This window comes from Xanthobacter sp. DMC12, from assembly GCF_056314105.1.
Map to the genome: position 1 here is coordinate 401,260 of NZ_JBQUYZ010000001.1, position 449,224 is coordinate 850,483.

The 449,224-nt window shown below is 67.9% G+C and carries 435 protein-coding genes, 10 tRNA genes, 1 pseudogene and 1 riboswitch (2 of these 447 running past the window's edge); of the genes and pseudogenes, 234 read left to right on the forward strand and 212 right to left on the reverse strand.

Annotation, left to right across the window (positions count from 1 at the left end):
- The 13 genes from ahpF to ACT535_RS01755 form a co-directional block, all read left to right on the forward strand.
- Positions 1-44 carry the 3' portion of an alkyl hydroperoxide reductase subunit F gene (gene ahpF, locus ACT535_RS01695; RefSeq protein ID WP_476363133.1) on the forward strand. It extends 1,546 nt beyond the left edge of the window, so 44 of the gene's 1,590 nt are visible here — the last part of the coding sequence; its start codon lies beyond the left edge, outside the window; its stop codon occupies positions 42-44.
- A 38-nt stretch (positions 45-82) separates the two neighbouring features.
- On the forward strand, positions 83-991 hold the full coding sequence (locus ACT535_RS01700) for a LysR substrate-binding domain-containing protein (protein ID WP_476363134.1): 909 nt from the start codon (positions 83-85) through the stop codon (positions 989-991).
- Positions 992-1,146: 155 nt separating this feature from the next.
- Entirely contained in the window at positions 1,147-2,724 is a 1,578-nt protein-coding gene (locus ACT535_RS01705) for a sensor histidine kinase (RefSeq protein ID WP_476363135.1), read from the forward strand.
- Positions 2,721-3,353 carry a response regulator transcription factor gene (locus tag ACT535_RS01710; RefSeq protein WP_476326626.1) on the forward strand — a complete coding sequence of 211 codons (633 nt, stop codon included), beginning with the start codon at positions 2,721-2,723 and terminating at the stop codon, positions 3,351-3,353. The genes ACT535_RS01705 and ACT535_RS01710 overlap by 4 nt, the downstream gene beginning before the upstream one ends.
- Positions 3,354-3,461: 108 nt before the next feature.
- On the forward strand, positions 3,462-3,956 hold the full coding sequence (locus ACT535_RS01715) for a heme-binding protein (RefSeq protein ID WP_168456994.1): 495 nt from the start codon (positions 3,462-3,464) through the stop codon (positions 3,954-3,956).
- 119 nt (positions 3,957-4,075) lie between these two features.
- On the forward strand, positions 4,076-4,552 hold the full coding sequence (gene greA, locus ACT535_RS01720) for a transcription elongation factor GreA (RefSeq protein ID WP_476363136.1): 477 nt from the start codon (positions 4,076-4,078) through the stop codon (positions 4,550-4,552).
- Between the two features lie 152 nt (positions 4,553-4,704).
- Positions 4,705-5,838, forward strand: a complete 1,134-nt coding sequence (locus ACT535_RS01725) for a LacI family DNA-binding transcriptional regulator (protein ID WP_476363137.1) — start codon at positions 4,705-4,707, stop codon at positions 5,836-5,838.
- A complete protein-coding gene (locus ACT535_RS01730; protein ID WP_168456996.1) occupies positions 5,835-6,509 on the forward strand; it encodes an amino acid ABC transporter permease in 675 nt (224 codons plus the stop codon). The genes ACT535_RS01725 and ACT535_RS01730 overlap by 4 nt, the downstream gene beginning before the upstream one ends.
- Before the next feature lie 13 nt (positions 6,510-6,522).
- Positions 6,523-7,176, forward strand: coding sequence for an amino acid ABC transporter permease (locus ACT535_RS01735; RefSeq protein WP_476363138.1), 654 nt, complete (start codon positions 6,523-6,525; stop codon positions 7,174-7,176).
- Positions 7,177-7,239: 63 nt separating this feature from the next.
- A complete protein-coding gene (locus ACT535_RS01740) occupies positions 7,240-8,055 on the forward strand; it encodes a transporter substrate-binding domain-containing protein (RefSeq protein WP_168457075.1) in 816 nt (271 codons plus the stop codon).
- 208 nt (positions 8,056-8,263) lie between these two features.
- On the forward strand, positions 8,264-8,992 hold the full coding sequence (locus tag ACT535_RS01745) for an amino acid ABC transporter ATP-binding protein (protein ID WP_394029262.1): 729 nt from the start codon (positions 8,264-8,266) through the stop codon (positions 8,990-8,992).
- Positions 8,993-8,997: 5 nt separating this feature from the next.
- On the forward strand, positions 8,998-9,903 hold the full coding sequence (locus tag ACT535_RS01750) for a 2-dehydro-3-deoxygalactonokinase (protein WP_476363139.1): 906 nt from the start codon (positions 8,998-9,000) through the stop codon (positions 9,901-9,903).
- 17 nt (positions 9,904-9,920) lie between these two features.
- Positions 9,921-10,550, forward strand: coding sequence for a 2-dehydro-3-deoxy-6-phosphogalactonate aldolase (locus ACT535_RS01755; protein ID WP_476363140.1), 630 nt, complete (start codon positions 9,921-9,923; stop codon positions 10,548-10,550).
- Here ACT535_RS01755 and ACT535_RS01760 read toward each other — a convergent pair.
- Together ACT535_RS01760 and lldP are read right to left on the reverse strand one after the other, a co-directional pair.
- The gene (locus ACT535_RS01760) at positions 10,547-11,326 is read right to left on the reverse strand and encodes an FCD domain-containing protein (protein WP_476363141.1); all 780 of its coding nucleotides are present in this window, start codon (positions 11,324-11,326) and stop codon (positions 10,547-10,549) included. The genes ACT535_RS01755 and ACT535_RS01760 overlap by 4 nt on opposite strands.
- A 172-nt stretch (positions 11,327-11,498) precedes the next feature.
- The gene (gene lldP / locus ACT535_RS01765) at positions 11,499-13,190 is read right to left on the reverse strand and encodes an L-lactate permease (protein ID WP_476363142.1); all 1,692 of its coding nucleotides are present in this window, start codon (positions 13,188-13,190) and stop codon (positions 11,499-11,501) included.
- 293 nt (positions 13,191-13,483) lie between these two features.
- Between lldP and ACT535_RS01770 the strand changes: the two genes are divergently transcribed.
- Together ACT535_RS01770 and ACT535_RS01775 are read left to right on the forward strand one after the other, a co-directional pair.
- Entirely contained in the window at positions 13,484-14,605 is a 1,122-nt protein-coding gene (locus ACT535_RS01770) for a TIGR03032 family protein (protein ID WP_476363143.1), read from the forward strand.
- A 282-nt stretch (positions 14,606-14,887) separates the two neighbouring features.
- Positions 14,888-22,453, forward strand: a complete 7,566-nt coding sequence (locus ACT535_RS01775) for a hypothetical protein (protein ID WP_476363144.1) — start codon at positions 14,888-14,890, stop codon at positions 22,451-22,453.
- A gap of 28 nt (positions 22,454-22,481) precedes the next feature.
- On the opposite strand, the gene ACT535_RS01780 is transcribed toward ACT535_RS01775, so the two are convergent.
- Complete coding sequence (locus ACT535_RS01780; RefSeq protein ID WP_476363145.1) at positions 22,482-23,720, reverse strand: MFS transporter; 1,239 nt, start codon at positions 23,718-23,720, stop codon at positions 22,482-22,484.
- Positions 23,721-23,789: 69 nt separating this feature from the next.
- Here ACT535_RS01780 and ACT535_RS01785 point away from each other — a divergent pair, with 69 nt between their 5' ends.
- Complete coding sequence (locus tag ACT535_RS01785; protein ID WP_476363146.1) at positions 23,790-24,230, forward strand: helix-turn-helix domain-containing protein; 441 nt, start codon at positions 23,790-23,792, stop codon at positions 24,228-24,230.
- Positions 24,231-24,267: 37 nt separating this feature from the next.
- On the opposite strand, the gene ACT535_RS01790 is transcribed toward ACT535_RS01785, so the two are convergent.
- Positions 24,268-24,357 (reverse strand) — tRNA-Ser (locus ACT535_RS01790).
- A gap of 352 nt (positions 24,358-24,709) precedes the next feature.
- Between ACT535_RS01790 and ACT535_RS01795 the strand changes: the two genes are divergently transcribed.
- From ACT535_RS01795 to ACT535_RS01820, 6 genes are all read left to right on the forward strand, one after another.
- Entirely contained in the window at positions 24,710-25,570 is an 861-nt protein-coding gene (locus ACT535_RS01795) for a septal ring lytic transglycosylase RlpA family protein (protein ID WP_476326596.1), read from the forward strand.
- Positions 25,571-25,750: 180 nt separating this feature from the next.
- Positions 25,751-26,989 (forward strand): D-alanyl-D-alanine carboxypeptidase family protein, encoded by a 1,239-nt coding sequence (locus tag ACT535_RS01800; RefSeq protein ID WP_168457739.1) that lies wholly within the window; start codon positions 25,751-25,753, stop codon positions 26,987-26,989.
- A complete protein-coding gene (gene tmk, locus ACT535_RS01805; RefSeq protein ID WP_476363147.1) occupies positions 26,986-27,648 on the forward strand; it encodes a dTMP kinase in 663 nt (220 codons plus the stop codon). The genes ACT535_RS01800 and tmk overlap by 4 nt, the downstream gene beginning before the upstream one ends.
- Entirely contained in the window at positions 27,645-28,676 is a 1,032-nt protein-coding gene (locus tag ACT535_RS01810) for a DNA polymerase III subunit delta' (protein ID WP_168457741.1), read from the forward strand. Before tmk ends, ACT535_RS01810 begins: the two co-directional genes overlap by 4 nt.
- Positions 28,677-28,734: 58 nt before the next feature.
- A complete protein-coding gene (metG, locus tag ACT535_RS01815) occupies positions 28,735-30,288 on the forward strand; it encodes a methionine--tRNA ligase (RefSeq protein WP_476363148.1) in 1,554 nt (517 codons plus the stop codon).
- A gap of 91 nt (positions 30,289-30,379) precedes the next feature.
- Complete coding sequence (locus tag ACT535_RS01820) at positions 30,380-30,889, forward strand: hypothetical protein (RefSeq protein ID WP_168457743.1); 510 nt, start codon at positions 30,380-30,382, stop codon at positions 30,887-30,889.
- Positions 30,890-30,898: 9 nt separating this feature from the next.
- On the opposite strand, the gene ACT535_RS01825 is transcribed toward ACT535_RS01820, so the two are convergent.
- The gene (locus ACT535_RS01825; protein ID WP_476363149.1) at positions 30,899-31,480 is read right to left on the reverse strand and encodes a biotin transporter BioY; all 582 of its coding nucleotides are present in this window, start codon (positions 31,478-31,480) and stop codon (positions 30,899-30,901) included.
- Positions 31,481-31,645: 165 nt separating this feature from the next.
- On the opposite strand from ACT535_RS01825, the gene ACT535_RS01830 reads away from it, so the two are divergent.
- The 3 genes from ACT535_RS01830 to ACT535_RS01840 all read left to right on the forward strand — a co-directional run bounded on the left by ACT535_RS01830 (position 31,646) and on the right by ACT535_RS01840 (position 34,367).
- Entirely contained in the window at positions 31,646-32,422 is a 777-nt protein-coding gene (locus tag ACT535_RS01830) for a TatD family hydrolase (protein ID WP_476363150.1), read from the forward strand.
- 32 nt (positions 32,423-32,454) lie between these two features.
- The gene (locus ACT535_RS01835; protein ID WP_476363151.1) at positions 32,455-32,994 is read left to right on the forward strand and encodes a CoA-binding protein; all 540 of its coding nucleotides are present in this window, start codon (positions 32,455-32,457) and stop codon (positions 32,992-32,994) included.
- Positions 32,995-33,065: 71 nt separating this feature from the next.
- Positions 33,066-34,367 (forward strand): O-acetylhomoserine aminocarboxypropyltransferase, encoded by a 1,302-nt coding sequence (locus ACT535_RS01840; RefSeq protein ID WP_476363152.1) that lies wholly within the window; start codon positions 33,066-33,068, stop codon positions 34,365-34,367.
- A gap of 56 nt (positions 34,368-34,423) precedes the next feature.
- Here ACT535_RS01840 and ACT535_RS01845 read toward each other — a convergent pair whose 3' ends face one another.
- Complete coding sequence (locus tag ACT535_RS01845; RefSeq protein WP_168457748.1) at positions 34,424-35,323, reverse strand: LysR family transcriptional regulator; 900 nt, start codon at positions 35,321-35,323, stop codon at positions 34,424-34,426.
- Positions 35,324-35,422: 99 nt separating this feature from the next.
- On the opposite strand from ACT535_RS01845, the gene ACT535_RS01850 reads away from it, so the two are divergent.
- Entirely contained in the window at positions 35,423-35,860 is a 438-nt protein-coding gene (locus ACT535_RS01850; RefSeq protein WP_168457749.1) for a CidA/LrgA family protein, read from the forward strand.
- Entirely contained in the window at positions 35,850-36,542 is a 693-nt protein-coding gene (locus tag ACT535_RS01855) for an LrgB family protein (RefSeq protein ID WP_476363153.1), read from the forward strand. The genes ACT535_RS01850 and ACT535_RS01855 overlap by 11 nt, the downstream gene beginning before the upstream one ends.
- On the opposite strand, the gene ACT535_RS01860 is transcribed toward ACT535_RS01855, so the two are convergent.
- Positions 36,539-37,621: a COX15/CtaA family protein gene (locus ACT535_RS01860; protein ID WP_476363154.1), complete on the reverse strand. Its 1,083-nt coding sequence runs from the start codon at positions 37,619-37,621 to the stop codon at positions 36,539-36,541. The two genes, ACT535_RS01855 and ACT535_RS01860, sit on opposite strands and share 4 nt — an antisense overlap.
- A 145-nt stretch (positions 37,622-37,766) precedes the next feature.
- Between ACT535_RS01860 and ACT535_RS01865 the strand changes: the two genes are divergently transcribed.
- Complete coding sequence (locus ACT535_RS01865) at positions 37,767-37,979, forward strand: DUF2842 domain-containing protein (protein WP_168457752.1); 213 nt, start codon at positions 37,767-37,769, stop codon at positions 37,977-37,979.
- Positions 37,980-38,099: 120 nt separating this feature from the next.
- On the opposite strand, the gene ACT535_RS01870 is transcribed toward ACT535_RS01865, so the two are convergent.
- From ACT535_RS01870 to ACT535_RS01880, 3 genes are all read right to left on the reverse strand, one after another.
- Complete coding sequence (locus ACT535_RS01870; protein WP_476363155.1) at positions 38,100-39,569, reverse strand: P-loop NTPase family protein; 1,470 nt, start codon at positions 39,567-39,569, stop codon at positions 38,100-38,102.
- An 86-nt stretch (positions 39,570-39,655) separates the two neighbouring features.
- Positions 39,656-40,726 carry a rhomboid family intramembrane serine protease gene (locus ACT535_RS01875; protein WP_476363156.1) on the reverse strand — a complete coding sequence of 357 codons (1,071 nt, stop codon included), beginning with the start codon at positions 40,724-40,726 and terminating at the stop codon, positions 39,656-39,658.
- A 53-nt stretch (positions 40,727-40,779) separates the two neighbouring features.
- Complete coding sequence (locus ACT535_RS01880) at positions 40,780-41,601, reverse strand: enoyl-CoA hydratase (protein ID WP_476363157.1); 822 nt, start codon at positions 41,599-41,601, stop codon at positions 40,780-40,782.
- Positions 41,602-41,700: 99 nt separating this feature from the next.
- Between ACT535_RS01880 and ACT535_RS01885 the strand changes: the two genes are divergently transcribed.
- The 3 genes from ACT535_RS01885 (at position 41,701) to rpsI (ending at position 43,288) form a co-directional block, all read left to right on the forward strand.
- Entirely contained in the window at positions 41,701-42,147 is a 447-nt protein-coding gene (locus ACT535_RS01885; protein ID WP_476363158.1) for a PaaI family thioesterase, read from the forward strand.
- Between the two features lie 198 nt (positions 42,148-42,345).
- Positions 42,346-42,807, forward strand: a complete 462-nt coding sequence (gene rplM / locus ACT535_RS01890) for a 50S ribosomal protein L13 (RefSeq protein ID WP_168457757.1) — start codon at positions 42,346-42,348, stop codon at positions 42,805-42,807.
- A gap of 1 nt (position 42,808) precedes the next feature.
- The gene (gene rpsI / locus ACT535_RS01895; RefSeq protein WP_038193505.1) at positions 42,809-43,288 is read left to right on the forward strand and encodes a 30S ribosomal protein S9; all 480 of its coding nucleotides are present in this window, start codon (positions 42,809-42,811) and stop codon (positions 43,286-43,288) included.
- Between the two features lie 84 nt (positions 43,289-43,372).
- Here the strand turns inward: rpsI and ACT535_RS01900 are convergent, their stop codons facing one another.
- Positions 43,373-43,723 (reverse strand): cupin domain-containing protein, encoded by a 351-nt coding sequence (locus tag ACT535_RS01900; RefSeq protein ID WP_168457758.1) that lies wholly within the window; start codon positions 43,721-43,723, stop codon positions 43,373-43,375.
- 188 nt (positions 43,724-43,911) lie between these two features.
- Positions 43,912-44,244 carry a hypothetical protein gene (locus ACT535_RS01905; RefSeq protein ID WP_476363159.1) on the reverse strand — a complete coding sequence of 111 codons (333 nt, stop codon included), beginning with the start codon at positions 44,242-44,244 and terminating at the stop codon, positions 43,912-43,914.
- Positions 44,245-44,459: 215 nt separating this feature from the next.
- Here ACT535_RS01905 and ACT535_RS01910 point away from each other — a divergent pair, with 215 nt between their 5' ends.
- A complete protein-coding gene (locus ACT535_RS01910; RefSeq protein WP_476363160.1) occupies positions 44,460-45,218 on the forward strand; it encodes a histidine phosphatase family protein in 759 nt (252 codons plus the stop codon).
- A 103-nt stretch (positions 45,219-45,321) separates the two neighbouring features.
- On the opposite strand, the gene ACT535_RS01915 is transcribed toward ACT535_RS01910, so the two are convergent.
- Positions 45,322-45,513: a hypothetical protein gene (locus tag ACT535_RS01915; RefSeq protein ID WP_024279109.1), complete on the reverse strand. Its 192-nt coding sequence runs from the start codon at positions 45,511-45,513 to the stop codon at positions 45,322-45,324.
- Between the two features lie 229 nt (positions 45,514-45,742).
- Here ACT535_RS01915 and ACT535_RS01920 point away from each other — a divergent pair, with 229 nt between their 5' ends.
- Together ACT535_RS01920 and ACT535_RS01925 are read left to right on the forward strand one after the other, a co-directional pair.
- Positions 45,743-46,897: an AI-2E family transporter gene (locus ACT535_RS01920; protein WP_476363161.1), complete on the forward strand. Its 1,155-nt coding sequence runs from the start codon at positions 45,743-45,745 to the stop codon at positions 46,895-46,897.
- Between the two features lie 71 nt (positions 46,898-46,968).
- On the forward strand, positions 46,969-48,456 hold the full coding sequence (locus tag ACT535_RS01925; protein ID WP_476363162.1) for a sensor domain-containing diguanylate cyclase: 1,488 nt from the start codon (positions 46,969-46,971) through the stop codon (positions 48,454-48,456).
- Between the two features lie 15 nt (positions 48,457-48,471).
- Here ACT535_RS01925 and ACT535_RS01930 read toward each other — a convergent pair whose 3' ends face one another.
- From ACT535_RS01930 to recO, 3 genes are all read right to left on the reverse strand, one after another.
- Positions 48,472-50,268 (reverse strand): chloride channel protein, encoded by a 1,797-nt coding sequence (locus tag ACT535_RS01930; protein WP_476363163.1) that lies wholly within the window; start codon positions 50,266-50,268, stop codon positions 48,472-48,474.
- 3 nt (positions 50,269-50,271) lie between these two features.
- Positions 50,272-52,509, reverse strand: a complete 2,238-nt coding sequence (parC, locus tag ACT535_RS01935) for a DNA topoisomerase IV subunit A (RefSeq protein ID WP_168457764.1) — start codon at positions 52,507-52,509, stop codon at positions 50,272-50,274.
- Between the two features lie 533 nt (positions 52,510-53,042).
- Entirely contained in the window at positions 53,043-53,774 is a 732-nt protein-coding gene (recO, locus tag ACT535_RS01940; RefSeq protein WP_476363164.1) for a DNA repair protein RecO, read from the reverse strand.
- Positions 53,775-53,900: 126 nt separating this feature from the next.
- On the opposite strand from recO, the gene ACT535_RS01945 reads away from it, so the two are divergent.
- The 12 genes from ACT535_RS01945 (at position 53,901) to ACT535_RS02000 (ending at position 63,868) form a co-directional block, all read left to right on the forward strand.
- Positions 53,901-54,215 (forward strand): septum formation initiator family protein, encoded by a 315-nt coding sequence (locus ACT535_RS01945; RefSeq protein ID WP_168457767.1) that lies wholly within the window; start codon positions 53,901-53,903, stop codon positions 54,213-54,215.
- A gap of 161 nt (positions 54,216-54,376) precedes the next feature.
- Complete coding sequence (pdhA, locus tag ACT535_RS01950; protein ID WP_476363165.1) at positions 54,377-55,387, forward strand: pyruvate dehydrogenase (acetyl-transferring) E1 component subunit alpha; 1,011 nt, start codon at positions 54,377-54,379, stop codon at positions 55,385-55,387.
- Positions 55,388-55,397: 10 nt separating this feature from the next.
- Positions 55,398-55,754: a hypothetical protein gene (locus ACT535_RS01955; RefSeq protein ID WP_476326546.1), complete on the forward strand. Its 357-nt coding sequence runs from the start codon at positions 55,398-55,400 to the stop codon at positions 55,752-55,754.
- Between the two features lie 5 nt (positions 55,755-55,759).
- Positions 55,760-57,151 carry a pyruvate dehydrogenase complex E1 component subunit beta gene (locus ACT535_RS01960; protein ID WP_476363166.1) on the forward strand — a complete coding sequence of 464 codons (1,392 nt, stop codon included), beginning with the start codon at positions 55,760-55,762 and terminating at the stop codon, positions 57,149-57,151.
- Positions 57,148-57,855 carry a class I SAM-dependent methyltransferase gene (locus ACT535_RS01965; protein ID WP_168457771.1) on the forward strand — a complete coding sequence of 236 codons (708 nt, stop codon included), beginning with the start codon at positions 57,148-57,150 and terminating at the stop codon, positions 57,853-57,855. Before ACT535_RS01960 ends, ACT535_RS01965 begins: the two co-directional genes overlap by 4 nt.
- A gap of 30 nt (positions 57,856-57,885) precedes the next feature.
- Positions 57,886-59,253 (forward strand): pyruvate dehydrogenase complex dihydrolipoamide acetyltransferase, encoded by a 1,368-nt coding sequence (locus tag ACT535_RS01970; protein WP_476363167.1) that lies wholly within the window; start codon positions 57,886-57,888, stop codon positions 59,251-59,253.
- Between the two features lie 152 nt (positions 59,254-59,405).
- Positions 59,406-59,642 (forward strand): HP1242/YdcH family protein, encoded by a 237-nt coding sequence (locus tag ACT535_RS01975; RefSeq protein WP_168457773.1) that lies wholly within the window; start codon positions 59,406-59,408, stop codon positions 59,640-59,642.
- A gap of 97 nt (positions 59,643-59,739) precedes the next feature.
- Positions 59,740-60,375, forward strand: coding sequence for a nucleoside 2-deoxyribosyltransferase (locus ACT535_RS01980; RefSeq protein WP_476363168.1), 636 nt, complete (start codon positions 59,740-59,742; stop codon positions 60,373-60,375).
- Positions 60,368-61,783: a dihydrolipoyl dehydrogenase gene (gene lpdA, locus ACT535_RS01985; RefSeq protein WP_476363169.1), complete on the forward strand. Its 1,416-nt coding sequence runs from the start codon at positions 60,368-60,370 to the stop codon at positions 61,781-61,783. Before ACT535_RS01980 ends, lpdA begins: the two co-directional genes overlap by 8 nt.
- 268 nt (positions 61,784-62,051) lie before the next feature.
- Positions 62,052-62,330 carry a GlsB/YeaQ/YmgE family stress response membrane protein gene (locus tag ACT535_RS01990; protein ID WP_029558464.1) on the forward strand — a complete coding sequence of 93 codons (279 nt, stop codon included), beginning with the start codon at positions 62,052-62,054 and terminating at the stop codon, positions 62,328-62,330.
- Positions 62,331-62,454: 124 nt separating this feature from the next.
- Positions 62,455-63,408 carry a lipoyl synthase gene (gene lipA, locus ACT535_RS01995; protein ID WP_168457776.1) on the forward strand — a complete coding sequence of 318 codons (954 nt, stop codon included), beginning with the start codon at positions 62,455-62,457 and terminating at the stop codon, positions 63,406-63,408.
- A 1-nt stretch (position 63,409) separates the two neighbouring features.
- Positions 63,410-63,868 (forward strand): type II toxin-antitoxin system RatA family toxin, encoded by a 459-nt coding sequence (locus ACT535_RS02000; RefSeq protein WP_168457777.1) that lies wholly within the window; start codon positions 63,410-63,412, stop codon positions 63,866-63,868.
- Here ACT535_RS02000 and ACT535_RS02005 read toward each other — a convergent pair.
- From ACT535_RS02005 to ACT535_RS02040, 8 genes are all read right to left on the reverse strand, one after another.
- Complete coding sequence (locus ACT535_RS02005) at positions 63,850-64,263, reverse strand: rhodanese-like domain-containing protein (RefSeq protein ID WP_476330144.1); 414 nt, start codon at positions 64,261-64,263, stop codon at positions 63,850-63,852. The genes ACT535_RS02000 and ACT535_RS02005 overlap by 19 nt on opposite strands.
- An 80-nt stretch (positions 64,264-64,343) precedes the next feature.
- Positions 64,344-65,444, reverse strand: a complete 1,101-nt coding sequence (locus ACT535_RS02010; RefSeq protein WP_168457779.1) for a branched-chain amino acid ABC transporter substrate-binding protein — start codon at positions 65,442-65,444, stop codon at positions 64,344-64,346.
- A gap of 238 nt (positions 65,445-65,682) precedes the next feature.
- Positions 65,683-66,783: a branched-chain amino acid ABC transporter substrate-binding protein gene (locus ACT535_RS02015; protein WP_476363170.1), complete on the reverse strand. Its 1,101-nt coding sequence runs from the start codon at positions 66,781-66,783 to the stop codon at positions 65,683-65,685.
- 124 nt (positions 66,784-66,907) lie between these two features.
- Positions 66,908-67,366 (reverse strand): DUF6867 family protein, encoded by a 459-nt coding sequence (locus tag ACT535_RS02020; RefSeq protein ID WP_476330155.1) that lies wholly within the window; start codon positions 67,364-67,366, stop codon positions 66,908-66,910.
- Position 67,367: 1 nt separating this feature from the next.
- Positions 67,368-68,135, reverse strand: coding sequence for an ABC transporter ATP-binding protein (locus ACT535_RS02025; protein WP_168457781.1), 768 nt, complete (start codon positions 68,133-68,135; stop codon positions 67,368-67,370).
- Entirely contained in the window at positions 68,132-69,067 is a 936-nt protein-coding gene (locus ACT535_RS02030) for an ABC transporter ATP-binding protein (protein ID WP_476363171.1), read from the reverse strand. The genes ACT535_RS02025 and ACT535_RS02030 overlap by 4 nt, the downstream gene beginning before the upstream one ends.
- Positions 69,067-70,572, reverse strand: a complete 1,506-nt coding sequence (livM, locus tag ACT535_RS02035) for a high-affinity branched-chain amino acid ABC transporter permease LivM (RefSeq protein ID WP_476363172.1) — start codon at positions 70,570-70,572, stop codon at positions 69,067-69,069. The genes ACT535_RS02030 and livM overlap by 1 nt, the downstream gene beginning before the upstream one ends.
- A complete protein-coding gene (locus ACT535_RS02040) occupies positions 70,572-71,489 on the reverse strand; it encodes an ABC transporter permease subunit (RefSeq protein WP_168457784.1) in 918 nt (305 codons plus the stop codon). The genes livM and ACT535_RS02040 overlap by 1 nt, the downstream gene beginning before the upstream one ends.
- A 363-nt stretch (positions 71,490-71,852) precedes the next feature.
- Here ACT535_RS02040 and ACT535_RS02045 point away from each other — a divergent pair, with 363 nt between their 5' ends.
- The 5 genes from ACT535_RS02045 to ACT535_RS02065 all read left to right on the forward strand — a co-directional run bounded on the left by ACT535_RS02045 (position 71,853) and on the right by ACT535_RS02065 (position 77,629).
- A complete protein-coding gene (locus ACT535_RS02045) occupies positions 71,853-72,917 on the forward strand; it encodes a bile acid:sodium symporter family protein (protein ID WP_476363173.1) in 1,065 nt (354 codons plus the stop codon).
- A gap of 161 nt (positions 72,918-73,078) precedes the next feature.
- Positions 73,079-73,597 (forward strand): (2Fe-2S)-binding protein, encoded by a 519-nt coding sequence (locus ACT535_RS02050; RefSeq protein ID WP_476363174.1) that lies wholly within the window; start codon positions 73,079-73,081, stop codon positions 73,595-73,597.
- Positions 73,598-73,673: 76 nt separating this feature from the next.
- Complete coding sequence (locus tag ACT535_RS02055; RefSeq protein WP_476363175.1) at positions 73,674-76,052, forward strand: xanthine dehydrogenase family protein molybdopterin-binding subunit; 2,379 nt, start codon at positions 73,674-73,676, stop codon at positions 76,050-76,052.
- A gap of 9 nt (positions 76,053-76,061) precedes the next feature.
- Positions 76,062-76,862 (forward strand): FAD binding domain-containing protein, encoded by an 801-nt coding sequence (locus ACT535_RS02060; protein ID WP_476363176.1) that lies wholly within the window; start codon positions 76,062-76,064, stop codon positions 76,860-76,862.
- Positions 76,863-76,972: 110 nt separating this feature from the next.
- On the forward strand, positions 76,973-77,629 hold the full coding sequence (locus ACT535_RS02065) for a TMEM175 family protein (RefSeq protein WP_476363177.1): 657 nt from the start codon (positions 76,973-76,975) through the stop codon (positions 77,627-77,629).
- A 78-nt stretch (positions 77,630-77,707) separates the two neighbouring features.
- On the opposite strand, the gene ACT535_RS02070 is transcribed toward ACT535_RS02065, so the two are convergent.
- The 5 genes from ACT535_RS02070 to ACT535_RS02090 all read right to left on the reverse strand — a co-directional run bounded on the left by ACT535_RS02070 (position 77,708) and on the right by ACT535_RS02090 (position 82,426).
- Entirely contained in the window at positions 77,708-78,049 is a 342-nt protein-coding gene (locus tag ACT535_RS02070) for a hypothetical protein (RefSeq protein ID WP_168457790.1), read from the reverse strand.
- Between the two features lie 161 nt (positions 78,050-78,210).
- On the reverse strand, positions 78,211-79,383 hold the full coding sequence (locus tag ACT535_RS02075; RefSeq protein ID WP_476363178.1) for an isovaleryl-CoA dehydrogenase: 1,173 nt from the start codon (positions 79,381-79,383) through the stop codon (positions 78,211-78,213).
- Positions 79,384-79,512: 129 nt separating this feature from the next.
- Positions 79,513-80,616, reverse strand: a complete 1,104-nt coding sequence (locus ACT535_RS02080) for a serine/threonine protein kinase (RefSeq protein ID WP_476363179.1) — start codon at positions 80,614-80,616, stop codon at positions 79,513-79,515.
- Positions 80,617-80,625: 9 nt separating this feature from the next.
- Complete coding sequence (trmFO, locus tag ACT535_RS02085; protein WP_476363180.1) at positions 80,626-82,071, reverse strand: methylenetetrahydrofolate--tRNA-(uracil(54)-C(5))-methyltransferase (FADH(2)-oxidizing) TrmFO; 1,446 nt, start codon at positions 82,069-82,071, stop codon at positions 80,626-80,628.
- A 193-nt stretch (positions 82,072-82,264) separates the two neighbouring features.
- Complete coding sequence (locus tag ACT535_RS02090; RefSeq protein WP_168457794.1) at positions 82,265-82,426, reverse strand: YjiS-like domain-containing protein; 162 nt, start codon at positions 82,424-82,426, stop codon at positions 82,265-82,267.
- A gap of 307 nt (positions 82,427-82,733) precedes the next feature.
- On the opposite strand from ACT535_RS02090, the gene ACT535_RS02095 reads away from it, so the two are divergent.
- A complete protein-coding gene (locus ACT535_RS02095; protein WP_476363181.1) occupies positions 82,734-83,450 on the forward strand; it encodes an FkbM family methyltransferase in 717 nt (238 codons plus the stop codon).
- A 26-nt stretch (positions 83,451-83,476) separates the two neighbouring features.
- Here the strand turns inward: ACT535_RS02095 and uvrA are convergent, their stop codons facing one another.
- Positions 83,477-86,608: an excinuclease ABC subunit UvrA gene (gene uvrA / locus ACT535_RS02100; RefSeq protein ID WP_476363182.1), complete on the reverse strand. Its 3,132-nt coding sequence runs from the start codon at positions 86,606-86,608 to the stop codon at positions 83,477-83,479.
- Between the two features lie 451 nt (positions 86,609-87,059).
- Between uvrA and ssb the strand changes: the two genes are divergently transcribed.
- The 4 genes from ssb to recQ all read left to right on the forward strand — a co-directional run bounded on the left by ssb (position 87,060) and on the right by recQ (position 93,245).
- Positions 87,060-87,617, forward strand: coding sequence for a single-stranded DNA-binding protein (gene ssb, locus ACT535_RS02105; protein WP_168457797.1), 558 nt, complete (start codon positions 87,060-87,062; stop codon positions 87,615-87,617).
- 345 nt (positions 87,618-87,962) lie between these two features.
- Positions 87,963-90,722 carry a DNA gyrase subunit A gene (gene gyrA, locus ACT535_RS02110; RefSeq protein WP_476363183.1) on the forward strand — a complete coding sequence of 920 codons (2,760 nt, stop codon included), beginning with the start codon at positions 87,963-87,965 and terminating at the stop codon, positions 90,720-90,722.
- 37 nt (positions 90,723-90,759) lie between these two features.
- Positions 90,760-91,371 carry a LysE family translocator gene (locus ACT535_RS02115; protein WP_476363184.1) on the forward strand — a complete coding sequence of 204 codons (612 nt, stop codon included), beginning with the start codon at positions 90,760-90,762 and terminating at the stop codon, positions 91,369-91,371.
- A gap of 56 nt (positions 91,372-91,427) precedes the next feature.
- Positions 91,428-93,245 (forward strand): DNA helicase RecQ, encoded by a 1,818-nt coding sequence (recQ, locus tag ACT535_RS02120; protein ID WP_476363185.1) that lies wholly within the window; start codon positions 91,428-91,430, stop codon positions 93,243-93,245.
- A gap of 177 nt (positions 93,246-93,422) precedes the next feature.
- Here the strand turns inward: recQ and ACT535_RS02125 are convergent, their stop codons facing one another.
- Positions 93,423-94,307 carry an ATP-binding protein gene (locus ACT535_RS02125; RefSeq protein WP_476363186.1) on the reverse strand — a complete coding sequence of 295 codons (885 nt, stop codon included), beginning with the start codon at positions 94,305-94,307 and terminating at the stop codon, positions 93,423-93,425.
- A 233-nt stretch (positions 94,308-94,540) separates the two neighbouring features.
- On the opposite strand from ACT535_RS02125, the gene ACT535_RS02130 reads away from it, so the two are divergent.
- Positions 94,541-95,182 (forward strand): hypothetical protein, encoded by a 642-nt coding sequence (locus tag ACT535_RS02130; RefSeq protein WP_476363187.1) that lies wholly within the window; start codon positions 94,541-94,543, stop codon positions 95,180-95,182.
- A gap of 9 nt (positions 95,183-95,191) precedes the next feature.
- Here the strand turns inward: ACT535_RS02130 and ACT535_RS02135 are convergent, their stop codons facing one another.
- The 7 genes from ACT535_RS02135 to ACT535_RS02165 form a co-directional block, all read right to left on the reverse strand.
- Complete coding sequence (locus ACT535_RS02135) at positions 95,192-96,028, reverse strand: sulfite exporter TauE/SafE family protein (RefSeq protein WP_168457802.1); 837 nt, start codon at positions 96,026-96,028, stop codon at positions 95,192-95,194.
- 134 nt (positions 96,029-96,162) lie between these two features.
- Positions 96,163-97,155 (reverse strand): tRNA dihydrouridine(20/20a) synthase DusA, encoded by a 993-nt coding sequence (gene dusA / locus ACT535_RS02140; protein ID WP_476363188.1) that lies wholly within the window; start codon positions 97,153-97,155, stop codon positions 96,163-96,165.
- A 297-nt stretch (positions 97,156-97,452) separates the two neighbouring features.
- On the reverse strand, positions 97,453-99,435 hold the full coding sequence (locus tag ACT535_RS02145) for a family 2A encapsulin nanocompartment cargo protein cysteine desulfurase (protein WP_476363189.1): 1,983 nt from the start codon (positions 99,433-99,435) through the stop codon (positions 97,453-97,455).
- Positions 99,410-100,357: a family 2A encapsulin nanocompartment shell protein gene (locus ACT535_RS02150; RefSeq protein WP_168457805.1), complete on the reverse strand. Its 948-nt coding sequence runs from the start codon at positions 100,355-100,357 to the stop codon at positions 99,410-99,412. Before ACT535_RS02150 ends, ACT535_RS02145 begins: the two co-directional genes overlap by 26 nt.
- A 32-nt stretch (positions 100,358-100,389) precedes the next feature.
- Entirely contained in the window at positions 100,390-101,430 is a 1,041-nt protein-coding gene (gene epsC / locus ACT535_RS02155) for a serine O-acetyltransferase EpsC (RefSeq protein WP_476363190.1), read from the reverse strand.
- A gap of 121 nt (positions 101,431-101,551) precedes the next feature.
- Complete coding sequence (locus ACT535_RS02160; protein WP_476363191.1) at positions 101,552-102,931, reverse strand: LLM class flavin-dependent oxidoreductase; 1,380 nt, start codon at positions 102,929-102,931, stop codon at positions 101,552-101,554.
- A 236-nt stretch (positions 102,932-103,167) separates the two neighbouring features.
- Positions 103,168-104,604, reverse strand: coding sequence for an LLM class flavin-dependent oxidoreductase (locus ACT535_RS02165; RefSeq protein WP_476363192.1), 1,437 nt, complete (start codon positions 104,602-104,604; stop codon positions 103,168-103,170).
- A gap of 130 nt (positions 104,605-104,734) precedes the next feature.
- Between ACT535_RS02165 and ACT535_RS02170 the strand changes: the two genes are divergently transcribed.
- Positions 104,735-106,372, forward strand: coding sequence for a rhodanese-like domain-containing protein (locus ACT535_RS02170; RefSeq protein ID WP_476363193.1), 1,638 nt, complete (start codon positions 104,735-104,737; stop codon positions 106,370-106,372).
- A gap of 53 nt (positions 106,373-106,425) precedes the next feature.
- Here the strand turns inward: ACT535_RS02170 and ACT535_RS02175 are convergent, their stop codons facing one another.
- The 8 genes from ACT535_RS02175 to ACT535_RS02210 all read right to left on the reverse strand — a co-directional run bounded on the left by ACT535_RS02175 (position 106,426) and on the right by ACT535_RS02210 (position 115,253).
- Positions 106,426-107,151, reverse strand: coding sequence for an SDR family NAD(P)-dependent oxidoreductase (locus ACT535_RS02175; RefSeq protein WP_476363194.1), 726 nt, complete (start codon positions 107,149-107,151; stop codon positions 106,426-106,428).
- A 26-nt stretch (positions 107,152-107,177) separates the two neighbouring features.
- A complete protein-coding gene (locus ACT535_RS02180; RefSeq protein WP_476363195.1) occupies positions 107,178-108,560 on the reverse strand; it encodes an MmgE/PrpD family protein in 1,383 nt (460 codons plus the stop codon).
- Positions 108,561-108,577: 17 nt separating this feature from the next.
- The gene (locus tag ACT535_RS02185) at positions 108,578-109,597 is read right to left on the reverse strand and encodes a type 2 periplasmic-binding domain-containing protein (protein ID WP_476363196.1); all 1,020 of its coding nucleotides are present in this window, start codon (positions 109,595-109,597) and stop codon (positions 108,578-108,580) included.
- A 24-nt stretch (positions 109,598-109,621) separates the two neighbouring features.
- Positions 109,622-110,635, reverse strand: coding sequence for a PhnD/SsuA/transferrin family substrate-binding protein (locus ACT535_RS02190; protein WP_476363197.1), 1,014 nt, complete (start codon positions 110,633-110,635; stop codon positions 109,622-109,624).
- Positions 110,636-110,667: 32 nt separating this feature from the next.
- Complete coding sequence (locus ACT535_RS02195; protein ID WP_476363979.1) at positions 110,668-111,417, reverse strand: ABC transporter ATP-binding protein; 750 nt, start codon at positions 111,415-111,417, stop codon at positions 110,668-110,670.
- A gap of 37 nt (positions 111,418-111,454) precedes the next feature.
- Entirely contained in the window at positions 111,455-112,345 is an 891-nt protein-coding gene (locus ACT535_RS02200; protein WP_476363198.1) for an ABC transporter permease, read from the reverse strand.
- A 40-nt stretch (positions 112,346-112,385) separates the two neighbouring features.
- Positions 112,386-113,849, reverse strand: a complete 1,464-nt coding sequence (locus tag ACT535_RS02205; RefSeq protein WP_476363199.1) for an FAD-dependent oxidoreductase — start codon at positions 113,847-113,849, stop codon at positions 112,386-112,388.
- Positions 113,850-113,912: 63 nt separating this feature from the next.
- The gene (locus tag ACT535_RS02210; protein ID WP_476363200.1) at positions 113,913-115,253 is read right to left on the reverse strand and encodes an LLM class flavin-dependent oxidoreductase; all 1,341 of its coding nucleotides are present in this window, start codon (positions 115,251-115,253) and stop codon (positions 113,913-113,915) included.
- Between the two features lie 251 nt (positions 115,254-115,504).
- Here ACT535_RS02210 and ACT535_RS02215 point away from each other — a divergent pair, with 251 nt between their 5' ends.
- The 3 genes from ACT535_RS02215 (at position 115,505) to ACT535_RS02225 (ending at position 117,919) form a co-directional block, all read left to right on the forward strand.
- On the forward strand, positions 115,505-115,966 hold the full coding sequence (locus ACT535_RS02215) for a hypothetical protein (RefSeq protein WP_476363201.1): 462 nt from the start codon (positions 115,505-115,507) through the stop codon (positions 115,964-115,966).
- Between the two features lie 402 nt (positions 115,967-116,368).
- Positions 116,369-116,863, forward strand: coding sequence for a copper chaperone PCu(A)C (locus tag ACT535_RS02220; protein WP_168457817.1), 495 nt, complete (start codon positions 116,369-116,371; stop codon positions 116,861-116,863).
- Positions 116,864-116,954: 91 nt separating this feature from the next.
- Positions 116,955-117,198: riboswitch (cobalamin riboswitch) on the forward strand.
- A gap of 37 nt (positions 117,199-117,235) precedes the next feature.
- Positions 117,236-117,919, forward strand: coding sequence for an energy-coupling factor ABC transporter permease (locus ACT535_RS02225; RefSeq protein WP_476363202.1), 684 nt, complete (start codon positions 117,236-117,238; stop codon positions 117,917-117,919).
- Positions 117,920-117,979: 60 nt separating this feature from the next.
- On the opposite strand, the gene ACT535_RS02230 is transcribed toward ACT535_RS02225, so the two are convergent.
- Together ACT535_RS02230 and ACT535_RS02235 are read right to left on the reverse strand one after the other, a co-directional pair.
- Complete coding sequence (locus ACT535_RS02230) at positions 117,980-118,564, reverse strand: DUF983 domain-containing protein (protein WP_476363203.1); 585 nt, start codon at positions 118,562-118,564, stop codon at positions 117,980-117,982.
- A gap of 78 nt (positions 118,565-118,642) precedes the next feature.
- Positions 118,643-119,020, reverse strand: a complete 378-nt coding sequence (locus ACT535_RS02235) for a hypothetical protein (protein ID WP_476363204.1) — start codon at positions 119,018-119,020, stop codon at positions 118,643-118,645.
- 147 nt (positions 119,021-119,167) lie between these two features.
- Between ACT535_RS02235 and ACT535_RS02240 the strand changes: the two genes are divergently transcribed.
- Positions 119,168-120,004: an aldo/keto reductase gene (locus tag ACT535_RS02240; protein WP_476363205.1), complete on the forward strand. Its 837-nt coding sequence runs from the start codon at positions 119,168-119,170 to the stop codon at positions 120,002-120,004.
- Here the strand turns inward: ACT535_RS02240 and ACT535_RS02245 are convergent.
- The 5 genes from ACT535_RS02245 to ACT535_RS02265 all read right to left on the reverse strand — a co-directional run bounded on the left by ACT535_RS02245 (position 120,001) and on the right by ACT535_RS02265 (position 123,452).
- Entirely contained in the window at positions 120,001-120,912 is a 912-nt protein-coding gene (locus tag ACT535_RS02245) for a cation diffusion facilitator family transporter (RefSeq protein ID WP_476363206.1), read from the reverse strand. The two genes, ACT535_RS02240 and ACT535_RS02245, sit on opposite strands and share 4 nt — an antisense overlap.
- 69 nt (positions 120,913-120,981) lie before the next feature.
- On the reverse strand, positions 120,982-121,698 hold the full coding sequence (locus tag ACT535_RS02250) for a TIGR02281 family clan AA aspartic protease (RefSeq protein WP_476363207.1): 717 nt from the start codon (positions 121,696-121,698) through the stop codon (positions 120,982-120,984).
- A gap of 6 nt (positions 121,699-121,704) precedes the next feature.
- Positions 121,705-121,941 (reverse strand): DUF1289 domain-containing protein, encoded by a 237-nt coding sequence (locus tag ACT535_RS02255; protein ID WP_476363208.1) that lies wholly within the window; start codon positions 121,939-121,941, stop codon positions 121,705-121,707.
- Positions 121,942-121,999: 58 nt separating this feature from the next.
- Positions 122,000-122,788, reverse strand: coding sequence for an adenosylcobinamide-GDP ribazoletransferase (gene cobS, locus ACT535_RS02260; protein WP_476363209.1), 789 nt, complete (start codon positions 122,786-122,788; stop codon positions 122,000-122,002).
- A gap of 142 nt (positions 122,789-122,930) precedes the next feature.
- Positions 122,931-123,452, reverse strand: coding sequence for an outer membrane protein assembly factor BamE (locus ACT535_RS02265; RefSeq protein ID WP_476363210.1), 522 nt, complete (start codon positions 123,450-123,452; stop codon positions 122,931-122,933).
- Positions 123,453-123,586: 134 nt separating this feature from the next.
- On the opposite strand from ACT535_RS02265, the gene ACT535_RS02270 reads away from it, so the two are divergent.
- The 6 genes and pseudogenes from ACT535_RS02270 to ACT535_RS02295 form a co-directional block, all read left to right on the forward strand.
- Complete coding sequence (locus ACT535_RS02270; RefSeq protein ID WP_476363211.1) at positions 123,587-124,150, forward strand: ubiquinol-cytochrome C chaperone family protein; 564 nt, start codon at positions 123,587-123,589, stop codon at positions 124,148-124,150.
- A complete protein-coding gene (locus ACT535_RS02275) occupies positions 124,147-124,656 on the forward strand; it encodes a YceD family protein (RefSeq protein ID WP_476363212.1) in 510 nt (169 codons plus the stop codon). The genes ACT535_RS02270 and ACT535_RS02275 overlap by 4 nt, the downstream gene beginning before the upstream one ends.
- A gap of 171 nt (positions 124,657-124,827) precedes the next feature.
- A complete protein-coding gene (gene plsX, locus ACT535_RS02280) occupies positions 124,828-125,898 on the forward strand; it encodes a phosphate acyltransferase PlsX (RefSeq protein ID WP_168457827.1) in 1,071 nt (356 codons plus the stop codon).
- Positions 125,895-126,869: a beta-ketoacyl-ACP synthase III gene (locus ACT535_RS02285; protein ID WP_476363213.1), complete on the forward strand. Its 975-nt coding sequence runs from the start codon at positions 125,895-125,897 to the stop codon at positions 126,867-126,869. The genes plsX and ACT535_RS02285 overlap by 4 nt, the downstream gene beginning before the upstream one ends.
- A 207-nt stretch (positions 126,870-127,076) precedes the next feature.
- Positions 127,077-127,394, forward strand: a complete 318-nt coding sequence (locus tag ACT535_RS02290; RefSeq protein WP_168457829.1) for an integration host factor subunit alpha — start codon at positions 127,077-127,079, stop codon at positions 127,392-127,394.
- A gap of 160 nt (positions 127,395-127,554) precedes the next feature.
- A pseudogene (locus tag ACT535_RS02295) lies at positions 127,555-127,833 on the forward strand (MerR family transcriptional regulator); the annotation flags it as partial.
- 2,336 nt (positions 127,834-130,169) lie between these two features.
- Here ACT535_RS02295 and ACT535_RS02300 read toward each other — a convergent pair.
- A complete protein-coding gene (locus ACT535_RS02300) occupies positions 130,170-130,529 on the reverse strand; it encodes a septal ring lytic transglycosylase RlpA family protein (protein WP_476330307.1) in 360 nt (119 codons plus the stop codon).
- 262 nt (positions 130,530-130,791) lie between these two features.
- On the opposite strand from ACT535_RS02300, the gene ACT535_RS02305 reads away from it, so the two are divergent.
- Positions 130,792-130,869, forward strand: a tRNA-Pro gene (locus tag ACT535_RS02305).
- 439 nt (positions 130,870-131,308) lie between these two features.
- Positions 131,309-132,172: an MBL fold metallo-hydrolase gene (locus ACT535_RS02310; protein WP_476363214.1), complete on the forward strand. Its 864-nt coding sequence runs from the start codon at positions 131,309-131,311 to the stop codon at positions 132,170-132,172.
- Between the two features lie 196 nt (positions 132,173-132,368).
- On the opposite strand, the gene ACT535_RS02315 is transcribed toward ACT535_RS02310, so the two are convergent.
- Complete coding sequence (locus ACT535_RS02315; protein ID WP_476363215.1) at positions 132,369-132,833, reverse strand: SAM-dependent methyltransferase; 465 nt, start codon at positions 132,831-132,833, stop codon at positions 132,369-132,371.
- 127 nt (positions 132,834-132,960) lie between these two features.
- Between ACT535_RS02315 and mazG the strand changes: the two genes are divergently transcribed.
- Positions 132,961-133,809 (forward strand): nucleoside triphosphate pyrophosphohydrolase, encoded by an 849-nt coding sequence (mazG, locus tag ACT535_RS02320; protein ID WP_476363216.1) that lies wholly within the window; start codon positions 132,961-132,963, stop codon positions 133,807-133,809.
- Between the two features lie 12 nt (positions 133,810-133,821).
- On the opposite strand, the gene hflX is transcribed toward mazG, so the two are convergent.
- From hflX to dusB, 11 genes are all read right to left on the reverse strand, one after another.
- Positions 133,822-135,201 carry a GTPase HflX gene (gene hflX / locus ACT535_RS02325; RefSeq protein ID WP_476363980.1) on the reverse strand — a complete coding sequence of 460 codons (1,380 nt, stop codon included), beginning with the start codon at positions 135,199-135,201 and terminating at the stop codon, positions 133,822-133,824.
- 170 nt (positions 135,202-135,371) lie between these two features.
- Positions 135,372-135,626 (reverse strand): RNA chaperone Hfq, encoded by a 255-nt coding sequence (gene hfq / locus ACT535_RS02330; protein ID WP_024279016.1) that lies wholly within the window; start codon positions 135,624-135,626, stop codon positions 135,372-135,374.
- 149 nt (positions 135,627-135,775) lie between these two features.
- Positions 135,776-136,633, reverse strand: a complete 858-nt coding sequence (locus ACT535_RS02335; RefSeq protein WP_476363217.1) for a D-amino-acid transaminase — start codon at positions 136,631-136,633, stop codon at positions 135,776-135,778.
- A 14-nt stretch (positions 136,634-136,647) separates the two neighbouring features.
- The gene (locus tag ACT535_RS02340) at positions 136,648-138,060 is read right to left on the reverse strand and encodes a hypothetical protein (protein WP_476363218.1); all 1,413 of its coding nucleotides are present in this window, start codon (positions 138,058-138,060) and stop codon (positions 136,648-136,650) included.
- 23 nt (positions 138,061-138,083) lie between these two features.
- Positions 138,084-139,460 (reverse strand): Trk system potassium transporter TrkA, encoded by a 1,377-nt coding sequence (gene trkA / locus ACT535_RS02345; RefSeq protein ID WP_168457836.1) that lies wholly within the window; start codon positions 139,458-139,460, stop codon positions 138,084-138,086.
- Between the two features lie 109 nt (positions 139,461-139,569).
- On the reverse strand, positions 139,570-140,937 hold the full coding sequence (gene ntrX / locus ACT535_RS02350; protein WP_168457837.1) for a nitrogen assimilation response regulator NtrX: 1,368 nt from the start codon (positions 140,935-140,937) through the stop codon (positions 139,570-139,572).
- A 3-nt stretch (positions 140,938-140,940) separates the two neighbouring features.
- Positions 140,941-143,136, reverse strand: coding sequence for a sensor histidine kinase NtrY-like (locus tag ACT535_RS02355; RefSeq protein WP_476363219.1), 2,196 nt, complete (start codon positions 143,134-143,136; stop codon positions 140,941-140,943).
- Between the two features lie 268 nt (positions 143,137-143,404).
- Positions 143,405-144,220, reverse strand: a complete 816-nt coding sequence (locus ACT535_RS02360; protein ID WP_476363220.1) for a substrate-binding domain-containing protein — start codon at positions 144,218-144,220, stop codon at positions 143,405-143,407.
- Positions 144,221-144,338: 118 nt separating this feature from the next.
- The gene (gene ntrC, locus ACT535_RS02365) at positions 144,339-145,781 is read right to left on the reverse strand and encodes a nitrogen regulation protein NR(I) (protein ID WP_168457840.1); all 1,443 of its coding nucleotides are present in this window, start codon (positions 145,779-145,781) and stop codon (positions 144,339-144,341) included.
- Positions 145,782-145,788: 7 nt separating this feature from the next.
- Positions 145,789-146,874 carry a two-component system sensor histidine kinase NtrB gene (locus tag ACT535_RS02370; RefSeq protein ID WP_168458263.1) on the reverse strand — a complete coding sequence of 362 codons (1,086 nt, stop codon included), beginning with the start codon at positions 146,872-146,874 and terminating at the stop codon, positions 145,789-145,791.
- Between the two features lie 179 nt (positions 146,875-147,053).
- On the reverse strand, positions 147,054-148,073 hold the full coding sequence (gene dusB, locus ACT535_RS02375) for a tRNA dihydrouridine synthase DusB (RefSeq protein ID WP_476363221.1): 1,020 nt from the start codon (positions 148,071-148,073) through the stop codon (positions 147,054-147,056).
- A gap of 169 nt (positions 148,074-148,242) precedes the next feature.
- On the opposite strand from dusB, the gene ACT535_RS02380 reads away from it, so the two are divergent.
- Positions 148,243-149,442, forward strand: coding sequence for a bifunctional 2-C-methyl-D-erythritol 4-phosphate cytidylyltransferase/2-C-methyl-D-erythritol 2,4-cyclodiphosphate synthase (locus tag ACT535_RS02380; protein ID WP_476363222.1), 1,200 nt, complete (start codon positions 148,243-148,245; stop codon positions 149,440-149,442).
- Between the two features lie 2 nt (positions 149,443-149,444).
- Complete coding sequence (locus tag ACT535_RS02385; RefSeq protein ID WP_476363223.1) at positions 149,445-149,933, forward strand: CinA family protein; 489 nt, start codon at positions 149,445-149,447, stop codon at positions 149,931-149,933.
- 82 nt (positions 149,934-150,015) lie between these two features.
- Here the strand turns inward: ACT535_RS02385 and ACT535_RS02390 are convergent, their stop codons facing one another.
- From ACT535_RS02390 to ACT535_RS02400, 3 genes are all read right to left on the reverse strand, one after another.
- On the reverse strand, positions 150,016-151,746 hold the full coding sequence (locus ACT535_RS02390) for an SPOR domain-containing protein (protein ID WP_476363224.1): 1,731 nt from the start codon (positions 151,744-151,746) through the stop codon (positions 150,016-150,018).
- Positions 151,747-152,004: 258 nt separating this feature from the next.
- Positions 152,005-153,765: an arginine--tRNA ligase gene (gene argS, locus ACT535_RS02395; RefSeq protein WP_476363225.1), complete on the reverse strand. Its 1,761-nt coding sequence runs from the start codon at positions 153,763-153,765 to the stop codon at positions 152,005-152,007.
- Positions 153,766-153,801: 36 nt separating this feature from the next.
- Positions 153,802-155,007: a deoxyguanosinetriphosphate triphosphohydrolase gene (locus ACT535_RS02400; protein ID WP_476363226.1), complete on the reverse strand. Its 1,206-nt coding sequence runs from the start codon at positions 155,005-155,007 to the stop codon at positions 153,802-153,804.
- 145 nt (positions 155,008-155,152) lie between these two features.
- Between ACT535_RS02400 and erpA the strand changes: the two genes are divergently transcribed.
- Positions 155,153-155,530 (forward strand): iron-sulfur cluster insertion protein ErpA, encoded by a 378-nt coding sequence (erpA, locus tag ACT535_RS02405; RefSeq protein WP_476363227.1) that lies wholly within the window; start codon positions 155,153-155,155, stop codon positions 155,528-155,530.
- 104 nt (positions 155,531-155,634) lie between these two features.
- Here erpA and ACT535_RS02410 read toward each other — a convergent pair whose 3' ends face one another.
- Together ACT535_RS02410 and ACT535_RS02415 are read right to left on the reverse strand one after the other, a co-directional pair.
- Positions 155,635-156,801 carry an alginate O-acetyltransferase AlgX-related protein gene (locus tag ACT535_RS02410; RefSeq protein WP_476363228.1) on the reverse strand — a complete coding sequence of 389 codons (1,167 nt, stop codon included), beginning with the start codon at positions 156,799-156,801 and terminating at the stop codon, positions 155,635-155,637.
- A gap of 10 nt (positions 156,802-156,811) precedes the next feature.
- On the reverse strand, positions 156,812-158,218 hold the full coding sequence (locus ACT535_RS02415; RefSeq protein ID WP_168457847.1) for an MBOAT family O-acyltransferase: 1,407 nt from the start codon (positions 158,216-158,218) through the stop codon (positions 156,812-156,814).
- A 164-nt stretch (positions 158,219-158,382) separates the two neighbouring features.
- Between ACT535_RS02415 and xth the strand changes: the two genes are divergently transcribed.
- Together xth and ACT535_RS02425 are read left to right on the forward strand one after the other, a co-directional pair.
- Positions 158,383-159,171, forward strand: a complete 789-nt coding sequence (gene xth / locus ACT535_RS02420; RefSeq protein WP_168457848.1) for an exodeoxyribonuclease III — start codon at positions 158,383-158,385, stop codon at positions 159,169-159,171.
- 5 nt (positions 159,172-159,176) lie between these two features.
- Positions 159,177-159,593, forward strand: coding sequence for a GFA family protein (locus tag ACT535_RS02425; RefSeq protein ID WP_476363229.1), 417 nt, complete (start codon positions 159,177-159,179; stop codon positions 159,591-159,593).
- Between the two features lie 3 nt (positions 159,594-159,596).
- Here the strand turns inward: ACT535_RS02425 and ACT535_RS02430 are convergent, their stop codons facing one another.
- The 5 genes from ACT535_RS02430 to ACT535_RS02450 form a co-directional block, all read right to left on the reverse strand.
- The gene (locus ACT535_RS02430; protein ID WP_476363230.1) at positions 159,597-160,487 is read right to left on the reverse strand and encodes a tetratricopeptide repeat protein; all 891 of its coding nucleotides are present in this window, start codon (positions 160,485-160,487) and stop codon (positions 159,597-159,599) included.
- 510 nt (positions 160,488-160,997) lie between these two features.
- On the reverse strand, positions 160,998-163,787 hold the full coding sequence (locus ACT535_RS02435; RefSeq protein WP_476363231.1) for a valine--tRNA ligase: 2,790 nt from the start codon (positions 163,785-163,787) through the stop codon (positions 160,998-161,000).
- A 285-nt stretch (positions 163,788-164,072) separates the two neighbouring features.
- Positions 164,073-164,333 (reverse strand): DUF2497 domain-containing protein, encoded by a 261-nt coding sequence (locus tag ACT535_RS02440; protein WP_168457851.1) that lies wholly within the window; start codon positions 164,331-164,333, stop codon positions 164,073-164,075.
- Positions 164,334-165,079: 746 nt separating this feature from the next.
- Positions 165,080-166,396, reverse strand: a complete 1,317-nt coding sequence (locus ACT535_RS02445) for a TolC family outer membrane protein (RefSeq protein ID WP_476363232.1) — start codon at positions 166,394-166,396, stop codon at positions 165,080-165,082.
- Between the two features lie 229 nt (positions 166,397-166,625).
- On the reverse strand, positions 166,626-167,288 hold the full coding sequence (locus ACT535_RS02450) for a protein-L-isoaspartate O-methyltransferase family protein (protein ID WP_168457853.1): 663 nt from the start codon (positions 167,286-167,288) through the stop codon (positions 166,626-166,628).
- 243 nt (positions 167,289-167,531) lie between these two features.
- Between ACT535_RS02450 and ACT535_RS02455 the strand changes: the two genes are divergently transcribed.
- Positions 167,532-167,987, forward strand: coding sequence for a group III truncated hemoglobin (locus ACT535_RS02455; RefSeq protein ID WP_476363233.1), 456 nt, complete (start codon positions 167,532-167,534; stop codon positions 167,985-167,987).
- Between the two features lie 48 nt (positions 167,988-168,035).
- Here ACT535_RS02455 and ACT535_RS02460 read toward each other — a convergent pair whose 3' ends face one another.
- Positions 168,036-169,721, reverse strand: a complete 1,686-nt coding sequence (locus ACT535_RS02460; RefSeq protein ID WP_476363234.1) for a fibronectin type III domain-containing protein — start codon at positions 169,719-169,721, stop codon at positions 168,036-168,038.
- A 226-nt stretch (positions 169,722-169,947) separates the two neighbouring features.
- Here ACT535_RS02460 and ACT535_RS02465 point away from each other — a divergent pair, with 226 nt between their 5' ends.
- The 5 genes from ACT535_RS02465 (at position 169,948) to ACT535_RS02485 (ending at position 173,626) form a co-directional block, all read left to right on the forward strand.
- Entirely contained in the window at positions 169,948-170,991 is a 1,044-nt protein-coding gene (locus ACT535_RS02465) for a glycosyltransferase family 2 protein (RefSeq protein ID WP_476363235.1), read from the forward strand.
- A gap of 83 nt (positions 170,992-171,074) precedes the next feature.
- Positions 171,075-171,148: transfer RNA gene (locus ACT535_RS02470), tRNA-Cys, on the forward strand.
- 156 nt (positions 171,149-171,304) lie between these two features.
- Complete coding sequence (locus tag ACT535_RS02475) at positions 171,305-173,158, forward strand: ABC transporter ATP-binding protein (RefSeq protein ID WP_476363236.1); 1,854 nt, start codon at positions 171,305-171,307, stop codon at positions 173,156-173,158.
- Between the two features lie 124 nt (positions 173,159-173,282).
- Positions 173,283-173,358 (forward strand) — tRNA-Asn (locus ACT535_RS02480).
- Between the two features lie 191 nt (positions 173,359-173,549).
- Positions 173,550-173,626: transfer RNA gene (locus ACT535_RS02485), tRNA-Pro, on the forward strand.
- A gap of 35 nt (positions 173,627-173,661) precedes the next feature.
- Here ACT535_RS02485 and ACT535_RS02490 read toward each other — a convergent pair.
- The gene (locus tag ACT535_RS02490) at positions 173,662-173,808 is read right to left on the reverse strand and encodes a hypothetical protein (protein ID WP_168457858.1); all 147 of its coding nucleotides are present in this window, start codon (positions 173,806-173,808) and stop codon (positions 173,662-173,664) included.
- 221 nt (positions 173,809-174,029) lie between these two features.
- Here ACT535_RS02490 and ACT535_RS02495 point away from each other — a divergent pair, with 221 nt between their 5' ends.
- Positions 174,030-174,314 (forward strand): hypothetical protein, encoded by a 285-nt coding sequence (locus ACT535_RS02495; protein ID WP_476363237.1) that lies wholly within the window; start codon positions 174,030-174,032, stop codon positions 174,312-174,314.
- Positions 174,315-174,478: 164 nt separating this feature from the next.
- On the opposite strand, the gene ACT535_RS02500 is transcribed toward ACT535_RS02495, so the two are convergent.
- On the reverse strand, positions 174,479-175,333 hold the full coding sequence (locus tag ACT535_RS02500) for a transporter (protein ID WP_168457860.1): 855 nt from the start codon (positions 175,331-175,333) through the stop codon (positions 174,479-174,481).
- A 559-nt stretch (positions 175,334-175,892) separates the two neighbouring features.
- On the opposite strand from ACT535_RS02500, the gene ACT535_RS02505 reads away from it, so the two are divergent.
- Genes ACT535_RS02505 through ACT535_RS02515 form a run of 3 tightly spaced genes read left to right on the forward strand, consistent with a single transcriptional unit; the run spans position 175,893 to position 177,946 of the window.
- Positions 175,893-176,729, forward strand: a complete 837-nt coding sequence (locus ACT535_RS02505; RefSeq protein ID WP_476363238.1) for a hypothetical protein — start codon at positions 175,893-175,895, stop codon at positions 176,727-176,729.
- Between the two features lie 54 nt (positions 176,730-176,783).
- On the forward strand, positions 176,784-177,398 hold the full coding sequence (locus ACT535_RS02510) for a chromate transporter (RefSeq protein WP_476363239.1): 615 nt from the start codon (positions 176,784-176,786) through the stop codon (positions 177,396-177,398).
- Entirely contained in the window at positions 177,395-177,946 is a 552-nt protein-coding gene (locus ACT535_RS02515; RefSeq protein WP_476363240.1) for a chromate transporter, read from the forward strand. The genes ACT535_RS02510 and ACT535_RS02515 overlap by 4 nt, the downstream gene beginning before the upstream one ends.
- A 12-nt stretch (positions 177,947-177,958) precedes the next feature.
- On the opposite strand, the gene ACT535_RS02520 is transcribed toward ACT535_RS02515, so the two are convergent.
- From ACT535_RS02520 to ACT535_RS02530, 3 genes are all read right to left on the reverse strand, one after another.
- Positions 177,959-178,480, reverse strand: a complete 522-nt coding sequence (locus ACT535_RS02520; protein ID WP_476363241.1) for a DUF192 domain-containing protein — start codon at positions 178,478-178,480, stop codon at positions 177,959-177,961.
- Complete coding sequence (locus ACT535_RS02525; RefSeq protein WP_476330578.1) at positions 178,480-179,055, reverse strand: cold-shock protein; 576 nt, start codon at positions 179,053-179,055, stop codon at positions 178,480-178,482. The genes ACT535_RS02520 and ACT535_RS02525 overlap by 1 nt, the downstream gene beginning before the upstream one ends.
- Before the next feature lie 98 nt (positions 179,056-179,153).
- A complete protein-coding gene (locus ACT535_RS02530) occupies positions 179,154-179,924 on the reverse strand; it encodes an SIR2 family NAD-dependent protein deacylase (RefSeq protein WP_476363242.1) in 771 nt (256 codons plus the stop codon).
- A 65-nt stretch (positions 179,925-179,989) separates the two neighbouring features.
- Between ACT535_RS02530 and ACT535_RS02535 the strand changes: the two genes are divergently transcribed.
- The 4 genes from ACT535_RS02535 to ACT535_RS02550 all read left to right on the forward strand — a co-directional run bounded on the left by ACT535_RS02535 (position 179,990) and on the right by ACT535_RS02550 (position 182,428).
- Entirely contained in the window at positions 179,990-180,412 is a 423-nt protein-coding gene (locus ACT535_RS02535; RefSeq protein WP_024278979.1) for a VOC family protein, read from the forward strand.
- A 186-nt stretch (positions 180,413-180,598) separates the two neighbouring features.
- Positions 180,599-180,673 (forward strand) — tRNA-Glu (locus ACT535_RS02540).
- A 289-nt stretch (positions 180,674-180,962) separates the two neighbouring features.
- Positions 180,963-182,081, forward strand: a complete 1,119-nt coding sequence (locus tag ACT535_RS02545; protein ID WP_476363243.1) for a trypsin-like serine protease — start codon at positions 180,963-180,965, stop codon at positions 182,079-182,081.
- 23 nt (positions 182,082-182,104) lie between these two features.
- Positions 182,105-182,428, forward strand: coding sequence for a hypothetical protein (locus tag ACT535_RS02550; RefSeq protein WP_476363244.1), 324 nt, complete (start codon positions 182,105-182,107; stop codon positions 182,426-182,428).
- A gap of 43 nt (positions 182,429-182,471) precedes the next feature.
- On the opposite strand, the gene ACT535_RS02555 is transcribed toward ACT535_RS02550, so the two are convergent.
- The 3 genes from ACT535_RS02555 to ACT535_RS02565 all read right to left on the reverse strand — a co-directional run bounded on the left by ACT535_RS02555 (position 182,472) and on the right by ACT535_RS02565 (position 185,323).
- Entirely contained in the window at positions 182,472-183,245 is a 774-nt protein-coding gene (locus tag ACT535_RS02555) for a queuosine precursor transporter (protein WP_168457867.1), read from the reverse strand.
- An 84-nt stretch (positions 183,246-183,329) separates the two neighbouring features.
- The gene (locus ACT535_RS02560; RefSeq protein ID WP_476363981.1) at positions 183,330-184,526 is read right to left on the reverse strand and encodes a class I SAM-dependent RNA methyltransferase; all 1,197 of its coding nucleotides are present in this window, start codon (positions 184,524-184,526) and stop codon (positions 183,330-183,332) included.
- Positions 184,527-184,546: 20 nt separating this feature from the next.
- Positions 184,547-185,323 carry a TlyA family RNA methyltransferase gene (locus ACT535_RS02565; protein WP_476363245.1) on the reverse strand — a complete coding sequence of 259 codons (777 nt, stop codon included), beginning with the start codon at positions 185,321-185,323 and terminating at the stop codon, positions 184,547-184,549.
- Between the two features lie 330 nt (positions 185,324-185,653).
- Here ACT535_RS02565 and ACT535_RS02570 point away from each other — a divergent pair, with 330 nt between their 5' ends.
- Together ACT535_RS02570 and ACT535_RS02575 are read left to right on the forward strand one after the other, a co-directional pair.
- Positions 185,654-186,067, forward strand: coding sequence for a hypothetical protein (locus ACT535_RS02570; RefSeq protein WP_476363246.1), 414 nt, complete (start codon positions 185,654-185,656; stop codon positions 186,065-186,067).
- A gap of 94 nt (positions 186,068-186,161) precedes the next feature.
- On the forward strand, positions 186,162-186,644 hold the full coding sequence (locus ACT535_RS02575) for a hypothetical protein (protein ID WP_168457870.1): 483 nt from the start codon (positions 186,162-186,164) through the stop codon (positions 186,642-186,644).
- 37 nt (positions 186,645-186,681) lie between these two features.
- Here the strand turns inward: ACT535_RS02575 and ureG are convergent, their stop codons facing one another.
- Genes ureG through ACT535_RS02590 form a run of 3 tightly spaced genes read right to left on the reverse strand, consistent with a single transcriptional unit; the run spans position 186,682 to position 188,775 of the window.
- Positions 186,682-187,305 carry an urease accessory protein UreG gene (gene ureG, locus ACT535_RS02580; RefSeq protein ID WP_168457871.1) on the reverse strand — a complete coding sequence of 208 codons (624 nt, stop codon included), beginning with the start codon at positions 187,303-187,305 and terminating at the stop codon, positions 186,682-186,684.
- On the reverse strand, positions 187,302-188,021 hold the full coding sequence (locus ACT535_RS02585) for an urease accessory protein UreF (RefSeq protein ID WP_476363982.1): 720 nt from the start codon (positions 188,019-188,021) through the stop codon (positions 187,302-187,304). The genes ureG and ACT535_RS02585 overlap by 4 nt, the downstream gene beginning before the upstream one ends.
- On the reverse strand, positions 188,014-188,775 hold the full coding sequence (locus ACT535_RS02590) for an urease accessory protein UreE (RefSeq protein WP_476363247.1): 762 nt from the start codon (positions 188,773-188,775) through the stop codon (positions 188,014-188,016). The genes ACT535_RS02585 and ACT535_RS02590 overlap by 8 nt, the downstream gene beginning before the upstream one ends.
- Before the next feature lie 144 nt (positions 188,776-188,919).
- Here ACT535_RS02590 and ACT535_RS02595 point away from each other — a divergent pair, with 144 nt between their 5' ends.
- Together ACT535_RS02595 and ACT535_RS02600 are read left to right on the forward strand one after the other, a co-directional pair.
- The gene (locus ACT535_RS02595) at positions 188,920-189,432 is read left to right on the forward strand and encodes a hypothetical protein (protein ID WP_476363248.1); all 513 of its coding nucleotides are present in this window, start codon (positions 188,920-188,922) and stop codon (positions 189,430-189,432) included.
- A gap of 20 nt (positions 189,433-189,452) precedes the next feature.
- Complete coding sequence (locus ACT535_RS02600) at positions 189,453-189,776, forward strand: hypothetical protein (RefSeq protein ID WP_476363249.1); 324 nt, start codon at positions 189,453-189,455, stop codon at positions 189,774-189,776.
- A 23-nt stretch (positions 189,777-189,799) separates the two neighbouring features.
- Here ACT535_RS02600 and ACT535_RS02605 read toward each other — a convergent pair whose 3' ends face one another.
- From ACT535_RS02605 to urtA, 10 genes are all read right to left on the reverse strand, one after another.
- Complete coding sequence (locus tag ACT535_RS02605; protein ID WP_476363250.1) at positions 189,800-190,339, reverse strand: Dps family protein; 540 nt, start codon at positions 190,337-190,339, stop codon at positions 189,800-189,802.
- An 87-nt stretch (positions 190,340-190,426) separates the two neighbouring features.
- Positions 190,427-192,139 carry an urease subunit alpha gene (ureC, locus tag ACT535_RS02610; protein ID WP_476363251.1) on the reverse strand — a complete coding sequence of 571 codons (1,713 nt, stop codon included), beginning with the start codon at positions 192,137-192,139 and terminating at the stop codon, positions 190,427-190,429.
- 38 nt (positions 192,140-192,177) lie between these two features.
- Positions 192,178-192,534, reverse strand: a complete 357-nt coding sequence (locus tag ACT535_RS02615) for a GFA family protein (RefSeq protein ID WP_024278968.1) — start codon at positions 192,532-192,534, stop codon at positions 192,178-192,180.
- A 1-nt stretch (position 192,535) separates the two neighbouring features.
- Positions 192,536-193,156: an urease subunit gamma gene (locus tag ACT535_RS02620; RefSeq protein WP_476363252.1), complete on the reverse strand. Its 621-nt coding sequence runs from the start codon at positions 193,154-193,156 to the stop codon at positions 192,536-192,538.
- Positions 193,157-193,178: 22 nt separating this feature from the next.
- On the reverse strand, positions 193,179-194,048 hold the full coding sequence (locus ACT535_RS02625) for an urease accessory protein UreD (protein WP_476363253.1): 870 nt from the start codon (positions 194,046-194,048) through the stop codon (positions 193,179-193,181).
- Positions 194,014-194,709, reverse strand: coding sequence for an urea ABC transporter ATP-binding subunit UrtE (urtE, locus tag ACT535_RS02630; protein WP_476298878.1), 696 nt, complete (start codon positions 194,707-194,709; stop codon positions 194,014-194,016). Before urtE ends, ACT535_RS02625 begins: the two co-directional genes overlap by 35 nt.
- A gap of 4 nt (positions 194,710-194,713) precedes the next feature.
- Complete coding sequence (urtD, locus tag ACT535_RS02635; protein ID WP_476363983.1) at positions 194,714-195,460, reverse strand: urea ABC transporter ATP-binding protein UrtD; 747 nt, start codon at positions 195,458-195,460, stop codon at positions 194,714-194,716.
- A 116-nt stretch (positions 195,461-195,576) separates the two neighbouring features.
- Positions 195,577-196,710 carry an urea ABC transporter permease subunit UrtC gene (gene urtC, locus ACT535_RS02640; protein ID WP_476363254.1) on the reverse strand — a complete coding sequence of 378 codons (1,134 nt, stop codon included), beginning with the start codon at positions 196,708-196,710 and terminating at the stop codon, positions 195,577-195,579.
- Positions 196,707-198,365 (reverse strand): urea ABC transporter permease subunit UrtB, encoded by a 1,659-nt coding sequence (urtB, locus tag ACT535_RS02645; RefSeq protein WP_476363984.1) that lies wholly within the window; start codon positions 198,363-198,365, stop codon positions 196,707-196,709. Before urtB ends, urtC begins: the two co-directional genes overlap by 4 nt.
- Positions 198,366-198,550: 185 nt before the next feature.
- Positions 198,551-199,786, reverse strand: a complete 1,236-nt coding sequence (urtA, locus tag ACT535_RS02650) for an urea ABC transporter substrate-binding protein (RefSeq protein ID WP_371745116.1) — start codon at positions 199,784-199,786, stop codon at positions 198,551-198,553.
- Between the two features lie 689 nt (positions 199,787-200,475).
- On the opposite strand from urtA, the gene ACT535_RS02655 reads away from it, so the two are divergent.
- Positions 200,476-201,087, forward strand: a complete 612-nt coding sequence (locus tag ACT535_RS02655; RefSeq protein WP_476363255.1) for a carbonic anhydrase — start codon at positions 200,476-200,478, stop codon at positions 201,085-201,087.
- A gap of 189 nt (positions 201,088-201,276) precedes the next feature.
- The gene (gene mgtE, locus ACT535_RS02660) at positions 201,277-202,617 is read left to right on the forward strand and encodes a magnesium transporter (RefSeq protein WP_168457880.1); all 1,341 of its coding nucleotides are present in this window, start codon (positions 201,277-201,279) and stop codon (positions 202,615-202,617) included.
- Between the two features lie 4 nt (positions 202,618-202,621).
- Here the strand turns inward: mgtE and ACT535_RS02665 are convergent, their stop codons facing one another.
- The gene (locus tag ACT535_RS02665; protein WP_168457881.1) at positions 202,622-202,873 is read right to left on the reverse strand and encodes a hypothetical protein; all 252 of its coding nucleotides are present in this window, start codon (positions 202,871-202,873) and stop codon (positions 202,622-202,624) included.
- A 155-nt stretch (positions 202,874-203,028) separates the two neighbouring features.
- Here ACT535_RS02665 and ACT535_RS02670 point away from each other — a divergent pair, with 155 nt between their 5' ends.
- Both ACT535_RS02670 and ACT535_RS02675 read left to right on the forward strand, forming a co-directional pair.
- A complete protein-coding gene (locus ACT535_RS02670) occupies positions 203,029-204,387 on the forward strand; it encodes a protease (RefSeq protein ID WP_168457882.1) in 1,359 nt (452 codons plus the stop codon).
- Positions 204,384-205,556 (forward strand): MFS transporter, encoded by a 1,173-nt coding sequence (locus tag ACT535_RS02675; protein ID WP_476363256.1) that lies wholly within the window; start codon positions 204,384-204,386, stop codon positions 205,554-205,556. Before ACT535_RS02670 ends, ACT535_RS02675 begins: the two co-directional genes overlap by 4 nt.
- A gap of 13 nt (positions 205,557-205,569) precedes the next feature.
- Here the strand turns inward: ACT535_RS02675 and ACT535_RS02680 are convergent, their stop codons facing one another.
- Together ACT535_RS02680 and ACT535_RS02685 are read right to left on the reverse strand one after the other, a co-directional pair.
- Positions 205,570-206,271, reverse strand: a complete 702-nt coding sequence (locus ACT535_RS02680; protein WP_476363257.1) for a DUF1796 family putative cysteine peptidase — start codon at positions 206,269-206,271, stop codon at positions 205,570-205,572.
- A 152-nt stretch (positions 206,272-206,423) separates the two neighbouring features.
- Positions 206,424-206,500: transfer RNA gene (locus ACT535_RS02685), tRNA-Pro, on the reverse strand.
- A gap of 165 nt (positions 206,501-206,665) precedes the next feature.
- Here ACT535_RS02685 and fabI point away from each other — a divergent pair.
- The 4 genes from fabI to ACT535_RS02705 all read left to right on the forward strand — a co-directional run bounded on the left by fabI (position 206,666) and on the right by ACT535_RS02705 (position 209,554).
- On the forward strand, positions 206,666-207,493 hold the full coding sequence (gene fabI / locus ACT535_RS02690) for an enoyl-ACP reductase FabI (RefSeq protein WP_024278954.1): 828 nt from the start codon (positions 206,666-206,668) through the stop codon (positions 207,491-207,493).
- Positions 207,494-207,524: 31 nt separating this feature from the next.
- Positions 207,525-208,037 carry a hypothetical protein gene (locus tag ACT535_RS02695; protein ID WP_476363258.1) on the forward strand — a complete coding sequence of 171 codons (513 nt, stop codon included), beginning with the start codon at positions 207,525-207,527 and terminating at the stop codon, positions 208,035-208,037.
- Between the two features lie 35 nt (positions 208,038-208,072).
- The gene (locus tag ACT535_RS02700) at positions 208,073-208,660 is read left to right on the forward strand and encodes a histidine phosphatase family protein (RefSeq protein ID WP_168457885.1); all 588 of its coding nucleotides are present in this window, start codon (positions 208,073-208,075) and stop codon (positions 208,658-208,660) included.
- A 141-nt stretch (positions 208,661-208,801) separates the two neighbouring features.
- Positions 208,802-209,554, forward strand: coding sequence for a hypothetical protein (locus ACT535_RS02705; RefSeq protein WP_168457886.1), 753 nt, complete (start codon positions 208,802-208,804; stop codon positions 209,552-209,554).
- A gap of 54 nt (positions 209,555-209,608) precedes the next feature.
- On the opposite strand, the gene ACT535_RS02710 is transcribed toward ACT535_RS02705, so the two are convergent.
- On the reverse strand, positions 209,609-210,937 hold the full coding sequence (locus ACT535_RS02710; protein ID WP_476363259.1) for a hemolysin family protein: 1,329 nt from the start codon (positions 210,935-210,937) through the stop codon (positions 209,609-209,611).
- Positions 210,938-211,102: 165 nt separating this feature from the next.
- On the opposite strand from ACT535_RS02710, the gene aroC reads away from it, so the two are divergent.
- The 3 genes from aroC (at position 211,103) to ACT535_RS02725 (ending at position 213,775) form a co-directional block, all read left to right on the forward strand.
- Positions 211,103-212,212 (forward strand): chorismate synthase, encoded by a 1,110-nt coding sequence (gene aroC, locus ACT535_RS02715; RefSeq protein WP_476363260.1) that lies wholly within the window; start codon positions 211,103-211,105, stop codon positions 212,210-212,212.
- Positions 212,213-212,231: 19 nt separating this feature from the next.
- On the forward strand, positions 212,232-213,005 hold the full coding sequence (locus tag ACT535_RS02720) for a polysaccharide deacetylase family protein (protein WP_476363261.1): 774 nt from the start codon (positions 212,232-212,234) through the stop codon (positions 213,003-213,005).
- 116 nt (positions 213,006-213,121) lie between these two features.
- Positions 213,122-213,775, forward strand: coding sequence for a LysE family transporter (locus ACT535_RS02725; RefSeq protein ID WP_476363262.1), 654 nt, complete (start codon positions 213,122-213,124; stop codon positions 213,773-213,775).
- A 74-nt stretch (positions 213,776-213,849) separates the two neighbouring features.
- Here the strand turns inward: ACT535_RS02725 and ACT535_RS02730 are convergent.
- Positions 213,850-213,934, reverse strand: a tRNA-Leu gene (locus ACT535_RS02730).
- Positions 213,935-214,135: 201 nt separating this feature from the next.
- Between ACT535_RS02730 and lipB the strand changes: the two genes are divergently transcribed.
- Positions 214,136-214,864, forward strand: coding sequence for a lipoyl(octanoyl) transferase LipB (gene lipB, locus ACT535_RS02735; RefSeq protein ID WP_476363263.1), 729 nt, complete (start codon positions 214,136-214,138; stop codon positions 214,862-214,864).
- A 261-nt stretch (positions 214,865-215,125) separates the two neighbouring features.
- Here lipB and gatB read toward each other — a convergent pair whose 3' ends face one another.
- Complete coding sequence (gene gatB, locus ACT535_RS02740) at positions 215,126-216,616, reverse strand: Asp-tRNA(Asn)/Glu-tRNA(Gln) amidotransferase subunit GatB (RefSeq protein WP_476363264.1); 1,491 nt, start codon at positions 216,614-216,616, stop codon at positions 215,126-215,128.
- A 259-nt stretch (positions 216,617-216,875) separates the two neighbouring features.
- On the opposite strand from gatB, the gene ACT535_RS02745 reads away from it, so the two are divergent.
- Complete coding sequence (locus ACT535_RS02745; RefSeq protein ID WP_476363265.1) at positions 216,876-217,937, forward strand: glycosyltransferase family 2 protein; 1,062 nt, start codon at positions 216,876-216,878, stop codon at positions 217,935-217,937.
- 54 nt (positions 217,938-217,991) lie between these two features.
- Here the strand turns inward: ACT535_RS02745 and gatA are convergent, their stop codons facing one another.
- Both gatA and gatC read right to left on the reverse strand, forming a co-directional pair.
- Positions 217,992-219,476 carry an Asp-tRNA(Asn)/Glu-tRNA(Gln) amidotransferase subunit GatA gene (gatA, locus tag ACT535_RS02750; RefSeq protein ID WP_476363266.1) on the reverse strand — a complete coding sequence of 495 codons (1,485 nt, stop codon included), beginning with the start codon at positions 219,474-219,476 and terminating at the stop codon, positions 217,992-217,994.
- Entirely contained in the window at positions 219,473-219,760 is a 288-nt protein-coding gene (gatC, locus tag ACT535_RS02755; RefSeq protein ID WP_024278942.1) for an Asp-tRNA(Asn)/Glu-tRNA(Gln) amidotransferase subunit GatC, read from the reverse strand. The genes gatA and gatC overlap by 4 nt, the downstream gene beginning before the upstream one ends.
- Before the next feature lie 165 nt (positions 219,761-219,925).
- Here gatC and ACT535_RS02760 point away from each other — a divergent pair, with 165 nt between their 5' ends.
- The 4 genes from ACT535_RS02760 to ACT535_RS02775 all read left to right on the forward strand — a co-directional run bounded on the left by ACT535_RS02760 (position 219,926) and on the right by ACT535_RS02775 (position 222,154).
- Positions 219,926-220,120 (forward strand): type II toxin-antitoxin system VapB family antitoxin, encoded by a 195-nt coding sequence (locus ACT535_RS02760; protein WP_476363267.1) that lies wholly within the window; start codon positions 219,926-219,928, stop codon positions 220,118-220,120.
- Entirely contained in the window at positions 220,117-220,482 is a 366-nt protein-coding gene (locus ACT535_RS02765; RefSeq protein ID WP_476363268.1) for a type II toxin-antitoxin system VapC family toxin, read from the forward strand. The genes ACT535_RS02760 and ACT535_RS02765 overlap by 4 nt, the downstream gene beginning before the upstream one ends.
- 40 nt (positions 220,483-220,522) lie before the next feature.
- Positions 220,523-221,041 carry a Holliday junction resolvase RuvX gene (gene ruvX / locus ACT535_RS02770; RefSeq protein WP_476363269.1) on the forward strand — a complete coding sequence of 173 codons (519 nt, stop codon included), beginning with the start codon at positions 220,523-220,525 and terminating at the stop codon, positions 221,039-221,041.
- A 177-nt stretch (positions 221,042-221,218) separates the two neighbouring features.
- On the forward strand, positions 221,219-222,154 hold the full coding sequence (locus tag ACT535_RS02775; protein ID WP_168457898.1) for an AEC family transporter: 936 nt from the start codon (positions 221,219-221,221) through the stop codon (positions 222,152-222,154).
- Between the two features lie 59 nt (positions 222,155-222,213).
- On the opposite strand, the gene ACT535_RS02780 is transcribed toward ACT535_RS02775, so the two are convergent.
- Positions 222,214-222,636 carry a hypothetical protein gene (locus tag ACT535_RS02780; protein WP_168457899.1) on the reverse strand — a complete coding sequence of 141 codons (423 nt, stop codon included), beginning with the start codon at positions 222,634-222,636 and terminating at the stop codon, positions 222,214-222,216.
- A 244-nt stretch (positions 222,637-222,880) separates the two neighbouring features.
- Here ACT535_RS02780 and ACT535_RS02785 point away from each other — a divergent pair, with 244 nt between their 5' ends.
- Genes ACT535_RS02785 through dprA form a run of 4 tightly spaced genes read left to right on the forward strand, consistent with a single transcriptional unit; the run spans position 222,881 to position 226,956 of the window.
- Entirely contained in the window at positions 222,881-223,828 is a 948-nt protein-coding gene (locus ACT535_RS02785) for an aspartate carbamoyltransferase catalytic subunit (RefSeq protein ID WP_168457900.1), read from the forward strand.
- Positions 223,821-225,137 carry a dihydroorotase gene (locus ACT535_RS02790; protein ID WP_476363270.1) on the forward strand — a complete coding sequence of 439 codons (1,317 nt, stop codon included), beginning with the start codon at positions 223,821-223,823 and terminating at the stop codon, positions 225,135-225,137. The genes ACT535_RS02785 and ACT535_RS02790 overlap by 8 nt, the downstream gene beginning before the upstream one ends.
- Positions 225,138-225,195: 58 nt before the next feature.
- Positions 225,196-225,801: a glycerol-3-phosphate 1-O-acyltransferase PlsY gene (gene plsY / locus ACT535_RS02795; RefSeq protein ID WP_476363271.1), complete on the forward strand. Its 606-nt coding sequence runs from the start codon at positions 225,196-225,198 to the stop codon at positions 225,799-225,801.
- Positions 225,802-225,807: 6 nt separating this feature from the next.
- The gene (gene dprA, locus ACT535_RS02800; RefSeq protein WP_476363272.1) at positions 225,808-226,956 is read left to right on the forward strand and encodes a DNA-processing protein DprA; all 1,149 of its coding nucleotides are present in this window, start codon (positions 225,808-225,810) and stop codon (positions 226,954-226,956) included.
- 15 nt (positions 226,957-226,971) lie between these two features.
- On the opposite strand, the gene ACT535_RS02805 is transcribed toward dprA, so the two are convergent.
- Positions 226,972-227,184 (reverse strand): hypothetical protein, encoded by a 213-nt coding sequence (locus tag ACT535_RS02805; RefSeq protein ID WP_168457904.1) that lies wholly within the window; start codon positions 227,182-227,184, stop codon positions 226,972-226,974.
- Between the two features lie 332 nt (positions 227,185-227,516).
- Here ACT535_RS02805 and topA point away from each other — a divergent pair, with 332 nt between their 5' ends.
- Complete coding sequence (topA, locus tag ACT535_RS02810; protein ID WP_476363273.1) at positions 227,517-230,207, forward strand: type I DNA topoisomerase; 2,691 nt, start codon at positions 227,517-227,519, stop codon at positions 230,205-230,207.
- Between the two features lie 29 nt (positions 230,208-230,236).
- Here topA and ACT535_RS02815 read toward each other — a convergent pair whose 3' ends face one another.
- Together ACT535_RS02815 and ACT535_RS02820 are read right to left on the reverse strand one after the other, a co-directional pair.
- Positions 230,237-231,706 (reverse strand): MDR family MFS transporter, encoded by a 1,470-nt coding sequence (locus tag ACT535_RS02815; protein WP_476363274.1) that lies wholly within the window; start codon positions 231,704-231,706, stop codon positions 230,237-230,239.
- Between the two features lie 178 nt (positions 231,707-231,884).
- Entirely contained in the window at positions 231,885-233,048 is a 1,164-nt protein-coding gene (locus tag ACT535_RS02820) for a zinc-binding metallopeptidase family protein (RefSeq protein ID WP_476363275.1), read from the reverse strand.
- Positions 233,049-233,252: 204 nt separating this feature from the next.
- On the opposite strand from ACT535_RS02820, the gene ACT535_RS02825 reads away from it, so the two are divergent.
- Positions 233,253-233,720, forward strand: coding sequence for a DUF488 domain-containing protein (locus ACT535_RS02825; protein ID WP_168457908.1), 468 nt, complete (start codon positions 233,253-233,255; stop codon positions 233,718-233,720).
- Here ACT535_RS02825 and ACT535_RS02830 read toward each other — a convergent pair.
- The 3 genes from ACT535_RS02830 to ACT535_RS02840 form a co-directional block, all read right to left on the reverse strand.
- A complete protein-coding gene (locus tag ACT535_RS02830) occupies positions 233,692-235,344 on the reverse strand; it encodes an NTP transferase domain-containing protein (protein ID WP_476363276.1) in 1,653 nt (550 codons plus the stop codon). The two genes, ACT535_RS02825 and ACT535_RS02830, sit on opposite strands and share 29 nt — an antisense overlap.
- Positions 235,341-236,039 (reverse strand): XdhC family protein, encoded by a 699-nt coding sequence (locus tag ACT535_RS02835; RefSeq protein ID WP_476363277.1) that lies wholly within the window; start codon positions 236,037-236,039, stop codon positions 235,341-235,343. The genes ACT535_RS02830 and ACT535_RS02835 overlap by 4 nt, the downstream gene beginning before the upstream one ends.
- Before the next feature lie 82 nt (positions 236,040-236,121).
- The gene (locus ACT535_RS02840; protein ID WP_209489135.1) at positions 236,122-236,445 is read right to left on the reverse strand and encodes an XdhC family protein; all 324 of its coding nucleotides are present in this window, start codon (positions 236,443-236,445) and stop codon (positions 236,122-236,124) included.
- 62 nt (positions 236,446-236,507) lie between these two features.
- On the opposite strand from ACT535_RS02840, the gene ACT535_RS02845 reads away from it, so the two are divergent.
- The gene (locus ACT535_RS02845) at positions 236,508-237,602 is read left to right on the forward strand and encodes a lysine-2,3-aminomutase-like protein (RefSeq protein ID WP_476363278.1); all 1,095 of its coding nucleotides are present in this window, start codon (positions 236,508-236,510) and stop codon (positions 237,600-237,602) included.
- Positions 237,595-238,461, forward strand: a complete 867-nt coding sequence (locus tag ACT535_RS02850) for a PPC domain-containing DNA-binding protein (RefSeq protein WP_476363279.1) — start codon at positions 237,595-237,597, stop codon at positions 238,459-238,461. The genes ACT535_RS02845 and ACT535_RS02850 overlap by 8 nt, the downstream gene beginning before the upstream one ends.
- Here the strand turns inward: ACT535_RS02850 and ACT535_RS02855 are convergent.
- The 5 genes from ACT535_RS02855 to tpiA form a co-directional block, all read right to left on the reverse strand.
- Positions 238,424-239,629 carry a vWA domain-containing protein gene (locus tag ACT535_RS02855; RefSeq protein WP_476363280.1) on the reverse strand — a complete coding sequence of 402 codons (1,206 nt, stop codon included), beginning with the start codon at positions 239,627-239,629 and terminating at the stop codon, positions 238,424-238,426. The two genes, ACT535_RS02850 and ACT535_RS02855, sit on opposite strands and share 38 nt — an antisense overlap.
- On the reverse strand, positions 239,626-240,558 hold the full coding sequence (locus ACT535_RS02860; protein WP_476363281.1) for an AAA family ATPase: 933 nt from the start codon (positions 240,556-240,558) through the stop codon (positions 239,626-239,628). The genes ACT535_RS02855 and ACT535_RS02860 overlap by 4 nt, the downstream gene beginning before the upstream one ends.
- Positions 240,559-240,738: 180 nt before the next feature.
- Positions 240,739-244,245: a transcription-repair coupling factor gene (gene mfd / locus ACT535_RS02865; RefSeq protein WP_476363282.1), complete on the reverse strand. Its 3,507-nt coding sequence runs from the start codon at positions 244,243-244,245 to the stop codon at positions 240,739-240,741.
- A gap of 47 nt (positions 244,246-244,292) precedes the next feature.
- Positions 244,293-244,589: a succinate dehydrogenase assembly factor 2 gene (locus ACT535_RS02870; RefSeq protein ID WP_168457917.1), complete on the reverse strand. Its 297-nt coding sequence runs from the start codon at positions 244,587-244,589 to the stop codon at positions 244,293-244,295.
- A 272-nt stretch (positions 244,590-244,861) separates the two neighbouring features.
- Entirely contained in the window at positions 244,862-245,611 is a 750-nt protein-coding gene (gene tpiA, locus ACT535_RS02875; protein WP_476363283.1) for a triose-phosphate isomerase, read from the reverse strand.
- Between the two features lie 175 nt (positions 245,612-245,786).
- Between tpiA and ACT535_RS02880 the strand changes: the two genes are divergently transcribed.
- The 9 genes from ACT535_RS02880 (at position 245,787) to lexA (ending at position 255,334) form a co-directional block, all read left to right on the forward strand.
- A complete protein-coding gene (locus ACT535_RS02880; protein ID WP_476363284.1) occupies positions 245,787-247,679 on the forward strand; it encodes a peptidylprolyl isomerase in 1,893 nt (630 codons plus the stop codon).
- An 11-nt stretch (positions 247,680-247,690) separates the two neighbouring features.
- Positions 247,691-249,202, forward strand: coding sequence for an anthranilate synthase component I (trpE, locus tag ACT535_RS02885; RefSeq protein WP_168457920.1), 1,512 nt, complete (start codon positions 247,691-247,693; stop codon positions 249,200-249,202).
- Positions 249,203-249,388: 186 nt separating this feature from the next.
- On the forward strand, positions 249,389-250,006 hold the full coding sequence (locus tag ACT535_RS02890) for an anthranilate synthase component II (protein ID WP_476330728.1): 618 nt from the start codon (positions 249,389-249,391) through the stop codon (positions 250,004-250,006).
- Positions 250,007-250,027: 21 nt separating this feature from the next.
- The gene (trpD, locus tag ACT535_RS02895) at positions 250,028-251,062 is read left to right on the forward strand and encodes an anthranilate phosphoribosyltransferase (RefSeq protein WP_476363285.1); all 1,035 of its coding nucleotides are present in this window, start codon (positions 250,028-250,030) and stop codon (positions 251,060-251,062) included.
- Entirely contained in the window at positions 251,059-251,850 is a 792-nt protein-coding gene (gene trpC / locus ACT535_RS02900; protein ID WP_476363286.1) for an indole-3-glycerol phosphate synthase TrpC, read from the forward strand. Before trpD ends, trpC begins: the two co-directional genes overlap by 4 nt.
- A gap of 317 nt (positions 251,851-252,167) precedes the next feature.
- Positions 252,168-252,590 (forward strand): DUF2147 domain-containing protein, encoded by a 423-nt coding sequence (locus ACT535_RS02905; RefSeq protein ID WP_476363287.1) that lies wholly within the window; start codon positions 252,168-252,170, stop codon positions 252,588-252,590.
- A gap of 120 nt (positions 252,591-252,710) precedes the next feature.
- Complete coding sequence (gene moaC / locus ACT535_RS02910) at positions 252,711-253,199, forward strand: cyclic pyranopterin monophosphate synthase MoaC (protein ID WP_168457925.1); 489 nt, start codon at positions 252,711-252,713, stop codon at positions 253,197-253,199.
- Positions 253,200-253,252: 53 nt separating this feature from the next.
- The gene (locus ACT535_RS02915) at positions 253,253-254,467 is read left to right on the forward strand and encodes a molybdopterin molybdotransferase MoeA (RefSeq protein ID WP_476363288.1); all 1,215 of its coding nucleotides are present in this window, start codon (positions 253,253-253,255) and stop codon (positions 254,465-254,467) included.
- Positions 254,468-254,623: 156 nt separating this feature from the next.
- Positions 254,624-255,334 carry a transcriptional repressor LexA gene (gene lexA, locus ACT535_RS02920; RefSeq protein WP_168457927.1) on the forward strand — a complete coding sequence of 237 codons (711 nt, stop codon included), beginning with the start codon at positions 254,624-254,626 and terminating at the stop codon, positions 255,332-255,334.
- 126 nt (positions 255,335-255,460) lie between these two features.
- Here lexA and ACT535_RS02925 read toward each other — a convergent pair whose 3' ends face one another.
- On the reverse strand, positions 255,461-257,698 hold the full coding sequence (locus ACT535_RS02925; protein WP_476363289.1) for a ComEC/Rec2 family competence protein: 2,238 nt from the start codon (positions 257,696-257,698) through the stop codon (positions 255,461-255,463).
- Positions 257,699-257,869: 171 nt separating this feature from the next.
- Here ACT535_RS02925 and gltX point away from each other — a divergent pair, with 171 nt between their 5' ends.
- A complete protein-coding gene (gene gltX / locus ACT535_RS02930; RefSeq protein ID WP_476363290.1) occupies positions 257,870-259,285 on the forward strand; it encodes a glutamate--tRNA ligase in 1,416 nt (471 codons plus the stop codon).
- Positions 259,282-259,518 carry a sulfurtransferase TusA family protein gene (locus tag ACT535_RS02935; protein WP_476363291.1) on the forward strand — a complete coding sequence of 79 codons (237 nt, stop codon included), beginning with the start codon at positions 259,282-259,284 and terminating at the stop codon, positions 259,516-259,518. The genes gltX and ACT535_RS02935 overlap by 4 nt, the downstream gene beginning before the upstream one ends.
- A 3-nt stretch (positions 259,519-259,521) precedes the next feature.
- On the opposite strand, the gene ACT535_RS02940 is transcribed toward ACT535_RS02935, so the two are convergent.
- Positions 259,522-260,688: a M20 aminoacylase family protein gene (locus ACT535_RS02940; protein ID WP_476363292.1), complete on the reverse strand. Its 1,167-nt coding sequence runs from the start codon at positions 260,686-260,688 to the stop codon at positions 259,522-259,524.
- A 151-nt stretch (positions 260,689-260,839) separates the two neighbouring features.
- Here ACT535_RS02940 and ACT535_RS02945 point away from each other — a divergent pair.
- A tRNA-Lys gene (locus ACT535_RS02945) sits at positions 260,840-260,915 on the forward strand.
- A 148-nt stretch (positions 260,916-261,063) separates the two neighbouring features.
- On the opposite strand, the gene ACT535_RS02950 is transcribed toward ACT535_RS02945, so the two are convergent.
- The 5 genes from ACT535_RS02950 to ACT535_RS02970 form a co-directional block, all read right to left on the reverse strand.
- Positions 261,064-262,260 (reverse strand): tyrosine-type recombinase/integrase, encoded by a 1,197-nt coding sequence (locus tag ACT535_RS02950; protein ID WP_476363293.1) that lies wholly within the window; start codon positions 262,258-262,260, stop codon positions 261,064-261,066.
- A 29-nt stretch (positions 262,261-262,289) separates the two neighbouring features.
- Positions 262,290-262,601 (reverse strand): hypothetical protein, encoded by a 312-nt coding sequence (locus ACT535_RS02955; protein WP_476363294.1) that lies wholly within the window; start codon positions 262,599-262,601, stop codon positions 262,290-262,292.
- A gap of 22 nt (positions 262,602-262,623) precedes the next feature.
- On the reverse strand, positions 262,624-262,932 hold the full coding sequence (locus tag ACT535_RS02960) for a hypothetical protein (protein ID WP_476363295.1): 309 nt from the start codon (positions 262,930-262,932) through the stop codon (positions 262,624-262,626).
- Positions 262,929-263,333, reverse strand: coding sequence for a helix-turn-helix domain-containing protein (locus ACT535_RS02965; protein ID WP_476363296.1), 405 nt, complete (start codon positions 263,331-263,333; stop codon positions 262,929-262,931). Before ACT535_RS02965 ends, ACT535_RS02960 begins: the two co-directional genes overlap by 4 nt.
- Positions 263,334-263,520: 187 nt before the next feature.
- Positions 263,521-264,231 (reverse strand): hypothetical protein, encoded by a 711-nt coding sequence (locus tag ACT535_RS02970; RefSeq protein ID WP_476363297.1) that lies wholly within the window; start codon positions 264,229-264,231, stop codon positions 263,521-263,523.
- Between the two features lie 67 nt (positions 264,232-264,298).
- Between ACT535_RS02970 and ACT535_RS02975 the strand changes: the two genes are divergently transcribed.
- Genes ACT535_RS02975 through ACT535_RS03005 form a run of 7 tightly spaced genes read left to right on the forward strand, consistent with a single transcriptional unit; the run spans position 264,299 to position 267,369 of the window.
- Positions 264,299-264,538 carry a helix-turn-helix domain-containing protein gene (locus ACT535_RS02975; RefSeq protein ID WP_476363298.1) on the forward strand — a complete coding sequence of 80 codons (240 nt, stop codon included), beginning with the start codon at positions 264,299-264,301 and terminating at the stop codon, positions 264,536-264,538.
- Positions 264,522-264,701, forward strand: coding sequence for a hypothetical protein (locus tag ACT535_RS02980; RefSeq protein ID WP_476363299.1), 180 nt, complete (start codon positions 264,522-264,524; stop codon positions 264,699-264,701). The genes ACT535_RS02975 and ACT535_RS02980 overlap by 17 nt, the downstream gene beginning before the upstream one ends.
- Positions 264,698-265,336 carry a hypothetical protein gene (locus tag ACT535_RS02985; protein ID WP_476363300.1) on the forward strand — a complete coding sequence of 213 codons (639 nt, stop codon included), beginning with the start codon at positions 264,698-264,700 and terminating at the stop codon, positions 265,334-265,336. Before ACT535_RS02980 ends, ACT535_RS02985 begins: the two co-directional genes overlap by 4 nt.
- Entirely contained in the window at positions 265,333-265,551 is a 219-nt protein-coding gene (locus ACT535_RS02990; protein ID WP_476363301.1) for a hypothetical protein, read from the forward strand. Before ACT535_RS02985 ends, ACT535_RS02990 begins: the two co-directional genes overlap by 4 nt.
- The gene (locus tag ACT535_RS02995) at positions 265,548-265,973 is read left to right on the forward strand and encodes a hypothetical protein (protein WP_476363302.1); all 426 of its coding nucleotides are present in this window, start codon (positions 265,548-265,550) and stop codon (positions 265,971-265,973) included. Before ACT535_RS02990 ends, ACT535_RS02995 begins: the two co-directional genes overlap by 4 nt.
- Before the next feature lie 21 nt (positions 265,974-265,994).
- Entirely contained in the window at positions 265,995-266,510 is a 516-nt protein-coding gene (locus ACT535_RS03000) for a hypothetical protein (RefSeq protein ID WP_476363303.1), read from the forward strand.
- 1 nt (position 266,511) lies between these two features.
- Entirely contained in the window at positions 266,512-267,369 is an 858-nt protein-coding gene (locus ACT535_RS03005; protein ID WP_476363304.1) for a chromosome partitioning protein ParB, read from the forward strand.
- Between the two features lie 19 nt (positions 267,370-267,388).
- On the opposite strand, the gene ACT535_RS03010 is transcribed toward ACT535_RS03005, so the two are convergent.
- Complete coding sequence (locus ACT535_RS03010) at positions 267,389-267,697, reverse strand: hypothetical protein (protein ID WP_476363305.1); 309 nt, start codon at positions 267,695-267,697, stop codon at positions 267,389-267,391.
- A gap of 35 nt (positions 267,698-267,732) precedes the next feature.
- Here ACT535_RS03010 and ACT535_RS03015 point away from each other — a divergent pair, with 35 nt between their 5' ends.
- Genes ACT535_RS03015 through ACT535_RS03025 form a run of 3 tightly spaced genes read left to right on the forward strand, consistent with a single transcriptional unit; the run spans position 267,733 to position 271,300 of the window.
- A complete protein-coding gene (locus tag ACT535_RS03015; protein WP_476363306.1) occupies positions 267,733-268,854 on the forward strand; it encodes a DUF7146 domain-containing protein in 1,122 nt (373 codons plus the stop codon).
- A complete protein-coding gene (locus ACT535_RS03020; RefSeq protein ID WP_476363307.1) occupies positions 268,847-269,422 on the forward strand; it encodes a hypothetical protein in 576 nt (191 codons plus the stop codon). Before ACT535_RS03015 ends, ACT535_RS03020 begins: the two co-directional genes overlap by 8 nt.
- A 57-nt stretch (positions 269,423-269,479) precedes the next feature.
- The gene (locus tag ACT535_RS03025) at positions 269,480-271,300 is read left to right on the forward strand and encodes a hypothetical protein (RefSeq protein ID WP_476363308.1); all 1,821 of its coding nucleotides are present in this window, start codon (positions 269,480-269,482) and stop codon (positions 271,298-271,300) included.
- 30 nt (positions 271,301-271,330) lie between these two features.
- On the opposite strand, the gene ACT535_RS03030 is transcribed toward ACT535_RS03025, so the two are convergent.
- Entirely contained in the window at positions 271,331-272,464 is a 1,134-nt protein-coding gene (locus ACT535_RS03030; protein ID WP_476363309.1) for a hypothetical protein, read from the reverse strand.
- A gap of 510 nt (positions 272,465-272,974) precedes the next feature.
- Between ACT535_RS03030 and ACT535_RS03035 the strand changes: the two genes are divergently transcribed.
- The 7 genes from ACT535_RS03035 to ACT535_RS03065 all read left to right on the forward strand — a co-directional run bounded on the left by ACT535_RS03035 (position 272,975) and on the right by ACT535_RS03065 (position 278,919).
- Positions 272,975-273,607, forward strand: a complete 633-nt coding sequence (locus ACT535_RS03035) for a hypothetical protein (protein ID WP_476363310.1) — start codon at positions 272,975-272,977, stop codon at positions 273,605-273,607.
- A 300-nt stretch (positions 273,608-273,907) separates the two neighbouring features.
- A complete protein-coding gene (locus ACT535_RS03040; RefSeq protein ID WP_476363311.1) occupies positions 273,908-275,419 on the forward strand; it encodes a hypothetical protein in 1,512 nt (503 codons plus the stop codon).
- Positions 275,416-275,835: a hypothetical protein gene (locus ACT535_RS03045; RefSeq protein ID WP_476363312.1), complete on the forward strand. Its 420-nt coding sequence runs from the start codon at positions 275,416-275,418 to the stop codon at positions 275,833-275,835. Before ACT535_RS03040 ends, ACT535_RS03045 begins: the two co-directional genes overlap by 4 nt.
- Positions 275,810-276,016 (forward strand): hypothetical protein, encoded by a 207-nt coding sequence (locus ACT535_RS03050; protein ID WP_476363313.1) that lies wholly within the window; start codon positions 275,810-275,812, stop codon positions 276,014-276,016. The genes ACT535_RS03045 and ACT535_RS03050 overlap by 26 nt, the downstream gene beginning before the upstream one ends.
- Positions 276,017-276,018: 2 nt before the next feature.
- Complete coding sequence (locus ACT535_RS03055; RefSeq protein ID WP_476363314.1) at positions 276,019-277,629, forward strand: portal protein; 1,611 nt, start codon at positions 276,019-276,021, stop codon at positions 277,627-277,629.
- Positions 277,626-278,096, forward strand: coding sequence for a hypothetical protein (locus ACT535_RS03060; RefSeq protein ID WP_476363315.1), 471 nt, complete (start codon positions 277,626-277,628; stop codon positions 278,094-278,096). Before ACT535_RS03055 ends, ACT535_RS03060 begins: the two co-directional genes overlap by 4 nt.
- Positions 278,026-278,919, forward strand: a complete 894-nt coding sequence (locus ACT535_RS03065; protein WP_476363316.1) for a hypothetical protein — start codon at positions 278,026-278,028, stop codon at positions 278,917-278,919. The genes ACT535_RS03060 and ACT535_RS03065 overlap by 71 nt, the downstream gene beginning before the upstream one ends.
- Before the next feature lie 6 nt (positions 278,920-278,925).
- Here the strand turns inward: ACT535_RS03065 and ACT535_RS03070 are convergent, their stop codons facing one another.
- Together ACT535_RS03070 and ACT535_RS03075 are read right to left on the reverse strand one after the other, a co-directional pair.
- Positions 278,926-279,312 (reverse strand): hypothetical protein, encoded by a 387-nt coding sequence (locus ACT535_RS03070; RefSeq protein ID WP_476363317.1) that lies wholly within the window; start codon positions 279,310-279,312, stop codon positions 278,926-278,928.
- Complete coding sequence (locus tag ACT535_RS03075; protein WP_476363318.1) at positions 279,302-279,949, reverse strand: hypothetical protein; 648 nt, start codon at positions 279,947-279,949, stop codon at positions 279,302-279,304. The genes ACT535_RS03070 and ACT535_RS03075 overlap by 11 nt, the downstream gene beginning before the upstream one ends.
- Before the next feature lie 214 nt (positions 279,950-280,163).
- On the opposite strand from ACT535_RS03075, the gene ACT535_RS03080 reads away from it, so the two are divergent.
- From ACT535_RS03080 to ACT535_RS03120, 9 genes are all read left to right on the forward strand, one after another.
- Positions 280,164-281,045 carry a phage capsid protein gene (locus ACT535_RS03080; protein WP_476363319.1) on the forward strand — a complete coding sequence of 294 codons (882 nt, stop codon included), beginning with the start codon at positions 280,164-280,166 and terminating at the stop codon, positions 281,043-281,045.
- A gap of 54 nt (positions 281,046-281,099) precedes the next feature.
- A complete protein-coding gene (locus ACT535_RS03085) occupies positions 281,100-281,378 on the forward strand; it encodes a hypothetical protein (RefSeq protein ID WP_476363320.1) in 279 nt (92 codons plus the stop codon).
- A 116-nt stretch (positions 281,379-281,494) separates the two neighbouring features.
- The gene (locus tag ACT535_RS03090; protein ID WP_476363321.1) at positions 281,495-282,112 is read left to right on the forward strand and encodes a phage connector family protein; all 618 of its coding nucleotides are present in this window, start codon (positions 281,495-281,497) and stop codon (positions 282,110-282,112) included.
- Positions 282,112-284,598: a phage tail protein gene (locus ACT535_RS03095; RefSeq protein ID WP_476363322.1), complete on the forward strand. Its 2,487-nt coding sequence runs from the start codon at positions 282,112-282,114 to the stop codon at positions 284,596-284,598. The genes ACT535_RS03090 and ACT535_RS03095 overlap by 1 nt, the downstream gene beginning before the upstream one ends.
- Positions 284,598-285,236 carry a hypothetical protein gene (locus ACT535_RS03100; RefSeq protein WP_476363323.1) on the forward strand — a complete coding sequence of 213 codons (639 nt, stop codon included), beginning with the start codon at positions 284,598-284,600 and terminating at the stop codon, positions 285,234-285,236. Before ACT535_RS03095 ends, ACT535_RS03100 begins: the two co-directional genes overlap by 1 nt.
- Entirely contained in the window at positions 285,236-287,446 is a 2,211-nt protein-coding gene (locus ACT535_RS03105; RefSeq protein ID WP_476363324.1) for a hypothetical protein, read from the forward strand. Before ACT535_RS03100 ends, ACT535_RS03105 begins: the two co-directional genes overlap by 1 nt.
- Positions 287,443-290,598 (forward strand): hypothetical protein, encoded by a 3,156-nt coding sequence (locus ACT535_RS03110; RefSeq protein WP_476363325.1) that lies wholly within the window; start codon positions 287,443-287,445, stop codon positions 290,596-290,598. Before ACT535_RS03105 ends, ACT535_RS03110 begins: the two co-directional genes overlap by 4 nt.
- Positions 290,591-291,361, forward strand: a complete 771-nt coding sequence (locus tag ACT535_RS03115; protein WP_476363326.1) for a hypothetical protein — start codon at positions 290,591-290,593, stop codon at positions 291,359-291,361. The genes ACT535_RS03110 and ACT535_RS03115 overlap by 8 nt, the downstream gene beginning before the upstream one ends.
- Positions 291,362-291,391: 30 nt before the next feature.
- Positions 291,392-293,089, forward strand: coding sequence for a hypothetical protein (locus tag ACT535_RS03120; RefSeq protein WP_476363327.1), 1,698 nt, complete (start codon positions 291,392-291,394; stop codon positions 293,087-293,089).
- 332 nt (positions 293,090-293,421) lie between these two features.
- Here ACT535_RS03120 and ACT535_RS03125 read toward each other — a convergent pair whose 3' ends face one another.
- The gene (locus tag ACT535_RS03125) at positions 293,422-293,739 is read right to left on the reverse strand and encodes a DUF6804 family protein (protein ID WP_476363328.1); all 318 of its coding nucleotides are present in this window, start codon (positions 293,737-293,739) and stop codon (positions 293,422-293,424) included.
- A 100-nt stretch (positions 293,740-293,839) separates the two neighbouring features.
- Between ACT535_RS03125 and ACT535_RS03130 the strand changes: the two genes are divergently transcribed.
- From ACT535_RS03130 to ACT535_RS03180, 11 genes are all read left to right on the forward strand, one after another.
- Positions 293,840-296,116: a sialate O-acetylesterase gene (locus ACT535_RS03130; RefSeq protein WP_476363329.1), complete on the forward strand. Its 2,277-nt coding sequence runs from the start codon at positions 293,840-293,842 to the stop codon at positions 296,114-296,116.
- 3 nt (positions 296,117-296,119) lie between these two features.
- On the forward strand, positions 296,120-296,932 hold the full coding sequence (locus ACT535_RS03135; RefSeq protein WP_476363330.1) for a hypothetical protein: 813 nt from the start codon (positions 296,120-296,122) through the stop codon (positions 296,930-296,932).
- A gap of 18 nt (positions 296,933-296,950) precedes the next feature.
- Positions 296,951-297,280: a spike base protein, RCAP_Rcc01079 family gene (locus ACT535_RS03140; RefSeq protein ID WP_476363331.1), complete on the forward strand. Its 330-nt coding sequence runs from the start codon at positions 296,951-296,953 to the stop codon at positions 297,278-297,280.
- A complete protein-coding gene (locus ACT535_RS03145) occupies positions 297,277-297,429 on the forward strand; it encodes a hypothetical protein (RefSeq protein ID WP_476363332.1) in 153 nt (50 codons plus the stop codon). The genes ACT535_RS03140 and ACT535_RS03145 overlap by 4 nt, the downstream gene beginning before the upstream one ends.
- Positions 297,430-298,266: 837 nt before the next feature.
- A complete protein-coding gene (locus tag ACT535_RS03150) occupies positions 298,267-298,485 on the forward strand; it encodes a hypothetical protein (RefSeq protein ID WP_476363333.1) in 219 nt (72 codons plus the stop codon).
- A gap of 65 nt (positions 298,486-298,550) precedes the next feature.
- Positions 298,551-299,426, forward strand: a complete 876-nt coding sequence (locus ACT535_RS03155) for a glycoside hydrolase family 108 protein (protein WP_476363334.1) — start codon at positions 298,551-298,553, stop codon at positions 299,424-299,426.
- Positions 299,423-299,596 (forward strand): hypothetical protein, encoded by a 174-nt coding sequence (locus ACT535_RS03160; protein ID WP_476363335.1) that lies wholly within the window; start codon positions 299,423-299,425, stop codon positions 299,594-299,596. The genes ACT535_RS03155 and ACT535_RS03160 overlap by 4 nt, the downstream gene beginning before the upstream one ends.
- Entirely contained in the window at positions 299,593-299,922 is a 330-nt protein-coding gene (locus tag ACT535_RS03165) for a hypothetical protein (RefSeq protein ID WP_476363336.1), read from the forward strand. Before ACT535_RS03160 ends, ACT535_RS03165 begins: the two co-directional genes overlap by 4 nt.
- Positions 299,923-300,036: 114 nt before the next feature.
- Positions 300,037-300,279 (forward strand): hypothetical protein, encoded by a 243-nt coding sequence (locus tag ACT535_RS03170; protein WP_476363337.1) that lies wholly within the window; start codon positions 300,037-300,039, stop codon positions 300,277-300,279.
- A 3-nt stretch (positions 300,280-300,282) separates the two neighbouring features.
- Positions 300,283-300,531 carry a hypothetical protein gene (locus tag ACT535_RS03175; protein WP_476363338.1) on the forward strand — a complete coding sequence of 83 codons (249 nt, stop codon included), beginning with the start codon at positions 300,283-300,285 and terminating at the stop codon, positions 300,529-300,531.
- Positions 300,489-300,590, forward strand: a tRNA-Lys gene (locus ACT535_RS03180). Before ACT535_RS03175 ends, ACT535_RS03180 begins: the two co-directional genes overlap by 43 nt.
- A 30-nt stretch (positions 300,591-300,620) precedes the next feature.
- Here the strand turns inward: ACT535_RS03180 and ACT535_RS03185 are convergent.
- Positions 300,621-301,184 (reverse strand): HXXEE domain-containing protein, encoded by a 564-nt coding sequence (locus ACT535_RS03185; RefSeq protein ID WP_476363339.1) that lies wholly within the window; start codon positions 301,182-301,184, stop codon positions 300,621-300,623.
- 167 nt (positions 301,185-301,351) lie between these two features.
- On the opposite strand from ACT535_RS03185, the gene ribB reads away from it, so the two are divergent.
- Together ribB and ACT535_RS03195 are read left to right on the forward strand one after the other, a co-directional pair.
- Complete coding sequence (gene ribB, locus ACT535_RS03190; protein ID WP_168457933.1) at positions 301,352-302,659, forward strand: 3,4-dihydroxy-2-butanone-4-phosphate synthase; 1,308 nt, start codon at positions 301,352-301,354, stop codon at positions 302,657-302,659.
- 211 nt (positions 302,660-302,870) lie between these two features.
- Entirely contained in the window at positions 302,871-303,758 is an 888-nt protein-coding gene (locus ACT535_RS03195) for a DUF1194 domain-containing protein (protein ID WP_476363340.1), read from the forward strand.
- Between the two features lie 79 nt (positions 303,759-303,837).
- On the opposite strand, the gene fni is transcribed toward ACT535_RS03195, so the two are convergent.
- Positions 303,838-304,869 carry a type 2 isopentenyl-diphosphate Delta-isomerase gene (gene fni / locus ACT535_RS03200; RefSeq protein ID WP_168457935.1) on the reverse strand — a complete coding sequence of 344 codons (1,032 nt, stop codon included), beginning with the start codon at positions 304,867-304,869 and terminating at the stop codon, positions 303,838-303,840.
- A 255-nt stretch (positions 304,870-305,124) separates the two neighbouring features.
- On the opposite strand from fni, the gene ACT535_RS03205 reads away from it, so the two are divergent.
- From ACT535_RS03205 to ACT535_RS03240, 8 genes are all read left to right on the forward strand, one after another.
- Positions 305,125-306,129: a polyprenyl synthetase family protein gene (locus ACT535_RS03205; protein ID WP_476363341.1), complete on the forward strand. Its 1,005-nt coding sequence runs from the start codon at positions 305,125-305,127 to the stop codon at positions 306,127-306,129.
- Positions 306,126-307,100, forward strand: coding sequence for an ABC transporter ATP-binding protein (locus ACT535_RS03210; protein ID WP_476363342.1), 975 nt, complete (start codon positions 306,126-306,128; stop codon positions 307,098-307,100). The genes ACT535_RS03205 and ACT535_RS03210 overlap by 4 nt, the downstream gene beginning before the upstream one ends.
- Complete coding sequence (locus tag ACT535_RS03215) at positions 307,097-308,287, forward strand: ABC transporter permease (RefSeq protein ID WP_476363343.1); 1,191 nt, start codon at positions 307,097-307,099, stop codon at positions 308,285-308,287. The genes ACT535_RS03210 and ACT535_RS03215 overlap by 4 nt, the downstream gene beginning before the upstream one ends.
- 88 nt (positions 308,288-308,375) lie before the next feature.
- Positions 308,376-309,107, forward strand: coding sequence for a heme ABC transporter permease (locus ACT535_RS03220; RefSeq protein WP_476330773.1), 732 nt, complete (start codon positions 308,376-308,378; stop codon positions 309,105-309,107).
- A 10-nt stretch (positions 309,108-309,117) separates the two neighbouring features.
- Positions 309,118-309,288, forward strand: a complete 171-nt coding sequence (gene ccmD / locus ACT535_RS03225; protein ID WP_476363344.1) for a heme exporter protein CcmD — start codon at positions 309,118-309,120, stop codon at positions 309,286-309,288.
- Positions 309,285-309,881: a DsbE family thiol:disulfide interchange protein gene (locus ACT535_RS03230; protein WP_168457941.1), complete on the forward strand. Its 597-nt coding sequence runs from the start codon at positions 309,285-309,287 to the stop codon at positions 309,879-309,881. Before ccmD ends, ACT535_RS03230 begins: the two co-directional genes overlap by 4 nt.
- A gap of 37 nt (positions 309,882-309,918) precedes the next feature.
- Positions 309,919-310,737 carry a HesA/MoeB/ThiF family protein gene (locus ACT535_RS03235; protein WP_476363345.1) on the forward strand — a complete coding sequence of 273 codons (819 nt, stop codon included), beginning with the start codon at positions 309,919-309,921 and terminating at the stop codon, positions 310,735-310,737.
- 3 nt (positions 310,738-310,740) lie between these two features.
- Positions 310,741-311,682, forward strand: coding sequence for a glycosyltransferase domain-containing protein (locus ACT535_RS03240; protein ID WP_476363346.1), 942 nt, complete (start codon positions 310,741-310,743; stop codon positions 311,680-311,682).
- A 12-nt stretch (positions 311,683-311,694) separates the two neighbouring features.
- Here the strand turns inward: ACT535_RS03240 and ACT535_RS03245 are convergent, their stop codons facing one another.
- The gene (locus ACT535_RS03245; protein ID WP_168457944.1) at positions 311,695-312,696 is read right to left on the reverse strand and encodes a 2-hydroxyacid dehydrogenase; all 1,002 of its coding nucleotides are present in this window, start codon (positions 312,694-312,696) and stop codon (positions 311,695-311,697) included.
- Positions 312,697-312,852: 156 nt separating this feature from the next.
- Between ACT535_RS03245 and ACT535_RS03250 the strand changes: the two genes are divergently transcribed.
- Positions 312,853-313,401: an SH3 domain-containing protein gene (locus tag ACT535_RS03250; protein WP_024278890.1), complete on the forward strand. Its 549-nt coding sequence runs from the start codon at positions 312,853-312,855 to the stop codon at positions 313,399-313,401.
- A gap of 30 nt (positions 313,402-313,431) precedes the next feature.
- Here ACT535_RS03250 and ACT535_RS03255 read toward each other — a convergent pair whose 3' ends face one another.
- On the reverse strand, positions 313,432-313,752 hold the full coding sequence (locus ACT535_RS03255; RefSeq protein WP_168457945.1) for a 2Fe-2S iron-sulfur cluster-binding protein: 321 nt from the start codon (positions 313,750-313,752) through the stop codon (positions 313,432-313,434).
- A gap of 383 nt (positions 313,753-314,135) precedes the next feature.
- Between ACT535_RS03255 and ACT535_RS03260 the strand changes: the two genes are divergently transcribed.
- The 3 genes from ACT535_RS03260 (at position 314,136) to ACT535_RS03270 (ending at position 320,234) form a co-directional block, all read left to right on the forward strand.
- Entirely contained in the window at positions 314,136-318,458 is a 4,323-nt protein-coding gene (locus ACT535_RS03260) for an apolipoprotein A-IV repeat region-like domain-containing protein (protein ID WP_476363347.1), read from the forward strand.
- A gap of 139 nt (positions 318,459-318,597) precedes the next feature.
- Positions 318,598-319,590, forward strand: coding sequence for a P1 family peptidase (locus ACT535_RS03265; RefSeq protein WP_476363985.1), 993 nt, complete (start codon positions 318,598-318,600; stop codon positions 319,588-319,590).
- 83 nt (positions 319,591-319,673) lie between these two features.
- On the forward strand, positions 319,674-320,234 hold the full coding sequence (locus tag ACT535_RS03270) for a hypothetical protein (protein WP_476363348.1): 561 nt from the start codon (positions 319,674-319,676) through the stop codon (positions 320,232-320,234).
- Here the strand turns inward: ACT535_RS03270 and ACT535_RS03275 are convergent.
- Positions 320,222-321,742 (reverse strand): FAD-dependent oxidoreductase, encoded by a 1,521-nt coding sequence (locus ACT535_RS03275; protein ID WP_476363349.1) that lies wholly within the window; start codon positions 321,740-321,742, stop codon positions 320,222-320,224. The two genes, ACT535_RS03270 and ACT535_RS03275, sit on opposite strands and share 13 nt — an antisense overlap.
- A 189-nt stretch (positions 321,743-321,931) precedes the next feature.
- Here ACT535_RS03275 and ACT535_RS03280 point away from each other — a divergent pair, with 189 nt between their 5' ends.
- Both ACT535_RS03280 and ACT535_RS03285 read left to right on the forward strand, forming a co-directional pair.
- Positions 321,932-322,453: a SixA phosphatase family protein gene (locus ACT535_RS03280; protein WP_024278884.1), complete on the forward strand. Its 522-nt coding sequence runs from the start codon at positions 321,932-321,934 to the stop codon at positions 322,451-322,453.
- Positions 322,454-322,455: 2 nt separating this feature from the next.
- Positions 322,456-323,922: a YcjX family GTP-binding protein gene (locus tag ACT535_RS03285; RefSeq protein ID WP_476363350.1), complete on the forward strand. Its 1,467-nt coding sequence runs from the start codon at positions 322,456-322,458 to the stop codon at positions 323,920-323,922.
- Positions 323,923-323,947: 25 nt separating this feature from the next.
- Here the strand turns inward: ACT535_RS03285 and ACT535_RS03290 are convergent, their stop codons facing one another.
- From ACT535_RS03290 to ACT535_RS03305, 4 genes are all read right to left on the reverse strand, one after another.
- Complete coding sequence (locus tag ACT535_RS03290) at positions 323,948-324,586, reverse strand: ABC-type transport auxiliary lipoprotein family protein (protein ID WP_168457951.1); 639 nt, start codon at positions 324,584-324,586, stop codon at positions 323,948-323,950.
- Positions 324,587-324,593: 7 nt separating this feature from the next.
- Entirely contained in the window at positions 324,594-325,517 is a 924-nt protein-coding gene (locus ACT535_RS03295; RefSeq protein ID WP_476330806.1) for an MlaD family protein, read from the reverse strand.
- A 96-nt stretch (positions 325,518-325,613) separates the two neighbouring features.
- Positions 325,614-326,420 carry an ABC transporter ATP-binding protein gene (locus ACT535_RS03300; RefSeq protein ID WP_168457953.1) on the reverse strand — a complete coding sequence of 269 codons (807 nt, stop codon included), beginning with the start codon at positions 326,418-326,420 and terminating at the stop codon, positions 325,614-325,616.
- 6 nt (positions 326,421-326,426) lie between these two features.
- Positions 326,427-327,554 carry an MlaE family lipid ABC transporter permease subunit gene (locus tag ACT535_RS03305; protein ID WP_476330809.1) on the reverse strand — a complete coding sequence of 376 codons (1,128 nt, stop codon included), beginning with the start codon at positions 327,552-327,554 and terminating at the stop codon, positions 326,427-326,429.
- A gap of 295 nt (positions 327,555-327,849) precedes the next feature.
- Between ACT535_RS03305 and dgcA the strand changes: the two genes are divergently transcribed.
- Positions 327,850-328,830 (forward strand): N-acetyl-D-Glu racemase DgcA, encoded by a 981-nt coding sequence (gene dgcA / locus ACT535_RS03310; protein WP_476363351.1) that lies wholly within the window; start codon positions 327,850-327,852, stop codon positions 328,828-328,830.
- On the opposite strand, the gene ACT535_RS03315 is transcribed toward dgcA, so the two are convergent.
- The 4 genes from ACT535_RS03315 to ACT535_RS03330 are packed head-to-tail and all read right to left on the reverse strand — an operon-like array spanning position 328,782 to position 332,868.
- Entirely contained in the window at positions 328,782-329,984 is a 1,203-nt protein-coding gene (locus ACT535_RS03315; protein ID WP_476363352.1) for an MFS transporter, read from the reverse strand. The genes dgcA and ACT535_RS03315 overlap by 49 nt on opposite strands.
- Positions 329,985-329,990: 6 nt before the next feature.
- Positions 329,991-330,992 carry a threonine ammonia-lyase gene (locus ACT535_RS03320; protein ID WP_476363353.1) on the reverse strand — a complete coding sequence of 334 codons (1,002 nt, stop codon included), beginning with the start codon at positions 330,990-330,992 and terminating at the stop codon, positions 329,991-329,993.
- On the reverse strand, positions 330,989-332,056 hold the full coding sequence (locus ACT535_RS03325) for a glycosyltransferase family 4 protein (protein WP_476330821.1): 1,068 nt from the start codon (positions 332,054-332,056) through the stop codon (positions 330,989-330,991). The genes ACT535_RS03320 and ACT535_RS03325 overlap by 4 nt, the downstream gene beginning before the upstream one ends.
- A complete protein-coding gene (locus ACT535_RS03330; RefSeq protein WP_476363354.1) occupies positions 332,056-332,868 on the reverse strand; it encodes a UDP-2,3-diacylglucosamine diphosphatase in 813 nt (270 codons plus the stop codon). The genes ACT535_RS03325 and ACT535_RS03330 overlap by 1 nt, the downstream gene beginning before the upstream one ends.
- 627 nt (positions 332,869-333,495) lie before the next feature.
- Here ACT535_RS03330 and ACT535_RS03335 point away from each other — a divergent pair.
- On the forward strand, positions 333,496-334,344 hold the full coding sequence (locus tag ACT535_RS03335; RefSeq protein ID WP_168457960.1) for a fumarylacetoacetate hydrolase family protein: 849 nt from the start codon (positions 333,496-333,498) through the stop codon (positions 334,342-334,344).
- 34 nt (positions 334,345-334,378) lie between these two features.
- Here ACT535_RS03335 and ACT535_RS03340 read toward each other — a convergent pair whose 3' ends face one another.
- The 6 genes from ACT535_RS03340 to ACT535_RS03365 all read right to left on the reverse strand — a co-directional run bounded on the left by ACT535_RS03340 (position 334,379) and on the right by ACT535_RS03365 (position 342,040).
- Positions 334,379-336,040 (reverse strand): SDR family oxidoreductase, encoded by a 1,662-nt coding sequence (locus ACT535_RS03340; RefSeq protein WP_476363355.1) that lies wholly within the window; start codon positions 336,038-336,040, stop codon positions 334,379-334,381.
- The gene (locus ACT535_RS03345) at positions 336,033-336,440 is read right to left on the reverse strand and encodes a thiol-disulfide oxidoreductase DCC family protein (RefSeq protein ID WP_476363356.1); all 408 of its coding nucleotides are present in this window, start codon (positions 336,438-336,440) and stop codon (positions 336,033-336,035) included. The genes ACT535_RS03340 and ACT535_RS03345 overlap by 8 nt, the downstream gene beginning before the upstream one ends.
- A gap of 29 nt (positions 336,441-336,469) precedes the next feature.
- A complete protein-coding gene (mgtA, locus tag ACT535_RS03350) occupies positions 336,470-339,115 on the reverse strand; it encodes a magnesium-translocating P-type ATPase (RefSeq protein WP_476363357.1) in 2,646 nt (881 codons plus the stop codon).
- 111 nt (positions 339,116-339,226) lie between these two features.
- On the reverse strand, positions 339,227-340,348 hold the full coding sequence (locus ACT535_RS03355) for a carboxylate-amine ligase (RefSeq protein WP_476363358.1): 1,122 nt from the start codon (positions 340,346-340,348) through the stop codon (positions 339,227-339,229).
- Between the two features lie 251 nt (positions 340,349-340,599).
- Positions 340,600-341,325 carry a 16S rRNA (uracil(1498)-N(3))-methyltransferase gene (locus tag ACT535_RS03360; RefSeq protein ID WP_476363359.1) on the reverse strand — a complete coding sequence of 242 codons (726 nt, stop codon included), beginning with the start codon at positions 341,323-341,325 and terminating at the stop codon, positions 340,600-340,602.
- A 322-nt stretch (positions 341,326-341,647) separates the two neighbouring features.
- Positions 341,648-342,040, reverse strand: a complete 393-nt coding sequence (locus tag ACT535_RS03365; RefSeq protein WP_168457964.1) for a c-type cytochrome — start codon at positions 342,038-342,040, stop codon at positions 341,648-341,650.
- 214 nt (positions 342,041-342,254) lie between these two features.
- On the opposite strand from ACT535_RS03365, the gene ACT535_RS03370 reads away from it, so the two are divergent.
- The 5 genes from ACT535_RS03370 to ACT535_RS03390 are packed head-to-tail and all read left to right on the forward strand — an operon-like array spanning position 342,255 to position 346,172.
- Positions 342,255-342,893, forward strand: coding sequence for an aspartate kinase (locus tag ACT535_RS03370; RefSeq protein ID WP_476363360.1), 639 nt, complete (start codon positions 342,255-342,257; stop codon positions 342,891-342,893).
- A complete protein-coding gene (locus ACT535_RS03375; protein WP_168457965.1) occupies positions 342,890-343,468 on the forward strand; it encodes a flavoprotein in 579 nt (192 codons plus the stop codon). The genes ACT535_RS03370 and ACT535_RS03375 overlap by 4 nt, the downstream gene beginning before the upstream one ends.
- A gap of 3 nt (positions 343,469-343,471) precedes the next feature.
- Entirely contained in the window at positions 343,472-344,890 is a 1,419-nt protein-coding gene (locus ACT535_RS03380) for a DUF6513 domain-containing protein (RefSeq protein ID WP_476363361.1), read from the forward strand.
- Positions 344,887-345,456 (forward strand): DUF447 domain-containing protein, encoded by a 570-nt coding sequence (locus ACT535_RS03385; RefSeq protein WP_476363362.1) that lies wholly within the window; start codon positions 344,887-344,889, stop codon positions 345,454-345,456. Before ACT535_RS03380 ends, ACT535_RS03385 begins: the two co-directional genes overlap by 4 nt.
- Complete coding sequence (locus ACT535_RS03390; protein WP_476363363.1) at positions 345,453-346,172, forward strand: (5-formylfuran-3-yl)methyl phosphate synthase; 720 nt, start codon at positions 345,453-345,455, stop codon at positions 346,170-346,172. The genes ACT535_RS03385 and ACT535_RS03390 overlap by 4 nt, the downstream gene beginning before the upstream one ends.
- A gap of 6 nt (positions 346,173-346,178) precedes the next feature.
- Here the strand turns inward: ACT535_RS03390 and ACT535_RS03395 are convergent, their stop codons facing one another.
- A complete protein-coding gene (locus tag ACT535_RS03395) occupies positions 346,179-347,237 on the reverse strand; it encodes an aminotransferase class III-fold pyridoxal phosphate-dependent enzyme (RefSeq protein ID WP_476363364.1) in 1,059 nt (352 codons plus the stop codon).
- Positions 347,238-347,279: 42 nt separating this feature from the next.
- Positions 347,280-347,660 carry a 4a-hydroxytetrahydrobiopterin dehydratase gene (locus ACT535_RS03400; protein ID WP_476363365.1) on the reverse strand — a complete coding sequence of 127 codons (381 nt, stop codon included), beginning with the start codon at positions 347,658-347,660 and terminating at the stop codon, positions 347,280-347,282.
- Positions 347,661-347,805: 145 nt separating this feature from the next.
- On the opposite strand from ACT535_RS03400, the gene ACT535_RS03405 reads away from it, so the two are divergent.
- Positions 347,806-348,312 carry a sterol desaturase family protein gene (locus ACT535_RS03405; RefSeq protein ID WP_168457971.1) on the forward strand — a complete coding sequence of 169 codons (507 nt, stop codon included), beginning with the start codon at positions 347,806-347,808 and terminating at the stop codon, positions 348,310-348,312.
- Between the two features lie 71 nt (positions 348,313-348,383).
- On the opposite strand, the gene clpA is transcribed toward ACT535_RS03405, so the two are convergent.
- The 3 genes from clpA to ACT535_RS03420 form a co-directional block, all read right to left on the reverse strand.
- Complete coding sequence (clpA, locus tag ACT535_RS03410) at positions 348,384-350,834, reverse strand: ATP-dependent Clp protease ATP-binding subunit ClpA (protein WP_476363366.1); 2,451 nt, start codon at positions 350,832-350,834, stop codon at positions 348,384-348,386.
- Positions 350,835-351,080: 246 nt separating this feature from the next.
- Positions 351,081-351,422, reverse strand: coding sequence for an ATP-dependent Clp protease adapter ClpS (gene clpS / locus ACT535_RS03415; protein ID WP_476363367.1), 342 nt, complete (start codon positions 351,420-351,422; stop codon positions 351,081-351,083).
- 509 nt (positions 351,423-351,931) lie between these two features.
- Complete coding sequence (locus ACT535_RS03420; RefSeq protein ID WP_168457974.1) at positions 351,932-352,264, reverse strand: phasin family protein; 333 nt, start codon at positions 352,262-352,264, stop codon at positions 351,932-351,934.
- A gap of 294 nt (positions 352,265-352,558) precedes the next feature.
- Between ACT535_RS03420 and ACT535_RS03425 the strand changes: the two genes are divergently transcribed.
- On the forward strand, positions 352,559-354,580 hold the full coding sequence (locus ACT535_RS03425) for a serine hydrolase (protein WP_476363368.1): 2,022 nt from the start codon (positions 352,559-352,561) through the stop codon (positions 354,578-354,580).
- Positions 354,581-354,595: 15 nt separating this feature from the next.
- Here the strand turns inward: ACT535_RS03425 and ACT535_RS03430 are convergent, their stop codons facing one another.
- Positions 354,596-355,315 carry a DnaJ domain-containing protein gene (locus ACT535_RS03430; protein ID WP_476363369.1) on the reverse strand — a complete coding sequence of 240 codons (720 nt, stop codon included), beginning with the start codon at positions 355,313-355,315 and terminating at the stop codon, positions 354,596-354,598.
- Positions 355,316-355,389: 74 nt separating this feature from the next.
- Positions 355,390-356,124, reverse strand: coding sequence for a VWA domain-containing protein (locus ACT535_RS03435; protein ID WP_476363370.1), 735 nt, complete (start codon positions 356,122-356,124; stop codon positions 355,390-355,392).
- 154 nt (positions 356,125-356,278) lie between these two features.
- Between ACT535_RS03435 and panC the strand changes: the two genes are divergently transcribed.
- Positions 356,279-357,124, forward strand: a complete 846-nt coding sequence (gene panC / locus ACT535_RS03440; RefSeq protein ID WP_476363371.1) for a pantoate--beta-alanine ligase — start codon at positions 356,279-356,281, stop codon at positions 357,122-357,124.
- 3 nt (positions 357,125-357,127) lie between these two features.
- On the opposite strand, the gene ACT535_RS03445 is transcribed toward panC, so the two are convergent.
- Both ACT535_RS03445 and metC read right to left on the reverse strand, forming a co-directional pair.
- A complete protein-coding gene (locus tag ACT535_RS03445; RefSeq protein WP_168457978.1) occupies positions 357,128-357,322 on the reverse strand; it encodes a hypothetical protein in 195 nt (64 codons plus the stop codon).
- 77 nt (positions 357,323-357,399) lie between these two features.
- Positions 357,400-358,614 carry a cystathionine beta-lyase gene (gene metC, locus ACT535_RS03450; RefSeq protein WP_476363372.1) on the reverse strand — a complete coding sequence of 405 codons (1,215 nt, stop codon included), beginning with the start codon at positions 358,612-358,614 and terminating at the stop codon, positions 357,400-357,402.
- Positions 358,615-358,793: 179 nt separating this feature from the next.
- Here metC and ACT535_RS03455 point away from each other — a divergent pair, with 179 nt between their 5' ends.
- From ACT535_RS03455 to ACT535_RS03470, 4 genes are all read left to right on the forward strand, one after another.
- Positions 358,794-359,804, forward strand: a complete 1,011-nt coding sequence (locus ACT535_RS03455; protein WP_168457980.1) for an amino acid ABC transporter substrate-binding protein — start codon at positions 358,794-358,796, stop codon at positions 359,802-359,804.
- Positions 359,805-359,930: 126 nt separating this feature from the next.
- Positions 359,931-361,226, forward strand: a complete 1,296-nt coding sequence (locus ACT535_RS03460) for an amino acid ABC transporter permease (RefSeq protein ID WP_476363373.1) — start codon at positions 359,931-359,933, stop codon at positions 361,224-361,226.
- A 1-nt stretch (position 361,227) separates the two neighbouring features.
- Positions 361,228-362,637: an amino acid ABC transporter permease gene (locus ACT535_RS03465; RefSeq protein ID WP_476363374.1), complete on the forward strand. Its 1,410-nt coding sequence runs from the start codon at positions 361,228-361,230 to the stop codon at positions 362,635-362,637.
- Positions 362,638-362,711: 74 nt separating this feature from the next.
- Positions 362,712-363,428, forward strand: a complete 717-nt coding sequence (locus tag ACT535_RS03470; RefSeq protein WP_168458279.1) for an amino acid ABC transporter ATP-binding protein — start codon at positions 362,712-362,714, stop codon at positions 363,426-363,428.
- 36 nt (positions 363,429-363,464) lie between these two features.
- On the opposite strand, the gene ACT535_RS03475 is transcribed toward ACT535_RS03470, so the two are convergent.
- From ACT535_RS03475 to ACT535_RS03500, 6 genes are all read right to left on the reverse strand, one after another.
- Positions 363,465-363,794: a lipid-A-disaccharide synthase N-terminal domain-containing protein gene (locus ACT535_RS03475; protein WP_168457983.1), complete on the reverse strand. Its 330-nt coding sequence runs from the start codon at positions 363,792-363,794 to the stop codon at positions 363,465-363,467.
- Positions 363,794-364,540, reverse strand: coding sequence for a glycosyltransferase (locus ACT535_RS03480; protein ID WP_168457984.1), 747 nt, complete (start codon positions 364,538-364,540; stop codon positions 363,794-363,796). The genes ACT535_RS03475 and ACT535_RS03480 overlap by 1 nt, the downstream gene beginning before the upstream one ends.
- Complete coding sequence (locus ACT535_RS03485) at positions 364,537-365,499, reverse strand: phosphatase PAP2 family protein (protein WP_476363375.1); 963 nt, start codon at positions 365,497-365,499, stop codon at positions 364,537-364,539. The genes ACT535_RS03480 and ACT535_RS03485 overlap by 4 nt, the downstream gene beginning before the upstream one ends.
- Positions 365,496-367,229 carry an ArnT family glycosyltransferase gene (locus ACT535_RS03490; protein ID WP_476363376.1) on the reverse strand — a complete coding sequence of 578 codons (1,734 nt, stop codon included), beginning with the start codon at positions 367,227-367,229 and terminating at the stop codon, positions 365,496-365,498. Before ACT535_RS03490 ends, ACT535_RS03485 begins: the two co-directional genes overlap by 4 nt.
- A gap of 195 nt (positions 367,230-367,424) precedes the next feature.
- The gene (locus ACT535_RS03495) at positions 367,425-367,649 is read right to left on the reverse strand and encodes a hemin uptake protein HemP (protein ID WP_476322139.1); all 225 of its coding nucleotides are present in this window, start codon (positions 367,647-367,649) and stop codon (positions 367,425-367,427) included.
- Between the two features lie 235 nt (positions 367,650-367,884).
- Positions 367,885-368,121, reverse strand: a complete 237-nt coding sequence (locus tag ACT535_RS03500) for an Lrp/AsnC ligand binding domain-containing protein (protein ID WP_168457987.1) — start codon at positions 368,119-368,121, stop codon at positions 367,885-367,887.
- 124 nt (positions 368,122-368,245) lie between these two features.
- Here ACT535_RS03500 and thiD point away from each other — a divergent pair, with 124 nt between their 5' ends.
- On the forward strand, positions 368,246-369,058 hold the full coding sequence (thiD, locus tag ACT535_RS03505) for a bifunctional hydroxymethylpyrimidine kinase/phosphomethylpyrimidine kinase (RefSeq protein WP_476363377.1): 813 nt from the start codon (positions 368,246-368,248) through the stop codon (positions 369,056-369,058).
- Between the two features lie 107 nt (positions 369,059-369,165).
- Positions 369,166-369,780 carry an XRE family transcriptional regulator gene (locus ACT535_RS03510; protein ID WP_168457989.1) on the forward strand — a complete coding sequence of 205 codons (615 nt, stop codon included), beginning with the start codon at positions 369,166-369,168 and terminating at the stop codon, positions 369,778-369,780.
- 34 nt (positions 369,781-369,814) lie between these two features.
- Here the strand turns inward: ACT535_RS03510 and ACT535_RS03515 are convergent, their stop codons facing one another.
- The 4 genes from ACT535_RS03515 to ACT535_RS03530 all read right to left on the reverse strand — a co-directional run bounded on the left by ACT535_RS03515 (position 369,815) and on the right by ACT535_RS03530 (position 372,866).
- A complete protein-coding gene (locus tag ACT535_RS03515) occupies positions 369,815-370,972 on the reverse strand; it encodes a hypothetical protein (protein WP_168457990.1) in 1,158 nt (385 codons plus the stop codon).
- A 105-nt stretch (positions 370,973-371,077) separates the two neighbouring features.
- The gene (locus ACT535_RS03520; protein WP_476363378.1) at positions 371,078-371,512 is read right to left on the reverse strand and encodes a DUF1489 family protein; all 435 of its coding nucleotides are present in this window, start codon (positions 371,510-371,512) and stop codon (positions 371,078-371,080) included.
- Positions 371,513-371,522: 10 nt separating this feature from the next.
- Complete coding sequence (locus ACT535_RS03525; RefSeq protein ID WP_476363379.1) at positions 371,523-372,539, reverse strand: hypothetical protein; 1,017 nt, start codon at positions 372,537-372,539, stop codon at positions 371,523-371,525.
- Positions 372,540-372,728: 189 nt separating this feature from the next.
- Positions 372,729-372,866 carry a hypothetical protein gene (locus ACT535_RS03530; protein ID WP_168457993.1) on the reverse strand — a complete coding sequence of 46 codons (138 nt, stop codon included), beginning with the start codon at positions 372,864-372,866 and terminating at the stop codon, positions 372,729-372,731.
- Positions 372,867-373,088: 222 nt separating this feature from the next.
- On the opposite strand from ACT535_RS03530, the gene ACT535_RS03535 reads away from it, so the two are divergent.
- Positions 373,089-373,391 (forward strand): DUF3253 domain-containing protein, encoded by a 303-nt coding sequence (locus tag ACT535_RS03535; protein WP_168457994.1) that lies wholly within the window; start codon positions 373,089-373,091, stop codon positions 373,389-373,391.
- Between the two features lie 16 nt (positions 373,392-373,407).
- Here ACT535_RS03535 and ACT535_RS03540 read toward each other — a convergent pair whose 3' ends face one another.
- The 11 genes from ACT535_RS03540 to ACT535_RS03590 form a co-directional block, all read right to left on the reverse strand.
- A complete protein-coding gene (locus tag ACT535_RS03540) occupies positions 373,408-374,205 on the reverse strand; it encodes a YdcF family protein (RefSeq protein ID WP_476363380.1) in 798 nt (265 codons plus the stop codon).
- A gap of 30 nt (positions 374,206-374,235) precedes the next feature.
- On the reverse strand, positions 374,236-374,973 hold the full coding sequence (locus tag ACT535_RS03545) for an ABC transporter ATP-binding protein (RefSeq protein WP_168458281.1): 738 nt from the start codon (positions 374,971-374,973) through the stop codon (positions 374,236-374,238).
- 5 nt (positions 374,974-374,978) lie between these two features.
- On the reverse strand, positions 374,979-376,277 hold the full coding sequence (locus ACT535_RS03550) for a lipoprotein-releasing ABC transporter permease subunit (protein WP_168457996.1): 1,299 nt from the start codon (positions 376,275-376,277) through the stop codon (positions 374,979-374,981).
- The gene (gene proS / locus ACT535_RS03555) at positions 376,274-377,596 is read right to left on the reverse strand and encodes a proline--tRNA ligase (protein ID WP_476363381.1); all 1,323 of its coding nucleotides are present in this window, start codon (positions 377,594-377,596) and stop codon (positions 376,274-376,276) included. The genes ACT535_RS03550 and proS overlap by 4 nt, the downstream gene beginning before the upstream one ends.
- Before the next feature lie 454 nt (positions 377,597-378,050).
- Positions 378,051-378,494, reverse strand: coding sequence for a VOC family protein (locus ACT535_RS03560; RefSeq protein ID WP_476363382.1), 444 nt, complete (start codon positions 378,492-378,494; stop codon positions 378,051-378,053).
- A gap of 9 nt (positions 378,495-378,503) precedes the next feature.
- Positions 378,504-378,878 (reverse strand): SUF system Fe-S cluster assembly protein, encoded by a 375-nt coding sequence (locus ACT535_RS03565; RefSeq protein WP_168457999.1) that lies wholly within the window; start codon positions 378,876-378,878, stop codon positions 378,504-378,506.
- The gene (locus ACT535_RS03570) at positions 378,875-380,122 is read right to left on the reverse strand and encodes a cysteine desulfurase (protein ID WP_476363383.1); all 1,248 of its coding nucleotides are present in this window, start codon (positions 380,120-380,122) and stop codon (positions 378,875-378,877) included. The genes ACT535_RS03565 and ACT535_RS03570 overlap by 4 nt, the downstream gene beginning before the upstream one ends.
- A 131-nt stretch (positions 380,123-380,253) precedes the next feature.
- Positions 380,254-381,582 (reverse strand): Fe-S cluster assembly protein SufD, encoded by a 1,329-nt coding sequence (sufD, locus tag ACT535_RS03575; RefSeq protein WP_476363384.1) that lies wholly within the window; start codon positions 381,580-381,582, stop codon positions 380,254-380,256.
- Positions 381,583-381,593: 11 nt separating this feature from the next.
- On the reverse strand, positions 381,594-382,343 hold the full coding sequence (sufC, locus tag ACT535_RS03580) for a Fe-S cluster assembly ATPase SufC (RefSeq protein ID WP_476363385.1): 750 nt from the start codon (positions 382,341-382,343) through the stop codon (positions 381,594-381,596).
- A gap of 204 nt (positions 382,344-382,547) precedes the next feature.
- Positions 382,548-384,020, reverse strand: a complete 1,473-nt coding sequence (gene sufB, locus ACT535_RS03585) for a Fe-S cluster assembly protein SufB (protein ID WP_476363386.1) — start codon at positions 384,018-384,020, stop codon at positions 382,548-382,550.
- Between the two features lie 116 nt (positions 384,021-384,136).
- Entirely contained in the window at positions 384,137-385,384 is a 1,248-nt protein-coding gene (locus ACT535_RS03590) for a cysteine desulfurase family protein (RefSeq protein WP_476363387.1), read from the reverse strand.
- 306 nt (positions 385,385-385,690) lie between these two features.
- Here ACT535_RS03590 and ACT535_RS03595 point away from each other — a divergent pair, with 306 nt between their 5' ends.
- Complete coding sequence (locus ACT535_RS03595) at positions 385,691-386,353, forward strand: alpha/beta hydrolase (protein WP_168458004.1); 663 nt, start codon at positions 385,691-385,693, stop codon at positions 386,351-386,353.
- 57 nt (positions 386,354-386,410) lie between these two features.
- Here ACT535_RS03595 and ACT535_RS03600 read toward each other — a convergent pair whose 3' ends face one another.
- On the reverse strand, positions 386,411-387,520 hold the full coding sequence (locus ACT535_RS03600; protein WP_476363388.1) for an anhydro-N-acetylmuramic acid kinase: 1,110 nt from the start codon (positions 387,518-387,520) through the stop codon (positions 386,411-386,413).
- Positions 387,521-387,622: 102 nt separating this feature from the next.
- Between ACT535_RS03600 and tyrS the strand changes: the two genes are divergently transcribed.
- Complete coding sequence (gene tyrS / locus ACT535_RS03605; RefSeq protein ID WP_476363389.1) at positions 387,623-388,873, forward strand: tyrosine--tRNA ligase; 1,251 nt, start codon at positions 387,623-387,625, stop codon at positions 388,871-388,873.
- Positions 388,874-389,168: 295 nt separating this feature from the next.
- A complete protein-coding gene (rimO, locus tag ACT535_RS03610) occupies positions 389,169-390,491 on the forward strand; it encodes a 30S ribosomal protein S12 methylthiotransferase RimO (RefSeq protein ID WP_476363390.1) in 1,323 nt (440 codons plus the stop codon).
- 40 nt (positions 390,492-390,531) lie between these two features.
- Here the strand turns inward: rimO and ACT535_RS03615 are convergent, their stop codons facing one another.
- Positions 390,532-391,239 (reverse strand): type 1 glutamine amidotransferase, encoded by a 708-nt coding sequence (locus tag ACT535_RS03615; protein ID WP_476363391.1) that lies wholly within the window; start codon positions 391,237-391,239, stop codon positions 390,532-390,534.
- 376 nt (positions 391,240-391,615) lie between these two features.
- On the opposite strand from ACT535_RS03615, the gene rpsD reads away from it, so the two are divergent.
- A complete protein-coding gene (gene rpsD / locus ACT535_RS03620; protein WP_168458008.1) occupies positions 391,616-392,233 on the forward strand; it encodes a 30S ribosomal protein S4 in 618 nt (205 codons plus the stop codon).
- Between the two features lie 97 nt (positions 392,234-392,330).
- Here rpsD and ACT535_RS03625 read toward each other — a convergent pair whose 3' ends face one another.
- On the reverse strand, positions 392,331-392,654 hold the full coding sequence (locus tag ACT535_RS03625) for a DUF1476 domain-containing protein (protein WP_168458009.1): 324 nt from the start codon (positions 392,652-392,654) through the stop codon (positions 392,331-392,333).
- 361 nt (positions 392,655-393,015) lie between these two features.
- On the opposite strand from ACT535_RS03625, the gene purC reads away from it, so the two are divergent.
- The 8 genes from purC to ACT535_RS03665 all read left to right on the forward strand — a co-directional run bounded on the left by purC (position 393,016) and on the right by ACT535_RS03665 (position 398,573).
- A complete protein-coding gene (gene purC, locus ACT535_RS03630) occupies positions 393,016-393,810 on the forward strand; it encodes a phosphoribosylaminoimidazolesuccinocarboxamide synthase (protein WP_168458010.1) in 795 nt (264 codons plus the stop codon).
- Positions 393,811-393,976: 166 nt separating this feature from the next.
- Positions 393,977-394,219, forward strand: coding sequence for a phosphoribosylformylglycinamidine synthase subunit PurS (gene purS, locus ACT535_RS03635; protein ID WP_024278813.1), 243 nt, complete (start codon positions 393,977-393,979; stop codon positions 394,217-394,219).
- 47 nt (positions 394,220-394,266) lie between these two features.
- Positions 394,267-394,494, forward strand: a complete 228-nt coding sequence (locus tag ACT535_RS03640; protein WP_476363392.1) for a hypothetical protein — start codon at positions 394,267-394,269, stop codon at positions 394,492-394,494.
- Between the two features lie 6 nt (positions 394,495-394,500).
- Entirely contained in the window at positions 394,501-395,199 is a 699-nt protein-coding gene (purQ, locus tag ACT535_RS03645; RefSeq protein WP_168458012.1) for a phosphoribosylformylglycinamidine synthase subunit PurQ, read from the forward strand.
- A gap of 37 nt (positions 395,200-395,236) precedes the next feature.
- On the forward strand, positions 395,237-397,444 hold the full coding sequence (purL, locus tag ACT535_RS03650; RefSeq protein ID WP_168458284.1) for a phosphoribosylformylglycinamidine synthase subunit PurL: 2,208 nt from the start codon (positions 395,237-395,239) through the stop codon (positions 397,442-397,444).
- 31 nt (positions 397,445-397,475) lie between these two features.
- On the forward strand, positions 397,476-397,712 hold the full coding sequence (locus ACT535_RS03655) for a BolA family protein (protein ID WP_024278809.1): 237 nt from the start codon (positions 397,476-397,478) through the stop codon (positions 397,710-397,712).
- A gap of 167 nt (positions 397,713-397,879) precedes the next feature.
- Positions 397,880-398,218, forward strand: coding sequence for a Grx4 family monothiol glutaredoxin (gene grxD / locus ACT535_RS03660; protein WP_168458013.1), 339 nt, complete (start codon positions 397,880-397,882; stop codon positions 398,216-398,218).
- A 91-nt stretch (positions 398,219-398,309) separates the two neighbouring features.
- Positions 398,310-398,573 carry a hypothetical protein gene (locus ACT535_RS03665; protein WP_476363393.1) on the forward strand — a complete coding sequence of 88 codons (264 nt, stop codon included), beginning with the start codon at positions 398,310-398,312 and terminating at the stop codon, positions 398,571-398,573.
- Positions 398,574-398,631: 58 nt separating this feature from the next.
- Here ACT535_RS03665 and folD read toward each other — a convergent pair whose 3' ends face one another.
- From folD to ACT535_RS03695, 6 genes are all read right to left on the reverse strand, one after another.
- Positions 398,632-399,507 carry a bifunctional methylenetetrahydrofolate dehydrogenase/methenyltetrahydrofolate cyclohydrolase FolD gene (folD, locus tag ACT535_RS03670; RefSeq protein WP_476363394.1) on the reverse strand — a complete coding sequence of 292 codons (876 nt, stop codon included), beginning with the start codon at positions 399,505-399,507 and terminating at the stop codon, positions 398,632-398,634.
- A 193-nt stretch (positions 399,508-399,700) separates the two neighbouring features.
- On the reverse strand, positions 399,701-401,788 hold the full coding sequence (locus tag ACT535_RS03675) for a bifunctional diguanylate cyclase/phosphodiesterase (RefSeq protein ID WP_476363395.1): 2,088 nt from the start codon (positions 401,786-401,788) through the stop codon (positions 399,701-399,703).
- A gap of 441 nt (positions 401,789-402,229) precedes the next feature.
- Positions 402,230-402,577: an STAS domain-containing protein gene (locus ACT535_RS03680; protein ID WP_476363396.1), complete on the reverse strand. Its 348-nt coding sequence runs from the start codon at positions 402,575-402,577 to the stop codon at positions 402,230-402,232.
- A gap of 144 nt (positions 402,578-402,721) precedes the next feature.
- Positions 402,722-403,777, reverse strand: coding sequence for a hypothetical protein (locus tag ACT535_RS03685; RefSeq protein ID WP_476363397.1), 1,056 nt, complete (start codon positions 403,775-403,777; stop codon positions 402,722-402,724).
- Between the two features lie 154 nt (positions 403,778-403,931).
- Entirely contained in the window at positions 403,932-404,189 is a 258-nt protein-coding gene (locus ACT535_RS03690; protein WP_476363398.1) for an FmdB family zinc ribbon protein, read from the reverse strand.
- Positions 404,190-404,328: 139 nt separating this feature from the next.
- Positions 404,329-405,147: an indole-3-glycerol-phosphate synthase gene (locus tag ACT535_RS03695; protein ID WP_168458019.1), complete on the reverse strand. Its 819-nt coding sequence runs from the start codon at positions 405,145-405,147 to the stop codon at positions 404,329-404,331.
- 205 nt (positions 405,148-405,352) lie between these two features.
- On the opposite strand from ACT535_RS03695, the gene ACT535_RS03700 reads away from it, so the two are divergent.
- The 3 genes from ACT535_RS03700 to ACT535_RS03710 all read left to right on the forward strand — a co-directional run bounded on the left by ACT535_RS03700 (position 405,353) and on the right by ACT535_RS03710 (position 406,866).
- On the forward strand, positions 405,353-405,685 hold the full coding sequence (locus tag ACT535_RS03700) for a monooxygenase system ferredoxin subunit (protein WP_024278800.1): 333 nt from the start codon (positions 405,353-405,355) through the stop codon (positions 405,683-405,685).
- An 83-nt stretch (positions 405,686-405,768) separates the two neighbouring features.
- On the forward strand, positions 405,769-406,476 hold the full coding sequence (locus ACT535_RS03705; RefSeq protein ID WP_168458020.1) for an SDR family NAD(P)-dependent oxidoreductase: 708 nt from the start codon (positions 405,769-405,771) through the stop codon (positions 406,474-406,476).
- 102 nt (positions 406,477-406,578) lie between these two features.
- On the forward strand, positions 406,579-406,866 hold the full coding sequence (locus ACT535_RS03710; RefSeq protein ID WP_476363399.1) for a helix-turn-helix domain-containing protein: 288 nt from the start codon (positions 406,579-406,581) through the stop codon (positions 406,864-406,866).
- Positions 406,867-407,108: 242 nt separating this feature from the next.
- Here the strand turns inward: ACT535_RS03710 and ACT535_RS03715 are convergent, their stop codons facing one another.
- The 3 genes from ACT535_RS03715 to ACT535_RS03725 form a co-directional block, all read right to left on the reverse strand.
- Positions 407,109-407,774, reverse strand: a complete 666-nt coding sequence (locus ACT535_RS03715) for an O-methyltransferase (RefSeq protein WP_168458022.1) — start codon at positions 407,772-407,774, stop codon at positions 407,109-407,111.
- Between the two features lie 82 nt (positions 407,775-407,856).
- Positions 407,857-408,288, reverse strand: a complete 432-nt coding sequence (locus ACT535_RS03720) for a DUF6163 family protein (RefSeq protein ID WP_168458023.1) — start codon at positions 408,286-408,288, stop codon at positions 407,857-407,859.
- Entirely contained in the window at positions 408,285-409,355 is a 1,071-nt protein-coding gene (locus tag ACT535_RS03725; protein ID WP_476363400.1) for an enoyl-CoA hydratase/isomerase family protein, read from the reverse strand. Before ACT535_RS03725 ends, ACT535_RS03720 begins: the two co-directional genes overlap by 4 nt.
- Before the next feature lie 242 nt (positions 409,356-409,597).
- Between ACT535_RS03725 and hemB the strand changes: the two genes are divergently transcribed.
- Complete coding sequence (gene hemB, locus ACT535_RS03730) at positions 409,598-410,644, forward strand: porphobilinogen synthase (protein WP_476363401.1); 1,047 nt, start codon at positions 409,598-409,600, stop codon at positions 410,642-410,644.
- 22 nt (positions 410,645-410,666) lie between these two features.
- Positions 410,667-411,935 (forward strand): threonine ammonia-lyase, encoded by a 1,269-nt coding sequence (locus tag ACT535_RS03735; protein WP_476363402.1) that lies wholly within the window; start codon positions 410,667-410,669, stop codon positions 411,933-411,935.
- Between the two features lie 424 nt (positions 411,936-412,359).
- Here the strand turns inward: ACT535_RS03735 and purB are convergent, their stop codons facing one another.
- Entirely contained in the window at positions 412,360-413,667 is a 1,308-nt protein-coding gene (gene purB / locus ACT535_RS03740) for an adenylosuccinate lyase (protein WP_029558729.1), read from the reverse strand.
- A gap of 145 nt (positions 413,668-413,812) precedes the next feature.
- Here purB and ACT535_RS03745 point away from each other — a divergent pair, with 145 nt between their 5' ends.
- Positions 413,813-414,337, forward strand: coding sequence for a hypothetical protein (locus tag ACT535_RS03745; RefSeq protein ID WP_210254383.1), 525 nt, complete (start codon positions 413,813-413,815; stop codon positions 414,335-414,337).
- Here ACT535_RS03745 and ACT535_RS03750 read toward each other — a convergent pair.
- Complete coding sequence (locus ACT535_RS03750; protein WP_476363403.1) at positions 414,324-415,253, reverse strand: hypothetical protein; 930 nt, start codon at positions 415,251-415,253, stop codon at positions 414,324-414,326. The two genes, ACT535_RS03745 and ACT535_RS03750, sit on opposite strands and share 14 nt — an antisense overlap.
- A 501-nt stretch (positions 415,254-415,754) precedes the next feature.
- On the opposite strand from ACT535_RS03750, the gene rnr reads away from it, so the two are divergent.
- From rnr to rpmG, 5 genes are all read left to right on the forward strand, one after another.
- A complete protein-coding gene (gene rnr, locus ACT535_RS03755; protein ID WP_476363986.1) occupies positions 415,755-418,052 on the forward strand; it encodes a ribonuclease R in 2,298 nt (765 codons plus the stop codon).
- Positions 418,053-418,115: 63 nt separating this feature from the next.
- The gene (locus ACT535_RS03760; protein ID WP_476363404.1) at positions 418,116-418,658 is read left to right on the forward strand and encodes a DUF983 domain-containing protein; all 543 of its coding nucleotides are present in this window, start codon (positions 418,116-418,118) and stop codon (positions 418,656-418,658) included.
- Between the two features lie 5 nt (positions 418,659-418,663).
- On the forward strand, positions 418,664-419,398 hold the full coding sequence (locus ACT535_RS03765) for an NUDIX domain-containing protein (protein WP_168458029.1): 735 nt from the start codon (positions 418,664-418,666) through the stop codon (positions 419,396-419,398).
- A gap of 11 nt (positions 419,399-419,409) precedes the next feature.
- Entirely contained in the window at positions 419,410-420,585 is a 1,176-nt protein-coding gene (locus tag ACT535_RS03770; RefSeq protein ID WP_476363405.1) for an MFS transporter, read from the forward strand.
- A gap of 164 nt (positions 420,586-420,749) precedes the next feature.
- Positions 420,750-420,917: a 50S ribosomal protein L33 gene (gene rpmG, locus ACT535_RS03775; RefSeq protein WP_012115832.1), complete on the forward strand. Its 168-nt coding sequence runs from the start codon at positions 420,750-420,752 to the stop codon at positions 420,915-420,917.
- Between the two features lie 120 nt (positions 420,918-421,037).
- Here the strand turns inward: rpmG and ACT535_RS03780 are convergent, their stop codons facing one another.
- Entirely contained in the window at positions 421,038-422,306 is a 1,269-nt protein-coding gene (locus ACT535_RS03780; protein WP_476322241.1) for a lytic murein transglycosylase, read from the reverse strand.
- A gap of 15 nt (positions 422,307-422,321) precedes the next feature.
- On the reverse strand, positions 422,322-423,218 hold the full coding sequence (gene murI, locus ACT535_RS03785) for a glutamate racemase (protein WP_476322244.1): 897 nt from the start codon (positions 423,216-423,218) through the stop codon (positions 422,322-422,324).
- Between the two features lie 392 nt (positions 423,219-423,610).
- Here murI and ACT535_RS03790 point away from each other — a divergent pair, with 392 nt between their 5' ends.
- Together ACT535_RS03790 and ACT535_RS03795 are read left to right on the forward strand one after the other, a co-directional pair.
- Positions 423,611-424,018, forward strand: coding sequence for a hypothetical protein (locus ACT535_RS03790; RefSeq protein ID WP_168458034.1), 408 nt, complete (start codon positions 423,611-423,613; stop codon positions 424,016-424,018).
- Positions 424,019-424,277: 259 nt separating this feature from the next.
- On the forward strand, positions 424,278-424,631 hold the full coding sequence (locus ACT535_RS03795; protein WP_476363406.1) for a winged helix-turn-helix domain-containing protein: 354 nt from the start codon (positions 424,278-424,280) through the stop codon (positions 424,629-424,631).
- 17 nt (positions 424,632-424,648) lie between these two features.
- On the opposite strand, the gene ccmB is transcribed toward ACT535_RS03795, so the two are convergent.
- Both ccmB and ccmA read right to left on the reverse strand, forming a co-directional pair.
- Positions 424,649-425,317 carry a heme exporter protein CcmB gene (ccmB, locus tag ACT535_RS03800; protein WP_168458288.1) on the reverse strand — a complete coding sequence of 223 codons (669 nt, stop codon included), beginning with the start codon at positions 425,315-425,317 and terminating at the stop codon, positions 424,649-424,651.
- Complete coding sequence (gene ccmA / locus ACT535_RS03805) at positions 425,317-425,940, reverse strand: heme ABC exporter ATP-binding protein CcmA (protein ID WP_168458039.1); 624 nt, start codon at positions 425,938-425,940, stop codon at positions 425,317-425,319. The genes ccmB and ccmA overlap by 1 nt, the downstream gene beginning before the upstream one ends.
- Positions 425,941-426,116: 176 nt before the next feature.
- On the opposite strand from ccmA, the gene acnA reads away from it, so the two are divergent.
- The 3 genes from acnA (at position 426,117) to ACT535_RS03820 (ending at position 430,579) form a co-directional block, all read left to right on the forward strand.
- A complete protein-coding gene (gene acnA / locus ACT535_RS03810; RefSeq protein ID WP_168458040.1) occupies positions 426,117-428,813 on the forward strand; it encodes an aconitate hydratase AcnA in 2,697 nt (898 codons plus the stop codon).
- Positions 428,814-428,993: 180 nt separating this feature from the next.
- A complete protein-coding gene (locus ACT535_RS03815; protein ID WP_476363407.1) occupies positions 428,994-429,725 on the forward strand; it encodes a DUF1223 domain-containing protein in 732 nt (243 codons plus the stop codon).
- Between the two features lie 482 nt (positions 429,726-430,207).
- The gene (locus ACT535_RS03820; protein WP_168458041.1) at positions 430,208-430,579 is read left to right on the forward strand and encodes a DUF2794 domain-containing protein; all 372 of its coding nucleotides are present in this window, start codon (positions 430,208-430,210) and stop codon (positions 430,577-430,579) included.
- Between the two features lie 65 nt (positions 430,580-430,644).
- Here ACT535_RS03820 and irrA read toward each other — a convergent pair whose 3' ends face one another.
- Positions 430,645-431,130: an iron response transcriptional regulator IrrA gene (irrA, locus tag ACT535_RS03825; RefSeq protein WP_168458290.1), complete on the reverse strand. Its 486-nt coding sequence runs from the start codon at positions 431,128-431,130 to the stop codon at positions 430,645-430,647.
- A 337-nt stretch (positions 431,131-431,467) separates the two neighbouring features.
- Between irrA and ACT535_RS03830 the strand changes: the two genes are divergently transcribed.
- On the forward strand, positions 431,468-431,956 hold the full coding sequence (locus ACT535_RS03830) for a disulfide bond formation protein B (protein WP_476322269.1): 489 nt from the start codon (positions 431,468-431,470) through the stop codon (positions 431,954-431,956).
- Between the two features lie 6 nt (positions 431,957-431,962).
- Here ACT535_RS03830 and ACT535_RS03835 read toward each other — a convergent pair whose 3' ends face one another.
- The 3 genes from ACT535_RS03835 to ACT535_RS03845 form a co-directional block, all read right to left on the reverse strand.
- On the reverse strand, positions 431,963-432,520 hold the full coding sequence (locus ACT535_RS03835; RefSeq protein WP_168458043.1) for an HNH endonuclease: 558 nt from the start codon (positions 432,518-432,520) through the stop codon (positions 431,963-431,965).
- Positions 432,521-432,682: 162 nt separating this feature from the next.
- Positions 432,683-433,387, reverse strand: a complete 705-nt coding sequence (locus ACT535_RS03840; RefSeq protein WP_476363408.1) for an alpha/beta hydrolase — start codon at positions 433,385-433,387, stop codon at positions 432,683-432,685.
- 13 nt (positions 433,388-433,400) lie between these two features.
- Positions 433,401-434,051, reverse strand: a complete 651-nt coding sequence (locus ACT535_RS03845) for a DNA-3-methyladenine glycosylase family protein (protein WP_476363409.1) — start codon at positions 434,049-434,051, stop codon at positions 433,401-433,403.
- A 57-nt stretch (positions 434,052-434,108) separates the two neighbouring features.
- On the opposite strand from ACT535_RS03845, the gene gluQRS reads away from it, so the two are divergent.
- Entirely contained in the window at positions 434,109-435,029 is a 921-nt protein-coding gene (gene gluQRS, locus ACT535_RS03850) for a tRNA glutamyl-Q(34) synthetase GluQRS (RefSeq protein ID WP_476363410.1), read from the forward strand.
- On the opposite strand, the gene ACT535_RS03855 is transcribed toward gluQRS, so the two are convergent.
- The 3 genes from ACT535_RS03855 to rpoZ form a co-directional block, all read right to left on the reverse strand.
- Entirely contained in the window at positions 435,008-435,949 is a 942-nt protein-coding gene (locus ACT535_RS03855; RefSeq protein ID WP_476322282.1) for an AEC family transporter, read from the reverse strand. The genes gluQRS and ACT535_RS03855 overlap by 22 nt on opposite strands.
- 11 nt (positions 435,950-435,960) lie before the next feature.
- Positions 435,961-436,272: a hypothetical protein gene (locus ACT535_RS03860; RefSeq protein WP_476363411.1), complete on the reverse strand. Its 312-nt coding sequence runs from the start codon at positions 436,270-436,272 to the stop codon at positions 435,961-435,963.
- 342 nt (positions 436,273-436,614) lie between these two features.
- A complete protein-coding gene (gene rpoZ, locus ACT535_RS03865) occupies positions 436,615-437,004 on the reverse strand; it encodes a DNA-directed RNA polymerase subunit omega (RefSeq protein ID WP_024279425.1) in 390 nt (129 codons plus the stop codon).
- A gap of 216 nt (positions 437,005-437,220) precedes the next feature.
- On the opposite strand from rpoZ, the gene ACT535_RS03870 reads away from it, so the two are divergent.
- Together ACT535_RS03870 and ACT535_RS03875 are read left to right on the forward strand one after the other, a co-directional pair.
- Entirely contained in the window at positions 437,221-437,829 is a 609-nt protein-coding gene (locus ACT535_RS03870; RefSeq protein WP_168458049.1) for a LabA-like NYN domain-containing protein, read from the forward strand.
- A 96-nt stretch (positions 437,830-437,925) separates the two neighbouring features.
- Positions 437,926-438,525: a uracil-DNA glycosylase gene (locus ACT535_RS03875; protein ID WP_476363987.1), complete on the forward strand. Its 600-nt coding sequence runs from the start codon at positions 437,926-437,928 to the stop codon at positions 438,523-438,525.
- A gap of 25 nt (positions 438,526-438,550) precedes the next feature.
- Here the strand turns inward: ACT535_RS03875 and ACT535_RS03880 are convergent, their stop codons facing one another.
- The 4 genes from ACT535_RS03880 to dapA all read right to left on the reverse strand — a co-directional run bounded on the left by ACT535_RS03880 (position 438,551) and on the right by dapA (position 441,037).
- Entirely contained in the window at positions 438,551-439,123 is a 573-nt protein-coding gene (locus ACT535_RS03880; protein WP_476363412.1) for a peroxiredoxin, read from the reverse strand.
- The gene (locus ACT535_RS03885) at positions 439,120-439,524 is read right to left on the reverse strand and encodes a VOC family protein (RefSeq protein WP_476363413.1); all 405 of its coding nucleotides are present in this window, start codon (positions 439,522-439,524) and stop codon (positions 439,120-439,122) included. Before ACT535_RS03885 ends, ACT535_RS03880 begins: the two co-directional genes overlap by 4 nt.
- Positions 439,525-439,536: 12 nt before the next feature.
- Entirely contained in the window at positions 439,537-440,013 is a 477-nt protein-coding gene (gene smpB, locus ACT535_RS03890) for an SsrA-binding protein SmpB (protein WP_024279430.1), read from the reverse strand.
- Positions 440,014-440,137: 124 nt separating this feature from the next.
- Positions 440,138-441,037 carry a 4-hydroxy-tetrahydrodipicolinate synthase gene (dapA, locus tag ACT535_RS03895; protein ID WP_476363414.1) on the reverse strand — a complete coding sequence of 300 codons (900 nt, stop codon included), beginning with the start codon at positions 441,035-441,037 and terminating at the stop codon, positions 440,138-440,140.
- Between the two features lie 371 nt (positions 441,038-441,408).
- On the opposite strand from dapA, the gene ACT535_RS03900 reads away from it, so the two are divergent.
- Positions 441,409-443,721 (forward strand): transglycosylase SLT domain-containing protein, encoded by a 2,313-nt coding sequence (locus ACT535_RS03900; RefSeq protein WP_476363415.1) that lies wholly within the window; start codon positions 441,409-441,411, stop codon positions 443,719-443,721.
- 6 nt (positions 443,722-443,727) lie between these two features.
- Here the strand turns inward: ACT535_RS03900 and ACT535_RS03905 are convergent, their stop codons facing one another.
- The 4 genes from ACT535_RS03905 to ACT535_RS03920 all read right to left on the reverse strand — a co-directional run.
- Positions 443,728-444,363, reverse strand: a complete 636-nt coding sequence (locus ACT535_RS03905; RefSeq protein WP_168458053.1) for a hypothetical protein — start codon at positions 444,361-444,363, stop codon at positions 443,728-443,730.
- Positions 444,364-444,460: 97 nt separating this feature from the next.
- The gene (locus ACT535_RS03910) at positions 444,461-446,668 is read right to left on the reverse strand and encodes an OmpA family protein (RefSeq protein ID WP_476363416.1); all 2,208 of its coding nucleotides are present in this window, start codon (positions 446,666-446,668) and stop codon (positions 444,461-444,463) included.
- Positions 446,669-446,796: 128 nt separating this feature from the next.
- Positions 446,797-448,113, reverse strand: a complete 1,317-nt coding sequence (locus tag ACT535_RS03915; RefSeq protein ID WP_476363417.1) for a porin — start codon at positions 448,111-448,113, stop codon at positions 446,797-446,799.
- Between the two features lie 236 nt (positions 448,114-448,349).
- Positions 448,350-449,224, reverse strand: partial view of a porin gene (locus tag ACT535_RS03920; RefSeq protein ID WP_476363418.1) — the 3' portion only. It continues 589 nt past the right edge of the window; the window shows 875 of its 1,464 coding nt (coding positions 590-1,464); its start codon lies beyond the right edge, outside the window; its stop codon occupies positions 448,350-448,352.

Genomic DNA, 449,224 nt, shown 5'->3' on the forward strand with positions numbered 1-449,224 from the left:
GCGCCCCCGCCGAGGACAAGGAGGCGGCCGTGAAGGCCGCCTGATTGGGCCGCCTGACCGGACCGGCGGCGGGGCGGGCATCATGACCCTGCGCGAGCTGCAATATCTCCTCGCCCTCGCCGACACCCGCAGCTTCCGCCGCGCGGCGGAGCTGTGCAGCGTCAGCCAGCCCACGCTCTCCACCCAGATCCGCAAGCTGGAGGAGGAACTGGGCGTCGCGCTCATCGAGCGCACGCCGCGCAAGGCCATGCTCACCCCCGCCGGCCGCGATGCCGTGGAGCGGGCGCGGCGTATCCTCACCGAGGTGGACCAACTGAAGGAAGCGGCGCGCCGCAGCCGCCATGCGGAGGGCGGCGCGCTGAAGCTGGGCGTGTTCCCGACACTCGGACCCTACCTCCTCCCCCATGTGGTGCCGCTCATCCGCCAGCGGTTTCCTGAGCTGGAGCTGCTGCTCTTCGAGGAGAAGAGCGCCAACCTCATCCAGCGACTGAACCTCGGTACGCTCGACGCCGCCTTCCTCGCGCTGCCGGTGCATGACACCCATTTCCACAGCGAGTTCCTGTTCGAGGAGCCGTTTCTCCTTGCCGTACCCGGCACGCACAGCCTCGCCCGGCGCGACACTTTGGGCGTGGCGGAGCTGGCGGGGCAGAATCTGATGCTGCTGGAGGAGGGGCACTGCCTGCGCGACCAGGCGCTGGATGTGTGCCACCAGTCCGGCGCGCGGGAGAAGTCCGAGTTCCGCGCCACCAGCCTCGAGACGCTACGCCAGATGGTGGCGGCGGGCGTCGGCATCACGCTCCTGCCCATGCTGGCGACGCGTAACCCGGTGCCGCCGGCGCAGAACATCCACCTCCTGGCCTTCTCGGATTCCCGCCCCAGCCGGCAGATCGCGCTGCTCTGGCGCAAGACCTCGGCGCTGGGGCAGCTGCTGCATCAGGTTGCCGACATCTGCCGCGGCCTGCCGGACGACCTGCTGACCCTGCGCCACTGAGCGGACTCCGGCCACGGCCGTTGGGGCAACCCATGCCGGGTGCGTTGAAATTTCCGCGCGCACAGCTTTCCTCGATTTTCGCGCCCCTCGACCGGTGCTAAAACGTTCAAGTTCGAGCCGGCAAATCAGCCCCCGGGGGGAGGGAGGTCGAAGCAGTGATCCGGCGTACCTTTGCCCTCAGGTCCGTCGCTGCCCTCCTCGTGGTCTGGGTCGGTCTCGTCGCGGTCTTCGCGATGCTGATGATCCGGAGCAACCTTTCGCGCGCCGATGCGGAAGTGGAAGCCGAGGGCGTCGCCCTGCACCGGCTTCTCTCGCAGCGCGTCGCGCAGCACGACGCCCACCTCACCAGCCTCGCCGCGCTCGTGCAGGCGACCGATCCGCCGCCGGCGGAAACGATCCGGCAGGTCGCCACGGGCATCATGCGCTATTACAAGCGCATTCTCTCCATCCGGGTTCTGGAGATGACGGACGAGCAGGCCATCGAGACGGTGGTTGCCGTGCCTGTCGAGAGCGAGGGCATGCCAATGCCCGCCTTCGCGCACCTCGCGTTTGGCCAGAGGGCGGGCGAGGCGCGCTATTATGTCGATCCCGCCCATCCCGAGCATTATTTTCTCGGCAAGCGCGCCGGCAACAGCCGGCGCCTCGCCATCATCCTGGAGATCGACCCCAACGGCCTCCTGACGCCGGATGAGCGGCTCTCCAGCGATCACATCAGCATGGGCCTCGGACCTTATGCGCTGACCGGCCAGCCGCCTGTTGCCGATCCCGGCGCCTTCGCCACGCTCGCCTTCACCCGCCCCGCCGACAGCACCACCCAGCCGGTGAATCTCGGCATCGAGCGCTCGGTCTCCTTCTACAAGGCCGTCGCCCCCGGGCCCGTCGCGGCCTTCGCGCTGGTCTCGCTGCTCGCCCTGTTCGCCGGACGCTACACGCTGATCCAGCGGCACGAGGCGCGCCATTCCCAGCAGCTCGCCGCGCTGGCGGAGGAGCGCAGCCGCCTTCTGGAGCGCGAAACCCAGCTCGCCCATGCCGCGCGGGTCAATTCGCTGGGCGAACTCGCCTCCGGCATCGCCCACGAACTCACCCAGCCGCTGACGGCTCTCCTGAGCCAGAGCCAGGCGGCGCTGCGCCTGTCCGGTCCCGACGGCGACCCCGCGCGGCTCTCCGAGGCGCTCGACGCCAACGTGCGGGAGGCGCGCCGGGCGGGCGAGATCCTGCGCCGGATGCGCGACTACATCGCCCGCCGCACCAGCGAGCGCACGCCCGTGGACATCAGCAACGTGGTGGAAGACGCAGCGACCCTCGCCCGCGCCGACCTCTCCCGCCGCGGCATCACGCTGGAGCTGGACCTGGAGCGGCCCATGCCCCTTGCGAACGCGGACCCGGTGGAGCTGGAGCAGGTGCTGCACAACCTCATCCGCAATGCGGCCGACAGCCTCGAGGAGCGTGATGGGTCGGACAAGCGCATCCTGATCCGCACCTTCGACGCCGGCGAGACGGTGGCGATCCGCGTCAGCGACACCGGCAAGGGCATTTCGGCGGATGTGATGCCGCGCCTGTTCGAGCCCTTCTTCACCACCAAGAGTGAGGGCATGGGGCTTGGCCTCTCCCTTTGCGCCACCCTGGTGGAGCGTGCGGGCGGCGCCATCGAGGCCGAGGCCCGGCCGGGGGAGGGCGCCTCCTTCCTCATCAGCCTCCCGGCCCTTCCGGAACGCCGGCTGGCGGCGCAGTGAGCGCTCCCCGCATCTATCTCGTCGACGACGATGCGGCCGTGCGGCAGGCGCTGGCGCTGCTGCTCTCCACCTACGGCATGACGGTGGAGGCCTTTGCCGATCCCGAGACGTTCCTCGCCCATGTGGACCCGGAGCGCCCCGGCTGCCTCCTGCTCGACCTCAGGATGCCCATGATCTCCGGCATCCAGCTCAAGGAGAAGCTCGCCGCCCGCGGCATCGACTGGCCGGCGGTGATGATTACCGGCCACGGCGACGTCAACGCCTGCCGCCGGGCGTTCCGCGCAGGCGTGGTGGACTTCCTCACCAAGCCGGTGGACGAACAGGTGCTGCTCGATGCCCTCGGCACTGCGGCCCGCGCCCTTGACGCGCTCATGGAACGGCGCGAGGCGGCCTCCCTCCTCGCCAGCCTCACCGAGCGCGAGCGGGAGGTGCTGGACATGGTGTGCCGTGGCTGGGCGAGCAAGGAAATCGCCGCCGCGCTCAGCGTTTCGCCGCGCACCATCGACGCCCACCGGGCGAACATCGCGGAAAAGCTCGGCACCTCCTCCGTGGCGGATTTCGTGCGCATGACGCTCAACGCAACGCTCAACGCCCGCGTGCTCGGTAGTTCTACCGATCCCGCCCGGTGAGGCGACGGATTCAAGGCGGCTCCAACCCTGGCCTAGACAGGCTCTGCGCCATCGCCCGGCGCAGAAGAATCCGGCCGAATGGCCGAGACCCCAGGGAAAGGGCCAATAATGAACCGCCTCCTCCTCGCCGCCGCTGCCTCCGTCACGTTCGTCACGCTCGCCGGCCCCGTCGCGGCGCAGGCGCTGCAGGAGCGGAACATGCCGCTGGCGATCGCCCTCGACATCGCCCGCGAGGGTGTCGCGGCCTGCGCGGCGCAGGGCTACAACGTGTCGGTGGCGGTGGTGGACCGCGCCGGCGTCCTGAGGGCCTTCGCCCGTGCCGACAATGCCGGCCCGCACACGGTCGAGGCGGCGCGCCGCAAGGCCTTCACCTCCGCCTCCACCCGCACCCCGACCACGGTGATCGTCGAGAATGTGCAGAAAAACCCCGCCTCTGCGCAGCTCGTGGCCATCGACGGTTTCCTGGTGCTGGGTGGAGGCGTGCCGGTGAAGGTGGGCAACGAGACCATCGGTGCGGTGGGCATCGGCGGCGCCCCGGGCGGCAACCTCGACGAGGCCTGCGCGCTCGCTGCCATCGCCAAGGTCGAATCCCAGCTCAAGTGAGCGGAGCCTCCCGTCGCCGAGCGGCGGGAGCCGGTTGAAAGCCTGATCCCGGATGCTTAGGTCAATGATCCTCCTGTCTCAGGGGGATGATGCCTCAAGCTCCGGGATTTGCGTTTTAAATGTCCGTCGCCTTCACGCGTGAGAACGACCTCGAAGCCACCGCCGCCGACCTGCCGGACCGGCCCGTCTCGCCGCATCCGAACCTCGTGACGGCGAGCGGCCTTGCGGCGCTCGATGCGGCGCTGGCCGAGGCGCGCGCCGCTTACGGCGAGGCGCAGATGGGTGACGTGCAGGCCGACCGCATGGCCATGGCCCGCGCCACCCGCGACCTGCGCTATTACGGTGCCCGCCGGGCCACCGCCCAGCTCATCGAGACCCCGCCCCATCCCGAGACCGTCCAGTTCGGCACCACGGTGACCCTCGACCGCGAGGACGGCCGCCGCCAGACCTTCCGCATCGTCGGCGAGGACGAGGCCGATCCCGCCAAGGGCTCGGTGTCCTATGTCTCGCCCCTCGCCGCCGCCGTGATGGGCAAGGCGGTGGGGGATGTGGCCATGGTGGCGGGCCGTGAGGTGGAAGTCGTCGCCATCGCCTGAGGGTCCCGCAACGCTCCGGCTCGCCAGCCGGGAGCGTTGCGGCGCAGCATTTAGATCGATCTAAATTTTCGTTGACCGCACCCCGCGCCTTCTCCTAGACAAGGGCCGTCGAGAGGTTCGTTAAGAACCCGTTACCGGCAAGGAGGCTGCGCGTGGAGGGTGCCAAGGGGCCACAGGGCCGCCGCTCGCCGGCCGCCCGCGATGCTGCCGAGCCGGCCGGTGTGCCGGACGAGGCGCCGCTCGCCGGTGGCCTCCGGGTGCGGCTGAAGGATGTGGCGGCCCATGCCGGCGTCTCCCGCGCCACGGTCTCCCTCGTCCTGCGCAAGAGCCCGCTGGTGAAGGCGGAGACCCGCACCAAGGTCGAGGAGGCCATGGCCGGCCTCGGCTACGTCTACAATCGCAGCGCCGCCAATTTGCGCTCGGGCGCCTCGCGCACCGTGGGCCTCGTGCTCTGCGAGATCATCACCCCCAACTTCGCCCAGTTCACCGCCGGCATCGATGAAGTGCTGGGCACCGAGGGCTACATGGCCTTCATCGGCAACGCCGCCGAGGATGCCGCCCGCCAGCGTGACGTGCTGGTGCGGATGCAGGAGCACGGCGTCGACGGGCTGGTGGTGGTGGCATCCGAGAACACCCGCGCCGACGCGCTGGAGGAGGGGGCCTGCGCGCGCATGCCCTGCGTCCTCGCGCAGCGCCGCGTGGAGGGCTTTCCCGCCGATTATGTCGGCCCGGACTACGGCGCCGGCATGGAGCTCATCACCGAGCATCTGATTGCCCTCGGGCATCGCAACATCGCCTTCATCGGCGGCGTTCGGCGCATCGCGCCGCTCGCCGAGCGCATGGCCGGCTTCCACCGCGCGCTGCGCCGCCACAAGCTGAAGAGCGGGCCGGTGGTGCCCTGCGCGGTCATCGAGCGCTCCTCCGGCTACGCCGCCGCGCGCGAGCTTCTGGCCAAGGGGGAAATCCCCTCGGCCATCGTCTGCTACAACGACGTGGTGGCCCTGGGCGTCATGCTCGCCCTCGACGAGCGCGGCCTCGTGCCGGGCCGGGACGTGGCCGTGGTGGGCTGCGACGACGTGGACGAGGCGGGCCTGCACCGCCCCGCGCTCACCACCTTCACCACCGATCCCCGCGTGGTCGGGCGCGAGGCCGCGCGGCTGCTGCTGCGCCGCATCGCCCATCCCGACCGCCCGCGGGAAGAGATCATCGTTCCGCCGCGTCTCGTCATCCGCCAGTCGTGCGGAGCGGGGAAGGCTGCCCATCGCCCGACAGGAGGCGCAAGATGACCTACGTCTTCCAGTTCGGAGACGTCTTCAACGCCTGGCCCGAGCTGCTGCTCGGCGCGTGGCTGACGATCCGCCTTTCCGGCCTTGCCATGATCCTCGGCCTTCTCGTGGCGGTGATCTGCGCCCTGGGCAAGACACAGGGGCCGCGCCCGATCCGCTGGCTTGTGGACGTGTATGTGGAAGTGATCCGCAACACGCCCTTCCTGGTGCAGATCTTCATCATCTTCTTCGGCCTGCCGCGTGCCGGCGTGCGGCTCGATGCCAACGAGGCGGCGCTCCTCGCCATGGTCATCAACGCCGGCGCCTATTGCACCGAGATCGTGCGCGCGGGCATTGAGACCATTCACCGGGGCCAGATCGAGGCCGGGCTGGCGCTCGGCCTCAAGCGGCTGCAGATCTTCCTTTATGTGGTGCTGTTCCCGGCGCTGAAGGCGATCTACCCGTCCCTCACCAGCCAGTTCATTTTGCTGATGCTCACCTCCTCGGTCGTCTCCGCCATCTCGGCAGAGGAACTGACGGCGGTGGCGAACAACCTGCAATCGCAGACCTTTCGCTCGTTCGAGATCTACATCGTGGTGACGGGCATGTATTTCGCCATGTCGCTGATGTTCGCCGGCGCCTTTGCGCTCATCTATCGCGCGGTGTTCGCGCGCACCGACGCCGCGCGTTGAGGAGGGGAGCGACATGATCCGCCAGTTCACCTCCGCCGAATTCCTCTTCCTCATCTCCGCCGTGCGCTGGACGCTGCTGCTCTCGGCCATCGCCTTCGCGGGCGGTGCGGCACTGGGCCTGCTGGTCGCCCTCGCACGGACCGCCCCGTGGCAGTGGCTGCGGGCGACGGCCGGGGCCTACATCCTGGTCTTCCAGGGCACGCCGCTGCTGATGCAGCTCTTTCTCGTTTTCTTCGGCGCCACCATGGTGGGCGCCTCGGTGGACCCGCTGGCCGCAGCCGCCATCGGCCTCACGCTGAACGCCGCCGCCTTCCTCGGCGAGATCTGGCGGGGTTGCATCCAGGCCATCCCGAAGGGCCAGTGGGAGGCCTCCACAGCGCTGGGCCTGCATTACGTGACGCGGATGCGCGAGATCATCCTGCCGCAGGCGGCGAAGATCGCGGTGGCGCCCACGGTCGGCTTCCTGGTGATGCTGGTGAAGAGCACGTCGCTCGCCTCCATCATCGGCTTCGTGGAGCTGACCCGCGCCGGGCAGATCGTGAACAATGCGACCTTCCGGCCGTTCCTCGTGTTCGGCATCGTCGCGGCGATCTACTTCGCTCTGTGCTGGCCGCTCTCGCTCTACGCCCGCCACCTCGAAAAGCGTTTCGGCACCGTGTCCCGGTGACGGTTCAGGTTGACCCTCAAGACAAAGGCCGCCCCGGAGGCGGCGCAGACGGAGGAAGAGACGATGACTTTCGGCACCATTCTGAAGAGCGCGCGCGGCGCCGTCGCGGCGCTGGGCCTCGCGGCGCTGGCCGCCACCGGCCTCTCCCACGGCGCCTCGGCGCAGAGCATCGACGACATCCTGTCGAAGAAGAAGCTCACCGTCGGCATGCTGGTGGACGTCGCCCCGTTCGGCCTGCTCGACACCCAGGGCAAGCCGGAAGGCTATGATGCCGACGTCGCCCGCCTCATGGGCAAGTATCTCGGCGTTGAGGTGGAATTGGTGCCGGTGACCGGGCCGAACCGCATCCCGTACCTGCTCACCAACAAGGTGGACGTGCTCATCGCGGTGTTCGGCATCACCCCCGAGCGCGCCAAGCAGGTGATGTTCTCCATCCCCTATTCCACCATCGAGATCCAGCTGATCGGTCCCAAGAAGACCGAGATCAAGAGCCTCGACCAGACGGTGGGCAAGAAGATCGCCGTGGCCCGCGCCTCCACCCAGGATACCGCGCTCACCGCTGCCGTGCCGAAGGGCGCCACCATCATGCGCTTCGACGACGACGCGACGGCCGTGCAGGCCTTCCTCTCCGGCCAGGTGGACCTGCTCGGCGCCAACAACCTCATCGGCGCCAACATCGCCCAGGCCAATCCGGACATGGGCATCGAGAAGAAGATCACCCTGCGCAGCCAGTACAACGGCATCACCGTGCGCCGCGGCTCCACTGACTTCCTGCAGTGGATCAATACCTTCCTCTATTTCGTGAAGAACAATGGCGAACTCGACGCCATCAACCAGAAGTGGTTCAAGGAGCCGCTGCCGGTGATGCCGACGTTCTGAGGAACGGGCCCTGTTCCCCGGACCAGCGACACCGCAGGTGGAGCGCCGATCCGGGGTCCAGAGGGAAGTTCGGCGCAGCCGGCGAAACGTTGGCTGCGCCACCATTGGCGCACACGTCAGGCCATAACGGAACAGACACGAGAAGGGCCTAGCCATGCTCACTCCCGCACCCAGCGACAGCACGCCCGCCGGCGACGCGCGCCCGGTCATGATCCGCATGGCGGGCGTCGAGAAATATTACGGCACCTACCACGCCCTGAAGGCCGTGAACCTCGACGTGCGCTCGGGCGAGCGCATCGTGATCTGCGGGCCGTCGGGCTCCGGCAAGTCCACCCTCATCCGCTGCATCAACGCGCTGGAGCATCACCAGGGCGGCGAGATCGTGGTGGATGGCACCGAAGTCGGCAAATCCTCGCGCGGGCTCGACAAGGTGCGCGCCGAGGTGGGCATGGTGTTCCAGAGCTTCAACCTGTTTCCGCACCTCACCGTGCTGCAGAACTGCACGCTGGCGCCCCGCAAGGTGCGCGGCCTCGCGCCCAGGGAGGCCGAGGCCATCGCCATGAAATATCTGGAGCGCGTGCGCATTCCCGAGCAGGCGAACAAGTATCCCGGCCAGCTCTCCGGCGGCCAGCAGCAGCGCGTGGCCATCGCCCGCGCGCTGTGCATGACGCCCAAGGTGATGCTGTTCGACGAGCCCACCTCCGCCCTCGACCCCGAGATGGTGAAGGAGGTGCTCGACACCATGATTTCCCTCGCCCAGGACGGCATGACCATGATCTGCGTGACCCACGAAATGGGCTTCGCGCGGCAGGTGGCCGACCGGGTGATCTTCATGGACAAGGGCGAGATCGTGGAGGAGGGGCCCCCCGCCACCTTCTTCGCCAACCCGAAGAGCGAGCGCACGCGGACCTTCCTCGGCCAGATCCTGCACCACTGACGCCAATGACGCCCGCGCTCATCACCTGTGACTGGGGCACCTCCTCGCTCCGGGCCTATCTCATGGCGGCTGACGGCGAGGTGATCGCCAGCCGGGCGAGCGGGCAGGGCATCATGGCGCTGGGCGGCGCGAGCTTTCCCGAGGTGCTGGCCGCCATCGCCGGCGACTGGGCGCGCGACCATGGCCCGCTGCCGGTTCTACTCTCCGGCATGGTGGGGAGCCGCCAAGGCTGGGTGGAAGCGCCCTATGCGCGCTGCCCCGCCGGCCTTCCCGATCTTGCCGCTGCCCTCGCGGAGGTGCCGGCCCAGCCCGGCTTCGGCCGCATCGCCATCGTGCCGGGCGTGCTGAAGGACGACGACAACGCGCCCGACGTGATCCGCGGCGAGGAGGTGGAGGTGCTCGGAGCCCTCGCGCGCCTCGGACTCGTGGACGGCCTGTTCGTGCTACCCGGCACCCATTCCAAATGGGTGCGGGTGGAAGCGGGCCGCATCACCACCTTCGCCACCTACATGACGGGCGAGGTGTTCGCCGCGCTCAGGGGCCATACCATCCTCGGCCGCATGATGGAGGAGGGCGTCTTTTCCGCCGAAGGCTTCCACCGGGGTGTGGCAGCAGCGGCGGAACTCGAAGGGCCGGGCGCGCTGCTCGGCCGGCTGTTCTCCCTGCGCGCGCTCGGCCTCACCGGGCGGCTCGACGGCGCTGACAGCGCGGACATGCTCTCCGGCCTTCTGATCGGCGCCGAACTGCGCGACGCCTCCGCCGGCGAGCCATTCACGCTGGTGGCCAACCCGGCGCTCGCGGCGCGCTATGCCGAAGCCGCGACCCTTCTCGGTCTGCCCCATGCCCGCGCGCCGGAAGGCTGCGGCCCGGCCGGACAGCATGCGGTGGCGAAAGCCGCCGGCTTCATCTGATTTCAGGAGTGCGACCGATGCCCACCTTCAAGGACGCCCTTGCCGCCTGCCCCCTGGTCGCCATCCTGCGCGGCCTGAAGCCGGAGGACGCGCTGGACATCGGCGCGGCGCTGGTGGGGGCGGGTTTCACCATCATCGAGGTGCCGCTCAATTCGCCCCAGCCGCTGGACTCCATCCGCATCCTCGCCGACGCCTTCGGCGACCGCGCGCTGATCGGCGCCGGAACGGTGCTCACGCCGGAGGATGTCGACGCGGTGAAGGCGGCGGGTGGCCGGCTCATCGTCATGCCCCATGCGGACCTCGCCGTGATCCGCGCTGCCAAGGCCGCCGGCCTCGTCTGCACCCCCGGCGTCGCCACCCCCACCGAAGCCTTCGCCGCCCGCGCCGCGGGAGCCGATGCGCTGAAGCTGTTCCCGGCCGAGGGCATCCCGCCCCATCTCGTGAAGGCGTGGCGCGCGGTGCTCACCGACATCCCGCTCCTGCCCGTGGGTGGCATCGACACCACCAACATGGCCGCCTACCGCGCCGCCGGCGCGGAAGGCTTCGGCATCGGCTCGGCCCTGTTCAAGCCGGGCAAGGCGGTGGAAGCCATCGCAGCCGACGCCCACGCGCTGGTGGCGGTGGGGCGTGAGGTGTTCGGCCGCTAAATTCCCGCCGTCCGGCGCAGGGTGTCCGCACGTTCCCGCCGGGCGCGTTCCTCGTCGATGGTGCGGATGGTCTGCTGCACGAAGGCGAGATGATCGTCGGAGGCGCGGCGGGCTGCATCGGCATCGCCGGCGGCGATGGCGTCCATCAGCGCCTGATGCTGTGCGCACAGCCGCTCATAGGTGCGCGGCACGATGTAGAGCTTGTCGAGGCTTTCGGAGATGCTGCTCTGGAGCAGTCCGAACATGCTCGACATGACGGAGCGCAGCACCGCATTGTGCGAGGCATCGGCGATGGCGAGGTGGAAGGCGGCGTCGGCGCGGGCCTCGGCCACCGCCTCGCCCTTCTCGTGATAGGCCGCAAGCTTGTCGAGACAGCGCCGGATGGCGTCGAGATCGTCCGGCGTCGCCCGGAGCGCGGCATGGTAGGCGGCCTGCCCCTCCAGTCCCCGGCGCACTTCCAGAACGTCCTGGCCGAAGCCGGGATTGCCAGCGACCACCGAGGCAAGCGGATCGGCGATGGTGGTGGTCCGTCGAGGCTGGGTCGGCTCGGTGATGATGTTGCCGCCCCTGCGGAGGGTGATCCGCCCCCGCGCGCCAAGACGCATCAGCGCTTCGCGCAGGGTGTTGCGCGAGGCCCCGAGCATTTCGGAAAGGGCACGCTCGGAGGGAAGCCGGTCGCCCACGGCAAGGCCGCGGTCCTCGATCAGCGCCTCGATCGCCAGCTCGATCCGGTCGGCCACGCGCTGCGCTGAGGAGGGGGAGGGGGGCGACGCCATGGGTGAGTTGCCTGCCTTGGTCCGATCAGATGACGCGGGGCGCGCCGGACCCGCCGGCTCGCCCCAACGCCACTATGTCTTTCCGGCACACGAACTTCCAGCCCGCGCGTTCATCCCGCTGCCGAGGCTTGTGGACGATGGTTGGACCAGGTTGGGCTGAGGCGGCTTCGCCTCAGGGGATCATCCACGGTGTCAGGTAGGCCTGAATGGTGGTCATGATGCCGACGATGGCCGCCAGCGCGAGGCTGTGCTTGACCGTGAAGCGGAACAGGTCCGACTCCCGGCCGATGAGGCCCGCCGCCGCGCAGGCGATGGCGATGGACTGGGGCGAGATCATCTTGCCGGTGACGCCGCCGGTGGTGTTGACCGCCACGAGGAGCACGTCGCTCACCCCGATCTGGTGCGCCGTGGTGGCCTGCAGCGAGGCGAACAGCGCATTGGCCGAGGTGTCGGAGCCGGTGAGGAACACGCCCAGCCAGCCGAGGAAGGGCGAGAAGAAGGTGAAGCTCGGCCCGGTCTCCGACAGCGCGAGGCCGAGGGTGGAGGAAAGGCCCGAGTAGTTGGCGATGAAGGCGAAGGCCAGCACCATGCCGATGGAGTAGATGGGGATCAGCAGGCCCTTGATGGTCGAGACGAAGGTCGAGACCGCCCGCGACGGCTTCATGCCGAGGAACACGACCGACACGATGGCGGCGAGGAAGATCGCTGTGCCCGTGGCCGAGAGCCAGTCGAACTTGTAGTCCGCGGCAAAGGGCTTCGCGCTGGTGACGATGGGCGGCAGCTTCACGACCATGTTGTGCAGGAACGGCACGCTCACATGGGCCACCATGTCGGCCAGGGCGCCGCCCGGCGCGAACAGGGCCTTGAAGGGCGGGATGCTCCAGATCGTCACGAATACGGTGAGGATGAGGAACGGCGACCAGGCGCGGACGATCTGGCCGGCGGTGTAGGTCACGCCGGTCTCGATGGAGGCGACCGTCGGCGCCGGGGCGGCACCGTGGTCCAGGCCGCCCTTGCTTGGCGCCTCGGTCTCGAAGCGGAAGATGCGGCGGGGCTGCCAGAAGCGCAGGAACAGCGGCAGGGTGATGAGGGTGGCGAGCGCGGCGGTGATGTCCGGCAGCTCCGGGCCGACGAAGTTGGCGGTCAGGAACTGCACGGTGGCGAAGGAGCCGCCGGCGACGAGGATCGCAGGCCACGTCTCGCGTACGCCCCGCGTGCCATCCATGATGAGGATGAGCCAGAAGGGCACCAGCACCGAGAGGAAGGGAAGCTGGCGGCCGGCCATCTGGCCGATGTGGAAGGGATCGAGCCCCGTGACCTGCCCGGCGACGATGATCGGGATGCCCATGGCGCCGAAGGCGACCGGCGCGGTGTTGGCGATCAGGCAGAGGCCGGCGGCGTAGAGCGGCTTGAAGCCGAGGCCGACGAGCAGCGCCGCGGTGATGGCCACGGGCGCCCCGAAGCCGGCCGCGCCCTCCAGGAACGCGCCGAATGCGAAGCCCACCAGCAGCAGTTGCAGGCGCTGGTCTTCCGTCACGGAGAGAATGGAGCGGCGGATGATCTCGAACTGGCCTGTCTCAACGGAAATCTTGTAGAGAAAGACCGCGCCGATGATGATCCAGGCGATCGGCCACAATCCATAGAAGAAACCGTAGACGCCAGCGGCAAGCGCCATCTGTATCGGCATGCCGTAAAGCAGGATGGCAACGCCGAGTGCAAGAAGAACCGTGATGGTCCCGGCCACATAGCCTTTCAGCTTGAGCCGGGTGAGCGCGACGAAAAAGAAGATGATCGGGATGGCGGCGCCGAGGCTCGACAGCCACATGTTCCCCATCGGGTTATAAATCTGGTTCCAGACCCCCACGTTACCCTCCGATTGTTATTTGGTACTACCAAAAAGTACGCGTTGTTAATTTGGTACTGCCTAATGCAGATGTTGATGTCAAACGAAATCGTGCGAGACTTTTTGGTCCAACCAAATTGGCTCACCTCAAGGGGTTCCGGGTAAGGCGGGCGATTCGGCTCCGGCGGGCCCGCGCCCTCGCAACGGCCAGGCTGTGCGCTGCGCCGCTGCGGTCTGGTCTCAGCTGAAAAAAACGGCTTCACTCCTCGGCCCTTGGCCGACCCAAGGTCCGATAGGCAGAGCGAGTCGAAGCGATGGAAGAAGCGCACGCGGTAGCGACAGCCGAGGCGGCAACGCCCGCGCCGTCCCTCGCGGAGGACCAGACCCAGATCACCTGCTCCCGCACCTTCGCCACGTGGCTGCGGCAGCACAGGGTCAGCCTCGCCTTTTCCTCCTACCAGAGCGGTCAGCTCTTTCTGGTCGGCCAGTTCGGCAATGAGAACCTCTCGTTCCACCAGCGCAATTTCGTGCGGGCCATGGGCCTCGCTCCGCGCGGCAACGAGCTTTATCTCGCCTCGCTGAACCAGATCTGGCGCTTCGCCAACGTGCTCGGCCCCGATGAGCGGGCGAACGGGCATTTCGATCGCCTTTACGTTCCGCGCACCGCTTATGTCACTGGCGATGTGGACGCCCACGAGATCGCGGTGGAGGCGAGCGGCCGCATCGTCTTCGTGAACACCAAGTTCAGCTGCCTTGCCACGGTCAGCAGCACGCACTCCTTCAAGCCGGTGTGGAAGCCGAAGTTCATCTCCCGGCTCGCCGCCGAGGATCGTTGCCACCTCAACGGTCTCGCCCTGGAGGACGGGCGGGTGCGCTACGTGACGGCGGTGTCCGCGACCGACGTGGTGGACGGCTGGCGCGACCACCGGGTGGGCGGCGGGCTCCTCATCCGGGTGGACGACGACGCGGTGATCGCCGACGGCTTTTCCATGCCCCATTCGCCGCGAGTGCACGGCGGGTGGATCTGGATGCTCGATTCCGCGCGGGGCTATCTTGTCCGGGTCGATCCGACCACCGGCGCCAAGGAGGATGTGGCCTTCTGCCCCGGCTTCCTGCGCGGCCTGTCCATCCATGACGGCCATGCGGTGGTGACGCTCTCCCTGCCGCGGCATCTGTCGTTCACGGGCATGCCCATCGACGGCGAGATTGCGCGGCGCGGCGGCAGCCCGTGGTGCGGCGTCCAGATCATCAAGCTCGCCACCGGCGACGTGGTGGAGTGGATCCGGCTGGAGGGCGCGATTCGCGAGCTGTTCGACGTGGCCGTGCTGCCCGGAGCCGCCTGCCCCATGGCGGCACCCGAGAGCGGGCCCGACCTTTCAAGCCTCCTGACCATCGAAGCGCCGGACGCTCCATTGGGTAACGCTGGGGCAGTGTAACCGCCGCGCATCAGGGTATAGGATTGTTTACCCAACGGCGCGCGACCTATGGACAGGCCCCTGCGTCAGTGCTGCAACTGGAACTGAGCCTTGGGCGGTAGGCTGGGAGGATCGGGGGTGGCTTGGCCGGCATTTCCGGCACGCCTCGCCGGTCTCGCGCGAACTCCACCCGGAAGCGTTACCCCCAGGCGATCCGCCGAGGTCGCCTGCGTCAGGCGCCTCCGGTGGGTTGGCCGACAATAATGAGGGGGCCTTCGCTCACCCCTCGCGGCGGGGCGGAAAATGGGCAAGAAGACCAATGCGCTGAAGGGCCTGCTCCTTCAGGCGACCTTCCTCAGCAGCTCGTTCGCCGGCGGCGCCGCGCTTCTGCCCACCGCTACCTACGCACAGGCCACCTGCACGGTCGCCGGAAGCCCGGCCGCGTGCCAGCAATCCGGCAGCCAGATCTACATCTCCGGCGACGGTGCGAACGGCAAGAACAACGCCAGCAGCAAGTCCGATGCGGACGCCTCTTCAGGCGTGAATGTGGGCCTGACCAACGCCGGCGCCCTGTCGCCCGGATCGCTCGCTGCGTCCTCCACCGGTGGGCAGGGCGGATATGGCGCCGCCGCGGACTGGACCACCTCGGCCACCAACGGCGGCGACGGCGGCAATGGCGGCACCGTCACCATCGTCAATTCCGCACCCCTCAGCGGCCCGCTCACGCCGGCCTCGGCGGCCATCACCGCCAACGCGAGCGGCGGCAACGGCGGCAATGGTGGTGGCGGCAACGATACCAACGGCTCCCAGTCCGGCGGCGCCGGAGGCAATGGCGGCACCATCAACATCAACAACACCGGGGCGCTGACCTCGGCCGGGACGGGTGCCGGCATCTCGGCGATTTCGGTGGGCGGCGTCGGCGGCATCGGCGGATACACCTACGGCATCTCCTCCGGCCCGAGCGGCGCCGGCGGCACCGGCGGCTACGCCAAGATCTACAGCAAGGGCGCCATCACCGTGTCCGGCAATGCGAGCCCGGGCATCTATGTGAAGACGTCGGGCGGCTACGGCGGCAACGGCACGGGATTCGAGCGGCCCAACAATGCCGGGGGAACGGGCGGCACCGGCGGGAATTCCAACGGCGCGAACGTGGTCAATCACGGCGCCATCATCACGAGCGGCAGCAATTCCTCGGGCATCTCGATCATCAGCATGGGCGGCGCCGGCGGCACCGTCGGCTATACGGGCGATTCGACGCCGTCCGTGGGTGGCAGCGGCGGCAATGGCGGCCCGGTCAGCGTCAAGCAATATGGCAACATCTCCGCTTCCGGAAACGGCTCCAGCGGCATCCTCGTGCGCACGACCGGCGGCGGCGGCGGCCAGGGCTCCTACCATTCCATTGATGAGGGTGGAAATGGCGGCACCGGCGGCAACGGCGGCAACATCTCGATCACCACCTCCTCGGGCGTTGCGATCCAGACCAACGGTGTGCGGGGCGCCGGCATCTATGCCAATGCCAACGGCGGCACCGGCGGGCCGGCCGGCTTCGCCTATGGCAAACTCTCCGCCGGGGGCGCGGGCGGCAACGCCGGCACCATCACCATCGATCATGTGGGGGCCATCCAGACCCAACAGAACTATTCCGCCGGCATCTACGCCTCGGCGGCGGGCGGCGCGGCCGGGCCCAGCTTCTTCAATCTGGAATCCTACAAGTACGGCCTCGCCGGCGGGAACGGCAATTCCGTCGTCGTGAAGGCTTACGGCGCGAGCCCCACCGACCAGATCGTCACGTCCGGCGCGTCCTTCCTGCGCCAACCCTACAGCGCCTCGAACAACATCCCGCGCTCCAACCCCGGCGCCTATTCGGACGGCATCCGCATCAACACCAGCGGCGGGCGCGGCGGCGATGGCGGAGACCCCGACATCGGCGGTGCCGGCAGCGGCGGCAATGCCGGCTCGGCCAAGCTCTATGTGGGCATGGGCATTTCGGTCTCGGGCGCCTACAGCAACGGCATCACCATTCTCGCTGCCGGCGGCAATTCCGGCATCGCCATGGAAAGCGCGGAAGGCGACCGCTATGCCGCGGGCAATGGCGGCAACGGCGGCAACGTGGTGATCCACGCCTCGGGCGACATCACCGCAACCGGGGCGGGGGCCATGGGCATCCTCGTCAACAGCTCGGGCGGCTCGGTGAATACCGCGAGCTATTACAGCGTGCTGCGGACTGCGGGCAATGCCGGGACCATCACCCTCGTAAGCACCGGCAACGTGTCGGTCACGGCGGCCAATGCGGGGCCGGCCATCTATCTGAAGGCCATGGGCGGAGATGCCTGCCTGACCAGCATCTGTGGCCCCAACGCCGGCGGCAACGGCGCCAACGTCACGGCCACCATCGGCGGCAGCGTGACCACCACGGCCACCCAGCAGAGCCCGAACCCGCTGCTCGGCACCAAATACGTGGCGCCCGCGATCCTCATCAACGCCAGCGGCGGCAACGCGGGCTACGGCCATCTCTATGGGGGCAGCGGGCAGACCGTCGGCAGCGCCGGCAACGCGGGCAACATTTCCCTCACCCTCCAGCCCCAGTCCGCGGCGGCGCCGTCGATCCAGATCAGCAGCGTGGGGGCCAATTCGCCAGCCGTGGCGCTCATCGCCAACGGCGGCGGGGGTGGCGGCGGCTTCACCGAGAACGGGTCGTTCATCAACCACTGGAGCGATGCCAGCGGGGGCGGCAACGCTGGTAATGTGAGCTTCACCGCCTATTCGGCCCAGGGCGGCCAGCCCATCATCATCAGCACATCGGGCGATCATTCCGCCGGCATCCTCGCCCAGAGCATCGGCGGGCAGGGCGGATACGGCGGCTACCACAGGGCGGAGAATGGAGATTTTGGCGTCGGCAATGGCGGCAATGGCGGCGCGGCCGGCATCGTCACCATCAAGACCAATGCCAACATTTCCACGGCAGGCAACTACGCGGTCGGCATCCGGGCGATCTCGTCGGGTGGCAACGGCGGCCAGAGCGGCATCACATCCGGAGATACGTCGGGTAACGGCGGCACCGGACTGACGACAGGCTTCGCGGTGGAGGTGGTCAGCGGCGGCACGATCACCACCAAGGGCGCCTATTCCTCCGGCATCTACGCGACAAGCATCGGCGGTACGGGTGCAAGCGGGGTGGAAAACAGCCAGGCCGGCAAAGGCGCGCCGAGCGGCCAGGTGAGCGTGCAAAACACCGGCGCGATCATCACCTCCGGCGACGAGAGCCACGGCATCTTCGCCAGCTCCTTCGGTGGCGGCGGCGGCGCCGGGGGATCCACCGATGCGGACGGCGCCATCTTCATCTTCGCCCAAGGCGGGCAGGGCGCCAACGGCGCGAAGGGCGGCTACACCTACATCACCAATAACGGCACCATCACCACATCGGGCGACTCGAGCAACGGCATCTTCGCCTTCAGCGAGGGCGGCGGCGGCGGCCTCGGCGGCAGCGTCCGCAGCACGAACGTCGGCGGTTTCAGCGTTCCGGCCGTGACCATCGATCTCGGTGGAAGCGGCGGCACCGGCGGCACCGGCGGCGACCTGACCATCAACAACACCGCTGGTGGCACCATCAGCACCTCCGGCCGCGACTCGGCCGCCATCCGCGCGCTCTCCGTGGGCGGCAACGGAGGGGCCGGCGGGCAGTCCAACAGCAGCACCTATTCGGCCGGCTTCGGCCCGGACCAGCCGCAGGTCAATTTCACCATCAGCATCGCCGGAAACGGCGGGGGCGGCGGCGACGGCGGCACCGTGAAGGTGAGCAACACCGGCGTGTTGACGACGACCGGCGACCAGTCCCCCGGTATCCAGATCACCAGCGTCGGAGGTGGCGGCGGCGAGGCCGGCAACGCCCAGACCATGACGCTGGCGGCAGGCCTGTCCAAGACTGTCAATATCGGCGTGACGGCCGGCGGCGCCGGGGGCTCCGGCGGCAATGGCGGCAATGTCTACGCCTACAACAACACGACGAGCGCCACGATCACGACCTCGGGCTTTGCCTCCCACGGCATCTCGATCGTCACCATCGGCGGCGGCGGCGGCAATGGCGGCATCGGCACGACGCAGCTCGAGACGCTGGTTCCGGGCGACCCGGTGACCTCGGCGCTGCCAATCCCCTTCAACGATTCCTACCAGGTCAACCTCGCCGTCGGCGGAAACGGCGGCAACGGCGGCAGCGGCGGCAACATCACCGCCTCGAACGACGCGAAGATCCAGACCACGGGCATCGATTCCGCTGGCATCTTCGCCTTGTCGGTGGGCGGCGGCGGCGGCGTGGCGGCGGCGGGCAAGGCCGTGTCGAGCGCAGACTTCAGCGAGCAGCTGACCCTCGGCGGCAACGGCGGCACCGGCGGCAACGGCGGGACCATCAGCGTCACCAACAGCACCACCGCCACCATCCAGACCTCGGCGGACGGCGCCCACGGCATCGTCGCCACCTCGGTGGGCGGCGGCGGCGGCAACGCCGGCACATCGACGGCCGACCTGGACAACAGCGCCGTCGAAGCCGGCCTCGATGGCCTGTCCACCGCAACGCTCACCGCGATGCTCAACAGCCTGAAGGAAGACAAGGACAAGGACACCTGGATCCCGACGGTCAATCTCCAGCTCTCGCTCGGCGGCAGCGGCGGCGCGGGGGGCAATGGCGGGCAGGTGACCGTGACCAATGCCGGCACCATCATTACCGGTGCCGCGGGCGGCAGCGGCGGCGATGTCGCGTTCGGCATCCTCGCCCAGTCCATCGGCGGCGGCGGGGGCACGGGCGGCGCGGCGACCTCCTACGGATCGCAGCTGCTCAACGCCACCATCACCATGGGCGGCAGCGGCGGCGCGGCCGGCTCGGGCGGGACCGTCATCGTCACCAATTCCGGCACCATCACCACCAGCGGCGATAGCGCGTTCGGCATCCTCGCCCAGTCCATCGGCGGCGGCGGCGGCGTCAGCGGGCTCGGCTCCGATCTTTCCCCCACGTTGCTCGGCCCGGCCGTCAGCCTCGGCGGCGAGACCGCCAGCGGTGCCAATTCCGGCGGCGGCGCGGTGACCGTGACCGCCGGGCAGATCACCACCCACGGCAATGAAGCCCACGGTGTGGTGGCCCAGTCCATCGGCGGCGGCGGCGGCCTGTTCTATGCCAACCAGGCCGACTACAGCAGCGCCGGGCAGGCGGCCTACCAGCAGGAGCTTGGCCAGCAGGTGGTCGATATCCTGGGCCAGGCCACGGTCGACGAGATCGCCGCCAACTTCGCCCAGGCGGTCGCCAATTCCAACGGCACGCTCACGCTCACCATCGGCGGCACCCAGCAGGGCGGCAGCGCCACAAACAATGCCGGCGGCGGCGGCGGTGCGGTCAATGTCATCCTGACCTCGCAGGTGGCGACCACCGGGGACAACGCCTTCGGCGTGCTGGCCCAGTCCATCGGCGGCGGCGGCGGCTTCGCCACCGACGGCTCCGGCCTCGACGTGAATACGCTGACGGTGAAGGGCAGCCTCGGCAATTCCTCCTCCGGCAATCTGGTGGAGACCGGCGGCGGCGTCACCGTCACCTTCGAAGCGGGCAGCAGCATCGCCACCACCGGCAACGGGGCGACCGCGGTCGTGGCCCAGTCCATCGGCGGCGGCGGCGGCTACACCGGCGCGCTCGATGCCACCTCCGGCATGACCTACGCCAATTTTCTGACCCCCTCGAAGGGCGGCGTCGAGGTCAATGCGAACATGGCCGGCGGCGACGTGACCATCGTCTCCAACGGCGTGTCCTCCATCACCACCACCGGAACCAACGCCCACGGCATCGTCGCCCAGAGCCTCAGCGGCGGCGGCGGCCTCGTGGGGAATTCCGGCGGCCTCATCATCCCGACCGGATCGACCACGGATTCCCGCGTCACGGGCGTCAGCGGCCCCCTCTCCCCCGGCGACATCTCCATCAACTATCTCGGCACGATCAGCACGAGCGGCGCCAATTCCATCGCGATCTTCGCGCAGAGCGGCATCCAGTCCACCTCGGGCCTGATCGACACCAACCAGGCGGCGGCGACCTCCGGCAGCATCTCCGTCAACATCCAGGACAATTCCAAGATCACCGGCGGCAGCGGGAGCGGCGCCGCCATCGTGCTGGACGGCCTCGCGACCAACTCGGTCACCGTGGGCGCCGGCGCGAAGGTGAGCGCGGCGTCGGGGCTCGCGATCTCCTCGCTCTGGGGCAGCAACACCGTCACCAACAACGGCACGATCATCGGCGACGTGATCCTGTCGAACGGCACTGGGCCGGGGGCGACCTTCCTCAACCAGAACGGCGCGACCTACGTCACCAACGCGAACGGCACCGTCGACCTCGGCACGTCGGGTACCTTCAACAACCAGGGCACCATCGTCGTTGCCGGCGCGGGGACCTTCGGCAGCACGACGCTGACCGGCACCCTGTTCCAGGCCGGCGGCACCATCAGCGTCGACGTGGGCGGGGCCAGCTCCAGCGACGTGTTCAACGTCGGCACCGTTTCAAAGGCCTCGGGCAATGTCGGCGTGAGCGTCGTCGGCTCGCTCGATCCCAACGGCCAGTACACCGTGATGACGGTGTGCGGAAACAATCCGGCGAATTGCAACGGCTCGCTGGAGATGCCCGCCATCCTCTCGCAGATGGCGGTGACCAGCAATTCCAACAGCGGCATCAACGTCGCCTGGAATACGAGCGCCTCCACCGACACCGCGCTCATCATCGCGCCGGAGGTGACCTTCGCGCCGGCGGGGGTGCAGCTCAACGCCAACCAGAAGGCCTACGCCCAGCACCTGCAGGCGAGCTGGAACGCCGGCGGGTCCGATGGCCTCAACCCGGTCTATGCGGACCTCATCAACCTGCCGAGCCTCGGCGCCTACCAGCGCGCGCTGGGCACCGCCATGCCCGCCATTCTCGCCGCCGGTCCCGCCGCGGCGGTGGGCACATCGCGCTCGGCCCTCGGCTCGGTGCTGAGCTGCCCGGAATTCCAGGGCTCCGGCACGCTGGTGCAGCAGGGGGACTGCATGTGGGCCCGCGTCGACGCGGGCTACACCTCCTTCACGCCGGGCGACTACACCGGCTTCAACGTCACCCAGACCGCCTACCGCCTGGGCGCGCAGAAGGAGGTGGCCACCGGCTGGTTCGTCGGCCTCGCCGCCTCCTACGGTCTCGATTATTTCACCAATGAGTTCGGCTATTCCTCCACCCAGGGGCAGGAGGTGGGCCTCTCCGCCTCGCTCAAGCGCGAGATGGGGCCGTGGCTGTTCTCTGCCGCCGCCCATCTCGGCTACGGCTGGTATGACGCAAGCCGCCAGTCCGTCATCGGCACCGCGACCTATCTCTCGGACTCGAACTACGAGAGCTACACCGCCGCCGGACGCCTGCGGGCCGAATACAGCGTTCCGTTCCAGAACTGGTACCTGAAGCCCTATGGGCAGATGGACCTGATCTATACGTCCGTGCCGGGCTTCAACGAGGGCGGGCACCTCAGCCCCTACGATCTCGCGGTGGCCCAGAACGACAATTTCACCATCGCCCTCGGGCCGCATCTGGAAGTCGGCGCGCGCTACGACCTGCCGGACGGCTCCGTGCTGCGGCCCTACGGCACCATCGGCGCCACCTGGTACTCCAACAACACCTGGGACGTGACCGCCGCCCTGCTGAACGCCCCCCTGGGCACCGGCAATTTCAGCACGGTCGTCGCCCTGCCGGACTGGCTCGCCGACGTGACCCTCGGCCTCCAGTGGTCCTCGAAGGACAGAATCGACCTGCGCGTCAGCTACGAAGGCGTCGTCGGCAACGACTTCATCTCCCACGCCGGGTCGCTGCGTTTCTCGGTGCGGTTCTGAGGGGCAACCCATCGCCGGAAGCGGGCGATCAAAGCGGGCGGTGTGATGGCGCAAGGCGTCCGAAGACGATGCCGAGCGCGGTCAGCATCATTCCTCCGGCCAGAAGGAAGGTCAGCCGCATTCCGGCGGCGATGTCCAAGGCCGTTGCCCCGGTGAACTGTCCGGTTCCCGCGCCGAAGGCAAAGACGGCGCTCATGAGCGATGCACCCGCGATAAGCCCGATATTGCGCGACAGGTTCAGCGCACCGGACGCCATTCCGCGCTGATCCTGCGCCACATGGGCCAGCGTGGCTGTATTGTTGGCGGCCTGAAAGAGTTGGTAGCCCGGCGTCAGCACGGTGATGGCGAGCAGATAGCCGACGACACCTATCGTGTCCGGCAAAAATGCGAGCAGAAGCGCGCCGGCCGTCAACAGCACCAACCCGATGGTGAGCACGCGGCCACTTCCCCAGCCATCGACGAGCCGACCGCCCGGAATCCCGCTGAAGATCGAAATCACCGGTCCGACCGCCATCACGAGGCCCACATCCATCGCCTCCAGACCGAGACCAAGGCTGAGATAGAAGGGGCCGACCACCAGCGTCGCCATCATGACGGCGGCCACCATCACGTTGAGCGCGAGATTGGCCGCGAGGTGCGAAGATATCTTTGGCCACAAACGCAACGATGGCGCCTTTGCCCGCGGCTGTTCGCCGGGCAGCGTGACAACGGCGAGGACAAGGGCTGGCACCGCCAGCGGGACTTGAATCCAGAAGATGCCGCGCCATCCCGTCATGGGAATGAGCAGGCCCCCGAGCGAAGGGCCGAGCGCCGTCCCGAGCGCCGATGCCGTGCCAAGCAGGCCCATGGCCCGCCCGACCTTCGCCTCGCCGGCCGTCTGACGCATCATCGCCATGGTGAGCGTCATGAGGAAAGCCGCGCCGATGCCCTGCAGGGCCCGCGCGCCGACCAGCAGCCAGAGGTTCGGCGCAATCGCGCACAGCAGCGAGGCCGTCGAAAAGACCGCCAGACCGACGATGAGCATCGGCTTCAGTCCGTAGGCGTCACCGAGCCGGCCCGCGACGAGGACGGTAATCGTCAGGCCGGCAAGATAGGCGACGACGACCGTCTGGACCTGTGCGAACGGTGCCGAGAATGCGACGCTGAGCGCGGGTAGGGCGATGTTGGCGATACTGGTGCCAAGCGAGGCCAGCAGCATGGCCATCGCCAATGTCATCGCAACGGGGGACCTCATCTTGCGGGATGCGCCCGGTTCCGCCTGTTTCATGCTCTTGCCCTCTTGCCTGAATTTCGAGTGAGGGGCAGGCTGCCACTTCAAGCCGACTTGAGGTCAAGCATGAAGTTTCTCGATATCGGTGAGGTCGCGGCGCAAAGCGGATTCAAGCCTTCGGCGCTGCGCTATTACGAGGAGGCCGGGCTGATCTCCTCAGCCTCCCGGCACGGCTTGCGGCGGCAGTTCCCGCCGGAGGTGCTGTTGCAGCTCAGGCTCATTTCCATGGGCAAGTCTGCAGGATTCTCGCTGGAAGAAATCGCCGCAATGTTCGGCCGGAACGGCATGCCGGACCTGCCGCGCGATCTGCTTCACCAGAAGGCCGACGAAATCGACCGGCAGATCCACGAACTGACCGCGCTGCGCGACACCCTTCGCCACGTCGCCGACTGCCGGGCGCCGTCGCATATGGAATGCCCGACGTTCCGGCGGCTGGTGGATGTGGCGGGAAGGCGCGGGAAAATGCGCGCGACCACGGCGAGGAGAAAACGAGGACCCGGGGCGTGAGGCCAGGGCGGCCGAGCGATGTGCCGTTTCAACGCACTGGCGGAAGGGGTGGGATTCGAACCCACGGTGGGCTTGCACCCACGGCGGTTTTCAAGACCGCTGCCTTAAACCACTCGGCCACCCTTCCGGGCCCCGCCTCGGGGGCGGGGCTGTATGAGGACCCCATCTAGAGCAGGTGCGCGGGCGCGTCGAGGGGGCTGGCGCGGAAGGTGGGGCGTGAGATCGGGAGCGCACCGATGGGCGTGCGTCGACGAGGTGTAATGGTATTCAGATGGGCGGCAATATTGCCGTTTGTTAACCATGGCCGCAGCTACGCCCCATTTTTGCCGTCATTGGACCCCCTGTTGGCGGAATCTGCCGGGGTCCATGCCGATCGCGGCGTGTGCGTTCTGTCTCTGCCGGCGGCAGCAAAAGCGGGGAACCGGGCACGGATGATGACGGGATCGGCGAGGACGCAGCGGAACAGGATCGGTCACCTCGTGCGCGCCGTCACCGGCGCCGGGGCAGCGCCATCCATCCGGGGCGTGCGGACCGTGGCGGTTCTCTCCTCCCTGATCGCGATCGCCGGGTGCGGCTCGGTCGAATCCCTCGGCAGCAAGATCGATCCCATCTGGGGCGTCTCGACCAGCCCGCGCGTGGTCGCGGAGGGCGATCCGGTGCCGCGCGGCGGCGGCAGCTACAAGGTGGGCAAGCCCTACACCATCGGCGGACGCACCTATGTGCCGGCCGAGAACCCCAATTACATGGCCGAGGGCACGGCATCCTGGTACGGCAAGGATTTCCACGGCCGCAAGACCGCCAATGGCGAGATCTTCGACATGGGCTCCATCTCCGCCGCCCACAAGACGCTGCCCATGCCGTCCTATGTGCGGGTGACGAACCTGTCCAACGACCGCTCCATCGTGGTGCGGATCAACAATCGCGGGCCCTATGTGGGCGACCGCCTGATCGACGTCTCCTACAAGACGGCCGAACTGCTTGGCTTCGCCCAGAAGGGCATGACCAAGGTGCGGGTGCAGTATCTTGGGCGCGCGCCGCTCGACGATGACGACGACATCAAGCTCGCCTCCACCCTGCGCACGGACGGCACCCCGGCCGACCTGATCGAGGGCTCGCCAGTGCGTGTCGCCTCGGCCAAGCCCTTCGTGCCGGAAGGTCCGCCCATGCGGCGCGTCGCCGCCTCCGCCCCGCCGTCGGACGAGGCGCCGGTGCCGCCGCCGCGGCCGTATGATCTCGGCCAGACGGGCGGTTCGGGCCAGGTGGTGGCCAGCGCCGGCTGGTCGCAGGGCGCCGCGCCCGTCTCCGGCCTCGGCTTCGCCGGGGTTCCGGGAGAACGCTAGATCTTCGAACGCTGAGCCGGCCGGCTCACGTCCCTGCCGAAGATATCCCCCCATCCTGAATTCCGCGGGGCTTTACCCGGAGCCGGTGCTTCGCGATGATCCGGCCGAAGGGGAAGCCGTGACCTTGGCCGCGCCACGGTGGGGACGGCACTTCCCGCGTGCCGTATCCGGTGGAGCCAGATGTCCGTGTCCTCCCGCTTCGCCTCCCGTCTTGCCCGCGTCCTCGCCCTTCCGGCCCTCGCGCTGGCGCTGGCGGGCGCGCTGACCGCGCCCCGGCCCGCCGCCGCCCAGCAGGCGCAGGGCTTCCAGACGTCGGTACCCGCCGCGGTTCTGATCGATTTCGAGACCGGCACGATTCTCTACGAGAAGGACGCCGACAAGCGCTTCGCTCCGGGCACGCTCACGAAGGTGATGACCGCGGATGTGGTCTTCTCCCAGCTCAAGGCCGGCAAGATCGCCCTTGATACGCCCTTCGTGGTGAGCGTGAACGCCTGGAAGCGCGGCGGCGGCCCTTCGGGCGGCGCGGCGATGTTCGCCGAGGTGAACAAGCCGGCCCCGGTGGGCGAGCTGCTTGCCGGCGCGCTGGTGGTCTCCGGTAACGACGCGGCCATCGCCTTGGCCGAGGGCGTCGCCAACACCGAGAGCGAGTTTTCCCAGATGATGAATGCCGAGGCCAAGGCCATCGGCATGGCGAATTCCGAGTTCCACAACGCCACCGGCTTCGCCGATCCCGGCCAGGTCTCCACGGCCCGCGACCTCGGCCTGCTCGCCGCCCACATCATCCGCACCTATCCCACCTACTATCCGGTCTTCGCCCGCCCCAACATCGAGTGGAGCCGCATCAAGCAGCGCAATCGCAATGTGCTGCTGGACGCCGGCATCGGTGCGGACGGCCTTCAGGTGGGCTGGGTGAAGGATGTGGGCTACCACGCCCTCGGCTCGGCGGTGCAGAACGGCCAGCGTCTCATCGTCGCCACCCTCGGCGCGAAGAGCGAGAAGGAGCGGCTGGAAGAGACGCGCAAGTTGCTGGAATGGGGCTTCCAGTCGTTCCGGCAGCGGCAGATCTTCACGGCGGACCAGGAGATCGGCCGCGCCCAGGTGTTCGGCGGCACGCAGGGCTCGGTGGGGCTCGTGGCGAAGGGGGCGGTCTCCATCCTCACCCCGCGATCGGGTAATGAGCGGGTCACCGCCAAGGTCGTCTATACCGGCCCGCTGCGCGCCCCGGTCGCCAAGGGGACGGAGGTGGGGCGCATGCAGGTGACGCGCGGGCAGGTGAAGGCGCTCGACGTGCCCCTCTACACGGCCGAGGACGTGCCCGTGGGCTCGCTGACCGACCGCGCCCTCGACGGCGGCATGACGCTGCTCGGCGACGGCGTGCGCGATCTCTTCAAGAAGGTGCTCGCGAAGGTCGGCAAATGAGCGGTCGTTTCATCACCCTCGAAGGCGGGGAGGGCACTGGCAAGTCCACCCAGGCGCGACGTCTGGCGGAGCATCTGCGCGCCCTCGGTCGCGAGGTGGTGGAAACCCGCGAGCCCGGCGGCACGCCCGGCGCCGAGGCGCTGCGCCATGTCATCCTCTCCGGCGCTGCCGAGCCCCTCGGGCCTGCGGCGGAGGCGCTGCTGTTCGCCGCCGCGCGGGCGGACCATGTGGCCGGCCTGATCGCCCCGGCGCTGGAGGCGGGCAAGATCGTGGTGTGCGATCGCTTCATCGATTCCACCCGCGTCTATCAGGGCGCGGTCGGCGCCGTGGACCCGAGCCTGCTCGATTCGCTGGAAAGCCTTTCGGTAGGCGCGGTGCGGCCGGACCTCACTTTGGTGCTCGACGTGCCGCCCGAGATCGGCCTTGCCCGCGCCGCCCGGCGCGCGGCGGGCGCGGCGGCCGACCGGTTCGAGAAGGAAGGCGGCGACTATCACGCCGCCGTCCGCGCCGCCTTTCTCGCCCGTGCCGAGGCAGAGCCGGCGCGCTGCGTCCTCATCGATGCCTCGGCCGATGCGGATGCCGTCGCGGCCGCCATTGCCCACGTGGTGGCGGCCCGTCTCGGGCTGGGTGTCGACGAGATCGCAGGCGCGGGCGCATGAGCACGGAGATCGCCGGCGACGTGCTGCCGGGCGCGCCGCATCCGCGCGAGCAGGACCGCCTGTTCGGCCATGCGGCGGTGGAGGCGGACCTGCTGGGCGATTTTCGCGCCGGGCGCCTGCCCCATGCCCTTCTCATCGGCGGGCCGGAGGGCATCGGCAAGGCGACGCTGGCCTATCGCCTTGCCCGCGTGGTGCTGGCCGGCGGGCCGGAGCCGGGCGCCCATGACCTGAGCCTGCCGCCAAGCCATCCGGTGTTCCGGCAGGTGGCGTCGCTCAGCCATCCCGACATGCTGGTGCTGCGCCGCGCGCCGGAGGCGGGGGAGGAGAAAATCCCCACCATCATCCCGGCCGAAATGGTGCGCCGGGTGCGCAGCTTCTTCGGCGCCACGGCGGCGGCCGGCGGCTGGCGGGTGTGCATCGTCGATGCGGTGGACGAGCTGAACGCCTTCGGCGCCAATGCCTTGCTGAAGACGCTGGAGGAGCCGCCGCCGCGCGCGCTGTTCCTGCTCATCACCCATGCCCCCGGCAAGGTGCTGGCCACCATCCGCTCGCGCTCCCGGCTGCTGCGCCTTAGGGCGCTGGCGGAAGGCGATGTGCTGGCGGCGCTGGACCACCTTTCCACCGAGATCGGAGACCTCAACGCTGCCGAACTTCCGGCCGCCGCGCAGGCCTCGGGCGGCAGCGTGCGCCGCGCCCTGACGCTGGCACGCGGGGAGGGGATGGAGGTGCGCCTCGCCACCCTCAAGGCCCTGGGCCAGTTGCCGCGGCCCCGGCCGGAGGACCTGCACGCGCTGGGCACGCGGCTTCAGGGCGACCGCGCGGACGGGCTCGATCTCTTCGTCGAGGCGGTGAGCGACTATGTGGCCGCGCAGGCCACGCACGCGGACGTGCCCCGCCATCGCCTTGTCCGCCTCGGCGAGGTATGGGAGAAGGTGCGGCGCAGCGCGACCGAGGCTGATGTCTTCAATCTCGATCGCAAGGCGCTGGTGTTTCGCATCTTTGCCGATCTGGCCGAGGCCGTGCGCTGAAGCTGCCGCAAGCTGAAGCCGCAGTCCCGGGGGTCGGGGAAATCGTCCGAGCCTTCCGATGTCCGTCAAGCCGCCGTTCTACATCACCACCGCCATCTCCTACCCCAATGGCGTGCCCCACATGGGCCATGCCTATGAGGCGATCGCGACCGACTGCGTGGCGCGCTTCAAGCGGCTCGACGGCTATGACGTGCGCTTCCTCACCGGCACGGACGAGCACGGCATCAAGATGCTGCAGACCGCCCAGCGCGCGGGCCTGACGACCCGCGAACTGCTCGAGCGCAATGTCCCCCGCTTCCAGGCGATGGTGGAGACCTTCAACCTCTCCAACGATGACTTCATCCGCACCACCGAGGAGCGGCACCGGATTTCCACGCAGGCCATCTGGGAAAAGATGGCGGCGAATGGGGATATCTATAAATCCACCTATGCCGGTTGGTATTCCATCCGTGATGAAGCCTATTACGCGGAAGACGAGACAGCACTGAACGATGCCGGTGTGCGGCTTGGCCCACAGGGTACGCCTGTGGAATGGGTGGAGGAGGAAAGCTATTTCTTCCGGCTCTCGGCCTATCAGGACCGACTGCTCACTTACTATGCCGAAAACCCGGGGTTTATAGCGCCTGACACCCGCCGAAACGAGGTTGTCAGCTTCGTGTCGGGTGGCCTTCAGGACCTCTCCATCTCCCGCACCACCTTCGACTGGGGCATCCCCGTTCCGGGTGATCCCAAGCACATCATGTATGTGTGGGTGGATGCGCTGACCAATTATATCACCGCGCTCGGGTATCCGGACGTGGAGGGCGACTTCGCCAAGTACTGGCCGGCGGATGTTCATGTCATCGGCAAGGACATCATCCGCTTCCATGCGGTTTACTGGCCGGCGTTTCTCTGGTCGGCGGGGCTTGAGGCACCCAAGCGCGTGTTCGGGCACGGCTTTCTCTTCAATCGCGGGGAGAAGATGTCGAAGTCGGTCGGTAACGTCATCGACCCGTTCGACCTTGCCGCGACCTATGGTGTTGATGCCATTAGATATTTCTTCCTGCGGGAGGTCGCGTTCGGCCAGGATGGCTCCTACAGCCACGAAGCCATCGTCAACCGCATGAACGCCGACCTCGCCAACGACCTGGGCAACCTCGCCCAGCGGTCGCTGTCGATGATCTCCAAGAATCTCAATGGCTTGGTGCCCACCCCCGGCCCCCTCTCGCCGGAGGACGAAGCCATGCTCGCCCTCGCCGACGGCATGCTGGCGAAGAGCCGCGAGGCCATGGACGCGCAGGCTATCCATTTGTATCTCAACGCCGTTTGGGCCGTGGTCGCCGACGCCAACCGCTACTTCGCCGCCCAGGCCCCCTGGGCCCTGCGCAAGACCGATCCTGCCCGCATGGAGACCGTGCTCTGGGTCACTGCCGAGGTGATCCGGCAGGTCGGCATCCTGGTCCAGCCGGTGATGCCGGAGAGCGCGGCCAAGTTGTTGGATCTGGTCGCGATTCCGGCCGACGAGCGGGGCTTCGACCGGCTCGATCCGGCCTCCCGCCTGACCGCCGGCCGCACCCTCCCGACCCCCGTGGGCGTGTTCCCGCGCTATGTGGAGCCGGAAGCCACGACCTGAGGGACGGGTGTGCGCGGACCGGAAATATCTTAACCTTGCTAGGGTTTTGTAGTTTACAGCACGCGGGGCTGGGGGAACTGGAGCGGTGGGAATGACGGGCGTGAGATGGGTTTCGGCGGCCGCGGTGGCGCTGGCACTGGCCGGCTGCTCCAGCAGCTACGACCGCGCTCCGGCGCCAGCTCCCAATTATGATCCGATCCCCCCGGCCATGCCCACCGAGATGCCCCCGCCGGCGCCGGAAGGCCCGGCCGTTCCGCGCATCGAGGTGAAGCTCGCCGGTGCCGACGCCACCCTCGTGCGCGCCCGCATCGCCACGTCGCGCCGCGCCCGCCAGTACAACATTACGGTGGACCAGCCGGCCCAACTCATTGCCGAAAAACGTCTTCCGCCCGATGAGGCGATGAAGCGCACCAACGGCCAGAGCCAGGATGCCGCCTTCCGGCTCGACTACATCTTCAATACCTCGGGCGGCAACGTCACGGTGTCGCTGGAAGCCTCCATCGTCACCAATCCCGGCCGTCCCGGCGAGCGCGTGCAGCCCATCACCATGCCCGCCTCCGACGCGGATGCGCTCAAGGAAGAGATCAGCGCGGCCCAGTAGCCGCGCTCTTCAACGCTGGCGCGGGGTTCCGGCCAGTCGTTCGACCAGGATGACAGTGGCGAGTGCGGCGACCGTCTTCACCACGGCGCCGGGGATGAAGGGCACGAAGCCCTTCTCCAGCGCCAGCATGGGGCTGACCTTGGTGGCGAGCCAGCCAGCGCCCATCACCATCAGCACCAGATGGCCCAAAGCGAGGACCCCGAACAGCGGCAACGGCCGCAGCCGCGCCCAGGTCTCCTGAAGCCATCCCACCAGCAGCGCCGTCACCAGAAAGCCGACGATGAAGCCGCCGGAGGTGCCGGTGAGCATGGCAAGGCCGCTCCGCCCGCCCGAGAACACCGGCAGGCCCATGAGTCCGGCGAGGAGATAGATCGCCACGGTGAGCCCACCGAACTGCCAGCCCATGAGCGCCGCCAGCGTGATCAGCACATAGCTTTGCAGGGTGATCGGCACCGGCTGGATGGGAATGGACAGCTGGGCGCTCCAGGCCAGGAGCGCCACACCCAACACAAGGCCGGCGATCGCCCAGACGTTGGATGCGTCCGCGAGGCGGGCGAGGGCGGGGCGGAACGGAGGCTGGGTCTTGAGCATGGTGGTCCTGACGATCGGGCGAGCGGGCCGGGCCCGCGTCGGTCCCGGCGATACCTTCGCCGGTTGAGCGCGGCAAGTCCCGGCCGCGCGTGGGACGCATGGCCGCCGCCTCGACGGGGGCGGCCGATGCGCTTATGTGATGCGCGGACCGCCCGTAGGATCATCATGCTCGTCGACAGCCATTGCCACCTCGATTTCCCCGATTTCGCCGCCGAGCTGCCGGACGTGGTGGCCCGCGCCGAGGCAGCCGGCGTCTCCCATCTGGTGACCATTTCCACGCGGGTCCGCCGCTTCAACGAGATTCTCGCCATCGCCGAGCGGTTCGACAGCGTGAGCTGCTCGGTCGGCACCCACCCCCATCAGGCGGGCGAGGAAACCGACGTGACGGTGAAGGATCTGGTGGACCTCTCCCGCCATCCCAAGGTGGTCGCCATCGGCGAGGTGGGGCTGGACTATCACTACGATCTCGGCCCGCGCGAGGCGCAGGAGCACGGCTTCCGCACCCATATCGCGGCCTCGCGCGAGACCGGCCTGCCGCTGGTGATTCACGCCCGCGAGGCGGATGAGGACGTTGCCGCGATCCTTGAGGAAGAGACCGCCAAAGGGGCCTTTCCCTTCCTGCTCCACTGCTTCACCGCGGGACCGGAACTTGCCCGCCGCGCGCTGGCTCTGGGCGGCTATATCTCTTTTTCGGGCGTCGTGACCTTCAAGAAGAGCGAGGATCTGCGCGCCATCGCACGTGATGTGCCGGCCGACCGCATTCTGGTGGAGACCGATTCCCCTTTCCTGGCGCCGACCCCCCATCGCGGCAAGCGCAACGAGCCGTCTTTCGTGCGCGAGACGGCGAAGGTGCTGGCCGAGGCGCGGGGCGAGCCCTTCGAGACCTTCGCCGCCGCAACCACGCGGAATTTCTACACCTTGTTTTCCAAGGCCCGGCGCTGAATCACCCGGCGCTGAACGAGGGAGGAGACGTTGTGAACCACGATCGCTACGACGACGCCTATATCCGCTCCCTCCTCTCCGAGGTGAAGACGATCGCCATCGTCGGTGCCAGCGCCAATGCGGCGCGGCCGTCCTATTTCGTCATGAAATATCTGTCCGAGCGGGGCTATCGCGTCTATCCGGTCAATCCGGGGCAGGCGGGCAAGACCGTGGTCGGGCTCACCTTCGTCGCGTCTCTGAAGGATGTGCCTGAGGCCATCGACATGGTGGATGTGTTCCGCGCACCCGAGCATGTGCCCGCCGTTCTCGACGAGGTGCTGGCGCTCGATCCGCTGCCAAAGGTGTTCTGGACCCAGCTTGGCGTCCGCAACGACGAGGCCGCCGCCCGCGCCGAGGCCGCCGGTCTCAAGGTGGTGATGAACCGCTGCCCGAAGATCGAATATGGCCGGCTTTCGGGCGAAATCGGCTGGACCGGCGTCAATTCCCGCACCATCTCCGCGCGCCGCCCCCAGCGGCTGGGCAGCGGGGTGCAGCGGCTTTCCATCGCACCGCGTGGATCGAAATCAATCTAATCGGTAGAAGTACGGAATTATCGATCGAAGCCCGCCGGCATAGAAGGTTGGCACTGACGGAGAAAGCGCCCATGTCCGACGACAACACCTCCGCCCCGCGCGAGCCGGGCTTTTCGACCCTCGCCATTCACGCCGGCGCCCAGCCGGATCCCACCACGGGCGCGCGGGCGACGCCGATCTACCAGACCACCTCGTTCGTGTTCGACGATGTGGACCACGCGGCCTCCCTGTTCGGGCTGCAGGCCTTTGGCAACATCTACACACGCATCACAAACCCGACCAATGCGGTGCTGGAAGAGCGCGTCGCGGCGCTGGAGGGCGGCACGGCGGCCCTTGCGGTCGCGTCCGGCCATGCGGCCCAGCATCTGGTATTCCACACGCTTCTGACGCCGGGCGACGAGTTCATCGCCTCGCGCAAGCTCTATGGCGGCTCGATCAACCAGTTCTCCCACGCCTTCAAGAGCTTCGGCTGGAACGTGGTGTGGGCGGACCCGGACGATGTGTCCTCGTTCGAGCGGGCGGTGACGCCGAAGACCAAGGCGATCTTCATCGAATCCATCGCCAATCCGGGCGGCGTGGTGACCGATGTCGCGGCCATCTCCGCCATCGCCAAGAAGGCGGGCGTGCCGCTCATCGTCGACAACACGCTGGCGACGCCCTACCTCTGGCAGCCCATCAAGGACGGTGCCGACATCGTCGTGCATTCGGCCACCAAGTTCCTGGGCGGGCACGGCAATTCCATCGGCGGCGTGATCGTGGATGCGGGCACGTTCGACTGGTCGGCCTCGGGCCGCTACCCCTTCCTGACCGAGCCGCGGCCGGAATATTCTGGCATGGTGCTGCACGAGACGTTCGGCAATTTCGCCTTCGCCATCGCCGCCCGCGTGTTGGGGCTGCGCGACCTCGGGCCGGCGCTCTCGCCGTTCAATGCCTTCCTGATCCTCACCGGCATCGAGACGCTGGCGCTTCGCATCCAGCGGCACAGCGAGAATGCGCTGAAGGTAGCGCAGTGGCTGGCCGCGCACCCCAAGGTGTCGTGGGTGAGCTATCCCGGCCTTGCGACCGACAAGTACCATGCGCTGGCGCAGAAATACCTGCCCAAGGGCGCCGGAGCGGTGTTCACCTTCGGCCTCAAGGGCGGTTACGAGGCGGGCGTGAAGCTCGTTTCCAACGTCGAGCTGTTCTCGCACCTCGCCAATATCGGCGACACGCGCTCGCTCATCATCCATCCCGCCTCCACCACCCATCGCCAGCTCACCGACGAGGGCAAGACGGCAGCGGGCGCCGGTCCGGAGGTCGTACGCCTCTCCATCGGCATCGAGGATGCGGCGGACATCATCGGCGACCTCGATCAGGCGCTGGCGAAGATCTGATCTTCCAGCCGCGCGGGCTCCCAAAAGCCCGCGCGGTTTCTAAGTGACGATGAATGTCATCCGGACGGCCCGTCGCCGTCGCCATAGACTTCCCGCGTCAGCTCCAGCCACGCGCGGGCGGCGTGGGAGAGATAGCTGCCCTTCCGCCAGACGATGGCCATGTGCCATTCGGTGCCGGGCTCGGCGAGCTCCGACAGGCGCACCGCCGGCGTGCGCCGCTGGTAGGCGATGGTCTTGGGCAGGAATGCCACGCCGAGGCCCGCGCCAGCGATCTCCACGATGAAGTCGATCTGCCCGCTGCGCGCCGCCACCTGCGGCGCAAATCCGTTGCGGGCGCACGCATCCTCCAGCACCTGGTTCAGCGCGAACCCGCCCTCGAACAGGATGAAGGGGAAGGTCGCGAGATCGGCCATCGTCACCCGCTCCCGCCCCGCAAGAGGATGGCTCACCGGCAACACGGCCATCAACGGCTCGCGCCGCACGCCCTGTCCGTCGAACCCCTCCTTGGCGGGGAGGAGGGAGCCGGCCAACTCCACTTCGCCCTCCAGCAGCATTTCCTCCAGCCGCTTGGAGCCGTGCTCGGTGAGGCGAATCTCAATGCCCGGATAGCGCGAGCGGAAGACGGCGAACAATGGCGCAAACAGCGTGCTCGCGCCGAGCGGCGGCAGGCCGAGCCGCAGGCTGCCGCGCCTGAGGCCCCTCAGATCTTCCAGTTCGGCGACGAGGCCTTCGCGCTCGGCGAGCAAGGTCAGGGCGCGGCGGTAGACGATTTCCCCTGCGGCAGTGAGCTGGCTGCGATGACCGATGCGGTCGAGCAGCGGGACGCCGAGTTCGTCCTCCAGCTGCTTCACGGCCTTGGAGACCGTGGGCTGGGTGGCATTGAGCACCTTGGCGGCCGGAGAGAAGCCGCCCTGCCGCACCACCTCGACGAAGGCTCTGAGGGTCCGAAGTTCCATATATGATGCCTATATGGAATGGTCTTTATTCAATCAATTCATTTTCATCATGCTGCAGTGCATACTATGTTACGGGCATCGGCACTGGAGGTGCCAGCCATGTCCCAGAATCGCTCTGCCCTCAATCACTTGCTCCGGTCCATCCGCTTCACGCTGCATCGCAGCATGGTGATCCAGCTTGCCGTTCTGGTCGGCTTCTGGATGGCGGGAGAGGGCTTTGTGCGGCTTGTGAAGCTTCCGCTTCCGGGCGGTATCGTTGGCATGGCGGTGGTGCTGGCCCTGCTCGCCAGTGGCTGGCTGCGTCCGTCGAGCGTGCGGCGCGGGGCGTCCTGGCTGCTGGCGGAAATGCTGCTGTTCTTCGTGCCCGCCGTCATGGCCGTGCTCGACCACAAGGAACTCATCGGCCTCGATGGCCTGAAGATCGCCGCGGTGATCCTGCTCGGCACGGTGACGGTCATGGGCGGCACCGCCCTCGCCGTCGATCTGTGCTGGCGCTGGACCCAGCGCCTGTCTGGGGAGGCGCGTCATGCCGCATGATCCCCTCTTCGCGACGCTGTTCTGGTCGGCCGTTACCATCGGCTCCTACCTCGCCGCACGCGCCATCGGCCGGCGCTGGCGCTTCTGGTGGACCTCCCCGCTGCTGCTGACACCCATCGGTGTCGGTGCCGTCGCGCTCAGCCTGCACGTGGGATACGGCGAGTATATCGCCGGCACCCGCTGGCTGCTGCTGATGATGGGGCCGGCCACGGTGGCCTTCGCCATTCCTATCTACGAGCAGCGCGCGCTCATCCGCCGCTACTGGCCGGTGCTGCTGGTGGGGGTGGCCGTGGGCAGTACGCTCGCCATGGTGACAGCGTTTGCCTTGGCGCATCTGCTCGGCCTCAACGAGACGATCGGGCTCAGCCTGATGCCGCGCTCGACCTCCACCCCCTTTGCCATGGCGGTGTCGGGGGACATCGGCGGCGTGCCGGACCTCACGGCCGTCTTCGTTATCCTCACCGGCATCTGCGGTGCGGCGCTGGGCGAGGTGGTGCTGAAGGTGATGCCGCTGCGCTCGTCGCTGGCCCGCGGCGCCTTGTTCGGCATGGGCGCCCACGGCGCCGGCGTCGCCCGGGCACATCAGATCGGCGGGGAGGAAGGCTCCATCGCCGGTCTCGTGATGGTGCTGGCGGGTCTGTTCAACGTGATGATCGCACCGCTGGTTGCGGCGCTGGTCTAGGCTCTCGCGGTCACGGCCTTGGCGGTCTCGGGAGCACCGAGGCCGCTCACATGCACCACGGCGAAGATCAGGACGATGGTCGCCCCGAACTGATGCGCCAGGGCGATGTCGATCGGCACCTGATGGATCAGCGTCAGGATGCCCAGTGACGCCTGGGCCGTCACCAGGGCGAACAGGATCCACGCCCGCTTCGCTGCCCGCCCGCCGTCACGCATGGCATCGAGCGCGTGGACCAGCGCCAGCGCCCAGAGGGCATAGGCCACCATCCGGTGATCGAACTGTACCGTCAGCGCATTCTCAAACAGGTTGCGCCAGAAGGGCGACATCGCGCCGAGCTGTTCGGCGGCGGGGATGAAGTGGCCATCCATGAGCGGCCACGTGTTGTAGGCCATGCCGGCGTCGAGCCCCGCCACCAGCCCGCCCGCGAAGATCTGCACCAGCACCAAAGCCGTGAGGATGCGCGCCGTCAGCCGCACGCGGCCATTCACCGCCTGCCGCCCCTCGCCAGTGAGCGAGCGCGCAACGGCGACGATGGCGGCGAGGATCACGCAGGCGAGGGTGAGGTGGATCGCAAGGCGATACTGGCTGACGGAAACCCGCTCCGTGAGGCCCGACGCCACCATCCACCAGCCGACGGCGCCCTGCAGCCCGCCGAGAGCGAACAGGCCGAGGCACTTCGCCAGCAAGGATCCGCGCAGCACGCCGCGGAAGGCAAAATAGAGGAAGGGCAGGAAGAAGGCGAAGCCGATGACCCGGCCGAGCAGCCGGTGGCCCCATTCCCACCAATAGATGCGCTTGAACGCCTCAAGCCCCATGCCCTTGTTGAGGATCTCGTACTGGGGAATGGCCTTGTAGCGGTCGAACTCCGCCTGCCAGTCGGCCTGCGACATGGGGGGCAGGGCACCGGTGACGGGCTTCCATTCGGTGATGGAGAGACCGGATTCGGTGAGGCGCGTGGCGCCGCCCACCACCACCATGGCCACGATCAGCGCCGCGACGAAATAGAGCCAGAGGCGGACAGCCTTGATCCCGGGGCGGGGACGGTCGGCGATCAGGGTAATGGCTTCGGCGTGCGACATGTGATCTCGACTCCGCGTGCGCGGTCTTGCTGCGTGGCCCCTCCGGATCGATCCGTTATAGAGAGCCCGTGTGCCGCGCAAGGGAGCGGGTGCCGCATGCCGCTTCGGCACGGCGGGCATCCTCGCGGCAAGGGAGTGAGCGAGAATGCCCCAACGCCTGCGCAAGCTTATCGGTACCGTTTTGATGCTGGTGCTGGTCGTGTTCTGGGCGCTCATGGCCATGGCGCTGGCGCAGGGCCGGGTGACCGAACTGCATTGGGCCCTGCAGACGGTCTGCTATGTGCTTCTCGGCAGCCTCTGGGTGCTCCCGGCGGCGCTCATCATCCGCTGGATGGAGCGTCCGGACAAAAAGGCGTGACTTAATATTATCTTGTGCCGATTTTCTCAGTTTTCACGCGAGCCACCTCTGCGCGCGTCTGCGACGAAACGCAAAAAGGCCCGGCTGAGCCGGGCCTTCTAGTGACGACAGAATAATGGATCAGGCTGCTCCGGCGAGGCGTTCCGGCATGGCCGATTGAACGGTCTCTCGGGCATCGAGGGATGGCGTGGCGAGCTGATCCTCATCCTTGGGCGCCTCCTCCTCGGTCCGGCCCGAGGCGAGGCAGAGCATCACCACGCGGCCGAATTTCTTGTCCGCGAGGGCGTCGAATATCTCAACGGCGGCCGTCGGCGCGGCATCGTCGGCATTGAGGCAGACGACGAGGGGATCAAGTCCGGCCAGACGACGACCGCCGCGGGCCGCCGACAGGCTGGGGGCGGCGACCACGACGAAATCGTAGGTCCGCTTCAGCGCTTCCAGCACCAAGGCGAGCCGTTCGGCGCCCACGACGGAGGCACCGGACAGCACGTCCCGACCGGGCGGTATCACGTGGGCCCGAGAGCGGGCGTCGCGATGGATGGTTTCACCAAAGCCGGCGACCCCGAACAGAAGCTCGCTCATCCCCGGCGCCCACGGGTCAGAGACCAGGGCGGCGAGGCTCTCGGCGCTGCCATCCAACGCCACCAGCGCCACCCCGGCATCCTCGGACAGGCGACGGGCGAGGGAGACCGCGCAGGTGGCGGACGCCTCGGGCAGGTCGTCGGAGGTGAGGAGAATCAGACGCGCCGATCCGCTTGGCGATGCGAGATGCGCGGCGAGGCGGTCGACTGCCGCATCGGCATCGAGGCCGGCGCCCTCGGGGCCGCCGATCCAGGTGATCCGATGGCTGTCGCTCAGCTCGACGGGAAGGACTGCGCCATCGACCAAGCCTTCCGCTTCGGCGGGGCGGTTCACGGTGCGCCGGGCGATGACGAGCAGGGCAGCAACGGCCGCGAGCAACCCGAGGGCGAGGGGGCCGGGCGGCTGGGGCACGAACGAGGCCCGCCCGGCTTCGCCCCGGCGTGCCGCCGGCAGCAGTGAGGGCTCGTCCTGTGCCTCCCGCGTCAAGCGGTCGAGTGAGAGGAAGGCGGAGACGTAGGCGTCTGCCACTCGGACGGCGAGCCCGGGCGTTGCTGCCGAGACGGTGAGCCGCAGCGCCCGCCCGCCCTGGACGGGCGCGACCTCCAGATTTTCCATGAGGCGCCACGCGGCCGCGACGCTTTCGGAGCGCCCCTCCGTCCCGGCGCGGGTGATGCCCAGCCATCCCGTCAGGCCGCCGGCAGCGATGCGGCGCACATCCTCATCCGGCAATTGGCGCACGGCGTCGTAGGCGAGCTCCCGCGAGCCGAGCATCTGCGCCACGCCGCGCATGGAGCCAGCCGGCGGCTGGGTGCCGACCTCGAAGGCGAGGGTTGTGGTGGCAGAAAACCGAAGGGGCAGGAAGCTGGCGAGGGCGATGAGGGCGAAGACGATCCACGCGGCCTGCCAGAGGCTCGGGCGCCACGCCAGCCGCACAGACTTAAGACCGGCATCCGGTCCGGCCGCCGCGGCCTTTGTCATCTCAAGGTGCGTCGTCTCCAGGTGAGACATGCGCCGCCCTCCCGCGACTCGGGCGCACGACGCGCCAGTCTCACCCAGAGAGCCAGATCATGGTTTATGGAATGTAAACGGGCTGCTCACAGGCCGAGGCGCCGACGCCTTTCGCCCCGGAGGCCGGGGGAGACGAAGCCCAGGTCGGCAACTCCCTTGGCGATGCTGCGGGCGGAAAAGCCCAACGACACTGCGAGCGCGAGAGCGGCTCCAAGAAGCGGCAGTAGTGCTGCGGGTTCGCACAATGGCGCAAGCGCCCCCGGATTGCTTGGCCACGCGCAGATCGCCCCCGCCAGCCGGTCGCCGATCAGGAGCATGGCGGCAGTGTTCAAGACGGCAAGGACGACCGAGGCGATCGCCAGACCGTGCCGGCGCGCCAGGATGAGATCGATCATCTTCGCTATGGCGACGAAGGCCAGAACGAGGAGGGCGGCGGCTCCCGCGACGGCGCCCGGCGCTGGCGGAAGCCGAGGCGCAAACGGGGCGACGGCAGCCGGTGCGGCAATGGCGAGGATCAGCAGGTTAAGCTTCAACCCTTCCGGGAATTTGCACGCCAGGAACCGCGCGTTCCCCCGTTCAATGAGATCAATCACGGCGCACGCCACGAGGCCGGCGGTGAACCCGCCGAGATGCGCCCCCCAGTCGATGCCCCGCGTGCTCAACGACAATGTGATGTTGAGGCCGATGTTGATGATGAAGAAGCTGGCGGAAAGCTCGATCTTGCCGAGAATCCAGAGGCAGAAGAGCGCCCCCAGCACCCCGGACACCGCTCCGGATGCCCCCACCGATAGAAAGGGGCCGTGGTGCGTCGCCAGGCTGACAAGCCCGCCGGCGAGCAGCGCGACAGCGTAGATCACGATGAAATACGTCGCTCCGACCCTGCGCTCCAGATGACCGCCCCAGAGCGCGAGGCACAACATGTTCGTGAAGAGATGCAAGGGGTTCGCATGCAGAAAGCCATACGCTGCGAGCCGCCAGTATTCACCCCGAGGGAGCACCAGAGGGTAGAGGGCGCCGGCCTGCCACAGGTCCCGACCCACGGGCGCAGCGGCTCCTGTCCGCAGAGCCATCATTCCGAAGGCTGCGACGTTCACGGCGATCAGCAGATAGGTCGCGGCGTGTGGCTGTTCAAAGAAGCCTTGCTTCTGCCCGTGCATCCAGTCCCTCCGCTTCGGAAAGTGCGTCGCCGAAACGGAGCCGCAGCAGGTTTCTACCTGTCTTCCCACAGGGCTGCACGTTTGGCGAGTACCGCCGAGATGCCTTCGTCCGCATCGCGCGCCAGCATGTTCTCCGCCATCACGCGGGAGGCATAGGCATAGGCGTCGTCGAGCCCCAGCTCGACCTGGGCGTAAAAGGCCGCCTTGCCGAGCTTCACCGGCACTTGGGACTTGTCCGCGATTTTGCGGGCAAGGCCCTGCGCGGCCGCCAGGGCTTCTCCCGCCGGCACGACCCGGTTGACGAGGCCCATGCGCAGGGCGTCGTCCGCCTCGGTCCAATCGCCGAGCAGCAACATCTCCATGGCGTGCTTGCGCGAGAGGTTGCGCGACAGCGCCACCATGGGCGTATGGCAGAACAGGCCGATGTTGACGCCCGGCGTGCAGAAGCGCGCCTTGTCGCCCGCAACCGCGAGATCGCAGCTCGCCACGAGCTGGCATCCAGCGGCGGTCGCCATACCCTCGACGGCGGCGATGACCGGCTGCGGCAGGCGGACGATGGCCGTCATCAGCGTGGCGCAGCGCTTCAGCACGTCCTCGAAATAAGCGCGCCCGCGATCCGGGTCGGCGCGATGCGACTGGATTTCCTTCAGGTCGTGCCCGGCAGAATAGACCGGCCCTTCCGCCGCCAGCACCACGGCGCGCGCGGATGAATCCGCCGCCACCTCTCCCAGAGCGGCCGTGAGCGCGGCCATCATCGCCTCGGAGAGGGAATTGCGCTGGGCTGGCCGTGCCAGGGTCAGCGTCACCACCCCGGCGTCGTCGGAGCGGCAGACGGGGGCGGGCAGGGCGGCGTTCACGGCGGCTGTCGCGGGCACGATATTTCCCTTGGCGGTTCCGGATTTGACGTTCCGGCCGCTATCCTATTCACAAGCGTCGGCCGGCGCGAGCCGGGGCGGGCAAGGGGAATTGGCGGGATGACTGCGGCACGCGATGTGGTGATGACGGTGAAGGAACTGGAGACCTTCCTCGCGGCCGAATTCCCGCAAGCCTTCGGACCAGGCCGTGCGCATCATGTGGAGCGTGTCGGCCTGAAGACCGCAACGGTGCGGCTCGATGCCGACGAGAGCCATCTGCGGCCGGGCGGCACCATCTCCGGCCCGGCCATGATGGCGCTGGCGGACGTGGCGGTCTATGTGGCGCTCCTGGCGCAGATCGGTCCGGTCGCGCTGGCGGTGACGACAAATCTCTCCATCAACTTCCTGCGCAAGCCGATGCCCGGTCCGCTGTTCGGTGACGCACGTATCATCAAGCTGGGCAAGCGTCTGGCGGTGGGCGAGGTGGGAATTCGGGGGCCGGGGGACGACGAGCTGGTGGCCCACTGCGTTGCCACCTATTCCATTCCCGACAGGCCGAAAGCCTGATTGCCGCCAAGGCAATGCGAAAACGTGGTAATTTCGACGGTGCTATTGCACCATTTTTATAAGATACTGTTTTTGCTAATGATTTCGCGCGCCTCATTCATTGACGCGCGCGCCAGGCTCCTCTAGAAGCACCCCATCGTCGGACGCTGCACGGTCCTTTTGGGCCGGGCCGTCCGACTTCTCATTCGGAACGAACCCATGAAGACGTATTCGGCCAAGCCCGCCGAAATCGAGAAGAAGTGGGTGGTGATTGACGCCAGCGGCCTTGTTGTCGGCCGGCTCGCGACCATCATCGCCATGCGCCTGAAGGGCAAGCACCTGCCCATCTACACCCCCCACGTGGATTGCGGCGACAACGTCGTCGTGGTCAACGCCGAGAAGGCGGTGTTCACGGGCCGCAAGAAGGACCAGAAGGTCTACTACCATCACACCGGCTATGCGGGCGGCATCAAGGAACGCACCGCGAAGTTCATTCTCGAAGGCCGCTTCCCGGAGCGCGTCATCGAGAAGGCGGTGGAGCGCATGCTCGCCCGCGGCCCGCTCGGCCGCAAGATCATGGGCAACCTGCGCGTCTACAAGGGCCCTGCCCACCCGCACGAGGCCCAGCAGCCGGTCGCCCTCGACGTGGCGGCTCTCAACCGCAAGAACGTGAGGAACTGACATGGCCGAGGTTCTCCAGTCCCTCGACGCTCTCGGCGCAGCGACCGTCTCGGCCCAGCCCGAAGCCCCCGTTCATGTCCAGAAGCTGGACAAGTTCGGCCGCGCCTATGCCACCGGCAAGCGCAAGGACGCCGTGGCCCGCGTGTGGGTTCGCCCCGGCACCGGCAAGATCACCGTCAACGACCGGGACATCGAGGTGTATTTCGCCCGTCCTGTGCTGCGTCTGATGATCAACCAGCCGTTCCAGGTCGCGGCCCGCGAAGGCCAGTACGACGTGGTCGCCACCGTGTCCGGCGGCGGTCTGTCCGGCCAGGCCGGCGCGCTGCGTCACGGCCTCTCCAAGGCGCTCACCTATTACGAGCCCGAGCTGCGCAGCCCCCTCAAGAAGGGCGGCTTCCTGACCCGCGACAGCCGCGTGGTCGAGCGCAAGAAGTACGGTCGCGCCAAGGCTCGCCGTTCGTTCCAGTTCTCGAAGCGCTGATCGCTTCGGTTCACGGTTCGAGGTTTTTGGAAGCGGCGGGGATTTCCCCGCCGCTTTCTTTTTGCGTGCGTCGCTTTCCTGCGCTCAGTCGAACCATTCGTCCTCGGGGTCGAAGGCCGGGATTGGAATGTTCAGGATGCGCATGCGGCCGATGGCGCGGTGGCGGCATCCAGGCTTGATGAAGATGGATGTGAGCGGAGAGACGGGCACGCGCTCGCCGTCCAGTTCCATCTCCCCTTGGCCTTCGAGGATCACGTAAATCTCGGTCATGTGCTTGTGGTAGTGCACCCGCGCATCCTCCGTGATCTCGGTGAGATGGACGGTCGCGAGCTTGTTGTCGTCGGTCCCGAACGCGCGGCGCGCGAAGCCGCAGGGGCAGGGCACGGCGGGAATCTCGTCGAGGCGCGAGATCATGTAGTTGGGCGCGGCGTTCATGGGCGGCTCCCTGAGGCACGGTTGCTGCGGCTTGTTCCGCCGCTGCGGGCTGGCAGTGCAGCCTTCCGCCTTCTGAATTAGGGACACCGGTCGCCACCGTCAAACCGCTCGCGGCGCGGCCCTCCGGCGCCGCCAACGAAAATGGCCGGGTCTGAGCCCGGCCATGATTTGAAGGATCGCACTATGCCTCAGAAGCTCGGCGTGTCGCCGTCCAGCGGGCTCCACTGACCATTGTTGGTCGGGTCGCCGGGAGGGCCGGAGCCGTAGCCGCCGGAGAGATCGGGTGGGAACACGTAATCCTCGTTGCGGTCGTCGCCGATCTTCACGTCCGGGCGAATGGCAGGGCCGGGGCCCGGGTCGAGGTAGTTGCCCTGGGGGATGACCGGCAGCTGGATCACGCGCGGCGTCACCACGACACGCTGCTGCGAGGTCTGGGCGATCGCCTGGACACCCGCCATGGCGATGAGCGCGAGCAAAACGCCGCCCGCCAGCCCATTCGTCCCCAAGCTTATCTCTGCCATCGCAGCGCCCCGCATGCCGCCGGTCCCTGAAATCATCCGGCTGCCGCGTTGAAGCATGTTCGTGGCGGCCTGTGAAGGGGCCCGAACGGGCTCGTGGCGTGTGCGGTGCCTCCGGCGGATGCCATTGGCGAACGTTCGAGGACTCGGCTAGCGTCGCGCCATCAGGAGTGACGGTAATGCACACAATCAAAACGCTTGGACGGAGGGGCCTGGCTGTGGGCCTCGCGCTCGCGGCGGTGTTTTCCGTGAGCCTTCTCGCGGCGCTGCCAGCTGCTGCTGTTCCGGCTCGCATCATTCTCCTGCGGCATGGCGAGAAGGGGGGGCCGCTCCAGCTCTGCAGCATCGGGCAGGAGCGTGCCAGGGCTCTGGTGGAGTATTACCTCGGAAAGAACGCCAAGAAATCGCTTCTGCGGCCGGGCGAGGTGCCGACGGCCATCCTGGGGCTCTCGCTGCACACGCTGGAAACCATCTATCCCGTCGCAGATTCCTGGGAGCAGCCGGTCGTCTTCTATTCGGTGATGCCGGAGATGGTGGACGGCAAGCTCATCATCCGCCAGGACAAGCTCGCGGAGCGCAACCGGCAGGCGGTGCATGACGTGTTCACCAAGCCAGAGTGGGCCGGCGGAACGCTCATCATGAACTGGGAGCATGTCCACATCGCCAGGCCCCGGCTCGATATCGAGCTGACGCCGGCCCAGCGGGCGATCGTGGAGAAAAAGCATCCCGGCATGCCCGTGCCGACCAAGGCCACGACGCTGTTCGACCTCATGGATCTCGCCGGCATCAAGGTTCCCGACGATTGGCCGGGCGACACCTACGACTATTTCTGGATCATCGATTTCGACCAGCAGACCGGGCTGCCGTCGGGCTTTACGATGATAAAGCAGGAATTCGGGCCGCCCTATGAGAACCTGCCCCAGAATGACTGGGGCACGCCCGAAAACATCTCGGCGTCCGCCGGCTGCACCAAGTGAAGCCGGCGGAGTGCCGGCGCCCGCCAAACCGGCTGTGTGAACCACGACAGCCCTGTCGTCTTCGAGCCAAGGCAGATATAGGTCCTGTCGGCTTCGGCCGGTCCTACTTCTTGACCTTCCGGAGCATCATCTCGATGGCGGTGACGGATTCCGAGACGTTGAGCCAGTTCTCCGCCTGTTCGTCGTTCTTGAACTCCCGCCCGAGGTTGATTGGTTCGTCGTGTCCTTCCACGTGAAGAAAACACGCCCACTTGCCGCTCGGCAGTTGCTCGACCGTGACCTTGTGGTCGGACATGCTGTGTCCTCGCCTTGTCCTTGTTGCTTCAGGGGCGACCGGCCGGAACAGGGCAGGTCGTGACCCGCAGCGGACAATGCAATAGGCCTGCCACGCGGTGAGGTGAGGCAACGGCGACCCCGGCGCTGGCATCCCGGAGCGCAGATCGTCCGTCGGCCGGTTGCCATTGCAAGGCGGGCCGATAACGAGTTCTCTCAGGTAAGGTTGGAGCGGCCAGCTGGACAGGATCATGGAACGACCGCAGGACAGGCCTCGCGAACGGCGTCAGGACCGCCTCCCGGCCAGGGATGGCAGCGAGACGTTCGGCCCCGTGCTCCAGCTGGCGCTGCGGTTCGGCACGCTGGCGCTGCTGTTCGGGTGGTGCTTCACCATCGTCCAGCCGTTCCTGACCTCCATCCTCTGGGGGCTCATCATCGCCATCGCCTCGCACCCCCTGTTCACCCGCCTGTGTGCGGCGCTCAGCGGCAGGACGGCGACGGCCGCCACACTCTTCGTCGTGCTTGCCCTGACCCTACTGGTGCTGCCGGCGCTGCTGCTTGCCGATACCCTGGTCAACAGCCTGAAACTCCTCGCCCACCACATGGCCGATGGCACGCTGCGCCTGCCGCCTCCTCCGGTGGCCGTCCGAGGCTGGTTCATCGTCGGCGAACCGCTCTACAGCTTCTGGATGCTTGCCTCGACCAATCTTGACCAGGCCATCAGCTCCATCGCGTCCGAACTTACCTGGGCCGGGAAATGGATGCTCGGGTCGGCGACCGGCGTGCTGCTCGGGATCCTGGAGTTCGTCGTCGCCATCTTCGTGGCGGCGGTCCTGATGGCGAATGCAACCAGCGGTCAGCGGATCGCCGGCGACGTGGTCACCCGCCTCGCCGGCGCGGGCGGCCTTGGTTATTCGGACCTTGCCGTGCGGACCATCCGCAGCGTCAGCAAGGGCATCATCGGCGTTGCGCTGATCCAGGCGCTTCTTGCGGGACTCGGCTTCCTCGCCGCGGACATTCCGGCCGCGGGCTTGTTGGCCCTGCTCTGCCTCATCATCGCCATCGTGCAGCTGCCGCTGGCCATCGTCCTGGTGCCGGTGGCGATCTATGCCTTCACTTTGCTCGATCCGATGCCGGCGGTGATCTTCGCCGTATGGTGCACCGGCGTCTCGCTCATCGAGCACGTTCTGCGCCCCATCATGCTCGGGCGTGGCGTGGACGTGCCCATGCTGGTCGTCTTCATCGGAGCGATCGGCGGGCTCCTGTCCTCGGGCGTCCTCGGCCTGTTCGTGGGGCCAGTTGTGCTGGCGCTGGGCTACACGCTCATCCTGCACTGGCTCGAGGCGGAGCCGGCCCGGGTGGCGGAGGCGGAGGTCCACCGCAGCGATCGGCCGGCGGCAGAATAAAACCGTGCAGAATTGATCCTTGGTAACAACGCCACCACCCGGATGGTATAGATGTTACCGAGGTAAGGCTGATGGATAAGGTTCTCAAACACCTCTCCTCCGGCCGTCTGCTCCGGTTTGTCACGAGTGCGCTGATCCTCGCCATTGTGGGGATGCAGTCCTTCGCCTTGTGGCGCTCCTATCAGGAAACTTGGCGCGACGGCGAGCGATATACCGCGAACACGATCTCTGTGCTCGCGGGAGCGATCGAGCGCGACTTCCTTCTGGTTGAAGCGAGCCTGTCGAGCCTTGCGGAAGCATTGCGCGAGCCCACCCTGATGGCGCTTCCCCTGGGGCTGCGCCAGCACGTCCTGTTTCGCCGCGCGGGCGACGCGACGGACTTCGGCGTCATGCTCGTGCTGGATCCTGAGGGCAATGTTCTGTTCGACGATTCCGACGAGGATCTGAGCGCCGTCAATTTCGCCGATCGGGATTACTTCCGCGTGCATAAGGACAACCCGAACGCTGGCATCTATGTCAGTCGGCCGTTTGTCTCCCGGCTTGCGGCGTCTCCGCAGGCCCTCGGGATCAGCCTCAGGCTGAATGGACCGGACGGGTCTTTCGCCGGTGTTGTGGTGGCTTCCATTCGCCTCGTCTATTTCCGGCAGCTTTTCGAGCGTGTGAAGCTGCCGCCCGGAGGCATCATCCGGCTGACCCGTACCGATGGCACCGTCGTCCTGCGCTACCCATCCACGGATGGCCGGGGCAACGTGGGAGATCGCGTGACGCCTGACGTGCTCCAGCGGATGGCGTCGGGACCATCGGAGGACTGGAGGGTAGAAACATCCCGGCTCGATGGGCAGCGCAGATTCCTGCGGACGGCACTCGTCGAGGGGTATCCGCTCTCCGTTACGGTGGGCGTCTCCGCGCGCCAGCAGTTCGGCGGTTGGTATGTGCGCGCGGCCATCACCCTTGCGCTCACGCTTACGATATCGCTTCTCCTGGCGCTTACGGTCTCGGCGCTCTCCACCTCGCTGCGCCGCAGCCGGGAGATGGAAGCACAGCTTGAGCGCATGGCCATCACGGACTCGTTGACCGGACTACCCAATCGCCGCGCGCTCGACCTGACGCTGGAGGTGGAAATGCACCGCGCCCGCCGCGAGGAGCGCGAACTCGCGGTGCTCATGGTCGATATCGACCACTTCAAGCGGGTGAACGACACTTACGGGCACGCGATGGGCGACGCCGTGCTCGCCGAGGTCGCCCACCGCGTCGAGAGCAGCGCACGCCGGCCGGGGGATTTTGTCTGCCGGTACGGCGGGGAGGAGTTCGTCGTGGTCCTTCCCGAGACATCGTCGGCGGGAGCGGACCTCGTGGCCGAGCGCATTCGCGCGAATGTCGCTGCGCTTCCGATCGTCACCCACGGCATGTCCATCGAAATCACGGTCAGCGTGGGCATCGCCTCCGCGCGGGGGGATGATGGGCCAGGAGAGTTGATCGCACGTAGCGATACGGCGCTCTATACGGCGAAGCGGGCCGGGCGAAACCGCGTGGCGCGGCTCGAAACGTTCGCAGCCTGAGACCGGACCTGCGCGTCAGTCTTCCGCGCCCAGGCCCCGCCGCGCCCGCTCGAGTTCGGCGGCATAGCGCTTGAGGACGTGGGATTCTCCCAACAGACCCAGCAGATGGCGGTTGTCGCGGTCGTCCACCACCGCGAGATCTTCCGCCTTCGCGGCATCGAAGGCCAGAGAAGCTTCCCTAACGTTCATGGCGGGCAGCAACACATGGTCGCGATGGGTGGCGAGCGCGGAAACTTCCGTCTCGCCGGGTTCGAGGGATGCATAGGCCTCGGACAGGCGCAGCAGCCCGCCATAGCCGCCTGCCGCGTCCACCAGCACCACCATGCGGGTGGAGCCCAGGGCATAGCGGGCACGCAGGGCATCCAGCGTCCCGTCTTGCGGGAAGGTTGGAAAGTCCGTTCGCATCATTTTCGCGACTGTCAGGTCGCGCATCCAGCCGACATCCTGCGCCCCCCGGATGGTCTCGCCGCGCAGGTGCAGGCGCCAGGTGGAGAAAGAGTAGCCGAACGTTTCGCGCACGGTCAGGGAGGTAACGACGGCCGCGGCCATCACGAAGCCGGAGAGGGAAATGTCCCGCGTCATCTCCAGCACGAGGAAGCTCATGGTGAGCGGGCCGCCGATGACGCCAACCGCCAAGGCCCCCATGCCCACCACCGCCGCCACGGACGGATCGAGGTGGAAGCCGGGGAAGGCGACGGCCAGCAGCCCGCCATAGAGCTTGCCCATCAGCGCGCCAAGGAACAGCGAGGCGAAGAACAGGCCGCCGCGGAAACCCGATCCGATCGAGAGGGCGGAGGCGAGGATCTTCAGGCCGAACACGATGGCAACGGAGGCCGTCACCGCGCTCCCCACCTGCGCATGGAGCGCGCCGTGCCCATCCGAGAGGACCTGCGGGCTGTAGAGCGCCAGCGCGCCGATGCCGATGCCGGCCACCATCGGCCGCAGCGGCGCGGGAATGCGGCTCATGCCGAATAGCGTCTCGACCGTCGTCACGAGCCGCATGATGATGATGGCGACCGCTGCGGCCGCGAGGCCGAGGAAGAGGATGGGCAGGATGTCCACCGGCCCGAGGTTCGGGTCGAGCGGCATGTGCAGCGGCTCCACATGGGCGCCGAGCAGTCGCGCCGTCATCACTGCCGACACCGTGCCGGCGAGCACCGGTGCCGCCGCCGGAATGGAATAGGAGCCGATGACGATCTCGAAGCCGTAGAAGGCGCCCATGAGCGGCGCATCGAAGGCCGCGCCGATGCCCGCCGCCGCGCCGGCGCCGACGAGGATGCGCAGGTCGTTGCGCCGGAGCTTGAAGGTCAGACCCAGCCGGGATGCGATGCCCGAGCCGATCTGCGAATAGCCGGCCTCAAGCCCCAGAGACGCGCCAAAGCCGTTGGAGACCATGGTCTGCAAGGCGACGATGATGCTGTCGGTGAGCGACATCCGCCCGCCATGCAGCGCGTTCGCCTCGATGGGATCGACGAAAGGATGTCGGCGCCAGCGCTTCAGCGCAACCGCGATCAGCCCCATCGCCGCGCCGCCGACGGCGGGGACGAGGATCAGCCAGGGCGAGGCGAGGGCAGGGGACGACGACAGGCGCTCGCCCGGCGCGAGCCAGAACAGCACCTCGTGCATCCACTGGGTGGTGGCACTCATGACGCTGGCCGCAATGCCGGCCAGCACACCCATGACGGCGGCGATGAGGACGAGCGCGGTCTCCCGCGCCCGGACCGCCGATTGTGCCTTGTCGATGAGACGGCGGAGCGCCGCCCGCTCGGGGGGAGCCGGTGCGCGCCCGGCCTCGGGGGAGGGCGCGTCCATGCCTCAGCCGAACGTATTGGTGCGGGGGAATCCCTTGGGCGGCAGACGTCCCGCCGAGGCGCGTTCGCCCTGCCACTCGATGAGATCGGTGACCGTCCAGGTCCGCCCGGAGGTGTCCTCCCAGGTCAGGCCGGTGGCCATGGGGAACACCTTGAGGTCGGAGAGGCCGCCGTCCTTGTAGCGCTGCAAGCGCACGCCGCGGCCACGCGACATCTCCGGCACTTGGTTGAGCGGGAAGACCAGCATCTTGCGGTTCTCGCCGATCACCGCCACCCAGTCGCCATCGACGAACCGCACCGCCAGCGCGGCGTCCGGCGGGTCGGTGACGAGCACCTGCTTGCCCTTGCGGGTATTGGCGAGGCAATCGTCCTCCGGCACCACGAAACCGCGGCCCTGCTTCGACGCCACCAGAAGCTTGCGCCCGGCCTGATAGGCGAAGACGGAAACGATCTCCGCCTCCTGCTCCAGGTCGATCATCAGCCGCACCGGTTCGCCATGGCCGCGCCCGCCGGGAAGCTTTGAGGCGTCCAGCGTGTAGAAGCGGCCATTGGAGGCGAACACCATCACCTTGGAGGTGGTCTCTGCGAAGAAGGCGTGGCCGTGGCTGTCGTCGCCCTTGAATTGCAGGTTCGACACGTCCGCGACGTGGCCCTTCAGCGCACGGATCCAGCCCTTCGCCGAGACCACGACGGTGATGGGCTCGCGCTCCACCAGCGCCTCGGTGAAGGCGTCCTCGTGGACCGTCGGGGCCACCGCGAAAGTCGTGCGGCGCCGGCCGAGCTCGGTTTCAGGGCCGTAGGTCTTGCGGGTCTCCCGGATTTCCTTGGAGATGGCCTTCCACTGCGCCGTCTCGGACGCGACGAGGCGGTTGAGCCCGTCTTGCTCCTTAGACAGCGCATCGTGCTCCTTGCGGATTTCCATCTCTTCCAGGCGGCGCAGGGAGCGCAGCCGCATATTGAGAATGGCTTCCGCCTGAACGTCGGTCAGCTCGAAGGTCTGCATGAGCGAGACCTTCGGCTCGTCCTCCTCGCGGATGATGCGGATCACCTCGTCGAGGTTGAGATAGGCGATCAGGTAGCCGCCCAGCACCTCCAGGCGGTGCGCGATCTGGTCGAGCCGGTAGCGGGAGCGGCGCAGCAACACGTCGCGGCGGTGGTCCAGCCACTCGCGCAGTGCCTCCGCCAGCGACAGCACCTTGGGAATCTGGCCCTTGACCAGCACGTTCATGTTGAGCGGGATGCGCGCCTCAAGCTCCGTGAGCTTGAACAGGCTCTCCATCAGGACTTCCGCATCGACGGTGCGGGCGCGCGGCTCCAGCACGAGGCGGATGTCCTCGGCGCTCTCGTCGCGGACGTCGGCGAGCAGCGGCAGCTTCTTGTCGGTGAGCAGCTCGGCGATCTTCTCGACGAGGCGGGATTTCGCGACGCCGTAAGGAATCTCCGTCACCACCACCACATAGCTGCCGCGGCCGGTCTCTTCCTTCTCCCAGCGCGCGCGGACGCGGAACGAGCCACGTCCCGTCGCATAGGCCTCGGCGACGCCGACCTGATCCTCCACCAACACGCCGCCGGTGGGGAAGTCCGGGCCGGGCACGAACTTCAGCAGGTCGAACGCGAGGGCGTCGGGATGGTCGATGAGGTGGAGCGCGGCATCGAGCAGTTCCGCCGCATTGTGGGGCGGGATGGAGGTCGCCATGCCGACGGCGATGCCCTGCGAGCCGTTGGCCAGAAGGTTCGGGAAGGCCGCGGGCAGCACCGCCGGCTCTTCCTCCGATCCGTCATAGGTCGGGCGGAAATCCACCGCGTCCTCGTCGATCCCGTCCAGCAGCAGCCGGGCAGTCTCGGTGAGGCGGGCCTCGGTGTATCGCATGGCCGCGGCGTTATCGCCGTCCACATTGCCGAAATTGCCCTGGCCATCCACCAGCGGGTACCGCTGGGCGAAGTCCTGCGCGAGGCGCACCAGCGCGTCATAGACCGACTGGTCGCCGTGCGGGTGGAACTTGCCGATGACGTCGCCCACCACGCGGGCGGACTTCTTGAAGCCCTGCCCGGGATCCAGCCGCAGCTGCCGCATGGCGTGGAGGATGCGCCGGTGCACCGGCTTCAAACCGTCGCGCGCGTCGGGCAGCGCGCGGTGCATGATGGTCGAGAGGGCATACGCGAGGTAGCGCTCTTCCAGCGCCTCCTTCAGCGTGACTTTCTCGATGTTCCCGTCGCCGGGCGGAAGTGTGCGGGTGGCCATGCCCCGCAGTACCTCGCGCGCGCGCGTGCGACAAGCCCGCGCCACCGGCTCGGACGGGTGCGATCCCCCGCTCTTCCGCAGCCCCTTCAGCCGGATCTCGCCGCAAGACTGAACCGATCGTCAAGTCTGAGGCGTGCCGTAGCGACAAAAAGCAGGAATGTACCGCACAAGGCCACATTCTGCGGCCAAGCACGCGCTTAAGATGTCATCCCCGGAACAAAATGCCGCCCCTGCGACGTTTCAGCATTGATCTGCGAGCGCTTTGCTACGTTCGCGTCAAGAGGAGAAGGTCCAATGAAGGTTGCAACTCTTGCGGCGGGGGGAGTGGTTGCGTTGGCGCTTCTTGGTGCGGCGCCTTCGGCATCGGCCGGATCACTTGCAGGCAGCGCGGGAAGCTTTGCCGGTGCCGCCCATGAACAGGCGAAGGTCGAGGATGTGCGCTGGGTGCGGCGCTGTTGGCAGGTCCGTCGCTGGTGGAACGGTCGTCCCCATTGGGTGACGCGCTGCCGCAACGTCTGGGTCGGACCCCGTCCCTATCGCTGGTGATCGGCGCTTCGCCGCCATGACGCCAGGAAGGCCGCGCGGGATTCCGAGAAGCCGAGCCCGCGCGGCTCAAGGGCACGCACCAGCAGGAAGTGGCCGGTGATCGCCAAGGCAGATTCCACGTCCTCGGCGGAAGGTGGTGCCCCGGACAGGAGAAAGGGCGGCAAGGGAAACAGCCGGTCGGCATAGGGGGCCCCCGCCCCGCGGGAAACCGCCCGCCCGCTCTTTGGCGAGACATAGACGAGATCGTCGCGCTGTCCGGTCGCGGCGCAGCTCTCCAACTCCAGTCCGAACCCCAATTCTGAAAGCATGGCGAGTTCGAAGCGGGCCAGCAGCATGCCGGCGGATTCTGCTTCCCCAAGGGCATCGAGAATCGCCCCGAGGGTGAGGAACAGCTCCTCATGGGGGTCGCGTTCGGGCAGCAAGTGGAGCAGTTGCGCCATGTGGGTGAACCCAAAGGCGGCGTGGGGCGCCTCCATGAGCAGGCCGGCGCGGACTACAGACGCTTCGAGCGCGTAGTTTCCCATGTGCTCGTCGAGCCGGGCGCGCCATGTCGCGGTCACCGAGTTGCCGGGCTGGAGAACGGGCGCCAGGCGACGGGAAGCCCCGCCGCGCACCATGCCGAGATGACGACCGCGGCGGCGCGTCAGCAATTCGACGATAGCATTGCCTTCGCCGTGCCGCCTGACCCCCAACACGATGCCGTCGTCCGTCCACTCCACAGACCTTGCGCTCCTGCCTGCGATTCACGCCGCGCAGTTGAAACGCGGACATCCCGGAGCGCAACTCCGGGTCCGGATCTGGCGCGCCTTAACAGGGCGGAAACCAGAACCCGCGAGGATGGCCTCATGCAAAGCCGCTCGCGCCTCCAGACTATACTTGCCACGCTCGCCCTCCATGTGGGGGCCGCGGCGCTCATCGGCTACTTCGCCTACCACGCCTACATCGGCGACCACGGCCTCCTCGCGCGTCGCAACTACGAGCAGGAGATGAAGGCCCTCGAATCCGAACTCGCCGCCCTCAAGGCGCAACGGCAGGCGATGGAGAACAAGGTGTCCCTTCTGGCCCCCAGCCAGCTCGATCCGGACATGCTGGACGAGGAGGCGCGGCGGCAATTGAACTTCATAAACACCAAGGATCTTGTGCTGCTTCGCAGCAAATGAACTGAAAATGAGTTCAAGAGGCGATTGAACCATTATTCGGTTCAATCCTTGCAGCCCAAGTGTTTGCAAGGTGTTGCGGTGCAGCAAAGAAAAATTCCCGCTTTCAGGCCGCTCGGGGGTGCGTTAGAGAGGCGCAGTTCCAGAGCTTCCTGAGGATGTCGATGGCCGCCAAGAAGACTTCCCCCCGGACCGCCGTGCCGTCCGGGCCAGTACCTTTCACCAAGGACCAGGACCTCGAAGCCTACCGCGAGATGCTGCTCATCCGCCGCTTCGAGGAAAAGGCCGGCCAGATGTACGGCATGGGCCTCATTGGCGGCTTCTGCCACCTCTACATCGGCCAGGAAGCCGTCGTGGTCGGGATGCAGCTGGCGATGAAGCCGGGCGATCAGGTCATCACCGGCTACCGCGACCATGGGCACATGCTGTCCACCGGCATGGATGCCAAGGGCGTCATGGCCGAATTGACAGGCCGCCGCGGCGGCCTGTCGAAGGGCAAGGGCGGCTCGATGCACATGTTCAGCATCGAGAAACAGTTCTTCGGCGGCCACGGCATTGTCGGCGCGCAGGTGTCGCTCGGTACCGGCCTCGCCTTCGCCGATCGCTACCGCGAGAACGGCAACGTCTCCGTCACCTATTTCGGCGACGGCGCGGCCAACCAGGGCCAAGTCTACGAGAGCTTCAACATGGCCGAGCTGTGGAAGCTCCCGGTCGTGTACGTGATCGAGAACAACAAGTACGCCATGGGCACCTCGGTGTCCCGCGCCTCGGCCCAGCAGGACTTCTCCAAGCGCGGCACGTCCTTCAACATCCCCGGCGAGCAGGTGGATGGTATGGATGTGCAGGCGGTGAAGGCCGCCGGCGAGCGGGCGCTCGCCTTCGCCCGCGAAGGCAATGGCCCCTACATCCTCGAGATGCAGACCTACCGCTATCGCGGCCACTCCATGTCGGACCCGGCGAAATACCGGTCCAAGGAGGAGGTGCAGAAGATGCGGACCGAGCACGATCCCATCGAGCAGGTGCGCACCCGCCTCCTCGACGGCCACAAGGTCAGCGAGGACGATCTCAAGAAGATCGACGCCGACGTCCGCGAGATCGTCAATGCTGCCGCGGACTTCGCCAGCAGTGATCCGGAGCCTGACGTCGCCGAACTCTACACGGACATCCTGCGCTGAGGCCCGGCCCGTGGCCGAACTCTTCCATGTGATCGCCGGGGCGGCGCTCATCGCCGCCATCGGCGCCTGGGTCGTCGCCGTGCGCGGCGGCCGCTCCGCCCTCGCCGCCGAGCGGGCGGCTGGACGCCCCGTCGGCGCGGGGAGCTACCTTCTGCTCGCGCTCTGGCCCTTCGCCGTCGGTCGCTCCGGCATCGCGGAGGACGCCGACCGGGTGCGTACCGGCAAGGCGGCCGTCGCCTTCTTCGTTTCCCTGACCGTCGCGATTGCGGCCATCTCCGCCTACACCAACCTCACCTTCAAGCGCGACCATGCGGCCCCGGCCGGCGCCACGCCGTCCGTCCCCGCCACCGCGCCGAGCAAGAGCTGACAGCCATGGCCATCGAAGTCCTCATGCCGGCCCTGTCTCCCACCATGGAGAAGGGCAACCTCACCAAGTGGGTGAAAAAGGAAGGTGACACGGTCAAGTCCGGCGACGTGCTCGCCGAGATCGAGACCGACAAGGCCACCATGGAAGTGGAGGCCGTCGACGAGGGCATCCTCGGCAAGATCCTGGTGCCGGAAGGCGCGCAGGACGTGGCGGTGAACACGCCCATCGCCACCATCGTGGCCGACGGCGAGGATGCGAACGCCGCTCCCGCCCCCGCCGCCAAGGCCGCCGAGAGCGCGCCGTCCCCCGCGGCTGCCGCGGCACCGGTCGCGCCTGTCAGCCCTGCTCCCTCCGCCGTCGCGTCCCCGCCGCAGGTTTCGGCACAGCCCGACCCGGAAGTGCCGCCCGGCACCGAATTCGTCACCCAGACGGTCCGCGAGGCCCTGCGCGACGCCATGGCCGAGGAGATGCGCCGCGATGGCGATGTCTTCGTCATGGGCGAGGAAGTGGCCGAGTATCAGGGTGCCTACAAGATCACCCAGGGCCTGCTCCAGGAATTCGGCGCCCGCCGCGTGATCGATACGCCCATCACCGAGCACGGCTTTGCCGGCGTCGGTGTCGGCGCGGCCATGGCGGGACTGAAGCCCATCGTGGAGTTCATGACCTTCAACTTCGCCATGCAGGCGATCGACCACATCATCAACTCCGCCGCCAAGACGCTCTACATGTCCGGCGGGCAGGTCCACTGCTCCATTGTCTTTCGCGGCCCCAATGGCGCCGCCGCGCGCGTCGCCGCCCAGCACAGCCAGGATTATACCGCCTGGTATTCCAACGTCCCCGGCCTGAAGGTCATCGCGCCCTATTCGGCCGCCGACGCCAAGGGCCTGCTCAAGGCCGCCATCCGCGATCCCAACCCCGTCATCTTCCTCGAGAACGAGATCCTTTACGGCCACTCTTTCGAGGTGCCGAAGCTCGACGATTACGTGCTGCCCATTGGCAAGGCGCGGATCGCGCGGTCGGGCAAGGATGTGACGCTGGTGTCCTTCTCCATCGGCATGACCTATGCCCTTAAGGCGGCTGAAGAACTGGCGAAGCAGGGCATCGAGGCCGAGGTTATCGATCTGCGCACCATCCGCCCCATGGATGTCGACACCATCGTCGCATCGGTGAAGAAGACCGGCCGCTGCGTCACGGTGGAAGAGGGCTGGCCGCAGTCCGGCATCGGCGCCGAGATCGCCGCCCAGCTCATGGACAAGGCCTTTGATTTCCTTGACGCACCGGTCCTGCGCGTCACCGGCAAGGACGTGCCGATGCCGTATGCCGCGAACCTGGAAAAGCTGGCGCTTCCGTCGGTTGCGGAGGTGATCGAGGCGGTCAAGGCGGTCACCTACAAATGACCGCCGGCGAGAAGGCCGGCACCGCGCCGACCACGTATTACGACCTCGATCACGTGGCGCGCCACGTGCAGCAGGGACAGCACCGCGAAGTCATCGGCGGCCTCTGGGAAGAGGTCGGCCGGCTGCAGCGGGATTTCCTTGTGAAGCAGGGGCTTAAGCCGCACCACCGGCTGGTGGACATCGGCTGCGGCAGCCTGCGCGGCGGGGTCAAGTTCGTCGCCTATCTCGATGCCGACCGGTATTATGGGATCGACCTCAGCGGCGATCTTCTCGAGGCCGGCTACGCCCAGGAGATCGTCCCGGCCGGGCTCGATGCCAAGCTGCCGCGCGACCACCTGAGTGTGTCTGACAGCTTCGATATCGGTGGGTTCGGGGTGCTGTTCGATATGGGAATCGCGCAGTCCGTCTTCAGTCACCTGCCGATGCCGTATCTGGTCGATTGCCTCGCCCGGATCGCCCCACATTTCGTCCCCGGCGGTATCTTTTTCGTCACCTGCTTCCTCGTGCCCGACGGCAAGTTCGGGCGCGAGGTGAAGCAGGGCAAGGGTGGGGTGGTGACGTTTCCGGACAAGGATCCATACCACTATACCCAGGCGCAGCTTTCCACGGCGCTGGCCGGCGATCCCAATTGGGAAATGAAGGTCATCGGCGACTGGTCCCATCCCCGCCAGCAGCAGATGCTCGCCTTCGTCCGGCGTCGCTGAGGGTTTTTGCTTTTTCGAAAGGCCAAGAAAATGCCCATCGAAATCCTGATGCCGGCCCTGTCTCCCACCATGGAGAAGGGCAACCTCGCCAAGTGGCTCAAGAAGGAAGGCGACAAGGTCAAGTCTGGCGACGTGCTCGCCGAGATTGAGACCGACAAGGCCACCATGGAAGTCGAGTCCATCGACGAGGGTCTGCTCGCCAAGATCCTGGTGCCGGAAGGCTCGCAGGACGTGCCGGTGAACCAGCTCATCGCCATCCTCGCCGGCGAGGGTGAGGACGTGGCCGCCGCTGCCGCCGGCAAGGGCGCTGCCGCCCCAGCCACTGCGCCTGCTGCCGCGCCCGCGCCTGCCGCTGCTGCTCCTGTTGCGAGCCCGGCTCCTGCAGCCGCTCCCGCTGCTGCTGCGGCTGCGCCGGCGTCGAACGGGCAGGGCGGGCGTGTGTTCGCCTCGCCGCTCGCCCGCCGCATCGCCAAGGACAAGGGCATTGACCTCGGCAACCTGTCGGGCTCCGGCCCGCACGGCCGCATCGTCGCCCGTGACCTGGAAGGCGCCCAGCCCGGCGCGAAGCCGGCGGCGGCGCCCGCCCCGGCGGTTGCGGCAGCTCCGGCTCCCGCCGCTGCGGCTCCCGCGCCCAAGGCAGCGGCCGCTCTCACCGGTCCCACGGCGGATCAGGTGAAGGCCATGTTCGAGGCCGGCACCTACGAGGAAGTGCAGCTCGACGGCATGCGCAAGACCATCGCGCGCCGTCTGGTGGAGAGCGAGCAGCTCACCCCGCACTTCTACCTGACGGTGGATTGCGACCTCGACGACCTCATGGCCCTGCGCGAGCAGGTCAATGCCAATGCGTCGAAGGACAAGGACGGCAAGCCGTCCTACCGCGTGTCGGTCAACGACTTCATCATCAAGGCGCTCGCGCTCGCGCTCCAGAAGGTGCCGGCGGCCAATGCCGTGTGGGCCGAGGACCGCATCCTGCGCATGAAGCATTCGGATGTGGGCGTCGCGGTCGCCATCGATGGCGGCCTCTATGCCCCCATCGTGAAGAAGGCGGAGCAGAAGACCCTCTCCACCATCTCCAACGAGATGCGCGACCTTGCCGCCCGCGCGCGCACCAAGAAGCTGAAGCCGGAGGAATATTCCGGCGGCTCCACCTCCGTGTCGAACCTCGGCATGATGGGGATGCGCAACTTCACCGCCATCATCAACGCGCCCCAGTCCTCCATCCTTGCGGTGGGCGCTTCCGAGCAGCGTGCCGTGGTGAAGGGCGGCGAGGTAAAGGTCGTCACCCAGATGACCGTCACCATGACCTGCGACCACCGGGTGATGGACGGCGCGCTCGGCGCAGAACTCCTCAGCGCATTCAAGGGCTTCATCGAGAAGCCCATGGCGATGCTGGTGTGAGGTCGTAGCGCCAGCGGCTCAGGCCGGCGCGGGGCTTGCGCCTCCGCCGGCGGGCCGGACAGGGCTGCGGCAGATCAAATCCTGCCGCAGCGGAGCAGTGTAGCTGCGGGACAGCGGCGCCCCGCGCCGTTCGACCCGAGAAAGGAACACCAATGAGCCACACGCCCCACGAGCTCGCCGCCGACTTCCCGGAATATGCCGAGAAGATCCAGGCGCTGAAGCTCTCAGACGCTCATTTCGCCAAGCTCCACGAGGCCTATCACGAGGTGAACCGGCAGGTTCACCGGGCCGAGACCGACGTGGAACCCACCGGCGACGAGGAGATCGAAGCCATGCGCCGCGAGCGCATGCGCCTGAAGGATGAGCTTTACGCCATCCTCACCAAGTGAGGCACTGACGGGGCTGGTTCCCGCCCCGGTGCAGCCTGACCCCTCTCCCGCGCGCGGGGGAGGGATCGAACGGGGAACGGAAGGACAAGCCCACCCGATGAAGCTCTATCTCGCCGGCCCGGAGGTGTTCCTCGACGATGCGCGCGAGATCGGCCGGCGCAAGGTGGAGCTGTGCGCCCGCCACGGGTTCACGGGCCTATTTCCCCTCGATGGCGAGATCGCCCTCGATGCGGCCGGCGGGGTTTCCGCCACCGCGATCTTCACCGCCAATCTCGGGCTGATGCGGACCGCCGATGCGGTGCTCGCCAACCTCACGCCCTTCCGCGGCATCAGCGCCGATCCCGGCACCGCCTTCGAGGTCGGGTTCGCCTTCGCTCTCGGCAAGCCGGTTGCCGCCTATTCCAACCATCCCGGCGAGTTGAAGCACCGCGCCCGCGCCACCATCGGCTTGGCGCCCGAGGGGCCGGACAGCCTCATGGCCGACGGCCTCCATGTGGAGGACTTCGGCCATTTCGACAATCTCATGCTGGCCGAGGCGCTCCATGCCTCCTGCCTGCCGGTGATCCAGGCCGAAGCTCCGGCCGAGGATCCCTTCCGCGACCTTTCCCTGTTCGAGGAGGCGCTTGTGCGCCTCGCCGAAGCCCACGCCGGCGGCCGCCTCGGGACGCCCCGACCCCCATCACGACCAGAGCCCGCCGCATCAGCGCGCGGCGAGGAGACCTTCCATGGCTGATAACTACGACATCATCGTCATCGGCGGCGGGCCGGGCGGCTATGTGGCCGCCATTCGCGCCGCGCAGCTCGGCTTCAAGACCGCCGTGGTGGAGAAGAGCCACCTCGGCGGCATCTGCCTGAACTGGGGCTGCATCCCCACCAAGGCGCTGCTGCGCTCCGCCGAAATCTACCACTACATGGAGCACGCCAAGGATTACGGCCTCTCCGCCGAGAAGATCGGCTTCGATGCGGCGGCCGTGGTGAAGCGCTCGCGCGGCGTCTCCTCCCAGCTCGCCACCGGCGTCGGCTTCCTTCTGAACAAGAACAAGGTGGACGTGATCTGGGGCAAGGCCACCTTCACCGCCCCCGGCAAGCTGAAGGTCGAGGCGAGCGCCAATCCGCCCAAGAATGCCAAGGGCGGCGGCGACTACACCGCCAAGCACATCATCGTCGCCACCGGCGCCCGCCCGCGCGCGCTGCCCGGCCTTGAGCCCGACAAGAAGCTGATCTGGACCTATTTCGAGGCCATGGTGCCCGAGAAGATGCCCAAGAGCCTGCTGGTCATGGGCTCCGGCGCCATCGGCATCGAGTTCGCCTCCTTCTACCGCACCATGGGCGTGGACGTGACCGTGGTGGAGGTGCTGCCGCAGATCCTCCCCGTGGAGGACGAGGAAATCGCCGCCATCGCCCGCAAGCGCTTCGAGAAGCTCGGCATGAAGATCATGTCCGGCGCAAAAGTCACGGGCGTGACCAAGCATGCGGACAGCATCACCGCCCATGTGGAGGATTCCAAGGGCGCCAAGCACGACATCACCGTGGACCGGATGATCTCCGCCGTGGGCGTGGTGGGCAATGTGGAGGGCCTCGGCCTCGAGGCCATCGGCGTGAAGATCGAGCGCGGTATCATCGTTGCGGACGGCTATGGCCGCACCAGCGTGCCCGGCGTCTATGCCATCGGCGACATCGCCGGGCCGCCCATGCTGGCGCACAAGGCCGAGCACGAGGGCGTGATCTGCGTCGAGACCATCAAGGGCCTTCACACCCACCCCATGGACAAGCTGAAGATCCCCGGCTGCACCTATTGCACGCCGCAGATCGCCTCCGTGGGCCTCACCGAGAAGAAGGCGAAGGAGGCCGGGCGCGAGATCAAGGTGGGCCGCTTCCCCTTCATCGGCAACGGCAAGGCCATCGCGCTGGGCGAGCCGGACGGCTTGGTGAAGACCATCTTCGACGCCAAGACCGGCGAACTGCTCGGCGCCCACATGGTGGGTGCGGAAGTGACCGAGCTGATTCAGGGCTTCGTCATCGCCATGAACCTCGAGACCACCGAGGAAGACCTCATCCACGCCGTGTTCCCGCACCCGACCCTGTCCGAAATGATGCACGAGAGCGTCATGGCGGCCTACGGGCGCGCGATCCACGTGTGAGGGAGCGTATCCCGGCCGAGCGCAACGGCACGTGAGTGCCGAGGAGCGAGAGCCGGGATCCAGCGCAAGGACTTCGCCGAAGGCGGCTCTTTCCTGCCGCCCACGCTTGTGTCCGCTGCGCGGGAGTCTTGCGCTGGACCCCGGCTCGGCGCTCCGGCTGCGCCGTCGCTGGTCCGGGGAACCGGAGCGGTACCGCTCGCCAAGCTCCGCCGTTGGCGGCATGATCCCGCGGCGTCCGCGCTGCCGCGGGCGTTTCGGAGGGGCCATCATGGACCAGCAGACCTACGCCTTCCTGAGCCAGCCGGGCGTCGGCTTCTTCTCGCTCATCATCATCGGCATCATCGCCGGCTGGGTGGCGGAGCGGGTGACAGCCAGCAACCACGGCCTGCTGACGAACCTCCTCGTCGGCGTGGCCGGCGCCTTCATCGGCGACAAGCTGGCCGGCGTGCTGAACGTGCCGGTGCACGGCTTCTTCCGCACGCTGATTGCCGCCATCGGCGGCGCCATCATCCTGCTGTGGGTGTGGCGGGCGATCAGGTCGCGCTGACGGGATGTCCGCGCTGGGGTATGCCGGCCCTGTGGCGCCGTCCCTTCCGGGCGGCGGCGCGGAGCATTATGTTGCTGGAGTGCGGGCGCCGTCATGGCGTCCTGCCGGGTATGGAAGTTCGCTCATGGTCACGGTGATCGACACGCGGGAACGGCCCCGCCATCCGGAGAAGGCGCATCGGCCGGAAACCGAGGTGCTGCGCAAGCCGGAGTGGATCCGGGTGAAGGCGCCGGGCTCGGCCGGCTGGTCGAAGACCGCCGGCATCGTGAAGGAGCACGGGCTCGTCACCGTGTGCGAGGAGGCGGGCTGCCCCAATATCGGTGAGTGCTGGGAGAAGAAGCACGCCACCTTCATGATCATGGGTGACACCTGCACCCGCGCCTGCGCCTTCTGCAACGTGCGCACCGGCCTGCCGGATGCCCTCGACCGGGACGAGCCGCAGAAGGTGGCGGATTCCATCGCCAAGCTCGGCCTCTCCCATGCCGTCATCACCTCGGTGGACCGGGACGACCTCGCCGATGGCGGTGCCGAGCATTTCGCTCGCACCATCGCCGCCATCCGCAAGGCGAGCCCGAAGACGACCATCGAGATTCTGACCCCAGACTTCCTGCGCAAGGACGGGGCGCTGGAGGTGGTGGTCGCGGCGCGGCCGGACGTGTTCAACCACAATCTGGAGACGGTGCCCTCGCGCTATCTCTCGGTGCGGCCCGGCGCGCGCTATTTCCATTCGCTGCGCCTGCTGCAGAAGGTGAAGGAGCTGGACCCGTCCATCTTCACCAAGTCCGGCATCATGGTCGGCCTCGGCGAGGAGCGGCCCGAGGTGCTCCAGCTGATGGACGACCTGCGCTCGGCGGACGTGGATTTCATCACCATCGGCCAGTATCTCCAGCCCACCCGCAAGCACCACAAGGTGGAGCGGTTCGTGACGCCGGACGAGTTCAAGGCCTATGAGACGGTGGCCTACGCCAAGGGCTTCCTGATGGTCTCTGCGAGCCCGCTCACCCGCTCGTCCCACCATGCGGGCGACGATTTCGAGAAGCTGCGCTCGAACCGCGCGGCGCGCCTCGGACGCGCCTGACGTGCCCTCCTTCTCCAACAGCCGGCGCGTCAGGCACTCCGCTCCCGATATGTTCGACTTGGTGGCGGACGTGGAGCACTACCCCGAGTTCGTGCCGCTGTGCCAGGCGCTGCGCGTGAAGCGCCGCACCAAGTCGGACGAGGGCGTGGAAATCCTCGTGGCGGACATGACGGTCGCCTACAAGCTGATCCGCGAGACCTTCACCTCGCGGGTGACGCTCGACCGGCCCCGCCTCACCATCCACGTGGAATATCTCGACGGCCCCTTCAGCCGCCTCGACAACCGCTGGGAGTTCGTCCCTCAGGGCGAAAGCGCGTGCGAGGTGAAGTTCTTCATCTCCTACGAATTTCGCTCGCGCACGCTGGGCATGCTCATGGGCGCCATGTTCGACGCCGCCTTCCGCCGCTTCGCCGATGCGTTCGAGAAGCGGGCGGACGAGGTCTACAGGACGGTCGGGTAGGAGGAGGGCGCCTCCATGGGTGCGCCGGCCTCGCGCAGCGCCTTGAAGCCGCCTTCCACATGGGCGACGGGCTTCAACCCCATGTCCTGCGCCGTCGCCGCCGACAGCGCGGAACGCCAGCCGCCGGCGCAGAAGAAGATGAAGGCCCGGTCTTCGCCGAACACCGGCTTGAAATAGGGGCTTTCCGGGTCGATCCAGAATTCCAGCATTCCACGCGGGCAATGGAAGGCGCCCGGCACGCGGCCCTCGCGCTCCAGCTCGCGGGGGTCGCGCAGATCCACCAGCAGCGCCCCCTCACCGGCGCGGCGCAGCGCCTCCTGCGGCGTCACGGTCTCGACCTTCGCGTTCGCCTCGGCAAGGAGGGCCTTGTAGCCGCGGGTGATGGTCTGGGGCATGGGCGTCCTCCGGTTGTTTTCCCGCCGTTGAGCTCTCCTCTCCCCCTGCGGGAGAGGACAGTGATGGCGGCTTGTTTCGCCTACAGCTCGCTGTAGCCGCCGTTCTTCCACTCATAGACCACGAAGTCGGGCTTGGTGATGTCACCCTTCTTGTCGAAGGAGAGCGGGCCGAGCACCGTCTGGAAGGTCATGCCGGTGTGGATCTGCGCGGCCACCTTCTGCGGGTCGAGGGATTTCGCCGCCTCGGCCGCCTGCTTGATGACCTGCATGGCGGCGTAGGAATAGAGCACATAGCCCTCGGCATCGATGCCCTTGGCGGTCATGGCTTCCACGATGCCCTTGGCCGCGGGATTCTTGCGCGGATCTGGGCCGAAGGTCATCAGCGTGCCGGTGCCGCCGGTGCCTGCGATGTTCCAGTATTCCTTGTCGGCCAGGGCGTCGCCGCCCATGAGAACGGTCTTCAGGCCCTGGTCGCGCATCTGCCGGACGATCAGGCCGGCCTCGGGGTGCAGGCCGCCGTAGTAGATCACGTCAACGCCGGCCGCCTTCATCTTGGAGACGAGGGCGGAATAATCCTTCTCGCCGGGGTTGATGCCCTCGTACATCACTTCCTTGACGCCGGCCTTGTTGAGAGCCTTCTGCGTCTCGTCGGCGAGGCCTTTTCCGTAGGGCGACTTGTCGTGGACGATGGCGATCTTGCCGCCCTTGAACTTCTCGGCGAGGAAGGCGCCCGCCACCGGCCCCTGCTGGTCGTCGCGGCCGGCGGTGCGGAACGTGTTCCACAGCTTGCGCTCGGTGTAGGCGGGATTGGTGGAGGCGGGGCTGATCTGCAGCACACCGGCATCGGCATAATCCGATGAAGCGGCGATCGAAATGCCGGAATTGATGTGGCCGATGACGAACGTCGCCCCATCGGTGATGAGCTTGTTGGCCGCCGCCACGCCCTGCTCGGGCTTGCCGCCGTCGTCGGCCACGAGAAGCACGATCTTCTGGCCATTGATGCCGCCGGCGGCGTTGATGTCGTTCACCGCCTGCTCGACGCCGGTCTTCATCTGCGCGCCGAAGGCGGCGATGGAGCCGGTGAGCGGCCCGGCCGCCCCGATCTTCACATCGGCCTTGGCGCCCGGCGCAAAAGCGAGGCCGGCGCAGACGGCAAGCGCGGCGAAGGAAAGCCTGTTCATCCCGATCCCCTCGAAATGATTGAAAGGTCTGGCGCGGAGCCGTTGGTCCGGTCTTCGCACGCCGGGCTTCGGGCGCATGGGACGCGCCTTGCCCTTGTGGCAGCATGATTGCCAAAGCGGGGTCTGAAGACAAGCGCGCCTGGGCAAGGCTTGATGCCGAAGTTTGGCTCAAACGAAGAAGCCTGCGCCGGAGGGCGCAGGCTTCGCAGTTTTCACGCCTTGATCAGGACGCGGGGCATCACAGCTCGCTGTAGGTGCCGTCCTTCCAGACGTAGACCACGTAGTCGAGCTTTTCGATGTCGCCCTTCTTGTTGAAGGTGAGCGGGCCGAGCACCGTGTCGAACTTCATGCCCGAATGGATCTTCTCAGCCACCTTCTTGGGGTCGAGGGACTTGGCCGCCTCGGCCGCCTGCTTGATGACCTGCACGCCAGCGTAGGAGTAGAGCACGTAGCCCTCGGGATCGATGCCCTTGGCCTTGAACTTCTCCACGATGGCCTTGGCCGCGGGGTTCTTGCGCGGATCGGGACCGAAAGTGGTCAGGGTGCCGGTCGCGCCGTCGCCGGCGATGGACCAGAACTCCTTGTCGATCATGCCGTCGCCGCCCATGAGGACGGTCTTCATGCCCTGGTCGCGCATCTGGCGCACGATCAGGCCGGCTTCCGGATAGAGGCCGCCGAAGTACACGAGATCGGCACCGGTCGCCTTGATCTTGGAGACGAGGGCCGAATAGTCCTTCTCCTTCGGGTTGATGCCCTCATAGAGGACTTCCTTCACGCCGCCCTTGTTGAGGGTCTTTTGGGTCTCATCGGCGAGGCCCTTGCCGTAGGGCGTCTTGTCGTGGACGACGGCGATCTTCTTGCCCTTGAAGTTCTTCAGGATGTAGGCGCCGGCCACCGCGCCCTGCTGGTCGTCGCGACCGCAGGTGCGGAAGGTGTTCCACATCTTGCGCTCGGTGAAGGTGGGATTGGTGGAGGCAGGGCTGATCTGCAGCACGCCGGCCTCTTCATAATCCTGCGAGGTCGGGATGGAGACGCCGGAATTGTAGTGGCCGATGACGAACTTGGCGCCGTCAGTGATGAGCTTGTTGGCCGCCGACTTGCCCTGCTCGGGCTTGCCGCCGTCGTCACCGACCAGCAACTCGATCTTCTGGCCGAGGATGCCGCCGGAGGCGTTGATGTCGATGATGGCCTGCTCGGTACCATTCTTCAGCTGTGCGCCCACGGCGGCGAGATCGCCGGTGATGGGGCCGGCGACGGCGATCTTCACCTGCGCCTGAGCCGGCGCCGCCAGGGCGAGGCCGGCGCCGAGCGCCAGCGACGCCATCAAAAGCTTCTTCATGCCTTGTCTCCCCTTCTGCACCCTGCCGGCGTCAATCCGGCCCCGGTGAATCCGTTGGCGGCGCATTGTGCCGCAATCACGGGTCGAGTCGATCCCTCTCATGAGGGTACGCGCGGCCCGCCCTTCAGTCGTCGCCAGGCTGGCGCGGATGCCACGCCAAGTGCCCTTGCCGCTCGTACATCCAGCCGTATTGCACGGTCATCTGCCGCTGCCGCATGGCGCGGAAACCAAGCGTCGCGATGGAGGCGAGCAGCACGAATTCCACCGCCAGCGGCTCCGGGTCGAACAGCGTCGCCTGGAACAGCGCGAAATGGCAGAAGCGCACCGCGCAGGCGAGCAACGCGCAATAGACGACGAGATGGACATAGGATTCCCATGACCGCGCCACCGCCTTGCCGGTGAGCCAGGCCGCCCCGCCGCCGAGGAACAGCGTCACCAGCAGGAAGTCGCCCAGCGAGGCGCCGATCAGCTCCTCCGGCCAGAGGAACAGGGTCGCCACCAGCACGACCAGCGCAATGGCCGGGCCGATGAGCATGGGGGAGGTGACGCGGCCGGGATCGCGCGCGGCGTCGTGTGCGGTCACGTCAGCGCCCTCCTTCCAGATAGGCGGCGCGCACCTCCGGCCGGGCCAGCAACTCCGCGCCGGTGCCGGACATGGTGACGAGACCGTTGACCATCACATAGCCGCGGTGGGCGAGCTTCAGCGCATGGAAGGCGTTCTGCTCCACCAGGAACACGGTGAGCCCCTCCGTGCGGTTGAGCATCCGGATGGCATCGAAAATCTGCCGCACCACCAGGGGCGCGAGGCCGAGGGAGGGCTCGTCCAGCAGCAACAGGCGCGGGCGGCTCATGAGGGCGCGGGCGATGGCCAGCATCTGCTGTTCGCCGCCGGAGAGCGTGCCGCCACGCTGGTCGATGCGCTCCTTGAGGCGCGGGAACAGCGTGAACATGCGCTCCAGATCCTCGGCGAAATGGGCGTTGCCGTCGATGGCGGCGCCCATCTGGAGGTTCTCGTAGACCGTCATGCGCGGAAAGATGCGCCGGCCCTCCGGAGACTGCGCGATCTTGAGGCGCATGATCTCATGGGTGGGCAGGCTCGTGATGTCCCGCCCCGCATAGACGATGCGACCGTCACGGGCGCGGGGGCTGCCGCAGATGGTCATCATCAGGGTGGACTTGCCGGCCCCGTTGGCGCCGATGAGGGTGACGATCTCGCCCTCGTTCACCTCGATGTCCACGCCCTTGAGCGCGATGATGTTGCCGTAATAGGCGGTGACGCCCGAGACGGAGAGCAGCGGCGCCTTGCGCGCGGCCGGAGCGGGGGCGGTTGTGGCGACGGTTTCGACGCTCATGCCCCGGCCTCCACCACGGCGACGGCCTCTTCCTCGTCCTCGACCCCGAGATAGGAGGCGATGACCCGCGGATCGTTGCGCACTTCGTCCGGCGTGCCGTCGGCGATCTTGGAGCCGTATTCCAGCACGACCACGTGGTCCGAGATTTCCATCACCACCGACATGTCGTGTTCGATGAGCAGGATGGAGGCCTGGTGCTCGCGCCGGATGGAGAGCAGCAACTCGTTCAGGGCCGCGGATTCGCGCGGGTTGAGGCCGGCGGCGGGCTCGTCGAGGCAGAGCAGAACCGGGTCGGTACACATGGCGCGGGCGATCTCAAGCCGCCGCTGGTCGCCATAGGGCAGGTCGCCCGCCGGATCGTCCGCACGGTCGATGAGACCGATCTTGTTGAGCCAGTAGAGCGCGCGGTCCACGGCGCCCTTCTGCTTCCGCTGCCAGGACGGCAGGTTCAGGATGGCTGCGGGGTTGAGAAGGCCGGAGGTGGTCAGCGACATGTGCTGCGCCACCAGCAGGTTTTCGAGGATCGTCATGCCCGAGAACAGGCGGATATTCTGGAATGTGCGCGCCACCCGTGCCCAGGAGGCCACCTTGTGGTCGGGCAGGCGCTCCAGCAGGTAGAGCGCGCCGGCCTGAGACTTGCCCCAGGCGAGGCCGGAGGCAGTGACGCCGTCCACTTCCGCGTCGCTCGCCGGGCCACCGTGGAACAGAGCGAGGCGGCCGGTTGAGGGCTTGTAGAAGCCGGTAATACAGTTGAACACCGTGGTCTTGCCGGCACCGTTGGGGCCGATCACCGCCGTCACCTCGCCCCGCCCGGCGGCGAAGGACACGTCGTTGACGGCGACGAGACCGCCGAAGCGCATGGACAGGTGATCGACCTTCAGGATCGGATTGCGGTCCCACGACCGGGCCGGGGAGAGGGGCTCGCCCGCCATCAGCCGTGCCCTTCCTTCACCAGCGACCCCGACACCGCCTTGCGCTCCTTCAGGAAGATGGTCGGCATGCGGCTGGAGACGAGGCCGCGCGGACGCCACACCATCACCGCCACCATGGCGAAGCCGAAGATGAGCATGCGGTAGAGGGAGGGGTCGAAGTCCGGACCGAAGAGGAAGTCGGCCTTGAGGAAGGAGAGGTTGCGCAGCAGCTCCATGCCGCCGATGAGCAGGATCGCCGCGCCCGCGACGCCCATCTGCGAGCCCATGCCGCCCAGTACCACGATGGCGAGGATCACCGCCGATTCCATGAAGGTGAAGCTCTCGGGCGAGACGAAGCGGATGCGCACCGCGAAGAAGGCGCCGGCGAAGCCGCCGAACATGGCGCCGGTGGCGAAGGCGGTGAGCTTGGTGAGCGTCGTGTTGATGCCGAGCGAGCGGCAGGCGATCTCATCCTCGCGCAGCGCTTCCCAGGCCCGGCCCACCGGCATCTTGCGCAGCCGGATCGTGACGATGGCGGTGAGCGCGGCGAGGCCGAGGATGACGAAATAGAGGAAGAACATCCGGTGCATGGAGTTGAACTCCAGCCCGAAGATGCTGGCGAAGCCGGTCTCCGAGGAATCGAACGGCACGCCGAAGAAGGTGATGGGCGGGATGGAGGAGATGCCCGCGCCGCCGTTGGTCAGCGACACCCAGTTGATGAGCACGAGGCGGATGATCTCGCCGAAGGCCAGCGTGACGATGGCGAGATAGTCGCCGCGCAGCCGCAGCACCGGGAAGCCGAGGATGACGCCCCACATGGCCGCGAGGATGCCCGAGAGAGGCAGGCAGATCCAGAACGCCCAGGCGGTCCAGAAATCATCGCCCAGCGTGCCGGCGAAGAAGTCGTTGACGGGCACGCTGGTGGACAGGAGGGCGAACGTGTAGGCGCCCACCGCGTAGAAGGCGACGTAGCCGAGATCGAGAAGGCCGGCGAGGCCGACCACGATGTTCAGCCCCCATCCCAGCATCACATAGGTGAGGATGTAGATGCCGAGGTCCACCCAGTAGCGGCTCGGGCTGAGCCCGCCGGCGAGCAAAATGGACAGGAACGGGTAGAGGATGGCGAAGCTGAAGAATACCGGCTTCACCGCCGGCGCGGCCAGTGCGCCGAGACGGGCCATGGCGCCGGGCGTGGTGGAGACGCGGCGGGGCGGACGGTTCGGATTCCACACCGTGAGCATGAGCACGAAGCGCCCCACCATCACGATGCCCGCGAAGATGGCGACGAGCCCGAAGCGATAGGTGAGGACCAAGGAGCCGGTGCCCGATTCGCTGGCGCGGAAGCCGACGAGCGGAAGCAGCAACAACGCCGTCAGAAGGCCACTGACGATGGCGTCCCTGATCGCACCCGCCACCGCCGAGGGCCGCCGCTCCTGCCCGGGGGGCGGGAGCGGGACCGGATCGAGCACCACGGTGGGATCGGGCAGTCCCAGATCGTTGAGCCCCGGACCGGATACGGTCGCCATCACACCTTCTCCACTTCCGGCCGGCCGAGCAGGCCCTGCGGCAGGAAGATGAGCGTGACGACGAGGATGGAGAACGCCGCCACATCCTTGTATTCGATGGAGAAATAGGCCGACCAGAAGGTCTCGATGAGGCCGATGAGGATGCCGCCGAGCACCGCCCCCGGCAGCGAGCCGATGCCGCCCAGCACGGCTGCGGTGAAGGCCTTCACCCCCGGCACGAAGCCGTCGGCAAAGTTCACCACGCCGTAGTACATGAGGTACATGACGCCTGCGACGGCGGCGAGCGCGGCGCCGATGACGAAGGTGAGGGCGATGGTCTGGTCCACGTTCACGCCCAGCAGCGCCGCCATCTTGCGGTCCTGCTCGCAGGCCCGCTGCGCGCGGCCGAGCGATGTCTTCTGGACCAGATACCAGAAGCCTGCCAGCAGCACCGCCGTCACCACCATGATGATGACCTGCTTGTAGGCCAGCGTGACCTGATAGCCGTTGTTCTCCATGACGACGATCACGTCCGTGACCATGGGCGGCAGCGGCTTGTTGCGCGGGCCCTGCGCCACCTGCACGAAGTTCGAAAGCAGGATGGACATTCCGATGGCGGAGATCATCGGCGCGAGGCGGAAGGAGCCGCGCAACGGGCGGTAGGCCACGCGCTCGATGGTCCAGCTCACGAGGCCGGTGAACAGCATCGCCACAACCAGCGTGATGGCGAGGATGAGGAAGATGGAGCTGAGGCCGATCACCGTCGTCAGCAGCAGCACGCAGATGAGCGCGATGAAGGCGCTGACCATGAACACGTCGCCGTGGGCGAAGTTCACCATTCCGATGATGCCGAAGACCATCGTGTAGCCGATGGCGATCAGTCCGTAGATCGACCCGAGGGTCAATCCGTTGATGAGCTGCTGGAGGAAGACATCCATCCGCCGCTTGAACCCCTCTGTTCGGGCGCCTCTTATCTCATCGTGCCCGATGATTGTGCGCTGCCGTATTAGAGAGTCATAACCCGGCCCATCGGCTGACACAATTGCGTCGCCGCACCCGTCAACCACAGCCTTCTGCCAAGCTTCCTCTGCCTTTATTTCGCCCTTGCGGGGGCAATTGCAGGCGGATACCTTTCTGGTATATTGTCGACAACAAGATCGGCGGGGCCGCCGCGGGCATCTCAGATGCTTCCGAGGCGGCACAAGCGGAGCCGCCCGGCGCCTCAGGCGCAGCGGGCTCCGATGGGGATGGGAAGCGGCCGCGGGGAGGGGACATCATCCCCACGCCTCGTCACACGGCTCATGTTGTCACGACTGAAGCTCGATCCCTTTCTCGTCGCCCTCGCCACCGCCGTCGTCCTTGCCCTCGCCTGGCCCAGACCGGGCGTCACCGGCGGCATCCTCCATGCCGACAAGGCGGCAACGTGGGGCGTGGCGGTCATCTTCCTGCTCTATGGCGTCTCGCTCTCCCCGCGGCGGCTCTTCGAGAGCGCGGCGCGCTGGGACCTCCACCTCGTGGTGCAGGCCACCACCTTCCTTGTCTTCCCCGCCGTGGTGGTGGGTGCGCTGGCGCTGGCCAGCGGGCTATTCCCCGAGCCGCTCGCCATCGGCTTCTTCTTCCTCGCGGCGCTCCCCTCCACCGTGTCGTCCTCGGTGGCGATGACCTCGCTGGCGCGCGGCAATGTGCCGGTGGCCATCTTCAACGCCTCCATCTCCAGCCTCATCGGCGTGTTCGCCACCCCGGCCCTCATGGCGTGGTATCTCCACGCCGTGGGTGACGGCATGGACCTCGGCGCGGTGATCCTGAAGCTGGTGACGCTGGTGGTTCTGCCCCTCGCCATCGGTCAGGCGCTGCGGCCGCTGTTGCTCAAGACGGTGGAGCGCCACCGCGCGGTGGTGAAGGCGGCGGACCGGGTGGTGATCCTCGCCATCGTCTACAACTCCTTCTGCGACAGCGTGGTCTCGGGTGTGTGGAAGGGGCTCAGCCCGCTGCTGCTGGCCGAGGTGATCGTCGCCGTCGTCGGCCTGTTCGCTGTGGTCTACGCGCTGACCCGCGGGGTGTGCCGGCTGATGGGCTTTTCCGCGCCGGACACGGTGGCGGTCGCCTTCTGCGGCTCCAAGAAGTCGCTGGCGACGGGCCTGCCCATGGCTCACGTGATGTTCGGCGCGGCGCCGGCGCTGTCGCTCATCATCACGCCCATCATGCTCTACCACTTCCTCCAGCTGGTCATCGTCGGCGTCATCGCCAACCGCTTCGCCTCGCGGGCTGATGCGCTGGCGATCATGGAAGCCGAGGAAAGTGAGCCCTCGCTGGTCGCCGAGGACGACGCTTTGCCCCTGCCGGAGCCCGCGCGCACGAGAGCGTGACGGGCTCCCCATCGGAGCACCCCCGTCTTGACCGCGTCACCGGCGCCGTCCCACATTGGAGGAATGAAAAACGGCCGGCTGCCGTGAACGCCGGACGCGGGGACGAACCCCGCGCCGCAACGATGCCCGGGCAACCGGGGGCCGGCCCAGGGAGGTGAGGCATGTCCGAGGCGACGACCATCGTTCGCGTCCCCGTCCGTCTGACCGTGAACGGCAAGTCCGTCTCAGCCGAGATCGATCCGCGCACCCTGCTGGTGCAGTTCCTGCGCGAGACGCTGGACCTGACCGGCACCCACGTTGGCTGCGACACCAGCCAGTGCGGCGCCTGCGTCGTCCATCTCGACGGGGTGGCGGTGAAGTCCTGCACCATGCTCGCCGCGCAGGCGGACGGCGCCTCCGTCACCACCATCGAGGGGCTGGCGACCGGCGGAAAGCTGCACCCCATGCAGGAAGCCTTCCGCGAGAATCATGGCCTGCAGTGCGGCTTCTGCACGCCGGGCATGATCATGAGCGCGGTGGATCTCGTGGCCCGCTTCGGCCCGGACCTCGACGAGACGACCATCCGCGAGAACCTCGACGGCAACATCTGCCGCTGCACGGGCTACCACAACATCGTCAAGGCCGTCGCCGCGGGCGCCGCCGCCATGGGCTCTGCCGAGGCGCCGCGCGCCGCCGAATAGGCGGCTGCCGCACCCCGTCCGCCAAGCATTTCGCAGACATAGCCCGCCCGCAAAGGGCGGCGCCGGGAGGATCCCGATGAACGCCAGCGTTTCCAGCTCCGTCACGCCCATCGGCGCCGCGGTCCGGCGCAAGGAAGACCACCGCTTCATCACCGGCAAGGGCCGCTACACGGACGATCTCGATCGTCCCGGGCAGGCCTATGCCTATTTCGTTCGCTCGCCCTACGCGCACGCCCGCATTCGCCACATCGACGCGACCGCGGCCAAGGCCATGCCGGGTGTGGTGGACGTGCTCACCGGCGCGGACCTCGCCGCCGATGGGCTCGGCGACCTCATCTGCGGCTGGATGATCCATTCCAAGGACGGCAGCCCCATGAAGATGGGCTCCCATCCGGCGCTGGCGAAGGAGAAGGTGCGCTATGTGGGCGACCACGTGGCCGTCGTGATCGCCGAGACGCTGAACCAGGCGAAGGACGCCGCGCTCGCGGTCGAGGTCGAATACGAGCTTTTGCCGGCGGTCGCGGACCTCGCCTCGGCCACCGACGGCGAGCAGATCCACGATTGCGCCCCGCGCAACACCGCTTTCGAGTGGGAACTGGGCGACAAGGCCGCCACCGAGGCGGCGTTCGCCCGCGCGGCGAAGGTGACGAGCATCGACATCGTCAACAACCGCCTCGCCCCCAACGCCATCGAGCCGCGCGCGGCCATCGGCGAATATGATTCCGGCGACGAGGCCTACACCCTCTGGACCACCAGCCAGAACCCGCACGTCGCCCGACTCGTGCTCTCCGCCTTCGTCGGCATCGCGCCGGAAAACAAGCTGCGCGTCATCGCCCCTGATGTGGGCGGCGGTTTCGGCTCCAAGATCTTCATCTATGCGGAAGAGACCGTCTGCGCCTGGGCGTCGAAGAAGGTGGGCCGGCCTGTGAAGTGGACGGGCGACCGCTCGGAGGCCTTCCTCTCCGACGCCCACGGCCGCGACCACATCACCCACGCCGAGCTGGCGATGGACGAGGCCGGCCACATCATCGGCTTCCGCATCAAGACGCGCGCCAATATGGGCGCCTATCTCTCCACCTTCGCCTCCTCCATCCCCACCTATCTCTACGCGACGCTGCTGTCGGGCCAGTACGCCATCCCGGCCATCTATTGCGAGGTGGATGCCATCTACACCACCACCGCCCCGGTGGACGCATATCGCGGCGCCGGACGGCCGGAGGCGACGTTCCTTCTGGAACGCATCGTGGAGAAGGCGGCGCGCGAGCGCGGGGAGGACCCGGCCGAGTTCCGCCGACGCAACTTCATCAAGTCCTTCCCGCACCAGACGCCCGTCATCATGTGCTACGACGCGGGCGATTACGTCGCCTCCCTCGACAAGGCGCTTGAGGTGGCGGACTACAAGGGCTTCCCCGCCCGCCGCGCCGAGTCCGAGCGCAACGGCAAACTGCGCGGCATTGGCCTCTCGGCCTATATCGAGGCCTGCGGCATCGCCCCCTCGGCGGCGGTCGGTTCGCTCGGTGCCGGCGTCGGCCTGTGGGAAAGCGCGGAAGTGCGCGTGAACCCCACCGGCAACGTGGAGGTGCTCACCGGCTCCCACAGCCACGGGCAGGGGCACGAGACCACCTTCGCCCAGCTCGTCTCTGCCCGCCTCGGCATCCCCATCGATCAGGTGAGCGTGGTCCACGGCGACACCGACAAGGTGCAGTTCGGCATGGGCACCTACGGCTCGCGCTCCGGTGCCGTGGGCATGTCGGCCATCGTGAAGGCGCTCGACAAGGTGGAGGCCAAGGCGAAGAAGATCGCCGCCCATATGCTCGAGGCCTCCGAAGGGGATATCGAGTTCAAGGACGGCAAGTTCACCGTCGCCGGCACGGACCGCTCCCTCGCCTTCGCCGAAGTGGCGCTCAACGCCTATGTGGCCCACAAATTCCCGACCTCCGAGATCGAGCCGGGGCTGAAGGAGGGGGCGTTCTACGACCCCACCAACTTCACCTTCCCCGCCGGTTGCCACATCTGCGAGCTGGAGGTGGACCCGGAGACCGGCGTCGTCGAGATCAAGTCCTTCGTCGCCATCGACGATTTCGGCGAGATCATCAATCCGATGATCGTCGAGGGGCAGGTCCACGGCGGCATCGGCCAGGGGATCGGCCAGGCGCTGATGGAAGGCGTCACCTATGACGAAGACGGCCAGCTCGTGACCGGCTCCTACATGGACTACACCATGCCCCGCGCCGGCGATTTGCCCTCCTTCACGGTGGGCATGACGCAGACCCGATGCCCCTCCAACCCGCTCGGCATCAAGGGCTGCGGCGAGGCCGGGGCCATCGGCGCGCCCCCCGCCGTCATCAATGCGCTCACCAATGCGCTCGGCACCGAGGACGTGCCCATGCCCGCCACGCCCTCGAAAGTGTGGGCCATCGCGCAGGCTCGCGCTTCCCGTCTTGCAGCGGAATAGGAGGACGCCATGTACGCCTTCGACTATCAGCGTCCCGACGCCATCGCCGCCGCCGCCGCGCTCCTCTCCGCCGATCCGGAGGCCAAGGCGCTGGCCGGTGGGCAGACCTTGCTGCCGACGTTGAAGCAGCGCCTCGCCCAGCCCACCGCGCTGGTGGACCTCTCCCGCATTCCGGAACTCTCCGGCATCTGCGCCACCACGGAAGGCGTCGCGATCGGCGCCATGACGCGCCACGCCGCGGTCGCCGCCTCGGACGTGGTGCGTGCCGCCATCCCGGCCCTCGCCGACCTTGCCGGCATGATCGGCGACGTGGCGGTGCGCAACCGGGGCACCATCGGCGGCTCGCTGGCCAATGACGACCCGACCGCCGACTATCCCGCCGCTGTGCTCGCCCTGAACGCCACCGTGGTCACCGACCGCCGCTCCATCGGCGCGTCCGATTTCTTCCGCGGCCTGTTCGAGACGGCGCTGGAGGAGGGGGAGATCATCACCCGCGTGGACTTCCCGAAGGTGGAGAAGGCTGCCTACGCCAAGTTCCGCAACCCGGCCTCGCGCTATGCCATGGCGGGGGTATTCGTGGCGAAGACGGCGGCCGAGGTGCGGGTGGCGGTGACGGGGGCCGGGCAGTCCGGCGTGTTCCTGTGGACCGAGGCGGGGGACATCCTCGGCTCCGATTTCACGGTGGGCGCCATCTCCGGCCTCGCGCTCGACCCGTCCAACCTCATGAGCGATCTGCACGGAAGTGCGGAATACCGCGCGCAGCTGGCGAAGGTGATGCTCAAGCAGGCGGTGGGCTCGATCACGGGGTGAGATGTGCCCTGCTCCCCGCCCGCGTGCATAGTGGGCAACGTGGCGGGCATGGCCTCTCCGGCCTAAGCTGAAGCGGCGGCACCACCGCCGCCGTGCCGAGCCGGGGCATCATGAGCAGCGATTCCGAGAGCGCCGCAGACCATGCCGCCGGCCCGGCCGCCCACCGCTTCAGGAGTGGGCGGTTTCCCAAGGCGCGCGTGGATGCCCTGAGCGACGGCATCTTTGCCTTCGCCATGACGCTTCTGGTGCTGGACATCCGCCTGCCGGACAACCTTGCGCTCACCTCGGCGACGGAGCTGACGGCGCATCTCCTGTCGCTGTCGCATCAGACGCTGACCTATGTGATTTCGTTCTTCGTGCTCGGCGCCTTCTGGCGCAGCGGGATCGAAATCCGCCCCACCAGCGAGACGGTGGACCGGCACACGGTGCGCCTCGCGCTCCTCTTTCTGTTTTTCGTCACCACCGTGCCGTTCTCGTCCGGGCTGGTGGGGCGCTATGGCGGGCTCACGCCGGCCGTGCTCGTCTATGCCGGCAACATGACCATGCTGGCCGTGCTGACCATCGCGATCCGCTATCTGGACGTGGAGCCGCGCCACCGTTCGCTGCGGGGCGCCGCGGGTGGGGTGCTGCCGCTGTTCATCGCGACCGCAGTCCTCTCGGTGCTCATCAGCGCCGTGGCGCCGGGACAAGCCATGTATGCCTACCTGCTCAATGGGCTGGCGCGCCTGCCCTTCTGGCCGCGGGGCGGATACGGCGAATCGGCTTGACCCAACGAAAAAAGGCCGGCGCAGGGACTGCCTGCGCCGGCCTTTCAATCCCTCAGCCGGAATGGCTGGGACGTGCCGTCACTTGACGCCGATGACGCCGCCCACGGCACCGCCGACCGCGCCCACGGCGCCGCCGACCACCGCGCCCACCGGACCAGCGGCCTTCTCGCCTTCCTTGGCGCCCTTCTCGGCACCGTGGCCGGTGCCCTGCACGCCGCCGGCGACGCCGCCCGCGACCGCGCCGCCCACACCGCCAACCGTGCCGCCGACGCCGGCGCCGACCGTGCCAGCCGCCTTGTCACCGGCCGCCGCGCCGGCATTCGCACCCTGCTCGGCACCCTTCACCACGCCCTGCGCGAAAGCGGCGGCGGGGGCCAGAGCCAGAGAGAGAGCGGTAGCGGCCAGAATGATCTTCTTCATGGCATTCCATCCTTCGGTTCGTCACTTCGACAGGCAACGGAAGCCGTGCTTCCGCCGCCGAGCGCGCGACCGTGGGGCGTCGTGGTGCGCAAACCCGCCCCTACGATAATCCGCCGGCCGGCCTCCCGCCAGACACGCTGGCGGGAGCTTGGCCGCAGCTATCAGGCGGTCTTGTCGAAAAGCTGGCGGCCGATAAGCATCCGCCGGATTTCGCTGGTGCCGGCCCCGATCTCGTAGAGCTTGGCGTCGCGCAGCAGGCGGCCGGTGGGATAATCGTTGATGTAGCCGTTGCCGCCCAGCGTCTGGATCGCCTCCAGCGCCATCCAGGTGGCTTTTTCCGCCGCATACAGAATGGCGCCGGCCGCATCCTCGCGGGTGGTTGCGCCGCGGTCGCAGGCCTTGGCCACCGCGTAGACGTAGGCCTTGGTGGCGTTCATCGTCACGTACATGTCGGCGATCTTGCCCTGCATCAGCTGGAAGGTGCCGATGGGCTGACCGAACTGCTTGCGCTCGTGGACATAGGGCATCACCACGTCCATGCAGGCCTGCATGATGCCGGTGGGGCCACCGGCCAGCACCGCGCGCTCATAGTCGAGCCCGCTCATCAGCACATTGACGCCCTTGCCCACGGCGCCGAGCACGTTCTCCTCCGGCACCTCGCAATCCTCGAACACCAGTTCGCCGGTGTCGGAGCCGCGCATGCCGAGCTTGTCGAGCTTCTGGGCGGTGGAGAAGCCCTTGAAGCCCTTCTCCACGAGGAAGGCGGTCATCCCCTTCGGGCCGGCGGCGGGGTCGGTCTTGGCGTAGACCACCAGCGTCTCGGCGATCGGACCATTGGTGATCCACATCTTCGAGCCGTTGAGGATGTAGCGGTCGCCCTTCTTCTCCGCGCGGGTGCGCATGGAGACGACATCGGAGCCCGCGCCCGGCTCGGACATGGCGAGGGCGCCCACATGCTCGCCGGAGATCAGCTTGGGCAGGTACTTCGCCTTCTGCTCGGGCGTGCCGTTGCGGCTGATCTGATTTACGCACAGGTTGGAGTGCGCGCCATAGGACAGGCCCACCGAGGCGGAGGCGCGGGAGATCTCCTCCATGGCGATGACGTGCTCGAGATAGCCGAGCCCCGAGCCGCCGTATTCCTCTTCCGCCGTTACGCCGAGCAGGCCCAGCGCGCCGAGCTTGGGCCACAGGTCGCGCGGGAACTGGTTGGTCTTGTCGATCTCGGCGGCGCGCGGGGCGATCTCGGCCTGGGAGAAGTCGCGCACGGTGTCGCGCAGCATGTCGGCGGTTTCGCCGAGGTCGAAGTCGAAACCCCCGGGGGCGTTCGGCAGCATGGTCACATCCTCCCTCGCTCCCCCGATTCTCATGCGCGGTCGCGGCCGCCGACGGGAAGCAGGAGCTAGAATAAAACGGTTGTCCGTTTAATCAATGGGCCGGAGCCATGGCGCGCCGCTCAACTTTCGTCAGGCGGCGGGGCGGGTGATGCGATCGGTAAGGTTGAGCCGCCCACGCGCGATTTCGGCCACCTGAAGCCGCACGGCCTCCGAGCCGGCAAGCTGGTCCAGCATCTCGATCTGGTTGCGGGCAATGAGCAGCAGCAGGTCGTCGCGCACGGCGCCGTCCGGCCCCTTGGGCAGCACCGGGACGATCTGGAGATGGTCGAGGTGCGGCCGGTCGGGCAGCGCGGCCGCGAGATGGGCGCGCAGGGCGTCCGCCGTCACCGGAGCCGAAGGCGCCACGAAGGCATAGAGGCCGACCTTGCCGCCCAGCGTCTGGAAGTCCGACATGTGCACCTCCGCCACCGCAGGATGGCTGGCGAGGGCTGCGGCGATCCGCGGCCCCACCTGCGTCACCCGAGGGCCGCGGCCCTCGGTGTCGGAATAGGACATCAGCCGCCGGGTCACGAAGCGGTAGACTTTCTTGCCAGTGGCCATCCACACGCGGGTGGGCAGGCTCTTGGTGGCCAACACCTTCTTCTCGCGCGGAGTCAATTGATCCGGGCAATAGGTGCGCTTGTGCTTCAGAAGGTGGCGCAGGTCCTCGTAGGCCAGCACGCGCCCGAGCTTGGAGCGGCGGCTGAAGGGCAGGGCGAGCTGGAAATCCATCAACCACGCCTCGCCGTCCGCCCCCCGCAGCCAGTTCTGCTGCTTGGCGAGGTCGTTATGGACGTAGCCGGCACGATGGAGTGTCAGCAACGCGGCGCGGGCGGAGTGGAAGAAGTGCATGTCGCCGGCCGGCCGGGCGATCTGCAGCGGCGCCCCGTCGATCCAGCCGCGCACCAGGAAGCGCTTGCCGACGGCGAGCAACGGCGTGGTGACGCCGGTGCGCGTCACCTTCTCCAGCGCGTGGATCTCATGGGCCGCGAGCTGGTAGGCGATGGGCGCGAACCAGAGCGAGACGTCGTTCCAGCGCCGGCGCACGGCGGGCCAGTCCCGGCCATGGCGGTCGGTCCAGGTGCCGCGTTCCACGGTGGAGAAGACATCGCGCTTCAGCACCGTGTCCACGGCGAAGCGGGCCGGGTCGGCATCATATTCCAAGGGCGGCGGCGTGACGGACTGGCGCGGCATCCGGGCCTCTTAAGCCGCCTCTGGCGGGCTGTCGAGCCAGGTGAGGATGTCGGTCAGCGCGCGCGCGGCGAGCGCCTTCTTCTTGGCGAGCGTCTTCTCCGCCCCCCGCAAGCGCTTGCCGGCCTCGCCCTTGGGCGCCTCGGCGAGCGGGGGGAACAGGCCGAAATTCACGTTCATGGGCTGGAAGGAGCGGGGGCCGCCTTCAGCTTCCGCTTCGATATGCCCGCCAGTGATGTGGGCGAGCAGCGCTCCGTGCGCGGTGGTCATCGGCGGCACAGGCACCTCCTGTCCCAGCCGTTCGGCGGCGGCAAAGCGCCCGGCCATCAGGCCCACGGCGGCACTTTCCACATAGCCTTCGCAGCCAGTGATCTGCCCGGCGAAGCGTAGGCGCGGATCAGCCTTCAGGCGCAGCGTGCCGTCGAGCAGGCGCGGGGAATTAAGGTAGGTGTTGCGATGGAGGCCGCCGAGCCGGGCGAACTCGGCATTTTCCAGCCCCGGAATGGTGCGGAACACGCGGGCCTGCTCGCCATGGCGCAGCTTCGTCTGGAAGCCGACCATATTGTAGAGCGTGCCCAGCTTGTTGTCCTGCCGCAGCTGGACGATGGCATAGGCCTTCACATCAGGCGCATGCGGATTGGTGAGGCCCACCGGCTTCATGGGGCCGAAGCGCAGCGTCTCGCGGCCCCGCTCGGCCATCACCTCGATGGGCAGGCAGCCGTCAAAATAGGGGGTCTTGGCCTCGAAGTCGCGCACGGGCGCCTTGTCGCCGGAGATCAGCGCATCGATGAAGGCATTGTATTGCGCCTCATCCATTGGGCAGTTGATGTAGTCTGCGCCCGTGCCGCCCGGTCCCGCCTTGTCGTAGCGCGACTGGAACCAGGCCTTGCCCATGTCGATGCTGTCGAAATGCACGATGGGCGCGATGGCATCGAAGAAGGCGAGGGCGCTTTCGCCGGTGAGGCCAAGGATGGCTTCGGCCAGCGCGGGGGAGGTGAGGGGGCCGGTGGCGAGGATCACATTGTCCCACTCGGCCGGGGGCAGGCCGGTGATCTCCTCGCGACGGATATCGATGAGCGGGTGTTCTTCCAGTGCGGCGGTGACGGCGCGGGAGAAGCCCTCCCGGTCCACCGCCAGCGCGCCGCCGGCCGGCACCTGGTTGGCATCCGCCGCCTTCAGGATCAGCGAGCCGGCGCGGCGCATCTCCGCATGGAGCACGCCGACCGCGTTGCCCTGCGGATCATCCGAACGAAAGGAATTGGAGCAGACCAATTCGGCGAGGCCATCGGTGAGGTGCGCCTCGGTGCCGCGCACGGGCCGCATCTCGTGAAGCACGACGGGAACGCCGCGGATCGCCAGCTGCCAGCTTGCCTCCGAGCCCGCGAGACCGCCGCCGACCACATGGACGGGTGCGACATTATCGCCATTCGGACGGTCGGGCCAAAAAGTGTCAGGCATCGCGGCTCCAGTGCGGCGCCGGCAATCAGGGGCATCCGGCGGGACAAGGGATGTGCCACACGCGCCGCTCAGACTTCAACCCTCGCAGCCATCCGCATCCTGTGAGGGCCCCAAAAACGAAAATGGCCCCCTGAGGGACCATTCTCCGGTGCCTGCCCGAAGGCAGGCTCAGCCATGGCGGCGTTGTCTGAAATCAGGCAACGGCCGAAGCGTGGCGGGCCACCGCGCGGATCTCGCTGCGCGACACGTTGATGTCCGCGAGAGACCGATCATCAAGGCTGGACAGCTCCGCAACCGTGCGGTTGTAGACCTGCCACCGGCGAAACTGGCGAGCCAGCAAACCCCAGAGCAACATCTTACTTCTCCTTTCGTGGTGCGCCTTGCAGCGACTCCACTTGCTGGCAGCAACATATGCTCTCATGCTGCGTCGCCATAGAGCGCTGATGCATTGCAGCAATGCAACGCGTGCATGGTCCGGGCAATCGCTCGTTAACGCATGGGAATAGTGCAATGCTGCATTGCATATCCTTGGCAAGTCTCGTTTTTGGAGAGGTATATTTCTGCCTCCCCCATGCTATGTCGAGCGTGAGTGGGCGGGGGCCCTCTCGGGACGCTGCTCGCGCGGCGTGCCGCGTATGCGTAAGACGCATTGGGGGCATGTGATGAACGTGGCGAACGCCGCCGGCCTAGCCGGGGACGCTATCTATACTGCCCAGGAGGAACGGGGCCTCACGTCCCGTTTTCTGGGTTCGACAGGCTTCTTTGTCGAGGTGGGGGCCTACGACCCGGTCTTCCAGAGCCAGACGCTCCACCTGGAACTCACCGGATGGCGGGGGCTTCTGGTCGAGCCCGTGCCGGAATTCGCCGAAAATCTGCGCCGTGCCCGTCAGGCGGACGTGGTGCAGTGCGCCTGTGTCGCACCCGAGGCCGCTGTCGCCGGCCGAGTGGCCCTGCTGGAACGGCGCGGCGCCAGCACCGTCGTCTTCGATCCGCGCAAGGTGCGGCCGGAGGACATGGTGATCGAGGTGCCGGCCGCGACCCTCGACTCCATTCTCGACGACGCCGGGCTCTCCAGCATCGACTTCCTCTCGGTGGACGTGGAAGGCGCCGAGCCCGACGTGCTGAAGGGACTGACGCTCAGCCGCTTCCAGCCCAAGCTGGTCGTGGTCGACGACCGGGAGCGGTTCGCGGAGACGTGCGCCGTTCTGCGTCAGGGCAATTACCATCTCGTTCGGCGTACCGGCCACAATGCGTGGTTCGTGCCGCACGAGACCGCCCGGCACCTGAGCCTGCGCGCACGGGCGCAGCTCGCGTGGACCTACGGCATCGGCCGTCTGCTCCGCCGCGGCATCCGTCCGGGTTCCGCCCGTATGGCCTGAGGCGGCGGGCAGTCGGAAGGCGAGCCTTATTCGGCCGCCTGCCGGCGCCGCCTGCCGCGCGTGACCCGGGGCGCATCGGATGCCTCTGCGGGCGCTTCACCTGCGCCGCCCAGTGTATCCGGCACAGCCTGCGCCACGACGCGTGTCTCATCGGCCGCATCGGCTTCCACCACGTCCGGCGAGGCAGAGCGTCGACCGGCCTTCCCCCGCCCCGGCTCAGCCGGCCTGGCTGACCCTTTTGTGTCGCCGGCCTTCTGCCCGTCCGCGAACGGACGGCGGGCGAGCACTTCGGCGAGGAAACGGCCGGTGTGGGAGCGCTTGCTGGCCGCCACCGTCTCCGGCGTGCCCGCCACCACGATCTCGCCGCCGCCGTCGCCGCCCTCGGGGCCGAGGTCGAGAATCCAGTCGGCGGTCTTGATGACTTCGAGATTGTGCTCGATCACCACCACCGAATTGCCCTGCTCCACCAGCTCGTGCAGCACCTCCAGCAGCTTCTTCACGTCGTGGAAGTGCAGGCCGGTCGTCGGCTCGTCCAGGATATAGAGCGTACGCCCGGTGGCGCGCCGCGACAACTCCTTGGAGAGCTTCACCCGCTGCGCCTCGCCGCCGGACAGCGTGGTGGCTTGCTGGCCGACCTTCACATAGTCGAGGCCGACGCGGTGCAGCGTCTCCAGCTTCTCGCGCACGGAGGGGACGGCCTTGAAGAATTGCGCCCCTTCTTCCACCGTCATGTCGAGCACGTCGGCGATGGACTTGTTCTTAAAGGTGACTTCCAGCGTCTCACGATTGTAGCGCTTGCCCTTGCAGACGTCGCAGGTGACGTACACGTCCGGCAGGAAGTGCATTTCGATCTTGATGACGCCATCGCCCTGGCACGCCTCGCATCGCCCGCCCTTCACGTTGAAGGAGAAGCGCCCGGCGCCATACCCACGCGCCTTCGCTTCCGGCAGGCCGGCGAACCATTCGCGGATGGGGGTGAAGGCGCCGGTATAGGTCGCCGGGTTCGAGCGCGGCGTGCGGCCGATGGGCGACTGGTCGATATCGATCACCTTGTCGAGGTGTTCCAGCCCCTCCAGCTTGTCGAACGGGGCAGGGGCCTCCGAGGCGCCGTTCAGCCGCCGCGCCACCGCCTTGTAAAGCGTGTCGATCAGCAGCGTGGACTTGCCGCCGCCCGACACGCCGGTGATGCAGGTGAACAGCCCGAGGGGAATTTCCGCCGTGACATTCTTCAGGTTGTTGCCGCGCGCGCCGGTGAGCTTGAGCATGCGCTTCGGATTGGGCTTGCGCCGCGCCGGCACGCCCACGCTGAGTTCGCCCGTGAGATAGCGGCCGGTGAGGGAGGCGGGATTGGCAAGGATTTCCGCCGGCGTGCCCTGTGCCACGATCTTCCCGCCGTGGATTCCCGCGCCCGGGCCCACGTCCACCACATGGTCGGCGGCGAGGATGGCGTCCTCGTCGTGCTCCACCACGATCACCGTGTTGCCGAGGTCGCGCAGGTGCTTGAGCGTGCCCAGAAGGCGCTCGTTGTCGCGCTGGTGCAGGCCGATGGAGGGCTCGTCCAGCACATAGAGCACGCCGGTGAGGCCCGAGCCGATCTGCGAGGCGAGGCGGATGCGCTGGCTCTCGCCGCCCGATAACGTGCCCGAAGACCGCGCCAGCGTCAGATATTCCAGCCCCACGTCGAGCAGGAAGCGCAGCCGCTCGCGGATCTCCTTGAGGATGCGTCCGGCGATCTCGTTCTGCTTGTCGGTGAGCTGGGCCGGGAGGTTCTCGAACCATCCGGCCGCCCCGCGCACGGAAAGCTCGCCGATCTCGCCGATGTGCCGCCCGGCGATCTTCACCGCCAGCGCCTCGGGCTTCAGCCGGTAGCCGTTGCAGACCTTGCAGGGCACGGTGGAGAAGTATTTGGAGATCTCCTCCCGCGCCCAGTCGCTGTCCGTCTCCTTCCAGCGCCGGTCGAGGTTGCGCACCACGCCCTCGAAGGTCTTCGAGGTCTCATAGGCGCGCATGCCGTCGTCATAGTGGAAGGTGATCTTCTCGCTGCCCGAGCCGAACAGCAGCACCTCCCGCGCCTGCTCCGGCAGGTCGGCGAAGGGCACGTTCAGCTTGAAGTGGTAGTGCTTGGCCAGCGCATCCAGCGTCTGCCCGTAATAGGGCGAGGTGGATTTGGCCCAGGGGGCGATGGCGCCCTGCTTCAGCGAGCGCGCCTTGTCCGGCACCACGAGGTCCGGATCGATGGTCTGCTCCACGCCGAGCCCGTCACAGGCCGGGCAGGCGCCGAAGGGATTGTTGAAGGAGAACAGCCGCGGCTCGATCTCCGGAATTGTGAAGCCGGACACCGGGCAGGCGAACTTCTCCGAGAAGATGATGCGGCGCGGATCGCCGGCCTCGTCCTTCTCGTCGGCGAACTCCGCCACCGCGATGCCATCCGCGAGGCCGAGGGCGGTCTCGAAGCTGTCGGCGAGGCGTTGGGCGAGGTCCGCGCGCACGACGATGCGGTCCACCACCACGTCGATGTCGTGCTTGAACTTCTTGTCGAGGGCCGGTGCCTCGGCGATCTCGTGGAAGGTGCCGTCGATCTTGACCCGCTGGAAGCCCTTCTTCATCCACTCGGCGAGTTCCTTGCGATACTCGCCCTTGCGCCCGCGCACCACCGGCGCCAGCAAGAAGAGCCGCGTGCCTTCTGGCAGCGCGAGGGTGCGGTCCACCATCTGCGAGACGGTCTGGCTCTCGATCGGCAGGCCCGTGGCCGGCGAATAGGGCACGCCGGTGCGCGCCCACAGCAGGCGCATGTAGTCATAAATCTCGGTGACTGTGCCCACCGTGGAGCGCGGGTTCTTAGATGTGGTCTTCTGCTCGATGGAGATGGCCGGCGAGAGACCGTCGATCTGGTCCACGTCCGGCTTCTGCATCATCTCCAGGAACTGGCGGGCATAGGCCGAAAGGCTTTCCACATAGCGCCGCTGTCCTTCCGCATAGATCGTGTCGAAGGCGAGCGAGCTTTTCCCCGAACCGGACAGGCCGGTGAACACCACCAGGCTGTCTCGGGGGATTTCGAGATCCACGTTCTTGAGATTGTGCTCGCGCGCGCCGCGCACCGACAGGGTGCGGGCATCGCGACGGGGGGCGGGACGCGGGGAGGCTGCGCGATCAGACATGGACATCCGCTGGCGCCTGCGGCGCAAAAAGGGGTCGGGGCCTGAGGAACGATCGTGCCACGCTTGCGGCGGCAAACACGCCGACGGCTGGAAAGCCGCGCAGCGCGCCAAGGAACGTGCTCATGAACTCAGGGAAATGTAGTGGACCTTGTGCGATGCGGAAGAGAACATAATCAGAACTCCGGAGGGTGCCACCCAAAAAGAGCCGTCGACTCGCATGGAGCGCGCCCGATGGCCTTGCCAGTCTGGGGGAAGTCGGCTAGGAACACAACGTGAACATCTGATCCCTCAGGTGATACGCGCGGAAGAGCGTGCCGGTTCATCGGTTCATCATGGGGATAAAGCCGCACCGGGGGTCGCGTGGCCCGGCGGGGACGCTAGGGTGCGGGATTCGCGGCGTGCCGATCTTCGGTGGCGCCCAGAAACGGACTACGGCACGAGGGAGAGCGCGATGGCCGGCAGCGTCAACAAGGTGATCCTGATCGGCAATCTGGGCCGCGACCCGGAGGTCAAGTCGTTCCAGAACGGCGGCCGCGTCTGCAACCTGTCCATTGCCACGTCCGAGAACTGGCGCGACAAGGCCTCCGGCGAGCGCCGCGAGCGCACCGAGTGGCATCGCGTGGTGATCTTCAACGAGAATCTGGTGGGCGTCGCCGAGCGTTTCCTGAAGAAGGGCTCCAAGGTCTATATCGAGGGCCAGCTCGAGACCCGCAAGTATGAGAAGGACGGCCGCGAGACCTACACCACCGAGGTGGTGCTGCGCCCCTATCGTGGCGAGCTGACGCTGCTCGACGGTCGCGAGGGTGGCGGGTCCGGAGCAGACGAATACAGCGGCGGCTCCGACTTCGGCTCGGCCAGCCCCATGGGTGGCGGCGGTGGCAGCTTCGGCGGCTATAGCGGCGGCGGTTCCGGCGGCGGGCGCCGTCCGGCGCCGGCTGGCGGCGGGATGGGCGGCGGCTCGGGTGGTGGTCGCCCCGCGGCCGATCTCGACGACGAAATCCCCTTCTGAGGCGGCCGGCGCCTGTCGCGCCGGTGGAGGCGGGGCGAAGCGTCGGTGACCCCGGCCGCGGCCCGGTCGTGCAGTGTCCATTCCTGCGTGCGGGGCCTCGACGTGGAGGGAACGCGTGGCGTTCCCTGTCGCCCCGTCGCGGCGTCGTTCGCTGGTCGGGTTTTCATGCCTTTTCAGGCCCTTCTGACGCAAAAGCGACAAAATGTGCGGCGCCTAGCAAAGTGCTCCGCATAAGTTATTGATTTATAACGGGAAAAATTGAGCCAACCGGTGGGGTTTTGCTGGCGTCGGAAGGGTGAATCGGCTAGAAGGAAGCGCCCTTCCAATCCATGCGAGTGCTGACTTTTGGCCGATTCCGAAACGCCGAAGAGTGGCGGCGAGCCGCCGTCCGACATCCGGCCCGTTTCCATCACGGAGGAGCTGTCCCGCTCCTATCTCGACTATGCCATGAGCGTCATCGTCGCCCGGGCCCTGCCCGACGTGCGCGACGGCCTCAAGCCCGTGCATCGGCGCATCCTGTTCTCCATGCACGAGAACGGGTACGAGTGGAACAAGCAGTATCGCAAGTCGGCCCGCGTGGTCGGCGACGTGATCGGTAAGTACCATCCCCACGGTGACCAGTCGGTCTACGACGCGCTGGTGCGCATGGCGCAGACCTTCGCCATGCGCCTCCCACTGGTGGACGGTCAGGGCAATTTCGGCTCGGTGGACGGCGATGCCCCGGCGGCCATGCGCTACACCGAGGTGCGCCTGGAGAAGGTGACCAACACCCTTCTCGACGACCTCGACAAGGAAACCGTCGACTTCCAGGAAAACTACGACAACACCGAGAGGGAGCCGAGCGTCCTTCCGGCCAAGTTCCCGAACCTTCTGGTGAATGGTGCGGGCGGTATTGCGGTGGGCATGGCCACCAATATCCCGCCGCACAATCTCGGTGAGATCATCGATGTCACCGTCGCCCTGCTGGACGACCCGCTGCTCGAGCCCGAGGCGCTGCTGGATCTGTTGCCCGGCCCGGACTTTCCCACCGGCGCGCTGATCCTCGGCCGCACCGGCATCCGACAGGCATATCTCACCGGCCGCGGCTCGATCCTGATGCGCGCGAAGGTCGCCATCGAGAACATCCGCAAGGACCGCGAAGCCCTCATCGTCACCGAGATTCCCTATCAGGTGAACAAGGCGACGATGATCGAGAAGATCGCGGAGCTGGTGCGTGACAAGCGGGTGGAGGGCATCTCCGAGATTCGCGACGAGAGCGACCGCGACGGCATGCGCGTGGTCATCGAGATCAAGCGCGACTCCCAGGCCGACGTGGTGCTGAACAACCTCTACCGGCTCACGCTGCTGCAGACCTCGTTCGGCGTGAACATGGTGGCGCTCTCCGGAGGCAAGCCCGGCCTGCTCACCCTGCACGACGTGCTGACCGCCTTCATCGCCTTCCGCGAGGAGGTCATCAGCCGGCGCACCAAATTCCTGCTGCGCAAGGCGCGCGACCGCGCGCACGTTTTGGTGGGCCTCGCCATCGCGGTCGCCAACATCGACGAGGTGATCCGCCTCATCCGCACCGCGCCCGACCCGGCGACCGCCCGCGAGTCCCTGATGGGCCGCGACTGGCCGGCCAAGGACATGGCGCCGCTGATCGCCCTCATCGCCGATCCGCGCCACAAGCTGAAGGAGGACGGCACCTATCGCCTCTCCGAAGTGCAGGCCCGGGCCATCCTGGACCTGCGCTTGCAGCGCCTCACCGCCCTCGGCCGGGACGAAATCGCCGACGAGCTGGACAAGCTCGCCGCCGAGATCGCCGATTATCTCGACATCCTCGCCAGCCGGCCGCGCATGCGGGCGATCATCCGGGACGAACTGCTCGCCATCAAGGCGGAGTTCGGCACCCCCCGGAAGACCGAGATCGTCGAGGGCTTCGGCGATTTGGAGGACGAGGACCTCATCCAGCGCGAGGAGATGGTCGTCACGGTCTCCCACGCCGGCTACATCAAGCGCGTGCCGCTCTCCACCTATCGGGCGCAGCGGCGTGGCGGCAAGGGCCGCTCGGCCATGCAGACGCGCGACGAGGATTTCGTCACCCGCCTGTTCGTGGCCTCCACCCACGCGCCGGTGCTGTTCTTCTCCTCCAAGGGGCAGGTCTACAAGATGAAGGTGTGGCGCCTGCCGCTGGCGGCGCCGCAGGCCCGCGGCAAGGCCCTCATCAACATCCTGCCGCTGGAGCAGGACGAGCGCATCACCTCCGTCGTGCTGCTGCCCGAGGACGAGGGCGAGAACCAGCGCCTGCAGATCATGTTCGCCACCACCGGCGGCACCGTGCGGCGCAATGCGCTCACCGATTTCCAGCAGGTGAACCGCAACGGCAAGATCGCCATGAAGCTGGCCGACGGCGAGGCGATCGCCGATGTGGGGCTCTGCACGGAGGAGGACGACGTGCTCCTCACCACGGCGGCCGGCGCCTGCATTCGCTTCCCCGCCACCGAAGTGCGCCTGTTCAAGGGGCGCGACAGCGTGGGCGTGCGCGGCATCCGGCTGGAGGAGGGTGACAGCGTCATCTCCATGGCAATCATCCGCCATGTGGATGCCGATGCCGAGCAGCGGCTCGCCTACATCAAAATGCGCCGCGCCCTGCGTGGCGAGGCGGGCGAGAGCGCCGAGGTGGAGCAGGAAGAGGGGGCCAGCGGCTCCGGCCAGCTCAGCCAGGAGCGCTATGCAGAGATGGGCGCGAAGGAGCAGTTCATCCTCACCGTCTCCGAGAACGGCTACGGCAAGCGCACCTCGTCCTACGAATATCGCGTCACCGGCCGTGGCGGTAAGGGCATCGTCGCCATGGCGGTGAACGAGCGCAACGGGCGCCTCGTCGCCTCCTTCCCGGTGGAGGATGCCGACCAGATCATGCTCGTCACCGACGGCGGCCAGCTCATCCGTTGCCCGGTGGATGGCATCCGCATCGTCGGCCGCGCCAGCCAGGGCGTCATCGTGTTCGACACGGCGGAAGGCGAGCGCGTGGTCTCGGTGGAGCATATCAGCGAGGATACCGGCGCCGAGGGCGAGGCGGGCGAAGGCGGCGCGGAAGCCGCCGGAGACGACGCGCCGGAGGCCTGATCCGCGAGCGGGGGCTTCGGCCAGAGGAGCGCAAGTGATGATCTCGGCCGAAAGCCTCGCCCTGTTCGTGCTCGCCTGCATTGCCCTGGGGGCGACGCCGGGCCCCAACGTGGCGCTCATCGTCGGCACCAGCCTCAAGCATGGTCGGCAGGCGGGCATCCTCACCGCCATGGGCGTCAATGTGGGCCTCATCGCCCAATTGGCGCTGGTGGCGGGGGGCCTCGCCTATGTGGTGGAAGCCTTCTCCCGCCATTTCGATCTCGTGCGGTATGCGGGCGCGGCCTATCTCGTCTGGCTGGCGGTTATGCAGTGGCGCGCCGCCGGCAAGGCCTTGGAGGCGCCCACACCTTCCGCTCATGCCGCCTTCGGACGTGGGCTCGCGGTGGCCTTCGCCAACCCCAAGACGCTCCTGTTCCACGCGGCCTTCCTGCCGCAGTTCGTCACCAACACGGCTGATCCCGTGCCGCAGATCGCGCTTCTGGCGGCGATCTTCGCGGTCATCGCGCTCGTGGGCGACATGCTGTGGGCGGTGGTGGCGGACAAGGCGCGGGCTGCGCTCAAGGGGCGCTTCACCCTCGTGGCGGACCGCGTTTCCGCCGGCATCCTCGTCGGCGGTGCGGCGCTGCTGCTGGCGGCGGGACGGCGATAGGCTCTCCGCGGCGCCGCTCCGCATTGCCCCGCGGGGGCAGGGGGCTATAAGGCCCCATGTCTGCCCTTCTGCATGATTCCGCCCCGCTCGAGGTTCTGCGCCACGTCTTCGGTTACGAGGCGTTTCGCGGGCGCCAGCGGGAGATCGTGGACCATGTGGTCGGCGGCGGCGATGCCCTCGTGCTCATGCCCACGGGCGGCGGGAAATCCCTATGTTATCAGGTGCCGGCGCTGGTGCGGCCGGGCACCGGCATCGTGGTCTCGCCGCTCATCGCGCTGATGCACGACCAGGTGCAGGCGCTGCGCCAGCTGGGCGTGAAGGCGGCCATGCTCAATTCCTCGCTCGCGCCGGGCGAAGGCCGGCAGGTGGAGCGGGCGCTCGCCATGGGCGACCTCGACCTGCTCTATGTGGCGCCCGAGCGGCTGCTGACGGACGGCTTCCTCCATCTGCTGGACGGCGCGCGAATCTCGCTGTTCGCCATCGACGAGGCCCATTGCGTCTCCCAGTGGGGGCACGATTTCCGGCCCGAATATCGTCAGCTCACCATCCTGCACGAGCGTTATCCCGGCGTGCCGCGCATGGCCCTTACCGCGACGGCGGACGGCCCGACGCGCCGTGAGATCGTGGAGCGGCTCAATCTGGAGGAGGGGCAGGTGTTCCTGTCCTCCTTCGACCGGCCGAACATCCGCTACCGCATCGCGCCGAAGGCCAATCCGCGCGTGCAGTTGAAAGCCTTCCTCGACGCCCACGACGGCGAGGCGGGCATCATCTATTGCATGAGCCGGGCGAAGGTGGAGGCGACCGCCGAGATGCTCTCCACAGAGGGCCGCACGGCGCTGCCCTATCACGCCGGCCTCGACGCCGACACCCGCGCCCGCCATCAGGATCGCTTCCTGAAGGAGGAGGGGGTGGTGATGGTGGCCACCATTGCCTTCGGCATGGGCATCGACAAGCCGGACGTGCGGTTCGTCGTCCATCTCGATCTGCCGAAGAGCATCGAGGCTTACTATCAGGAGACCGGCCGCGCCGGCCGCGATGGCCTGCCCTCCGAGACTTTGCTGCTCTACGGCGTGGAGGATGTGGCCAAGCTCATCCAGTTCGTCGACGGTTCGGATGCCCCGGAGGCGCGCAAGCGCGTGGAGCGCAGCAAGCTCGATGCGCTGCTGGGGCTCGCCGAGACCGCCTCCTGCCGGCGGCAGGTGCTGCTGAAATATTTTGAGGAAGACCTGCCGCAGCCCTGCGGCAATTGCGACACCTGCCTGGACCCGCCGCGCACCTTCGACGGCACCGAGGCGGCGCAGAAGCTGCTCTCCTGCGTCTATCGCACCGGAGAGCGGTTCGGCGCCGGCCATGTGATCGACGTGCTGCGCGGCGACGCCAACGACAAGGTGACCAAGTTCGGCCACGACAAGCTCTCCACCTTCGGCATCGGCGGCAATTTCTCGCGCGATGAATGGCGGGCCGTGGTCCGCCAGCTGGTGGCCATGGGCTATCTGTGGGTGGACGTGGAGGGCCACGGCAGCCTCGGCCTCACCGAGAAATGCCGTCCGGTGCTGCGCGGCGAGGAGCGGGTGGAGCTGAAGGCCGAGGCCCGCCCCCGCGCCGCCCGCGTCACCGGCGGCGGTCGCGGGCCGTCCGCCGCTCTGGCCGATCCGGCGGACGAGGCGCTGTTCCAGAAACTGAAGAAGCTCCGGCTGGAGCTGGCGCGGGCGCAGGGCGTGCCGCCCTACGTGATTTTCCACGATACAACCCTGATGGCCATCGCCGAGCTGAAGCCCACCTCCATGAAGGCGCTGGGCATGATCTCCGGCATCGGCGAGGCCAAGCTGCTGCGCTACGGCCAGCAGTTCCTGCAGGTCATCGCGGAGGGGTGAGCGGGCGGCTTGGCGCTGCCAATCGAGACCGCCGTCGTCCTTCGGCTCGACCGGAGGACCCATCCGCCCACCGTGACAGCCGCCCGGACGCGGCGGCGAACCGCACCATGGGCCCTCCGGTCGAGCCGGAGGGCGACGGGATACCAGCAGGACATCCGGCGGGGTAGGGGCTCCCGTTCACGCCGCCTTCAGCGCCACCCCCAGCCGGCCGGCGAGGTCCTGCACGAACTGGTAAGCCGTCCGGCCCGAGCGGGCGCCGCGGGTGGTGGCCCATTCGAGCGCCTTCGGCCGCCATTCCTCCTCTGTCGCCGGAATGCCGTGGTGCTCCACATAGGCCGCGACCATGGCGAGGTATTCGTCCTGGCTGCACTTGTGGAAGCCGAGCCACAGGCCGAAGCGGTCAGAGAGGGAGACCTTCTCCTCCACCGCCTCGCCGGGATTGATGGCGGTGGAGCGCTCATTGTCCATCATGTCGCGCGGCAGCAGGTGGCGGCGGTTTGAGGTGGCATAGAAGATCACGTTGTCCGGCCGCCCCTCGATGCCGCCCTCAAGCACCGCCTTCAGCGACTTGTAGGACGTGTCGTCGGAATCGAACGAGAGATCGTCGCAAAAGACGATGAAGCGGTGATGGGAGCCGCGCACCAGCCCCATCAGCGCCGGCAGTGTCTCGATGTCCTCGCGGTGGATCTCCACCAGCTTCAGACGCGCGCCATCATCGGCCAGCGACCGGTTGATCGCGGCGTGGGAGGCCTTCACCAGCGAGCTTTTGCCCATGCCGCGCGCGCCCCAGAGCAGCGCATTGTTGGCCGGCAGGCCACGGGCGAAGCGCTCGGTGTTCTCCACCAGCTGGTCGCGCACCCGGTCGATGCCCTGCAGCAGATCCATTTCCACCCGGTTGACCCGCGGCACCGGCTCGAAGCGGATCGGATCGGTGTGCCAGACGAAGGCGTCGGCCGCCTCGAAGTCGGGGATCGGCACCGCGGGCGGGGCGAGGCGCTCCAGCGCTCCGGCGATGCGGGTGAGCAGGTCGAGGGTCGCGCTCGAAAGGTCCGGCTGTGTCATTATCATCCTCCCGCGCGGGGATTAGGACGCGCCCGGCCCGGCGGCAAGGCGTGACAGTGCGGCTGTGGCGCAAAAGCCATGCAGAGGGCGCATGGTGTGGACGACGCTGCAGCGCAACAATTCCGCCTTAACTTCTCCCCATCCATCCTCGACCAACGTGACCGAGAGGAACGGTAGCCGCGTGCGCGGCCATTGTTCCGCGCCCCACCCTCTGCCCCGGGAGGTCGAGACCTATGGCGATCCGCCCCTTCACCTGTGCCGCCCTTGTGGCGACGCCGCTCTTCGCCTCCGCGCCTGCCTTCGCCGACGGGACCGAGGCCAAGACCGCATTGAAGGCCGACGGCTCGACCTCGCTCACCTATTCGACGCCCGTGCAGGACTATGGCGCAGTGGTCGGCCTCGACCTTTCGGCCGCCGGATCGAGCGTGGCGCCCACCGTCGGTCAGAGCGCCGATGGCCTCGGCGGCACCGCCTATGCCAAGGTCACCGTGTCCCGGCTGCCGGACTGGATGGTCTGGGAGAAGGGCACGGTGAACGTCTCGGTCGATCCCAACGATGCCGCGAGCAAGCTCGCGACCACCTTCGAGCGCACCATTCCCCTCAGCTCCGGCCTCGCGGCGACGCTGGCCGACACCTACCAGGTCAAGGCCGGTTCGCAGGAATGGGAGACGGACAAGTCGCTCAGCCTCAAGCTGACGGACATGGGCACCACCTTCGCCGTCACCACCAAGGCCACGAGCACCTCGTCCCAGCTTCTGCCCACGGTGAGCGCCCAGCAGCAGCTCGCGCCGGACCTCACCGTCACCACCTCCGTGGCCGATACCGGCTCGACGTTGAACAAGAGCATCACCGCCGGCTTTACCCACCGCTGGTGAGGCCCCGCCTCAGCCGTGGATGATGGCGATGAGGAAGCGGGCGCCGATCAGGAGCAGGAACAGGCCGAAGCCGATCTCCAGATGGCGCCGGCTGAGCCGGTGGGCGAGGCGCGCGCCATAGGGCGCCACCAGCGTCGCCACCGGCGCGATGCACAGGAATCCAATCACCGACACATAGCCGATGGAGAGCGGCGGCAGCTCCGACAAATGCGGCCAGCCGGCAATGGCATAGCCGATCACTCCCGGAATGGGGATGATGACGCCGATGCCCGCCGAGGTTGCGACGGCCGCATGGATCGGCACGCCGTAGAGCAGCAGAATGTTGGTGGAGATGCCGCCACCCGAGATGCCCACCAGCGACGACGCCAGGCCGATGAAGAAGCCGTAGAACCGCATCATCGCGGAGGACGGCAGGTGGTCGGCAATGCGGATGTCGTTGCGGCCGATGAGGCTCTTCAGGCCCAGCAGCGAGACCACCGCCACGAAAACCGCCTGCAGCACCCAGCCCGCCGCCACTGCCGCGATGGCGCTGCCGGTGATGATGCCGATGATGGCCGGGATGCGCCATTTCGCCAGCACGCCAGGCAAGGACGCGCCCTTGGCGATGTGGGTGCGGTGGGAGGCCATGGCGGTGGGGATGATGATGGCGAGGGAGGTGCCAACGCACAATTGCATCCGCACGCTGTCATCCACCCCGAGGAAACCGAACACCTCGTAAAGCACCGGCACGATGACGCCGCCGCCACCGATTCCGAAAAGGCCGGCGAGCAGGCCCGTCAGCACTCCGCCGGCCAGCATGGCGCCGACGAGCAGGACGAGTTCCTGCACGGGAACGTTGGAAAACATGAGCGGGACCGAAGGCTTGCGGGCAGAAGGGTGACGAGGAGTGGCCCGGATTTCGCCATCTGTCCACTGCGCCAGCCGCATGGCGCACGATGAAGGTCCGCTATTCACGCAAATCTCTTGGCATTGCGGCCCGCTCAGGCCGCCAGCCGATCCCGGCGGCGCACCTCGTCCACCGCGCCGCGTAGCACCTCAAGCCCCGCACCGGGGATGATGGCCTCGGTGGAGAGGCGGCGGCGGAAGATGCGGGCGCCCTTCTTGCCCCCGAACAGTCCAAGCATGTGCCGGGTGATGTCCGAGAGGCGGCCGCCGGCGTCCAGATGCCGGGCAATGTAGGGCTCGAACGCCTCGATGGCGGCGAACGTATCCGCGTGCGCGGCGGGGACGCCGTGGAAGGTGGGGTCCACCGCCGCGAGAAGTTCGGGATTCTGGTAGGCGGCGCGGCCGAGCATGATGCCGTCGAGACCCTCCGCCTCGGCGAGCCCCTGCGCGAGGCTTTCGATGCCACCGTTCAGCGCCACCGGCACGTGCGGCAGGCGTGCCTTCAGGCGACGCACGCGGTCATAGTCGAGGGGCGGAATGTCCCGGTTCTCGCGCGGCGAGAGGCCGTTCAGCCACGCCTTGCGGGCATGGACGATGAGCCCGTCGCAACCGGCCGCGAGCACCGCGTCCGCGAGGGTATCGAGAGCCTCCTCCGGGTCCTGGTCGTCCACGCCGATCCGGCATTTCACGGTGACGGGGAGGGCGACGGCGCCCTTCATCGCGGCGACGCAATCGGCCACCAGTTGCGGCTCCCGCATGAGGCAGGCGCCGAAATTGCCGCCCTGCACCCGGTCGGAGGGGCAGCCCACATTCAGGTTGATCTCGTCATAGCCGAAATCGGCGCAAATGCGCGCCGCCTGGGCCAAAAGGGCCGGATCACTGCCGCCCAGCTGAACCGCAACCGGATGCTCGATGTCCGAAAAACCCAGCAGTCGCGCCCGGTCGCCATGGATCACAGCCGGCGCCGTCACCATCTCGGTATAGAGCAGCGCACGGCGGGAGAAGGTGCGATGGAAGGCCCGGCAATGCCGGTCCGTCCAATCCATCATGGGCGCTACCGAAAACGTAAGCTTCTGGTTCTCAAACATTATTCTTGAATACTATCACATTGGGCCGGGTGGGGAATGATCCCGGTTGCAACCCGATACGACCCGGATTTCTTTTTCGACTCGTGTGCGCACACGGTGCGCGCACGGTCGGCCCCCTTCCCTAAACCAAAATCCGGCTCCTGGAGAGCCCCGATCCGTCGAAGGGGCAGCACGTCACCGAGCGTTCCTTCGCCGCAACGATGGCGAGGAAGGGAGGTGCACGTGCTTACGTGGCGTGCGCCGCCTTTGCCGCCATCTCCCTTCCCCGCCCCGGCGGTCGGCCGGGGCGGGGAGAGGTCAGAGCCGGTAGCCGCGGTTGCTCTGGATGCGCTTCAAGGCAGTTTCCAGAGCGTCCACGTCGTCGGTCGTGTTGTAGAATGCGAGGGAGGGCCGCACCGTGCTCTCCAGCCCGAACCGGCGCAGGATGGGCTGGGCGCAGTGATGCCCGGCCCGCACCGCGATGCCTTCCCGATCCAGCGCCGTGCCCACATCCTGCGTGCGGCAACCGTCGAGGACGAAGGAGAGCACGCTCGCCTTGTCCGCGGCCGTGCCGACGAGCTTGAGGCCGGGCACGGTGAGCAGCCGCTGTGTCGCGTAGACCAGCAGCTCATGCTCGTAGCGGGCGATCACCTCCATGCCGATGCTCTCGACATAATCGATGGCCGCGCCGAGCCCCACCGCATCGGCGATGTTGCCGGTGCCGGCCTCGAATCGCTCGGGCGGGCCGTTGTAGATGGTTTTCTCGAAGGTCACGTCGGCAATGATGTTGCCGCCGCCCTGCCACGGGGGCAGGTGGGCCAGCACATCCTTCTTGCCGTAGACCACGCCGATGCCGGTGGGGCCGAACACCTTGTGGCCGGAGAAGACGAAGAAGTCGGCGTCCAGCGCCTGCACGTCCACCGCCATGTGGGAGACGGACTGCGCCCCGTCCACCAGCGCGCAGACGCCGTGGCGGTGGGCGATGGCCACCATCTCCTTCACCGGAACGACAGTGCCGAGCGCGTTCGACACCTGCGCCAGCGCGACGATGCGGGTGCGGGGATTGAGAAGCTTTTCATACTCCTCAAGAATCACCTGCCCCGTGTCGTCCACCGGCGCGACGCGCAGGCGCGCGCCTTTCTCGGCGGCAAGCTGCTGCCACGGCACGATGTTGGCGTGGTGCTCCAGATGGGTGACGACGATCTCGTCCCCCTCCTTCACATGCCGCCGGCCGTAGGTCTGGGCCACGAGGTTGATGCCCTCAGTGGCCCCGCGCACGAAGATGATGTCCTTCACCGAGCCCGCATTGAGGAAGCGCCGCACCTTCTCGCGGGCCGCCTCATAGGCATCCGTCGCCCGCGCCGCGAGGGCGTGGGCGGCACGGTGGATGTTGGAATTCTCGTGCTCGTAGAAATGCGTCAGCCGGTCGATGACCGCCTGCGGCTTCTGCGTGGTCGCGGCGTTGTCCAGCCAGATCAGCGGCTTGCCGTGCACGCTCTGCTGCAGGATCGGGAAGTCGCGCTTGATCGCGTGGGGATCAAACGGGCGCGTCTGCGGGCCGAGGTCGGGCACCAGTTCAGGGGTAAGGGCCGCGGAAAGGCCGCCGAAGTCCGGGGCCTGCGCCGGTACGGCCGGGAGGCCGGGGAGGGCGGGGGCTGACGGTACGTTGGGTTCCACCGGCGGGGACGCAGAGGCGGGCACGGGCGCATGGGCGCGCGCCTCGTCAAGGAAATAGAGGCCTCCGGCATCGGCGCCGAAATCCCCCGCCACTCCGGACGGCGCGGGCGGACGCCGGCTGTCGAGGGCGATCACGCTGCCGAGACCGGCCGGCACCTGCCCGGCACCGAAGCCGCTGGCGAGGCCCGGCAGGGACACCGCGGGCGAACCTCCCGGCTGGGGTACGCCGGCTAGGCCGGGAACGGCCACCGCCGCCGGAGCGGGCGGGGGCGGGATGTTCGGCGTCGGCACCACCGAGGGGATGGTGACGGGCGGCAGGTCCGGCGCGGCGAAGGGGGGCCGCGACGGCAGATGCTGGGCCGCGAGGGTGGTCGCGGGCAGGCCCGGCACGTCGGCCGGGCTCGGCGGTGCGGAGGGGAGCGTCACCAGATGCGGCGCAGCCTCGGGTGCGGCAGACGCAGGCCCCGCCTGGAAGAAGGCGTTGGCGATCTGCTGTAGCACCTGCGGATCGGGCCAGCCCGGCGGCGGCGATGCCGGCGCAGCACCCGCGCCGAAATCGTCCGCCCCGAAATCCGCAGCGCCTTCGGGCACCCCCGGCTCAGGCGTAGGTGTCAGGATAGGCATGATACTTGCCGACCTCGACATCGGTGAGCACCGCCAGCGCATCGTGGGTGAGCACGGCGGCCGAGCAGTAGAGCGAGACCAGGTAAGAGGCGATGGCCTTGCGGTTGATGCCCATGAAGCGCACCGAGAGGCTCGGCGCCACCTCGCCGGGCACGCCCGGCTGGAACAGGCCGATGACGCCCTGCTTCTTCTCGCCGGTGCGCAGCAGCAGGATGTTGGTCTTGCCGTTCTCGTCCACATAGAGCTTGTCGGACGGCACCAGCGGCAAGCCGCGCCAGGTGAGGAACGGGGTGCCGAACAGCGTCACTGTGGGCGGCGGCACGCCGCGGCGGGTGCATTCGCGGCCGAAGGCGGCGATGGCGCGCGGGTGGGCGAGGAAGAAGGCCGGCTCCTTCCACACCTTGGTGATGAGCTCGTCGAGATCGTCCGGCGTCGGCGCGCCGGTGCGGGTGGCGATCTTCTGCGAGGGTGCCGCGTTGGTCAGAAGGCCGTACTCGGCATTGTTGATGAGCTCGGCCTCCTGCTTCTCCTTCACCTTCTCGATGAGGAGGCGCAGCTGCTCCTGGATCTGGTCGTAGGGGTGGGAATAGAGGTCCGAGACGCGGGTCTGCACGTCGAGGATGGTGGTCACCGCATTGAGGGAATATTCCCGCGGCGCCTCCTCATAGTCCACGAAGGTCTCCGGCAGGTCCGGGTCCTGGTCGCGGCGGGGCGAGCATTCCACGTCGGCGGCGATCTCGCCGTTGGCTTCCTTCACGCGGTTGAGGCGGTAGATGCCGGCTTCCACCGGCGTCCACGGAAGGAAGGAGACGAGCCAGCGCGGCGTGATGCCGGACCATTGCGCGCGGGTCTTCGTGGCATTGGCGAGCTGCCGGGCGGCGGCCTCGTTCAACGTCCTTCTGATGGCAGGCTCTTCAGTCATGCGGGCTCCCCGTTGAAATGATGCAGTGGCGCTCAGGTGCTTGCGGTGAGGCCGGGCGCGGGGTCTCCCGCGCCGCCCATCGAGCGGTTCTGCGCCTGCGTGAGATGGCTGCCCGGCGGCACTGAATGGGTGAGCCAGACATTGCCGCCGATGGTCGATCCACGGCCGATGGTGATGCGCCCGAGCACTGTCGCGCCCGAATAGATCACCCCGTCGTCCTCGATGATGGGATGGCGCGGCGCGCCCTTGATGATGGCGCCCGAGGCGTCGGTCGGGAAATTGCGCGCGCCCAGCGTCACCGCCTGATAGAGCCGCACCCGCTCGCCGATGATGGTGGTCTCGCCTATGACGACGCCGGTGCCGTGATCGATGAAGAAGCTGGCGCCGATGCTGGCGCCGGGATGGATGTCGATACCCGTGCGCGAATGGGCGATGTCGGAGATGAGGCGGGCGAGGAAGCCGGCGCCGAGCCCGTAGAGCGCATGGGCGATGCGGTGGTGCACCACTGCCGTGAGCCCGGGATAGACCAGCAGGATCTCGGCGAAGCCCGTGGCCGCCGGATCGTTCTCATAAGCCGCGCGGATGTCGCTGACGAGAAGGGCGCGGATCTCCGGCAGTTGCTGGGCGAAGGCGCGGACGATCTCGATGGCCTCGCGCTCGAACGCCGCTTCGGAGCGCGCCTCACGGGTGGAAAAGGGCAGGCTGCGCCGGGTCTGCTCGGCGAGGGTGGTCAGCGCGTCGTTGAGGGTGGCGCCGACGAAATAGTCGATGGTTTCGGCGGCAAGCCCCGGTGGGCCGTAGTGTGCCGGGAACAGCGCCGCCGCGAGCCCTTGCAGGGCAGAGACGATGGCCTCCCGGAAGGGCGGCGGGCGCAGAAGGCCGCGGTGGCGGATGTTGTGCTGGACGTCCCGCGACAGCTTCAGTGCCGCGACCACCGGGGCGAGGTTCCAGCCCGAGGGGACAGCGCTGCCGCCCGCGCCCCCATCGCTCCGCTCGCCATCGTGGAAGGCGACGCCATCTCTCTGATCGGCCCGTTCGATCACCCCTTGGCCGTCGCGTCCCTTGGCCGTCACCGGATGCCCCCTCTTGCGCGCCGATGCACCATCGATGACACGGCCAAGCTGTATTGTCCAGTTAATCACCAGAATTAATTGATATTAGCCGACCGACAGATTGGCCGACGCTTTTGGCCTCTCACGCGGCCGCGCTCAGCCTGCGATAGGCGGCGCCGGCATGGGTCTCCTTCAGCCGGTCGGAACCGGAGAGCTTTCCGCGCAGGGTGCCCGGCGCGTAGTCCTGCTTGTAGAGGCCGCGGCGCTGCAGCTCCGGCACCAGCAGGTCCACCACGTCGGTGAAGGTGTCCGGGAAGAAGGCGTGGGAGAGGTTGAAGCCGTCCAGGTCTGCCGCCTCGACCCAGGCTTCCAGCTCGTCCGCGATGTCGGCCGGCGTGCCGGCGAAGAGCGGGCCGCGCCCGCCGATGCCGTTGTGGGCGATGATATCGCGCAGCGTCCATATCCGGTCCGGCTCGGCCACCGTGAAGGTCTCCAGCAGCGACTGGACCGCATTCTCCTTGACCTCGCTGAGGGTCAGCGGCGCGTCGAGGTCGAAGGTCGAAAAATCGATGCCGGTCCAGCCGGAGAACAGCGCCAGCACGCCCGCGGGATCTGTGTAGCGGCGATAGTCGGCGAGCTTGTCCTCCGCCTCCGCGCGGCTGCGGGCGGGGATGGCGGTGGCGAGGGTGAAGACGGCGATGTCGCGCGGATCGCGCCCCAGAGCCGCCGCGCGCGCCCGGATGTCGGCGATGCCCGGCGCGATGCCCGCCGGAGTCGGCCCGCCCACGAACACTGCCTCCGCATGGCGCGCCGCGAATGCCCGCCCGCGCGGCGAGGCGCCGGCCTGGAACAGATAGGGTGTGCGCTGGAGCGAGGGCTCTGTGAGGTGGATGGTGTCGATGTCGAAATGCCGGCCCTCGTGCCGCACGCGGTGGACCTTCGAGGGATCGGCGAAGATCCCGGAGGCGCGATCGCGCACCACGGCGGCGTCCTCCCACGACCCTTCCCAGAGCTTGTAGGCGACTTCCAGGAATTCATCCGCCCGGTCATAGCGCGCGTCGTGGGCGAGCACTTTCTCACGCCCCACCGCGCGGGCGCCGCTGTCCGAGTACCCGGTGACGATGTTCCAGCCGATGCGGCCTTGCGTGAAATGGTCCAGCGTCGAGAAGCGCCGCGCGAGCACCGCCGGCAGTTCGTGTGTGGTGGAGGCGGTGATGCCGAAGCCGAGATCGCGCGTCTCATGGGCGAGGGCGGAGACCAGCATCAGCGGGTCGAGCTTCGGAAACTGAGCGCCGGAGCGGATCGCCGCGTCCGCGGTGCCGCCATAGACGTCGTGCATGCCGATCCCGTCGGCGATGAACAGGGCGTCGAACTTGCCGCGCTCCAGCACCTTCGCAAGGTCCACCCAGTAATCGAGCGTGTTGTAGTCGGCGCCGCGGCTCGCGGGATGCGCCCACAGGCCGGGCGAGAGATGCACCGGGCTGAAGCCGATGAAGCCGTTGAGGCGGATCTGGCGGGTCATGAAGCCTCGGGAGTTGGGCGCCTTCGGGCGTCAGCGCTGAAAAAGGGATGCGAGGGCGACGCGCAGCGAGGCCTTCCGGATGACAGGAGCAGATGCTCCCGGCGCGCGGGGCGGTGTGCTCTTGCGCCGATCCGGGCGATGAGCCGGCACAGGCGCGATTTCAGGAGCGCAGACGGCTCCGAACATGAGGGCCATGGCCCCGAAGGCATCGGCGGACATGCGCTTTGCTCCCGGAGTCAGACCGCCGCGCGCGTGTCGGCGACAGGCGCGCCGACGGGGCGGAAGGCGGCGGCAGGGTGGCTCGAGGGCAGGCGGTTGCGGCCGGCGCCGTAGATCTTCTCGCGCAGCGTGCCGGCGGCGTAGCTCTGCTTGAAGCGGCCGCGGCGGCGCAACTCGGGCACGACATAGGTGCCGAAATCCGCATAGCCGCCGGGCGTCACCGCATAGCTGAGGTTGAGCCCGTCCACGTCGGTCGCCTCCACCCAGGCCTCGATCTGGTCGGCCACCTGCGCGGCCGAGCCGATGAAGACCGGACCGCGCCCGCCGATGGCGTTGTGTTCGGCGAGTTCGCGCACCGTCCACACCCGGTTCGGATCGGCGATGGAGAAGGCTTCCAGCGCCGAGACCAAGCCCTGCGAGCGGTCGTCGAAGCGGATGGGGGCATCAAGGTCGTATTTCGAGAAGTCGATCGCGGTCCAGCCGGAGAACAGGATCAGCGCCGCCTCGGGGTTGAGGAAGCGGCGGTAGCTCGCGAGCTTCTCCCGCGCCTCCTCTTCGGTGGCGCCCACGATGGTGGTGGCCATGGAGAAGAACAGGAGTTCGCGCGGATCGCGCCCCAGCGCGGCAGCGCGGGCGCGGGTGTCGGCCACCACCGGGGCGATGACGTTGGGCGTCGGCCCGCTCACGAAGATGCACTCCGCATGGCGCGCCGCGAAGGCCCGGCCGCGCGTCGAGGCGCCGGCCTGGAACAGCACGGGCGTGCGCTGGGGCGACGGCTCGGAGAGGTGGATCGCCTCCACCTGGAAATGCTGGCCGCGATGGACGATGGGCCGCACCTTCGCGGGATCGGCGAAGACGAGATTCGCGCGGTCCCGCACCGCCGCGTCATCGTCCCAGCTGCCTTCCCACAGGGCGTAGACGGCATCGAGATATTCGTCGGCGATATCGTAGCGCGCATCATGGGGCGTGAGCGCCTTCTCGCCCACGGCGCGGGAGCCGGAGGTGGTATGGCCGGTGACGATGTTCCAGCCGATGCGCCCCTTGGTCAGATGGTCCAGCGTCGACATGCGCCGGGCGAACGGGTAGGGCGGCTCGTAGAGGGCATTGCTGGTGATGCCGAAGCCGAGATTCTGCGTCACCCGCGCCATGGCCGACACCGCCACGATGGGGTCGAGCTTGGGGAGCTGCGCGCCCACCTTCAGTGCCGCGTGGTAGGAGCCGCCATAGACGTCGTTGGAGGCCATGCTGTCGGCGATGAACAGGGCGTCGAAACCGCCCTCTTCCAGCGTGCGGGCGAGATCGGTCCAGTAGCCGAGCGTGGTGTAATCGAGCGAGCGGTCTTCCGGATGCCGCCACAAGCCGGGCGAGTGGTGCACCGGCGAGGCCATGGCGAAGGCGTTGACGCGGATTTCCTTCTTTCGACCGGGGGTCTCCGGGGCGGGCGTCTGCGTCATCGTCTCATTCCGTTCGGCGGCTTCACGAGAGCGCAGGAGAGCAGGGTCGACTCTTTTAGTCAATAAATTCCATTGAATTTATAAATAAAGACAGGAAGGATAGCGGCCCACACCTCTCCGGGAGACCGCCATGACCGCGACCGCCGCGCTCCAAAACCAGCCTGCCGCATTGTCTGAGCCCTATCGATTCATCACCGTCGAGCACTTGCGGGAGCTTCTCGCCAGCGGCGGAGAAATCGCGCTGGTGGATGCCCGCGAAGAGGGCGTGCGCTCCCGCGATGGCCACATCCTCCAGTCGGTCCCGCTGCCCCTGAGCCAGATCGAACTGCGCGCCGCGGTCCTCCTGCCGCGCTTCGGTGCGCCGGTGGTGGTGACGGACGGCGGTGCCGGTGACCTCGCCACCCGCGCCGCGCGACGGCTTGCCGAGCTGGGCTATTCGGACGTCTCCGTGCTCTCGGGCGGTGTCTCCGCCTGGGAAGCTGCCGGCGGCATCGCCTATACCGGCTCCAACGTGCTCTCCAAGGCATTCGGCGAATTCGTGGAGCACGCCTATGGCACGCCCCGCCTGCCCGCCCGCGAGGTGAAGGAACGGCTCGATCGCGGCGAGGACATCGTGATCCTCGACGGGCGCACCTTCCAGGAGTTCGAGAACTTCCACATCCCCGGCGCCCACGCGGTGCCGAACGCCGAGCTGCCGTTCCGTGTCCACGGTCTCGTGCCCTCCGACCAGACGCTGGTGGTGGTGAATTGCGCGGGGCGCACCCGCTCCATCATCGGTGCGCAGACGCTCATCAATGCCGGCATTCCCAACAAGGTCGTGGCGTTGGAGAACGGCACCATGGCCTGGCTGTTCGAGGGCTACGACCTCGCCCAAGGCGACCGGGCCGATGTGCCCGCGCCCGGCCCCGCCGAGCTTGAGAAGGCGCGCGCCAGCGTCGCCCGCCTCACCCGCCGCTTCGGCATCCGCACGCTGGACCGCGCGGGACTCGCCCGGTTCGAGGCGGAGCGCGACTCGCGCACCCTCTATGTCCTCGATGTGCGCACCCGCGCCGAATACGAGGCCGGCCATTTGCCGGGTTCGCTCTGGGCGGAAGGCGGACAACTGGTGCAGGCCACGGACCGCTGGGTCGGCACCCGCAACGCCCGCATCGTGCTGGTGGACGACGCCGACGGCGTGCGCGCCGCTATCACTGCCTCGTGGCTGATCCAGCTCGGTGTCGGCGAGGTCTATGTGATCGGCCTGGATGCCGGCGAGCGGCTGGAGCGGGGGCAGGAACCCCAGGTCTTGCTTGGCCGCGCGCCCACCGTGGCGGTGATCCAGGTGGCGGGACTGGAGCGGCTCATCGCCAAGGATGCGGTGGTGGTGCTCGATCTCGATACGAGCCTGGCCTATGCGGCCGGGCACATTCCCGGCGCCCGCTTTGCCGTGCGTTCGCGCCTGCCGGAGGGGCTGGACACCCTGCCACCGCGCCCGCTGGTGCTCACCTCGGCGGACGGCAAGCTCGCGGCGCTGGCGGCGGCGGAACTGGCCGGCTCGGGCCGGCAGGTGTCGGTGCTGGAAGGCGGAACTGCGGCCTGGAAGGCCATCGGCCTGCCGCTGGAGACCGGCGAGAGCGCGCTGCTGCACGCCGCCGATGATGTGTGGCGCTCGCCCTATCAGGAAGCCGGCGACCGCCATGCCGCCTTCCGCCGCTATCTCGAGTGGGAGATCGACCTGATCCGTCAGATCGAGCGCGACGACACCATCGCCTTCAAGGTCTATCCCTGACACACGAAGGCCGCCGGATGCTCCTCCGGCGGCCTTCCGCTTTTTCAGATCGGTCAGGACAGGGCGCGGCCGCCGCCATCCACGAACAGGTTCGAGCCGGTGATGTAGCGCGCCTCGTCCGACAGCAGGAACGCCACCGCGTCGGCGACGTCCGAGGGAAGGCCCGGCCCGGGAAGGGCAGTGTCGGGCGGCGCCCCGGTGCCGGCGGCGTTCAGCGCGTCGAGCCGGGGCGACTTGATGGGGCCGGGCGACACCGCGTTCACCCGCACGCCCTGCGGCCCGTAGACGGTGCCGAGGCCCCGTACCAAAAGGATCAGCGCCGCGTTCACGCTGGAGCCTGGCAGATGCTGCGGCGAGGGCTCGATGCCGCCGCGCCCGCTCAGCACCGCGACGCTGCCTTTGCCGGAGGCGATGAGGTGCGGCAGCGCCGCGCGCACTACGCGCACGGTACCGAGCAGCTTGGCGTCGATCACCTTCAGCCAGTCGGCATCCGTAAGCTTCAGGAAGTCGCCGAAGATGGGCAGGTTGGTGGAGGTCACCACCCCGTCCAACCGGCCGAAGCGCCGGGCGATCTCCGCGGCGGCCGCATCGACGGCCGCCGGATCGGTGATGTCCACGGCAAGCGGGATGATGCGCTCGGCGGAGGGCAGCGTCTCCGCCCGTCGGCCGGAGGCGATGACAGTCGCCCCCTGCGCCGCCAGCGTCTCGGCGCTCGCCCGGCCGAGGGCGCCGCCGGCGCCGGTGATCCAGATCACGCGGTCCTTGAAATCATGTGCCATTGGGGGCCTCGTTGGATGGGTGCCGTTCAGAGCACCTGGTCGAACAGGGTGGAAACGTCGTCCACCCCTTCCAGACGGTGGATGCGCTGCACCAGCGCCTCGATGCGGGCCGGCAGCAGCGCGTTGCGGCCGTAGCTGAAGGCGGCGACCAGCTTGGCGTGGATCTCGTCCTCGCCCAGCGGCGCCTCGGGGCTGCCGGGCACGGTCTCGGCGCGATGGGAGAGGCGGCGGCCGTCGTGGGTCTCGATGGTGACGTCCGCGGGGGCGAAGGTCCCGGTGCGGCTCTCGTCCACCCGTACGGTGAGGCGGTCCACCAGCGGCCGGATGGCCGGGTCGAGCACCGCCGCCGGCTCGATGTCCGAGAGGCCGAAGCCGCCGCGTGCGAGGACGGCGGCGACGCCGTAGCGCACGTTGAACTGCCCCGTTACCTGCGGATTGGCCTCGGGCGCGAAGGCGCCGCCCACGAGGCGAGCCATATAAGGCGTGAGCACGATCTCGCCCCGCGCCACATCCGCGGCGCCGATGCCTTCGCGCGCGACGATCTCCAGCGCGGCGGTAAGCGCCGCATGGCTGCAGCCGCAGGCGGGGAAGCGCTTGAGCGCGGTGTCCTCGATCAGATAGCGCCGGCCGAGGCCGTCCAGCACCTCTTCCGGCCGCCCCTCCTCGAACAACGCGAACAGGCCGTACGGCCCCTCGAAGACTGCGCGCGGGCCGGTGGTGCCGAGGGCGGCGAGATCGGCGGAAATGATGCCGTCGCGGGCGGCGAAGGCCGATTGCAGGCGCTTGGTGAGGCGCTGCTCCACATGGCTCTGCTGGGTGCCGCCCGCATGGCACAAAGCGATGCCGAGGGCGTTGTGGGTGCGGTCTGGGTCGAGCCCGCGCAGGCGCGCGGCGGCGAGCGCGGCGCCGAACACGCCGGCGATGGACGTGTGGAAGAAGCCCCGGTTGGTGCGCGTCGCCGCCGCGAGCCGCACCACCAGTTCGTTGCCAAGGGTAAGGGCGGCCAGCAATTCGCGCCCGTTGCGCCGCTGCTGCTCGGCGACGGCAAGTGCGGCGGGCGCCACGATGATGTCGGCATGGACGAAGCCAGCGAGGCTGTCGAAATCGAGCGCAGCCGCGAGCGTGCCGTTGTAGAAGGCGGCGGCGGAGGGTTCCCGCCGCGTCTCGCCCTCGCCCCACAGGCTGGCGTGGCCCGGCGCGCCGCGCAAAGCGAGGGCCCGCGCCGCATTGACGCCGGCCGCATCCGCCGCCGCCCAGGCAACGGCGAGCGTATCGAGCAGCACGCGCTTGGTGGTGGCGATGGTGCGGGCCGGGATGTCCTCGAACCGGATGCGCTGAAGCGTTTCCACCACGGCGGCGGTAACGTCGGCGCGCACCCCGGCTGCCTTTGGGCTGACGGAGATGGTCATGGTCCCTCCGGCGCCGTTCAGTTCACGGCGGCGTTGAAGGTGGTGTTGAACTCGGACGAGACATCAATGGCGCGGGGAATGGCACCGGCCTCGAGCAGCGCATCGGCAATCTTCTGCTCGCGGCGGATCAGCTCGGCATCGATGGGGCGCAGCCGCGCCTTGCCGAACTCCACATAATAGCGGGCGCGGGCCGGGCTCTGCTTCACCCTGTCGATATAGATGCGCTCGGCCGTGTCGAGATTGTCCGCATACCAGGCGAAATAACGCGCCAGTTGGCCGACGAAATCCTGCAGCACGGCGCGCCGCGCCGGATCGGCGATGGCGTCCGTGCGGGCGGCGAACACGCCGAGGGCGGGAATGTCGAGGTCGTCGCTGGTGAGAACGATGCGCGCCTGACCCTTCTCCACCGCCTCGCCCACCAGCGCGCCGAGGCCGGAATAGACGTCCACGTGGTCCGCGTTGAAGGCAGTGGCGGCGGCATTGCCGTCGCCAAACTGGATGGGGTCGATGTCGGCGGTAGTGAGGCCCCCCGCCCGTCGGGCGAGGAGATACTGCACGTAGTTCAAGCCGCCGAAGTTGAAGCCCCATTTGAGGCCCTTCAGCTCGGCCGCCGTTTTCGCGCCGGTGCGGCTGCGCACGGCGGTGACGATGCGGGGATAGCGCGCGTCGAGATTTCGCCAGCCGGCGATGATCTGGAGCGGCGGCCCGCCGGCCCAGCCATCGGCGGACTTGCCCTGCTCGATGATGAGCGAGGTGTCGCCGAGATGGGCGAGGTCGATGGCCTTGGAATAGGCGGCGGTGAGTTGCGCGGCGGGGCCGGGCAGCACCACCCATTCGACCTTGTAGGGCGCCCCTTCGAACACACCCGACGCCTGGGCCAGCTCCGGCAGGGTCGAGTCCTGATAGCCGACCTTGAGGCTCACGTCCGCCGCTCCCGCCTGCCCGGCGCCGCGGCCGGGGAGCAAGGCGGCGCCCGTCGCGGCAAGGAGGGTGCGCCGCGAAAGCCGGCCGGCGGCGGGCGGAAGAGGGGCAGCCATATGTGGTCTCCCTTTTCTCGCCGCTCAGTTGCCGCCGACGGTGGAGGAATTGAAGCCGCGATAGAATTCAACGTTCACGTTGATCTTCTTGGGGATGGCGCCAGCCTCGGTGAGGATGTCGGCGATCTTCTGCTCGCGGGCGACGAGCTTTTCGTCCAGCGGCTGGAAGGTGGCCTTCTGGTAGAGGGTGGTGAGCTTGGCCCGCGCCGGGGTCTGCTTGACCTTCTCCTCATAAAGCTTCTGCACCTCGTCGAGATGGTCGGCGTACCAGGTCCAGTGGGTGCGCACGCGGGCGAGGAAATCCGCGAGGGCCGCGCGCTTGGCCGGGTCCTTCAGCACATCGCCGCGGGCGGTGAAGACGTTGAGGGCCGGAATCTCCAGCTCGTCGCTGGTGATGAGCACCCGCGTGGCGCCCTTCTCGATGGATTCACCCACCGGCGCGATGGAGCCGGAGAAGGCGTCCACCCGGCCGGAATTGAAGGCAGCGGCGCTGGCGTTCTGGTCCCCGAGCTGCACGGCCTCGTAATCCTTCGGCGTGAGCCCCGCCTTCAGGCCGGTGAGCACGTATTGCAGATAGTTGAAGCCGCCGAAATTGTACGACCACTTCTTGCCCCGCAGGTCGGCCAGCGTGTCGATCTTGGCATCCGTGCGCACCACGGTGACGATGGGCGGATACTTGCCGTCATTGGCGCGCCAGCCGGCGATGATCTGCAGCGGGGGATTGCCCTCCACCCACTCGTCCTTGGCCTTGCCCTGCTCGATGATGAGCGAGGTGTCGCCCATGTGGCCCACATCGATATTCTTGGAATAGAGCGCCGAAAGCTGCGCCGCCGGGCCGGGCAGGATCACCCATTCCACGTCATAGGGCGCGCCCTCCAGCACCTTGGAGGCGGTGACGGTGGAGGGCACGGTGAGGTCCTGATAGCCGATGAGGAGCTTGACGCGCTCCTCGGCGGAAGCCGGGGCGGCGAGCAGGGAGGTGAGAACGGCGCCCGCCGCGAGGACGTGGCGGCGGGAGAAACGCGGGGAGAGTGTCACTGGGAAAGGCTCCGGATCGAAAACGGGAAGGGTCAGGCGTGGCCGCCGGTCTCCGGGGAGGCGACGCCCAGCTCGGCGAGCAGGCGGGAGCGGAGCGCGGCGAAACCGGCGTCACCGCGCTTGCGTGGGCGCTCCAGCGGCACGCGCGCATCGAAGCGGATGCCGCCGCCGGACAGAACGATCACCCGGTCGGACATGAGGATGGCCTCGTCCACGTCGTGGGTGACGAGGACCACTGCCGGCAGGTGCCGCCGCCAGAGCTGTGCCACGAGATCGTGCATGCGGATGCGGGTCAGCGCATCGAGGGCGGCGAAGGGCTCGTCGAGCAGCAGGAGGTTGGGCTCGCCGGCCAAGGCGCGGGCGAGGGCCACACGCTGCGCCTCGCCGCCGGAGAGGGTCTTGGGCCACACGTCCACATGGCGGCCGAGGCCCACTTCCTCCAGCGCCGCGGCGGCGAGGCGGCGGGTGACGCGGTTCTGCACATGGCCGAGCACCACGTTCTGCCACACGCGCTTGGCCGGAACGAGGCGCGGCTCCTGAAACACCACCGAGCGGGCGGAGGCGACTTCCACGCGCCCGCCATCGGCCCGGTCGAGCCCGGCGAGGATGCGCAGCAGCGTCGTCTTGCCGGTGCCCGAGGGGCCGAGCAGGGAGACGAACTCGCCGCGCCGGACCTCCAGGTCGATACCGTCCAGCACCGCGCGGGAGCCGAACACCCGGCGTACGCCGTCCAGGCGGACGGCCACTGGCTGGACGGGCGCGGGCGGCGCGGCGAGGTCGATGCCTGTGAGCGGCACGGCTTCGGCGACAGGAGAGGAGCTATGCAAGGACAAGGCTGGGCCTCCAGGGCAGGGCGAGGCGTTCCACGACCCGCATCACGAGATCGATGGCGATGCCGAGCAGCGCGTAGACGATGATGCCGGCGATGATGATGTCGGTGCGCTGGTTCTGGTTGGCGTTGATGAGGATGAAGCCGATGCCCGAGCGCGCGTTGATCTGTTCCGCCGCCACCAGCGCCAGCAGTGACACGCCGGCCGCGAAGCGCAGCCCGACCAGGATGGAGGGCAGGGCCGTGGGGATGATGACGCGGGTGGCGATGCGGCCATGGGAGAGACCGAACACCCGCGCCGCCTCGATCAGCTTCTGGTCCACCCCTCGCACGCCGGAATAGGTGTTGAGATAGACCGGAAAGATGGTGGCGCCGAAGATGAGCGCGATCTTCGCCTGCTCGCCGATGCCTAACCAGATGATGAAGAGCGGGATCATGGCGATGAACGGGATGGTCCGCAGCATCTGGAGCGGCGCATCGAACAATTCCTCGCCCACCCGCCACAGGCCGGCGAACAGGCCGAGCACCAGCCCGACGCTGGCGCCGAGCGCGAGGCCGGTCAGCGCGCGGGCGAGGGAGGCGGGAATGGCGGCCTGGAGTTCGCCGGTGCGGATCAGCTCGGCATAGGCCGAGATGATGTCGGCCGGGGAGGGCAGCACCTCCGGCGCGACGAAGCCGAGGTTGGAACTCGCCTGCCAGATGGCGAGCAGCAGCGCCGGCACCAAGGCGCGGGAGGCGAAGCGCGCGGTCTTGCCGAAGCGCGAGCGGGCGGGCGTCGCTGCGCCGCGCGGGCTGAGGTCCACCAGATCGAGCGCGACCACCTGCTGCGGCTGGCCCGGGGCGGTAGCGACAAAGGCGGGTGGCGGTTGCTGGACGGTCATCTCGGCATTCCGGAGCGAATGGGTGGGGGCAGGCGGCGGCTCATTCGGCGGCGGCCAGGGTGTCAGCGCTCGCGAGCGCTCCGGCGTAGAGATCGCGCGGCAAATCGTCGGTGCCCACGGGGGCAAGGAAGCGCGCGAGATGCTTGGCCCGGTCGGCGACGAACAGGTCGCGGCCGATGGCGGCCACCGCACGCGGGACATTGTGGCGCAGGCTCGCAATGTCTCCGACAGGCCGCCCCGTGCTGGTCATGGCCGAGAAGGCGAGGAAGTGGATGTCGGCGAGGAAGGGCGCCGCGCCCTTTTCCGTCTCAACCAGCTCAAACGCCGGGCCGAGGTAGGGGGCGCTGGCGAGCGCGGCATCCTCGGGCTCCACCGCCACCTTGTCCGACCAGCGGGCGATGGCAGGGGCGAAATCGGCGAAGGGCGGGAAAAGCCGCGCATCGGCCTGATAGCCGGTGCCGACCAGGATGAAGTCGGCGTCGAAGGTCGCTCCCGAATTCAGCGTGATGCGCACGCCCTCCGCGTGCGGCTCCACCGCGCGCCGGCCGGCGTCGAGGTGGATGCGGAAGTTGGCATGGGCGACCGCCCGTTTCACCGCCGCTTGGGGCGGGAAGGAAGCGCGGCGGCGGAAGTGGGCCATCGCCGCCCAGCGGTCGGCATCTGGCAGCGCGTGGAAATGCTCCCAGGCGCCGAAGAACCCGAACGGCTTGAGGGCCGAACCGCGCGCGAGGTCGGTACCGCGCGAGAACAGGTCCACCGCCCCCGCGCCGGCCTCCAGCAGCGCACCCGCCGCGTCGAAGGCCGAGGCGGCGGAGCCGAGGATGGCGATGCGCCGGCCGGCGAGGGCCTTGGGATCGAAATCGTGGGTGTGCGCGTAGAGGTGGCCCAGCAGCCCCGCCACCACATCAGGGATCAACGGCCCGCCCGCGCCGGCGATGCCGGTGGCCAATACCAGCTTGCGGGTGGTCTCGGTGAAGGTCTTCCCATCCGCCGTGAGATGGAGCCGCAGGCGCCCCTCGGTTTCCCGCCCCTCCTGCGGCTCCACCCGCGCCAGGGTGACGCCATTGCGCACCTCGACGCCGGACGCCGAGCGGAACCACGCCACATAGTCCGCCCAGATCTCACGCGGCACGGTCGGCAGCGCCGCATAGGCCTCGACCCCGTAGGCCGCCTCGTACCACGCCTGGAACGAGAGGCTGGGCAGGCCCAGCTCCGGGCCGGGCGGCACCTTGGGCGTGCGCAGGATGGTCATGCGCGCGGGGCCCCGCCAGATTCCCTCGCCACCGGCCGGCGCCGCATCGATGACGCTGACCCGGCCGATGCCGGCGCGCCTCAGGCCGAAGGCGGCCGCAAGGCCACTCTGGCCCGCACCCACCACCACCACGTTGTGGTCGATGCCCTCGGCCGGAGGCACCCAATCCGTTCCGGTCTCCCCGATGCGGGCGAGATCGGCCTGTGCCTGGGCGGCAAGGCGGGCGAGGGCAGCGATGTCGGGCGTGGTCATAATCTGGTCCCGTGGATGAGGAGCGGTCAGCCCGCTTTGGCGACGATGCGCGCGCAGTCGGCGTCAGACGGCCAGCTCTGCGGCCGGCTTTCCGGAGGCGAAGCGGCTGGCGGGGCGGGGCAGGCCGAAATGCTCCCGCAGTGTCCGGCCCGCATAATGGGTGCGGAACAGCCCGCGCTGGCGCAGCAGCGGCACCACATGATCCACGAAGACCTCGAGGCCCTCGGGCAGCACGTCCGGCATCAGGTTGAAGCCATCCACGGCGCCGGCGGTGAACCAGGCCTCGATGTCGTCGGCGATGGCCTCCGGCGCGCCGACGATGACGCGGTGGCCTGTCGAGCCGCCGAAGCGCCGGATGAGCTCGCGCACCGTGAGCTTTTCGCGGTCCGCCGCGCCCACCAGCGCATCGAAGAAGGTCTGCATCCCGTCCACCGGGCGGGCCACCTCCGGCAGCGGGCCGTCGAGGTCGAGCGAGGACGGGTCCACCTTGAGGATGCCGGCAACGCGCCGTAGCCCGTAGTCGCCGGGGCTGAGCGCCCACAGTTCCTCCTCGCGGCGGCGGGCTTCCGCCTCGGTGGAACCGATGATGGTCGCGAGGCCGGGCAGGATCACGATGTCGTCGCCGCTGCGGCCGAAGGTGCGGGCCTGCGTGCGCACGGAGCTGGCGAAGGCAAGGGCCTCCTCCAGCGTATGGGCGACGGAGAAGATGGCTTCCGCATGCCGGGCAGCGAGGCGGATGCCGTCCGCCGAACCGCCCGCCTGCACCAGCACCGGCCGGCCCTGCACGGAGCGCGGCACGTTGAGGGGCCCGCGCACCGAGAAGTGGCGGCCACGATGCTCGATGGGGTGGACCTTGGCGGTGTCGATGAATCGGCCGGACGCCTTGTCGCCGACGAAGGCGTCGTCCTCCCAGCTGTCCCACAGGGCCGTCACAACGTCAGCGAATTCGTCGGCGCGCTCGTAGCGGCTGGCGTGCGCCGCCAGCGGGTCGGTGCCGAAATTGGCCGCGGCCGAGGCATCGGCGGTGGTGACGATGTTCCAGCCCACCCGGCCGTTGCTGGCGATGTCCAGGGAGGCAAAGCGGCGGGCGAGATTGTAGGGGTCGTTGAAGCTGGTGGAGGCGGTGCCGATCAGCCCCAGATGCTCGGTGGCGGCGGCCACATGCGCCAGCACGATAGTCGGCTCCAGCGCCTGGAACGGGCGCAGGTCCGGACGATCGGAAAAGGATGGTACGTCGGCCAGGAAGATGGCGTCGAAGGTGCCGCGCTCGGCGATCTCCGCGACCTTCACGTAATGGGCGATGTCCGCATAGGCGCGGGGATCGGACGACGGCGCACGCCAGGCCGAGCTGTAGAAGCCGGCGTTCAGGGTGTTCACGTTCAGATGCAGCTGGCGTGCCGCCATGGCGTCGCTCCCGGAGGACGGAGACCGGCGGGCGATGCGCGTTCGATGCGGGTGCCGACCAATCGATGCCGGCTACTCTACGAACCTGAATTAGTTTGTCTATAAATTTAATTGAATTTATCTCGCGGCCAATTCCGGCGCTGCAGCTGAAGAACCTGCAAAGCCTGCAATGGCGCAGCGTTGCGTGCATCCTGGTCAGGCCGTTAAGCGGTCCTGAACCGGGGCCGCCACCGCGCGCCCGCGCTTTCAGGATGACAAGCGCCGTGATGCCATTAACATCGACGCAACGGATCGGACTCACGGAGCGGACGGTGGTTGGGCGGCAGCAACTGGCGAGGTTGGCGCGCGGCGCGTTTGGCGTCCTGCTGGCCTATGCCTTTTTGCTGCAGGTCATCGTCGGGGGGCTGGCGACGGAGCGCATGACCTTCGCCGCCATGGACGGCGCCGGCCCGAGTCTTTGCGCCTCCATCCAGAACAATTTCCACCCCCAGCCGGGGCATTCTGGCCCGGGGCAGACGGACGCGGATCATTCCACCTGCTGCCCGCTGTGCGCATTCTCCTTGCTGTCGCCCTTGCTGCCCATGTCTGTGGCGGCCGGCCAGCCCGTAGCCGCACCGCTTCCCGCCGCGCGTTCCGGCATGGAGAGCCCGCCCGCACCGGGCCTCCAGCGTTATGAGCCACGCACGTCGCAAGGGCCTCCGCTGAACGCCTGACCGCCGGTTTCACCGTGTTCATCGCGTCTCTGGACCGGCTCCACGCTGGCGGCGACCGCGGTCCATGGTGAATCTCGAGCGCATCGAGGGCCCCGGCGCCATTCGTCGCTGTGGGAGCGCTCGACTGGGCGGCGGAGTGAGCCTCGTGTTCAAGCCGCCCACCGACAAGGCGTCCGCCGCTTTCGTCGTCGCCCCTCTCTTTGAAGGCATGTTCACCACAATCCTGTGGATGCGGCCGCAACCGGCCGCGCGGCCTTCTCCCGTGCGCAGACGCAATAGGGCCCGCGCACGCTCCGCCGAGGCTGCCCCCTGGGGGAGGTCTCAGTTTGAATCGAGCTTTGCTGTTACATCCACGCCTTTCCGGCTCAGCGCGGGAATGGCGCAACACCTGAGGAGTAGGCCATGTCCATCTTCCATCTCACCCGCCGCGCCGTGATCGCGGCAGCAGTCGCGACCGTTGCGCTCGCGGGCGGCGCGGCCATGGCGCACGACTACAAGGCGGGCACGCTGCAGATCGACCATCCCTGGTCGCGGGCCACGCCGGGTGGCGCGAGCGTCGCCGCCGGCTATCTGGTGGTGAAGAACACCGGCACCGCGCCCGACCGCCTGATCTCCGCCAGCGTGCCGTTCGCCGGCCGGGTCGAGATCCACGAGATGGGCATGAAGGACGGCGTGATGATCATGCGTCCGGTTCCGGGCGGTCTCACCATCCCGGCCGGTGGCAGCGTCGAGCTGAAGCCCGGCGGGTACCACATCATGTTCCTGGACCTGAAGAGCCCGCTGAAGGAAGGCACCTCCGTGGACGGCACGCTGACCTTCGAGAAGGCCGGCACCGTGCCCGTGCAATTCCAGGTCGAGGGCCTCGGCGCCTCCGGCAGCGCCCATCCCGGACACTGAGGACGGAATCGCGCTCGCACTACGCGCCGGGCCAAACGGTCCCGGCGCGTCGTGCCTGCGGGATTGCTTGACAGCGCGGAGGTGTTGGGTGCCTGCTGCGCATGCGAACGGTGCTCCGGTTGCCACGGCATCCGGAGTGAAACGGGAATGGGGTAGTGCCTGAACCTGCGGAGCCCATCCGCAAGGTCCGGCCCGAAGCCCCAACCGCCCCCGCGACTGTGAGCGGCGAGCGATCTTCCAGCATGCCACTGGCCACAGCCCTTTGGGCCGGCCGGGAAGGCGGGGGTGAGCGTAGACCCGCAAGTCAGGAGACCGGCCGGTCGCATGATGACACCCCTCGGGCCGTCGGGTGAGACGGCAACGGAGACCTGCATGCATATCGAACCCGGACTCGTCGACGGGGCCAAGATCGGCCTCAGCTATGTCACGGCGGCCGCCGCTGGCGGCTATGCCCTGAAGCTTGCCTATGAGGCGGCGCGCGAGCGCGGCGTCCTCTCGCTGGCGGGCCGTACCCTCGCCACCACCGCTTTGGTGTTCAGCTTCTTCGAGGTGCTGCCGCACTATCCTGTGGGCGTCTCGGAAGTCCACCTCATCCTCGGCTCGACCCTGTTCCTGATTTTTGGCGCGGCCCCGGCCGCCCTCGGGCTCGCCTTCGGCCTGCTTATCCAGGGCCTGTTCTTCGCGCCGTTCGACCTGCCCCAGTACGGGATGAACGTGACCACCCTGCTGGTGCCGCTGTTCGGCGTCGCCGCCGTCGCGCGCCGCATCGTGGCGCCCGGCACGCCCTACGTGGAGCTGAAGTACGGTCAGGCGTTGGCCCTCTCCACCGCCTATCAGGCCGGCATCGTCGGCTGGGTGGCGTTCTGGGCGGTTTACGGCCAGGGCTTCGCGGCGGAGAACCTCACTTCGGTGGCGAGCTTCGGCGGCGCCTACATGCTCGTCATCATCGTCGAGCCGCTGGTGGACCTTGCGGTTCTCGCCGCCGCGAAGGCGCTGCATGGTGCAGTCAAGGGCGGCAGCCCGCTGTTGGAGCGCCGCCTCTACGACGCGGCCTGATCGCACGCCCAACTCTCGGACAAGCGAACGCCGGCGGTGCTCCCGCCGGCGTTCTGCGTTTCAGGGGGCCTCGACGGGCGGAGGCAGGGCGGGAGAGGGCAGGGCGGCCGGGGCTTCCGGGTCCGGTACCAGATGGCGGAGCGGGTCGAAGCCGCCCACATGGTTGGCCCAGGCAAGACCGACGGCGAGGCCCTTGGCGCGGGGCAGCACGTGGAAGGCGGCTGCCACGGCGACGAGTTCGCTCGCCGCCAGCTCGACCGCCAGCGGCAGGTCGCTGAGCAGTTCCAGGATGCCGCCCACCAGCGATCCGGCCAGCAGAGCGAGGGGGATTGCGAACACCGGCACGGCATTGGTGACGCGGGCATGGCCCAGCGCCTCGTTGCAATGGGAGCACGTCTGGGAGACCTGCATCCAGCGGGCGAACAGGGCACCCTCGCCGCAGGCCGGGCACCGGCCCGACCAGCCGCGCCGCGCCGCCGCCTCGATGGGGCGGGGCGGGTTGAAGCCGTTGGTGTGATAGAGCCGCCGCGGCGCGCGACGGGCCGGATCGAACGCGGTGCGGGTGGCGGCGCCGAATTCGGTGGACATGGTGGCGCGGGCGCGCGCAAGCGCCTCCGATGGCGCGTGAGATTGCGTGTCTGACATGGACGAAAACCCGAAAGGCCGCGTCTGCGGCAGGGACCGGAGGCGCCGGGATGGCTCCCGCGCCGGTTCAGCTCTGGGTCACGTCCCTGGGGGCCCGCGGGCCTGCGCGCCACGGGCCTCCTCGCCCGTCCGGCGATCGCTGCGCAGGGAGAGATGGGCAATAAGCCGCGCATCGGGCGCCGCCAGCGCGGGTTGCGGCTGGGCGGCAAGGCCGGACGCCGATGTGAGCACGCAGGCGTCGCAGGGATGCGCCTTGAGAACCGTTCCCGCGTCTCCACCATTGAGACAGAGGTCCGGCAGCGTCCCGTCCGGCAGCGCATAGGCCGCAAGATCGACCGGCGCTTCGGAGGAGTGCAGGGCGACCGGCTGATGGGCAAACCCGAGCGTCAGCTGCGCCAGCACGAACAGTGCGGCAGCGGCCACCCGCAAGCCTTTGAATCCCAACCCGATGCCCATGTTCCGCTTGTGTGCAACGCGGCAGAAGGGGTCAAGCGCGTGAATCTACGCAGCGTCTCCCTGCCGCAGGCCGGCTCTGGACCTCCCCGAAGCAGGCGTTATGGTCGCCCGCAACCCGCCAGCGGAAAGCAGCCCCGAGGAACCGCCATGACCAAGACCGTGACCCTTCCCAATGGCGAGACGGTGCCCGCCCTCGGCCAGGGCACCTGGTACATGGGTGAGCGCTCGACGGCGCGTGCAACGGAGGCGAAGGCCCTGAGGCGGGGCATCGACCTCGGCCTGACCCTGATCGACACGGCGGAAATGTATGCCGATGGCGGCGCCGAGGAGGTGGTGGGGGAGGCGATCGCCGGGCGCCGGGACGAGGTGTTCCTCGTCAGCAAGGTCTATCCGCACAATGCCAGCCGGGCGGGCGTCACCGCCGCCTGTGAGCGCAGCCTGAAGCGGATGAAGACCGATGTGATCGACCTCTATCTGCTCCACTGGCGCGGCAACCATCCCCTGTCCGAGACCGTCGCCGGATTCGAGGCGCTGCAGAAGGCGGGCAAGATTCGCCTCTGGGGCGTGAGCAACCTCGACACGGACGACATGGAGGAACTGCTCGCGATCAGGGGCGGGACCGCCTGCGCGGCCAACCAGGTGCTCTACAACCCGAGCCGCCGCGGGCCGGAATTCGACCTGTTCCCGGAGCTTCGCGCCGCGCACATTCCGGTCATGGCCTACAGCCCCATCGAGCAGGCCCGCCTGCCCCGTGGTGGAGCGCTGGGCAGCGTGGCCAAGAAGCACGGGGTGGACCCCTTCCAGGTGGCGCTGGCTTGGGTGATGCGCAGCGGCGACGTGATCGCCATCCCGAAGGCGAGCCACATCGAGCATGTGGAGATGAACGCCGCCGCGCGCGATCTGGTGCTGGACGCCGAAGACCTCGCCGCCATCGACAAGGCCTTTCCCCCGCCGCGCCGGAAGATCGGGCTGGAGATGCTCTAGGTCGCCTCTGCCGCGGGATCATAGGGCGTGGCGATCACCACCACGTCGGCGTCGGGAATGGCGGCGGTCAGCGTCTGTCGCAGAGCTTCCGTCACCGAGCTGACATCGGCGATGGTGCGCCCCGGCGCGAAGCCCACCGTGATCTCCACATGGGCCACATTGCCGGACTTGCGCGTCCGCACGCTGATGAGCTGCTCGTAGCGATCGAAATAGGCGGCGAGTGCGGAATTCACCTTCATCTGCAACGGCTCGGCCAGCGCCCGGTCGAGCAGGTCGGGCAGGGCTTCCGAGATCATGCCGCCGCCGATCACCACCATGAAGGCCGCGCCGATGAGCCCGCCGATATCGTCAGCCGCCAGCCCCAGCTCGGAGTGCGGAAACAGGACGTCGAGGGCGACACACACCACCACGGTCACCGAGGCGACGGCCTTGGCGATGCGGGCGCGGAACTGGCTGAGGACGATGATGGACGTGCCCGCGCGCGTTGCCCGCCACAGCGGAACCAGCGGCGCCAGATTGGTGAACAGGTTGTAGATGACGAGGCCAAGGGCGGCCGCCACCCAGAAGGGCGGCAGGGGCTCGGATTCGGTCGAATCCATCACCTTGATGAGGATGAACACGGCCGCCAGCAACAGCAGCACGCCAATGGCGGCCGAAAACATGCGCTCCAGCTTGCCGATGCCGAAATCGTAGAAATACAGGCGGCCGCGATGGGCGGCGCGCAGCGTCACCAGCGCGAGGCCTTCCACCAGCAGCAGTAGGCCGCCGCGCATCAACTCCGCCAGCATGGCCACCGAGCCGATGCGCCAGACCGTGACGAGGTAAGGCACGAAAACGCTGAAATCGAGAAGGATCGCGAACAGGATCGCGCGTTCCTTCTGGAGATCGGTCGCTGTGGGCACGCGCATGGGGCTTCGCAGATCAGACCGGGGGGCGCCCGAAAACCTAACCGAGGCCGGCAGCCAGCGGAAACACAATCATTTTCCGCCGCGCATGACCAATTTGTCGCCGCGGAACTCGAAGCCTTCGAGCCGCGACAGGAAGCTCATGCCGAGGAGGCTGGTGCGCAGCGCGCCAGCCGGCGACACCAGAGCCGGCACGTGGCGCTCGACAATGCTGCCGATGGTTATGGTGTCGAGCACCACGGCGGCGGCGCGTGTCCGTCCGGCGGCGGTATCCACGGGCACGTCATACTTCAGGAAGTCCACCGGCAGCCCCACCGCCTGCGCCGCCTCGTGGGTCAGCACGACGGACGAGGCGCCGGTGTCGACCAGCATGCTCACCCCGGAGCCGTTGATGCCCGCGCGCACGGCGAAGTCGCCGCCGGAGCCGCGCGTCACCTCGACACTGCTGGTGCCCGTCTGCGCTAGGTTCACCGCATAGCCAGGCGCGACCTCCGCCAGCACCTTGCGGCCAACCTGCGCGAGGGGATCGCGATAGGTGTAGCCCAGCGCCAGCAGGGCCGCGAGCACCAGCCAGAAGGCGGCGGCCATGAGCGATTCGGCGATCCGCCCGCGGAAGATGGACCATGCGGCCGCACCGACGAAGACGGCGATGGACAGTTGCCCCACCAGCGCGCCGAACTTGTTGATGTCGATGCCGGCCACCTCGCCCTGCTCATGGTTGACGGCGAGGATGACGCCGCCGGCGAACAGGCCGATCAGGAGAAGCCAGAGGAGGCGGTCGCTGCGCATGGCGGCCTAATCCATGAAGGCGTCCGGCGCCGTCTCCTTCAGACGTGCCAGCCGCTCGGGAAGGACGGCCATGATCCGGTCGCGCGCCTCCGCAGAGAAGGAGGCCCAGCCGCCGATCTCGCGCAGCGTTCGTCCGCAGCCGATGCACAGCCCGCTCAAGGGCTCCACCACGCAGAGCTTGATGCAGGGCGTGACGATGGCGTTCGCCGCTGGAAGGGTCCGGGGTGCTGAGGGTTCGATCATGGCTGCGCGGTTGTGCGCTCGGCTCCTTCGGGCTGGCGGGGCGGGAATCGCCGCTCGCTTACCGTCCGCCGAAGATAAGCACGCCGAGGAGGAACACAATCACCGCCACCTGCTGGGTGGCGCCGGCGACATCGCCAGTCTGCCCGCCGATGAGCCGGCTGGAGAGGCGCATCATCACGAGCAGGGCGAGGATTGGCCCGATCAGGCCGGCAAAGGCTGCACCGGTGCCGAAGGCCGGCACCATCACCACCGAGACGATCAGGGCGGCGACCAGCCCGCAGGACAGTGCCGCCGCTTCCGAGGGGCGGCCGACGGACGCGCCGGCGCCGTCGGTACGGGCAGGGGGGAGCGCGGCGATGAGCAGCACCCCGGCGGCGCGGGAGGCAGCCTCGCCGGCAATCAGGGCGAGCCCGGCGCGGAGCGGGCCGACCGAGACGGCGAGCGCCTCCAGCGCACCGATCCGCAGCAGCAGCCCCAGCAGCAGCGCCGTCGCTCCATAGGTGCCGATGCGGCTGTCGCGCATGATGGCGAGCTTGTGCGCACGGTCGCGGCCGCCGCCCAGCCCGTCCGCGGTGTCGGCGAGCCCGTCCTCATGGAAGCATCCGGTGGCCAGCGCCAGCACCGCCACCGCCAGCACGGCGGCAAGAAACGCCGGAAGCTTCAACGCCATGGCGAGGATGAGCACCAGCGCCCCGATCAGGCCGAGCACCGCACCGGCGATAGGCACCGCGTAGGCGATGCGGTCGATGTCGGGGGGGGCGAAGGCGCTGTCATCCCGGGCCGGCAGGGGCAGGCGGGAATAGAAGCGCAGCGCGGCGGCGAGGTCCTGTCCGAGTGTTCTGGCCATCGGTTGGGGCTCGTCGCTCCGGACGTTGCGGAAGGGGCGGCCGGTCTCCCGTGCCGCGCGGGTCCTTGGGAGCGCCATTTGCGGCGAAGGTCAAGGCCCGGCGCGGTGCCGCGCCAGGCCATCTCGCGATCCAGCCCCCGGATCAGAAGGTGATGAGGCCGATCATCTGGCGGATGAGGCTCAGTTCCTCGCCGCTGGTGGGCGTGGTCTGCGACACGAAGTCGAACACCTTGCCGTCCTTGAGCCCGTACTGGGCGATGCGCGTCACCCGCTTGTTCTTGTCGAAATAGACCGCCAGAACCTTCTGCTCGGTGATTTCCGGCTTGAGGAAGGCGACGCGCTGCTGGGTCTGGGAGATGTAGAAGAAGGCATCGCCGTTCAGGGTCGCAACGGTAGAGGGCGTGCCAAGCACGAGCAGCACCTGCTCCTGGCTCGACCCGACCGGAACCTGATCGAGCGCGCCCTCGGCCAGCACATAGCCGCGCTGGTAGGTGCGAACGACGCCGGTGAGCTGGCCGCCCGTGCCGTTCACCACCACTTGGTCGCAGCCGGCGAGCGCCATACCGGCGAGCAGGAGCGTGGCGGTCGCCGCAAGCCCGAGCCTCCGGCGTGAGGTGGTCCGCTCGGTCTTCGTGTGCCAGTGCCTCGTGTCAAGTGACGCCACACGCATCCCCATCTTTGTCCTTGTGAACGGCGCCCCGGCGCGCCGCCTCGGCTACCGCCCCTTGCCATGCGGGCGAGGGCGCGTTACGCCGCTTGCCCGTTCAACTGCCGCCGGACCTGGGCCCGGGATCCGAAATGCTCAACCTGTTCCGCTCGTCAAAGCGTGCCAAGTCCCGCGAGACCATCGAGCGCCTGTATGGCGCGATCGTGGCACAGTCGCGGCGGGCGGAGTTCTACACTGACTTCGGCGTTCCCGATACGCTTGAGGGACGCTTTGAAATGGTGGTGCTCCACACCGTTCTCGTTTGCCACCGCCTGAAGGGCGGCGACGACATCGCGCGCGCCATGTCGCAGGAGATTTTCGACGCCTTCGCTGCCGACATGGACGCCACCATGCGCGAACTGGGCGTGGGCGACCTCACCGTTCCGAAGAAGATGAAGAAGGTCGGCGAGGCCTTCTACGGCCGTGCTGCGGCATATGATACCGCGCTGGCCGCCTCCGGCAACGACCTGCTCGCCCTGGCGCTCGCCCGCAACATTCTCGGCACCGACGACGCGGCGCCGGCGGCCAAGCCGTTCGCGGCCTACGTTCGCAGCGCAGCCGAGCGCCTTGCCGATACGCCGTTTGAAACTTTCGCCCGGGGCGTGCTGGCGCTGCCGAATCCTGAATACGGGGCTGCGCCGGAGGCCGGACAATGAGCGACCTTCCTTATTCCCACATGATCTCTGTCGCGGACCTCCCGCCGCTTGGCCTCCACCTGAAGCTCGAGCCGGACGCTGAGACCACGGCGGCGCTTGCCCGTCACGTCGGCGTGCTGCACGCCGAAGGGATCGTGGCGGCGCTTCACCTCGTGCCCGAAGGCAAGGAAGGCGTGCGCGTCTCCGGCCGACTCACGGCCACGGTCCGCCAGACCTGCGGGGTCACGCTCGAGCCGTTCGACGCGCCCATCGACGAGGAGATCGACGTCCATTTCGCCCCCGCCGGCAGCTATGTGCGCTCGGAAGAGGACGAGGAAAACGGGATCGATCCGCCCGACGAGATCGTGGACGGGCGGATCGATGTGGGCGCGCTGCTGTGCGAGTTCCTCGCCCTCGGCGTCGATCCCTACCCGCGCAAGCCCGGCGCGGTGTTCGAGCCACCGGCCGAGGATGCCGCCGCGCTCTCGCCCTTCTCCGCGCTCTCGCGGCTGAAGGACAAGGAGTGAGCACGCCTCGCCGCCGCGGGGCAGTTGCGATGCCGCCGCGACACGCTATTGTCCGCGCGCCGCAACGGCGACGGTAACGACGGGACATGCTTGCCGGGATTCCGGTCCCACACCTTTTCCGCCAGGGCAGAGCCCGCCGCCATTTGATCGAAGCAGGGATTTACGCCTGAGATGACCGTAGCCGTCCGCATCGCCCTCGACGCCATGGGCGGCGACCATGGACCCGAGACGGTCCTTGCCGGAGCGGAAATCTCCCTCGGACGCCATCCGGACACAGCCTTTGTCCTCTATGGCGACGAGGCGCGGATCCGCGAGGTTCTGAAAAGCCATCCCAAGCTCGCGGCGGCCTCCCGCATCGTCCACACCGAGGTGGTGGTGGGCATGGACGACAAGCCGAGCCAGGCGCTGCGCCGCGGCCGCTACAAATCGTCCATGTGGAAGGCCATCGACGCGGTGAAGGTCCACGAGGCCGACGTCGCCGTCTCCGCCGGCAACACCGGCGCGCTGATGGCCATGGCCAACTTCAACCTGCGCACCATGCCCGGCATCAGCCGCCCCGCCATTGCCGCCATCTGGCCGACGCTGCGCGGCGAGACCGTGGTGCTGGACGTGGGTGCCTCCATCGGTGCCACGGCCAAGAGCCTCGTCGAGATGGCGATCATGGGCTCGGCCATGGCGCGCGTGCTGTTCGACATCGAGGAGCCGACCGTGGGCCTCCTCAACGTCGGTGTCGAGGAGATCAAGGGCGTCGAGGAAGTGAAGGAAGCCGCGCGCATCCTCCGGGAGGAGGGGGTGGCGGTGAACTACCACGGCTTCGTCGAGGGCAACGACATCGGCGCCGGTACGGTGGACGTGGTCGTTACCGAAGGCTTCTCCGGCAACATCGCGCTCAAGACCGCCGAGGGCACGGCCAAGCAGCTCGCGTCCTATCTGCGTTCGGCCATGAGCCGGACGCTGCGGGCGAGGATCGGCTATCTTTTCGCGCGCGACGCGTTCCGCGTGCTGAAGGAGAAGATGGACCCGCGTCGGGCCAACGGCGGGGTGTTCCTCGGCCTCAACGGCATCGTCATCAAGAGCCACGGGGGCACCGACGCGGAGGGCTTCGCCGCCGCCGTCGACCTCGCCTATGACATGGTGCGCCACGAACTGCTGGCGCGCATCGAACAGAGCCTCACCAGCCGCAGGCCTCCGGAGATTTCCGAGCGCCGGCCGGAGGCCGCAGGGGCGGAAGGACAATCGTGAGCGGTATCAGGTCCGTCGCCCGGGGCACCGGGTCGTATCTCCCCGAGCGGGTGCTCAGCAACGCCGACCTCGCGGCGCGCATGGACACGTCCGACGAGTGGATCGTCCAGCGCACCGGCATCCGCCAGCGGCACATCGCTGCGGAGGGCGAGTACACCTCCCACCTTGCCACCAAGGCGGCCCAGCGCGCGCTTGATGCGTCCGGCTTCACCGCCGCCGACATCGACCTGATCGTCCTCGGCACGGCGACCCCGGACCAGACGTTTCCGGCCACTTCCGTGACGGTGCAGGCCGAACTGGGCATCACCCGCGGTGCGGCCTTCGACATCCAGGCGGTGTGCTCGGGCTTCGTCTTCGCCCTCGCTACGGCGGATGCCTATCTGAAGACCGGCGCATTCAAGCGGGCGCTGGTGATCGGAGCCGAAACCTTCTCGCGCATCCTCGACTGGGAGGACCGCGGCACCTGCGTGCTGTTCGGCGACGGCGCCGGTGCGCTGGTGCTGGAAGGCGTGGATGCGGCGTCGGCCGGCAATTCCGGTCTCCTCACCTCCCACCTGCGTTCGGACGGACGGCATCGCGCGAAGCTCTATGTGGACGGCGGCCCGTCCACCACGGGCACCGCCGGCCATCTGCGCATGGAAGGCAAGGAAGTGTTCAAGCACGCGGTGGGGATGATCACCGACGTGATCGAGGATGCCTTCGCCGCCACCGGCGAGAGTGCCGCGAGCATCGACTGGTTCGTGCCCCACCAGGCCAACCGCCGCATCATCGACGCCAGCGCCCAGAAGCTGGGGATCGCGCCGGAGAAGGTGGTGACCACGGTGGACCTCCACGGCAACACCTCCGCCGCCTCCATCCCCCTGGCGCTTGATGTCGCAGTGCGGGATGGCCGGATTACGCAGGGTGATCTGGTCCTGCTTGAGGCGATGGGCGGTGGATTCACCTGGGGGGCGGCGCTGATCCGCTGGTAAGCCACATAAAGCGTTGACCTTGTTCGGCCCGCGCGGCTAGTTTGCCGGACGCCGTTGCCCACAGGCGCTGGGGCTCGTTGAGGTGCGGCGTCGTATCCGTCACATTCGTGCAGCCTCAACTGTTAAGAATTGCTGCGTTTGCAAGGCTGGGCGGTCGCAGGGCGTTGGCGGCCGGTCCGAGCGCGCTTTCAGGGGTCGGGGAGACATATGGCTGGTCGGACCGTAACGCGGGCGGATCTGTGTGAAGCCGTCTATCAGCAGGTAGGACTGTCTCGTACCGAGTCTGCCCAACTCGTCGAGATGGTGCTCAAGGAGATTGCGGACTGCCTCGCCCGTGGCGAGACGGTCAAGCTGTCTTCGTTCGGCTCCTTCGTCGTGCGCGACAAGGGCGAGCGCATCGGGCGCAATCCCAAGACCGGCCAGGAAGTGCCCATCGAGCCCCGCCGGGTCATGGTCTTCAAGCCCTCCAGCATCCTGAAGCACCGCATCAACGGCACCGAGCCGGACGGGACGGACGAGGACTGATCCTCGTCGCCCGCCCAGCGGACAGGATTTCGTAACCGATCGCGCGAACACCCGGGGACAAGCCCTTGCTGTGGCTTGCCCGCCTTTCCGCATGCGCCAATCGCACCTATGATTCCTCGACGGGCTCTGGGCGATTCGGTCGAACGAGGCGGGAGACAAGGTGGGCGACGCGCGCGAGACGGAGAAAGCTCCGGACGCCTTCCGGACCATCAGCGAGGTGGCGGACGAGCTTGAGCTGCCGCAGCACGTCCTGCGTTTCTGGGAAAGCCGATTCACCCAGATCAAGCCGGTGAAGCGCGCCGGCGGCCGGCGATTCTATCGGCCGGAGGACGTGGACCTCCTACGCGGCATCCGGCACCTGCTCTATACCGACGGCTTCACCATCAAGGGCGCCCAGAGGGTGCTGAAGGATCAGGGCGTGCGTTACGTCCAGGATCTCGGCATCGAGCGCGAGGTGGCGTCCATGCGGTCTGCCCGCCCGGCCCGTGCGGCAGGCGGGGAGGGTGTCACATTCGGCGGCCTGCTTGGCCTGCTTCCGCGCCGGCGTGGCAAGGGGCGGGGAGGGGAGGAGGATATCCTTCCCGAACTGCCCGAAAGCGCCGAGCTGCCGCTGCCCTTCCCCGATCCCGAAGCGGATCGTGACCTCGCTTCCGAGCCGGCGAAGCCGCCCATGCCCCTGCGTGAAAGCCGCGCCCGCGCGGGTCAGGCGGAGCGGCGCGATCCGGCCTTCGATCGGCCCGCGCGCGAACTGCCCCTCCACCACAAGCCGGGCCGGGATGAGCCCGGCTTCGAGCCGCCCGTACGCCATCCCGACCGAGGGGAGGCCCAGCCCGAGCGCCGCCGCCACGCCGAGGCCAATCTGCGCGGGGGAAGCGACGGCCGTCGCGAGCCTTCGTTCGGCGGCGTGCACGACGACACGGACGATGCACCGCCGCGGCGTCCCGGCCCACGGCGCGACGCGGATCTGGATCACGACACGGCGCCCCTGCCCCGCGGGGAACCGAAGTGGGAGCCGCAGGTGGACGCGCGCGCCGATCTGCAGTCCCGCCCGGCCCTGGACCTCGACGAGAACCATGGCCACCGTTCCGAGCGGACGTCCGCCCGACGGGCTCCGTCGGACGGCCGCGCCGGCGACCGGATGGAGCCCCAGCTCCGCCCCATGCAGCGCCCGAGCCGGGGGCCTGCGTCGCGACTCGCCATGCAGTCCGACGACCCGGCGCCCCATTCGCCGGAGCTAGACGATCCACTGCTGCCGTTCCTGGATGATTTTTCGCCGGGCCCGCAGGTGTCCGAGCCCATCGAGGACCGCATTCGTCGCCTGAAGGCGCAGGAACGGCGCCCGCCGCGGCCCCATGAGGTGCCCGAGCACGACACGCGAGAGCAGGCGCCCGCGCCCGCCCGTGTCGACCATGCCGCGGCGCGGCCGTACGCGCGTGAAGATGAGCCCGCCCCGCCGGATGATGACACGCCGCGCCGGTCCCGCCGCGCGGTCTCCGAAAGCCGCGACTGGCTCGAAGCCGAGCCGCCCCGGCCGCGTGATCGGGATACACGCGAGGGCCGGCTGCTGCGTGACGGTGAATGGCGGCAGACCGATTGGGTGGAAAGCGCTGCCGAACCCGCTGCCGAGGACGCCTCCTGGGACGGCCCGGACACTCGCCGCGCCGGACATCACGACGCGGGTCGCGATGCCGAGTGGCGAGAGCGCGAATGGCGGGACGAACACCGGTGGGAGGAGGATCGCCACACCGAACCGCCTTACGCCCCCTCTGCGCACCCCAGCGATGACGAATGGCCTTCGGCCGCCCCGCTGCCCGCCGAGGCGCCCGCCCCCTACCGCGAGGCCCTGAGGGGCACCGAGCCGGAGTATTCCATGAACGATCAGGATCGGGGATATGATCGGTCCTTGGAGCGGCCGTTGGAGCGGACTTCCGATCGTCGTCCCGTCGAGCGGCCTGCAGAACGGCCACGCCGGCCGGATATCCGTGCGGGGGACGCGCGGCGCGAGCAGCCGCTGGGTGTCGCCCCGGTGCATCCGCAGCGGGGCGGGGCGGAGCGCGCAGCTCCGCGCGATTCATACCCTTCGGACGCCTACGGCCCCGCCGAGGTGTCGGCCCGCTTGCCCCGGTCGCCCGGAAGCTGGCAGGGCGAGGCCATGCGCCGCGCGATCGATGAGGAATGGGGAGAGGATGCGCCCCAGGCGCTGCCGCGCGCGACGCGCGTCGGCCCGCTGATCGGTCCCATCCGCGAGGAAGGCGAAGATGGCTTCCCGATGCCCGAGGCGGAGCAGCGGCTTCTGGCCGAGCGCATGGCCAGCCGGGGCGGGGCTCCCTCCCCGCAGCCTCACTCCCCGCAGTCCCATTCGGCACCGCCTCCGGCCACCCGCCAGCAGCCCGCGCGCGGCTGGTCTGCCCCCTCAGTGCCCGTAGAGGATGTCGCGGCCGCCGAGCCGCAGGCGGAGGCAGCCCAGCGGTTGCCGCGCGAGCCGCTGCGCCCCGGTCCGCCGGAGCAGTATCTGCCGCCGCATCTGCGGTCCGAGCCGCGGGTGGTGGGCCAGGCGCCCATGGCGGCGCCGGTGCTCTCGCGGGACGACGTGCATCGGATGCAGTCCGCCCTCTATGAACTGGGAGAATGCCGTCGCCTGATGGAAGGCCTGATCGGCCGGCGCGGCGAGGCCAGAACCGGCGACTAAAACCCCGCGCAGCCGAAGGCGGCCGAGGAGGGCCGGGCGGCAAACATTCCGCCGCGCGCCCGGCCTCCGTTTAGCGGTCGATCCGGTCAGTCGACGACGGCGAGGGAAACGCGCGTGACGCCCGAGCCGGTGAAGCCGAGCTCTGATGCCGCGGCCTTGGACACGTCGATCACCCGGCCGCGGACGAATGGTCCCCGATCATTGATGCGGACGACGACGGCTTTTCCGTTACGGAGATTGGTGACACGCACCTTGGTGCCGAAGGGCAGGGAACGATGGGCGGCCGTATAGGCCGACGGGTTGAAACGTTCACCACTCGCGGTGCTGCGGCCTTGCCAATAGTAGGAGGCGATGCCGGTGGAGGTGTCCGCGTTCGCCAGGCTTGGAACGGCCATGGGGGCCGACAGGGACAGGGCGGCGCAGGACAGGACCACGCGAATCTTCATCCGTTCAATCTTCCGTGTAATTGAGGAAGATCGCCGAATGACCGCGCAATCAGGCCACATTGACACCATTCGCCGGCGAAAGAGTGACGATTCGCTCTCCGGCGCCACAATCTTGCCGCGATATTCCATCGAAAAGCGCAGCCTAAGGTCGTATCTTTTTCCCGCCCGAATGATCCTTGGGGAGAGCGGCGCGCGCTTTGCACATTCGGTTCGGGAGGGGCTTGTCGGGGCCCCGGTGATGGTCTAAGCCTCCCCTCCACGTCGGAGCGTAGCGCAGCCCGGTTAGCGCACTAGTCTGGGGGACTAGGGGTCGGAGGTTCAAATCCTCTCGCTCCGACCATTCAAACCCCCGCCATCCGCCGCATCCCACCATCCCAATTCGCTTGCGTGCGAGAGCCGCCTTCTCGCAGCCCTTGGCGCGGCAGCATTCTCCCTTTCGGCATTCCAAAGCGAGCATGCCCATCGACGCCTGAGAAGGGCGGCGTCGCGGCCGCCGTGTGTGCTGGCACGCGCGCACAACAGTCAGGCAGCCAGATTCGCGTGATTGTTTACGCGAATCTCGACCCGTACCCCTTTGTTCTGGAACCTATTTTCCGCCGATCTCACGCGGCAGATGAAGGGCGCGGCTTCGGCGCTCTCGCCCGTTTGCGGCTCCAGAATCCTTTCACCCTTACTGAGCGTGCCGCCGCATCCTGTGCGCTGGTGTGACTCCGGGCGCGAATTGGAGCACCCTGGGGCGGATTCTGTGCCGGGCGATGCCGGCCGCCGGGAGAGATGTGATGCCCCCCTCCAGCGAGACCGCGACGCTGACCTTCACCATCCTTGGCTGCGGCTCTTCCGGGGGCGTTCCGCGGGTGGGGCAGGGGTGGGGCGCCTGCGACCCCGCGAATCCGCGCAATCGCCGTCGTCGCTGCTCCATGCTCGTGGAACGCGTGGGCGCGGGAGGTAAAACGACTGTCCTGGTGGATGCTTCGCCGGATTTGCGGGAGCAATTGCTTGGGGCCGACGTGACCCACCTCGACGCCGTTCTGTTCACGCACGAGCATGCCGATCACACCCACGGCATCGACGATCTGCGGCCCCTTGCCATCCACAATCGCAAACGCGTGGACATTTTTGCGGATGAAGATACCGCCCGCGTGCTGCATCAACGCTTCGGCTACTGCTTCGCGACGCCGCCCGGCAGCGCCTATCCGCCGATCCTGAACGAGCACCGGTATCGGGAAGGCCGAGAGATCGTCGTCGACGGGGCAGGTGGCCCGATCTGCGCCTTGCCATTCCGCCAGCGCCACGGCGACATCGACGCCTTCGGCTTCCGCTTCGGCGACGTGGCCTATTCAAGCGACGTGAACGGGTTCCCCGAGAACAGCCTCGCACATCTGCGCAATCTCGACGTCTGGCTCATCGATGCCCTGCGCGATACCCCGCATCCCTCGCATTTCACGCTTCAGGAGGCCCTAGATCACGTGGCGATGCTCAAGCCCAATCTGGCGATCCTGACCAACCTGCACACCGACCTCGATTATTCGGCGTTGGCGGCGCGCCTGCCGGAGGGGGTCATCCCAGCCTATGACGGCCTGCAGTTCACGTCCGGCATCCGGAGTGGCGTGCCTGTCCCTGAGCGCAGTGATGCAGCCGATTGAAGGTCGCGGAGGGTCAGATGCCTCTTTTCAAGTGCCAGATAAGTGTCTTTGAAATTGAGCATATTTTGTAAATTTTCAACACGGGCGAATGTGCAGCCACGGTCCATCCGCAGCGCTGCACAAGAAGTCGACGGGATCTCAATATTCCATAATATCTCTTCTGCGTTTTTCGTTTTCGGCTCGCCGTCATTGATCCTCAGTCGTGGTGGACCTTGAGGTCCACGAGCGGCGTGCCGTCGAGGCAGTCCAGGCCGCGCACCATCACCTTGAGCCCCTCCACGCGCACGAGCGTGACCACCGAGGATGCGATGGGGTTCGGCCGCACGGGCGAGCGCAGCGCGAAGGTGCCTCGGGTGCCGCCATCGCGCGGGCTTTGGAGCACGAGGTCGCGTCGCGCACGGTCCATCCAATAGAGCACCTGCAGGCGCGGGCAGTCGGCGACGCCCGTCAGCGCATCCGCCCAGCGGGCATCGATCTCCAGGGTGCAGACCGGCCCCTCCTCCGGATCGCCGCGGCGCGGACAGGTCCCGCGCACTGTCCAGGGCGTGCGGATGCGGCCGATGAAATAGAGCCCCGCATCGAACCGCTCCGGCAGCGCGACGCTGGTCTCGCCGGGCCGGATGTCGTCGTCGATAGGTCCGGCGGGTGCGATTTCGATCATGGGCGGGAATCCCTCGGAGCCACGCCAGCATAAGCCTCGCGTCCGCGCGCTCAAAGGCGGCATCGGGCGCAGTCGCGCGCGGCGTGCCCGGGCATTAGGATGTCCACCCACCCTTCCGGAGTCCCCCATGCTGCCCTCCCGCGACATCGCGCGCCTCATCGAGATCATGGCGGCCCTGCGCACGCCGGGCACCGGTTGCCCGTGGGATCTGGAGCAGACCTTCGCAACCATCGCGCCCTACACGCTGGAAGAGGCCTATGAGGTGGCTGACGCCATCGCCTGCGCCGATCTGCCGGACCTGAAGGAAGAGCTGGGCGACCTGCTGCTCCAGGTCGTCTTCCACGCCCGGCTCGCGGAAGAGGAAGGCGCCTTTGCCTTTCCCGACGTGGTGGAAGCCATCACCACCAAGCTGGTGCGACGGCACCCCCATGTGTTCGGCGATGCCCGCGATCTCTCGCCGGAAGCGGTGAAGGGCCTGTGGGCCGAGATCAAGGCTCAGGAGAAGGCCGAGCGTGCCGCCGCCCGCGCCGCCGCCGGGTTGGCGCCTGAGGAGGGCGGCAAGGGCGCTCTCTCGGGAGTCGCCCTGCCCCTCCCTGCCCTCACCCGCGCCCTGAAGCTTCAGGAGAAAGCGAGCCGCGTGGGCTTCGACTGGAACGATGCGCGGCAGGTGCTGGCCAAGATCCGCGAGGAGACCGAGGAGGTCTCGCAGGCTCTCGACGCGGGCGGCACCGAGGCCATTCGCGACGAGATGGGCGATCTGCTGTTTGCCGTGGTGAACCTCGCGCGCCACGCCGGCGTCGATCCCGAGACGGCGCTGCGGGGCACCAATGAGAAGTTCATCCGGCGCTTCGGCCATGTGGAGGCCCAACTCGCCATGGCTGGCCGCCGCCCGGGGGATGCGAGCCTGGACGAGATGGAAGCCCTTTGGCAGGACGCCAAGCGCCTGGAGAAACAGAGCGCGCGCGCAGCCGAATAGGCGCGCGCGGCCTCACATGGTGTGGACCCGCCGTGCGCCGAAGCGTCGGGCGACAAGACCGGCGCGCTCGGGCGGGATGCGCAGGGCCACTTGCAGCACGCCATCCTCGCCGGTGGAGCGCTCCAGCACTTCGCCGTGACGGTAGAGCCAGCCGAGCCCTTCGCCGTCCTCGGCCGCAAGCGTGACGGAGAGCGTCACGCGCCCGGAGGTGATGCGCCGCTCGATGACGCCGAGGAGGTCGTCCGTCCCCTCCCCGGTCAGGGCCGAGACCGCGACCGGCGCGTCGGCGCCCGCCCGCAGGGTCTGGTTCTGCACCTGCTCGCGGGCGTCGGGTGAAAGCCGGTCGATCTTGTTCCACACCTCGATGACACGGCCGCCGTCCTTCACCTCGACGCCGAGGTCTTCCAGCACGTCGGCCACATCCGCCGCCTGGGCCTCGGTGTCAGGGTGGGAGATGTCGCGCACGTGCAGGATCAGGTCCGCCTCCAGCACCTCTTCCAGCGTGGCGCGGAAGGCGGCGACGAGCTGGGTCGGCAGTTCGGAGATGAACCCCACGGTGTCGGAGAGGATGATGCGGGTGCCGTGCGGCAGGTCCACCGCCCGAAGGGTCGGATCGAGCGTGGCGAACAGCAGGTCCTTGGCCATCACCTCGGCGCGGGTGAGCCGGTTGAACAGCGTGGACTTGCCGGCGTTGGTGTAGCCCACCAGCGCGACGATGGGATAGGGCACCCGCTTGCGGCTCGCCCGGTGCAGGCCGCGCGTGCGCTTGACCTGCTCCAGCTCTTTCTCGATGCGCACGATGCGCTCGCCGATGAGCCGGCGGTCCGCCTCGATCTGCGTCTCGCCCGGGCCGCCGAGGAAGCCGAAGCCGCCGCGCTGGCGTTCGAGATGGGTCCAGGAGCGCACCAGCCGCGAGCGCTGGTAATTGAGGTGGGCAAGCTCGACCTGCAGCGCGCCTTCCTTGGTGCGGGCGCGCATGCCGAAGATTTCGAGGATCAGCGCGGTCCGGTCCACCACTTTGGTGGACCACGCCTTTTCCAGGTTGCGCTGCTGCACGGGCGACAAAGCGGCATCGAAAAAGACGAGATCCACATGCTCGGCCTTCACCACGTCCGCCAGCTCTTCAACCTTGCCGGTGCCGAGATAGGTCGCGGGCCGGATCTCCGAGAGGGATACGAGGCCCGAGAAGACCACGTTCAGCTCGATGGCGGCGGCGAGACCCACGGCCTCGTCCAGGCGGGCCTCGGGGCTGCGCCGCTCCGGCGCACCTCCCCTGCCCCGACGGCTGACCACCGGGGTCACGACAGCGCAGCGCACGGCCGGCGCACGGCGGTCAATGCCGCCGCGCGTGGGCTCTCGGGTGATGTCGTGGGTGGGGCCTGCGGAATCCATCCCGGATTCGGGCAGCAGCGCCTCATGCTCGCCGGGGATCAGAATATCCTCCCCGGCGTCGATGGCACCTTCAACCGTGCGGCCTGCGAGCTTGGACGTTGCCGTCTTCGATGTGTCTGTCTTGGACTTTGAACGTCCGCCCGCCTTCTTCCCGCTTTGATGCTCCACGCTTAGGCCTTTTCTCCCCCATCGTCCGTGGGATCGAACAACTGGACCGGGTGACCCGGCATGATGGTGGAAATGGCGTGCTTGTAAACCAGCTGGGAATGACCGTCCCGGCGCAGGAGCACGCAGAAATTATCGAACCAGGTAACGACGCCCTGCAATTTCACCCCGTTCACCAGGAAAATCGTGAGGGGAGTCTTGTTCTTGCGGACGTGATTGAGAAAAGTGTCTTGGAGATTTTGTGTCCGTTCCGCCGCCATTTTCGTATCCATTGTTTCGGCGTTGAGGCCCACGGCAAGCGCACGTCTGGAGTGTACACCCCCCGTGAGAGTTGGGCTGCTAGAATGGCACAGCCCCATGGCGGCGCAATATTATTTTGCTCCGCAACATGGGGCGTTGTGGAGCGACCTCACGCAACTTCCGAAAAGTCGTGGAATTTCAATCGCAAAGCCGCTGCGACCGGGCCGGGGACACCTGCTCCGACCGGCACACCATCGATGGTCACCACCGGCATGATGACGGTCGTCGCCGCCGAGATGAACGCCTCGTCGGCCGCATGGGCTTCCGCGACGGTGAACGGCCGCTCATCAATGGAATAGCCAAGGTCTGCCGCCACCTCGAACGCCACGGTGCGGGTGATCCCCCTGAGGATGCCGCTGTCCGCGGGGCGCGTGACGATGGTGCGACCGGCGGTCACGATCCAGGCGTTGGTGGAAGCGCCCTCGGTGACATAGCCGTCGGCATCGACGAACCAGGCTTCCCGGGCGCCGGCCTCCTTGGCGAGCTGCTTTGCCAGCACGTTCGGCAGCAACGAAACGCTCTTGATGTCGACACGCGGCCAGCGATTCTCCGGCACGGTGATGACGGCAACGCCCTTGCGGGCCAGTGCCTCCTGCGCCTCCCGGTCGGTACGGCGCGCGGTCACGACGACGGAGGGGACGGTACCGGGCGCGGGAAACGCATGGTCGCGACGGGCCACACCCCGCGTCACCTGCAGATAGACCATGCCGTTGCGCACGCCATTGCGACGCACCACCTCGCGCAGCACGGCCGAGAGCGCGGCGCGCGACATGGGCGCGGCGATCAGCAGTTCGTGCAGGGATCGCTCGAGCCGGTCGAGATGGCGGCGCTCGTCCACGAGCCGGCCGCCCAGCACCTCGCAGACCTCATAGACGCCATCGGCGAACTGATAGCCGCGATCCTCCACATGCACGCTGGCGTCGTGATGGGGGAGATAGCGTCCGTTGACGTAGGCGATGCGCGACATGACTGCGTCGGCCCTCAGGTGCGCCAGATGGCGAGATGGATGAAGACGAAAAGCCCGATGATCTCCAGGCGCCCGGCAATCATGCCGATCCCGGCGACGAGCACCGAGCCCCACGGCAGGGAGGAGATGGCCGGCCAGCCGCCGCCCGCGGCGTCATAGACCGGGCCCGTATTGGTGACGATCGCCGCCGCCGCCGCCAGCGCGGCGTCCAGCGACGGCAGGCCGGGGCTGAGCGCGATCACGCAGAGGCCATACATGAAGCCGAGGCTCGCTGCCCCAGCCCACACGCCCCGCATGGCGGAACCGACGCCGCCCTCCAGCGCCGAAGGCAGCACGATGTGCGGATAGACGAGCCGCAACAGATCGCCCCGCGTGCGCAGCAGGATGGCCCGCAGCCGTAGCATCTTGAGCCCGCCCGCCACCGAGAGCGCGCCGCCGCCCAGCAGCACCACGAGGATGACAAGGCCGAGCGGCAGATTGCCGTAGGTGCCTTCATGCGGACCGATGCCACTGGTGGAGATCAGCGAGGCGGCGGTGAACAGTCCATCTCGGACCGCGTCGAGCGACGACATCTCGTCAGTGCGGAACAGCAGCGCGCCGAGGATGATGCCGAGCACCGCCCACCAGCCGATGATGACGAGGCTTTCCACCTGCTCCGGTGCGGCGTTGATGCGGCGGGTAATCAGGGCCCGGTGCCAGCGCACGCTGGTGGCGCTGAAGATGAGGAAGGGCAGCAGCAGCCACTTGGGCGTCTCGTCCAGCGCGAGGGCCAGTTGCGCCTCGGGCGGCAGGTGCGCGCCGGCAGAGACCACGGCGGTCGCAAGCGTGAAGGCCACATAGAGGCTCTCGCCCGAGGCGAGCAGCACGAGCATCGCTAGCACGCTTGCGCCGAGATAGGCCGGCGCGATCTCGCGCAGCACCTGCACGAGGTCCACCACTTCGAGCGCCCTGCCACCCCGTGGGGTTCTGTCCGGCAGGCCACCGAGGCCCGCGGGGGCTAGAACGGCAACTGCGGTGACGACGGTCAGAAGACCTCCGGACCATTGCAGCAGGCCGAGGAAAACGTAGAGACTGGCTGGGCCCTGATTGAGGGCGGTGAGGCCGGTTGCGGTGAAGGCGGAAAGCGCCTCGAACCAGGCCTGAAGCGGCGTCAGGCCCGAGACGATCGCCACCGCCGGCGTCGCCATCAGCGGCAGCACCAGCCACATGCACGCGACCAGCGCCACGGCGCCCGCCCGCGTCAGGCGTGTATCGAGCCCGTGAGTGGTGAAGCGCAGCAGGCCGGCGAGGAACAGGCAGAAGCCAGACGTGGCGAGCCACACGGCCACGGGCCCGGTGCCGGAACGCGCGGCGACCGCCATCGGCAGGAGCGCGAGCGCCCCGATGCCGGCGATGCCAGCTGCGAGTGGGCGGGCGGCGTTGGCCATGGGTGAGGAACCTTGAGGTCGGTTCAGAAGAATTCGAGTGCCACGCGGAACAGCTGCTCCACGCGCTTGATGCGATCGGCGAGGGCGAACAGCACCACCCGGTCGTGGGCGCGCACGACGAAATCGCCGCGCGGCAGCAGCACCTGCCCGTTGCGCACCACGGCGCCGATGCGCAGCCCGTCCAGGAGGCCGAGGTCGCGCAAGGGCTTGCCCACCAGCGGCGAGGTTTCCAGCGCCTCCGCCTCGATCATTTCGCCCGAGCCGTCGAGCAGCGCATGGACGCCGCGGATGCGGCCGCGCCGCACGTGCTGGAGCACCTTGGAGACGGTGATCTGGCGCGGATTCACATGGGCGTCGATGCCGAGGCCCCGGGCGAAGGTGGCGTAGCCCTGCTCGTTCAGGAGCGCGAGGATACGCTTCGCCCCCACCTGCTTGGAGAGCAGGCAGGAGAGGATGTTGATGCGGTCGTCGTTGGTGAGGGCGATCATGGTGTCCGCCTCCCCCACCCCCGCCTCGTCGAGGATGGCGCGCTCCAGCGCGTCGCCATTGAGCACGACGGTGCGGCGCAGCTCTTCGGCGATGGCCTGCGACCGCTCGCGATTGGCCTCGATCAGCTTCACGCGGGCGGCGGCGTTGCGCTTCTCCAGTTCGGTCGCGACGTAGTAGCCGATGTTGCCGCCACCGGCGATGACGATGCGCTGGGCCGGCACCTCGTCGTGTCCGAACAGCGAGAGCGTGCGCTGCACGTGGTCTGCCTGCGCGACGAAATAGACGAGATCCCCCGTGAGAATCTGGTCGTTCGAGCGCGGCACGAACGAGCGCCCGCCCCGGCTCACCGCGACGATGGTCGCCTGGATGTCCGGGAACAGCTCGGTGAGCTGCTTCAGCGGCGTGTCCACCACCGGGCAGTCCTCGGTGCAGGAGACGCCGACGATCACCACCGCCCCGTCCGCGAAGCTCACCGTATCGGACGCACCGGGCAGGGACAGGCGGCGCAGCACCATCTCGCCCACCTCCACCTCGGGGGAGATGATCACGTCGATGGGCAGCTGGTCGCGGGCGAACAGGTCGCGCCATTCGGGTGCGAGGTAGGTCTGGGCGCGAATACGGGCAAGCTTGGTCGGCACGTTGAACAGCGCGTGGCCCACCTGGCAGGCCACCATGTTCACCTCGTCGTGGAGGGTCACGGCGATGAGCATGTCCGCCTGCTCGATGCCGGCGCGGGCGAGCACATCCGGATGGGAGCCCTGCCCCACCACGCCGCGCACGTCGAGCTGTTCCGTCACCATCTGGATGCGGCGCGGGGACGTGTCGATGATGGACACGTCGTTCTGCTCACCGGCGAGGCGCTCGGCGATGCCGAACCCCACCTGGCCCGCGCCGCAGATCACGACCTTCATGAACCCTCCCCCCGGACGCCCGGCCGTCGCTGGTCAGCGGACCGAACGCACCGATGCAGCCCCCTTTTCGGGCACCCCGTCAACCCGCCCCGGTCACGTCCGAGGACCTTCACCCTACGCCAAGAGCCTTAAGCTTTCGATGAAGGGCCGAGCGCTCCATGCCGACGAATTCGGCGGTGCGCGAGATGTTGCCGCCGAAGCGATTGATCTGCGCGGCGAGATATTCGCGCTCGAACACCTCGCGGGCCTCACGCAGCGGCAGGCCCATGAGATGTTCCCCGCCATTGCCGTTGGGCAGCGTCGGCACCAGCGCGCCCACGTCCGGCGGCAGCATGGCGGCGGTGATGGTCGCCTCCGGGTCGCCGCCGGCAAGAATGAGCAGACGCTCCACATTGTTGCGCAGCTGGCGCACGTTGCCGGGCCAGTCGTGGGATTGCAGCACCGCCATGGCGTCCTCGCCGATGGGCCGGCGCGGCAGACCGGTGGTCTGGGAGATGCTGTCGAGGAAGAAATCCACGAGATCGGGGATGTCCTCGCGGCGCTCCGCCAGCGGCGGCACGCGGATCGGCACGACCGACAGGCGGTGGTAGAGATCCTCGCGGAAGCGGCCCTTGGCGATCTCCTCCTCCAGGTTGCGCCCGGTGGAGGAGATGATGCGCACGTCCACGCTCACCTTGTCGTTGGAGCCGACACGGGTGAAGGTCTGCTCCACCAGCACGCGCAGCACGCGGTTCTGCGTCTCGCGCGGCATGTCGGCGATCTCGTCGAGGAAGAGCGTGCCGCCGTGGGCCTCTTCGAGCGCCCCGCGCTTCTGCTCCCTGCCCTCCCCTTCAGCGACGCCGAACAGCTCGAACTCCAGCCGCTCCGGCGTGATGGCCGCCGAATTCAGCACCACGAACGGCCCCTGAGCCCGGCCAGAGACGCCGTGGATGAGGCGCGCGGTGAGTTCCTTGCCGGAGCCGGAGGGGCCGACGATGAGGATGCGGCTGTTGGTGGGTCCCACCCGATCGATGGTGCCCTTGAGCTGCTGGATCGCGCTGGAGCGGCCGACGAGCAGGCGCCCATGGGGCGTCATCTGCTTCAGCTCCTTCAGCTCGCGCTTGAGCCGGAGCGTTTCCAGCGCCCGCTCCGTGACCATCACCAGGCGGTCGGCGTTGAACGGCTTCTCGATGAAGTCGTAGGCGCCGCGCTTGATGGCGGCGACTGCGGTCTCGATGTTGCCGTGGCCCGAGATCATCACAACCGGCAGGTCTGGATGCTGCGACTTGATCTCGTTGAGCAGTTCCAGCCCGTCGAGGCGGCTGCCCTGCAGCCAGATATCGAGGAACACGAGGTTCGGCCGCCGCGTGGCGATGGCCCCGAGCGCGCCATCGGCGTCCCGGGCGGTGCGGGCGGAATAGCCCTCGTCCTCCAGGATGCCCGCGACCAGTTCGCCAATATCGGCTTCGTCATCGACAATGAGGATGTCCATGGCCATGGATCAGGCCCTCCCTGCTTGAGGGACCGGTTGCGCCCCGCCCGCGCCGGCCGGTGGTAGACCATCCGCCCGCATCCGGAGCCTGATCCAGGCGCCGCGACCCTCGGGCGAATCATTCAGTTCGATACCGCCGCCGTGCTCTTCCATGATCTTGCCGACGATGGCGAGGCCGAGCCCCGTCCCCTTCTCGCGCGTGGTCACATAGGGCTCCAGAAGGCGGCTGCGTTTCTCGCGCGGCAGGCCCGCGCCGTTGTCGATGACGTCGATCAGGAGATCCTCCCCCGCCGCAGCGACACGGACGCGGATGCGGCCCTTGCCGCGCTCGGCGTCCGGGACGGCCTCGATGGCCTCCGCGGCGTTCTTGAGAATGTTGGTGAGCGCCTGGCTGATGAGGCGGCGGTCGAAACGGGCCGGCTGCGCGGTGGGCAGTTCGGTCTCGAAGGTGACATCCGGGTGCCCGACGCGCATGAGGAAGACCGCCTGGCGGACGGTCTCGGCAAGATCCTGCGCGTCCACCACGGGCTTGGGCATCCGGGCGAAGGAGGAGAATTCATCCACCATGCGGCCGATGTCGCCGACCTGCCGGATGATGGTGTCCGTACACTGGTCGAACACGTCGCGATCCTGGGTGATGTGACGGCCGTATTTTCGCTTCAGCCGCTCGGCGGAGAGCTGAATGGGGGTGAGCGGATTCTTGATCTCGTGAGCAATGCGCCGCGCCACGTCCGCCCACGCCGACGTGCGCTGGGCGGTGATGAGGGCGGTGATGTCATCGAGCGTCACCACCCAGCCGTGCGCTTCAGCCGCCGATTGCTCGGTGGTGACGCGCATGGCGAAGATTCGTTCGCGGCCGTCGCGCTGTACCGTGATGTTCCCCTGAACCGCGCGCTGACCGGCGCCCCTCGCCTCTTCGAGCAGGGTGGCCGTCTCCGGCACCACCTCGGCGAGCGGGCGACCCAGGCCCTCGGCCTCGGACACCCCCAGCAGCCGCTCCGCCGACAGGTTGAGGATGGTGACGCGGGCGTCGGCATCAAGGCCGATCACTCCTGCGCCGACGCCGGAGAGCACCGCCTCGGTGAAGCGGCGGCGACTGTCCATCTGGTCGCGGGCGCTGACGAGGGCGTTGCGCTGGGTCTTCAGTTCGCCGGTCATCTTGTTGAAGGTTTCGCCGAGGGTCGCGAGGTCGCCTTCGGCGCGGTTCACCGGCACCTGGATGTCGAGATTGCCCTTGGCCACGCGATCCGCCGCCCACATCAGCCGGCGGATGGGTGCCACCAGCCATTTGGAAAACGTGACGCCGAGCCAGACCGCTGACAGGAGCACGATCAGCGTGACGATCGAATACATGGCGGCGAAGGCGAGCTGGACGCTGAACCGCCGCTGCTCCAGCGCGCGATAGTCGGCCAGCGTGTCGCTCGTCACCTTCAGATAGCCGAGAACGCGGGGATCGATCGGCCGGGCCACGTACAGGAAAAGATCGTCGAATCCGGTGAGCGGCACCACGGCACCCACATAGTCGGCATCCACATAGATGATGGGCTGCTCGGTGGTTGCCTCGTTGATGGCGATGTTGGTGGGCACGAGGAACTCGCGACCCGTGCGCAGGTTCGCTCGCTCCACCACGGACAGGTCGCGGTGGATGATCTGGGCGCCCGGCACGTTGCGCAGGGCGGCCTGGGCGGTCAGCACCTGGCGGAACTTGTCGATGTCCGTATCGTAGAGAGTCTTCTGCTGCGACAGATCGTTGGCCATGGCCAACGCGTCACCGCGGATGGAGAGCGCGTGCTCGCGCACATAGGTCTGCGCCACAGAGGAGGCCGAGCCGACGATCTCCTGCGTGCGCTCGGAGAAATAACGGTCGAGGGTTCGATCGAGGGTGAAGCTCGCCACCAGAGCCACCACCACTGCCGGCACCACGGCGACGATGGCGAACAGGCCGATGATCCGCACGTGGAGCCGCGAGGCGGCGCGCCCGCGCGCCCGCGCCTGCCAGATGCGCCAGACTTCCCGGCCGATGATGGCAAGCAGCGAGAACGCAGCGACGGCAGATGCCGCGAGGGCCGCAATCGTCACCGTCGGCGTCGGCACGATGGAGGTGAGGCCCATGATGATGGCGAAGGTGGCCACCGCCAGAGCCAGCGACAAAACCACCACGACGGGCGCGAACAGGCGGGCGAACAGACTGCGCCGCGGTCTCATGTCTCTTGCGGCGTACCCGACCGGCTCATCGCTCATGTGTGCCTGACCGTCCCAGCGCTACCGGCCGGCGCGACGACTCGTGCGGCCCGGAGTGATGCAGTGGAACGACACTGGTGCAAAAATGTGACAGACGCATCCCCCTTCCACCGTATTTCCGGCGAAGGCGCGAATGGCAGGTAGCGGGGTCAAGGACCGAGCCGGCCTTTCCGTCCATCAGAAAGATGAGCTGCTGCAAGAGTCCGCCCCTCGCGGCAAGGCGGCGGTCGAATCAACGCGCGGCGGGCAACGTCACCGGAATGAAGCCAAAATCCGACAGGGTCTTCTGGCCAGACGGGGAGAGGATGTACATGGCGAAGTCGGCGGCCGGCAGGGATGCCGTGTTGGCGAGCGTCAGCCCGTATTCCGGCCCCACGGCGAGGTCGCGGGGTAGCGCAACGACCTTGTATTTCCCCGGGTCCGCCTTGCTCATCTCCTGCGTGCCCGAGCAGTAATAGATGGCCACGTCGGCGCTCCGGTCACCGAGCGCCACGGCCAGCCTGTGGCGGCCATTGAGCGGCCCGGTGGTCGCCGCGCCGCCGAACACCTGCTGGGCCTTGCCGCTCAACGCGGCGAACGCGCCCGGGTGCTGCTTGTCGATGAGCGCGAACAGCTCCCACGTATAGTCGCCGCCCGGATCGGCCTTCGGCGTCGACGTGGCGAGGCGGATGTCCGGCTTCAGCAGCGTCTCCACCAGGGTGTCAGAAGCGAGCTGTGGGCCATCCGAGAGTGCGATGGCGCACAGCGCATTACGGGCGAACAGCACGCTGTCGCTGGCAAGGCCCTTGTCCGTCAGCGCCTGCGCGTGCGGCAGAGCGGCGGAAGCGAAGATGTCGAACGCGCCGCCGTTTTCCAGTTCCGTCCTGAGCACCCCGGACGGGCCCCATTTGGTGGAGACGTGATCCCTCGGGTGGGTCCGGCCATAGTCCGCGATCATCGCGTTGAAGGCGCCGGTGAGGCTCCCGGCCGCGACGAGGCGGATGTCCTCCGCGCGGGAGGTTGCGGCGGAAAGGCAAAGAAAAACAAAGGCGCAAATGCGGGCGCGCATGGCAAGGCTCCGAAATGAACAGGCGAACAAGCTATATTCATTCGGATATATCGTGGCCGTCAATAAACCCCGCGGATGGGCCACCCGCGGGGCGTGTGCGTCGCCTCAGGACGGGCGATTACCGCGACGTGCGGATCACCTGGATGTCGAGATCGCGGATCTTCTTGCGCAGCGTGTTGCGATTGAGCCCAAGCAGTTCGGCCGCCTTGATCTGGTTGCCGCGGGTGGCGGCGAGCGCGGCGGACAGCAGCGGATATTCCACGTCCTTCAAAATGCGGTGATAGAGGCCGGGCGGGGGCAGATTCTCGCCGAAGCCGGAGAAATAGGTGTTGAGGTGCCGTTCCACCGAGGCCGCGAGCGTCGCGTCCACCGGGCCTTCTTCCGACAGCATGTTCGGCATGGGCTCGGAAAGCTCGGCCTCGATGATCGCCGGGGTGATGACCTCCTGCGGATAGAGTGCGGCGAGGCGGCGGACGAGGTTCTCCAGCTCGCGCACGTTGCCGGGCCAGCGATAGCGCTTGAGCCGGTCGAGGGCGGCGGCGTCGATCTGCTTGGCCGGCAGGCCCTCCCGCTCGGCCTGCAGGAAGAAGTGGCGCACCAGGTCCGGCACGTCCTCCGACCGTTCGCGCAGGGGCGGCAGGCGCAGGGGCACCACGTTCAGGCGGAAGAAGAGATCCTCGCGGAACAGGCCCTGCTGGATCAGGGTGCGCAGGTCCTTGTTGGTGGCGGCGATGATGCGCACATCGGTCTTGATGGGCGTGCGCCCGCCCACCGTCGTGTATTCGCCCTGCTGGAGCACGCGCAGCAGGCGCGTCTGCGCCTCCATCGGCATGTCACCGATCTCGTCGAGGAAGAGCGTGCCGCCCTCCGCCTGCTCGAAGCGGCCGGGATTGCGGGTGGTGGCGCCGGTGAACGAGCCCTTCTCGTGGCCGAACAGCTCCGATTCGATGAGGTCGCGCGGGATGGCCGCCATGTTGATGGCGACGAACGGCCCGGTGCGGCGCTTGCCGTAGTCGTGCAGCGCGCGGGCGACCAGTTCCTTTCCGGTGCCACTCTCGCCCGCAATCATCACGGTGAGGTCGGTCTGCATCAGCCGCGCGAGGAGGCGATAAATCTCCTGCATGGCGGGCGAGCGGCCGACCAGCGGGATGTTGTCCTGCTCCTCGGGGGCGTGATGGCCGCCGTCGCCCTTCTTTGGCTCCGCGAGGGCGCGGCCGACGATGGAGATCAGCTCCTTCAGGTCGAAGGGCTTGGGCAGATATTCATAGGCCCCGCGCTCGGAGGCGCGGATGGCGGTCATGAAAGTGTTCTGCGCGCTCATGACGATGACCGGCAGGTCCGGCCGCGCCTTCTTGATGCGCGGCAGGAGGTCGAAGGCGTTCTCGTCGGGCATCACCACGTCGGTGATGACGAGATCGCCATCCCCCTGGCTCACCCAGCGCCACAACGTGGCGGCGTTGCCGCAGGAACGCACCTCATATCCCGCGCGCGAGAGCGCCTGGTTGAGCACGGTGCGGATCGCGGCATCGTCGTCGGCGACCAGGATGCTTCCGGATGGCATCGACACCTCAATTGTCCTCTCGAACAGGGCTCTTGCCGCGATACATGGGCAGGAGCACGCGGAACGTGGTGCGGCGGGGCTGGCTGTCGCATTCGACGATGCCGCCGTGGTCACCGATGATCTTCGCCACCAAAGCAAGACCGAGGCCAGAGCCGGTGGGCTTGGTGGTCACGAACGGGTCGAACAGGTGGGGCACAAGGTCTTCCGGCACGCCCTTGCCGTTGTCCCGCACGCAGAACTCGAGCGGCAGGCTGACCCGGGTGGAGGCACCGGGCACCATCAGACGCACGCCGGGGCGGAAGGCGGTGGAAAGCAGGATCTCGCCGTCCTGGTCGCTGTCGATGGCTTCCGCCGCATTCTTCACCAGGTTCAGGAACACCTGGATGAGCTGGTCGCGGTTGGCCAGCACCGGCGGCAGGGAGGGGTCGTACTCCTCCACGAAGCGGATATGGCGGGCAAAGCCCGAGGACGCCAGCGTGCGGACATGCTCCAGCACCGCATGGATGTTCACCGGCTCCCTCTCCACCGGGCGCTCGTCGGAGAACACCTCCATCCGATCCACCAGCTTCACGATGCGGTCGGCCTCGTCGCAGATCAGGCGGGTGAGCGCCCGGTCCTCGTCGTCGGCGGACTGCTCCAGAAGCTGCGCCGCGCCGCGGATGCCGGAGAGCGGATTCTTGATCTCGTGGGCCAACATGGAGGCAAGCGCGCTCACCGAGCGGGCGGCGCCGCGATGGGTGAGCTGGCGGTCCATCTTATCGGCGATGGTGCGCTCCTGGAGCATCACCACCACATTGTCCGGCTGCTCGTTCACCGGCGCCACGTGGATGTCCACGATGCGCTCGCCGCCGTTGCGCGGGGTGCCAAGGTCCACGCGATATTCGTTCACCGGCGCGCCGCGCTGGCGCACCTGATCGATGAGGCCGAGGAGCGGCGTGCCGAAGGGCACGAACTCGCTCAGGGGCCTCCGGCGCAGAAGGGGGGCGCTGACCTCGAAGAAGGCTTCCGCCGCCACATTGGCTTCCACCACATGGCCGTTGCCGGCGATGGTGAACAGCGGGTGCGGCACGGCATCGAGAATGGCGCGCGTCATGCCCGGCTCGGCGCCGCCCGTCTTGGCGACCGGGTGAACAGGCGGGCTGACGGCTTCCTGCGCCGCCTCCTTGGCCGCGTCCTTGGCGACCTCCTTGCCCGCAGCCTTGGCCGCTGTCTTCGAACTGCCCTTGCGCTTTTGATCCATCTTCCGTGCGTCTTGCTTTCTGGCTTCGGCCGTCATGCCGCAGCCCTCCACATGAGTTCGTCGAAGGCCGCCACGATGCCGGCCTTCACCCGGCCCGGCTCGTCGAGTACAAGCAGCGCTTTGCGCCAGCGCTCCACGAAGGCGACCCGATCACTCCCCTGCCCTGCGGCGGCCGCATCGAGCGCCCAGCCGATATGCTTGCGCGCCTGCCGGACGCCGAGCGTCGTGCCGTAGAGCGACAGCCAGCCCTCGTAGAGTTCCAGCAGGATGTCCCGCTGGGCGTCGAGGGGCGGATCCTCGTCGACCACTCGGCCGGCCAGCGTCTGCGCCACACGGCCGGGAAACCAGGGCCGGCCCTGCGCACCGCGGCCGATCATCAGCCCATCCGCGCCGGAAGCCGCGAGAATGCCCCGCCCGTCCGAAAGGCTCACCACGTCGCCGTTGGCGATCACGGGAATCGATACGGCGTCCTTGACCGCGCGGATGGCGCGCCAGTCGGCCCTGCCGGTGTAGAACTGGCAGCGGGTGCGGCCGTGGATGGTCACCATGGAAAGCCCGCACGCCTCGGCCATCTGCGCGAGAGCCACGGCGGTGGGCGAGCCATCGTCCCAGCCGAGCCGGGTCTTCACCGTGACCGGGACGCTGACCGCGCCCCGCACCGCCTCGAAGATCGCGCGGGCCAGCGGTAGGTCGCGCAAAAGGGCCGCGCCGGCGGCACCGGTGGTGACGCGCTTGGCGGGGCAGCCCATGTTGATATCGATGAGGCCGGCGCCGGCCGCCTCCGCCACGCGTGCCGCCTCGCCCATCAGGCGCGGGTCGTTGCCGGCGATCTGCACCGCATGGAACGGCACGCCCTCGCCTTCGGCGCGCAGCAGCATCTCAGGATGGCCGTCGAGGAGCGCCTCGCTGGCCAGCATTTCTGATATGACGAGCCCCGCGCCATGGCGGATCGCCATCCGTCGCACCGGCGCATCGGTGATTCCCGCCATGGGGGCGAGGATCACCGGATTGGGCAGGGTCACGGCGCCGAGGCGCAACGCCGGAATGGACAATGGGACAGTCTCTTGCACAGAATTTAGGCCAGCTGTGTTCTGCCTACATCTTAGACAAATGTGCGCAGCACGCAAGGGCAGTGTGCGTGCCGTTGCACCGCAGCATGTTGTGCCCCACCTCGCGCTACCGGCCTGATCTCTCACCTTCGTTCAGAAGCGAGATCCGGCCATGACCGGAGCGTCAGCCACGAACTGCGTGGCGATCGTGGTGGCCGCCGGTCGCGGAAGCCGCGCGGGTGGCCCCTTGCCGAAGCAATATCAGCAACTTGGCGGCGAGCCGGTGCTGCGCCGCACGCTGCGCCTTTTTTGCGAGCATCCGGCCGTCACGGCCGTGCTCACGGTCATCCATAGCGATGATTCAGGCCTCTTTGCGGATGCGGCGGAAGGCTTGCCCAAGATTCTGGCACCGGTTTCCGGCGGCGCGACACGTCAGGACTCGGTCCGAGCGGGGCTTGAGGCCCTATCGGGGGCCACTCAACCGACGATCGTGCTGGTGCACGATGCCGCCCGGCCCTATGCGACGCCCGATCTCATCGCCCGCGCCATCGCCGCGGCCGGCGCGGCCGATGCCGCGATCCCGGTGCTGGCTGTGACCGACACGGTGAAGCGCGTCGATGCGGACGAACTGGTTGCGGAGACGCTGGACCGCGCGGCGCTGCGTGCCGTGCAGACGCCCCAGGCCTTCCGCTATGACCCGCTCGTCACCGCCCATCGTGCCGCGGCCGAGAGCGGCGTGACCACGCTGACTGACGATGCCTCGGTGATGGAATGGGCAGGCCATCGGGTCGCGACCTTCGCCGGCGAGACAGGGAACATCAAATTGACCACAGCCGAAGACATGGCCCGTGCCGCCGTCTCCACACTCGCCGATCTGCCGGACGTGCGCACGGGCACCGGCTTCGATGTCCATGCCTTCGGCCCGGGCGACCATGTGATGCTCGGCGGCGTCGCGGTGCCCCACGGATTCGGGCTGGTCGGCCATTCGGATGCGGACGTGGGCCTGCACGCCCTCACCGACGCCCTGCTCGGGGCGCTCTGCGACGGTGACATCGGCGCCCATTTCCCGCCATCGGACCCGCAATGGAAGGGCGCGTCCTCGGACCGCTTCCTCGCCCATGCGGTGGAGAAGGTGACGGCGCGCGGCGGGCGGATCGCCCATCTCGACCTCACCCTCATCTGCGAGGCCCCGAAGGTCGGCCCCCATCGCGAGGCCATCCGGGCCGAGATCGCCCGCATCACCGGCGTTCCGGTCGCCCGTATCTCGGTTAAGGCCACCACCACGGAGAGGCTCGGCTTCACCGGCCGGCGGGAGGGCATCGCCGCCATGGCCAGCGCCACCATCCGCCTGCCGGCGGGAGAGGAGATCTGACGATGGACGAGGAGACCTACGCCCGCGCCGTCGCCGTCCTCGACGCCTTCCGCGCCCGCAGCTGGACGCTGGCGACGGCGGAATCCTGCACCGGCGGTCTCGTGGCCGGCGCCCTCACCGAGGTGCCGGGATCGTCCGACGTGGTGGACCGCGGCTTCGTCACCTATTCCAATGCGGCCAAGATGGCGATGCTCGGCGTGCCCGAGGCGACCCTTGCCGCCCATGGTGCCGTAAGCGAGGAGACCGCCCGCGCCATGGCCGAGGGCGCACGCAAGGCGGCAGGGGTGGATGCGGCGGTCGCCATCACCGGCGTGGCTGGGCCAGGCGGCGGTTCGGCGGCGAAGCCCGTGGGGCTCGTCCATTTCGCCTGTGCCCGCCGCGATGGCACGACCGTGCACCGCGAAAAGCGATTCGGCGAGATTGGCCGCGCCGAGGTGCGCCGACTCTCCGTGCTGCAGGCGCTCGACCTGTTGCGCGAGGCGGCGGCCTGAGGTCTCGCGGGCTTCCGTCCTGAAAAAAAGGGCCGCTCTGAGAGCGGCCCTTTTGCGTGGGAATGCGGTCTCGTCCGCCGCGTCAGTTCTTGGTCACGACACAGTCGCCGCCCTGCGCCCGCAGGGACTGGCAAAGGTCGTTGGCCTGATCGCGACCGGCGAAGGGGCCGACCTGGGCGCGGTAGTAGATACCCTTGTCGCCAAGGTCCGCCTTCTTGACCGTTGCCTTGTAGCTGCCCAGCAGGTTCGGATACTTGGCCTGCAGCGCCTTCCAGGAGCCAAGCGCGTCGCTCTCCGACCGCTGCGAGGCCACCTGCACCACATAAGTGCCGGCCGCCGTGGGCGCGGGAGACGTACTGGCGGTCGCGTCCGCGGGAGCGGAGGCGGGCACGGTGGTGACGGGGTTGGGCTGCGGCAGCCCCACCGGGATCGGGTTCTGGCTCGGCGCATAGGCCGAGACGGCGCTCGACGGCACGCCGGGCGTCACGCTGCCGTCGGCGCGCACGGTCATGGTCCGCACGCGCTTGGGCTCGGTGAGGTTCTGCGTTGCCTGCATGGGCTGCGCGGCGGGCGCCGGGCCGGCATCGGCGGGAGCGCGAGCGGCGGAGGTCACATCCACCGGCTGCTCCTCGCGCGGCACCATCTTCTCGTTTCCGGCGGTCACGGGCCCGCCGACGCGATCGTAGATCGACTTCTGCGCGTCAGCCGTTGCGGGCGGCGTCGTGGTCTTGGCAGGAGCGGAATCCGCCTTGATGACCGGCGGCGTGCCGGAGGAGGATATCAGGCCGGAACGGCCCACGGCCATGTTGTAGGCGAACACGCCGGCCACGCCCGCGACCACGAGACCCACGAGCGACACCCCGAGCACGAGCGCGGTGCGCCCGCGACGCCGCCGCGGCTCCGGCTCGTACATCTCCTCGCCGTGAGGCGGCATGTAGCCGTCGTCGGCATATTCGGGATCGTAGCGGTCGTCGTAGTCGTCGTAGTCGTAATCTTCGTCACGCCGTGCCGCGGAATAGGCGTAGCCCGCCTCATCGGTCTCGTCGTCGTAGCGCGCCGCCTGCTGGGCCGGCTGGCCGGAGGCTGGGCGGCGATCGTCCTGATACCGCGTGTCCTGATAGCGCGGCTCTTGCGAGCGCGGATCCTGGCGATACCCCTGGGCATCGGCGCGGCCGTAAGCCTGCTGCGACTGCGGAGCCTGAGCCTGCCCATAGCCGGCGGCCCGCGCTCTCGGATCCACGTTGCGGGGATCAGGCTGGCGCGGATCGTCTACGCCGTCGTCATAGTCATCGTCGTAATCGTCATAGTCCTGGGCCGGCTGCTGCTGAGGCGGCACGGCGCGGGCGGCGGCTGCATCGCGGGCGAGCGAGCCGTAACCCAGGCGAACGTCGGCCGTCCGCGGATCCACAGCGCGAGGCGCGGGCGCGTAGGACGGGGCAGGCTGGGCATAGCCGGACTGGCTATAGCCCTGCGGGGCGCGGGACTGGGGCTCCGGCGCGTACGCAGGCGCGCTACGGGCCGGGACGGCAGGCTGACGTGCGGGGGCGGTGTTCCACGCCTCGGCGTCGTCATCCTCGTCATATTCGGGTTCGACAGCCGCCGCGCGGGACGGCGGCTGGAGTGCGGCGCGCGCGGGCTGGGGCGGTGCCAGGCGCTGCGCCGGGGCAGGTGAAGCAGACGCCGGAGGCGCATAGCGCTGCGCGGGCGCCCGGCGGGGATCGACCGACTGGGACGCACCCTGCTGGGGCGCGGCCGAGCGAGCCTGCTGTTCGGGCGGGAGCCCGTCGAAATCGTCGAAAGGATCGTGATCCATGAGCCGAGCCAGCTCGGCGAGGGGATCACGACCGGCCGCACGATCGCCACTCGCGGCCTGCGCCGGCCGGGAGCCGGGGCCGCTTTGCGTGGCAGCATCGTCACGCCGGTAGCGGTACCTGCTTTCGTCGCCCATGTCGCCTCGATGTGTTGCGCCGCCCACCCGGCCGGATTCTCGCGAAACGATTCTTCGCAAACCAGCCACCAAGCCCCGCCCGCACCTCGGCCAGCATACGCCGGACCGCAACCGGACGAGCGATTATTTCATCTCGTCGACGGCCTCAACTCCGAGCACCTTGAGACCGGAAGCGAGTACCGTGGCAACGCCATGCACCAATGCGAGGCGGGCCGAGGTCAAATCTCGATCATTCTCGATAATGAAGCGTAAATGTGGCAAGTCTTTTCCCCGGTTCCACTGGGCATGGAACTCGCTCGCCAGATCATGCAGGAAGAACGAAACGCGGTGCGGCTCGCGCGCCGTTGCCGCCTGCTCGACGAGACGCGGCCAGGAGGCGATGCGCCGCAGCAGCGTCAGCTCGCCCTCGTCATCGAGTCGGGCCAGGGCCGCTCCGGCGAAGCCCGCGGGTTCGGAGGGCAGGTCCGCGAACTGCTCGTGGGCGTTGCGCAGGATCGATTTGGCCCGGGCGTGCGCATACTGCACGTAGAAGACTGGATTCTCGCGGGACTGCTCGATCACCTTGCCGAGGTCGAAGTCCAGCGGCGCGTCGTTCTTGCGGAACAGCATCATGAAGCGCACCGCATCGCGGCCCACCTCGTCCACCACCTCGCGCAAGGTAACGAAGGAGCCTGCACGCTTGGACATGCGCACCGGCTCGCCATTGCGGAACAGGCGCACGAGCTGGATCAGCTCCACATCGAGGCTCGCGCGGCCGCCCGACACCGCCTTTACCGCCGCCTGCATGCGCTTGACGTAGCCGCCATGGTCGGCGCCCCAGACGTCGATCATCTTGAGGAAGCCGCGCTCCACCTTGTCCTTGTGGTAGGCGATATCGCCGGCGAAATAGGTGTAGCTGCCGTCCGACTTCTTCAGAGGCCGGTCCACGTCGTCGCCGAAGTCGGTGGAGCGGAACAGGGTCTGCTCGCGGTCTTCCCAATCCTCGATGGGCGCGCCCTTGGGCGGCGGCAGGCGGCCCTCGTAGACTTCGCCAGAGGCCCGCAGCGCCTCGATGGTGGCGCCCACCTTGTCCACGGCGCCGAAAGCCAGCGAGCGCTCGGAAAAGAACACGTCGAACTCGATGCCGAGGGCGGTGAGGTCGTCGCGGATCATCTCCATCATGCAGCCGATGGCGAAGGAGCGGAAAACGGGCAGCCACTCGCTCTCCGGCGCGGCCATGTACTCGCCGCCGTGCATCTCGGCGAGCTGCTGGCCGACGGCGATGAGATAATCACCGGGATAGAGACCGTCCGGAATATCCGCCGCCTCGCCCGTCACCGCCTCGCGGTAGCGCAGGAAGGCGGAGCGGCCGAGCACGTCCACCTGCGCGCCGGCATCGTTGATGTAATATTCCTTCGTCACCGCGAAGCCGGCGAACGCCAGGAGGCGCGCCATGGCATCGCCGAACACCGCACCCCGGCAATGGCCGACGTGCATGGGGCCGGTGGGGTTGGCGGAGACGTACTCCACATTCACCTTCTCGCCTGCCCCCAGCGTCGAGCGGCCGAAGTCGAGGCCCTGGGTGAGCGCGGCGGCGAGCACCTTGGGCCAGAAAGCCGCATCGAGGGCGATGTTGATGAAGCCGGGCCCGGCCACATCCACCCGCGCCACGCCCGGCACCGCCTGGAGCTTGCCCGCAATCTTCTCGGCGAGGTCGCGCGGCTTCAGGCCGGCGTCCTTGGACAGCACCATGGCCGCGTTGGTGGCGAGGTCGCCATGGCTCGCATCGCGCGGCGGCTCCACCACCACGCGGGCGAGGTCGAGGCCGGCTTTGACGTGGCCCTCGGCAACAAGGGCGGCGACGGCTTCGCGGACGTGATCGGCGAAGATCGCGTAGACGTTCATGGAATGGGGTCCAATCGGGTTCGGTTGCCGGCGCGCCTAACGCAAGTCCGGTGTCGAGTCAAAGAAGCGGGCGTGCTGGTCGAGGGCGTAGCGGTCGGTCATGCCGGCGATGTAGTCGCACACGCGGCGGGCGAGGCGCTCGCCCTCCAGTGCATCGATACCGTCCTGCCAGGAGGCCGGCAGATCCCTCGGGCGGTTGATGAAATAGGCGAACAGGTCGCGGATGACGCCCTGTGCCTCGGCCATGATGCGATTGACCCGCTCGTGCCGGTACATGCGGGGAAAGAGGAAGCCCTTGAGCGCCTTCTCCTTCTCCCGCATGGCGTCGGAGAAGGCGACGATGGGCGCGCCGAGCGCCCGCACGTCGGCCGATGATGCCACGCCGGCGGCCTGCGCGCGGCGCAGGCTTTCCGCCACCACGTCCTCGATGAGCAGGGTGATGACCAGCCTCAGCACCTCGTTCACCGTGCGTGGCACGTCGAGGCCGGGATAGCGCGCGCGCACGCTCGCCAGCGCCTCGCCCACCAGGGGCAGGCCGGCGATGTCGTCCAGGGTGAACATGCGGGCGCGCAGGCCGTCGTCGAGGTCGTGGACGTCATAGGCGATGTCGTCGGAGATGGCGGCGACCTGCGCCTCCGCCGAGGCGTGGCTCCACAGTTCGAGATCCTGCTGGGCGGAATGCACGCGGATGGCATGGGGCAGGCCGTCCCGATAGCGGCCGATGCCATTGCCCTCGCGATCGGTCAGCGGGCCGTTGTGCTTGGCGATGCCTTCCAGCGTCTCCCACGTCAGGTTCAGCCCGTCGAAGGCGGCGTAGCGGCCTTCGATGCGGGTGACGACGCGCAGGGACTGGGCGTTGTGGTCGAAGCCCCCCTGCCCCGCCATGCAGGCATCCAGCGCCCGCTCGCCGGCATGGGCGAAGGGCGGATGGCCGAGATCGTGCGCCAGCGCCAGCGCCTCGGCGAGATCCTCGTCCAGCCCCAGCGCGCGGGCGATGGAGCGGGCCACCTGCACCACCTCCAGCGTGTGGGTGAGGCGGGTTCGGTAATGGTCGCCCTCGTTGAAGACGAACACCTGCGTCTTCTGCTTCAGCCGGCGGAAGGCGGTGGAATGGATGATGCGGTCGCAATCGCGCCGGAAAGGGCTGCGCGGCGGCATCTCGGGTTCCGGGACGAGGCGGCCACGGGAGCGTTCGGCTTCGCTGGCCCAGGTCACGCGGGGCGTCGCGCCGCTCACCGCCATGACCATCCCTCCCCCGTTCCGGCCAGCGCGGCACAGGAGCCTGCGGCGACGCACAAAACCCTTTTGCACCGCCCGCCCTTTAAATCGGAGGCGGATGGACTTACCTTAGAAGCCATTGCCAGCTTCAATTCGTAAAGTCGATACCATGGAAACCTCCCTCGCCCCGACGACTGCTCCCGCCGATGCTCCGGTGACGGAAGTGGATTTCACCGTGACCGACGCGGCCGCCCGTCGCATCTGCCAGATTCTGTCTCCCGAGCCTGCCGGCACCTTCCTGCGCATCAGCGTGGAAGGCGGCGGCTGCTCGGGCTTTTCCTACAAGTATGACGTGACTCGGGAACAGTCGGACGACGACTTGGTCATCGAGAAGGAAGGCGCCAAGATCGTGGTCGATCGCATGTCGCTCGACTATTTCAAGGGCTCCCAGCTCGACTACAAGGCCGACCTGATGGGCTCCGCCTTCAAGATCTCGAACCCCATGGCCACCGCCAAGTGCGGCTGCGGGTCCAGCTTCGCCGTTTGATCTGCTTTCGGCGCGGCCGCACAAAACGTGAGTAACCCGGCGGCTGCGGATCCAGTTTCGCGGTTTGAACTGCTTCCAAGCGCAGTCGCACTCAACTTGAGCGGCTACGGCGCGACATTGCGCGGCACAGCGCTGCGCCACAGGCGCGGCAGGCCCTTGGGCCAGTCGTCGCCGTAGCAGGGGAAGAAGCGCTCCGTGCGAGCATAGATGATGAGGTCCGGCGCGTAGCGCTTCACATCGTCGAAGCTGAAGTCGCAATTGCCGGTCACCCGCGCGGAGGCGTGCATCCATGCCACCTCCTTCACCGGCGCGTTGGCGAACAGGCGCGGCCAGGACATGGCGGTGAAGGAATCGCCCATGATGAGCACCTTCAGCCCCTCGGGCGCATAGTCCCGCACCACCGACTTGAAGGCGATGTGCTCGTTCAGGCTGCGCAGCACGGGGTCAAAGCGCGGCTTTGAGGCCTTGCCCGGCAGGTTGAGGCGGAAATCCTCCTCCTTCACTTCTGGCGGCATGCGCATGGCGCGCAAAAGGTCGCCGCGCGGCGCCGGCTCCAGCCCACCGACCACCTGCGCCGGGTCCACCTGCCAGTCGGGATGGCCGGCGGCGACCATCACGGCATTGAATGCGAGCACGCTCGAGCGGGCGTTCCAGTGCGTGTCGGTGAGGAGGTAGCGCGGCGCCGGGCTCGCCTTCAGCACCGGGCGCAGATCCACGGTGGTGATGCCCCGCGCCTTCAGGCCGGCCTGTGCGAGATCATATTCCGTCGTCGGGTAGGCGAGCGCATCGTTCCACAGCGGCAGTGCCTCGGTTTCCACCGACTGGGCGTTCGGCGGCAGGGCGACCACGATCTTCGTGCCGGCAGGCGCGAGGATGCGCTGCATCTCGCCGAGCATGTCGACGAAACGCTCCACGTTTGCCGACCGCACCAGCGCACCGGCGGACTGGGCCGGCGTCTGCTCCCGGCCCCAGAACAATTGGCCGTCGCGCCCGGCATAGAAGGGCTTGCTGTCCGGCGAGTTCAGCTCGGCTCGAAGCTCGCGGCGGAACACCGGGAGGGTGGCGCGGAAGCCGAAATTGTCCTGGATGAAGATGCCGATGTTGCGGAACCACAGGTCCAGCTTGCGGCTCAGCGTCCATTCGGGCGCCACCTTCACTCGCCACTGCATGCTCGCGAGCGGATCGGGAATGAGGTTCGACAGGAGCAGGAAGCCGAACAGGCCGGCGACCAGGAGGCCCAGATAGCGGCGATGCCGGGAGAGCAGGGTCATCGGGCGCGCCTCAGAACCGGTAGTAGAGGAAGGGCGTGCCGTTGGTGCCGCCCACCCAGGCGACGCTCGCAAGCATCAGCACCGCGATCAGCGAGAAATCTGCCACCCGCGCCATAGCCCCCTCCCCCGACAGCATCTTCCAGCGCGGCCAGCGGAAGAAGCCGATCAGCCCACCGACCACAAGAACTGTGATGGCGAGCGGCGTCAGTCCGAAGCCCAGCGCCATGGAGGCGCGGCTGAAGCCGTTGAGCCCGACGAGGCCGTGGAACATGTCGATGGCGCCCGGCAGGCTGTCGGCCCGGAACCACACCCAGCCGATCATCACCACCAGCACCGTATAGAGGTGGCTGACCGGCCCGGGCATCCGCTTCAGCCAGCGGCCGAGGAAGGCGCGCTCGATAATGAGGAAGGCGCCATGGTGGGCGCCCCAGATCACGAAGGTCCAGCTCGCCCCGTGCCACAGGCCGCACAGCAGGAAGACGACGGAGAGATTGATGTAGGTGCGCATCTCCCCGCGCCGGTTTCCGCCCAGCGGAATGTAGAGGTAATCCCGCAGGAAGGCGGACAGGCTCATGTGCCAGCGCCGCCAGAAATCGGTGATGGAGTGGGCGGTGTAGGGCAGCCGGAAGTTCCGCGGCAGCACGAAGCCCACCATCACGCCGAGGCCGACCGCCATGGTGGAATAGCCGGCGAAGTCGAAATAGATTTGCACCGTGTAGGCGTAGAGGCCGAGCCATGCCTCCACGAAGGTCGGGTGGGTCGTGGTGTCGAACACCCCGTCCACCAGCCGCGCCACCTCGTCGGCGATCAGCACCTTCCAGGCGAGGCCGATGACGAACAGCCGCGCGCCCGCCGAGAACCGCCCCAAGGTCACCCGCCGCTCCGACAGCTGCCGCGCCACCGTGGCGTAGCGCACGATGGGGCCGGCAACGAGCTGCGGGAACATGCACATGTAGAGGGCGAACTGCGCCGGATCGCGGTTGGCGTGGACCTTCTTCTTGTAGATGTCGGCAAGGTACGAAATGGCGTGGAACGAATAGAAGGAAATGCCCAGCGGCAGCGAAATCTGCGGCACGGGCAACACCAGCCCCATGGGCTCCACAATGGCGTTGAGGTTCTCCGCCAGGAAGCCGGTGTATTTGAACACCCCGAGCAGGAGGAGGTTCAGCGTCACGCCCAGCGCCAGCACGCGCTTGCGCTCGGCCCCCTCGCGCACCTCGATCGCCTTGGCCAGAAAGAAGTTGGCCGCGACGGAGGCGAGCAGGATCAGGATGTGTGGCGTATAGCCCGCGGAATAGAAGACGAGCGAGAAGGCGAGAAAGATGTAGTTCCGCGTGGTGATGGTCTTCGCGGAGAAGTAGGCGACCAGAAAGAGCGGAAAAAAATAGAACAGGAATTCGATGGACGCGAAGGTCATGCCGCCCGGCCGCCAGAGATTGTCATCCGGCGTTCCTGCCACTCTTTGCCCGATGCCGCAACCCTTTGGCGGATCGCACCAAGCGTGGCGATAGGTAAACCGCTCCGCCCCATTGCCTCCCCGGCGGTCCGGCGTATCCTCCCCCGCGAAGGAGCCGCCATCCCATGCGCATCGCCACCTGGAACGTGAATTCCATCCGCCAGCGCCTCGACCATGCGGTCCGCTGGCTCGGGGAGAGCCGGCCGGACGTGGTCTGCATCCAGGAGATCAAGTGCCAGACCGAGGCCTTCCCGAAGGAGCCGTTCGAGGCGCTGGGCTATAATGTCAGCGTGCATGGGCAGAAGGGCTTCAACGGCGTCGCTCTCCTCTCCCGGCTGCCGCTGGAGGACGTGACGCACGGCCTCGCCGGCGACGACGGGGACGAGCAGGCCCGCTTCATCGAAGCGGTGGTCTCCGTGAAAGGCGGCGTGGTGCGCGTCGCCTGCATCTATCTGCCCAACGGCAACCCGCCGGACACGGAAAAATACCCCTACAAGCTTGGCTTCATGGAGCGCCTCTCCGCCTTCGCCGCCGACCGGCTGAAGCTGGAGGAGCCGCTGGTGCTGGCCGGCGACTTCAACGTGATTCCCGAGCCGCGCGACGCCGCCGACCCCACGGCGTGGACCGGCGACGCCCTCTTCCTGCCGCGCACCCGGCAGGCGTTCCGCTCCCTCCTCAATCTCGGCTTCACGGACGCCCTGCGCGCCACCTCCGACGCCGGCCGGCTCTACACCTTCTGGGATTACCAGGCCGGCGCGTGGCAGCGCGACAACGGCATCCGCATCGACCACCTGCTGCTGTCACCCCAGGCCGCCGACCGGCTCATCGCCACCGGCGTCGACAAGCATGTGCGCGCCTGGGAGAAGCCCTCGGACCATGTTCCGGTCTGGGCCGACTTCTCCATAGCGGCGTGACGCCCGTGGCTGGAGAAACGACGCGCCTTGAGGGTGGCTGCCTGTGCGGCCGCCTGCGCTACCGGCTGGATCGGGTGAAAAGCGCCTATTGGTGCCACTGCACCATGTGCCGCCGCGCCTCCGGCTCCGCCGCTTTGCCCTGGGTCTCGGTGGCGCGTGATGATCTGGTCTTCATCGCAGGCACTCCGGCCGTCTTCGAATCGAGCCCCGGCGTCGCCAGGCGCTTCTGCGGGGCTTGCGGCAGCCCGATCGTGTTCGGCATGGCGCGGGAAAGCGATGTGGACGTGACCATCGGCACGCTGGACGATCCCGACCGCGTGCAGCCCACCCATCACATCTGGGTCGGCTCGGCGCTGCATATGGCGGACGGTCTGGGAACGAGCTTGCCGCGATATGAGAGTGAACGCCCGCCCGAGGCGTGACGCTCAGCGCTTCGCTGTCTTCAGCCACACTTCCAGATAGCCGAGCGCCTTCTCGCGCTCGTCCGGCGTTGCCTCGGCGAAGGCCTGCTCGTGGGCGTTCACCACCCACTTGTCTTCGGGACGGACGGCGGAATCGCGGGCCAGCGTCAGCCACATGAGGCCACGGGCCGGCTGGCGGGGCACGCCCTCGTCGCCACGGAAGAGGAGCACGCCAAGGGTTGCCTGTGCCTCGTACTGGCCCTTCTGCGCGGCCAGCGTCAGCCAGCGGCCGGCGTTGCGCGCATCGCGGGGGCCGCCGACGCCTTCAAGATAGAGCTTGCCGAGCTGGTACTGCCCATCGGCGTCGCCGAAATAGGAGGCGGCATAGGAGAACATGTCCCGCGCACGGGACGGATCGCGCTTCACCCCGGCGGAGGGGATGCCGACGAGGTAATAGGAGCCCAGCGCCACGAAGGCATTGGCCACAAACCGCGACTGCGCGGTGCCGGGATAGTCCTCGGCGTGGCTGCTCGCGATCTTCTGGAAATAGTCGAAGGCCTTGGCGTCGTCGCGCTTCACACCGTCGCCGTCCATGTAGATGCGGCCGAGCTTCCACTGGGCCATGGCGTGGCCCTGCGCGGCGGCATAGCCGAGGGCGTCGATGCCCTTGGCGGTCTGCCCGGCGCGGAGCGCCTGCGCCCCGGTGCGGAACGCCTCGTCCACGGGGCGCACCTGCGGCGCCAGCGGCACGTTGGCCGGCGGAGTCAGCGGCTGCATCTCATAGGGCTGGAGGGTCTGCGCGGTGCCGTCGAAGGCTTCGGCGCGTCCGGCCGCAAGACCGGCCACGGCGAGAAGAAGAACGCCTGCCAAGGCTGCGGGGGTGCGCACGCGACGGGGCTGGCGCACTGCGCTCACCGCCCGCCCTCTCACCCCGCTGAATGTCCCGTGTGTCGCAACCGAATTCATGATGGACGGAAGGTGACCGAACGCAGCGGCAATATCGGGGCCGAGGAGAGGCCGAGCAGCGGCGCCTCTGGGGCGACCTTTCGGGCGAAGCCCGGCGCCGCCCGCCGGGGCATCCTCTCGCCATGTGCAACGACCGTCCATCAGGACCCACCTCAGGCGCGGCGGCCGGAAACACATTCCGGGTTACGCTCACCGCAGCGCGTTGAGGTTCGATTTCGTGTCGTTTTGTGGCGAGTTCGCGGCGTAAGGCCCCTACGGGAACCCAGCACGTTCAAAGGATCGGGAGTGTGTCTTCTCTGTCACAATAAGAGGCGCCAAGACGCTGCAAGAAGGCGGCCGGATCGCGCAAGTCTTAACCATGATCTCGACGACCGTCGGAAACTGAGGCGCGGCGGCAACACTTTGGCTCCGCGCCCCATTCTCCGCCAGTGCGTGGCGGCGACTCCGGAAGGCGCCCGGTCAGGCGCCGCCGGAGAGCTGGTTGATGGCGGCGCGGACCTTCTCCTTGCGCAGGATGTACTCCTCGCGCTTCTCGCGCTCGGCTTCCACCACCTCTTCCGGCGCGCGGGCGACGAAGCTCTCGTTGCCGAGCTTGGCGTCGATGCGGGCGACTTCCTGGTCGAGCTTGCCCTCTTCCTTGCGCAGGCGGCCGAGCTCCGCGCCGAGGTCCACCACGCCGGCGAGCGGCAGGGCCACCACTTCACCCCGCACCACCATCTGCACCGAGCTGGCGGGGACCTGATCGGACACCGAGACGTCGGACAGGCGGGCGAGACGGCGGATGGCGTCGTCCCACGCGGCCGCACGCGCCGTGGTCTCCGCGCCGGGCTGCACCAGCACGAGGGGCACCTGCGCGCCGGCCGGCACGTTCATCTCCGCGCGCACGGAGCGGATCTCGGTGATGAGGTCGACGACCCAGCCGACCTCGGCCTCCGCATCGGGCGCATCGAGGCCGGTCAGGTCCGGCCACGGCGCCAGCGCGAGCAGGCTGGTGCGCGCCGGCCCCTCCTTGCCGGTCTCCGACCACAATTCCTCGGTCAGGAACGGCATGAACGGGTGCAGCAGGCCCATGGCCACGTCGAGAACATAGGCGGTGGCTGCGCGGGTCTCGTCCTTGGCCGCGCCATCCGGACCGGAGAGCACGGGCTTCGCCAGTTCCAGGTGCCAGTCGCACACCACGTTCCAGATGAAGCGATAGACCGCGCCCGCCGCCTCATTGAAGCGATAGGCGAGGATCGCCTCACTGACCTCTGACGACGCCCGCGCGGCCTCGCCAATGATCCAGCGGTTCAGGGTGCCTTCCACCTTCGCCGGATCGAACCCGTCGGCGCGCACGCAACCGTTCATCTGGGCGAAGCGCACGGCGTTCCAGAGCTTGGTCGCGAAGTTGCGGTAGCCTTCCACGCGCGAGGTGGCGAGCTTGATGTCGCGCCCCTGCGCGGCCATGGCGGCCAGCGTGAAGCGCAGGGCATCCGCGCCGTACTTCTCCACGAGGTCGAGGGGATCGATGACGTTGCCCTTGGACTTCGACATCTTGGCGCCCTTCTCGTCGCGGACGAGGGCGTGGATGTAGACGTCCTTGAACGGCACTTCGCCGTCCATGAAGTGGAGGCCCATCATCATCATCCGGGCGACCCAGAAGAAGATGATGTCGAAGCCCGTCACCAGCACGCTGGTGGGATAGAACTTCTTCAGCTCGGCCGTCTCGTCCGGCCAACCCATGGTGGAGAAGGGCCACAGAGCGGACGAGAACCATGTGTCCAGCACGTCCTCGTCGCGGGTGAGGAACCCCGCCCGCTTGTCGGCGTCGTCGATCAGCGCCTGGGCCTCGTCGGGCGACAGGCTCTCGTTGCCCACATTATGGGCCAGCGCTTCCTCGAAGGCCTGGTCCTCGTCCTCGGCGACGAAGACGTTGCCGAAGGGGTCGTACCAGGCCGGAATCTGGTGGCCCCACCACAGCTGGCGCGAGATGCACCAGGGCTGGATGTTCTCCAGCCACTCGAAATAGGTCTTCTCCCAGTTCTTCGGCACGAAGGTGGTGCGCCCCTCGCGCACCGCCGCCAGTGCCGGCTGGGCGAGGGTCTTGGCGTCCACGTACCACTGGTCGGTCAGCCACGGCTCGATGACCACGTTGGAGCGGTCGCCATGGGGCACCATGTGGGTGTGCGGCTCGATGGTCTCCAGCAGCTCCAGCGAGGTGAGCAGCTCGACGATGTGCTTGCGCGCCGCGAAGCGGTCCATGCCAGTGAGGTGCGTGAGCACGCCAGCCGCATCCGGTAGGTCCACATAGGCCTCGGGACGCTCGGCATAGTCGTCCTGGATGCCCTGCGGGTCGATGCGCGCCTCGGCGTCGAGCACGTTGATCATCGGCAGATCGTGCCGGCGGCCCACCTCGAAGTCATTGAAGTCGTGCGCCGGGGTGATCTTCACCGCACCCGAGCCCTTCTCCGGGTCGGAATACTCATCGGCAACGATGGGAATGCGCCGGCCCAGCAGCGGCAGGATGACGTGCTTGCCGATGAGGTCGCGATAGCGCTCGTCATCCGGATGCACCGCCACCGCCGTATCGCCGAGCATGGTCTCGGGCCGGGTGGTGGCGACCACGATGAAGCGGTCCTTCTCGCCCTCGATGGGGTAGCGCAGGTGCCAGAGATTGCCCTTCACCTCCACCTGCAGCACCTCGAGGTCCGAGATGGCGGTGATGAGCTTGGGGTCCCAATTGACGAGGCGCTTGTCCTTGTAGATCAGCCCCTCGCGATAGAGCTGCACGAACACTTTCAGGACGGCGCGGGAGAGGCCCTCGTCCATCGTGAAGCGCTCGCGCGACCAGTCGCAGGAGGCACCGAGCTTCTTCAGCTGGTTGACGATGGTGCCGCCCGATTCGGCTTTCCACGCCCACACCTTCTCGATGAAGGCCTCGCGGCCGAGATCCCGGCGGCCCGGCAGCTTCTGGGCGGCGAGCTGGCGTTCCACCACCATCTGGGTGGCGATGCCGGCGTGGTCGGTGCCCGGCTGCCAGAGCACATCCTTGCCGCGCATGCGCTCGAACCGTGCCAGGACGTCCTGCAGCGTGTTGTTGAGCGCATGGCCCATGTGCAGGGAGCCGGTGACGTTCGGCGGCGGAATGACGATAGAGAAGCCTTCCGCATCCTTGCGCTCGGGTCGGCCGCAGCGGAATGCGCCGGCATTTTCCCAGCGATCGGCGATGCGCTCTTCAACGGCGGCGGGATCGAAGACTTTTTCCAGCATGAACGGGACTCCGCGGTGCCGCTCGGCCGCCGCCGGCATAGCGCGCCGGGCCGGCTCCGCGTCCGCTGTGGTCGGAACGGGTCAGCCGGCGTTTAAGCCGGACACGCGGTCCGGCGTCAACACGCCGTCCGCTTGGGAATGGAAAGTGGTGTGGGCGGAGAGACCCTGAGCCGAGCGTACGATCCGAGCGGATTGGAACAACCGGGTCGGCGCATCGCCCTCTAAACTCAAGAAAGATAACGCCTGATCCGATCACACTGCGATGCCGTCTGATCGGCGCGTGCTCTAGCGCTGGCGACGGGCGACGCGCTCGATCTCGGCTCGTACAAGATCCTCGACGATGGCGGGCAGGTTGGCGTCCAGCCAGTCCTTGAGCATGGGGCGGAGAATCTCCTTCACGAGATCCTCCACGGTGCGCTCCTTCTGGGGCAGCAGGACGTCACCGAGATTGCGGAAGGCGGCCATCACGGCGGCATCCGCATTGGGCGAAAGCAGATCCCGGCGGCGCGCCGCATCCGCGGAATGGCCGCCCTCGGTGTGCTGCACCGGGTGCTCCTCGAAGACAGGAGGTGCCGGCTGCGGCCGCATGGGGCGCGGCTGGGCTGCGGCGGCTTCGTGCCCATCGTCCCGCTCCTCGGCAGAGTGGTCGGAATAGGCCGGCTGCGGCACCGGCCGTAATGGCCGCGCCTCACCACGGGACTCGGGACCGGCGGAGTGTTCGTACCGGGACTGACGCAGAGCAGCCGCGGCCTCGGCGAAGACGGCTTCGTCCCGTTCATCCAGCCATGGGCGCTGGGCTCGTGCCGAAGGCTCCCCGACCGGCCGTTCGCCATTGGGACGCGCTTCGGCCACAGGCCGGGGCGCTGGGCGTTGTGCTGCTGCATGGGTTGCGGCGGGAGCGGCTTCCCGCGGGGGGGCAGGACGGCGGGGCACGGGCGGGGGCTCAAGCGGCGCCTGCCGTTGCGCTACCACGCGGGGATCCTGCGGTCGGCGGGGTCGCCCCTCCCCCGAAGGCGGAGTTTCGCCGCGGCGGGGACCCGCCTCGGCGTGCTGCGCCGGCTTTTCGTCATCCGCCATGATGCGGCGGATGGAAGCCAGGATTTCCTCCATCGACGGTTCCTGCACCTTGGGGCTCGCAGCCATGTCCCGACCTCGGCCGAAGACGAACCGGCGGCCCTGTGCGCGCGGACTTTATCCGCGCCCGCAGGCCGACGGAGAGAATCGCCAGTTGAAGTAGGAGTATGGCACCGCCTCAGTTGGCAGCAACAACTGACGTACGGTCGGACTGGGGTTTATTTGCCGTCAGGCGTGCGAACACCCGCCCAGCTGTCACGCACCTGGTTGTAGTGAACGCGCGGGTCGTAATAATTCACCTTCAGCCCCAGCGAGAGTGCATCCAGCCGGCCGATGGTGGAGACCAGCGCGTAAGCCGCCACCACCCGATCGCGCTGGGCGACGACGAGGGACGACTGCGAGTTGGTCAGGTCGCGCTGGGCGTTCAGCACGTCGGTGGTGGTGCGCTGGCCCACCCGCCATTCCTCGCGGACGCCTTCGAGGGCCAGCGTATTGGCGGCCACGGAGGCCTGCGCCGCCTGGATCTGCGCCTTCGCGGCCTCGAGCGCACCCCAATACTGCACCGCCTGGGCGCGGATGGTGTCGCGGTTGACGTCCACTTCGATGCGCGCCTGCGTCAGCAGTTCCTTGGCCTGACGGATGTTCGCGTATTCGACACCGCCCTGGTAGATCGGAACCGAGAGATTGAGCGTCACCGCCGCGCCGGCCTGGGAGTCCACCGAGAAGTTCTGGTCGTAGGACTGGGAGAGCTGGCCCTGAAGCGACAGGTTCGGCATCAGGCCGCCCTCAGCCACCTTCACCTGGAACATCGCCGCATCCACGGCAAATTCGGACGCCTTGACCGCGGGATGATTGTTGAGGCCGGTGGAAATCACCTTGTCCACGGACGGCGGCAGCGTGGCCTCGATGGGGCGCGGGGTCGTGAGCTTGCCCGGCTCGACGCCGATCACCTGACGATAGTTCGCCTTCGCCGTCGACAGGTTCGCCACGGCCTGGCTCACCTGATACTGCGCGTCCGCCACCCGGGCCTCCGCCTGGGCCACGTCGGTGCGGGTCACCTCGCCCACGTTGAAGCGGTCGCGGGTGGCGCGCAATTCCTGCTGGAACGCCGCGAGGCTCTGATTCTGGAGGTCCAGAAGGGCGATGGCCTGGATGACGTTCATATAGGCGGTGACGCCGTTCAGCAGCACCGACTGCTCGGTGTTGCGCAGCGTCTCGCGCGAACCGCGCACCTGCGATTCCGCGTTGCGGGTCTGGTTCGCGGTGACGAAGCCGTTGAACAGCGTATACGCCGCGTTCAGCGCGAACGCCCGCGGCCAGAGCCATCCATTGGTCTTCACGCCCGAAGCCTGCTGCTTGGCGTATTCCGGCCCGGCCTGCGCCGTCGCATTCAGGGTTGGGCGATAGCCCGAGAGGGCCTGCGGCACGGTTTCATCCGTGGCGCGTGTTCCGGCACGCTGGGCATTCAGCGTGGGATTGTTCGTGTAGGCCATGGCCAGCGCCTGATCCAGCGACTGGGCAGACGCGACACCCATAGCCAAAGCAAAGACACTGACGCCCGCCAAACATGCAACACCGCTTCGGCGAATGCGCTTTGCAACCGACATCCCAATCTCCCGATCCGACACGGCCATGCAGACTCGCCGCACCGACTCTGCCGCGCGGTAACTTTTCGGTAAGATATCGGTCCCGATCCCGATCCGAAACTGACCGGTTCGATCAAAGCGGCGTTTTCAGCCTACCGCTGCAAACGCGCCACACTGGTCAGAAAGTGAAGCGGGGAGCGGCTTTGAAGCCGGGAAGCTCCGGAACGGCCGCGTTGAACGCCACGCGTTCGCTCACGGAACCTGCCACTTTGGTAAACACGCAGGCCTTCCCCGCCCCGCCGTGACCGACCACCGCGACGAGGCGCCCGCCTTCCTTGACCTGCTCGAACAGGGCGGCCGGCACTTCGTCCACAGAGCCGTTGAGGAGGATCAGGTCGTAGGGCGCTTCGGCCTTCCAGCCCGCGTTCAGCGGCCCCTGCATCACCGCGACGTTGGCGACGCCGATCTCGGCGAGGGTGGCAGTCGCGGTCGCGGCAAGGCCGGCATCTTCTTCCACGGCCACGACCTGCTGGGCGAGGCGGGAGAGAACGGCGGCCGAATAGCCGGTGCCGCCGCCGATATCGAGCACATGGTCATGCTCCTGCACGTCCGCCTCCTGGATGAGGCGCGCGAGGATCATCGGCTCGATGAGGTAGCGGGTGGGGTTGCCGGCGGTCAAAGCCAGGTCGTCGTCGATGTAGGCGAGCGACTTGAGCTGGGCCGGGACGAAAAGCTCGCGCGGGATTTCAAGCATCGCACCGACGATGCCCGGATCGGTGACGTTGTTGGTGCGCACCTGCCCGTCAACCATGCCGCGGCGAAGCTCGACGTAATCGATCATTTTCCCGTCTCCGGCCATCCCCTTGGCCCGGGGCGCTCAGCGGAGGCGTGTCCCGTGCCGTCGGGCTCAAGAGCCATATTGCCGCCCCTTTTGCAAGGCGCCCCTCGGGATCGGCGAGGGCGTGGACGGGCTCATGTGGCCGCAAGTCGCATGGTTCCGGGCCGACAGCGGCGGGAGTGTCCTGCACCCTGACACAAGCGCGGGCCGATCCCCGCGCCGGCCGCCGCCGAGGAGGCGCGACGCATGACGGCAACCGACATCCCCTCCCCTCCTGCATCGCAGGATCCGCGACCCGAGGGCCTCGACGAAGCCGCGATCCATCGTCTGGTCCATACCTTCTACGCGCGCGTGCAGAAGGATGCGCTGCTCGGCCCCATCTTCGGCGGACGCATCGCCGACGGGGCCTGGCCGGTGCATCTCGCGAAGATGTGCGACTTCTGGTCGTCGGTGCTGCTGAAGTCCGGCCGCTACGAGGGCCGCCCCCTGCCGCCGCACCTGGCGCTCGGCAGCGATGCCGGCGAACCGCAATTCGCGCGCTGGCTGGCCCTGTTCCGCCCGACCGCCATCGAGGTGCTGCCGCCCGATGCCGCGCAGCTGGCCATCGCCCATGCCGAGCGGATGGCCTATTCCTTCCGCCTCGCGATTGCTTTCCACAAGGGCGAGGACACCACCCGGATCATCCCCTACGGCAACAGCTGAGCGGAGGGGCTGCGGGCAATGCCGCCGGCCCCGCCTTCCGGCCGCCTGTTAAAGCTGCTTGTCGGTCGTGCTGATGAACTTCATGCCGCTCGCGGTTTCGAGGTTGGTAAGCGCCGCGTCGATCACGGAGAAGATGGTCGCCCGGGCCGATGCCTTGCTCAGGTCAAGCTTGGCCGAGCTTGCGACCTTGAGCTTGGTCAGCGCCGAAGAGAAGGCCGCGCTCGCCTGCGCCGAAGTGTAGAATTGCGCGGGGTTCGTGCCGTTGGAATAGGACAGGGTCTGGGCAACCCTTGAGAAAACGTTGGCCAGCGCGCTCATGTTGAAGACGACACTGTTGGTCGGCGTCATCTTGAGGGACGGGCTCGTGGTCGGGATCGGGTTGTTGTAGAGCTGGTCCAGGTAATAATGGACCTGATAGGGATACTGAACGTAGGTATCCGAGCTTCCCCAGGCCGACGTATAGCTGTTTACCGATGTGACGGTCGCGGCCGTCGCCGTCGCGCCGAGATTGCTGTAGCGGGACACGAGCGGTCCGTAGAAGCCCTGATTGTAGGCGACGTTCAGGATCACATCGAGAAAGCTGTTCGGCAGCGTCGTGAAGTTCTTCAGCGCCGCATCGAAGGCCGGCTCCCATGGGGTGGTCCAGCCTCCCGCGCCCTTTCCGGTGACGTTCAGGGCAACCAGGTCGTTGTAGTGGAAATACGCGACCAGGGCCGGCCCGTAGTATTTGTTGTTGAAGGAGGCCGGCGTCGCCTTGGTGTATTGCGTGGCCGCATTGGCCATGGTGAAGCCGATGTTCTTCTGGATCGCCACATAATTTATGAGCGAGTGGCCTTTGGGCTGGTAGCTGCCAGAAACCATGTCGGCGGCATAGTTGTTGATCTGGTAGGGGCCGCCCTGGCCGACTCCCATGACCGCCTGCTGGTTTGCATTCGGATCGATGAGGTCGCTGCTCGCCCGGTAGTATTGGGTCGCGATATTTTCCTGGAGCAGCTGCGCGAAGATGGATCCGTAGAGATAATCCTTATTGTACTGGATGCCGGGAAACCCTTCATCAATGAGGTGGCCCAGCAGCACTCCGGCGATGATGTTCGACATGATCAGGTCGTCGAAATTTCCGCCTGTGAGGGTGAGCGAATCCTGGGCGGTGCCCACACCGAGCAGCAGATGGAAATTGATCGTCCCGGTGCTGGCCGTGCTCGGCGGGGGGGCACTGAGGGTGGTGACGGCGACCGGTGCCGATTTGGCCGAAGCACCGACCGAATCCACCGCCGCAACGGCGAAGCTGTAGGACGTGAGAGGTGTCAGGCCGGACAGCGTCACGCTGGCGCCTGCCGATGTCGTCGTCAGGGTGCCGTTCGTATAGATCTGGTAGCCGGTGATGGTGCAGTTCGCCACCGTCACCGGGGTCCATGTCAGCGTCGTCGCATTGCCCGTGGTTCCGGATGCGGCGAGGCCCGTGGGGACCGGCGGCACCGCGGTGCAGTTGGAGCAGGATCCGGACTGGGTCCACGGCTGGCCGCTGCCCGACCCACCGCTGTTGGTGGCGGGGTCCTGATTCTGCGTCCACCAATTGGCGCGGTAGATGATGCCATTCTCGCTGGCCTGCGCGCCCGCCAGGTAGACGGACGACGAGTTCCAGGCTGCCGGGCAGGATTGGGCCCATGCCGATCCCGCCATCCAGGAGGTGAAGGCGGACACCAGTACGACGGACGTGGCGTGACGAATTCTCATGGCAGCCCCCATTTGACAGCCCTTATGGCGGTAGCTGTATAGGGCGGCGGATGCTTCTGTCGATAGGCAAAGGTCTGGCTTGGCAGCATCTGCCGCGCCGAAGCTATCGCCCCTTGGATTTCCGGACGGCGCACGGCTCTCGCCTACTTGATCGCCTTCCACGAGGGTGAAACCACCGACGCATCAGGCTCACGGGCGGCCGCGCCCCTCGACGGACAGACTTCCCTTGGGTAATAAAGCTGCGGGGGCAACGGCCCTGCCGGATTCAGCTTTCACCCTGGAAAAGCGATTGTCGATAACGATTGCCGCGGTCATCCCCCTCTACAATGGCGCGCCCTTTATTGGTGCTGCGCTTTGCAGCGTGCTGAATCAGACCCGTCCCCCGGATGAAATCATCGTCGTCAACGACGGCTCCACCGACGAGGGGCCATCGATCGTCCAGGAGATTGGGCGGCATCATCGCGTCCGCCTGCTGAACAAGCCGAACGGCGGGCAGTCCTCGGCCCGCAATCTCGCAATCCGCGAGACCTCCTGCTCGCATATCGCGCTCCTGGATCAGGACGACATCTGGTACGAGGACCATCTCGCGCTGCTGCAACAGCCGTTCATCAATGCGGAGATCCGCCGGCTTGGCCTCGTCTACGGCAACCTCGACCAGATCGACCGCAATGGCCGGCTGATCACGGAACAATGCCTGGACCAGGTGCCGACGCCCCATCCCAAGCGCTCGCTGCTCCAGTGCCTACAGCATGACATGTTCATCCTGCCTGGCGCCTCGCTGGTGGAGCGACAGGCCATGCTCGATGCGGGCCTCTTCGACGAGCGCCTCTCCGGCTACGAGGACGACGATCTGTTCGTCCGCCTCTACTCGATGGGGGTGAAGAGCCGCTATCTCGACAAGGCCGTCACCATGTGGCGCATCTATCCGCAATCCACCTCCTTCAGCGCCCGCATGGCAAAATCGCGGATGATCTATTTCGCCAAGCTGATCGAGGCCCATCCGGACGAGCCGCGCCTCGGGCTTTTCTGGCGGCGCGACGTCATTGCACCCCGCTTCGCGAAGATTCTCCGAAACGAGTTCATTGACGCATCGAGGGCCAGGGACTGGCCCCGCGTCGAGCACGCATGGGAAGATCTGAAGATCGTAACGCGCCACATGAAAAGCAGCGTTCAGGCACGCATGACGCTGCTGGGGCCGCTGATCGGCGCCGCCCTTGCTGGCCGGCTGCCCAGCGTGTCGCGCCGGCTGCTGCGGCACACCTTGCGTTGATCGCCAGAGCACCGAAGGCGGGGGACAATCCCAACCGGCGCTTGCGCGGTCTGGGCGAACGCCTTAAGAACACGCGCTCGTGAGGCCACGTGGCGGAGTGGTTACGCAGCGGACTGCAAATCCGTGTACGGGGGTTCGATTCCCTCCGTGGCCTCCAGTTTTCCGCGAAAATTTAAGCCAGTGACCCGCTTCCGCCCGCTTAGCGGTGCTGCGATGCAGCACGCCTTCGGGGCTGCAAGTTGACTTGGCTCCCTGCTGGCGGTTCATGGGGACACCGAAGCGGTCCCGCATCCGGACGCCGCCGGAGATGTACATGAACGCGAAAGCCGCCCAGCAGCGCCTCGGGCCTCCGCCCACTTCGGACGAGACCAATGCCGTCCTGCGGCGCCTCCTCCTGTCCGACGGCCGCAAGCACTGGAAGGGGTATGTGCTGGCCTTCGTTTTCATGGGCACCATGGCCGCCTGCACGGCCGGGCTCGCCTATCTGATGAACGATGCGGTCAACGCCATCTTCGTGCATCCCACGCCCGCAGCGGTATGGGCGGTGTCTGGCATTGTGATGGCGCTTTCCATCATCAAGGGCGCCTCGGCCTACGGGCAGAGCATCACCATGGCGCGCATCGGCAACCGGGTGGTGGCCGACAACCAGAAGCGCGCCTTCGACCGGCTGCTGCTGCAGGATGCCGCCTATTTCGGCCATCGCCACACGGCCGAGATCACCACCCGCTTCACTGCCGGCGCCGCGGGCGCGCGGGGGGCGCTGGATCTCATCGTCACCAGCATCGGCCGCGATTTCCTCTCGCTCATCATGCTGGCCGGCGTCGCCTTCGTGCAGGATCCCTTCCTGGCCGTGATCGCCCTCGTTGTGATGCCGGCGGCGGTGCTGGGCACGCGCAAGCTCATCAAGAAGGCCAAGACCATCTTCACCACCGGCTTCACCTCCGGCGTGAAGCTGTCCTCCATCGTCATGGAGGTGTTCCAGGGCATTCGCACGGTGAAGGCCTACACGCTCGAACCGGTGATGCGGGACCGCACCCACAAGTTCATCGACGACGTGGAGATCAACGCGAACCGCCTCGTACGCACCCAGGCGAAATCCAGCCCCCTCATGGAGACGCTGGGCGGCCTCGCCATCGGCGGCGTGATTCTCTACGCCGGATATAATGTGATCGAGCTGGGACGTTCGCCGGGCCAGTTCTTCTCGGTGCTCACGGCGCTGCTGCTGGCTTACGAGCCCGCCAAGCGCCTGTCGCGCCTGCATGTGGAACTGGTGAGCCATGTGATGGGCGCGCGCATGCTGTTCGACCTGCTGGACGCACCCGCCCCCGACGCCGAAGCCCCGGACGTGGCCGCCCTGCCCCGTCCCCGCGGCCGGGTGGAGTTCAAGGACGTGGTGTTCGCCTATCGCCCCGGCGAGAACGTGCTGCGTGGCCTCGACCTCGTGGCGGAGCCCGGCCGGACGACCGCGTTGGTCGGCCAGTCCGGCGGCGGCAAGACCACCATCATCAATCTCATCGAGCGATTCTACGATCCCCAGTCCGGCGCCGTGCGCATCGACGAGGTGGACACCCGCACCGTGTCGCGCACCTCCGTGCGGGCCTCGGTGGCGCTGGTGAGCCAGGACGTCTACCTGTTCTCCGGCACCATCCGCGAGAACATCGGCTTCGGCCGGCCGGGCGCCTCGGAAGAGGAGATTGTCGCCGCGGCCAAGGCGGCCCATGCGCATCCCTTCATCATGGGCTTCGAGAACGGCTACGACACCTTCGTGGGCGAACACGGGGCGCAGCTCTCCGGGGGACAGCGCCAGCGCATCGCCATCGCCCGCGCCTTCCTGAAGAACGCGCCGATCCTGCTGCTGGACGAAGCCACCGCCGCGCTCGACTCCGAATCGGAGGCCGAGGTGCAGAAGGCCCTCGCGGAACTCGCCCACGAGCGCACCACCATCGTTATCGCCCACCGGCTCCAGACCGTGGTGCGCGCCGACCGCATCTGCGTGATCGAGGGCGGCCGCGTGGTGGAGAGCGGCACCCATGACGAGCTGATTGCCCGCCGTGGCCGCTATTACGGATTCTATTTCGCCCAGTTCGCCCACGAGGGCGCGAATCCCGGCTCAAGCGCGGGCGGAGCGGTTGCCTCCGGAGACGGGGGCGATCTGCTCCGCGCCTGAAGAATCCTGCACCGGCGCCACTTTGTGCGCCGGTGCGGCAACTTCCCCTGGAAAAGCGCGTCTTACGGCTTCACAAGCGGCGATGTGGTTGCTATATCGCCGGCCTCGGTCGCGAGACCCACGGTCCCTGATAGCTCAGTTGGTAGAGCGTTCGACTGTTAATCGAATGGTCGCAGGTTCGAGTCCTGCTCAGGGAGCCATCTTTACCTCCACCTCGCGACAGTCTCCTGTCCCGCTTTGGGTTGGCGCACCTCGCCCGCCGCTGCTGTTCGGTACCGGCAGCAGACATCCATTTTGCGGATGCCTCGAATCGAGTGCCATCCGAGCATGAGCCCGCCCCCTTGCGCCGCTCTTTCTGAAAATGTAGCAACGAAGCCGTTCGGCGGAATGTCGGAGCATAGCGCAGCCTGGTAGCGCATCTGCTTTGGGAGCAGAGGGTCGCAGGTTCAAATCCTGCTGCTCCGACCACCCTTCCCCACGCACCGCCTCACCGCCCTGACGGCTCACCGGCCAGGCGGATCGACCTTCACGCCATTGGGCCCGATTTCGATCTGCATCGTGTTGCGGTCGCGCTCATAGGCCTGATAGGCGAACACACCGCCGACAACGACGAGGATCGCGATCACCCCATAGAGGACGCTGCGCGGCATTCTGGCTGCTCCCGTTGTGAACTGGCTGACGGGAGCGGCAACGTCTTCGCTTGTCCGATTGTTCCGCAGCGGCCAAGTCAGGGCTAGTCTTGCCGACAGGTGCTGCGGCACCGTACAGGCGACTCAGCCGGCCAGGAGACGGCGGGTTGGCCGCTCGGCTGATTCTACGATGCGGCAAGGCTTGCGCCGCGAGGCGGGTTTTTCAGGAAGGAAGATTGCAGATGGCTTCCGACACGGAGCTTGCCGAATGGCTTGGCTCGATGCTCAAGGCGGTGGGCACCACGCAGGCCCACACCATGGTGCAGCATTACATCCTGCGGGACATCGTCACCCAGCTCGCCGGGCTGCAAGATCGACCGGACAGCTTCATCGCCGACATGTTCGAGCGCGTCAGCGGTCTCGTCGACCAGTGCGAATTGGCCGGGAAGCCGGACATCGAAGCCGAAATGCGTTGGTATGCGGAGACGTTCTTTACCTCGATCGGCAAGACGCTCGAGCCGAAATGAGGCGCAAACCCTGATGAGGCGCGGACGCGACCCCGCCTCCGCGCGTGGTTCGCCAGACCTTCTGCGACGAAGGGGGTCGGCGAATTGCGTCACGGAGGCGGATCGAGGCTCGGCCTCGCTCATGGCCAGACATCCCTGGCGAGGGAGCCCGGCCGCTTCGGGATTTACTTGTGCAGCAGCGCCGTCTGCTGGGTCGGCGCCGGCGGGTTCCAAAGCGGAACGATGATGCGGCCCCACAGTCGCGTATCGTTGCCGCCGTAGTTCTGCTCATAGACGTCGGTGGTGAGATAAGCCTGCAGGATCACCGGCCCGAAGTCATAGCCGACAAGACCGCCGATCGCGAACTGGCTCTGCTTCTGGTAGAAGGGGATCGGGTTGTTCAGGTCGGTCGAGTAATAGGCCACCGGGCCGATTTCGAACTTTCCGAACTTCTTCGTGGCGGTCAGATCGACGTTCAGGAAGTTCGGATTGATCGTGTTGCTGACGCCATTCGCCTGGATGCCCCAGATGGCGTTCGCCGTCAGGTTCCAGCCATCCGCGGTATAGCTGAGGGCGAAGCGCTGGTTGAACGAGGTCGAATCGAAAGCGACACCCGTATTCACGCCGAGATAGAAGCCGGCCATGTAGCTGAAGCCGAAGCCGTTTCCTAGATCCCACGCCACCTGGGCGGCGAAGAACGGATTATAGAATCCGGAAGTATAATCGCCGTTCTGGACGCCGACGCCCACCACAGGAACCGCCGTCAGCAGCTGCAGTCGTCCGCCGAACAAGAAGACGGGCGTGGCCCAGGCGAGTACTGGAATGTCTACGCCGACGCAGGTGCTGTCCGGCGAGGTATTGCGGCAGCCGTAATCGGCCGTATTGACCGCATACACACCTTCCGGCAGCGGCGCGCCGGCCGCCAGACCCACGGTTTCACCTGGCTGGGTCACGGAGCCGGCGTGTGCGGGCAGGGCTTCGGGCAGCATGGCTGCCGCAGACAAAGCGGCTACGGCCGCCATTCTTGCGAATGTCGTCATTTTTTCCTCCGAAAGGCGGAGCCCTCGGCCGCCGTCCCAACGGCAGGGCTCGTCGCTGGCGCTTCCTTCGGCGCTAATGCGCCGCTCTCTTTTCAGCCCAAGGCATCGAGGCCATGGACAGCATCCCTGCCCGGCCCGCGAACGGGAAACGAGCGGAGTGGGCACTTCGGACAAACGCCCGGAGTGCAGAGGCTTCAAACGGGGAATGCTAACGGCAGCGTGTCACGACCTTAGCGGCGCGGGGATAAAACCCAGGCGCCGCTCGGGACCTTCGAGGATGCCCGGTATCCCTTGTCCGGGTCCTTGAAGCCGAAGCGGCTTTAACGTTAGCCCAATTTAAGTGCAGGCAATACTCTTCAAGCGGTCAGGCCGCCCAAATCCGGCGCAAACATGTCCGCTGTGACCTTCATGCAACAGCGCTCGAGCTTTGCCGGTGTTCAGTTGCAGATGGAGCGCGGCGAGGCAGTGGACATCTGGTCGCGGGCGACGGAATGTGTCGGCCTGCTTCGGATTCTGGGGTTCTAGCGAATCCGGCATTACCCAAGGTGAGCACGACGCCATGCTCGACATCCACTACCGTGAATACAAAATTCTGCTCCGGCCGCAGCAGTTCTACTCGCCCAAGCGTTTCGAGGACTATTGGGACGAGGTGAAGACGGTCGCCAAAAAGCACGGGGTCGGCGTCGTGACCAACAAGGACGCCTTCCATCGGCAGGTCCGTGAGGTCCTGTTCTACGATACCCCCGACTTCGACCTCTACCGGAATTCCTTCATCCTCCGCAAACGCACGTTCTACGACGACGGCTGGCCGCGCCCGGAACATGAACTCGCCCTGAAATACCGCAGCCCCGATCGCGAGAAGGCGACGGCGGTCGAGATGGCCCCCCGCATCACCGGTGCGGTCCAGGTGAAGTTCAAGGAAGAAATTCTTCCTCTCAAGGATGAATTGGGCGGCACCCGCTCGCTCTTCTCGCACAATTGCATCATTACGTCGCTCGGTGCGGTCCTGAGCCCGGCACTGAAGAACATCATGACCATATTCCCCTCCATGTCGGCGGTGGATGCGGACGGCGACTCCCAGATCGACCTCGTGAACAGCATGGCAGTGGAAGAAATCCAGGTGGACCCCGGCCACTTCGACTTCGGCCACGGCTATGAAGCGAAGGCGACGATCGCCATCTGGCGCAACCGCGCGTCCGAGCAGTCCCTGGTGGGGGAATTCGCCTTCCAGGCGAAGTTCGACCACTACAACGAGATCAACGAAAAGGCGAAGCGCCTCTCGGAGGAGTTCTTCCGCGATGTGCAGAACATGGCGCCCGAATGGGTGCAGCTCGGCACCACCAAGACCGCGATGGTCTATGGCATAGGGGCCAAGGAAGTCGCCCACTCCGAATAGGGATCACGGCGGGCCCCACCGGCCCGCTCACCTTCACCCTCCCGGCGAAAATCCATGAGCGTCACCGAGCCGCCGATCCCAGCCCCCCCAGCGCCCCACGCCCCGCAGGACGCGCCCGCAACGCAGGTTTCCCTTCTGGAAATCTTCATCACCTTCCTGATCATCGGCGGCATCAGCTTCGGCGGTGGCGTGGTCGCCTATCTGCGCAACGCGCTAGTCGTTGAGAAGGGCTGGCTGGACGAGGAGCAGTTCCTCACCGCGCTGGAAATCTCGCAGGCCCTGCCGGGCCTCAATGCCACCAACATGAGCGTCATCGTCGGCGACCGGCTTCGTGGTCCGGTGGGCGCGATCGTCGGCTTCCTCGGCATGACCCTGCCTGGCGGCCTGCTCGTGTTCGCGCTGGGCATCGTCTATGTGTCGAACCACGGCAACCCCACCATGCACAGCATCCTCGCCGGCATCGGTGCCGCCGCCGTGGGGCTGCTCGCCGCGGTGACGGTGCAGATCGGTCACAAGCAGCTGGAGCACCTCAGGGAGATCCTGCTCATCCTCATCACCGTGGTGATGGTGAGCTTCCTCCACGTCTCGCTGGTGCTGGTGCTGCTGACCGTGCTGCCGCTTGCCCTCTTCATCTATCGTCCGGGCCGCGGGGAGGCTGGCGAGCCGTGAACAACAATCCGCACACCGACCTCAGCATCCTCGGCGTCTTCTCGCTCCTCTCGCTCCTCGCCATCGGCGGCGGAACGGCGGTGCTGCCGGAAATGAAGGCGCTGACCATCGATGCCCACCACTGGCTCACCGATGGCCAGTTCCGCGACATCTACAGCCTCGGGCAGGTCGCACCGGGGCCGAACATGCTGATGGTGATCGTCATCGGCTATCACGTCGCGGGCACGCCGGGGGCGATCCTCGCCTTCACCGGCTTCTTCCTGCCGGCTTCGGTGCTGGCGCTCGGCTCCTCGCGCCTGTGGAACCACTTCGACGGCTCGCCCTGGCGGCTCGCCCTTCAGAACGCGCTGGCCCCCATCGTCGTCGGCCTGATGGCCGCCGGCACCGTCGCTGTCGCCCGCACCGCCATCACCGGCACCGAGACGACGCTGATTGCGGTGGCGGTGTTCGTCCTCGTGTATTTCGGGCCGAAGATCATCGGGAGAAAGGTCAACCCGGCGCTCTACATCTTCGCCGGCGGGCTCCTCGGCTACCTGACGCTGAAATAGGGTACGAAGCCCCTATTTTGCCGGAAACATGGGGTGGGCGATCTTGTCGCCGGCCTTGATGCCGAGCTTGCGGGCCTCGCCACCGCCGATCTCCAGCACGGCGCGCACCGGCTCGCCGGAGGAAATGGTCTCGGTGGAGAGCGGCGTGGTCATCGCCGCAACGCGGGCGATGCTGCCATCGGCGCGGATGAACACCATGTCCAAGGGAATGAGGGTGTTCTTCATCCACATGTAGACCGGCTGGTCGACCTTGAAGTCGAACAGCATGCCACCCCGCTCGGACAGCGTCTTGCGGCACATGAGGCCCTGGGTGCGCTGCTCGTTGGTGCGTGCAACCTCCACCTGGAAGGCCAGGACGCCCTTGGCGGTGACGATCTCCAGCGGGTCCAGCGCCGGATTGGGATCGATTTTGATCTGGGCGCACTCGGCCTCGGCCGCGCGGGCGACCGCCGGAAGTCCGGCCATCGGAACGGCGAGCGCGAACGCGAGCGTAAGGGTGGCCGCCGTGGCGGCCCGCGAGAGAATCTGGATCATCAATTGTTCCCGCTGGGGCCGCCGTCGGCCTTCACTTCCGCCGCCATGAGGCCCTTGGAGCCGTCGCCGTAGCGCACCAGCACGCTCTGGCCGGGGCGCAGCTCGGTGAGACCGTGCCGGCGGAGGGTTTCCATATGAACGAAGATATCGGGCGTGCCGTCGCCCTGGGTGAGGAAACCGAATCCGCGCAGCCGATTGAACCATTTCACCGTGGCCCGCTCGAAGCCGCTGGTGGGCTCGACCACGTCGCGGGTGCGGGGTGCGGCGGGCGCTGTGTGGACGGCGGTCGACAGGTCGAGCGAGAGCACGCGGAAGGCCTGGCGCCCCTTGGCGCGCTGGATGGCCTCGCACACCACGCGGGCGCCCTCCATGGCGGTCTGAAAGCCGTCGCGGCGCAGGCAGGTCACGTGAACGAGGACGTCGGGGCCGCCGTCGTCGGGCACGATGAAGCCGTAGCCCTTCGACGCGTCGAACCATTTGATGGCGCCGGTGACTTCGACGAGCCCGGCCGGCTCCTCGGTCCCGTCCTCCGAGCCGGCGGTCCGTGGCCCCAGCCCCAGTGCGTCAGACCCCATGACCACCCCGAAACTACGCGCGGCGGCGCACACGTTGCCGCGGAGATGGTAGGATAGCAACTGAATGGCGCAACGCCCACCCTCTTCGCGCGCCTTCCTCACCCATCGCCGGCAAACGGCGCGAGCACGTCGCCGATCTCGGTGCGGACCACCAGATCGGCCATGTCGTCGAACTCCGTCGGCTCGCGATTGAGGATCACCAGCCGTGCCCCCTTCTTGCGCGCCTTGAGCGGGAATCCCGCCGCCGGGAACACCACCAGCGAAGAGCCGATGACGATGAAGAGGTCGCTGGCCATGGTCAGTGTATCGGCCCGCGCCATCTCCCGCTCGGGCATCGCCTGGCCGAAGGAAATGGTCGCCGCCTTCACCGGCCCGCCGCATTCCGGGCAATCCGGAGCGATGCCGCCCGCGGCATCGAAGCGCGCCTTCACCCAGGCGAGTTCGTAGCGCGTGCCGCAGGCAAGGCAGGTGGCGTAGGTGCCATTGCCGTGCAGTTCCACCAGCGCGTCGTCCGGCACGCCGGAGGCCTGGTGCAGGCCGTCGATGTTCTGGGTGATGACGCCGGCAAGGCGCCCGCGTCCCATGAGCCGGGCAAGGGCCCTGTGCCCCCGGCCCGGCCGCGCACCGGCGAACGCCTCCTCCATGGCGAACTTGCGCCGCCACGCCTCGTTGCGCGCGGCCTTGTGGGCGACGAACACATCGAAGGGAATGGGCTTGTTCTGCGTCCACAATCCGCCGGGGGAACGGAAATCCGGGATGCCGCATTCGGTGGAGATGCCCGCCCCGGTAAAGGCGACTGCCCGCGCGGACCCGTCGAGAAGTTCCCGCAGGCGCTGCTGCGCCCCCTTGAGATCGCCTTCATAGATCATACGTCACCTGCTACTCCACCCCGGCCGGTCCGCCGGCTTGCACCCTCATACGGACGAGACCCCCGATGCGCTTCCTGCACACCATGGTCCGCGTGACCGACATCGACCAGTCGCTGGACTTCTACTGCAACAAGCTGGGTCTCAAGGAGGTGCGCCGCAAGGAGGTGCCGCAGGGCCGCTACACCCTCGTCTTCCTCGCCCCTCCCGGCCAGGAGAACGTCGCCGAGATCGAGCTGACCTACAATTGGGACAAGGAGCCTTATGGCGAGGGTCGCAACTTCGGCCATCTTGCCTTCGAGGTGGAGGACATCTACGGCCTGTGCGAGCGCCTGATGGCCTCCGGCGTCACCATCAACCGCCCGCCCCGCGACGGCTACATGGCCTTCGTGCGCTCCCCGGACAACGTCTCCGTCGAACTGCTGCAGAAGGGTGGCCCGAAGCCCCCGGCCGAGCCCTGGGCCTCCATGCCCAACACCGGCAAATGGTGAGCGCCTGACGCCCCTCGGATGAGCCGCGGCACCGTCCCGCCGGCGGCCACCTGATCCTGGGCCGGGCCTTTCGCCCACAGGGTAAATGCGCGCGGCTTTGGATAATTCCCCCACAGGCTTGCAGCCAAGCCGCCCGCCCCCTATAAGGACGCCCTCTCCGGCGGCTCAAAACCCCGGAGCGGCCGCGCGCCCTTCGTCTATCGGTTAGGACGCCACCCTTTCACGGTGGAGAGAGGGGTTCGACTCCCCTAGGGCGCGCCAGCTTCATAGACCACGCGACGATGTGGTCCTTCCCGGCATATTGCACCCCAGCGCGTATTCAGAGCTGGGCGTCCCTCTCGCTGCTCCGCGCCCTCTGTTTGGCAGGCAACGCGGGTCGTCCCCCATTTGCGGTATGCGGATGACCCCGGGCGGAGTGATTGTAACGACAGTTCAGCGAGGCCCCTCTCCGTTCAGACGCATCTGTTCGATGAACTCAGACCGGTATCGCGGATCATTCCAATAACAACGTTCCGGATCCGCGCCTGCACGGCAGCGGGGGATGTGATCCATGCTGTCAAAATCAATCCAGATCACCGTGACTGCATCGTCGATACTGCTTGTTATCCTCATCGGATCGACCAGAGCCGAGGCGCAGACAGCCCAAAACTGCCGGAATACATCGGAGGGCCGCGTCTGCGAGATCAGCCAGCCCCTCGTGAACGGTGACCCGCTCGATGTCGCGACCCTCAAGACGCGCGGGCTGGTGATCGTGAATGGCGGCTGCAGCGGCATCCTGCTGAACCGCTATTGGGTTCTCACCGCCCGCCACTGCATTACCAACGAACCGGCCGGCGCGACGGGAGCGGTCGATATTGGCTCGCCGGAATTTCCAGCAAATCAGATCACGATCACCGCCGCCTGGGACCCGACGCTGAGCGCGCAGGCGTCCGACTATTATGAATTCGCGGTCAATCGAAACCTTGGCCCTGGCGCCATCCCGGCCCGCGATATCGTGATGGTCTATCTCGGCCTTGGCGATTTCGGTCCGGTGAACGGCATCCTGCCCTACATCGCCGAGGCAGAGGGGACGGCGTCGGATCGCTGGACGGGAGTTCGGCTTCAGACGAGCGACCACATCATCCAGAACGGGCAGGGCTTCGGCACTTTCGCGAGCGGCGCCTTTCTCGCGAACGGACGGCCGGATCCGAGCAATCCTCCGCAGCAGGCGGCGGGGCTTGGAACATACCGCAGCGGCCAGTTCACACCTTCCAGCATCACCGAGACCGGCTATTCGCTGGTCTTGAACTCCGCCGCTGAGGTCGGACAGGGCGGCGACAGCGGCGGCCCGACCCTGGTCGACCGGCGCGACGGCCGCGGGCTCGCGGTGGCTGGCGTCCAGTCCACCTGCAGCGCGACGGGCTACGTGCCCAATGCGCCGACGCCGGCCGGCGCTTCGAATCCGGGATGGATCTGGGCGACCGGCATCTCCGGCTGCCACTACGTCTCGGTGGAGCCCCTGGTGCGCGAAATCGGCGAGGCCATGGCGCGCGCACCGGTCTGCAAGACCGACGCGGAATGCACCGCGCAGGTTCTTCCGCTCATCCTCGACTACGTGCGGGACGAAGCCCCCAGCGGCGGGTCTCCCAACCTGACGATCATCGTTAACTACCTCACCGACCACCAATGACGTCGAACGAAGGAGAAGCCGAAATGATCACCCGTACCGTGTGGGGCTGCGCAATCATTCTCGCGACCAGCCTCGGCGTCAGCCAGACCGCCCGCGCCCAGCAGATCACCGTGACGGCAGGAACCGTGCTCAATGCCTTCGCCGATCCGTCCGATTTCGTGGTGGAGATGGACAAGGCGGGTCGCTGCGGCTCGAAATATTTCCATATCCAGCGCGCGAAGACCAACTTCAAGGAAGTTACGGCCGTGATGCTCACGGCTTTCACTACTGGAAAGCCCTTCACCGGCTTCATCGAGAGCTGCGCCGGTGACCGCAATATTCTCAGCCACGGCGAAGTGTCCCGCTGACCCGGCAAGGCGCCCGCGGATGGAGCGCCCGTCCGGCCTCACCTCACACCTTCACCCGGAACGGCGTAAAGTCCGTGCCGACGTCGTAGACGTCCACGCCCTCCCGCCGCTTCATGAAACCGACGATCTTGTAGGTGACGGGCGTGAGCACCGCTTCCCAGCCCACCTTGAGTAGGTAGTTGGAGACCATGACCGTCAGCACGAGGTGGGTGTCCCACACCCCGAGGAAGGCGAGCGGGTAGAAGATGAGGCTGTCCACGGCCTGCCCAACGATGGTGGAGCCGATGGTGCGGGTCCAGAGCATCCGGCCTCCCGTCAGCACCTTCATCCAGGCCAGCACGAAGGCGTTGGCGAACTCGCCGCACCAGAAGGCGAGGATGGAGGCGAAGAAGATGCGGGGCGTCTGGCCGAACACGCTCGCAATGGCGTCCTGCCCCGTCCAGCCCGGAGCCGGCGGGATGGCGACGACGATGGCCGTCATCAGTGCCGCATAGACGGACGCGGCGAAGCCCACCCACACGATGCGGCGGGCTCGGGCATAGCCGTAGACCTCCGTCAGCACATCGCCGAGCACATAGGACAGGGGAAAGAACAGCACCGCCGAGCCGAACACGAACGGGCCGACGAGGGGCAGTTCCACGACCGACACCTTGGCGGCGCCGACGAGGTTGGAGCAGATCAGGATGACCGCAAAGGCCACCATGCAGTAGTCGTAGTAGCGTAGGCGCTTGCCTTCGAGGGCGCGCGCCTCCACCGGCGTGATGCCGGCGCGGGTCTCGACGCCATCGACGCCGAAGGGGGTCTTATCGGAAAGCATGTGGGGCAGCCTCGATGCTGCACCGCATTAAACCGCAAAGTGCAGCCCAAGCCCAGCTGGCGCAGCGGAAGCCGGCCCGAAGGCTCACCGCGAGAAGGTTGCCACCAGCTCCACATGAGCCGAATAGCGGAACTGGTCCACCGGCACCACGCCCTCCAGCCGCATCCCGCCGGCCACGAGAAGCGCCGCATCCCGGGCGAAGGTGGCGGCATTGCAGGAGACGTAGACGAGGCGGGGAAGCCGCGAGACCGCAAGCTCACGCGCCTGCGCCTCCGCGCCCTGTCGCGGCGGATCGATCACCACGGCCTCGAAGGCGGCAAGCTCGGCCGCCATCAGCGGGCGGCGGAACAGGTCGCGCGCCTCGCCTTCCACCAATTTCAGTCCCGGCGTATGGCCAGCCTTGAGCAGAGCGGCGAGCGCGCCAGCGTGGCTTTCGGCCGCGAACACGCGGGCGGTTTCGGCGAGGCGCAAAGCGAAGGTGCCCACGCCGGCGAACAGGTCGGCCACCTTGCGGGCGCCGGCCATGCCTGCCGTCACCCGCTCCGCCAGCACCCGCTCGCCCTCCGCCGTCGCCTGAAGGAAGGCGGCGGGCGGCAGATCCACCCGCGCCCGGCCCATGGCGAGGCGGGGCGGCTCGCGCTGGATGACGAGTTCGCCGTGGCGCGTCAGCCGGGCGAGGCGGAAACGGTCGGCGATCACGGCGAGATCGGTGAGGAGCGCGGGCGGCAGCGGGCCGGAGCCGCGCACGTCCATGTCCAGCCCGGTATCGGTGGCGATGATCTGGAGATCGAGCGGCTTCTTCAGCGGCGCCAGCGCCTCCGCCACCGCGCGGGCGGCCGGGAGCGCCTGGTCGAGGCTCGGGGCCAGCACGGGACAGTCGTCGATGGCAACCATGGCGTGGGACTTGCGCTCAGCGAAGCCGACCACCGTCCGCGCGCCATACTGGCGGGCGTGGAAGATCACCCGGCGACGCCCGGCTCCATGCGCGTCGATCGTAGGGGCGACGTCCGCCTCGATCCCCTCGCGGGCGAGGGCATCCACCACCATCTGCCGCTTCCAGGCGAGATACGGCGCGCTCTCCCAATGCTGGAGCAGGCAGCCGCCGCAGCGTCCGAAATGCGGGCACGGGGGCTCCACCCGCTCGGCGCTGGGTTCGATAACGGCATCGAGGCGGATGCGCTCGCCCTCCGCCTCCCCGCGCACCAGCTCCCCGGCGAGGGTAAGCGGCGCGAACAGCGGGCCGGTGGGGCCACGGGCGATGCCATCGCCCTGCGCGCCCATGCGCTCGATGCGGAACTCGGTCACGGTCGGATGGCCCCCACGAGATATTCCTGATTGCCGTCGCCACCGGCGATGGGCGACGGGATGCGGCCGAGACCGCGCCAGCCCAGCGCCGCGATCTCCTGCTCCACCTTGGTGCAGACTTCGTCCCGCACCGCTGCGTCGCGCACCACGCCCTTGCGAACGAAGGCGCGCCCCGCCTCGAACTGCGGCTTCACCAGCGCCACCAGCCGCGCTCTGGGCGCTGCGAGCGAAAGAGCGGCCGGCAGCACCAGCGCCAACGGAATGAAGCTGACGTCGATGACGATCAGGTCGAAGCCGCCCGGAACCAGGGCGGGATCGAAGGTGCGGATGTCCGTTTCCTCGAACAGGCGGACGCGCGGATCGTCCCTCAGCCGGGCATGGAATTGGTCGCGGCCCACATCCACCGCATGCACCCGGCGCGCACCGCGGCGCAGCAGCACTTCGGTGAAGCCGCCGGTGGAGGAGCCGACATCCAGCGCCTCGGCGCCAGCGGGATCAATGGCGAAGGCGTCGAGGCCCGCCGCAAGCTTGAGCGCGCCGCGCGACACATAGTCGTGGACGTCCTCCGCCTCAATGCGCGCGCCGACGTCGATCTCCGCCGAGGCCTTGGCCACGACGACGCCATCCACCTTCACCAGCCCGGCGGCAAGCGCGGCCTGGGCACGGGCCCGGCTGTCGAACAGGCCACGCTCGACCAGAAGCCGGTCGAGCCGCATGCGCCGGCTGGCGTCCTGCTCGCCGTCACTTGCCGAATGCGAATGAGGTTTCAACATTTTTTGCCGCAGGGCTCCCTGCCCGATGTCGCGGGCGGCCGGGGGCCGTGATATGCGATGGCTGCGGGGGAAGCAAACACCAGTCGACAGTTGCGATTCGGAGGCCGGAGGCGCGTTTGCCCGGCAGCCGGTTCGGTCGACGATGCGGCGAGGGGCAAGGACCCGGTGGCAATGGGTGGATGGTTCTACGGCCGGTGCGCGATCCTTGCGGTCGCCGCAGCGTTTGTGCTTGCCCCGGTCCCGGGCGAGGCTGCGCCGAAATCCACCGGCAAGTCCGGCGGAAAAGCCGAATCCAAAAAGGCTGAGTCCAAGGCTGATCCGCGGGTGTGGATGGTGGTCAAGGTTGACGAGACCTATGTGCTGCGCTTCGGCCTGCCGCGCACCGCTGATCCCGTTTTCGCCGTCTCGTGCCAGCCCGGCGCGCAGCTGATCCAGTTCACCGCCGAAGTGACATCCGGCAAGGTGAAGGCCGGCGATGGCGTCGCGCTCTCCCTCGCAGCCGGCAAGCGTCGGCTCGAGTTGGCCGCGTCCGCCTTCCGGGGCTCGGCGGAGGGCAAGGTGGTCGTGGAAGCGGCGGTCGCGCTCGACGGCCGGGTCCTCGACCTCTTCTCCGATGCGGACAATCTCGTCGTGCGCCTGCCAGGGGCCACCGAAACCTATCCGCTCTCAGGTGCCAAGCCCAAGCTGCCGGACTTCCGCCGCGCCTGCCTCGCCCCGCTGCCCGCCCCTGCCGACCGCAGATAAATTACTGACAAATAAAGAAAAAGACGTGCGGACGCGGCATCTTTCCCTTTTGGGCCGAGCCGTTATGATCCGTCGCCGAAATAGGGACACTGACATGCTTCGTATTGCTCTCGCCGCTGCCATCTCCCTGCTCGCCATTGCCGGCCCCGCCGCCGCGCAGGACAAGCCGGCGGAAAAGATGACCTGGCACATCCAGGACAGCGAGGACACCGCCGCTTTGGTGTTCGGCGTGCCCGACAGCGACAAGGCTGCGATCTTCTTCCTGTGCCAGAAGGACGGATCGGCCATCACCGTCCAGTCCATGATCGGCTCTAAGGATCTGACACGCGGCGCCGAGACGGCGATTGTGCTGACCGCCGGCAGCGTCAAGAAGAGCTTCCCCGGCAAGGCGGTCGCCATGGAAGAAGGCGACGCCGTCAACGTGGAGGCTCCGGCGCAGATGGCCGACCTGAAGGCACTGGTGAAGGCCTCCGGCACGCTGAATATCGAGGTGAAGGGCGCCAAGAGGGCCATTTCCCTCGCTGGCATCGGCCCGGGCGTCACCAAGTTCGAGACCGCCTGCAAGCCCAAGAGCTGAAAAGCCCAAGAGCTGAGCGGCTAGGCTCGCACGCGCCTCAGGCGGCGCCGGCGAGCCCCCCGGCCTTCTCGATGAAGGCGGCCACCACGTCCACCCCCACGCCGTTGCGGATGGAGGAGAAGACGTAGGGCCGGCCCGCCCGCATCCGGATGGTGTCCGCTTCCATCACCTTGAGATCGGCGCCGACCATGGGCGCGAGATCGGTCTTGTTGACCACCAGCAGGTCCGACCGCGTGATCCCCGGCCCGCCCTTGCGCGGGATCTTCTCTCCCCCCGCCACATCGATGACGTAGATCGTGATGTCCGCCAGCTCGGGTGAGAATGTCGCCGCGAGATTGTCGCCACCGGATTCGATCAGCACCAGATCAAGGTCGGGGAAGCGGGCGTTCATGTCCGCCACGGCGCGCAGGTTGATGGACGCATCCTCGCGGATCGCCGTGTGCGGGCAGCCGCCGGTCTCGACACCGAGAATGCGCTCTGGCGGCAGTGCGCCGGCGACCGTCAGAAGGCGGGCGTCTTCCTTGGTGTAGATGTCGTTGGTGATGGCGCACAGGTCGTAGCGGTCGCGGAAGGCCTTGCAGAGCGCTTCCATCAGCGCGGTCTTGCCGGAACCGACCGGGCCGCCGACACCGACGCGCAGGGGATTCTTGCCGGAACTCATGAGCGGAACAGCCTCGTATATTGGGTTTCGTGGCGAAAGCTGCCGAGATCGGCGCGGAAGGTGGCGCTGCCGAGATCATCCAGCGTGAGGGCGGGGATTTCCGCCGCGAGCGCCCGCACGGCGGGCGCAAGGCCAGCGACGACGCGGGTGCCCGCCGTCTGGCCCACGGGGGCGAGGCGGATGCCGGACGACACCAAAGCCTGCACCAGCGCCAAGAGGAAGCCTTCCAGCGTCGGCGCGAGCGGAATGCCATGTGCCCCCGCCGCCAGCCCTACCGCGACGGGATAGGCTACCTCCCCGGAGAGAGCACCGGCCGCAGTCTCCAGCGCTGGCGAAGGCCATGCCGCCCGCACGGCATCGAGGAAGGACCGGCCCTGCTGACAGGTTTCCAGCCTCAGCTCGGCGGAGGGCGCAAGGCAGACCGCCAGGGCGTTCACCTCGGCGAGCGCCCCCCCATCTTCTCCCACCGCCGCGCGCCACGCATGGGCAAGCAGGATGCCGTCGGATCGACCGAACCCGAGGCGCATCAGGTCCGAGACCTGCGCGGCAAGGCTCGCTTCGTCCCGCACATCGCCCGCCTCCACCGCCCATTCGAGGGCGTGGGAATAGGCATAGGCGCCCACCGGGAAGGACGGCGAGAGCCAGGCGAAGAGCGGGAGCAGGTCGGGTTGCGCGGACCCGCCCTCGGCCGGCGCGTCGCCGGGTAGATCAGCCATGCTTGTGGTCGTGCCCGCAGCCGGGGCCGTGGACATGGCCTTCGGCAGCGTGGGCATGGTGATGGTCATGATCATGGGAATGGTCGTGGCCATGCTCATGGTGCTGATGCGCACGCTCATGGGGATGATGGTCGTGCGCGTGATCATGACCGCATCCGCACGCATCGCCGTGGGCATGGCCATCATGCTCATGCCCATGGTGCTCATGCCCATGGTGTTGATGACCATGATGGTCGTGATCGTGGTGGTCGTGATCGTGGTGGTCGTGATCGTGGTGGTCGTGATCGTGATGCGCGTGGCCATGCCCGCCATGGGCCTCGGCGGCCTCATAGGCGCCCTTCTCGGGGCGGAAGGGCCGCGTCACCTTGGCGACGCCGGCACCGAGGCCGCGGACCATCTCGGTGAGCACGTGGTCGTCGACGAAATAGACGGCGGTTTCGGTGATCTCCGCGGGCACATGCCGGTTGCCGAGGTGCCAAGCCACCTTCATCAGCCGCAGCGGATTGGCGGTGGTGACCTCCACGAGGTCCTCGGCGGCTGCCTTGATGCGGACGAGGCGGCCGTCCTCAAGCTTCACCGCGTCGCCGTCGTCCAGCACCGTCGCCTTGTCGAGGTCGAGCAGAAACGAAAGGCCGCCGTCCGCCGTGAAGGCGAAGCGGCGGCGATGGCGCGCGTGGTGGTCGAGGGTGATTTCGTCCGCCACCTTTTCCGGGCGGACGGCGGGACGGCGGACGACGGTGGTGGCGCGGATCATAAAGACATCCCGATTTCCTCCGCCCCCTTGGAGAGCATGGGTGGTGCGGGTCGCAGAAGGGCTCAAGAAGCATCTTCCTCTCGACGCGGAGATGAAATATACCTAAGATTGCATTCTATCATAAACACACCATTGACGAGCGCGATGCCAAAGCCTTCCCCTGTCCCTGCCGAGCAGGATGCTCAGAATATCGAATCCCGGGTGATGCGGAGCCTTACCCGCATGCTGGCGGCCGGAGGGTTCTCCGTTGTCGATACTGATCCGTGCAGTGATCTCAAAACATTGGTTGGTCGCTACATCCGAAGGATGAGCGAAAAGCACGCTGAATCGATCAATCCCGCGATTGAGGCCAGTAAAGGAAGCAAAAAACGCGAAGACCTGATCTCTCAATCAGTCGACAATCAGATTACTGTACACACGGCAGCCATCGCGAGATATGGCTCGAAATTGAACAACATCAAACCAGAGCTAATGTTTGGCGCCATCCCGTGCCATGAAGGCGTTTCAAATCGAAATATACTTGATGAATTATACAATGAATCAATTAACAAATTTGAAGAAAGGCGAAATATGATGCCAAAATCAAAGCGATTTCAGAGAAAGCACAGAGAGAGAACTCATTCATTTCCTTGGCCGCTTCATCTTTTGAAAGATTGAGAATTTTGGGAGCAGCTATAATGCGGGATGGAGACAAGGAGTCAACAAAGGAGCTTCTTTCGTTTTTTCGTAGTATTTTTACCACTGATATTTCCATTATGATATTATCACTTAGCTTAAAAGATAAATTAAAAATCACAATTCCGCCGTTATTTAACGTATCAATCGTTCTTTTTGCTTTATCTGCGGCATTTTGTTTTTATCTATTCGCCAATATAATACCTAAGATATTCCATGAGCAGGAGGGAATTATCAACGATTACGATGTCGTGCTGCCGGGCGTCGTTGCCATCCTCGGCTTCGGCGCCGGCAGCACTCTTTTTGTCCTAAGCCAAATTCTTTAGGATCTGTTCGGGTCCGGCTGCGCTCAGGTGGCGCTGTCCTGCCGATTCTGGTTGGTCTCGAACAGGAACCACAGGCGCTTCTCGGCCTCGTCCACATATTCTTCCAGCAGGCTGGCGGTGGCAATGTCCTCCGCCTCGTCGCAGATCTCGTGCGCTTCGCGCATGGTCTTGATGGCCGCCTTGTTGTCGGCGATCAGCTCCGCGAACATGGCCTCGGGCGAGACGTAGGGCTCGTTGTTCTCCTTGAGCCCCGTGAGCTTCAGGATCTCGCCATAGGAATGCACCGTCCGGCAGCCGATCTTGCGGACACGCTCGGCCAGCGGATCGATGGTCGCCTGGATGGTGTCGGCCTGCTCGTCGAGCAGCAGGTGATAGTCGCGGAAGTGCTTGCCGCTGACGTGCCAGTGGAAGTTCTTGGTCTTCAGATAGAGCACGAAGCTGTCGGCCAGCACGCGGTTGATGGCATCTGCCACCTTCTGTGCCTTGGCGCTGTCGAGGTCGGTGGGGGTGGCGAGGGCAGAGGTCTTCGCCGGCTTCTTGGTCAATGAACGAACGACGGCCATGGGTGTGGCTCCTCAAATGAAGCGTTGCAACACCCGCTGGAACGAGGAGCCACGGCGAAGGTTCCGCCGCGCCGTGGCGATATTCGCTCAGAACAGGAAGTAACGCTGCGCCATGGGCAGCACTTCCGCCGGCTCACAGACCAGCAGCTCGCCGTCCGCGCGCACGTCGTAGGTCTCGGGATCGACCTCGATGTGGGGCGTGGCGTCGTTGTTGATCATGCTCTTCTTGGAGATGCCGGAGCGGGTGTTCTCCACCGCCACCAGCTCCTTGGATATGCCGAGGCGCCCGGCGAGGCCGTCCTCGATAGCGACCTTCGAGACGAAAGTGAGGGAGGTGTGGGTCCGCGCCCGGCCATAGGCGCCGAACATGGGGCGGTAATGCACCGGCTGGGGCGTGGGGATGGAGGCGTTGGGATCGCCCATCTGCGCGATGGCGATGGCGCCGCCCTTGATGACGAGATCCGGCTTCACGCCGAAGAAGGCCGGCGTCCACAGCACGAGATCGGCGAGCTTGCCCGCCTCCACCGACCCGATGTGCCGCGACATGCCGTGGGCGATGGCCGGATTGATCGTGTATTTGGCGATGTAGCGGCGGGCGCGGATGTTATCGCTGTCGGTCTCGCCAGGGAGCGGGCCGCGCTGGCGCTTCATCTTGTCCGCCGTCTGCCACGTGCGGATGATGACCTCGCCCACCCGGCCCATGGCCTGGCTGTCCGAGCTCATCATCGAGAGCGCGCCGATGTCGTGGAGGATATCCTCGGCGGCAATGGTTTCCTTGCGGATACGGCTTTCCGCGAAGGCGAGATCCTCGGCGATGTCCGGATCGAGATGGTGGCACACCATGAGCATATCGAGATGCTCGTCGATGGTGTTGCGGGTGAAGGGGCGCGTCGGGTTGGTGGAGGACGGCAGCACGTTCGGCAGGCCCGCCACCTTGATGATGTCCGGCGCATGTCCCCCGCCCGCCCCTTCCGTATGGAAGGCGTGGATGGTGCGGCCCTTGAAGGCGGCGATGGTGTCTTCGACGAAGCCCGACTCGTTCAGCGTGTCCGAATGGATCATCACCTGAACGTCCAGCGCGTCGGCCACCGAGAGGCAGCAGTCGATGGCGGCTGGCGTGGTGCCCCAGTCCTCGTGCAGCTTGAGGGCGGCCGCGCCGGCCAGCACCATCTCCTCGAGCGCGCCGGGCAGCGAGGCGTTGCCCTTGCCGGCGAAGGCGAGGTTCATGGGAAAGGCGTCCGCCGCCTCGATCATGCGGGCGATGTGCCACGGCCCCGGCGTGCAGGTGGTGGCGAAGGTGCCGGTCGCCGGTCCCGTGCCGCCGCCGAGCATGGTGGTAACGCCGGAGGCCAGCGCCTCCTCGATCTGCTGCGGGCAGATGAAATGGATGTGGCTGTCGAACCCGCCTGCGGTGAGGATCTTCCCCTCGCCCGCGATGATCTCCGTGCCGGGGCCGATGATGATGTCGACGCCCGCCTGCACGTCGGGATTGCCGGCCTTGCCGATGCGGGCGATGCGCCCGTTCTTCAGCCCCACGTCCGCCTTCACCACCCCCCAGTGATCGAGGATGACGGCGTTGGTGATGACCGTATCCATCGCCCCGTCGGCGTTCGTTACCTGGGACTGGCCCATGCCGTCGCGGATCACCTTGCCGCCGCCGAACTTCACCTCCTCGCCATGGACGGTGAAATCCTTCTCGATCTCGATCACCAGCGCGGTGTCGGCAAGGCGCACCCGGTCGCCCGTGGTGGGGCCGAACATGTGGGCATAGGCGGCGCGGGGCATGCGGCCGGTGGTCATGGTCTCGCTCCTGAAATCTCGCGCATGCGGGCCGGGGATTACTTGCTGGCGCCGTCGTACTCGATGGGGTGAAGGCTCTTCACATCCACGCCGTCGAGGCAGCGGGCGTTCACCGCCACCGTCTCGGTGCCATCGGGCGCCGTGCCGCGGGCGAAGGATTCGATGCCGCAGGTGGTGCAGAACAGGTGGTGGATTTTGCCGGTATTGAAGAGGTATTCGGTGGTCTTTCCCTCCCCCGACGTGAGGGTGAAGGCGCTCGCCGGGGCAAAGGCGAGGATGCCGCCGACGCGTCGGCAGCGGGAACAGTTGCAGGTCACCGTGCGGTCGAGATCGACATCCACTTCATAGTGGACAGCGCCGCACTGGCATCCGCCGGAATAGTGCTGAACCGCCATGTCAGAGCCCTCCCTGTATGGCGGCGCGGAAGCCGTAGACCTCGCGCTTGCCGCCGAACGGCACCAGCGTCACGTCCCGCGTGGCGCCCGGCTCGAAGCGCACCGCCGTGCCGGGGGCGATGTCGAGGCGCATGCCGCGCGCCTTGTCCCGGTCGAAGTCCAGCGCCGGGTTGGTCTCGAAGAAATGGTAGTGGCTGCCCACCTGGATGGGCCGGTCGCCGGTGTTGGCGACGGTGAGGTGGACCCGCTCGGCGCCCTCGTTGAAATGGATGTCGCCTTCCTGCGGCAGCAGCTCCCCGGGCACGCTCTCCGATGGCGTGCCACGGATGGGGTGATGGACGGTGACGAGTTTGGTGCCGTCCGGAAACGTTGCCTCCACCTGGATGTCGTGGATCATCTCCGCGATGCCTTCCATCACCTGATCCGAGGTGAGCACCTTGGCACCGGCCTCCATCAGATCGGCGACCGTGCGGCCGTCGCGCGCCCCCTCGACCACGAAATCGGTGATGAGCGCGACCGCTTCCGGATGGTTCAGCTTCACGCCGCGGGCGAGGCGCTTGCGCGCCACCTCGGCGGCCATGGCGACCAGGAGCTTGTCCTTCTCGCGCGGCGTCAGCAGCACGGCATCTCTCCTTGAACGAGCATCAGGTGGCCCACACCCGGGGCAGCGGAGCCTTTCGGAAGGCCATCAGAAACGAGGTCGCGGCCCGGCGCAACGTCCCGATGTCAGGGGCGAGCCAGCGCACGGCGAGAATGCCGTTCCAGGCGCTGGCCCCGGCCTCGCAGGGAACACTCATCGGCACGTTCTCCATCAGCGCCCGCGCCTCCTCCAGCCGCGCCTCGGCGTCGGGGGCAATGTAGAGGAGCGTCGCCAGCGCCCGCGCGCCTGCGGCAACCGCGGGGCGCTCCAGCAGTGCACCGATGGGGCCAGACAGGCGGAAGGCATCGGCGAAGATGAGCCCGCCGGCACGCCGGATGCGCCAGTGGTCCTCCAGATGCCCCTCCCCCATGGCATCGCCATGCGCAAGACGGCCGAGCATGAGCGCCTCGAAGGAGAGCAGGGTTGCGTCGGACGCGAGGTCGACCTCGTAGCGGCGCTTCAGGCGGGCGCGGTCGAACAGGATGGTTTCTTGCGGCAGCCATTCCAGCCGCGAGCCATCCCCAGCCGCCAACGTCACCGAGATATCCGCCAGGGGCCCATCGGAGCGATAGACCTTCTCGGCGGCCGGTGTCGCGACGGTGAGGTGCGCACGCGGCCCGACCGACGCTTCGATGGTAAAGCGGTCGCCGCAGCAGACCCCGCCCGCGGTGTTGACGATGACGGCTTCCAGCCCCGGCCCGCCGCGTGGAACGCGCAGTCGCATGGCGCCGCCCTCCGCGAGGTCGGCGACGCGCGTCACCGCGCCGAACTGCGCGGCGGCGATGCGGACGCGACCTTCGCTGCGCTGGCGCTGGGGCGGGAGGGGGGCCGACGTTTCGTCAGATCGCCATGAGGCGGCGGACATCGTCGCCATCAAGCCCGCTCCTGTCTCCGCTTGCCACCACCTCGCCGCGGTCCATCAGGATGAAGCTGTCAGCGAGGTCGCGGGCGAACTCGAAATACTGCTCCACCAGCACGATGGCCATGTCGCCCTTGTCCCGGAGATAGGAGATGGCGCGGCCGATGTCCTTGATGATGGAGGGCTGGATGCCCTCGGTCGGCTCGTCCAGCACCAGCAGGCGCGGGCGGGTGACAAGGGCGCGGCCGATGGCGAGCTGCTGCTGCTGCCCGCCGGAAAGATCGCCGCCGCGCCGCCGGAGCATGGATTTCAGCACCGGGAAGAGGTCGAACACCTCCTGCGGCACATATTTCTCCTTGCCAGACAGCCGGGCATAGCCCGTCTCCAGGTTCTCCTTCACCGAGAGCAGCGGGAACACCTCCCGCCCCTGCGGCACGAAGCCGATGCCCATCGCCGCGCGGTCGGGGGTGGAGAGCCTGGAGATCTCCTTCCCGTCCAGCGTGATGGAGCCGCCGGCGATGGGCCGCTGGCCGACGATGGCGCGCAGAAGCGAGGTCTTGCCGACGCCGTTGCGGCCGAGCACGCACGTCACCTTGCCCGCCTCGGCCGAGACCGACACCTTCTTCAGGGTATGGGCGGCGCCGTAATAGAGGTCGAGGTTTTCCACCTTCAGCATGGCCTCACCTCCCCAGATAGACTTCGATGACGCGCTCGTCGGCGCTCACCTGATCGAGCGGACCTTCGGCCAGCACCGATCCCTCGTGCAGAACCGTGACCTTCACGTCGAGGTCGCGCACGAACTGCATGTCGTGCTCAACCACCACCACGGAACGGGTCTTGGCGATTTCCTTGAGGAGCACGGCGGTGTCCGCCGTCTCCTGGTCGGTCATGCCGGCGGCGGGCTCGTCCACCAGCAGCAGGCGCGGCTCCTGCGCCAGCAGCATGCCGATCTCCAGCCACTGCTTCTGTCCGTGGGAGAGATCGCCGGCGCGGCGGTAGCGGCTGTCCTTCAGGCGCACACGCTCCAGAAGCTCCTCCACCCGCTCGCGCTCGTGGCGGCTCGGGTTCCACTCGATGTTGGCGAAGGGGCGCCGGTCTGCCTTCACCGCGAGGAGGATGTTGTCCTCCACGGAGTGCATGTCGAACACCGTCGGGGTCTGGAATTTCCGGCCGATGCCGAGCTGGGCGATGGACGCCTCGTTCAGGGTCGTGAGGTCGTTGGTGCCGGCGAACAGGGCGACGCCCTGGTTGGGCCGGGTCTTGCCGGTAATCACATCCATCATCGTCGTCTTGCCGGCGCCGTTGGGGCCGATGATGGCCCGCATCTCTGCCTCGCCGATGACGAGGGAGAGCGCGTTCAGGGCCCGGAAGCCGTCGAAGGAGACGGTGATGTTGTCGAGATAGAGCAGCGCCGAGGTCAGGGCCATTCGGTCCGGGGCGGGCTGCTCGTCTTTCAGGAAGCCGAGTTCGGCCTCCAGCGAGAGCGCACCCTGCGACTTGACGGCATAGGGATCGGTGGAGGGAGACAGCATGCTCATGGGGCTCACTCCGCCGGTGTCGCGCTGGGGGTGGGCTCAGAGGACGGCCGGCGGGCCTTCCACTTCTCGGAGATGTTCGCCGCAAGGCCGAGCACGCCCTTGGGCAGGAACAGCGTCACCAGCACGAACAGCGCGCCGAGGGCGAACAGCCAGGCCTCCGGCAGCACGCCGGTGAACCAGGTCTTGCCGGCATTGACGATCAGGGCGCCGAGCGCCGCACCCACCAGCGTGCCGCGGCCACCCACGGCCACCCAGATCACCATCTCGATGGACTGGGCGGGGGCAAATTCGGACGGGTTGATGATGCCCACCTGCGGCACGTAGAGCGCCCCGGCGACGCCTGCCAGCATGGCCGAGAGCACCCAGGCGACCAGCTTGTAGTTCTCCACCCGGTAGCCGAGGAACCGCGTGCGGCTCTCTGCGTCGCGCACCGCCACCAGCACCTTGCCGTACTTGGAGGTGACGAGCGCCCGGCAGAGCAGATAGCCCGCCGCCAGCGCCATTGCGGAGAGGAAGAACAGGGTCAGGCGCGTCGACGGGGCGGCGATCGGGAAGCCGAGGATGTCCTTGAAATCAGTAAGGCCGTTATTGCCGCCGAAGCCCATGTCGTTGCGGAAGAAGGCGAGCATGAGCGCGAAGGTCATCGCCTGCGTGATGATGGACAGATAGACGCCGGTGACGCGCGAGCGGAAGGCGAACCAGCCGAACACGAACGCCAGCGCCCCTGGCACCAACACCACCATGAGCATGGCGAACGGGAAGATGTTGAAGCCTTCCCAGAACCAGGGCAGTCCCTTGTAGTTCAGGAACACCATGAAATCGGGCAGCACGGGATTGCCGTAGACGCCGCGCGTCCCGATCTGGCGCATGAGGTACATGCCCATGGCATAGCCGCCGAGGGCGAAGAAGGCGCCGTGGCCGAGGGACAGCACCCCGCAATAGCCCCACACCAGATCCACCGACACGGCGAGCAGCGCGTAGCACAGGTACTTGCCGAGCAGCGGGATCATGTAGTCCGGCACATGCAGCGGATTGCCGGCGGGCAGCAGCAGGTTGGACGCAGGGATGAGCACCCCCGCCGCCAGCACCACGATGAGGAAGATGCCGCCAGTGCGGTCGATGATGCGGGTGCGGTTCATGATTCCACCGCCCGGCCCTTGAGCGCGAACAGGCCGCGCGGGCGCTTCTGGATGAACAGGATGATGAAGACGAGCAGCAGGATCTTGCCCAGCACGGCGCCGGCAAAGGGCTCCAGTAGCTTGTTGGCTACGCCCAGCGTGAAGGCGCCGACCAGCGTGCCCCAGAGGTTCCCGACGCCGCCGAACACCACCACCATGAAGCTGTCGATGATGTAGCCCTGGCCGAGGTTGGGGCTCACATTGTCAATCTGCGAGAGCGCCACGCCGGCGATGCCGGCGATGCCCGAGCCGAGGCCGAAGGTGAGTGCATCGATGCGGCCGGTGCGGATGCCCATGGCCGCCGCCATGCGCCGGTTCTGCGTCACCGCCCGCACATAGAGGCCGAGCGGCGTTCGCCTCAGCACCAGCAGCAGCGTGAAGAACACGATCAGCGCGAAGCAGATGATCCAAAGCCGGTTGTAGGTGATGGACAATTGCCCGATCTGGAACGCGCCGGACATCCACGAGGGGGCACCCACTTCCTGGTTGGTCGGGCCGAACACGGACCGCACCGCCTGCTGGAGGATCAGCGAGACACCCCAGGTGGCGAGCAGGGTTTCCAGCGGCCGCCCATAGAGGAAGCGGATCACCGTGCGCTCGATGAGGATGCCCACCAGCGCGGTAAACAGGAAGGCCAGCGGCAAAGCGATGGTGAGCGACCAGTCGAACAGATACGGCGCCTTCTGGCGGATGAGTTCCTGCACCACGAAAGTGGTGTAGGCGCCCAGCATCACCATCTCACCATGGGCCATGTTGATGACGCCCATCACGCCGAAGGTGATGGCGAGGCCGATGGCCGCCAGCAGCAGCACGGAACCGAGGGAGAGGCCGTACCAGACGTTCTGCGCCACGGCCCAGAATTTGAGGCTCTCCTCGGCCTTCGTGATCCCCGCCTCCGCTGCAGCCTTGAGGGCCGGGGGCGAATTCGCGGGCAGGCTCCGCAGCAGGCTGATGGACTCCTGGTCACCACGCGCGGCGATGAGCTGGATGGCGGCGCGGCGGTCGGCCTCGGGCGCGTCGGCCTTGCCGATGAGGATGGCGGCGCGTGCCTGCGCCAGCGCGGCCTTCACCGCCGGCACCGTCTCCTTGGCGATGGCCGCCTCGACCGTGGGGAGAGCTGCGGCGTCACGCGACTTGAACACCGCGCCCGCCGCATCGAGCCGCTTCGCCGGATCGGGGTTGAGCAGCGTGAGCGCCCCGGCCGCGGCGTCCAGCGCGCGGCGGACGCGGTTGTTGGCCCGCACCGGAGACAGATTGGCCGGGGCATTGCCGACGATCGCGCCGGTGGCCGCATCGGCCATGCCGCCGGAGGTGCGGATGAAGACGGCCTTTGTCGCCGGATCATAGAGCAGGGTGCCGGCAGCCAGCGCTTCCACGACGGCAGCCGCCTGCGGGCTGCCCGAGGTGGCGAGCGCGGCGATGGCGTCAGTGGTGTCGGAATAGCTGTCGTTGCCGAATTTGGCGACGATGCCGGAGATGTCCGGCTGGCCCTGCGCGCGAACCGGGGCCGAGGCGAAGATCCCGGCCATCAACACGGCGAAAAGGGCGAGAAACAGGTTTCGCAGGGTGCGCGAGGGAGAGACGTGAGCCGTCGGGACGGAAAGGGGCAGCCGCATCATTCAGATCATCCGCTCCGGCGCGGCCGGCGATGCCGGCGGCCCTTAATCGGGAGTGCAGCAGGGCTTCCCCTCCCCTTGCGGGGAGAGGAAGGGGCGCCCCGAAGGACGGTACGAGAGGTCGAGATGAAACGTGAAGCCTGGAGAACGCGGGGACCGGATGATCCCCGCCAAGTGGCAGTCGCTTACTTCGCGGCGGCGCCCAGGCACTTGTTCGTGGTGGTGTCGTAGTTGCCGCAATTGTACTTCACCCAGTCGGCAACGAGGTTCTTCGAACCTTCGAGGTACTTGGACCAGGCTTCGCCGGGGATGAGGTCCTTGGTCTTCCACACCACGTCAAACTGGCCGTTGTCCTTGATCTCGCCGATGAAGACGGGCTTGGTGATGTGGTGGTTCGGCAGCATCTGGGAGACGCCGCCCGTGAGGTTGGCCTGCTGGATGCCCGGCAGGGTGGCGATCACCTTGTCCGGATCGGTCGTGCCGGCCTTCTCAACCGCCTTCACCCACATGTTGAAGCCTATGTAGTGGGCTTCCATCGGGTCGTTGGTGACGCGCTTCGGGTTCTTGGTGAAGGCGTGCCACTTGTCGATGAACGCCTTGTTCTCGGGCGTATCGATGGACATGAAGTAGTTCCAGGCCGCGAGGTGGCCGAGGAGCGGCTTGGTGTCGATGCCGGCGAGTTCTTCCTCGCCCACCGAGAACGCAACCACCGGAATGTCGGTCGCCTTGATGCCCTGGTTGGCCAGCTCCTTGTAGAAGGGCACGTTGGCGTCACCATTGATGGTGGACACCACGGCGGTCTTCTTGCCGGCGGAGCCGAACTTCTTGATGTCGGACACGATCGTCTGCCAGTCGGAATGACCGAATGGCGTGTAGTTGATCATGATGTCCTCGGCCTTCACGCCGCGGGACTTCAGATAGGCTTCGAGGATCTTGTTGGTGGTGCGGGGATAGACATAGTCGGTGCCCGCGAGCACCCAGCGCTCCACCTTCTCCTCGTTGGCGAGGTAGTCGACCGCCGGGATCGCCTGCTGGTTCGGCGCGGCGCCGGTGTAGAAGACGTTCCGCTCGCTCTCCTCGCCCTCGTACTGGACGGGGTAGAAGAGGATGTTGTTCAGCTCCTTGAAGACCGGGAGCACGGACTTGCGGGACACGGAGGTCCAGCAGCCGAACACGGCCGCGACCTTGTCCTTGGTGATGAGCTCGCGGGCCTTTTCAGCAAACAGCGGCCAGTTGGAGGCCGGGTCCACCACCACGGCCTCGAGCTTCTTGCCGAGGAGGCCGCCCTTCTTGTTCTGCTCTTCGATGAGCATGAGCATCACGTCCTTCAGCGTGGTCTCGCTGATGGCCATGGTGCCCGACAGTGAATGCAGGATGCCGACCTTGATGGTGTCCTCGGCCCGTGCCGCGCCCACTCCCATCGTGCCCGCGACGACGGCGGCAGCGGCGAGCGCCCCGAATCCCCTTCTGGTCGTCCGTCCCAGCAAACCGAGCATGCGCTCTCTCCCCTATTCCGACGGCCCGGGCGGGCCGACCAGCGGAGAGTCAGCAAGGCGCGTGCCAAGGCAGGCGGCGCCGCTCAGGCGGGCACAACGCCGTACCTCGCCCACGCCCTCCTCAACCGGATCGGCGCGCGACGAGGAGGAGTGCCCATAAAATAATCAATACTGGGATGACGCCTTGGTTAAGTATGCGCCACGACCGCGTTGGGCAATTTGAATGCACGTCCTGGCACATCAAGATACCGCCGATCTACGAGCGGCGCACTCTTCTGGTCCGTGATGCATCGGACTCATCTGCCCACAAATTAATCGGTAGGGTTACCCCTCCCTGCTTCAGCCTTCCAAACCGTCGCCGAGCGCGACGATGGTCGCGCTCGGCAAATCACGTCAGAGGACGTTGAAGAGATAGAGAAGGACGATGACCGAGATCGGAACGCCCATGATCCAAAGCAGAATACCGCGCATGTTGTTGGCTCCACACGTTTCCAGACCGTCGCCATGAGAACGTGGCAAAGGGAAATCGGGTTCCGCTCCGCCCGCCGCCAATGCCCTTGACTTGTCCCGCAAGCTCAGACTTCCGTTGCCCGACAAGCGGAAGGAGCGATGGCGTGGACGAACTGATCTCAGGCTACCAACGGTTTCGCGAAACGGCATGGCCTGAGCGCAAGCTGCTGTTTGAACGGCTGGCGGCGCGTGGCCAGAAGCCGGAAACGCTTGTAATCGCCTGCTCGGACAGCCGCGTCGATCCGCAGATGATCTTCGATGCCGGCCCGGGCGAGATGTTCGTGGTGCGCAACGTCGCCAATCTCGTCCCGCCGTTCATGCCCGATGCCAATTATCACGGCACGTCGGCGGCCATCGAGTTCGCGGTGCGGGTGCTCAGGGTGAAGCAGGTGGTGGTGCTCGGCCACGCCCAGTGCGGCGGCATCCATGCGCTGCTCGACGGGGCCCCTCCCGGCGCCGAGGACTTCGTGGCCGGCTGGATGAAGATCGCCGAGCCGGCGCGTCTCATGGCGGAAGACGCAAACCTTCCCGCCGACGAGCGGCAGCGCTTCTGCGAGCAGTGCTGCGTCAAGCTCTCGCTTGCCAATCTGGCCAGCTTCCCCTGGGTCGCGGAACGGGTCGCGCAGGGCGACCTCAGGCTGCACGGCGCCTATTTCGGCGTCGCCACCGGCCGTCTGGAGATGTTGGGCGACGACGGGACTTTCGCACCCGCCTGAACCCGGCTCAGACCGCATGCCGAGCTGACCTAAAGGCGTGCCGTGAGGTCAACGCGGCCGGTTGTCCCGGCCGTGTTTCATCCCCTTGTATCAAATGGCGATTATCCGATATGGGTCGGCTGGACCGGCACCTTGCTTTTGTCGAGGCCGATCCCGCTTGAACATCCCCTCGAACCGGGACACACCCATATGACCGACGCGGCACTCGCTTCGCGGCTCGGGCACGAGCACGTCGCCGACATCGTCGAATTCCTGAACGGCAAGACAGCCGAGGAAGCGACCGGCGTGGTTTCGCATATGCCGCTCAAATGGGCGATCGAGGTGCTGGACCAGCCGCAGTTTCACGATGCCTGCGAGGTGATCGAGGCGCTGCCGCAGGAAAAGGCAGTGGGCATTCTGGAAGGCATGTCCGCTGACCGGGCCGCTGATGTGCTCCGCTGGATCGAGGAGCCGGCGAAAGGCCGCCTCCGGGACGCGCTCAGCACCGAGGCGCAGGTCGCCATCGACCACCTGCTCACCTATCCCGAGGGAACCGCCGGCGCCCTGATGACCACCGAGTTCGTCTCGGTGCCCTCCAACTGGACGGTGCAGCAGACCCTCGACCATATCCGCGAGGTGGAGCGCAGCCGCGAGACGGTCTACGCCATCTACGTCCTGTCGCCGGGGACCCGCCGGCTGGTGAACACGGTTTCGCTGCGTCGGCTGATCTCGGGCAACCCGGGCGATTCGATCCTGTCGGTCGCGAACCCTTACACCCCCATCACCGTCCCGCCGAACCTGCCGCAGGAGGAGGTGGCGCGCACCATCTCCAAATACGACTTCCTCGCCGTGCCCGTGGTGGACACCACCGGCCATGTCCTCGGCATCGTGACGGTCGACGACGTGATCGACGCCATGATCGAGGAGCAGACCGAGGACGTCCAGCGCATGGGCGGCATGGAGGCCATCGACGAGCCCTATCTGGAAATCTCCTTCAAGGAGATGATCCGCAAGCGCGCCGGCTGGCTGTGCATCCTGTTCATCTCCGAGATGTTCACGGCGAGCGCGATGCAGTTCTTCTCCGATGAACTGGAGAAGGCGATCGTGCTGGCCCTGTTCATCCCGCTCGTCATGAGCTCGGGCGGCAATTCGGGGTCGCAGGCCACCTCGCTCATCATCCGCGCCCTCGCGCTGCACCAGGTGCGGCTGCGCGACTGGTGGCGTGTCGCCCTGCGCGAACTGCCCACGGGCATCACGCTTGGCACCATCCTCGGCGTCATCGGCATCATCCGCATCATCGTCTGGCAGCAGACCGGGCTGTTCGACTACGGCGAGTACTGGAAGCTTCTGGCCGTCACCATCGGCGCCGCGCTGATCGGCATCGTCACCTTCGGCTCGCTGGCGGGCTCGCTGATGCCGTTCCTGCTGAAGCGCCTCGGCTTCGACCCGGCGTCCGCGTCCGCGCCCTTCATTGCGACGCTGGTCGATGTGACCGGCATCGTGATCTATTTTTCCGTGGCGTGGCTGTTCCTCCACGGCACCATCCTGTGAGGGCTCAGGCGCGCCGCACGAACCGCATCAGCGCACCATAGCCGTCTTCCTCCACTTCCTCCGCTTCCGCCGGCGTTGCTCCATCGCTGGCGGCGGCGGCGAGATCCGATGTCGTCACGTCGAACCCGCGCGAGGCGAGGAAGCGCACCGCATCGTCCGTGGAGGAGAATCCCTCCACCGCCTCGGCGAGGACGGCGCTGAGGCCGGTGTTGCCCGACGCATCGGTCTTCAGTCGATCCATATCCGCGTTCGTCATCTCAATACCCCTCGATGGTCTAGCGTTCTTAAGCCGAACACGAGACCCACCGCGAAGTTCCGATAGCCCGCGCAAAGCTGGCGCGAACGACTTGCGTTCTTGATCCCTTTACCGTCATCTTGCGGCAGTTTCCGCAAAGTGACCCACGCCCCGCTATGGTTAAGCTTGCCTTCCTCCTTGTCGGGGCCCGTGCATTGCGCGACCGCTGGTGGGTTCTCACCCTGCTTTCGGCAGCGCTCTTCCTTGTCGGCATACTGATTCTGCTCGACGCCATGGACGGCACCATGTCGGTGGCGACGCAGGTGTTCGGCGGCGTCTTCGTGTTCGAAGGCGTATTGGGGCTCCTCACGGCCTTCGCCTTTTCGGGCACGCGCAGCCGTGTCCTGGCACTCGGGCGCGCCGCCGCGTTGATCTTCATCGGAACCTTCATTCTTGATTACCCGTCCCGGAACGGCATGGCGCTGTCGCTGCTGTTCGGCGCTGCATTTCTCGTGGATGGGGCCGCCCGCATCGTCACCTCGGCGGTGGTCAGGTTTCGCCTGTGGCGCTCGACCGTGGCTGTCGGCGTGATCGAGCTGTTTCTGGCCCTGTTCATCGGCAGCCACTGGCCCCTCGCCCACGAGCTGAAGGTGCCGCTCGCGGTGGCCATGCTCACGCTGATGTCCGGCTGGATCATTCTGCGCGCGAGCCTCATGCTGCGGGCCCACCTTGCCGAGATGACGATCCTGAGCCTGCCCATTTATGGCGGCCGCGACTGGTACGACAACGCGCCGGTGATCGTCGACGACACTGGCCCCCTCCCCCCTTGGGAAGGTCCGATGACCGTGCGGGTTTGGACGCCGACCGGCTCCGCCGACGTGAAGGACCATCATCCGGTCATCGACCGCTATATAGCGGCGGTCGACCGCAACGGTGCGATTTCGACAGGCCATGCCTCGCTTGAACTGAAGCCCGACCTCTACATCAGCCATTACCCGGCGGAGGAGATCGAGCACCCGCCGGCGGAATTCGCCCGCATCCTGCGCGCCTCTTCGGAAAACGACGTGAAAGGCCGGTTCCAGCCGTCCTACGCCTACGAATGCGCGAACTGGTGCGAGGCCGACCGAAAGGTGGAGTTCACCCGCTTCGATGCGCGGCGTCTCATGGCCTTCTGGGCCGGCTACCGGCAGGTGGACACCTACAACCTCACTGACCGGAACTGCTCGGTGGCTGTGGCCGCCGCGCTCGATTCGGCGCTGGAGGGCAGCCTTGCGAGCCGCATGCCCTGGCTGCGCGTGGCCACCCTCATGTTCAATCCGGACGTCTGGGCGGCGGCCTACATCCGCTCGCGGGCGGAGGCCATGAGTTGGACGCCCGGCCTCGTGCTCGATTACGCCAGCACCATGAAGCGCATCATCGAGCCGGCGCCGCCCCCCTTCGCGCACCGGCTGAGAGACTTCCTGCGCCGCCTTGCCGCCGGGCGCCCCACACCCACGCCACGAAATACCCGGCCGGCGGAGCCTGTGCGTCCGTGACCCACCAGAGCATCGAACCTGCCCCCGCTGGGCTCCCCGACACATCGACCGTCGTGGCCCGTGGCGCCGTGATCGCGACCGCCATGGTCTTCGGCCTCACCTATTCCCTGAGCGCCCCGCTGATCGCCTTCGATCTCGCCGCCCGGGGACTCAGCGAGGCGGCCATCGGCGCGAATGCCGCCATGCACGCGGTCGGGGTTCTGGTGACGGCGGTGGCGCTGCCGCGGATGGTCGCCGCATTCGGTCCGCGCCGGCTCATTCTGATGTCCATTGCCCTGTCGGCGCTGGTGCTGGCGGTTTTTCCGGTCATGCCCGCCATCTGGCTGTGGTTCGTGCTGCGCCTGTTCCTCGGCATAGCCGCGGAGGCGCTGTTTGTGACCTCGGAGACCTGGATCAACGCGCTCTCCACCGAGAGCACCCGCGCCCGTTCCATGGCGGCCTATACGGCCGCGCTCTCGGTGGGGCTTGCCCTCGGCCCGCTGATTCTCTCGCTGGTCGGCACCGAAGGGGCGGCGCCCTATCTGCTCGGAGCCGGCGTCGCGCTGCTGGCTGCCCTTTTCGTCGCATCCCCGAAGGTGATCGCACCGCATTTCGACGAGCCGACCATCGGCAACCCCATGCGCTTCGTGCGGCTCGCGCCGCTGGCCCTCTCGGCGACCATGCTGAACGCCGCCATCGAGACGGCCGGGCTTTCCTTCCTCGCGCTCTATGCGGTGGGACTCGGCTGGGCGGAGGAGCACGCGACGCGGCTGATGTCGGTGATGATGATCGGCGCCATCATCCTCCAGCTGCCCATCGGCTGGCTCGGCGACACCATGGACCGGCGACGGCTGGTCATCTTGCTCGCGATCGTCTCTGCGGTTGGCGCGGCGGTATGGCCCCTCGCGCTCGGCAGCGCGGTGGCGACCTATGCCCTGCTGTTCGTGTGGGGCGGGGCCTTCGTGGGCATCTACACCATCATGATTACGCTGGTGGGCAGCCGCTTCAGGGGCGGCGACCTCGTGGGCATTTATGCGGTCTCCGGCCTGTTCTGGGGCCTCGGCGCCCTGGTCGGCCCGCTGGGAGCGGGATTTGCCATGCAGATCCATCCGCACGGCCTTGCCCTGTTCGCAACCCTCGCCTGCACCCTGTTCGCCCTCGCCGCCTGGCGCCTGCGCGGCAGCGTGTGAGGCGGAGGGCGAATCAGCGGGACGATTCGAGTGTTTCAGTCAGATCATCGAATCGGAACTTTTTGCCGGGTCGACAGGCGATCCCGAGCGTCCGGAAGGTCCGATTCCATCCGCGCCGGGAGCCGAGATCGTTATGGTCACGCAGGCGGGGGACTGAAGCCGTCATCAGCCACGGACGGGGCCGCACCGGCGCATAGTCCAGAAGCAGCAGCCGCGGGTCTGCGGCGAACGTGGCGAGCGCGGCATGGAGCTGGTCGAGGGTCTCCTCGAGCGCGTCGTCCTTTGGGTCGTGCGCCGGCAGGCACTGGCGCACAAAGAGGGTCGTGCCTTCCGCGCAGTCGTCCACCAGCCTCGCCTGCAGCGCCTCGTACTTGGGAATCAGCCGTTCCGCCATCTCCGCCTCGCCGAGGGCGAGATAGTCCTCGCCGGCTGGAAACTCATGGCGGTGAACGGTGCCCGACAGGCGCGAATAGAGCGCGGGCACGCCGCCATAATCCGGCACCTTCATGAGGTTCGCGGCCTCGAACACCGCGGGCGCTCCTGCTTCCAACACCTTCAGGACGCTGGCGAGCGGCGTGACCCACCAGTCGAAGGGATAAGCCCGCTCTGACCGGGTGAGGCGGCGCACCTGGTACGCGACCTCGCAGACCGCGCCGAGACTCACGATCCGGTGGGGGACGAGAGCGGGCGCGGGGCGGCGGAAGAAGGACCACATGAGCGCCGTTTACCATGAGACGGTAAATATGCCCTCTGCAACCGCGTGCCGGCGCAACAAGGCCTGCCGCAGAACGAAAGTTCGTGCCGCTCATCGCGAAGAGATTTCAGCAGGGAGGGGGACTGGGCTTCCGGCGTGGCCGGATTTTCATCTGGTCGGAGTGGCAGGATTTGAACCTGCGACCCCCACGTCCCGAACGTGGTGCGCTACCAGACTGCGCTACACTCCGATCCAGAGGCGCCGCATCTAGCATCCGCTCCTGGGGGATGCAAGGGGCATGGTGCGCCAGCTTCGCTTGAACGGTGGATGGCCCCATGCCATAGGAAGCGCGCTCATGGTGCGTCCTCGGGCGGCGCCATGGGTTTCAATGGCTTGAGCATGTGGAGTTGGGTCTATGGCGACGGACGGTTTCGCGAGCGGTCTTCTGAAGGGCAAGCGCGGGCTGATTCTCGGTGTCGCCAACAATCGATCCATCGCCTATGGAATCGCCAAGTCCGCGCGGGCCCACGGCGCCGAGCTGGCCCTCACCTACCAGGGCGAGGCGCTGCGGAAGCGGGTCGAGCCGCTGGCGGCGGAACTGGGCGGCCACCTCGTCGGCCACTGCGATGTGACCGAGCCGGAGACGCTGGATGCCGTCTTCGCTGAGACAGAGCGCCTGTTCGGCACCCTCGATTTCGTCATCCATTGCATCGCCTTCTCCAACAAGGACGAGCTGGATGGCCGCTATGTGGAAACCACGGCGGACAATTTCACCAAGACCATGCTTATCTCCTGCTACTCCTTTACCGCTGTCGCGCAGCGGGCGGAAAAGCTGATGACCAATGGCGGCTCCCTCATCACGCTCACCTATTACGGCGCGGAAAAGTGGATGCCCCACTACAACGTCATGGGCGTCGCGAAGGCGGCTCTCGAGGCCAGCGTGCGGTATCTGGCCGCTGACCTCGGCCCCAAGGCGATCCGCGTGAACGCCATCTCCGCCGGCCCCATCAAGACGCTCGCCGCCTCTGGAATCGGCGATTTCCGCTACATCCTGAAGTGGAACGAGCTGAACTCGCCGCTGCGCCGCACCGTCACCACCGATGAAGTCGGCGATGCGGGCGTCTATCTCCTCTCCGATTTGTCGCGGGGTGTGACCGGCGAGGTGCATCATGTGGATGCCGGGTACCATATTGTGGGCATGAAGCATCCCGACGCGCCGGACCTCGCCCTCGTCCGCGATTGAGCACGGCGCGCGCCCACAAAGGAGACACACGATGACGGCGCTTGATTCCCGGGCCACCCGTTTCGCCCTCGCCGTTGCCGTCTCCGCGGGAATGCTCGTGTCTGCCGGGGCGTCGCTGGCGCAGAGCCCGCCGACCTTCCAGCAGTACCCTCTCCGAGATCGCGTGTTCGGACCCGGCGGCGCGATCTTCCCGGATTATGTAAACCCGTCCGAGTATGGCGTGAGTTTCATGATCGGGGGCGGCGGCAGCCGGAGCGCGGTCTTCGCTGCCGGCACGTCTGACTACAATTGCCAGCAGACGCAGATTCCCACCATCCAGGTCCTCTCCGCTCCGCCCGGCGGCAAGGTCAGCATCCAGTATGGCCGCTTCGTCGCGACCGGAATCGACGGCGGGCGCACCACCAAGTGCATCGGCCAGCCGGCCAAGGGGCTCATCGTGAGCTTCAAGGGCAAGGCCGCGCCGGGCTCGACCCTCAAGCTGCGCGTGACCTACCCGCCGCGCGGCGAGTGGTATGACCACGTAGTCGCGATTCCGCCGCGCTGAGTGATGCCGCGCCCGACGGGGCGGGCCGGAGAGAGATGACGACGCGACGCTTTTTTCTCGTCCGCCATGGCGAGACCGACTGGAATGTGGTGGGCCGGCTCCAGGGGCGCCGCGACGTGCCGCTGAACACGCTCGGCCGCATCCAGGCGGGTCAGGTGGGCCGCGTGCTGGCCCAGCTGGCGGGAGACACGCGCGCGCTCACCTATGTCTCCAGCCCCCTCTCGCGGGCGGTTGAAACCATGCGCATCCTGCGCACCGGACTCGATCTTCCGGTCGGCGAGTTCAAGACTGACGTGCGTTTCGCCGAAATCTCCTTCGGCATCTGGGAAGGCCAGACCTGGCCCGAGCTGCGCCGCCGCGATTATGAGGCCGTACGCCGGCGCGACCTCGACCCCTGGAATTTCGCGCCCCCCGGCGGCGAGAGCTACCGCACCTTGTGTACACGCGTCAGCGCGGCCTGCGCCGAGATCGAGGATGACGCCGTGATCGTCACCCATGGCGGCGTCATCCGTGCGCTGCTGCATGTGAAGGCCGGCATGCCGGAGGCCGAAGCCTCCAATCTTCCAGTGCGTCAGGGCGCGGTCTACGTCGTGTCGCGCGGCGGGTTCGAAGTCGCAGACTGAGCGGCTGCGCCGCCCGCCCCCACCCTCCCCTTGGCATTTTTCTTGCTGCGTCAAACCGGTAGGCCCGGCGCCCGTGTCGTGAACGCGACGGGCGGGGTCTTTTCTTGACGCCTTTTCACCCGAGCCCCGGGGGGACTTTTCATGACCGACATGGCCGAACTGCAGAAGCGGAAGATGCCGCTCAACCTCGCCATCGTCCATGTGGATCCGGATGCCTTCATTGCCAACTACATGGGCTGGCTGGAGATCACCAAGTTCATCACCGCCCTGCGCGCCGGCGATGCGACGGTTCCGGCGGACGGCAAGACCCCCACTCTGACGCCGGCCGATCTCGCCAACGGCGGGGTGCACAATGTCGCCAACGACGCCATGTTCGCCTTCTGCATGACCGCAGCGCTGAAAGGCGACAAGGCCGCGGTCGACAAGGTGGAGGCCGCCTTCATCGAGGCCTGGGGCAAGGAATATCCGGGCAACTTCGCCCTTTGGCACTTCCGCACCAACATCGAGACGCCCATCACGCTCGAGGATTTCGTGGGGCAGGCTGGCAAGAAGATGCTGCTGGGCGACATCCCGCCCCCGCCACTGCGGGCCAAGGAGAACTGGAGCGCGGGGCTGCGCTTCTTCGAGAAGGCGCGCAAATCCAATTTCGTTCACGAGATCATGTACCCGCTCGCCCTGTGGCACCGCGCCAAATGGACCGAGACGCTGGAGAAGGGCATCGCCTTCCTCAAGCACATCGAGGACACGGTGCCCGTGCTGCGGGACACGCTGGAAGAGAAGCGGAACGATCAGCCTTTCATCGCCAACATACTGCTGAAGAATGCCTTCGGCGTGGATATGGAGCTGACCGAGGAATACGAGGGCTTCCTGCGCTCGCTGGCGCGGCGGGACTGACGCGCCGCCGAACGGTACGACGCGCTGGGCAGGCCTCACCCCTGCCCAGCGACCTCACCCCTGCCCGGCAACCTCTTGCCGGTGCAGCACGTGGGGCCGCGAGACCAGCAGCTTGTCGATGCGGCGTCCGTCCATATCCACAATCTCAAATCGCCAGCCGAGCGCGGTGAACACCTCACCCTCCTCCGGCAATTCCTTGAGGTGGGACAGGGCGAAGCCCGCCACGGTGTGAAAACCCTCGTCGGTGGGCAAAGCGACGTCGAGCAGGTCGCGCAGTTCGTCCACGGGCGTGTCGCCGGCCACGAGATAGCTGCCGTCGTGGCGCTCCACCACGTTGCGCTCCACATGCGCGTCGCCCGGCTCATGGCCGGCCTCCACCGATCCGGTGATGGCGAGAAGCAGGTCGTAGCCCGTCACCACGCCGGCCATGTCGCCGTATTCGTCCACAACGATGGCCATGGGCACCTCGGCGCCGCGCAGCACGCGCATGGCCTCGAGCGCGCCGACGTTTTCCACGATGAAGGGCACCGTCTGCACATATTGGCGCGGGTCTGGCCGCTCGCCCTTCAGATAGGCGTCGAGTACGCGCTTGGCCTGGATGACGCCGATGGTCTCCTCAGGCGAACCGTCACAGGCCGGCAGGCGCGAGTGGGGTGTGGTGAGGAGGACGTGGCGCACCTCCTCCGCATCCTTGGAGATGTCCACCCACTCCACATCGGGACGCGGTGTCATGATGGCCGTCACCGGTCGGTCGGCAAGGCGCATTACACCCGAGATCATGCGCCGCTCGGCGGGATCGATGACGCCCGCCGTCTCGGCCTCGGTGATGATGGCGCGGATTTCCTCGTCGGTGACCGAGCTGGAGCGGCTGCCGCCCCGGCCGAGCAGCGCCAGCACCGCGCGGGTGGAGGCGTCGAGCAGCCACACCATGGGCGCCGACACCTTGGAGAGCCCGATCATGAGAGGGGCGACCATGCAGGCCAGCGGCTCGGCATTCTGCAGGGCCAGCCGCTTGGGAATAAGCTCGCCGATCACAAGCGACACGTAGGTGATGGCCACCACCACCGCCGTATATCCCAGCGGGTGGGCGATGCCGGTGGGGAGGCCCGCCTCACGCAGGGTCTCGCCCAGCAGATCGCCGAGGCTGGCGCCGGAAAACGCACCGGCCAGGATGCCGATGAGGGTGATGCCGATCTGGACGGTGGAGAGGAAGCGGCCGGGGTCCTCCGCCAGCCGCATGGCCGCCTTTGCCCCCTTGTTCCCGCGATCCGCCAGCGTCTTCAGCCGTGCGGGGCGAGACGAGACGATCGACAATTCCGCTGCTGCGAGAACGGCGTTGATGAGAACGAGGACGAGGACGATCAGGATTTCGAGTAGTGGCATGGCGGGGGTGTGGTGCTCCGTCGGCGCACGTCATAGCACAGGATGCCCCTCCTGTGTGACTGCGGTGCCACAAATGCCGGCGGGGGTGGGATATTCCCTTGATCGTTTCCTTGCAGGCCATCCTCGTCTATTGAGCCGGAAGCATCTCTAGGACCTGAAGCCGCCATGTCGTTCAACACCTTCGGCCACATGTTCCGCGTGACCACCTTCGGCGAAAGCCATGGGGTCGCCATCGGCTGCGTGGTGGATGGCTGCCCGCCCAACGTGCGCTTCACCGTCGAGGAGGTGCAGGCCGCGCTCGACCGGCGGCGGCCCGGCCAGTCCCGTTTCACCACCCAGCGCCGGGAGCCGGACGAGGTGAAGGTGCTGTCCGGTACCCTGCCCCATCCCGAGGGCGGCCTTGTCACCACCGGCACGCCCATCGCGCTGCTGATCGAGAACGTGGACCAGCGGTCCAAGGATTATGCCGACATCGCCGGCGCCTACCGTCCCGGCCATGCGGATTTCACCTACGACATCAAATACGGCATCCGCGACCATCGCGGCGGCGGCCGCTCCTCGGCGCGTGAGACGGCGACGCGGGTCGCCGCCGGCGCCATCGCCGCCAAGGTGCTGCCCGGTGTTACCGTGCGCGGCGCCGTGGTGCGCATCGGCGAGATCGAGATCGACCGCTCCCGCTGGGACTGGGACGAAGTGGGCAACAACCCCTTCTTCTGCCCGGATCCCGGCACCGTGCCATTGTTCGAGGACTACCTCGACGGCATCCGCAAGGCCGGCTCCTCGGTTGGCGCGGTGGTGGAGTTAGTGGCGGAGGGCGTGCCGCCCGGCCTCGGCGCCCCTCTCTATGCCAAGCTCGACGGCGACCTCGCCTCGGCCCTCATGGGAATCAATGCCGCCAAGGGCGTCGAGATCGGCGAGGGATTCAACGCCGCCCGCCTCACCGGCGAACAGAATGCGGACGAGATGCGCCTCGGCAACGAGGGGCGGCCGCACTTCCTCGCCAACCATGCGGGCGGCATCCTCGGGGGCATCTCCACCGGCGCCCCCATCGTCGCGCGATTCGCGGTGAAGCCGACCTCCTCCATCCTGACGCCGCGCCAGACCGTGGATCGCGCCGGCCACGAGACGGAGATCTTCACCAAGGGCCGCCACGACCCGTGCGTCGGCATCCGCGCCGTGCCGGTGGGCGAAGCTATGGTGTGGTGCGTGCTGGCCGACCATCTCATCCGCCATCGCGGACAGGTGGGCCAGAGCCCGGCCTGGCCGTTTACGTAAGGCTGACGGAGAGGCGGGAATGAAACAGCCGGCCCGCACACGGCGCCTTCTTCTCGCGGCTGCCGCCCTCCTGCTCTGCGCGCCCGGCCCGGTGCTCGCTTGCGGGCCGGAGGCGCTGGGGACGTCGCGGGTGATGGAGATCGACCCCAAGGGCCTGCGCGTCGGCAAGAAATCCTTCCCCGATACCCTGCCGCTGGCGCCGAAGGAGGTTGTGCTCACCTTCGATGACGGGCCATGGCCGACCACCACGGCTACCGTGCTCGACGCACTGAAGGCGGAATGCGTGCGCGCCACCTTCTTCCTGATTGGCGAGAATGCCCGCGCCCGGCCTCAGCTGGTGAAGCGGGAACTGGCCGAGGGCCACACGGTCGCCCACCACACTATGACCCATCCCGGCGCGACGCTGGCGAAAATCCCCTTTGATGCGGCGGTAAAGGAGATCGAGCGTGGCATGGCCGCCGACGATGCGGCGGCCTATGGCGCGGCAGGGACGGCGCCCCGCGTGCCCTTCTTCCGTTTTCCCGGATTCGCCTCGACGCCGCAGTTGCTGGCGTATCTTGAGACGAAGGGCATCGCCGTGTTCGGTGCGGACCTGTGGGCCAGCGACTGGAACGTGATGACGCCGGAAGCCGAACTGGACCTCATCATGAAGCGCCTGGAGGTGACGGGCGGCGGCATCGTGCTGTTTCACGACACCAAGCCCTACACGGCGGCGATGATTCCCGCCTTCCTCAAGGCGTTGAAACAGAACGGCTATAGCGTCGTTCACATTATTCCCAAGTCGGCCTCCTGATCCGCGATACGCGGTGAAGGTTCGTCCACGCATCGCCGCGGCATCCAGCGTTTGAGGGAAGCGCTTGTGGCATCAGGGTGTGCATATGCCTCCGCACGAACTGCGGAGACGATGGCATGTCCGACGCAACCCCTGCCCTGCTGGTCTTCGCGGGCACCTATGCGGCCATGGTTCTGGTCCCGGGCGCGAATTTCCTCGTGGTGAGCCGCGCGAGCCTCGCGGGCCGGCCCATCGGAATGGCTGCCGCGCTCGGTGTCTCGGCCGGTGCCACGGCCAATGTCACCACAGTGGTTATCGGCCTCGTCTTTCTGAGCGGGATTAACCCCTCGGGCGATCTGGGGTGGCTCCAGCTGGCATTCTGCCTGCTCTACGCCGTCCTCCTTCTGCGAGCCGGAATCAGCTGCCTGCTTGAGGTCTGGATGTCGCGCGGTCACGCGGGTACGGCACCCCAGGCCGTCGTCCAGCGCACCGGGCGCGAAGCGTTTCGGCTCGGCTTCCTCACGGCAGCAACCAACCCCATGTCGCTGTCGTTCTTCCTGGCCTCGGGCGGACTGCTCGCCGCGGCGGCCGGACGGGAGGCCATGATCGCCAGCCCCCTTCTGGTGTTTTCAGTGGCCGCCGGGTGGTTCGGCGTCCTCGCCCTGCTCTTTTCGGCTCCGCCTGCCCGCCGCCTTTATCTGAAAATGCGACTGGCCGCCGATACCTGCATCGGTGGCTTGCTCGTCGTCGCCGGCGGCCTCGTGCTGCTGCGAGTGTTCTCCCAGCTTTGACGGACGCAAGCCCGGAAACGAAAAAGGCCCTCGCCGGAAGCCGGAGAGGGCCTTTTTCAAAAGCCAGATCAACCTGGTGCGGACGAGAGGACTCGAACCTCCACGGGTCTCCCCACTAGCACCTCAAGCTAGCGCGTCTACCAATTCCGCCACGACCGCAGTCAGGGATGGCACCGGCCTCAGGTTCCTCGGGAGAGGACCGCTTCCGGCCGGGGGCCATCGTCTAACAGATCGAATGTGCCGCCACAAGTGCCCGGCAAAGGTAAGCTGCACCACAGCGCCCGGCCTGTGGATGACGGTTCCGCGAACCCTGTGACGGCGGGGCTGGACCGGACGCGCGGATGGATTAAAGCAGTTCGCATGAATGCCAGCGCCCCCACCGCAGCCACGCCCCGCGCCAGCCTGGAAACCGATTTCCGTCCGCTCGATTCTTCCGCTCCGCCGGTGGAGTGGGTGGTGAGCGATGCTCTCGTGCCCTATCCGGAGGCTCTTGCCGCCATGGAGGCGCGCGCCGCCGCCATTGCCGAGGGCACGGCGGCGGAATGCGTCTGGCTGCTGGAGCATCCCCCGCTTTACACCGCCGGCACCAGCGCCCGGCCGGAAGACCTCGTGGACGCGCGGTTCCCCGTCTACGAGACGGGCCGGGGCGGCCAGTTCACCTATCACGGCCCCGGCCAGCGGGTGGCTTACGCCATGCTGGACCTCAGGCGCCGCTCGCCGGACGTGCGGCGCTATGTGAGCGCGCTGGAGGCCTGGATCATCGGCACCCTCTCGGCCTTCAACGTCACCGGCGAACGCCGGGAAGACCGGGTGGGGGTATGGGTACGCAGGAAGGGCGGCGGGGAGGACAAGATCGCCGCCATCGGCATCCGCGTGCGCCGCTGGGTGACCTTCCACGGCATCTCGCTGAACGTGGAGCCGGACCTAAGCCACTTCGGCGGTATCGTCCCCTGTGGCGTGCGCGAGCACGGCGTCACCAGCCTCGCCGACCTCGGTCTTCCGGTGACCATGCCCGAGGTGGATGCGGTGATGCGGGTGGCGTTTGAAGAGGTGTTCGGGGCGACGGTGGCGGGCGAAGCGCTCGCCTGATGGAGCGGTCGCCTCCTCACCGCCGTCGCCCTCCGGCTTGACCGGAGGGCCTACCGTTCGGCCCGGCGCAGAGTGACACGTGGCGGGATGGGTGCTCCGGTCAAGCCGGAGCACGACGGCCGAAAGGAACGAGCAGCGAGGCCAGCCGCAGTGGTGCTATCGGAGCGCCTGCGGCGGTCCCCTGCGCTGGGCCCCGGCTCGCATTCCGCTTTCGCTGCATGCGTCCGGGGCGCGAGAGCGTGCCCCGGACCGTCATCGCCCTCAGATCCCGAGCTTCGCCTTCAGGATGTCGTTCAGCGCCTGGGGATTCGCCTTGCCGCCGGAGGCCTTCATGGCTTGGCCGACGAACCAGCCGAGCATGGTGGGCTTGGCCTGCACCTGGGCCACCTTATCCGGATTGGCGGCGATGATTTCGTCCACCACCTTCTCGATGGCACCGGTGTCCGTCACCTGCTTCATCCCGCGGGCCTCGACCACCACGCGCGGGTCGCCGCCCTCAGTGAAGATGATCTCGAACAGGTCCTTGGCGATCTTGGACGAGATGATGCCCTCGCCGATGAGGTCGAGGATGGTGCCGATCTGCTGGGGCGTGACGGGCGAGGAGGTGATGTCCTTGCCCTCCTTGTTCAGCCGGCCGAACAGCTCGTTGATGACGAAATTGGCCGCCGCCTTGCCGTCGCGCTTGGCGCCGCCGCCTTCCACCACCTGCTCGAAATAGTCGGCGGTGTCGCGCTCGGCCACCAGAACGCCGGCGTCGTAGGGCGAGAGGCCGTATTCGGCGATGAAGCGGGCCTTCTTCTCGTCCGGCAGCTCGGGCAGGTTGGCCTTCAGTTCCTCCACCCACTCGGACTTGATGTCGAGGGGCAGGAGATCCGGATCGGGGAAGTAGCGGTAGTCATGCGCCTCTTCCTTGGAGCGCATGGACCGCGTCTCGCCCTTGGTCGGGTCGAACAGGCGCGTCTCCTGGGCGATGGTGCCGCCGTCCTCGATGATCTCGATCTGCCGGCGGGCTTCCGCCTCAACCGCCTGGCCGATGAAGCGGATGGAGTTGACGTTCTTGATCTCGCAGCGCGTGCCCAGCGGCCCGCCGGGCCGGCGCACGGACACGTTCACGTCGGCGCGGAGATTGCCCTTCTCCATGTCGCCATCGCACGTGCCGAGATAGCGCAGGATGGTGCGCAGCTTGGTCACATAGGCCTTCGCCTCGTCCGCCGAGCGTAGGTCGGGGCGCGACACGATCTCCATCAGCGCCACGCCGGAGCGGTTCAGGTCGACGAAGGAGAGGGTCGGCGACAGATCGTGGATGGACTTGCCGGCGTCCTGCTCCAGATGGAGGCGCTCGATGCCCACGGTGAAGCTCTCGCCGTCCGGCAGGTCGACGATCACCTCGCCCTCGCCCACCACGGGCTGCTTGTACTGGCTGATCTGGTAGCCCTGCGGCAGGTCCGGGTAGAAATAGTTCTTCCGGTCGAACACCGAATGCAGGTTGATCTCGGCCTTCAGCCCGAGGCCGGTGCGCACGGCCTGCGCGACGCACTCCTTGTTGATGACGGGCAGCATGCCGGGCATGGCCGCGTCCACCAGCGACACGTGATCGTTGGGCTCGCCGCCGAACGCGGTGGAGGCGCCAGAGAACAGCTTGGCATTGGAAGCGACCTGGGCGTGCACCTCCATGCCGATCACCACCTCCCAATCACCGGTGGCGCCGGAAATCAGCTTCTTGGCCTCCGCGGGCCGGGTGTGAAGGGTCATGGTCGTCCTATCGTCGTGCGCGGATGGTCCGCGCTGCCTGATCCCTGCGGCAGCGCCGCAATCTGGTCGGTGTCGTACCCCTAGGCGACATTGCAGGCAACGGCCATGCGGTGCCGAAAGGTCAGGATACACTTTGTTACACTAAGTTATCTGCGCCTTATTTCGCCCGCAAAACGGCCACGCCCTCGCTACCGCCGTACCCAAATTCCGCTCGCCCTGCCCGTAGATTGAGCACCGGGGCTTTGTAGGAGTAGGGCAGATGAGGCTGGCGGGGGTCTCCATCGTCCGCGACGAAGCGGATATAATCGAAGCTTGGGTGCGTCATAATCTATTTTTCTTAGACCACCTTTACATTGTCGACGACGGGAGTACCGACCAGACAACTCGCATCCTCGACATTCTGGTTACGGAAGGTCTTCCCATATCGGTGACTTCTGAAAAGTCACTGGCGGCTTATCATCAGGGCGAACGCACCACGGCCCTCATCGCCTACGCTATGGCAGCTGCATCCTGGGACTTCGTTTTCCCGCTGGATGGCGATGAATTCATTGTCGCTGAGGACCGTGCAGCGCTCGAGACGGACCTCGCGGCCATCGGCGGCTACCGGCTCGGTGGGCTGAACCCGCGTCACTACCTGATGACCGACGCGGACGACACCGAAGAGCCCTGCCCGCTGACCCGGCTGCGGCACGTGGCGGTGCATGAGCCCTACATCTTCAAGGTGGTCGTGCCGGGTCAGCTCGCCTGCGAGCGCGGCTTCGCCATCGTCGATGGCAACCACCGGGCCACCAAGTGGGACGTCACCCTGCCGACCACGCTGCTTCCCAATGTCCAGCTTGCGCATTTCCCGGCCCGTTCGGAAGCGCAACTGGTGAGCAAGGGGATCGCCGGCTATCTCCGCTGGACCGCCCGGACCGACTTTTCCGAAGGCGCCCCGGACCGGATCCTGGAAGGAGTGGGCATCCTGAAGGAGGAGTCGGATATCCGGGTGCGTGCGCTCGACCGGCTGGCGGAGGCCCTGGGGCCGGACCGGGGCGGCCGCCATGCGCGGCTCCAGCCCTTCGTCGAGCGTCGCGGCGAGGTGCTCTATCCCGAGCTTGCCCGCATTTTCCCCTATCGCCGCGTGCTGTCGGCGACCGATGATCTCGTCCACGCCTTCAAGGTGGCGCTCAACGAGAACAAGGAACTGCGGCAGGGCGATGCCACCATCTGGTCGCGCATGTCGCAGATATTCGCCCGGCGGCGGAAATCTCTGCGCAAGCGCCTCACCGCGCTCCGCGCCGGCCAGGATGTGCCCAAACAACCGCTTGGCTATTATTGAGGCATGCAATAGCGGAGCCGGGCAAAGGCCCCGGCTCCGCTAGCGCCATCTATTTCAGGACTTCCACCACAGGTCCTCGACCGGGAAGCGGCCGGCCGCCTCCTCGATCACCTCGGCGAGGGAGAAGAGCGTTCCTTCCTCGAACGGGCGGCCGATGAGCTGGAGCCCGAGCGGCAATCCATCGGCCGAGAGGCCGGCGGGGACCGAGATGCCCGGCAGGCCGGCCATGTTCACCGTCACGGTGAAGACGTCGTTGAGATACATCTCCACCGGGTCGGCCTTCAGCTTCTCGCCGATGCCGAAGGCGGGCGACGGCGTCGCCGGGGTGAGCACGGCATCGACGCCCTGCGCGAACGCCCTGTCGAAGTCGCGCTTGATGAGGCTGCGCACCTTCTGGGCGCGCAGGTAATAGGCATCATAATAGCCAGCGGACAGCACGTAGGTGCCGATCATGATGCGGCGCCGCACTTCCGGGCCGAAGCCGGCGGCACGGGTGTTCTCATACATCTCCACCACGTCCTTGCCCGGCACGCGTGCGCCGTAGCGCACGCCGTCATAGCGGGCGAGGTTGGACGAGGCTTCCGCCGGGGCGACGATGTAATAGGCCGGCAAAGCGTACCGGGTGTGGGGCAGCGAGATGTCGACGATCTCGGCGCCCGCCTCTTCCAGCCACTTGGCGCCCTCGCGCCACAGCGTATCGATCTCGTCGGCCATGCCGTCCATGCGGTATTCGCGCGGAATGCCGATCTTCTTGCCCTTGATGGAGGCGCCCACCGCCTCCTCATAATCCGGCACCGGGCGATTGACGCAGGTGGAGTCCTTCGGATCGTAGCCGGCCATGGAGCGCAGCAGGATGGCCGCATCATTCACCGTGCGGGCAAACGGTCCGGCCTGGTCGAGGGACGAGGCGAAGGCGACGATGCCCCAGCGCGAGCAGCGGCCATAGGTTGGCTTGATGCCGACCGTGCCGGTGAAGGCCGCCGGTTGGCGGATGGAGCCGCCGGTGTCGGTGCCGGTCGCTCCGGCGCACAGGAAGGCCGCCACCGCCGCCGCCGAGCCGCCGGACGAGCCGCCGGGCACGATGGGGGTGTCGTCGCCGTCGCGATGCCAGGGCGACACAACCGGCCCGAAGGCCGAGGTCTCGTTGGACGAGCCCATGGCGAACTCGTCATTGTTGAGCTTGCCGAGCATCACCGCGCCGTCCCGCCACAGGTGGGAGGTGACGGTGGATTCGTACTGCGGCACGAAATTCTCAAGGATCTTCGAGCAGGCCGTGGTGCGCACGCCCTCGGTGGCGAACATGTCCTTGATGCCGAGGGGGATGCCCTCCAGCGGCCCGGTGTCGCCGGAGGCGATGCGCTTGTCGCTCTCCCGCGCCATCTCCAGCGCGATGTCCGGGGTTTCGAGCACGTAGGCGTTGAGCGGGCGCGCCTCCTCCATGGCCTTCAGATAGGCCTCGGTGAGCTCGACGGAGGTGAACTCGCCCTGGGCAAGCCCCTCGCGCGCCTGGGTGAGGGTGAGCTTGGTGAGCTTGGTCATTCCACCACCTTCGGCACGGTAAAGAAGCCGCCCTCGGCATCGGGGGCGTTGGCGAGCACCTTCTCGGGGCAGTTTCCGTCGGTCACGGCATCCTCCCGCATGGGCAGCTCCACGGGAACGACGCTGGTCAGGGGCTCGACGCCGGAAACGTCGAGATCGGCCAGTTGCTCGACGAAATCGAGGATGGCGTTAAGCTCGTTCTGAAGATGGCCGAGCTCCTCCTCGCGCACCGCGATGCGTGCGAGATGGGCCACCCGGCGGACTGTCGCCTGATCGACGGACATGAGTACGCTCCCAAAAGCTGCCCGCCGCTATAGCAAGGGGTATGCCGCGGTGGAAGGGTTTGGCGTGGGGGAGAGGCATCCGTACGAATGCAGCGCATGCGCGATTTGCGCATCGAATGATGCTATTGTTCGTGCCAACGCGATATCATCAAAGGCCATCTCCATATGCGCACCACTCTCGCCATAGACGATGAGCTTCTCTCCAGGGCGCAGGCCTTGACCGGGATGACGGAGAAATCAGCGCTCGTGCGCGAGGCCCTTAAGGCGCTGATCGCACGGGAAAGCGCATTGCGCCTCGCGCGCCTCGGAGGGAGCGAACCCCAGCTGACGCCGATCCGCAGACAACGGCCAGACGAATGATTCTGGTCGATACCTCCATCTGGATCGACCACTTTCGCCAAGGGGAAATAAGGCTCGAGCAGGTACTGGCCGATGGCGCTGCGATGGTGCACCCCTTTGTCATCGGCGAACTGGCGCTTGGAAACTTGCGCCAGCGAGACGTCATTCTGGAAGCCCTCGCCGCATTGCCCCAGGCGACCGTTGCCGAGCCGGAGGAAGTGCTTGGTCTCGTGACGGCCGAAGCTCTCCATGGTCGAGGGATTGGCTATGTGGACGCCCACTTGATTGCGTCGGTTCGTTTGACGCCCGAAGCTGTTCTGTGGACGCGCGACAAGCGACTGGCAGCCATTGCAAAAGAACTGGGAATTGCGCTCGGCGTGTGATCCCCCTTGCCCCGCCCGACAATTCCTCTAACCCTCGCGCATGGCAGACACGCCCCTCCCCGCCCCCGTCGGTCCGCTCGCGGACATCGCCGCCCTCCTGCCGCCGCGCGGCGCGCTCATCGGGCTCGATCTCGGTACGAAAACCATCGGCGTTGCGGGCTCAGACCCCGACCGGCGCATCGCGACCGTGATCGAGACGGTTAAACGCACCAAATTCACCGCTGAGGCCCAGCGGCTGGTGGCCCTGGCAGACGAGCGGCGGGCGGTGGCCTTCGTGCTGGGGCTGCCCCTGAACATGGACGGATCGGAAGGTCCCCGCGCGCAGGCGAGCCGGGCATTTGCCCGCAACTTCGCGCGGCTGGCGGGACGACCCATCGCCCTGTGGGACGAGCGCCTGTCCACGGCCGCCGTGGAGCGGGCGCTGATCTCGGCCGACATGAGCCGCGCGCGCCGGGCCGAGGTGGTGGACCAGCATGCAGCGGCCTTCATCCTCGAAGGCGCCCTCGGCTTCCTCGATCGCCTCGTGGAGAACCAAGAGGAAACCGAACGGGAGGACTGATTCGGTCCGCTCCCGTTCCCGGCAGGTTCTCGCCCGGCCGCCGCCCCATCCCGTTTCGGGACGATGGCGCTTTTCTTCTCCCGGCTCCGGGCCTAAAGCGGGCGCGCGGCAAATTCACGTCGCCGCAGAGGAATAATTGCCTGCCGCCGAACGACGGGCACGGTAAGCGTCTGCCCCATGAGCCTCATCATCACGGCCCTCGTGCCGGTCTTCCTCATCATCGCCCTCGGCGCCGTGTTGCGGCGCATCCTCCTGAAGGATGCGGCCCATTGGGCGGCGCTGGAGAAGCTCACCTATTTCGTGCTGTTCCCGGCCCTGCTGGTGGTGTCCGCGGTGAAGGCCGACCTCAGCACGGTGAATGTCGTGGCGGTTGCGGGCGCGCTCATCGGCACGGTCATCCTTCTCTCGGGGCTCATCCTGCTCATGCACAGGCCGCTGATCGCGGCGCTTGCGGCGGACGGGCCCGGCTTCACCTCCCTGTTCCAGGGGGCGGTGCGCTGGAACACCTATATCGTGCTGGCGGTGGCGGGCGGCCTCTACGGCGCGGCGGGCATCACCATCGCCGCGCTGGCGCTGGTGGCGATGATCCCGGTGGTCAACGTCATCGCCGTGCTGGTGCTCGCGTCCTTCTCCGGCCGCCACCCGCCGACGTTCGCCTATGTGGCCGAGCAGTTGGCGCGCAATCCCTACATCTGGGCGTGCTCGGCGGGCGCCCTGCTGAATGTCACGCACGCCCCGGTGCCGACCGTCCTGGTGGAGTTCGGCGATATCCTCGGCAAGGCCTCGCTGGCGCTGGGACTGCTGGTGGTCGGCGGCGGACTGATCCTCGACCGCCTGAAGCGGCCCCGCGCCATCGTGTTCGCCAGCCTCGCCCTGAAGCTGCTGGTGAAGCCGGCCATCGCCCTTGCGCTGGCGCTGGCCTTCGGGCTGCGCGGCACGGAGCTCGTGGTGGTGGCGATCACCGCTGCGGTTCCTTCGGCCCCCAACGGCTACGTGCTGGCACGGCAGATGGGCGGGGATGCGCCGCTCCTCGCGGAAATCCTGACCATCCAGATCATCGGCGCCGCCATCACGCTGCCGTTGGTGGTGACCATCGCCAAGATGCTGGCCTGACGGCCTGACCCAAACGAAAGGGCGGCCGAAGCCGCCCTGACGTATCCGCAGTCTGCGACTCAGCAGGGCGAGAAATAGCCCTGCCCCATCGGCCCCGTCTGCACCCAGCAGCTGCGCGGGCGCGGCGGAGGCACCGGCTCCAGATAGACCCGCGGCGCGGGCTGGTAATAAACCACCGGCGGCTGCTCGTAATAGACGACCGGAGGCGGCGGCGGAGCGGCGGCAGCGCCGGCGATGGCTGCCGCACCCAGCACGCCGATGGCGACGCCGGCACCCAGCGCGGCACCGTTGCCGCAGTTCCAGCAGCCACCGTAATAGCGGCCGCGATACCAGTAGCCGACATCGGTGACGCTCGCGGCCTTGGCCGGCGCCATGGCCAGCGCGCCGGTGCCGATGGCTGCGGCATGGCCCGTGCCGGCCCCGCCGGTGAGCACCACGGCGACGCCAAGCGCCATGAGGTTCGTCCGCATCAGAATGGACATAACGAGTAACTCCCAACCTCCGGGGCGACGGTCTGGCGGCTCGCCTCAGCCCGTCCGGTCCGGCTGCGCAAAGGCTCGGTGAGACTTCGTTCCAAAGTGTGGCGACCCTGGGGAATCACCGGGACCGCCCTTCACGGATGGTGAACGAGCGATAAATCTCGGCGATCCCGCTGTGCCGGGCCTTGCGCCATTCACAGGCTTCCCTTGCGGGGGCCGCGCTTGGGGGATATGCCTCCCGCCTGCCATGCAAGATGCTTCCGCCTTCACGCTCTCCGGCCGAGACCTCATCGGCATCGAAGGGCTTTCCGCCGGCGAGATCACGGGTCTGCTCGACCTCGCCGAGGAGTTCGTCGAACTCAACCGGCAGATCGAGAAGAAGCGCACGACACTGCGCGGACGCACCCAGATCAACCTGTTCTTCGAGGCCTCCACCCGCACCCAGTCCTCGTTCGAGATCGCGGGCAAGCGGCTCGGAGCCGACGTGATGAACATGTCGGTCGCTTCGTCCTCGGTGAAGAAGGGCGAGACGCTGATCGACACCGCCATCACGCTGAACGCCATGCACCCGGACATCCTCGTCGTCCGGCATCACGCCTCCGGCGCGGTGGCGCTCTTGGCGCGGAAGGTGGACTGCTGCGTCGTCAATGCCGGCGACGGTGCCCACGAGCACCCAACCCAGGCGCTGCTCGACGCCCTCACCATCCGCCGCAACAAGGGGCGCATCCAGGGCCTCACGGTCGCCATCTGCGGGGATGTGCTGCATTCGCGCGTGGCGCGCTCCAACATCGCGCTGCTCAACACCATGGGCGCCAAGGTGCGCGTGGTGGCGCCTTCCACGCTCCTGCCCTCGGGCGTGGAGAGCCTCGGCGTCGAGGTGTTCCGCACCATGGAGGCCGGACTCGAGGGTGCGGACATCGTGATGATGCTGCGCCTCCAGCGCGAGCGCATGGCCGGCTCCTTCATCCCCTCGGTGAAGGAGTATTTCCACTATTTCGGCCTCGACGAGGCCAAGCTGCGCTACGCCGCGCCCGACGCGCTGGTGATGCACCCCGGCCCCATGAACCGCGGCGTGGAGATCGACTCGTCCATCGCCGACGGGGCGCAGTCCCTCATTCGAGAGCAGGTGGAGATGGGCGTCGCCGTGCGCATGGCGGTGCTCGATTCCCTCGCGCGGAAGCTTCCCAATGCGTAACGGCCGCTCCCATTCCAACGATTCCCGGCCGCTCCTGCTCGCCAATGCGCGGGTCATAGACCCCTCGCGCGGCGCGGACTTCCATGGCGACGTCTTCCTCGCCGATGGTGTGGTGAAGGATGCCGGCTTCGGCATCGCCGCCGCCGGCATTCCTGATGGCGCCGAGGTGGTGGAGTGCGCCGGGGCCGTGGTCGCCCCGGGCCTCGTGGACATGCGCGCCTTCGTGGGCGAGCCCGGGGCCGAGCATCGCGAGACGCTGGCTTCGGCGAGCCACGCGGCGGCGGCGGGCGGCGTCACCACCATCATCTGCCAGCCGGACACCGACCCGGCAGTGGACGATCCGGCCATCGTGGACTTCATCCTGCGGCGGGCGCGGGACACGGCGGTGGTGCGGGTGCATCCCATGGCCGCCATCACCAAGGGCCTCGAAGGCCACGAGATGACGGAGATTGGCCTGCTCCAGGCCGCCGGCGCCGTCGCCTTCACCGATGGCCACAAGTCGATCATGACCGCCCAGGTGCTGCGCCGCGCGCTCACCTACGCCCGCGACTTCGACGCCCTCCTCGTGCACCACACGGAGGACGCCTCCATGTCGCAGGGGGCGATGAACGAAGGGGCCTTCGCCTCCCGCCTCGGCCTCTCTGGCAATCCGAAGGCGGCCGAAACCATCATTCTGGAGCGCGATGTGCGCCTCGTGGGCGCGGCGCGCTCGCGCTACCACGCGGCGGCGCTCACCTGCGCCGAATCACTGGAGGTGCTCGAGCGGGCGAAGGCGGCGGGGTTGCCGGTGACCGCCTCGGTCAGCATCAACCACCTCTCGTTCAACGAGCTGGATATCGGCGCCTACCGCACCTATTTCCGCCTCGCCCCGCCTTTGCGCGGGGAAGAGGACCGGCAGGCGTTGATCCGGGCGCTCGCCTCCGGCCTGCTGGATGTGGTGGTGTCCGACCATCTGCCGCAGGATGTGGAAGGCAAGCGCCTGCCCTTCTCGGAGGCCGAGCCCGGCGCCATCGGTCTGGAGACGCTGCTCTCCGCCGCGCTGCGCCTCGTGCATTCCGATCAGGTGGACCTCGTGAACCTGCTCGCCGCCCTCTCCACCCGGCCGGCGCAAATCCTCGGGCTCGATGCCGGCACGCTGCGGCCGGGCTCGTCGGCGGACGTGATCGTGTTCGATCCCGGCATGCCCTACGTGCTCGATCCCCGCTCCCTGAAATCGCGCTGCCGGAACACGCCGTTCGACGAGGCCCGCCTCGACGGACGGGTGCTGCGTACTATCGTTGCCGGGCGCACCGTCTACGAATACGTTTGACCCACCGTGACCTGTGCCGTCCCGCCGCGGCGGCGCGGCGAGACCGTTCGAGGTGCGCATGCCTGATACCCCGCCCGCGCTCGTCCTGCTGATCGCCCTTGCGTTCGGCTACCTGCTCGGCTCGGTCCCGTTCGGGCTCCTCCTCACCCGCTTCGCCGGCACCAAGGACCTGCGCTCCATCGGCTCCGGCAACATCGGCGCCACCAATGTGCTGCGCACCGGGCGCAAGGATCTCGCGGCCGCCACCCTGCTGCTGGACGCGCTGAAGGGCACGGCCGCGGTGCTCGTCGCCCGCCATTTCGCCGGCGAGACGGCCGCCATGGCGGCGGCTGTCGGCGCCTTCCTCGGCCACATCGCGCCGGTGTGGCTGCGCTTCAAGGGCGGCAAGGGTGTCGCGACCTTCCTGGGCGTCACCATCGGCCTGTTCTGGCCTGCCGCCATCGCCTTCGCGGTGGTGTGGCTGGGGGCTGCCTATTTCACGCGCTATTCCTCCCTCTCCGCGCTCATGGCGTCTGTCGCCACGGTGGTTGCGGCCATGGCGTTCGGGAACAACAATCTCGCCGTTCTGCTCGCCCTGCTCGCCATCCTCCTGTGGCTGAAGCATCACGAGAACATCCGCCGGCTGCTGGAAGGCACCGAGGGCAAGATCGGCGCGAAGGGCTGACCGGCCATGGCGCGGGGCAGGGCAAGCGGTCCCGCCAGCGGACCGGCGAAGGGCGAGTTGCTCGGGCCCGAGCAGCGCCGCGACTGGCTGCGCCTGATCCGCACCGAGAATGTCGGCCCGCGCACGTTCCGCGCCCTCATCAACCAGTTCGGCGGCGCGGGCGCGGCGCTGGAGGCCCTGCCCTCCCTGGCCCGGCGCGGCGGACGGCTGATGCCGCCGCACACGCCCACGATCGCCGAGGCGGACGCCGAGATGGAGGCGCACGCACGCATGGGTGCCCGGCTGGTCGCGCTCGGCGAGCGCGACTATCCCGCCGCCCTTGCCGCCCTCGATGACGCGCCGCCGCTGATCTCCGTGCGCGGCGAGGCCGAGGTGCTGCGCCGGCCCATGGTCGGCATCGTCGGTGCCCGCAACGCCTCGGCCGCCGGACGCACCTTCGCGGCGCGCCTCGCCCGTGACCTCGCGGCGAGTGGCTGGGTGGTCGTGTCCGGCCTGGCGCGCGGCATCGATGCGGCCGCCCACGAAGCGAGCCTCGACGGCGGCACGGTGGGCGTCTTCGCCGGAGGGCTGGCGAAGCCTTACCCGCCCGAAAACCTCGGCCTGATGGAAAAGGTGGCCGCGACGGGAGCGCTGGTCTCCGAGATGCCCATCGGCTGGGAGCCGCGCGCCCGCGACTTCCCCCGGCGCAACCGCCTCGTGTCCGGCATGAGCCTCGGCGTGGTGGTGGTGGAGGCGGCGGAACGGTCGGGCTCGCTCATCACCGCCCGGCTCGCCGCCGAGCAGGGGCGCGAGGTGTTCGCGGTGCCCGGCTCCCCGCTCGATCCCCGCGCGGGCGGCACCAATCGCCTCCTGAAGCGCGGCGCAACCCTTGTCACCGAGGCCGCCGATATCATCGAGGTGCTGACCCCCATCGCCGGGCGACGCGACGATCCGGTTGTGGAGGCGGAGGCGCCCTTCGTGCCGGCAGGACCGGCGACGCCGGGGGACGATGCCCGGGCCCGGGTCGTCTCGCTCCTCGGTCCGGTTCCCACGCCGATCGACGATCTCGTGCGGCTTTCCGGCTGCACGGCTGCGGAAGTCCAGATCGTGCTGCTTGAACTCGAGCTTGCCGGTCGGCTCGACCGGCCCGGCACCGGGCGGGTGGCGCTCAGATAGGCAGACGGCGCAGCCTCACCGCGGCCCGATGTCGGCGCGCCCCGGCCCTTGGGAGGATACGCTGTCAGCCAACCCCCGGGCCTCCTGCCGTGCCATGTCGAGCACGTAGGCGAGGGTACTGAAGCCGTGGCTGCGGGCGAGGCGTGACAATTCGGCGGTAATGGCGGCGACATAGGCGGCCGTCGCAGCCGCGTCGCCGGCAATGTCGACGGGAGACCGTTCGGTCATGTCGGTTCCAAAGCCCCGTTTGGTATCTGATACCGGTCTTAAAGATTGAATTCGATATGAAAACATACTCTGGGTTGTAGTTTGATCAAACCTGCTGCTCCGCCCTGATGGGGCACCCCATTTGACAGGCGCCCCTCGGCTCCCCATGTTGCGGCGCTCTCGGCGTCGCGGTCCGCTCTTGCTGGGGATGACGGATCGCGATCAGACGCCGGGCACTGGAGCCGGAGCTTCATGCTTCGCCCCTGGGAGGCCGAACGGCAACCCGGGCTGCTCCCTCCCCTTTTCCAAGGCCGCGCAATGGGGCGGCGGCCCTTGATTGAGACACGGTCGTCATGCAGGTCGTCATCGTCGAATCGCCGGCCAAGGCGAAGACGATCAACAAATATCTCGGTCCCGGCTACGAGGTGTACGCCTCCTACGGCCACGTGCGCGACCTGCCGTCAAAGGACGGGTCGGTGGATCCGGACGCCGATTTCCGCATGCTGTGGGACGTGGACCCCAAGGCGCAGAAGCGGCTCAACGAGATCGCCGCCGCCGTGAAGGGGGCCGATGGCCTGATCCTCGCCACCGACCCGGATCGCGAAGGCGAGGCCATTTCCTGGCACGTGCTGGAGGTGCTGCGGCAGAAGAAGGCGCTCAAGGCCCAGAAGGTCGAGCGCGTCGTCTTCAACGCCATCACCAAGCAGGCGGTGCTGGAGGCCATGAAGGCACCCCGCGCCATCGACAGCGCGCTGGTGGACGCCTATCTCGCCCGCCGCGCCCTCGACTATCTGGTCGGCTTCACCCTCTCCCCCGTGCTGTGGCGCAAGCTGCCCGGCGCCCGCTCGGCGGGCCGCGTGCAGTCGGTGGCGCTGCGCCTCGTCTGCGACCGCGAGCGGGAGATCGAGACCTTCGTCGCCCGCGAATACTGGTCCATAGTCGCCCGCCTCGCGACGCCTCGAAACGAGGAGTTCGAGGCGCGCCTCTCGGGCGCCGACGGCAAGAAGATCACGCGCCTCTCGGTGGGCACGGCGGAGGAGGCAAAGGCCTTCCGCGCGGCGCTGGAGAGCGCGGCCTTCCGGGTGCGGTCCATCGAAGCCAAGCCCATGAAGCGGCACCCCCAGCCGCCCTTCACCACCTCGACCCTGCAGCAGGAGGCGAGCCGCAAGCTCGGCCTCGCCCCGGCCCGCACCATGCAGATCGCCCAGCGCCTGTACGAGGGCGTGGACGTGGGCGGCGAGACGGTGGGCCTCATCACCTACATGCGAACCGACGGCGTGGACATGGCGCCGGAGGCGGTGGCCGCCACCCGCAACGCCATCGGCAAGCAGTTCGGCCCGAAATACCTGCCCGGCGTGCCGCGCAAGTACACCACCAAGGCCAAGAACGCGCAGGAAGCCCACGAGGCCATCCGCCCGACCGACCCCTCGCGTCATCCCCGCGAGGTCGCCCGCTATCTCGATGGCGAGCAGGCCAAGCTCTATGAGCTGATCTGGATCCGCACCGTGGCGAGCCAGATGGAATCGGCCGAGCTGGAACGCACCACGGCGGATATCGAGGCAAAAGCCGGCGCCCGCACGCTGGATCTGACTGCCACCGGCACGGTGGTGAAGTTCGACGGTTTCCTCACCCTCTACCGCGAGGGCAAGGACGACGAGGACGACGACGAGGAAGGCCGCCGCCTCCCCGCCATGAACGCCAACGAGGCGCTGGCCCGGCGCGACATTTCCACCACCCAGCATTTCACCGAGCCGCCGCCGCGCTACTCGGAAGCCTCGCTGGTGAAGCGGATGGAGGAACTCGGCATCGGCCGCCCCTCCACCTACGCCGCCGTGCTCGCGGTGCTGCGCGACCGCGAATATGTGAAGCTCGACAAGAAGAAGCTGGTGCCGGAGGACAAGGGCCGGCTCGTCACCGCCTTCCTCGAAAGCTTCTTCAAGCGCTACGTGGAATACGACTTCACCGCCGACCTCGAGGAAAAGCTCGACGAGGTCTCGGCCGCGGAACTCGACTGGAAGGAGGTGCTGCGCGCCTTCTGGCAGGATTTCCACGCCGCCATCGAGGCCACCAAGGACCTGCGCGTGTCGCAGGTGCTGGACGCCCTCGACGAGATGCTCACCGCCCACATCTTCCCGCCGCGGGAAGATGGCACCGATCCGCGCCTGTGCCCCACCTGTGGCACCGGGCGGCTCTCGCTGAAGATGGGCAAGTTCGGCGCCTTCATCGGCTGCTCGAACTATCCGGAATGCCGCCATACCCGTCCGCTCACCGGCGACAATGCGCAGGAAGGCGACGGCACCCGCGTGCTCGGCCTCGATCCGGATTCGGGCGAGGAAGTCACCATCCGGTCGGGCCGCTTCGGCACCTATCTCCAGCTCGGAGAGGGCAAGGAAGGCGAGAAGCCCAAGCGCTCGTCCCTGCCCAAGGGCCTGGCACCTGCGGATGTGGACCTTGAGACAGCTCTCAAGCTGCTCGCATTGCCGCGCGAGATCGGTCTCCATCCGGAGGATCGCGAACCCATCCTCGCCGGCATCGGGCGCTATGGACCCTATGTCCAGCACGGGCGCACCTACGCCAACATCGAGGACGGCGACGACATCCTCGCCATCGGCCTCAACCGGGCGGTGGCGCTGATCGCGGAGAAGCAGTCCAAGGGCCGTGGTGGACGCGGCGGCACCCCGGCCGGACGGGTGGTCGGCGATCACCCGACGCTGGGCGGACCGATCACCGTGCGTCCCGGCCGCTTCGGGCCTTACGTGAACCACGGCAAGGTCAATGCGACCCTGCCCAAGTCCACCGATCCCGAGGCGCTGACGCTGGAACAGGCGGTGCAGCTCATCGACGCCAAGGCCGCCTCTTCGCCGGCCAAGCCCGCGCGCGGCGGCGCCCGCAAGGCTGCCTCCGCCGATGGCGAGAAGGCCGCGCCGAAGAAGGCTGCGGCCGCAAAGAAGCCTGCTGCGAAGAAGCCCGCCGCGAAGGCTGCGGCTCCCAAGAAAGCTGCCGCCAAGAAGACCGCTGCGAGCGAGCCCGACGCCGCCGAATAGGTCCTACTTAAAGCCCGGCCGGGGCAGCGTCAGACGATGCTGCCCTCGCCTTCGCTTGCATGGACCGAGTTGCGCAGCGGCCGTTCGGGCAGGAAGGCCAGCGCCATGGCCGCGAGCGCGGCCAGCACCGCCACGGTGAGGAACACCCGGCTGAACGCAGCCGAGAGCCGCGCGGGATCCGCGTTGCGTGCCACGCTCTCGATATCCCCTGCCCCGCCCGTGGCCAGTGTCGCAAGAAGCACGGCGCCCAGCACCGCGACCACGAGCGCACCGCCGAGCTGGCGGAAGAAGGTCATGACGCCGGTGGTGGTGCCCATCAGATGCGGTTGCACGGCATTCTGGATCGACACCGTGCAGACCGGCAGGGCCGTCCCCGTTCCCAACCCGATGACGGCGAACAGCACGAGGACGAGCGCGATCGGCATCGCGGGGAACAGGACGATGGCGAGGAGCCCGCAGACCGAGAGCGAGAGCCCGGCGATGGCCGGCCGCTTGTAGTGGGCCAGCCGCGCCATGGCGCGGCCGGAGAGCACGGCCCCCACCACCACGCCGCCCATGACCGGGATGAGGCCGAGCCCGGACTGGGTGGCCGAGAGTGCCCGGCCGGTCTCGAAATAGAGCGGCACGAAGATGGACAGGCCGACCATTCCGCCGAAGGCAAGGAATGAGGCGATCATCCCCCAGCCCACGACCCCGTCGCCGAGCAGGCCGAGCGGCAGGAACGGCTCCTCGGCCCGCCGCATCCGCCAGAGGAACAGGCCCAGGAACAGCGCCGCGCCGGCGAACAGGCCGAGGATAAGCGGCGAGCCCCAGGGAAAGCGTACGCCGCCCCAGCCGAGCGCAAGCAGCAGCACCAGGCTCGCCACCGCCATGAGCAGCGCTCCGAGATAGTCCATCCGGTGCCGGCGCTCATGGCGCGGCAACTGGCGCAACCGGCGCTCGGTGATGACGAGCGCCGCAACGCCTATGGGCAAGTTGATCCAGAAGATCAGGGTCCAGCTGAGATATTGCGCGAACAGGCCCCCCAGCACCGGACCAGCGATGCTGGACGCGGCAAACACACCCGCGATCTGCGCCTGGTAGCGCCCGCGCTCTCGCGGCGACACGAGATCGGCGATGATGGTCTGGGACAGGGAGATGAGCCCGCCGCCCCCCAGCCCCTGCACCGCCCGCGCGACGATGAGGGCGAGCAGGTTCGGCGCCAGCGCGCAGGCCACCGAGCCGGCCGAGAACACGGCAACGGCGGTCAGCAGCATCACCCGCCGTCCATGGATGTCGCTCAGCTTGCCGTAGAGCGGCGTCGCCACCGTCGCGGAGAGCAGATAGGCCGTGACCACCCACGAGATGTTGGCGAAATCGCCGAACGCGTCGCCGATGGTGGGCAGGGCCGTGGCCACGATGGTCTGGTCCAGCGCACCCAGCAGCATCGCCAGCATCAAGCCGAAGATGATGCGGCGAATCTCGGCATGGGCCAGCGGGACGGTCGTCGCGGACGACACAGGGTTCGGCAAAGGATTGGATCGGTGCATCAAGGGAATCGGCAAGCGGCGGGAGGTCGGGCGGAAGGGCCCCATGGGCTCCTCCCCGGCTCCGGATTGCAAGGCCGACGCCACGGAAAGGGATGCCGCGACGGCTCCTGCGAAGCTTCACGAATGCGTGAAAGCCTCCTGGCGCGGCTCAAGCGACCGCGCTGATGGGGCTTCCCTCCGGCGCATCGGCGGCATTCTCCCCGCGCCCCGGCGGAACCTCCTCGACCACCGGCACCGGGTCGGCCTCCACCAAGCGATGCGCGAGCGCGTGGATGAAACCGATCTTGTCGATCACCCCAGGGCCGAGAATGAAGGGGTAGGCGTCCGACATCCCAAGGCAGCGATTGAGGTTGTTGAGGGCGAACGAGATGGGCAGCCACGAATCCACCATCTGCTGAATGGCGCAGGCACGGTAGGGGTTGAAATCGACCTCCGCCCCGAGCTCGCCCGTCCGGTCGAGGCGCGGCTGCACACGCATGCCGAAGGCGGCTGCCATCTCCAGCGTGTCCACGATGTGGATGTAATGCTTGAAGGTCTCGGCGAAGTCCTCCCACGGGTGGGCGGTGGCGTAGGCCGAGACGTAGTTCGTCTGCCAGTCGGGCTTGGGACCGTTGGCGTAATAGGCTTTCAGCGCCTCGCCATAGTCCGCCGTCTCGTCGCCGAACAGGGCGCGGAAGGCCTGCAAGCGACCGGCGTCGCGCACCAGGCGATTCCAGTAATAGTGCCCCGTCTCGTGCCGGAAATGGCCGAGCAGCGTGCGGTAAAGCTCGCCCAGCTCGCCCTTGCGGTGCTCGCGCTCGGCATCGTCGGCCTCGGCGAGGGCGATGGTGATGAGGCCTTCGTCGTGGCCGGTCATGATCTTCGGCGCCGAGCCATCCGGGTCGTCGGCGAGGAAATCGAAACAGAGGCCGCCCTCGCGGTCCTTGTTGCTTTCCAGCGGCAAGTTCAGGCGCAGCAGGGAATAGATGAGCCGGTGCTTGGCGATCTCCACCTTCTGCCACTTCCGCAGGTTCTCGGGCGCGGTGAGATCCGGCACGGTGCGATTGTGCCGGCAGGCGAGGCAGAATTCGCCCTCCTGGTCTGCGGGCACCAGCCAGTTGCAGGCGTCGAGTGCCGCATTGGCGCAGAAGCGGTAGCGCTGCTCGCCGCAGCCGACGGCGGTCCACAAGCCGCTCTCGGCTTCCCCGTCGCGCTCCAGCGGTACCAGTGCGTTGGCCTCAGGGATATATCCCAGGTCGTGGCCGCACTTCTCGCAGCGGCGGTTCTCGAAATACAGGAGCTGATCGCAGGCGGCACAGCGAAACAGGCGCATGATGGGTCTCCCCCAAAGGCAAAACGGCCGTCATGCTGCGACGCCGTCCGGGTGGCTCTTGAACCCGGCGGGCGCCGTGCGGTTCCCCATTCTCCGCTTGCCCAACCGGAAAGTGGGCCTTTCTCCGGCGCAAGTCCATTTCGCACCTGCGGGATGGCCGCCGGGTGGGATGACGGGCCGACCGGCACGCGGCATGATCGAGCCATGAGCAGCCCGAAAGACAGCACCGCCCTCTTCACCATCGGCTATGAGCAATCGACGCCCTCGGCCTTCCAGGCGGCGCTGGACGAGGCGAAGGTGGGCCTGCTGGTGGACGTGCGCGCCGTCGCGGCCTCACGCCGGCCCGGTTTTTCCAAGACGGCGTTGGCGGCGGGCATCGCCGAGCACGGCGTCGCCTATGTCCACCTCAGGGCGCTGGGCACGCCCAAGGAGGGTCGGCTCGCCGCGCGCAGCGGCGACCATGACGCCCTGATGCGCATCTACGACGCCCACCTCGCCACCGATCCCGCCAAGGCCGCGCTGGAGGAACTGGCCGGTCTGGCGCAGGGCCGGCGCATCTGCCTCATGTGCTTCGAGCGCCATGTGGAGGGGTGCCACAGGCTGCGGCTGGCCGAGTTCCTGTGCGAGCGCCTCGATATCGGCGTCACGCACCTTCAGCCGGCACCGTTCTGAGCTGCCGCTCGCCGTTGGCAGCGGCCTCGCGCGCCTCGGCGAGAAGGCGGGGCGTATCCACGTCGAGGAAAGCGCCCTCCTCCGCCTCGACAGGCACTTCCGCCACCAGTTCGGCATTGGCGGCGAGAATGGCGCGGGCGCCCACGTCTCCCTCCAGGGCCGCGAGTTCTGCGAAGAAGCGACGCGACCACAGCACAGGATGGCCGCGCTGCCCGCCCTCCACGGGCGCCGCGATGAGCCGGCCGGCTGCGGGCGCATGGGCATCCATCAGCCGGTCGAGCAGGCCGGGCGCCAGCAGAGGCATGTCGCCGAGCACAACCAGCGCGCCCGCCACCGTTTCCGGCACGGCGGAGATGCCGGCGCGCAGCGACGAGGCCATGCCCGTCGCGTGATCGGGATTGTGGACGAAGCTCACGTCGAGCCCCGCCAGCGCCGCCTCCACGCGACCGCGCTCGTGGCCGGTGACCACGATGACCGGCCGCGCCCGTGAGGCCAGCGCCGCTTCCGCCACGCGGCGGATCACCGACCGGCCGCCCACCTCGGCGAGCAGCTTGTTGAGGCCCTCCCCCATGCGCGAGGAGCGGCCGGCGGCGAGGATGACGGCGGCAAAGCCCTCCTCGGCCTCGTCGCTCTCGGCGCGGGGGTGGGGGCGCGCGGCGATGTCCTGCAGCAGCCCGCCGGCACCGAGGCGGGCGATGTCCCGGGCGCTCACCTCCAGCCCGGCGAGGAGGCGCTGCAGGATGAAATCGAAGCCGTTTTCCTTCGGGCTGCGCGCGCACCCCGGCGCGCCAAGCACCGGCACGGTTCCGAGCCGCCCCAGCATGAGAAGGTTGCCCGGGTCTACGGGCATGCCCAGCCGCTCGACCGCGCCGCCCGCAGCCACGAGCCCGGCGGGGATGACGTCGTTGCGGTCGGCAATGGCCGAAGCACCGAACACGATGACCATTTCCGCCCCGGCCGCTACCTCCGCCCTGAGCGCGGCGGCGAGGGCCGCCGTGTCGTGCGGCAGGGTCTGGTGCGCGATGACCTCGGCTCCGGCCGGCGCGAGGCGCGCCCGGGTGACGGCCAGCGTCTTCGCCACCACCTTGTCGGCGAGGCCCGGCAGCAGGGTGGAGAGCACCGCCACCCGCTTCAGCCGGAACGGCGCGATGGACAGGACGCGCGGCGCCGCGGACGCAGCAGCTCCGACGAGCGCACCCGGGACGGCATAAGGGATGATCTTGACGGTCCCCACCATGTCGCCAGCCGCCACCGCGCTGAAATCGCGCAAGGTGGCGAGGGTGATGGCTTCGTCCACCGCGTTGAAGGCGTCGAGCGCGTCCTCCGAAATGCGCAGCACCCCGGCTGCGGCGGCATAAAGATTGGCCCGCCCGGTGAAGGCGGTGTCAGGCGTCACATGGGCGCCTGCGACCGCCTCGGCGAGCCGACGCGCGGCAGCATCCTCGGCCACATCCCCCGGCTCCATGCGCGCGGCCACCACCTCGCTCAGGCCAGCGGCGGCGAGGCGGGCGATGTCGGCTTCGGTCAGGCGCGTGCCCTTCTTGATGGTCCCGCCCGGCAGCCGCACGGAATGGGCAGCAATGGCGCCTTCGGCCTCGGCGAGCGGCAGGGGGCCAAATCTCACGCCGCCGCTCCCGCCGCAGCGCTCTCGCCAGTGCGCAAAGCGCGGATCACCTCGGCCAGCACGGCCACCGCGATCTCCGCCGGGCTGGAGGCGCCGATATCCATGCCGATGGGGGCGTGGATGCGCGCGATGGCCTCTTGGGAAAGTCCCGCCGCCGCCAGCCGCTCCACCCTTTTGGCATGGGTGCGGCGCGAGCCGAGCGCGCCCACATAGAAGCACTCGGCCCGGAGCGCGGCAGCGATGGCCGGCTCGTCGATCTTGGGATCGTGGGTGAGGGCCACCAGCGCAGTGAAGGGGTCGAGCCCGTAGACGGGCAACGCCTCGTCGGGCCATTCGGCGATCACCGGCACGTCGGGGAAGCGCTCGGGGGTGGCGAAGGCGGTGCGCGGATCGAGGATCGTGAGGTCGAAGCCGGCGAGCCGGGCCATCGGCGCCAGCGCCTGCGAGATATGAACGGCGCCGATCACCAGCATGCGCGGCGGGGGCACATCCACCGCGAGGAAGACGCGCCCCTCCCCCGCCTTGCCGCTGCGCCGCGCCGCCAGCGCCGCCGCGATCTCAGGCCCGAGCGGATCGGAGGCCAGCGTCGCGGCGGTGGCGAGGCGCTGGGCGCCGGTGGCCAGCTCGGTCACGACGACGGCCGCACGGCGGGCGGCGCGTTCCGCATTCAGGGCGGCGAGCAGGTCGAGACGCATGGTGGTCCTCCCTCAGGGAGCATCCTGATCATCTTCCCCACTGAATATAACGCCGCGCGCCCCGCGTCACGGCACGCTTCGCTCAGTCCACCGGCTCCACATAGACGGCGATCTTGCCGCCGCAGGAGAGGCCCACCTTCCAGGCGGTCTCGTCGGCGACGCCGAATTCCAGCGTGCGCGGGGTGCCGGCTGCGATCACTTCAGCCGCCTCGCTCACCACCGCCCCCTCCACGCAGCCGCCGGAGACCGAGCCGAGGAAATTGCCCTCCGCATCGATGACGAGGCGGCTGCCCACCGGGCGGGGCGCAGAGCCCCAGGTTTCCAGCACGGTGGCGATGGCCACGCCCCGGCCCTCGCGGCGCCAGCGCTCGGCGGCGGCGAGGACATCGCTGTCGGTCACGTCCATGGGCGGCTCCCGTCTCGATTTGGCATCCCGGCAGGCTTCCCATATAGCTGTCCGCCGAGCCGATGCCGAACCCTCTCACCAAACTTGTGTCCTTGGCCGCCCGCGATCAAGGGACGCTGCGCACCGCCGGTGATCTCATCGGCGCGGGCCTTGCCGCGCCCGAGCAGCGGAAAGCGCTGGAAGAGGTGGCTGCCCGCTATGCCGTGGCGGTGACGCCCACGCTGGCCGCCGCCATAGACACGGCGGATGAAACCGACCCCATCGCCCGCCAGTTCGTGCCCGATGCCGCCGAGCTGGAGGTGCGCCCGCAGGAACTGGCCGACCCCATCGGCGATGACGCTCACAGCCCCGTTCCCGGCGTGGTGCACCGCTATCCCGACCGGGCGCTGCTGAAGATCGTCGGCGTCTGTGCCGTCTACTGCCGCTTCTGCTTCCGGCGGGAGATGGTTGGGCCGGGCGCGGCCTCCCTCCTCTCGGACGATGCGCTGGAGCGGGCGTTCACCTATTTCGCCGATCACCCGGAAATCTGGGAGGTCATCCTCACCGGCGGCGATCCCTTCATGCTGTCCGCCCGGCGCATGGGCGAGGTGGTGGGGCGGCTCGCCGCCATCTCCCATGTGAAGATCGTGCGCCACCACACCCGCGTGCCCATCGCGGCACCGGAGCGGGTGACGGCCGCCTTCGTCGCCGCGCTCAAGGCGCCGGGGATTACGCCCTATGTGGCGGTGCATGTGAACCATGCGCGCGAACTCACCCCCGCCGCCCGCGCCGCGCTGGCCCGCCTCGCGGATGCCGGCATCCCGCTGCTGTCGCAAACCGTGCTGCTGCGCGGCGTGAACGACAGTGCGGAGACGCTTGCCGAGCTGTTCCGCGCCCTCGTGGAATGCCGGGTGAAGCCCTATTACCTTCACCATCCCGACCTCGCCCCCGGCACCGGCCATTTCCGCCTGCCCATCGCCGAGGGTCAGGACATCGTGCGTACGTTGCGCGGGCGCCTCTCGGGCATCGCACAGCCCACCTATGTGCTCGATATTCCCGGCGGGGCCGGGAAAGTGCCGCTCACGCCGGGCCATCTGGCCGCAACCGAGGGCGGCTATCAGGTGAGTGACAATTGCGGCGGCCTGCACGCCTATGCGGATGAGGGACAAGATGGCTGAGCTGCGCCGCATCACCCAGCCCGGGCCGGTCGCGGCCGAGCGCATCGAGAGCGCGGTGGGCGCGCTGAAGGTGCTGGACTTCACGCTTGAGCCCGGCCTCACCATCAACGCCGCCATTTGCGGCCCGCTGCTGGAAGCGGGCATGGGGGCGGCGCAGGTGGAGATTTCCGGCGGCGCGTTCGGCCCCTTCACTTACGTGATGCCCGCTGCCTCGCCGGACGACACCCACGCCGCCTGGTACAGCCGGGCCTTCTCGCCCGAGGGCGTCACAAAGCTGGAGCGCGGCAACGTCACCTTCGGCCGGAAGGAGGGCGCGCCCTTCATCCACTGCCACGCCTTCTGGATCGAGCCGGACGGCACCCGCCATGGCGGCCATGTGATGCCGCACGAGGCCGTCGTGGCCGAGCCCATCCGCGCCCGCGCCTACGGCGCCGCCGAGGTGGAGACATCAGCCGATTACGACCCCGAGACCAATTTCCCCCTTTTCACCCCCCATGCGGTGAACGCCCCCGCCGATGGCCCACGCATCGCCTTCGCACGGGTGCGGCCCAACACCGAGCTGTTCGGGGCCGTGGAAGACATCTGCCGCCGCCACGGCTTCAAGGGCGGGCGGCTGCGCGGTGGAGTGGGCAGCATCATCGGCGCGCGCTTCCATGATGCGCCGGAGGTGAAGGACTATGCGACGGAGGTGTTCGTGACTGACGGCACGGTGGCACCGGATGCCACGGGCGCACTCGTCTCCGACATCTCCCTGTCCCTCGTCGGCCTCTCCGGCGTGCTGGCCGAGGGGCGGCTGGTGCGCGGGGAGAATCCCGTGCTCATCACCTTCGAGCTGGCGGTGGAAGAGACCGCCGGCTGAGCGGACCGGACAGGGCTGCCACAAGGCTTTCCAGGCTTTTGAGATCGTGCACGGGGCGCATCTCGTCCACCTCCGGCAGCATGGCGGCGACGCCCTGCGCCTTGGGCTCGAACCCCTCGTAGCGCAGCAGCGGATTGAGCCAGACGAGCCGGCGGCAGGAGCGCTTGAGGCGCGCCATCTCGCCGGGCAGCGTGTCGTCCACCTCCCGCTCCAGCCCGTCGGTGAAGAGCAGGACGACCGGATTCTGCGCCGTGACCCGCCGTGACCATTCCACGTTGAAGGCGCGCAGCGAGGCCGCGATGCGCGTTCCCCCCGCCCAGTCCCGCGCCGACGCGGACACCGCTGCGAGCGCCGCATCGGGATCGCGCCTTGCGAGCTGCCGCGTGACATTGGTGAGCCGCGTGCCGAACAGGAAGACGGATACCTTCCGCTGCGCCCCGAGCGCGTGCAGGAAGGAGAGGATGGGCCGGGAATAGTCCGCCATGGAGCCGGAGATATCCACCAGCGCCACCACCGGCGGCGGCTTCTCCTTGGCGCCGCGCCGCTTCAGCAGCACGAGGTCGCCGCCCGTCGCCACGGCGGCGCGCAGCGAGGCGCGCAGATCGAGCCGACGGCCCTTCGGATCAGGAACTAGGCGGCGGGTGCGGGCCCGGTCGTCCGGCATCCGCAGGTGCGCGATGCGGCGGCGCGCCTCCGCCAGCTCGGCGGCGGACATCTGCGCGAAATCCTTGGTGCGCAGCACGTCCTCGACGGAGGCGGAGAGGCGCGCCTCCACCTCCACGCGGGGCTTGTCCACCTGCCGCTCGGTGCCGACCCCGGCGAACAGGGCTTCCTCCACCCGGCGGAGCACGCTTTCACGCTTCTGCTCGCGCTGGGGTACGGCGACCGGCGAGAGCATGGCAATGAGCCGCTCCTGATGCGCCCGGCGGCGCCAGAACAGGCGGAAGGCCTGGTCGAACACCACGCTGTCCTCATGGCGCGACACGAAGAGCGCATGGAGGGTCCAGTAGAAGTCCTCGCGTGCGCCGACGCCGGCCATCTCCGCCGCCGCCACCGCATCGAGGATGCGCCCCGGCCCGACCTTCAGGCCGGCGGCGCGCAAGGCGCGGCCGAACCAGGCGATGTTCTCGGCGAGCCGCCCGTCCGTGGCGACGGTCGCGCCGTTCACTCCGCTGCGCGCGAGGCCTGCCGCGCCTCCTCGATGAGGCGCTCGATGCGGGGGGCGTCGGTGCGGGCGATGTCGTCCTGATACTTCAGCAACACACCCAGCGTATCACCCACGAGGCCCGGATCGAGCGACACCGCGTTCAGCTCCACCAGCGCAGAGGCCCAATCCAGCGTCTCGGCGACGCCGGGCACCTTGAACAGGTCTTCCTTCCGCAGCGCCTGCACGAAAGCGACCACCTCGGCCGAAAGCCGCGCGGGCGCATCCGGCAGGCGGGTGCGGAGGATCTCCATCTCGCGGGCGGCGTCGGGATAATCCACCCAGTGATAGAGGCAGCGCCGCTTGAGCGCGTCGTGGATCTCGCGCGTGCGGTTGGAGGTGAGGAGCACGATGGGCGGGGCGGCGGCCTTGATGGTGCCCAGCTCCGGGATGGTCACCTGATGGTCGGAGAGCACTTCCAGCAGGAAGGCCTCGAAGGCTTCATCCGTGCGGTCCAGCTCGTCCACCAGCAGGACGGGCGGACCTTCCGCGTGTGGCTCCAGCGCCTCGAGAAGGGGGCGGCGCAGCAGATAGCGGTCGGAGAAGATGTCGGCGGCGATGGCGCCCTTGTCGCTCTCGCCGGCCGCTTCCGCGAGCCGGATGGCGATCATCTGGGCAGCGTGGTTCCACTCGTACACGGCGGCAGCGAGGTCCAGCCCCTCATAGCATTGCAGGCGTATAAGGCGACGCCCGAGGGCGGCGGCAAGCGTCTTCGCCACCTCGGTCTTGCCGACGCCGGCCTCGCCTTCCAGCAGCAGCGGGCGGCCCATGCGCAGGGCGAGAAAGACGACGGTGGAGAGCGCCCGGTCGGCCACATAGCCCTGGCCGACCAGCAGCCGGCCGGTGTCGTCGATGGAGCCGGGCAAGGCGCCCCGTGTCGCGTCTGCGGTCATGGGGCGAGTAGAGCATGGGGCGGGAAACCGGCCAAGCGGGGGGCTGCTTGGTCTCCCTCTCCCCTTGCGGGAGAGGGCCGGGGTGAGGGGTATTTCTCTCCTCGTCCCCAGGTCGGGATTCCGGAACCAGCCCCCTCACCCCCAGCCCCTCTCCCGCAAGGGGAGAGGGGTGTCACCGCCCTAAAGCCCCTTCTTCTTCGCCAGATCCGCCAGCTTCTTCAGCACGGTCAGCGTGCCCTTCAGCCGGTGCTCGGCGCTCGGCCAGTCGCGCAGGAAGACGACCTTGAAGTCCGGCCGCACCTTGGCCTGCGAGCCCTCGTTGGCGATCAGCTTCACGAGGCCCGAGGGGTCGGAGAACTCGTTGTTGCGGAAGGTGAGCACCACGCCCTTGGGGCCGGCATCCACCTTCTCCACATTGGCCTTGCGCGCGAGCGCCTTGATCTGGGTGAGCTTGAGGAGCTGGCCCACCTCTTCCGGCGTCGGGCCAAAGCGATCCACCAATTCGGCGCCGAAGGCGTCGATCTCGGCGTCGTCCTGGATGTCGGCGAGGCGGCGGTAGAGGGCTAGGCGGACGTGGAGGTCGGCCACATAGTCCTCGGGGATCAGCACCGGCATGCCGATGGTGATGTTGGGCGACCACTTGTCGTCCACATAGTCGGTGATGCCGGCCTTGATGTGGGCGATCGCCTCCTGAAGCATCTCCTGATACAGCTCGTAACCCACTTCCTTGATGTGGCCGGACTGCTCGTCGCCCAGGAGATTGCCGGCGCCGCGGATGTCGAGGTCGTGGCTCGCCAGCTGGAAGCCGGCGCCCAACGTCTCCAGCGATTGCAGCACCTTGAGCCGGCGCTCCGCCTGCACGGTCACGGGCTTGGTCGCCGGCACGGTGAAGATGGCATAGGCCCTCGCCTTGGCCCGGCCCACGCGGCCGCGCAGCTGGTAGAGCTGGGCGAGGCCGAACATATCCGCCCGGTGGACGATGAGGGTGTTGGCGTTGGGCACGTCGAGGCCCGATTCCACGATGGTGGTGGAGAGCAGCACGTCGTACTGCCCATCGTAGAAAGCGGTCATGATGTCTTCGAGGGCGCCGGCGGCAAGCTGGCCGTGGGCCACCGCCACCTTCACCTCGGGCACCGAGGCGGCCAAGAACTCCCGCACCTCGGCCAGATCCTCGATGCGCGGCACCACATAGAAGCTCTGGCCGCCGCGATAGCGCTCGCGCAGCAGCGCCTCACGCACCACCAGCGGATCGAACGGCGTGATGAAGGTGCGCACCGCGAGGCGGTCCACCGGCGGCGTCGCGATGATGGAGAGCTCGCGCACCCCGGTCATGGCCAGCTGCAGGGTGCGCGGGATGGGGGTGGCCGTGAGGGTCAGCACATGCACCTCGGCGCGCAACTGCTTCAGCCGCTCCTTATGGGCGACGCCGAAATGCTGCTCCTCGTCCACGATGACGAGGCCGAGATCCTTGAAATTGATGCCCTTGCCGAGCAGCGCATGGGTGCCGACGACGATGTCCAAAGTGCCGTCGGAAATGCCCTTCTTCACCGCCGTGAGGTCCTTGCCCGTCACCATGCGGGAGGCCTGGCCCACCTGCACGGGCAGGCCCTTGAAGCGCTCGGAGAAGGTCTTGAAATGCTGTCGGGCGAGCAGCGTCGTGGGCACCACCACCGCCACCTGCTTGCCGGAGAGCGCCACCGCGAAGGCCGCGCGCAGGGCGACTTCCGTCTTGCCGAAGCCCACGTCGCCGCACACGAGGCGGTCCATAGGGTGGCCGGAGGCGAGGTCGTCCAGCACGGAATCGATGGCGGCTTCCTGGTCGTCCGTCTCCTCATAGGGGAAGCGGGCGCGGAACTCGTCATAGAGGCCCATGGCAGGCACCAGCTTCGGCGCCTCGCCGAGCTGGCGCTGGGCGGCGATCTTGATGAGTTCGGACGCCATCTCGCGGATGCGCTTCTTCATCCGCGCCTTGCGCTGCTGCCAGGCGCCGCCGCCCAGCTTGTCCAGCTGGGCTTCCGTCTCCTCCGAGCCGTAACGGCTCAGGAGTTCGAGATTCTCCACCGGCAGGAACAGCTTGTCGCCGCCGGCATAATGCAGCTCCAGGCAGTCATGGGGCGCGCCCATGGCTTCGACGGTCTTGAGGCCGACGAAGCGGCCGATACCGTGGTCCACATGCACCACGAGGTCACCGGCGGTGAGCGCGGTCAGCTCCGTGAGCACGTCCTGCGGACGGCGCGCCTTGCGCTTGGGGCGCACGAGGCGGTCGCCGAGGATGTCCTGCTCGCCGATGACGGCGAAGTCCGGCGTCTCGAAGCCCGCCTCCAGCCCGAACACGGCGAGCGCCGCCTGATTCTTCGGGAGAGCTGCGAGGCTGTCGAAGCGGGAGATGGCGGCGCAGCCCTTCAGCCCGTGGTCGGCCAGCACGGTGCCCAGCCGCTCGCGGGAGCCTTCGGACCAGCCGGCGAGGATCACCTTCTTGGACTTCTGCAGGTCCCGCACATGGGCGATGGCCGCGTCGAAGACGTTGGCGTCCGGGTCCGCCCGCTCGGTGGCAAAGGAGCGGCCCTGCACGCCGCCGAGGTCGATCACCCGCCCTGCCCCGCCGTCCGGCATGGCGAAGGGCGAGAGGCGGGCGAGGCGCATGCCGGCGAGGCGCTTGGACCATTCCGGACCTTCGAGATAGAGCCGGTCCGGCGGCAGCGGATTGTAGATGGGTCCGCCGCTGAGGTCCTGCGCCTGCCGGCGGGCGTCGTAATAGTCGGCGATCTGGGCAATGCGCTCGCCGCCGGCTTCCTCCGCCAGCGGATCGAGCAGCAGGGTGCCGCCTTCGAGATAGTCGAACAGCGTGTCCATGCGCTCATGGAACAGCGGCAGCCAGTGCTCCATGCCGGCGTGGCGACGGCCCTCGCTCACGGCCTCATAGAGCGTATCGCCCTTCTGGGCGGCGCCGAACTGGGCGATGTAGGCCATGCGGAAGCGGCGCATGGTGTCGGTGGTGAGCTGGAACTCGGCCATGGGCACCAGTTCCAACGCGCGAAGCTGGGAGGTGGTGCGCTGGGTCTCGGGATCGAAGGCGCGGATGCTCTCCAGCGTGTCGCCGAAGAAATCCAGGCGGATCGGCGCGTCGAGGCCGGGCGGGAACAGGTCGATCAGGCCGCCGCGCACGGCATATTCGCCGGTGTCGCGCACGGTGGGGGTGCGCAGGAAGCCGTTCTGCTCGGCCCATTCGGTCACGCCATCGAGGGCGATGGCATTGCCCGGCGCCGCGACGAGGGACTGCGCCGCCACCAGTCCCTTGGCCGGCACGCGCTGCACCGTGGCGTTGACGGTGGTCAGCAGCACGCTCGCCGCTCCGCCCTTGATGCGCGCGAGCTTGGCCAGCGCCGCCATGCGCCGCGCCACGATCGCGGCGTTCGGCGAGGCGCGGTCGTAGGGCAGGCAGTCCCACGAGGGGAAGGAGATCACCTCCAGCTCGGGGGCGAAGAAGGCGAGCCCCCGTTCCAGCGCCGCCATGCGCTGCCCGTCGCGGCAAACCACCGTCAGGCTCGGCCACGGCGCGTTCTTCTGCGCGGCGAGGGAGCGCGCGAGGTCCGCGACCACCATGCCCTCCATGCCGTCGGCGACGCGCGAGAGGGTCAGCGGCCGGCCTTCGGCCAGCACGTCGGCGATGGGCTGGGGACGCTTCAAGACACGAACTCCGGAAGGACGCGGGCGGGGAGATCAGCCCGGCAAGATCAGCTCGGCAGGCCGCGGCCCGAGAAATGGAAGGCGCAGATCTTGCGGAACAGCTCGGTATCGAACTCCGGCGGGATCGCTTCGGTGCCGCTGACCCAGGAGAAGACCTTCTGGTCCTCGGGCTCCAGCAGCTCCTCGAAATCGGCGAGTTCCGCGTCCGAGAGCGCGGCGATCTCGGCATCGGCGAAACCGCCGAGGATGAGGTCCATCTCCCGCATCCCGCGATGGCGCGCCCGGAACAGGATGCGGCGGCGCCGCTCGTCGAGCCCGTCGCTGGACCTGATGATGCCGGACATGAGGGACCTCCAAAGCAGGGCGACGGCCGGTCCCAGAGGCCCGTCCGCTCGGCGCATATAGGGGCTTGGCCCCCGTTTTGGCCAGTGGGGGCGGGGATGGCGGCTGGTCGCGGTGGGTTTTGGGCAGTGCACCCCCTCTCCCCTTGCGGGAGAGGGCTGGGGTGAGGGGTGTTGTTTCCCTTTGACCAAAAGCGGGGATGGCGCCAGCCCCCTCACCCGTCTCGCGCCGGCGCCGCGATCCACCCTCTCCCGCGAGGGGAGAGGGGAAAAACTCAGCCCGCCGCCCGCGCGATGGCGAGGAAATCCGCAGCCTTCAGGCTCGCTCCACCCACCAGCGCGCCGTCCACGTCGGAAACAGCAAGCAGGGCGGCGGCGTTGTCCGGCTTCACGGAGCCGCCGTAGAGGATGCGGATGCCGTTCGCCTCGGCGCCGAAGCGCTCGCCGAGAATGTGACGGATGGCGCCGTGAACCTCGGCCACGTCGTCGGTGGTGGGGGTGCGGCCGGTGCCGATGGCCCAGATGGGCTCGTAGGCGATGACGAGGTTGGCTGCCGTCGCGCCCTCGGGTACCGACTGGCGCACCTGCCGGGTCACCACGGCGGAGGCCTCGCCCGCATCGCGCTCGACCAGCGTCTCGCCCACGCAGACGACGGGCAGCAGACCCGCGCGCCACGCCGCCTTCACCTTGGCCTTGACGATGGCATCGCCCTCCTGATGGTCGATGCGGCGCTCGGAATGGCCGAGAATCACCGCCACCGCCCCGGCGTCGCGCAGCATCTCGGCGGAGATGTCGCCGGTGTGGGCGCCGCTCTCGGCCGGATGGCAGTCCTGACCGCCGATCATCAGCTGCGTGCCCGCGACGTCGGCGGCGAACGCGCCGATGAGGGTAAAGGGCGGGCAGATCATGGTTTCCGCCGAAAGGCCGGCAAGGCCCGCCGCCACGGCCCGCAACTCGGATTTGGCCGCCCGCAGGCCATTCATCTTCCAGTTGCCTGCGATCAGGGGGCGGCGTTCGGCCGTCATGGCGGTTCCTCCGGGTTTTGCAGCAGCGGCAAGGCTCACGTAGGGGCCTCACCTATCAGAGCCGCGCGCCCGCTGGAAAGGGGTGCGACCATGCGCCGTTGCGAGGCCCCCTCCCCCTCCCTATGATGCGCCGCTTCCGCGCCGGGGCCTCCGGCGCTCTTTGAACGAATGAGCGATGGTCCTTCAGACACTCCGCAAGGGCGCCTCCGGCTGGATCGCCAAGATTTTCCTCGTCGTGCTCACCCTCAGCTTCGTGGTCTGGGGCATCGCCGACGTGTTCCGCGGCATGGGCGCGTCATCTGTCGCGAGCGTCGGCGGCACCGAGATTTCGGCGCAGGTCTTCCGCCAGCAGTATCTCGACCAGCTCCAGCGGATCAGCCGGCAGGCCGGCCGCGCCATCACGCCCGAGCAGGCGCACGCCTTCGGGCTGGACCGGCAGGTGCTGAACCAGATGATCGCCGACGCGACCCTCGATGCCGAGGCCGCCCGCCTCTCGCTCGCCGTGTCCGACGCGCAGATCGCCCGCGAGATCGCGGACAATCCCAATTTCCGCGCCCCCGGCGCCAAGGCGTTCGACCCCGGCTATTTCCAGCAGATCCTGCGCTCCAACGGCCTTACGGAGCAGCGCTTCGTCGCGAGCGAGAAGCAGCGTCAGGTGCGTGACCAGCTCCTGCAGGCGCTCGGCGCCGGCGTTTCGGTTCCGCAGGTGCTGCTGGAGGCGGTCAACCGCTTCGAGGGCGAGACCCGCACCGCCTCCTACGTCCGCGTGACGCCCACCGCCGCCGGCACCCTGCCCGCGCCGACCGAGGACGCGCTGCGCGCCTATTTCGACGCGCACAAGCTGGCGTTCCGCGCCCCTGAGTACCGCAAGATCAGCGTGCTCGCCCTGACGCCGGCCACCCTCTCGGCCGGTATCACCGTGTCCGACGAGGACGCCAAGGCCGAGTACGACCGCACCATCGCCCGCTTCGGCAAGCCGGAGACGCGCGAGGTGCAGCAGATCGTCTTCACCAGCGCCGCCGATGCCGCGGCCGCGGAGGAGAAGATCAAGGCCGGCGCGACCTTCGCCGACATCGCCACGGCGCGCGGGCTGACGCCCAAGGACACCGACCTGGGCCTCGTCGCCAAGTCGGCCATCCTCGATCCCAAGATCGCCGAGGCGGCCTTCTCGCTGGCGGATGGCGCGGTGAGCGGCCCCGTGGACGGGCGCTTCGGCACGGCGCTGGTGCATGTCACCAAGATCGTGCCCGGCGCGTACCAGCCGTTCGATCTGGTCAAGCCGCAGATCATCGCCGAGCTGCAGCTCGACAAGGCCAAGCGCATCATCCTCGACATGCACGACAAGGTGGAGGACGAGCGCGCTTCCGGCGCCACCCTCCAGGAAACCGCGCAGAAGCTGGGCCTCAAGGTCCTGAGCTTCGACGTGGACCGTTCCGGCCACGACGCAGCCGGTGCCGCCGTGGACGTGCCCGGCGGGGCCGACGTGATCACCGGCGCCTTCTCCGCCCAGCCGGGCGTGGAGACCGACACGGTGCAACTGCCTCAGGGCGGCGGCTTCGTGTGGTACGAGACCGCCGCCATCACCCCCGCCCGCGACCGCACCTTCGAGGAAGCGAAGGACGCCGTGACCGCACGCTACACCGAGGCGGAGACGGAGAAGGCGGTGGAAGCCAAGGCCAAGGAACTGCTTGACCGGGCCAAGGCCGGCACGCCCCTCGCCCAGGTCTCGGCCGAGGCCGACATCCCGCTCCAGATCGCCGAGGGCCTGCACCGCGGCCGCGCCGAAGGCCCGTTCAGCGCCGAAAGCGTCACCTCCGTGTTCGACGTGAAGGACGGCAGCTTCGGCATCGCGCTGGCCACGCCCGAGCCGGACCGCATCGTGTTCCAGGTGACGAAGGTGGAGGTGCCCCAGCAGATGCCGGACACCAGCCGCGTCAGCCAGGAGCTGTCGCGCCAGCTGGAGAACGACGTGCTGGTGCAATACCTCGCGGCCATCCAGAAGGAGCTGGGCGTGAAGATCAACGAGCGCCTGTTCGCCCAGGCGGTCGGCACCAACCCGGCGAACTGAGGCCGGCGCCCGTGAACGCTCCCACCGACTTCGACCTCTTCGCCTCGCGCTATCTCAGGGGCGAGGCGCAGGTGGTTTCCACCACCCTGGTCGCCGATCTGGAAACGCCGGTTTCGGCCTTTCTCAAGCTCGCCGGCGACCAGCCCAACGCCTTCCTGCTCGAATCCGTCGAGGGCGGGCAGGCGCGCGGGCGCTATTCCATGATCGGGATGAAGCCCGATCTCATCTTCCGCGCGTCGGGTGATCTCGCCGAGATCAACCGCACGCCGGACCGTGACAAGGGCGCCTTCGTACCCTGCGCCGAGCCGCCCCTGACCGCGCTGCGCGCCCTGCTCGCCGAATCCGCCATCGAGCTGCCGGAGGGCGCCCCGCCCATGGCGGCCGGCGTGTTCGGCTATCTCGGCTATGACATGGTGCGGCAGATGGAGAAGCTTGGCCCGGCCAAGCCAGATCCGATCGGCGTGCCCGAGGCGCTGCTCATCCGCCCCACCGTGATGGTGGTGTTCGACGCGGTGAAGGACGAGCTGACCGCCGTCACCCCCGTCCGCGCGAAGGAGGGAGTTTCCCCTCGCGCCGCGTGGGAGGCCGCGATCAACCGGCTTGACCAAGTGGTGGCGGACCTCGACCGCGCCATCGCCCACCCCGCGCCGGAGCCGTTCCACGGCGAGGTTTCGCAGGTCTCCAACACCGGCGCGGACGAGTTCTGCGCCATGGTGGACAAGGCGAAGGACTATATCCGCGCCGGCGACATCTTCCAGGTGGTGCTCTCCCAGCGCTTCGAGAGCCCATTCACCCTGCCGCCCTTCGCCCTCTACCGGGCATTGCGGCGCGTGAACCCGGCGCCGTTCCTCGTCTATCTCAACTTCGACGGCTTCTCGGTGGTGTGCTCCTCGCCGGAGATTCTGGTGCGGGTGCGCGACGGCAAGGTCACCATCCGCCCCATCGCCGGCACCCGCAAACGCGGCGCCACCCATGCCGAGGACGAGGCGCTTGCGGCCGAACTGCTCGCCGATCCCAAGGAGCGCGCCGAGCATCTGATGCTGCTCGACCTCGGCCGCAACGATGCCGGCCGCGTCTCGCGCGTCGGCACGGTGAAGGTGACGGACAGTTTCTTCATCGAGCGCTACAGCCAGGTGATGCACATCGTCTCCAACGTGGAAGGCGCCATCGACCGGCGCTTCGATGCGGTGGACGCGCTCGCGGCGGGCTTTCCGGCCGGCACGGTCTCCGGCGCGCCCAAGGTGCGGGCCATGGAGATCATCGACGAATTGGAGAAGGACAAGCGCGGCATCTATGCCGGCGCCATCGGCTACTTCGGTGCCAATGGCGAGATGGACACCTGCATCGTGCTGCGCACGGCGGTGGTGAAGGACGGGCGCATGTTCGTCCAGGCTGGCGCCGGCATCGTCTACGACTCGGTGCCCGAGAGCGAGCACCAGGAGTGCGTAAACAAGGCCAAGGCCCTGTTCCGCGCCGGCGAGGAAGCCGTCCGCTTCGCCGCCCGCGCCGGCAAGGGTCAGTGAGGGGATGGAGAGGACACGTCGCGAGCGATGGTGAAGCGGGAGCAGCCTCGCGCCCCGGAGCGGCGCTTCAGATGCGCTGGAGCTTGTCCGGGGAACCGCCTTGCGGCCCATCACCATTGACCGCCCGTCATTCCTCGCCTTAACACCCGCCATTCCCGCTGAAGCGGCGCGGGGCCGGAGTTCCAGATGTCCGCCACGAAGTCTCCGAAGGTCACGCTGATCGATAATTACGACAGCTTCACCTACAACCTCGTCCATTATCTCGGCGAGCTTGGCGCCACCGTCACCGTCCACCGCAACGACACGGTGAGCGTGGAGGACGTGCTGGCCGAGAAGCCGGACGCCATCGTGCTCTCTCCCGGCCCCTGCACCCCCAACGAGGCGGGCATCTGCCTCGATCTCATCGCCAAGGCGGGAGACAAGGTGCCGATCTTCGGCGTCTGCCTCGGCCACCAGTCCATCGGGCAGGTGTTCGGCGGCGACGTGGTGCGCGCGCCCTCCCCCATGCACGGCAAGATGAGCGAGATCCTGCACGAGGGCAAAAGCGTCTTCCGCGGCCTCAACCATTCCTTCCAGGCGACGCGCTACCACTCGCTGATCGTCGAGCGGGACACCCTGCCGGACGACCTGGAAGTGACCGCCCACACCGAAGACGGCCTCATCATGGGCCTCGCCCACAAGAGCCTGCCCATCCACGGCGTGCAGTTCCATCCCGAGAGCATCGCCTCGGAGAACGGCCACGCGCTGATCCGCAATTTCCTCGAGATCGCCGCCGCCTTCAACGCGCAGAAGGCCAAGGGCTGAGACGGGGGCTGAGGACACACCATGGACCAGTTCAAACCCCTGCTCGGCAAGGTGGCCACGGGCGCGAGCCTTTCCCGCGACGAGGCCGCCTTCGTGTTCGATCGCATGATGTCCGGCGAGGCGACCCCCTCCCAGATGGGCGCGCTGCTCATGGGCCTGCGCGTGCGCGGCGAGACGGTGGAGGAGATCGCCGGCGCGGTCTCCGTCATGCGCGCCAAGATGCTCACCGTGGAAGCCCCCGACGAAGCGGTGGACGTGGTGGGCACCGGGGGCGATGCCTCCGGCTCCTACAACATCTCCACCTGCGCGAGCTTCATCGTGGCCGGCGCTGGCGTGCCGGTGGCGAAGCACGGCAACCGGGCGCTCTCCTCGAAATCCGGCGCGGCGGATGTGCTCTCCGCGTTGGGCGTGCGGCTCGATCTCGATCCGGCCGGAATCTCCCGCTGCATCGGCGAGGCCGGCATCGGCTTCATGTTCGCCCCCTCCCACCATCCGGCCATGAAGCATGTGGGCCCGACACGGGTGGAGATGGGCACGCGCACCATCTTCAATTTGCTCGGTCCGCTCTCCAATCCGGCCGGCGTGAAGCGGCAGATGGTGGGCGTGTTCGCGAAATCCTGGATCGTGCCTCTGGCCGAGGTGCTCAAGGCGCTGGGCTCGGAGAAGGCCTTCGTGGTCCACGGCTCGGACGGGCTCGACGAGATCACCATCTCCGGCGGCACCGACATTGCCGTGCTGGAAGACGGCCGCATCCACACCTTCACCCTCAATCCCGAGGATGTGGGCCTCGCCCGTGCGCCCGCCGAGGCGCTGAAGGGCGGGGACGCCGCCCACAATGCCGAGGCCCTGCGCGCCGTGCTGGACGGCGCCCCCGGCGCCTATCGCGACGTGGCGGTGCTGAACGCCGCCGCCGCCCTCGTCGTGGCCGGTCGCGCCAAGGATTTGACCGCCGGCGTCGGCATGGCGCAGACAAGCCTAGACACCGGCTCCGCCCGCGCCCGGCTGGAACGGCTCGTCACCCTCTCCGCCTCTCTCGCCCCGGAGGCCGCGCAATGAGCGACATCCTCACCAAGATCGAGGCCTACAAGCGCGAGGAAATCGCCGCCGCGAAGAAGGCCCGGCCTCTCGCCGAGATCGAGGCCGCTGCCCGCTGCGCCCCCCGCGTGCGCCCCTTCGCGGGCGCGATCGAGCAGAGCCTGTCCGAAGGCCGCACTGCGCTCATCGCCGAGATCAAGAAGGCGAGCCCCTCCAAGGGCCTGATCCGCGCAGACTTCGACCCACCGTCCCTCGCGCGCGCCTACCAGCGCGGCGGTGCCACCTGCCTGTCGGTGCTCACGGACACGCCCTCCTTCCAGGGTGCGCCGGACTATCTGAAGGCCGCCCGCACGGCGGTGAGCCTGCCCGTGCTGCGCAAGGATTTCATGTACGACACCTATCAGGTGGCGGAGGCCCGCGCCTGGGGGGCGGACTGCATCCTCATCATCATGGCCGGGGTGGACGACGCCCTCGCCCTCGACCTCGCCGACGCGGCCGCCGCTTATGGCATGGACGCCATCGTGGAAGTGCATGACGACGCCGAGCTGGACCGCGCGCTGGCGTTGCCCTGCCGGCTCATCGGCATCAACAACCGCAATTTGCGCACCTTCGAGACCACGCTGGCAACCTCCGAGCGCCTCGCGCCCCGCGTGCCGAAGGACCGCATCGTCATCGGCGAGAGCGGCATCTTCACGCCGGCCGACGTGGCCCGGCTGGCGCAGGTGGGCATCGGCACCATTCTGGTGGGCGAGAGCCTGATGCGGCAGGAGGATGTCGCATCCGCAACCTCTCTGCTCATAGCGGGTTAGTGTTGCCGTATACGTAAATTTCCGCCTTAATGCGCGAGGGTCTGCAGAGACCGCCCGCACTTTGGGAGGAACACGTGAAGTCGCGTTCGTCGGCCGGTGCCCGCGTCGCGTCTTTGGCGTGGGCGCGCGGGCGGCTTTCGCCGAGCTGGGTCGTCCTGACCAGTGTCCATAAGCCACAGCCTACCGGCCCCGCTTGGCGCGACGCCCCAGACCGTGCCCCCTGCAAAGGAATGTGCCCGGCGGCCTTGCCCACTTAGTAAGTTTGTACTTAATTATATCATCGGCCCGCCAACGAGGCCGAAATGGAAGGGGAAACAATGAGGACGGGTCTCATCGCCATCGTTGCCGGCCTCGTCGGCCTTGCGGCATCGCCCACGCTTGCCGCGGATGTCACCGGCCAGTGGCTGACCGCCACCAAGAACGGCCAGGTGGAAATCACCCAATGCGGCAAGTCTCTGTGCGGACGCCTCGTGTCGTCGGACGGCCTCAAGGCCGATCCGAACCTCAAGGACATCAAGAACCAGGATACGAAACTGCGTGACCGGCCGCTGAAGGGCCTTGTGTTTCTGACCGGCTTCACCGGCGGACCGAAGGAGTGGACCGGCGGCAAAATCTACAATGCCGAAGACGGCAAAACCTATTCCGGCTCCATCACGCTGACGGGCGACGATACCCTGAAGCTGAGCGGGTGCGTGATGTCGGTGCTCTGCCAGTCGCAGACTTGGACCCGCCTGCGCTGATCCAACCAACGCCGGCAACACAGCCTTTCCGCCGCCCTGCCCTTGCGGCGGTGGACAGGCGCCGCCGCGGACGCCATCTTCCCCGACCTCAGATCGATTCCGGGGAAGACCGCGACTTCCATGGCCAGCCTGACCCATCTCGACGAACAGGGCGCCGCCCGCATGGTGGACGTGTCCGACAAGGATGCGACCACCCGCGAGGCGCTGGCCGAGGGCCGCGTGGCGATGGCGCGCGAGACGCTGGACCTCATCCTCTCCGGCAACGCCAAGAAGGGCGACGTGCTGGGCGTGGCGCGCATCGCCGGCATCATGGCCGCCAAGCGCACCCATGAGCTGATCCCCCTCTGCCATCCCCTGATGCTGACCAAGGTGGAGGTGGAGGTTGTCCCCGATCCCGCCCTGCCCGGCCTTCATGTCACCGCCCGCGCCAAGGTGACGGGCCAGACCGGCGTGGAGATGGAGGCGCTGACCGCCGTCTCCGTCGCCTGCCTCACCATCTACGACATGGCCAAGGCCGCCGACCGTGGCATGCGGATTGAAGGTATCCGCCTGCTGGAGAAATCCGGCGGCCGCAGCGGCCATTTCCGCGCAGATGACGGAGCGGCTTGATCCGTTTCCGCCATCATGACCCGACAGCACGTGCAGAGTGAGGGAGCCGCGCCATGGCGCTCATGACCGTCGAGGAGGCCACCGCGCTCATCACTGAGGGCGTCGTCGCGCTCGGCGTCGAGGATGTGCCGGTGCAGGCGGCGGCCGGGCGGGTGCTGGCGCGCGATCTCGCGGCCCGCCGCACGCAGCCCCCCGCCGACATGTCGGCCATGGACGGCTACGCCGTGCGCGGCGCCGACATCGCCGAGACGCCCGCCCGCCTGACCGTGATCGGCGAGTCCGCCGCAGGGCGCCCCTTTGCGGGTGTTGTGGCCGCCGGGCAGTCCGTACGCATCTTCACCGGTGCCGTGGTGCCGGAGGGCGCCGACACGGTGGTGATCCAGGAGAACGTCACCCGCGAGGGCGACACCATAACCACCACCGCCCCGACCGCCGCGCTCCGCAACGTGCGCAAGCGCGGCTGCGATTTTTCCGAAAGCGCACCCGGCCTGTTCGCCGGCCGGCGCCTGACAGGCCGCGACATCATGCTGGCCGCCGCCATGGACCATGCGACAGTGCCGGTCGCGCGCCGCCCGCGCGTCGCCTTGCTGCAGACCGGCGACGAACTGGTGCTGCCCGGCCAGGGCACCGGCAACGACAGCGAGATCGTCGTCTCCAACGCCTTCGGCCTCGCCGAACTCGCCCGCCGCGCCGGTGCCGATGTGACCGACCTCGGCCTCATCAAGGACGACCTCGCGGCCATCCGCGCCGTGGTGGCGCGGGCGCTCTCCGGCGAATTCGATCTCGTGGTCTCCTCCGGCGGCGCCTCCGTGGGCGATCATGACCTGATGGCCCCGGCGCTGAAGGCCGAGGGGGTGGACCTCTCGGTGCACAAGATCGCGCTGCGCCCCGGAAAGCCGCTGATGTTCGGCCATCGCGGCGCCGTGCGGGTGCTGGGGCTGCCGGGCAACCCGGTGTCCTCCCACGTCTGCGGGATGGTCTACCTCGTCCCCCTCATCCGCGCTCTGCAGGGTGATTCCCGCCCCGGCCCCGAGACCGTGCCGGCGCGCCTCGCGGCCGACCTGCCACCCAATGATGTGCGGCGGGACTTCATGCGCGCGACTCTCGACCGCCGGGCGGATGGCTCGATCCACGCCATTCCCTGCGCCTCGCAGGACAGCGCCATGCTGAGCATTCTCTCCGCCGCCGACTGCCTTCTGGTGCGCCCGCCCTTCGCGCCTGCGGGGCGTGTCGGAGACCCCTGCGAGATTATTCCCTTCGACGATTGAGCGTTAACGGGGCCTTCACCACTTGCGGAACACAAAAGGAACAGATAAAGACTGTTCATGATTTGTTTCGCGGCGCACCGGGCTGGATGCGCTTGGAATCGGGACCGGCCGAGAGCGCCGCTTCCGGGCGGTGCGTGCAAGGAACGGGGCCAGGGAATGCTCACTCGGAAGCAATATGACCTTCTGCGCTTCATCCATGAGCGGCTCAAGGAAACCGGGGTCCCACCCTCCTTCGACGAGATGAAGGAAGCGCTGGACCTGCGCTCCAAGTCCGGCATCCACCGCCTCATCACCGCTCTGGAAGAGCGCGGCTTCATCCGCCGCCTGCCCAACCGCGCCCGTGCGCTGGAAGTGGTGCGCCTGCCCGACAGCGTGGCGCCGGGCCTTGCCTCCGCCCGGTCCGCAGGGCGCGGCTTCTCCCCTTCGGTCATCGAGGGCAGCCTCGGCAAGGTCCGTCCGGTGCCGGAGGACGACGAGGCGGGCCAGGTGGTCTCGGTGCCGGTCATGGGCCGCATCGCGGCCGGCACGCCCATCTCCGCCATCCAGAGCCGCAGCCACACGCTGAACATCCCGCCCGAGATGCTGGGCTCGGGCGAGCACTTCGCCCTTGAAGTCCGCGGTGACAGCATGATCGAGGCCGGCATCCTCGACGGCGACACGGTGCTGATCCGCAAATGCGACAGCGCCGATACCGGCGACATCATCGTCGCGCTGGTGGACGACGAGGAAGCCACCCTCAAGCGCCTGCGCAAGAAGGGCGCCTCCATCGCGCTCGAGGCCGCCAATCCAGCCTACGAGACCCGCATCTTCGGGCCCGACCGCGTGCGCATCCAGGGCCGGCTCATAGGCCTGATGCGCCGCTACTGATCCTTATTTCTCCTGCGGGAGATCCGGAACGGGGTGAGGGGCGCGGCGGTCCACGCTCAACGGGCGCCTGCGCTTTTTCTCAAGGGCGTTGCTCCTCACCCCGACGCCTCTTGAAGCCCCCCCCCATCAGGGCGCGGTCGCATCCGCCTGAGGGTCGCCGGCATCGGCGGTGGCGGGTTCGGATATGGGTTCCGGCGGCAGCGGCGCCATCCAGGGACGGGATACGCCAGCCTTGCGGCTGGATTCGGCGACGAGCGCGCCGTCGCGGAGGGTGAAGGCGAGCGTCCCTGTCCGCGCGAGTTTCGCCGGGGTCAGCACCTCTGCCGGGCAGGTCTTGGGCGGCGGATCGCGGGTAACGATCATGCGGGCATTCAGGCAGTCCGCCTCCAGGCTTTCGGCGCGGCGCGAAATGGCGATGGTGCCGCCACCGGGCAGCGGCGCGGTGCAGCCGAGCGGATCGCAGGTGAAGCCGGCGGCGAGGTCCTTCGTTCCGGCCGTGCGGCGGTCGCCCTCCCGCGTCAGCCACTGCTCCACCAGCAGTTTCTGGCCGGAGGCGCCGAGCACCGAAAGCCGCCCGTCCGGCATCCGCACCGCCACCGTCTGCGCATCGGGCGCTATGAGGAGGTCTGGCTTCAGAGGCGCGCCCGCCACCAGCGCGGCGAGGCCGAGGGGCACCAGCGCCGCGAGGGTGAGGACGCCGCGCAGCAGGCAGAGGGCCAGCAGCGCGAGCGAGAACCACAGCAGCGTCCCGGTGCCGATGAAGGCGGCGCGGATGTCGGCGCCCGGCAGCGTGCCCACCCAGTCGGACACCGCCGTCATGATCTCGATGCCGCGCCCCATCACCGGCCAGGCGAGATGATCCCAGCCGAACGGCATCAGCAGCACGCCCGCCAGTCCCGCCGGCATCACCAGGAAGGACACCGCCGGCATGGCGGCGAGGTTGGCGAGCAGGCCATAGGGCGCCACCCGCTGGAAATGGAAGATGCCGTAGGGCGCCGTCGCGAGCCCCGCCACCAGCGAGGTCAGCGCCGTGCCCGCCACCAGCACAGCCACCCAGGAGACCACCGCGCCGGCGATGCCATCCGGCCGGGGGATCGCCCGCAAGGGCTGGAGCCGCTCATAGGCGGCGACGAGGGCGAGGGTGGCGGCAAACGACATCTGCGTTCCCGGGTCCAGCGCCGCCTCCGGCGTCAGCGCCAGCACCACCACCGCCGCAACGCCCACCGAGCGCAGCGACAGGGACGGCCGCCCCACCATCACGCCCGCCAGCACGAGCCCGGTCATGACGAAGGAGCGCTGGGCCGGCACGTCATTGCCCGACAGCACGAGATAGAAGGCGCTGCCCGAAAGCGCGATCAGCGCCGCGATGGACTTGATGGGCAACGACACCGCCAGCCCCGGCACCAGCGCCAGCACGCCCCGCGCCAGTGCGAACAGGGTACCGGCCACCAGCGCCATGTGCAGGCCGGAGATGGAGAGGATGTGCGAGAGGCCGGAGACGCGCATGCTCTCCTCCACCGCCCGCGGAATGCCGGAACGGTCGCCGGCGACCAGCGCCACCGCCACCTCGGCCGGCACGCCGGTGAGCGAGGCGCGGATCCGGTTCGAGAGGCTTTGCCTCACCCCGTCCAGCCCCATGGCGAGGCGCACGGACAGAGGCGGATCGCGCGGCGCCGCCGCCTTCGGCCGGCCGAGCCCGTAGCCGATGGCGCCGATGCCCTGAAACCACGGCGCGCGGCCGAAATCGTGGGCGCCGGGCATGGCGGGGCCGGAGGGCGGCAGCAATTGCGCCAGCTGCGTCACATGGCTGCCCACCGGCGGGGCCCAGTCCTTGCGGAGCGAGAGCCGCACCAGCGCCGGGGCGTTGGCGAGCCCGCGCACGGCGTCTCCATCAAGCCGCAGCAGGATGCGGTCGCCCGTGGTCCGCCGCTCGACCCGCTCGATGAAGCCGGACAGGCGCACCGGGGTCTTGGGCGGCACGATCATCTCGTGGGCGATGAGCGCGGTGCGCACCCCGCCCGCCGCAAAGCCGGCTGCAGTTGCAAGCAGCACCGCGGCGATGCCGAACGTCACGGGGCGGGCCCGCGCAGCCAAGGCCGCCGCCGCAAATGCCGCCACCAGGACGAGGCTGGCGACGAGCGACGGCTCGGTGGACGCGCCGAAGTAGAGCAGGATACCGGCGGTGAAGGCGGCCGGCAGCCACAGGATCAGCCGGCCCGAGGCCGCCTCGGCCGCCACGTCATGGGCGATGCGGGCCTTCAGCGCATCGGCGAAGCGGATAAGACCGCGCGTGGAGAGCGCCGGGAGCGCGCCCGCAGCTCCCCGCCCCCCTGTCCGCGCCCTGCCTGAGGCCCGCTCGTCCATCCCCGCCCGCCGAGGGGCCGGTCCGGGCCGCGCCCGCCCCGTGTTCCTTGTGCCCCGCCTCTATGCTACACGGGCGCCTCCCGCGCGCCATGTGGTTCGGTTTGCGTTCCGCAGGGCTGCCGCACGCGCGTCTTCCGTCCAAGCGGACCCAATCCCGCCGAGCCCCGCCCGATGTCGCAGATCGTCACCCGCTTCGCCCCCTCGCCCACCGGCTTCCTGCATATCGGCGGGGCGCGCACGGCGCTGTTCAACTGGCTCTATGCCCGCCACACGGGCGGCAAGATGCTGCTGCGCATCGAGGATACGGACCGCCAGCGCTCCACCAAGGAGGCCATCGACGCCATCCTCGAAGGCCTCTCCTGGCTCGGCATCGATTGGGACGGCGATCCCATCTACCAGTTCGCCCGCGCCGAGCGGCACCAGGCCGCGGTGGCGGAGATGCTGGCGAAGGGCAATGCCTATCGCTGCTATGCCACCCCCCAGGAGCTGGACGAGATGCGCGAGCTGGCCCGCAAGGAGGGCCGCCCGCCGCGCTATGACGGCCGCTGGCGCGACCGCGACCCCTCCGAGGCGCCGGCCGACCGCGCGCCCGTCATCCGCCTGCGCGCCCCGCAGGAGGGCGAGACGGTGATCGAGGACATGGTGCAGGGCACCGTGACCTTCCCCAACAAGGATCTCGACGACCTCGTCCTGCTGCGCTCGGACGGCACGCCCACCTACATGCTGGCCGTGGTGGTGGACGACCACGACATGGGCGTCACCCACATCATCCGCGGCGACGACCACCTCACCAACGCCGCCCGCCAGACGCAGATCTACCGCGCGCTGGGCTGGGACGTGCCGCGCATGGCGCACATTCCCCTCATCCACGGGCCGGACGGCGCCAAGCTCTCCAAGCGCCACGGTGCGCTGGGCGTCGATGCCTATCGCGACATGGGCTATCTGCCGGCGGCGCTGCGCAACTATCTGGTGCGCCTCGGCTGGAGCCATGGCGACCAGGAGGTGTTCTCCACCGACGAGATGGTCGAATTCTTCGACCTCGACAAGGTCGGCCGCTCCGCTGCGCGCTTCGACTTCGCCAAGCTCGAAAGCCTCAACGGCCACTACATGCGCGCCTCCAGCGATGCCGAACTCCTGGCCGCCATCGACGCGCTGCTGCCCCACCTGCCGGACGCGGAGCACCGCCTGCCGCGCATGACGGACACCCGCCGTGCCCAGCTCGCCGCCGCCATGCCGGGTCTGAAGGAGCGGGCGAAGACGCTGGTCGAACTGCTCGACAATGCCGACTTCATCTTCGTCGAGCGGCCCATCCCGCTGGACGAGAAGGCGACGACCCTGCTCTCGGCCGAGGGCCGCGCCCACCTCGGCCGGCTCGTGCCGCTGCTGGAAGCCGTGGAGTGGACCGCCGCCGCCACCGAGGCCGTGGTGCGCGGGTATGCGGAGGCTCAGGGCGTGAAGCTCGGTGCCGTGGCCCAACCGCTGCGCGCCGCGCTCACCGGCAAGTCCACCTCCCCGCCGGTGTTCGACGTGCTGATCGTGCTCGGCCGCGAGGAGAGCCTCGGCCGGCTCCGGGATCAGGCGGCTTGAAGGCGGCCGCTGTCACCGTCGCGCTGGATCTGAAGGGGCTGAAATGCCCCCTGCCCGCCTTGCGCACCCGCAAGGCGCTGGCGCAGGCGGCGGCGGGCACACGGCTCGTCGTCACCTGCACGGACCCCATGGCGGTGATCGACATTCCCCACCTCGCCCACGAGACGGGCGCGGTGCTGGAGACGCAGGAGGTCGCGGCCGGCCTGCTGACGTTCGTGCTGGTGAAGGCGTAGGGATCAAGCGGTCAGCGGCAGCGCCCGCTCCACCAGCCGCACCCAATAGGACGCCCCATAGGGAATCGCGGCATCGGCGAAGTCGTACTGCGGATGGTGCAGGCCGGCGGACGGACCGTTGCCGATGAAGATATAGGCGCCCGGCTTCTCCTCCAGCATGTAGGCGAAGTCCTCGGCCGCCATCAGCGGCGGCGCGGCGGCGTCCACCTCCGAGGCGCCGGCCACCTCGCTCGCCACCTCGGCGGCGAAGGCCACCTGATCGGCGTGGTTGCTGGTGACGGGATAGCCTTCCTTGAAGCTTACCTTGGCAGTGGCGCCATAAGCGGCGGCGACGCCTTCCGCCACCTGCCGGATGCGTTCGCGCAGCTGCGCGCGGACACCCTGATCCAGCGTGCGGGCGGTGCCGACGAGGGTGGCGGAGGGCGGCAGCACATTGTCCGCCTCTCCCGCATGGAACATGGCGATGGAGACCACCGCCGCCTCCAGCGGGTCCACGTTGCGCGAGACGATCTGCTGCAGCGCCATCACGATGGCGGCGCCGGTGAGCACCACGTCCACACCCTGGTTGGGCCGCGCGGCATGGGCGCCGCGCCCGTCCACCACGATCTCGATATGGTCGGACGAGGCCATGATGCCGCCCGGCCGCATAGCGAAGCGGCCCACCTCCAGCCCCGGCAGATTGTGCATGCCGTAGACTTCGCGCACGGGGAAGCGCGCGAACAGCCCGTCGTCGATCATCGCCTTGGCGCCAGCCCCCCCCTCTTCCGCCGGCTGGAAGATGAGCACCGCCGTGCCGGAGAAGGCGCGGGTCTCGGCGAGGTGGCGCGCGGCGCCGAGCAACATGGCGGTGTGCCCGTCATGGCCGCAGGCGTGCATCTTGCCGGGAGTCTCGGAAGCATAGGCGGCGCCGGTCTTCTCGAGGATGGGCAGCGCGTCCATGTCGGCGCGCAGGCCGATGAGCGGGCCCTCCCCCTTGCCGCGAACGATCCCCACCACGCCGGTGCGGCCGATGCCGGTGATAACCTCGTCGCAGCCGAAGGCGCGCAGCTTCTCCGCCACCGAAGCGCTAGTGCGGTCGAGGTCGTACATCAGTTCGGGATGGCGGTGGAAATCCTGCCGCCAGGCCGCGATTTCGTCGGCGCGGGCAGCGATGTGGTTGTTGACCGGCATGGCAATTCCAGAAGCAATTGAGCGACCATGGTGCGGAAGCCATCCTGCCCGGTCAATGCCCGCGCCCGCGCTGCCCCCGGCGAAATGCCGGGACATCCACCCCGCCCGGCCTTGACCCCGCCGCCTTCGCACCCTAACCAACGCGTCAAGTGAGCCCGTAGCTCAGCCGGTAGAGCACGTGACTTTTAATCATGGGGTCTCGGGTTCGAATCCCGACGGGCTCACCACGCCACCCCATTGAAAATAAAAGACTTTCCGGATTTTCCGGAAAGAACATGGGGAGAACGTGCGACCTTTTTAGAGGGTCGCACGGGTCGCACGTGCGACTTTTGTTCTCAAACCCCATGAATCGGCGTGCGATCCGCCCATGATTTTTCAGACAGCGACGCCCGTCTCTTCCATCCAATGCAGCAGCTTGCCGATGGCGGCGTCCGCCATTTCCGGGTGCGTCGCGAGGTAATGCCGCAGCACCTGGTTGATGCTCACATAGGAGTGGCCGGTGATGCTGGCGATCTGCGGCACGGTCGCGCCGGCACGGCCGAGCCACGTGACGGCGGTGTCGCGCAGATCCTGGTCACGCTTGCCGGCGACGGACGGCACCTTCTTGGCCGCCTCGGCCCGCACCTCGGCGAACACATGGCGGTACCAGTCGGACTTGAACGGCGCGTTGGCCGTCTCGTCTATGACCAGCTGGGTGTGCTGCACCTTGCGATCCTTGCGCCGGGCGGCCGCCGCCTCAAGGCGGGCCACCAGCTGGGGCGCCGCCGGCACGGCGACGATGGCGCCCGTCTTGGACTGGCGGATGAGCAGGCGGTTGGCGTCGTCCCGCCCGGCGCGCTCCAGGGTGAGCCGGTCGCCCTGCCTCTGGCCAGTGAACAGGCCGAGATAGACGGCATCGCCGATCTCCGGCCGGCCCATGGCATCGGCGGCGGCCGCCAGCGCCACGATCTCCTCGTCCCTCCATGTGACCAGACGCGGCGCCGGCATGGCCTTCTCCAGGCCTCGCCACGGATTGAAGGTGATGCCGCCCTTGCCGCGCCCGATGGCCCACTTCCAGCAGCTCGAGGCGATAGCCACCACGCCGCGCGCAGTGTGCAAACCCTTCTGTTCCCACAGTCGGTCGAAGATGCCCTGCGCCACCACGGCGGTGACGGCGCCGGGCGCCTCCTGCATCAGCTCCGCGTCGAACGCCTTGAGGGCGTTGAACTTGTACTTGTAGTCCTTGGCCGTAGCCTCGGTGACGCCGGCCTGCTGGCGCTTGCCGGACTGCACGCCGCCCTTGAACTTTGGGCTTTCGAACCACTCGTCAAACAGCCCCTCGATCGTCTGGTGCTTCGGCCGCTTCACCGGCGCGAGGCGCTTGCCGGCTTCCCGGTCGTTCCGGCGCTGCAGGATCTCCGCATTGCGCGCGGCCGCCCAGGCGCCAGCCTCGTCCAGGGAGAACCACCGGCCGTCCGGATGCCGGAGATCCTCGCCCTTGTAGCCCAGCTTGCGCAGCTTCGGCCCCGGCGAGAACCGGGGCCGCCCGGCGCGCCAGACGATGTTGGGGATGGATACCTTGACGATGCCCACGGGCCTTCCCTCCGGTGACGGCAGGGAGCTTAGACGGGCTGTGGCGACGTGGGGAGTGGCGACAGGTCTGCGGGCCATGGTCTTCCCTTCCGCTGGCGATAGAGACGCGCGCGCTTGCGCGAGCGCCAGATCAGCCCCTTCGGACTGACGGTGGCGGTGCGGCCGTAGCCGGTAACGCCGATGGTGATGAGGCCGCGGGTGGCGAGGGCCACAACGGCCTTGTCAAAGATGGCACCGCCCTGCCCGTCCGCCCGGAACCACGGCTCGCCGCGCTGGACCAGCGGGCCGTGGGCGATCATCAGCTCGAGGACGAACAGGCTGTAGCCCTTGACCTCCCTCATTCGGAGATCTCGCCGCGCACATTCATGCCCCGCCTCCATACCGCGTTTCGAGGCGGGCCCGGCCGGCGGCGATGGCCGCCGGCGAGAGACGCGGATCCTCGGCCGGCACCCGCTGGGGGGTGCTGGTGCCGGCCGAGGTGCCGGCGCCGGCGAGCCAAAGCTCCACCTGATGCCGGCTCCACAGTCGCGGCTTCTGCCCGGGCAGCGGCTGGGGGAAGCCGTGTCCGGACATGAGGCGCGCGACGTGTCTGCAAGCTGCCGCCCGGGAGCGGCGGAACAGGGCGGCGAGATCGTCCAGCGAAAGCGCCAGCTCGGGGGCGGTAGTGCTCATGCCGCCTGCGCCTCCTCGCCCTTGACCGGCTCGCAACGCAGTTCGGTGAAGGTGCGCACCATCTCCACGATGGTGTGACGGTGATGGGGAACCCGCAGGTTCTGCACCATGCGGGCCACCTCGAGCGCCTGCATGTTGGTGATGACCGGCGCCGGCGCGCCGGCCTTCTCGGCTTTCAGCTCGGGCACCAGGTCGGCCGCGGGGATCTGGAGCGCCTCGGCCATCTTGAGCAGCGCGGAGACGGACACGCGGTTGGTGCCGTTCTCGTACTTCTGGATCTGCTGGAAGGTAATGCCGAGCGCCTCGCCCAGCTTTTCCTGGCTCACGCCGCGCGAGACCCGCGCCGCCCTCACCCGTGCGCCGATCTGCCGATCGGTGTCGCTGCGCGCCTCTTTTGCCATCGCTCCTCACCTCGGCCCGGCCGGCGGGTACAGCCCGCGCAAATCAACCGGAGCGAGATGACGCTAAGCTTGCCGTCAAAGATCGTCAAGAATGAAGATCACCTGAAACGCGTATGACGATCCATGCCGGACATGCGTCGGCAATCCGCAGCTTGTGCGGTAGCGAAAGACGACTTGTCACAAGAAATCAGCGCGGCGTCCCATATCTTCCGGGACGGAAGGAGCCCACCACCACGCCCTTGATGACCACGCGCGTGTCATCAACCAGGAGCGGCTTGCGCAGGGAGGCCTCGAGCGAGGCCGCCACAAGGAATGGCGCCTCAAAAATGCGGAACACCGTCTCTGCGGATCCACCGTTCCAGTCGTAGATCTGGGCGCAGACTGCATCGCCGGTCGTCGGCGTGCCGTTGAGGTCCACCATCACGATGTCGCCGGCCATGCAGCCGATCAGCTCGAGGGCCCGCGTCCGCAGCCGCCACGGCTCCACCGCGTTCCGGCCGGCCTGCATCGCCTTGACGATTGCCGCCAGCTCGGGCTCGGACTTGGCGTCGTAGCGGAGCTGCTCGGCCTCACCAAAGCCCGCCGCCTCGAACTCATCCGGGCCCGGCACATTGAAGCGCTTGCGGACCTTGAGAATGCTCGTCTGCGAGAGGGGGCTGTAATAGTCCTCGTGGAAGATCCGCGAGAGCGTGGTGTCCGACATGCCGGCGGTGGTGGAGATCTTCGACTTCGATAGCCCGAGCTTCTGCTCAAGCCAGAGGACCCAGCGTTTGTGGGTCTCCTGAAGCTCGCTCCGAAGTTCGGACGTCACCGCCGGTTCCACGCCAAGCCGCCCTCGCGCCGCAACAATGCGGTGCGCAATATGCAGCGGTGCGGCGGGGGTGGAGACACCAAACATTGCTGTTGACGGCCGTCAGCAAATCAGATCGATATCGTCATACTTGCAGATATCGAGCGGCACGGCAATGAACCTGACCGACATCGTGACACGGGCGAGCGCAGTTCGCCTGTGTCAGTCGCGCATCGCGGAACTGTCGGGGCTCCACAAGTCCACCGTAGAGCGCACGCTCAACGGCAAGACGGACCCCCTGCACAAGACGCTGGAGCGGATGGAGAAGGCGGTGGTGCAGGAAGAGCTGCGCCTCCGGGACTATCTCGTCGGCCTTCATGGAACGCCGGAGGCCGACCATGACGCCGCTGCCTGAGGATGCCGCCGCCCGCGCCTGGCGCGCCGAGGTCCGGCTCACCTACGAGCTGCAGCGTGCCGGACTGATCGGCTGGCAACCCTCATTCCGGGCCCAGCTCCTCGCCTCGTCCGGCCAGTTCGCGATCATCCTGGCGGGCGCGCGATGGGGGCGGCAGTCATGACGCTCGCCCTCGCCAAATCAAATGGAATTCCACAGTCAACCGTAAGCGCGGCGCAAATGACAATATCATTGTCAACCGACGCGCTGGAGCAGCGTCGCCGCTCCCTAGGCCTGACGATCAAAGATCTGCTGGCTGCCGCTGCTGTGTCGCTGCCAACCTGGTATCGCCTCCGCGCCGGCCACGTCACCCCCCAGCGCCGCACGCTGGTGAAGCTGTCCCGAGCGCTGGATCTACTCGCCGGCACGGCCCCTGCCCCGGCGCCGGCGCCCAAGGTGGTGGCGGCCTTCTATCGGGCGGCCGCCCTCTTTCTCGCCCACGAGCTGGGTGCCGACCCCGCGCAAGTGCTGGCCGATGAAGGCCAGTCCTGCCCGCAGGATCCGGCCTGGCTGCGCGCCAGCCGGGCCCGGCAAGCCGCCTTCTACCTCGCCCATGTGGAGCTTGGCGTGACGCACTCGGCGCTGGCCGCCGCGGTCGGCACCACGAAGCAGCGCGTCCACAAGGCCGTCAATCGCATCGAGGACCTGCGCGACGACAAAGGGCTCGACGCCCTGCTCGAGCGCGCATCCGCCTTCCTCTCCGGCCGGCGACCGCCGGCCGTCACCGCCGGCACCATCGGGAAAGGGATCGTGCCATGAACCCCCTGTCCACCAGATCCAGCCCCTGCAGCCACCACTACAACACCACGAAGCTCGGCGCCGTCGCCCTGGTGGTGCTGGGTGTCGGCCTCTGCAACGCCGTCGTGTCGCTCGCCTTCCTCAACTGGCCGAGCCTCGCGCTCTCCTGGTGCCTGATCCTCGCCGCGGCCTTCTTCGCGAAGTTCGAGAGCTGGTCCCGCCGGAGGCGCTCATGAGCGCCGCCGAGCCCCAGGCCGAAACCCTCGAGGTAATCGGCAGCGTCCAGGAATACGGCAAGGTTGCCGCCGGCACGCTGCGCATCGCCATCGCGCCGGATGCCTCGTCCGTCTCGCTGGTGCGGGTCGGCGACGACGCCACCACCGGCGAGCTGGTGGCTGGCCCCTTCACCATGGATGCGATCCGCCGGCGGGCCGAGAACGTGCTCGCCGGCCATCCCCGGGCGGCGACCGATGGGAAGACGCTTCCCATGCTCGCGCTCTTCGCCTGCTCCCAGTTCCTGTTCGCGGAAAAGCAAACCCGCGAACAGGCGGGCGCCACCACTCCCGGGGCCGCGGGTGGTGACGTGTCGGATGGCGCGGCCCCTCCTCCCTCAGACTTGGCGGCCGGGCAGCCTTCGCTGTTCGGCCGCTCTTCCTGACCCCCGCAAGGAGAAGACGACATGGCGACCGCCGACCAGGTGAGGGGCCTCAAGGGCACCATCACAAAGCTGAAAGAGGAGAATGCCCGCCTCGAGGTTGCGCGCGGCGACGCGGTGGCCTCGCGCACTGCGTTTCAGCAGGCGCACGCCGAGGCGGAGCAGGCGAAAGTAGATTTGGAACGGCGCATTGGCTTTCTCGTGCGCGATGTTCAGCAGGCAAAAGAAGTGGGCGAGGCCCACAAGGCGCGCGCCGACCAGCTCGAAAGAGAGCTCGAGCGCTCCCGCTCCCTTGAGCTGGATGCCGTGACCAAGCTCCGGGCGTCCGAGGCGGAGCGCAACCGCCTCAACGGCTACATCCAGCGCGTGGCTGAGGACGATGCCGCCCGCGAGGGAAACGCAGACGTGGCCGATGTTCGCAGCGTCCCGCGCCGGCCGCCGCCGCCGCTCTCCCACGGCCCCGACTACGGCGCCACCTACGCCGGCGCTGGCAGCAACGAAGTTGGCATCGACCTGTCTCGCGGCTTCCGCCGCTACTGACATGCGCCCGATCGAAGCCGCCCCTTACCTCAAGGCCATGGAGGGCGCCGGCGAGCTGGCCGCCCTCGGGCCGGCGCCCATGCAGCAATGGGTGCCCATCGCGCAGCTGCGCGTGGATCCCCGCTACCAGCGGGAAATTTCGGCCGAGGGGCGGCGCACGGTGCTGGCGATCGCCCGCAAGTTCGACTGGCGCAAGTTCGCGCCGGTGGTGGTGGCGCCCGTCGAAGGCGGGTTCTTTGCCATCATCGACGGCCAGCACCGCACCACGGCCGCCGCCATCCGCGCGGTGGAGCAGGTGCCGTGCCTGGTGGTGATCGCCGATGGCGCCGCCCAGGCCGACGCCTTCGCCGCCATCAACGGGCAGGTGACGCGCCTGCATTCCATGGCGATCTATCATGCCCGCGTCGCCGCCGGCGATCCGGACGCCCTCGATCTGCAGCGCGTGTGCGCGGCGGCCGAGGTTACGGTGACGAAGTATCCCATCCAGGCCACGCGCCTGGAGCGCGGGCAGACCATCGCCCCCAACGTCCTGCTGGCGGCGCTCAAGCGCTACGGCGCCGACACCCTCATCACCGCCCTGCAGTGCGTGACGCAGACCAGCGACGGCAACCCCGCCATGCTCTGCAAGCCCGTCATCGAGGCGCTATGCCTGGTGCTCGGCGCCACCGTCGAATGGCGCGAGACGGGCACCGCCCTCCTCGATGCGATGGACGATTTTGATTTCAAGCACGAGCTGACGGAAGCCCGTGTCGCCTGTGCCCGTGGGGGGGGGCAGACCGTAGCCGGCACCCTCTCCGCGCGCCTCACCTCCTTCCTCACCAAGAAGCTCGGGGTGCCCGGGCGCGACGCGGCGGAGTGATGGGATGACTTATCGCACGCTAGAAGTGGATCGCTTTTTGGGCTTCCCCAATAGCCGTTACGATCTGCGGTCTTTCTGTCAGACCGCCGGGCAAGGTCGCAAGCAGGGCGGACCTAATCGCCGCATCGAACTGAAAATCGGGATGATCGTTAGTCGGACTACCGGTTGCGGTTTGCCGCAGAAGATCGTCGCGAAGAACGATCAGGGCTGGGTAATCTCCAACGTTAAACAGCTTGTTGGGTGGCGTGGGCGCGAGATCCTCGATGGCTTTCTGAAATTCTTTCAGCAGCCGTGCGATCTCCAGCTTGCGCCCTTGAGTGTACCACACTGCGGCATCCCCCCTGCGGTTGTGAGTACCTGACCATGCGCCCCCCTGTTGCCGATCTCAAGGCCCGGGCGCAGGACCGGCTCGAGGACCTCATTCATCGCCTCGCCCCGGGCGGGAAGCACGCGCGCGGGGTCTACACCGTGTGCAATCCCATGCGGAAGGAGCGCAACCCCTCCTTCGCGATCTGGACGCAGGGCGATGCCTGCGGCGCCTTCAAGGACTTCACCGCTCCCGACGTGACCAAGGGCGACGTGTTCGGGCTCGTCGCCTATCTCAACGGCAAGGCCGTGGACGATTTCGACTTCGCCCGCGCCTGGCTGGAGGACTTCCTCGGCCTCGCCACCATGAGCGACGCCGATCGCGAGGAGGCCCGCCGCGCCCGGGAGAAGCGCAAGGCGGAGGCGGCGGCCGCCAAGGCGAGCCGCGCCGTGTGGGCGGAAAAGCAGGCGTTCCGCACATGGTCCGGCGGCCGCCTGATCCTGCCCGGCTCGGTGCCGTGGCTCTATCTCATGCACCGCGGCGTGGATCTGCGTTTTGTCGAAACCTACGCCGGGGATCTGCGCTGGGGCTCGGCCGTGGAATGGTGGCTCGGCGCGCAGTGGCGCGAGGAGATCCGCGACGGGCGTCCGCACCGGGTGAAGGTGCGCCCCGGCCCCTCCTTCCCCGCCATCTTCACGCCCCTGCGCGACGCCGCCGGCGGCCTCAAGGCGCTGCACTACACCTTTCTGGCGCCGGACGGCTCCGGCAAGGCGCCGGTCGAGAAGCCCAAGATGATCTGGCCCGAGCAGCTGGGCCTCGTCATGCGCATTGCCAATGGCGAGGGCAACCATTCGCCCGAGGAGGCGGACGGCCTCGGCGAGAGCTGCACGCTGGTGCTCACCGAGGGCCTCGAGGACGGTCTATCGGTGGCGCTGGCCGCGCCGGAGCTGCGCGTGTGGGGCTGCGCCTCGATCAGCAATTTCGCCCATGCGCCGGTCGGCCGGCCGTGCGTGTCGGATGTGCTGATCCATGCGGAGAACGACCACGGCAACGCCGCCGCCCAGTCCACGGTGGCCCGCGCCATCGACACCCTGTCGCGCACCGGCAAGCCGATCGCGCGTCTCACCGCCCCCACGGGCAAGGACCTCAACGACACGCTGAGAGGGAAAGATGGCTGACGAACAGAAGACAGAGACGCCGCCGCCGGCGGCGGCCCCGGTGCCTGAGGTTCCCCTTGGCTGGAACGACCTGACTGTCTTCGATGACGAGCAGGCGCTCGTCCTCGCCGAAGATATCGCGGCCGTCGCCGAGCGCGTCCTCATGCCCTGGTTCCTCGGGGATGGCGACCCGATCGGGGAAACCGTACCGGCGCAAGATCTCAAGCATCTCCAGCTCGACTACGGCTTTCTGTCGTCGCCGCTGCCCGTGACCAACCCCGCCGAGCTGGTCCAGTACATCAAGGCCCGGCAGCCCAAAGCCGAGACGCTGTTCCTCAAGGATTGTGAGGGTGGCAGCGAACTCTATCGCGAAGGACCGCACGATTTCGACAAGCTCTTGCCGGTGGCCCGCGCCCAGTATGAGTTAGCCGTGCGCCTGGTGCCGGCGGTGCTCGAGGCGATCGCTGCCATCAACGCGGAGATCTCCCGCCGCCTGCCCCCGCCCGAACCCGGCGAGGCTGTGCCGGTGCCGATCGAAGACACGATCTTCGAGGGAGTGCCCGGCTTCGGCGACCGGATGGAGCGCTGACCAATCCGCCGGCGCACGTCGCGCCGCCGTCATCTTCCAGGGGGAAACCGCCGCACCATGTCGGCAGCCAAGGGCAAAGCGGGCGTCGCGGCGTCGCTCGAGGACAGCAAGCGCGAGCTGCGGCGCCAGCGGCGGGATCGCGTCCAGGATCCCGAGCTGGGCGCGCCGCGCCTCATCAATGGCGAGGAGATCGGACCCGGCGCCTGGAGCCCCGACCTTTGGGGGCTGCCGCCGGACTGCCCGGTCCAGGTGCTCGGCATGGACGGCGACGTGCTCTATGTGATCGACGCCGCCGGCCAGCTCGCCGAAATCACCGACCACGCCTTCGGCCAGAACAAGGTGCAGCGCCTCTTCCTGCACCGCGTCGGCTATCTCTACTGGGCATGGCCCCGCTTCGGGCAAGGCGGCCGAATCACCGGCTTCGACACGGTGGCGGTGCGCGATGCCTTCTATCGCGCGGCCGGCCTCAAGGGCCTCTGGTCCGCCGGCGACAAGGTCCGCGGCCTCGGCGGCTGGACCGACAAGGCCGGAAACCTCGTGGTCCATTGCGGCGACGATCTCTATGTGAAGGGCCGCGAGCAGGCCACCGGCGACTATGAGGGGAATTTCTACCCTCGGCGCCCGCCCATCCCGCCGCCATGGGCCAAGCCCGTTACCGACGAAATGATGGACGACACCGGCCTGTGGAGCGCGCTCTCCACCTTCACATGGGATCGGCCCAAGGTTGATCCTTACCTCGTGCTGGGCTGGCTTGCCGCCGCCTATCTCGGTGGCGCCCTGCCCTGGCGCCCCATGCTGTTCGTGGTGGGCGATAAGAGCGTGGGCAAGTCCACCCTGCAGGCGCTGGTCAAGGGCGTGCTGGGCGATGCGCTCCACAACACGGCCGACACCACCGCCGCCGGCATCTACCAGAAGGTGAAGCAGGACAGTCTGCCCGTGGCCGTGGACGAGCTCGAGGCCGGCGCCGACAATTCCCGGGTGCTGGCGGTGGTGAAGCTGGCGCGCCTCGCGGCCTCCGGCGGCGTTATGTATCGCGGTGGCTCCAACCACAACGGCACCACATTCACCGCCCGCAACTGCTTCTTCATGAGCGCCATCAACCCGCCGCCGATCCCGCCGCAGGATCTGTCGCGCATGTGCTTGGTCAACCTACGCCCGCGCGCGGCCGATCGGGCGGCCGAGAAGCCCGCCGCCATCGACGTGGACCAGGTGGGGCGCATGATCCTGCGCCGGCTGGTGGACGAATGGCCGCGCTTCCCCGAGGTCTACCAGGAATATCGCCGGGTCCTCGGCATGGGCGGCCATGACGGCCGCGGGCAGGACACCTACGGCACCTTGCTGGCTTGCGCGCACCTGGTGGTCGGTGACGAGCTTCTGGCCAAGTACGAACTGCCCAACGACCTGGACGGCCTCGAGCCATGGGCCCAGCTGCTGGCGGCCGCGGATCTGCCCGAGAAGGAGGACGCCAGCGAGAACTGGCGGCGCTGCATCACGCACCTCCTCACCTCGCGGGTGGAAGCATGGCGCAACGGCATCCGCCACACCGTGGGCGGCCTCCTAGAGGATCTCGACAATGGCACCATTACGCTTGCGCTAGCCAACGACCACCTGGCCCAGGCTGATCTATTGGCTATTCCGGCGCACGAAATCCTGCGCGGGCTCAAGGGCTACGCCCTAGCCGTGCCGAACCAAGGCCCGATGATCGGACAGATATTCCGCGGTACCGACTGGGGAGGTGAAGGCGGGGCCGGCGTATGGTCCGCCGCCATAAGGCAAGGCCCGCCAAATGTGGTAGTCTACGATAAAGCTCGCAATAAGCAGCGCATCAACGGCATCCAACGGCGCTGCTCCATCCTAATGGTTGGAGCGTTGGATTAATGTCGCCGACTTTTCCGCCGATAGAAATATCTAATTTCCCACCCTGATATACGGCTCAAGAACTGTCTGCTCAATCTGAGTTGAACACTGCTCCTTTGTCATAATAGTTGCTACATTTTTTGTAATTCCCTCATAAACGTTAGAGCTTGTAACAAACCCTGAAAATGTGAACGTTCTATCTCTTGGATCGGGCAACGCCTTCGATAAAGTGAGTATGCCCGCCACATTTGGATTTAGACCACCATCAACCCGAACTGTTCCATTGTACTTTATATCGACCGTCTTCTGCGCAAACTCATGAACATACTGAACTGAATACATTCCAGGAACAGCAACTCTCTCTGTATATGTAAATGTCTGATCATTTAGTTCAGACTTTTCTTCGTTTGATCCGATCGAAATTTCTTTTCCGAACTTCGCTGCAACATTCCCTTTTACGACATACTCAAATCCAATACTGGCAGTTATATCTTGAGATGTCTTAATCGTTTGCGTTTTTGTCAGCTTTGTTCCAACAGATAGCTTGACGTTCTGAGAAAATGTAAACTCCTGATCTTTCGGGTTGCAGTTGACGTATGTCGCCTTCAATCCGAAAAATGACACCGGAACATCATTCCAGTTAGGTTCGTCAATCTTGACGTCTGCATTCGTTTCTTTAACAAAATATCCAGAAGAACTTAGATTTCCCATCACCGGATGGCATACCCTGTGGTAGGTCGGCTCACACTCCTCTGAATAACACCACAGAGGCTTAATGGAAGGCGTTGCATTCGGAGATACTAAGCATTCCATCTTTACCCGCCTGCAGCGGTGACCTCCGTCTGGCTCGTCGCCACAACTATCGCTAATGTGAACAGGCCCTAAGTTTGCCAATCTCCCATTTACCACCGATATCAAATCGGTTTCAGCAAGTGCTCCCAATAACTTGGGCCGAACTGTCGCGCCAATCGACTTCATAATACCGAGAGAAAAATCCGGCGTACCGCTGCACTGGCAAGTTGGCGCTCCCGCTCCAGTGGAATTCGAACACTGGGCAGCTTGTCCAGATGAACAATCGATCGAGCATGTATCACCCTCATCATTGTGGGCTGAGCAGCTCGCAGCAAATCCAGAGGCCGGACAAATAATTAGAAAGCCGACGAGAAATGTGAGTATTAGGCGCATCCCACCCCCCCTCGTTTTATAATCGAAAAACGTAGCACCGGCATTCAGAGAAATCCACAGATTCTTACAATCGAGGGTCGTGTCCAATCCTCGCCGCACGCCCGTACCGTGTTTCTTGAGTGATCCGGCTCGCAGCGGTCGAGCCGCCTCCAACAACTCTACCTTCGCCCGCGAGTACCGGCGCAAGGCAGACAGTTGACGCGGGCGGGGCGGTGCTACGCCTGAACGGTCGGGGCCGGGTGGAGGCTCCTCGGCAGGCGAGACACCCCTCAAGACACGGTGTCTCAGGCCTAAGCCGCTGAAATCATGAGGAAAAGACACTGAGACACCTGAGACACCCTCAAGCCCTCGTAACACACGCGCGCGCGTGCGCGTCAGGGGGTGGTGGTGTCTCAAGTGTCTTAGGTGTCTCAAGAGTTGAAAACATCAAGCATATGAATGGGTTGAGCCTGAGACACCGGGCCTCCGGAGGTGTCTCGCTGGTGTCTCAGGATAAAAAAGGGGTCGGATATGAGTGATCCGAAGCATGGCGTCGGAGCCGAGGTTGCCGACCGCCTCAAAGGCGAGGTGGTGGGCACGCCGGCGCGGGAAATTCCCGGCGCCGGCGCCCAGGCCGGCCTGCCGCTGCTCGATGAGCCGGAGGCCGGCGGCGATGCGGAGGCCGCGACCCCGTTGGGCCGGAAGGTGCGGCGGGGGCCGGGCCGTCCGGCCGGTGCCCAGAACCGGATGACCAAGGACATTCGCAAGCTGATCCTGTCGCAGCACCGCCATCCGCTGCTGGCGCTGGCGGAGATCTACTCCATGGACGTGAAGGAGCTGGCCTCCCACCTGGACTGCAAGCCGCTGGACGCGCTCAACACCCAGATCCGTGCGGCGGCCGAGCTGGCGCCCTACCTCGCCGCGAAGCAGGCGGCCGTGGATGACAGCGGCAACGTGGCGTTGCCGGTGCTGCAGCTGAACTTCGGCGGGCCGGCGCCGGCCGCGCTGGCGGCCTCGGATGGCCGCGGCGCCATCTCCATCCTCGACGTGGCGAAGATCGTGGAAGATCAACGGTTTAGCGCGAGCGATCCGGACACGTCGCACGGCGACGGGTCGCACGATGATGCGCAAGGCCTTGATGCGGAAGGGGAAAGCGATGATTGACCCCATGATGAAAAATCACCGTGCCCCGCCCTCGCCCGCGCGCGAGGGCCGCGCCTGGTGCCCGTCCCGGTCTGTCCCGGGCGGCCCCCGCGCGGCCGGCGGGCCGGCGGCATCCCCCTCCCCCCCTCGATCCGGGCGGGCGGGCGGGCGCGGCCTTCCCCCGAAGCCCCCCCTCCCCTCCCCGCCGGGGAGGTCGCGCTCACACCGATCGGGAATTGGGGGGTCGCGGAACCAATCCAGCCGCGAAACCGAGGGCGCGGGGGCTGCGGGTGCGGGATCGGCCGGGTTCGGGGGGCGCGGATGAGCGCGCAGCAGGCAGCATCCGCCACGCCCGAGATGCTCAAGGGCTGGAGCCCGCCGGGCCCGGTGTCCCAGGCGTTCGCCCTGGATCTCGCTTCGCTGGTGAAGTTCATCATGGGTCCGGTGGGCGGCGGCAAGACCACCACCTGCATCTTCGCGTCCCAGGCGTTCAGCGCCACCATGCCCGTCTGCACGGACGGCATCATCCGCTCCAAGGGCGTGGTGGTGCGCGACAGCTACCGGACGCTCGAAAAGACCACCATGGCGTCGTGGTTCCAATGGTTCCCGAAGGATCATCCTGGTTGGAGCTTCACCGGCGGCAACGATCGGCCCGCGATCCACACCCTGCGCTTCCTTCGGCCGGACGGCCGCATGGTGGAAAGCATCGTGGAGTTCGTCGGCATCGGCGACAAGCGGGTGGAAGACATCCTGCGCGGGTGGGAGGGCAGCTGGGCCTGGATGAACGAGGCGGACCTCATGAGCGAGGACGTGCTCGACTACCTGACGCAGCGCATCCGGCGCTATCCTTCAAAGCGGATGCTGCCGAAAGACGTTGACGCGCCCGGCATGGTCATGGGCGACCTCAACGCCCCGGTCGTGGACAATTATGTTTACAAGAAGTTCGTAGAGAACCTACCGGACGGCTGGCGCTTCTACACTCAGGCCGGTGGCATCGATCCCGGCGCCGAAAATCTCGCGAACTTGCCGCGTGACTACTACCAGCGCATGATGGCGGGCAAGGAAGACTGGTGGAAACGCCGCTTCATTCACAACCGCTTCGGCTATTCTCGCTTCGGCCAGCCGGTCTATGGCGAGTTCAACGAGGTGTTGCACGTCGCCGGCGGTGTGCTCACGCCTCGTCCGGGCGTGCCCATCGCCATCGGTATGGACGCCGGCCTCTCCCCCGCCGCCGTGATCCTGCAGCAGCTGCCCGATGGGCAGATCCTGGTGCTGGACGAATTGGTGCCGGGCCACGGCGTCGGCCCCACGCGCTTCGCCGGCGAGCTGGTGCGCCTGCTCCTGGAGCGCTACGCCGCCTTCGACATCCGCGTGGTCGTCGCCGATCCGGCAGCCGAGCACGGCGCCGACACTGAGGCCGGCGAACTGTCCTGGATCGAAACGGTGGCGAAGGCGCTGGGGCAGGCCGTGGTGCCCTGCTTCACCAATGAGCCGGCGCTGCGCACCGAAGCGGTGCGCCTGCGGCTCATGCACATGATCGACGGGCGGCGGCCGGGCCTGCTGGTGTCCGCCTCCTGCCGCAAGCTCATCCAGGGCTTCGCCTACGGCTACCGCTTCGAGAACACGCGGAAGGACAGCACGGCGCCCTTCAAGGAAAAGCCGGAGAAGAACGACTTCTCGCACGTCCACGACGCCTTGCAGTACGGCGTGCTGCAGGTTGTCGGCCGCTATGGCGTCATCAACGAAGCAGCCAAGGCGGGGCGGCCCGGGCGGCCGGAGACGCCGGCGGCGCCGATGCAGCGGCCGGGCGACTTCAACGTGTGGAACACATGAGCCTCACCCTGCACGCCGCCAATCGCTTCGACCTCGCCGAGGTGTACGGGCCGCGGCCGCCGGCGGAGTGGGCGGCGATCCTCTGGCAGGCGGAAAAGGGCATGACCTTCGCCTTCCGGGATGCCACCGGCCGCGCCCAGTGCGTGGGCGGCTATGTGCCTTGGCCCACCTTCGGCGTGTGGGAATGCTGGTTTCATGCGGGTCCGCAGGCCGCGCCGCACATGCTTTCGTTCGTCCGCCTCGCTCGGTTGACCCTCTCCTGCCTGCCTCAGGATGACCCTCGCCCCATCGAGGCCGCGATCGTGTCGCCGGCCGGCGCGCGCCTCGTGGCCGCCGTCGGCTTTCGCCGCGTCGGCTCGGTGGGCGCCGTGGAAGTCTGGAGAGCGCACCATGAGCGGCCTGCTCGGACCGAGTGACGAACAGAAGAAGCAGCAGCAGAGGGATGCCGCCAGCTCGCGCGGCTCCGCCCTGGCGGCGCTCCTCGCCCGCGAGGCGGAACTCGACACGGAAGGCGCCGCCGGCTCCTCCCGCCGCGCCCGTGGCAAGCGCCTGCTGCGCTCGCTGACCGACGAAGACGGCAACGCGACGCTGGGCTGAGGATGGCACCCCCCACCGTCAAGGATCTCAAGGGCCGCCGCGCCCAGGCCGAGCGCGAATGGGCGCTGTTCAAGCCCCTCTATGACGAAGCCTATGACTTCGCCATCCCCTACCGACGCGGCCTCACCCATGGCCCGAAGGGCGAGAAGCGGGTCGATCGCACCTTCGACATGACCGCGATCATGTCGGCCTTCCGCTTCGCCGGAAAGCTGCAGCAGGATCTCTGCCCGCCCGGCGAGCAATGGCTGAAACTGGAGCCCGGGCCCCTCGTCCAGGGCAAGGAGCGCGACCAGCTCGCCAAGGAACTGGCCATCGTGTCCGAGCAGGCGACGGCCATGTTCATGACGGGCGACTGGGATCTCGCCTTCCATGAGATGGCGATCGACCTCGGCGCCGGCACCGGCGCCATGATCATCGATGACGCGCCGCGCCTCTGGCAAAACCGGGGCAAGCTCGCCTCCTTCGCCGCCGTCCCGTCCGAGGAGGTGCTCCTCGAGCCCGGGCTTTTCGGCGATATCGGCGGGGTGTTCTGGAAGCGGAAGTTTCCCGGGCGCCTGCTGAAAGCCCAGTGGCCCAAGGGCCAATTCTCCGACCGGCTCAACCGCCAGATCGAGCAGAAGCCCAACGACGATATCGAGGTGTGTCAGGATCTCACGCTCGACTATGAGACGGGCGTCCGCCACTTCCACGTCTACGACGCCGGCGCCCAGGAGGGCGAGCCGCCGATCTTCACCCGCGATTATCGGGCCTCGCCATGGCTCACGCCGCGCTATTTCCGCGTGCCGGGCGAGACGTGGGGCCGCGGACCCATTCTTTTGGCCATGCCGGCCATCAAGACGCTGAACAAGGCGCAGGAGCTGACCCTCAAGGCGGCCGCCATCACCATGCTGGGCATCTACACCGCCCGCGACGACGGCGTGTTCAACCCCGCCACGGCCTCGGTGAGCCCGGGTGCCTTCTGGAAGGTGCTGTCCAACGGCGGCGCGCTGGGGCCGACCATCGCCAAGCTGCCCGAACCGCGCATCGACCTGTCGCAGATCGTGCTCAACGAGCTGCGCATGTCGGTGCAGAGCGCCATGATGGACCAGTCCCTGCCGCCGGACGGCGCGGCGGTGCGGTCCGCCACCGAGATCCTCGAGCGCGTGAAGCGCCTGGCCTCCGACCATGTGGGCGCCTTCGGCCGGCTCGTCCACGAGATCGTGCTGCCCGCCGGCGAGCGCGCCCTCGAAATCGCCTATGACGCCAAAATCATCACCGTGGATGTGTCCATCGACCAGCTGCTGGTGAAAACGCGCGTCACCTCCCCCATCGCCGTGGCCCGCTACGCCGCCCAGGCGCAGAAGTCGGTGGAGTTCGCCGGCATCGTCCGCTCCCTCATGGCGACGCCGCCCGGCTCCCTCGAGGACCTGGTGCTCGACAAGGTGCCGCTGCTGATGGACATCGGCCGCGGCCTCGGCGTGCCGGAACGGCACCTCATGGACGAGAAGCGGCGGCAGGCCCTGCAGGAGCAGGTGCATGCCCTGGTGGCCAATGCCATGGCGCAGGCCCAGCTCGCCGCCCAGCAGCAGCAACAAGGCGCCGGCGCCCCGCCCGCGCAGGGAGCCACGGCATGAGCATGCTCCTCCCCGAAACCGAGCCCGGCGGCATGCTCTCCCTTGCCCGCCTCATCGCCCAGGCCGGCGAGATGGGATGGGACTGGTTCGATCAACTGCCCGGCGGCAAGGCCAAGTCCGCCGCGGAAGCCGGCATGGAGATCGCCGCCTCGCAGCGCCTTGCCCAGGCCTGCGCGCGGCTCGCCGACAATCCGGATTTCGTGCTGCTGCTGGAGCACCTGGTGGCCTTCACCATCCTGCAGCCGCCCCAGTTCCAGGCGCCCAGCCTGACCATTGACGAGACGGCGCTGCTCAAGGCCGCGCACGATGCGGAATGCGCCCTCGTCTGGCGCCTGCTCAAGCTCGTGAGGGAAGGCCGCGCCATTCCGCTGGCGCGCGCACAAGAGGAGAAGACCGATGCATCCGAAGTTCAGCCTGTGGGCGATGGTGCTGCGAAACCAGCCGGACGCCGGCGCCGGAGGGGGTAGCCCAGCCGTTGGCGGCGCCCCCGGCGGCGGTGCGCCCGCTGGTGCGGGTGGTGGTGCTCCGACCGGTGGGGCGCCTGCGGGTGGCGATCCCGCCGGCGGCGCAGGGGCAAAGGACCCCTATTGGCGCGACTTCCTGCCGAACGACATGAAGGCGGACAAGCCGGAAGAGCGTTTCGAGCGTCTTGCCAACGGCTACAAGGGCCTGCGCGACCAGATCGCCGCCCGCCCCCAGCCGCCCAAGACCGCAGCGGAATACGCCTTCGAGCCGTCCGAGAAAATCAAGGGCCACATCAAGCCGGATGATCCGGTGCTGGCCATCGCCCGCGACGCTGCGCTGGAAATCGGCCTGCCCAAGGATGCCTTCGGCCAGTTCGTGGGCAAGATCTTCGAAACAGCCAAGGAGAAGGGCCTCCTCGCCACGCCCTACAATCCCGAGGCCGAGGGCCGGAAGATCGCGGAGCGCATCGCGCCCGGCAAGAGCTGGGAGGAGGCGAAGCCCATCGTCGCCGGCGTCGTGAAGGAAATGGAAAGCTTCGCCGGCGTGGTGGCTGATCAGCTCAAGCTGGGCGAAGGCGCCAAGGGCCTCCTCCTCAGTCTCACAGACGAGGCCTCCGGCGTGGAGCTGCTGCAGGCTCTGTCCGGCGCCATGGGCAAGGATCCTGCTTTCAAGGTCAGCGGCAACGCTGCGGCCTCGGGACAGTGGACCAGGGAGAGCCTCGACGCTGCGGTGAGGGAAGAGCGCTACAACCCCCACAGCCCGAAGTTCGACAAGGCGTGGCGCGCGCAGGTCGATGCCGGTTTCCGCCAGCTCCACGGCGAGTGACTAAAATCACGAGACTTCGGGCGCGGCGCGACCATCGTCCCGCCGTGCGAGCCCCTCAGGTGGCACCAACGCTTGCGGGTTAGAAGCGATAATCCCAGTCCTCCGCAACGCATCTTGCTCAAGTCTATCGACCTTTATCGCCAACTCCGTCAGACTTTTGGATGCATGACCATTAAAGTCGGACGCTGCCTTCTGTACCTCGCGAATCGTTTCAAATTTAAGATCAGAAGCCAATTGCCTTTGACTGAACTCGATTTCTTTTATTTTGTCAGCCATTTCGTCAATTGTGGAGGCAAGCTCTTTAATAGACTTTTCGAGGGCAGATACCCTATCAAGCGCCCGCCGCAGATCTGTGATAAAATCTGTACCCTTGAAGATCATATCAAGATTCACGGATTGCCCCCCTTATTCTTGCGCACACCTCGTCAACATACTGGACGGTATCATCTACAGAATTAGAAATTTCAATTGCCTGACGCTGCAAATCTAAAAGATTCATTATCGTGAAATTATCTAGATCAGTTTCAAATTCCGCCTCTGACGAAATCGAATCTAGCTGAGGAGATACGCGTCTAGCAACTGGTGACGATAATTGTGCCTTAAGAGCCTCATCGAGTACTCGACTTACATCACCCTTTGAAATTCTTAGTCTCATGGGGCGCAATAACGAAGAGGTATATTCTGGAATGGGCTTGAGACGAGCACCATGTCGCAGCAGTTCGAAACTCCATTCGCTATCTATTTTATAACGGTCCACGAGACGCCTGATTGCAGTAATACGGTCAGACGGCCTCTGATCGAAATCTTCAATTCCTTCAACTAAAAAATTAGTTTCATCTTCTTGTGAAGAAAACCCTTTTTCGCCTTCCTCGACAAATACTTTGCCTTCAGACGTGATCAACGTCACAAACCATATCGGGCCTTTCACGCCATGGAGAATATGCTCCATGCTTGCTTTGACGCGATCGATCAGGTTCGCAAACTGCACCGACCCCTTTTCAGGCGATGAAGCGGTTATCTTTTCAGCCATTGAGTTCACACATCAAGATGCTGTTTCTTGCAACTTTAAGTCAAACTTGGCAGGCAAGCAATTAAATAGCGCGCTCGGTTGACGGCGCCGGCGGCGCCTTAGCCTCGGTCGCAATTCACGGGAAAGCCCGCTCTCCGCCCCCGCTCGGCAACGCCGGGGGCGGCCGCGGCTCTCCTCCCGGGAAGATCCTCAATCTTCTCCCGAGGGGAACGCGATGTCGCTGTTCGCACCCAACTGGTACAAGGAAGAATACCGCTCCAACGTCCGGCATCTTTACCAGTCCAAGGGCTTCAAGATGAAGTCCATGGTCATGCCTGAGGGCCGCATCGAGGGGCTGACGGTCAAGTGGCCGTACTTCGGCACCATGGACATGCAGGATTACGTCCGTGGATCCGAGACGCCGCCGGCGAACCCCGAGCAGAACCTCCTCTCGGCGACGCTGAAGGACTACGACCTCCTGTACGAGATCTATCAGGCCGATCTCAACAAGATGAGCGCCAACGAAAAGCAGGCGTCCTGGGAGGCCGCGGCGAAGGCGGTCGGCCGCAAGTCCGATGCGATCATCTTCAACGCCATGAATTCCGCGTCCGGCCTCACCACCGTGGGCGACGGCACTGGCGACTGGGACCTCATCCAGGCCATGACCGTGACCGAGGCGATCCAGGACGACGACCAGGTGGACGGCGACAATCTCTATGCCGCCATCCCGTATCGCTGGTTCAACATCATGATGCTCTGGAAGGAGTTCACGAACTCCGACTGGGTGAACGACGTGGCCTTCCCGACCGGCGTGCGCGCCAAGCGCTGGAACGGCGTGGTGTGGGTGCCCTTCCAGAAGAAGGAACTCATCGCCGGCGCGGCGGCCAATACCAGCTACGGCTTCATCTGGGATCGCGGCGCGGTCGGCTACGCCTCGAACTACGAGGGTGAAAGCACCACCGACTGGGACAACCGCAAGAAGTGCTGGACCACGCGCTCGGACCTGCAGGCGTGCGCCATGGCGCTCGACCCCACCGCCCGCGGCGTCCGCCGGCTCTACTTCAAGAACAACACCACCCTGCAGCGCCCGGTGGAGCGCACGCAGACCGTGGCGTGATCCGGCGCCGCGCGTCCACGCGCGGCGTCCCCTTCCCTCGCAGAGGACCGATCCATGGCTTTCGACAGCAAGTGCTTCCGCTCGACTTCCACCGGCGTCGCCCTCGCGACGGCCGGTGCGCGCTCCCTGCGGGAGTGGCGCTACATCACCGCCGACGACCACGCGACCGTCGCGACCGCCGGCTACTTCAACAACGCCCGCGCCAACATCGGCGTCGGCGACACCATCGTCGCGTCGGTGGGCATCGGCGGCACCCCGCAGCTGCGGCTCTACATGTTCAACGCCGTCCCGGCCTCCGGGAACGTCACCGTCGTGCAGGTGAACAACAGCTGACCGAGCTTCGGCGCCGGGGCCCTTGGCGGGGCATTGCGGGTGCTCCGGCGCCGAACGCCGCACCGGCCGGACCTTCCCTCCGGCCGGTGCGGCTTCATCTCTGACGGGGTTCTGCCGTGCTCGATCACCTCACCGTCGCCAACGAGGCCTGCGCCCTCGCCGGAGCCGCGCCCATCCAGTCGCTCGAGGCGCAGACGCCGGCGGCCGCCCAGGTGCGCCTCGCCTATGAGCGCGTGCTCGGCCACTGCCTCGGCATCCACCGCTTTTCCTTCTCGCTTTCCACTCGCCGCCTGTCGCGGCTGGTTGCTCCGCCGGAAACCGGCTGGCTCTACGCCTTCGACCTTCCGGCCGATCGCGTCGGCGCGCCCATCGCGGTGCTGGACGATGTGAAGCGCCCGGGCCGCCACTTCACCGATTGGCTCCTCGAGGGCGCCCAGGTGCATTCCGACGCGCCGGACCTGTGGGCGCGGATCCGCATTGTCCCGCCGCCCACCCTGTGGTCGCCGCCCTTCCGGAACGCCTTCACCACCGCGCTCGGCGCCGACCTCGCCTTGACCATCAAGCGCGACAAGTCGCTCAACCAGATCCTGGACCAGAAGGCCTTCGGCACGCCCCAGCTCAACGGCCGCGGCGGCCTGATCCTCGCGGCCATCACCGACGACAGCCAGTCCACCGCCTCGCTGGAAAACCCGGCGGTGTCCAACGATCCGCTTACTGGCGCCTGGAGGAGCTGATGCCCGGCCAGCCCGGAAAGCTGCAGGCCTCTTTCGTCTCCGGCGAGCTGGCGGACACGCTCGAGGCCCGCAAGGATCTCAAATACTACCGATCGGGCGTGCGGCAGGGCGTGAACCTCATAACCCTGCCCCAGGGCCCGGCGACGCTGCGGCCCTATTTCCGTCAGATCAGCCGGGCGCGCCGGCTCCTCGAGGCCATTTCCACCGCCGGCGCCACCCTCACCGCGCCTGCCGGCGGCACCGTCGCCAACGCTACCGATGGCGACGCCACCACCCGCGTGGTGTCGGGCAGCCTCTCCGGCGCCGGCCCGCATGTGCTCCTGCAGGTGAGCTTCGCCACCGCGACCGCCGTCTCGGCCGTGGACGTGGCGCCCTTCAAGGCCGCCACCGGCGGCCGCATCAGCGTGGAATATTGGGACGGCGCGGCGTGGCAGGTGTTGAACGGCGATCGCGCCCTGCGCAGCGTGGACCGTTCCCGTCGCTTCTGCGCGCCGCCGGCGGCGCCGGTGACGGCGGATCTCTGGCGCGTCGTCGCCCGCGACCTCGCCACCGCCGGGACGGTGGAAATCGGCGGCATTGCCTTCCATGCGGAGGGCATCGATTACGGCCCTTCGCGCCTGCGCTCCTTCGGCTACAGCCGCGAGGAGGCCTATGACGTGCTCCTCTCCGCTGGCCATGCGGACGTGTACAAGGCCGGCGCCGGCTGGATCACCGGCTTTACCCTGCCCCACACCGGTGACGAGCTGGCCGTCGCGCGCTGGCGCCAGCAGCTCAACACCGCGCTCGTCTTCTGCGCCACCCGCAAGACGGTGCGGATCTTCCGCGAGGGCTCGGATCTGGAATGGGAAGTCGGCCCCGTTCCCTTCAAGGATCTGCCAGAGAACGATTTCGGCGACTTGGACTATACCAACGGCGTGCCGGCGATCTGGGATTTCCAGTTCGTGAACGTGGGCACCAACCAGGTGTTCACGATCACCATCGACGGCGAGGAAACGGTGGGCATCGGCCCCGTCACCCAGCCGAACCTCAACCCCACCCAGGTCATCCCGCTCATGCAGGATGCCATCGAGGGCCTGCCGACCATCGATCCCGGCATCACGGTGGAGAAACTCGATACGCCCATCCGCTACCGCGTGACCTTCACCGGCGCCGGCAATGAAGGGCAGGTCATCGTCAACGCCACCAAGGTGCTCAACGCCGCGGACGCCGCCATCTCCTGGCAACGCATCCAGAAGGGCAAGAAGGGTGGCGAGGTGCAGTTCTCGGACCTGCGCGGCTGGCCCCGTTGCGGCTGCTTCTACCAGCAGCGCCTGCTGGTGGGCGGCTCCCCGGGCCTGCCCAATGCCCTCACCGTGTCCGTCACCGGCGAATACTATAGCTTCCAGACGGAAATCACCCGCGCCAACGGCGCCTTCGTGGCGCCCATGGACACCGAAGGCGCAGAGGTCATCGAGGAGATGCTCTCCGCGCGCACGCTCCTGGTGTTCACGTCGGAGGGCGAATACTGGCTCACCAACCCGACCCTCACCAAGGAACAGGCGCCGAACCTGGTGAAGGCCTCGAGCCACGGCATCGCGACCGGCGTGCCCGTGGTGGAGAACGAGGGCGGCGCGGTGTTCGTCTCCTCCACCGGCGCCACCCTGCTGCAATTCCGCTGGAATGAGGTGGACCAGACCTATTCCACCGAACGGCTTTCGGTGCTCGCCACCCACCTGGTCAAGGATGTGCGCGACATCGCCCGCAAGCGCGCCACCGCCGACACCGACGCCAATCTGCTCTGGTACCTGCAGTCGGATGGCGCCATGCGCATCGTCACCCTGCTGCGCGAACAGGATGTGACCGGCTTCGCCCGGGTGGACACGGACGGCAAGGCGCTCGCCGTCTGCTGCAACGCGGCCAATGAGGTGACGGCGCTGTTCGAGCGCGAAGTCGCCGGCGCGCCGGTGCGCTTCGTGGAGCGGGCCGAGAACGGCTTGCTGCTGGATCAGGCCGTCTCCGTCTCGCTGGAAGAGCCCAGCGACGCCCTGTCCGGCCTGACGGACCACGAGGGCGTCGAAGTCTGGGTCATCGGCGACGATGAGGTGTTCGGCCCCTACACGGTCGAAGACGGCACCGTGACCCTGCCCGTGGCCGTGTCGCAGGTGACGGTTGGCCGCTGGCGCCCGTTCCTGCTGGAAACCCTGCCGCCCTCGCGCGAGGTTGGCCCGCAGATCGTCACCGAAAGCGCCGTCGGCTATCACACGGTGCGCCTGCTGCTCAAGGAAACCACCTCGATCGCGGTCGGCGCAAATGACGGCCAGCCGGTTCATGTGCCGCTCCTGGACTTCGGCGGCACGCCGGACGTGCCCTCCACCCGCAACCTTTTCACTGGCCGGCGTGTCGTCGATGGCCTCGAAGGCGCCATGGACGATCCGACCATCGTCGTCACCCAAAAGCGGCCCGGCCACATCACGCTCCTGTCGATAACTGGCGAGGGGGATTTCTGATGGAGCTGCTCCTCACCGCCGTTTCCACGCTCGGCACCGCCGCCGCCGGCGCGGCCGGAACGGCAGCGGCTGCCGCGCCGGTCGCGATGCTCGGTGCCGCCGGCCCGCTGGCGGTGCCCACCTTCATGGGCACGGCGGGCGCCGCGGCCACCGCCGGCGGCGGCCTCCTCGGTGCCCTCGGCGGCGGGAGCGCCCTCTCTTCCGTGCTCTCCGGCGGCGTCACCGTCCTGTCGGCGCTGCGCGGCATCGGCGCCGCGAATGAAAAGGGCTTTGAGGCCGACATGAAGGCGGCCGAGACGCGCCAGCAGATCACCGACGAACGGGAGGCCGCCGCGCGCCGGCGCATCACTCTCAAGGATGAGATGTACTCGGTCCTCGGCAAGAACGACGTGGCGACCGCCGCCGCCGGCATCGACCTGTCCTATGGCTTCGGCCAGCAGCAGCGCGAGAACGTCCTCTCCAAGGGCGCCCAGGAAGTCTCCATCGACAGCGCCACCGAAGCCCGCCGGGTGCGCGAGCTGAAGATGCGCGAGGAAAATTACAAGCGGATCGCCCGCGGCGCCCGTGACAGCGGCACGCTCTCAGCGGCCCTCGCCGTGGGCGAAGGTGCAACCAAGCTCGCCGGGAGGTACGGCTGATGCCCCGCGTCGTCCAGAACCAGGCGGAGTTCAACGGGCAAGGCGCGATCGGCGCCGCTGGTCGCGGCCCGGAGGGCTCCCTTGCGGGTGTCTACGCCAGCGATGCCGCCGGCCTCGACCAGCTCGCCAATTCCTTCGGGCGCCTTGCAGAGCGGCAGGCCGCCACCGAAGGCGAGATGGCTGGCGCCAAGGCCGGCCTCGAGGGCAAGCCGGAGCTGACCGGCCGCAGCTCCACCTATGGCGCCGCCTATGAAATGGCGGCGCTGCGCACCTATGCCGACCGTCTCGATACCAAGCAGATGGAAGGCACCTTCGCCGTCTACCAGCAGCACCGTGATGACCCTGCGGCGCTGGCGAAGGGCCTCGCCGACCTCAAGGACAAGATGCTGTCCGAGGACGTGCTTGACGATCCGCGCGCCCGCGCCATCTTCGAGCGCCAGTACGCCCGCTCCGCCACGGTCTACCAGCGCGAGGCCCTGGAGCGGGCCGACACCCGCGCCCGCCAGCAGGTCGCAGCCGACGCCACCACCGCCTACACCACCGGCGGCATGAACCTGCAGCGCCTCGGCCACGCCGCGGGCCTCGATCCCGCCACAGACGCGGACGTGGAAGAGGAGCTGAAGCGCAACGACAACATTCTGGACCGGGCCGTCGCCAGCGGCGCCGTGACGCCCCAGTCCGCCGCGGCCCTCAAGCTTCGCGCGCGCAAGGATCTGGCCGAAGCCCGGGTTAAAGGCCAGTTCGCCAAGATGCCCGAGGCAGACCGCCCGGCATTCGCCAGCGCCGTCATGGATCAATGGCAGAACGGCAAGGGGCCGCTGAAGGACCTAGATTTCGAGGATGCGTCCCGCCTGTCGGCCGACCTCGAGCGCGATCTCAATGCCGATCGCGTGCGCAAGGCGACGGCCTCGAATGTCCTCGAGCACCAGGCGCAGAAGATCCAGAAGCTCTCCGCCCAGGGCTATGACATCGCCGACACCGAGTGGAAGGAGCTGGAAAGCGCCGCCGGCCGCGTTGACGGCGGGCCGCAGACCGTGGACCGCCTGCGGCAGGAGGCCGCCACCTTCCGCGCGTGGCGCAACATGGGGCCGGATGCCCTGGACCGCGCCCTTGACCAGGAGCGGGCGAAACTGGCGAAGAACGGCGCCGACGAACTGGCGGCCTCCCGCCTCGCCGCGGGTGAAACCCTGCTGAAGGAGATGCGCACCCAGCTCGCCGCCGATCCGCTGGGCTGGGCCGAGCGCACGGGAACCGCCCAGCCGGTGGCGCTGGATCTCAACGACCCCGGCACGGCGCAGGTGCGCATCGCCCAGGCGCAGGAGGTGGCCCGCCATTACGGCGTCGCGCCGGTCTACCTGCGCCCCGAGGACCGCGCCGCAATCTCGGCCGCCCAGGCCGCCGGAGGACAAGGCATGGTGGCGACCGCGCGCGCCATCGTCGCCGGCTTCGGCGACCAGGCGCCCCGCGTGTTCGCCGAAGTCTCCAAGGAAGCACCCCTGCTGGCGCGCGTGGGGGCCCTTGCCGCCACCGGCGCCACCACCACCCTCATGGAGGATGTTGCCACCACCATCGGCGCGCGCTCCCAGCCCGGCTACAAGCCGCCGAAGTGGGACGACGCCAAGGCGGGCCAACTGCTGAATGCCAAGGAGGCGGAAGTCTACGGTGCCGCTTTCCGCGCCGCGCCCGGCGAGCAGCACGCCGCGGCTGCTACGGCCCGAACCGCCTTCGAGACCCGCATTTATCGTCGTGGCCTCGTCCCGGACGTGACCGACAGGGACACCATGGCCGCCTATGAACGAACCCTGCAGGAAGCGGCCGGCGCCACCTTCGACACCAGCGGAACCCAGTACGGCGGCATCGGATACCGCGACCGCAACGGCTGGCTCCCGGGTGGTTACGACAAGGTGGTGGTGCCGCCGAACATCCGCACCGATCGCTTCGATCGGGTGTTGAACGCGCTCACAGACGCCGACGTCGCGCGCATGGGCCCGCTTGCGGATGGCCGGCCACCGTCCGCCGCCGCGATCCAGTCCGGCCACCTCGTTGCCGTTGGCAACGGCCAATACCGCGTTGCTGCGGGCGATCCCGACGGCCCGGATCCCCAATGGATGGTGCGGGCGGACGGAAAGCCGTGGGTGCTCGATCTCTCCACCCTCGAGGGCCCGCTGCGTGGCCGCGTTCCCTCGGCTTATGTGGGCGGCAACCGATGATCTTCTTCGGTCCGGAGAGCGAGGCCCTTGCCGGGTCCTCCTACCAGCGCCCACCCGAGCCGGTGGCGGACGATTTCATCCGCGACGTGAAGGTCACGGCCGAGGCGTTCGACGCCGGCCGCGATGCCATGACCTACATCGACAACACGATCGCGGGCCTCTACGCGCGGGAAGAAGCCATCGACCGGCGCAACGCCGCCATCAAGGCCGCGACCGGCGTCGCGCTGGACAATCCCTTCCGCGCGCCCATCGACCGCGAGGCCGCCTGGCAGCGCATGAAGGCGAGCGGGGTCCCCGGCTTCAGCGATCCCAACGACATGGCCCGGGCGGCCTATGACGACAACGTTCGGGGCTATGAGGATCGCCTGCGCCAGCTCGCCGAAAGCCACGCCGACAATCCCGACGCACTGGCGGCCATCGCCGCCGGACGGTCCATCGAGGAAGACGTGCGCGGGCTTGTTGCCGGCGTGGAGCGCCGCTCCTCCGAAGCGCTCGCCGCCCCCTCCTCCCGACCCTGGCTGAAGTGGGGCGGTTATTTCGCCGGCGCCATGGCCGGCGGCTTTCGCGATCCCGTGAACCTCGCGCTGCTGTTCGCCGGCGGCGGGCCCTCCACCGCCCGCACGGCCGCCGGTGCGGTCCTGAAAACGGCATTGCGCGAAGGCGTGATCAATGCCGGTGGCGAGGCGCTGACCCAGCCTGTGATCCAGAAATGGCGCGGCGAGATGGGCCTCGAGAGCGGCCTTGGGCCGGCTGCCGAGAACGTCGCCATGGCGTTCGGGTTCGGCGCCGCCATTGGAGGGTCGGCCGAAGGCATTGGCCGCGCGGTCAAGGCGCGGGCCCCCGCCGAGGACTTCCCGCGCTTTGATCACTCCGCGCCCGACATTCGCGAGCCGGCGGTGCCCGATGGTGTCCCGGCCCGGCCGCCCAAGGACGTGCCGCTCATCGCCCGGGCGCTCGACGGTGATGAAGAGGCGATGATCGCCTCCGCCCGCGAGGCTGGCGACGGTCTCGATCCGGCCGCTTCAGCCGCTGCCGCCGCCCTCGAGGCGGACCGGCTGTTGCGCGGCCTCGCGCCCGAAGGCGTCGCGCCCCGCGATCACGAGCTGAACCTGTCGCAGGCGGTCCGCTTCGCCGAGGATCCGGACGCGGAGATGCCGCCGCTTCCGTTCGATCCCCTCCCCGCCCGCAGCGCCGACACCCCGCCCCTGCCCGATGCATCGGCCGGCCAGCGCTTCGAGTATCTGAAGAAGCCCGTCACCTTCGAGCCTGTGGACGCGGCCACCCTGCGCACCGACGCCAGAACCTTCCAGTACAAGGGGGGCGGCGACGCTTCCGGCGTCACCGATCGGCTGCGCTCGGTCGAACGGTGGGATGACCTCGCGTCCGGCAAGGTTGTGGTGTTCGAGGACGAGGCCGGCCAGCGCTTCATTGCAGATGGCCACCAGCGCCTTGGCCTCGCCCATCGCCTTCTGCTGGAAGGCAGGGCCGACAAGATCGATCTCAACGGCTTCGTCTTCCGCGCCTGGGACGGCTGGACGCCGGCGGACGTGCGGGCGATCGCGGCCAAGAAGAACCTTCAGGAAGGCTCCGGCGACGTGATCGACACCGCCCGCGTGCTGCGCGAACGCCCCACCATCCTGGACGGCAGCGTGCCGGTGGGCTCCGAGCACATGCGGCAGGCGCGCGGCCTCGCCCGCCTGTCCGACGACGCCTTCGGCATGGTGCTGAATGGGCAGGTAGCACCCGGGCACGCGGCGCTGGTGGGCGAGCTGATGCCCGATCGCCTGTCGCACGCCTTCGCCGTGTCGGCGCTGGCCCAGGCCGAGGATCTCACCGCCGCCCGGGCCCGCTACATGATCGCCGACATGGCCCGCGCGCCCACGCGGCACGAGGTGCAGGAGACCTTGCTCGGCGCCCTGGAGCGCACCGTGCCGCTGGTGGTGGAACGGGCGCGCGTGCTCGACAAGGCCGTGGGCGCCCTGCGCAAGGAGCGCAGCGCCTTCCGCACCGTCGTGGCCAATGCGGATCGGCTGGAGAATGCCGGCAACGTCATCACGGAAGGCGGCAGCCGCGCTGCAGCCGACGCGGCGGCCGAGGCCATCGATGCCATCGAGCGGCTCGCGCTGCGCGCCGGGGCGGTGTCGGAAGCGCTGGATCGTGCCGCCACCGCGCTCGCCGGCGGCACGCGGATCTCCGAAGCGACCGATGCCTTCGTGCGCGAGGTTACGGCGCTGGTGGAGCAGCGCGGCATCCTCGGCCTCGCAACCGAGGACACGCGATCGCGGCCTGCCTTCGACCTGCCCACCGGGCCGGAAGCGACCCGACAGGCCGACACGCTGCAGGCGGGCCTGTTCGACCAGCCGGCGGCCGCCGATGCTCCCCGGGCCGACACCGGCCGCACCGACATTGCCACGCTCGAAGCCCGCATCAAGGACCTCGAGCAGCAGGCCGCCCAGCGCACGACCCCCGAGACGCGCGGCGGCGGCACCCAGTTTCACGGCACCGCCGACCACAATTTCACGCCGGACGACTGGCATTCCTCGTCGCTGAACTATTACGGGGCCGGCCTCTACACCACGGACGCCGTGGATGTCGCCATCGGCTATTCCCGCAAGGGCGCGCGTCGGGGCGAAGCGGGCGCCATCTACACCATCGCCGAGAAGCGCCCCCTGAAGATCCTGGATGGCGAGGCGAAACTCGCGCCCGATCTGCTGGACCGGTTTCGCGAGATCAGCGACGACGCCGTGCAGTTGTCGCTTGACGAGAAGCCGGCCAACCTGCGCGAGCTGTACGACCTGGTGCGCGAGAACGGGACCGGCGAAGGCCTGTCCGCCGGCGAGATCCAGGATGTCTTCGACAGCATGCGATACGCCATCGAACAGGCGGGATATGACGGGTTCAGCCATGCCGGCGGGCTGCGCACCGGAGCCAAGGCCCACAAGGTGGTGATCTACTTCAAGCCGGATCAGGACCTTGAGGTGCGGCCGCAGGAAGCCTTCACCGCGGCCGAAGCGAAGCGCATGGGGATCAGCCGCCAGCTTGCCGAGGCGCGCCAGCAGCTCGAGGAGCGCCGCCTCCTGGATGACGTGACGCATTCGGAGGATGTGATGCTGGGCGCTCGCAACTGCGCGCTGGGGGGCGGCAATGGCTAGCTTCGCGGACTGCCTCAAGAACATGATCGACGCGGATGTGATCAGCCGCGATGAGGCCCGTGAGCTGGGCGCCACCTTCGAGCGCCTGCGCACCCGCCATGCCGCCGGCATGAGCCCGGAGGCAGCCGAGGCCGCAGCGCGCGAGGACATGGTGAAGCGCCTCACCGCCGAGGCGAGCCACAAGAAGCGCGTCGCTTTGCTCACCATCGCCGCCCAGCGCCGGATCACGAAGGACCTGACCGAGTTCCGCGACGCCCGGGGCGAAGCGGATATCGGCCTCGCCGCCATCGACCACCTCGAGCATTACGGCCGTGCCGGCTTCTCCTCGGTGGAAGGCCGGCGCAAGGCCATCCTAGCCGACGCCCACGCCCAGCTCGAGGGCTTCATGCACCACTACCGCACCACGTTCCTGTCGGGCCGGCGCATGAACCGCCTGAGCCTCGATAACGTCGTGCGCGAGCGGGCCGGCGAGGCCACGGGCGACGCCCAGGCCAAGGCCTTTTCCGACGCCATCGAGAACGTGTTCGAGGATCTCCGCCAGCGCTTCAACGCCGCCGGCGGCGCCATCCGCAAGCTGGACCGCTACATCCTGCCGCAGGCGCACAATCGCCTCGCGTTGCTGAAACGTGGCCGTGAGCAGTGGATCACGGACATCCTGCCGCGCCTCGATCCCGAACGCATGGTCCATCCCCTCACCGGCGATCCGGTGCCGGCAGCCGAGCTGCGCGGCATGCTCAACCACGTCTATGACAGCGTTGTGTAGGAAGGCTGGAACGAACGCACGCCGTCCGCCGTGCCCATGGGCCGCGGTGCGCTCTACAACCAGCGCGCCGACGCCCGCTTCCTGGTGTTCAGGACCGCCGACGACTGGCTCGCCTATCAGCGCGAATACGGCAACGCCGACGTGTTCGCCACCGTCATGAACCATGTGAACGGCATGTCCCGGGACATCGCCGCCATGGAGGTGCTCGGCCCCAACCCCAACGCCACCATCGGCTGGATGAAGCAGATGGTGCAGAAGGAGGCCGCCCTCGCCGAGAACGGCAAGCGGTCGCTGATGAAGGCCGGCCGGTATCCCGGCAAGGATATCCGCGGCACCACCAACACCACCCTCGCCGAGATCGACGGCATATGGGAGCAGCTTCGCGGCGGCATCGGCGATCAGGATCAGAAGCTCTCCGCGATCTTTTCCGGCGCGCGCAACTTCCTCACCTCCGCCTTGCTCGGCGGCGCCGTCCTGCCGTCCATGGCTTCGGATCCGGTCATGCTGGCGTCCGCCAAGAAGTTTCTCGGCCTGCCCGCCGCCAACACCTATTGGAGCCTCGCCAAGCAGTTTCACCCCTCGGCGAAGCATGAGGCCGTCGCCGCCGGCCTCATCAACGAGGAGGCCATGCATGTCCTGCGCGAGCAGGCCCGCTATGCCGGCAGCCTCTCCGGGCCCGAATGGACCAAATGGCTTCCCGATCGCGTCATCACCTGGCAGGGGCTGAAAGCCTGGACCCGGGCCGCCAAGCATGCCTTTGGCCGCGAGATGCAGGCCTTCGCCGGCCAGCGCCTGGACACGGCGTGGGAGGATCTTCCCGCCGAATGGCGCCGCGCCTCCGAGGGCTACGGCATGGGTGCGACCGAATGGGCAATCATCCGCCGCGCCCAGCCGCAGGATATGGAGGGGGCCCGCTTTCTGCGGCCGCAGGACATCGCCGCGCTGGAGGATCCGCGCGCCAGCGAGCTGGCCTTGCGCTGGAGCGAGATGGTGCTGCAGGAGACGGAATATGCCGTGCCCTCCGGCACCGCCCGCGGCCGCGCCGCGGTGCTGGGGGGAACCAAGGCCGGCAGCCTGCGTGGCGAGTTCTGGCGCTCCGCCGCCATGTTCAAGAGCTTCGGCGTCTCCGTCACCATGCTGCAGGGCGCGCGCCTCGCGGCCGAGGCCGGCGCCGGCCGTGGTGCCCGGGGCGCAGCCTTCGCGGCCGCCACCGTGGGCACCCTTACATTGTCCGGCGCGCTCGGCCTCTGGCTCCGGGACATCGCCGCCGGCCGCGATCCCCAGAAGCCGCAGGACGGCAAGTTCTGGATCGCGGCCATGCTGCAGGGCGGCGGCCTCGGCATCTTCGGCGACTTCCTGTTCGCCGATTACAGCCGGTATGGGAACTCCTTCGCGGCCACCCTCGCGGGCCCTTTGGTTTCACTGGGCGAAGATGTGTGGAAGGCCAGCGGCGGCCAGCTGCTGAAGATGGCACGCGGCGAGGAAACCAATCTGTCGGAAGAGAGCATCAAGATGCTCCGCCGCTACACGCCCGGCGGATCGCTCTGGTACCTGCGCGCGGCCTATAACCGCGTGCTCCTCGACACTCTGCAGCACTGGACCGACCCCAAAGCCAACCAGAAGTTCAAGCGTCAGGCGCAGAGCCTGATGCGGGAGCGCGATCAGGGCTTCTGGTGGGCGCCGGGAGAGGTGGCGCCGGGACGGGCGCCGCAGTTGGGAGGGCGCTAGTGCCGCCAGCGAAGGCGGTCAACTACCTCCGCGAACCCACCCAGAGCCGTAACAAGAACGGTGAATACCAGCCCAGGCGCTGCGACCAACGCAGCTGCCCACCACTCTAGATGCCAGCCGTACCTTGCTCCGTAATAAGTAACTGGGATTAAAAATAACAAACCGAATGGCCGAATCATATTCGCTATTATGAACGCGATTATCGCAGCCCATGACGGCCAACCAAACCATATTTCAGTACCAATTAATACAGCGGCAGCTTGAACGACGATGTAAACCAATCCTACCAACATCATGAACAGCCAAATTATAACGCCTAAGATGGCCATCATTCATTCCCCCCGGGTCATTCCGATTGTTAGGTGAGCCAAAAACACTCCTGCCGTAGCGATGTTCAGCACCATCCACACCTCTCGGCTGAGACGCACGGGAATGACGGGATTGAAGATCACGGCCGCCGCCACAAAGGCGATCAACCACGGCGTCCAGCGCTTCGCCTCGGTCCACAGCAGCAGCGCGATGGCCAGGCCGCAGATGAACACCACCACGCGCAGGCTCATGTAGTAGGCATAGGGAAGGCGGGCCAAGGCGATCAGTGACAGGATCGCCGGGATGACGTGAACGGCGATGATGCCCGGACTTGGCGCCATGATGCTCCCCCAAGAGCGCGCAACCTAAGGGAACATAACAACCGCAGCGCGAGCCGCCAAGCTCGGTTGACGCACCCCGCCTCCAGCGATCATGGCTCCCATGTCGCTGGACTTCCCGATCTCCCCTTCCACGCGCGTGTCCGGCCCCTACGTCGCGAGCGCGGGGCAGACGGCATTCTCCGTCACCTTTCCCTTCCAGGCCGCCGAGGACCTGCGCGTCGAGATCCGCGCCTCGGCTGATGACGATTGGTCCGCCGCGGTCCTGGGCGTCGATTACAGCGTCTCCGGCGCTGGCGCGCCGGCGGGCGGCACCGTCACCTTTGGCGTCGGGCGCGCGGCGGGAACGCAGGTCCGCACTGTCGGCCGTGCCGTCATCGCGGCCCCGGTGAATGCGGTTCCCGCCGGCGGCTTCAGCAGCGACACCTTCAACCGTGTCATGGATCGCGTCACCATCTGGAACCAGGAGGCGCGCCGCGACATCGATGAAGTCGCGCACCTGCTCGAGGATGTGGTCGCGGTGGAAATCGCGCCCATCGATGACCGCACCAGCGCCGACAAGGCCGCCTCCCCCGCCGCCGTCACCCAGGCGCTGGACGAGCTGGATGCGGACATCAGCGCCACGATCGCGTCCACCGGCAATTTCAGCCTCGCCTCGCCCCATGAGCTGATCGGCCCCGACGAAACTGCCCTCGCCCGCATCGCCGACGAACTGGGCAACGCCGCCGCGGCCGTGCTGGAAGACGGCACCTTTGCCGCCGCGCTCTTCCGCGCGGTCACGGCCGCCATGCGGACGCTGCGGCTCGGCCCGCCGGCGGGAGCCGATGGGGTTGTCCAAGAGTACCACGCCGACGCCAACTACCTGTGGGCGATCACCGACGAAGACGACAATGTCGCCATCGGCCTCGGTGCGGATGACAACCTCCTGTACCTGCCCGCCACCATTGCCGGGCAGGACATCGCCGCCAAGGATTTGCGCAACAAGGTCAAGGCCGCCGCCTGGACCAGCATCCCGATGACCGACATTCAGTTGCCGGTAGCGGATCACAACACCATCGTGCTCTACGGCCAGTCGCTGGCGGCCGGACAGGAGACGTGGCCGGCCCTGAGCAAAACGGCGCTCTACGGCGCCACCATGCTCGGCGGTGATGTGCGCCCGCAAGAAGACGACGGCACCGCCTACACCCAGCTTGCGCCCACCGGCTTCCAGCCGCTGGTTGCGAAATGCCGCGCTGGCACGGCATCGACCGTCTACACCGATGCGGAGGTTGCGGCCCTCCCGCCCGGCGATGCCGCCCGCGGGGAAAGCCCGGCCATCGGCGCCGTCCATGTGCTCGCCTGGCTGCTGGGCCGCCGGCGCCTGTTCCCGCCGCCGTCCTTCAATGTCGTCTGTCCTGCTGTGAGCGGAAAGACCATCGAGCAGCTGAGCAAGGTCAACGGGCAGGACGGAACGAACCGCTACAATCGCCTGATCTCCGCCGTCACCCAGGCGCACGCCGCCGCGACGGCAGCCTCGCAGACACACGTCGTCACCGCCGTCATGTGGATGCAGGGCGAATACGACTATGCGACCACGTGGGGCTCCACCAAGGCCACCCGGGCCGCATACAAGGCCGCGCTTGCTCAGCTTCATGCGGACATGGTGGCCGATATCAAGGCCATCACCGGCCAGACCGAGGCGCCTCTGCTCCTCCTTTACCAGACCGGCGCCACCTTCACCCAGGATGCGGACAGCGCCGGCGCGCCCGGCCTGCATGTGGGCATGGCGCAGCTCGATTACGCCCTCGCGAACCCGTCCACGGTGGTGCTCGCCGGCCCGGTCTATCCGGTGCCGGACAAGAGCGGCCACCTCAACAGCAACGGCTCGCGCTGGTTCGGCCAGTGCCTCGGCCGCGCCGCCGCCCGGGCGATCGTCACCGGCACCGCGTGGCGGCCGCTCTCGCCGATCGCGGTCGAGCAGCTCGCAGCGCGGCACCTGCGGGTGCATTTCCATGTCCCCGTGCCGCCGCTGAGGTGGCTGGACGCCTATGTGCAGAACACCCCCACCAGCTGGGCCGCCAAGGGCATGCGCGTTTCGACGGCCGCGAACGGCAACATCTCCATCGCGTCCGTCGAGATCGTGGCGGACACCATCATCGACCTGCACACCTCGGCCGACATTCCGTCCGATGGGCTATTCTGGATCGCGCCGTCCGCCGTCTTCAGTGGCGCATCGAACATCGCCGACAGCGAAAACATGCCGTCCTACGACCTCTACTCGTACACGGGCGGCAGCGGCCAGTATGCCGCCGAGAACATCGCCGGCATCGTGGGCAAGCGCTATCCCCCCAACAACTATGCGGTCGCGGGTTGCTGGCCGATCGGCTATTCGGAGTTCTGATCCATGCCCCTCAAGATCACGATCCCGGGGGCCGACTTCTCTGGCCTTGGCCTGCCGAAGTTCATTCGTCGTGCCTACGGCTTCCCGGCCGATGCGCTCGCCGGCCTTTACCTCTTCGAGAATGTGACCATCGGCAACCCGATTGCGGTCGCGCTGGACTATTCGGGCTCGGCCGCCAACGCGCCGTTGCTCGGCGGATCCGTCACGCCGACCCGCACGGCGGCGGGTGCGTCCTTCACCAGCGGCGCCGGCATCATGTGGGCGCCGCCCATCGCCTATGGCGGCGCCATGTCGGGTGTCGCGGTGATGCGTTGCACCTCTGCTGCTGCCAATGGCTTCTACCCGGCGATTGCCAACCGGAGCGGGGCGGTCCCCAACCTCTCCGGCGATCCCTCGTATGCCAACACGCTGGCGATCTCGTTCTTCCGCGACCTCGCCAGCATCTCGCCACGCCCCGCATTGTTCGCCAATCCCGATTGGACCTCGCCGGCCGGCGCCGCGAAGGTGCTCACCAATCCCGGCGCCCTCAACGATTGGTTCGCCGTCGCCTGGAGCATCGATCCCGCCACCGGCACGGTGCGGATGCGGACGAACAAGGACCAGGAAGTCACCGCCGTGGAGGGCGCCCGCGTCGCCGAATATGCGGCGCGCTCCTCTGAGTTCTGGCGGCTGGGCTTGACCCGCATCAACGGCCTCTCGGTCGCCGGCGATATCGGCCTCTTCGCCTTGTACTCCGCCGCCTTCGACCAGACGGGCCTCTCGGAGCTGATCTCCGCTGCGGCAACCCGCATGTCGGGCCGCGGCGTCACCCTCTAGCGCTGCGGAGCATCACCCATGGCCTTCTCCTACGACGCCACCAAGGATCCCTATGCGGGCCTCGCCCCGTCCATCATCGCGCCGGCGCGCATGTGCCGGGTGGTGGTGCCGAACGACGGGGCGGACCTCGCCGTCTATGCGGTGAGCCTGTGGGCCTATGTGCCCGACACGGTGGCCGGCGGCGTCGGCACGGTGAAGGTGACGCCGGTGGACGCCACCGACGACGCCAACACCATCACCTTCTCCATGCCGCCCGGGCTCGTCCCCCTGCCGCCCCTGCAGGTGCGGCGCGTGTGGGCCACCGGCACGAGCGCCGGCATCACCCTCTATGCCTTGAGCCAGAAATGATCGGCCTCGGCCTCGCCCTCCCCCTTGCCGCCCGGCTCGCCCAGGCGCTGGGCCAGCCGCGCCCGCCGGCTGGCTACGTCTTCCTGACCGACGCCGACGGCGCGCGCTTGAGGGACGCAGATGGCGCCTATCTTATTGAGCGGATCTGAGGGTAGGCTCGGTCCTCGCCGCCACTGCAAGCGTCCAGTGACGCCTCTTGAAACCGCGGAGATCCGGGCGCTATTCGAGCGAGGTATCCCCTCGCGAGCCATAGCTGAACAGTACGGCTTCGCACGCTATTCCAGCATTGATCGATTGGCGCGCCGAGGCGGCTGGCTTCGCCCCAATGGCTTTCGCGCGGCAAGAATTCAGTCTCTTTGTTGGCACCCGTCGCCAGCGCAAGCCGTGTGGTTGAGGGAGCACTGGTGCACCCACGCGACGATCTTCGATATGGCTTTGCATCTCGGCGTAGGCCGGAAGGCCATCTATGGGGCTGCGTGCCGGCTGGGACTGCCGTCCCGCGACCGGAGCAAGGTGCGCTTGGCTCAAACCGGAGTGCAAAGTCGTCGAGAGTTTGTATTCAGTCTATGGCGAGCCGGTCTTTCTGCAGATGAAATCGCGCTGGAAACCGGGAAAAGCCCCAAGGCAGTCTGGCAGTTGATCTTCGTCTGGCGCCGTCGCGGTGTAGCTCTGCCTCGGCGATGCCCAAAGCGACTTGCCCAAAGCTGGACGAGATGAAACACGTCTCGATCGCAGAGCGGCGGAGGGTGGTCCGCGAGTTGCGGATCGAGACAGTGCCACCGCGTTGGACTGGAGCCTACGTTCAAGAGCGCCTGATTGAAGCGTTCTTGGTTCTTGCTCGTCTTCCTGGTCCCGTCGGCCCCGCAAAAGTCCGTTCTGTACTTGGTGCGCTTGCGTCCACCACCGCGGGGAGCGTCGATATCGGGCGCACTGCGGGCGACTTCAGATGGACACGTCCACCACCCTCGGCGGATCAAATCGGGAGAATGGAGCGCGCCCTGGAATGGGGCGGCCGCTATCTCCCCGACGACGAGCAGGCCCGCCTCTGTCTCTTTGCATGGGCGTACGGCAAGGCCCATGGGCACAAGGTAGCGGCGGTCCTTGGTCGCGTCGGCTTGCCACGAAGCATGTTCGACAACGCGAGGCGTCGCGGCGCACTGATCACCGCCATTCGCCTTGAACAGGCGCAGATCGATGTAGACTGAGCGGCCCGCAACTCGGTTGACCCCCTCCCGGCGGCCGCATTCTGGCGGCATCCAGGAGGTGCCCCATGGCGGCCGAAAGCTTCAAGCGTGCGCTGGCCCGCGTCCTCGTCCACGAGGGCGGCTACTCGAACCACCCGGACGACCCCGGCGGCCCGACCATGCAGGGCATCATCCAGCGCGTCTATGACGGCTATCGCCGTGGCAAGGGCCTGCCCACCCGCAGCGTGCGCGAGCTGGAGCGCGGCGAGCTGGAGGAGATCTACCGCAAGAACTACTGGGATGCCGCGCGCTGCGACGAGCTGCCCGCCGGCATCGACTATGTGGTGTTCGACGGCGCCGTGAACTCCGGGCCGGTCCAGTCCGCCAAGTGGCTTCAGCGCGCCCTCGGCCTGTCTGCGGATGGCGCTATCGGCGAGGTGACGATCACCGCGGCGTGGAAGTTCCCCGATCGCGTGAAGCTGGTGGACGAGATCTGCGATCGCCGCCTCACCATGCTGCAGGCCCTGCGCACCTGGCCGGTGTTCGGCAAAGGCTGGGGCCGCCGCGTGTTGGATGTGCGCCGCGATGGCAAGGCATGGGTGCGCGACGCCGCCCCGCCGCCGAGCCCCGTCCCGGTGAGCACTCCTGCCAACAACCTGGATGAAAGCGCCAAGGCGCCGCCCTCGAGCGCGGCGCCGGCGCCGTCGCCGGACAAGGGCGCCGGCGCGATCGCCGGCGGCATCGTCACCTCGAGCGTCTCCGAGGCCGCGCGGCAGCTGCAGCCCTACGCCGATAGCTCGCCCGCCCTCGGCAAGATCTTCGCCCTTCTCACCGTCCTCGGCCTGCTCTGCACCGTAGGCGGCCTCCTCTACGTGTGGTGGAGCGCCCGCGCCGGCCGCAAGCGCGCCGACGCGCTCGACCTGATGCCGGCGGCGCCCATCGATCCCGGGCGGCCGACGTGACCGCCTATGCCTGTCTGGTCCTCCTTTGGGGCCTCACACTCGTAGCGGCGATCCTGGTTCGCGGCTTCACCGGCATATTGCCGGTGCAGATGGACAATGCCCTCAAGGCCCTAGCGGTGGCCGTGATCGTCCTGTTCCCCGTCGCTCTCGCCCAATGGTGGTTCTCATGAACTGGTGGGAATGGCTCATCTACGGCGCGCCCTGGTGGTTCCAGGCCGCCGGCGGCGCCGGCCTCCTCATCGGCGCCTTCGTACTGCTGTTGCGGATCTTCGGCCTCAAGACCGCGCTCCAGGTGGGCGTGCCCGCGGCGGCCGTGTTTGCCGCTCTCGTGTATGGCCGCCGCGAGCGGCAAGCCGGTTGGAACGACGCGCACGCCAAGGGAGATCGCGATGCGGACGAAGCTGTGGAGAGGGCACGCGCTGCGCGCTACGACGCTGATCGCCGCAACGCTGACGCTGGCCGGCTGCGCGACGACGACGGGTACCGGCGCGACTAAGGTCTATTGCGGCGCCGCTGCGCCCATCCGCTGGTCCGTCCAGGACACAGACGAAACGATCCGGCAGGCCAAGGCGCACAATGCCGTTGGCCGCAAGCTCTGCGGGTGGAAGTGATGAACGAGAAGAGCGGAGCCACCACCTATGACGAGCTGGACCCGGAGGTGCAGGAGTTCCTCGGCCGCCTGGACAAGGCGGACGTGCAGCTCCTCGAGAAGGGGATCGAGCTGACGCGGCATGTCGCCAGCGCCGGCAAGGTGGCGAAGTGGTGCGTCATCCTGGTGGTGGGCCTGATCGTCGGGCTCTCCGCTCTCGGCGACGCCATCGGCAAGATCGTCCACTGGTTCGTGATGAAGTGAGACATGCGGCCGCACCCGCAGATATCCCCGTATATCACACGCGAGGGCGAAGCGGTGCAGTTGGTGGTGCCGGTGCTCGGCGCCGAGGGCATCACCTGCCTGCAGGTCCCGCTCAGCCGCCGCGCCGGCGCCCGCATCGCCCTTGAACTGGCGGCCGCCCAGTGCGACCAATGGGCGGACCCAATCGTGCGACAACCCGATGATATCGAGGGCCTGTCGCACGAAGGCTTCTTGCAAGCCATTGATGTATAAGGGGTCGCGGCGAACTTTTAATCATGGGGTCTCGGGTTCGAATCCCGACGGGCTCACCAACCTCGCCTCCTTCGCTCCACACCCGCCCATCAACGACCGCGCGCTGCCGCGTGGGCGATGTTGAACCTCACGCGCACGATGATGGCGGCGTGGATGCCAACTGCGATGGCGAGCGCCAAAGCGTGCTGCGCGGGGGTTGCAGGCACCAGCATGGCGACCGTGACGCCGAAGGGGACGAACACCAGCGCGCCGGTCGCAAGTCCCGGATTGTAGCTGCGGAAGCGCAGGGCCATGCCCAGATGGGCGACGCCGTTGACGAGGATGAGATAGGCCGCCGCCAATCCCCATCCGGCGCCGGCGAGCCAGGCCAGATAAACCGCGGCGAGATTGATGCCCCACACGCCCGGGAGATTGATCCAGAGCACGTCCGTGACGGTCAGCGCCTCAACGCCGCCGAAGACCACCTTGTTCACATAGGTGCGGAAGCGGTCGCCCGCATGCTCCTCGACCTGATGCAGCATGTAGAGGGGCGAGGCGAGGAAGATCAGCAGCACGCCGCGCCCCGCGCCGGAGACAAGCGGTGCGGTGAGCAGGAGGGCAATGGCCATGAAGCCCGCCCCGGCCACCCAGTTGCGCCAGAGCCAGGCCTCCATTGAATTCGATCTCCGCATGCCCCAGACGGGATCATCGTGCGGAAGCCGGCCTGCGCCAAGCGCGCCGCAGGCCGGACTCCACAAATTCAGTTGAAGCGAATACGTCAGCCGAACGTCGCACCAAACAATTTCATTGTCACTGAAATTGTCCCTGCTATGCTTGCCCCATGAAGCTCGCGGAATGGCTCTCGGCAACCGGTACGAAGCGCAGCGCGTTCGCGCGGCAGGTGGGCATGTCCCCGGCCAGCGTGACGGCCCTGTGCAATGACGAGCGCGCCTGGATCTCCCGCGAGACGGCCGAAAAGATCGCCGAGGCGACCGGGCAGCAGGTGACGCCCAACGATTTCCTCGGCCTTTCCACGCCCATCCGAGGTTTGCCCGTGACCGATACTACCCAGGCCCGCGTCCAGTCCGCCATCGAAGCCATCGCGCGCGGGGAGATCATCGTCGTCACCGACGACGACGACCGCGAGAACGAAGGCGACCTCATCCTCGCCGCCTCGCTGGCGACGCCGGAGAAGATGGCCTTCGTCATCCGCAACACCTCCGGCATCGTCTGCACGCCTTTGCCCCCGTCCGAGGCGAAGCGGCTGCGGCTCGATCCCATGGTGTCGAACAACGACGCGCCCATGGGCACGGCCTTCACCGTCTCCATCGACGTGCGCCACGGCACCACCACCGGCATCTCGGCGGAAGAGCGCACCAACACCGTGCGGGCGCTGGCCAATCCCAACATGGGCGCCGGCGATTTCGTGCGGCCGGGCCATGTCTTCCCGCTGATCGCCCGCGAGGGTGGTGTGCTCATCCGCTCCGGCCACACGGAAGCGGCGGTGGATCTGTGCCGCCTCGCCGGCCTGCCGCCCATCGGCGTCATCGCCGAGCTGGTGAATGACGACGGCACGGTGCAGCGCGGGCCGCAGGTGACCGCCTTCTCCGAGAAGCACAATCTCACCCGCATCTCGGTGGCGGATCTCATCGCCTATCGCCAGGCGCGCGAGAAGCTGGTGACGCGCGCCGCGGAATTCCCGGTGCCGACCATCGTCGGAGAGCTGCAGGGCTATTCCTATGTGACGCCCTTCGACCCGGTGAACCACCTCGCCCTCGTCAAGGGTCGCATCGGCGACGGCGAGAAGGTGCTGGTGCGCCTGCACCGGGCCGATGCCATCGCCGACGCCTTCAGCGGCGGCAAGATCCTGCAGAAGAGCCTGGAGCGGATCGACGCCGAGGGGCGCGGCGTGCTGGTCTATCTGCGTGACGGCACCAGCGGCGTGCCGGCCGTGGCCATGGGCCAGAATTCCGAGAAGAGCACCAGCGAGCTGGAGCGCGATCGGCACTGGCGCGAGGTGGGCCTGGGGGCGCAGATCCTGCGCGACCTCGGCATCCAGTCGATCCGCCTTCTGGCATCCAAGACGCGCACCTATGTGGGCCTCGCCGGCTTCGGCATCGAGATCGTCGGCACCGACACGCTCGATTGAGCCATTAAGGGGCCGGGCAGGCGCCGGCCCCTAACCCGTTGTGAAGGTTCAAAGACACTTGCGTGACGCCCGCGGCGCACGCCATTGCAACGGTTCCGCCGCAAAACGTGACACGCCTTGAGGCGGCAAAGCTCTTCTCCCGGGACGGGATCGGTGTCAGCATTTCACGGACGTGATGCCGCACCGTTCCTTCCACGGGAGGAAGCTGTCCATGTCCTCGCGCCAAATGTCTTCGCGCCCAATATCTTCGCGCTCGACGTCCTCGCGCCGGCTCTGTGCTGTCGATCCCGCCCGCCTGCTGACGTCGGGCCTTCTCGTCTTCGGCCTTCTCCACACGGCGCCGGCCGTTGCCGGCGGATCCGGCAAGGTCGCCGTGGATGTGGAATTGGTCCTCGCGGTCGATGTCTCCTATTCCATGGACGCCGACGAGCTTGCCCTGCAGCGCGAGGGCTATGCCTCCGCCATCACCTCCCGCGAGTTCCTCGATGCGCTGCGTCTCGGCCCCAATGGGCGGATCGCGGTCGAATATGTGGAGTGGGCCGGCGAGAATGAGCAGAAGATCGTGGTGGACTGGCGCATCATCGATGGCCCCGAGAGCGCGAAGGCGTTCTCCGAGGCGGTGCGGGCCGCGCCCATCCGGCGCATCTACCGCACCTCCATCTCCGGCGCCCTCTTGTTCGCCGCCGACCAGTTCGACCTCAACGGCTTCCGCGGCCTGCGCAAGGTCATCGACGTGTCGGGCGACGGCGTGAACAACCAGGGGCCCCCCGTGGCGCTGGCGCGCGATTCGGTGGTCAGGCGCGGCATCACCGTGAACGGGCTGCCCCTGCTGATGAAGCGCTCCGCCTCGTCCGCGCTCGATATCCCGGAGCTGGATATCTATTACGAGGACTGCGTGACCGGCGGCCCCGGCGCCTTCGTCATTCCGGTCGAGACCATGGCGGAATTCTCCCGCGCCATCCGCACCAAGCTGGTGCTGGAGGTGGCCGGCGTGGTGCCGAAGCCCGGTCCGGGCCTCATCCAGCATGCCTCCGCCGAGCAGCCGCGGATCTCTTGCACCATCGGCGAGAAGATCTGGATGGATCATTGGGCGAATTGAGGCCGCGGCGGGGTGGGCGCCCGTCTCGGCACAGCCGTCGCGCTCCGGCTCGACCGGAGGACGACACAAAACGGTCGCATCAGCGCGCGTCCACCAGCGGCACCCCGCGCAGGTCCTCAAGGCTGCCAGCCCCCGCCACGAAGGCGGCGATGCGCAACTGCTCGGCCAACAGCTCGAAATGGGCAATGACGGCTTCGGTCGAGGTCACGGCCGCCTTCAGCGTCGCCGCCGCCTGCCCCACGAGATCGGCACCGAGACGGATGGCCTTCGCCGCGTCCACGCCGTCGCGGATGCCGCCGGACGCGATGATGGGAACGTCCGGGAGCGCCGCGCGCACCTCCACCACCGCATCGGCGGTGGGAATGCCCCAGCCGGCGAAGGCGTCGGCCAGCGCCCGGGTGCGGCCGGTGCCCCGGGCCCCTTCCACCAGCGCCCAATTGGTGCCACCCGCCCCCGCCACGTCGAGCGCGGCCACGCCGCACTTCACCAGCCGGCGGGCGACGGCGGCGGACAGGCCGAAGCCCACTTCCTTCACCACCACCGGCACATGGAGATAGACGCACAGGCTGGCGATGGCGTGAAGCACGCCGCGCCAGTCGCGGTCGCCGCCCTCCTGAATCGCCTCCTGCAGCGGATTGAGGTGAATGACGAGCGCATCCGCTCCGATCATCTCCACCGCCCGGCGCGCGTGGTCGCGGCCGTTGGGGGCGAGCAGCTGGGCGGCACCGAGATTGGCGAAGAGGAGGACATCCGGCGCGCGCTTGCGCAGCTCGCCACCGAGCCCCCCGGCCGCGCCGGTCTCCACCGCGATGCGCTGCGAACCCACGCCGAGGGCGATGCCCAGCGCCTGCGCAGCCTCGGCGAGGTGCGCGTTGATGGCCTCGGAGCGTGCCGGCCCCCCGGTCATGGCGGAGATGAGGAGTGGCGCCTTCAGCCGGCGGCCGAGCACGCTGGTGGAGAGGTCCACCGCATCGAGGCTCAGCTCCGGCAGCGCGCAATGGACGAAGCGCCAGCGGTCGAAGCCCGCATCCACGCGAGAGGCGACGCGATCACCGGATAGCACGATGTCGATATGATCTTCCTTGCGCCGACCGGCTGCGTTCTCGTCCATGCCCCTCCCGGCACTCCTTCGTCCCGTCGATTGCCACGCGCGATTTGCGCCGCGGCGCAGGTGCCACAGGCCGGCAAAATGTGCGGCGCGGCACAGGTCCCGCACTGGCATCATTGTGTAAGCGGTGATCTAAAGTCATTCAAGGCAACGTATGTGCCTCATGCAGGGGGATCGTCGCTCCGGGCGGCCAAGAACAGAGTGAGGGGGCGTATGGGGCAGAAGGGCGGACGGGACCGGCGGACCGAAGCTTCGGCGATGGCCTCCCGGGAAGCGCTGTCGGCGGCGGCTGGCGGTGTCGTGCTCGCCGTGGCGGCGCCGGATCCCGAGCCCGCGCACGCCCCGGATACCGCCCTGCCGGAATTCCCGCCGCGCTCCCGGGACCTCTCCTATCTTCGTGCCGTCGTGGACCGCAGGCTCGGCCTGCTGGTGCCGCCGGCGGCGTCGCATCCTGCCGTGCTGCACGCCGCCATGCGGCACATCCTGCTCGCCCCCGGCAAGCGGCTGCGGCCGCTGCTCGTGATGGCAGCCGCCATGCAGCTCGACGCCTCCGAACATGCGGTGCTCGATTTCGGCTGCGCGCTGGAGATGATCCACGCATCGTCCCTCATCATCGACGATCTGCCGTGCATGGACGACGCCATGGTGCGCCGGGCCCAGCCGACCACCCATGTGAAGTATGGCGAGGACGTCGCCGTGCTCGCGGCGGTGGCGCTGCTGTCACGGGCCCTCGGCGTCGCCGGTGCCGCGCCGGGCACGAGCGATCCTGTGCGGCTCGACGCGGTGTGCATCCTCTCCAAGGCGGTTGGCTCCCTCGGCCTGTGTGGCGGCCAGTATGACGACCTGCGCCCGAGCCCCGGCCGCTCCGTCGCGGCCACCGAGGACGTGAATCGCCGCAAGACCGGCGTGCTGTTCTCCGCCGCCGTGGAGATCGCCGGCCGCGCCGCCGCTGCTGACGATGCGCAGACCGGCCACCTCAGGGCGCTCGCTGGCCACGTGGGCAGCGCCTACCAGATTCTCGACGATATTCTCGACACCTCGGGCTCGGCCGCGGCGCTGGGCAAGGATGTGGGCAAGGACTCGAACAAGGCGACGGTCATCGCCTCCCTCGGCGCGCCGCGCGCGCGCAAGCTGTTGTCGGAGCACTTGGCGGGGGCGCTCGCAGCCTCTAAAGAACTGGGGCCCAACAAGGAGGGCCAGCAGCCCCTGCGAGATTTCATGACCGCTGCCTTCGGAGAACTGATGGGGCCGCTGGCGCCGTGAGCGCCGCCGCCCACCATTACGACGACCCGAAAGACGAAAGCCCGGCCCCGCCCCTCGCCATTCTCGGCCTCACCGCAGGCTATGGCGCGCGCAACGTGCTGGCTGGCGTCGATCTCGTGCTGCGCGCAGGAACGGTCACCGCGCTCGTCGGCCCCAACGGGGCGGGCAAGAGTACCTTGGTGCGGGCCATCTGCGGTCGCATCCCGCCGCGCACCGGAATCGTCCGCATCTGCGGCATCCCCGCCGCCGAGAGCGAGGCGCGGGCCCGCATCGGCCTCGCGCCGCAGGACATCGCCCTCTATCGCGCCCTGACCATCGCCGAGAACCTGGCCGTCTTCGCCCGCCTCGCCGGTGTGCGCCGTGGGGACGTTGCCGCCTGCGTCGCTGGCGTGATGGCGCGCACCGGCATCGAGGAGCGCGCCCACGAGCGCATCGACCGGCTTTCCGGCGGCTGGCAGCGCCGCGCCAACGTGGCGGCCGCCCTCGTCGGCAATCCGCGCCTGCTGGTGCTGGACGAGCCCACGGTGGGTGTCGACGCGCCCGCCCGCGCCGACCTTGCCGCGCTGGTGCAGCGGCTGGCGGCGGACGGGCTCGGCGTTCTCGTCATCACCCACGATTTCGCCTTCGCCGAAGAGGTGGCCGAGCGTGTCGCCATCCTCTCCGAGGGACGCATCGCGCTGGAGGGGCGGCTCGCCGCCCTGATTGCCGCGCGCTTTCCCAACCAGCGGCGCGCCGCCGTGACCTTCGCCACGCCCCCCTCGCCGAACGGGCGACAGGTGCTCGCCCTGCGTGGGCTGAGCGGCGATGAAGGCGGCACTTCCTTCAGCGGCGTCGTCTCCGATACGCCGGAGGGCGCGGGCGGGCTCATTGCCGCGCTCAAGGTGGCCGGCCTCGTGCCGCGTACCATCGCCTTCGAGGCCGCGGGCCTTGATGCGCTCTATGCCGACGTGACCGGGAGCCCGCCGCCATGATGGGCGCCATCGTTCGGGCCATGGCGCTCACCCTGATGCGCGACCGCGGCGCGCTGATGATGACGTTCGTGCTGCCGCCGGTGCTGTTCATCCTGTTCGCCGCGGTGTTCGCCGGCACGGGAGGCGAAACCTCGGTCATCAAGGTGGCCGCGGCGCGGACCACCGATGCGCCGTCGGCCACGGCCTTCCTCACGGCGCTCGGCCGCGCCAGCGACAACGATCTCGTCCTCGTCACGCCCGAGGAGGTCCGCGCCCGGGTGGCAGACGGCCGCGCCGATGTGGGCCTGGTGGTGCGGGGCGATGTGGCTGCCGCCACCGACAAGCCGCCGCTGCTGGTCATCACGGACCCCGCCCGCAATGTTGCCGCCGCCCTGCTCTCGGCGCGCATCCAACGCGTGTTCACCGACGACCTCCCGGGCCTCGCCATCCGCCGCGTGGCGGCGCAGATCCAGGTGCTGGTGGGCGCCTTCTCGCCGGAGCAGACATCGCGGCTGGAGCAGTCCATCGCCCGCGCACCGGAACTGGTGGCAGGGGGTGGCGCCGAGCTGATGGAGCGCCAGCCGCTCACCCGCCGCCGCTCCGAGCCGGGGGTGAGCTATTATGCCGGTGCCATCGCCATGCTGTTCCTGCTGTTCTCGGCCGTGCAGGGCGCCGGGAGCCTCGTGGAGGAGCGGCGATCCGGCGTGTTCGACCGTATCGTCATGAGCCGCGGCGGCGTGCTGGCGCTGGTGGGCGGCAAGCTCGCCTTCCTGATTTTGCAGGGCCTCGCGCTCTCGGCGGTGCTGTTTGCCGTGGCACAGGTCGTCTATGGCGTGAACGTGCTGCCGAATTTCTGGACCTTCGCCGCCGTCGCGATCGCCGCCTCGGCCGCCGCCGCCGGCATCGCCCTGCCGCTGGCGGCGGTGTCGCGCACCCGCCAGCAGGCGCAGACGCTCTCCACCTTCGCGGTCCTGCTCCTCTCCGCCGTGGGCGGCAGTATGGTGCCGCGCTTCCTCATGCCGGAATGGCTCCAGCAGGCCGGCGTGCTGACCCCCACGGCCTGGGGCATCGAGGCCTTTCAGGGCGCGCTCTGGCGCGGCGAGGGCATGGCGACGCTCGCGCCGTCGCTCCTGATCCTGCTCGGCTGGGCCGCCGCCGGTGCCGCCGTGACGCTCTGGTTCATCCGCCGTCAGGTCCGGCTGGCCTGACCGTCCGGCCCCGGCGGCCCCCTGCGACACGAAATCCTGAACGCCCTCTGCGCTTCCATCCGGCGCGCGCGCACACTAGAACGCGGTCATGGCGATCCTCGACCTTGCCAATCCGGTCCGCTTCCTCAGCCTGTCCGCGCGCATCCTGCCCTGGATCGCCGCCGCGGCGGTGGTGACGCTCGCAATCGGCTTTTATCTCGCCTTCCAGGCGCCGCCCGATTACCAGCAGGGCGAGACGGTCCGCATCATGTACATCCACGTGCCGTTCGCGTGGCTGGGCCTGTTCGGCTACTCGATGATGGCGGCCTCCTCCATCGGCATCCTCGTGTGGCGGCATCCTCTGGCCGACGTGGCGCACAAGGCCGCCGCGCCGGTGGGCGCGACCTTCACCGCTCTGTGCCTCATCACCGGCGCGCTCTGGGGCCGGCCCATGTGGGGCACCTACTGGGTATGGGATGCGCGGCTCACCTCCATGCTGGTGCTGCTGCTGCTCTATCTCGGCCTGATGGCCCTGCGTGCGGCCATCGACGATCCCAACCGCGCCGGCCGCGCCGCCGCCGTGCTCACGCTGGTGGGCTTCATCAACGTGCCCATCGTGAAGTTCTCCGTGGACTGGTGGAATACCCTCCACCAGCCCGCTTCCGTCTTCCGCATGGGCGGCTCCACCATCGATTCCAGCCTGCTGTGGCCGCTGCTCATCTGCGCCGTCGGCTTCACGCTGGTGTTCATCGCTCTGCACATGCTCGGCATGCGCACGGAAATCCTCCGCCGCCGGGTGCAGGCGCTGGAAGCCCGCGCCGCCGCGGAAGCTTTAGCCTGAGCCCGCGCGCATGACCCATTTCGTCTTCATCGCCGCGTCCTACGGCGTCTCGCTCCTCGCCCTCGGGCTTCTGGCCCTCTGGCTGATGCTTGATTATCGCAACCAGCGCCGCACCCTTTCGGAGCTGGAGGCGCGGGGCGTCGGCCGCCGCAGGACCAATCGCACGGGAGAAGCGGAATGAGCGATCCCGTCGTTACCCCCGCCCGTCCGCGTCGCCGTCTCTGGCTGGTCGCGCTGCCGCTGGTGGTGTTCCTCGCTCTGGCCGCCTTGTTCTTCTCGCGGCTGGAGACCGGGGGCGATCCCTCGCGCATTCCCTCTGCGCTGGTGGGCAAGAAGGCGCCGGTCGTCACCCTGCCCCCGCTCGCCGGGCTGAAGGGGCCGGACGGCCAGCCGCTCCCGGGCATCGACCTCGCAGCGCTGGGCGGCAAGCCGGCCCTTGTAAATGTATGGGCTTCCTGGTGTGGCCCGTGCCGCGACGAGCATCCCATCCTGATGCAGCTCGGCAAGGATCCGCGCTTCAGCCTCGTGGGCATCAACTACAAGGACGCGCCGGACAACGCCCGCCGCTTCCTCGGCCAGTTCGGCCTGCCCTATCAGGCGGTGGGGGTCGACCCCAACGGGCGCGCAGCCATAGAATGGGGCGTATACGGTGTGCCCGAAACCTTCGTGGTCTCGAAGGATGGCACCATCGTCCACAAGTTCGTGGGGCCCCTGACACCCGAGGTGGTGACGGGCACGCTCCTGCCGATGATGGCACGTCTCTCCGGCGGCTGAGGCCCAGCCCCCCGAGCCGTCGCCCGAGGAAATCCCGATGGCCTTCTCCCCCGAAGAGATCGAGCGCTACGCCCGCCACATTGTGCTGCATGACGTGGGCGGGCCGGGCCAGCAGAAGCTCAAGGCGGCGACCGTGCTGGTGATCGGCGCGGGCGGCCTCGGCGCGCCGGTGCTGCTCTATCTTGCGGCGGCCGGGGTGGGACGGCTGATCCTGGTGGAGGACGATGTCGTCTCCCTCTCCAATCTCCAGCGGCAGGTGATTCACCGCACCCAGGACATCGACCGGCTGAAGACCGACAGCGCCCGCGACGCCGTGGCCGCCCTCAACCCCCATGTGGAGCTGGTGACGCATCCGGTGCGGATCGATGCCGGCAACGCGCTGGAGCTGATCGCTGAGGCCGATCTGGTGGTGGACGGGTCGGACAATTTCTCCACCCGCTACCTCGTCTCGGATGCCTGCGTGCTGGCGAAGAAGCCGCTGGTGACGGCGGCGCTGGGGGCGTTTGATGCCACCATCACCACCATCCGCGCCCACGAGCGTGCTCCGGACGGCACGCCCAATCCCACCTATCGCTGCCTCTTCCCCGAGCCGCCGCCGGCCGGCACCGTGCCCGCCTGCGCCGAGGCCGGGGTGCTCGGCGCGCTGGCCGGGGTCGCTGGTTCGCTCGCGGCGCTGGAGGCCATCCGCGCCATCGTCGGCTTCGGCGATCCGCTGGTGGGGCGCCTCTTGATGATCGACGCCCGCTCCATGCGCTTCGAGACTCTGAGCTATGGCTGGGACCCGGAGAACCCTTTGACCGGCGAAGGCCCGCGCATCACCGACCTGTCGGGGCACAAGCGCAGCGCGGCGGCCTGAGGCATGACGGGACCGCGTGCGTGCGTCTATACATGCCTCATCGGCGGCTACGAGGCGCTGAACGAGCAGCCCATGGCCGCCGCCTCCGGCCTCGACTTCCTCTGCTTCACCGATGATCCGACGCTCACCAGCGCCTCGTGGAAGCTGGTGCCCTATGCGCCGGCCTTCCCCCTCGACCCGGTGCGCAGCCAGCGTATCGTCAAGCTTTCGCCGCACGATGTGTTGCCGGGCTACGATGTCTCGCTCTACATCGACAACAGCGTCATCCTGACGGTGCCGCCGGAAGAGGTGATCGCGCGCTATCTGCCCAAGAGCCAAGTGGCGGCCATGCCGGGGCACAGCTTCCGGGCCAGCGTGCGCGACGAATTCATGGAAGTGCTGCGCATGGGCCTCGACGATGGCGGCCGGGTGCTGGAACAGCTCAACCATTACATGCTGAGCGACCCAGCTGCGCTGGAGGCGGTCCCCTTCTGGTCCGCCATCATCCTGCGCCGCCACCACGACCCTGCGGTCATCACCGCCATGCGCCTCTGGCTGGCGCAGGTGCTGCGCTACTCCCGCCGCGACCAGCTCTCGGGCACCCATGCGCTGGCCCGATCCGGGCTGGAGGTGGCGCGATTCGAGGTGGACAATCTCGGGTCGTGGTTCCACCGCTGGCCGGTCACCCCTGCGCGCAACCGGGATGCCTTCCCCTTCTCGCCCACCCATAGCCAGTTACCAGCCAGCCTGCTGGCGGACGACTGGCGGCGGGAGCGCGCGGCGCTGGAAGCGCGGATCGCGGCGCTGGAGCAGGCGCAGTCCGAGGCGACGACTGTATTCGAGACTGAATCCGCGCCGAACGCGCCTGAACCGGTGCCGAACAGCCCCCGAACGGCACCGGAATCCGGGCCTGTCAGCCGGCTCGCACGTTTTGCGAGCCGCCTTGCCGGCCGCAGCCGGAGCTGAGGCGTTTCCGCCTCAGAGCATCGCTGGCAGCACGCGATCCGGCGGACGGTGGCCGTCCATGAAGGTCTTGATGTTGACGATGACCTTCTCGCCCATGTCCACGCGGCCTTCCAGCGTCGCGGAGCCAAGGTGCGGCAGCAGAACGACTTTTCCCTGCTTGGCGAGGCGCACCAGCTTCGGGTTCACCGCCGGCTCGTGCTCGAACACGTCAAGACCGGCACCGGCGATCTCGCCGGCTTCCAGCAGGCGGGTCAAGGCGTTCTCGTCGATCACCTCGCCGCGCGCCGTGTTCACCACATAAGCGTCTGGCTTCAACAGCTTAAGACGGCGGGCGGAGAGCAGGTGGTAGGTCGCGGGGGTGTGCGGGCAGTTCACGGACACGATGTCCATGCGCGCCAGCATCTGGTCCAGGCTGTCCCAATAGGTGGCGTCGAGCATTTCCTCGATGCCGGAATTGAGGCGGCGGCGGTTATGGTAATGAATCTGCAGGCCAAATGCCTTGGCGCGCCGCGCCACCGCCTGGCCGATGCGGCCCATGCCGATGATGCCGAGGCGCTTGCCCCAGATCCGCCGGCCAAGCATCCAGGTGGGCGACCAGCCGGCCCATTCTTCCTTGTCGGCGATCATCACCTGTGCGCCTTCGGCGAGACGCCGGGGCACGGAGAGGATCAGCGCCATGGTCATGTCCGCGGTGTCCTCGGTGAGGACGCCGGGGGTGTTGGTGACCGTGATGCCCCGGTTCAGCGCACTGGCAACGTCGATATGGTCGACGCCATTGGAGAAGGAGGCGATCAGTCGCAGGTTTTCCCCAGCCTGCGAGAGCACCGCCGTATCTATACGGTCGGTGACGGTCGGCACGAGAACGTCCGCCGTCTTCACCGCCTCCACCAGCGCGGCCTGATCCATGGGCACGTCGTCGATGTTGAGTTTCGCATCGAACAGCTCACGCATCCGCGTCTCGACCGAGTCGGGCAGCTTGCGCGTGACAACGACGAGGGGCTTGCGACGCACCATCGTTACTCCCCATTCCCCATTTCTTAACGGTTCTGGTCCCGTCTATCAGACAGCCGGGGAAACACAAGGCGCGCCGGGACGCAGGGCCTTGACGTGCCCGCCGCGTCGGCGCACCCCTCCGGTCTGTTAGGTGCGATGCGAAAGGACGATCCCATCATGCCCGCAAAGCGAACTCATCTGAAGCGAAGCCTCGACAGCCGGTCGGTGAAAGCCCTGGCCCTTGCGGCGGCGATGATGGTGGGAACGGCTGCGGGGGCAGTCGCCGCCGAGCCCGGCACCTCCGGCCTCCCGGTCCCGCGCTTTGTCTCGCTCAAGGCCGACAAGGTGAACGTCCGCAACGGGCCGAACCGGGACCAGGACGTGGCCTGGGTGTTCAACCGCGCTGGCCTGCCGGTGGAGGTGACGGCTGAATACGAGACGTGGCGCCGCATCCGCGATGCCGACGGCGCGGAGGGATGGGTGTACCACTCCATGCTATCGCTGCGGCGGACCGCCCTCGTCGCGCCGTGGCTGAAGGGCGAGACCGTGCCCCTGCGCGGCTCCGCCGACGCCGACGCCAAGGTGGTGGCGAAGCTGGAGCCGAGCGTGCTCGGCGTGGTGAAGACCTGCGACGGCAAGTTCTGCCGCATTACCGGCGACGGCTTCGACGGCTATGTGCAGCAGAACCAGCTGTTCGGCGTCTATCCCGGCGAGAAGGTGGACTGAGGGGAGGCCCGCCCCCCTCGCCTGCCGGTATCAGCCCTGCGTCTCGGGCGTGTGCAGCACCAGCCCGTCCAGCGCCGCCGTCAGCTTGATCTGGCAGGACAGGCGGGAGGTGGGGCGAAGGTCGGTCGCGAAATCGAGCATCCCTTCCTCCATCTCGGAGGGCTGGCCGACCTTTTCCATCCAGGCTTCGTCCACATAGACGTGGCAGGTCGCGCAGGCGCAGGCGCCACCGCATTCCGCGACGATGCCCGGAACGCCGTTGCGCACCGCGGTCTCCATGGCGGTAGCACCTTCCGGCCCATCGACCTTGTGGACGGCGCCTGTGTGTTCGATAAAGGTAATGGCAACCATAGAGTGTCGCTTCCCGGCTTCCGCCGCAGGCGCGGCGGTGGCTTCATCGGACGGCTCGCGCGCCTCGGCCTGATGACCGCGGCGGGGCCGCTTTCCGGACACTGGCTATAGCGGCTTGCCTCGCGCCGCACCAGCGCGCGAGCCGATTGTCGCGAGCTGCGCGCGCAGCGGTCCAACGGCCAAGCTCAAGCCAAGTGGCTCGATATTAACGATATCTTCATTAATGCGGCAGGGGCGGTTCAAACGGAGCCGCGCCCTGTCTAGGATAAGAAACGATAAACCATCTTCGTCCGGCCTCGCCGGATGACGGGGGCGTGTACGGGTATCGGAGCTACGGGCGGCATCATGCCCCGGCACCGAAAGCGGGCAGAGGCGACAGCGAGATGAAGAACCCGAAGAAGATCCAGGATCCGACCGAGGCGGCTCTGTCGGCCATCCAGGAGGCTCTGACGCTCGAGCTCGACAATGCCGAGGCCAATGCGGCCGCGGCCAAGGGAGGCGATGCGCCCCTGCCGCCGGACCGTGGAACCCCGCTCGATCGACCGCCCGCCCCGGAACGTGTCCTCGCCGGTCCCGGACCGCAGCGTGAAGGCCGGCCCATCAACCGCCGCCCGCGGCCTCCCGAGGGCGGTGAGGTTCGTGTCGAAGGCGGCCGCCGCGAAGGCGCGCCCCGCCCCCGCAGTGAGGCCGAGCGCCGCGCCGCCAACGATGACCGCCAGCCCATCGGCCAGCTCCTCGGCCAGTTGCAGAAGAAGCCCTCCGCCACGCCCTTCTACTGGGCGACGGGCGCCTCACTGGTGTGGATCATCGTCGGCATCATCTTCGCCTACACCGTCCACCACGGCCTGATGGCAAGCTCCAACGGGCTCCAGTCGCTGGGCGACTCCCCGGCGCTGCTCGGCATTTTCGCCGGCATCCTCATTCCGCCGCTCGCCTTCTTCGGCATGGCCAGCATCGTGCGCCGGTCGCTGGAGCTGCAGGGCATCGCCCGCTCCATGACCGAGGTCGCCCTGCGCCTCGCCCAGCCGGAATCCATCGCCACCGAAAGCGTGGTCACGGTCGGCCAGGCCGTGCGCCGCGAGGTGGCCGCCATGGGTGACGGCATGGACCGCGCGGTCGCCCGCGCCGGCGAGCTGGAGGCCATGGTCCGCGCCGAGGTCGCGACCCTGGAGCGCGCCTATGAGGAGAACGAGACCCGCATCCGCACCCTCATCGACGATCTGCAGGCCGAGCGCCACAACATCCAGATCGAGACCGAGCGCCTGCGCGAAGGCATCATCGCCGCCGAGACGGTGCTCTCCAGCGAGGTGAAGGACGTCGCCTCCCGCATCCACACCACCATGATGGAAGCGAGCGAGCAGGTAACCGAGATCCTCGGCCAGAAGGGCGAGCACATCACCGCCGCCCTCGCCCGCGTGGGCGACAGCATGATCGACAGCCTGACCGCCAAGGGCGGCGAGCTGATCGACCGCCTCCAGCTCACCGGCTCCGACATCCGTCAGGACCTCTCCGAATCCGGCGACCTGCTGGTGGAGACCCTGCGCTCGCGTACGGACGACCTCGCCTCCAATCTGCTCGCCACCACCACCGACGTGTCGCAGCTCGTGGAGCGCTGGGGCGACGAGGTGAGCAGCAACATCGACCGCCTCAAGCAGGGCATCGCCGACACCCTGGCCGACAATGCCGGCCGCTTCGCAGACGACATCGACGTGCGCGTGGCCGAGGTGAACTCCGCTTTCCGCGCCACCAGCGAGAGCGCGGTGGTCGAGTTCTCCACCCGCGGCGGCGAACTCGTCCGCAAGCTGGAGGAGACCGGCGAGCGTGTCGCCGAGACGCTGGCCGTGCGCGGCACCGACCTCGCCGACCGCATCGAGGCCACCGGCAACCGCATCTACGAAGCCGTCGCCGTGCGCGGCGAGGACCTGCAGCAGCGCCTGTCCGAGACCGGCGAGCGCATCACCTCTTCGCTCGACCGCTCCAGCAACCAGGTGGTCACGGCGCTGGTGGACAAGGGCCATGAGATCGCCGGGTCCCTCAACGGTGCCGGCGAGGACATGACCGAGCGCCTGTCGCGCGTCGCCACCGAGGTCACCCAGGCCATCGGTGCCCGCGGCTCCAAGGTCACGGAAGCCTTCCGCGAGACCGCCGACATCCTGGTGGCCACCATCGGCACCAAGAGCGACGCCATCAAGGAGATGCTCACCGCACGCCTCAAGGCCATGGAGGAGACCATCACCGTGCGCGGCGCCGAGCTCGCCGACCGCATGCAGCATGACTCCGCACACCTTGCCCGCGTCATGCAGGACGGCGTGAAGAATTTCGACACCACGGTGAAGGTGCATGCGCCCGAGCTGGTGGATCAGATCACCCACCGGGTGGCGCTGGTGAACGAGAACCTGCGCCTCGCCACGTCCACGTTGGACGAGCGCCTCTCCGCAACCACCGACACGGTGGCGACCATCATGGACCAGCGCTTCTCGCGCATCGAGCAGACGCTTGACCAGCGCGCCCAGAGCCTCACCGAGACGCTGGCCACGCGCACCGTCAACTTCGCGCGCACCATCGCCGAGGGCACGAAGAACGCAACCGAATCCCTCGACAAGTCGGTGGAGACGCTGGAGACCTTCTTCGCCACGCGCTCCAAGGCGCTGGGCGAGGTGCTGACCGACCGGGCCGATGCGGTGAACCGCAATATCGGCGTGCGGGCGCAGGAGATCGCCTCTGTGCTCGACGGCCGTGTCCACCGCATCGAGGAGCTGGTGCTCGGCCGCCTCGATGGCGTCGCCACGTCGCTGGAAGTGCGCGGCACGGCGATCGCGGATGCCCTTGTCGGCCGCATCGAGAACGTCTCCGGTGCCCTGCGCGCCGAGGCGAACGAGGTGGAGCGCTCGCTCACCACCCTGTCGGCCAACGTCAGCCGCACCCTGTCCGAGCATTCGGACAAGGTGGCGGACAACCTCGGCACCCGCCTGACCGAGATCGCCCATCTCATCGACGACAAGAACGGCACCTTCCTCTCTGCGCTGGAGCGCACCAGCCAGCGCGCCGTGTCGGAGATCACCGCCACCAACACCGCCCTGCGCACCGACGTGGGCGTCATCATCGAGCGCCTTGACGACGCAAACGCCACCTTCCAGGGCGCGCTGACGCAGGCGGTGTCCAACCTCGACGCCTTCGCGGGCACCTTCGCCCGCCAGGTGGAGAGCTTCGGTGGCGCGGTCTCCGGCATCACCCTCAGCGCCGATGCCACCGCCGAGCGCTTCCAGTCTCAGATCGGCTCTCTCAAGGAAGTGTCGGCCAGCGCGCTGGCGCAGATGTCGTCCCTCTCCGAGCGGCTCGACCAGAACCGCCGTCTCATGGACGAGGCCGCCCAGACGCTCGCCTCCACCCACGATCAGGTGGACAGCACCCTCGCCGCGCGCCGCGAAGCCATGGAGCAGCTTACCCGCTCCCTCGCCCAGCGTGTCGGAGACGTGGAGAGCCGCCTCGCCGCCTTCCACACCATGCTCGACCAGACCTACGCGGCTTCGCAGCAGCGGGCCGGCGAGATCGCCAACGTCATTGCGGCGGCCACGTCCGGCTCGACTGATGCGGTGGCACAGCAGCTCGCTCTGGTCCGCACGGCTGCCGACGCCGAGCGCGAGCGTTCCACCGCCGCCCTGCGCGAGACCTACGAGGCCGCGCTGAACGACGTGCAAAGCCTTTTTGGCGAGACCGGCAACCGCTTCACCGCCGTGGCCACCGACCTCAAGCGGGTGGCCGAGGACGTGCAGCAGGCCATCACCCTCGCCCGCGAGGAGATGAAGCGCGGCATCCTCGAACTGCCCGCCGAGACCGAGGCCAGCGCAGCTACCATGCGCCGCGCGGTGGCCGAGCAGATCAAGGCCCTGGCCGAACTCAACGAGATCGTCGCCCGGCAGGGTCAGGCCCTCGACGTGGTGGAGGCCTCCGCCCGCGCCGCCCACCAGGAGACCACCCGCGCCTCCCGCGAAGCGCCGCGCGAGACGGCCTCCGCCCTGCGCAGCCGCCCGGAGCGCGAACCCCGCGCCGAGAGCCCGCGTTCGGAACTCCAGCGTCCCGAGCCGGCCCGCGCCGACATCGCCCGCAGTGAGACCAGCCGCTCCGAGCCGACCCGTTCCGAAGGCGCGAGCCTTCTGCAGTCGGAACTGCGGCGCGCCCCGAGCACGCCGACGAGCCGCCGCGCCGAGCCTGCGGAGCGGCCTGCGCCGCGGCCTGCCGGACGCACCGAGGCCAACGGCGAAGAGCGCGACAGCTGGCTGACCGAGCTTCTGGCCCGCGCCTCCGGCGAGCTCAACGAGGACACTCCCCGCGCTCCCCGTGCCGCGACCCCGGCCCCGGTTACGGCGCCGGAGAGCCTCGACGACCTCTCCGCCGACATCGCCCGCATGGTCGACCATCAGGCGGCCGTGGAGATGTGGGATCGCCACAACAACGGCGAAAGCCACGTCTTCTCCCGCCGCCTCTACACCCTGCAGGGGCAGCAGACCTTCGATGCTCTGAAGCGCCGCTACCGCGCCGATGCGGGCTTCCGCGAGACCGTGGATCGCTACGTCGCCGAGTTCGAGCGGCTCATCGATCAGGTGTCCGGCGACGACCGCGGCAGCACGCTGGCGCGCACCTACCTCACCTCCGACACGGGCAAGGTCTACACCATGCTCGCCCACGCCTCCGGGCGCCTCGACTGAGGCGGAGCTGACCGACCCGGCCGCCGCAGGCTGGACCACCATAAGAGCCGCGCCGGGCCCGAAACGCCCGGCGCGGTCTTTTTTATCCCGCCGCCTGTCGTATCTTCCGCCCAGCTTCGGCCAGCTTGAGGAGAGGGCGCTGCGCAATCTCATCACCGATGTCCCCGGCCTGCTGGTCGGCAACGCCACCGAGCCTCACATCGGCACCGGCGTCACCGTGATCCTCGCCGAGGAGCCGGCAGTGGCGGCCGTGGATGTGCGCGGCGGGGGACCGGGCACGCGGGAAACCGATCTTCTGGACCCGGCGGCGACGGTAGAGCGCGTGGACGCCATCACCCTCTCGGGCGGCTCGGCCTTCGGCCTCGATGCGGCATCCGGCGTCATGGCGGGGCTGGCGGCGCGCGGACGAGGCTTTCCGGTCGGCACCGCGCGGGTGCCCATCGTGCCCGGCGCCATCCTGTTCGACCTGCTCAACGGCGGCGACAAGGGCTGGGAGGGCCATCCTCCCTACCTCCAGCTCGGCCGTGATGCCCTCGACGCCGCCGACGTGGACTTTCACCTCGGCTCGGTGGGGGCCGGCACCGGCTGCACCACGGCCACCGTCAAGGGCGGGCTCGGCTCGGCCTCGGCCGTGAGCGCCACCGGCCATGTGGTCGGCGCCATTGTCGCGGTCAACGCTGCCGGAAGCCCCCTGTTCGGCGACGGCCCGCATTTCCGTGCCGGCCATTATGAACGGGATGGAGAATTCGGCGGGCTCGGTGCGCCGATGCATGTTCCGGATGAGGCCAGCGATCCCCGGCTCAAGGGCGGCATCTCGCGCTTCGCCACGACCATCGCCGTCGTCGCGACGGATGCGGTGCTGACCACGGTGCAGGCGCGACGGCTCGCCATCATGGCGCAGAACGGTCTCGCGCTCTCGCTGTTTCCCGTCCACACGCCGCTCGATGGCGACGTGGTGTTTGCCATGGCCACCGGACGCAAGGTGCTGGACGCCCCGCTTCCCGACCTCGCGCGGCTCGGCGCCCTGGCTTCCATCGTGCTGGCGCGGGCGGTTGCACGGGCGGTGCATGAGGCGCGACGCCTGCCCTTTCCGGACTGCCAGAAGAGCTGGCACGACCATTTCGGCAGCTGACGGAATTCACCCTGCGTCAGGCTGGCGTTGCCGGATGCACGGCGCGCAGGATCGGTTATAAGCCGGGTGATCCGAGGATCCCCATGACCGCTCCGTCCACGCCCCAAGTCCCGCTGCCCCAAGTCCCGCCGCACAAAGCCCCGCTCCGCACCCCCGCCCACGCGCCCGGCCAGCCCGAAGGCCCCACGCGCCTCGGCGGAGCGCTGGCCTTCCTGTTCTGGTGCGCGTGCGGCATCGCCGCCTTGCCTCTGGCGGGGCTGTTCACGCTGATTTCGGCGCTGGGCGTCACCGGCGCGCGCTCTGCCCTGTTCGATTCCTTTGCAGGTGCGGGCGTGGCGCAGCAGGTGCTGCGGCTAGGCCTGATGCCGCAGATCGTGCTGTTCGTCTGGGCGGTGTCCATGGTCGTGCTGACGGTGGCCCGGGCGCGCATCGCATTGCTGGTGCTGCCCTGGCTGCTGGTGCTCTGGCTGGCGACGACTGGCTACAGCCAGTTCGCCATCCGCGACGCCATTGCGCCCGACGGGGCTGACCTCGGCGCGTTCGCGGCGCTCATGCCCGGGCTTCTGGCGCAGGCGGCGGGCGTCGCCGCCTTCTTCGGCTATTTCCGGGAAGGCGTCCGCCCCAAGAGCTTCTACCGCCGCTGAGGCGGCGCCTCCTCCTCCAGATCGGCGTGCGGCTCCGGCTGCGGGCGCCGGCGGCGGCGCACACCTTCGGACGCCGCCCGCTCGGCGACGCCGGACGCCCAGCCGGAGGCGGCATGAAGCGCGGCCCGTGCCGCGTGGCGGGAGGCCGAGGCTGCCGACGCAACGCTTCGCCGCGCCAGAGCGCCGGCCGTTGCCGGTGCTGGAAGCGGGGCGGGAAGGATCGGCTCCTCCGGCGGCACCTGGGCGGGCAGGCTCTTCTCCATGTGGAGGCGTGCCGCGAGCCGCACATGCCAGAAGGCCGCGAAGCGCGCAGCACGCCCCGCCCATCCCGAAAGGCCGCCCGACGCGAAGGGCTGCAGCAGCGAAATCCGATCGTCCCGGTCGGCGATGGCGCCGGAGATCAACCGAGCGGCCAGGAAATCGACCCCCAGCGATCCGGCCCCGGGCGAAAGGGCATACCAGACACCGCGGTCCCCCTCGTGCAGCAACGGCATGCCGCCGGGCTCCGGCAGGGCACAGCGCCGTGCGCCCTCGACCAGCCCGGAACCGACCGGATAAACCTCGGCCGCGTGACGCCGCAGCACGCGCGCGGCGCCGACTCGGGTCAACGCCGGCAAAGCGGACTGCGCGGCGAGCGCCAGCCGGTCACCGTCGAAATGGTAGGCGAGGCCGGTGAGGCCGAACTCTTCGACGAGGCCGGCATAAGGCACGGTGCTGCCCGGCAGCCGGAAGCCCCCAGAAACCCACGGCGCCCGCGGCAGCCGCGCCACGCCCGAGCCGAGCCTGGCAAAGGCCGCCGGTCCGCATACAGCGACCTGAAAGGCGCGCACCCGCTGACCTGCCATATCGAGATACTTGCGAACGCCCTTCAGATCGACCGAAAGGGATCCCTCGACGTTCACGATGCGGACGCCGGACGTCCGCGCGGCCTCGTCGAGGGCCGCGGAGAGGGAGGCGGTGCGCACCCGTTCGGCCGGCACGACGCCAAGGCCGGCGGCAAATGTCTCCGTACCCAGCAATGCGGCCAGGTCCTCCGCGCCGACGAAGACGGTGGTATCGGGCGCCAATTCCTGACGCAGCTCATGCTCGCGATAAAGCGCGTCGGCCGCGTGGGCCCGGGCCACTGTGAGGCGGCCCCGCGGACCGATCTCGACGCCGAGACGCTCGGCAAGCGCAAGCCCCGCCTCCGCCGCCTGCGCGGAGAGGATGAGCAGCTCCTGCGCGTCGTCGCGGCCGACCCGGCTGGAAAGCTCGAGGGTTGGAAGCGGAAAGCCGGGAGCGATGACGCTGTCGAGCGGCCACGAGGGGACCGCCGCCGACGGACCGGCCATGGCCAGCAGCACCACGTCGCGTCCGCGCCGGGCGAGATCCGCCGCCAGCACGAGGCCAGCGACATCTCCGCCGACCACGCAGACGTCGCAGTCGATGATCCGCTTGGGACCGGCGGCGGAGCGCTCGGGCACCATCGCATCGTGCGCGGGGGGCCGGTGCGCAGACGTCTGGCTCATGAATTGGTCCAATAAGAGATGGGGAATGCTGACGCCGCCAGCTTGAGAAAGCGTTTATTTGCGGCGCTCTAATGGCGTTTGGCCGGCTATTGCGCCGGGGGGCGTGACGCTGCGGCGCGGCAGCAGACGTTGCGCTGCACAGGTCGCGTGCGTCATAAGGAGCCGCATTTCGTTGATCGGTTAGTAACCATGCGCCGACTCATATTGCTGCGTCATGCGAAGTCGGATTGGCCGGACGGCATCGCCGACCCGGAGCGGCCGCTTGCCGCCCGGGGCCGAAATGCGGCGCCCCGCATTGGCGCCTATATCGCGCAGGAACACCTGCTGGCCGATCGCATCCTGGTTTCTCCCGCACGCCGTACACGCGAGACATGGGACCTCGTGGCCGCCCGCCTGCCCCCGCCGAAGGTGGTGGCGAGCGAGCCCCGCGTCTACGACGCCTCCGCCGCCCGCCTCATGACCGTGCTGCGCGAGCAGCCTAAGGACGCCCACAGCGTGATGCTGGTGGGCCACAATCCCGGCCTGGAAGACCTCGCCGAGCTGCTTGTGGCTTCGGGTCCGGCGCCCCATCTTGCCAGCATGGCAGAGAAATTCCCCACCGGCGGCCTCGCCGTCATCGACCTTCCCGTGGACGAGTGGAGCGCAACCGCGCCCGGCATCGGCCGCCTCGACCGCTTCGTCACCCCGCGCGACCTCGGCGGAAACGACTGACAATGGCGTTCTTCACGGACGCCATGGACGATGCGCGCATCGCGCTTCAGGCCCTGGCGGATCGGGTAGAGGGCATCGCCCATCCCACCCTGCGCCTCGGCGTGACAGGTCTGTCGCGAGCGGGGAAGACCATCTTCACCACGGCCCTCATCCACGCCCTCACCAAGGGCGCCCGGATGCCGGTGTTCGAGCCCTACCAGTCCGGCCGCATCGCCCGCGCCGAGCTGCAGCCCCAGCCGGACGACGCGGTGCCGCGGTTCGCCTATGAGGCCCATCTGGAGATGCTGGGTGCGGAGCGACGCTGGCCGTCCTCCACCACCCGCGTCAGCGAGCTGCGTCTTGCCATCCGCTACGCCACGCGACGCGGCAGCCTGAAGACCCTCACGCTGGACATCGTGGATTATCCCGGCGAGTGGCTGCTCGACCTGCCGCTTCTGAACATGTCTTACGCCGACTTCGCCCGCCAGAGCCTTGCCCTTGCGCGGGCGCAGGCGAGGGCCGAGGTGGCGGCGCCGTTCCTCGCTGCGGTGGCCGATGCCCCTGCAAACGGCCCGGCCGAAGAGGCCAGGGCGCGGGAGGTGGCGGCGCGCTTCACCGCCTATCTCGCCGCCTGTCGCAGCGAGCGACTGGCCATGAGCCTGCTGCCCCCCGGCCGCTTCCTCATGCCCGGCGACCTCGAAGGCTCCCCTGCTCTCACCTTCGCCCCGCTGGACGTGGAGGACGCGCCTCCCCGCGCCGATACGCTGGGCGGCATGATGGAGCGGCGTTTCGAGGCCTACAAGCACGCCGTGGTTCGGCCCTTCTTCCGCAACCACTTCGCCCGGCTTGATCGGCAGATCGTGCTGGTGGACACGCTGTCGGCCTTGAATGCCGGGCCCGCCGCGCTCGCCGATCTCGAGCGGGCGCTGGATGGCATCCTCGCCGCCTTCCGCACCGGGCGGAACAGTCTGGTGAGCACCCTTTTCCGGCCGCGCATCGAGAAGGTGTTGTTTGCCGCGACCAAGGCGGACCACCTGCATCGCGCAAGCCATGACCGGCTGGAGGCTGTGCTCGGCCGCCTGGTGGAGCGGGCGCGCGAGCGGGCGCAGGACCGTGGCGCGACCCTCGACGTGGTCGCCCTCGCCGCCATCCGCGCCACCCGCGAGGCGCGCGTGCGGCGGGGCGGGCATGAGCTGGACGCCATCGTCGGCACACCAGAGGCGGGGCAGGAGGCCGGCGGCCACGTGTTCGACGGCGAGGAGGAGGTGGCGGTGTTTCCGGGCGAACTGCCCGCCGACCCCGATGCGCTGTTCGATCCGTCCGGCGCGGGATTCCGGGGCCTCGCCTCGTCCGGGGCGGGCGATGGGCAGGGCGACGTGGATTTCCGCTTTCTGCGCTTCCGGCCGCCCGCAGGCATCGGCGAGGGCCCCATCCCGCACATCCGGCTGGACCGGGCGCTTCAGTTCCTGCTGGCCGACCGGCTCGTGTGAACCAGCGAGCGGTTCAGGCCGCCGGTCAGAACTTAGCGGACGCCCAACGCACCATCTGAACCAGCACCTGCTCCTGCGCCTGATCGAGCGCTGCGGTTGCGGCGGGACCAGCGGAGGAGGCAGCCGGCACGGCGGCGCGGAACACCTGCGCCGCCAGGATGCGACCGCTCTGGGTGCCGATGAGCTTGGCGGAGATCTCCACCACCGCCACGGGTCCCTGATCGGTGATGCGCAGCGCGAAGGTGCGGATGTCCGTCACCAGCGTGTAGTCAGCGTTCACGCCGTCGCCGGGACGGGCGACGCGGCGCAGCTTGCTGGCATTCTCGAACGCCTGGATCGTGCGGGCGTGCAGCAGCGCCGGAAGATTGTCGCTCCACTGCGCATCAGCCAGATAGGCCACCTGCCCCGCGCCGGGCTCCACCATGATCTTGTCGGTGTTGAGCACGGCGAGCGCCGTCGGCGCCACCACCACGAGCTGTCCGTTGCCGGCGCCTCCGGCCGTGAAGCCGCCGGGTGCGGAGAGATTGTAGGTCGGCGTCGGGGTCGAGCCGCAGGCGGCGAGGGAGAGGGCGGCGCCAACGAACAGGAACGCGCCGAGCAGGCGGCGCGTCAGGGAAGCGGCACGGGTCGGCATACGGGTACGGGGGGCGGGAACGTCGCTCATGATCGGCTCATCGCCCGTATTTCGGAATGGAGGTGCCGCCGCCCAGGATGAATTGCTGGGGGTTGCGCTCGATGCCCCTGAGGACGCGGTCGATCTCGCCCAGGGTGCGGCGGCCGTCGGTCGCCAGCGCCTCGAACTGCTTGAGGCCGGGACCGGTGAAGCGGCTGATCTCGTTGGTGAGGAGCGCCGTCCGCTGGTCGAGATTGTCGGCCAGCTTCCGCACGGAGGTGGCGGCCTCGGTGGCCTGGTTGAGCAGGCCGTTCTTGTCCTCGGTCGCGGTCTTGAGGTTCGCAACCACCTCGTCGACCCGCTGCGCCACGCCGTTGAGCTGCTTCACGAGCACATTCGCCTGCTCGATCACGCTCGCCACGTCGTCGGACTTGGAGGCGACAGCCTGCGAGAAGGTGTCGATGTTGTGGATGATGTTCTTGATCTCATCCGGGTTGATCGAGTCGAGCACCATCTCGATCTTCTTGGCGACGCCCTGCGCCGTGTTGATGAGGCCGGACATGCCTGCGCCACCGTCCGCGGAGATGCGGGGAATGCCATTGGGGCCAGGCGGAAGAGGCGGCGCGTCCGGCTTTCCGCCGCGGATGGACACGGCGATGATGCCGGTGAGGCCCTGCGACTCCAGACCTGCGCGGGCGTCGGAGAGCACCGGCACCTTGTTGTCGATGCCGATGTGGACGAGCACCTGGCCGGGCTGGCCCGGCACGAGGCCGAGGCTCGTCACCTGGCCCACGGGAATACCGTTGAACAGCACCGAGTTGCCCTGGCGCAGGCCGGCCACCGAGCCGTCGAAGACGATCTCATAGACCTTGCGGGCCGTGGAATCGTGCGGCCCGGCGAACCAGTACACGAAGCCGAACGCGGCCGCGATGACGGCGAGCGTGAAGGCTCCGATGATGGTGTAGTTGGCCCGTGTTTCCATGCCTCATCCCGGTTCCGTTGCAGCCTGCCCCGCTTTACCGGCCTGCTCCTTGTCCTGGCGCGCCGCCAAATGCGGCGCGCATGTCTCATCCCGCGCCTACCGGCGCACGCTCTGAACCGCCCGTGCCCGCGTGCCGTGGAAATAGGCCCGCAGCCAGGGGTGCTGTTCCGCCATCATGTCCTCGATCGTTCCCGCCGCGATCACCTTGCCGTCGGCCAGTGCCGCGATCCGGTCGCACACCGTGTGAAGGCTGTCGAGATCGTGGGTTACCATGAAAACCGTAAGCCCCAAAGTCTGTTGCAGCGTGCGGATCAGTTCGTCGAAGTCGCCCGCACCGATGGGATCGAGCCCCGATGTCGGCTCGTCGAGAAAGAGGATTTCAGGATCGAGCGCCAGCGAACGGGCCAGCGCGGCGCGTTTTATCATGCCGCCGGAAAGCTCGGAGGGTAACTTTTCGGCCACATCGCATTTCAGGCCGACCATCTCGATCTTGGTGAAGGCGATCTCATCCAGAAGCCGTTGGGAGAGCTTGAGATTTTCCCGGAGCGGGAACTGGATGTTCTGCTTCACCGTGAGCGAGGAGAACAGCGCGCCCTGCTGGAACAGCACGCCCCACCGCCGCTCCAGCGCGGAACGCTCGCGCTCGGAGAGGTCGTCCAGGTTCTGCCCGAACACCTCGACGGTGCCGGAGGTCTTCGGCACGAGGCCGAGGATGGTGCGCGTCAGCACCGATTTGCCGCCGCCCGACGTGCCGACGAAGCCCAGGATCTCGCCGCGATAGACATCGAGATTGAGGTGGTTGAGCACCACCCTGTCGCCGAAACCGACGACGATGTCGCGCACCCGGATGATGGCTTCCCGGCCGCTGGTCTGGAGTGTGGAGGGGGAGGTCTGCGCGTCCATGGCCGCTCACATGTCGATCGCGGCGAAAAACATGGCGAACACACCGTCCATGACGATCACGAGGAAGATGGCCTTCACCACCGAGGCGGTGGTGTGCTCACCGAGGGATTCGGCGCTGCCGCCCACCCTCAGACCTTCCATGCAGGCGACGAGGCCGATGGTCGCGGCCATGAAGGGCGCCTTGTACATGCCGACCTTGAACTGATCGAGGTCGATGGCGAGCTTCAGCCGGTCGAGGAACACGTCGGGCGTGATGCCGCCATAGCCCCAGGACACCAGCCCGGCACCGAAAATGGCCGACATGGAGCCGATGAAGGTGAGCAGCGGCAGGGCGATGATGAGCGCCAGGATGCGCGGCACCACCAGCACCTCGATGGGATCGAAGCCCATGACACGGAGGGCATCGATCTCCTCGCGCATGCGCATGGAGCCGAGCTCGGCCGTATAGGCGCTGCCCGACCGGCCGGCGATCATGATGGAGACGATGAGCACGCCGAGCTCGCGGAGCACCAGCACGCCCACCATGTCCACGACATAGATGTCGGCGCCGAAGCGGCGGAAATTGAAGATGCCTTGCTGGGCCAGGATGCAGCCGATCAGGAAGGTGATGAGCAGGATGATCGGCACGGCGCGGAAGCCCACACGGTCGATCTGGTTCACCATGGAGGTGAAGCGGAAGCTGCGCGGACGCGCCACCACCCGCAGCATGGCAGCCACGGTGGCGCCGATGAAGTTCAGCAGCGACAGCGCATCCTTCGCGGCATTGACGACCTCGTGGCCGAAGCGCTCAAGAATGCCTTCGTGCCGGCGCTTGGGCGGCACCGGCTCGTGGCCCATGCGGGCGAGTTCTTCCAGCAGCACCTTGTAGCGCGGCGCCAGCCCGACGACCTTCGGCTCGATGCCTGCGCCGGCCCAGGCGCGGCGCAGCCGCTCCAGCAGCAGGGCGCCGAAGGTGTCCATGCGTTCCACGGAGGCGAGGTCGATCTCGACATCCTTGGGCTTGGCATAGGTATGGGCGGTGTCGTTGACCGCCGCTTCCAGTTCGTCGGCATATTCCGACGTCCACGCACCGCGACCGGCCACGGTCAGGCGGTCGTCCTGGCTGTGCACGGAAATCAACGAGGCGTGCGGCAACGCGGCGTCTCCAACGGCGACCGGCGCGTCGCGCCGGCTGGTCTCAACTTCAAACGGGCTTCGGGCCTGACCGACCCGATTCCCTGCCGCGACACCGCCGCGGCCCGAACCGACGCCCCGCTTGCTCCGGCGGGTTCGCAAGGACTCGCCAGCTGCGTCAAAGCCCCTGAGGCCCCGACGCAATCTAGCCATACAGAGATGCGGCAGCGGCGTCGAGATCAGCCAGGACACACTGCGCCACCATCGTCACCTGCCCGGCGATGGGCGGCGCGGAATCGGCTATTAAGCTTAACCCATGGCCGAACTGTCCCTGAGCGTCGAGCGCTTTCCCATCGCCGGTACCTTCACCATTGCCCGCGGCTCGAAGACCGAGGCGGTGGTGGTGGAGGTGCGCATAACCTCGGGCGGCATCACCGGCCGTGGCGAATGCGTGCCCTATGCCCGCTACGGCGAAAGCGTGGAGGGGGTGGTCGCAGCCATCGGGCAGCTCGCGCCCGAAATTGCAGCCGGCCTGAGCCGGGAAGCGCTGCAGCACCGCCTGCCCGCCGGCGCCGCCCGCAATGCCATCGACTGCGCCCTGTGGGACCTCGATGCGAAATCCTCCGGCATGGGCTGCGCCGAGCTTGCCGGCCTGCCGCCCCTGCGGCCTGTGGTCACGGCCTATACCCTGAGCCTCGGCACGGCCGAGGCCATGGCCAGCGCCGCGGCCGCAGCCACGGACCGCCCACTGCTCAAGCTGAAGCTCGGAGCGCCGGGTGATCGGGAACGCCTCGCGGCCGTGCGCGAGGCCGCGCCGGACAAGAGGCTGATCGTGGATGCCAACGAGGGTTGGAAGGCGGCCGACCTGCCCGCATTGTTCGAGGCCTGCGCCGCTGCTGGCGTCGAACTCATCGAGCAGCCGCTGCCGGCCGACGACGACCGTCGCCTCGCCCGCATCGACCGGCCGGTGCCGGTGTGCGCCGACGAGAGCGTCCACGACCGGGCCGGGCTCGCGGATCTGCGCACGCGCTACGACGCCATCAACGTGAAGCTCGACAAGGCGGGCGGCCTCACCGAGGCGCTGGCATTGGCAGAGGCGGCGCATGGCCTCGGATTCGGCGTCATGGTGGGCTGCATGCTGGCGTCGTCGCTGGCCATGGCCCCTGCCCTGCTGGTCGCCCAACGCGCGAGGTGGGTCGATCTCGACGGGCCGCTGCTGCTCGCCCGCGACCGCCTCCCCGGCCTTAATTACGAGGGCGCTGTCGTTTCCCCGCCCGAGCCCCTGCTCTGGGGCTGAATCCGCGCGGCGAGGAGGGCCACGCCCGCCCCCGCCAGTCCCAGCGCGCAGCCCGCCAGGAAAGCCAGCGGACCGAACGCCGCCCAGAGCGGCCCCGCCGCCACGTTCGCTGCCGACGACATCAGGCTCGAGGTCCAAGCCGCGGTGGTCTGGCCCGTCCCGGATCGATGCTCGCTCACGCCGCGGGCCACGAGATCGACCATGGCAAGATAGGTGGCCGCGAAGGTCAGGGCGTGCAGCACCTGCAGCGGCAGCAGGACGGCGAGCGGCGGATCGCTCGCCATCATCGCAAAGCGCAATACGGCCGCCGCGCCGCCGATGGCGATCATTCCATAGGCACCAAAGCGGAACAGCAGCGGCCGGCCGAAGCGGAACAGCAGCATCTCGGCAGCGACGCCCACCGCCCACAGGATGCCGATGACCGACAGCGAGATACCCTCCGACCGCCAGTGGACCGTCGCGAAGAGGTAAAGCACCGCGTGGCTCGCCTGCACCAGCCCAGCAGCGACGATGCCGGCGAGAAAACCGAGCCGCGCGCGCCGGCCCGTGAGAGGCGAGGGCATGGGCTCGGCCCGCGGCAGTTCAGGCAGGCCGAAGGTCGCGAGCACATAGGCCATGTGGCCGCCGATCATCAGCAGGACGACCGAATCCGCGCCCAGCGCACCGACGATCACCCCACCGGCGAGGTTGGCCGTGAGGAAGCTCGCCGACCCCCATTGCCGCGCGCGGCCATATTCCGCGCGTCCCGCCCGGGCGAGGCGCGAGGTATAGGAATCCAGCAGCGAGAAGCCGGGGAACCATGCCGCAGACATGGCGCCGAGGATGAGCAGGATCGCCGGGAGGCTGGAGGTGAGGGCCAGCAGCACCATGGCCGCGACCGTGGCCATGCCCAGCAGCGTCAGCAGCGCCCTCGGCCGCCCCAGCCGGTCCGAAAGTAGACCGAGCAGGGGTGTCGCGGCGAGCCGGCTGAGCATGGGCACGGCCAGCACGAGGCCGATGGCCTCAGGCCCCAGCCCGCGCGCCTGCAGCCAGAGCGGCAGATAGGGCTGGAAAATGCCGAGGGCGATGAAGAAGGTGCCGTAGGCCGCCCCGAGCCTCAGTGCGAGCGCGCGCGGCGGCAGGTGGCCCTGCCCTGTCTCCCCCGCGCCGTCCACGATGCGTCAGGCGGAAGCAAGGCAGCGGGCGAAGGTTTCCGCGTCCACATTGCCGCCCGAGAGGACGATCACCGCTGTGCCGCCGGAGACGTTGAGCCGTCCTTCCAGCAGGCTGGCCAGCGCCACGGCGCCGCCCGGTTCCACCACGAGCTTGAGTTCGCGGAAGGCGTATTCCACCGCCCGTGCCACCTCGGCGTCGGTCACGGAGGCCGCCTCGCCGACGATGCGGCGGGTGATCTCGAAGGTGATCGCGCCGGGGGTGGGCGCCAGCAGCGCGTCGCAGAAGGAGCCATCCGGCTGGGCATTGCGCTCGCGAACGCCGGAGCGGAAGGAGCGGGCGTGGTCGTCGAAGCCCGCCGGCTCGCAAACCACCACCCGCGCCTGCGGCGCAACCCGCTTCACGGCGAGCGCGATGCCGGCCACCAAGCCGCCGCCGGAGGCGTTGGCCGCCACGAGGTCCGGCACCCGGCCGAGGGCGGCGAGGTCCTGCACGATCTCCAGCCCCACCGTACCCTGCCCGGCGATGATGTGGGGATCGTCGTAGGGCGGCACCATGATGGCACCGCGCTCTGCGGCAATGGCGCGGGCGATGGCGTCGCGGTCCTCGGTGCGGCGGTCGTAGCCCACGACCTCGGCGCCGAGTGCGCGGGTGCGGTCGCGCTTCAGGGCCGGTGCGTCATGGGGCATGACGATGACCGCCGGCATGCCGAGGATCTTCGCCGCAGCGGCGACACCCTGTGCATGATTGCCCGACGAGCAGGCGACGACGCCGGCGGCGCGCGCCTTTTCGGGAATCTGCACCATGCGGTTGAAGGCGCCGCGGAACTTGAAGGAGCCCGTGCGCTGAAGCGTCTCCGGCTTCAGGAAGACGTCGGCGCCAATGCGCTCACTCAGCACCGGCGAGAACACCAGCGGCGTGCGCACGGCGAAGCCGAGCAGCCGCGCGGCGGCAGCATCGACATCTTCGGCGGTGGGAAGCGGGGCGGGCTGAATCTCTAAGGCGCTCATGCGCCGGAAGCTACCCGACGCCGCCGCCGAAGGCGATAGCGCCGCGCGATGGGTCCAATGTCGTGGGCGATCAGCACATTGTCCAGAAACTGGCGCGCGCTCTCCCGCCACGTATAGCGCAGCGCGAAGCGGCGGGCGGCGGCGGGCGACAGTTCCAGCGCCTTGAGGCAGGCGGTGCGCAGATCCTCGTCGAGAATGCCCACGGTTTCGGTGGCGTCCGCCAGTACGTCGGTCGGGCCCGTCACCGGATAGGCGGCAACCGGCAGGCCGCTGGCCAGCGCCTCCAGCAGCACGATGCCGAAGGTGTCGGTGCGGCTCGGGAAACAGAAGACGTCGCAGGCGGAATAGACCTGCGCCAGATCCTCTCCTTCCTTCGAGCCAAGGAAATGCACCGCCGGGAAGCGCTCCTTCAGGCTGGCGAGGGCGGGACCGTTGCCCACCACCACCTTGGAGCCGGGAAGATCGAGATTGAGGAACGCCTCGATGTTCTTCTCCACGGCGACCCGGCCGACGAAGAGATAGACCGGCCGCGGCAGGTTCAGCGTCGCTTCGGGACGCGGGCGGAACAGGTCCGCATCCACCCCGCGCGACCAGCGCATCAGCCGCTTGAAGCCGCGGGCTTCCAGATCCCGCTCCAGCGTGGCGGTGGAGACCATGACGCCGCCGCCCGCATTGTGGAACGAGCGCAGCCACGCATAGGTCAGCCGCTCCGGCACTGGGGCACGGGCGGCGAGATATTCCGGGAATTTCGTGTGGTACGAAGTGGTGAAAGTGCGGCGCGAGGCAATGCAGGCCCGGCGCACCAGAATGCCGATGGGCCCTTCGGTGGCAATGTGCACGAAGTCCGGCTGCAGCGCCTCAATGCGCCGCATGATCATGCGCGGCGTGGCAAGGGCGAGCCTGATCTCGTTGTAGGTGGGCAGCGGGACAGTGCGGAAGCCCTGCGGGGTGAGGAACTGCATGTCCGCCCCGAGGTTCTCGGCCTCTCGGGCGGTATGCTCCAGGGAACGCACCACGCCGTTGATCTGGGGATGCCACGCATCGGTGGCCACAAGAACCCGCATCAGGCCGCCGCGCGCGCCCCCTCGACGACCTCGCCCTCCTCGGCCGGGGCCTTCTTCTCCAGCTTGCGCGTCCAGGAGATGATTTCCAGGCGACCATCCTCATGCTCGGCGATGGCGGTGCAGCTTTCCACCCAGTCGCCGCAATTCACGTAGCGGACGCCGAACTGCTCATGGATGACCGCGTGATGGATGTGGCCGCAGATGACCCCATCCACCTCCGAGCGCTTGGCCTCGTCGGCCACCGCCTCCTCGAACTTGCCGATATAGTTGACCGCGTTCTTCACCTTCAGCTTCGCCCACTGGCTGAGCGACCAATAGGTGAGACCAAGGCGGCGGCGGATTTTGTTGACGTAGGTGTTGATCGTGAGTGCAGCGGAATAGGCCCAGTCGCCAAGGAAGGCGAGCCAGCGGGCATGACGCACCACCACGTCGAAGATGTCGCCGTGTATGACGAGATAGCGCTTGCCGTCCGCGGCCTCGTGAATCGCCCGCTCCACCACTTCGATACCGCCGAAATGGGTGCCGTAATAGTCGCGCAGGAATTCGTCGTGATTGCCCGGCAGATAGACCATGCGCGCGCCCTTGCGGCCCTTGCGCAGCAGCTTCTGCACCACGTCGTTGTGCTTCTGCGGCCAGTACCAGTTGGCCTTCAGCCGCCAGCCGTCGACGATGTCGCCGACGAGATAGACGGTGTCGGCTTCGTTGTACTTGAGGAAATCGAGGAGAAGTTCGGCCTGGCAGCCCTTCGTACCGAGATGCACGTCGGAGATGAAGAGGGCGCGATAGCGGCGCGCTTCAGGACTGTCGCTCACGCCCGATACCTCCACCTTCCCGCGGCCCGCCGGTGCGGCCGTAACGGCTGAACCCGGCTAAGGCGGCATCTTGGCGCCCGTAAGGCGCCCCGTTCCAGTTCGCCGGCGAACCCACCGATGGACCTTACCGAAGGGCCTGCACGCTTGCCGTCAACGCTTCGGACTTAGCCGGAGTCGTGTATCCCTTTTATGACGTCGGCCCTCGAAAAGGAAGGCCGCCTGCCCAATCCTGCGCCGTGCACAGAATAGACGCACGCCAGTTCTGCATTGGAAAGACGGCTAATAGTCGAAGGCCAGAGCCGTCAAGTCGTTCCGCCCCGTATCTGGCGGCGCGACCTGTCGAATCGCACCGTTTCATCTCTGCCGGCAGCTGCTCAGGGTCCGCACGTCACCGCGCTTCGGGGCGCGCAGGCCCGCGGCATATTGGCCTCGGCCCGCCGCGAGAGGCGCCCCTGCGTCACCTCCTGCCACCCGAGCACCAGGCCTCGCGGCCGCGAAAATTATCCGGCCCGCCATTGACCTAAGCCCAAGACCGCGCCAGCGTGCGCCGCCTTGGACGGAGCTGCCGACCTGCGCCGCCCGCCCGAACAAGAACGACGCCATACAATTCCATCAGGAGTCCCCCCGATGAAGCTGGTCCGCTTCGGCGACTTTGGACGAGAGAAGCCGGGTCTAATCGATTCAAACGGCAAGGTCCGCGACCTTTCCGGCGTCATCGCGGACCTCAACGGCGAGACGCTCGCCCCCGAGAGCCTGAAGAAGATCGCCGCCCTCGATCCCGCGTCCCTGCCCCTCGCGCCCGAGGGCGCGCGTCTCGGCGCCTGCGTCGCCCGTCCCGGCAATTTCGTCGCGGTCGGCCTCAATTTCGCGGACCACGCCGCCGAGACCAACAATCCCATCCCCGAGGAGCCGGTGCTCTTCAACAAGGCGCCGAACTGCATCGTCGGCCCGAATGACGACGTGATGATCCCGAAGGGCTCGCTGAAGCTCGATTGGGAGGTGGAGTTCGCCTTCGTCATCGGCAAGCGCGCCCGCTATGTCGAGGAGAAGGACGCCCTCGATCACGTGGCCGGCTACTGCATCTGCAACGATGTGTCCGAGCGCCATTTCCAGATCGAGCGCTCCGGCCAGTGGATGAAGGGCAAGGGCTGCGAGACCTTCGGCCCGCTCGGCCCCTGGCTCGTCACCACCGACGAGATCGCCGACACCTCCACCCTCGCCATGTGGCTCGAAGTGAACGGGGAGCGCGTGCAGAACGGCTCCATGAAGACCATGATCTTCCGCATCCCGTTCCTGGTGCACTACATCAGCCAGTTCATGGTGCTCGATCCCGGCGACGTCATCACCACCGGCACCCCTCCCGGCGTCGGCCTCGGCTTCAAGCCGCCGCGCTTCCTGAAGGCCGGCGACGTGATGCGCGTCGGCATCGAGGGCCTCGGCGAACAGCAGCAGACGGTGGTTCCGTTCAAGCTCTGAGCGCAGATGGCGGCGGGGCATTGGTCCCGCCGCTTCACGCCATGGCGTCGTCCGGCACGAGCCAGCCGCGATAGCGGACCACCCGGCCGAACCACGGCAGGGACACCTCGACATCGAACACCGCGCGTCCCTCCGCGTCCTCGGTCTCGGCAGTGCGGCTGATCGGCAGCAGCATATGGGGCAACGGAATCCCCAGGCAGCGGCCTCCGACAACGGGATACGTGAGCCTGCCACTCTCGACCGTAAGGGCGATGTCGAAGCTGAGCGGCCCGAACCTTTCGCGCATCACCCCGCCACCGCCGGGCGAAAGCCGTGAGCGAAGCGGACGACCGGCGAAGCGGCGCTCCCAAACCTCGCTTCCCTGCAGGCGTTCCATCCGGACCGTGACGGCGACGCGCTTTCCTCCTGCCGGAAATCCCATCAGCACCCGGACCAGCCGCGCGATGGGGCCTTGGCCGGTCTCGATCTCAGCCTCTCCCCGCCAGCGCCGCACATCCACGACCGTGTGAAGATCGCGCACGGCGGGCGGAAGGCGTCCGAAGGCCGCGCCCAGCACTTCGGCGAATACGAGTGGAAAGGCCGTGACCATGCGGCTCGTGCCGATATTGAAATCCGCCATGGCCTGCTCCGCCTCGGTGAGCGCGAAGGCCGCCACGCACGGCCGCGCACCGGGGGAAACCGAGCCGGCCCGGAGTCTGTCGAGCATGACCCGGGCAGGGATCGCGGGCACATGGGGACCGTCGCCCGCCCCGGCAACCAGAACCCACTCACGCACCTGCGGCACGCCCCCGCCCGTGAGGCCGGCCACGCGCACACGCATGCCGCCCGTGTCCGAGCCGAACGGCTCCAGCCGCTCCGCCACCCATTTCAGCACGGGCGCGAGGGGCGCGAGGGTCCGAACCCATCCCCAGCGCACGGGCAGAGACAGCAGCAGCAGGCCCCCGTGCATGATCTTAAGCTCGAGGCCCGCGCGGAACAGCACAGATCGGGCCTTGAAGTGCCGGGGCAGAAGCGCGGGGTCGGGCGCAGCATTGAAGCTCGCCCAGCGTCCGGCCACGGGTGAACTGCCCGGAACGCGTAACGCGATACGGGAGAGGCCATTCCATCCGGGCACTTGCTCGGCCCGCCCGCCCCGCCACATGGGTGTCGGCCGGCCAGCCTGCCCGACGATGGCGCGCACCACGGAGAGACCGCGCGGGGCGCGGTTGCCCGGCACGATGACGGTATCGATGAGATGAATATCGGCCATGTCCGAGGCGAACTCCGCCACGGCGGCGGAGGACAGCGCCGGAACGCTCGACACGCCGGAAAGGATCGCGACACGGGCCTGCCGGGCGGCGGCATCCAGAACTTCGATACCGAGGGTGAATGCCGGATCGTCCGACAGGTCGAGATAGTGCGCCCCGGCCGCGAGCGCCGCCTCGGCGACCCCGTAGGGCCGCGCGCCATAGGACTGGAACGGACCGGCAGCATCGATGACAAGAAAGGGCGAGAGGCGGGCAACGCGCTCCGCCAGCGCCGGATCCTCGCGATCGATCACTTCCGGCCGCCCGCCGTGGACGCTGCAGAAGGTGGAGGCGGCGTGCAGGTCACGTCCGGCGACGATGAGGTCCACCCGCGCGTCCCGCGCAAGGGCCATGCTGATGCGCGAGCCGAAGACCCCGTAGCCGCCGAGGACGAGGACGACCTCACGCAATGAGCCGCGCCTTCAGCTCCGCCGAAGGGGCCGGGCAGACTTGCCGGCCGAAACGGTAGCGGTTGCGGGCAACGAAATCATACAGGGGGTCGGCGATCGCCTTGGGAATCCATCCGAGCACGCCTAAGGCGGCCAATGGCCCCCCGAGCGCCCCCATGGCCGCCGCGAACGCCTGCAGACGGACGTAGGAACGACCGGCGATGATGACGATGTTGGTTTCCATGAGGTCCGCGTCGAGACCATGCCGCGCATAGAGCGCCCGCCCGGGCGCAGACTGCGCCGTCACGAACAGGAAGCGGCGCTTGGGATCATGGTCAGCGATGAAGCGCGCAAAGCCTGAGCAGAAGACGCAGGTGCCGTCGAAGACGATGAGATCCTGGGTCGGGGGAAGGGATTCCATGAACGCCGCCTGCCGGAAGGTCAGTCATCCTAGCCGATGCCGCCGGCGCGTCCATGGGCCGACGCCACGCCCGTCGGTATCACGCCCATGGCGTAGCGCTTCAGCCATTGCGCACACGCGAGGTAGACCAGGGTGATGGCGGCGACGGCAATGAGCGTGGTTGCCGGGAGCGGCACGAAGCCGAACCAGCCGCCGAGACCGCTCAAGGGCACCACGAAGGCGACGGCCAGCGCTCCAAGGGCCGAGATGACCAGGGCCCGGTCCGGCGGCGCTTCTCCCAGTGGCAGGCGGGTGCGGATGAGGAACACCACCAGCACCTGCGTAGCGATGGATTCCAGGAACCACGCCGTGCGGAAAGCCTCCACCCCGGCGCCGAGCACCACCAGCAGCACGCCGAAGGTGAGGATGTCGAACAGCGAGGAGAGCGGCCCCATCACCGCCGCGAACCGCACCAGCCCCTTCATGTCCCACTGCTGGGGCGTGGCGAGGTCCGCTTCGTCCACGGCGTCGAAAGGAATGCCGACCTCTGAGAGGTCGTAGAGCAGGTTGTTGAGCAGGATCTGGGTGGCGAGCAGCGGCAGGAAGGGCAGGAAGAGGCTGGCCGCTGCCATGGAGAGCATGTTGCCGAAATTGGAGCTGGCGCCCATCCGTACATATTTCAGGATGTTGGCGAAGGTCCGCCGCCCTTCCTCCACCCCGTCCGCCACCACGTCGAGGTCGGGCGCGAGGAGGATCATGTCGGCGGCGGCGCGGGCGACGCCGGTCGCGCCGTCCACCGAGAGGCCGACGTCGGCGAGCTTCAGGCCCGGAGCGTCGTTCACCCCGTCGCCCAGGAAGCCGACGGTCTCGCCATCCGCCATCAGCGCCCGCACCACCCGCACCTTCTGGTTGGGCGTCATCCGGCCGTAGACGTTCACGCTGCGCACCCGGACGCGCAGGGCATCGTCGCTGAGGTGAGCCACCTCGGCCCCCGAGAGGATGTCCGCGGCATCGAGGCCGAGTTCCCCTGCGACGCGGGCGACCACCGTGGGATCGTCCCCCGACAGCACCTTGACCCTCACCCCCGCCGCCGCGAGCCGCGCGAGGGCATGGGCTGCGCTGGGCTTGGGCGGGTCCTCGAACAGGCAGAAGCCTTCCAGCACGAGGCCCGATTCATCCTCCGGCTCCAGGCCGCCCGTGCGCGCCATGCCATCCGGCGTGCCGGCCCGCGTCGCGATGGCAATGGCGCGCAGGCCCTGCTCCGCGTGACGCTTGAGCTGAGCGGCGATGGCGGCACGGGCTTCTGCGTCGAGACTGGCAAGGTCATCACCCAGCCGGCGGCCGGTGCAGACGTCCATCACCGCTTCCGGCGCACCCTTGCAGACGAGCAGGCGTTCGCCTGCCCCCTGCCCTGCCCGCTCCGCCAGCACCGAACCGCGGCGGCGCTCATAGCCGAAGCCGAGGCGCGAGGGGGCCGTCCAGCCATCCGCGGCGTCGGGCGCGGCCGCGGCGAGGGCGGTGTCCATCCAGCTGCGGTCGCCGGCCAGCTCCGCGCACAAGGCCGCAAGCTCCGCGGGACGGCGCGACGCCTGTCCGCCCGCATCCTCGCTGCCGGCGAGCACGATCTCGGCGGAGGTGAGCGTGCCGGTCTTGTCCGTGCAGAGCACCGTCATGGCGCCGAGGTCGTGGATGGCGGTGAGGCGCTTCACGATCACCTTGCGCTGGGCCATGCGCACCGCCCCGCGCGAAAGGGTCACGGTGGTGATCATGGGCAGAAGCTCGGGGGTGAGCCCCACCGCCAGCGCCACCGCGAACATCAGCGATTCCAGAAGCGGCCGCCCCAGCACGAGGTTCACGGCCAGGACAGCCACGGACAGCACGCCCGCGGCGCGGGCGATGACGAAGCCCAATGCGCGCAGGTCGCGCTGGAAAGGCGAGAGGCCGGCGTCCTCTGCCAGAAGGGCGGCAGCAGAGCCGAACAGGGTCGCCTGGCCGGTGGCGACCGCGAGCGCCACCGCCTCGCCGCTCTGCGCCACCGCACCCCGGAACAGGGCGTTCGTCGCCTCCGCCGCGACGGTGGACGAGACGGCGCCCGGCCGCTTCTCCACCGCATAGGGTTCACCCGTGAGCGCGGCCTCGTTGGCGGCGAAGCCGTCTGCGGAAAGAATCACCGCGTCTGCTGGAATGATGTCACCGGTGCGCACGCGGAACACGTCGCCGGGCACGATCCTGTCGGTGGGGAGCGTTGAGAACACGCCGTCGCGGCACACTTCGGCGGTGAGCGCGACCTGCTCGCGCAAGGCCGCCGCCGCCCGGGAGGCCCGCGCCTCCTGGACCGTGTCGAGCCCGATGGACGCGACGATGACGAGGATGATGATGGCCGCGCTCGCCGCATCTCCGGTCGCGGCCGAGACCACGGCGGCAACGAGCAGCATCAGCACCAGCGGTTCCAGTAGGCGGCGCAACAGCGCACGAATGGGACCGGAGCGGCGCGGAGGCTTGTCGAGGTTGGGGCCGAAACGCTCGAGCCGCTCGGCCGCCTCCCCTTGGGACAGCCCGGCGGTCCCGCAGCCGAGGCGACTGCAGAGGGCATCCGGCGCCTCCGTCCAGAAGGCTGCCGCCCCCACATCTCCCGCCGCCGGCGATGAGGCCGAGCCGGGGCCGTTGCGCTGCGAACCTTGTGCGGCGATCTCCACGGGCGGCCTCCGGGCGCTAATCGAGCCAGCGGGAGCCTAGAGCAGATTATCGGCCGGCAGATACCGGCCTCAATCAAGAAACGGCTGCGAAACCGACCTTCCGCTGCGACCTCACTGCATGGTCGTCGTGGCGAGCCAGCTCTTCACCGCGCCCAGGGCCTCGGTGCGGTTGCCGGTGCGGTGCTGGGCTTCCTGGAAGACCGCGAGTTGCACGTCGGCGCTGGTGCCCTCCTCGGCAATGGTGCGCACGCGCATCAGCGCATCGAGGCAGCCCAGCGCCTCCGCATCCGAGGCGACGAGGTTGACCAGGCCATCCACCGCATCCCGCACCGCGACGGCGCGGCGCTGAGCGAGGTCCACGAACGAGCCGTGCACGCCGTAGCGCTGGGCGCGCCACTTGTTCTCGTCGGCGATGGCCCGGTCCACCGGCCCCACGTCGCGATTGTGATGGGGATTGCGCACCAGGAAACGCACCAGCGAGCGGTAGAGCGCGGCGATGGCCACCGTGTCGGTCGAGCGGGTGCAACTGTCCGGCGCGCGCAGCTCCAGTGTCGGCAGCTGGCGCGAGGGGCGGATGGCCCACCACACATAGCTCGAATCGGTGATGGCCCGGGCCGCCACCATGGCCTCCACATAACGTTCGTAATCGCCGCTGTTCTCGAACATCTCCGGCAGGCCGGTGCGCGGCAGCTCGTCATAGGCGGCGAGCCGATAGCCCATCAGCCCGGTCTGCTTGGCGCCCCAGAAGGGGGAGGAGGTGGAGAGCGCGATGAAGTGCGGGATATAGGGCACGATGCGGCGCATCACGTCGACCCGCTCGTCCGGATCGGGCAGCTCCACATGCACGTGCAGGCCGCACACCATGTTCCGCTCGCCGAGCATCTTGAGGTCGTTCATCACCCCGTCATAGCGATTGGCGCGCGTGGCGCGCACGCCGTCCCAGGTGGCGGTGGGGTGGGTGCCGGAGGCGATGACCGCGAGCCCGTGCTCGCTCGCGACATCCGACACGGCGTGGCGCAGGCCGCGGATTTCGTCCAGCGCGCTGCCGATGCCGGTGGTCGGCCGCGTGGCGATCTCGAGCTGCGACTGGAGCATCTCCACCGAAACGGAATCCCCCAGCCGCTCCTTCAACTCGTCGAAAAAGCCTGCGGGCATGCGCCGTTGCACGGCCTTGGTGTGGGCGTCGACGACGAAGAACTCCTCTTCGATTCCAAAGCTGTAATCGTTCGACACGGAGCCCTCCACAAAACCTGACCTTGAGGCGAGCCAGTAACGCCCGTCCCATTGCGAAGTTCCGGGGAGACTGACGCCAAATCAGTCCAAATTTTGGCAGTGAATCGCGCGCCGGATTGCACGTTAAGGTTCAATACCTTGCCGCAGTGCACGCGATATGGACAAAGTCGAAAGTAGTTTACGAACGAATCGCAAGAACTATTTTATCCAGTGCGCCGGAACAAAAGCGCGCCCAGCGCGTTGATACCCCCTCATCGACGCGCCGCATTCACCAGCGCGAGGGCGGCTACGGCGGCGGTGTCGGCCCGCAGGATGCGTGGGCCGAGGCTGAGGGTGAGGCCTCGGGGGGCGATGCGGGTGCGCTCTTCCGGGCTGAACCCGCCTTCCGGGCCAATCAGCACGCTTACCGGCCCCGGCCGCGCCTGCTTGAGCGCGGCGATGGGGTCTTCGTCGTCGGAGGCTTCGTCGCAGAACACGAGAAGGCGGTCCTCGGCGAGGGACGACAGCCACGCGTCGAGCGAGCGGGGCTCCTCCACATGGGGTAGGCTCAGGATGCCGCACTGTTCGGCGGCCTCGATGGCGTTGGCCGTCATGCGCTCGACATTGACGCGGGAGACCTGCGTGTAGCGGGTGAGGACGGGGCTCAGGATGCCCGCGCCCATCTCCACCGCCTTCTGGACCATGTAGTCGAGGCGCGCATGCTTCAGCGGCGCAAACGCATATTCCAGCGTCGGCGCGGGCGGCTGGGGCCGGGTCTCGCGCAGAACTTCGAGGCGCACCTCGCGCTTGCCGCCGGCGATGCGCGTCGCCCGCCATTCCCCGTCACGACCGTTGAACAGGAGGATGTCCTCGCCCACACCCAACCGGATCACGTTCGCAACGTAATGCGCCGCTTCGCGCTCCAGCACGATCTCGGCGCCCTCTGCCAGATCGGCGGCGACGTGCAGGCGTTGGGCGTGAAAATCGTGCTCAGGCATGGCGGCTCCTCTCGCCGGAGGGACACCACGCATCGGCTCGCGTTGCAAGGGTGCGGTTTCGAACCCCGGAAACGAAAACAGGCGGAGACCCGAAGGACCTCCGCCTGCCCGACCCCCGAACGCCCCTCGGGAGATGACGCCCTGACCGGCGCTATTGCATAATCCACAAAAGTAGCCTGCGGTTGCATCCCCCGAATGGAGGATGCAAGGGAAGCTGATACCGTGCCAGACGCGGAGCGATCACCCGCGCGCCTGCTCCAGCCCTGAATCCCTCGCAGCACCCGGGTGCTCGGCGCCTACGTTCGGCGCCTACGTTCAGCGCTTACTTGGAGCCGTCCGGCTTGAACTGGGCGAGGAACGCGATGAGGTCCTTGCGCTCATCCTCGTTCTTCACGCCGGCGAACGCCATCTTGCCCTTGGGGGCGAGGTGCTTGGGATTCTCGATGTAATCGTTGAGGGTGGCGTCGTCCCACACCTTGCCGGCGGCGGCGCCGTCCTTGATGTCCTGGGAATACGCATAGCCCTCGAAGTGCGCCCACTTGGCACCGACGATGCCGTTCAACGGCGGGCCGACCTTCACCTTGGCGTCGGGGCCGATGGCATGGCAGGCCATGCACTTCTTGAAAACGGTCTCGCCCTTGGCGACGTCGGGATCGGCATAGGCCGAGCCGGTCGCGGCGGCGAGGACAAGGGCAGAAGCCAGAACAAGACGCATTGAGCTATATCCTCTCTGTCGGCCGGGCCCCGGCTGTGCAGGGCGCTGTGTTCGCACCTGCAAATTCGCGGAAGCCAGCTTGTGATGCTTTACCGGGCAGACACCTCCACCTAGGACACCACATATATCCGTGGCAGAGGGGTCGGGTTCCTTAGCATGTTTCCAACCCGGCCTTCGATGCGACCTTGAGACCTCCCGGAATGACGGCTTCAGCGTGACCATTATTGTGAAGATTGGCGGAAGCCTGACGCGCGGCGCGCCGCCGCGGCTCCTGCTTGACCGCCTCTCGGGTCGGAAGGGGCTGGTGCTGGTGCCCGGCGGCGGGACGCTGGCCGATCAGGTTCGCGTGATGCAGCCGCAGATGGGACTTTCCGATGGGGCAGCCCACCGGATGGCCATCCTCGCCATGGAGCAGATGGCCCACGCCTTCCTGGACATGGCCCCCGGCCTTCTCCCCGCCCGCACGCCGGCCGATCTTGTGTCAGCCGCCACGACCGGCACCGCTTTGTGGCTTCCCGCCGCCATGACGCTCGACGCACCAGATATTCCCCAGAGCTGGGACGTGACCTCCGACAGCCTGGCGCTGTGGCTGGCCGGCCGGCTGGCAGCGCGGCGTCTGGTCCTCGTGAAGGCGCCGGGCGTCGCAGTGCCGCGCGGCGGCGATGGCGCAGCGGACCTAGCGGCCTGCAGTGCGGCCGGGCTGGTGGATGCGGCTTTTGCGACCATGGCACGGGGCTATTCTGGCGATATTGTCCTCGTCCCCGCCGACGACGGGGCGCTGCTGGACCGGGCGCTCGAACCGCCCGCGCCGCAGAGCATCGAGGAAACAAGAAAAGGCCCGCGCCGATCATGAGCGAGACCCGTTCCAGCAAGAAGCCGCCCCGCTGGGCCTGGGCCCTCACCGGCTCGGGGCACTATTTCACCGAGAGCATCGAGATCATCCGCGAGCTTCAGGACGTGGACCTGTTCATCTCGGACGCCGCGGACGAAGTGCTGCGCATGTACAAGCAGGACAAGGAACCCCTGCCGGCGCAGACACAGGTGTTTCGCGACAATTCGGCGTCGTCCGCCTCCATCGGCCGCTTCTATCACGGCGAGTATCACACCCTCGTCGTCTCGCCCGCCTCGTCCAACACGGTCGCGAAGGCGGTGCACGGCATTTCCGATACGCTCGTCACCAATTGCTTCGCCCAGGCCGGCAAGTGCCGCGTTGCCTGCATCGTCTTCGCCTGCGACAGCCAGCCGGAGATGATCACCATGGCGCCGGAAGGCCCGGTTCCGGTCTATCCGCGCCGGATCGATCTCGAGAACACCGCGAAGCTCAAGACCTTCGAGGCGACCGTGGTAGCCGAGACGCTCGAGGAGCTGCGCCTCGCCGTCGCCCGCCGCCGGGCCGAGCTTGCCACCCTCTATCCCGTCCCGGCCTGAGCCATGGCCGAGCGCGTCGCCCTCGTCACCGGCTCGCTGGCCGAGCCGCGCATCCGCCGCATCGCGGAGGAACTGGCGGACGGCACGCTCGATCCGGTGGTGGTGAACATCGGGGTGAAGGTTGCGGCTCTGATGACGGCAGAGATCGTCGAGCGCCGCCTCAAGCTGCCCGAGGGCACGGACAAGGTGCTGATGCCCGGCCGGTTCCGGGGCGACCTCGAACGCCTCGCCGCCCGCTTCGGCCTGCCGTTCGAACGCGGGCCGGACGAGGCGGCGGACCTGCCCGCCTATTTCGGCCGCGGCAAGGGCCGCAACGTGCCCCTCGACCGCCACGACGTAACGCTCTTCGCCGAGATCGTGGACGCGACCCGCCTCACCATCCCCCAGCTTCTGGAGCGCGCCCGCTTCCTCAGGGGCGAGGGCGCAGACGTGATCGACCTCGGCGCACTGCCCGACCAGCCTTTCCCGCATCTGGAAGAGGCCATCGCCGCCCTCAAGGCAGAGGGCATCAAGGTGAGCGTGGACAGCTTCGATCCGGAAGAGCTGCGCCGTGGCACCCGCGCCGGGGCGGACTATCTGCTCAGCCTCAACGAGACCAACCTCGCCATCGCCGACGAAGGCCCGGCCGTGCCGGTGCTGGTGCCGGCGCAGGCCGGCGACCTCGCCTCCCTCCTCCGCGCCATCGAGGCCTGCGAGGCAGCGGGGCGGCCCTTCCTCGCCGATCCCATTCTCGATCCCATCCATCTCGGCTTCACGGCCTCGCTCGTGCGCTACGCGGAACTGCGGCGGCTGAAGCCGGACATTCCCATTCTGATGGGCATCGGCAATGTCACCGAGCTGACGGATGCCGACACCACCGGCATGAACGCGCTGCTGATGGGCATCATCTCAGAGCTGCGGCTCAATGCCGTGCTCGCGGTACAGGTGAGCCCCCATTGCCGCACGGCGGTACGCGAGTTCGACCGGGCGCGGCGGGAATATTACGCCGCGCGGGAGGCGGGCGCCCTGCCGCAGGGCTTCGGCGGCGGGCTGATGGCGCTGCGCGACCGGCGGCCCTTTTCCACCACCCCCGAGGAGGTGGCGCGGCTCGCCTCGACGGTGGCCGACCGCAATTTCCGCATCGACGTGACGGAACAGGGCATCCACGTCTACAACCGCGACGGTCACCATGTGGCCTCCGACCCCTTCGCCCTCTTCCCCCATCTCAAGGTGGAGGACGATGGCGCCCACGCCTTCTATCTCGGCGTGGAAACGGCGCGGGCGGAGATCGCCCACCATCTCGGCAAGCGCTATGCGCAGGACGAGCCACTGAAGTGGGGCGTCGCGGGCGAGACCGGCGGGAGCGCCGAGGAGGCCCATCGGTTGACATTCAAGGAAGCGGGCTCGACGCTTTCATCGAAGAAGAAAGGCGACAGCGCGTGATCCGGGAGACCATCGTCACCACCGTCTCGTCCGCCGGGGAGGCGCACATCGCTCCCATGGGCGCGAGCGTGGTGGAAGGCGGCTATCTGCTCCAGCCCTTCCGCCCCTCCCGCACGCTGGACAATCTGGCGGCGGCGAAGAGCTGCGTGGTGAACTTCTCGGACGATGCCCGCATCTTCGCCGGCTGCATCACCGGACGGCACCGCTCCTGGCCCACCGTGCCCGCCACCCTTCTCAAGGGTGCCGCGCGCCTCGCCGACTGCCTCGCCCATGACGAGGTGGAGGTGGTGCGCATGGAGGACGACCCGACCCGACCCCGCTTCTTCTGCCGCACCGTCCACCGCGAAACGCACGCCCCCTTCCTCGGCCTGAACCGGGCGGTGGCGGCGGTGCTGGAAGGCGCCATCCTCGTCTCGCGCCTGCACATGATGGACCCGGACCGGGTGGACCGAGAGATGAACTATCTCTCCATCGCCATCGACAAGACCGCAGGCCCCGCCGAGCGCGAGGCGTGGGACTGGCTGTGCGAGACCATCGCCGACCACCGGGCGCGGGCCGCCTCATGACGGCGCACGTTCCAACCCGGCCGGGCCTCCTCGCATCCGTGGCGACCCTCGACGAGATGCGCATGGCGCTGGCCGCCGGCGTCGACATTCTCGATCTCAAGAACCCCGCCGAGGGCGCGCTGGGCGCGTGGGCGCCCGGGCTTCTGAGCGAGGCGGTGGCCCTGTGGCGCGCGGCAGGCGCGCCCGGCAGCCTCAGCGCCACGGTCGGCGACCACCCGCTGGAGCCGGACGTGCTGCGCGCCGCCGCCGAGCGCACCGCCGCCGCCGGCGTGCCGCTGGTGAAGATCGGCTTTGTCCTCGGCGATGGCTCGGCCCTTCCGCCGGTGCTCGAAACGCTCCAGCCCCTCGCTCGCGAGACGCGGCTGATCGCGGTGCTCTTCGCCGATCAAGCGCCGGACCTAGCCGCCGTGCCGCTGTTCGCCGCCGCCGGCTTCCACGGGGTGATGCTGGACACGGCGGACAAGGCGGCGGGCGGTCTGCTCGCACACCTGCCGCCGGAAACCCTCACCCGCTTTGTCTCGGCCGCGCGGGCCGAAGGGCTACTGACCGGCCTCGCCGGCTCGCTGAAGATCAGCGATATCGGCACGCTCGCGGCCCTGCGGCCGCATTATCTCGGCTTCCGCGGCGCGCTCTGCGCCGAAGGGCGGACCAGTGCGCTCGATCCCGCGCGTCTGTCCGCCGTGCGCGAAACGCTGGCGGGGCGCATCCTCGCCTGAGGCGGTTCAGGCGGGCGGGATGGCCGCCACCGCCGCGTCGAGGATATCGCCCGCCGCTGCGATCTCCGCCTCGGTGACGGTGAGCGGCGGCAGCATCGCGAGCACGTTGCCGAGCGGCCGGGCGAGAAGCCCCTGCCCGGCCAATGCCTCCGCCAGAGGTGCGGCAGGCCCGGCGCACACCAGCCCCTGAACGAGGCCGTTGCCCGCTGTATCCGTGAACAGGTCCGGCCGGCGCCAGCGCAGGGTGGCGAGCCGGTCCTCCAGTTTCCAACCCAGTTCCTGCACGCGCGTCTCGAAGCCCGGAGCGAAGGCGGCCGAGAGCACAGAGAGCAGGCCGGCGGCTGCTTCCTCGTCCAGCAGCGGCAGGCCGGAAGGCAGGCTGCGGGCGAGACGCGTGCCGAGCACCAATGCCGACGCCCGCTGCCCACCTTCGGCCCCACCCGGCAGATCGTCGATCACCATCAGGTCCGGCGCCACGCCGCGCCACTCGTGGGCGAAAGCCATGCCCGTGCGCCCGAGGCCCGAATCTGTCTCGTCGAACAAGAGCACCACGCCATACTCATCCGCCATCTGACGCGCTGTCGCGAGAACCGACCCCGGCAGAAAGCGCAGTCCGGCATCGATGGAGGCGGGCGCGAGCAGCAGCGCCGCCACATTCGGCCCCATGGCGGCATCGATGGCCGCTTCGTCCTCGGGGATGCGCCGCACGCCCGCATCCTGCGCGAGCGCGGGGGGAAGACGCGGATCGTCGGAGACGACGATGATCTCCCGCCGCTTGGGTCGTCCCGCCGTGCGATGGTGGGCGCGGATCGTCTCGACCGCCGCGCGCCATGCCGTCGCGCGATCGGCAAAGAAGCGGGCCACATCGCCGAAGGAATGGTCCGTCAGGAGCGCGGCACATCTGGCGGAGGCCGGAGCGCTCTCCCCTTCGCCCATCTCTCCGTCGATGATCCGCGCGGGATCGAAGCGGACGGCACCCGAAAAGTCGAGCGCCGGCGCCGCGACGGCGGCTGCGTCGTCGGGCGGCGCTTCGATGCCGTCAGCGTCTGGGGCGATTGCGGACACGCGCTCCTCCATCCCCTCGACGAAGCAAGGAGCGCGCCGCGATCAATCGTACTTGATGTAGGAAAAGCGCAGATCGTGCTGCGGCGTGCCTTCCAGCGGCGTATCTTCTGCCGCGCCGGGCTGCCACTGCACGACCTCCTCGATCTTCTTCGCCAGCGCCAGATCGCGCACGGTGATGCCCTTGGCGTCGTGGGACTGGAGCCGCACCTCCACCCAGGCATAGGAGGCGGTGAGATCGGGGTGGTGCCACGCCGCCTCGGCCAGATGGCCCACCGTGTTGATGACCATCAGCGTGCCCTTCCAGCTGTTGGTCTTGTAGGTGCGCTTGATCCAGCCGTCCTCGTAGCGCCAGTGGGGCAGCTCGGCGGCGAGGTGGGCAGTGACCTCTTCCGGCGAGAAGGTCTTCTTGCGATCGATGGTCATGGTCGGCTCCGGGGCGGGGACCCGGGCGGGCGCAGGGCAACGAGTTGATCTTGCACAGTGCGCCACGCGGCGGGTGATGCTGTATAAGGACGAGGCCCGCGGCAGCCCCGGGCATATCCCGTTCTGCCGCAGCGGATGGAGAACCATGTCGAACGCGCTCGCCTTCCTCGTCAACACGTCGATCGTGCTCCTCACCGTCGCCGCCATGGAAGGCGTGGCGTGGGCAGCGCATAAATATGTGATGCACGGCTGGGGCTGGGGCTGGCACAAATCCCACCACGAGCCGCGTGAAGGCGTGTTCGAGCGCAACGACCTCTACGCCGTCGTGTTCGCCGGCATCGCCATCCTGCTCATCTATTTCTATCGCAACGGCGGGCCGCTGCTGTGGGTTGGCGTGGGGATGACCGTCTATGGCTTCCTCTATTTCTTCGTCCACGACGGCATCACGCACCAGCGCTGGCCGTTCCGCTACGTGCCGCGCAACGGCTACCTCAAGCGCCTCGTGCAGGCGCACCGGCTGCATCACGCGGTGGAGGGCAAGGAGGGCTGCGTCTCCTTCGGCTTCATCTACGCGCCGCCGCCGGCCGCGCTGAAGGCCAAGCTGAAGAAGCTGCACGGTGGGAGCCTGAAAGGCGGCGAGGCGGCGGAGTAGCCGCGAAATTCCTGATCCTGAAACGAAAAGAGGCGGCCCTCGGGCCGCCTCTTTCTTTTTGATGGAAGCCGTCAGGCCTTGACCAGCGGCAGCTTGGGCACCGGGCTGCCGGATCGGCCCGAGCCACCGGCCGGCCCACCCTTCGGGCCCTTGCCCTTTGGGGTGGGCTTGGCCTTCGACTTGGCCGCCGGCTTGCGGCGCTTGGCCGGGGCCGGAACGATCTTCTCCGGCTTGGGGGTGACGGGGCCTTCGGGGAATTCGAAGCCGAGCTTCGATTCCTTGCCCTCGCCCTCCACCACCACACGCACATGGCCGCCGTTCTTGAGAGCGCCGAACAGCACCAGATCCGCCAGCGGCGTCTTGATGAACTCCTGGATGACGCGGGCCATGGGCCGCGCCCCCATCTGCTCGTCGTAGCCGCGATCCACCAGCCACGCACCCGCCTCGTCGGAGAGCTCGATGGTGACGTTGCGGTCGGCGAGCTGGGCCTCCAGCTGGAGCACGAACTTCTCGACCACCTGGGTGATGACCTCGGTCGGCAGGTGGCCGAACGGGATCACCGCGTCGAGGCGGTTACGGAACTCGGGCGCGAAGGTCCGGCTGATGGCCTCCGAATCGTCGCCCTCGCGCTTCTGGCGGGTGAAGCCGTAGGCCGGCTTGGCAAGGTCGGCGGCGCCCGCATTCGTGGTCATGATGAGGATCACGTTGCGGAAGTCGATCTGCTTGCCGTTGTGGTCGGTCAGCTTCCCGTGGTCCATCACCTGCAGGAGGATGTTGAAGAGGTCCGGATGGGCCTTCTCGATCTCGTCCAGCAGCAGCACGCAGTGCGGGTTCTGGTCCACGCCGTCGGTCAGCAGGCCGCCCTGGTCGAAGCCCACATAGCCGGGAGGGGCGCCGATGAGGCGGCTCACGGTGTGGCGCTCCATGTACTCCGACATGTCGAAGCGCAGGAGCTGCACGCCCAGGATGGAGGCAAGCTGCTTGGCCACCTCGGTCTTACCGACGCCGGTGGGGCCGGAGAACAGGTAGCAGCCGATGGGCTTCTCGGGCTCGCGCAGGCCGGCACGGGCCAGCTTGATGGAGGCGGAGAGCGCCTCGATGGCCTTGTTCTGCCCGTAGACCACCCGCTTCAGGGTCGTCTGCAGGTTGGCCAGCACCTCGGCATCGTCCTTGGAGACGGTCTTGGGCGGAATCCGCGCCATGGTGGCGATGGTCGCCTCGATCTCCTTGAGGCCGATGGTCTTCTTGCGCTTGGCCTCAGGCAGCAGCATCTGGGCCGCACCCGACTCGTCGATCACGTCGATCGCCTTGTCCGGCAGCTTGCGGTCATGGATGTAGCGGGCCGACAGCTCCACCGCCGCCTTGATGGCGTCGTTGGTGTAGCGCAGCTTGTGGTAATCCTCGAAATAGGGCTTCAGCCCCTTGAGGATCTCGATGGCGTCCGGCACGGACGGCTCGGCCACGTCGATCTTCTGGAAGCGGCGGACGAGGGCGCGATCCTTCTCGAAATACTGGCGGTATTCCTTGTAGGTGGTCGAGCCCATGCAGCGGAGCGAGCCAGAGGCCAGCGCCGGCTTCAACAGGTTGGACGCATCCATGGCCCCGCCCGAGGTCGCACCGGCACCGATGACGGTGTGGATCTCGTCGATGAACATGATCGCGTTGGGATAGGCCTCGATCTCCTTGACCACCTGCTTGAGGCGCTCCTCGAAGTCGCCGCGATAGCGGGTTCCGGCGAGCAGCGCGCCCATGTCGAGCGCGAAGACGGTGGCGGTGGCGAGCACGTCCGGCACGTCGCCGTCATTGATGCGCTTGGCGAGGCCCTCGGCGATGGCGGTCTTGCCGACGCCCGGGTCGCCCACGAACAGAGGGTTGTTCTTCTGCCGGCGGCAGAGCACCTGGATGGTGCGGGTGATCTCGCTGTCGCGGCCGATGAGGGGATCGATCTTGCCCTCATGCGCCTTCTTGTTGAGATTGATGCAGTAGGCGTCGAGCGCGTCGGCCTTCTTCTGCTTGTCATCACCGGACTTGGTCTCGGTCTCCTCCTCGGCGCCGCGCACGGGGCGGCTCTCGGACATGCCGGAGCGCTTGGCGATGCCGTGGGAGATGTAATTGACCGCATCGTACCGCGTCATGTCCTGCTCCTGCAGGAAATAGGCGGCGTGGCTCTCGCGCTCGGCGAAGATGGCGACGAGCACGTTGGCCCCCGTCACCTCCTCGCGGCCCGAGGACTGGACATGGATGACGGCACGCTGGATGACGCGCTGGAAACCGGCCGTGGGCTTGGAATCGTCGGAGCCGGACTGGACCAGATTTTCCAGCTCGGTGTCGACATATTCGATGAGATTGCGACGAAGCTTCTCCATGTCGACGTTGCAGGCGCGCATGACGGCGGCCGCATCCTGATCGTCGACGAGCGAGAGAAGCAGATGCTCGAGAGTCGCGTATTCGTGGTGGCGTTCGTTCGCGAGGGCCAGAGCGCGATGGAGCGACTGTTCGAGGCTGCGTGAGAATGTAGGCATCGACACCTCTTTCGCGCGTCGCTCCGGACTATCGGAATCTTCCCCCAGATCCGGAGCACGTGCACCATTCACACAAACTTCGTACTGGATGCCGCAGTGCGCAAGTCCCTCGGCGAAAGGAAAGCGCGCGGGCCTGTCGCCGAATTGCTCTTGACGACGGCACAACGCCCCGCCCGCCCGAGCTTCCGCCCGGGTCGGGTGACGATCACTTTTTCTGCGGGAAGTCTGAAGGCCGCCTGTCGCGGCTCACTTCTTTTCCATCACGCACTGAAGCGGATGCTGATGCTTGCGGGCGAAATCCATCACCTGAGTCACCTTGGTCTCGGCGACCTCATAGGTGAAAACGCCGCATTCGCCCACGCCGTGGTGATGGACATGGAGCATGATGCGGTTCGCCTCGTCCCGGTTCTTGCTGAAGAACCGCTCGAGCACATGGACCACGAACTCCATGGGCGTGTAGTCGTCATTCAGCAGCAGAACGCGATAGAGGCTCGGCCGCTTGGTCTGGGGCTTGGTGCGGGTGATGACGGCCGTGCCCGGCCCGTCGCCCTTGCGCGGCGGCTCCGCCGCCATGGCGCGCGGGAGCATGGGCGCGGAAATCGAGCGAGCCGGCTGAGACGGATGGAAAACGTGCTTCATAATCCTCGCGCCCTGTCGCGATCTCCGGCGACTCGGAGCCTCGGCGCAGCCCCTGGCGGCTGGCGATCATAGAAAAATCGGTGCCTCGGCGCCAGTACCGCGGTGCGTCACGCAAGTTGCGCCACTCGCCGCACAGACGTCCAAGCCGCTTCTATGTCGGGAGGAATGCCGGCAGGCGCAAGGTCAGCAGCGCAAATCCGGCGTGCGGCGCTTTGGCAGGATGCGTCGCCGGGGGCGAAACGCGCTGGCGCCGAAAAGCCGAAGGCCCGGCGTGGACCGGGCCGAACGGGAACCATCGATGGGGCGGGAGCGCCGGGGCGCGACGCGATACGAGCCCCCGGCGCGGCACCGGGAGGCCAGCCCTGACGGGAGGCCTCGCGGGATCATCAAGCCCCCGGCACGCAGTCCTGCGCGCCGGACGGGGCAAACCTCAGGCCGATGGCCTCAGGCATCGAACCTCAGCGGCCGAACTTGCCGAAGGAGGTCTCGAAGGGCTTGTAGCTCTCCTTCGCCAGCTCCGTGTAGAGCTCGCCGAGCTTGGTCGCCTGGGCGACGGCGCCCTCGTAGGCGGTCTTGAGGTAGGACTGCTGGATCTCGATGGCCTGCTCGAGGGTCTTGGCACCGAGCAGCTTCTCGAGGGCAGCGGTGCCCTGCTCGAAGGAAGACTTGGTGTAATCGGCGATTTCCACCGCGATCGCCTGGGCGCTCTTGGAGAGCGTACCGAAGCTCTTCACGGCGGCTTCGATGTTGTCCTTGCTGAGCTTCTGGAGCTCTTCAGCGCTCTGAACCATTGGGTGTCCCCTTTCGCGCCAGCAAACGCGCTGGCATTGCGTCGAGTGGATTATGCCTCCGCTCAGTTGTGGATATTATGCACTGCACAATGAAAGTCAAGCTCAATTGTGCGCTGCACAATATGGCGAGGGCGCCCGGTTTACGCCTTGGTAACTCCGCGTTTTTAGGGTCAGGCACTGGTCGCTTCCCTGGACCTCCGGTGCGACGCACAAGCCTCTCACAAGGCTTCCCTGTCACATCGGTGTTCCGGAAAAGGGGCGGCGTCTGCGACCAGCGACACGGGACACAAGTACATGCGTTACGCTCGGGGCGGTCTGCCACATTCCTCGAAAGCCCTTGCCCTTGCGGTGCTTGCGGCCTTCTCCCTGACCGCCACGGTGGCCGACGCGAAGCCGCGCAAGAAGACGCAGGTGGAGCGCAGCGCCAAGTCTTCGTCCAAGTCCGCGTCAAAGACGAAGCCGTCCTCCAATACCAAGACGGTTGCCGCTGTGGACCCCGACGGCGGTCGCTGGCGCTACGGCTCCGCCGCCATCATCGTGGACGGCAATACCGGCAAGGTGCTCTACGAAGAAAATTCGGACGCCCTGCGACATCCTGCCTCAGTCACCAAGATCATGACGCTTTACCTCCTGTTCGAGCAGCTGGAGGCGGGAAACCTGCGCCTCGACAGCAAGTTGGAGGTATCCGCCAAGGCAGCGTCGCAGCAGCCCTCCAAGCTCGGCATGAAGCCCGGCCAGACCATCGAGGTGGAGGATGCCATCAAGGCGATCGTCACCCGCTCGGCCAACGACGTGGCGGTGGTGATCGCTGAAAATCTCGCCGGGTCTGAATCCGCATTCGCCGAGGCGATGACCGAGAAGGCCCGCGCCCTCGGCATGAGCCGCACGGTCTACCGCAACGCCTCCGGCCTGCCGAATGTGAACCAGGTCACGACGGCCCGCGACCTGTCCATCCTCGGCCGCGCCATCCAGGACCGCTTCCCCAAGCAATACAAGTATTTCGCCACCCGGACCTTCTATTACCGCGGCCAGGCCATCGGGAATCACAACCGCCTGCTCGGCCGGGTGGAAGGCGTCGACGGCATCAAGACCGGCTACACCAATGCCTCGGGCTATAATCTCGTCACCTCGGTGAAGCGGGATGGCCGCTATCTGGTCGGCGTGGTGCTCGGCGGTTCCAGCGGCGGCTCCCGCGATGCGCGGATGACCAGCCTCATCAGCCAGAACCTGCCCACGGCCTATGCCGGCGGTCGCGTGGCCCCGAAGATCACCGAGGTGGCCGACAACGCCTTTTCCATCGGCAAGCCGGGCAGCTTCAATGCGCCCATGCCCATCGTCGCCGCCCGTGACGATGTGCAGCCCCATGCCGTGGCGCCGCTGCCGAAGCCGGCGGTGGCCGAAGCGGCCGAGCCAGCGAGCACCGCGTCCATCCCCACAAAGCCGACCGCACGCACGGCCAATCAGGTGGTTGCCGCCGCCGCGCCTTCGGCGCCGCTACCTCAGGTGAAGCCCGGCTCGGCCGAGCCGATCAAGCCGGTCGCCGTGAAGACCGTTTCCATCCAGAAGCCCACCGCCGCCAACGTGGCGGCGGCGCCCGCGGCCGCCCCGGCTGCGCCGGTGCAAGTGGCGTCGACCACCCAGTTCACCTCGGCGCCCGCCGGCGTGCTCGGCTATCTCGGCCCCTCCGGCCTTGCCCAGTCGCCGGCCGCAGCCGCCGCGACCGCCGCGGCCGAAGGCCGGGCACACGCCAAGCCGCAGCAGGTCGCCGCGCGGGCCGACGTGGCGCCCGCCCCCGCTGCAACACCTTCGGGCAAGGACAATTCGCGCCTTGGCGCCCACGATGCCGCCGCCGAGCAGGCCATGCGCGCGGCCCGCATCGCCGCCATGGAGCCCGACGACCCCTATGCCCGCGCCCTGCGCTCCGCCCGCGACGGCGTGGTAGACGCCCAGCCCCGTGCGCAGGCGACCCAGCCGCCGGCCAAGCCGGTGCGCACGGCCTCCCTCGCTCCGGTGGCGCCTCCGCAGCCGGCGGCTGCCCCCCCCGCGCGCAGCAATGTGCCGGCTTCGGCCAAGACCGGCTGGAGCATCCAGATCGGCGCGTTCGATGCCGAGCGCGCGGCCCGCAACAAGCTTGATGCCGCCCGTGCCCGTGCGAAATCGGCTCTGGCCGGCGCCGATCCCTATACCGAGAAGGTTTCCAAGGGTTCGACCGACCTCTACCGCGCCCGCTTCGCCGGTTTTAATGAGAAGTCGGCGAAGGAAGCCTGTCGTTTACTCAAGCGTAACGATTTCGACTGCATGCCTATCAGGAATTGAAGTCCTGACAGAGAATCAGCGATGCTTGCGCAAGATCACGTCCTTCGCTCGGTTGATCCTCGCCGCGAGATAGTCGGATCCGCCATGATCGGGGTGGAGCTTCTTCATGAGGGATCGGTGCGCCGCGCGGACAGCTTCCGCGCTCGCGCCCGGCTGAAGGCCAAGGATCTGATAGGCCTCCTCCTCGGGCATCGCAGCGTCCAGGCCACCGCCTCCGCCCATATTCCCCGCACCCGCGTTTCCTTGTGCGTCCTCACGCCAGGCGGGCGCCCGGCGGTCGAGATAAGCTTCGAGTAGAGCCAGCGACTGCGCATCGCACTGCGGGCGCAGCGCCAGCAAGGAGGGGACGTCGATCTCCTCCAGCCGTTGCCCGGCACAGGGCCCGGCCAGCACTGTTCCCCGCATGTCCCCGGTAGAGTGATCCAGTTCCATCTCGAACAGCGCCGTGCGCACACCTGAGGTCTTCGGCGCGCTCCGCCGCTTGAACAGCCCGCCGAGATAGCCGCCGATCCCCTGCGGATCGAGCCGCCCAAGCAGGGCGATGCCCGCGGCGCCCAGCGGCAACGCGATGCCGATGCGCCCGGTGACCAATGCTCCCGCGGCCCCCAGAAGCGCCGCATAGGCCAGCGTCCGCATCATGGCAGCGATGAGGGCCTTCGGATCGGCCTTGGTCCAGACCGAGAGGCCATAGAGGCCGATCAACAGCAGCAACGCACCGGCGACAAGGCTAATCACGCGGAACTCCGGATCGGGTCGCGGCGCCCCTGCGCCAGCGGAATGATTGAGCAAGACAGACGAAGCGCCACAGGTCAGCGGCCCATGGCGGCGATGAGGCGCCGGGCGCCGGCGTCGCGGCGGGATGTCAGGGCCAGTTGGCCGCCGGCTGCATAGGCGGCGACCGCCGCGAGCAACTGCCGGAGTTCGCCCGGAGCGGTGGGATCGAACCGGCACCACGCGCCGCCGGTGACCTGGGCGAGGCCGCGGAAGACGTCTTCCACGCGGGCGTCGTGCCCCTCCTGGAACATGAACAGCTTCACCCCGCGCAGGGCGAGCTGCCCCGCCGCCTCCCTCAGCACCGCCGGGTCTTCCTCCACCGCGTCGCCCACGAAGACTGCGGCACGCAGGCCCGAGCGCTCGGCCTCCTTCGCAAGATGGCCGAGGATGCGGTTGATCTGGGTGAGCCCGCCGCTGCAGGAGATGCGCCGCATCAGCCCGCCCAGCGTCGCCGCATCATGCACGAAGGGCGAGGCGCGGCATTCGTCCTGCCCGCGGTAATAGACGATCTGCATGTCGAGGCCGCCATGGCTGGCGGCAGCGGCGAACATGTCGGCCTGGATGTCGCACGCCAGCGACCAGGTGGGCTGGCGTGAGCCGGTCGCATCAAGCGCGAAGGACAGTCGACCCCGGCCATCCGCCGGGCGGGCGGGGGGCATGCTGCGCGCCGCGGCGAGGAAGGCCGCAACCTCTCCTGGAGCGGAAACCGGAACCGATTGCCCGGCTTTGGTTTCCGCCAGTTTCCCCTTGCTGTCGTCGCGCGTGGCCATCCGGTCCTCTCTGTCCCACACATAAGCTGCATCGAACGGACCACCAAGGCCCCCCTTCCGGTGCTACCGAAGGTGGGCAATGGCTTGATGCCAGCCGGCACACGGCCTATCTGCACCCCCCAGCGGTCCGGAGCCGCATCGAGGGGATGGGACGATGGCGACTTTGCCGAAGGTTGTGGGCCGCGTGCGCGAACTGAGGGCGGCGGTGGCGGGCTTCCGGGCCGAAGGCTCCAAGGTGGCGCTGGTTCCCACCATGGGCGCCCTGCATGTGGGCCACATGGCGCTGGCGCAGAAGGCGCGCGAACTCGCCGGGCGCACCGTGGTGTCGATCTTCGTGAATCCTGCCCAGTTCGCCCCGCACGAGGATTTCGACACCTATCCCCGCGCGTTGGAGGCGGACCTCTACAAGCTCGCCGAAGTGGGCGTCGATCTCGTCTATGCCCCGACCGCGACCGAGATGTATCCGGCTGGCTTTGCCACTCGCATCAACGTGGGCGGCCCCTCCGAGGGGCTGGAGACGGATTTCCGTCCGCATTTCTTCGGCGGCGTGGCGACGGTGGTGGGCAAGCTCTTCATCCAGTGCGCACCGGACTACGCCATATTCGGCGAGAAGGACTACCAGCAGCTCAAGGTGGTGACGCGGCTGTCGAAGGATCTCGATCTCGGCGTCGAGGTCGTGCCGGTGCCGACCACCCGCGAGGCGGATGGCCTCGCCCTCTCCTCCCGCAATGCCTATCTGGACGAGGAGCAGCGCAAGATCGCCCCGGTGATCTACGCCGCCCTCACCCGCGCTGCGGAAGCCATCCGGGCCGGAACCGCGCCGCAGGTGGCGGTGGATACGGCGGCGGGGATGATCTCTGCCCTTGGCCTCAAGGTGGACTATGTGGCCGCCCGCCACGCAGAAACCCTGGCGCCGCTCAAGGACGCCAAGGAGCCCATCCGGCTGCTGGCCGCAGCCTGGCTTGGCCAGACCCGGCTGATCGACAACATCCCGGTTTAGAAACTACACCGCGCCCATGTAGCTCGCGGCAAAGCCGATCACGACGAGCGCGATGCCGACGGACAGGATCATCAGGACGCGGCCGGAGGTCACCCCCTGCCGCGCCTGAACCGCCGGCTTCACCGGGGCGCCATCGACCGTGCGACCATCGGTGCGGTGGAATTCCACGTCCTCGCGGACTTCGTTCGGGTCCTGCATTCTGGCCTCCTGACGCTTGTGTCTCGTCAGGACAACGCCGGCCCGCGCCGCAGGTTTCCCCGTGGCGCGGGTGCGTTCTAGCCGGCTGCCACCTCAAGCATGCGGGCGAAGGCCTGATCGAGGTCCGCCTTGAGATCGGCGGTGTCCTCGAGCCCGATGTGGATACGCACCGCCGGGCCTTCCACCTTCCACGTCGTCGCCGTGCGGTAGTCCCGGCAGTCGAAGGGGATGGCGAGGCTCTCGTAGCCGCCCCAGGAATAGCCCATCCCGAACAGCGTCAGCGCATCGAAGAAGGCCGCCACCGCAGCCTCGGGCACCGGCTTCAGGATGAAACTGAACAGGCCGCTGGCGCCGCAGAAGTCGCGCTTCCAGATGGCGTGGCCGGGATCGGACGGCAGCGCAGGATGCAGCACGCGCGAGACTTCCGGCCGCGCGGCCAGCCACTCGGCCATTTCCAGACCCGCCTTCTGGTGATGGGCGAGCCGCACGGCAAGCGTGCGCAGGCCGCGGGCGGCAAGCGCGATGTCGTCCGGGCCGACCGTCATGCCCAGCGCGCTGTAGGTGGCGCGCACCTTTCGGAGGGCGTCGCCGACCGCCGAGATGGTGCCGATGCTCACGTCCGCATGGCCGCAGATGTATTTGGTGCCAGACTGGATCGAGATATCCACGCCGAACGCATGGGGCTTGAAGAAGACCGGGGTCGCCCAGGTGTTGTCGATGAGCGTGGTGATGCCGCGCGCCTTCGCCACCGCGACGATGGCCGGCACGTCCTGCATCTCGAAGCTCTGGGAGCCGGGCGCCTCCAGGAAGATGGCCTTGGTGTTCGGCCGGATCAGCGCCTCGATGCCGGCGCCGATCAAAGGATCGTAATAGGTGGTCTCGACACCGAGGCGGGCGAATAGCCCATCGCAGAAATTGCGGGTCGGCCGGTACACGCTGTCCACCACGAGCACGTGATCGCCGCTGCCGGCCACCGCCAGCAGCGCGGTCGTCACCGCCGAAAGGCCGGACGGGGTCAGCACCACGCAGTCGCCGCCTTCCAGCGCGGTGAGCGCCACCTGCAGGCTCTCGCTCGTGGGGTTGCCGTGGCGGCCGTAGGTGTAGCGGGCGCGGTGGTGGATCAGATCGTCATAATTCGGGTAGAGCACCGTGGAGCCGCGCACCACCGGCGTATTCACGAACCCGTCGAAACGGCGGGGATCGCGGCCGGCGTGGACGATCTTCGTGGCCGTGCCACGGGCCTCGCCTGACGCTCCGTCTGACCCGTGGTCATCCCTGCTTCCGTCCGACATGCACATCTCCTGTGGTCACGGCAGCTTGCGACCGACCGGCCGCTATTGACCGCTCCGCTGTGAGGGGTTGTGATGGGCGGGATAGACGGCCTTGATCCGTCCGTCGAGCCGTCTCGTGCCGGATCACGGCGAAAGACGGTGGCGGCAGGGGGTCGTCGTCGCGAAAAAAGGAACCTTCCGTGAAACGCATCCTCCTCGCAGCAGCAGGACTTCTGTCGCTGGCCGGCGCCGTGCAAGCAGCGACCCTCGACGACGTGAAGGCGAGAGGCGCCCTCAACTGCGGCGTGACGCAGGGCCTGCCCGGCTTCTCCAGCCCCAACGACAAGAATGAGTGGAGCGGGCTCGACGTCGATTTCTGCCGCGCCATCGCCGCCGGCATCTTCAACGATCCCACGAAGGTGAAGTTCACCCCCCTCTCCGCCAAGGACCGCTTCACCGCGCTGACCTCCGGCGCCATCGACGTGCTGTCGCGCAACACCACCTGGACCATGTCGCGCGATACCACCCTCGGCTTCAACTTCGCCGGCGTGATGTATTATGACGGCCAGGGCTTCCTCATCCGCAAGTCGGTGGGCCTGAAGTCCGCCAAGGAGCTGCAGGAAGCCTCCATCTGCGTGCAGACCGGCACGTCGAACGAGCTGAATGTGGGCGACTACTTCCGCGCCAACAACATGAAGTATCGTGAGGTCATCGCCTTCGCGACCCTCGACGAGACCGTGAAGGCCTATGAATCCGGCCGCTGCGACGTATTCACCTCGGACAAGTCCCAGCTCGCCGCGGTGCGCCTCAAGCTGACCAACCCCGCCGACCACGTGCTCCTGCCCGAGACCATCTCCAAGGAGCCCCTCGGCCCGCTGGTGCGCCACGGTGATGACCAGTGGTTCGACCTCGTGAAGTGGACCTACTTCGCGCTCTTGAACTCGGAAGAACTGGGCATCACCCAGAAGAACGTGGACGAGATGGTGAAGTCCGAGAACCCGGACGTGAAGCGCCTGCTCGGCACCGACGGCAAGTATGGCGAGGGCATCGGCCTCACCCCCGACTGGGTGGTGCGCATCATCAAGGCCACCGGCAATTACGGCGAGATCTACGACCGCAACGTCGGTCCCGCCACGCCGCTCGGCATTGAGCGCGGGCTCAACAACCTCTGGACCAAGGGCGGCATCCAGTACGGCCCGCCGGTGCGCTGAGCGCATCCGGGCCGCATGGCCCGCGCCTTGCTTGAGAGCAGGGCTCAAAGACGGGACGGAGGACGCGGGCATCGCGCCCTCCGCCACCAAGAACACAGGCCAAAGGCCTGAGCTTTCGGGGGTTTCATGTCTGAAGTCAGCCCTGCCGCGCCGCCGCGGCCACAGGGCCGTCGCTGGTCCTGGACGGATCCCAAGCTGCGGTCCCAGGTGATCCAGATCACCGTCGCGGTCATTCTCGTCTGGCTGCTGTGGTCGTTCTATTCCAACGCCCAGTCCAACCTGTCCCGGCTCGGCATCGCCTCAGGCTTCGGCTTCCTCGACAATCGCGCCGGCTTCGCCATCAGCCAGACGCTGATCCCCTACAACGAATCCATGTCCTATGGCCGCGCCTTCCTGGTGGGCCTGTTCAACACGCTGCTGGTGGCCTTCCTCGGCATCATCCTCGCGACCCTCATCGGCTTCCTGATGGGTGTGGCGCGGCTGTCGAAGAACGTGGTCATCAAGGCGCTGGCCTCCGCTTATGTGGAGATCACCCGCAACCTGCCGCCGCTGTTCCAGATCATGTTCTGGTACCTCGCCGTGCTGGCCGCCCTGCCCGGCCCGCGCCAGAGCTGGGGCTTCGGCCTGCAGCCGCTGCTCGGGGCCATCGGCTCGGGCCTCTCCTCCATCGGCCTCGGCTTTCTCGGCGGCCCCCTCTCCACCTATGCGGCCACCCTCGCCGCCCCCGGCGTGTTCGTGAACAACCGCGGCCTCGTGGTGCCGCGCCCCATCTTCGAGGACGGCTCCATGGCCATCCTCTATGCCCTCATCGCCGCCTTCATCTTGAGCTTCCTGCTCGGACGCTGGGCAAAGAAGCGGCGGGAGGCGACGGGACATTTCTTCCCCGTCTTCTGGACCTCCCTCGGCCTCATCATCGTGCTGCCGCTTCTCGCCTCCGCGGCGATGGGCTTCCCGGTCGGCGTTGAGAAGCCTGAACTGCGCGGCTTCAACTTCGTCGGAGGACTGCGCGTCATCCCCGAATTCGTGTCGCTGCTGCTGGCGCTGTCCATCTACACCGGCGGCTTCATCGCCGAGATCGTGCGCTCGGGCATCCTCGCCGTGTCCAAGGGCCAGACCGAGGCGGCCCATTCGCTCGGCCTGCGCAACGGGCCGACGCTGCGCCTCGTCATCATCCCGCAGGCCATGCGGGTGATCGTGCCACCTTTGACCAGCCAGTATCTCAACCTCACCAAGAACTCGTCGCTCGGCGTGGCGGTGGGCTATCCGGACCTGTTCGCGGTGTTCGCGGGCACCACGCTGAACCAGACCGGCCAGGCTATCGAGATCATCGCCATCATCATGGCGGTCTATCTCACCATCTCCATCGTCACCTCGACGATCATGGGCTGGTACAACAAGCGCGTCGCGCTGGTGGAGCGGTGACATGACGGACATCTCCGCCCCCCGCGCCTCCATCACCCCCGCGACGCCCTTCGTCTCGACGGCGTTCCACGAGCCGCAGCCGGCCCCGGTCGCGACCCGCGGCCCCATCCTGTGGGCGCGCCAGCACCTGTTCGGCTCGGTGCCGCAGGTGCTGCTGACGCTGTTCGGCGTCTGGCTGCTCTATGTCACCGTGCCGCCGCTCATCAAATTCTTCCTGATCGACGCGGTATGGACCGGCACCAACCGCGACGCTTGCCTCGCCGAGAAGATCGGCCGGCCGGTGGGCGCCTGCTGGCCCTTCATCTGGGCCAAGCTCGACCAGCTCATCTATGGCTTCTACCCGGCCAGCGAGCGCTGGCGGGTGAACGTGGTGTACTGGCTCGGCGCCCTGCTGCTGCTGCCGCTGCTCATCCAGAGCCTGCCCCTGAAGCGGCTCAATGCCATCGCCTTCTTCGGCGTCTATCCGGTGGTGGCCTTCGTGCTGCTCACCGGCGGCAACCTCGATCTCCAGCGCTTCGTCCTCGGCTGGCTCGGCGTGGATTTCTCCACCATCGGCGGCGCGCAGGGCCTCAGGATCGGCTTCTGGGTGGATTACGTCCTCTCCACCGTCCTGCTGACGGCCATCGCCTACGGCATCTCCCGCTTCCTCGCGGGTCCCGAGGGCGGACGCTCGGCGGCGCAGACCACGCTCAGCATTCTCGGCGTGCTGGCGGTGGTTCTGCTGGCCGTGGACATCGACACCGGCCTGCCCCAGGTGGAAACCCGCCTGTGGGGCGGCCTCCTCGTGACGCTGGTGATCGCGGTCACCGGCATCACGGTCTCCCTGCCCTTCGGCATCCTCCTCGCCCTCGGCCGGCGCTCCAAGCTGCCGCTGGTGAAGTGGCTGTGCATCATCTTCATCGAGTTCTGGCGCGGCGTGCCACTCATCACGGTGCTGTTCTTCGCCACCTACATGCTGCCCCTGTTCCTGCCCGGCCGCTTCACCATCGACGGGCTGCTCCGGGCGCTGGTGGGCGTCGCCTTGTTCGCCTCGGCCTATATGGCGGAGGTGGTGCGCGGCGGCCTGCAGGCGATCCCCAAGGGCCAGTATGAGGGCGCCATGGCGATGGGCCTGCGCTCGGGGCTGATGATGCGCCTCGTGGTCCTGCCGCAGGCGCTGAAGCTGGTGATCCCCGGCATCGTCAACAACTTCATCGGCCTGTTCAAGGACACGACGCTGGTGCTGATCGTCTCGATCTTCGACCTGCTCGGCTCCATGCGCGCGGCCTTCACCGACCCCAACTGGGCCTCGCCCACCACTTTGTTCACCGGCTTCGGCTTCGCCGGCATCATCTATTTCGTCTTCTGCTTCGGCATGTCCCGGTATTCGATGGCGCTGGAAAAGCGCCTCGACCGGGCCCACCGGCACTGAGAGGGGCAACACACGTGAGCGCAGATCCCATCATCGCCGCCGACGAGGCCACCGCCCCCAAGATCGCCGTCGAAATGACCGGCGTGAACAAGTGGTACGGCGACTTCCACGTCCTCCGGGACGTGAACCTGACCGTGGAACGCGGCGAACGCCTCGTCATCTGCGGCCCGTCCGGCTCGGGCAAATCCACCCTCATCCGCTGCATCAACCGCCTGGAAGAGCACCAGAAGGGTCGCATCGTGGTGGACGGCATCGAATTGACCGACGACCTCAAGCGCATCGACGAGGTGCGCCGCGAGGTGGGCATGTGCTTCCAGCACTTCAACCTGTTCCCGCACCTCACCATCCTCGAGAACTGCACGCTCGCGCCCATGTGGGTGCGCAAGATGCCGAAGAAGGATGCCGAGGATCTGGCGATGCACTTCCTCGAGAAGGTGAAGATCCCCCACCAGGCGCACAAATATCCTGGCCAGCTCTCCGGCGGCCAGCAGCAGCGTGTGGCCATCGCCCGCGCGCTCTGCATGCGCCCGCGCATCATGCTGTTCGACGAGCCGACCTCCGCCCTCGACCCGGAAATGGTGAAGGAGGTGCTCGACACCATGGTCTCCCTCGCCCAGGACGGCATGACCATGCTGTGCGTGACCCACGAGATGGGCTTTGCCCGTCAGGTAGCGAACCGGGTGATCTTCATGGATGCCGGGCAGATCGTGGAGATGAACGAGCCCAACGCCTTCTTCTCCAACCCGCAGCACGAGCGGACCAAGCTGTTCCTCAGCCAGATCCTGCACTGAAACGAGGGCGCGCCCGGTTCCACCACCGGGCCCAGCTCAAGTGACGGCCCGGTTCGCCCGCCGCTCGCGCAGGGCGAACTGGAGGTTGCGGATGTAGATGAAGGTGGAAAGCGCCTGCCCGGCGATGAACACCGGGTCCTTGCGGTAGATGGCATAGATCAGCAGCAGCGAGCCGCCGCCGAGGGAAAAGGTCCAGAAGGCGAAGGGGATCACCGAGCGCTGCGCGCGCTCGCTGGCGATCCACTGCACCACGAAGCGCATGGTGAACATGAACTGCGCCACGAGGCCGAGCGCCACCCACCAGTCGAACTGGTCGATGAACACCTCGTGCAGGTAGGTGCCGATCTGCGACAGGTAATAGACCATCAGCCGCGCTCCACCACCCGCGGCATGCGCCGCCGGTGGACCAGCCAGAACACCCCGAACATGTCGGCAATGCCCACCCACAGGCGGTTCCAGAAGCCGTACTTGGACACACCGTGCCAGCGGTCCCGGTCCACCACCTTGACGGTGCGGGTTTCATAGCCCTCGCGCCGGATCAAGGCGGCCATGAAGCGGTGCTGGCCATCGAACATGGGCAGGCGTAGATGCACCTCCCGGCGCACGACCTTGAGCCCGCACCCGGTGTCGCGCGAGCCGTCGTTGAGCAGGGCGCTGCGCACGCCGTTGGCAAGGCGCGACTGGAAGCGCTTGAATCCCGTGTCCTTGCGCCCCTGCCGCTCGCCCTGCACCATGCCCACGGTGGGACCGCCCGCGTCCATGACGCGGACCATCTCGGGCAGATAGGCGGGGTTGTTCTGCCCATCCCCGTCGAGGAGCAGGAGCAGGTCGCCCCGCGCGGCCCAGGCGCCGGTATCTACGCCCGCGGACTTCCCGCAGGCCTTGGCATGCACGACGATCCGCAGATAGGGACGGGTCTCCTGGGCCAGCCGCAGGTTGGCGAGGGTGGCGTCGGTGGAGCCATCGTCGACGAAAATCAGCTCGAACGGCTCGAACGACAGCGCCGCATCGATCTCCTCGATGAGCGGCAGCACGTTGTCCGCCTCGTCCTTGACGGCGATCACCACCGACAGCCGGGGCACGGCGGTGGTTTCGGAAGAAAGGGAAGTCACGGTCTCGCCTCTTCGGCTGGAACGGCGGTGCTCACGTCGTGCGGCGCAGGCAGGGACGAGCCGGCCCGCGCGGGATTGACGGGAGCAAGGAGACGGGCGAGCCGTCGCGCGGACGGCCCCGCCATGGGCACGATCGTCCCCGCCGCGTCAACCGCGAAGACGACGCGGCGCGCGGCGAACAGCTTCACCGTCCACAAGGCAGCGGCCGTCCCCAGCACCGCCCCGGCCACGACGTCGCTCGGATAGTGGGAGCTGAGGGCGATGCGGGTGGCGGCGATGGGGAACGCCGCCACGAGGAGGATCGTCCGCGCCCGCGGAAACAGGGCGGCGAACGCTACGGCGGCCGCGAAGGTGGTGGTGGAATGGCCCGAGGGGAACGACGCGAAGCTCGATTTCCAGATCAGGAAATCGAATGTCATCTCGGGGTTCGGCCCCTTGAGGTGCATGGCGGCGTGCGGTCGCGCCCGGCCGAGGGTGTGCTTGACGATCGCCACCAGCAGCCCGACCGGCGCGATGGCGAGGAAGAGGAAGCCGAGGCGGGCCGCGACGCTGGCGGCGATACGCCGGGTCATGTCGTCGCCCGCGTGGGTCAGCATCAGGGCGTAGGCGAGGCCGATGCCGAGCGGCCACAGCACCACGCCGCTGAACCCGAGGTCGGTGAGGCGATCACAGAAGACGACCAGCCAGGACGGCAGCCGGAGCCGGAGGCCGATGGTGAGCGGATCGACCAGCAGCATCAGCGCTGCCACCACGCCGGCCGTCAGCACGAGAAGCGCCAGCGCCTCCCACCGCCCGAGGAAGCCGATGCGCGGGCGCGGCACGCCGATGCGGCGGTCGCGCAGGTAGGCGAGGCCCCGCCAGATGGAGACGAGGAGGAGCCGCACGCGGTCCCCCGCCAGCCGCAAGGCCGCAACGAGGGAAGCGGAAGGGGCCGCGCCGGCGCGGTCCTGCCCGCTCACGGCGCGGCCTCGTCGGAGCGGAACACAGTGATCGCAGTGGGGCGTCCGCCGTTGTAGGTAAAGCCGGAGATAGTCGCGACCGCGTGGTATTTCAGCGCGAGCAGGCCGGCGTGCCGCTCGAAGGCGGGGGAAAAGCGCGCGTCGATGAAGGCGAGGGCGCAGCCGCCCTTCTTCAGCAGTGCCGCCGCCTCATTGGGCAGGACGTAGTTGATCTGCGTCCCCACCAGGAAGACCAGGCTCGGCTCCTGATAGGGGAAGGAGGCGACCTGCGAGGCCGGGCAGCCCTGCTGCTTCACCACGGCGGCGAGCCGCTCGGAAATCCAAAGCGCCCGCATCTGCGGCAGCATCACCTGCCAAACGGCGAAATAGAGCACGAGCGCACCGGCCAGGGCGGTGAGGAATGCCCCCTCGATGCCCGCCCGGGGGAAGGACCGCGCCGCCCACCACAGAAGCATGGAGCCCAGCAGCAGCAGCGGCCACGCGGCGAGGCCGAAGCCGCTGCCGAAATAGAGATAGGCCGCGCCCAGAGCCAGCGAGACCACGATGCCGAAGCCCGGCCAGAACCACACGAGGCCGGCGAGCCGCGATCCGGCCCGGGCCAGCCCCCCGCGCTCGATGGCGAGGGCCGAAAGGATCGCCAGCGCCGGATAGACCGGCAGCACATAGTGCGGCAGCTTGGTGACGGCCAGTTCAAACAGCACCCAGCTCGGAACCAGCCAGCACAGGAGGAAGCGCACCGCCTGCTCGCGGCGGTTGCGCCAGACGTAGGGCGCGGCCATCGCCGCGACGACGATGGAGGGCCAGAAGGTGCCCCATGCGGCCAGGAAATAGGCGCCGGGCGGACCCCAGTGGCCCTCCGCGCCTTCGGCCACCTTGCCCATCATGTCGACGCCGACGGCGTGCTGGTAGAAGGCGCCGTTGGTGACGATGTAGATCGCGACGAACCACGGCAGCACCAGCAGCAGGCACCACGCCAGCCCCATGAGGGGCTTCAGCGGCCGCAGGAAGGCGCCGGAGCGGTCGGCGACGGCGAGTGCGGCAATCGCGGGGCCGACGAAAAGGGGCGCCACCGGCCCCTTCACGAGGACGCCGGCCGCAAGGCCGGTCCAGAAGATGAAGGCGAGGGTCCAGTCGCCCTGTCGCGCCTCGGGCGGGCGGACATAGGCGCGCGCCAGCGCCCCGAAGCAGGCGAGGATGGTGAAGAGCAGAACCGCATCGGTCTTGGCGAGGCGCGCCTCCACCCCCAGAAGGACGCATCCCGCCATCATCAGCCCGGCAAACAGCGCGCCGCGGCGGGAAAGGAAGACGAGCGCCGTCCAATAGGTGAGCAGCACCGCACCGATGGCCGCCAACAGCGACGGCAGCCGATAGAGCCAGATGGAAGAGTGGGCGGACGGCCCGATCACCGCCTCGCCGGCTTTCACCGAGGCGGCCTGCAACCAGTAGATGCCGATCGGCTTCTTGTGCCGCGCCTGGGTGTGGAAGCGGATATCGACGTAATTCCCGCTCTCCAGCATCTGCTTCGTCGCCTGGGCGAAGCGGGCCTCGTCGCGGTCGATGGGCGAGAGGCTGAAGAAGCCCGGCAGGAAGGCGATGAGGGCGACGGCAACCAGTGCCAACACGGCACGGCCATGACGCACTGACGCTGCGTCGAGCATGCTCGCGAGGCGCTGCGGCAGGTCAAGGTCGAACGCCCGCCCCTTGTGGGTCGCGGGCTCTGAGATGGCCATGCTTCGGTCAGGATCCGCTCGAATTGGGCGCGGACAATAGCAGAACCGCCCGTGCCGAAAAGGGCCGGACGGGAGCGCGCAGAGACGACCTTCCGCCGGGGCGGACGGTGATGCAGACGAAAGGCGGCGAAGGAAAGGCAGTGGCTGCGCGGGGGGCCGCCGCGGCGGCGGCAGGTACGCGAAGACCGCTGCGGACTATTTGGTCAGGATCAGCTTGTTCTGAGCGGTGAGGCGCAACTGATACGTGTACTCGCCATGGGCAATCGTGACGAGCCGGCCGGCCGCGAACAGGTCGCGGCTGTCGAGCTGCGCGTCCACCATCGGGATGGCCCGGCAGGTCTCCTGCGCCGCCCGGAAGGTCCATTCCCCCTCCCGCTCGGTGTCATTCAGATGAGAGCCCCCGTGTTCGTACCTGTTCATTTTGAATCGCTCCAGATCAGGGCGCGGGCCGCGACCGATGCTGCGGGTCGAGGCTCACTTTAGAAGCATTCAATACTAGAATACCATCGCCTTGTCCTTGAGTAATACATGCGGCCCGCGCGATCAATCCCCCGCCGGCTATCCCGGCAACTTTGCGCGCGCACGGGCGCCCGCACCTTCCTGTGCGTTCGCTCCAGCTGGATCGATAATGGGTGGCAGGCCCGCGGGAGGGGCGTCAGAACGCCTTGAACGTGATGAGGGTGCGGGTGTCCTGGATACCCGGAATGGTCTGCACCTTCTGGTTCACGAAATGGCCGATGTCGGTGCCGGGCTCCACATAGAACTTCACCAGAAGGTCGAACTCGCCGGCCGTGGAGTAGATCTCGGAGGCAATCTCCGCATTGGCGAGGGCATCGGCCACCTCGTAGGACTTCCCGAGCTGGCACTTGATCTGGACGAAGAAGGGAACCACGGCGTGCTCCGCTGGCGGCGGGATCGGAAGGCCCTCACGGGCCGCGCCAAGGTGGACAAATCCGCCGGGACTCGCAAGGGTGGCGGCACGATCGTCCCTGCCCTACCGGAGCCTCACGTCGTCCATGAGCCGGCCCATTCCCATCGCCCTCACCATTGCCGGCTCGGATTCCAGCGGCGGCGCCGGCATCCAGGCGGACCTGAAAGCCTTTTCCGCGCTGGGGGTTTACGGCGCCAGCGTCATCACCGCGCTCACGGCACAGAACACGACGGGCGTCAGCGCCATCCACGACGTGCCGGACGATTTCATCGCCGCGCAGATGGATGCGGTGTTTTCGGACCTCGCGGTGAAGGCGGTGAAGATCGGCATGCTGTCGCGCCCGGGCGCCATCCGCACCGTGGCGGAGGGGCTCAAGCGCCACAAGGCGCGGCCGGTGGTGCTTGATCCGGTCATGGTGGCGGCATCCGGGGCGCGGCTCCTGAGCGACGATTCGCTCAATGACCTGCGCGCCATCCTCATTCCCGCCGCCGACCTCATCACCCCCAACCTGCCGGAAGCCGGCGCGCTGCTCGGCACCGAGGCGGCGAAGACGGAAGAGGAGATGCAGCGCCAGGGCGCGGCGCTGCTGGCGCTGGGCGCGCGGGCCGTGCTCATGAAGGGCGGGCACGGCGAGGGACCGGAGAGCATCGACCTCCTCGTCACGCCGGACGGAACGCAGCGCTTCACCGCCCCGCGCCACGCCACGCGCAACACCCACGGCACCGGCTGCACGCTGTCATCCGCCATCGCCGCCGGGCTCGCGTCCGGGCTCGGCCTTTCGGATGCGGTGGAGAACGCCAAGGCCTACATCACCGGCGCCATTGCGGCCGCCGACCGCCTGGACGTGGGCGCCGGCCATGGCCCGGTGCACCACTTTTTCAAGCTCTGGCGTGACTAGGCGACGGAAAATCGCCCCTTCGCCGTCCCCTCCACCTTCCATCCCGCGCGTCCGGACGATAACGTCCGCCGAAGCGAACGCTCGTTCGGTTGAAAGGATATTGGGGCATGGCCGTCAGGGACCGCGGGGGCAGTTCTCTTGAAACCGGCGCCCAGGTGATTACCGGGCAGCTGGGCAAGACCATCCAGCGCCTGCGCAAGGCTTACAACCTGTCCCTGTCGGACCTCGCCGAACAATCCGGCGTGGCGAAGTCCATCATCAGCCAGATCGAGCGCAACGAGACCAATCCGACACTCGCGACCGTGTGGCGCCTGTCGCAGGCGCTGGACATGTCGGTGGAGCGGGTGCTCGCCTCCTCTGACGATGCGCCCTTCGTGGAGAAGCTCTCCCGCGCCGACACGCCGATTCTGCTCTCCGAGGACGGGCTGGTGCGCCTGTCCATCATTGGCTGGATCAAGACGGTGGAGTGGCTCCAGTATTACGACCTCGAGGCCGCGCCCGGCGGCGAACTCGATTCGGACGGGCACCAGCGCGGGTCGGTGGAATGCCTCACCGTCACCGCCGGCACGCTGGAGGTGGACGTGGCCGGCCAGGTGGAGACAGTGAAGGAAGGCGAGACCGTGCGTTATCGCTGCGATCGCCGCCATGTCATCCGCAACCGCTCCGGCGCGCCCGCCCGCGCCTTCATGGTGTGCCTGCTCAAGGCCGCCGTGCTGGAGTGAATGGGAGGGCAGGCCCTCCCCCTCTCTCGCAAGCTCACTCGTCGGTGAGCGGCCCGAGGATCAGCATCTCCAGCTTCACCCAGTTGGCGAGCTGCGCGTAGGTCAGCTTCTCCGCCTTCAGGTCCCAGGTGACTTCCGAGCGGGTGGGGCCGACGCACTTGTCGCGGCCGTTGTCGCCCTTCACCCTTTTGCAGGCGTCCTCGCTGTCGTTGTAATAGACGCGGCCGTAGAGGCCGGGCTTCGACTGGTCGGCGGCCGAGAAGAAGGCGTCGGACTGCGCCTGCGCCGCGCTGGCGTCGAAGAAGGATTGGTCGGTGTTCACCGCCTGCTCGTTCCAGCGCAGGTTGTATTCGTAATAGCCGGTATAGGGCTTCTTCTTGCCGGCCTTGTCGGTGAAGTTGCCGTTCTCCTCCACGAAGCGGATCGAGCCGGACACGCGATCGCTGATGGAACGATCGGCGACCGTGTAGGCGAAGGTCACGCCGTTGGCGTCGGTCAGCCAGTTGCCGAGTTCGTAGTCGTAGTCGAGGTTGCCGGAGACCCGCGCCTCGGGGAGGAAGGAGAAGGGACCGGCTGCGAGCTGGGTGCGCTCGAAGCGTAGCGGATCGGGGTTCTTCACCTGGATCGACACCACCTTGCCGTCGACCATGCGGGAATAGATCTTGTCCGCCTCCTTCTGCGCCCGGCGGAACTGCTCGGCCACCTCCCACCAGCGCGTCACGTTGCGGCCCTGGATGGAGCCGCCGAAGGGCGATGAGGTCTGGTTGCCCTTCACGACATCGATGCGCAGGCGGCCGGCATCCGGAATGTAGCGGCCGTTGGCGTCGATCTGCAGGTCACCGCGCAGGATCGCCACCTCCCGCGCCACCTGGGAGGGGTTGGCCGGGTTGATGACGTCGAACTTCACCGAATAGACGAGGCTCTTGCCCGGCGTGCGCTGCACGGAGCCCTTCAGGATCATGATGTCCGCCACCGACAGGTCGGTGATCTCATAAAGATCGGTCCCGCTGGAGGAGCGCAGGGAGCGGGAATTGTAGTCCACCGTCATGGCGCCGGTGAGCTTGGCCTTGTCGGCGGGGATCTCCTTGAGCGCCTGGCTCTGCTGCGCCAGCGCGCCGCCGGATGCCAACAGGCTCGCGGCGCACAGGCCGGCAGCACAGGCAGATAGGGCCGGCGCGAAGCGAATGGTCATGACGATCTCCCTCGATGGCGCCCGGCGCGGGGGCACCGGGAGCTTCGGCGCGGACCATGGCGAAGGCTTCCTGAACGGAAGATGACCAAAGGTCACCCGCGCCGTTCAGAGAAGGCCGAGGTCGCGCAGTTCGCGGCTGAGGGCTTCGGGAAGGTCGGCGGCGCCGGCGCTGGTCCCGAGATCGCGGGGCGCCTCCCGGTCGGCGAGGTAGCGCCAGCCCTGAAACGGGCGCGAGGGGCGCGGTTCCACGCGGACGACGGCGGGATCGAGCACGAGGCCGCAGCGGCGCACGCCGTCCGGATCGACGACCGTGCGCAGATCGATGAGGCGCTGGCGCGCCGCCACCTCGCCCTTGATGACCCAATAGAGCGAACCGCCGTCGATCAGCTCGTCCTTGCGGCTCGGCACCATGCGCGTGACGTGGATCTGCTCGAACGGAACGCCGGCCCGCCGCGCGGTGTCGGCGCGGTCGGCGATCCAGGCTTCGAGATCGGCGATGGACGTGGCGCCGACGCACAGCTTGATGAGATGAAGCGCCATCGCGCCCGCGCTATTGGCCGTTGGGGGCGGCGGGCGCGCCCTCGGCCGCGGGTTCCGCCTCGGCCGGCGCAGCAGGCTGGGGACGGGGACGCGGCGCCGCGGGGCGGGGCGCGGGATTCGCCGGGGGCGTCGCTTGCGCGGCCGGGGTTCGCACCGGGGGACGGGCGGGCGGCAGCGGCGCGGAAGGCGGCGGAGCGATGACCTCAGGTTCCTCGGCCGAGGGCACGGCGGACGGCGCACCAGCGGAAGGTCCGGTCGCCGCAGGCGCGCCGGGCTGGGCCGCGTGGTTCGGATCAGACTGCAGCAGCATGCCGAACGGGCCCGTGCGCGGCGGCGGACCGCCGGTCATGCCCCGGTTGCGCGCGTTGCGCTCCCACACCGGCGAATATTTGGTGATGAGGCTGGCGTACCGCCCCTCGTTCATGTTGGCGATGATGCGGGTCGGATCGCCGAAGATCGCCGCCTGCGGGCAATAGCTTGCCGTGCAGCCGGTGAAGTCCACCAGCGCGGAGGCGACGAGGCCGTAGGGATCCTGCTCCAGCGGGCGGCGCCAGGCGATGATCCGCTCGGTCAGGTAGTCGGCCTTGCGCCGACGCACGAACTCGAACGCATCTTCAACGAGAGCCATGCGCGCGCGCACCATCGAGCGGGCGGACGCCACCGTGTCAGGCCGCTCGAACAGCACCGCCTCGCACACCTGGATGAGGGAGGGATCAGCGCCGAGGCAGCCCAGCGCCGACTGGGCGGCGGCGGAATCGAGGGCCGAGGCCCGGGCTTCCAGCGCCCGCGCCTCCGAAATGGCGGCGGCCTGGATGATCTGCTTGAGCATGGCGCTGCCCACCGACAGGCCCCCGAGCAGGATGCCGATGAGCACGAGCAGGGTCAGCGGATTCTCATTGGGCTCCGAGCGTACGAACAGCACGAAGACGAACACGGCGCCGATGACCATGGCGGCCAGCACGACCCAGCCGGGAACATCGAAATTGCTGTTCAGAATGCTGAGGGTTCGGTCAATCCATTCTGCCATGGCGCCCTCCGCGACGCTGCCCGCAGGCCGGGGCGAACGCCATTGGCCTGATTCCGGTTCCCGCTCCGGACATGCCTTTACGGCCGCCGGTCGGGGCGCGGATAATTGTCCGGTCCGCAGCGCAAGGCAACGCGGCGGACCGGCGCGCGACCCTCATGGTAAAAGAAAACCCGCAGCCGGCCGCTGCGTTCAGTGCGGCCGCAGCACGGAGGCGTCGAAGCCTCCATAGAGGTAGATCACCGCGACGGCGACCAGAAAGACGGCAAGCGCGGTGCGCGCGACGCCCCAGCAGGAGCGGCGATGGGCATAACCTTGGCTGAGATCCATGATGGATAGCGGCTCTTTCGACGAATCCCCCGCGGCACGAAGAACGTCCCGCATCGCAACATTGATTAAGAATTTATGAACGCTTCGGCAAGGCCCGCGCCATGCCTTCTGCGAACGGCTCGCATGCAGAACCGGAGACTGCCGCTATCCACAGGCGGACTCGCGGAGGAGCCCGTCCTTTGCGCATGCGAAAATCCGCGAGGATGGGATAGGACTTTACACATGAACGCCGCCCCCACCTCCGATTCGTCCGCCGGCTCCTCCCCTCTGCCCGACGAGGAGGCCGCGGCGGCGCTGCTCCTGCGCCTCGCGGGGGAAGCCGGGCCGGGCAAGAGCATCGGTCCCATGGATGCGGCGGTGGCGCTCATGCCGAAGGACGAATGGCAGCGGGCGCTGCCGGTGGTGCGGCGCGTGGCCGTTCGCCTGGCGCTGGAAGGCCGGCTGATGATCTATCGCAAGGGCAAGCCGGTGGACCCGTCCGATTTCCGGGGCGTCTACCGCATCGGTCTGCCGAGGAACGACTAGGGCAGGCAATGAACGCTCAGGGCGCCGGAAACAGCGCGCTGGTCTTGCCCGACAGATAATAGGCGACGAGGCCGACCCATTCCTTGAGGGACACATCCGCCACGTCGAGCCCGGAAGCGGTGCGCGAGAAGGTCTCGTTCAGCTGGTCCGGACCGATGGTGCGGAAATCGACCGGATAGGGGATCACGTCGAATCCCACCTTGCGGAAGCAGCCGACCGCGCGCGGCATGTGGAACGCGCTCGTCACCAGCAGCCAGCGCTCGCCCGGCCTGGGCTTCAGCAGTTCCTTCGAGAAAAGCGCATTCTCGGCGGTGTTGCGGGAACGGCTTTCAAACTCCACCCGCTCTGGGGCAATTCCGAGTTCCGGCAAGGCGATCATCGTCATGCGGGCTTCGGTGAGGGTTTCCGAGTTGCCCTTGCCGTTGCCGCCGGAGAAGACGAGCCGGGCATCGGGGTATTTCCGCGCCAGCGCCCCGAAGGCGATGGCCCGCTCGCCGGCATTGGCATAAGCCGGCACGCCCCGCGCAATGCCCACGTCGGCCACCTCAGCCCCGCCGAGGATGATGACGCCCGTGATCGGCGCATCGCCCCGGTAGATGGGAAAGCGCTCTTCCAGCGGGCTCAGGAGATAATTGGACAGCGGCGAGAAGCCGATCACCCCCCAGCCGACGATGGAGACGGCCAGGAGTCCCATCCCCCATCGCCGCACGCCGGCCAGCGCCAGCAGCAGGCCGAGCCCCCCCAGCAGCATCAGCAGGTTGGACGGCGCGACGAGGAACCAGAACATCTTGGAGGCGGCGAAGAAGGAATCCATGCCACGCTTTCGGGGTGCCGGCGGCGCCGGTCAGGCCAGTTCGACCACCTTGCCTTCGCGCAGGGTGACGCGCCGGTCCATGCGGGCGGCGAGGTCGAGGTTGTGGGTGGCGATCAGCGCCGCGACGCCGGTCGCCCGCACCAGCTCCGACATGGCACCGAACACGTGGTCCGAGGTCTTGGGGTCGAGATTGCCGGTGGGCTCGTCGGCCAGCAGGAGGCGGGGTGCATTGGCGAGGGCGCGGGCTATGGCCACACGCTGCTGCTCGCCGCCCGACAGCTCCGAAGGGCGATGAGTAAGGCGCGCGCCGAGGCCCAGATAGGACAAAAGCTCCTTGGCCCGCGCTTCCGCTTCCTTCTTGCCGAGGCCGCGGATCATCTGCGGCATGGCCACGTTCTCCAGCGCCGTGAACTCGGGCAGGAGATGATGGAACTGGTAGACGAAGCCGATGGAGAGGCGGCGGATGCGGGTGCGCTCGGCATCCGGCAGGCGGGCGGTTGGCGCACCGTCGATGAACACCTCGCCGGCGTCCGAATGCTCCAGCAGCCCAGCGATATGCAGCAGCGTGGACTTGCCGGAGCCGGACGGCGCGACGAGCGCCACCGACTGGCCGTGGGTGATGCCGAGGTCGGCGCCGCGCAGGATCTCCAGCGCCCCCTGCCCCTGCGCATAGCGCCGCACCACGCCGGACAGGGCGAGCGCGAACTGGGGACGGGCGCCGGAGCCGGAGGCGCGGCCCGGGGAGCGGCCTTCGGGCGGGGTGGGCATATCCATCACTCGTACCTCAGGGCTTCCACCGGATCGAGCCGGGCGGCCCGCCAGGACGGATAGAGCGTGGCCAGGAACGAGAGCGCCATGGCCATCAGCACCACGGACGAGGTTTCGCCGAAGTTCATCTGCGCCGGCAGGCGGGAGAGGTAGTAAAGCTCCGGCGAGAACAGCTCGGTGGAGGTCAGCCAGGAGATGAACTGGCGGATGCTCTCGATGTTGATGCACACGACCACGCCCAGCAGCAGCCCGGACAGGGTGCCCACCACGCCGATGGAGGCGCCGGTGATGAAGAAGATGCGCATGATGGAGCCCTGCGTGGCACCCATTGTGCGCAGAATGGCGATGTCGTGCCCCTTGTCCTTCACCAGCATGATGAGGCCGGACACGATGTTGAGCGCCGCCACCAGCACGATCAGCGTGAGGATGAGGAACATCACGTTCCGCTCCACCTGCAGCGCGCCGAAGAAGGTGGCGTTCCGCACCCGCCAGTCCACCAGATAAACCGGCCGCTCCGCCGCGCTCTGGATCGCGGCGCGCAGTTCGCCCACGTCGTCCGGATTGTCGAGATAGACCTCGATGGCGTTCACGTCGCCATTGCGGTTGAAATAGGCCTGCGCCTCCGGCAGCGGCATGAAGACGAAGGCGCTGTCATATTCCGACATGCCCACCTCGAACACCGCGGCGATCTTGTAGACCTTGATGCGCGGCGAGGTGCCCATGGGCGTCACCGCGCCGCGCGGGGCGACGAGGGTGATGTTGTCGCCGGCGCGCAGCGACAGCTGGTCGGCGAGGCGCTTGCCGATGGCGATGCCCTGCCCCTGGTCGAAATTCTCCAGCGTGCCCTGGCGGATGTTGTGGGCGACGGACGGCAGGCCGCGCAGGTCCTTCTCCGCCATGCCGCGCACCAGCACGCCCGAGGCGCCGAAGGGCGAGGAGGCGAGCGCCTGCCCCTCCACCAGCGGCACCGCGAGGCGGATGCCGTTGAGCGCGGCGATGCGCGCCGCTACCGACTTGTAGTCGGTGAGCGGGCTTTCCAGCGGCTGCACCAGCACATGGCCGTTGAGGCCGAGGATCTTGCCCAGCAGTTCCTGCCGGAAGCCGTTCATCACCGCCATGACGATGATGAGCGTCGCCACCCCCAGCATGATGCCGAGGAAGGAGAAGCCGGCGATGACCGAGATGAAGCCCTCCTTGCGGCGGGCCCTGAGGTAACGCAACGACAGCATCCACTCGAACGGCGCGAAGGGGCGCGTACCGGTGGTGTCCCCGCCTGCCCTCGCCGCCGCATGGGTTGCCGTCATGCCTTCAGCCTCTCCACAATGTCGCTCGCGGCGATCAGCTCGCGGGAGCCGTCCACCCGGCGCTTCAGTTCCACCTTGCCCTCGGCGAGGCTCTTCGGCCCCACCAGAATCTGCCACGGCAGGCCGATGAGATCGGCGGTGGCGAACTTGGCGCCGGCGCGCTCCTCGGTGTCGTCGTACAGCACGTCGTAACCGGCAGCGGTCAATTCCGCGTAAAGGGCGCCGCAGGCGGCATCCGTCGCACTGTCCCCGACCTTGAGGTTCAGGATGCCCACCTGGAAGGGCGCCACGGCGTCCGGCCAGATGATGCCGTTGTCATCGTGAGACGCCTCGATCATGGCCGCCACGAGGCGCGAGGGGCCGATGCCGTAGGAGCCCATGTGGATGGTGTGCTCCTTGCCATCCGGGCCGAGCACCTTGGCGCCGAAGGGTTCGGAATATTTCGTGCCGAAATAGAAGATGTGGCCCACCTCGATGCCGCGCGCGGCGAGGCGCCGCGCCTCGGGGATGGCCTCGAAGGCGGCGGTGTCGTGCTTCTCAGAGGTCGCGGCATAAAGCTGTGTCCAGCGGTCGAACAAGCCCTGCAGGCCGGCGGGGTCGTCGAAGTTCACATCGGCGGGGGGCGGCGCCATGTCGAGATAATCGCCATGGCAGAACACCTCGCTCTCGCCGGTGGAGGCGAGGATGATGAACTCGTGGGAGAGGTTGCCGCCGATCGGTCCCGTGTCCGCCACCATCGGAATCGCTTTCAGGCCCATGCGGGCGAAGGTGCGCAGATAAGCGACGAACATCTTGTTGTAGGAATGGCGGGCGCCGGCCGCGTCGAGATCGAAGGAATAGGCATCCTTCATCAGGAACTCGCGCGAGCGGTAGACGCCGAAGCGCGGGCGCACCTCGTCCCGGAACTTCCACTGGATATGGTAGAGGTTGAGGGGCAGCGCCTTGTACGACTTCACATAGGCGCGGACGATCTCTGTGATCATCTCCTCGTTGGTCGGGCCGAACAGCATCTCGCGGTCGTGCCGGTCCCGGATGCGCAGCATTTCCTTGCCGTAGTCGTCATATCGGCCGCTCTCGCGCCAGAGGTCCGCCGACTGGATGGTCGGCATGAGCATCTCGATGGCGCCGGCGCGATTCTGCTCCTCGCGGATGATGTTGCAGACCTTGTTCAGCACGCGGTGGCCGAACGGCAGCCAGGCGTAGATGCCGGCCGATTCCTGCCGGATCATGCCGGCGCGGAGCATCAGCCGGTGCGAGACGATCTCCGCCTCCTTGGGCACCTCGCGCAGAATGGGAAGGAAATAGCGGGACAGTCGCATCGGGTGGCTCGGACTCTCGTGCGGAGGGAAATCAGGCTGGCGGGAGTGAAAGCGGAAGGGCGGCCAAAACACAAGGGCGGCGGCGCGAATGCGGTGCCATGCAACCATATTGCGGCGCAGCGAACGACTTATTGCGGCGCAAGGATGACAAACGACAGATTCTTGTTCTATTTTCCCCTCGCACAAGAAAGGGGACCGTCACCAGCCGGCCAGACGGCGGTGAATGCGGTCCAGGTCTCGGGAGGAGAGGTAAGAAAAAGCCGACCGACGGCCGCCTTTAATGGCGCATACGGAATCGGCATCACGGATTGGCCGCGCGGCCCTCAAAAAGCGGACTTAGATCTGCAGGCAGCGCTGGACCCGTGGATTAAAAAAGGCGAGGCCCGCTCGGGGCCTCGCCTTTTTCTTTGGGTCCTACCCCGCCGGTGCTCGGCGATGACAGCGAATCCGCCCCCTAATAATTCGCCCAGAGCCCAGGGCTCGCGATCTCGGCGAGATTCCCATCGGGATCGCGGAAATAAAGGCTCGTCGAACCCTTCGGCCAGTTCACCTCGCCCTCGATGGCGACGCCATGGGCCGTGAGGTGGGCGCGCCAGCGTTCCATGTCGGCGGCTTCGGCGGAAAAGGCGAAGTGGAGCCGGCCGGCACCGTCGTGGGGCGGGATTGCGCCGCCGAAGGGCAGTTCGATGGCTTGATCGGCAGAGCCGCGCACGAACAGCAGCAGCACGGTGCCGCCCACCGGATAGGCCGCGAAGCGGGCATCCGAGAGCATGGGGACAAGCCCCAGCACGCCTTCGTAGAAGGCGCGCGCCCGGTCGAGGTCGTCCACATAAAGGCCGGTTTCCAGCACCCGGCCGAGGGGCGGCGCAGTGGGCGCTGTCCCCTCCCCGTCAGCCACGCTCCCCCCTCACCAGAGGTTGAGGGTGGCGCGGGCTTCCTCGGACATGCGGCCCTGATCCCAGGGCGGATCGAAGGTGATGTCCACCTTCACGTCCGAGATGCCGGGCACGGCCGCAACCGCGCTCTCCACCATGCCAGGCAGCTCGGCCGCGGCCGGGCAGTTGGGCGTGGTGAGCGTCATCTCGACAGCAACGGTGCGGGCATCCGAGATATCGACCTTGTAGATCAGGCCAAGCTCGTAGATGTCCACGGGGATTTCGGGATCGTAGACCGTCTTGAGGGCGACCACGATGTCGTCGGTGAGCCGCGCAAGCTCCGCCTCCGGGATCGGAGACTGGATCTGCGGCTGGTTCGGCGCCTCGATCGACTTGGTATCGGTCATGCGAACAAATCCTGCGCCTTGACGAGGGCGTCGAAGAGACGGTCCACGTCGGCGCGCGTGTTGTAAAGGGCAAACGATGCGCGGCACGTTGCTGTGGCACCATATCGTGCCAAAAGCGGCTGTGCGCAATGGGTGCCGGCCCGTACCGCGACACCGTAGCGGTCGATGATGGTGGCCACGTCGTGTGGATGGGCGCCCTTCATCTCGAACGAAATGATCGCGCCCTTGTCCGCCGCGGTGCCGATGATCCGCAGGGAATTCAACGCCCGCAGGCGTTCGTGGGCATAGGCCGAGAGGTCGTGCTCGTGCGCGGCAATCCGCTCGCGGCCGATGGATTGGACATATTCCATTGCAGCGCCAAGGCCGATGGCCTGCACGATTGGAGGTGTTCCAGCCTCAAAACGGTGCGGGGGTACGCCATAAGTGACGGTCTCTTCCGTCACCTCGCGGATCATCTCGCCGCCGCCCTCGTAGGGCGGCATGGCCTCCAGCAGTTCCTTCTTGCCGTAGAGCAAACCGATGCCGGTGGGGGCATAGAGCTTGTGGCCGGTGACGGCGTAGAAATCGACATCGAGGTCGCGCACGTCCACCGGCATGTGGACGATGGCCTGGCAGCCATCCACCACCACCTTGGCGCCCACCGCATGGGCCGCCGCCGCGATCTCCTTGATCGGGGTCACCGTGCCCAGCACGTTGGACATGTGCGTGATGGCGACGATCTTGGTACGCGGGCCGAGCAGCGCCTTGAAGGCGTTGAGGTCGAAGGAGCCGTCCTCCCGCACAGGCGCCCACTTGATGACGGCGCCCTTGCGCTCGCGCAGGAAGTGCCACGGCACGATGTTGGAATGATGCTCCATGATGGAGAGCACGATCTCGTCGCCCGCCTCGATGGACTGGCCGAGGGAAGAGGCCACCGTGTTGATGGCGCCGGTGCCCGAGCGGGTGAAGATGATCTCGTCGATGCTCTCGGCATTCAGGAAGGCGCGCGCCGTCTCGCGGGCGTGCTCGAACGCCTCGGTGGCAGCGTTGGCGAGATAGTGCAGCCCGCGATGGACGTTGGAATATTCCCGCTCATAGGCGGTCACCATGCGGTCGATCACCTGCCGCGGCTTCTGGGCGGAGGCGGCATTGTCGAGATAGGTGAGCGGATGGCCGTTCACCTCCAGAGACAGGGCCGGAAAGTCCGCGCGCACACGCTCCACGTCAAAGGAGCCATTGGCGACGGCGGGGTGGGGCTTGGTCATGGCAATGTCCTCAAGGAACGCTTCAACGCATTGTTGCCGTCGCCCTCCGGCTCGACCGGAGGGCCCATCCCTCCGCTGGCCCTGGTGGCGACATGGATCCTCCGGTCAAGCCGGAGGATGACGGGTGCGCCCTACCCCAGCCCCTTCTCCAGCCACCCGCCGATCCGCTCGATCAGCAGGTCGCGCATGTCCGCGTCCTCCACATATTCCACCGCCTCGCCGAGGAAGGCCTGGATAAGGAGCATCTCGGCTTCCTTTTCCGGCAGTCCGCGCGAGCGCAGATAGAAGAGCATTGAGCGGTCGAGCGCGCCGGCGGTGGCGCCGTGGCCGCACTGGACATCGTCGGCGAAGATTTCCAGCTCCGGCTTGTTGTCCATCTCGGCGCGGTCGGAGAGGAGGAGCGCCTGGCTCATCATCCGCCCGTCGGTCTTCTGGGCGGCGCGGCGCACCACGATCTTGCCCTGGAAAACCCCGTGGGCGTCGTCCGCGAGCACGGTCTTGAACAGCTCACGGCTTTCGCCCTGCGCCACGGCATGGTCGATGACCAGGGTCGTGTCCGAATGCTGGCGGCCACGGGCGAGGGTCGCCCCACGGATGCCGGCATGGGCGCCTGTGCCCTCGAAGCGGCCATAGACATTGTAGCGCGCCAGAGCCGCGCCCTGGGCGAGGGTGAAGAGGTTCAGCTGCGCCTCGCGGCCCAACTCCAGCATGAGGGTGCCGAAGTGGAAGGCCGCGTCGCCCTCCTCCTGGAGCCGCACGAGGTTCACGATTGCGCCGTCGCCCACCACCAGCTCCACCGCATGGTTGGACTGGTAGGCGACGCCATCACGCCCGGCAAAGCTCTCCACCAGTGTCACCTCGGCGCCCGCACCCACCACCACGACGGTGCGGGTGAAGCCGGCGACGGCCTCGGCGCCCGGGAAGGCGTGGGCGATGTGCACCGGCCGCGCGGCCTTTACCCCGGCATCGACGCGGAGCGCGACGCCCTCGCCGAGGAAGCCCGTGTTGAGGGCCAGCGGCCCGTCATAGCGGCTCGGCGAGAGGGCATTGATGCGGTCAGCGAGCGGGTCGCCGGCGGCGATGGCGCTCTCCAGCGGCAGCGCGGTGACGCCCTCGGACAGCGCCGAGAAGTCCGAGCCGGCGCGGGAGAGCACGCCGTTCACGAACAGGATGCGGGCGGCATTCGGCACCGCCGGCACCAGCGCGGCGGCCTCGGCCTCCTCCACCGCACCCGACGCAGGGGCGCGGTTCGGGACGTCGCGGATGGCGGCGCGCAGGTCGGTGTACTTCCACTCTTCCACGCGGCGGCTGGGCAGGCCGTGGGTGAGGAAGGCGTCGCGGGCGGCGCGGCGGATCTCGGGGATGCGCCCCTGCCCCGCCTCGGCGGTGATCGACGCCTCAAGCGCGGCGGCGATCGCTTCTTCCGCCGCCGTTCGGGCGGGACGGACGTTGATGGTCATGGTGCCGTCCCTCACGCCGCGTCCTGCGCGTAGGCCGCGTAGCCCGACTCTTCCAGCTCCAGCGCCAGCTCCGGCCCGCCGGAGCGGACGATGCGGCCCTTGTGCATCACATGCACCACGTCCGGCACGATGTGGTCGAGCAGGCGCTGATAGTGGGTGATGACCAGCATGGAGCGCTTGGGGCTGCGCAGCGCGTTGACGCCCTGAGCCACCACCTTGAGCGCATCGATATCGAGGCCGGAATCGGTCTCGTCGAGGATGCAGAGCTTCGGCTCCAGCAGGGCCATCTGCAGGATTTCGTTGCGCTTCTTCTCGCCACCCGAGAAGCCCACGTTGACGCCGCGCCGGAGCATGTCCTGCGAGATGCCGAGGTCCGGCGCCTTGGCGCGCACCAGCTTCAGGAAGTCGGGGGTGGAGATTTCCTCCTCGCCGCGCGCCTTGCGCTGGGCGTTCATGGCCGCCCGCAGGAAGGTCATGTTGGCGACGCCGGGGATCTCGATGGGATACTGGAAGGCGAGGAAGACACCCGCCGCCGCGCGCTCGCTGGCGTCGAGGGCGAGCAGGTCCGCGCCGTCGAAGCTCACCGCGCCGTCCGTCACCTCATAATCCGGCTTGCCGGAGAGGACATAGGAGAGCGTGGACTTGCCGGAGCCGTTCGGCCCCATGATGGCATGCACCTCGCCATCCGGGATGGTGAGGTCGAGGCCCTTGAGAATCTCGTTCTCGCCGATGCGGGCGTGGAGATTGCGGATTTCGAGCATGTTTCTGTCCGTTCATGCGCCGCGGCCGGGCCGGGCGAAAAGTGCGTTGCGCGAAGTGGCGCGCGGTTCCGGGACCTCGTCATGCCCGGGCTTGTCCCGGGCATCCACGTCGCGCCGCTGGCGCCCAACTGGGCAACCTTGGTGCGGTCCGCCGACGTGGATGGCCGGGACAAGCCCGGCCATGACGCGCAGTTCAGGGGCGCCTTACCCCACGCTCCCCTCGAGGCTCACGGCGATCAGCTTCTGCGCCTCCACGGCGAACTCCATGGGCAGTTGCTGGAGCACATCGCGGACGAAGCCGTTGACGATGAGCGCCACCGCCTCCTCCTGCGAAAGGCCGCGCTGGAGGCAGTAGAAGAGCTGGTCCTCGGAGATCTTGGAGGTGGTCGCCTCGTGCTCGAACTGGGCCGAGGCGTTCTTGGCCTCCATGTAGGGCACGGTATGCGCCCCGCAGAGATCGCCGATGAGGAGCGAGTCGCAGTTGGTGAAGTTTCGCGCGCCGGTGGCCTTGCGGTGGGCGGACACGAGCCCCCGGTAGGTGTTGTCAGAGTGCCCGGCGGCGATGCCCTTCGAGATGATCCGGCTCGACGTGTTCTTGCCGAGGTGGATCATCTTCGTCCCCGAATCCACCTGCTGGTGGCCGTTGGAGATGGCGATGGAATAGAACTCGCCCTGCGAGTTGTCGCCACGCAGGATGCAGCTCGGGTACTTCCAGGTGATGGCCGAGCCGGTCTCCACCTGCGTCCAGGAGATCTTGGAATTATCGCCCCGGCAGTCGCCGCGCTTGGTGACGAAATTGTAGATGCCGCCCTTGCCGTCCTTGTCGCCGGGATACCAGTTCTGGACGGTCGAATACTTGATCTCCGCATCCTTCATCGCCACCAGTTCGACGACCGCCGCATGCAGCTGGTTCTCGTCGCGCTGGGGCGCAGTGCAGCCTTCGAGGTAGCTCACATAGGCGCCTTCATCGGCGATGATGAGGGTGCGCTCGAACTGGCCGGTGTTGCGCTCGTTGATGCGGAAATAGGTGGAAAGCTCCATGGGGCAGCGCACCCCGTTCGGCACATAGACGAACGAGCCGTCCGAGAAGACCGCCGAATTCAGCGTGGCGTAGAAATTGTCCGACACCGGCACGACCGAGCCGAGATACTTCTTCACCAGCTCGGGATGCTCGCGGATGGCTTCCGAGATGGGCATGAAGATGACGCCCGCCTTGGCCAGCTCCTCCTTGAAGGTGGTGGCGACCGACACGCTGTCGAAAACCGCGTCGACCGCCACCTTCGAGCCGCCCTCGCGCTGGATGCCGAGCAGCGCATCGCGCTCGCGCAGCGGGATGCCGAGCTTCTCGTAGGTCTTGAGGATTTCGGGGTCGATCTCGTCGATGGACTTCGGCGCCGCCTTGGGGGCCGAGTAATAATAATAGTCCTGGAAATCGATCTTCGGGTAGCTCACCCGCGCCCAGGAGGGCTCTTCCATGGTGAGCCAGCGCCGGTAGGCGTCGAGCCGCCATTCCAGCATCCACTCGGGCTCGTTCTTCCGGGCAGAAATATAACGGATCGTGTCCTCGGACAGGCCCTTCGGGGCCTTCTCGCTCTCGATGTCCGTGACGAAACCGTACTTGTACTGATCCACGTCGATCGCGCGGACGCGTTCGACGGTTTCCTGAACCGCAGGCATCTCTCTTCTCCTCTCCCACGCGGGGTCAAGGCCCGCGGGTCAAGTCCGTGTGCCGCGCATGATGCGCGGCGTAATTCCCCAAACCGCGCAAAGCGCGGCTTAATCCGCTACATCCGCTACGCCGCGCGCGAAGCGCGGCTTCTCAGCTGCGGCACGGCCTTTTTCAAGGCTTCGACCGCGGCATCCACATCCTCGATGGTGCTCGACCAGCCGAGCGACAGGCGAATGGCGCCCGCCGCTTCGTCCTCGGGCAATCCCATGGCGAGCAGCACCTGCGAGGCGCCGACCTTGCCGGACGAACACGCCGAGCCGGCGCTGATGCTTACGTGGGCAAGGTCCAGCGCGATCACCAGCGTCTCGGCGCGAAGTCCGGCAAAAGTGACCATAAGAGTGTTTGGCAGGCGATCAGCGCCCGCGCCCACCACGCTTGTACCGGGAACGCCTTCCAGCACCGCCCGTTCCAGCCGGTCACGCAGGCCGGCGAGCCGCGCCGCCTCGGCGGGAAGCACCGCCTTCACGGCGGTTGCGGCCGCGCCGAAGCCGACCATGGCCGGCCCGTTCTCCGTTCCCGCGCGCCGGTTGCGCTCCTGCCCGCCGCCGGACAGAAGCGGGGCGGTGCGATGGTCCGGCCCCGCCGCAATCAGCGCGCCGACACCAGGCGGACCGCCGATCTTGTGCGCGGAGACGGCGAGAAAATCGGCGCCCAGCGCCGCCATGTCGAGCGGGATGCGGCCGGCCGCCTGCACCGCGTCGCAGAAGACGATGCCATCGGCCTCGTGCACCAGCCGGGCCGCTTCAGCGACAGGTTGGATCACGCCGGTCTCGTTGTTCGCCGCCATCACTGCCAGCAGGGCACGGCGCCCAACGGCGCGATGGCGGGCGAGGGCCTCGGCCAACGCGTCGAGATCGAGCCGCCCCTCGCCATCCACCGGCAGGATTTCGACGGCACCGGACGGAAAGCGATGGCCCTTGAGCACGGCCGGGTGTTCCACGGCGCTCGCCAACAGCACGTCGCAAGGCTTGGCCCGGCCGGTGATCTCGACGGCGGGATGGAGCGCCAGCGCCGCCGCCTCGGTGGCGCCGGAGGTGAAGACCACGCCCCGGACAGGGGCACTCGCCAGCGCCGCGACAGCCGCGCGGGCGGCCTCGATGCGGGCGCGCGCGGCGCGGCCCTCGGCATGGACGGAAGAGGCATTGCCACCGGCATCCAGCGCCGCAACCAGCGCAGCGCGGGCCTCAGGCCGAAGGGGGCTCGTGGCGTTGTGATCGAGATAGGCGCGGCGCGGCACGGACGGGCGGGAGGCGTTCGCCTCACCCATGCCCGCGCTGGTACCGAACTGCCGCGACCTGTCGCCCGCGCTCATCACCGCCTCCCGGTCCCGCGTGCCAAACGCACCCGCGACCCGTGCCAGGCTTGCAATTGCCGGCGATCTCCGTCATAGGTCAAACTTCACCCGTTCTCACTACGCAGCGCCCATCGGTTCGCGCAGCCGCCGGGAACAAATTAGAATTATTCTAAATAGATAGGTCTCGCGCGTCCGTTAGTCAAGCATTACCGTTCCGGCGTCAAGTCGAGAGGGATCGTGCTGACGGGTTCCCGCGCCGGACCCGTCGTCCATCAGGACGAAAGAGCGCCGCGCGTCATTGCTACCCAGAGGTTGCAGACTTCCATGCCAGAAGTGATCTTCCCCGGCGAAAAGGGGCGCCTCGAAGGCCGCTACCAGCCCGCCAAGACCCGCAACGCGCCCATCGCCATTATCCTTCATCCCCACCCGCAGTTCGGCGGGACGATGAACAATCCGGTCGTGTACAATCTGTACTACCAGTTCGTGAACCGCGGCTTCTCCGTGCTGCGCTTCAACTTCCGGGGCGTCGGCCGCTCGCAGGGCTCGTTCGACCACGGACAGGGCGAGCTTTCGGATGCCGCCGCCGCGCTCGACTGGGCGCAGTCGGTGAACCCGGACGCCCGCGCCTGCTGGATCGCCGGCTTCTCCTTCGGCGCCTGGATCGGCATGCAGCTTCTGATGCGCCGTCCCGAGGTGGAGGGCTTCATCTCCATCGCCGCGCCCGCGAACCTCTACGACTTCTCCTTCCTCGCGCCCTGCCCCTCCTCCGGCCTGTTCGTCCATGGCGACAAGGACGCGGTCGTGCCCACCTCGGCGGTGCAGACGCTGGTGGAAAAGCTGAAGACCCAGAAGGGCATCGTCATCGAGCAGCAGGTGGTGCCCGGCGCCAACCACTTCTTCGACGGCAAGACCGAGGAACTGATGGGCGTGGTCGGCACCTATCTCGACAAGCGCCTTCCCGGCACCCGCAAGGACAGCGCCGCCTGAGGGCAGCCATCCCCGCTTCAACGGCGCGCTTCGGCGCGCCGTTTTCGTTTGGGGCCCTCACGGCCGAAACAACACCCCGCCCGTCATAGGCTCCCCCACCCCTGTGGTGGTGGGAAACGTAAGCGGCAGCCCGCGCACCGAACGTGCGGCGAGATAGCCGAACGCGTGGGCTTCCAGCGCATCGCCGGACCACCCCATCCTGTCCGCCGTCCGCACCTCGGCCCCGACGCGCTCGGCCAGCATCCCAAGCAGTGTCGGGTTGCGCGCGCCGCCGCCCGCGACGATCCAGACGGCGGGCGGGCGGGGCAGGAATGGCACGATGGCTGCGACGGTCGCCGCAGTCAGAGCCGTCAGCGTCGCCGCTCCGTCCTCAATGGATAGCCCGGCCAATCCCATCCGCTCGCCCACGGCTCGACGGAAGGCGTTGCGGTCCAGCGACTTGGGCGGCGGCAGGCGAAAGAAGGGGTCGGTCAGCACCGCCGCGACGCGCGCCTCGTCCACCTCGCCGGCAGCCGCCGCGCGGCCGTCCCCGTCGAAGGGCACGCCGGTGCGGGCCTTCATGAAATCGTCGAGCAGCGCATTGCCCGGCCCGGTGTCGCAGGCGATGGGCGGCGCGTCGCCGTCGATCACCGTGACGTTGGCGACCCCGCCCACATTCAGCACCGCCACCGGCTGCGGCAGGGTGAGGCGGCGCACCAGCGCCTGATGGAACACCGGCACCAGCGGCGCCCCCTGCCCGCCCGCCGCCACATCCGCCGCGCGGAAATCCGCCACCACCGGAATGCCCAGCGCCGTCGCCAGCCGCTGCCCTTCCCCGATCTGCACGGTGAGGCGCGCGTCGGGCCGGTGGATCACCGTCTGGCCGTGGAAGCCAACGAGGTCGATGTCGCCGGGCGTCAACCGCAAGGGCTCCAGCAGGGCGCGCACCGCCTCGGCGTGGAGATCGGTGATGCGCCGCTCGGCTTCCGCCAGCGCGCCCGGCCGGTCGTCGCGATGGTTGACGCCGCGGGCATCCTCCATGGCGGTCACGAGCAGCGCGCGGGTTTTGGCGTCGATGGGGCGGGTAAGCGCGGGGCCAAGCCAGGCGACACTCTCGCCATCGGTCTCGATCAGGGCGGCGTCGATGCCATCCATGGAGGTGCCGCTCATCAGCCCGACGACACGCATATCCGCCCCCTTGCCTCACGCACATGCATTCTTGCGCCGGACCTGATACACCACCGCTCCTTTCCGGCGCGTGAGCGCCAGCCTCAAGCCTCGATCTGTGTGATGACTTCTCCCTCCTTCCGCTCCGACTTCCTGCGCACGCTTCACGAGCGCGGCTACATCCACCAGTGCTCGGACCTCGAGCGCCTCGATGCCAAGGCCGCGGAAGGGCCCATCACCGCCTATATCGGCTTCGACGCCACCGCATCGAGCCTGCATGCGGGGCACCTGCTCTCCATCATGATGCTGCGCACCCTCCAGCGCACCGGCCACCGGCCGATCGCGCTCATGGGCGGCGGCACCACCAAGATCGGCGACCCGTCCGGCAAGGACACACAGCGCCAGATGCTCACCGATGAGCAGATCAACGCCAACATCGCCTCCATCCGCAAGGTGTTCGCGCGCTTCCTCGATTTCGACGGCGGCGCCATCATGGAGAACAATGCGGGCTGGCTCGACGAGCTGAAATACATCCCCCTCCTGCGCGAGGTGGGGCCGCATTTCACCATCAACCGCATGCTGACGTTCGATTCTGTGAAGCTGCGGCTGGAGCGCGAGCAGCCGCTCACCTTCCTCGAATTCAACTACATGATTTTGCAGGCCTATGACTTCGTGGAGCTGTCGAAGCGTCACGGCTGCATCCTGCAGATGGGCGGCTCCGACCAGTGGGGCAACATCGTCAACGGCATGGAGCTGGGCCGCCGCATGCACGGTGCCGACCTCTTCGCGCTCACGACGCCGCTGCTTACCACCTCGTCGGGCGCCAAGATGGGCAAGACCGCCGGCGGCGCCGTGTGGCTCGATGCCGACCTGCTCTCGCCTTACGAGTACTGGCAGTACTGGCGGAACGCGGGCGATGCGGACGTGGAGCGCTTCCTGAAGCTCTTCACCGAGCTGCCGCTGGACGAGATCGCCCGCCTCGCTGCCCTTCAGGGGCAGGAGATCAACATCGCCAAGGAGGTGCTCGCCACCGAGGCGACCGCCCTCCTGCACGGCCGCGAGGCCGCCGAGAAGGCGAAGGAGACCGCCCGCACCACCTTCGAGCAGGGCGCCCTGGCCGTGGACCTGCCCACGGTGGAGCTGCCGCGGGCGAAGCTGGAGGCGGGTCTGCCCGTCGCCAACGCCTTCGTGGAGGCCGGCCTCGTCGCCTCCACCAGCGAGGCGCGCCGCCAGATCAAGGGCGGCGGACTTCGCGTGAACGATGCCGTTGTGACGGACGAGAAGGCGACGATCGACCTTGCCGCGCTCACGCCCGAGGGGGTGGTGAAGCTCTCCATGGGCAAGAAGAAGCACGTGCTGCTGAAGCCGGTGTGAGGGGCGGGCCGCTCTTGCGCCTCGGCCGACTGGAGCGGAGCGGAAGGAGAGCCGTGGCCCAGCGCAACAGTTCGCCGAAGGCGGCCTGATCCCGGGGGTCTTCCAGAGCATTGCCGGCTTCGCCGACGTCTCCCCTGGACCCCGGCTCGGCGCTCCGGCTGCGCCGTCGCTGGTCCGGGGAGCGGGGCTTCCCTCCTTCGGCCACAAAGCCCCGCCAAAGACCCGGCGTTGACGGCCCCGTCGCGCTGACGTAAGCGCACGGCCTTCTCAAAGCCCAGAAAGAACCCGCCTCCCCATGGCCGAGCCCGCGCCGCGCATCTCCTTCGTCTCCCTCGGTTGCCCGAAGGCGCTGGTGGATAGCGAACGCATCGTCACGCGCCTGCGCGCCGAGGGCTACGAGCTGACGAAGACCCATCAGGGCGCGGACCTTGTTATCGTCAACACCTGCGGCTTCCTCGACAGCGCCAAGGCCGAGAGCCTGTCCGCCATCGGCGAGGCGCTGGCGGAAAACGGCAAGGTGGTGGTCACCGGCTGCATGGGCGCCGAGCCGGAGCAGATCCGCGAGGTGCATCCCAGCGTCCTCGCCATCACCGGCCCGCAGCAGTACGAGAGCGTGCTCGCCGCCGTCCACGAGGCGGTGCCGCCGCAGCATGATCCGTTCCTCGATCTCGTGCCCGAGCAGGGCGTGAAGCTCACGCCGCGCCACTACGCCTATCTCAAGATCTCCGAAGGCTGCTCCAATCGCTGCACCTTCTGCATCATCCCGAAGCTGCGCGGCGACCTCGTCTCCCGCCCGGCCGCCGACGTGCTGCGCGAGGCCGAGAAGCTGGTGAAGGCGGGGGTGAAGGAACTGCTCGTCATCTCGCAGGATACCTCCGCCTATGGCGTGGACCTGCGCTATGCGCCGAGCCAGTGGGGCGACAAGGAGGTGGCGACCCGCTTCCTCGACCTCGCCGCCGCGCTGGGCGATCTCGGCGCCTGGGTACGCCTGCACTATGTCTATCCCTACCCGCACGTGGATGCGGTGATGGAGCTGATGGCCGCCGGCAAGGTGCTGCCCTATCTCGACATTCCCTTCCAGCACGCGAGCCCCACGGTGCTGCGGCGCATGAAGCGTCCGGCCTCGCAGGAAAAGACCCTTGCCCGCATCCAGGCGTGGCGGCAGGCGGTGCCGGACCTCACACTCCGCTCCACCTTCATCGTCGGCTTCCCCGGCGAGACCGAGGCGGAGTTCGAGGAGCTTCTGGCCTTCATGGAGGAAGCCGAGATCGACCGCGCCGGCGCCTTCAAGTTCGAGCCGGTGCGCGGGGCGGATGCCAATGCTCTGGCCGATCCGGTGCCCGACGAGGTGAAGCAGGACCGCTACGACCGCTTCATGCGCACCCAGCAGAAGGTCTCGGCCCGCCGCCTGAAGAAGAAGGTGGGCACCCGCCAGCAGGTCATCATCGACTCCGTGTCGCCCGAAGGCGCCATCGGCCGCACCAAGGGCGATGCGCCGGAGATCGACGGCACGGTGAAGGTCTTCTCCCGCCGCCCGCTGCGGGTCGGTGAGATCGCCACGGTGAAGATCGAGACCGCGGGGCCTTATGACCTCACCGGCACGGCCGTGGGGTTCTGAGCAGGACTGAATCGGGAGCCCGCCAAGCTCCCTCTCCCCCTCACCAGGTCGCCTTGAAATTCCGGTAGAGCCGCTCCGCTGCCGCCGCGAACACCGGCATCCGCTCCTGCGTGGCCGCCTCGATGAGGGCCTGCCCGCCCTCGCCGGTGATGGCCTCCAGCGCGCAGCGGTATTCGGGAATCACGCCCCATTCGCCGACAGTCTCGTCGGTCAGCTCCACGTGATACTGGATGCCGAACGCCTTCTCCCCCACCTGCAGCGCCTGAATGGCGCAATGCGCGTTCTCGGCCAGCGCCACCCCGCCCGGCGGGAGGGCCAGCACAGCGGCGCCGTGCCACTGGAGCGTCGGGAAGGTGGGGTCCAGTCCCTTGAAAAGGGGGGATTCGCGCCCGGCCGCCGTCAGCGAGACCTCGGAGACCCCCACCTCCGGCCGCGGCATGAGGCCCACCTTGCCGCCCAGCGCATCGGCGAGGAGCTGGTGCCCCAGGCAGACGCCGAGATAGGGCTTGCCGGTGGCCACCCAGTCCCGGATGGCGGCCTTCTCGGCCACCAGCCAGGGCAGCTCCTCCTCCTGCCACACGTCCATCGGCCCGCCGAACACCATGAGGGCGGCATAATCGTCGAACGGCGGGATGGCCTCGCCCTCGTCCAGCTCCACGGGGTGCCACGCCACGCCGTCGGCCTGCATGAAGTCGCGGAAGCGACCAGGGTGCTCGCAGGCGACGTGCTGGAAGACGAGGACTTTCAAGGTAGGCCTCCATGCTGGCCCTTGGGGCCGGTTGCCTGATACTGTGCCGCCGGACGAGAGCGGAGCAACAGCTATTCCTCCCAGTTAAATATCTTTCATGTCAGGTGCGCAAAGGCTGATGATTCGCCCGCCCGCCGGCGCGCGGATCGAGGCCGAAGCGGCTCCGGCGTTGACTCCCCACGCTTTCGCGACTAAGAACCCGCCACCTTGCGGGCCCGAAGTGGCCCGCTTGGCGTTTCACGCACCCGTGGCTTCGCAAGGCAGCGCGCCGGGCGAGCCTGTCGGCGGAACGGTCCGGAACCGCTTGGTTCCCAAGCCATTTCGCAGAGGAGGGGCGCGATCCAAACCCGAACGAACCAACAGGGATCCGCGTTACATGAGCAAGCGCATTGCGGCCAAGCACAAGATCGATCGCCGTATGGGCGAGAACATCTGGGGCCGCCCCAAGAGCCCGGTCAACCGTCGTGAGTACGGTCCCGGCCAGCACGGCCAGCGCCGCAAGGGCAAGCTGTCCGACTTCGGCGTGCAGCTGCGCGCCAAGCAGAAGCTGAAGGGCTATTACGGCTCCATCGGCGAGAAGCAGTTCCACAAGGTCTATGTGGAAGCCTCCCGCCTCAAGGGCGACACCGGCGCCAACCTGATCGGCCTGCTCGAGCGTCGCCTCGACGCGGTGGTCTATCGCGCCAAGTTCGTGCCCACCATCTTCGCCGCCCGCCAGTTCGTCTCGCACGGCCACGTGAAGGTGAACGGCCAGCGCGTGAACATCCCGTCCTACCTCGTGAAGGTCGGCGACGTGATCGAGGTGAAGGAAGCTTCCCGCCAGCTCGCCATCGTGCTCGAGGCCCAGCAGCTCGCCGAGCGCGACGTGCCGGACTACATCGAGCTCGACACCCACAAGCTCGCCGCGCGCTTCGCCCGCATCCCCGAGCTGAACGAGGTGCCCTACCCGGTCCAGATGGAACCGAACCTCGTGGTCGAGTTCTACTCGCGCTGATCCGGCGCGGAACCGAGAAAAGAAAAGGCCGCCCGGTGGGCGGCCTTTTTGTTTGGGCCGCCGCGCCGGATGACGCGGCGGGATGCGCGCACCGGGCTCAGGCGCCGGACTTCACCTCGGCCGCGGCGGCGGCGAGGAACTCGTCCATGTTGCGGCGAATCTGGTGGTCGGAGACATCCACCTGCTTGGCGTCGAAGTCGGCGCGCAGCTTGCGGAACACGTCGTCGTCACCGGCTTCCTGCAGGTCGGCCTCGACGACGGCCTTGGCGTAGGCAAGAGCCTCCTCGCCAGCGAGGCCGAGCTTCTCGGCGGCCCACAGGCCGAGCTTCTTGTTGCGGCGGGCGAGCGCCCGGAACCGCGTCTCCTCGTCGAGCGCGAAAGCCTTTTCAAAACCTTCCTCGCGCTTGTCGAACGTGGTCATGGCACCCCTCTTCCTGCGAATGGGCGGCCGGCGGCCGGCCTGATCGGTTTGCGCGGACTCAGCTGATTTGGGTTGCCGCTGCGCTCACGCAAGGGCAGCCGTCGTTCCGCACGCGCGCCTTGAATATCCCCCGCCTCATATTAGATCAACGTCAGTAAAGCTCCGCGCCCCGCCACGACCGTGCGACCAGATGGCCGCCCGCCCGGGGGGCGGATGCCGAACAAGCGGACACCGGGCGAAATGGACGCGCGTTGTATCGCGCGGCCTGATCGGCTAGTGTCCGAACGGGTTTGGGGTGACCGTCAAACAGCCATCCCGGCCCCGCCGAGGAGCGTCACACGAACGGAGCCTTGGCAAACCCATGGATTTCCTCAATCGACGGTATACCCCCATGAGCCGCCGCCGCCGAATCTACGAAGGCAAGGCGAAAGTCCTCTATGAAGGACCCGAGCCCGGCACACTCATTCAGCACTTCAAGGACGATGCCACGGCCTTCAATGCGAAGAAGCACGATGTCATCGACGGCAAGGGTGTGCTGAACAACCGGATTTCGGAGTACATCTTCTCCCGGTTGAACGACATCGGGGTGCCGACCCACTTCATCCGCCGGCTGAACATGCGCGAGCAGCTCATCCGGGAAGTGGAGATCATCCCCCTCGAGATCGTCGTGCGCAACGTCGCCGCGGGCTCCATCTCGACCCGTCTCGGGATCGAGGAAGGCACCCAGCTGCCGCGCTCGATCATCGAGTTCTATTACAAGAACGACGCGCTCAACGACCCGATGGTGTCGGAAGAGCACATCACCGCCTTCGGCTGGGCCACCACCCAGGAAATCGACGACATCATCGCGCTTGCGATCCGCGTCAACGACTTCCTGTCCGGCCTCTTCCTCGGCGCCGGCATCCGTCTGATCGACTTCAAGATGGAATGCGGCCGCCTGTGGGAGAACGACATGATGCGGATCGTGGTCGCTGACGAGATCAGCCCCGATTCGTGCCGGCTCTGGGACATCAAGTCGAACGACAAGATGGACAAGGACCGCTTCCGCCGCGACATGGGCGGCCTCGTGGAGGCCTACACCGAGGTCGCGCGCCGGCTCGGAATCCTGATGGAGAACGATCCGACGCAGGGCAAGGGCCCCGTGCTGGTGAAGTGATCCGTCAATTCGGGCGGGGGCGTTGTTTCCCCACCCCGAAAAGTGCTAGGCGGGGGCCGGATCGGCCCCCGTTTTGCGTTGCCGGGCCTGTCAGGCCCCCGGCGGCGCCTGGCGGCGGGCAAGCAACAAGGCGGGCGCAGGCCCGTGCCATGAAGGCGAGGTTTCCATGAAGGCCCGAGTGATCGTCACCCTCAAGTCGGCGGTGCTCGACCCGCAGGGCAAGGCCATCGAAGGCGCGCTGCGGTCGCTGGGTGTGGCCGGCGTGCAGAGCGTGCGTCAGGGGAAGGTGTTCGACGTGGAGCTGGCCGGCAACGACCGCGCCGCCGCCGAGGGCGCCCTCAAGGAAGCCTGCGACAAGCTCCTCGCCAATACCGTGATCGAGACCTACAAGGTCGAGTTCGCCGAGTGATGTTATAGTCTGGCGGCCGCTTCAGGGAGCAAGGCCGCCGAGAGGGCATGATGGCCGAGATCACCAACGAGCTTCAGCGAGAGGTTCCGAAGTCGATCCCGCGGGACGCGAGCCCCGGCGCAGTGGCGCCGGAAGCTCGCGAAGAGATGATCGCCCGGCGCGGTCCCCGACAGGCCGTCAGGCAGGACATGAACACCATATACGGCATGCACGCGGGCCGTGACGCGCGGCTCGATCGCATCGCACGCAGGCCCGGCCGCGTCGGCACCCACTGAGAGATCATGAAACCAGCCGTCATCCTCTTCCCTGGCTCCAATCGTGAGCAGGACGCCGTGCGCGCGCTGCGGCTCGTCGCCGGCGCCAAGCCCCAGGTGGTGTGGCACGCCGAGCACGAGCTGCCCAAGGGCACCGACCTCGTGGTCCTGCCCGGCGGCTTCTCCTATGGCGACTATCTGCGCTGCGGCGCCATTGCCGCGCGGGCGAACATCATGGATGCGGTGCGCGCCCATGCCGCCCGCGGCGGCCTGGTGCTCGGCATCTGCAACGGCTTCCAGATCCTGTGCGAGGCCGGGCTGCTGCCCGGCGTGCTGGTGCGCAACGCGCGCCTGCGCTTCGTCTGCCGCGAGGTGCTGCTGCGGGTGGAGCGGGCCGACACGCCCTTCACCAAGGCCTATCGCAAGGGCGAGCTGATCCGCATCCCGGTCGCCCATGGCGAAGGCAATTATACCGCCGACGAGGCCACCATCGCCCGCATCGAGGGTGAAGGCCGCGTCGCCTTCCGCTACGCCCGCCCGGACAGCCGGATCGACGAGACGGACGGCCCCAACGGCGCCATCAACGGGATCGCCGGCATCTATTCCGAGAAGTTCAACGTGCTCGGCATGATGCCCCACCCGGAAAACTACATCGAGCCGGAGATCGGCCCCACCGACGGACGCGGCCTCTTCGAGAGCCTCGCCGGCGCCCTCAAGGCGGCGTGAGCCGCGGCCCCAATTCGGATCGACGCCCGTGAACCTCATTCCCAATACCCCCCGCATCACGCCGGAACTCGTGGCCGAGCATGGGCTGAAGCCGGAGGAGTACGATCACTTCGTGAAGCTGATCGGCCGCGAGCCGTCCATCACGGAGCTGGGCATCGTCTCCGCCATGTGGAACGAGCACTGCTCGTACAAGTCCTCCAAGGTCTGGCTGCGCACGTTGCCCACCACCGGCAAGCGCGTGATTCAGGGGCCGGGCGAGAATGCCGGCGTGGTGGACATCGGCGACGGCCTCGCCGTCGTGTTCAAGATGGAGAGCCACAACCACCCCTCCTTCATCGAGCCCTATCAGGGCGCGGGGACGGGCGTGGGCGGCATTCTGCGCGACGTGTTCACCATGGGTGCGCGGCCCATCGCTGCGCTCAACGCCTTGCGCTTCGGCGACTGCCACAACCTGAAGACCCGCCGCCTGCTGGCCGGCGTGGTGGCCGGCATCGGCGGCTATGGCAACTCCTTCGGCGTGCCCACGGTGGGCGGCTCGGTGGGCTTCCACAAGCGCTACAACGGCAACATCCTCGTCAACGCCATGGCCGTCGGCCTCGCGAAGACGGACGAGATCTTCTACGCGGCGGCCACCGGCGTCGGCCGGGCCATCGTCTATCTCGGCTCCAAGACCGGCCGCGACGGCATCCACGGCGCCACCATGGCCTCGGCCGAGTTCGGCGCTGACGCCGAGGAGAAGCGCCCGACCGTGCAGGTGGGCGACCCCTTCGCCGAGAAGCTGCTGCTGGAAGCCTGCCTCGAGATCATGCAGGCGGGCTGCGTGGTGGCGATCCAGGACATGGGCGCCGCCGGCCTCACCTGCTCCGCCGTCGAGATGGGCGCCAAGGGCGACCTCGGCGTGGAGCTGAACCTCGACGCCGTGCCCTGCCGCGAAACCGGCATGACGGCCTATGAGATGATGCTGTCGGAGAGCCAGGAGCGCATGCTCATGGTGATCGCCGACGGCAAAGAGGCGGAAGCCGAGGCCATCTTCAAGAAGTGGGGCCTCGACTTCGCCATCGTCGGCCACACCACCGATACCCTGCGCTTCGTGGTGAAGCATAAGGGCCTCGTGGAAGCGGACCTGCCCATCAAGGAGCTGGGGGACGAGGCACCGGAATACCGTCGTCCCTATGAGGAGCCGGCCCCCCGCCCCGAAATCCTGCCTTCGGACGTGCGCACCACCGCCTCGGTGGCGGACGCGCTGGAGCGGCTCATCGCCTCGCCGGACCTGTGCTCCAAGCGCTGGGTGTGGGAGCAGTACGATCACCTCATCCTCGGCAACACCGTGCAGCGCCCGGGTGGTGATGCCGCCGTGGTGCGCGTGAATGACGGGCCCAAGGCCCTCGCCATGACCACGGACGTGACGCCGCGCTATTGCGAGGCCGGCCCCTTCGAGGGCGGCAAGCAGGCGGTGGCCGAGGCATGGCGCAACCTCACCGCCGTGGGCGCCACCCCCATCGCCGTCACCGACAATCTGAACTTCGGCAATCCCGAAAAGCCGGAGATCATGGGCCAGTTCGTGGCCTGCGTGAAAGGCATCGGCGCGGCCTGCGAGGCGCTGGACTTCCCGGTCGTCTCCGGCAACGTGAGCCTCTACAACGAGACCAACGGCAAGGCGATCCTGCCCACCCCGACCATCGGCGGCGTCGGCCTGATCGAGGATCTTGACCAGACCATGACGCTGGACTTCAAGGCGGCGGGCGAGCCGGTGCTGCTCATTGGCAAGACCAAGGGCTGGCTCGGCGCCTCGGCCTTCCTCGCCACCGTGTGCGAGCGCGAGGAAGGGGCCCCGCCCCCCGTCGACCTCATCGCCGAGAAGCGCAACGGCGACTTCGTGCGCAACCTCATCCGCGACGGTGTCGCCACCGCCGTGCATGACGTCTCGGACGGCGGCCTGCTGGTGGCGCTCGCCGAGATGGCCATGGCGAGCGGCATCGGCGTCTCGCTGGAAGACGCGCCGGACGGCATGGACCCCTATGCGTGGTGGTTCGGCGAGGATCAGGCCCGCTACGTGGTCACGGTCGCGTCCGGCCAGGGCGCCGAGGTGATCCACAAGGCGGAGATGGCCGGCGTTCCGATCATGAAGATCGGCAAGACCGGCGGTGACCGCTTGATCGTGCCGGACGACCGCTCGATAGTCGTCGAATCGCTGAAGGATCGGCACGAGACGTGGCTGCCCATCTACATGGGTGCCTCGTCCTGACGCTTTCGCGCACAGCAAGGACGTTTCGACCATGCCCATGAATGCCCGCGACATCGAGCAGCTCATCAAGGATGCGCTGCCCGACGCGACCGTGGTGATCGAGGATCTGGCCGGGGACGGCGACCACTACGCCGCCCGCATCGTCTCGGCCTCGTTCCGCGGCAAGAGCCGGGTGCAGCAGCACCAGATGGTCTATGCCGCGCTCAAGGGGAACATGGGTGGCGTGCTGCACGCCCTCGCCCTGCAGACCTCTGCCCCGGCCGAGTAGGCACGCTCCGCCCCGCGTGCGCCGCACCATCGCGGCGCCTGCTACACGCGCCTGTGCAAGCGTGTCGCCGCCGTGTCGCGCCCTCAACCCTTGCGCTTTGGGCCACATGGGCCGATCTTTATCCGTGGAAGGCCTTCTTTCCGGCCGCAGACATTGGATTTGAGACCATGGGCATTCGTGACGATATCGACGCCATCGTGAAGTCCGGCGATGTGGTGCTGTTCATGAAGGGCACGCCGCAGTTCCCGCAGTGCGGCTTCTCCGGCCAGGTGGTGCAGATTCTCGACCACGTGGGCGTTCCCTTCAAGGGCGTGAACGTGCTCGAGAACGACATGATCCGCCAGGGCATCAAGGACTACGCCAACTGGCCGACCATTCCCCAGCTCTACATCAAGGGCGAGTTCGTGGGCGGCTGCGACATCGTCCGCGAGATGTTCCAGTCGGGCGAGTTGGTCCCGCTGCTGGAAGAGAAGGGCGTCGCCGTGCGGGATCGCGCGGTCGGCTGATTCCCATCACGTGAGCGCACCGCCATCGGCACCTGAGGCGGCCTCGCCGCCGGTCCCACCTCCGCCGCAAGCCGCGGGGTGGGGGCTCAAGGTGGCGATGGCGTTCGCCTTGCTGGCGGATGCCGGCGTCGTCATCCTGCTCATCGCCATCTCGGGATTCGTCTTCGGCGGCCCGGAAGGTGCGCGCGGCGAGATTCACGCCGTGATGGAATGGGCCGGCGCGGTGGCCGCCTTCGTCATTCCGCCTGCGCTCGGTCTGTGGTTCTGGCGGCGCGGCCGGCCGGATGTGGGCCTCGCCCTCGCCTGGCTGCCACCTCTTGCGGCGCTGGCCGCCTCGGCCTTCGGGCTGTTCTAGATCCCCCTGCCCGGCTCAAAGGCCGGCGGCCTGACGCCGCCGGCGCTTTTCCGACTCCTCAGGCAAGGCCCTTTTGCCGCTTGGCGGCCGTCAGCGTGTTCTGCAACAGGCAGGCAATGGTCATGGGACCGACGCCGCCTGGAACCGGCGTGATGAGGCCGGCGATGCCCTGCGCTTCCGCATAGGCCACATCGCCCACGAGACGCGTCTTGCCGTCGTCCTTGGGCACCCGGTTGATGCCCACGTCGATCACCGTGGCGCCGGGCTTGATCCAGTCCCCCCGCACCATTTCCGGCCGGCCCACGGCCGCCACCAGAATGTCCGCCGTCCGGCATTCGCCCGGCAGGTCGCGGGTGCGCGAATGGGCGATGGTGACGGTGCAGTCCTCCTTGAGCAGAAGCTGCGCGGCCGGCTTGCCGACGATGTTGGAGCGGCCCACCACCACCGCCTTGAGGCCGGCGAGGCTGCCGAGGTGGTGCTTGAGCAGCATGATGCAGCCGAGCGGCGTGCAGGGCACCAGCGCATCGAGGCCCACCGCGAGGCGGCCGGCATTCACCACGTGGAAGCCGTCCACGTCCTTCGCCGGGTCGATGGCGGCGATCACCTTGGTGGCATCGATCTGCGCCGGCAGCGGAAGCTGAACCAGAATGCCGTTCACGGCAGGGTCCGCATTCAGCTTCGCCACCAGGGCCAGCACATCGGACTCGGCCGTGTCGGCCGCCAGCTTGTACTCGAAGGAGGCCATGCCGGCCTCGGCCGTCTGGGCCGCCTTGTTGCGCACATAGACCTGGCTGGCGGGATCCTCGCCCACCAGCACCACGGCGAGGCCGGGGGTGAGGCCGGCGCTGGCCTTGAGGGCGGAAACCTCCTCGGCGATGCGGGCCCGCAGGCCGGCGGCGAAGGCCTTTCCGTCGATGGGTTTGGTCTCGATCACGAAGCACCCCCAGAAATCATCGGGAGCCCGGCGCTGGGCCGCACCGGCTCCGCTCGCTGTGCGCAATTCCCCGTCCTTGTCGGCAGGCGGGGCGGCAGAGGCAAGGCCAAAAGCATGCCGGAACGCCGCAGCTGTGGTGCTTACCGCGCGCGAATGTTTCTTGTAAAGAAAATTGTCTTATCTGACGGAAAGGTCAGGCCCGCGCGGTGCCGCCCGCGCTGGCTTGCTGCGCCTCGTCCTGCCGGTGCAGCATGTCGATGGCCGCGGCGATGGGCAGCGGCGGGGCGAACAGGTAGCCCTGCGCCGTGGGCATGCCGATCTCGCGCAGGAAGCGCAGCTGCTCCCGCGTTTCCACCCCCTCCGCCGTCACGTTGATGCGCAGCGACTGGGCGAGCTTGAGCTTGTGCTCGATCACCGCCGCCACGTCCGGATCGGTGCAGGCCTTCAGCATGAAGGAGCGGTCGATCTTGATGCGGCTGATGGGAAACCGGCTGACATGGTGCAGCGAGGCATATCCGGTGCCGTAATCGTCGAGGGCGACGCCGATCCCCAGCCCACGCAGGGCCTCGAACGTGCGGGCAAGCTCCGCCGAGGTGTTGAGCACGATCGTCTCCGGCACTTCGATCTCCAGCTTCGCAGGATCGAAGCCCGTATCCTGAAGGATGCCGGCGACCTGATCGGCGAAGTCCGTCGTCTTCATGGTGGCGGAAGCGATGTTGACGGAGATGGACATGCCCGGCAGCGCGGCCGCCTCGATGCAAGCGCGGCGCAGCCCGTACAGGTCGAGGGCGGAGATGATGTGCATCTCCTCGGCCATGGCGATGAACTGCGCCGGCAGCAGGCGGCCGAGCCGGGGATGATCCCAGCGCAGCAGCGTCTCGAAGCCGACGACCCGGCCGCTCGCCACGTCCACCTGCGGCTGGTAGGTGATGACCAGCTCGCCCCGCTCCAGCGCGCCGCCCAGGGCGCCCTTGATCTCGCGACGGGCGTTGCGCTCGCTCTCGAGCTGGGTCTCGAACCGGCAGAGGGTGTCGCCCCCCGTGTCCTTGGCGCGGTAGAGGGCGATGTCGGCGCGGCGCATGAGGTCGCTGGCGGAGACCGCATCCTGAGGCGCCTCGGCGACGCCGATGGAGACGGTGACGCGCAGTTCGCCGGGCCCGTCCTGGATCGGTGGCTTCAGCTCCGCCTGGACGCGATGGAGCAGTTCGTCGATCTCGGCCGCGGTAGCGGCCGGGAAGAAGGCGACGAACTCGTCCCCGCCAAACCGGCCCGCCACGCCGCGGTCGCCGATGGCCGCGGCGATGCGGCTCGCCACTGCCTTCAGCACCTGGTCGCCGGCGCCATGGCCGGCCGTGTCGTTGATCGTCTTGAAGTCGTCGAGGTCGATGAACAGCAACACCAGCCGCCCGTCCGGATCGAGCCCCGCGAAGGCCGATTCCAGCGCCTCGATGAAATAGCCGCGATTGAACAGGCCCGTCATGTAGTCGCGAGAGGCCGCCTGGCGGGCCTCGGCCTCGCTTTCGGCCAGGGCGGCGGCGACCCGCAGCGCGCGGAACATCATGACGAGGAAGGTGATGGAGAGCAGCGTGGTGAGCACGGCGAGGGCCGGCAGCGCGTTGCGCAGCAGGTTTCGGCCGGGCTGGGAGCCGTGCCAGGCCAGCTCCGCCTCGGTGCCGTCATAGAGATTGGGAACCGAGGCGCCCACCCGGTCGGGATGGTTTGCGGCGCCCCGGCCGGTGCGCAATTGCACGTCTTTCAGATGGGCCGGCGCGGCGAGGGATTGCAGCAGCGGCTGGTCCAGCAGGTCCACCGTCACCGCCACCAGCGGCTGCGGGGCCTTGATGTCGTCCGACCGCTCGGAGAAGGGGCGGGCCACCATGATGCCGGAGCCGTCCTTGCTGGCGACGAGGCCGGCATGGCCGGCGCGGCCTTCCGCCAGCGCCCGCGCGACCGCAGGGCGGATCCAGTCGTAGGCCTTGCGCTCGTCGGTCTTTCCGTTCTCGGACGAATAGAGCACGTCGCCGTTGGCATCGATGATGTAGACGAACTCGAGCCCGAACCTGTCGTTCAGCCGTTTGCCGAAGCGCTCGTGCAGCCGGGCGAAGTCTCCACTGGCGAGCTGGCTGAGCACCTGCCGCTCGTCCTCCGAGCTGGCCATGGCCTGCTGGATGAGCGTTTCGTGGGCCTGCAGCGCGGCCAAGAGGGCCAGGCGCTCCCGCATCCCGGCCTTCTCGTCCTGCTTCATGCCGGCATAGACGAAGACCCCCACGAGCCCCACCACCAGGAGCGCGAGCGCGGCGAGCCCGGCCAGGAGCGAACGGTGGACGTGACGGCCGGACTGGCGAGAAATGGCGATGCCTCCCTGGAACCCGGTCCAGATCGTTGCTCCGCCCCAGAGCCGCGCCCGGCACTGTTTGGCAGAAAATCCGGCCGTGACAGCCGGATTTAATCTCTATGTCCGATAGATTTGCACCTTGCGCAAGGTCGTTTCGACCTTCTCCAATCTGCGCAGCCGACCGGCGAGCGAGCAGCGATCTGCGCTCAACCAGGGGGACGCCATTCCCCTGCGGCGCCATGAAACGCGCCAGCATTCACCTTGCGATGCAGCACCTTGGAGCGTCCGCGTCGAACAACGCCCGCCCAAAGCAAGGCCGCCCGGCTGATGATATCTCAGCCGGGCGGCGAAGTATTACCCAAGGTTAAGCAGTGGCCCCGGCGACAGTCAGCCGGCGGCGGGCACCAGGAAGCGGTCGGCTTCGGCGCGGGTGGCGACGATCTCGGTCAGTTCGCCGACGCCGGTGGTGAGCAGCACGCGCTCCACCTGCGGATCGCAGTTGAACAGCACCAGCGTGCCGCCGCGCTTATGCAGGGACTTGGCATTGGCGAGGATGAGGCGGATGCCGATGGAGGCGAGGAAGGTCACGCCCGCCATGTCCACCAGGGCCACATGGGCGTGGCTCACCAGGGCGCTGAAAACGGTCTCGATTTCCGCCGCGCCGGCGATATCCATGCGGCCGGCGAGGGAAATGACGATCTGCCCGGGTTCGAGCGGAGTGGAGTCGAGCTTCATGGCGGTCCGCCGTGGTTCGCTGAGGCGTGCGCCCGGAACCGGTGTGGTTCCGGGCTATCTGGCTCCTCTTCCCACCCGGCCTTTACAGTTTTGTGACAGCGCGGCCGGCCGGCCCGCCTGCCCCGGCGCCGATGGGCGGAACGGTCAGCCGAGGGCGGCGAGGCGGGTGTCCAGCCCCTCTCCTTCCGGCAGGCCCGCCACCTCCTCCACCGCGAGGACGCCCGCCGCGAGATGGCGCACCATGAGGAAGAAGCAGCCGGCGCGCCCCTCGCTCTTCGCCAGCGTGTCGGTCCACAGCCGGTCGAAGGTGTCCAGCACGGGACCGAGCGGCTCAACGGGCAGTTGCTGGCCGGAATAGCGCGGGAACTTGTTGGTCAATTTCTTCCAGTCGTCCTTGAGCGCATCGCGCAGAACCGGGTCGGCGGTGAGGCGCGCATCGCGCCCGCCGCGCTCGTAGGTGGCACGGGTTTCCATGAGGGAGAGCAGCAGCGCGTTGGCCCGGCTGCGCAGGAGGGGCCGCAGGCGCTCCACGAACAGCTTGCGCAGCGCGTCCACATGTTCGGGATCGGCGAGGCCGACCTCGTGTCCGGCCACGCCGGGGCCGGGGGCGAATTTGGCCGTTGCCGCGTCATAGCCCTCGGCCACCCAATCCGCGGCCGGCCGGGAGGTGAAAAGCAGGATAACGCCGGGCGGGATGGCGGCAGGGCCGGGGAGCAGGGCGAGGGCCGCCGCGTCGGCGGCTTCCAGCCCGTCGATGCAGACGAGGAGGCGCTTCGCCCCCTGCCCCGCCGCGGCTCCCGCGAGGGCCGCGAGCCAGCCGGCGAAGGCGTCCGCGCTGCCGGATGCGCCCGCGGGGTCCGGCGCGGCAATGGCGAATTCCGCCTCGAACGCCGCCTTCAGCGCCCCGACCAGCGCCTCGGGACCAGCTGGCCCCGCGAGGGCCACGGCGATGGCCCGGGCGCCGCTGGAAATGGCGCTGTCGATCCCTTCGGGGCTGCCGTCTTTGCCCGTGCGCCGGGCGACGATGCCGCGCACGAACTGGGTCTTGCCGGCGCCGGCCGGCATGCGGAGCCAGTAGGCCCCGCGGTCGTTGCTGACGAGGAAGGAGCGGAACGGGGTCCGCAGATAGGCGGGGGAGACGTAGTCCGCATCGGCATCAAGGGAGAGCGCGAACGGCTGTGCAGACGGCTTGGCGGTCATGGGGAGGCTCCGGGGCGAGAGCATGGATCGCCTTCCGGCCGCTCTCGGTCCCGGCGGATTTCGGCCAACAATCCAGACAGGCAGACCCCAAGCATTTAACGTGCCCCGGCCGCATCGCCGGGGCCGCCCTGCCGCTTGCCTGCCCGCCTTCGCCTCAGCCCTTGCGTTCGCCGGCGCTGAAATTGCTGGTGTGGCCTTCCTTCGTCGCCTGGGCGCGCCAGGCCTTGGCCACGGCCTTCAGCTTCTGGTCGGGCGCGATGCGCGACACCATCTGCTCCGGCCGGGTGCTGCCGCACGCGGGGCAGACGGGCGTGTCGGACGCCGAGATGAGGAGTTCGAACTCCTTGTCGCAATCGGGACAATGGAAATTGTAGAGCGGCACGACGAGCCTCCTGTCCTGTTCCGGGGGCACGTCCGCGCTTCCGGCGCAAGCCCTTGAAGGGACACGCGCAAGCCGCTGCCGACGTGCTGCGGCGCCGCGCTGCCGCCGTCGCCCGGAGCGTGCGCCACCTTCCCCCAAGCAGGAAGTGGGCCAGACGGCGGTGAGGCGCTCAGCCCACCGTCTCGATGCCGAGCACCTTCTCCAGCACCCCGGCGGGGTCTTCATCCCGCATCAGGGCCGTGCCCATGAGGAGCGCCTTGGCGCCCGCCGCGCCGAGCCGCGCGCGATCCTCGGCGGTGCCCAGGCCGCCTTCCGCCACCACGAACGCCTTCTCCGGCGGGATGAGCGGGATCAGCGCTTCGCAGGTGCCCGGCACCAGTTCGAAGGTGTGGATGTTGCGGTTGGTGACACAGATGAAATCCGCCCCCGCCGCCAGCGCCGTTTCCACGTCCTGCGGGGTATGGACCTGCACCAGCACGTCGAGGGCGATGGAGGATGCGCGCTCGCGATAGGCGGCCAGATCCGGCCCCAGCAGGGCCGCCGAGAGCATCACCGCATCCGCCCCGGCGAGGCGCGCCTCAAGGATCTGGTAGACGTCGTAGATGATGTCCTGGGCGAGGATGGTGAGGTCCACCGCCCCGCGCACGGTGGCAAGGTCGGAATAGGAGCCGCGGAAGGCCTGCCGCTCCACCGCCACCGAGAGCGCCGCCGCGCCCACCGCCTCGAAATCCTCGGCCAGCGCCTTGTAGGGCACCATGGTCTTCAACGCCGGCTCGAACGGCGAACCGCCCTTGAGTTCGCAGACGATGCCGGGCGTGCCGGTGGCGCGGAAGGCGGCGGCGAGCGCGCCGTGGAAGCCGCGCGTCATGGGCATCTCGCCCACCTTGCCCTGGATCTGGCCCAGCGAGCGGCGGGCCTTGGCCTTGCCGAGCTGGTCGCGGCGCTGGAGGAGGAAGGGCTTCAGCCGGCTGTTTTCGGGCAGGATCATGAAAGAACGTCCAAAGGCAAAGGAGGCGCGCAAGCGAACGGAGCCAAACGCTCCCGATGAATAAGCACCTCCAGCTTCACAGATTTCGCGCCGTTTGGCCATGCCGCTTTCGCGCCGCGGCATTGGGGAGCGTGGCTTTGGCGCTTCCCTATTGCGCCGCAACGCGCGATGATCCGCCCATTCTTAGCCGATCGAGTTTTTGAAGATGTTCACGCGCGTCTGCAAAGCGGAAACCGTTGCCGAAGGCGGCATGCGGCTGGTGATCGCCGACAGCCACCTCATCGTCCTCGCCTGGCCCGACAATGGGGAGATCCGCGCCTTCCAGGGCGTCTGTCCCCATTCCAACACGCCGCTCAACGAGGCGGAGTTCGACGGGACCGTCCTCACCTGCCCGCTCCACCACTGGACCTGGGACCTGAATTCCGGCGCCCCCGTCGAACCGCAGGAAAGCGCGCTCGCGGAATATCCGGTGAAGGTGGAGGATGGCGTCGTCTATATCGACACGGAAGGCATAGAGCCCCTGTTCGCCGCGCCCTGAGAGCGCCGCAGCCGATCCGCATGATGAGTCGAGGCGCTGTGCGCGGTTGAAGCCGGCGCGCGGCCACAGCCGGAGTTCGACCCGTGACAGATGAGACCGAAGCCCAGACCGCCATCATCGTCGGCGCCGGCAAGGGGCTGTCCGCCGCCCTCGCCCGCCGGCTCGCCCGCGAGGGGTTCCGCATCGCTCTGGTGGCGCGCGACGTGGACAAGCTCGCCCCGCTCGTCGCCGAGACCGGCGCCCGCGCCTACGCCGCCGACGCCCAGAACCCGGTCGCCATCGAGGGCGTGTTCGCCGAGGTGGACAAGGCGTTCGGCCCGCCCGACCTCGTGGTGTTCAACGCCGCCATGCGCTATCGCGGGCCGGTGGAAGTGCTCGATCCGGCCGACGTGATGGATGCCTATGCCGTCGGTGCCTTCGCCGGCTTCCTCACCGCCCAGGCGGCGGCGCGGCGCATGCTGGCGCGGGGCAAGGGCTCGCTCTTCTTCACCGGCGCCACCGCCAGCGTGAAGGCCATGCCCCATTCGGTGCCGTTCGCCATGGCCAAGTTCGCTTTGCGCGCGCTGGCGCAAGGCCTCGCGCGGGAGCTGGGCCCGCGCGGCATCCATGTGGCGCACTTCATCCTCGACGGCGGCATCGCCTCGTCCTGGGCGACGGCGGGCGAGCCGGGGCCGGCGGACAAGTGGCTCGACCCCGACGCCATCGCCGAGACCTATCTGTCCATCCACCGCCAGCACCGCTCGGCCTGGACATCGGAGCTGGAGCTTCGGCCGTGGGTGGAGAAGTTCTGAGGCGCGTTGTCGCGACGGGTCGGCGTTAAGCCTGCCGCCGCCCGTGCATTGTGGCGGGCGGGGCGGCGTGCCATCTTCCGGTCCCAACGACGGGAGGATTTCGTGCCGCATTCCATGGTCAACGGCCGCCAGATCAAGGCCGGCCGCGCCCTGCTCGGCTGGTCGCGCAAAGATCTGGCCGAGCGCGCGGGCGTGACCGCCGACACCGTGAAGGTGGTCGAGCAGGATGACGTCACGCTGGACGCCCTCGCCTCCACACGCGCGCGCCTGTGCGCCACGCTGTCGGGGGAAGGCGTCAACTTCCTCAACGGCGGCGGCATGGGCGTGGAGATCGTCCCCCGCGACGAGGGCATCCGCGCCGAAGACCTCAACGCCTCCAACGACGACTGACGAGACCCATGATCCTGCACAATTTCGCCGCCCGCCACTGGATCATCGTGGCCATCATCCTCGTCATCGCAACGCTGGCGTATCTCGGCAGCTGGTCGTGACGCCGACGTCGTGGTCCGGCTTGACCGGACCACCCATGGCGCCGTTTGCACTGGCCGCGGCAGGCTGAGCCCCGCGGAGGGATGGGCCCTCCGGTCAAGCCGGAGGGCGACAGCAAAGATGGCGGCTAAGTCCCCCTCCCCTCACCCCACCAGCAGCAGCGCAAAGCCGTCGTAGCCCTTCGCGCCCACCGTCTGCACCGCCGTGGCGGTGAGGCGCGGGTCGGCGCCGGCCATGTCGTAGGTGCGGCGGATGCCGATGACGGAGGCGTCCGCGCTCTGCGCGTCCAGCACCTGCCCACCGCGCACCACGTTGTCGCAGACGATCAGCGTGCCCGGCCGCGACAGGCGCAGCGCCCAGTCGAGATAGGCGGGATTGCTGGGCTTGTCGGCGTCGATGAAGATCAGGTCGAACGGCCCCGCGCCTTCCTTCTCCAGCAGCGGCAGCGTCTCGATGGCCGGGGCGAGGCGCAGGTCGATGCGATCGGCGAGGCCCGCGCGGGCAAAGTTGGCGCGCGCGACCTCGGCGTGGAGGGCGACCGCCTCCAGAGTCACGACTTTGCCGCCGTCGGGCAGGGCGCGGGCGAGGAAAATGGTGCTGTAGCCGCCCAGCGTGCCGATCTCGAGGATGCGCCTGGCGCCCATCATGCGGGCGAAGATGTGCAGCATCTGGCCCTGCGGCAGGGAGACGCTGATGGCCGGAAGGCCGGCCTTCTCGCACGCCGCCTGCACATCGTCGAGCACCGGGTCCGCCGGCACCAGCTTCTCGCCGATGAAGTCGTCCATCTCGGTCCAGAGCGTCGCGTCCATTCCCGCCTCCGTCGCTGCAGTCGCGCGCAAGGAATACCGGCCGCGTGAAGGTTTTACGTCAGGCGGCGCTCATGCCGCCCGCTCAACCCTGGTCGCTCTCCCGCGCCGCGCGGATGGAGAGCACGGCATAGGCCACCACCAGCGCCAGCTCCACCAGCGTGAACAGCATCAGCCGCGTCATTCCGGCCGGCGCCCAGACGGCGAGAATCACCTGCGTCAGCGTCGCCAGCAGCCACAGCACCACGGCCCAGCCGGCGCGGAGCCACAGGCCGACTCCGGCGATGGGATCGATGATCGCCGCCCAGATGACCGCCGCCTGCGCCGCCATGGGCATGGCCTCGAAGCGGCTCGCCGCCCCGTCGCCGATGCCGAGGATGACCGCCCAGTGGATGATGCCTTCCAGCAGCAGGAAGGCGGCGACACCGCGCAGGAACAGGAACAGCCGCCGCCGCCAGGGCGAGAGATTCTCCCATTGGGCGCGGGCGCTGGCGTCGATGGGATCGTAATGACTCATGTGCCGGGGGCCAGAAGTTCCAGTTCGTCGGGTATGGGATCGAAATGCGCCGCGATAACGGCCGGGTCCACCTCCGCCAGGGTCGCCGGCTGCCATTGGGGCGCGTTGTCGCGATCGACGAGGACCGCGCGCACGCCTTCGTAGAAATCATGCCCCGCCGCGACGCGGTTCACCACCCGGAATTCCAGCTTGAGGCATTCGCCGAGGTCGAGAGCCGGCCCGCGCCGCATCTGCTCCATGGTGAGCGCGAGGCTGGTGGGTGACTTGCCCGCGATGTCTTTCAGGAGCGCGCTGGCGAATTCCGCATGGGTCCCCTCACCCTCCGCCGCCGCCTGCAGCGCGCCGAGGATGCCGGCAAGATGCCCCCGCCCGAAAGCGTCGGCGATGAAGTCCGCACGGTCAGCGAAGGCGCCGGGGCCGGGCTCGATGCGGTGGTCGGAAATGGTGCGCTCCACGTCGCCGCCGGCACACAGCGCCTCTTCCAGCGCCGGGAAGGCGGCGCTCGGCACCACGTCAGTGGCGAGGCCGCAGGCGAAGGCCTCCGCGGCGCGGATGCGCGTGCCGGTGAGCGCCAGGAACACGCCGAACGCACCGGGCAGGCGCGGCAGCACATGCGTACCGCCCACGTCCGGGAACAGGCCGATGTTCACTTCCGGCATGGCGAACAGATATTTGTCGCCCGCCACACGATGCGCGCCATGGGCCGAGAGGCCGAAGCCGCCGCCCATGCAGATGCCGTCGATCAGCGCCACATAAGGCTTGGGGAAGCTGCCGATATAGTCGTTGAGGACATATTCCTCACGCCAGAAGGCGAGCGATTCGGCGGTGTTGCCGGCGCGGCCGAGGTCGTAGAGGCTGCGCACGTCGCCGCCGGCGCAGAAGGCCTTTTCCCCGGCCGCCTTGATGACCACGCGGGTGACGGCCGGGTCCTGCGCCCATTGCCGCAGGCGCGGCAGGATCTCGCGCACCATGGAGAGGTTGAGCGCGTTGAGTGCCTTCGGCCGGTTGAGGGTGATGACACCAGCTTCGCCCTTCACCTCCAGCAGGACTTCAGGCTCCGTGGTCATTCACCCCTCCCCTTGCCGCCCCCGCCGCTGAGCGACGGTCGTTGCCGGCAGGGTTAGACGCGGCCGGAAGGAGCGTCAACGCGGGCCGGCGCACCTTGGCCGTGCGTCTGCGCACACGCAGAACGTGTTCGCGCGGGTGAACTTGCCGTGACGCTCCGCCGCGTCCCCTCGCGGGCGGCGGACCGGGGGTCTATAAGGACCGCTTGGCGCCCGTCCGCGGGCGGATCAAGAACGAGCGCATCATGCCCCTCTCCAAGCCCCGCCTGCATGCCATTTCCGAAGCCGAGGCCACCGCCAGCAGGCTCGGCCTCGTCCACCGCCCCCGGCGGAACCGGAAGACGGACTGGGCGCGCCGGCTGGTGCGCGAGGCGACGCTGACGGTGGACGACCTGATCTGGCCGATCTTCGTCATGAACGGCACCGCCACCCGCACCCCCATCCCCTCCATGCCCGGCGTCGAGCGCCTGACGGTGGACGAGGCGGTGCGCGCCGCCGAGAGCGCGGCGGAGCTGAAGATTCCGGCCCTCGCCATCTTCCCCTACATCGACCCCTCCCGCCGCGACCCCACCGGCAGCGAGGCGCTGAACGACAACAACCTCGTCTGCCAGACGCTCCGCGCCATCAAGGCCGAGATTCCCAACCTTGGCCTCATCACCGACGTGGCGCTCGACCCCTTCACCAGCCACGGCCATGACGGCCTGCTGGAGGACGGCCGCATTCTCAATGACGAGACGGTGGAACTGCTCGTGCGTCAGGCGCTGGTGCAGGCCGAGGCCGGCGCCGATGTCATCGCCCCCTCGGACATGATGGACGGCCGCGTCGGCGCCATCCGTGCCGGGCTCGACGCCCACGGCTTCGAGGACGTGCAGATCATGTCCTATGCCGCGAAATACGCCTCCGCCTTCTACGGCCCGTTCCGCGACGCCATCGGCACCGCCAAGACCCTCTCGGGCGACAAGCGCACCTACCAGATGGACCCCGGCAACGGGCTGGAAGCCATCCGCGAGGCCGCCCTTGATGTTGAGGAAGGCGCGGACATGCTGATGGTGAAGCCCGGCCTGCCCTATCTCGACATCGTATGGCGGTTGAAGGAGGCGTTCGGCCTGCCGACCTTCGCCTATCAGGTGTCCGGCGAGTACGCGATGATCGAGGGCGCCATCCGCAACGGCTGGGTGGACGGCGACCGCATCGTCCCGGAGAGCCTGCTCGCCTTCAAGCGTGCCGGCGCCGACGGCATCCTCACCTATTTCGCGCCGCGCGTGGCGCAGGCCCTGGCCGAACGGGGCTGAGGCCCCTCGCGGGAGAAGACTGATGACCGTGCCCGCGACGGCGCTGGACCACGACACCGAGAGAGACCTGCCCGTCACCCTGCCCGACGTGGAAGCGGCGTGGCCGCTCGTGCGCGCCTCCGTGCTGCGCACACCGACCCTCCGCGCGCCGCGCCTCTCCGCCTTCACCGGCGCCGATGTCTATGTGAAGTACGAGAACCTTCAGGCCACCGCCTCCTTCAAGGAGCGCGGCGCGCTGGTGAAGCTCTCGCGCCTCACGCCGGACGAAGCCCGGCGCGGGGCCGTCGCCATGTCGGCCGGCAACCATGCGCAGGCGGTGGCCTATCACGGCACGCGGCTCGGCATCTCCACCCTCATCGTGATGCCGGAGACGACGCCGCAGGTGAAGGTGGCCGCCACCGAGGCCTTCGGCGCCGAGGTGGTGCTGTTCGGCGAGACGGTGGCCGACGCCTATGAGGAGGCCGAGCGCATCTCCAGGGCGCAGGGCCGCGTCTTCGTCCATCCCTATGATGATGTGGATGTGATCGCCGGCCAGGGCTCGGTGGCGCTGGAGATGATCGAGGACGGGCCGGCCTTCGACGCCGTGCTGGTGCCCATCGGCGGCGGCGGGCTCATCGCCGGCATGGCGGTGGCCTTCGCCGGCCGCTCCCCCGCCACGCAGGTGGTGGGCGTCGAGACCCAGCTCTACCCCGCCATGTGGACCGCAATGACCGGCGAGGCCCGCCCCTGCGGGGGGCCGACGCTGGCGGAAGGCATCGCCGTGCGCAACGTGGGCGAGATCACTTCGCGCATCGTGCGGCGCCTCGTGCCCCATGTGGTGCTGGTGGACGAGACGGCGCTGGAGCGGGCGGTGAACGCCTTCCTCATGCATCAGAAGACTTTGGCCGAAGGCGCCGGCGCCGCGGGCCTTGCCGCCCTCATCGCCGAGCCGGAGCGCTTCCGGGGCAAGACGGTGGGCCTCCTCGTCTCAGGCGGCAACATCGACCCGCGCATGATCGCCGGCATCCTGCTGCGCGAACTGGAGCGGGAAGAGCGCATCGTCTCCTTCCGCCTGACCATCCTCGACCGGCCGGGCATGCTGGGCCGCATCGCCACCCTGCTCGGCAAGCTCGGCGCCAACATCCTCGAAGTCCACCACCGCCGCACCTTCCTCGACGTCCCCGCCAAGGGCACCCGCCTCGACCTCACGGTGGAGACGCGCGACCAGGCCCACGCGGAGCTGATCCAGAAGGCGCTGGAAGGCGAAGGGCTGCCGGTGCAGCGGCTGGGGGCGGGCGGAGCGGACTGGTAGGGCGAGGTTCTTCCGCCGCCCTGTCGGGCGAAGGCGCGTTCCGTAGGCTATTCACCGTCATGCCCGGGCTTGTCCCGGGTATCCACGTCGGGCCGATAGAACAAGGCGTCGGAAGGCATTCCCAGCCACACCACGTGGATGGCCGGGACAAGCCCGGCCATGACGCTGGCTCTTAGTCCCGCCGTTGGACGCATTGTCGTTCGTCGGGAACCCATCTCGCATCCCGGCCGACTGGAGCGGCAGCGGAAGGAGAGCCGGGATCCAGCGCAAAGACTCCTGCGCAGCGGGGCAATGCCCGAGAGCGCTGGAGTTAGGAAGCGCCTTCGGCGGTCCTTTGCGCTGGGCCCCGGATCAGCGCTCCGGCTTTGCCGTCGCTTGTCCGGGGCACCGGGGCGTGTCCTGCACGCCCTCTTTGCGCACTCCCTCAAGCCCGGCCGAACACCCGCTTGAAGATGTTGTCCACGTTCTTGAAGTGGTAGCCGAGGTCGAACTTCTCGTTGATGTCCTCCTCGGACAGGTACTTGCGCACGTCGGCGTCTTCCAGAAGGAAGGTGCGGAAGTCGCCCTCGCCGCGCCAGACGCGCATGGCGTTGCGCTGCACGAGGCGGTAGCTGTCCTCGCGGCTGGCGCCCTTCTGGGTGAGGGCGAGGAGGACGCGCTGGGAGTGGATGAGGCCACCCAGCTTGTCCATGTTCTTCTGCATGTTGTCGGTATGGACGACCAGCTTGTCCATCACGCCGGTGAGGCGCGACAAAGCGAAGTCCAGCGTCACCGTGGAATCGGGGCCGATCATGCGCTCGACGGAGGAGTGGGAGATGTCCCGCTCGTGCCACAGGGCGACGTTCTCCAGCGCCGGGGTCACATAGGCGCGCACCATGCGGGCGAGGCCGGTGAGGTTCTCGGTGAGAACCGGGTTGCGCTTGTGGGGCATGGCCGAGGAGCCCTTCTGCTCGGGGGAGAAATACTCCTCCGCCTCCAGCACCTCGGTGCGCTGGAGATGCCGCACCTCGGTGGCGAGCCGCTCCACCGACGAGGCCACCACGCCGAGCACGGCGAAGAACATGGCGTGCCGGTCGCGCGGGATGACCTGGGTGGAGACGGTCTCCACCTTCAGCCCCATCTTCTCCGCCACATGGGCCTCAACCGCCGGATCGATATGGGCGAAGGTGCCCACGGCGCCGGAGATGGCGCAGGTGGCGATCTCCTCCCGCGCCGCCACGAGGCGGGCGCGCGAGCGCTGGAACTCGGCGGCGGCGATGGCGAGCTTCACGCCGAAGGTGGTGGGCTCGGCATGGATGCCGTGGGAGCGGCCCACGGTGGGGGTGAGCTTGAACTCGAACGCCCGGCGCTCCAGCACCGCGAGCAGCTTGTCCACGTCGGCGATGAGCAGGTCCGCGGCGCGCGCGAGCTGCACGGCGAGGCAGGTGTCCAGCACGTCCGACGAGGTCATGCCCTGGTGGACGAAGCGCGCCTCCGGCCCCACGAACTCGGCGAGGTGGGTGAGGAAGGCGATGACGTCGTGCTTCACCTCGCGCTCGATGGCGTCGATGCGCTCCACGTCGAACTCGGCCTTGCCGCCCAGCTCCCAGATCTTGGCCGCAGCCTCCTTCGGCACGATGCCAAGCTCGGCCATGGCGTCGGCGGCATGGGCCTCGATCTCGAACCAGATGCGGAAGCGGGCCTCGGGGGACCAGATGGAGGCCATTTCCGGCCGGCTGTAACGCGGGATCATGGGTCGATGCTCGTCAAAATGTCAGGCAGGCGGCTCGTCTAGCAGATGACGGCGGCGGGGGGTAGCGGCGCGGGGAAAGCAGGAGCCTTGCAGCAGACATCGCAGGATGTATAAGTTCAAAAATACAACTATTTGGAGCAGCGCCATGGCTGAGGAGCCCCTGCGTTCGGCGAACATCCTTGCCAACACGCTCATTGAACGGATTCACTCCGATCCGGGTGCCGCCGAGGCCCTGAAGGCCGATCCTGCCCAGATCCTGAAGTTTGCGTCGTCGGCCGTCGCCACGTCGGACACCAACAAGGAGAAGATCGTTGGTGAATCCACGTTGGCGCTGGATACCAGTGTCTACCGCATTGTGGTGATCTCGCTCGGGGCCTGCGTCGTGGGCACCGTTTTCTCTATTCTCATCATAGCGATCATCACGGTGTCGCGGGTGGCCGATCCCAATTCCGTCACGATCAATATTCCGGATGGGCTGGTCGCGCTTGCCTCGGCGGCGGTCGGAGCGCTGGCGGGACTGCTGACCCCCGTTGGCCGGAACGCTGGAGGGGCAACGGCTCCGGCTTCGCTTCCCCCCGCCCCGCCGCCACCTCCGGCGCCCCCTTCGGAGCCCATTCCGGCTCAGCCTGTCGCGCCTGCTAACGCGGCTGCTCCAGTCACCCCGATCTGACCCGCCGAGCCAGCGGCAGCATCACCACCGGCAGGAGGTAAATCGGGAACTGCGCCGCCGCCACGTAAAGCCAGGTCTCGTGCGGCAGCACTGCACCCGTGGCGGCAATCACCACCGCCATGTTGCGGTGGCCGCCGCAGAAGCCGAGCATCATCGCATCGCCGGGATCGACGGCGCGGAAGACGAGCGCGGTCGCCCCGAAGCCCAGCAGGGAGACGAGGAAGGCCAGCGCCACCAGCCCCGCCATGAAGCCGGGCTGGTCGAGGAAGGCGTATGTCACCCCGTCCATCAGCCCCACCGCGAGGAGGCCGAGCAGCACCACGTTGAGCCCGTCGAGATGGGCGGAGATGGCCTCCACGCGCTTGAGGCCCATGAGCCGGCGGATGAGAAGGCCGGCGCCCATGGTCCCGCCCACCACCGCCGCGAGCCGCAGCGCCAGCGCGAGCGGATCGAGCGCCAGCGCCCCGCCGGAGAAATGGAACACCAGGCCCGGCGCGGTGAGCGGCGTCAGCGCCATGCCGCCCAGCATGGTCACCAGCACGAGCCGTGCATCGAGCCCCAGCAGCGCCGCGAAGGCCGGCGCGGACATGATGGGCGGCGCGGACGCCTGCATGATGAGGGCAAGGACGATGGCGTTGGGCTCGCCCAGAAGCCGCGTCGCCAACCCCATGACGAGCGGCAGCACCAGCATGACCCAGCCGCAGGCCAGCATTGCGATGCCCGCGCGGCGCGCGGTGAAGGCGCCGGCCATGGAGGTGCGCACGAAGGCCAGCACCAGCAGCGCGAGGATGGTCGGCACCACCAGCGGCTTCGCCAGCGCCGCGAAGGGCGGCAGCGCCAGCCCGATGAACACGCTCACCGCCACCGCCGGCGCGCTCCGCCGGCCGAGCCACGCGAGAAGGAAGCCGGGGCTCATGGGCGGGATCTTGCGGGGAAAAGAGGCATCGCGCGGGACACAAGGCTTTCTAGCCTCTGCCGGTATCCAAGGGAACCCTCGTCGGGCGCCTGCGAGCCGCCCTCGCGCCCCGGACGCATGCAGCGCAGCGGAATGCGAGCCGGGGCCCAGCGCAGCAGACCGCCGAAGGCGCTTCCTACCCCCAGCACTCTCGGGCTTTGCCCCGCTGCGCGGGAACTCTTGTGCTGGACCTCGGATCAGCGCTCCACCTTCGGTGTCGCTTGTCCGGGGAACGCCACTGGCGGCAGGCGCTTCTTCCGGGTAGCGTCCGGAGGAAACCGGAAACACCCATTGCCCAAGCCACCCACCAAGCGTCCCACCAAGCCGCCCACCCGCCATTCCAGCAAGGACGGCCACGCCGCCAAACCGTTGCGCGCGACCAAATCCCGCGCCGCGCGCAAGCAGGCGGCGGCCGCCCATGAGGCGGCGGCGCTCGCCGTTGCTCCGCTGGCGACGGGGGAGATGCCCACCAAGGCGCAGGTGCTGGCCTTCATCGCCTCCCAGAACGGCGAAGTGGGCAAGCGCGAGATCGCCCGCGCCTTCGGGCTGTCGGCGGCGCAGAAGGTGGAGCTGAAGCAGCTCCTGCGCGATCTCTCCGAGGAAGGCACCGTGAGCCGCGAGCGGCGGCGGCTGCATGTGCCGGGCGCCCTGCCGGCGGTGGTGCTGGCCGACATCGTGTCCCGCGACGGGGACGGCGAACTGGTCGCCATCCCCGTGGAGTGGGACTCGGAAGCCCAGGGCGAGGCGCCGCATATCCTCGTTCAGGTGCCGCGCCGCGCGTCCGGCCCGGCGCCGGGACTGTCGGACCGGGTGCTGCTGCGCATCGTGGAAGGCTCCATCGAGCACGCCATTCCGCACGTGGGCCGCGTCATCAAGGTGCTGGAGAAGGCCCGCAAGCAGACCATGGGCATCTTCCGCGCCGCCCCGCAGGGTGGCGGCGGACGCATCATCCCCATCGACAAGAAGCAGCTCGGGCGTGAATTGCAGGTGCCGCCCGGCGCCGAGCATGAGGCGGAAGACGGCGACCTCGTCACCGTCGAATTGATGCGCCAGCGCGTGTTCGGGCTGCCCACCGCGCGGGTGAAGGAGCGGCTGGGCTCGCTCAAGTCCGAAAAGGCGGTGAGCCTCATCGCCATCCACGCCCACGGCATCCCCAACGCCTTCCCGGACGTGGTGCTGAAGGAGGCCGAGGCCGCCAAGAAAATCACCGTGCGCGGCCGCGAGGACTGGCGCGACCTGCCCCTCGTCACCATCGACCCGCCCGACGCCAAGGACCATGACGACGCCGTGCATGCCATGGCCGATGAGGATGGCGGCTATATCGTCACCGTCGCCATCGCCGACGTCTCGGCCTATGTGCGGCCCGGCACGGCGCTGGATCGCGAGGCGCTGATACGCGGCAATTCGGTCTATTTCCCCGATCGCGTCGTGCCCATGCTGCCGGAGCGCATCTCCAACGATTTGTGCTCCCTGCGCCCGGACGAGGACCGGCCGGCGCTGGCGGTGCGTCTCGTCATCGGCCCGGATGGCAGGAAGCGCAGCCACAGCTTCCACCGCATCCTCATGCGCTCGGCCGGCAAGCTTGCCTATGCGCAGGCGCAGAACGCCATCGAGGGCCGCACCGACGACACCACCGATCCGCTGGTGGAGGGCGTGCTCAAGCCGCTCTATGCCGCCTACGCCTGCGTGAAGAAGGCGCGCGACGCCCGCCAGCCCCTCGATCTCGACCTGCCCGAGCGCAAGATCATCCTGAAGCCGGACGGCACGGTGGACCGGGTGATCGTGCCCGAGCGGCTCGACGCCCACCGGCTGATCGAGGAGTTCATGATCCTCGCCAACGTCGCCGCCGCCGAGACGCTGGAGGAGAAGAAGACCCCCCTCATCTACCGCGTCCATGACGGCCCGACGCTGGCCAAGCTCTCGGCCCTGCGCGACTTTCTGAAGACGCTGGACATCGGCCTGCCGAAGACCGACCAGGTGCGCCCTTCCCACTTCAACCGCATCCTGGACGAGGTGAAGGACACGGACGCCGCCCCGCTGGTCAACCAGGTCATCCTGCGCAGCCAGAGCCAGGCGGAGTACGCCTCCGAGAATTACGGCCATTTCGGCCTGAACCTGCGGCGCTACGCGCATTTCACCTCGCCCATCCGGCGCTATGCGGACCTCATCGTCCATCGCGGCCTCGTGCGGGCGCTGGGCGTGGGCAAGGACGGCCTGCCGGACGATGCCACCGTCGAAAGCCTCGGCGAGGTGGCGGCGGCGATTTCCGTTACCGAACGCCGCGCCATGGCGGCGGAGCGGGAGACGGTGGACCGGCTCATCGCCCATCATCTGGCGGATCAGATCGGCGCGACCTTCAACGCCCGCATCACCGGGGCGACCAAGGCGGGACTCTTCGTCGCGCTCGACATCACCGGGGCGGACGGCTTCATTCCCGCCTCAACCCTGGGCCAGGACTATTACCGTTACGACGAAGTGCGGCAGGCGCTGGTGGGAGACCGCACCGGCGAAATGCACCGCATCGGCGACCGGGTGGAGGTCAAGCTGGTGGAGGCGGCGCCGGTGGCGGGCGCGCTCCGGTTTGAGCTTCTGAGCGAAGGCTCCTATGTAAAGGGTCCGCGCGGCGGCCCGCAGCGCCGCGGCGCGCCGTCCGGTTTCGCTGGCCGGCCGGGCAAATCAATGCCGGGACGGGCGAAAACGGGTAAGGCGGGTTCCGGGTCAAGCCCCGGCAAGGCCAAGCCCGGACGCGGCAGGCGCTGAGGCGTCCGGCGGCAAGACATTGGAGAAGCGCGCTCCTCAGGAGCGACCGAGAGGTTCAGGACCGTGACCACGCCGACCGGCATGACCGTGACCCAGAAGCTGGCGGCCCCCGAAGAGGCGACCGGCAACGCTGCGGGCGCGCCTCCTGCCGGCGGCGCCTTCGAGCTTCCCCCGCCCCGCCGCGAGGTGCCCGGCGCGCTGATGCGCGGCGCCCGTGGCCTCTGCCCCGCCTGCGGCGCGGGAAGCATGTTCACCAAATATCTCAAGGTGTCGCCCTTCTGCGCCACCTGCGGCGAGGAGCTGTACCACCACCGCGCCGACGACGCGCCGCCCTATGCGGTGATCTTCGTGGTGGGCCACATCGTGGTCCCGCTCATGGTGCTGGTGGAGGAATTGTACCGGCCGGAGGTGTGGGTCCACCTCTCCCTCTGGCTGCCGCTGACGCTGGTGCTGTGCCTCGTGCTGCTGCCGCCGCTGAAGGGCATGCTGGTGAACCTGCAATGGGCCCTGCGCATGCACGGCTTCGATTCCGGTAGCGACGAACGGGAGGCGCCGCCCGAGGGCGCCGTCCGCCCCGTCATTCGTGCCGTCCGCCCGACCCGTTGAGACCCATGAACGATTTCGCCACCCGCCTGACCGAAGCCGAGCGTCTTCAGGCTTCTCCCAACGTGCGCCCGAGCGACGCCGCGACCCTCATCCTCATCGACCGCAAGGGCAAGAAGCCCCGCGTGCTCATGGGCCGGCGGCACCCCAAGCTCAAGTTCCTGCCGGGCGTCTTCGTGTTTCCCGGCGGCCGGCTGGAGAAGGCCGACAAGGCCATGCCGGTCTACGGCTGCCTCGATCCGGACAGCGAGCGCCGCCTGATGTCCCATGTGCAGCGCCCGAGCCTCGGCCGCGCCCGGGGCCTCGCCGCAGCCGCCATCCGCGAGATGTATGAGGAGACCGGCCTCCTCGTGGGCACCAAGGACTGCGGCGCGCCCGAATCCCCCGGCGACGACTGGCGCGCCTTCGAGGAGCGCGGGGTGTTCCCCGATCTGAGCGCCCTCACCTTCGTGGCGCGCGCCATCACCCCGCCCCGCCGCCCCCGCCGCTTCGACACCCGCTTCTTCGTCGCCGACGCGGCGGCGGTGTGCGACGAGGTGAAGGGCCTCGTGGGCGAGGAGTCGGAACTCATCGACCTCGCATGGCTTACTTTCGCGGAGACGGAGAAGCAGGAGCTTCCCACCATCACCCGCGTGGTGCTCGAGGAACTGGCCGCCCGCATCGACGCCGGCTTCGGCCCGCGCCTGCCGGTGCCCTCCTACGCCATGGTCCGCGGACGCTTCGTCCGCACCCTTCTGGATTGAAGCCGAACGCGATGCATGCTCCCCACGGGTCCCTCGGCCACATGAGCCGGACGGCCTCCATCGCGGCCGCCATCTCCGCCATCACGGTGGTGGGCGTCGGCATCAGCCTGTCCATTCCCCTGCTGGCGCTGGAGCTGGAATCGCGCGGCATCACCAGCAAGTGGATCGGCATCAATACGGCGGTGGCCGGCATCGCCACCATCTTCACCGCGCCCTTCGTGCCGCTGCTGGTGCGCAAGATGGGGCTGCGGGCGCTGCTGGTGGCGGCCATCGTGCTCGCCGCCGCGAGCCTAGTGGGCTTCAAGGCGGCGCCGTCCTTCCTCATGTGGTTCCCGCTGCGCTTCGCCTTCGGGGCGGCGCTGTGCATCCTGTTCGCGGTCTCCGAATTCTGGATCAACGCTCTCGCCCCGCCCAACCGGCGCGGGCTCATCATGGGCATCTACGCCACCGCGCTCTCGCTGGGCGCGGCGCTGGGGCCGACCATCCTCAGCGTGCTCGGCGCCTCCGGCTGGGAGCCCTACCTCGCCGGCGCGGCGGTGCTGCTGCTGGGCGCCATCCCGATCCTGCTGGCGCGGGGAATCACCCCCCGCATCCATGACGACAGCCACCACGGGGTGCTCACCTTCGTGCGCCGCTCGCCCTCGGCGGTGCTGGCGGCGCTGGTGTTCGGTGCCATCGAGACGGCGGTGATGACCTTCCTGCCGCTCTACGGCCTGCGGCTCGGCCTCTCCGAGACCAGCGCGGCCCTGCTGCTGACGGCGGCGGTATTGGGAAACGTCGCCTTCCAGATCCCCATCGGTCTCATCAGCGACAAGGTGGACCGGCGGGTGCTGCTGTTCTGCTGCTCGCTGGCGGGCGCGGCGGGGGCCTTCACCCTGCCCTTCGTGCCGGTGTCGAGCCCGTGGTTCCTCGCCATGATCTTCCTCGCCACGGGCGTGGTGGGCTCGCTCTACACGGTCGGCCTCGCTCATCTGGGCGAGCGATTCCATGGCGCGGACCTCGCGGCGGCCAATGCGGCGTTCGTGATGCTCTATTCCGTGGGCCTGATCGCCGGCCCGCCCCTCGCAGGCGCCGGCATGGACCTCTACAACCCCTACGGCTTCGCCTTCGTCATCTCCACCATGCTGGCCGTCTATGCGGCCATCGTCGCCGGGCGGCTGATGACACGGGGCCGGCGGGAGGCGTGAGGCCGTCTCAATGCGCTCGCGCTTGACATTGCGGGCGCATTGAGAGAGGTTCCGCGCCCACGAGCCGCCGGAGACCGGCAGCGCGTCCGTTCTTCTTTTCGCCACCTCACGGTTTGCAAAAACCAGACGGTCGCACGCCGCACGCGGCACCCAGGGATCAAGACATGGCCAAGGCTGCTACCATCAAGATCAAGCTCCTGTCCTCGGCGGACACGGGCGTGTTCTACGTCACCAAGAAGAATTCCCGCACCAAGACCGACAAGATCGTGCTCAAGAAGTACGACCCGGTGGTGCGCAAGCACGTCGAGTTCCGCGAAACCAAGATCAAGTGATTCCGCTGCGGCGCTGGACAACGGCGCCGCGCGGCCTACAATCTCAGGTTCATCGTGACTGGACAGGGCACCCTCCGGGTGCCCTTTTCTTTTGGCCGGTCGGGGGACGGGTGATTCCCCCTACCGCCCCTGCCGCAGCGCGTTGAGCACGGCGATGGAGGCATAGCCGTCCGCCGGGGTGATTCCCGCCTTCTGCTGGAAGGCGCGCACCGCCCGCATGGTGTCGGCGCCCACGCGCCCGTCCGTGCCGCCGGTGCTGAAGCCCGCCGCGGTGAGGCGCTGCTGCACCTCCTGGATCTCCGCCAGCGTCAGCGCCCGCTCGCCCCCGGGCCAGGAGGCGACGAACGGTCCCTCCCCCATCACCCGGTCGCCGAGGTGCACCACCGCCAGCGCGTAGTTGGACGAGGGGTTGTAGGAGCGCACCGCATAGAAATTGTGGAGCAGCAGCAGCGCCGGCCCGCCGGGACCGCCCGGCAGCCACAGCCGCGCCGGCTCGTCATAGGCGGAGAGTGACTGCCCCTCGATGGTGGTGAGGCCGAGCTCGCCCCACTGGGAGAGCGGCCGGCGCGTCTTGTTGTCGGCGAGGTCGGTGTTGAAAGTGCCCGGCAGCTTCGCCTCGAAGCCCCACGGCTCGCCGCGCCGGTACTTGCCGCGCTTCACCAGATAGTTGGCGGTGCCCGCCAGCGCATCGTCCGGCTTCCCAAAGGGCGAAATGCGGCCGTCACCGTCGAAGTCCACGCCCATGTTGAGCCACACCTCGGGCATCCACTGGGTGTGGCCCATGGCACCGGCCCACGAGCCGGTCATCTCCTGCGGCGTGCCCCAGCCCCGCTCGACGATGACGAGGGCGTTGAGAAGCTCCGCCTCCCAGTATTTCCGCCGCCGCGCATCGCCCCACGCCAGCGCCGCCAGCGAATTGAAGATGGGCTTCATGTGGGCGGGGTTGGAGAGCACCTCGCCATAGGCGCTTTCCATGCCCCAGTAGCCGAGCATCACCCGGCGATCGACGCCGAACGCCTGCTCGATGCGATCGAACAGGCCGGAATACTGCTTCGCCTTCTGCTTGCCGGTGGCGATGCGCCAGTCGGAGACGCGACGGTTGAGATACTGCCAGGACTGCTCGGTGAACTCTTCCTGGTTGCGGTCCTGCGCATAGACCGAGGTATCCGGCTTCAGGCCGCTGAACACCTTGTTGTAGGTGGCATCCGAGACGCCGCGGGCGCGGGCCCGGGCGCGGAAGGTCTCGACCCATTTCGGAAAGGGCTGCGCCGCCTGCTGGGCGAAGACGGGCGGAGCGAGGAGGCCCGAGCCGGCGAGAAAGGCGCTCCCCGCGAGAGAGAGGGTGAAGGCGCGGCGGCCGATGAGGAGGCGTGATCGGTCGTCGGTCATGTCTCTCCGGTCAGGTCAGCTAGAGGAGGTGAAGGGACGGGCGGAGGCCAGCACCTCGGGATCGGCCACGGTGCGGCCGACGATGGCGGTGACACGCTCCGGCTCGAACGGCCGCAGCGTGGAGATGAGGCGCACCGGCGCCGTATCGGGCGGCGCCACGGCCGGGCCGATGAGCTGCGTCACCCGCCGGGCGATGGCGGGCGCGGGATCGATCCAGGTGACGGGCCACGGCGCGAGGCGCTCGAAGCGATCCACCAGCAGCGGATAATGGGTGCAGGCGAGCACCACCGTGTCGGTCCGCCGGCCATCGGCGGAGACGAAGCAGGGCGCGATCTCGGCGGCGATGTCGGCGTCGTCCACCGGATCGCCCGATATGGCCGCCTCGGCGAGGCCGGCGAGCCGGTCGCTCGGCACGAGGGCGACATCGCAGCCCTGCGCGAACTCGCGCACGAGGCCGGCCGTATAGTCCCGCCGCACGGTGCCGGGGGTGGCGAGCACGCTGACGCGCTTCGTGCGGGAGGCGATGCAGGCTGGCTTGATGGCCGGCACGGTGCCGATGAAGGGCAGCTGATGGCGCGCGCGCAGGCTCGGCAGCGCCAGCGTGGAAATGGTGTTGCAGGCGATGACCACCAGATCGGGCGAAACGTCCGCGATCAGCCGGTCCACCACATGGCCGACCCGCTCCAGCATCACGTCATCGGTCAGCGCGCCATAGGGGAAGGCCGCATCATCCGCAGCATAGACCAGCCGCGCATCCGGCCGGGCCTTCGCCACCTCGCGGAAGACGGACAGGCCCCCCACCCCCGAATCGAACACGAGAATGGTCGGCGCGTCGCCGGCATGGACGAGGGGCGCGGGCAGCGGGGCGGCGAGGGAGGTCACGGCGGAACTCTCGATGGCAGCGTGTGCCATGGCTTATCCTCAATGGCGCGGGCGAGATTGTGACCGGCGCATCGTAAAGGAAGGGTGAGCGCGGGGGCCGCAGGTCTTTGTCTCCCGCGAACCTGGCCTCAGCCGTCCGTCATCCCCTGGCCTGTCCGGGGAGTGACGGCTCCCAGACTCCCCTCTCCCCTCGCGGGAGAGGGGTCGGGGGTGAGGGGGCCTTTCCGCCCATGCCCACCCCTGCTTCCTTCGGCACCACACCCCTCACCCCAGCCCTCTCCCGCAAGGGGAGAGGAGTCCTCCGGTTCGGGCGCCAAGCCGCCCCGCGCCACGCACCAAAAACGTCAGCGCCATTGTCCCTTGACACACGCTATATCTGAATGAATATAGCTTCATTGCCGAAGCGGGTTTGGATCATGGCCATGACGGACGAGAGCCTCCAGCGGGACGACATCATCGGGCAGGATCTCTTGTCGTTCGACGTCGCGGTGGACGGCAGCCGCTTCCGCATGAGCTTCAGCCAGCCGGACGGCTCCAGCGCCTCGCTGAACCTGCCGTCCGACTGCCTGCGCGCGCTGGTGATGACGCTGCCCAAGATGATGGCCGAGGTGCTGCGCGCCCAGTACAAGGACGAGAGCCTGCGCCTCGTCTATCCCGCGCACATGGTGCGGGTGGAGCAGGCGTCCGAGCCCTCCACACTGATCCTCACCCTCGCGACGCCCGACGGCTTCGAGGTCTCCTTCGCCCTCGGTGGCCGCCAGCTCCAGACCCTGGCCGCCGCCCACGCCAGCATCGGCCGGCCGAGCGAGGCCGCGCCCGTCTTCAACTGAATGTCCCCTGTTTTTCCCGAGCGACGACCCAACTCATCCGTTCGATTTTCCTCGAAACAACGCGATTTCACGCCGACCGGTCGCCATTTCCCCGGAACGCGCCCTGATCTCTCGTGTGGCATCTCGCAACGGAGGCACCGGGAGCCGAAAGGCCCCCGGTGCCAATTTTTTCGTGAGGTCGCGATGAAGGCTGCGCGGGTGGGATAGAGTGCCGCCATCGGCCCCCCGACAGGGCGGGCCGCCGGACACGGGTTCCCGCATGGCTTCGCTCAGCATACGCATCGACCTCGGACCGCATCGCATCGGCCCCGGCAAGATCGAGTTGCTGGAGAAGATCGACGCGCTCGGCTCCATCTCCGCGGCGGGGCGGGAGATGGACATGTCCTATCGGCGGGCGTGGGAGCTGGTGGAGGAGCTGAACGCGTTGTTCCCCTCCCCGCTCGTCTCGGCCCGCTCCGGCGGCAAGCACGGCGGTGGCACGGCGCTGACCGCGCTGGGCCAGTCGGTCGTCGCGCATTATCGCGCCATCCAGACGGCGGCTGATGCCGCCACCCGCGCGGCCGTCGCGGAGCTGGAGGCGGAGCTGGCCCCGCTCACCACCGCCGCGGAATAGGGCCTCTCAAGCCCGCGCTAGCTCCGCGCAGCGCGCAGCGCCGCGGCCGCAGCCACCGGCCCCAGCACCAGCGCGAACAGAGCGAGCCCCGCCAGCACACGAAACGGCGTGCCGAACGGCACCGGCCCCACCACCGCCGCCTGAGTCGCCGACACGGCGAAGATCAACACGGGGATGGTGAGCGGAATCACCAGAACCGCGATCAAAAGCCCGCCCCGCCGGAACGCCCCGGCGAAGGCCGCGCCGATGAGGCCGAGGAAGGTCACGGCCGGCGTGCCCACCAGCAGGGTGAGCACCACCGCGCCGATGGCGGCCGGCTCTAGATTTAGCATCAGCGCCAGCACCGGCGCGGCGAGCACGAGCGGCAGGCCGGTGGCGAGCCAGTGAGCGAGGCCCTTGGCGGCAGCCGTCAGTTCCAGCGGCAGAGCGGAGAGGGTGAGGGCATCGAGGGAGCCATCCTCCGCATCGGCGGCGAACAGGCGCTCCAGCCCGATGAGGCTCGCGAGCAGCGCGCCAATCCACAGGATGGCCGGGCCGATGCGCGCCAGGAGCACGAGGTCCGGCCCCACCGCGAACGGCACCACCGTCACCACGGAGAGGAAGAACACCACGCCGAGCCCGGCACCCCCGCCGGAGCCCAGCGACAGCGCCAGATCCCGGCGCACGATGGCAAGGAAGGCCGACATCATGCCCCCACCCCTCCCAGCCGCAGTTCGTCCGTCTCGCCGAGGTCGAGGGGCGCGTGGGTGGCGGCGATGAGGAGGCCGCCGGCGGCGAGGTGCGCGCGGCCGAAGGCGGCGAAGCGGGCCTGCGCCTTCACGTCCAGCGCGGTGGTCGGCTCGTCCAGCACCCAGACCGGGCGCTTCGCGACGAGAAGGCGGGCGATGGCGAGGCGGCGCTTCTGTCCGGCGGAGAGCACCTGCGCGCGCAACTGGCCGAGACCGCCGAGGCCCACCTCCTCCAGCGCCTCCTCCACGGCGAGGCCGCCGCCACCGAGCACGGTGCGCCAGAAGGCGAGATTGGCGGCGACGGTGAGCGCGCCCTTCACCGCATCCTCATGCCCGAGATAATGCAGATGCTCGCCCACGCTCTCGCCGCCTCCCGGGGAACCGTCATCCAGCCGCACGGTGCCGGCGGTGGGCGCCAGCAGGCCGGCGAGGATGCGCAGCAGCGAGGATTTGCCGGCGCCGTTCGGCCCGACTACCACCAGCGCACGGCCGGCCTGCGCCGACACGGCCAGCCCCTCGAACAGGAGCCTGAATCCTCTGCGGCAGGAAAGGTTATCCCCTACCAGCGCCTTGACAGTCATGCGTTGCCGACCCCTGCCTTTTGGTGCATTGCACATTCAACGCTGTTATCGCATGACCGCGCTTTGAAATGGCTCTATAAAGCCCGCAGCCGCGCCGTCCAAGGTGGTGGAGAAAAGACCTCCACCGTCAAAGGAGGTGCTGTTTCGGTCGATCATCGAACCGGAGTTTTCCAGCCGTGACCTCCCTCGACAGCTTCAAGTGCCGCACAACCCTGACGGTAGACGACAAAGAGTACGTCTATTACGATCTTGAGCTGGCGGAGAAGAATGGCCTTCCGGGCATTTCCGCGCTCCCCTTCTCCATGAAGGTGCTGCTTGAGAACCTGCTGCGCTTCGAGGATGGCCGCTCCGTCACCAAGGAAGACGTCATCTCGGTGGCCGACTGGCTGAACAACCGCGGCAAGGCCGAGAAGGAAATCGCCTACCGCCCCGCGCGCGTGCTGATGCAGGACTTCACCGGCGTTCCCGCGGTGGTGGACCTCGCGGCCATGCGTGACGCCATGGTGGCCCTCGGCGGCGATCCCGAGCGCATCAACCCGCTGGTCCCGGTGGATCTCGTCATCGATCACTCAGTGATCGTGAACTTCTTCGGTGACAACAAGGCGTTCGGCAAGAACGTCGAGGAAGAATACAAGCAGAACCAGGAGCGCTATCGCTTCCTGAAGTGGGGCCAGAACGCGTTCGACAACTTCCGCGTCGTCCCGCCCGGCACCGGCATCTGCCATCAGGTGAACCTCGAATACCTCGCCCAGACCGTCTGGACCCGCAAGGAAGAGATCGACGGCAAGAAGGTCGAGGTGGCCTATCCCGACACGCTGGTGGGCACCGACTCGCACACCACCATGGTCAACGGCCTCGGCGTGCTCGGCTGGGGCGTGGGCGGCATCGAGGCGGAGGCGGCCATGCTCGGCCAGCCCATCTCCATGCTCATCCCCGAGGTGATCGGCTTCAAGCTCTCCGGCAAGCTGCGCGAGGGCATCACCGCCACCGACCTCGTGCTCACCGTCACCCAGATGCTCCGCAAGAAGGGCGTGGTGGGCAAGTTCGTGGAGTTCTACGGCCCCGGCCTCGAGCACCTCTCCCTCGCCGACCGCGCCACCATCGCCAACATGGCCCCGGAATACGGCGCCACCTGCGGCTTCTTCCCGGTGGACCGCGAGACCATCGACTATCTGGAAGAGACCGGCCGCAAGGACAGCCGCGTGGAGCTGGTGGAGAAGTACTCCAAGGCCCAGGGCATGTGGCGCAAGAAGGAAACGCCGGACCCGGTGTTCACCGACACGCTGGACCTCGACCTCGACACCGTTCTGCCCTCCATGGCCGGCCCCAAGCGCCCGCAGGACCGCGTGCTGCTCTCCGAGTCCAAGGCCGGCTTCCTGGCCGCGCTGGAAGGCGAGTTCAAGAAGCCCGGTGAGGCCGCCAAGCGCGTCCCCGTCTCCGGCACCGACTACACGGTGGGCCACGGCGACGTGGTGATTGCCGCCATCACCTCCTGCACCAACACCTCCAACCCCTCGGTGCTCATCGCCGCCGGCCTCCTCGCCAAGGCGGCCGTGAAGAAGGGCCTCAAGTCCAAGCCGTGGGTGAAGACCTCGCTGGCGCCCGGCTCGCAGGTGGTGGAAGGCTATCTCAAGGCCGCCGACCTGCAGGACGACCTCGACGCGCTCGGCTTCAACCTGGTCGGCTTCGGCTGCACCACCTGCATCGGCAACTCCGGCCCGCTGCCGGAAGCCATCTCCGAGGCCATCAACACCAACGACCTCGTGGCTGGCGCCGTGATCTCCGGCAACCGCAACTTCGAAGGCCGCGTGAACCCGGACGTGAAGGCGAACTACCTCGCCTCCCCGCCCCTCGTGGTCGCCTACGCGCTGGCCGGCTCGCTGCAGGTGGACCTGACCACCGAGCCCCTCGGCACGGACAAGGACGGCAACCCCGTTTATCTCAAGGACATCTGGCCCTCCAACAAGGAAGTGGCCCAGTACATCCGCGAGAACGTCACCAAGAAGATGTTCAAGGAAAAGTATTCCGACGTCTTCAAGGGCGACGAGCACTGGCAGAAGATCGCCGTGCCCACCGGCCAGACCTACGCGTGGCAGGACACCTCCACCTATGTGCAGAACCCGCCCTATTTCGTCGGGATGCAGAAGGAGCCGGAGCCGGTCAAGGACATCATCGATGCCCGGATCATGGGCCTGTTCCTGGACAGCATCACCACCGACCACATCTCACCGGCCGGCTCCATCAAGCAGGCGTCCCCGGCGGGCCAGTACCTGATCGAGCATCAGGTGCGCCCGGTGGACTTCAACCAGTACGGCACCCGCCGCGGCAACCATGAAGTGATGATGCGCGGCACCTTCGCCAACATCCGCATCAAGAACCAGATGGTGCCGGGCGTGGAAGGCGGCGTGACCATCCACTATCCGGACGGCGCCCAGCTGCCCATCTACGACGCGGCCATGCAGTACCGCGCCGAGGGCGTGCCGCTGGTGGTGTTCGCCGGCAAGGAATACGGCACCGGCTCCTCCCGCGACTGGGCGGCGAAGGGCACCAAGCTGCTCGGCGTGCGCGCCGTGGTGGCCCAGTCCTTCGAGCGCATCCACCGCTCGAACCTGGTCGGCATGGGCATCGTGCCGCTGGTGTTCAAGGACGGCGAGAGCTGGCAGAGCCTCGGCATCAAGGGCGACGAGATCGTCACCCTCAAGGGCATCGAGGGCGACCTCAAGCCCCGCCAGACGCTGACCGCCGAAATCAAGTTCGCCGACGGCACCGTGAAGAACGTGGAGCTGATCTGCCGTATCGATACGCTGGACGAGCTCGACTACTTCCGCAACGGCGGCATCCTGCCCTACGTGCTGCGCTCGCTGGCAGCCTGATCTTTGGCGCCCCACGGGGCGCTGACGGAACCGTGATGAACGCCGGCCCGACGCCTGTCGGGCCGGCGTTTTCATGTGCGGAGCGGGTAAAAGATACCGCCGCGACACCCCTTTGTGACTGGAGTGCGCTGCGGCAGTCCGCTATCTCGGGGACACATTCCAACAACCCCATTGCGCTCCATGATGTTGAACCGCTCCGCCCTCGCGCTCGTCCTCGCCCTCGCCGCCTCGCCGGCACTGGCGCAGACCCAGCCGAAGGTGGTGGTGGAGCTGTTCACGAGCCAGGGCTGCGCCTCCTGTCCGCCCGCCGACGCGCTGCTGAACGATCTCGCCAAGGATCCGCAGGTGCTCGCGCTCACCCTCTCGGTGGACTACTGGGACTATGTGGGCTGGAAGGACACCCTCGCCCTCCACGGCCATTCCCTGCGCCAGAAGGCCTATGCCGAGCAGCGCGCGGACAAGAAGATCTACACCCCCCAGATGGTCATCGACGGCCAGATCGTCGCCAAGGGCAGCGACCGTGCCGCGGTGCAGCGCGCCGTCATGACCGCCCGCGCCTCCGGCGGCCTCTCCCTCCCGGTCGAGGTGAAGCGGGACGGCGATGCCCTTGAGATCACCCTGCCCCAGCCCCTCGCCGTCGAGGACGGCGCAGAGCTTTGGGCCTGCCCCGTCGCCCGCGCCCAGACCGTCTCCATCGGCCGTGGCGAGAATGGTGGACGCAACGTCACCTACGCCAATGTGGTCCGCGGCTGGACCCGCGTCGCCCGCTGGCAGGGGGACACACGCACCTTCCGGGTGCCTCTGAAGGATATCCACCGGGACGGCATGGATGCGGTCGCGGTGATGGTGCAGACCGGCACTCCGGCCGCCCCCGGGCAGATCGTCGGCGCGACCCTCTTCCCGCTCGACTGAACCGGCATTCGACCGAACGGCCGCAGAACCCGCCTGAACCGCCCGTCTGACCCCACCGAATCGCCACCGACTCGCGTGCCGATTCAGCTCGGGGGCGCCAGCCGCGCGCCGCCCAAAAAAAAGGCCATCCGCAGGGGATGGCCAACATCGGGGGTCTGAAGTCGGTGCGCAGCAGTGGCCGGTTCGGATGCACCCCGGGGGGCTGGGGGGCTGGGATAGACCGGAGCGCCTCACGAACCGGCCCTGCTACGCGAAGAAAGATCGCGCCCCGCCGCGGCACGCGATTGGCCGAATTCCGGCGACACTGTGATTCCATTGACGTTGGCGTGATGGGTATTGGGATGCCAGTCCGCCGTGAGTAGCAGCCGGCTACGGATTGCCCTTGAAAGGGTTGGCCGGTGGAGGGATCATGGTTCGCCACCCGCGTCCGACCTTCGGCAGACCCGCCGGAAAACGACGCCAGCAAAGGACAAGGAGGCCCGATGGGAGACATCGAACCCATAGTCCTGCCCCGGCGCGGTGCCGCCCCGGTCCAGCCTTCCACGCCGTCCCCCGCCCCCCTTCGCGTCACCTTCGACCGCCGCGAGCTGGACCGCATCCTCGACCTCTACGGCCGCATGGTCGCCCAAGGGGAATGGCGCGACTACGCCATTGACTTTCAACGCGAAAAGGCCGTGTTCAGCATCTTTCGCCGGGCCATGGACGTCCCTCTCTACCGCATCGAGAAGGACCCGCGCCTCGCCCGGAAGCAGGGCATCTACAGCGTCGTCTCCCAGACCGGCCTCATCCTGAAGCGCGGCCATGAGCTGCCCCGCGTGCTGGCGGTTCTGGAGAAGCCCCTGCGCACCATCTGAGGCGGCCTCCGGACGCAAAAAAGGCCGGGACATGCCCGGCCTATCAGCTTGAGGTGTAAGGCGAATCAGCTGCGATTCGAGCCCTTCCGACGCAGGCGGACAACCACGTCCACGCGGGCCACCTCGTAGCCTTCCGGCGGCTCGGGCAGGAGATTGACGGCCACATCGGCAGCCGGAATGTCCACCAAATCGTTCTGGCCCTCGACGAAGAAGTGGTGATGGTCGGAGGCGTTGGTATCGAAATAGGTCTTCGACCCGTCCACCGCCACCTCGCGCAGAAGGCTCACTTCCGTGAACTGGTGCAGCGTGTTGTAGACGGTGGCCAGCGAAACCGGGAAGCGCGCCTTGATGGCTTCCTCGTGCAGGATCTCGGCCGTCACATGCCGGTCGCCCTTGGCGAACAGCAGCCAGCCGAGGGCGAGGCGCTGGCGCGTGGGCCGCAGGCCAACCTCTTTCAGCATCTCGCGAACGTCATGGAAGGGGCAGCCGGTGCGGCGCGTCGTATTCACATCCCGAAGCTGGGCAACGGGGAGAACCGGTTCAACCTGCATCTCACCGCCCTGGGAGAAGGAGGTGCTGAAGGTGGTTCGGGCGCGGGGCATCTCGGTCATTTCGGCTGCAATCTTCGTAGCTAAAACCAAAATATGCGCCGCCGAGGGAAACGCAATGCGAATGCCTCCGAAGACGACTAGCAAATTTATACCCCATGCTGCACAGCAGCGCCATACGGCAGGGCCTGAGTAAGAACACTTCCAAGGTAGGGTCGCACCATCGAACCCTACGGCATCTCAAGTCACATGCACGTCAATCAACGCTCCGAGCATGGACAATGACGGCCTGGCCAAGCTATCGCCGGGGCTGCGCCGCCAATCGCAAACGGAGCCTGCCTTGTATCCGAGCACGAAGGAAACCGCGTCCCTGCTGCTGGTGGCAGGCTCCCTGTTGGCTCTCTCGGCAGCCTGGTATTTCCAGCTCGTGGTGGGCCTCGCGCCCTGCCCCCTGTGCCTCGAACAGCGCATCGCCTATTACGCCGCAATCCCGCTGGGGCTGATCGCCTTCTTCCTCGCGCGGAACGACCGGTCCGGCCCGGCGCGGGTGCTGCTGGCCGTGCTGGGCGTGGCCATGCTGGCGAATGCCGGCCTCGCCATCTACCACGCCGGGATCGAGTGGCAGTTCTGGACCGGACCGACCGCCTGCACCGGCGCGCCGGTGGCGACCAGCAACGTGCTCTCCGCCCTCAAGGGCGCGCGGGTGCCGCGCTGTGACGAGGCGGCGTGGCGCATGTTCGGACTGTCGATGGCGGGGTGGAATGCGCTGATCGCGCTGGGGCTTGCGGCGGTCGGGTTCGCCGGCGCGACTACCGGTCGCAAGGCCTAATAGGGCTCAGGGATCGAGTTCGGTATCCCAGTAGAGATAGTCCATCCAGCTCTGGTGCAGATAGTTCGGCGGGAAATGCCTGCCGTTCTGGTGCAGGTCGTGGACGGAGGGCTGGAAGGGCGTCTGGGCGGGCCACATTCCGGCATCCACCGGCATATGGCCGCCCTTGCGCAGATTGCAGGGAGAGCAGGCCGCGACCACATTTTCCCAGGTCGTCTGGCCGCCCTTGGAGCGCGGAATCACATGGTCGAAGGTGAGATCCTCGCGCGAGCCACAATACTGGCAGGAGAAGCGGTCCCGCAGGAAGACGTTGAAGCGGGTGAAGGCAGGCTGCCGGGTGGGCTTCACGAAGGTGCGGAGTGAAACGACGCTCGGCAACCGGATTTCAAAGCCCGGACTTCGCACAGCCTTGTCGTAATATTCGACGATATTTACCCGGTCGAGAAAGACTGCCTTGATGGCATCCTGCCAGCTCCAGACCGACAGCGGGTAATAACTCAACGGGCGGTAGTCCGCGTTGAGCACGAGCGCTGGCCAGGCACCTGGTGACAAAGCAGTGGTCAAGGACCGACCTCCTCGTCTGCGCACCCGAATCGCGCGTAGCGATCCCGGTTCGCGGCGGATACTCTATATGCTCCGTGTCACTGTTGTGAAGCCGAGGCCAAACTACGGCGTGGCTCCGTCCTTTACTGACCGGAATGGAGACGCCGCCTTATAATACCGCCTTCACCGTCTCTGCGGCGCGAGGAATTCGGCGAGGAAGGCCCCGCCATGGGCGAGGCCACCGTCGTCGATGCCGTGCCCGAGGCCCTGGCTCAGGTGCCATTCCACAGGAACCCCGGCGTCGGCGAGGCCACGCGCGGAGGCGAACAGGGCCTGGGCGGGAATCACTTCGTCCTCGGTCCCATGAACCAGCAGAATGGGAGGACGGGTGCGCAATTGCAGGTCGCGCGGCACCCCTCCCGCCGCCTCCACCCACAGCCCTGAATAGGCGACGACGGCTGCCGGTGCGACGGCGGCGGTGGTGGCGATCTTCAACGCCATCATCGCGCCCTGGCTGAAGCCGACCAGCGCCAGCCGCGACGGCGGCAGGTCGTATTTCGCCAGTTCCACCTCCAGAAATTCCGCCAGCACGGGCGCCGCAGCCTCGGCGCCGCGGGCCAGTTCGTGGGGATCACGGAAGCTGAGCGGAAACCACTGCCGGCCCACGGGCGCCTCCCCACAGGGGTCGGGGGCATGGGGAGAAATGAAGGCCGTGCCGGGCAAAAGGTCCGCCCAGGCATTGCCGAGGTCGATGAGGTCGCGCCCATCCGCCCCATAGCCGTGCAGCAGCACGACGAGGCTGTCGGGATCGCCGCCATGGCGCGGGCGCAGGCGTGGGCCATCGAGGATGGGCTCGTCGAGGGAAACGCCGTCGAGGGGAAAGGACATGGGCAGGCTCGTGTCAGGCCGGGGCGCCGAGACGGGCGCGCCGCGCAGCATAATACGCCCACAGCAGATGCGCCGCCACGCCGCGCAGCGGCCGCCAGTCCTCGGCGATGGCGCGCAGGCCGAGGGGCGTGCAGCGTCCGCCCAGCTCGAAGGCATCGCCCATGGCCACCTGAAGCGCGAGATCGCCGTGGGGGAAGGCGTCGGCACGGCCGAGACAGAACAGCAGATAGATGTCGGCGGTCCACAGGCCGATGCCGGGCAGCCGCGTCATCACCTCGGCCGCCGCATCCGCCTCCATGCGCGCTACGGCCTCGAGGTCCACCTCTCCTTCCGCGAGCGCGCGGGCAATGCCGGTAAGGGTGCGAATCTTGGGCGCGGACAGGCCGGCCCCGCGCAAAGTCTCCACCGGCGCCGCCAACATGGCCTCCACCGTCGGCGTCCCGCCCAGCGCGGCCTCGAACCGGGCGGAGATGGCCCGCGCCGAGGCGACCGACAGTTGCTGGGCGATCACCACCGCGCACAGGCCGGCGAACCCCGGCGCGCGACGACGCAGGGCCGGGCGCCCGGCCACGTCCGCCACCGGCACGAGGCGATCATCAAGCTCCAGCAATTGCGCAAAGGCGCGGTCGAACACGCCCTGGTCGGTCAGCAGCGGCTCCTTCATGGAGCCAATCCGAAGGCTTGTCTGTCGCAACGGGATATCGCTCTAATAGCCGACGCCATGCCTGAGCCTCCCCTTCCCTTCGTCTGTCGCTTCGCGCCGAGCCCCAACGGCCGGCTGCATCTCGGGCACGCCTTCTCGGCGCTGGTGAATGCCGAGGCGGCGGCGCGCACGGGCGGCACCTTCCTGCTGCGCATGGAGGACATCGACACCACCCGCTGTCGACCCGAATTCGAACAGGGCATCCTCGACGACCTCGCCTGGCTCGGCATCGTGCCCGCCGCGCCGCCGCGGCGCCAGTCCGAGCATTTCGCGGATTATGCGCAAGCGCTGGCGCAGCTGGAGGGCATGGGCCTCGTCTATCCCGCCTTCGAGAGTCGCTCAGACATCGCGCGCGCAGTGATCGAAAACGAAGCGAAGCTCGGACGCGCGGCCCCGCGCGATCCGGATGGCGCGCCGCTCTATCCCTTCCAGCGCTCGGCATTGTCAGACGCGGAACGGGCGCAACGGCGAGTGGCGGGCGAGCCTTATGTGCTGCGGCTGGACATGGCAGCGGCGCAGGAGGCCGTCGGCAGCGGACCGCTCTTCTGGCCGGAGGCCGAGGGCTTGCCGGAAGGGCCAGCGGTGCCCGTTACGGCCGATCCGGCACGATGGGGCGATGTGGTGCTGGCGCGGCGGGACGTGCCGACGTCCTATCACCTCTCGGTGGTGGTGGATGACGCATTGCAGGGCATCACCCGCGTCATTCGTGGCATGGACCTGTTCCACGCCACTTCGGTCCATGTGCTGCTGCAACGGCTTCTGGGCCTGCCGACACCCGTCTATCACCACCACCGGCTGATCCTGGACACCAGCGGCCACAAGCTCTCGAAGAGCAATTCGGCCACCAGCCTTCTCGCGCTCAGGACGTGCGGCGCGACGCAGGCGGACATCCGCGCGCGGCTGGGGCTCGCTTCGCCTCAGCCGACACCGAGGATGTAGAGCCAGAACGCCACGGTGACGACCGCCAGCCCAGTGGAGAGCGACACCGCGCTGGTCGAGGTCGCCACCCCTACGCCATAGCGCTGCGCCAGCAGATAGCCGTTGACGCCGCTCGGCATCGCCGCGAACAGCACCGCCACGCCGGCCCACACCGGCGGCATGCTGAAGACCATGGTGAGCGCGAACACCGCCGCCGGATGGACGATGAGCTTCAGCACACTGATGAGTGTCGAGGGCAGGAGATCGCCCCCTGCCATGCCGTAGCGCTTCAGCGACAGGCCGAGGGAGATGAGCGCGCAGGGCGTCGCTGCGGCCGAGAGAAGGTCGATCATCTGCTTCGGCACGCCCACGGCCTGGATACCCACCACCTTGGCCAGCGCCCCGGCATAGATGCCGAGCAGGATGGGATTGAAGGCCAGCGCCTTGCCAAGCCGCATCATGGTCGCGCGGGAGAAGCCGTTGCTGCCCTCCAGCAGAACGGTGGCCGCCACCAGCATCACCGGGAGGTGGATGGCGATGAGCAGAAACAGAGGCACCGCGCCCGCTTCGCCATAGGCCTTCAGGATCAATGGCACGCCGACGAACACGGTGTTGGCCTGACCGGCGGCGAAGCCGTGGATGACCGCCTCCTGCCGCCCCCGGCCAAACAGGCGCTCGGCCGCCACCATGGCGATGGCGAACACGAAGAAGGCTCCGGCGAAATAGGCGATCCAGTAGCCCCAGGGCTGCGCCTCCGGCAGCTTCGATTCGCTGAGCGTCTTGAAGATGAGGACGGGCACCGACAAGCTGAACACGAACTCCGCGAGCCCATCCGTCGCCCGTTCGCTGACGAGGCCGATCCGGGCCGAGATGTAGCCCACCAGCACCATGCCGAACACCGGCAGGACGATGACGGAGATGTCGGCGAGCGTGTTCAGCATGGTCGTTTCCGTCACGCCGCCCGCATTTGTGCGGCGGCGGTCGTCAGGTCTGCCCTGCGGACGCCGACCATGACACCGAGCCGCTGCGCCAGGCGCACGGCGACAGCATCCTCCGCGGCGAACTCGATCGTGACGGTGAGCGCTTCATCGTCCGTCCGGCAATCGACCCGGCCGGGCAGAACGTCGTGGATCACGAACGGCTCCAGCAGGCGCAGGAGAAGGTTGGTGTCCGGCCCAGCCACAACGGCGAGGTGGTGGAGAGGGTGGTGCGGCTTAACGCGGGACGAGCCGTCGCAATGGACGGCGGCTTCACGGCTGGACATGGGGGATGATCCGGACTGATGCGGGCTCTGCCGCGCAATTCTCTGGGCAAGGACGACGAGGGCCTGCCCCGGCGAGGGGTCGCGCCGCGGCCCTCCCGGCCTCAGGCGCGCAGTTCTACCCGGCCGACAAGGTCGACCGGGCGAGGAATTCGCCGCAGGGCCGGAAGAAGGACCGGCATATGGCATCCGGAACGAAGCATAGGATCGACGTTAGGCTCCGTGGACGGAGGCGTCAACTGAGGGACAAATCGTTTTAGCCGCGATAAGCCGACGCCCCACGCCTGAACGCAAACGGCCGGGCAGAGCCCGGCCGAGAACGCAGAGGCGAAGCCGAAGCGGCGATCAGCCCTCGTCGTCGTCGTTGTGCTCGGGGGGCACGAGGCCCTGGAGGCCGGCAAGCAGCTCTTCCTCGGTCATGCGATCGAGCATGACGTCGCTGTCCTCGCCGCCCGAGCTGTCGCTGGACGCGATGAGCGGCACGGCCTCGGGTTCGGGCTCGTCCACCTCGGTGTACTTCTGCAGCGAGTGGATGAGGTCTTCCTTGAGATCCTCGGGGCTCACGGTCTCGTCGGCGATCTCGCGCAGGGCGACGACGGGGTTCTTGTCGTTGTCCCGGTCGATGGTGATCTGCTGGCCGGACGAGATCATGCGCGCGCGGTGGGCGGCGAGCAGAACCAGCTCGAACCGGTTGTCCACCTTGTCGATGCAGTCTTCTACGGTGACACGGGCCATGGGCTCGTCACTCCCTTATGCGCGATGCGCACAGAATACAGGCCTTGAGAAGAGGGCGTCGATACAGCAATTCGGCCAAAGGGGCAACCCCGCCGACCAAGCGTCGCGCCTTTTTCGCTTGCCTTGAACGGTTCTTCGTCGGAGAAAGGCGACAGGACGACGTGGTTTGCAGCCGTTCCCCGTTCTGCCCTTCCCATTCCACCGGCGGACCTTTGTATGCAGGGCCAGGAAAAGATCGCTCTTCTGATTGATGGCGCCAACCTTTATTCCGCGACCAAGGCGTTGGGTTTCGACATCGACTACAAGCGGCTCCTCAAGGAGTTCCAGAGCCGTGGATACCTCCTTCGCGCGTTCTATTACACGACGCTGATCGAGGACCAGGAATATTCCTCCATCCGGCCCCTGCTCGACTGGCTGGACTACAACGGCTACTCGGTCGTCACCAAGCTCGCCCGCGAGTTCACGGACGCGCAGGGCCGGCGTCGTGTGCGCGGCAACATGGACATCGAGATCGCCGTGGACGCCATGGAGCTGGCCGAGCACGTGGATCACATCGTCCTGTTCTCGGGCGACGGCGACTTCCGCTCGCTGGTGGAAGCGTTGCAGCGCAAGGGCGTGCGGGTTTCGGTGGTGTCCACCATTTCCACCCAGCCGCCGCTGATCGCAGACGACCTGCGCCGTCAGGCGGACGTCTTCATCGACCTGGTGGACCTCCAGCCCAAGATCGGCCGCGACCCGTCCGAGCGGCAGGGGCGGATGCAGGAGACGCCGCGCTTCCTGGAGCGCCGCGGCGCCACGACCGCGGCCGGCGACGGCAACGACTGACCGCCGCCCGTGCCTCCAAGGACCGTTGCCGGGGCGGCTTCCGCCCGGCCTGAAGCTTCATCAACCGCCGCATCCGAGCCGGGGCGCGACTGCCCCCTGTGCCCGCGCCTCGTGGACTTTCGCGAGGAATGGCGCGCGAATGAACCCGCGTGGCATAACGCCCCCGTGCCCGCATTCGGGCCGCTCAATGCGCCACTGCTCATCGTCGGCCTCGCACCGGGGCTGCGCGGCGCCAATCGCACCGGCCGCCCCTTCACCGGCGACTATGCCGGCGACCTGCTCTACGCGACGCTGATCGAGTACGGCTTCGCCCGCGGTCCCTATGCGGCGCACCCGGAAGACGGTCTGACCCTCACCGGCGCGCGCATCGTCAATGCGGTGCGCTGCGTGCCGCCCCAGAACAAGCCGACACCCGAGGAAATCCGCACCTGCCGGCGCTTCCTTTCCGCCGCCATCGCCGAGATGCCGGCGCTGAAGGCCATCGTCACGCTGGGCAAGATCGCCCATGATTCGACCCTTGCCGCGCTGGGCCAGAAGGCCTCGCGGCTCAAGTTTGGCCACGGCGTTTCGGACGAAGTGGGACGCGTGCGGCTGTTCGCGAGCTACCACTGCTCGCGTTACAACACGAACACGGGCGTGCTGACGCCCGAGATGTTCCGCTCGGTTTTCTCGGCCGTCCGCGCCAACCTCGGTTGAGGTCAGTCTTCCTGCCGCCGAAGCATCACCCCTCCTGCCTGCGGCGCACATGCGCCAGCACGTCCGCCGCGTTCCGGTCCGGCGGGAACACCGGATAGAACACATGGCTGATGGCACCGCCCTCGATGATGAGCGTGATGCGCTTCAGCAGCTTCGTGCCCTCCACCTCGAAGGTGGGCAGCCGGATGGCGTGGGTCAGCTCGTGCTGGTGATCGGACAGGAGCGGAAACGGCAGGTGCAGACGTTCTGCCGCCTCCCGCTGATACTCGCTGTCCTGCAGCGACAGGCCGAACACATGCTCCACGCCAGCGGCCCGCAGGTCGGCGAAATGGTCGCGGAAGGCACAGGACTGGGGCGTGCAGCCCCGCGCGCCTGGAATGTCGTTCCAGCCGTCCGGCAGCGGCTGGCCGGGCACGCCCGTGCGCGGATAGGCATAGACAACCGTCAGGCCCGCCAGGCCCGAGAGATCGATGTGCCGGCCGTCGGTGGCGGGAAGGCGGATGATGGGCAGTTCCAGCCCCGGCAGGTGCGCGGCGAGGCCGTCATCTTCCGGCGACGGGAGGTCATCAGGCAGGCTGGTGTAGCCGGAAGTGCTCATGACGCGTCCCCCTGAGAGGTGTCGTACGAGATGAATTCGAGCAGCGATCCATCCGGATCGCGGAAATAGACGCTGGTCCCGTGGCCACAGGCGCCGAACCGCCGCACCGGGCCGAGTTCGGGCGTGATTCCGTGGGCGGCGAGGTGAGCGACCGCCTCGGAAATAGGCCCGTCCCAGCGGAAGCACAGATCGGAATTGCCCGGCTGCACCGGCAGGTGCGCCACCGGCACCGGGTCCACGCCCGGCCCGTGCAGGTTCAGCTGGCGGTCACCGAAGCGGTAGGCGAAGCCAGTGCCCGCCGCCACCACCTCGGCGCCGAGCACCGACGCATAAAAGGCGTTGGAGCGGGCGAAATCGCTCACATGCACCACGCAATGGTCGAAAGCGATCTTGCCCGGCATAGAGCCCTTCCCTCACCCGCGCTCACGCATCAGGCGCGCCTTGTCGCGCGCCCAGTCGCGCTCCTTGGAGGCCTCGCGCTTGTCGTGCGCCTTGCGGCCCTTGGCCAGCGCCAGCTCCACCTTGGCGCGACCGCGATCGTTGAAATAGATCTTGGTCGCCACAACCGTCATGCCCTCGCGCTCCACGGCCTGCCCGAGCTTGGCGATCTGCCGCTTGTGCAGCAGCAGCTTCCGCGGCCGGCGAGTCTCGTGGTTGAAGCGGTTGGCTTCCAGATATTCCGGGATATAGGCGTTGTAGAGCCACATCTCGCCCTCCTTCTGGGCAGCGTAGCTCTCGCCGATGGTCGCCTTGCCGTTGCGCAGGCTCTTCACCTCGGTGCCGGTGAGGGAGATGCCCGCCTCGAACGTCTCGCCCAGCTCGAAATCGAAGCGGGCGCGCCGGTTGTCGGCGGCGATCTTGCGGGGGGCTTCGGTCTTCTTGGATGTCATGATGGGGGAATGTGGTCGCAGCGCACCGCCGAAGCAAGCCGCCAGGGGTCAGGTCGGTCGGCTGCGCGCAGGAGAAGGGACCACCAGGCGACGGCGGGTCGCCTGATCCCACGATCCGTCGGCCTCAGTTGATGAGGCCGGCATGCACCATGGCGCTGCGCACCACGGCGCGGGTGGTCTCGGAGACCGGCACCATGGGCAGGCGCGCCTCTTCGCTCATCTTGCCGAGGAGCGAGAGGGCATACTTGGTGGGCGCGGGGTTGGTCTCCACGAACAGCGCTGTATGCAGAGGCATCAGCTTGTCCTGGATCGCCAGTGCCGCCTTGAAGTCGCCGGCGAGGCAGGCGGTCTGGAACTCCGAGCAGAGGCGCGGCGCGACGTTGGACGCAACCGAGATGCAGCCATGGCCGCCATGGGCCATGAAGCCGAGGGCGGTCGCATCCTCGCCCGAGAGCTGGATGAAGTCCGTCCCCAGCACCTGCCGCTGCAGCGACACGCGGGTCATGGACGCGGTGGCATCCTTCACGCCGGCGATGTTCTTGATCTCGAACAGCCGGGCCATGGTCTCGACCGACATGTCGATCACCGAGCGGCTCGGGATGTTGTAAATGAAGATCGGCAGATCCACGGCGTCCGCGATCGCCTTGAAGTGGCGATAGAGGCCTTCCTGCGTGGGCTTGTTGTAATAGGGCGTCACCACGAGGAGCGCGTCGGCGCCGACCTTCTGGGCGTGCTCGGCCAGCGCGACTGCCTCCGCCGTGTTGTTGGAGCCGGCGCCGGCCATGACCGGAACGCGGCCGGCAGCCTGCTCCACGGTCCATTCCACCACGCGGTTGTGCTCGTCATGGGAGACGGTGGGGCTCTCGCCGGTGGTGCCGACCGGGACGAGGCCGTGCGTGCCCTCGGATATCTGCCAATCCACGAAGGCACGGAACGCCTTCTCGTCCAGCGCGCCGTCGCGGAACGGGGTGACGAGGGCGGTGAACGAGCCGCGGAAACGGGACGCAGACGGGATGGGCGACATGGCGAACGCCTTGGGTTCCTGGGAGCTTGTGGTTGGCCGGGACCGGTCGCGAACGGCCGGCCCGGCGCCGCGCCGGCTCGGGAGAGCGGCGGGTGCGGACCTTGACCCTTATCCTTTTGCCGCCCGGCCGGAAAGGGGGATGCGCCGCACGACCCTTTCCGTCTTGGCAAAATGCCCTTCGGGAATGGTAGCGAACTGCCGCACGGGGGTAGCCTGCGGCAGATTTGCTCCGGCACAACCGCCGCGATCCCGAAAGCCGCGGTTTCGCCCGGTTTTTGGACTTCATTGAGGTTAGGGTTTCGTCAACGCCGGTGGCCGAACATGCGGGTGGGGGAACACGCCGCAATTGTCCGCGCCCGCGAGGAAGCTTCATGTCGTCTGTATCGAGCCTGATGTCCGTGAGCGCGCTTGCGCTCGCCCTCGCCTGGAGCGGGGCGATGCCGGCGGTCGCGGAATCCGCGCCGACACCCCCGGCCAAGCCGTCCGCGTCCGCCTCCAAGGATTCGAAGTCGACCGACGCCAAGTCGAAGGATGCGAAATCCAAGGACAGCAAGACGGCCGATTCCAAGTCGAAGGACGCCAAGGCCAAGGACACGAAGGCCAAGGACACCAAGTCCAAGGATGCGAAGGCGTCCACGCCGGCGAAGCCCGCCGCGGCCGCAAAGCCCGCGGCGAGCAAGAGCGCGACCACCAAGCCGGCAGCCGGCAAGCCCGCTGCGGCACGAGTCGCCCCCACCGTCCACCAGGCAGCGCCGACAGTCGGTACCTCGTCCAACATCGCCGGCGGGGATCTCGCCGCGCTGAAGGTGGCGGTGAATGCCGCCCGCAACGGACGCGCCGCCGAGGCCATGGGGGCGGCCCAGCAGCTTGACGATCCGGTGGCGCGCACGCTGGTGACGTGGCTCGTCATCCGCCATGCGCCGAACGATCTGGGCTTCAACGCCATCAACGAATTCATCCAGGAAAAGCCCGGCTGGCCCACGCAGTCCACCCTGCGCCGCCGCGCCGAGCGTGTGCTGTTCCAGGAGAACAAGGACCCAGCCAAGGCGCAGGCCTTCTTCGCCGAGCAGCCGCCGCTCTCCGGCGAGGGCAAGGTGGCGCTCGCCCGCTATCTCGTCTCCATCGGCAAGCGGCAGGACGCGGCCGAATGGGTGCGCGACGCCTGGCGCAATGACGAGCTGAACGAGCTCTTCGAAAGCAAGATCATCGACGAATTCTCGGGCTTCCTCACCCGGGCCGATCACAAGCTGCGCGCCGACCACTTCAGCTACAAGCCGGACACCGACCGCGCCCTGCGCGCCGCCGCGCGCGCCGGCAGCGACATCGTCGCGCTCACCAAGGCCCGCATGGCCATCGCGCGCAAGGAGGCGAACGGCGAGAAGCTGCTCGGCCTCGTGCCCTTCACCCTGTCCAGCGATCCCGCCTATCTCTTCGCAAAGTCGCAACTGTTGCGCCGGGCCGACAAGCCGCAGGAGGCGGCGCGCGCCCTGCTCGCCGGCTCCAGTTCCGATCAGGTGCTGGCGGACCCCGACGAATGGTGGATCGAGCGTCGCCTCGTCGCGCGCGAGTTGCTCGATGCCGGCGATTTCCAGACCGCCTACAAGGTCGCCGCCACTGGCGTGCCGCCGCAGGCCGATAATTACCGGGCGGAGCAGCAATGGACCTCCGGCTGGATCGCCCTTCGCTTCCTGAAGGATCCGAGCCGCGCTGCCCAGCATTTCGCCAAGGTCGATGACGACCAGAAGCACCCCATCACGCTCTCGCGCGCCTACTATTGGCAGGCGCGCGCGGCCGAGGCCATGGGCGACCGCGGTCGGGCGAATGCCGCCTATCAGGCGGCGGCGAAATTCCCGGCGACCTATTACGGCCAGCTCTCGCGCACCAAGCTGGGCATGGCGCCCGTCGTCCTGCGCGGCACGCCCTCCCCGTCCTTCGGCGCGCGCGACACATTCGCCCGCCTGGAGCCGGTGAAGGCGATCCGGTTGCTTTATGCCGTAGGCGCGCGCGACATCCCGCTGACCATCTATTACGACCTCGCCTGGCGGATGGAGGACTCGAGCCAGCTCGCCATGCTCGCGACCCTCGCGGAGTCCAACAACGATCCGCGCGGCGCGCTGGTGGTGGGCAAAGAGGGACTTGCTGAGGGCCACCCGCTGGAGGCCGAGGCCTTCCCGACCTTCGGCCTGCCCAATTACAGCCCCATCGGCGATCCCGTGGACAAGGCGGCGGTCTATGCGATCGCCCGTCAGGAAAGCCAGTTCAACCCCGCCATCGTCTCCAGCGCCAAGGCCATGGGCCTGATGCAGGTGACGCCCGAGGCCGGACGGCAGGTCGCCAAGATCACCGGCGTCGCCTATGACGAGCGCCGGCTGATGAGCGACCAGTCCTATAACGTGCAGTTCGGCGCCGCCGAGCTGGGCGAGCTGGTGGCGCAATATGGCGGCAACTACGTGCTGGCCTTCGCCGCCTACAATGCCGGCCGCGGCAGCGTCGCCAAGTGGATCGCCCGCTATGGCGACCCGCGCGACCCGGACGTGGATGTGGTGGACTGGGTGGAGTGCATCCCCTTCTCCGAGACCCGCAACTACGTGCAGCGGGTGATGGAGAATTACCAAGTCTACAAGGTGCGCTTCAACATCCCGAGCAAGCTGCAGATGGAAGCCGACCTGCGCGGCGGACGCTGACCCGCCTCACCGCCGCCGGCGCGGCGGCGGTGCTCCGCCCTCGATGATAGCCTTCGCCTGTCCCATCCAGTCCTCGCGCTCGATGCGGCCGGGGAAGGCGAGATAGCTGCCGACCCAGGCGGCTTCTTCCGGCGTCCATGCGGCGATCTGTCGAAGATGGAAGATGCCGATCTCGTTGAGCCGCTGCTCATTCTGCGGCCCGATGCCCTTCAATTGCTTCAGATCGTCCGCCCCTTCCCCCTCCGGCGCGTCGAGGGCGGGCGGACGTATGCCGGGCAGGCTCTCCGGCGGACGACGCCGGGCGCGTGGGGCGGGGCGCGTCGATGCCGGCGCCGCCCGCGGAGGTGGCTCGTCTTCCTCCTCCTCATCGAGGGGGGGGACCGCATTCATGTCGGTTATGCCGAGCCGCGCGAACAGATCCTGCTGGGGTGTCGGTGCGGGCTCCACCAGAATTGGTGGTTCCGGCTCCGGCGCCGGGGTCGCGGGGACCGGTTGCCGTTCCAACGCGGCCGGAGGCGGCAGAGCCTCGGCCTGGACTGGCTCCGGTGGACGGCGATTGCGTCCGATGCGATAGCCGACCGCAAGCGCCAGCGCGAAGACGATCGCCAGGAGCAGCGAAACCTCGACGGCAAAGGCAGTCATGGCCGGCTCCCTCCGTTCCGGCCGAGCGCATAACCGGTGGCAAGGCCGATCACCGCCGCGCCGATGACGTAAGGCCAAAGAGCGATGGCGAGATAGATCATGGCGCGCGCTCCTTCACCTCGATCTCGATGCGCCGGTTGAGCGCCCTGCCCGCCTCGGTGTCGTTCGGGGCAACCGGCTGGCCGGAGCCGAGCCCGGCCGCAGCGAGTCGGTCCGCGGCGATGCCCTCCGCGACCAGGGCCGCCGCCACCGCCTTCGCCCGCGCCTCGGAAAGGCGCAGATTGGCCGCCGGGTCGCCGACACCGTCCGTATGGCCGGACACCCGGACAAGCCCGCCCGGGCACTGCTTCAGCACCGCGGCGATCCGGTCTACTAGCCCGCGGCTCAGGGGATCGATTTCGGCCGTCGCTCCCACGAAGCGGACGGTGCCGCGGGAGAGCAGGTCGCCGATCTGCCGGCCGCATTCAGCCACGTTGACCGGCGGCGCGGGCGGGGCGATCTGGAGCGCGGCCTCGACCGAGAATGGCGCGCGGACCGCACGCTTAAGTGCCGCCTCCACCTCCCCTGCCACGCTCGCGTCCAGCACGGTTCCGGACAGGCGCATCTGCGCATCCGCGATGCTGAGTTCGCCCGACGACAGCCGGGACAGCTGCGCGAGCCCGGCAAGCACCGCGTCGCGGAAGCCGGACGGCGCACCGCCGCCGACCGCCGACACGTCGTTGACCTTTTCGCGCAGGAAGTCACGCTCCAGAGCCGCCTTGATCGCGCCATGCGCGGCCTCGTCCGGGTAGAAGCCGGAGACCGTGAGTTCCCCCGCCTCCCGCCGCACCGAGAAGACATAGGGCGAGATGGACGGCGGCCGCACGCCCGTGGCATCGACCCTAACGCCGGCCGGGGGCGCGCGCACCGCCTGCATCACGGCGAGAAAGCCGGCGGAATCCGCCGCCTCCCCGGACAGCACCATCTGCGTGCCCGTTACCTCGGCCGAACCGGCGTGCATGCGGGCAAGCTGGACCACCGCGAAGCTGGCGGCGCTTGCCCACACCTCGGGCGCCGGGCCGCCGGAGGCGAGTTGCAGGTCGTCCGCCACCTGCATCCCCTGGAAGCCCGATCGTGCCGCATCCAGAAGCAGCCGGCGGGCATCCTCGGACGGCGCGAAGCCGGACAGGCGGACCTGGTCCGGGCTGCGCTCGATCTGCCACGTAAACGGCGACGCGCGAGGTGGCTCGACCGCGAAGCGAACGATCTGGAAGCCCTCTGGCGGCTGCCGCCGCAGCGTGAGGAGGATATCGAAGGCGGTGAAACTCGGCGCCACCCCCTCGACCGAGATAGTCGCATCGGAGAGAGTCACCCGCCCCTCCGGAAGCTGGGCCAGCGCCGCGCCGGCGAAGCGCACCGCCCGCATCCAGAGTTCGGTGCTGGGCGCGCCCTCGGCAAGGAGCGTGTCATCCTTGATGCCGATGCCCGGCACGGTCGAGGAGAGGGCCTTTGCCACCTCGGACCGCGCGTCGGCGGAGGGAACGTAGCCGCTGAGCCGCAGCACCGTGCCATCACGTACGGCCGACCACAGGAACGGCGCGGCGACCGGCGGGCGCACCTCGAACCGTGCCAGCACCATGCCACCGGGCAGCGGGCCGTGCAGGATCTGGGCCAGTTCGTCATAGCTCGCGAGGTCCCGGGCCCGCCCTTCCAGCGCGATCGCACCGTCGGACAGCGTGAGACGGCCGGAGGGCAGGCGCTTCAGCTGCCCGAGCCCGAAAATGACCAGCGATGCGAAATCCCCGGGTGGCGCGCCGCGCGCCCGGACCAGCCGGTTCTGGCCTGTCACCTGGTCGCCGCCGCTGCGGGCCGCAGCCACAATCCGCGTGAGCGCGTCGGCTGAGGGTACATATCCGTCGAGGGCGATGGTGCGGCCGTCCTTGACCGCGCTGAAGGTGAACGGATGCCGCTCCGGCAGCAGGGTGGTGGCGTCATGAACCGCACGAACCCCAAACAGGCCTTCCAGCGAGGCCCGCACCTTGGCGCGGGCCTCCTCGGCCAGGGCCTCGCCCTCCATGGTAGCATCGCGACCCTTGAAATGCGCGGAAGCCCAGGATTCGCCAGTGCGGGCGAGAACGTCCCGTGCGGCCGAATCGAGATCGGCCTCAATCGGGCCGCGACCGGCAAGGACGGCGAAGACCGTGAGCACGCCGAGGGCTGCAAGGCCGAGGAGCAGCGGCCACAGGCGCCGCCAGCCCTTGCCCCGGCGTGGGCCGGCCGCCTTCAGGCCACCCTCGCTCGCCCGATTTGCCTCGACTCGCCTCACCACGCACACCCCGCTGTCCGCCCCGCTCCCAGGCAGCCGAAAGGGACTTGAGCATAATTCGCCGCCGCTCCGGAAGCCTCGCGGGAGAAGACGGCGGCAGAGGGGCGCGGCGGCCCGTCCCCGGACGGTCAGAAATCGCGGGAAATGAACAGCAGAACCTGCTGCGCTGCGACCGAAGCCAGCCCCGGCGAGAAGGCCGTAGACCGGTAGTTCGTCGCGGCATTGCTGTTGTAGTCATATTGCAGGGCGATGGTGAATTGTTTCACCGGCGCAAAGGCCAGATAGCCGCCGACGTTGACGTTCGTGCCACCGGACGCGCCGTAGGCCGCCTGAACACCGGTATTGTTGAAGTCATACGCTGCATAACCGCCGAACAGGGCAGAGCTCCATCGCTCGTTCCAATTGTGGAGCAGCGAGGCGGTGACGTTCCAGCCCGATACCTTGCGGATCCCGCCGGCGCCACTGACGAAAGCATCCGGCGGATCATAGGCTCCGGAGGGGTCCTGCAGGCCGAGATAAGACGTGGCTCCGTTCGTCCAGGCCGACTGGAGATAAAGCGTATCCCCCTCGCCAACCGCCGGAAGATTGAACATCACGCCCGCCTGAAGCGCATAGCCCCAGCCTCCGCCGACCGTGGCGAGCGGCGTCTCCAGCACCGTGGCGCTGACCTGATGCAGCGCGCCGGACAACTGGAGCGTGGCCCAGGCGGCCTGATACTTCAGGTTCGCCACAATGTCCGGAGCCCTCACTCCGGATTGGAAGTCAGCCGCGCCGAGCAGGCCGGGATCGCGCGCGAGGATCCCGCTCTGACGATCTGCAGCGTCCTCAAGGGCAAGCGTGGTGCTGAGATTTTTGGAGAATTCGTAGGTGTAGGCGAAGAGATTCAGCCGCGTATCGTCCCCGATGGTGGTCGCATCGGTGCCGAGCACGTTCGCGTTGCCATAGAAATCGAAGAAGGACTGGGTGTGGCCGACGGTGAAGCCGGCGAACTGCATATAGATGTCGCGCAAATCAAGCTGGGCCGGCTTCGAGCCTGTCGGTGTGTTCGGGCCGTCCGACCACGGGTCGGACGTGCGCCACTGATAGCGGGTTTCGAAATAGCTGCGAACGGTGCCGTAGTCCGTCTGCGTGCGCGCGTCGACGATCAGCGCACCAGTGGCGATGGAATAGGTCTTGTCGTTCTGCGGCGGGTAAGCAGTATAGCTATTGTAATAGCCCTCGACCCAAAGATATCCGCCGATGCGCAGGCAGGTATCCGTTCCCGGGATAAAGATGAATCCGGGGCCTTGGGCGGTGCAGGCCCGCAAGCGGCCATCGCCGGGCGCCGCCGAAGGAAGGTCTGCGGCGATAGCAGCCGAAGCCAGAAAAGGCGCGAAACATGCCGCTGTCCGCGCCAGAACGAGACAGCGCCGGCGAAACATCCCGATTGCCGACGAAACCAGCATTGGCCCCTCGATCGCCGACCTTTCCGAGGCGCGCTCCGCACCGCTGCGCAGCGCCAATATCCGCCGGTTCTACCGGCGCGCAAGACGTCGAAAGGCCAGATGCCAAGATCCGCCGGGCGCCGAGGTTAGGCGTGTCCGCATACGGACCAGAGCCCGCAGCCTGACCCCTTCCTGGGTTACAGACAAAGAAAAACCCCGGTGGTCGCCCACCGGGGTTTCTCGTCAGATCACGAAGATCAGAAGTTGCGCTGCACGCGGATGCCGCCCGACCAGATGTCGGTGGAGCCGCCCACGAGCGAGCCAATCGTGCCGCCGGTAGCGTTGGTCGCAGCGTACTGGCCGAGCGGCACAGAGCCGTCAACCTTGGTGTACAGAACTTCGGCGCCGATATCGAGGTTCTTAACCGGCGACCAGATGGTGTTCACACCGAGCTGCCACATGTTGAAGTCCTGGGCGGCGACGATGTTGGTCGGCACCGAGTAGGACAGGTAGCCGGCGTAGAGCGCCGAGCGCAGGCCCGGGGTCCAGTAGTGACGGAACTGACCCTGGATGGCCCAGCCAGTGGTGAGCGAAGGCTGACCGAAGAGGTCGGCCACGGCGTCAGCCACGGTGTAGAAGGCGCCCGAAGCGGTGAGCGCGCCGCCGACCTGCTTCAGGTCGATGGAGCCCACAGAGTTCGCGCGGCCCTGCGAGGTACCGGACAGGCCGATATAGGACGCAGCGCCCTGCTCGTAGTTAGCCTGGACGAACAGGCTGTCGCCAGCTGCAAGCACCGGGAGCTTGATCTCGGCGCTGCCGCCGATGGCCCAGCCCCACTGGCTCGTGGTGCCCATGCCCGGGTAGAAGCCGTTGTACAGAGCGAGGGTGGTCACGACCTGATGCAGGGCACCAGACAGCTGCACCGCGCCCCAAGCGCCTTCATAACGCAGGTTGGCGACGATATCGGGAGCCTGCTGACCACCCTGGTAGTTGGTGTAGCTGAGGCCGGTGGCAGCCGTGGACACGTTGAAGACGGGCGTCGCGGTGGAGCCGGTCATCTGGGTGCCGGTGGTGCGGTTGGCCGCGTCTTCAAGCGAGATCGTCGCCGAGAAGCCGTTGCCGAACTGCGCCG

Coding starts and splice junctions, on each gene's coding strand:
- ACT535_RS01700 (WP_476363134.1), top strand. CDS start 83: ATGACCCTGCGCGAGCTGCAATATCTCCTCGCCCTCGCCGACACCCGC.
- ACT535_RS01715 (WP_168456994.1), top strand. CDS start 3,462: ATGAACCGCCTCCTCCTCGCCGCCGCTGCCTCCGTCACGTTCGTCACG.
- greA (WP_476363136.1), top strand. CDS start 4,076: ATGTCCGTCGCCTTCACGCGTGAGAACGACCTCGAAGCCACCGCCGCC.
- ACT535_RS01730 (WP_168456996.1), top strand. CDS start 5,835: ATGACCTACGTCTTCCAGTTCGGAGACGTCTTCAACGCCTGGCCCGAG.
- ACT535_RS01735 (WP_476363138.1), top strand. CDS start 6,523: ATGATCCGCCAGTTCACCTCCGCCGAATTCCTCTTCCTCATCTCCGCC.
- ACT535_RS01740 (WP_168457075.1), top strand. CDS start 7,240: ATGACTTTCGGCACCATTCTGAAGAGCGCGCGCGGCGCCGTCGCGGCG.
- ACT535_RS01745 (WP_394029262.1), top strand. CDS start 8,264: ATGATCCGCATGGCGGGCGTCGAGAAATATTACGGCACCTACCACGCC.
- ACT535_RS01750 (WP_476363139.1), top strand. CDS start 8,998: ATGACGCCCGCGCTCATCACCTGTGACTGGGGCACCTCCTCGCTCCGG.
- ACT535_RS01755 (WP_476363140.1), top strand. CDS start 9,921: ATGCCCACCTTCAAGGACGCCCTTGCCGCCTGCCCCCTGGTCGCCATC.
- ACT535_RS01760 (WP_476363141.1), bottom strand. CDS start 11,326: ATGGCGTCGCCCCCCTCCCCCTCCTCAGCGCAGCGCGTGGCCGACCGG.
- ACT535_RS01770 (WP_476363143.1), top strand. CDS start 13,484: ATGGAAGAAGCGCACGCGGTAGCGACAGCCGAGGCGGCAACGCCCGCG.
- ACT535_RS01775 (WP_476363144.1), top strand. CDS start 14,888: ATGGGCAAGAAGACCAATGCGCTGAAGGGCCTGCTCCTTCAGGCGACC.
- ACT535_RS01780 (WP_476363145.1), bottom strand. CDS start 23,720: ATGAAACAGGCGGAACCGGGCGCATCCCGCAAGATGAGGTCCCCCGTT.
- ACT535_RS01785 (WP_476363146.1), top strand. CDS start 23,790: ATGAAGTTTCTCGATATCGGTGAGGTCGCGGCGCAAAGCGGATTCAAG.
- ACT535_RS01800 (WP_168457739.1), top strand. CDS start 25,751: ATGTCCGTGTCCTCCCGCTTCGCCTCCCGTCTTGCCCGCGTCCTCGCC.
- tmk (WP_476363147.1), top strand. CDS start 26,986: ATGAGCGGTCGTTTCATCACCCTCGAAGGCGGGGAGGGCACTGGCAAG.
- ACT535_RS01810 (WP_168457741.1), top strand. CDS start 27,645: ATGAGCACGGAGATCGCCGGCGACGTGCTGCCGGGCGCGCCGCATCCG.
- metG (WP_476363148.1), top strand. CDS start 28,735: ATGTCCGTCAAGCCGCCGTTCTACATCACCACCGCCATCTCCTACCCC.
- ACT535_RS01820 (WP_168457743.1), top strand. CDS start 30,380: ATGACGGGCGTGAGATGGGTTTCGGCGGCCGCGGTGGCGCTGGCACTG.
- ACT535_RS01825 (WP_476363149.1), bottom strand. CDS start 31,480: ATGCTCAAGACCCAGCCTCCGTTCCGCCCCGCCCTCGCCCGCCTCGCG.
- ACT535_RS01830 (WP_476363150.1), top strand. CDS start 31,646: ATGCTCGTCGACAGCCATTGCCACCTCGATTTCCCCGATTTCGCCGCC.
- ACT535_RS01840 (WP_476363152.1), top strand. CDS start 33,066: ATGTCCGACGACAACACCTCCGCCCCGCGCGAGCCGGGCTTTTCGACC.
- ACT535_RS01845 (WP_168457748.1), bottom strand. CDS start 35,323: ATGGAACTTCGGACCCTCAGAGCCTTCGTCGAGGTGGTGCGGCAGGGC.
- ACT535_RS01850 (WP_168457749.1), top strand. CDS start 35,423: ATGTCCCAGAATCGCTCTGCCCTCAATCACTTGCTCCGGTCCATCCGC.
- ACT535_RS01855 (WP_476363153.1), top strand. CDS start 35,850: ATGCCGCATGATCCCCTCTTCGCGACGCTGTTCTGGTCGGCCGTTACC.
- ACT535_RS01860 (WP_476363154.1), bottom strand. CDS start 37,621: ATGTCGCACGCCGAAGCCATTACCCTGATCGCCGACCGTCCCCGCCCC.
- ACT535_RS01865 (WP_168457752.1), top strand. CDS start 37,767: ATGCCCCAACGCCTGCGCAAGCTTATCGGTACCGTTTTGATGCTGGTG.
- ACT535_RS01870 (WP_476363155.1), bottom strand. CDS start 39,569: ATGTCTCACCTGGAGACGACGCACCTTGAGATGACAAAGGCCGCGGCG.
- ACT535_RS01875 (WP_476363156.1), bottom strand. CDS start 40,726: ATGCACGGGCAGAAGCAAGGCTTCTTTGAACAGCCACACGCCGCGACC.
- ACT535_RS01885 (WP_476363158.1), top strand. CDS start 41,701: ATGACTGCGGCACGCGATGTGGTGATGACGGTGAAGGAACTGGAGACC.
- rplM (WP_168457757.1), top strand. CDS start 42,346: ATGAAGACGTATTCGGCCAAGCCCGCCGAAATCGAGAAGAAGTGGGTG.
- rpsI (WP_038193505.1), top strand. CDS start 42,809: ATGGCCGAGGTTCTCCAGTCCCTCGACGCTCTCGGCGCAGCGACCGTC.
- ACT535_RS01900 (WP_168457758.1), bottom strand. CDS start 43,723: ATGAACGCCGCGCCCAACTACATGATCTCGCGCCTCGACGAGATTCCC.
- ACT535_RS01905 (WP_476363159.1), bottom strand. CDS start 44,244: ATGGCAGAGATAAGCTTGGGGACGAATGGGCTGGCGGGCGGCGTTTTG.
- ACT535_RS01915 (WP_024279109.1), bottom strand. CDS start 45,513: ATGTCCGACCACAAGGTCACGGTCGAGCAACTGCCGAGCGGCAAGTGG.
- ACT535_RS01920 (WP_476363161.1), top strand. CDS start 45,743: ATGGAACGACCGCAGGACAGGCCTCGCGAACGGCGTCAGGACCGCCTC.
- ACT535_RS01925 (WP_476363162.1), top strand. CDS start 46,969: ATGGATAAGGTTCTCAAACACCTCTCCTCCGGCCGTCTGCTCCGGTTT.
- ACT535_RS01930 (WP_476363163.1), bottom strand. CDS start 50,268: ATGGACGCGCCCTCCCCCGAGGCCGGGCGCGCACCGGCTCCCCCCGAG.
- parC (WP_168457764.1), bottom strand. CDS start 52,509: ATGGCCACCCGCACACTTCCGCCCGGCGACGGGAACATCGAGAAAGTC.
- ACT535_RS01945 (WP_168457767.1), top strand. CDS start 53,901: ATGCAAAGCCGCTCGCGCCTCCAGACTATACTTGCCACGCTCGCCCTC.
- pdhA (WP_476363165.1), top strand. CDS start 54,377: ATGGCCGCCAAGAAGACTTCCCCCCGGACCGCCGTGCCGTCCGGGCCA.
- ACT535_RS01960 (WP_476363166.1), top strand. CDS start 55,760: ATGGCCATCGAAGTCCTCATGCCGGCCCTGTCTCCCACCATGGAGAAG.
- ACT535_RS01965 (WP_168457771.1), top strand. CDS start 57,148: ATGACCGCCGGCGAGAAGGCCGGCACCGCGCCGACCACGTATTACGAC.
- ACT535_RS01970 (WP_476363167.1), top strand. CDS start 57,886: ATGCCCATCGAAATCCTGATGCCGGCCCTGTCTCCCACCATGGAGAAG.
- ACT535_RS01975 (WP_168457773.1), top strand. CDS start 59,406: ATGAGCCACACGCCCCACGAGCTCGCCGCCGACTTCCCGGAATATGCC.
- ACT535_RS01980 (WP_476363168.1), top strand. CDS start 59,740: ATGAAGCTCTATCTCGCCGGCCCGGAGGTGTTCCTCGACGATGCGCGC.
- lpdA (WP_476363169.1), top strand. CDS start 60,368: ATGGCTGATAACTACGACATCATCGTCATCGGCGGCGGGCCGGGCGGC.
- ACT535_RS01990 (WP_029558464.1), top strand. CDS start 62,052: ATGGACCAGCAGACCTACGCCTTCCTGAGCCAGCCGGGCGTCGGCTTC.
- lipA (WP_168457776.1), top strand. CDS start 62,455: ATGGTCACGGTGATCGACACGCGGGAACGGCCCCGCCATCCGGAGAAG.
- ACT535_RS02005 (WP_476330144.1), bottom strand. CDS start 64,263: ATGCCCCAGACCATCACCCGCGGCTACAAGGCCCTCCTTGCCGAGGCG.
- ACT535_RS02010 (WP_168457779.1), bottom strand. CDS start 65,444: ATGAACAGGCTTTCCTTCGCCGCGCTTGCCGTCTGCGCCGGCCTCGCT.
- ACT535_RS02015 (WP_476363170.1), bottom strand. CDS start 66,783: ATGAAGAAGCTTTTGATGGCGTCGCTGGCGCTCGGCGCCGGCCTCGCC.
- ACT535_RS02025 (WP_168457781.1), bottom strand. CDS start 68,135: ATGAGCGTCGAAACCGTCGCCACAACCGCCCCCGCTCCGGCCGCGCGC.
- ACT535_RS02030 (WP_476363171.1), bottom strand. CDS start 69,067: ATGGCGGGCGAGCCCCTCTCCCCGGCCCGGTCGTGGGACCGCAATCCG.
- livM (WP_476363172.1), bottom strand. CDS start 70,572: ATGGCGACCGTATCCGGTCCGGGGCTCAACGATCTGGGACTGCCCGAT.
- ACT535_RS02040 (WP_168457784.1), bottom strand. CDS start 71,489: ATGGATGTCTTCCTCCAGCAGCTCATCAACGGATTGACCCTCGGGTCG.
- ACT535_RS02045 (WP_476363173.1), top strand. CDS start 71,853: ATGTTGTCACGACTGAAGCTCGATCCCTTTCTCGTCGCCCTCGCCACC.
- ACT535_RS02050 (WP_476363174.1), top strand. CDS start 73,079: ATGTCCGAGGCGACGACCATCGTTCGCGTCCCCGTCCGTCTGACCGTG.
- ACT535_RS02055 (WP_476363175.1), top strand. CDS start 73,674: ATGAACGCCAGCGTTTCCAGCTCCGTCACGCCCATCGGCGCCGCGGTC.
- ACT535_RS02060 (WP_476363176.1), top strand. CDS start 76,062: ATGTACGCCTTCGACTATCAGCGTCCCGACGCCATCGCCGCCGCCGCC.
- ACT535_RS02065 (WP_476363177.1), top strand. CDS start 76,973: ATGAGCAGCGATTCCGAGAGCGCCGCAGACCATGCCGCCGGCCCGGCC.
- ACT535_RS02070 (WP_168457790.1), bottom strand. CDS start 78,049: ATGAAGAAGATCATTCTGGCCGCTACCGCTCTCTCTCTGGCTCTGGCC.
- ACT535_RS02075 (WP_476363178.1), bottom strand. CDS start 79,383: ATGCTGCCGAACGCCCCCGGGGGTTTCGACTTCGACCTCGGCGAAACC.
- ACT535_RS02080 (WP_476363179.1), bottom strand. CDS start 80,616: ATGCCGCGCCAGTCCGTCACGCCGCCGCCCTTGGAATATGATGCCGAC.
- trmFO (WP_476363180.1), bottom strand. CDS start 82,071: ATGCCTGACACTTTTTGGCCCGACCGTCCGAATGGCGATAATGTCGCA.
- ACT535_RS02090 (WP_168457794.1), bottom strand. CDS start 82,426: ATGTTGCTCTGGGGTTTGCTGGCTCGCCAGTTTCGCCGGTGGCAGGTC.
- ACT535_RS02095 (WP_476363181.1), top strand. CDS start 82,734: ATGAACGTGGCGAACGCCGCCGGCCTAGCCGGGGACGCTATCTATACT.
- uvrA (WP_476363182.1), bottom strand. CDS start 86,608: ATGTCTGATCGCGCAGCCTCCCCGCGTCCCGCCCCCCGTCGCGATGCC.
- ssb (WP_168457797.1), top strand. CDS start 87,060: ATGGCCGGCAGCGTCAACAAGGTGATCCTGATCGGCAATCTGGGCCGC.
- ACT535_RS02115 (WP_476363184.1), top strand. CDS start 90,760: ATGATCTCGGCCGAAAGCCTCGCCCTGTTCGTGCTCGCCTGCATTGCC.
- recQ (WP_476363185.1), top strand. CDS start 91,428: ATGTCTGCCCTTCTGCATGATTCCGCCCCGCTCGAGGTTCTGCGCCAC.
- ACT535_RS02125 (WP_476363186.1), bottom strand. CDS start 94,307: ATGACACAGCCGGACCTTTCGAGCGCGACCCTCGACCTGCTCACCCGC.
- ACT535_RS02130 (WP_476363187.1), top strand. CDS start 94,541: ATGGCGATCCGCCCCTTCACCTGTGCCGCCCTTGTGGCGACGCCGCTC.
- ACT535_RS02135 (WP_168457802.1), bottom strand. CDS start 96,028: ATGTTTTCCAACGTTCCCGTGCAGGAACTCGTCCTGCTCGTCGGCGCC.
- dusA (WP_476363188.1), bottom strand. CDS start 97,155: ATGTTTGAGAACCAGAAGCTTACGTTTTCGGTAGCGCCCATGATGGAT.
- ACT535_RS02145 (WP_476363189.1), bottom strand. CDS start 99,435: ATGCCTATCCTGACACCTACGCCTGAGCCGGGGGTGCCCGAAGGCGCT.
- ACT535_RS02150 (WP_168457805.1), bottom strand. CDS start 100,357: ATGACTGAAGAGCCTGCCATCAGAAGGACGTTGAACGAGGCCGCCGCC.
- ACT535_RS02160 (WP_476363191.1), bottom strand. CDS start 102,931: ATGACCCGCCAGATCCGCCTCAACGGCTTCATCGGCTTCAGCCCGGTG.
- ACT535_RS02165 (WP_476363192.1), bottom strand. CDS start 104,604: ATGACGCAGACGCCCGCCCCGGAGACCCCCGGTCGAAAGAAGGAAATC.
- ACT535_RS02170 (WP_476363193.1), top strand. CDS start 104,735: ATGACCGCGACCGCCGCGCTCCAAAACCAGCCTGCCGCATTGTCTGAG.
- ACT535_RS02175 (WP_476363194.1), bottom strand. CDS start 107,151: ATGGCACATGATTTCAAGGACCGCGTGATCTGGATCACCGGCGCCGGC.
- ACT535_RS02180 (WP_476363195.1), bottom strand. CDS start 108,560: ATGACCATCTCCGTCAGCCCAAAGGCAGCCGGGGTGCGCGCCGACGTT.
- ACT535_RS02185 (WP_476363196.1), bottom strand. CDS start 109,597: ATGGCTGCCCCTCTTCCGCCCGCCGCCGGCCGGCTTTCGCGGCGCACC.
- ACT535_RS02200 (WP_476363198.1), bottom strand. CDS start 112,345: ATGACCGTCCAGCAACCGCCACCCGCCTTTGTCGCTACCGCCCCGGGC.
- ACT535_RS02205 (WP_476363199.1), bottom strand. CDS start 113,849: ATGACCACGCCCGACATCGCTGCCCTCGCCCGCCTTGCCGCCCAGGCA.
- ACT535_RS02210 (WP_476363200.1), bottom strand. CDS start 115,253: ATGGCGGCACGCCAGCTGCATCTGAACGTGAACACCCTGAACGCCGGC.
- ACT535_RS02215 (WP_476363201.1), top strand. CDS start 115,505: ATGACAAGCGCCGTGATGCCATTAACATCGACGCAACGGATCGGACTC.
- ACT535_RS02220 (WP_168457817.1), top strand. CDS start 116,369: ATGTCCATCTTCCATCTCACCCGCCGCGCCGTGATCGCGGCAGCAGTC.
- ACT535_RS02225 (WP_476363202.1), top strand. CDS start 117,236: ATGCATATCGAACCCGGACTCGTCGACGGGGCCAAGATCGGCCTCAGC.
- ACT535_RS02230 (WP_476363203.1), bottom strand. CDS start 118,564: ATGTCAGACACGCAATCTCACGCGCCATCGGAGGCGCTTGCGCGCGCC.
- ACT535_RS02235 (WP_476363204.1), bottom strand. CDS start 119,020: ATGGGCATCGGGTTGGGATTCAAAGGCTTGCGGGTGGCCGCTGCCGCA.
- ACT535_RS02240 (WP_476363205.1), top strand. CDS start 119,168: ATGACCAAGACCGTGACCCTTCCCAATGGCGAGACGGTGCCCGCCCTC.
- ACT535_RS02245 (WP_476363206.1), bottom strand. CDS start 120,912: ATGCGCGTGCCCACAGCGACCGATCTCCAGAAGGAACGCGCGATCCTG.
- ACT535_RS02250 (WP_476363207.1), bottom strand. CDS start 121,698: ATGCGCAGCGACCGCCTCCTCTGGCTTCTCCTGATCGGCCTGTTCGCC.
- ACT535_RS02255 (WP_476363208.1), bottom strand. CDS start 121,941: ATGATCGAACCCTCAGCACCCCGGACCCTTCCAGCGGCGAACGCCATC.
- cobS (WP_476363209.1), bottom strand. CDS start 122,788: ATGGCCAGAACACTCGGACAGGACCTCGCCGCCGCGCTGCGCTTCTAT.
- ACT535_RS02270 (WP_476363211.1), top strand. CDS start 123,587: ATGCTCAACCTGTTCCGCTCGTCAAAGCGTGCCAAGTCCCGCGAGACC.
- ACT535_RS02275 (WP_476363212.1), top strand. CDS start 124,147: ATGAGCGACCTTCCTTATTCCCACATGATCTCTGTCGCGGACCTCCCG.
- plsX (WP_168457827.1), top strand. CDS start 124,828: ATGACCGTAGCCGTCCGCATCGCCCTCGACGCCATGGGCGGCGACCAT.
- ACT535_RS02290 (WP_168457829.1), top strand. CDS start 127,077: ATGGCTGGTCGGACCGTAACGCGGGCGGATCTGTGTGAAGCCGTCTAT.
- ACT535_RS02300 (WP_476330307.1), bottom strand. CDS start 130,529: ATGAAGATTCGCGTGGTCCTGTCCTGCGCCGCCCTGTCCCTGTCGGCC.
- ACT535_RS02310 (WP_476363214.1), top strand. CDS start 131,309: ATGCCCCCCTCCAGCGAGACCGCGACGCTGACCTTCACCATCCTTGGC.
- ACT535_RS02315 (WP_476363215.1), bottom strand. CDS start 132,833: ATGATCGAAATCGCACCCGCCGGACCTATCGACGACGACATCCGGCCC.
- mazG (WP_476363216.1), top strand. CDS start 132,961: ATGCTGCCCTCCCGCGACATCGCGCGCCTCATCGAGATCATGGCGGCC.
- hflX (WP_476363980.1), bottom strand. CDS start 135,201: ATGGATTCCGCAGGCCCCACCCACGACATCACCCGAGAGCCCACGCGC.
- hfq (WP_024279016.1), bottom strand. CDS start 135,626: ATGGCGGCGGAACGGACACAAAATCTCCAAGACACTTTTCTCAATCAC.
- ACT535_RS02335 (WP_476363217.1), bottom strand. CDS start 136,633: ATGTCGCGCATCGCCTACGTCAACGGACGCTATCTCCCCCATCACGAC.
- ACT535_RS02340 (WP_476363218.1), bottom strand. CDS start 138,060: ATGGCCAACGCCGCCCGCCCACTCGCAGCTGGCATCGCCGGCATCGGG.
- trkA (WP_168457836.1), bottom strand. CDS start 139,460: ATGAAGGTCGTGATCTGCGGCGCGGGCCAGGTGGGGTTCGGCATCGCC.
- ntrX (WP_168457837.1), bottom strand. CDS start 140,937: ATGGCCATGGACATCCTCATTGTCGATGACGAAGCCGATATTGGCGAA.
- ACT535_RS02355 (WP_476363219.1), bottom strand. CDS start 143,136: ATGAGACCGCGGCGCAGTCTGTTCGCCCGCCTGTTCGCGCCCGTCGTG.
- ACT535_RS02360 (WP_476363220.1), bottom strand. CDS start 144,220: ATGCGCGCCCGCATTTGCGCCTTTGTTTTTCTTTGCCTTTCCGCCGCA.
- ntrC (WP_168457840.1), bottom strand. CDS start 145,781: ATGCCATCCGGAAGCATCCTGGTCGCCGACGACGATGCCGCGATCCGC.
- ACT535_RS02370 (WP_168458263.1), bottom strand. CDS start 146,874: ATGACGCGCGCCATTCTCGATGCCGTGCCGCACCCGCTGTTCACCATC.
- ACT535_RS02380 (WP_476363222.1), top strand. CDS start 148,243: ATGACCGGAGCGTCAGCCACGAACTGCGTGGCGATCGTGGTGGCCGCC.
- ACT535_RS02385 (WP_476363223.1), top strand. CDS start 149,445: ATGGACGAGGAGACCTACGCCCGCGCCGTCGCCGTCCTCGACGCCTTC.
- ACT535_RS02390 (WP_476363224.1), bottom strand. CDS start 151,746: ATGGATCACGATCCTTTCGACGATTTCGACGGGCTCCCGCCCGAACAG.
- argS (WP_476363225.1), bottom strand. CDS start 153,765: ATGAACGTCTACGCGATCTTCGCCGATCACGTCCGCGAAGCCGTCGCC.
- ACT535_RS02400 (WP_476363226.1), bottom strand. CDS start 155,007: ATGGCGGTGAGCGGCGCGACGCCCCGCGTGACCTGGGCCAGCGAAGCC.
- erpA (WP_476363227.1), top strand. CDS start 155,153: ATGGAAACCTCCCTCGCCCCGACGACTGCTCCCGCCGATGCTCCGGTG.
- ACT535_RS02410 (WP_476363228.1), bottom strand. CDS start 156,801: ATGACCCTGCTCTCCCGGCATCGCCGCTATCTGGGCCTCCTGGTCGCC.
- ACT535_RS02415 (WP_168457847.1), bottom strand. CDS start 158,218: ATGACCTTCGCGTCCATCGAATTCCTGTTCTATTTTTTTCCGCTCTTT.
- xth (WP_168457848.1), top strand. CDS start 158,383: ATGCGCATCGCCACCTGGAACGTGAATTCCATCCGCCAGCGCCTCGAC.
- ACT535_RS02435 (WP_476363231.1), bottom strand. CDS start 163,787: ATGCTGGAAAAAGTCTTCGATCCCGCCGCCGTTGAAGAGCGCATCGCC.
- ACT535_RS02445 (WP_476363232.1), bottom strand. CDS start 166,396: ATGGGTGTCGCGTCTGCCCAGTCGCTGGATCAGGCGCTGGCCATGGCC.
- ACT535_RS02450 (WP_168457853.1), bottom strand. CDS start 167,288: ATGATCGATTACGTCGAGCTTCGCCGCGGCATGGTTGACGGGCAGGTG.
- ACT535_RS02455 (WP_476363233.1), top strand. CDS start 167,532: ATGACGGCAACCGACATCCCCTCCCCTCCTGCATCGCAGGATCCGCGA.
- ACT535_RS02460 (WP_476363234.1), bottom strand. CDS start 169,721: ATGAGAATTCGTCACGCCACGTCCGTCGTACTGGTGTCCGCCTTCACC.
- ACT535_RS02475 (WP_476363236.1), top strand. CDS start 171,305: ATGAACGCGAAAGCCGCCCAGCAGCGCCTCGGGCCTCCGCCCACTTCG.
- ACT535_RS02490 (WP_168457858.1), bottom strand. CDS start 173,808: ATGCCGCGCAGCGTCCTCTATGGGGTGATCGCGATCCTCGTCGTTGTC.
- ACT535_RS02495 (WP_476363237.1), top strand. CDS start 174,030: ATGGCTTCCGACACGGAGCTTGCCGAATGGCTTGGCTCGATGCTCAAG.
- ACT535_RS02500 (WP_168457860.1), bottom strand. CDS start 175,333: ATGACGACATTCGCAAGAATGGCGGCCGTAGCCGCTTTGTCTGCGGCA.
- ACT535_RS02505 (WP_476363238.1), top strand. CDS start 175,893: ATGCTCGACATCCACTACCGTGAATACAAAATTCTGCTCCGGCCGCAG.
- ACT535_RS02510 (WP_476363239.1), top strand. CDS start 176,784: ATGAGCGTCACCGAGCCGCCGATCCCAGCCCCCCCAGCGCCCCACGCC.
- ACT535_RS02520 (WP_476363241.1), bottom strand. CDS start 178,480: ATGATCCAGATTCTCTCGCGGGCCGCCACGGCGGCCACCCTTACGCTC.
- ACT535_RS02525 (WP_476330578.1), bottom strand. CDS start 179,055: ATGGGGTCTGACGCACTGGGGCTGGGGCCACGGACCGCCGGCTCGGAG.
- ACT535_RS02530 (WP_476363242.1), bottom strand. CDS start 179,924: ATGATCTATGAAGGCGATCTCAAGGGGGCGCAGCAGCGCCTGCGGGAA.
- ACT535_RS02535 (WP_024278979.1), top strand. CDS start 179,990: ATGCGCTTCCTGCACACCATGGTCCGCGTGACCGACATCGACCAGTCG.
- ACT535_RS02545 (WP_476363243.1), top strand. CDS start 180,963: ATGCTGTCAAAATCAATCCAGATCACCGTGACTGCATCGTCGATACTG.
- ACT535_RS02550 (WP_476363244.1), top strand. CDS start 182,105: ATGATCACCCGTACCGTGTGGGGCTGCGCAATCATTCTCGCGACCAGC.
- ACT535_RS02555 (WP_168457867.1), bottom strand. CDS start 183,245: ATGCTTTCCGATAAGACCCCCTTCGGCGTCGATGGCGTCGAGACCCGC.
- ACT535_RS02560 (WP_476363981.1), bottom strand. CDS start 184,526: ATGGGCGCGCAGGGCGATGGCATCGCCCGTGGCCCCACCGGCCCGCTG.
- ACT535_RS02565 (WP_476363245.1), bottom strand. CDS start 185,323: ATGTTGAAACCTCATTCGCATTCGGCAAGTGACGGCGAGCAGGACGCC.
- ACT535_RS02570 (WP_476363246.1), top strand. CDS start 185,654: ATGGTGGTCAAGGTTGACGAGACCTATGTGCTGCGCTTCGGCCTGCCG.
- ACT535_RS02575 (WP_168457870.1), top strand. CDS start 186,162: ATGCTTCGTATTGCTCTCGCCGCTGCCATCTCCCTGCTCGCCATTGCC.
- ureG (WP_168457871.1), bottom strand. CDS start 187,305: ATGAGTTCCGGCAAGAATCCCCTGCGCGTCGGTGTCGGCGGCCCGGTC.
- ACT535_RS02585 (WP_476363982.1), bottom strand. CDS start 188,021: ATGGCTGATCTACCCGGCGACGCGCCGGCCGAGGGCGGGTCCGCGCAA.
- ACT535_RS02590 (WP_476363247.1), bottom strand. CDS start 188,775: ATGATCCGCGCCACCACCGTCGTCCGCCGTCCCGCCGTCCGCCCGGAA.
- ACT535_RS02595 (WP_476363248.1), top strand. CDS start 188,920: ATGCCAAAGCCTTCCCCTGTCCCTGCCGAGCAGGATGCTCAGAATATC.
- ACT535_RS02600 (WP_476363249.1), top strand. CDS start 189,453: ATGCGGGATGGAGACAAGGAGTCAACAAAGGAGCTTCTTTCGTTTTTT.
- ACT535_RS02605 (WP_476363250.1), bottom strand. CDS start 190,339: ATGGCCGTCGTTCGTTCATTGACCAAGAAGCCGGCGAAGACCTCTGCC.
- ureC (WP_476363251.1), bottom strand. CDS start 192,139: ATGACCACCGGCCGCATGCCCCGCGCCGCCTATGCCCACATGTTCGGC.
- ACT535_RS02615 (WP_024278968.1), bottom strand. CDS start 192,534: ATGGCGGTTCAGCACTATTCCGGCGGATGCCAGTGCGGCGCTGTCCAC.
- ACT535_RS02625 (WP_476363253.1), bottom strand. CDS start 194,048: ATGGCGACGATGTCCGCCGCCTCATGGCGATCTGACGAAACGTCGGCC.
- urtE (WP_476298878.1), bottom strand. CDS start 194,709: ATGCTGAAGGTGGAAAACCTCGACCTCTATTACGGCGCCGCCCATACC.
- urtD (WP_476363983.1), bottom strand. CDS start 195,460: ATGGCCCTGACCTCGGCGCTGCTCTATCTCGACAACATCACCGTCTCC.
- urtC (WP_476363254.1), bottom strand. CDS start 196,710: ATGAACCGCACCCGCATCATCGACCGCACTGGCGGCATCTTCCTCATC.
- urtB (WP_476363984.1), bottom strand. CDS start 198,365: ATGCGGCTGCCCCTTTCCGTCCCGACGGCTCACGTCTCTCCCTCGCGC.
- urtA (WP_371745116.1), bottom strand. CDS start 199,786: ATGGGAGTGGGCGCGGCACGGGCCGAGGACACCATCAAGGTCGGCATC.
- mgtE (WP_168457880.1), top strand. CDS start 201,277: ATGACCGACGCGGCACTCGCTTCGCGGCTCGGGCACGAGCACGTCGCC.
- ACT535_RS02665 (WP_168457881.1), bottom strand. CDS start 202,873: ATGACGAACGCGGATATGGATCGACTGAAGACCGATGCGTCGGGCAAC.
- ACT535_RS02670 (WP_168457882.1), top strand. CDS start 203,029: ATGGTTAAGCTTGCCTTCCTCCTTGTCGGGGCCCGTGCATTGCGCGAC.
- ACT535_RS02680 (WP_476363257.1), bottom strand. CDS start 206,271: ATGTGGTCCTTCTTCCGCCGCCCCGCGCCCGCTCTCGTCCCCCACCGG.
- fabI (WP_024278954.1), top strand. CDS start 206,666: ATGGCGACGGACGGTTTCGCGAGCGGTCTTCTGAAGGGCAAGCGCGGG.
- ACT535_RS02695 (WP_476363258.1), top strand. CDS start 207,525: ATGACGGCGCTTGATTCCCGGGCCACCCGTTTCGCCCTCGCCGTTGCC.
- ACT535_RS02700 (WP_168457885.1), top strand. CDS start 208,073: ATGACGACGCGACGCTTTTTTCTCGTCCGCCATGGCGAGACCGACTGG.
- ACT535_RS02705 (WP_168457886.1), top strand. CDS start 208,802: ATGACCGACATGGCCGAACTGCAGAAGCGGAAGATGCCGCTCAACCTC.
- ACT535_RS02710 (WP_476363259.1), bottom strand. CDS start 210,937: ATGCCACTACTCGAAATCCTGATCGTCCTCGTCCTCGTTCTCATCAAC.
- aroC (WP_476363260.1), top strand. CDS start 211,103: ATGTCGTTCAACACCTTCGGCCACATGTTCCGCGTGACCACCTTCGGC.
- ACT535_RS02720 (WP_476363261.1), top strand. CDS start 212,232: ATGAAACAGCCGGCCCGCACACGGCGCCTTCTTCTCGCGGCTGCCGCC.
- ACT535_RS02725 (WP_476363262.1), top strand. CDS start 213,122: ATGTCCGACGCAACCCCTGCCCTGCTGGTCTTCGCGGGCACCTATGCG.
- lipB (WP_476363263.1), top strand. CDS start 214,136: ATGAATGCCAGCGCCCCCACCGCAGCCACGCCCCGCGCCAGCCTGGAA.
- gatB (WP_476363264.1), bottom strand. CDS start 216,616: ATGACCCTTCACACCCGGCCCGCGGAGGCCAAGAAGCTGATTTCCGGC.
- ACT535_RS02745 (WP_476363265.1), top strand. CDS start 216,876: ATGAGGCTGGCGGGGGTCTCCATCGTCCGCGACGAAGCGGATATAATC.
- gatA (WP_476363266.1), bottom strand. CDS start 219,476: ATGACCAAGCTCACCAAGCTCACCCTCACCCAGGCGCGCGAGGGGCTT.
- gatC (WP_024278942.1), bottom strand. CDS start 219,760: ATGTCCGTCGATCAGGCGACAGTCCGCCGGGTGGCCCATCTCGCACGC.
- ACT535_RS02760 (WP_476363267.1), top strand. CDS start 219,926: ATGCGCACCACTCTCGCCATAGACGATGAGCTTCTCTCCAGGGCGCAG.
- ACT535_RS02765 (WP_476363268.1), top strand. CDS start 220,117: ATGATTCTGGTCGATACCTCCATCTGGATCGACCACTTTCGCCAAGGG.
- ruvX (WP_476363269.1), top strand. CDS start 220,523: ATGGCAGACACGCCCCTCCCCGCCCCCGTCGGTCCGCTCGCGGACATC.
- ACT535_RS02775 (WP_168457898.1), top strand. CDS start 221,219: ATGAGCCTCATCATCACGGCCCTCGTGCCGGTCTTCCTCATCATCGCC.
- ACT535_RS02780 (WP_168457899.1), bottom strand. CDS start 222,636: ATGTCCATTCTGATGCGGACGAACCTCATGGCGCTTGGCGTCGCCGTG.
- ACT535_RS02785 (WP_168457900.1), top strand. CDS start 222,881: ATGCAAGATGCTTCCGCCTTCACGCTCTCCGGCCGAGACCTCATCGGC.
- ACT535_RS02790 (WP_476363270.1), top strand. CDS start 223,821: ATGCGTAACGGCCGCTCCCATTCCAACGATTCCCGGCCGCTCCTGCTC.
- plsY (WP_476363271.1), top strand. CDS start 225,196: ATGCCTGATACCCCGCCCGCGCTCGTCCTGCTGATCGCCCTTGCGTTC.
- dprA (WP_476363272.1), top strand. CDS start 225,808: ATGGCGCGGGGCAGGGCAAGCGGTCCCGCCAGCGGACCGGCGAAGGGC.
- ACT535_RS02805 (WP_168457904.1), bottom strand. CDS start 227,184: ATGACCGAACGGTCTCCCGTCGACATTGCCGGCGACGCGGCTGCGACG.
- topA (WP_476363273.1), top strand. CDS start 227,517: ATGCAGGTCGTCATCGTCGAATCGCCGGCCAAGGCGAAGACGATCAAC.
- ACT535_RS02820 (WP_476363275.1), bottom strand. CDS start 233,048: ATGCGCCTGTTTCGCTGTGCCGCCTGCGATCAGCTCCTGTATTTCGAG.
- ACT535_RS02825 (WP_168457908.1), top strand. CDS start 233,253: ATGAGCAGCCCGAAAGACAGCACCGCCCTCTTCACCATCGGCTATGAG.
- ACT535_RS02835 (WP_476363277.1), bottom strand. CDS start 236,039: ATGCGTCTCGACCTGCTCGCCGCCCTGAATGCGGAACGCGCCGCCCGC.
- ACT535_RS02840 (WP_209489135.1), bottom strand. CDS start 236,445: ATGGACGTGACCGACAGCGATGTCCTCGCCGCCGCCGAGCGCTGGCGC.
- ACT535_RS02845 (WP_476363278.1), top strand. CDS start 236,508: ATGCCGAACCCTCTCACCAAACTTGTGTCCTTGGCCGCCCGCGATCAA.
- ACT535_RS02850 (WP_476363279.1), top strand. CDS start 237,595: ATGGCTGAGCTGCGCCGCATCACCCAGCCCGGGCCGGTCGCGGCCGAG.
- ACT535_RS02860 (WP_476363281.1), bottom strand. CDS start 240,558: ATGACCGCAGACGCGACACGGGGCGCCTTGCCCGGCTCCATCGACGAC.
- ACT535_RS02870 (WP_168457917.1), bottom strand. CDS start 244,589: ATGTCCGGCATCATCAGGTCCAGCGACGGGCTCGACGAGCGGCGCCGC.
- tpiA (WP_476363283.1), bottom strand. CDS start 245,611: ATGACGGCCGAACGCCGCCCCCTGATCGCAGGCAACTGGAAGATGAAT.
- ACT535_RS02880 (WP_476363284.1), top strand. CDS start 245,787: ATGGTCCTTCAGACACTCCGCAAGGGCGCCTCCGGCTGGATCGCCAAG.
- ACT535_RS02890 (WP_476330728.1), top strand. CDS start 249,389: ATGTCCGCCACGAAGTCTCCGAAGGTCACGCTGATCGATAATTACGAC.
- trpD (WP_476363285.1), top strand. CDS start 250,028: ATGGACCAGTTCAAACCCCTGCTCGGCAAGGTGGCCACGGGCGCGAGC.
- trpC (WP_476363286.1), top strand. CDS start 251,059: ATGAGCGACATCCTCACCAAGATCGAGGCCTACAAGCGCGAGGAAATC.
- ACT535_RS02905 (WP_476363287.1), top strand. CDS start 252,168: ATGAGGACGGGTCTCATCGCCATCGTTGCCGGCCTCGTCGGCCTTGCG.
- moaC (WP_168457925.1), top strand. CDS start 252,711: ATGGCCAGCCTGACCCATCTCGACGAACAGGGCGCCGCCCGCATGGTG.
- ACT535_RS02915 (WP_476363288.1), top strand. CDS start 253,253: ATGGCGCTCATGACCGTCGAGGAGGCCACCGCGCTCATCACTGAGGGC.
- lexA (WP_168457927.1), top strand. CDS start 254,624: ATGCTCACTCGGAAGCAATATGACCTTCTGCGCTTCATCCATGAGCGG.
- ACT535_RS02925 (WP_476363289.1), bottom strand. CDS start 257,698: ATGGACGAGCGGGCCTCAGGCAGGGCGCGGACAGGGGGGCGGGGAGCT.
- gltX (WP_476363290.1), top strand. CDS start 257,870: ATGTCGCAGATCGTCACCCGCTTCGCCCCCTCGCCCACCGGCTTCCTG.
- ACT535_RS02940 (WP_476363292.1), bottom strand. CDS start 260,688: ATGCCGGTCAACAACCACATCGCTGCCCGCGCCGACGAAATCGCGGCC.
- ACT535_RS02955 (WP_476363294.1), bottom strand. CDS start 262,601: ATGAGGGAGGTCAAGGGCTACAGCCTGTTCGTCCTCGAGCTGATGATC.
- ACT535_RS02960 (WP_476363295.1), bottom strand. CDS start 262,932: ATGAGCACTACCGCCCCCGAGCTGGCGCTTTCGCTGGACGATCTCGCC.
- ACT535_RS02965 (WP_476363296.1), bottom strand. CDS start 263,333: ATGGCAAAAGAGGCGCGCAGCGACACCGATCGGCAGATCGGCGCACGG.
- ACT535_RS02970 (WP_476363297.1), bottom strand. CDS start 264,231: ATGTTTGGTGTCTCCACCCCCGCCGCACCGCTGCATATTGCGCACCGC.
- ACT535_RS02975 (WP_476363298.1), top strand. CDS start 264,299: ATGAACCTGACCGACATCGTGACACGGGCGAGCGCAGTTCGCCTGTGT.
- ACT535_RS02980 (WP_476363299.1), top strand. CDS start 264,522: ATGACGCCGCTGCCTGAGGATGCCGCCGCCCGCGCCTGGCGCGCCGAG.
- ACT535_RS02985 (WP_476363300.1), top strand. CDS start 264,698: ATGACGCTCGCCCTCGCCAAATCAAATGGAATTCCACAGTCAACCGTA.
- ACT535_RS02990 (WP_476363301.1), top strand. CDS start 265,333: ATGAACCCCCTGTCCACCAGATCCAGCCCCTGCAGCCACCACTACAAC.
- ACT535_RS02995 (WP_476363302.1), top strand. CDS start 265,548: ATGAGCGCCGCCGAGCCCCAGGCCGAAACCCTCGAGGTAATCGGCAGC.
- ACT535_RS03000 (WP_476363303.1), top strand. CDS start 265,995: ATGGCGACCGCCGACCAGGTGAGGGGCCTCAAGGGCACCATCACAAAG.
- ACT535_RS03005 (WP_476363304.1), top strand. CDS start 266,512: ATGCGCCCGATCGAAGCCGCCCCTTACCTCAAGGCCATGGAGGGCGCC.
- ACT535_RS03015 (WP_476363306.1), top strand. CDS start 267,733: ATGCGCCCCCCTGTTGCCGATCTCAAGGCCCGGGCGCAGGACCGGCTC.
- ACT535_RS03020 (WP_476363307.1), top strand. CDS start 268,847: ATGGCTGACGAACAGAAGACAGAGACGCCGCCGCCGGCGGCGGCCCCG.
- ACT535_RS03025 (WP_476363308.1), top strand. CDS start 269,480: ATGTCGGCAGCCAAGGGCAAAGCGGGCGTCGCGGCGTCGCTCGAGGAC.
- ACT535_RS03030 (WP_476363309.1), bottom strand. CDS start 272,464: ATGCGCCTAATACTCACATTTCTCGTCGGCTTTCTAATTATTTGTCCG.
- ACT535_RS03035 (WP_476363310.1), top strand. CDS start 272,975: ATGAGTGATCCGAAGCATGGCGTCGGAGCCGAGGTTGCCGACCGCCTC.
- ACT535_RS03040 (WP_476363311.1), top strand. CDS start 273,908: ATGAGCGCGCAGCAGGCAGCATCCGCCACGCCCGAGATGCTCAAGGGC.
- ACT535_RS03045 (WP_476363312.1), top strand. CDS start 275,416: ATGAGCCTCACCCTGCACGCCGCCAATCGCTTCGACCTCGCCGAGGTG.
- ACT535_RS03050 (WP_476363313.1), top strand. CDS start 275,810: ATGAGCGGCCTGCTCGGACCGAGTGACGAACAGAAGAAGCAGCAGCAG.
- ACT535_RS03055 (WP_476363314.1), top strand. CDS start 276,019: ATGGCACCCCCCACCGTCAAGGATCTCAAGGGCCGCCGCGCCCAGGCC.
- ACT535_RS03060 (WP_476363315.1), top strand. CDS start 277,626: ATGAGCATGCTCCTCCCCGAAACCGAGCCCGGCGGCATGCTCTCCCTT.
- ACT535_RS03065 (WP_476363316.1), top strand. CDS start 278,026: ATGCATCCGAAGTTCAGCCTGTGGGCGATGGTGCTGCGAAACCAGCCG.
- ACT535_RS03075 (WP_476363318.1), bottom strand. CDS start 279,949: ATGGCTGAAAAGATAACCGCTTCATCGCCTGAAAAGGGGTCGGTGCAG.
- ACT535_RS03080 (WP_476363319.1), top strand. CDS start 280,164: ATGTCGCTGTTCGCACCCAACTGGTACAAGGAAGAATACCGCTCCAAC.
- ACT535_RS03085 (WP_476363320.1), top strand. CDS start 281,100: ATGGCTTTCGACAGCAAGTGCTTCCGCTCGACTTCCACCGGCGTCGCC.
- ACT535_RS03095 (WP_476363322.1), top strand. CDS start 282,112: ATGCCCGGCCAGCCCGGAAAGCTGCAGGCCTCTTTCGTCTCCGGCGAG.
- ACT535_RS03100 (WP_476363323.1), top strand. CDS start 284,598: ATGGAGCTGCTCCTCACCGCCGTTTCCACGCTCGGCACCGCCGCCGCC.
- ACT535_RS03105 (WP_476363324.1), top strand. CDS start 285,236: ATGCCCCGCGTCGTCCAGAACCAGGCGGAGTTCAACGGGCAAGGCGCG.
- ACT535_RS03110 (WP_476363325.1), top strand. CDS start 287,443: ATGATCTTCTTCGGTCCGGAGAGCGAGGCCCTTGCCGGGTCCTCCTAC.
- ACT535_RS03115 (WP_476363326.1), top strand. CDS start 290,591: ATGGCTAGCTTCGCGGACTGCCTCAAGAACATGATCGACGCGGATGTG.
- ACT535_RS03125 (WP_476363328.1), bottom strand. CDS start 293,739: ATGGCGCCAAGTCCGGGCATCATCGCCGTTCACGTCATCCCGGCGATC.
- ACT535_RS03130 (WP_476363329.1), top strand. CDS start 293,840: ATGTCGCTGGACTTCCCGATCTCCCCTTCCACGCGCGTGTCCGGCCCC.
- ACT535_RS03135 (WP_476363330.1), top strand. CDS start 296,120: ATGCCCCTCAAGATCACGATCCCGGGGGCCGACTTCTCTGGCCTTGGC.
- ACT535_RS03140 (WP_476363331.1), top strand. CDS start 296,951: ATGGCCTTCTCCTACGACGCCACCAAGGATCCCTATGCGGGCCTCGCC.
- ACT535_RS03145 (WP_476363332.1), top strand. CDS start 297,277: ATGATCGGCCTCGGCCTCGCCCTCCCCCTTGCCGCCCGGCTCGCCCAG.
- ACT535_RS03150 (WP_476363333.1), top strand. CDS start 298,267: ATGGAGCGCGCCCTGGAATGGGGCGGCCGCTATCTCCCCGACGACGAG.
- ACT535_RS03155 (WP_476363334.1), top strand. CDS start 298,551: ATGGCGGCCGAAAGCTTCAAGCGTGCGCTGGCCCGCGTCCTCGTCCAC.
- ACT535_RS03165 (WP_476363336.1), top strand. CDS start 299,593: ATGAACTGGTGGGAATGGCTCATCTACGGCGCGCCCTGGTGGTTCCAG.
- ACT535_RS03170 (WP_476363337.1), top strand. CDS start 300,037: ATGAACGAGAAGAGCGGAGCCACCACCTATGACGAGCTGGACCCGGAG.
- ACT535_RS03175 (WP_476363338.1), top strand. CDS start 300,283: ATGCGGCCGCACCCGCAGATATCCCCGTATATCACACGCGAGGGCGAA.
- ACT535_RS03185 (WP_476363339.1), bottom strand. CDS start 301,184: ATGGAGGCCTGGCTCTGGCGCAACTGGGTGGCCGGGGCGGGCTTCATG.
- ribB (WP_168457933.1), top strand. CDS start 301,352: ATGAAGCTCGCGGAATGGCTCTCGGCAACCGGTACGAAGCGCAGCGCG.
- ACT535_RS03195 (WP_476363340.1), top strand. CDS start 302,871: ATGTCCTCGCGCCAAATGTCTTCGCGCCCAATATCTTCGCGCTCGACG.
- fni (WP_168457935.1), bottom strand. CDS start 304,869: ATGGACGAGAACGCAGCCGGTCGGCGCAAGGAAGATCATATCGACATC.
- ACT535_RS03205 (WP_476363341.1), top strand. CDS start 305,125: ATGGCCTCCCGGGAAGCGCTGTCGGCGGCGGCTGGCGGTGTCGTGCTC.
- ACT535_RS03215 (WP_476363343.1), top strand. CDS start 307,097: ATGATGGGCGCCATCGTTCGGGCCATGGCGCTCACCCTGATGCGCGAC.
- ACT535_RS03220 (WP_476330773.1), top strand. CDS start 308,376: ATGGCGATCCTCGACCTTGCCAATCCGGTCCGCTTCCTCAGCCTGTCC.
- ccmD (WP_476363344.1), top strand. CDS start 309,118: ATGACCCATTTCGTCTTCATCGCCGCGTCCTACGGCGTCTCGCTCCTC.
- ACT535_RS03230 (WP_168457941.1), top strand. CDS start 309,285: ATGAGCGATCCCGTCGTTACCCCCGCCCGTCCGCGTCGCCGTCTCTGG.
- ACT535_RS03235 (WP_476363345.1), top strand. CDS start 309,919: ATGGCCTTCTCCCCCGAAGAGATCGAGCGCTACGCCCGCCACATTGTG.
- ACT535_RS03240 (WP_476363346.1), top strand. CDS start 310,741: ATGACGGGACCGCGTGCGTGCGTCTATACATGCCTCATCGGCGGCTAC.
- ACT535_RS03245 (WP_168457944.1), bottom strand. CDS start 312,696: ATGGTGCGTCGCAAGCCCCTCGTCGTTGTCACGCGCAAGCTGCCCGAC.
- ACT535_RS03250 (WP_024278890.1), top strand. CDS start 312,853: ATGCCCGCAAAGCGAACTCATCTGAAGCGAAGCCTCGACAGCCGGTCG.
- ACT535_RS03255 (WP_168457945.1), bottom strand. CDS start 313,752: ATGGTTGCCATTACCTTTATCGAACACACAGGCGCCGTCCACAAGGTC.
- ACT535_RS03260 (WP_476363347.1), top strand. CDS start 314,136: ATGAAGAACCCGAAGAAGATCCAGGATCCGACCGAGGCGGCTCTGTCG.
- ACT535_RS03270 (WP_476363348.1), top strand. CDS start 319,674: ATGACCGCTCCGTCCACGCCCCAAGTCCCGCTGCCCCAAGTCCCGCCG.
- ACT535_RS03275 (WP_476363349.1), bottom strand. CDS start 321,742: ATGAGCCAGACGTCTGCGCACCGGCCCCCCGCGCACGATGCGATGGTG.
- ACT535_RS03280 (WP_024278884.1), top strand. CDS start 321,932: ATGCGCCGACTCATATTGCTGCGTCATGCGAAGTCGGATTGGCCGGAC.
- ACT535_RS03285 (WP_476363350.1), top strand. CDS start 322,456: ATGGCGTTCTTCACGGACGCCATGGACGATGCGCGCATCGCGCTTCAG.
- ACT535_RS03290 (WP_168457951.1), bottom strand. CDS start 324,586: ATGAGCGACGTTCCCGCCCCCCGTACCCGTATGCCGACCCGTGCCGCT.
- ACT535_RS03295 (WP_476330806.1), bottom strand. CDS start 325,517: ATGGAAACACGGGCCAACTACACCATCATCGGAGCCTTCACGCTCGCC.
- ACT535_RS03300 (WP_168457953.1), bottom strand. CDS start 326,420: ATGGACGCGCAGACCTCCCCCTCCACACTCCAGACCAGCGGCCGGGAA.
- dgcA (WP_476363351.1), top strand. CDS start 327,850: ATGGCCGAACTGTCCCTGAGCGTCGAGCGCTTTCCCATCGCCGGTACC.
- ACT535_RS03320 (WP_476363353.1), bottom strand. CDS start 330,992: ATGAGCGCCTTAGAGATTCAGCCCGCCCCGCTTCCCACCGCCGAAGAT.
- ACT535_RS03325 (WP_476330821.1), bottom strand. CDS start 332,056: ATGCGGGTTCTTGTGGCCACCGATGCGTGGCATCCCCAGATCAACGGC.
- ACT535_RS03335 (WP_168457960.1), top strand. CDS start 333,496: ATGAAGCTGGTCCGCTTCGGCGACTTTGGACGAGAGAAGCCGGGTCTA.
- ACT535_RS03345 (WP_476363356.1), bottom strand. CDS start 336,440: ATGGAATCCCTTCCCCCGACCCAGGATCTCATCGTCTTCGACGGCACC.
- ACT535_RS03360 (WP_476363359.1), bottom strand. CDS start 341,325: ATGCCTGAGCACGATTTTCACGCCCAACGCCTGCACGTCGCCGCCGAT.
- ACT535_RS03365 (WP_168457964.1), bottom strand. CDS start 342,040: ATGCGTCTTGTTCTGGCTTCTGCCCTTGTCCTCGCCGCCGCGACCGGC.
- ACT535_RS03375 (WP_168457965.1), top strand. CDS start 342,890: ATGAGCGAGACCCGTTCCAGCAAGAAGCCGCCCCGCTGGGCCTGGGCC.
- ACT535_RS03380 (WP_476363361.1), top strand. CDS start 343,472: ATGGCCGAGCGCGTCGCCCTCGTCACCGGCTCGCTGGCCGAGCCGCGC.
- ACT535_RS03390 (WP_476363363.1), top strand. CDS start 345,453: ATGACGGCGCACGTTCCAACCCGGCCGGGCCTCCTCGCATCCGTGGCG.
- ACT535_RS03400 (WP_476363365.1), bottom strand. CDS start 347,660: ATGACCATCGATCGCAAGAAGACCTTCTCGCCGGAAGAGGTCACTGCC.
- ACT535_RS03405 (WP_168457971.1), top strand. CDS start 347,806: ATGTCGAACGCGCTCGCCTTCCTCGTCAACACGTCGATCGTGCTCCTC.
- clpA (WP_476363366.1), bottom strand. CDS start 350,834: ATGCCTACATTCTCACGCAGCCTCGAACAGTCGCTCCATCGCGCTCTG.
- clpS (WP_476363367.1), bottom strand. CDS start 351,422: ATGCTCCCGCGCGCCATGGCGGCGGAGCCGCCGCGCAAGGGCGACGGG.
- ACT535_RS03420 (WP_168457974.1), bottom strand. CDS start 352,264: ATGGTTCAGAGCGCTGAAGAGCTCCAGAAGCTCAGCAAGGACAACATC.
- ACT535_RS03425 (WP_476363368.1), top strand. CDS start 352,559: ATGCGTTACGCTCGGGGCGGTCTGCCACATTCCTCGAAAGCCCTTGCC.
- ACT535_RS03435 (WP_476363370.1), bottom strand. CDS start 356,124: ATGGCCACGCGCGACGACAGCAAGGGGAAACTGGCGGAAACCAAAGCC.
- panC (WP_476363371.1), top strand. CDS start 356,279: ATGGCGACTTTGCCGAAGGTTGTGGGCCGCGTGCGCGAACTGAGGGCG.
- ACT535_RS03445 (WP_168457978.1), bottom strand. CDS start 357,322: ATGCAGGACCCGAACGAAGTCCGCGAGGACGTGGAATTCCACCGCACC.
- metC (WP_476363372.1), bottom strand. CDS start 358,614: ATGTCGGACGGAAGCAGGGATGACCACGGGTCAGACGGAGCGTCAGGC.
- ACT535_RS03460 (WP_476363373.1), top strand. CDS start 359,931: ATGTCTGAAGTCAGCCCTGCCGCGCCGCCGCGGCCACAGGGCCGTCGC.
- ACT535_RS03465 (WP_476363374.1), top strand. CDS start 361,228: ATGACGGACATCTCCGCCCCCCGCGCCTCCATCACCCCCGCGACGCCC.
- ACT535_RS03470 (WP_168458279.1), top strand. CDS start 362,712: ATGACCGGCGTGAACAAGTGGTACGGCGACTTCCACGTCCTCCGGGAC.
- ACT535_RS03475 (WP_168457983.1), bottom strand. CDS start 363,794: ATGGTCTATTACCTGTCGCAGATCGGCACCTACCTGCACGAGGTGTTC.
- ACT535_RS03490 (WP_476363376.1), bottom strand. CDS start 367,229: ATGGCCATCTCAGAGCCCGCGACCCACAAGGGGCGGGCGTTCGACCTT.
- ACT535_RS03495 (WP_476322139.1), bottom strand. CDS start 367,649: ATGAACAGGTACGAACACGGGGGCTCTCATCTGAATGACACCGAGCGG.
- thiD (WP_476363377.1), top strand. CDS start 368,246: ATGAGCCGGCCCATTCCCATCGCCCTCACCATTGCCGGCTCGGATTCC.
- ACT535_RS03510 (WP_168457989.1), top strand. CDS start 369,166: ATGGCCGTCAGGGACCGCGGGGGCAGTTCTCTTGAAACCGGCGCCCAG.
- ACT535_RS03515 (WP_168457990.1), bottom strand. CDS start 370,972: ATGACCATTCGCTTCGCGCCGGCCCTATCTGCCTGTGCTGCCGGCCTG.
- ACT535_RS03520 (WP_476363378.1), bottom strand. CDS start 371,512: ATGGCGCTTCATCTCATCAAGCTGTGCGTCGGCGCCACGTCCATCGCC.
- ACT535_RS03525 (WP_476363379.1), bottom strand. CDS start 372,539: ATGGCAGAATGGATTGACCGAACCCTCAGCATTCTGAACAGCAATTTC.
- ACT535_RS03530 (WP_168457993.1), bottom strand. CDS start 372,866: ATGGATCTCAGCCAAGGTTATGCCCATCGCCGCTCCTGCTGGGGCGTC.
- ACT535_RS03535 (WP_168457994.1), top strand. CDS start 373,089: ATGAACGCCGCCCCCACCTCCGATTCGTCCGCCGGCTCCTCCCCTCTG.
- ACT535_RS03540 (WP_476363380.1), bottom strand. CDS start 374,205: ATGGATTCCTTCTTCGCCGCCTCCAAGATGTTCTGGTTCCTCGTCGCG.
- ACT535_RS03545 (WP_168458281.1), bottom strand. CDS start 374,973: ATGCCCACCCCGCCCGAAGGCCGCTCCCCGGGCCGCGCCTCCGGCTCC.
- ACT535_RS03550 (WP_168457996.1), bottom strand. CDS start 376,277: ATGACGGCAACCCATGCGGCGGCGAGGGCAGGCGGGGACACCACCGGT.
- proS (WP_476363381.1), bottom strand. CDS start 377,596: ATGCGACTGTCCCGCTATTTCCTTCCCATTCTGCGCGAGGTGCCCAAG.
- ACT535_RS03565 (WP_168457999.1), bottom strand. CDS start 378,878: ATGACCGATACCAAGTCGATCGAGGCGCCGAACCAGCCGCAGATCCAG.
- ACT535_RS03570 (WP_476363383.1), bottom strand. CDS start 380,122: ATGACCAAGCCCCACCCCGCCGTCGCCAATGGCTCCTTTGACGTGGAG.
- sufD (WP_476363384.1), bottom strand. CDS start 381,582: ATGACCATCAACGTCCGTCCCGCCCGAACGGCGGCGGAAGAAGCGATC.
- sufC (WP_476363385.1), bottom strand. CDS start 382,343: ATGCTCGAAATCCGCAATCTCCACGCCCGCATCGGCGAGAACGAGATT.
- sufB (WP_476363386.1), bottom strand. CDS start 384,020: ATGCCTGCGGTTCAGGAAACCGTCGAACGCGTCCGCGCGATCGACGTG.
- ACT535_RS03590 (WP_476363387.1), bottom strand. CDS start 385,384: ATGAGCGCGGGCGACAGGTCGCGGCAGTTCGGTACCAGCGCGGGCATG.
- ACT535_RS03595 (WP_168458004.1), top strand. CDS start 385,691: ATGCCAGAAGTGATCTTCCCCGGCGAAAAGGGGCGCCTCGAAGGCCGC.
- ACT535_RS03600 (WP_476363388.1), bottom strand. CDS start 387,520: ATGCGTGTCGTCGGGCTGATGAGCGGCACCTCCATGGATGGCATCGAC.
- tyrS (WP_476363389.1), top strand. CDS start 387,623: ATGACTTCTCCCTCCTTCCGCTCCGACTTCCTGCGCACGCTTCACGAG.
- rimO (WP_476363390.1), top strand. CDS start 389,169: ATGGCCGAGCCCGCGCCGCGCATCTCCTTCGTCTCCCTCGGTTGCCCG.
- rpsD (WP_168458008.1), top strand. CDS start 391,616: ATGAGCAAGCGCATTGCGGCCAAGCACAAGATCGATCGCCGTATGGGC.
- ACT535_RS03625 (WP_168458009.1), bottom strand. CDS start 392,654: ATGACCACGTTCGACAAGCGCGAGGAAGGTTTTGAAAAGGCTTTCGCG.
- purC (WP_168458010.1), top strand. CDS start 393,016: ATGGATTTCCTCAATCGACGGTATACCCCCATGAGCCGCCGCCGCCGA.
- purS (WP_024278813.1), top strand. CDS start 393,977: ATGAAGGCCCGAGTGATCGTCACCCTCAAGTCGGCGGTGCTCGACCCG.
- ACT535_RS03640 (WP_476363392.1), top strand. CDS start 394,267: ATGATGGCCGAGATCACCAACGAGCTTCAGCGAGAGGTTCCGAAGTCG.
- purQ (WP_168458012.1), top strand. CDS start 394,501: ATGAAACCAGCCGTCATCCTCTTCCCTGGCTCCAATCGTGAGCAGGAC.
- ACT535_RS03655 (WP_024278809.1), top strand. CDS start 397,476: ATGCCCATGAATGCCCGCGACATCGAGCAGCTCATCAAGGATGCGCTG.
- grxD (WP_168458013.1), top strand. CDS start 397,880: ATGGGCATTCGTGACGATATCGACGCCATCGTGAAGTCCGGCGATGTG.
- ACT535_RS03680 (WP_476363396.1), bottom strand. CDS start 402,577: ATGAAGCTCGACTCCACTCCGCTCGAACCCGGGCAGATCGTCATTTCC.
- ACT535_RS03685 (WP_476363397.1), bottom strand. CDS start 403,777: ATGACCGCCAAGCCGTCTGCACAGCCGTTCGCGCTCTCCCTTGATGCC.
- ACT535_RS03695 (WP_168458019.1), bottom strand. CDS start 405,147: ATGATCCTGCCCGAAAACAGCCGGCTGAAGCCCTTCCTCCTCCAGCGC.
- ACT535_RS03700 (WP_024278800.1), top strand. CDS start 405,353: ATGTTCACGCGCGTCTGCAAAGCGGAAACCGTTGCCGAAGGCGGCATG.
- ACT535_RS03715 (WP_168458022.1), bottom strand. CDS start 407,774: ATGGACGCGACGCTCTGGACCGAGATGGACGACTTCATCGGCGAGAAG.
- ACT535_RS03720 (WP_168458023.1), bottom strand. CDS start 408,288: ATGAGTCATTACGATCCCATCGACGCCAGCGCCCGCGCCCAATGGGAG.
- ACT535_RS03725 (WP_476363400.1), bottom strand. CDS start 409,355: ATGACCACGGAGCCTGAAGTCCTGCTGGAGGTGAAGGGCGAAGCTGGT.
- hemB (WP_476363401.1), top strand. CDS start 409,598: ATGCCCCTCTCCAAGCCCCGCCTGCATGCCATTTCCGAAGCCGAGGCC.
- ACT535_RS03735 (WP_476363402.1), top strand. CDS start 410,667: ATGACCGTGCCCGCGACGGCGCTGGACCACGACACCGAGAGAGACCTG.
- purB (WP_029558729.1), bottom strand. CDS start 413,667: ATGATCCCGCGTTACAGCCGGCCGGAAATGGCCTCCATCTGGTCCCCC.
- ACT535_RS03745 (WP_210254383.1), top strand. CDS start 413,813: ATGGCTGAGGAGCCCCTGCGTTCGGCGAACATCCTTGCCAACACGCTC.
- ACT535_RS03750 (WP_476363403.1), bottom strand. CDS start 415,253: ATGAGCCCCGGCTTCCTTCTCGCGTGGCTCGGCCGGCGGAGCGCGCCG.
- rnr (WP_476363986.1), top strand. CDS start 415,755: ATGCCCACCAAGGCGCAGGTGCTGGCCTTCATCGCCTCCCAGAACGGC.
- ACT535_RS03765 (WP_168458029.1), top strand. CDS start 418,664: ATGAACGATTTCGCCACCCGCCTGACCGAAGCCGAGCGTCTTCAGGCT.
- ACT535_RS03770 (WP_476363405.1), top strand. CDS start 419,410: ATGCATGCTCCCCACGGGTCCCTCGGCCACATGAGCCGGACGGCCTCC.
- rpmG (WP_012115832.1), top strand. CDS start 420,750: ATGGCCAAGGCTGCTACCATCAAGATCAAGCTCCTGTCCTCGGCGGAC.
- ACT535_RS03780 (WP_476322241.1), bottom strand. CDS start 422,306: ATGACCGACGACCGATCACGCCTCCTCATCGGCCGCCGCGCCTTCACC.
- murI (WP_476322244.1), bottom strand. CDS start 423,218: ATGGCACACGCTGCCATCGAGAGTTCCGCCGTGACCTCCCTCGCCGCC.
- ACT535_RS03790 (WP_168458034.1), top strand. CDS start 423,611: ATGACGGACGAGAGCCTCCAGCGGGACGACATCATCGGGCAGGATCTC.
- ACT535_RS03795 (WP_476363406.1), top strand. CDS start 424,278: ATGGCTTCGCTCAGCATACGCATCGACCTCGGACCGCATCGCATCGGC.
- ccmB (WP_168458288.1), bottom strand. CDS start 425,317: ATGTCGGCCTTCCTTGCCATCGTGCGCCGGGATCTGGCGCTGTCGCTG.
- ccmA (WP_168458039.1), bottom strand. CDS start 425,940: ATGACTGTCAAGGCGCTGGTAGGGGATAACCTTTCCTGCCGCAGAGGA.
- ACT535_RS03815 (WP_476363407.1), top strand. CDS start 428,994: ATGATGTTGAACCGCTCCGCCCTCGCGCTCGTCCTCGCCCTCGCCGCC.
- ACT535_RS03820 (WP_168458041.1), top strand. CDS start 430,208: ATGGGAGACATCGAACCCATAGTCCTGCCCCGGCGCGGTGCCGCCCCG.
- irrA (WP_168458290.1), bottom strand. CDS start 431,130: ATGCAGGTTGAACCGGTTCTCCCCGTTGCCCAGCTTCGGGATGTGAAT.
- ACT535_RS03840 (WP_476363408.1), bottom strand. CDS start 433,387: ATGTCCTTTCCCCTCGACGGCGTTTCCCTCGACGAGCCCATCCTCGAT.
- ACT535_RS03845 (WP_476363409.1), bottom strand. CDS start 434,051: ATGAAGGAGCCGCTGCTGACCGACCAGGGCGTGTTCGACCGCGCCTTT.
- gluQRS (WP_476363410.1), top strand. CDS start 434,109: ATGCCTGAGCCTCCCCTTCCCTTCGTCTGTCGCTTCGCGCCGAGCCCC.
- ACT535_RS03855 (WP_476322282.1), bottom strand. CDS start 435,949: ATGCTGAACACGCTCGCCGACATCTCCGTCATCGTCCTGCCGGTGTTC.
- ACT535_RS03860 (WP_476363411.1), bottom strand. CDS start 436,272: ATGTCCAGCCGTGAAGCCGCCGTCCATTGCGACGGCTCGTCCCGCGTT.
- rpoZ (WP_024279425.1), bottom strand. CDS start 437,004: ATGGCCCGTGTCACCGTAGAAGACTGCATCGACAAGGTGGACAACCGG.
- ACT535_RS03870 (WP_168458049.1), top strand. CDS start 437,221: ATGCAGGGCCAGGAAAAGATCGCTCTTCTGATTGATGGCGCCAACCTT.
- ACT535_RS03880 (WP_476363412.1), bottom strand. CDS start 439,123: ATGAGCACTTCCGGCTACACCAGCCTGCCTGATGACCTCCCGTCGCCG.
- ACT535_RS03885 (WP_476363413.1), bottom strand. CDS start 439,524: ATGCCGGGCAAGATCGCTTTCGACCATTGCGTGGTGCATGTGAGCGAT.
- smpB (WP_024279430.1), bottom strand. CDS start 440,013: ATGACATCCAAGAAGACCGAAGCCCCCCGCAAGATCGCCGCCGACAAC.
- dapA (WP_476363414.1), bottom strand. CDS start 441,037: ATGTCGCCCATCCCGTCTGCGTCCCGTTTCCGCGGCTCGTTCACCGCC.
- ACT535_RS03900 (WP_476363415.1), top strand. CDS start 441,409: ATGTCGTCTGTATCGAGCCTGATGTCCGTGAGCGCGCTTGCGCTCGCC.
- ACT535_RS03905 (WP_168458053.1), bottom strand. CDS start 444,363: ATGACTGCCTTTGCCGTCGAGGTTTCGCTGCTCCTGGCGATCGTCTTC.
- ACT535_RS03915 (WP_476363417.1), bottom strand. CDS start 448,113: ATGCTGGTTTCGTCGGCAATCGGGATGTTTCGCCGGCGCTGTCTCGTT.